This window comes from Corallococcus caeni, from assembly GCF_036245865.1.
Classification (GTDB): Bacteria; Myxococcota; Myxococcia; order Myxococcales; family Myxococcaceae; genus Corallococcus; species Corallococcus caeni.
This window is the reverse complement of sequence record NZ_BTTW01000006.1, coordinates 113047-574419: the sequence shown is the minus strand read 5'-3', so window position 1 is coordinate 574419 and position 461373 is coordinate 113047. Positions and strand designations below refer to the sequence as shown.

Sequence of the window (461373 nt, the reverse complement as noted above, 5' to 3'; positions counted from 1 at the left end):
ACGGACGCGGCCACCCAGAGCGAGACGTGGAAGGACGGCGCCCTCACGGGCGTGGGCCGCGTGGCCACCCGCGCGGTGACGGACGGCACCGTGGGCGCGGTGACGGGCGGCATCGTCAGCGGCGGCCTGGCCAAGGGCGGCGAGCTGCTCAAGCCGCGCGAAATCCCCGTGCTGCGCAACCCGGACCTGCCGGGCAACACCACCAAGGTGCGCTACGACAACGGCCAGGTGCGCATCGAGGCGGGGCCGCACGCCACGCCCGCGGACATCGCCGCGCACCAGGAGACAGCCCGCCTGCTCCAGAAGTACGAGGGGCCCACCGGGCAGATCCGCCAGCTCAAGGACCGCGTCCAGCAGGCCCTCACCCAGACGCCGGGCTACGGCACGCAGGGCTTCGAGTCCAAGCTGGAGGTGCAGAAGCTCAAGAACATCCTCGGCGGCCTGGAGGCGGCGCAGAAGCGCATCGACGACAGCATCGCGGGCATGAGCGGCAAGCCCACCGCGGCCACCGTCGCCGAGCGCGCGGCGCTCCAGCGCGACATCGCCAACGTGGAGTTCCAGATCGACTTCCACGCGAAGCGGCTGGACTCGCTGGCCCCGGGCACGGGCTCCGTGGCCATGCACGGCACGCCCACCACGACGCCGGACTGGCCGGACGTGGGCAAGTCGGTGAACACCGTGGGCCAGGTGCAGCCGCCCGCGCAGGCCCCGATGAACGCGGCGGAGAGCGCCGCCATCAACGACCCGCGCAACCTGGCGACGGAGACGAAGCAACAGTTCAAGGCCCGCCAGGCGGAAGGGCACCGCGCGTACGCGGAGCGCACCTACGACCCGAAGACGCGGACCCAGGCGGAGCTCAACCGGGACATGGACCCCAGCCCCTTCACCCGGGTGGATCCGACGACCGGGCAGAAGGTGCCCGCGGAGACGCAGCAGTACGCCAAGGTCCGCGCGGAGAAGGCCCAGACGGAGATCCTGCGCCGGGGCGTCATCCGCGAGCAGCAGCTGGCGGAGGCGTTCCCGAACGGCCCCACGCTCAACGTGGCCGCCAACGACGCGGCCCATGGCTCCGCCCACAACGCGCACACCCTCGACCGGCACGGGGCGTCGGTGCCCACGAACATCGCGGACGCGCCTCCCGGAGCCCGCACCATCGAGAGCCGCGTCACCACGGGCGACGGCTGGGGGAGCATCGAGAACAACTCGTTCCAGTGGTCCAGCGACGCGACCATGGACGCGACCCTCAACAAGTACGTGGCCGACAACTGGAGCACCATCAAGGACGAGCTCGCCCTGTACGGCTACAGCGACCACCTGAACATCCCCGTGCCCCCTGGCACGACGGTGGGCAAGGGCTTCACGGCCACGGTGGACCAGGCAGGGCAGCGGACGGTGTCCGCCGCGAACGCGGGCAGCTACAACCTCCGGCTGCGCCTCGTCGACGGCACCCCGCCCCAAGTGGTGGTATTGACGGCCTTCCCTGGTCCCTGAGGCGAACTCCCCATGACCGCCGATCCCAAGGCAAGCGCCCGCTTCGAAGAGCTCAAGGCACGCATGGAGGCCCTCCAGAAGGCGCCCGCGCTGGAGAAGGCGCGCACCTTCCTGAAGGCCTTCTGCGCCCCCAACGGGGCGCTGTCCGAAGTGGAAGACCAGGTCCAGCACGCGCTGGGCTTCAACAGCATCCCGGTGTCGACCGGCCTGGAAGGACTGGAGGCCGTGCTCGCGGACGCGAAGGTGCCGTCCGCGACGCTCGTGTCCCTGGCGCGCGAGGACGCGAAGCGCCAGGAGCTGCCCGCCACGCCGGACGCCGCCCGGAACTACCTGGGTCAGGTGGTGGCGCTCCTGCGCAAGCACCTGCCGAAGCAGCCCGAGGTCGAGGGCGTGGCCGGCTTCGGCATCGACGAGGTCTACAACCTGCGCGACCCGGCCGGGAAGCTGGAGCGGCTGCGCTGCATCGACGTGGTGGGCGTGGGGAACGAGAGCTTCGCGGTGCTCGTGCCGGAGCACGCCAGCGAGGACAAGGGGCCCTTCACGGTCTACCGCTACCAGGCGGTGCCCGGGCAGCCGTTCAAGTACGAGCGCGTGAAGGACGCGGCCCTCGTCGCGAAGGTGCTCAAGGCGGCCAAGGGCTGACCTGGGAGGCCACCGTCTTCCAATCCGGGTTCGAGCCCCTGATCCGCGGCGGCCTTCCGGGTTTCACACCGGCTGGAGCGCGGCGCCGGGGGCCTCTTCCGGCGGCGCGTCCGCCCCCTTCACGGGGGCCTCCGAGGCCCGCCAGGACCAGGCGAAGGCCGCCAGGTTGAAGACCCCCATCGTCAGGGAGAACAGCCACAGCCGCAGGCAGACGGCGATGCCCGCGTGCAGCAGCAGCGTGGCCACCAGCCAGGGCCGCCTCAGCCGGGGGACCCAGATCATCCCCGCGTAGCCCACCTCGATGAGCAGCGTGCTCCAGCAGCCCACCCGCGCCAGCAGCGGGTACGAGGCGAGCCAGGAGAAGTCGAACGCACGGAACTGCGGCTGCATCAGCGCGCGCCAGAGGGCCTCGCCGTTCCACCACTGGACGCCCTGCGCCTTGGCCAGGCCGGTGTCCAGGTAGATGAAGCACAGGTGGAACTGGAGCGTGCGCAACGCCACGCGGGCCCCGGACGTGGGACCGGTGAAGACCCGGCCCGCTCGCGCATCCAGGGACCAGCGCCCCGCGGACGGCATGAACACCAGGTAGAAGAAGAGGACGTGGAGGATGGTGTCCACGCCGTAGAGCGACAGGTACGCGTTCGCGGACGTCAGGCCATGCGTGAACCAGGTGAGCACCGCGAAGAAGCGCGTGCGGTAGCCCAGCAGCAGGCCCACCAGGCCCACCGCGTAGAGGACGAACACGGCGTACATCGTGGTCATCGTGCTGATGCCCAGGGGCGCCAGCAGCAGCCCCATCCGCCCCAGGCTGGGCGCCCAGTCGCCCGCGCCGACATCGGTGATGACCCACTGGACGAGGCCGAAGTTGCCGTACAGCGCCGGCAGGTGCGGCCAGAGGACGGCGAGCTGGAAGAGGGAGAGGGCCGCGACGGCGATGCGCAGGAAGGCGAGCCCGTCGGAGGAAGCGGGCTCCAACCAGAAGCGCCGCACGTGGGTCTGGAGACGGTTCATGGCGAGTCCTTGGACAAGGCGCCATCGCGGCGGCCAAAGGTCCCGGTGTAGTAGAGGTCCCAGACGGGCCGTTGCCCTGCGGTCCACGCCTCCATCGTCGGCAGCGTGTAGGACTGGGTGACGACGGTGACGCGCGAAGCGTCCGGATGGACGCCCAGCATCACCGCCGCCCACGACTGCGCCAGCACGTCCTGCGTCTTGCGGTTGGCGCGCAGGGCGGAGGCGACGATGCAGCGATAACGGCGCGCCACCTCCACCTCGTCGGAGGTCAGCGGTTCGAACACGGTGCTGCCGTCGCCCAGCTCCACGAAGAAGCCGGTCCGCGAGTCGCTGGCCACGGCAGGGGCGAAGTAGCGGTAGTCGCTGAGGACGCCGGAGAGGTTCTGATAGGTCCGGACGCCGCGGTAGAACGCGGCCTCCGAGCTCGTGCGGGTCAGCCCCGTCCAGAGGAAGGCGCCCACCGCGGCCAGATGCAGCACCGCGATGCACGCCCAGAGGGCCGCCTGGCGTTCATCGCCCTCGGGCCGCGATGGGTCGGTGCTCATGGCTACTTCAGGAACTGGTAGGAGCCGGGGGTGATGTCCGCGAGGACGGCGTCGATGGCGAGGCCCACGCGCTGCGACGTCTCGCCCGAGGCCATCCCGGCCTCGGTGTTCGGATCCATCACCAGGCCCATGACGTTCGAGTTCACGTCGAGGACGACGTTCTGGACGCTCGCCATGCGCCGCACGTAGGCGAGGGGCAGCGTGCCGTAGAGGCGCGACCCGTTGACGCCGCCCCGGGGGGAGAACGTGGGCAGCCGGATGTAGAACGTGTCCGACGGCACCAGGCGGATCTGCGCGACGATGGCGTCCACGTCCGCCTGCGTGAAGTCATGGGTCGGCGTGCGCGTGGACACGGACGCGAAGCTGATGGCGCTGGTGAGCGCCACGCCCACCGTGGCCACGGCGGCGGCCTTGAAGCCCACGTGACGGGACACGCGGCGCATGCCGCTCAGAGACAGGAGTTGTTTCATCGGGGAGGTACCTTCAGGGTGAGGGCCGCGGAAAAAGGCCGCGGCCTCCTCAGGTACGTCCTGGTGAAACATTATTCTCCAGCCCGGGGTGCCGCGTGACCGCGCCCCTCCCGTGGAGGCGGCATCCGGGACGCGGATGGCCTACCCTGGGGGCCCATGAGCTTCGCCGACAAGCTGCGCGTCTGGATGCCCCTGCACGAGAACGGTGTCAGCCGCGCCGTGCACTTCGTGGGGGCCTACCTCTTCACCTTCGCCCTGCTGGTGCCCCTGTGCTGGGTGCGCGTGCCCGGCACGCCCCTCACCGCCGCGCACCTGCTGGTGGCCGCGGTGGCCCTGTACGCCGTGACGCTGGAGTGGACCGCCGGCCTGCTGATGGCCCTGCCGCTCGTCCCCACGCTCTTCGCCGCCGAGGCCGTGGCCGGGCTCCCCACGGGAACGGCCGCGGGCATCGCCGCGGGCGTCATGGTCTTCCGCTTCGCGCTGGTGGTGGGCGCGCACGTCGTCTTCGAGAAGAAGACCCACGGCCTGTCCCTGGGAGGCCCGCTGCTCTTCTTCATCGAGCCCGTGTACCTGCTCACCCTGGGGCTCTTCGCGCTGGGCCTCAAGCAGGACCTGCGCGCGCGCGTGGCCGCCAGCCCCTGACGGCCCGGGCCTTCAGGGCGCGCGGGCGTTCACCATGGCGATGCCCGCCAGGATGACGCCGATGGCCAGCAGCATGGGCAGCGTCAGGTGCTCGTTGAAGAAGAGCAGCCCGGACAGCACACCCGTCGCGGAGACGACGTAGCCGAACTGGCTGAAGTACACCGGGTCCGCGACGCGCTGGAAGTGGAAGTACACGCGGTAGCCCAGGCTGGTGAAGACACACTGGGCCAGGATGACCGTCCAGCCCGCCATGCCGGGGCGGGTCAGCCCGCCGCTCGCCACCAGCAGCGGCAAGAGCGCCAGCGCCCCGCCCAGCAGCATGCCGCCGGCCAGGAGGCTCGCGGGCGCGCCCTTGGGCATGCGCAGCTTCCGGTACACGTTGCCGGCCGCGATGCTGATGGGCGTGCAGAGCGCCAGGGCCAGCCACCACGCGGAGCCGGAGCCCCCCGCCATGCCCCGCCCCAGCACCAGCAGGGCCGCGCCGCCCAGGCCCACCACGATGCCCGCGAGCCGCAGGGGCCGGTAGCGTTCGATGCCCAGGCCCCAGGCAAAGGCATACGTGAACAGCGGCGGCAGCGTGTACACCAGGGACGTCACGCTGGTGCCCACGCTCTGCATGACGATGAAGGTGACGCTGTTGGGCACGGCGACGCTCAGCACCCCGGCGATGAGGCTGTAGCGCAGCACGGGCCGTGCCTCCGGCGCCTCGGAGGAGCCGCGCGCTCCCGCGAACGCCAGCGCCAGGCCGCTGCCCAGCGCCGGCCAGAAGGCGAACGCCAGCGGCGACCAGCCCTCCGCGCGGGCCACGCGGGACATGGGGAGCATGCTGCCCAGCAGCACACCGGTGGCGATCAACAGCAGCAGCGGCGCGTCCCCCAGCTGGCGCAGCCGGGTTCCGACGAGGGTCTGGGTGGTCATGGTCAGGGCGTCCGTCAGAAGGTGGTGCCCAGCGCCAGCGCCGCCGCCCAGAGGCCGTTGTCGGAGAAGGCGAAGCCCAGCGGCGCGTCCAGGTTCATCACCAGCCGCCCCTCCACGAAGCCCGCCGAGCCGTACACCCGCACGTGGGGGATGAGCGCCAGGAAGGTGGGGTCCGCGCCCTCCGCCGCCGTGGAGACGTAGATGGCCTGGAAGGTGGAGCCCAGGAGGACGTGGGAGGTGAGGTCCACGCTCGCCGTGCCGGAGCCCTGGAAGACCGCGTCCACGCGCTGGCCGCGCTTCTCCGACAGCTGCGCGGACATGGGGACGCGCCCGTCCAGCGCGAAGCGCCACCGCCCCTGGCGCAGCGTCACGTCCGCCCAGGGCGTCAGGCCCAGGAGCCCCGGGGCCACCAGGCTGAAGCCGCTGTTGCCGCGCAGCGTGGCCGCGCGCCGCAGCAGCGCCGTGCCGAAGTCGTCCGGGTCGGTGATGAGCGTGAAGGGCAGCACCAGGTTGCCGCCCGTGCGGACCTTCAGCGCGCCGTCGTCGTACAGCACGCCGCCCAGGCCCACGGACGGGTTGCCCGCCTGGAACGCGGTGGGGCCTCCGGCTCGCGACGGCGCGTAGGCGAACAGCCAGGCGGCGTTGAGGCTCAGGCGCTCCGACAGGGCCATGGAGCCGGAGAGCGCGGGCGCGAACACCGTCGTGGGCTGCCCGTTGAGCGTCCCGGAGAAGGCATACGTCTCATAGAGCAGCGCATTGGGAGGACGCGGCGCGGGGTCCCCGGCCAGGGCCTCCGGGGCGGCGAGGAGCAGCGCGGCGGCGCTGAGACAGCGGATGAAAGGGTTCATGGCGAAGGGCTGCGTGAGAGAGGAAAGGGATTGGAAGGTCACGGGCCCGGGGGCGCCCAGCTGGCGCCGAACTCGAGCAGCTCCGGCAGCAGGGTCCGGCCCAGGCCGAAGGCCATGCACAGCGGAGCGTACCGGCTGCGCTCCAGCGGCCCTGGCGCCTCGGAGGACTTGGATAAGCTCTCCGAGGCGCCAGGCTCCGGGTCGCACGCGGTCCCGTCGGTGGACGGGGGGCAGGCGGCATCAAACCGGCCGTGGGAGGGCCGCAGCTGATGCGGCACGTCCGGTAGCGCCGCCGTCACCGCCCGGACGACGGGGTCCTGCCCGTCGGAGACGACGCCGACGACGGGCACGTCCAGCGCGCGCACCAGCGTCTGGAGTTGCTCCACCAGTTCGCTGGCCCGGTGCTCCGGCAGGCTCCAGGCCGCCAGCACCTCGGAGGACAGACAGTCCCGCGCCACCCAGAGCACGGCGTTGCCCGCCTCCGGGACCAGGCCGCTCAGGGCCAGCACCACGCGGCCCAGCCTGCGCGTCACGGCCTGGAGGCGCGCGGGGTCCAGGGAGCGTGGCGCCAGCAGCGCGTCATAGCGCTCCAGCAGGTTGGAGACGCTGCGCTCGGAGATGGGCACGTCGCGGGCGCGCAGGGCCGCGTGGATGGCGGGCACGCTGCGCTTCTCCTGGTGGCGCAGCGCCCCGATGAGGGCGATGACGTCCAGGCCGAACTCGTGCTCCGGCAGCACCCACAGCCCCTCCTCCTCCGCGCGGATGGCCTTCTGGCGCAGCGGACAGCCCTCGCGGTGACACACCCGCACCTGCACCTTGAGCGCGACGACGCCGTTGAGCGTCACCACGTTGCGGCGGGCCCGGTAGTCCGCGGGTGTCTGTCCGCCACAGGCGGCGCACTGCCGCCTCCGATTGTCGAGCCCCACCCGCCGGCTGGCCGGGGGATGTCCGGTGATCCGCGCCATGACGCCACTCCCTGGGAAGGCGGCACCGCCGCAGGCCGGTGCCAGACGTGGCTAGGGCGTGGTGCCCGCGGCCGACTTCACCGGCTGCGCCGGCTGCTTCTTCACGAGCTCGATCTCCAGCGTGATGGAGACCTCCTCCCCCACCGCCACGCCCCCCGTCTCCAGCGCGGCGTTCCACTTCAGGCCGAAGTCCTTGCGGGCAATCTTCGTGGTGGCCGTGCCGCCCCGCTTGACGTTGCCGTACGGGTCCTTGGACTCCACGTCGAAGCCGTCCAGCTGCAACACCACGGGCTTCTTCACGCCGCGGATGGTGAGGTCGCCCGTCAGCTTCAGGCCGTCGCCGGACTTCTCCACCTTCGTGGACTTGAACGTGAGCGTGGGGAACTTCGTGACGTCGAAGAAGTCCGGCCCGCGCAGGTGCTCGTCGCGCGAGGCGTCGTTGGTGGTGACGGTGGTGGCGTCGATGACGGCCTCCACCGACGACTTCGTCAGGTCCTTCTCGTCCAGTTGCACCGTGCCGGTCACCTTGGAGAAGGAGCCGCGCACGTTGGACACCATCATGTGCTTCACGGAGAAGAGCGCGGACGAGTTCGTCGGGTGGATGTCGTACGCGGTGGCGCCGGCCAGCGAGGGCACGGCGAGGGCGGCCGCGAGGGCCAGGGACTTGATGAACGACGTCATGGTGCGTGTCTCCAACGGGGGAAGGGAATTGCGCTTCAGGTGGCGTAGATGCGCTTGTGGTCGCGCGTGCCCTGGTAGCGGAAGCCGGAGCCGGCGGCGTCCGCGGCGGGCCGCTCGTCCAGGTGCTCGCGCGCGCGCATCACGTCCTCGTACTCGGGGATGGACAGCGCGCGGCGGCGGGAGAGGCGGGCCTCCAGACCCAGCGCCTCCACGCGCTCCTGCGCGCCGGCCTGCACCACGCCGCTGAAGAACTCCGCGCAGGACCCGCTGCCGTAGGAGAACAGCCCCACGCGCTGACCGGTGAGGTCCTGGGGCGCCGTGGACAGGAGGCTGGCCAGCGCCAGGTACATGGAGCCCGTGTAGATGTTGCCCACCTGCGACGGCAGCACCAGGCTGTTGCCCACCAGCCGGTCGAAGCTCGCGTCCGGCGCGGCGTCCCCGTCCAGCGTGCGCAGGTGCCGGTGCGCCTTGCGGGACATCTTCCCGTAGGGCACGTGGTAGACGAGCGCGGCGAAGCGGTCGCTGTACGCGCCCTCGCCCACCGGCTCCGCGGCGGCCTCCTGGTAGGCCCGGTAGGCGCCCTCCAGCGCGTCCAGGTAGCACTGCACGGAGTAGTGCCCGTCCACCAGCGCGTCCTTCGAGTACAGCGGACGCCAGAAATCCATCACGTCCTTGGAGTAGACGCCCGTCTTGCCCGCCTCCAGGGCCAGCAGCGCGGGCGTGTCCGACACCAGCATCGCCACCGCGCCGGCGCCCTGCGTGGGCTCGCCCGGCGTGCCCACGCCGTAGCGGGCGATGTCCGAGCACACGATGAGCGCCTTGCGGCCCTTCGCGCTGCCGGAGCGCACCCAGTCGAGCGCCATCTGGAGCGCCGCGGTGCCGCCGTAGCAGGCGTGCTTCGTCTCGAAGATGCGGCAGCGCGTGGGCAGTCCCAGCAGGCCCTGGACGTAGGAGGCCACCGGCTTGGAGTGGTCCACCGCCGTCTCCGTGCCCACCACCAGCAGGCCCACGTCCTCCGGCGAGCAGCCCGCGGACTCCAGCGCCATGCGCGCCGCGCGGGACGCCAGCGTCACGGTGTCCTCGTCCACCAGGGGCACGCCCATGCGCGTCACCCCCAGGCCCTCCACGTACTTGCCCGGCGCCACGCCGCGCGCCATGGCCAGGTCCGCGAGCTCCACGTAGGTGTCCGGTACGGCGACTCCGATTGCTTCCAGTCCTGCCTGCATGATGGCCCCCTCGAGTTGCTGCGTGGTGTCTTCGCGCGCACGTCTCCCGTGCACCGCGGGGTGCGCGGTGTCCGGTGACATGGGCGGTGTGTCTGGGATTGCGGGCCGGCGTCCTTCACGCGCGGGGGCCCCACCCCCGCGCCCTGTCTCCAGGGCCGGCCGTCACGTCATGACCGCCCCGGCGCGCGCCGCTTCCTCGGCCCGGCGCGCGACGGGGCTTTGCTGCCGGTGTCAGCGCCGCGCGTAGGAACCGCTGCGCAGCTCGTCGATGATGCCGGGGCCCTTGGGCGTCCAGCCCAGCAGCGCCTGCGCCTTCTGGGCGGAGAAGCGCTGGTCCAGCGCCAGCGCGTCCGCGAACGCGCCGAACTGCTTGCGCGCCTCCTCCAGGGGCCACGCCACGGTCTTGCCGCCCGCGCCCGCGCCCTCGCTCGCCGCCTGGGCGATGTCCTTGAGCTTCACGGCCGGGCCCTGCACGGCGACCAGCACGGTGCCCGCGGGGGCCTTCTCCACGGCGCGCACGTAGAGGTCCGCCAGGTCCTCCACGAACACCACCGGCCAGTGGTTCTCACCGGTGCCCACGAAGCGGGCCGCGCCGTCCTGCTTCGCGGAGGCGGTGAGCATGGAGGGGATGCCCACGGCGCGGCCGTAGACGATGCCCGGGCGGATGACGACGCCGCGCACGCCCGGCGTGTTCAGCGTGCGCTGCTCCACCGCCGGGCGCCAGGCCACCAGCGCCGCCGCGGCGAGCGGCGAGTCCTCCGTGACGACGCCCTGCGTGTCGCCGTGCACCCAGACGCCGCTCGTGTAGACGAACGCCTTGTTCGTGCCCTTGAGCGCGTCCAGCACCGCCGCGACGGCGGGCGCGTCCACGGCCTCGCTGTTGGTCGTGGCCGTCCAGACGACCGCGTCCAGGTCCTTCACCAGCGCGGCCAGCCCCTTCGTGTCCGCGAGGTCGCCCGCCACCGCCTGGATGCCGCGGGCGGTGAGCTTGTTGCGCGCGTCGTCGGAGCGCGCCAGCCCCAGGACCTGGTGGCCCGCCTGCTTGAGCGCGTCCACGACCGCCCCGCCGATGTAGCCCGTCGCGCCCGTCACAAGGATCTTCATGGTGTGCCTCTTCTCACGTTCAGGTTTGTGTCATTCGACCGTCACGCCCACGTCCTGGCCGTCGTGGGCCCAGGCGTAGGAGCGCAGCAGCAGTTGCCACACGACTTCAAGCTCGGCCTCGTCGCGCGGACCAAAGAGCATGGGCGTCCCGGAGCGAGGATGCGGCATGCCCCAGCCCTGCTGGAACACCTGCCGCGCCGTCTCCGGAGGAAACGTCAGGTGCAGGCTGCCGTCCTCCGCCGGGTGGATGTGCGCGAACTCCGTCCCCACCTGGAACGCCGCGCGAGGGCCTCGGGACGCCTCCGGCCGCAGCCAGAAGGCGCGAGCGCCCGGCACGGAGATGCCGCTGGGCGCCACCCGCACGTCCGGCAGCGCGGCGGCGCGCGTGAACAGGCGCTCCTGCAGGTCCGGCGGCGCAAGCTGGCTCAGCTGGCGGTGCGCCAGCGGCGTCCCCGGCGGCGCGTCCGTCGTCTCCGGGCGAGGCCCCTTGCGCGCGGGCAGCCGGAAGGACGGCTCCGGCGCCGTGGACGCCAGCACCATGGACGCACGCACCGCCGGCTCCGCGCGCGACACGTCACCGGGCTGCGAGGTGCAGGACAGCGCGGCCAGGAGCAGCGCCGCGAGGCCCGGGGACACCGTGCGTGGGGAATCCATGACTTTCCTATAGAGCCCGTTGACGTCTGGACACTACGCGTCAATTGGAAAAGGATTGTTTCCTGGAGGGGACCAATCCGCATGGAGCAGGTGGCGCCGTATTTCACGTTCGCGGAGGTGGTGCGCACCGGCAGCTTCACGGTGGCGGCCCGCTCGTTGGGGCTGTCCAAGGCGACCGTCAGCAAGCAGGTGATGGCGCTGGAGGAGGCGCTGGGCGTGCGGCTGTTGCAGCGCACCACGCGCAAGCTGTCGCCGACGGCGGAGGGCCGGGCGCTGGCGGCGCGGTGTCAGCGGATGACGCAGGAATTGGAGGCGGCGAAGGCGGAGGTGCTGCTGTTGCGCCGCAAGCCGCGCGGCCCCTTGCGCGTGAGCATCCCCATGTCCTTCGGGCTGATGCGGGTGCTGCCGGCGATGCCGGAGTTCCTGGAGCGCTACCCGGAGATTGAGTTGGACATCCAGCTGGATGACCGCGTGGTGGACCTGGTGGAGCAGGGCTTCGACGCGTGCATCCGCATCGCGCAGCTGCCGGACTCGTCGCTGCTGGCGCGGAAGCTGGCCTCCAGCCGCCGCGTCATCTGCGCGACGCCCGCGTACCTCCACCGGCACGGCACGCCGCACCGGCCGGAGGACCTGCGCCAGCACCGCTGCCTCCAGTACACGTACCTGGCCTCCGGCACCGCGTGGCGCCTGCGCGGCCCGGGGGACGTGGAGTCCCTGGTGGAGACCACCGGCACGCTGAAGGCCAACAGCAGCCTGGCCCTGAAGACGGCGGTGCTGGGCCACGCCGGCATCGCGCAGTTCCCCCTCTTCGCGGTGTGGGAGGAGCTGCGGGACGGACAGCTCGTGGAGGTGCTGGACGACCACACGCTCCCGGACCTGTCCATCTGGGCCGTGCACGCGCAGGGACGCACCGTCACGCCGAAGGTGGGCGCGTGGGTGGACTTCCTGGCGCGGCGCTTCGCGGACGAGCCCGGGTGGAACCTGGGCGCCCAGGCGAAGCGCGGCGCCTGAGCCGGCTCGCCGGCTCGGTCGAAACGTCAGCCCTTGCGGGCGTTCGCCTGCCAGTCGTGGCGCATGCGCAGCTTGCTCAGCTGCGCGGAGGCCACCTGCGTGCGCGAGCCGTCCGCGGCCAGCTTCCAGGCGTGGCTCTGGGTGAAGATGAGGTTTCTGCCGCCGCGCAGCACGGTGGCCTCGAACTCCACCACCGTGCCCAGGGGCGTGGCGGACAGCATCATCGCGTTGAAGTTGCTGGTGAGCGCGTACTCGTCCGGCCCCAGCATGGGCAGCGTGGCCAGCATGCTGACCACGTCCAGCATGGAGTAGATGACCCCGCCGTGCAGCGTATGGCTGAGGTTGTCGATGGCCTCCGTGACGCGCAGCCGGCACTTGCAGTAGCCGGGGCGCTGCTCCAGCAGCTCCAGGCCGCAGTAGCGCTGGTAGGCGTGCTCCAGCAGCGCGCGGGAGTGCGCCTGGGCGTGCTCGCTCAGGTCCGTCGTGTTGTCGTTCGTCACAGGGTCCGTCCGATGATGTCCAGCATGACTTCCCGGGCGCCGCCGCCAATGCCCAGCAGGCGCGCGTCGCGGTAGATGCGCTCCACGCGCGAGGGTTCGACGCAGCCGTGCGCGCCGTGCAGTTGCACCGCGTCGTGGGCCACCCGCTCCAGCACGTCCACGGCGGTGTTCTTCGCGATGGCGGCCCGCGCGGCGGTGAGCTGTCCTTCGGCCTGCCAGCGCACCGCCTGCTCCACGAAGACGCGCGCCACGCTCAACTCCGAGTGCCGCTCCGCCAGGCGCTGGCGCAGCACGGACCTGTCCAGGAGCGCTTCGGTGCCCACGCGCCGCGCGCGGCAGTGCTCCACGGTGTCGCGCAGGGCCAGCTCCGCGGACGCCAGGGCCATCACCGACAGGTTCAGCCGCTCCTGTTGCAGGCACTGCTGGAGGAGCCGGCCCGCCTCGCGGCCGTGGATGAGGAGGCGCGCGGGTGTGGACTCGAAGCGCAGCGCCGCGAGCGGCAGGCAGCGCCAGCCCAGGCACGCCAGGCGTTCGTGGCTCAGGCCCGGGGCGTTGCCCTCCACCAGGAACAGCGCCAGGGCCCCGTCCAGGAGCGCGCCCACCAGCAGCAGGTCCGCGCGGCCGCCGTTGCAGATGAAGCGCTTGTCGCCGGTGAGCCGGTGACCGTCGCCGTGCGGTTCGGCGCGGCACTCGAACCCGCGCAGGTCCGAGCCTGCCCGCGGTTCGGTCAGCGCGAGCACGATGCTCTGGTCGCCCCGGAGCACGGAGGGCACTACCCGGGCCGCCACCGCCGCGTCAGCGCCCTGCACCGCCTTGAGGCTGACGAAGTGCGACCCAAGCCCCATGGTGATGCCCTGCGAGCCGCCCAGGGTCAGCTCCTCCACCAGCACCGCCAACCGGCCCGGGTCGTCCGGGAGCCGCTCCGGGGAATGCCCCAGCGACAGCAGGCCCGCCCTGCCCGCCTGCCGCCAGAGCTCCAGCGGGTAGGCCCCTTCGCGCTCCCACGCGTCCACGTGGGGGCGCACGTGGTCGTTGACGAAGGTGCGCACCCGGCCCCGGAAGTCGTCCGTCGTGGAGTCCATCTAGAACACCGTGCTCTGGGCCAGCTCCTGGAAGCGCTGGACGATGGGCGCGAGCCTCACGGGGGACACCTCTCCCTCCGGCTCGAAGTAGTAGAGCCGGGTGAAGTCGTTCATCACCTGGAGCATCTCCCGCGAGCGCCGCGCGGCGCGGATTTCGTAGCGCTGGAGCGCCGCCGTCAGGTCCGCGTCGCAGTGCCCCACCAGGGCCTGCGCCAGCATGAAGCCGTTCTCCAGGCCCAGCGTCAGCCCGTAGCCCAGGGTGGGCAGCATCGCGTGGATGCTGTCGCCCAGCAGCACCACCCGGCCCCGGAACCACTGGCCCTCGCCCGTCAGCGCCTTGAGCTTGTGGGTGAGGATGTCCTCCTCGGGCGTCTGGCCGATCATCCGCAGCAGGTCCTGGGGCAGCGGCGCGAACAGCTCCAGCAGCCCCTGCCGGTCCAGCAGCGGCTGGTTGCGGTGCTGGTAGGCGGCGAACCAGTAGCGCAGCGACGTGGCCTTGTTGAGTGGATACGTCACCACGCGCGAGTGCCGCGACGTGAAGATCTGACAGCGGTCCGAGTGCAACAGCGGCGAGTCGAACTTCACCACGCCCCGGCTGGCGACGAGCCCCGTGTCATGGGGCGTCAGCCCCGGGTTGACGAAGGCGCGCGTCGTGGACGACACGCCGTCCGCACCCACCGCGAGGTCGAAGTCGAAGCGGTGGCCGTTGGTGAAGGTGAGGCGCACCTGGTCGCCCACGTTCTCCAGCGACTCGCAGCCCATGCCGTAGTGGATGTCGTCCTCGTCCAGGCGGTCCGCGAGCAGGCGGAACAGCTCCGTGCGCAGGAACATCATCGCGGGCGCGGGCAGCCCCAGCCCGGCCGGGCGCACCGGCTGGCTGTGGACCAGCCGCCCGTGCTTGTCGTGCGTGTCCAGGAACTCGATGGGCTGGCCCCGGGAGAGGAAGTCGCGGTCCTTGAGCACGAAGCGCAGCACCTGCATGGCCTGGGGCCAGACGTAGATGCCCGTCCCGGAGTCCCGGGGCCCCGTGCCGCGCTCGAAGACGACGCAGTCCACGCCCAGCCGCTTGAGCATGACGGCGCAGGCCAGCCCGTTGAGGCCCGCGCCGATGATGGCGACCCTCATGCCGCCTCCTCGCGGGCGCTCCACAGGGGCTGGCTGACGGAGGCGCGCAGCGAGTACCGGTTCTGCAACAGGCACAGGCTGGTCAGCTCCATCAGCATCGGGTCCAGCAGGCCCTGCTCATGCGCGCTCAGCGTGGGCAGCTTCTCCAGCAGGTTGCGCACGCGCGCGGGGTCGAAGAAGGGCAGCGCGTCCAGCTCCGAGCCGTTCAGCACGTCGCGCACCAGCTGATACAGCCGGCCCTTCTGCTGGAGCGTGGCGGGCGGCGCGCGGAAGTAGTGCTTCTTGCGCTTGTAGAGGGCGTCCGGCAGGTACGGCCGCATGGCCTCGCGGAAGACGTACTTCTCCGTGGAGCCGCGCACCTTCATCCAGACGGGCATCTGGCACGCCAGCTCCACCACGTGGTGGTCCAGCAGCGGCACCCGGCCCTCGATGCTGTGGGCCATCTCCATGCGGTCGCCCAGCGTGGTGAGCACGAAGTTGGGCAGGTACGACTTGGCCCACAGGTACATGGACTTGTGGACGGGGTCGCGCCCCTCCAGGTTGCGGTGGTCCAACCGGTCGTAGAACTGGCGGTAGGGGTCGCTGCCCGCGAACTGCTCGCCGAAGTCCGGGCGGTAGAGCGCCTCCAGCGCCTTGAACCAGCCGGCCTGGTTGTCCAGCCAGGACACGCCGTGGGACAGCTGCTGGACCATCCAGTGGATGTCCTGGGGCATGTCGGGCTGGACGTAGCCGTTCTCGCTCTCCTGGATGCGCTGGCGCAGCTTGGTGACGAGCGCCGGGTCCTGCCGCTCCGGGTTGTAGAGCAGCATGTCGCGGCGGAAGTGCGGGTAGCCGGCGAAGACCTCGTCGGCGCCCTCGCCGGTGAGGACGACCTTCATGCCGGCGTCGCGCACCGTCTCGCTGAGGATGTACTTGGCCACGCCGTGCGCGTTGAAGAACGGCGTCTCGTTGTGCCAGAGCGCCTGCTCGAAGTGGTCCGCCAGGTCGTCCTGGGACACGGCCACGGTGTGGAAGCGCGCGCCGTTGTGCTCCGCGGCCAGCCGCGCGAACTTGTTCTCGTCGTAGTCGTCCATGTCCGTGAAGGACAGGTTGAACGCGTCCAGCGGCTGGCCGGACAGCTGCGTGGCCACGCCCAGCATGGCGGAGGAGTCGATGCCGCCGCTCAGGTAGACGCCCATGGGCACGTCCGCGCGCAGGCGCAGGCGCACGGACTGCTCCACCGCGGCGCGGATGGCCTCCACCATGCCCTGCTCGTCCGCGGGGTCCGGCGCGTCCTGGCGCGCGAACTCCATGTCCCAGTAGCGGCCGTGGTGCAGGCCGCCGCTGTCCGCCATCACCCAGCACCCGGGCTGCACGCTCTTCACGCCCTTGAAGAGGGTGTGATCGCGCAGGTAGAAGGCGCGGCTCGCGTACGCGTGTTCGTCCCACTCCGCCGGGACGCCCGCGGCCAGGAGCGCCTTGATTTCCGACGCGAAGTACCAGGCGCCCCGGTGCTGCGCGTAGAACATGGGCTTGATGCCCATGCGGTCGCGCACGGCCAGCATCAGGCGGCGCTGCCGGTCGAAGAGCAGGATGGCGAACTCGCCGCGCAGCTGCTTCAGGCCCGCCAGGCCGGAGCGGCGATACAGGTGCAGGGCAATCTCACTGTCGGACTCCGTCTTGAAGTGGCATCCGAGCGCCTGGAGCTCCCGGCGGATCCGCTCGTGGTCATAGAGCTCGCCGTTGACCACCAGCGCGATGTCCCCTTCGTCCGCGACGATGGGCTGCCGGCCGTTGTCCAGGCCGATGATGCTCAGCCGGACGTGGCCCAGCACCGCGCGACCGGCCGGGTCATGCCACAGGCTGCGCTCGTCGGGGCCGCGGTGGTGGAGGGTGGTCAGCGCGGTGAGGAGGCCGCGCTCATCGAAGCCGGAGGGGGAACGCTGGTAGACGCCAATGAATCCGCACATAGCAGGGCCGCTTCCTTCAATGGATATGTGTGTCCGTCAGCGCCAGCGCGCGCACGGCCTGGAAGGCCTGTGAGGGCTGGCGGAGCCCATGGCGGTCCGTCCTGGAGTCACGTCCAGACCGGCCACGGGTTTTCTGTCAATGGATTGCAACCCGCTGGAGGAACTGGCGCGTGCTCAGCCATGCCCCGGTCCAGCGGAAGTTGTTCAGGCGGTCATCGAGTGCTTCCGGTACCGCGACAGTCTCTACCCATGATTCCCCCTCTGAAACCCGGCCCACGGCGGTCCCGACGGCGGATGGACTCACCGCGACCGACGGACATTGGACATAACATCATCAAAAACAAATCGATAGCAGAAATCTCGTAACAAGCCTTTTAACGCGTTCAATCCACCCTCACTGGACTGTTTCGCCCTCCAGCCCCGGGAACGAAGGCCCACGGCATTTAACGCCTGCCATTGGGCCGTCCGGCGGCAGCAGATATCTCCTGACGCAGATAACGCCTGTCTTGAGAACTCCAGCCCATACACAGACATTCACTTCCGACACTGGAACCGTGAATTCGGAGTGACGGCGTCCTCGGGGCGCATCCCACGAGGATTGAGCGCGGGCTCCGGGCGGGGTTTGTTACGCCCTCCATGGAAGGCCCCGGCATCCTCGTCCGACACCCCGCCGCGCGGTGGGGGCTGCTCACCCTGTTGTCGCTCCTCGTGCTGTCCGCCGTTCCCCTGTCCGGGGTGACGTCGCGGGGGACGCTGAAGGAGGGCTACACCGACCACGTGCGCCACCCGTACGTGGTCTGGGTGGGGCTGCATCGCGGCCTCCAGGCCCTCTACACCGCGCCGCTGGGCGAGCTGCGCGAGGGCATCCCCTACCGGCAGGCCATCGACCAGTGGCTGGACGTGCCGTACGTGTATCCGCCCGGGGCGCTGGTGCTCTTCCTGCCCCTGGCGCTCGTGGGCGAGTGGGTGCCGATGTCACCCCTGGCCTTCGGACAGGTATGCCTGCTGTACCTGCTGCTCTTCGCGCACGTGGCGCTCTACGCGGCGCTGCGGCTGCTGGACGGGCTTCCGGCGGGAGGCCGCTGGGCGGTGGGGCTCCTCTGCTGGCTGGTGCTGATGCGGCTGGCGCTTTATGGCCAGTACGACGGCGCGTGGCTCGTCTGCGGGGTGCTGGCGCTGGCGGCGCTCGCGAAGGACCGCCCGGTGGTCGCGCTCCGCTGGCTGGCGCTCGCGGCGCTGCTGCACTACCGGGCGCTCGTCCTCGTCGCCGTGGGCGTGGTGGCGCTGTGGCATGTCGTGCGCGGGCGGCCGGTGCGCCAGTGGCCGTGGGGCACGCTGGCCGGGGTGGCGGTGGCGGGGGTCCTCTGCGTGCGCACGTTCCTGTGGATGGCGCCGCTGGCCGCCCGGACGGACGCGGCCACGCCCTCCATCCTGGGGGAGCCCGGCACGGTGGCCCTGGTGATGGGCTTGAGCGCGGTGGCCCTGGCGCTGTCCTGGCGCGGGGCGGACGGCCTGGTGACGGCGTCGGTGGGGCTGGGCGTGGTGCTCGCGGTCATCGACACGCGCCACTGGTGGCATGCCTCCGCGCTGATGCTGGTGCCCCTGACCGTGGGCGTGCTGCGCGCTCCGCGCTGGCCCTCGGCGGTGCGCCTGGGGCTCGTCGTGTTGGCGGGGGTGCTGGAGATGGCCGTGTGGTACGGCAATCCCCTCTGGCTGTTCCGCGACCTCAACCGCTTCCTGCGGCTGGTGTGACGCCTCAGCGGTACTGGAGGAGGAAGCGGGCCTCGTCCCACACGAGCCCGTAGCGGCGCAGGAGGTCCTCGACGCCCGCGCCCGCCGGGGGCGGATGGGCGATGGACTGGAACCGCGTCAGCTGGAGCGTCCGGTCGGAGGCCGCGGAGACGAGGAGCGCTCCGTCCGGGGAGAAGGCGAGGCCCGACAGGAAGCCCTGCTGGCCCGTGAGGGTCCCCAGCTGCTCGCCGGAGGGCAGGCCCCAGACCTTCACCACCTGCTCCACGCCAGAAGAGGCCAGGAAGCGCCCATCCGGAGATACGGCCAGCGCCAGCACGCCCGCGGTCCCCTCATCCAGCGTCTTCAACAACCGGCCCTCCTCCACGTCCCAGACGCGGATGGGCTGCCGCATGCCCGCCGTCACCAGGTGGGGCTGGGACGGCGTGAAGGCCACGGCGCGCACGGGCTCGCCCATGTCCAGCCGCAGCAGGGGCTGACGGCGCTCCACGTCCCAGGTGCGCACCGTCTTGTCCGCGCCGCCCGACGCGAGCCTGCGCCCCGAGCCGTCGAAGGCCAGGGTCCAGACCTTGCCGGTGTGTCCCTGGAGCAGCCCCACGGGCCTGCCGTCGGACACGGACCACAGCTGGATGTCGGGGTCGCCCGCCACCGCGACGAGCGCCCCGTCCGGACTGAAGGCCACCGCGCGCACGAAGCCCTTCGCCCCGGGCAACTCCAGCAGCACCCGTCCCGAACGCGCGTCCAGCACCAGCGCCTTGCCCTTCAGCGTGCCCACCGCGATGCGCTCGCGGTCCGGGCTCACCGCCAGGGACACCGCGGCCTCCGTGCCTCCTGGCTCGGAGGCAGGAGCATTCACATCCGCGAGGCGCCACCGCCGCCAGCCGTCCTCACCACCGGAGAGGAGCTCGCGGTCCTGGGAGAACGCGAGCGCCTCCACCCAGACGGAGTGCCCGCGCAGCAGCACCTCCGCGGGGACCTCCGGCCTGCGCCACACGTCGAGGACCCCGTCCATCCCGCCCGAAGCGAACGTGCGTCCGTCCGGCGACAGGGCCACGCTCATCACGGCGGCATGATGCGCGTCCAGCCGCTCCAGCAGCGCGCCCCCGCGCGCATCCAGCAACCGCACGCGCCCGTCCCACCCGCCCTGGACCAGGAGCTGGAAACCACCGTCGATGGCGGCGACGGAGACGTTGCCGGAGTCGCGCAGCACGTCCACGAGCTGTCCCGACCGTGCATCCCAGAAGCGCACGGCCCGGTCGCCCGCCGCCGTCATGATGCGCTGTCCGTCCGAGGAGAACGCGCCCGCCTCCACCTTCTCCTCGTGGCCCACGAGGCGGTGGACCTCCTTGCGCGATGCCAGGTCCCAGACCCGCGCGCTGCGGTCCGCGCTCGTCGACAGGAGCCGTCCGCCGTCCGGGGAGAAGGCGACGGCGATGACGTTGTCGTCATGTTCGAAGCGCAGCTGTTCAGCGCCGGTCTCGACGTCCCAGACGCGGACCGCCTTGTCCAGGCCACCGGAGGCCAGCCGCCTGCCGTCAGGAGAGAAGGCCAGCCCCAGCACGACGTCGGAGTGGCCCTGAATCACCGCGTGCTGCCGGCCCTGTCGCCAATCCCAGACACGGATTTCCCCGGGCCTACCCGCGGAGGCCAGCCAGCGGCCGTCCGGTGAGAAGGCGACGGCGTGGACTTCGGCCGTGTGGCCCGGGAGCTCCGCCAGCAGCTCGCCGCGCTCCACGTCCCAGAGCCGGACGACGGAGTCGTAGTGACCGGAGGCCAGCACCCGGCCATCCGGCGTGAACGCCAAAGCCAGCACCGAGCCCTGGATCCGCTTCGACCAGCGCAGCGTGGAGGCGTGGTCCACCGCCCGGCCCTGCCCCCACTGCGCGGCGAGCGAGTCCCGCGACGCCCGGGCCAGCGCGAACGATGCCGCCGCCACGCCCCACTGCCTGGATTCAGTGGCCGCCTCCCCCTTCGCCTCGAGGATGCGGGCGCGCAGGTCGCGCTCCTTCGCGGTGTCCGGCGCGCCGGCTCCGGAGGACCGGTGCGCCGAACAGGAAGCCAGCAACAGCGCGAGACACCACCACCGCATGGGGGCTCCTCCCGGGGACACGGCACGGCCTGCCTGGGCGCGGAGCGTCCGCACCTGGGGGCAGGACCGTAACCCGGAGCAGGGAGGAAGCCATGCCCGGGCCTACAGGCCCGTCGGATAGGTCTCCGGCGCTTCGCCGCGCTCCCAGCCGGCGGTGCGCTCCAGCGGTTCGAGCGCCCGCGTCTCATCGAGGTGCAGCATCGCGTCGAACTGCTCCGGCAGCCGGGTGTGGAAGTAGTGGCTCATGCGCTCCGTGTCGGGCCGGTAGATGACGCCGATGGCCCGCTGCAGGCGCCGCTCGCGGAGCGCTCCGGCGGCCTCTCCCAGCTCGCGGAGGTCCAACAGGAAGCCCGGCAGCCCGACTTGATGGAAGAGGGACTCGCAGCTGCCCGGCAGCCCGTGGCGGACACTCTTCCGCTCGGCGGCCCCGCCCCAGTTGGAGGCGGCGGTGACGGTGCCCCGGTACGTGCTGAAGCCGATGAGCCGCGTCTCCCCCGGGTGCCGCTGACGCGTCAACTGCCCCAGGTTCACCTCGCCCGCCCCACCCATCTCCGTCGCGCGCGCATCCCCGACGTGGGAGTTGTGCGCCCAGACCACGATCCGCGCGTCACCCGAGCGCCGCGCCAGGAACGCCAGCAGCGTGTCCAGCGTGTCCGCCATGTGCGTGTCGCGCAGGTTCCAGGACGAGACGCGTCCATGGAACATCGACCGGTAGTACTCCTCCGCGTTCTGGACGACGCGCGCGTTCTGCTCCGCCTCGAACTGCGCGTCCTCCGCCAGGGGCCCGTCCCGGTGCAGCAGGGACTCGCGCTCCCGCTGCAGCTCCCGGAGTTGGGCGATGACCTGCCGCTCGCAGCCCGGTGACAGCCCCAGCGTCGTGGCGTGGCCGTAGTCCTGGGGGTCCTCTCCGAAGTGCTCGAAGCACGCGTAGCGGTGCCGGGCGCGCTTCGCCGCCTCCGGATCCGCGCGGTCCAGGTACGTCAGCACCGCGCCCATGGAGGCATGGAGGCTGTAGAGATCCAACCCGTAGAACCCGACCTTCTCCCGCGCCGGGCGCCGGTCGTTGTGCGTCCGCAGCCAGCCCGCGAAGTCCAGCACATCCGCGTTGCGCCACATCCATGAAGGGAAGCGCTGGAAGTCCGCGAGCGACTCCACCGCGTCCGCGTCCGTGCCCATCGCGCGCACGTAGCGGTTGATGCGGTACGCATCCGGCCAGTCCGCCTCCACCGCGACGGCGCTGAAGCCCATCTCCTCGATGAGCCGCCGCGTCAGGAGCGCGCGCAGCCGGTAGAACTCGTGCGTGCCGTGGGTCGCCTCGCCGATCAGCACGCACCGCGCGTCGCCCACCAGGTCCAGCAGCGGATCAAAGTCCTCCCGCGTCCCCTGGAGCGGCTGCACGGTCTCCGCGATGGCTCGCACCAGCAGTGCGTCCTCTCGGGTCGCCATGGTGTCTCCTCCCCTCTTCTTCAAGGGTTGGGTCGCCCCCGCGCGAATGAAAGGCACCGGGCGGCCAGGCAGCGCCCAAGTCCCTGGGACTCCACGGGAACTCTCGGCTTCAGAGAATCAAGCAACTCCCGGCCCGGGCATGGCGATAACCCTTCGCAAAGGAATCTTTTCCATGACCCAGATCAAATCCCCCACGGGCTTCGTCTCGTCGCTGAAGACCGCCCTGAAGACCGCCAGCACGGACGGCAAGGCAGTGGGCGCTCCGGCCCTGAAGAAGGCGCTCCAGGGCGCCGACGCCGGCAAGCTGAGCCCCCAGGTGAAGAACCAGGTTCGGGACGTCTTCGAGCAGGTGAAGTTGACCCCGAAGGCCCGCGAGCTCGCGGACCGCTTCGTGAAGGGCAAGACCGACACCATCCAGAACCCGGACGACGGCGGCGTCATCGTGAAGATCATCGCGGACGACCCGGTCCGTGGCGGCGGCGGAACCTCCGGCGGCGCGAGCATCCAGAACCCGGACGACGGCGGCGTCATCGTGAAGATCATCGCGGACGACCCCCTGCGTGGCGGCGACACGGGCGGCCCCAGCATCAAGCCCCCGGCGGACGGCGGCCGGATGAAGATCCGGATGGACGACCCCACCGGTGGATTGAAGCTGCCTGACTTCAAGCCGGCGGACGGCGGCCGGGTGAAGATCCGGATGGACGACCCCACCGGTGGATTGAAGCTGCCTGACTTCAAGCCGGCGGACGGCGGCCGGGTGAAGATCCGGATGGACGACCCCACCGGTGGATTGAAGCTGCCGGACTTCAAGCCGCCGGAAGACATCGGCGTCGTGAAGGTCAAGATGGACAGCCCGGTCTGAGCGACCGGAAGGTGAAGTCACGGCCCCCATGACGTCCCGCAAGAAGGTCGTGGTCATCGGCTCGCGTTCGGATGACGCCACCCGCTTCGTCGCTGAAGCGGTGGAGCGCCGCCGCGCGCGAGCCGTCGTCCTGGAGACGGACCGGGTGCCCGACTCCGCCGCGTTGAGCTGGGAGGACGGCGACGTGCACTGGGACGGTGAATGTCTCAGCGACCTGCGCTCCTTCTACCTCAAGAACGTGCGCCTCTCGCTCCCGGTCCCCGAGGCCGAGGCCTTGTCCGGGCGCAACTTCCCGCGCTGGCAGGAGCAGTACCTGGCGGAGCGGGAGCGCCAGTCCTTCCTGCACTCCGTGCTGCGCTCGCTCCACCGGCGCGGCGGCTCGTTCGTCAACCCGCTGGAGGCGGTGGAGCTGCACTACCTGAAGCTGCACCAGCTGGCCCTGCTGCGCCGGCACCGCATCCCCGTCCCCAGCAGCCTGGCCACCGCTTCGCCGGACGCGGTGCGCGAGTTCGTCGCGCGCCACGGGTCCGTCATCTACAAGCCGCTGGGCGGCGGCGCGATGGTGCGCAAGGTGGAGGAAGCGGACCTCACCGACGAGCGGCTCCAGCTGCTCGCCAACTGCCCCGTGCTGTTCCAGGAGCAGATCGTCGGCGACGAGTTCCGCGCCTACGTGCTCGACGGCGAGCCCGTGGCCGCCTTCCACATCCCCACCGACGGCGTGGTGGACGCGCGGCAGAACCTGCACCGGGTGAAGCCCGCCCGCCTCCCGAAGGAAGCCTGGGCGCTGTGCCTCAAGGGCGCCAAAGCGCTGGGCATGGTCTTCACGGCGGTGGACCTGCGGCGCACGCCCGAGGGCGCCTTCGTGGCGCTTGAATTCAACCCCACTCCCGCCATCTCCTTCTTCGATGACCCGCGCGACGGCAAAGTCATCACCCGGCTCGCCAGCTACCTCGTCTCCAAGGCCTGAGCGCCCGAGCGGGTTCTTCATCGCGGACTTCGCCGACAGCATCTTCGGCCCCGTCCATCCTCCGAAGCCGGAGGTGTTCCCGCCGTCCGCGACCGCCTGGACGCGGCTGGCGTCCGCGTCCGAAGCGCTGCACGCCGCCATCCGCCGGGAGTTCGCGGCAGGTGGCCGGGTGCTGCACGTCTGCCTCCGGGACGTCCTCTTCCCCGAGCGCGCCGAGGCGATGCACCAGGCCCTGCGCGCCGCGAGCTTCGTGCGCCACCACCACGGCGCCTATGCCCTGCACATCGCGCCGTTGGATCAGCAGGCGCCCTCCGCCCTGACGGACTTCTGCGCGTGGCTCAAGAGCGACGACGGCGCGGCCTTCCACGCCGCGCTGGTGGGCTGGCCCCATCCCCTGGAGACCCGGCAGGTGCAGGTGTCGCGCATGGAGGTGGGCGAGCACTTCCCGGAGCACCGGGACACGGACGAGGAAGGGCTCGCCGTCGTCTACAACTTCACGCGCCCCTGGGAGGACCGCTTCGGCGGAGTCCTCACCTTCCGGCATCCTGAAGCGGACGCGGACCTGATGCGCGTCCCCCCGCTCTTCAACTCGGTGTTCATCTTCCGCGCGAGGGGCGCCCCCCACCGAGTGACGGAGTGGACGTCCGCTGCGCAGGGCCACCAGCGCTACTCCGTCACCGCCTTCATCCTCGCGAAACGTTGACCGCCCGGCCCCGCCCACGAGCAGGGGCTCGCGGCCCGCCGAGCGGGGCTACACTCGAGCGCATGGCCCACCAAGGCGAAGCGCTTCGCGGTCTCTCCCGGACACGGCTCGCCGACCTGACGTCCGCCCTGCGCGGCCACGTCGAGCGCGGGGAGCTGCCCGGCCTCGTCGCCCTGGTGGCGCGCGGGGACACCGTGCACGTCGACGCGCTGGGAACGAGGGACCTCACCGCCGGCCCGCCCATGCGGCGGGACAGCCTCTTCCGCCTCGCGTCCATGGCCAAGCCCATCACGGCGGTGGCCACGCTGATGCTCGTGGAGGACGGGAAGCTGTCGCTCGACGGCGCCGTGGACCCGTGGCTGCCGGAGCTGGCGAACCGCCGGGTCCTGCGCAGGCCCGACGGTCCGCTCGACGACACCGTTCCCGCGAAGCGCGCCATCACCGTGCGCGACCTGCTCACGTTGCGCTGGGGCCTGGGCGCGGTGATGGCGCCGCCCGGCACGCATCCGATTCAGCGGGCCATGGCCGAGGCCCGGGTGGCGCCCGGCTTCCAGGCCCTCACGGATCCGCCCGACGTGTTCATGCGCCAGTTGGGCACGCTGCCGCTCCTCCATCAACCCGGAGAGCGGTGGGCCTATCACACCGGCTACGAGGTCCTGGGCGTGCTGGTCGCGCGGGCGTCGGGCATGCGCTTCGACGACTTCCTGCGCGAGCGGCTCTTCGTGCCGCTGGGCATGAAGGACACGGCGTTCGTCGTCCCCGAGGAGAAGCTCGACCGGCTCACGACGGCCTACGCTCGCGATTCGGCCACCGGGACACTGGAGGCCTGGGACACGCCCGCGAACAGCGACTGGTCGCGGCCGCCAGCCTTCCTTTCGGGAGGAGGCCAGGGCGGGCTCGCGTCCACGGCGGATGACCTCCTGGCCTTCTGCCGGATGCTGCTGGGTGGTGGCCAGGCCGGAGACACCCGAGTGCTGTCCCGCGAGAGCATCCAGGAGATGCTGACGGATCAGCTTCCCGAGGAGCAGAAAGCCGCGTCACCCTTCGTCCCCGGCTTCTGGGATGCGTCGGGGTGGGGCTTCGGCGGGTCCGTCACCACGAAGCCGGATGGCGTCTCCCCCACCGCCGGCCGCTACGGCTGGGGCGGCGGCTACGGCCCGATGTTCTTCATCGATCCGCAGCAGGACCTGACGGCGCTCCTCCTGCACCAGCGGCGGATGCAGGGCCCCGGCGATGAGGCCCTGGCCATGGAGTTCTCCAAGAACGCATACCGGGCGCTGGAGGACTGAAGCGCTGACTTCAGAGCGCCGGAGCGCAGGGCGCGCCGGGCTGGGCACTCGCGGTGGTGGACGGGGCACCGCTTCGCGCGGCGGTGTCCATGTTCACGACGAGCGACATCACCTTGCCCATCAAGGTGGTGTCGCCGTCCATGCCCCAGTTCACAACGGCTTGAAGAACTCCAACACGGCATCTGCGCCCCTTTTCTGGAGGGGGGCCGCCTACCCGGGCACGCCCGGGCGAAAGGTCACTTCCCCGCGGGTCGGAGCGCCTGGAGCCGCGCCTTGTCCAACTTCGCGGCCACGCCCACGCTGCGCCCCGCGAGGTTCGCGACGACGTACTGCACGGAGCTGCCAAGCACCTGCGCGCTCTCCGACAGCGTGAGTCCGTAGTCCTGCTCCAGCCACTGCGTCATTCCCTGCGTCGCGGAGCGCAGGGCGTCATCCAGCGAACCGCCCTGCCCCAGCGTCATCAGGTGCGTGGGCGACTCCACGCGGGGCGTCGAGGGCGGCGGCTTGCCGTGCAGGACGTCCACGGTGAACTCGACGTCCATGGAGGTCTCCAGCGCGTACTGCGACGTCTCACCATCGCCCTGGGCAGCATGCGCGTCGCCCAGGTAGAGGAGCGCTCCGGGCTGCGCCACGGGCAGGTAGACGGTGTTGCCCTCCACCACCTCGTTGAAGTCCATGTTGCCGCCGTAGCGGCCCGTGTCGCCGGTGGACAGGGGCGCGGCGCCGAAGCCGGGCGCCACCGCCAGACCGCCCAGCATGGGCCGCAGCGGCACGGTGAAGGGCTTCAGGCGTTCCGTCGGAGTCTCCGGGGTCGCGACCCCGCGCTCGGGGTCGAGCTTCCAGCGCACGGGCTTGCCCAGCTCCGTCGCCTTCGCGGCGAGGCCCGTCGTGAGGGCACGGCCCACGATGCTGTCCAGGCTGTCCGCGAACGTGCGGTTCAGCTTGAGCCGGCGGATGCGGATGGCCAGCGTGTCGCCCGGGTTCGCGGTGGCGATGAAGAAGGGCCCCGTCTGCGGGTTGCCGAAGAGGGCGCGAGTGACGCCCTTCGCGTCCATGCCCCCGGAGTCGAGCGTGGAGGTCCGCACCGTGTCGCCCGGCCAGACCGTCAGCACCGGCGCACGGTGCGCAGTGAACTCGTTGGACCACGAGGTGGGAGTGAAGTCGTGCACTCGCGGAGCCCCGGAGGGCCGCGAGGGAAGCAGCCGCGCCGAGAAGGCATGCGGCACCCGCGCCTTCGGGTTGTTGCTGTCGGGGTAGTCCGCGGTGCCGCGGAGCGATTCCCCTTTCACCTGGCCGTCGAAGACATAGGTCTGTCGACGCGAGTCCGTGACGACGAAGTGGACGGCATTGCCCGTGCGCTCCCCGTTCAGTGCATCCCCGTCCAGTTCTCCGGAGAGCCGCTTCCCGTCGCGCTCCAGGGTGAGAAGTTGGTAGGCGGGATTGCCCCACAGGTCAGTCGTCATGAGCCAGGACTCGGAGGCCGCGAGCGCACTGGCAGGCAGACAGCAGAGAAGGACGCAGAGGGAGCGGAGCATGGGCCGGCACAGTCTAGAGGAAGGGCCCCGACGCGCGAGGACCTGAAGCACTGCGGGATGCCACGTGAAGCACCAGGACCTCCGCCACACCGGACGACTCCGCCAACTGGCACGGACCCGTTCACGGAGCCCCATGCGGCAGAGCCCACTCGCGCACCATCACGTCGCCAGAAGCGCCTCAACAAACCCTGCGATCCAAAGGTCTCCGCAAGGACGCGCGCGTTGCGGAGCCCTGTGACGGACCGCGACGAGGTGCTGGAGCGGACGCCAAGGCGGGACCACGGACGGGGGCGTCCACCGGGAGCCCTGTCCGCCAAACCTGTCCGACTGTCGGACAGGTTCGCGCCGCATGGGACCGAGGGGACGCCAGGCCAGGAGGTGACGAGGGCGGTGTGCCCGCGCGTCCATCAAACCCGTCCGACTGTCCGGCAGGTTCGAGCCGCGCGAGGCCCCAGCCGCGCTGTCCCGGCAAGAGAGGACGGTGGGCCTGCGTGTCTCCATCAAACCCGTCCGACGGTCGGACAGGTTCGCGCCCTATGAGGCCGCAGGTGAGAACGGTAGGCCCTCGCGTCCATGTCAGACCTCTCTGGTTGGATGGGCGAGGCTTGGGCGAGGAGGCGGACGGTGATGGTGCAGGTGGGGCTCGTGGCGTACGTCGAGGAGCAGCTGGAGCGCGAGATATCGCTGAGGCGGCTGCCGAGGAACGGGCAGCTGGGCTCGGAGCAGGTGCTGGCGCTTCGCTACGGAGTGAGCCGAAGCACCGTGCGCGAAGCATTGCGGCGGCTGGCGGCGCGAGGCCTGGTGGTGCAGCGTCCCGGGCGTGTGGCGCGTGCGGTAGCGCTGGACGAGTCGCTGACGCTGGAGAACCTGGGCATGGCGCTGCATGACGAGCGCTCCGAGGAATGTCGGCGCCTCCTGGAGGGCTACTTCAGCCTCAAACGGCAGGTGCTGGTGGAGCTGCTGGTCGACTGCTGCGCGAGTGCCTCCGAGGCGGACCGGCACCAGTTGGAGGCCACCTGCTTCAATCTCTGGGACCTGGCGCGCTGGGAGCCGGGGGTACGGTGCGCGCAGTTGGAATTCGAATTGTTGCGGTTGGCGGCCCAGGCGGCGGCCCGCCCCGGGCACCTGCTCCTCATCCAGTCATTGCAACGAGCCATGAGGGGCAAAGCCGCCCGGCTCCTGTCCTTCATTGGCGGAGAGTCGCTGCGCCAGTGGGCCGTGTGCGCGATGCACGCCCTGAGCGAGCGCGACGCGCAGGCGATTCAGCACCAACTGCCGGCACTGCTGAAGGCATGCGATGAGGGCGTGTTGGACGCCTTCGCTCCTGTTCCCCAGGGGCATGCATCCCCCGAGGACTACCGCACAGAGGAAAACCTCCTCGAAGCCCCCACGTCATCCACCGCGCAAGATGAGGCGTTGGAAGCACGCTCTTGTGTAGAGAAGCATGGCTCCACTGCTTCCGCGTCAGTCCCCAAGCAGGACGCGGCATTTGAGGCACGCTCTTGCGTGGAGGGACGTGGTTTCAATGCCTCCACGTCAGTCACCGAGCAGGACGAGGCTCTGAAGGCACGCTCTTGCGTGGAGGAGCGTGGCTTCAAGCCACCCGCGTCAGTCACTGAGCAGGATGAGGCCCTGGGGGAACGCTCCTATGGGGAAGCCCGTGACCTCGATGTACCCGCGTCAGTCACCGAGCAGGACGAGGCTCTGAAGGCACGCCCTTGCGTGGAGGAGCGTGGCTTCAAGCCCCCCGCTTCAGTCACCGAGCAGGACGAGGCCCTGGGGGAACGCTCCTACGGGAAGGCCCATGGCCTCAATGCTCCCGTGTCAGTCATTGAGCAGGACGAGGCTCTGGAGGCACGCCCTTGTGTGGAAGCCTGTGGCGTCAATGCCCCCGCGTCAGTCACCGAGCAGAACGAGGCTCTGGAGGCACACTCCTGCGGGGAGGCCCGTGGCTTTGATGCGCCCGCGTTAGCCCTCCAGCAGGAAGAGGGCTTGGAGGGGCGTCCTTGCGTTGAGGAGCGTGGCCTCAAAATCCTCGCGCCAGCCAGCGGGCAGGACGATGCATTTGAAGCACGCCCTTGCGCAGAGGACGACGGCCTCGGCGGCCTCGCGCCAGTCGCCGGGGACATCGAGGTGATCAGCGTGGAGCCGTGCCCCCTGGGATGGCCTGCCCTTTGGAGCCCGCCAGCGAGGTGACGATGTCTCCAGCAGCCCCGGCACTCACCCCCTGCGAGCCCGGTGGGCATTGCACCAGGGAGGATGTGACGGGAGCGGCCTTGGGCAACCGATCCGACCATCCGACAGGTGGGGACGCTTCGACCTCGGAGGACGCTTCCAGCCCGAGGAGCCCCCCACCGGCGTCCGCGGACAAAACCGCGTGACGGTGTGCAAGGAGGGCGGACCGCTTCGTGGCCCCGGCGCCCCCACCCTCGCCCACCGTAGGACCGGTGCGTTCCGTATCCCGTATGGCGCAGCCACGGGCGCGTGGGCGACCGTGGGTGCGCGGGCTGTTGCGTCATCGATTGGAGCCGCGCCGGCTCCGTCAGCGCAGCCTCTGACCGAAGGCCCGCAGGCGGTCGCGGGCCTTCAACAGCTTCTCGCGGGGAATGGAGAACACCGCGCGCACGCGCTCCGGGTCGCCGCACCACGCCCCGCCGTTGAGCACCACGTGGGTGTGCTCGTAGACCACGCGCGGCAGGTTCTCCGGCGTGAGCTTCACCCCATCCACCGAGCGCCCCAGCCACGCCGTCATCGGCGGCGCGAGGAACAGGCCGCCCGCCTCGGTGGCCTCCGCGCGGCCGTCATCAGGCAGCGCCTCCGCCAGCAGCGCGCGCTTCTCCGCGAGGTCGCGCCGCATCCGCGCCAGATAGTTCCTCAGCGCCTTGTGCCGCGCGGCATGGAGCAACTGCCCATCCGGCCCCCGTGCATGGGCCGCGTACAGGTACGCCGCCGCGCGCGCCGTGGGTGTGTGCAGTACGCCTGGGGCGCTGTCTCGCAACGCCGCCACCAGCGCCCGGTCCTTCGTGGCCACCCAGCCCACGCGCAGCCCCCCGGCCGCGAACTCCTTGGACAACCCACCCAGCAGCACCGTCCGCGCGCCGATGCCCGGCACCGCGCCCTCCAGCGTCACCGGGCTGTGCACCGTCTCCGCCGTGGGGTTGGTGAGGTTCACCAAGCCGAAGATTTCATCCGATATCCAGAGGCAGCGCTGCTCCACCACGAACGTCGCCAGCGCCATCAACTCCTCGTGCGACAGGTAGTGGCCCGTGGGGTTCGCCGGCTGGGACAGCACCACCGCGTCCGGCGGCCCGCCCCGCGTCCGGCGTGACAGCAGCGTGCCCAGCGGTCCGGACTCCACCTCGCAGCCCGCCGCGAGGAACGTGGGCTCGAGCACTCCGTAACAGGGCGTCACCAGGAACACGCGCGGCGCCCGGCCCAGCCGCTGGCGCAACGCCACCCCCAGGTGGTGCATGAGCGGCCAGACCCCTGGGGCCACGACGACGTCCTCGGGGACGTAGCGCGCCCCTCGCGTCTCCAGCAGGAAGGCCGCCACGGCCTCCGCCAGCCCCGTCTGCGTTCCCTCCGCGCGCGGCGCGACGCCCGCCGCGATGAGCCCCTCCACCAGCGGCAGCGGCAGCGGGCCCTCGTTCTCGCCGTAGTCCAGGCGCACGAGCTCCGGGTCGTCCTCGCGGAAGAACTTCGGCGCGAACGCGGGCAGCTCCGCCAGCCGCTCGATGCGCCTCGAGCGGGGCAGCGGCACCTCCGGCGCCCGGTGCGGCGAGGGCGGCTCCGGCTCCGTGAAGGCCATGCGGAAGGCGAGCAGCTCGGAGAAGGTGCGCTCGTAGAACCACTCCGCCAGGACGCTGATGCGCGAGTACGTCACCTCCGCGGCCACCTCCAGGTCCGCGCGCAGCGGCTCCGGCACGGGGAGCAACAGCGTCAGCTCCAGGTCCGGCCACACGGCGTTCTTGATGAGCCCGTACAGGATGACCAGGTTGGGCGCGTGCTGCGTGCGCGCCAGGAACTCGAAGAGGGTGCGCGGCTCCACTTCCCCCGTGATGTTGAAGAAGGCGCTCTCGTCCAGCACCACCCAGATGCCCCGCCGCGCGGCCTCCGCCACGATGTCGCGCAGCACCGCCAGGTTGGTGCGCTCGCCCGGCTCCACCGTCAGGAGCACGGCCTTCACGTCGAAGGCGGTGAGCAGGCGGCGGATCTCCCCCAGCGTGTTGTGCGTCACGGTGGCGCGCACCCCCGCCTTGTCCAGCGCGCGGGCGTAGAGCGGGTGCAGGCTGCGCGACACCAGCACCGTGTCCCCGGGGTCACAGGTGGCGAGCAGCAGCGAATAGACGGCCTGCTCCCGCTCCGGCGCGACGAACAGCGAGTCCTCCGACAGCCTCAGCCCGAAGTGGCGGTCCAGGTAGCGGGCCACCAGCCTGCGGAAGGGCGCGTCCCCGGCCTCGTGCGCATAGGGCAGGAAGGGCGCCTGCGACAGCCGCTCCGCGAGCGCCGTGACGAAGCCCAGCTGCTCCGCGGACGCCGCCCCCAGGTCCAGCTCCTCCTGGAGCGGCGCGATGCCCAGGGCGCGCAGCGCGGCGCGCAGGGCCAGCGTCTCCCGGGGCAGCGACAGGTGGGCCTCCCACACCGCCACCTCGTGCCAGATGGGGTTGCCCGCCTGGAGCCAGCCCAGCGCCGTCGCCGCGCGCAGGGGCTCCGGGCTGTGGGCCTCCATGAAGAACTCGAACTCGCGCCCGGTGCGCTGCTCCAGGGACACCAGGGGGCGGATGTCCGTGTCCGCCGCCTGCATCACCCGCCTCGCCACGCGCACGCGGGTGGTGAAGCCGCGCCGGGTGAACATGCGCGCGATGATGGCCCGCCCCGGGCGGCCCGCCAGGTTCAGGAGCAGCCGCCCCCCGGACAGGAGCCGCTCCGGCGCCTCGTCGAGCAGCCTCGCGATGAGCCCCAGGCCGAAGTGGTCCTCGTACACGTTCTGCAGCGAGGTGTAGTTGGACAGGTCCAGCAACGCCTGCTCATCCGCCTGCGCCAGCTCCGCGGGCAGCCCGTCGCCGCGCAGCACCTGGGGGATGCACCCGACGATGAAGTCCCACGCGGGCGCCCTCGGCAGGCCGCGCAACAGGTCGCTCTCCCCAAAGGACAGCCGCGACACCAGCTGCTCGTCTCCGTTGAGCCACGCGTTGCACAACCCCACCGCCGGGGCCTGCGGGTTCAGGTCCAGCCCCCGGATGCGCGCGAGCCCCGTGAACTTCGCCAGCGCGATGCAGATCCACCCGGACCCGGAGCCCACCTCCACCAGCTGCTTGCCGGCGTACTCGTCCAGCGGGACCTTCAAGAGCCCCTCCAGGAACGTGAACGCCCATGCCTCCGGCGCGAAGATGGACGGCGGAATCAGCAGCTCCAGCCGCTCCTGGGACGCGCCCACCGCCACCACCACGGACGCCAGCCGCAGCGGCGCGCCCTCCGGCTGGTCGCGCGCCAGCTCCGCCAGCTCGCGCAGCTCCGCCAGCGCCCGCGGACGCTCCTCCGGCCGGGCCAGCGCCTCGGAAAGCGTGCGCAACTGGACAAAGGCTTCACGGGGTGACGCGGGATAGGTGGCCATGGCGTGCCCGACTGTCCGGGCCCGCCCCTCCCCTGTCAACGACAGCCTTTCGCGAATGGCTGACGCATCGCAGTATCAATTTACAGATTGTCATTTCCAGTTTACACGGGAAACCTTGAGTCAAACGCCAGTATGCAGCGTGCTCACCGGGCGGCCCCTCTCGTCCGGTGAGGACGCCCCATGAAAAGACAGCCGCAACTGGCCTTGCTCGCGGTATTCGCCGTCATCCTGTTACACGCGCAGCCGGCCCGGGCGCAGATCGCCGCCGCGCACGTGTATCACAATCACATGCCCAACTTCTGGGCGTACTACGACCTGACCCAATACAACGCGACACCGGTGGGCGGCCCCATCCGCTATGCGTATGACGGACAGGTCATCCAGATAAAGCAGTCACCGCCGGCCAACTACACCTATTTCCTGCCGTCGGGCGCGCCCATGCCGCACGACGACCTGGTGACGTACTACTCGCACCACGCGAAGGTGGGCGCGTATCAGTTCTGGCCGCCGGACGTCGCCGCGGACATGAAGGCCAATGCCTCCACGGGACAGGTCCACGTCACCATGTCCGGCGCGGTGGTGAACAACGTCAACGACCTGGTCACGCGCAAGAACGTCTCCGGCTACGACAACGCCAGCTGGGGCGCGACCTGGAGAGACCGCTACACCACCCTGCGCACGCCCGCGGGCAACCGCTCGCTGGACCTCATCCACTTCACGGGCCACCACTCCATGGGCCCGCTGGTGGGGCCGGACTACTTCCTCAAGGACCTCATCTACCAGAGCGCCACGCTGTCCCAGTCGTACTTCCTGGGCAGCGGCTTCACGTCCTCCAAGGGCTTCTTCCCCACGGAGCTGGGCTTCTCCGAGCGGCTCATCCCCACGCTGGCGAAGCTGGGCGTGAAGTGGTCCGTCATCGGCGACAACCACTTCTCCCGCACGCTGAAGGACTACCCGTTCCTCAACGACCCGGGCTCGGACACGCTGGTGTCGCCGCCCAACCGCGCGGACCTCCAGAACACCAGCACCGTGGGCGCCTGGGTGAGCGAGCCCATGGCGCACGAGCAGCAGGTCATCCGCAACAAGTACCCCTTCGCCTCCACGCCGCACTGGGTGCGCTACGTGGACCCGGCCACGGGCGCCGAGTCGCGCGTCGTGGGCATCCCCGTCAACCAGAACGGCTCCTGGCTGGAGGGCTGGGAGGGCCAGGCCACGGTGGACGTGGTGGGCCTGCGCACCTTCGAGGGGCTGACACCCCAGAAGCAGTTCTTCGTGCTCGCGCATGACGGCGACAACTCGGGCGGGCGCGCGGGTTCGCTCGACACGTGGCTCAACGGCCGCGCCGTCACCTGCACCGGCGGCGTGCAGTGCCTGGGCATCGACGAGTACCTGGTCAACAACACGCCCGTCTCCACGGACCTGGTGCACGTGCAGGACGGCTCCTGGGTGGACACGCGCGACTCCTCGTCCGACCCGCAGTGGCACCACTGGCGGCTGCCCTTCGGCATCTGGCAGGGGCAGTTCCCCGCGTTCAACTCCGCCACCGGCCTCAACCTGGCGCCCAAGACGAACCTGAGCGGCGCGCAGGAGGGGATGACGGTGTCGCTGGAGCACGGCTGGCACTACCTGGAGCGCAACTTCGCGCTGCTCCAGGCCGCGCTCAACTACGCGAAGACGTCCGAACAGCTGTGGCTGGACGCGCACCCCAACCACTGGAAGCCCACCACGGCGCTGGACTCTCAAATCACCCACTCGGGCAACCAGCTCAACCCGTGGATGCTGTCCTTCCCGGTGAAGGGCGACGCCGGGAATGACTGGGCGGGCGGCGCGAACCCCGCGGAGCTGGCCTGGTACTTCCTGCTCCCGGCCATGGACTCCGGCTTCGGCTACTACGACGAGAACGTGGACGACAACGTGAAGCCCACGCTGTCCTTCAACCAGTCGCTCTACTTCTCCAGGCCGTACGTGCAGGACCGGCTGGCGCAGGACCGCACGGGCCCGTCCATCTGGTGGCCGCAGCGCTGGCCGTACAACCCGGGCAGCGCCAACAAGGACAAGTCCGAAGGCTGGACGCTGCACCACTTCGACAACACTTTCGCGCTGTATACCTACGCCTTCGACGTCAGCGGCATCACCAGCATCAAGGCGCGCGTGCGCGTGCACACCGCGAAGAGCATCGACCCGCTGGACAACACGCCTCGCGTGTATGACCCGGCGGCGCTGAAGGCGGCGGGCGTGCCCAACATCGACCCGGCGCGCGTGGGCGCCTGGGTGGACCATCCGCTCCAGCGGCGTGAATTGCGGCCGGTGATGAACGGCGTGTCCTGGCAGCCGGCGTACCTGCCGGTGATGCAGAAGGTGGCCGCGCAGGAGATTGGCGACCTCTACTACGTCTACCTGAGCGCCTACCGCGACCAGGTGCTCGACTACTACATCGAGGCCACCGACGCGCGCGGCAACGTCACCCGGAGCGAGATCCAGTCCGTCTACGTGGGCGCGGGCAGGTACCGGCTGGAGGGCGGCAAATACATTGAAGACGTCAGCGGCACGGTGACGGGCACCTACCCGTTCCTCCGCGTGGACACCGCCGCGCCGTCCGTCCCCACGGGGCTCGCGGCGACGCGCACGGACCGCTCCGTGACGCTCACCTGGACGGCCTCCACGGACAACGTGGGCGTGACGGGCTATCAGGTGTTCCGCGATGGCACACAGGCCGGCACGTCCACGGCGACGAGCTACACCGACAGCGGGCTCACGGCGGGCACCGCCTACAGCTATACGGTGAAGGCCCGGGACGCGGCGGGCAACACGTCCGCGGCGAGCAGCGCGCTCTCCGTCACCACCCTGCCCCCGGACACCACGGCGCCGTCCGCGCCCACGGGGCTGGGTGCCTCGGGCGTCACCAGCTCGTCGGTGGTGCTCAGCTGGACGGCCGCCACGGACAACTATGGCGTGAGTGATTACCTCGTGTTCCGCAATGGCACACAGGTGGCGGCGCCCACGGCGACGACGTACACGGACACGGGGCTGTCCTCGAGCACGGCGTACAGCTACACCGTGAAGGCTCGCGACGCGGCGGGGAACACCTCCGTCGCCAGCGCGGCGCTCTCCGTCACCACCGGCCTGGGGTACACGACGACGGTCTATTACAAGAAGGGCTTCACCACGCCGTACCTCCACTTCCGCCCGGCGGGCGGCACCTGGACCACCGCCCCCGGCGTGCCCATGCCGGACGCGGAGGTGGCGGGCTACGCGAAGTACACGGTGAACCTGGGCTCCGTGCAGCAGCTGGAGGCCGTCTTCAACAACGGCAGCGGGACGTGGGACAACAACAACGGCAACAACTACCTGTTCCCCACGGGCACCTCCACCTTCAACGCGGGGGTCATCACGGCGGGCGCGCCGGTGAGCGACACCACCGCGCCCTCGGTTCCCACGGGCCTGGCGTCTCCGTCGAAGTCCGCGACGACGGTGTCGCTGAGCTGGACCGCGTCCACGGACAACGTGGGCGTCACGGGCTACCTCGTGTTCCGCAACGGCACGCAGGTCGGCACGCCCACGGCGACGACGTACACGGACAGCGGGCTGTCGTCGAACACGGCCTACAGCTACACGGTGAAGGCGCGCGACGCGGCGGGCAACACCTCCGCGGCGAGCACGGCGCTCTCCGTCACGACGAGCACGGGCAACTCCGCGACCGTCTATTACAAGAAGGGCTACGCCACGCCCTACCTTCACTACCGCCCGGCGGGCGGCACGTGGACGACGGCGCCGGGCGTGGCCATGGCGACGGCGGAGGTGGCGGGCTACGCGAAGTCCACGGTGGACCTGGGCTCGGCCACGCAGCTGGAGGCCGTCTTCAACAACGGCAGCGGCACGTGGGACAACAATGGCGGGCTCAACTACTTCTTCCCCGCCGGCACCTCCACGTTCAACGCGGGGAGCATCACCTCAGGTGCGCCGTCACAGGACACCACGGCGCCCTCGGTGCCTTCGGGTCTGGCGGCACCGTCGAAGACGGCGACCACCGTGTCGCTGACGTGGACGGCGTCCACCGACGCCAGCGGCATCGCGGGCTATGACGTGTATCGCAATGGTTCGCTGGTGGGCTCGCCCACGACGGCCAGCTACACGGACACGGGGCTGACGGTGGGCACGGCGTACAGCTACACCGTGCGGGCTCGGGATACGGCGGGCAACGCGTCCGCGCAGTCCTCCGCGTTCTCCGTCACCACGTCCACCAGCGGGGCCACGGTGACGTTCAACGTCACGGCGAGCACCGTGATGGGACAGAACGTGTACGTGGTGGGCAGCGTCGCCGCGCTGGGGAGCTGGAGCCCCGCGAGCGCCATCCTGCTGTCGGCGGACAACTACCCCACGTGGGGCGCGGCCGTCGGGCTGCCAGGCTCCACGGCCATTGAGTACAAGTTCATCAAGAAGGACGCCGCCAACAACGTCACCTGGGAGAGCGGCGCCAACCGCACCCTGACGACGCCGGCCACGGGCACCTCGACCGTGAACGACACCTGGCGCTGAGCCGTTGAAGACGCCTCGCGGGGGGCCTGGAGCCCGGGCCCGCCGCGAGGTGTAGTGTCAGGCCGTGGAGGGCCTTCGGTGAAGCCACGGATCGCCGTGACGGCGGATGACACGGATTGGCGGATGCCGGTGGGTGGGCCCGGGCTGCTGCTGAAGGTCCCCTCCTGGGGACACTGGCGGCGGCGCCCCCTGCTCCACGTCGAGGCCACCCGGCCGTACCTGCTGCGCGTGATGCTGGGGAGCCAGCCGCTGTTCTGGATGCGGGTGGATGACTGGTGGAACGGCTGTGCCTGGCTGCGCGGTCCCGCGAAGCTCACGGGCGGGCTCGCCCCCATCTCGGCCGAGGAGGCCCGGCGGCACCCCGACCCGGGCTCGCCTGGATGGTGGGCCGCGTGGAACCGGTGGTGGGTCCACCAGTTCGAGACCTCGGAGCCTTCGCTGCTCCACGCGGGGAACTGGTGCCTGCGTCCCCTCCAGGCCGTTCCCGTCACGAAGGCCCAGGGCTACTCCACGGTGCCCATCATCGGGGCGGGGTTGTTCCCGGAGCCTCCGTGCGGGCTCGACGCGGCGTTGCGCTTCCAGTCCTTCGTGACGGAGGACTGGTCCTGGGCGGAGGCAGGCGCCCTCCCGCAGCGCAGTGGCGGCGTGATGCCGCTGCGCGCACCGTCACCGGAGGACGACGGCCGGGTGAAGGCGTGGCGCAAGCACGCGCGGGACGGGACGTTGCCGCCGGTGCTGCTGATTTACTTCGCCCTGGTGGAGCGGTGGCTGGTGGTGGATGGCCACGACCGGCTGCACGCGGCGCTGCTGGAGGGGCGTGAGCCGCCGCTGCTGGGCCTCTGGTCCTTCACGGAAGTGCCCGTGGAGGAGAACCTGTCCACGCTGTTCCGCCAGGACGGGGCCATGAGGGCGGCCGAGCTGCGGCTGCGCGCGAAGCCCGGCGACGTCGACGCGGTCAACCGCGGCCTCCTGCGCGACCACGAGCCGGTCCAACGGCTCGCGGTCACGCGGGCGTTCCCCCTGCGAGGCGGGGCAGCGGCCTGGACGGCGGAGGTCACCGCCTGGCGGAAGGGGTCGGGCGTGGAGGTGAATCCAGATGACTGGAGGACGTTCCTCTTCGGAGGATGAACGGGAAGCAGGCTCAGAGCATGTCGAACAGCAGGCCGAGCAACTGAGGGGCGGGCCTGAACGACCTGACCGGACGACGCCGCGTCCTGATGGATGCGCCTATCCCCGCGGCGCGGCGGGCGTCAGCAGCAGGTCCGACAGGCCGGGCTTCGAGCGCCGCAGCAGGTCCTCCAGCGAGTATCTGTCCAACGTGGCGAGGAACGCGTCGCGCGCCTCCGCCAGCACGCCCTTGAGGCCGCAGGCCGGCGCGATGGGACAGGTGTTGCGCTCCCGGTCGAAGCACTCCACCAGGTGGAAGTCCGGCTCGGCCGCGCGCACCACCCGGCCCAGCCGGATGTCTCCCGGCGCCCTTGCCAGCAGTACGCCTCCCGCGCGCCCTGGCTTCACCTCCACGTCGCCCTGCTGTGCCAGCGTCTGCACCACGCGCACCAGGTGGTGCTTGGAGATGCCGTAGGCGTCCGCTATCTCCTGCGTGGACGACGGCCGGCCCGGTCGCGCCGCCAGGTACATGAGGACGCGCAGCGAGTAGTCGGCGTGAAGGGTCAGGTGCAAGTCAGGCGGCTCCGGCGACGGGCTCCGTTCGCGGGGGGCTCGGCAGGAAGGCATCCGCGTGGATGTCCTTCAGCGAGAACCCCGTGAGAAAGAGCTTCTTGCGCAGGGATAGCACCGCTTCGGGGTTGCCGCAGAGGAACGCCCGCCAGCCCACCGGGCGCTTCGGAAGGCTGGCCAGGATGCGCGCCTCCAGGGGCCCCTCCTCCACGTCCCCACCGCCTCCGGCCAGCACGAGGGGCCAGTAGTGGAGGTTCGGATGGCGCCCCGCCAGCGCCCGGAGCGCGTCCACGAGGTACAGCCCGCGCGGCTCCAGGGCCCCATGGAACAGGTGGATGGGCCCGGTGTGCCCCGCCTCCAGCGCGTCCCGCACAATCCCATACAGCGGCGCGAGCCCCGTGCCCGTCCCCGCGAGCAAGAGCGGCGCCTCCGGCTGCCCGGGCACGTAGAAGCAGTCCCCCACCGGGCCCTGCACGTGCACGCGCTCCCCGGGCCGCACGTCCCGCGCGAACCAGCCGCTCATGGCGCCCCCGGGCACGAGCCGCACGTGCAGCTCCAGCCGGTCCTCGCGAGGCAGGCTCGCCAGCGAGTAGCTGCGAGCGAGCCCGTCCGCGCGCACCACCGTGACGTACTGCCCGGCGCGATAGTCGAGCGGCGCCTCCAGCTCCAGCCGCACCGCGAGCACATCCCCGCTGAGCGACTCCAGGTCCACGACGCGCGCGGGGACGCGCAGCTCCGAGGCCCCCGCGACCTCCAGCGCCGTGCCCTCCTGGGGCCGGCAGGCGCACGCGAGGAAGTAGCCGCGCGCCCGCAGCGTGTCCTTGAGCCCCACCTGCGCCGCCTCGGGCACCGCGCCCGAGGTCGCCCGCATCAGGCAGGACTGGCAGGCCCCCGCCCGGCACGCATGCGGCACGTGCACGCCCTGGCGCAGCAGGCCGTCCAGCACCGTCTCTCCGGGCTCCAGCGGGTACCACGCGGACTCATGCCGTACCTTCGCCATGACGTGCCTCCCGTGCCTGCTTCAGCGGTTCAACACGTCCGCGCGCGCCCCTTCGGCGACCGACATCACCTGCCCCACCAGCTCCGCGGGCACGCCCAGCTCCTCCAGCGTCTCCTTCAGGTGCCCCACCACCGCGTCGAAGTGCGTCGCGTTCAGCCCGCGCTCCACCAGGTGCTTGTGCCCCGCGCGCATGTCCTTGCCCGAGTAGTTCGACGGCCCCCCGCACACCATCGTCAGGAACGCCTTCTGCTTCGCGGCCTGGCGCTCCATGTCCACGTCCTCGAAGAAGTGGTTGATGCGCTCGTCGCCCAGCACCTTCCGGTAGAAGACCTCCACCGCCGCCGCCATCGCAGGCTCTCCGCCAATCCGCTCGTACACGCTCGACATGACTTCGCTCCCCTTCCGGGCCCAGGCCCTTAAAGATGCATTCTAAATGCATCTTTAAGGGGTCGGACGTCAAACACCCCCTATCGGGCTGGCTTCACGTCCTTGTTCGTTCGCCTGATGCCCGTGGTCCAGCCGCGAGCAGGCGCTGGGGGCTTCAGGCGGGCAGCAGGCCCCGCGCCCGGCGCACCACGCGCTCCATGCCGCTCTTCACGTGGTCCAGCGGCACGAAGCGGTTCACCGGCACGGGCTGGTAGCCCAGCGGCCCCAAGCGCTTGCGCAGCGCATGGTTGGCGCGCAGCGCGCGCAGGTGCCGGGCCGTCTCGCGGGTGTTGAAGATGATGGACAGCGACACGGAGACGTCGTCCGCGCCGTTCTTCACGTAGTGCGGCGCCACGAAGGGGATGTGCAGCGCGTCGCCGGGACCGAACGCGTAGCGCGTCGCCGTCTGCTCGAAGGTCTCCTGGTAGCTCACCTTGGAACCGGAGCGCGCGACGAAGGCCTCCAGGTCCCGCGCGGGGACCACCTGTTCGTCCCACGCCTTGGAGACGTGCACCTCCTTGGTGCCCCGGAACTGCATCAGCAGCGTGGAGTAGCGGTCCAGGTGGAAGGGCGTGACGCTGTTGGGGGACGCGATGAAGAGGTAGAGCATCGGATCCACGGCGTGCGTCCCCACGCCCTGCGCGCGCATCAGGTCCTCCACCTCCGACAGGAGCTCGCGGTACAGCTCGTGGAAGCTGGGGTCCTGCTCCGGCGCGCGGAGCATGATGTACGAGTTGCTCGTCATCATGTTCTCCACGGTGTCCTTCAGCGACAGGCCGGTGCGGTAGTCCACGTGCGCGCGGTCGAAGTCCGCGTCCTTGGGCAGCAGGCCCGAGCTGAAGAACACGTTGTCGGAAGGCAGCCGCTGCACCACGCCCGCCAGGTTCTCCAGCTCCAGCGAGGGGTGCCCCAACAGCGTGTGACGGCACCGGAAGGACTCACGGTCGAACTGCAGCGGCGACCCGACGGACTCGAAGATGCGCTTCACGGAAATGGGGCTCCTTGCCGCCTTCAGCGACAGGTGTTCACCCGATGCCAGCAGAGCGCGAACGCAGGTTCAAATTGGGGCATTTTGCCCCGTGGCTTCATGGGGGCGTTCCGCCCGGCGCCCCTCTTGAGCCAGGCCGTCTGCCTGCCCTGCGGTCGCCCTTGAGGGAGGGGGGAGCGCATCCGGGAATCATGCCCATGTTTCCTCCATCACCTCGCTGGGAGGAAATGACATGGCGCTGGAGGCAATCCTGTTGTGGGCGGTGATCGGCCTCATCGCTGGGTGGCTCGCGTCCGCGGTGGTTGGCGGTGGCTACGGCCTGATTGGAGACATCGTCGTGGGTGTGGTGGGCGCGTTCCTGGGAGGTTTCATCCTTCGGGCGCTCGGCACGGGGGCTCCGTTCGGGGGGCTCGCGGGCACCATCTTCGTGGCGTTCATCGGAGCGGTGGTCTTGCTGTTGATCCTCCGGCTCATCCATTCGAGCACGGTCCGAAGGGTCTGACCCGAAGCACCCGAAGCCACGGTGACTTCTCGCGCGGGCGCGCAGGCGCTCCGCGCGAGAAGCGCTTTGCGGGCCTGATGACGGCAGACACCAGGGGCCTGACGGCAGTCATCAGCCCCGGGACCTTCAGGCGCCGCCGCTCCGTCCGGCCCGTGAGCAATTCCAGGAGGTTGTCTCTTCGAGAGGCGCGTGGGGCGCGTGGCATGCGCCGTGCTCTTACCCCCCACATCGCTGAACCGGCCGGCGCCGCACGCTGGCCCATCCAATCTCGAGGAACCCCGCCATGGCGCTCTCCCCCCTGTCGAAGTCGTCCGTTGCCAGCTCCTCCTTCTCGCCCCGCACGTCCGCCACGGAGCTCGCCAATCCGGCGATGCGCCCCGCGCCGGTGACGGCGGACGCGGTGAAGGCCAGGGGCGGCGCGGGTTCGCTCCAGGGGCTGTTCCAGGCGGACGGGTTCGACGGGCCGGGCGCGGGAGATCCGCTGGCCAGGCTGCGCGAGGTGGTCCAGATGATGACCCAGCTGGTGCAGATGCTCGGCGCGCAGGCCGGTGCCGGTGCGCAGCAGGGTGGGGTCCCGGGCGCCGAGGGCGCGAGCAAGGCCAGCGCGGCGCAGGACGGCGTGCCGGACCTGGGCGGTGAGTCCTTCGACGGCGGCGTGCCGGACCTGGGCGGTGAGGGCGTGGACTCCGGCGTCACGCCTCCCGCGCAGGCTGCCTCCGCCACGGAGGGCGGCCCGGCCGCGGTGGCCCCCAAGCAGGAGGCACCCGTCTCCAAGGCCCCGTCCGTGGGCGCCCCGGGCGCGTCGAAGGGCAAGAACACCATCACCCTCAACAACGACGGCGACAAGCCGATGACGGTGAACTTCACCCCCAACGCGGGCGAGAAGGCCATCGACTCCGTCACGCTCAAGCCCGGCGAGAGCAGGACGGTGCAGTTCCCGGACAACTGGTCCGGCAACTTCCGCAGCGACAACGGCGATGGCAAGAACGCGACGCTCGGTGAAGTGAAGTTCGACGGCGGGTTCGGGCAGACGTACTACGACGTCAGCTACATCGAGGGCCACAACGCCGCGATGACGATGCAGGCGGAGGGCGGCGGCCGCCTGTCGGGCACGATGGAGAACCTGCTCGACTCCGCGCCTGACTCCGTGAAGGCCAAGGGAGCGGACGGCGCGGCGTACGGCATCAAGAAGAGCACCACCTCCAACGTGCAGGATCCGGAGGTGGTAGACTTCTTCCGCAAGCACGTCGGCGCGGATCAGGGCTACGTCATCCCCACGGATGACGCGAGCACGCTGGGCAGCAACAACAGCAACCTCGTCGTCCACCTGAAGAACCTGGCCTGATTCCCCCCTCGCGAGGCCCCCGTCCATGAGCGTCCGCCTTCCATCTGGCCTCCCCCGCCCGGGCCTCCCCCTTCAGGGCCCCGCGAAGGAGAAGGCTGAGAAGGCGCAGCAGCCCGGGGAGGCGAAGACTCCGGGCAAGGCAACCGGGAAGGGCGTCCCCGCCAAGGGAGGACCCGCCGTCAAGGGTGGCGCCGCGAAGGGCGCTTCCGGCAAGGGCGGCGCGGAGCAGTCGGGCCCCCAGGACGGCATGGACTCCGCCCGCTCGGGCGAGGCGGAGCGCAATGAGGGCGGCGGCGCCAGGGCCGCGCAGCAGCAGGGCGGGATGGCGGCCGGCACGTCGCGCGGCGCCGCCGGCCCGGGCTCCCTGGAGCAGCCCCCTCCCCCCACCGCCCAGACGGCCCCGGCGGTGCCCCAGCAGCCCCCGCCGCTGGTGGCCCCGCAGGTGGACGTGGCGCCCCAGTTCGCGCGCCAGCCCGCCGCCTCCCAGTCCGCCAACGAGCGCACCGCCTCCGACGGCCAGTCCCAGGACGCCGCGCGGCAGGCGCTGGAGGGGCGCGCGAAGCTGCGCGTGGCCGTCCTCAACCGGCTCCACCGCGGCCTCACGGAGGTGGAGAAGAAGCTGAGCGCCTTCCTCGCCAACCCGGGCCGCCAGGGCGTCGTCACCCTGCCCGTGGTCCTGAGCGAGAGCTCCGTCACCCACGAGTGGTGGAAGTCCGCGAACGCGGTCCCCGAGGACCGGGCCTACCTGGCCCAGGCCCTGGGCGAGCCCGGCTCCGTGGATGACGCCACGCTGCTGGGCACGCTGCGCGAGGAGGTGCGTCAGGCCTTCGCGGAGTTCCCCCGCACGCCCGCGGGCATCGAGGCCCGCAGGGCCTACGACGCCGTCCTCCAGAAGTACGAGGCCGCCCGCATCCAGCCCGTCATCTCCGGCCACGACACCGGCCCGCTGGTGGAGGAGTGCGCGCGGCTGGGCCTCGCGTACGGGAAGGACTTCACCCGCTCCCTGCTCCTGGCCCCGTGGATGCTGGCCATCAGCCAGAGCCCGGATGAAGGCTCCAAGACGCAGGTGATGGTGGCGGGCCTCACGCTGCCCCAGCTGGGCGCGCTGGTGGGCCACCTGCGCCAGTTGAACCCGCTGCTCAGCAACGCGCAGCTGCGCGCGCTGCTGTTGCGCGCCTCCACGGACATGAAGCTCGCGCTGCGCAAGGTGCTGGGCCAGCAGGAGGTGGAGCAGGTGCAGGCCCTGGCGCGTCAGCTGCTCCGGCTCCAGGCCGTGCAGCACCTCACCGTCTGAAGCGCCCGCGCGTCAGGCGCGGAAGACGGTGGGCCGCAGCGCCAGCTCCGCCGTCGAATCCAGCGTCACGGACGCGAGCAGCGACTCCGCCACGGCGCGCGTCGCGTCCAGCCGGTGCGCACGCTGGGTGTACGTGAAGGTGAAGGCCACCTGCTCCTTCAGCACGTGGAACTGGAGCTGCGCGAGCGCCAGCCCCTGCATGCGAAAGGTGTACTCGCGCAGCACGCCGGCGTTGGCGCCGAACGTGGCCTTGCGCTCCGACAGTTGGCGGAAGGCCTCCGCCCCGCGCATGCCCTCCAGCATGCGCGCGGCGAACTGCTCCAGCGTCTCACCGGGGACCGCGGGCTCCAACGACACGACGAGGTTCGCGCGGAAGCCGTCCTCCTCCGGCCCCACCGCCACGACCTGGCTGGCGTCGAACCAGCCGTCCGGCAGCGAGACGCGCAGGGGACCGTGGCGGATGGACCTGGGGGCCATGGGGCGTCAGCCCTTATGAGGACTCGCGGCCGAAGTTGGACATGGCGCGCGACCCGCCGCCGTCGGTGTTGCCGAGCGCGACGGCCTTCAGCCCGCCCTCCGCCGCGGCCTGGGCCTCGGACATGCCCTGGGCGCTCTCGACGATCATCTGCCCGCCGCCCTGGTGCTGGTTCCAGCTGATCTCCATGGAGTCCGCCAGCCGCTGGGCATCCACCGGAATCTTGGAGCCGGTGCTGGGGTCCTTGAGCAGGTAGCGGCCCTGGTCGTCCTTGCCCTCCACGGAGACCCAGTGCGCGCGGCCCGTCTCGCCGGGCTTCGTCGTGGGGTCCACCAGGCAGGAGTCCACCTGCACCGCGGCCTTGGCCCCGCGGGCGAGCGCGTCGTCCAGCGCCTTCGTGTCGAGCTTGGACGACGTCTGCGTCACCTTCGCGCCCTGGTTGGCCAGCATGTTGGACAGCTCATGCGGCGAGGTGCCCTGGCCCTGCGTGAAGCGCGACTCCAAGGCGTCCATCTTCTGCGTGTCGGACGCGGGCTGCGTCTGGGTGGTGCCCAGCTCCTTGCCCAGCATCACCGCCACCGCGGCGCCGCAGTTGTTCTCCTTGGTCTGCTTGAGCACCGCGGGGTCCGCCCCCGCGTCATCCCAGCCGCCCAGCTCCGGCGCCTGGGGCGCGGCCGCCAGCGTCCCGGGGACGCCCAGCTCCTGCGCGGACGCGCCCGCGCTGGCCTGGAAGCGGCTCGCCCACGCCTGGTTGAGGGCCTGCACCGCCGCGAAGGCGTCCGAGGCCTGCTCCGTCTGGACGGGCGTGGGCGCCCCCTCCACCTGCGAGACGACCTTCTCTTCCGGCAACCCGACCTGCTGCGCGGTCTGCTGCGGCTGGGCGGACGGCTTCACCTCCGCCAGTTGCTGGAAGGTGCGGAGGAGGTTGGATGAGAGGTTCACGCTCACGGTGGAGGCTCCGGAGGGGGGGAATGGGGGATGCCATCCTACCCGGGATGCCGCCGCGTGTTAAGGGTCCCCGGACGGATCCAACCCGTGCTTGCGCAGGAGTTTCCGAAGGTAGACACGATCGATGTCCGCCTCTCGGGAGGCCCGGGAGATGTTGCCCTCGCAGCGCTCGATGAGGTTCTTGAGGTAGTCCCGCTCAAAAACTTCAATGAGGTGCTCCTTGGCCTCCTTGAAGGGCAGGTCCAGGTCCGGGCCCCGGCGGCCGTCCGCGCCCGGGGGCGGCTCCAGGTCCGGCAGCGCCTCCTCGCCCAGGTTCACCACCTGCTCCACCACGTTGCGCAATTCGCGCACGTTGCCCGGCCAGGGGTACTGCATGAGCAGGGCGCGCGTCTGGTCCGACAGCGCGCCAGGCTGCCGGCCCATCTGCTTGAGCATGTGGTCGATGAGGAACGGGATGTCCTCCGGGCGCTCGCGCAGCGCGGGCAGCGTGACGCGCAGCACGGCCAGCCGGTGGAAGAGGTCGCGGCGGAACTTCCCCTGGTTGACGGCCTGCTCCAGGTTCACGTGCGAGGCGGCCACCACGCGCACGTTCACCGTGAAGTAGTCGTTGCCGCCCACGCGCTTGACCTGCCGGCGCTCCAGCACGCGCAAGAGGCGCGGCTGCAGCTCCAGGGGCAGTTCGCCAATCTCGTCCAGGAAGACGGTGCCGTTCTGCGCGCGCTCGAAGGCGCCCGCGCGGTCGGCCTGGGCGCCGGTGAAGGAGCCCTTCACGTGGCCGAACAGCTCGGACTCGATGAGGGTGGAGGGCACGCCCGCCAGGTCCACGATGACGAAGGGGCCCTTGGCGCGCGGGCTCTGCTGGTGGATGGCCTCCGCGCACAGGTCCTTGCCCGTGCCCGTCTCACCGTGGATGAGCACGTCCGCGCCGCCGGGCGCCAGGCGCTCCAGCACGGTGAAGGCCTCGCGCATCTTGCGGCTGTGGCCCACGAGCGCGCCGAAGCTCTCGCGCGAGGACAAGGGCAGCGAGCGCTCGCGCGTGTCCTCCGGCACCAGCTTCAGCTCGGTGGTGCCCAGGGTGATGACGCTGCCGGGGCGCAGCTCCATGGCGGTGAAGCGCAGGCCCTCCACGAACGAGCCGTTGTGCGAGCCCAGGTCCGTGGCGACGACGTGCTCGTCGTGCACCTCCAGCTTCAGGTGCTGGCGGGAGACGGCCTTGTCGGAGAGGACGATGTCACACGTGGGGGCCTTGCCCACCACGTACGTCCCCTGCTTGAGCGGGTGGGCCTTGCCGGCCTCCGCCCCGGAAAGCACCCGGAGCACCATCCGCACCTGTCCGGCACGGCCCCGGTTCAAGGTGGCCGTGGCATCCAGGAGCGCCTCGTCCTCGTCTGGCGGCAGCGACACGGCGCGGGACGGTAGCACGCCCCGCCACGGCCGCCAGCAGCCGCGAGTGCCGGCCTACCGGCGCCGGGCCCGGGGCGGCTGGCGGGCGGGCGGGCGCGGGGACTCCTGGGGCAGGGTCTGGAGCCACGAGTCCACCTCCCCCACGCGCGCGTCCAGGCCGGACTCGGTGAAGCGCTCCCGGGCGCGGGTGGCCTCGCCGCGGGCCTGGGCCCGGGCCTCGGGGGTCTGGCCCGTCTGGTACAGCGCCCGCGCCAGCGCGAAGCCGGACTCCGCCAGCGCGTCCGGGGGCGCGGACGCGAAGGACACCGCCTGCTGGAGCGGCGCCACGGAGTCGCGCGCCCGGCCCAGCCCCAGCAGCGCCTGGCCCACGCCGTCGTAGGAGGGCTGGAGCCCCTCGTCGTCCGCGGGCAGGAGCTCGCGCTTGAGGGCCAGGGCCTGCTCGTAGGTCTTCAGCGCGTCGTCGTAGCGCTTCATCCCCAGCTGGCACATGCCCAGCTCGTCCAGCGCCTCCGCCACCTGGGGGCTCTTGTCGCCGTGGAAGCGCTTGTAGAGGTCCACCACCGCCTGGGCGTGCGGCAGGGCGCGCTCGGGTTCGCCGGCCTCGCGCAGGGCCAGGGACAGAAGGCCGTGCCGGCGGGCCACGTCCGGGTGCACCGGGCCCACCGCCGCCTCGGTCCTGGCGAGCGACGCTTCCAAGAGCGGCAGCGCCCCCTTCGCGTCGCCCGAGCCCAGCACCAGCCGGCCCAGCAGGAAGAGGGTCCGCGCGCGCTTGGGGTGCTCGGGCGGCAGCGCCTTGTCGTAGAGGGCGCTCGCCTCCTCCAGCCGCTTGCGGGCTTCGTCCACGTGGCCCTGGGAGATGGCGAGGTTGGCCTGGTTCACCTTCACGTCGGCCTCCAGCACGGGCTCGCCGCCCAGCCGCTGGAGGGTGGCCTCCGCCAGTGCTCCCCAGTTCGCCGCCGGGTCGAAGTGCTTCTGGCCGTCCTCCACGTAGAGCAGCTTGTTGAGGATGGCGACCTTCAACCGGTCCGCCCTGCCCGCCTCCGCGTCGAAGACGGCGCGCGACAGGAGGCGGGACGCTTCGGGTGACTGGCCCGTCTGCTCCTGGAGCCAGCCCAGGTGGAAGCGCATCTCCGCCTTCAGCGGCAGGTAGCCCGTCTTCTCCACGGGCGCCTCCAGCGCCTTCACCGCCGCGAGCGCCGCCGGGTAGCGGCCCGCGTCCACCTGCGCGCGCACCTCCGACAGCCGGTCCTCCAGCCCTTCAATCTCCCCGCGCAGGGCGGGGTCGGAGGGGCGGCGCTGCTGTTCGGCCAGCGACTCCACGTCCTCGCACTCGTGCAGCGCGGGCAGCGCGTGCGCCATGTCCACGGACTTCTCCACCAGGGCGGCGTCCGCGCGGGTGAGCAGGTCCACCGTCGCGCGCAGGTCCTTGCGCCGGCGCTCCAGGCACACCACCTGCCGGTCCAGCTGCTCCTCCGGCTTCACGCCGCTCACGCGCGTGTCCTCGCAGGCCCGGACGCGCTGGTCCTTCCACGCGCCCGCGTAGTGCGCCAGCACCTGCGTGGCGCGCGCGGCCATGTCTTCCGCGAAGGGCTTCCCGGTGGCGCGGAAGGCGGACGCCAGCCGCGCCTGGGCGTCCCGGGTCCAGACGGTGTCCATCAGCGCGCCCGCGTCCGCGCACACCTGGGACTGCTGCCACGCCACGCCGCCCGCCACCGCCAGCGCGGTGGTCATCGCGCCCGCCGCCCCCACCCATCGCCTGCGCCGTCCCAGGCGCTGCTCCTGGGACAGCGCGTCCAGCAGGGCCTGCATCGAGGGGAAGCGCGCGTCCGCGTCCAGCGCCAGCCCGCGCAGCACGGCCTGCCGCACCCAGCCGGGCACCTTCGCGTCGCGCGGGGGCTCGCGGATGAGCGCGGGCGGCGGCGCGATGACGGCCTTCGCCGGGGCCGCGTTCAGCGACTGCGTGCCGCCCAGCGACTGCGTGCCGTCCGCCTCGACTTCCGCGCTGCGGCTGGCGGACACGTAGGCCTTGATGCTGCCCGGGTCGAAGGGGCGCGTGCCGTAGAGCGCGCCGTAGAGCGCCGCGCAGAAGCTGAACTGGTCCGTGCGCGCGTCCAGCTGCGAGCCCCGGAACTGCTCCGGGGACATGTAGTTGGGCGTGCCCACCAGCAGGCCCGCTTCGGTGAGCGTGGTGTCCAGCATCCGCCGGTCGGACGACTCCAGCAGCCGGGCCTCCTCCGGCGAGGACGCGGTCTCCGGCCCGTCGCCCACCTGCCGCGCCAGCCCGAAGTCCGTCACGTAGGCGCGGCCCGCGCGGCTCACCAGCACGTTGGCGGGCTTGAAGTCGCGGTGCACCAGCCCCGCTTCGTGCGCGGCCTGGAGCCCCCGGCCCGCCTGGAGGTAGCGCTCCAGCACCTCGCGCCAGGACGGCTTTGCCTCCTTCAGCCACGAGCCCAGCGTGCCGCCGTCCACCAGCTCCATGGCGACGAAGACCTGGTCGCCCCACATGCCCACGTCGAAGACGGGGATGACGTTGGGATGGGAGACGCGCGCCATGGCCTGCGCCTCGCGCAACAGCCGGGACCGCGCCTCCTCGTTGTCGTGGTTGGCGTTCGGGTGCAGCAGCTTCAGCGCGACCTTGCGGTCCAGGTCCGGATCATAGGCGGCGTACACCACGCCCATGCCGCCCTGCCCCAGCTTGCGCAGGAGCAGGTAGCGGCCCACCTGGGGAACGGGAGGGACGTCCTCCGCGCGGCGGGGCGAGGGGCCAGTGCCGCGGCCCGTGCCTGCGCCCGAGCGCGCGGAGTCCGCCGGGCCCGTCCCTGCGCTTCCCCTGCCGGTGTCTCGTCTGGTCATGGTCGGTGCACCTGATCCGCGAGTCTACCGCCGGCCCTCACCCGCTCCGAACATCCTTCCGCGATGCGTCAACCACGGCTGCCTGCCTGGTGACGCCAGTCATCAGCGCCTGACGGCAGTCATCAGCGCTCGCGCACGGGGTGGGAGGCAACCCCCTGGAAACAGGAACCGGGGGCGTCCTCCGGAGGTGGCACGCCGGCCGCAATGGGGGCCTGCATCGCCGTACTCGCTGCCCGCCCCCTTCTGGAGTCCTCCATGGCCCTCGCCCCCGTCACCCGGAAGCCGATTGCGCCCGTCGCCCCTCCCGCCGTCACCGAGAAGCCGGCCGCCGCCGCGCCCGTGGAGGCGAGGAGGCCCGCCGTCGTGGCGGACGGCTTCGACGCGAAGAAGCCCGCGACGGGCCCGGAGCTCAGCCGCGTGGGCAACGCGGTGAAGGCCGCCGCCACGGCCGTGCGGCCCGCGGGCGTCCCCGAGCTGCGCGTGGGGCTGGCGGCGACGGGCGCGGCCCCGGTGGAGCGCCAGACGGTGTCCGGCGAGGACAAGGCGAAGCAGGCGGTGGAGTTGAAGACGGTGGGCGAGCGCCGCACCGAGACGGTGGATGCGCAGAAGGCCCTGCGGGAGAAGACCGCGCAGGAGGCCGACAAGCTCTTCGCCATGGCGGACGGCAAGGAGCAGGTGCCCGAAGGCGCCAGCGTCAAGCGCCTGTCCGACACCCAGGTGGAGCTCACCCGCGTCAACGGCCAGAAGGAGGTGGTGGAGCGCTCCGTCGCGACGAAGCAGGACGGCGCGGTGGTGATGGACACGGCCGCCTACGAGGACGGCGTCAACAAGCGCGACCGGCTGGAGCTGAAGGACGACGGCAGCTCGCTGGTGGAGCGCGCGGAGTGGAAGGGCGACAAGAACGAGACGGCCGACCTCAAGTCCTTCGGTGACATCTCCCAGACGAAGGACAAGGGCCTCACGTACACGCGCAACGCGGTCCACATGGAGCCGAACAAGGACGGCGACCGGCTGATCACCGACGCGTACTCGCAGGCGGACGGCGGCGCGCAGACGAGCCGCACGGCCTACTACCAGCAGAAGGGGGGCGGCTCCATCGACAACAAGCTCAAGGGCCCGTTCGACTTCGACAAGCCGGTGGATCGCGCGGACACGTACACCTATACGATTCCGCCTCCGGGCGAGGACGGCTCGCAGGGCGACGTGCAGTACAGCCGCGTGCAGGACTTCTCCCAGGACAACGTGAAGGCGACGTCCTACGTGGACCGCACGCTGGACGGCCACACGCACCTCGCGGGCTCCGGCCCGCACACGATGGACGAGTTGCACAAGGTCCGCGACGAGTACGGCAAGGGCGGCGGGGAGAACTGGGACGCGGACAAGACGGGCGACGGCCGCCCGCCGAAGCGCTGGACGGTGGACCTGCAGAAGGGCGCGGACCGGCTGGACTCGCAGACCTTCATCGAGGGCTACCCGGACGCGACCATCAAGACGGAGCGGACGCGCGAGGGCAGCACCGTGAAGGAGAAGTACGAGGGCAAGACCTTCGAGAAGGCGGACTCCTCCAAGCGCGTGCCCGTCAACGGCGAGTCCTCCACCACGTACGGCCAGGACGGCTCCATCGAGAAGATGGATTCGAAGAGCCGCGAGCCGGACGGCGCCGACCTGGAGCAGCACTACAACAGCAGCCGCAAGGCCACCGACCAGGGGCTGGAGCTCCAGGAGTCGCTGGAGACGAAGCGCACGAAGGACGACAAGACGGAGAGCGCGCTCAAGGAGGACACGTCGCTCCTGTCCGGTGAGGGCGCGCAGCTGGTGAACTCACGCACCACCGTGACGGACGCGGACGGCCGCAAGGGCATCCACGAGGTGGGCAAGGACGGCGAGCGGATGCAGCTGTCCGGCAAGGGCGGCGCCGACATGCGCGACGTCACCGACGCGGAGGCCTTCAAGGATGATGAGTTCGGCAAGGTGCTGCTGGAGCAGGCCTCCATCTACACCGCGAACACGGTGAACCAGTACGCCAACAGCGGCGGCGCGCAGGCGCTGAACATCCTCAAGGGCCTGAGCCAGGACGCGGGCCGCCTGCCGGCGAAGGCGACGGAAGTCCTGGGCAGGGACGCCCTCTCCAAGGGCCTGAACGCGGCGCAGGGCGGCGCGAGCGCGCTGGGCGGCGTGGCCGGCGTGGTGGCGGGCGGCATGTCGCTGGCGCGGGGCATCCGCGAGAACAACATGCCGGACATCGTGAAGGGCGTGTCGGACACGGCCAACGGCGCGGTGAACATGTACACGGGCGGCAAGGCGTTCACGGAGGCCATCAAGAACTTCAAGAACGCGGGCGCGCTCACCACCACCACGCCCCCCACCGCGGCGAAGAGCATGCCCTGGGCGAAGTCGCTGGCGAACCCGAAGGTGGGCAACGCCATCACCAGCACGGTGCTGGACTCCGTGAAGGGCATGGGCGGCATCGGCAAGGTGGCCGGGGTGACGGCGAGCGCCGGCAGCAAGGCGCTCTCCGCGCTCAAGGCGGCGGGCGGCGCGGCCAACGTGCTGGGCGCGGTGGGCGGCGCGGCGGGCGGCGTGATGGACATCGTCAACGGCGCGAAGGTGAACGACGGCGCGCAAATCGCCAAGGGCGCCGTCGGCATCGCGGGCAGCCTGGGTGGCGCGGTGGCGGTGGGCGCGATTGGCGGCCCGCTGGGCATGGCGGTGGGCGCCGGCATCGGCCTGCTGACCTTCGGCTTCGGCAAGCTGATGGACCTCATCAGCGACAAGCCGCACAAGATCTCCGAGCTGCAGATCGACTGAAGCGCGGCTCGGATGGAGGCGGCGGTGGACGGAGCCACCGCCGCCTTCTGACTTTTTCAACGCTTCGCGCGCAGGGTGCGCCTGGAATCCTCGTAGCGCACCGGGTGAGGCGCACCTGCCCGCGAACGCGCCGAAGAGGAGGCCCGACGCGGACGAGCCCCCTCCTCCAAGAAATTGAGACATCCCTGCGGCCCCCCTCCCGCCCGGCGTGGTCCCAACTGGTCCGACTGTCGGACCAGTTCGTGCGGCCCGGAGGGAGTGGACCCCCTGGCCAGGGCGGTGGTCCCAACTGGTCCGACTGTCGGACCAGTTCGTGCGCCGCGGGTTCCGGGGGCGGCTCGCTCGCAGTCGATGACGGGCTCGACGACCGCGAAGTCGTCCGCGGCGAAGAGGAGGTCCGAAAGCTCCGGCCACGCAGCGGCGTGCCAGTGCTCGAACACGGAGCGTGGGGACAGGCCTGGAGTCTCCGGAAGCAGGCGTCCCCGTGACGTGCCGGTTGACGCGCGTCCCCGGCGCCCCTCTTATCTGCCCCTCCCCTTGAGCAGGAGTCCCCGTTGGCAGGTGTTCCGGTTGAATTGACCCCGGAGGAGTACGAAGCAGTCACCCAGCGGCCCGGCATGTGCATCGTGGACTTCTGGGCCCCGTGGTGCGAGCCCTGCCACGCCTTCGCTCCCGTCTTCACGGAGGCGGCCGCGCGGTTCTCGGACATCACCTTCGCCCGGCTGGACGCGGAGGCCCATGAGGCGGTGTCCGAGCCGCTGGGCATCGACTCCTATCCCACGCTCGTCGCGTTCAAGGACGGCCTGGAGGTCCACCGCGTCTCCGAGGCGCTGTCCACCGAGGCGCTGGACCGGCTGCTGGGCGCGCTGCGGGCCGTGGACGTCGCCGAGGAGAAGCGCCGTCACGCGAACCGCGAGCGGACCGAGGCGGGCCAGCGCCCCTCCAGCGTCCCCGAGGGCGCCACCTGGGACGACGGCGACAAGGAGTGGTCCTTCGGACCGAAGGACGTCACGGGACGGCCGCACGGCACGTGGCGGTACTGGCGCGCGGACGGCACGCTCTGCAACGAATGCATCATGAAGCAGGGCACGCCGCACGGCCCCTTCAAGCGCTTCCATGAGGACGGCGCGGTGTCCCAGGAGGGCGCCTTCGAGAAGGGCCAGATCCACGGCCCGCGCACCTGGCTCGCGTCCGACCACTTCACCACCGAGCGCATGCACGAAGGCGGCGTGAGCGAGCGCGTGCGCAAGACGGTGATGCACTACGAGCACGGCACCGTCCGGCAGGTGCTGCACTTCAACGGCCAGGGCCAGCGCGTGGTGCCCTCCACCGGCGAGCCCTACCCCACCCGTCCCGCCCACCTGCCCGAGGACGCGGAGCTGCGCGAGGACCTGAACCAGTGGGCCCGGGTGACGCTCAACGCGGACGCGGAGCGCCACGGCCTCACCCGCTTCTGGGACCTGCAGGGCCAGCTCCTCTGGGAGGCCGAGTTCGCGAACGGACTGCGCCACGGGCGCTGCTGGTCGCGCGCGGAGAACGTGTACGCGGACTTCCGCGTCCACTTCGAGGAGGGCCGGGCGGAAGGCAACCTCACGTGTGGCGAGTGGTCCCTGCTGGACGCGCAGCGGGCGGTGGTGCTCACGCGCGACCTGGGCCGGGCGATGGATGAGCGGACGCTGGCGCGCTCGCCGGTGTTCTCCAACCTGGCCCGGGGCGCGGAGGGGTGGCGCGAGCTGGCCAGGGAGGCCCGCGCGGACCGGCGCTACCGCGAGGCCCTGCTGGCCACGGCGCGCGCGTGCGCCACGTCGCTGGATGTCCAGCCGCTGAAGGCAGGCCTGGAGGAGCTGACGCTGCCGCGCAAGAAGGACTCGGCGAGCGAGCTCGCGGACGACGTCGTGGAGGAGGCGGGCCAGGAGTGGGCCCCGATGGCGGACGCGCTCATGCGCGGGGCGGACGCCGCCACGCTGCTGCGGGCCTACGCCGTGCTGCTGGACCAGACGGACCGGCCGCGCGCGGCGCTGGACTTCCTGCACGCGGCGATGCTGCTCGCTCCGGAGCGCAAGGAGTACCTGTTCACGCGCGGCCTCATCCTGCTCAACCTGGGGGTGGCGGATCAGGTGCGCAAGGATGCCCAGGGGCTCGCGGCGGCGGAGCCGGACACGGCCGCGTTCCTGGACACGTATGCGCGGGTGTTGTTCCCCCGCTTCGACTTCTGGGCGGGACAGGAGCCTCCTCGCTGCACCTACGACGGCCTGCCGGAGAAGCCCGAGCAGACCCTGGAGGCGATCCAGCAGCTGGTGCGCAAGTACGCCACGCGGCTCCAGGCGATGCGCGGCGCGCTGCTCCAGCGGTTCAAGCCCGGCGCCGCGGTGTCGTGGCTGCCGCCGGACCTGTCGAGCCTGCTGGGGAAGGGGCCGGTGGAGCTGAAGCAGTACGAGCTGGAGCTGGAGGACGAGCAGGTGGAGGTCGACGAGACGCTCGACGTGGAGATGGGGCTCGCGGACCTGACGCTGATGCTGCGGGGGGACTGGAGCGCGCTGTCCTGGCTGTTGTGGTCATGCGGGGAGACGGCGTTCCGGATGCCCACGCGCATCGCGCCGCCGGCGGACTACGGCCAGGCGGCAGGGCAGGCCTCGCAGCGGCTGTGGCAGAGCCGGGACCGCAAGTTCCGGGGAGATGCCAGCACGACGAAACCCGGCCAGGGCTTCCTGTTCGAGGGGGTGGCGCTGGGCGACCTGCATCCGAACCTGGTGTCCATCGCGGAGCGGCAGTACGCGGAGACGCAAGCGATGTTCTATTGGCTCAATGACCCGGACCACGTCTCTCCGTGGCAGAGCAATCTGAGGGGGAGCTAGGCATGAATCGGATTCGTGAAACCATCGAGGTCGCGGAGCCCCTGTGGCGGGCGCTGGAGCAGATGAGCCACGACCTGGGCGTGGACCGCGATGCCCTGGTGGCCCAGGCGCTGTTCCTGCTCGCGAAACAGAACGGCTACGTGTCGCCGACGCCCGTGGTGCTCGGCACGCCGGTCGAGGGAACGCCCGTGAGGGCACCGGCGGCCCGGGCCCCAGAGCCCGCGGTGCGTCCGGCGGAGCACCCCACCACCTCCGCTCCTGTGAAGGCGGCCGTGTCCGCCGCGCCTCCCGTGGACGAGGCGGCGCATGCCCGGTCCCGCATGCAGGAGGTCCTCGCGGCCGTGGACGCGGTCGTGCAGCCCCGCGATGTGCCGGTGGCAGCCGATGACGAGGAAGAGTCGGAGGACGAGGAGGAAGCGTCCGACGAGTCCTCGGACGAAGAAGCAGAAGCGGCCGACGCGTCTTCGGACGAAGACGAAGCATCGGACGACGAAGAGGCCGACGAAGACGAAGCGGCCGATGGCGCGTCGTCGGACGAAGACGAGGCATCGGACGAAGACGAGCCCGGCGCTGATCAGGCGGCCGACGAAGCATCGGACGAAAGCGAAGCGGCCGACGAAGACGAAGCGGCCGACGAAGATGCGTCCGAGTCCGACGCCGATGCGGACGAGGAATCCGACGCGGGCGCCACTGACACGGACGCGGAGGACGAAAAGGCCGCCGAGGAGGACGACGGCTCCGCGGCCGACATCGAAGCGGCGATCGGCTCCGAAGAACTCCCGGGCGCCAACGAGGCCGACGACTCCGAGCCCGAAGAGGCCAAGACGGGTGAGGAGGCCACGGGCTCCGACGATGAGGCCGATACTCGGGCCGCCGCGTCCGACGACGATGACGCGGCCGATGCACGGGCCGCCGCATCGGACGAGGACGATGAACGGGCCGCCGCGTCCGACGAGGACGACGCGCAGGGCGCGGGCGACTCGGAAGCAGAGGAGCAGGACCTTCCCTTCGTGGCGGCTCCGGCGGCGAAGGGCCCCGCCCTCCGGAAGCAGGGCCGGGTGCTCCGTCAGTCCGCTCCCGAGGACGACGCTCCCCCGGACGCCAACAAGGGCCGGAAGCCGGCCGCGAGGGCCTCCGCGCGCAAGGACCTGTTCGTGCGCCTGAGCCCGGACGGCCCCGCCACCCGCGTGGACGTGGAGCGCTTCACGCTGGGACGTGGCCCGCAGTGCAGCCTCGTCGTGAAGTCCGGCAGGGTCTCCCGCGAGCACGCCATCGTCGTGCGCGAGGGCAACGACTACTTCATCGAGGACCTGGGCTCCTCCAACGGCACCTGGATCAACCACCAGCGCATCAAGCGCCAGAAGATCGCGGACGGCGACACCTTCAACCTGGGGACCGAAGCCGTGTACTTCTCCATGGCCCCGAGCGACGACTGACGCGCTCAGGCCTTCCGCGGCGGATCGCGGATGCCCAGGGCGGAGATGACTCCGCCCAGCACCAGCAGGACGGTGGCGACGAGCATCACCCGGTGGAAGCCCGCGACGTCCAGTCGCGGGCCTACGATGAGCCCCGTGAACGCGATGGCGATGAGCCCCGCGACCCGGGCGATGGCGTTGTTGATGGCCGAGCCGATGCCCGCCTGCTCCTTGCGGACCGACCCGAGCACCGCCGCCGTCAACGGCGCCACCGTCATCGTCAGCCCCAGCCCGAACACCACCACGCCCGGCAGCATCTGCGTCCAGAAGTCCACCGGCGTCCCCGCGCGCAGCATGAGCAGGAACCCCACGCCCGCGACACACGGACCCACCGCCATGAACCGGCGCGCCCCGAACCGGCCCGCGAGCCCGCCGAACCTTGACGACAACAGCAACATGATGACCGTCGTCGGCATCAGCGCCAGCCCCGCCGTCGTCGCGCGGAACCCCGCCACCTGCTGGAGGAACAGCGTGATGACGAACTCGCCCAGCGCCAGCGCCCCGTAGATGGACGTCGTGGCCAGGTTGCCCACCCAGAAGTTCCGCTCCCGGAACAAGCCCAGCGGCATCATCGGGTGCGTCGAGCGCCGCTCCTGGAACAGGAACGCGATGAACGCCGGCACGCCCACGCCCAGCGACGCCAGCACCGTGGGATGCGTCCAGCCCACCGTCCCCTGCTCGATCAGCGCGTAGACCGGACCGCCCAACCCCAGGCACGCCAGCACCGCCCCCAGCACGTCGATGCGCGCGCCCTCCGGCCGCGCGGGCTCCTCCATGCGCGCGAGCAGCGCCAGCGTCAACGCGATGGGCAGCACGTTGATGGCGAAGATCCACCGCCAGCCCACCGTGTCCACCAGCAGCCCGCCCACGAGCGGCCCCGCGATGAACGCGGCGCCCGTCCAGCCGGTCCAGGTGCCAATGGCCTTCGCCTGCTCGGGGCCGGAGAAGAAGGACAGGATGAGCGCCAGCGAGCCCGGCACCAACAGCGCGCCCGTGGCCCCCTGGAGCCCTCGCGCGAGGATGAGCACCGCGCCCGTCGGCGCCAGCGCGCACAACAGCGACGTGGCCCCGAACCCCAGCAACCCCAGCCGCAGGATGCGCTTGCGCCCGAACGCGTCCGACAGCGAGCCCGCGGCCAGCATCAGCGAGCCCAGCGTGATGAGGTAGGCGTCCACCACCCACTGCTGGAGCTTGAGCCCACCGCCCAGGTCCCGGACCATCGCGGGCAACGCGACGTTGATGATCGCCCCGTCCAGGAACGTGACGAGTGAGGCGAGCACGGCGATTCGCAGGACCAGCCGCTGGGGAGGAGTCACGATGCCGTGACTTTCCCGGAGGACAGCGCCCCGCGCACCCCGGAGGACCCACGGGACGTCAGGCAGCCGACTGCACCGGGAGGACCGGTGAGGAGCCATGCGCTCCCCACCGGTGAAGGCTCACGGACCCGGAGGCCCGTGAGGTCCGTCAGGGCTCACACTTCGGACCACCCTCCGTACAGAACGGACTGGTCAGGTCCTTGCGGCCATTCAGCTCCCCGTCCGGCTTGGACAGGAGGCGGACGGTCTCGCGCTTCAGACTCAACTTCTTGGGCTTCTGCATGTCCTGCTTGTCCATGGCAGTTTCCTTTCGTTGCAGTCCTTGCGTACGACGACAGCCAACCTGGATTCACGGACGCGGACGCCCGTGACACGGCTCAGAGGTCACACTTCGTGCCGTACTCCGTGCAGACCGGCGAGGTGAGCTCCTTGCGGTCCTTCTGCTCCGCGCTCGCGCCCGACAGAAGGCGAACGGTCTCACGCTTCAGGCTCAGCTTCTTGGGCTTCTGCATGTCCTGCTTGTCCATGGCAGTTTCCTTTCGTTGCAGTCCTTGCGTACGACGACAGCCAACCTGGATTCACGGGCGTGGACGCCCGTGACACCGCTCAGGGCTCACAACTCGGGCCGAACTCCGTGCAGCGCGGCGTGGTGATTTCCTTGCGGTCCTTCTGCTCCGCTCCCGCTCCGGACAGGAGACGGACGGTCTCACGCTTCAGGCTCAACTTCCTGGGCTTCTGGGTGTCCTGTTTCTCCATGACGTGGCCCTTTCGTTGTCGTCCTTGTCGGCGTTTACTGCAACTCCAGTCAAACAGTTGCTTCCTGAGCAGACAAGCGCTCCGCGCAAGAACCGCTAGACGTTGAATTTCATTTCCTGCCTGGATGGGACGACGACATGCGACGCACGCCTCCATGGAAACCGTTGCTGCAAGGCGTCGAGCACGCGTCGGCGCTGCAAGTGCTCGCAATGCTTGTCGATGCGCTGTCACATCCTCCCGGGCAGGTTTCATCACTGCCATCCCTCGCGCGAGGTGAGGCAGGACGCGCGGTGCTGTTTGACGCGCTGGCCCGGGTCCACGCTGACGCGAAGCATCGCGCGGTGTCGGAGGCCTGGCTGGAGCGCGCCACGGAGGCGCTCGGGGCGGAGACCCTGGGGCCGGACCTCTATGACGGTTTCACGGGCATCGCGTGGGCCGTGCAGCACGTGCAGCGCCCTTCCGAATCCCCGGAGGAGGATCCACTCACGGACATCGACGCCGCGCTCGAGGACTTCCTCCAGACGCGGCCGTGGACGCACCGCTACGACCTGGTGAGCGGGCTGGTGGGCATGGGCGCGTACGCGCTGGAGCGCCTTCCGCGCGACGGCGCACGGCGCTGCCTGGAGGCCGTGGTCGCGCGGCTCGGGGAGCTGGCGGAGCGGACGCAGGAGGGGCTGCGCTGGAAGACGCAGGCCCGCCATGTCGTTGCGCGGCTCCAGGGCGAACATCCCGAGGGCAGCTTCAACCTGGGCGTCGCGCACGGCATGGCGGGCGTGCTCATCGTGCTGGGCGGCGCGGTGGCCGCGGGGGTCGAAGCCGCGCGCGAGCTGCTTCATGGAGGGTGGACGTGGTTCATGGCCCGGCGCGGGGAGGACTCCGCCCCCGCTCGCTTCCCGACGCGCGTGGGGGCGCGCCATGAACCCCTCACGTGGCCGCGCCGTCCGGCGTGGTGCTACGGCGATCCCGGCGTGGCGCTGGGACTGCACACGCTGGCGCGCGCGGTGGGCAACGCGGAGTGGGAAGCCCAGGCGCTCACGCTCTGCCTGGAGGCCGCCGGACGCTGGACGGACGTCGCCTCCGTGAAGGACGGCGGGCTCTGCCATGGCTCCGCGGGGCTCGCGCACCTCTACAACCGCCTGTTCCAGACGACGGGCGAGCCCGCCTTCGCGACCGCCTCCCGCTACTGGTTCCAGCAGCTGCTCTCCGTGCACCGGCAGCCGGGCCTGGGCGTGGCCGGCTTCCGCGCGTGGGAGCAGTTCGATGACGGCTCCGAGGGTTGGACCGACAACGCCGGCCTGCTCGCGGGGGCGACCGGCATCGCGCTGGCGCTCCTCGCGGCGACGTCGTCCGCGGAGCCCTCCTGGGACCGCATGCTGCTCATGTCCCTGCCCTTCCCCACCCTGGACTCTCCATGACGCCGCCGGGCTTCGCTCCCTCCGGGTTCTTCGTCCTCCGCACGCCGCTGCTGCCCTTCGACGAGCTGCTCGCCTGGGGCCGGGGGCTCTGCGCGTCCGCAGCGCTGACGGCCCCCACCGCGGAGCTGGAAGCGGCGCTGGAGCGGGACCGCGCGCTCTTGCGTGAGAGGCTCTCGACCGTGGTCGCGCGGCCGGAGGTGCGGGAGGCGCTGTTCCTCGCGTCGCCGTCGCTGGAGGAGCACCTGCCCGCGTGGACGTCCGAGCCCGGGAGCCCGCACGGCGAGAAGCTGGAGCGGACGCTGGTGCGCTACTGGCAGCGCATGGCGGCGCGGTCGACGCCCTTCGGCCTCTTCGCGGGCAACAGCCTGGGCACGCTCACCGCGTCCACGCGGCTGCGGCTGCCGGCTCGCGAGACGTACCGGCGACACACGCGGCTGGACACGGACTACGTCGACGCGCTGATGGAGCAGCTCGCCAGGCTGCCGGAGCTGCGCGAGGCCCTGGGCTACCACCCCAACTCCAGCCTGTACCGGGTCGCGGGCCGGCTGCGCTACGCCGAGTCCCGGCGCGACGGCGGCTCGCGCACCTACCAGCTCGTGGGCGTGGAGCCCACGCCGTACCTGGAGGCGACGCTGGAGCGCGCGCGTGCGGGCGCGTCGCTCGCCACGCTCGTGCAGGCGCTGGTGGACGCCGACCCCGACGTGTCCCGTGAAGAGGCCATGGAGTACGTGGACATGCTCGTCGAACACCAGCTCCTGGTGCCGGACCTGGCGCCGCCCGTCACGGGCCTGGAGCCGCTGCGCGAGCTGCTCACGCGCCTGGAGGCCGTGCCCGCGATGGCCGCGTCCCACCGCGTCCTCCAGGACGTCCAGCGCGCGCTGACGGAGCTGGATGGCACGCCGCCGGGCGCGGCGCCGTCACGCTACCGCGCGCTGGCTCGCGGGCTGGAGGCCCTGCCCTCACCCGTCGACATGAGCCGCCTGTTCCAGGTGGACCTGCGCAAGCCCGCCGAGTCACTGACGCTGGGCCCCGCCGTGGTGGACGCGATGCTCCAGGGCGTCACCCTGCTGCACCGGCTCAACGCGTCCTCCGAGCACTCCATGCTGCGGCGCTTCCGCGAGGCCTTCGTGCAGCGCTACGAGGCGCGCGAGGTGCCCCTGCTGGAGGCGCTGGACGAGGACGTGGGCATCGGCTTCGAGCTGGCGAGCCCGGAGACCGCCGAGGACGCACCGCTCCTGCGCGACCTGTCCCTTCCCGCGTCCCGTGGCGAGGAGCCCGTCGCCTGGGGCAAGGCGCAGGCCTGGCTGCACCACCGGCTGTCGGAGGTGCTGCTTTCAAAGGGCCCGCTCGAGCTGACCTCGGACGACGTGGAGGCGCTCGCCCAGCCCCGTCCGGGGCCGCTGCCGGATGCCTTCTCCGTCATGGGAGCGGTGCTCGCGGCCTCGCAGGAGGACGTGGACGCAGGGCGGTTCCAGTTCGTCTTCGAGTCGATGATGGGCCCTTCGGGCGCGGCGCTGCTGGGGCGCTTCTGTCACGGGGATCCGGAGCTGCTGCGCCACGTGACGGAGCACCTGCGCGCGGAGGAGGCCCTGCGGCCGGAGGCCACCTTCGCGGAGGTGGTGCACCTTCCCGAGGGGCGCAACGGGAACATCCTCTGCCGCCCCGTGCTGCGCGCGCACGAGCTGGTGTACCTGGGGCGCTCGGGGGTGCCGCCGGAGCGGCAGCTTCCGCTCACGGACCTGTTCCTCTCCGTGCAGGGCTCCCGCATCGTCCTGCGCTCCGCGAGCCTGGGACGTGAAGTGCTCCCGCGCGTCACGCACGTCCACAACTTCGGCCGCGCGCACCTGCGCCCCTACACCTTCCTGGGCACGCTCCAGCAGCAGGGCGTCACCCCCGGCCTGCGCTGGAAGTGGGGCCCGCTCACGAGCAGCGCGTTCCTTCCGCGCGTGACGATGGGCCGGCTCATCCTCCACCGCGCCCGCTGGCGGCTCCAGGCGTCCACGCTCCGCGCGCTCGGTGAACGCGACGGCGCCGAGCGCTTCCGCGAAGCCCAGCGGCTGCGCGAGCGGCTCCAGCTGCCGCGCTTCGTGGGCCTGGAGGACCGCGACAACGTGCTGCCGGTGGACCTGGACAACGTGCTCAGCGTGGACGCCTTCGTCCACCTGGTGCGGCAGCGCGCGGACGTGGTGCTGGTGGAGCTGCCGGAGAAGGAAGGCCTGTGCGTCCAGGGCCCGGAGGGCCGCTTCGTGCATGAGGTCGTGGTGCCCTTCGTGCGCGCCGCGCCCGCGGCGGCCGCGCCCGCCGTGCACCTGCCGAAGCCCCCGCGCATCGAGCGCTCCTTCCCACCGGGCTCCGAGTGGCTGTACGTCAAGCTCTGCACTGGCACCGCGCTCGCGGAGCGCGTGCTGGCGGAGGCCGTGGCGCCGTGGGTCCGGCAGGCGCTGGCGTCCGGGGCCGCGAGTCAGTGGTTCTTCCTGCGCTACGGCGACCCGGACTGGCACCTGCGCGTGCGCCTCCACGGCGACCCGCGACGGTTGCACGGCGAGGTCCTGGAGCACCTGCACACGCTGCTCGGTCCCCTCCGGAAGGACGGGCTCGTCCACCGCGTGCAGGTGGACACGTACGAGCGCGAGGTCGAACGCTACGGTGGCGACGCGGGCCTGCCGCTCGCGGAGCAGTGGTTCCACTCGGACAGCGACGCGGCGCTGGAGCTGCTCGACACCGTCGCGGAGGAAGGTGGCGCGGACGCGCGCTGGCGGCTGGTGCTGTGCGGCATCGACACGGTGCTGACAGACCTGGGCTTCGACCTGGAAGGCCGCTGCCGGCTGCTCGAAGGGCTGCGCCAGGGCTACGGCCAGGAGTTCTCCGTGGACGGCGCCGTCGAGCGGCGGCTGGGCGAACGCTTCCGGACGCACCGCAAGGAGCTGGAGTCCCTGCTGTGGCGGCCGTGGCCCTCCGAAGGGCCGCTCGCGCCAGGGCTCGCGGCGCTGCGGCGCCGAGGTGAACGGCAGGCGCCGGTGCTGGCACGGCTGCGCGCGTGCGCGGACGGGGGACAGCTCACCCAGCCCCTGGACCGCGTGGCCTCAGGCCTCGTCCACATGCACACCAACCGGATGCTGCGCACCGCCGCCCGCGCGCAGGAGCTGGTCCTCTACGACCTCCTCCACCGCCTCTACACGTCCAGGCTGGCCCGCGAGAAGAAGCAGTCCTGACACGCCCCGTCCTCAGGATGCGCTTGCGCCCGAACGTGCCCGAAAACGGCCCGCGACCAGCATCAGCGTGCCCTGCACGCTCATCCGCCGGTACATCAGCAAGGGCGTGCTCAAGGCCCTTCAGCGCTTCGCCTTGAAGTACCTGGGATTGAAGCTCACGCAGCGCGCCATCATCACCAAGACCGTTCCGCTGGTCGGTGCGGGAGTCGGGGCGACCTGGAACCATGACTCCGCATCAGGTGCGCCACCCGCACGGCGCTGACTGACCTGGGCTTCAACGTTTGCGTTGTAAGGCCGGACCGCTCAGCAACTGCTGGCGTGAACCGATGCCTGCATCCTCAAAGCCAAGTGAAGAGGCCTGCTCGGCGGCGTCCAGTGGCCCGGCGATGGCCAGGGATCGCCGCCACATCCTCGCGGGTGCCCCCACGCACGCCTCCGCTTCCATGATGTCGGAGGACTCCTTCCACTCCGCGTCACCGCAGGCCGGCAGAACCATCCAGGCCAGGGCTGACAGGACCCGGACGGTGGAGCGGCAGTGGCGGAACATGTCGGACCATCCTGGCGGCAAGGGCGCGATGCGCGGCTGCTGCCTGGAACCCGGACCCCATGAAGAAGTTGCGCACAGCCACCGCATGGCGCCCGGGGGGCGACCTGAACTCCATGACCGTCTGCCTCGCACTTGAGCCGGGCATCCCCGTCACCGGTACCGAAATCACCATGAAGGGCGACGTCACCCAGGAGCAGCTCGCCCATCTGCTGCGCGAGCTGGAGACGCGCTGCCCCGTCAGCGACACCCGGGCCCGTCGCGCGTTCCCACTCCAGGTCGCCTTGACTTAGAAATTACGCAGGTAATATTACGCACGAAATCAAAGGAGCCGCACATGACCGCCAGCTACATCATCGACGCCGTCCGGACCCCGCGCGGGCGCGGGAAGATGGGCAAGGGAGCCCTGACGGGGCTGCACCCGCAGGAGCTGCTCGCGCAGACGCTCAACGCGCTCCAGCGGCGCGGCGGCTGGGATGCTCGCGAGGTGGGGGACGTCATCGCGGGGTGCGTGTCGCAGGTGAATGAGCAGGGCGCGAACATCGCGCGCAACGCCGTGCTGGCGGCGGGCTGGCCGCTGGACGTGTCCGCCGTGTCGCTCAACCGCTTCTGCGGCTCCGGGCTCCAGGCGGTGAACTTCGGCGCGATGGGCGTGGCCTCCGGCGCCATGGACTTCGTGGTGACGGGCGGCGTGGAGAGCATGTCGCACCTGTCGCTGGGCGCGGACGGCGGCGGCCAGGACGGCGGCAACGTGCGGCTGCGCGAGCGCGTCTACCAGGTGCCCCAGGGCATCAGCGCGGACCTCATCGCGACGCTGGAGGGCATCACCCGCGAGGACGTGGACGCCTGGGCCCTGCGCTCGCAGCGGCAGGCGGCCCGCGCCATCGAGGAGAACCGCTTCGCGAAGGCCCTCTTCGCGGTGAAGGACCCGGCCACCGGCGCCGTGCTGCTGGAGCGCGACGAGTACCCGCGCCCGGACACCACCGCGCAGGGCCTGGCCGCGCTCAAGCCCGCGTTCGTCGCCATGGGTGAGACGGCCGTGGGCCCGAACGGCGAGACGCTGGACGGCATCGCGCTGGCCGCCTACCCACGGGCGAAGCGCATCCAGCACGTGCACACCGCGGGCAACTCCAGCGGCATCGTGGACGGGGCCGCCGTGGTGGCGCTGGCGTCGGAGCGGTACGTGAAGACCCAGGGGCTCAAGCCCCGCGCCCGCATCCGCGCCATGGCGACGCTGGGCACCGAGCCGCTCCTCATGCTCACCGCCCCCGCGCCCGTGAGCGAGAAGGCCCTGCGCATGGTCGGCATGAAGGCCCGCGACATCGACCTGTGGGAGATCAACGAGGCGTTCGCCGCCGTGGTGATCCAGACGACGCGCGCGCTGGGCATCGACCCGGAGCGGGTGAACGTCAACGGCGGCGCCATCGCGCTGGGCCACCCGCTGGGCGCCACCGGCGCGATGCTGCTGGGCACCGCCCTGGACGAACTGGAGCGCACGGGCAAGCAGACGGCGCTCATCACCATGTGCATCGGCGGCGGCCAGGGCATCGCCACCATCATCGAGCGCGTGTAGCGCTCAGCCATCCACGGGCGCGTGTAGCGCCCGGCGCTCCCGGTAGGACCTCCGGGAGCGCCAGCGGGCCTTGCGCCGCGGAGAGGCTTCGCGCCCTACGGCAGGTACTTCCACGTCGCCGTCACCGCCGGCTGGAAGCAGTGCACGTGGGCCTTGGTGGCGGCGGGAATCTCCTGCACGACGCCGGCCCCGTAGCCCTGCGTGCGGCACCACTGGCTCACCTCCAGGCGAGAGCCCGGGGCGGTGTAGTCACCCGTGCTGGACACCGGTCCCAGCAATGACCGCTCCACGTCCGTCTGGAGGCCGGAGTTGAAGCAGCCCACCCAGGGCCGGGACGTCACCTCGAACACCTGCCCCGTCGTCCAACCCTGACGGTTGCAGAAGCGGTGCGCCGCGGCGGTGCAGTGGGTGCTCGTCACGCCGCGCTCGTCGGTGCAGCCCGCGTGGATGCGGGACAGCTCCTCGAACGTCACCGCCACGCTCTCGTGCTGGATGGGCGCGCAGGCCACCGTCAGGTCCGTGGCCGAGGACGACACCGGCACGCCCGACAGCGAGATGGGCGGACGGTTGCTGACGAGCTGCTGGATGGTGTCCCAGGTGTTGGTGGCGTTCGCCAGCGCGTCACCCGCGCCCCGCTGCGCGCACACCCGGTGCATCGCGGACAGGCACGCGGCCGAGTTCAGGGCGCTGGTGCCATTGCACGCGGGCGCCTGGGCGCTCATCGCGAACTGGCCCGCGGAGGGCGAGTGCTGGATGGCCTCCTCGCGGCAGTTGGCGCCGTGCGCGGTGAGGCAGATGCTCCGGTTGGAGCGCGCGTGCGTGAAGATGCGCACCTCGTCGATGGCGCCCCGGAACGAGCCCTCGCCGTTGGCCGGGCAGCGCTGCGTGTCCAGGTTCGCGCCCGCGCCGATGTAGAGCGTCCCCGTGCCCAGCCGGGCCGTCCCCGGCGCCACGGGCAGCGCGCGGTTCGTGGGCACGCCGTTGAGGTACTCGTTGAAGACGCCGGTGGTGCCGTCCCACGTATAGGCCAGGTGGCTCCACTGCCCCACCGGCAGCACCGGGCCGCCGCCCAGCCGCACGCGCTGGCCGTTGACGACCAGGGAGAACTGCAACTGATTGCTGGCCTCATGGATGATGTCCAGCCCGCCCGCCTTCTGCATGACGTAGCGGTAGGGATTGCCGGTGGTGCAGCCCTGCTGGATGTCCGCGTCCGGCCGCACCGCGAACTCCACGGACAGCGCGCGCACGGCCGCGCCCACGCCGGGCACCGTGCCGGAGGCGTCCGCCAGGTTCACCGCGAGCGCACCGCCGCCGGGCACCACCAGCGCCTTGCCCTTGCCATGCGGCTGCCACAGCGAGTCCGGCGAGGAGCGCGTCAGCGCGTTGCCCGGGGAGATGGAGGCGCTCCCCACCAGCGTGCCGGTGAAGAAGTGGCCGGAGAGGTCCGGCGTGCGCGTCAGGTCATACGCGCCCGCGCGCGTGACCAGTTCGTTCATGGGCAGGAACAGCAGGTGGAAGGGGTCCATCAGCTCGCCCAGGTCCACCTCGTTGTAGTCGGCCGTGTTGCTGCCGAAGAGGGCCAGCACGTCGTGCGTCTTGGTGACGGGCAGGTAGTGCGCCGCGTTGCTCTGGCCGGGCGGGAAGTTCTGCAGCGGCAAGCGCTCCTGCTCGAAGTTCCACATGGGCCCCGAGTAGAAGAGGTGCGCGATGTCCATGCGGTCCGTGTTGAGCGCTCCGTCGATGTGGTACGCGGTCCAGTTCGTGTCCGCGCCCACCAGGCTCACCGCCTCGCGCCTCGCGCCGTCCGTGTACGTGACGGCGATGTAGAGGAGGTTGCGGCCCTCGTGGTCCACCCACGCGTAGGCGCCTCGCACCAGCGCGCCGGATGCCGTGTCGCCGAAGTCCTCGCCCGTCGCCGCCTTCAGCCGCTTCCACGCCAGCGGGTAGCGCTTCACGCCCGCGTCCGGGTCGTTGAACATCATCGACAGCGGGCGCGGGTTGCTCCAGCCCGTCGCCGCGCACGGCGTGGGGTTGTACGCGTACATCATGTGGTCGATGCCGCCCGTGTTCGCGGGCGCGCCCTGATAGATGATCAGCCGGCCGTCGGACGTCATCGTCGGCTCGATGCCGCGAAGCGTGGCGCCGGTGACGGTGCGCAGCGTCTCCAGCGGGCCGGTGCTGAAGGACGCGATGTCCGCCGCGGTCGTGAACGGCTGGGACACCCGGAGGTCGGACGTGCGCCGCCGGAAGACGTTGTCCCCGTTGAACATCATCGAGTCGAAGATGTACGGCTGGTACACCGCGACGCCGCTCGACAGCACATAGGGCTGCGCGGGGTTGGGGAAGCAGAACGCCAGCGCGTTCTCCCCGTTCCTCACGTCCACCGTCTTGCCCGCGGAGAAGGCCGCCGCGAACGACGGCTTGCCGGACGCGTCGTACGTGACCGCCTCCGGACGGAACACCCGGGCAATCCATGTCGTGGTCGTCGTCGCCTGGTCCTCGCGGATGTTGCCCACGAAGACGCGCCCGTCCACCGTCGACGAGTGCCCGTTCGCCCCGAAGGGCGTCGGGATGCGGGTGTTCACCAGCGACGGGCGCCCCTCCGCCAACACCGCCCCGGGCACGCCCGCGAGCAGCACGGCCAGACTCCAGATAAGTGAGTTTTTCATGGAAATTAGGTTAACCTCATTTCCATGCCCGGCCCAAACCGGCCGGGCCCCGCTCCCTGTCGGAGCCGGGCACACCTTCGAGGATGACGATGGCGGCGAGCGCCGGAAAGACGCTGTGGACGCTGGTGGCGGTACTGGGATTGACGGCGTGTGGTGAGGCCTCCGCTCCGGCCGGGGACGCGACGCTGACGACGCCGGTGGTGGCGGAGCGCGAGCAGTCCGCCACGGCGGCGCCGCTGGGCCAGACGGTGTGGCTGAAGGCGTGCGCGACGCAGAAGTACGTGTCCGCGGACAAGAACCTGGGCGCCACCGCGCCGCTGGTGGCCAACCGCGACAGCGCGCAGGGGTGGGAGCAGTTCCAGGTGGGCGACGCGGGCAATGACTTCATCTCGCTGCGCGTGCTGGAGACGGGCCTGTACGTGTCCGCGGATCCGAACGCGGGCGGACAGGTGACGGGCTTCCGCACGGCGGTGGGTGACTGGGAGCGCTTCACCTGGGTGCCCTTCCCCGACGGCACCGTGGGCCTGAAGGCGAAGAGCACGGGCCAGTACGTGTCCGCGGACATGAACCAGGGCGCCAGCGCGCCGCTGTACGCCAACCGCGCCACGGCCGGCTGCTGGGAGTCCTTCTCCTTCGGCGTCGTGGGCGGCGGCGAGGACCGCTGGGTGCAGATCTGGAGCGACGAGTTCGACGGCACCAGCGTCAACACCGCCAACTGGGCGCCCAACACGTCCGTGCACGTGAACAACGAGCAGCAGCAGTACACCAACTCCGGCGACAACATCTCCGTGAGCAACGGCACACTGAAGCTCACCGCGCGCCTGCAGTGGAACAACGGCTACCCGTTCACCTCCGGCCGGCTGGAGAGCGCGGGCAAGCGGGAGTTCAGCCACGGCCGCATCGAGGCGCGCATCAAGCTGCCGGTGGGCGCGGGCCTGTGGCCGGCATTCTGGCTGCTGGGCAATGACATCAACTCGGTGGGCTGGCCGGCGTGCGGCGAGCTCGACATCATGGAGAACGTCGGCTACGGCGACTGGGTGTCCGGCGCGCTGCACGGCCCGGGCTACTCCGGCAACACGCCCATCAACGGCCGCTTCTATCCGTCGTCCAGCGTGAGCAACTGGCACGTGTACCGCACGGAGTACTCGTCCTCGGACATCAAGTGGTACATCGACGGCGCGCTGGTGAAGACCACGACGCGCACGGAGGTGCAGCGCTACGGCGCGTGGGCCTACGACAAGCCCATGTACATCATCCTCAACCTCGCGGTGGGCGGCGGCTATCCCTTCGGCGTGAACGGCGCCTCGACGCCGTACTACGGCGTGCCGCAGTCCACGGTGGACCTGGTGCGCAACGCGCCGCAGACCCTGGAAGTGGACTGGGTGCGCGCCTACCAGTGGCGGTAGGCTTTGCGGCATGACGCTCCCGCCCCTCCTCCTCCTGGCTGACAGCGCCCCGCTGTTCTGGCGCGTGGAGGGGCGCCCCTTCCTGGACTACGTGCGCGTGCTCACCGGCGCGGAGCTGCGCGTGCCGCCGGTGAAGGCCGCCTACCTGGGCGCGTCCAACGGCGGCCAGCCGGAGTTCTACGACCTCTTCGTCGCGGCCATGGAGGGCATCGGCCTCACGCGGTGCCGGAGCATCCCGGCCGCGCCCTCCGGTGCGGACCTGGCGTGGCTGAAGGAGGCCGACGTCATCCTCCTCGCGGGCGGCGACCCGCGCGTGGGCTGGGACGCGTTCCTGGCGCACGGCGTGGACGGCCTCCTGCGCGAGCGGCACCAGGCCGGCGCCGTGCTGATGGGCGTGTCCGCCGGGGCCATGCACCTGGGCCTGGGCGCGTGGTGCGACGACCTGCCCGTCGAAGGCGAGCCCTTCCCGACGCTGGGCCTGGTGCCCTACCTCATCGGCGTGCACGAGCCGCCCGAGTGGCCGGGCCTCAAGCTCGCTGTCCGTCGCATGGGGCTGCCCACGCGCGGACTGGGCATCCCCCGGGGCGGCGGCGTGCTGCTGCACGCGGACGGCAGCGTGGAGCCCGTGCGGCAGCCGGTGGTGGACGTGACGGTGGACGTGGAGGACCGGCTGCACGAATCCCTGCTGCTGCCCCCGGCCACGCCGTACCGGGGCGAGCCTCCCGAGGCGCCGGTGGACCGGCGGACGCTCCAGTAGCGGACCCTCTTTCGAGGAACGACGATGGCGATGACGACCGGCAGGACGGCGGCGGCGTGGGCGCTGGTGGCGGGGCTGACGGCGTGCGCGGGTGCGCCGAAGCGCTCGGAGGCGGTGGCCGGCCGCCAGGAGGACGGCTGGGTCCAGGTGTGGAGCGACGAGTTCAACGGCACGCAGGTGGACCCGGGCAACTGGACCCTCACCACCGACGTGCACGTGAACAACGAGCAGCAGCAGTACACGACGTCGCCGGACAACGTGTCGGTGAGCGGCGGCACGTTGAAGCTCACGGCGCGGATGCAGACGGCCAACGGATATCCGTTCACGTCGGGCCGGGTGGAGAGCGCGGGCAAGCGGGAGTTCACGCACGGCCGCGTCGAGGCGCGCATCAAGCTGCCGGTGGGCGCGGGCCTGTGGCCGGCGTTCTGGATGCTGGGCAGCGACATCCGCGCGACGGGGTGGCCCGCGTGCGGCGAGCTCGACATCATGGAGAACGTCGGCTTCGGCGACTGGGTGTCCGTCGCGTTGCATGGGCCGGGCTACAGCGGCGACACGCCCATCAACGGCCGCTTCTACCCACGCACCCCGGTGAGTGACTGGCACGAGTACCGCGTGGAGACGTCGCCCCAGGCCATCCACTGGTTCATCGACGGCGAGCGCGTGAAGACCACGACGCGCGAGGAGGTGGAGCGCCACGGCGCGTGGGCCTACGACAAGCCCCTGTTCATCATCCTCAACTTCGCGGTGGGCGGCGGCTATCCGGAGGGCGTCAACCACGCGAAGGAGCCGTACTTCGGCGTGCCCCAGGCCACCGCGGACCTGCTGCGCGCGGGGCCCCAGACGATGGAAGTGGACTGGGTGCGCGTCTCCGAAAAGCGCTGACGCCTCCCTCCAATGGGGGATGGTCCGCCCCGCACCGGGGTTTCTAGGGTGTTCCTCCTGAGGGAGGAACAAGGCATGGCGGTCACGGTGGTGGTGGTGTCGGGGCCCATCGGCGCGGGGAAGACGACGCTCGCGCAGGGGCTGGCGCGGCGGTTCGGCGCGCTGCATCTCCACTCGAAGGACCTCCTGCGGGGGCACGGCGGGGACGGCTCCCGGCGGTCGCTCCAGGACTCGAGCGTCACGCGGGACCGCGAGACAGGTGGGCGCTGGCTGGTGGAGGGAGTGCTCGCGGCCCTGCCTTGTCTGGGCCCGGCGGTGTCCAGCCGCGCGAACAAGACGTCCAGGCTGATCACCGTGGACGCGGTGAGCAGCAAGGCGCAGCTGGACGGCCTGCGCGCAAGGCCGGGGCTCCGCGTCGTACACGTCCACCTGGAGGCGCCCGAGCCCGAGCAGGCCTTGCGCTGCGCGGAGCCGGACACCTTCGAGACGGCCTGGGCGCATCCCGCCGAGCGCGCGGTCCATGAGCTGGCCTCGCTGGCGGAGCTCGTCGTCGACACGGCGAGCGTTTCGCCCGAGGCGGTGCTCGTGCGGGTGGCCAGCCGGCTCGGGCTCTACGGACGGACCGGTGAACGGCTCGTGGACCTCGTCATCCCGGGCCTCCATGGCGACGTGGACACGCGTCCCCTCACGGCGCAGCTCGCGCCCCACTACGAGGTGCTCCTCCGGCTGGGGGTGCCGGACCCGGTGCCCTTGCGCGAGGAGCTGGAGGACGCCTTCGCCCGGCGACACCGCGTGCTCATCGAGAGCGCCGGGACGATGGCGAGCGTCTGCCTGGCGGCGACGGGCATCGCGCCGGGCCGGGTGCGGCGCATCGTCATGGTGTGCCGCTCCGAGGGGCCCACGTTCAACTGGGTGGGGCTGCGCGAGGCCGCCTCCATCAACGGCCCCACGGACCTGGCGCTCGTACTCGCGGGGGACCTGGCCTCCACCAACTGGGACGCCCGGCGCTTCGACCAGCTCACCGACGCGGCCCGCCACCACCTGGAGGAGCTGGAGCGCGTCGCGGGTGCGCCGGTGTCGTTCCTCGCCCCCTCTCCCCAGGCCCGCCACCTCATCGAGCGGCGGCCCTGGTGAGCCCGGCGCTCACGAATCTCCGAAACCCTTTCTGATTTTCCGGGTTGGTGTGTCCGTACAGCACCCGTTCCCGGAGCCCGCGTGCCCCTGCCTCCCCCATCCCCGAGCCGATGGCTGCTGCCCGGGCTGCTGCTGCTCGGGTTCACCCCCCCGGCCGTGGCCATGCCCACCGGCCCTGGCGCCTTCTGCGCGGAATATCCCACCGCGCCCGCGTGCCAGGGCACCCAGCCCGCCTGCACCTACTGCCACGTGGCCCCGCCCCAGCGGAACGGCTACGGCGCCGCGCTGGAGCCGCACCTGGCCCCCGGCAAGCCGCGCCCCCTCACCGAGGCGGACTTCGCCGCGGCCCTCCCCGCCGCGCTGCGCGCCATCGCCAGCGAGGACACCGACGGCGACGGCGCCCCCAACCAGTTCGAGGTCGAGCAGGGTTCGCTCCCCGGCGACGCCACCAGCGTCCCGCCCAGCGGCGTCTGCGGCGGCGGGGAGAACCCCCAGTTCAAGGTCTGCCAGTACGACCCGCGCTTCGTGTACCGCCGCATGCTCAGCGACTTCTGCGGCCGGTCCCCCACCTACGTCCAGGTGGCCACCTTCCTGGAGCTGGGCAGCGAGGACAAGCAGCGCGCCTTCATCGACCAGGAGCTGGACCGCTGCCTCCAGTCCGACTTCTGGCGCGGCAAGCACGGGCAGCTCTGGAAGGTCGCCCACCCGAAGATCCGCCCCGTCGGCTCCATCAAGTCCGGCGAGGACGCGGGCGTGATTCCACTGGCGGACTACTACGACGACTACGCCCTCTTCACCTGGTCGCAGACGGACGACCACGACGCGCGCGACGTGCTCACCGCCGGCTTCTACGTGAAGCGCTCGGGGTCGAACCCCACCACGTACACCGCCGCCAACAGCGTCTCCTCGCAGTTCGTGGAGGCCTCGCGCCGCGCCGGCAACATGACGAGCGCGTGGACGCTCACCTCGTTCGTCATGTTCACCGCGCTGCCGCGCAACGCCGCGTCGCAGATGTACCGCGCGTACCTGGGCCTGGACATCGCGAAGCAGGAGGGCCTGCACAGCGTCCCCAACGAGCCGCGCGACTACGACGCCAAGGGCGTCCAGGCGCCCCAGTGCGCCGCGTGCCACGCGACGTTGGATCCGCTGTCGTATCCGTACCGCAACTACAACGGCCTGGGCGGGCTGCCCAACCGCTACGTCCCCAACCGCCTGGAGCTGCTGTTCCCCAACGAGGTGGCCACCCTGAAGAACACGCCCGAGCAGGGCGTCATCCTGGGCCAGCCCGTGAACAACCTCACGGAGTGGGCGCGGGTGGCCGCCAACAGCGACGCCTTCGCCATCTCCACCGTCACCGACTACTGGAAGCTGCTCGTCGGCCACGCGCCCTTGCCTGAAGAGAACGAGGAGTTCGTCCGCACCTGGCAGGCCTTCCGCACCACGCACGCGTACCGCGTGCAGAAGATGCTTCACGACCTCATCCGCACGGAGGCCTACGGTGCGCCCTGAACGCCTGCTGCTGACCTGTCTGCTCCTCACGGGCTGCTCCGACACGCTGCCCAACGCCGTGGACCTGGGGCCGGGCGCCAACCCCGGCGTGACGCCTGAATGGGATGGCGGCGTCGCGAAGTCCCAGAAGGGCAACCTGCGCTTCAAGGGCCCCGAGCGGCTGTCGCTCGACCTGGCCCAGGCGCTGGAGCTGCCCTCCACCTCCGTGTGCAACGAGCTGGGCCAGTACCCCTGCCAGACCGTGCACGGCGTGGCACTGGGCGGCGTGGACCCCTACCAGCACAGCGTCTACGAGACGCCCACCGTCACGGGCGCCACCACGCCCATCGCCGTGGAGCGCACCGTGCTCTCCGCCTGCAACGCGCGCGTCGCGCTGGACGTGAGCACGCCGGCCTCCGCGGTGGTGTTCAAGGACGTGACCCTCACCGCGGACGGCAGGCTGGCGGACGCCGCGAGCCCCGCCGTGGCCACGGCGGTGACGTCCCTGGTGCGCCGCGCGTGGCTGCGCGACCCGACCCAGGCCGAGCGCGACACGCTGGTCCACCTGTCCGCCGACGTGCAGGCCACGGGCACGGCCACGCCGGGCGTCGCGTGGATGCAGGCCGCGTGTCTCGCCGTCTTCTCTTCCGCCGAAGCCGTCTTCTACTGAGGAACCCCTCCCATGACCCTCAAGACCACTGGCCGGCTGTCGCGACGGGAGATGCTGCGGGCGCTGTCGCTCTGCGCCGCGGGCACCACCCTCTCCCCCTTCCTCACCGGCTGCCGGGAATCGCTCCAGACGCCCGAGTCCCTGGAGAAGCTGGGCCGCCAGCGCGCCGCGCTCGACGGCAAGCCGAAGTTCCTCATCGTCATCGGGGCGGCGGGGGGCGCGTCCATCGTGGACAGCTTCCTCGCGGTGCGCCAGTCCGAGTCCGCCAACGCCGCCGGGCTCAACACCTTCCCGGACGCGCAGGTGCAGGCCGTGGCGGGCAGCCCCTTCCGCGCGGTGAAGTACAGCAACTCGCGCCTGGGCAGCATCAACATCCCGGTCGACACGGACCAGCTGGCGTTCGTGAAGAAGCACGCGAACGAGATGCTGGTGGCGACGTCCGTGGGCACGTCCGTGAACCACGGCATCGCGCAGAAGCGCTCGCTCACGGGCAACGGCGCCTGGCGGGGGCGCACGCTCCAGGAGGCCGTCGCGCTCCAGTGGGGCAGCGGCATGCCCCTGCCCAACGTCAACATGGGTACCGGCGGCTACGCCGAGCGCGGCACCGACGACAGCCTGCCCCTGTCCTGCTTCGGCGAGGCCGTGGTCAACCCGTCCCTGTGGCCCCTGGGGCTGGACGGCTCGCGCGGCATCACCGGGGCGCCGTCGAAGGACGTCCTCGCGCTGGCGCGGAGCACGCGGGACGCGCTGGATCAGAAGTCCATCTTCGGCCGCACCTTCCAGGACAGCGCCGCGCTGAAGCGCTGGAGCGAACAGCGCGGCGTGCAGCAGCCGAAGCTGGAGGCGCTGGACCTGATCACGAAGCTCAACATCCTGCCGGACCTGCCGCAGATTCCGTTGTCGAAGTACGGGCTGGAGTCCTCCCCGGACGGGGCGCGGCTGCGCGAGGTGTTCCCCGGCTTCTTCACGGACCCCGTGCAGGGCCAGGCGGCGCTGGCGTTCCTGTTGCTCAAGTACCGGGTGTCGGTGTCGGTGACGCTGGGGCCGGACTTCAACGTCGCGGTGGGCGGGCCCAACGGCATCGCGAACCCGCCGCTCGCGTTCGACATCAGCCACAACGACCACCGGGGCGGCCAGGCCTTCATGTGGGCGCGCATCCTGAACACGGTGGATTCGCTGATCACGCTGCTCAAGGCGGAGCCGTTCGACGCGACCTCCGGCGAGTCCATGTGGGACCGCACGCTCATCTACGTGGCCACGGAGTTCGGCCGCACGCGTCCGCGGCCTTCCGGCGCCACGGAGTTCGGGTCCGGCCACGACCTCAACAACGGCTTCCTGCTCCTGTCCCCCATGGTGAAGGGCAACACCGTGCTGGGAGGCGTGGATCCGAACACCACCCTCACCTACGGCTTCGACGCGCGCACCGGAGCGCCCCAGCCGGGCAAGGTGACGTCCAACGAGCCGGACATCTTCTCCGGCGTCCTCACCGCCATGGGCGCGGACCTGGGCGGCAGCGGCCTGCCGGACGCGAGCGCCTTCAAGCGGGCCTGAAGCCCCTCCTGGCCCGGGGCCGCTTTCGCCAAACCTGTCCGACTGTCGGACAGGTTCCGGCACTTCGTCTGCGGAGGGGGGCCTCCAGCCCGCCTCAGCCGCCCTCAGGACGGCTTGAGGCAGGCGTTCGTCCAGCTAGATCCAGCGCTCCTGGCGCGATAAGAGCGCAAGGCATGGCATCCCGCACGTTCACGCGCCTGGGCTGCGCGGTCCTGCTCATGACGGCACCTGGCTGCCCGGGCACTGCGACGGGCACGGTGGCACTGCGCTCCGACGGCACACCGGGACCGGAGGAATGTCCCGAAGAAGCACGCAAGGCGATGAAGTACCTGCGGCTGTTCGTGGGGGACTCCGCCTGGGTTCAGCTCGACGCGAATCAGTCCCGTGCCTATCCCATCACCCTGTACGCCGGTCCCATCGAAAGCGTCCTCGAAGACAACCTGGGGCCGCTTGAAGCACCTGCCCGCCTCTATGGACGCGTCTGGGCGGACGGACCGCGGGCCGTGATCCGCTACTACGCGGCCCAACCCCTGGATGGAGGAGATCAGGTCCCCATCTGCGCGGTCGCGAGGCTCGGGCTCGGACAACTCCGGAAGCTGCCGGAGTCCAAGCCCGGAACAGCCGTGCTCGGTTCGCCTCGTGCGGGCGTCTACATCGTGAACGAGTTCCGGTAGGACTTCTTTCCAGGACGCATTCAGGCTCGCGGGACCATTCCTCGTGGGATAGGACGAGCGCATGAAGCTCACCGTTCACAAGCTCGGTCGGATCACGGACGCCGAACTCGACATCCGGCCGCTTACGGTTTTCAGCGGGCACAACGGAACGAACAAGACGTGGCTCGCGTGGGCGCTGTTCGAACTCCTGTGGCCCGTTTCAACCGGCCTGAACACGATGGGATCCATGGCGGTCAGCCAGGGGGATCCGCTCTCATCGAGCGTCCGTGACCGCCTCAAGCCACTCTTCGAGGCCTCGGCTCAAGGCACATCCAAGGCGACTGTGACCCTAGGCGTTGACGAGTTGGAGGTCTGGCCAGAGGGAACATGTGAAACCAAGCTGTACCATGATCAGCTCGCAACGCTTCTTGGCGAGAAGACAAGCATCGCAGCTGATGCTCGGGTGCAGCTTTTGTTCTCCATCCAGGAGATGGAGGCACGGCATGACTCCGTGGTAGCTGAACTCGAACCTGAATTGGGTCGGCTCAGCATCACGTCGCTCTGGACCTTCACCAACGGCCTCAAGAGGACAATCAAGCGCACTTTTACCGACAGCCAATGGGATGAGGACAAGCTCACCCAGGTCTTGACCTGGCCACTCCGACAGCTCCTGTTGAACGTGCTCTGCTTTCCTGCGGATCGAGCAGGGCTCCTCCTGGCCTCCGAGGGGGGCAATAGCGACCTGGATCTCCCGCATCCCGTCACGGATTTCCTGGGCTTCATGCGAATCATGCGGGGAGCCTCACGGAGGGAGTCGCCCCTCAAGGATGCCCTATTACCCTTCCTCGATCCCATTACCGGGGGAAACATCCGTTTCACGGGAGATCGAGGCGAAGAGCGTCTTGTGCTGGAGATCGGCGCCGGCCAGGAACTGCCCATCTCCGTGGCCTCCTCCCTCTCCCGGTCCCTGGCTGGGCTTTCGCACTACATCCGAGCCCTCGCCTCGCCAGGAGACGTCCTCCTCATCGACGAGTTGGAGATGAACGCCCATCCCGTTGCCCAGCTCGCGCTCGTCGAGTTGATGGCGGTCATGGTCCACCACGGGATCCGCATCATCTTCACAACCCACAGCCCCTACGTCATCGACCACCTCAACAACCTGCTTGAGGCGGGGCGCGCTCCCGAGGCACATCAAGCGAAACTCGCGAATGAGTTCCGGCTCAAGACACGCGATGCGTTCCTACCGGCGGACAAGGTCGCCGTCTACGCCTTCGAGGCAACACCTGATGGCTCCGAGGTGAAGGTCACGAACGCGATTGACCCTGGGAGCGGTCTCATCACGAAGAGTACCTTCGCGCCCGTGACCCAGCGGCTCAGCCAGCTCTTCAACGCCGCGCTCGATGCCTCGGAGGAGAAACCGTGAGTACGACGGTGGGGGGTGCCTTTGATCGGCTCCTCTGGAACGGACTGCGGCCCGGTGAGTACTCGCTCTCCGAGAGCGAGGTGGGCGCGAAGCTCTCGCCCGAGGATCAAGAAGCGGTGCTCCTGTTCCAGTTGGACGAGCCGCACGACGAGCTTCGCCACCAAGAGCCGGATGGAACGTCAATCTGTGACGGGATGTTCTTCTACCGTCGCAAGCTGCGAGCCCAGCCCTGGCTCTTGTTCTTTGAGCTCAAGCGCGGCAGCTATTTCAGCAAAGCCGTTGCTCAGCTCACCTCAGCGATTCTTCTGACCGCCAAGAACCTTCATTCTCGGTACACCCTCGATCAAGTCCATGCAGTGGTCGTGTCAGGCGTCGAGTCGCCTCCCGACCAGCAGGTTCTCCAGAAGCAGTTCCGCGCGCAACTCAGCAAGCACAAGATCCGGGCCAGCCTCGGGTTCGTGACGTGTCCCCTCAAGGGGGCCGCGGATCTCCGCGAGGAGTTGCTGTCCAGAGTACGCGCCGTCGGTTGACTCCTACCCTCCGTAGTTTGAGCCAGGCGCGGCGCTGGGAAACCTGTCCGACAGTCTTCCGGCACTTCGTCCGTGGCAGGAGGCACCCCTACCGAACCCTCCTGACTCCCGGCTCAGCCGCCGTAGCAGTTCAAGGTCGAGCCGCCGCAGGAACTGGACCCGGAGTGGCGCCAAGAGCCCGCCGAGCTGGTGCGGCAGCGTCCTGCCGGACGCGAGCGCCTTCAAGCGGGCCTGAAGCCGCCGCGAGGCTCCATGGCGCCCTCTCCAGAAGCCAGAGCGATCAAGCTACTCTCTCCACCTCACCGCGCCCCGCTCCTGGAGGACCCGCATGGCATCCCGCCCGCTGTTCCCGACACTGCTCACAATGACCTCGCTCCTGCTCACCCTCCCGGCTCCCGCCTCGGCGGAGGATGAAACAGAGACGCGGAAGAAACTCGTCGCGTGCATCAACAAGGACATCGCAGCGGCGAATGCGGAATGGAAGCTCCCGGCCGCGGACTTGAAGAAGTTCACGGACATCATCGACAGGCAGATCATGAAGGAGCCCCTCGGCAAGAAGACGCCGGAGGAACAGGCGAAAGTCGTCAATGACATCAAAGACGCTTCGCACAAGGAGCTGCCGAACCTGGAGAGCAAGACCCTTGAAAAGATGCTCCAGACGCTCAAGGCGAAGGGAGCGCATTGCAGCACGCTGGTGAAGCCGAAGAAGTGACCCCACCGCTCACGACCGCGTGAAACCCTGGAGCGACAGCCCGGGCTCCAGCGCGGCCCCTGGCAATCTGTCGGGCTGTCGCGCCGGGCGCCGGCTCAGCCGCCGTAGCAGTTCAGGGTCGAACCGCCGCAGTAGCTGGCACCGGAGTTGCTCCAGGAGCCCGAGGAGTTGGTGCAGATCTGGTTCTGCCGGCGCTCCAGCGTGGGCGTGCAGCAGCCCACCTTGATGGTGCGCGTCTGGCCGGGGATGCAGCCGGCCTGTGCGGACACCTCCTGCGTGTCGTTCTGCACCGGAGCACCCTCGTCCGGAGCCTCCACGCCACAGCCCACGGTCCCCAGCAGACAGGCCGCCAGCAACAGTCCCCGCTTCAGCGTCTTCATGTGTCGCTCCCGGTGGTCGTGATTCACAGCGGTCCGGGACGCTATCAAGGACTCCTGGCTCAGCCAGGATTCCCAGGGTTGCCCGTTCCCGGGAGTCGGGCCCACAACACCGTGGCGTTGGGCCGGGCGGGCTCCGGGGTGATGCCCAGCTTCTTGAAATCCTGCGAGTAGCGCGACCCCTTCAGCACCACCCCCCTGCGCGCCACGCGCCGGGCCTCCTCCACCGTCTCACGCGTCAGCGGCGAATGGTCCGCGTGGCGGCGCAGCGCTTCGAACGCGGCGGAGGACTTTCGCTCGCGCTCGAACATCGGATCGAAGAGCACCATGTCGAACGCGCCGTCCGGCAGCGTGCGCAGGTACGCCGCCGCGTCCGCATGCACCACGTCCACCGCACAGGCAGCCGGGTGGCGCGGCAGTCCGGCGAGCCCGTGGTGCACCAGCAGGTAGAGCGCCGGGCTCTTCTCCAGCGCCGTGACGCTTCCGCCCGGCCCCACCAGCCGCGCCGCCACCTGCGCGTCCGCGCCCAGCCCCAGGGTGCAGTCCAGCACGCGCTCCCCTTCGCGCAGACCCGCGACGCGCAAGAGCTGGTCCTCCGTCACGCCCGCGTCCAGTTGCTTCACGCGCAGGTGCGCGAGCCCCGGTGAAAAGCGCAGCGTGCCTTCCGCGTCCACCAGCGATACCGCCGTGGACTCGAAGACGACCAACGCGTCCGCCGTGTCGGTGAGCAGCTTCTTCAAGGGCAGCTTGTGGTGGCGCTCCACATACGGCACGCCCACGGCCTCCGCCGCGCTCCGCGCACGCTGTGCGAGCTGTGCGTCCACCCGGTCCGACGTGGTGACCACCAGGGGCTTTCGGCAGGACGGCGGAGTCGCGGACATGGGGACGGTGCAGCCTACCCCGCGCGCAAGCCGTCCCTCCGGGGTCATTCCCCTGTCCGCTGCCCGTCACCCACCCTCCCCCAGGACGCATGGCGCGGTGCGGCGCCCCTTCTTACTTCTTTCCCATCACGCGGGGATGTCATGGAAACCGCGTTACCACGGCCTTGCCGGTTCAGGGCCTGGAAGAGGGGGAAGGACATGCGACACCCACGAATGGCCCATGCGGGCGTGCTGGTGTTCAGCGTCGCGGGGCTGATGGCCATGGCCCTGCCGCGCATGGTGGGCACCGAGTCCCGGCCGCTGCTGGACGCGCCCCGCGCATCACCCACGGGGATGGAGCCTCGCGCCGTGGCGTTGGGAGACGTCGACGCGGACGGGCACCTGGACGTCGTCACCGCCAACCACGCCGCGGGCACGGTGTCCGTGCTGCGGAGCCGGGGGGACGGGACGTTCGCGTCCAGCGTGGAGCAGCCCACCGGCGCGCGGCCCACCGCCGTCGCGGTGGCGGACCTGGACGGGGATGGCCACCTGGACGTTGTCACCAGCCACTTCGCGGGCACGGTGTCCGTGCTGCGGGGGCGCGGCGATGGGACGTTCGGCTCGCGCACCGAGCATCCGGTGGGCGCGGAGCCCACGTCCGTGGACGTGGGGGACTTCGACGGCGACGGGCGCCTGGACATCGTGACGTCGAACGAGCGGGACGACTCCGTGTCCGTGCTGCTGAACCGGGGCTCCGGGAAGTTCGCGCCCCGCCAGGCCGTGCCCACCGGCACCAACCCGTTCGCGGTGACGGTGGGCGACGTCAACCACGACGGCAAGGCGGACCTCATCACCGCGAACTTCGTGGACACGGTGTCGGTGCTGCTGGGCAACGGCGACGGGACGTTCCGGCCTCGCGCGGACTTCGCGACGGGCAACGCGCCCTACTCGGTCGTGGTGGTGGACGTGGACGGCGACGGGAAGCAGGACCTGGTCACCGCGAACTTCCGGGGCCGGAGCGTGTCCGTGCTGCACGGAGATGGCACCGGCGCGTTCCCTTCGCGCGCGGACTTCCCCGTGCGGGGCGGGCCGTACCTCGTCGCGCCCGGCGACTTCAACGGCGACGGGACGCTGGACCTGGTCACCGCGAACTACGCGGAGGACACCGTGTCCCTCCTGCCCGGCCAGGGCCACGGCGCCTTCGGCAGGGACACGCTGCTGCCCACCGGCTCAGGGCCCGCGGCGGTCGCGGTGGGGCGGATTGACGGCGACCTCAAGCCGGACGTCGTCACGGCCAACGCCCGCGGCAATGACGTGTCCGTGCTGCGGGCCGCGGCCTCCGCGGACGTGGGGGTAACACTCACCGCCGTCCCGAGGCGGGGCGTGTCCGCGCCGCGCATCGACTACACGCTCACCGTCACCCAGCACGGGCCGGATCCGCTGGCCCGGGCCGTCATCACCGTGGCCCTGCCCCCGGGCCTGCGGGCCACCACCCAGGACTGCCACGTGGCCGCCGGCGCGCTCCAGTGCGAGGTGGGACCGCTGGCCGTGGGGGACACCGCCCGCCTGCGCTTCAGCGCTCCCCTGCCGCGCTCCAGCCTGGGCCTGTCCTACCGCATCACCGCCACGCGGACGCTCAGCGTGCCCGCGGACCTCCAGTCCGCCAACGACGTCGCGAGCCAGGACTACGTGTCCCTGGGCGGACTCGCGGCGACGTGGTGGTGAGCCCCTGAAACGCGACGCCTCAGCGTGAGCGCTTCAGCTTGGACCACATGAGCCCGACGAAGGTGTCGGGGGCGGGCTCCGCGGTCATCAGCTCCTGGTCCTCGTGGCCGCGCACGGGGGGCGGCAGGGGCTTGGGGGCCACGGGAAACGGCAGGGGCTCGCTGCTGTTCAGCCCCTGCGCGTGGCGCTCCATCACCTCCGAGAAGGAGCGCCGGGGCGTGTTCCGGTCCGTCACCGGCGCGGCGCCCTCCACGCTCTGGAGGGCCCGGATGCGCAGGATGACGCTGGCGCCCTCGGCGCGCGAGATGCCCGTCACCCGTCCGATGGGCCCTTTCGGCCCGCGTCCCCGGCTCATGTGCACCCTCCCGGTCCCCGGGGAACGTAACGCCTCCGGGCCCCCGCCGGCCACTGCCCGGCCCCCCGGAGGGCCGCGGGATGGCCTGCCCGGCCGGCCGGTGTTCACTGTCCGCTGAAACCGTCGCCAGGGGTCCCGCGTACCAGGGGAGTGCGCCCTTTTTTGCGAAGGCGCCCGGAGGCTTCGCGTCCCATGTCGTCCGCCCGTGCAGTGTCGTCCCCCACCCTGCTGTCGGTGGCACGCCGGCTGTGGCCCGCCGCGCTGGTGCTGGCCGCCGTGCTGAGCGCGTGCACCGAGGCGCGCGGCGCTCCGCCCGGCACCCAGGCCGCGGTCACCGCGTCCGCCCCGGCGCAGGACGGCCGCAAGTACGCGAAGCCGTCCGACGCGGAGCTCAAGCGCACCCTGTCCCCCCTGGCCTACCAGGTGACGCAGCACGAGGGCACCGAGCCGCCCTTCCGCAACGCGTACTGGAACAACCACGAGGAGGGGCTCTACGTCGACGTGGTCAGCGGCGAGCCCCTGTTCTCCTCGCGCGACAAGTTCGAGTCCGGCACCGGCTGGCCCAGCTTCACCCGCCCCCTGGACAAGGCCCACGTGGTGGAGAAGCGCGACAGCACCCTGGGCATGGAGCGCGTGGAGGTGCGCTCGAAGGACGGCGACTCGCACCTGGGCCACGTCTTCGAGGACGGGCCGGAGCCCACGGGCCTGCGCTACTGCATCAACTCCGCGTCGCTGCGCTTCATCCCCGTGAACGAGCTGGCCGCGAAGGGCTATGGCGCGTGGCTGCCGTCCTTCGGCCGTGCGGCCCCCAGCGAGCCCCAGGGCGCGATGGCCCCCGCCGCGGGCGCCGTCGTGCTGGCGAAGGCGGCGGCCCCCACGGAGGCCGCGCGCGAGACGGCGTACCTGGCCGGTGGGTGCTTCTGGGGCATGGAGGACATCCTCCGCAAGATTCCGGGCGTCATCGACACGGAGGTTGGCTACACGGGCGGCGCGAAGAAGGGCGCCACCTACGAGGACGTGCACACCGGGGAGACGGGGCACGCGGAGGCGGTGCGCGTCGTCTTCAACCCGAAGCTGCTGACGTACGAGGCGCTGCTGGAGCAGTGGTTCTTCCGCATGCACGACCCGACGACGCTCAACCGCCAGGGCAACGACGTGGGCACGCAGTACCGCTCCGCCATCTTCTACCTGTCGGACGCGCAGAAGCGGACGGCGGAGGCGGTGAAGGCCCGCGTGGACAAGTCCGGCAAGTGGTCCCGGCCCGTCGTCACGCAGATTGTCGCCGCCGGGGAGTGGGTGCCCGCCGAGGGCTACCACCAGGACTACCTGGTGAAGAACCCCGGCGGCTACACCTGCCACTACCTGCGCGACTGAAGCAGCACGGCGGACGCCCTCAGGCGGCGCGGTCGTGGGCCTCGAAGGTCATGCCCGCCTTGCGCAGGCGCTCCACCAGCACCATGCCCATGGCGGACGCGGGGGTGAGGACGCCGCCCCGCTTGGGGATGGTGTCGAAGGCGAGGCACAGCGCGGACTCCGCGAGCATGCGCGCCGTCGCCGCGTAGCCCGGGTCGCCCTGCGACGCGACCTTGCCCTCCACCTTCACGCGCTGGCCGCTCTTGGGCGACTGTCCCTCGCCCAGGAGCTTTATTTCGAAGAGGCCGCGCTCGCGCACGGTGGCGGACGGGCCCTGCCCCGGCGCGGGCAGCACGTGCTTCTCCAGGAGCTCCCGCAGCGCGTCCACGTTCGACACGGCCATGAAGCCGCCCAGCCCCGCGGTGGTCGCCGCGGCCAGCGCGAACCCCTTGGGCCCGGGGCCGAAGTCGGAGACCTCCGAGTAGAAGAAGTCGCGGCCCCACGGGTAGCCCAAGAGCGCGTTGGAGCGCCGCACGACGCGCGTGTTGACGGACGCCATCACGAAGGGCGCGGTCCACGTGCCCGTGTCCGGGCTCTTCTTCACCGTGGCCAGGTCGCGCTCCTCCTGGGTGCCTCGGGAGGGCTCCGGGTCCAGCGCGTGGGCGCTGGTCAGCACCTTCTTGAGGGACGGGTCCGCCTTCACCGCCGCCAGCGTGTCCATCATGCTCGCGATGGTGCCGCCGCTGAAGCCGCCGCGCATGCGCGTCAGGTGGAAGCGCACCTGGTCGCAGTGGCCGCCGTGCTTCTCCCGCATGTAGTCCTGGAGCATCAGCGTGCCCAGGTCGGAGGGGATGGAGTCGAAGCCGCAGGTGTGCACGATGCGGGCGCCCGTCTCGCGCGCCCGCGCGTCGTGGGCGTCGATGGTCTTGCGCATGAACTGCACTTCGCCCGTCAGGTCGCAGTAGTCGGTGCCGGAGCGGACGCACGCGGCGACCAGCTCGTTGCCGTAGCGGGCGTAGGGGCCCACGGTGGAGATGATGACGCGCGTGCGCGCCACCAGCGCGTCCAGCGAGGCCACGTCCTTCGCGTCCGCGAGCACCACCGGCAGGTCCGCGAGCTCCGGCCGCACCTTCGCCAGCTCCGAGCGGACCTGGTCCAGTTTCGCCTCGTCGCGCCCGGCGATGGCCCACTTCGCGCGGTGGGTGTCCTGCGTGCGCGCCAGGTACTCCGCCACCAGGCGGCCGGTGAATCCCGTGGCGCCCCACAGGATGACGTCGAATTCGGACTTCTTGTCGTGGGCCATGAGGGTCTCCTAGTAGCGGAAGTCCGCCGCCACCGTGGACAGCCGCATGCCGGAGGTGGAGCGCCCGGGCCACGTCATCGTGACGCGGGTGCGCAGCTGCGACAGCGGGACGGGCGGGGACAGGGTGTACGTGTCGTTGAAGAGGTACCAGCCCTGCGTCATGTCCGGCAGGTTGTGCGTCACCGTGGACTGCGCGATGACGGTGCTGCCGCGCAGGAGCATGCTGCCGCCCTGGCCGCAGATGAGCGGCGCGGTGCAGCTGGCGTTGCGCATGAAGTACTTCACGTTGACGCTCGTCACCAGCACGTCGCCCGCGGCGATGGCCGGATAGCTGAAGTCCACGGAGCTGCTGAAGCCGTTGCCCTCGATGTACGTCGCGTCGAAGTCCGGCTGCGCGGTGTCCTTCACGTCGTTGACCAGGTTCACGTCGTCGGGAACGCCGCGCACGCCGGAGCGCGCCACCGCCGCGTCCGGGCGCACCGCGTTCACGTCCGTGAGGCCCGCGCTCGACGTCGCGAAGGGCTCCGCTTCCTCGGGCGGGAGCCCGCCACAACCCACCATCAGCACGCCGGCAAGGGCACAGGCGGGATACCGCGAACGCTTCCAGTTCATGGCGACCTCGGAGTCAGTCCGGAATCAGGAGGCGAGCGCGTAGCTGGACCCTCCATGTGCGCGCAAGCGCGATTCCACCGCCCGTGAACGCGCTGTGCAGGGCGCCACACCCCGGGGCGTCAAGTGCGCAGGCGCAGCCGGATGGGCCCGCGCGCGGTGGACGGGTCCACCACCCTGCCGCCCTGGACGATGTCCAGCGCGCCGCGCGCGACCAGCCTGCGCGCCGCCTCGCGCACGGGCTCCATGCACGCGCGCCAGTCCTCCCCGCCGGAGGCCCGGGCGACCTCCGAGGGGCACACGGTGGCGCCGCCCGCCCGCTGGGAGAGCAGCTCCAGGATGCGCGCCTCCCACGGGGAATCCCGCGCGCCGGCCCGCTTCCCCCGGCACGCGTCCGAGCAGTAGCGCACCTGCTCCCAGTCGCGCGCCCACTTCCGGCGCCAGGTGATGGCGCGGCCGCAGACGGCGCAGGGTTTGGGAGGCGGTGGGGAGGCCATGTGCCTCCCATCGATGCGCCCCGCCGCGCCGGGTTTCAACCCCGGCCAGCGCCAGCGCGGTAGCCCAGCTCCGCCTCCACCCGCGCCGCCCGGTGCGCGTACGTGTGTTCGGCCAGCACGCGCCGGAGCGCGGCCTGCCCCATGCGCCGGGCGTCCTCCGGGGTGAGGCGCCGCAGGTGCTCGACGACCTCTTCTCCGGAGTGGGCCACCAGCACCTCGCGGCCGGGCTCCAGGAACTGCTCCACGCCCTCGAAGGCGTCGGTGATGAGGCAGGCGCCCGCGCCCGCGGCCTCGAACACGCGCGGGCCGGGCGAGAAGCCGAAGCGCGCCATGCTGTCGCGGTGGAGGTTGAGCACCGCGCGCGCCGAGCAGTTCACCGCGTTGTGGTCCGGCGTGTAGACGTGCCCCAGACGCGCGACGTTGGCCGGCACGACGCGGTCCTCCCAGCCGCTGCCGCCCAGGAGCATGCGCGAGCGGGGCAGCGCCTCCGCGGCCTTGAAGAAGAAGGCCTCCACGCGCGCCTCGCGGTCCAGCAGCCGGTGGCCCAGGAACGACAGGTCGCCGGCGAAGCGTGGCTCCGGCGCCACCGGGTGGTGCGTGTCCGGATCCACCGCGTTGGGGATGGGCACGCACCGCTTCGCGCCCAGCTCGCGGTACGCGTTCACCACCGGCGCGCCGCCGCCGCTCGTGAGGATGTGGTCGAAGCGCGGGATGAGCGGGCGGAGGAGGTCGTTCGCGTCCTTCGCCACGCGCTCCAGCGTGGCGGGCGCGTCCACGTCCCAGAAGACCACCTGGGTGCCGGAGCGGCGCAGCTCCAGCACGCGCGCCTCCAGGTACGCGTCGAAGGCGCCCACGCCGCTGGCCTTCACCACCACGTCCACGCCGAAGGCGTCGTCCAGGCACGCGTCCAGCGAACCCCGGTCGTTCGCGAAGACGACGACGCGGACCCAGTCCGGGTCCTGGAGGTCGCGGTGCTCCTGCCGGCCGTGGGCATCCGGTTCATAGAAGGTGACGTGGTGTCCGCGCGCATGCAGGGCGCGGACGAGGCCGCGGTAGTACGTGGCCGCGCCGTTCCACCAGGAGGACACCAGACTCGAACCAAAGAAGGCGATGCGCAGGCCGTGGCTCATGCGTGGACTCTTTCGGGGGACGACGGATGGAGGACGTCGCCGGACATCCCCAGCGACTGGCAGATGCCCAGCAGCTCCTCCACGCGGTGCGCGCAGGTGTGCCGGGACAGGACCGTGCGCAGGCCCGCCTCCGCGAAGGCATGCCGCATGTCCGCGTCCGCGACGAGCGCGGACAGGTGGCGCCGCATCTGGGCCCCGTCGCGGGCGACGAGGAAGTCCCGGCCCGGGGTGAAGAGTCCCTCCACGTCCTCCCAGGGGGCGGACACCAGCGGGATGCCGCACGCCAGCGCCTCGAAGGGGCGGTGGGTGGGGATGCCGGGCAGCAGGGTGGCGTAGGGCCGCCGGGGGATGTGCACCGTGACGCGGGCCTGGGAGTAGGCCAGCGGCGCGCGGTGGCTGGGCAGCCAGCCGGCGTACTCGATGCCGGCGTCGAGGAAGGCCCGCAGGGCGGGGGCCGGGTAGCGCACGCCGTGCACCCGCGCCGTCAGCCCCAGCATGTGCACGGGCTCCAGCAGGAATTCGTGCAGCGCCTTCGTGCGCTCGTCGTCGCCGCCATTGCCAATCCACACCAGGTCCCGCACCTCGCGGTTGCGCGGGTGCGGGTGGAACACTCGCACGTCGGCGGCTTCATGCCAGGTCCAGGCGCGCGTCGCCCAGCCCCGCTTCCGGTAGAGGTCCCTCAGCACGGTGCCGAAGGCGAGCACCCCGTCGTACTGGGACAGGTCGTAGCGGGCCTGCTCGTCGGGAGCGCTCACGGCCCGGTGGTGGGTGTCGTGGAAGAGGAGGCGGAAGCGGCCACCGTCGCGGCGGTGCTCGCCCAGGCGGCGCACCAGCGCCGGCGAGGTCCAGTCGTGCACCAGCACCAGGTCCGCGCCGTCCAGCACGGCCTCCAGGTCCAGCGCGTCGGGCGCGTAACGCTCCGGGCGCAAGCGCGGGTAGTACGCGCGAAGCTCGTCGAGCACGGCCAGGCCATGGGGTTCCTGCAGGAGGTGCTGGAAGCTCCCGGCGTCCGCGGGTTCGAGCACGCGCACGGAGTGGCCGCGCGCCGACAGCTCCGTCACCACGCCGCGCAGGAAGTGGGCGTTGCCGTGGTTCCAGTCCGACAGCAGGGAGTGGCAGAAGAGGATGACACGCATGGGTGGGCAGGCTCCTGGGTGGGTGGGTCAGCACAGGTGACGTTCGGACACGGGCGTGGGGAAAGGCCGCGGGACGTCAGGGCGGGCTGTCGGCGGCATCCAGCGTCTCCTCCCGCCCCACGGCCTGCCGTGTCCGCCCTGCCCGCTGCGCCTCCAGCCAGTGTCCCAAACGCGCCACACCCTCCACCACCCCCACCCGGGGCATCCACCCGGTGGCTCGCGTGAAGGCGCGCGTGTCGGAGACGTAGTAGCGCGGGTCGCCCGCGCGCCAGTCCTCGAAGGCGACGCGCGGCTCGCGGCCAATGCGGCGTTGGATGAGCGCCAGCAGCTCCAGCAGGCTCACGGTCTGGCCCGGCCCTCCGCCGATGTTGAAGGCCCGGCCCTGGATGCGCGGCATGGCCTGCTGCGCCGACCGGAAGGCGCGCACCAGGTCCTCCACGTAGAGCAGGTCGCGCACCTGCATGCCGTCGCCGTAGAAGGTGAGCGGCTCGTCGTCCAGCGCCCGCTGGAGCAGGTGCGCCACCCAGGCCTGGTCCTCCGTGCCGGACTGCCGGGGCCCGTAGATGCAGCTCATCCGGAAGACCACCGTGGGCAGGCCGAAGGTCCGCGCGTAGTCCAGCACGTACTGGTCCGCCGCCCCCTTGGAGCACCCGTAGGGGCTCTCGAAGTCGAGCGGACACGCCTCGCTGATGCCGTGCGCGAGCGTGTGGTCGTCCATCGGCGTGTAGCGCCGGCCTCGGACCGCGAGCTCCAGCCCCTTCAGCCCGCCATACACCTCACGGGTGGAGGTGAAGACGAGCGGCGGGGGCGTCTCCAGCTCCCGCAGCGCCTCCAGGACGTGGAGCGTGCCGCGCGCGTTGACGTCGAAGTCGTGGAACGGGGAATGGAGGCTGTGCGTCACCGCCACCTGCGCGGCGAAGTGGAACACCTCGCTCGCGTCGCGCACGGCCCGGCGCACCGCGAACAGGTCACGCGTGTCCGCCACGTCGATGCGCAGGCGCTCTCCGTGCCGCTCGCGAAGCCAGCGCAGGTTCCGCTCCACGCCGGGGCGCGACATGTTGTCCAGCACCCACACCGCCCGCCCGTCTTGCAGGCAGTGGTCCGCCAGGTTGGAGCCGATGAAGCCCGCGCCCCCGAGGATGAGGATGTGTTTGCGGTCCATGCGTCCCCCTGGCCCCGTCCAAGCGCGGCCACCGGCCTGCCCGGTGGAACGGTAAACACCCCACCGTCCGGGTCATCCCTCCCGGAGGGCTTGCCTGGATGCGCGCCCGCCCCGACGGCCATCCCTCCCCACGGGGCTCCTTGCCCGGGAACTACGAAAGGCTTCGTTGACACCTACGAAATCGTTCGTATAACTAGGCGTAGGAAGCGGTGAGGAGAGAGGAAGCCATGAGCCGAGGAAAGCTGCCGCGCCCCACGGATGCCGAGCTGGCCATCCTGCGGGTGCTGTGGGACCAGGGCGCGCGCACCGTGCGCGAGGTCCACGAGACGCTCCAGGACGGGAGCGGCTACACCACCGTGCTGAAGACGATGCAGATCATGACGGAGAAGGGGCTGGTGACGCGCGACGAGTCCCAGCGCGCGCACGTCTACAGCGCCCGGCTCCCCCGGGAGAGCACCCAGCGGCAGCTGGTCACCGACCTGGTGGACCGCGTGTTCGGCGGCTCCCCGGCGCGGCTCGCCCTGCAGGCCCTGTCCACGAAGAAGACGTCCCCCGAGGAGTTGGCGGAGCTGCGCCAGTTGCTGGATTCGCTCGAGAAGGAGTCGGAGTCATGAACGGTCTCATCCTGGAAGCGGTGGGTTGGGCGCTCGTGCACCTGCTGTGGCAGGGCGCGCTCGTGGCGGTGGCCCTGGCGCTGGCGCTCCGGTGGGTGGGCCGGCGCTCGGCGAACCTGCGTTACGCGCTGGCGTGCGGCGCGCTGGGCATCATGCTGGTGCTGCCGGTGGCCACCGCGTGGCGGCATGCCTCGCGCGCGGGGGACTCCCGCCCGGTGCGCACGGCGTCCGTCCAGCGGACCCCGGCGCCCCTCCCGGACCCGGCGTTCCACGCGCGCGTGGAGCTGCCCTCTGGGCGGCCCATGCCGATGAAGGAGACCCCGTCGCTGCCCCTGCTGGAGGGAATGTTCCAGCAGGTGGGCGAACACCTGCCCTGGCTGGTGCTCGCCTGGGGCATGGGCGTGGCGGCGTCCTCGCTGCGCCTGCTCAAGGGCTGGCTGGGGCTGCGGCGCCAGGTGGACGAGGCGGTGCACGCGTCGTGGGAATGGCAGCAGCGGCTGGAGGTGCTGGCGCGGCGGCTGAACCTCACGCGCCCGGTGCGCCTGCTGGTGTCGTCGAAGCTGGACGTGCCGTCCACGCTGGGCTGGCTGAAGCCCGTGGTGCTGGTCCCCACCGCCACGCTCACCGGGCTGGCCGTGCGCGAGCTGGAGCTGGTGCTGGCCCACGAGCTGGCCCACATCCGCCGTCACGACTTCGCGGTGAACGTGGTGCAGACGCTGGTGGAGACGCTCCTCTTCTACCACCCGGCCGTGTGGTGGATGTCCCAGGTCATCCGCGTGGAGCGCGAGAACTGCTGTGACGACCTCGCCGTGCGCCAGGGCCCCGGCGCCCTCCCCTACGCCCGCGCGCTCACCGCCCTGGAGGCGCTGCGGTCGCAGGGAATGGACGCCAGCGGTCCCGCGCTGTCCGCGCTGGGCGGTTCGCTGAAGGACCGCGTGCGGCGGCTGGTGGTGGCGCCCGCGTCGCGGTGCTCGTCGCGCTGGGCGGCGGGGGTGTCCATCGTCACGCTGGCCAGCAGCCTGGCGCTGGCGGTGCCGCTGACGGCGCTCGCCGTGCAGCCCGTGAAGGAGCAGGAGGCGAAGGCCTCGGAGGCGAAGGCCTCGGTGGTCCCCTCCGTGAGCGCCACGCCCATCGCCGCGCCCCGTCCGCTGACCGTCGCCGCAGCGCCCGCGCCGGCCCCTGCGCCCGCGCCGGTGGTCGCGCCGGCTCCGAAGCCCGCTCCCGCGGACAAGGCGAAGGCCCGCGCGGAGCGCAAGGCGGCCCAGGACGCCGACGAGACCACCCGCGTGGGCGTGGATCCGCTGAGCGTGGATCAGCTGGTCGAGCTGAAGATCGCCGGCGTCACCCCGGAGGTCGTCGACCGCATCTCCGCCATGGGCTACGCGCCGACGGTGGAGACGCTGGTGGGCTTCCAGCACGCGGGCATCACGCCGGACTACGTGAAGTCCATGGCGGATCGCTTCGGCCGCTCCATTCCCGCCGAGCAGCTGGTGTCCATGAAGCACCTGGGCGTCACGCCGGAGTGGCTGGGCCAGATGGCGGCCCTGGGCTTCGCGAAGGAGGACCTCGACGACCTGCTGGGCGCGAAGGCGATGGGCATCGACGCCGCGTGGGTCAACGACCTGAAGGCCGCGGGCTTCGGGAACCTGACGCTGGATGAAGCCGTGCAGCTGCGCGCGCTGGGCGTCGACTCCAGCTACCTGCGCGAGCTGGAAGCCGCGGGCGTGAAGCCCGCCTCCGTGGATGAGCTGGTGCGCCTGCGCACCGGCGGCGTGGACGCGGACTTCATCCGCCGCATGCAGAAGCCCCGGAAGTAATCCCCCTCTCGTCTCTCATGCGGTCCACCGCGCGCTCCCACCAGGGCGCGCGGGTGGGCCGCGCCTTGCCCGAAAAGGAGTCGCCGTCATGACGTCTCGCCTGTCTCCCTGGCTCACCGTGTTCGTGATGTTCCTCGCCCTCCCCGTCGTCGCCGCCGAAGCGCAGCGCGTCGGCACGTGGGGCGCGTACGTGAAGGAGCAGCAGTTGCAGCTGTCGTTGCAGCCCAAGGACCGTCCGGATTCGCACCACGGCTTCTCCGCGCCGCTCGCGGACTTCCAGGGGCTGTCCACCGCGGACGGAAGCAGCGCCCCCTTCAAGCTGGTGCGTGAGGCGGGCACGTTCGACTTCGAGGGCCGCTTCAACGACGGCCAGGGCGTGGGCACCTGGCGCTTCAGCCCGGACGCCGGCTACGCGAAGAAGCTGGCGGAGCTGGGCATCCCCAAGCCGGACGCGGACGAGCAGTTCCTCCTGGCCAGCATCAACGTGGGCCCGAAGCGCGTCCAGGCGCTGGCGGCCACGGGCCAGAAGGTGACCACCGTGGAGGAGCTGGTCAACGTGGGCATCTTCAACATCACCCCGGACTACGTCCGCGCGATGGCGGCCGAGGGCTACGCGAAGCTGACGTTGCAGCAGCTGGTGGACTGCCGCATCCACGGCGTGACGCCGGAGCGCATCCAGGGCCTGGCCGCGCTGGGGTTCAAGGGCCTGCCCCTCGACTCGCTCCTGTCCATGAGCATCCACGGCGTCACACCGGACTTCATCCGCGAGATGCGCGGCCTGGGCTTCCCGGAGCTGAGCGCGGACGACCTGGTGGCCATGCGCATCCACGGCGTCACGCCCGCCTTCGTGAAGGAGATGCGTGAAGCGGGCTACACGAACGCCACCGCGGACGACTTCGTGTCCATGCGCATCCACGGCATCGACTCCGTCTTCGTCCGCTCGATGTCGAAGCAGCGCAAGTAGCCGGCGGCCCGGGAGGACTTGACGTCGCGGGCCCCAGGCCTTATCACTGAACCAAATGGTTCAGTCTCAAGCCGCCCTCGACCGTACCTTCGCGGCGCTGTCGGACCCGACGCGCCGGGCCATCCTCCTGCGGCTGGGAGGAGGGACCGGCGCGTCCATCGGCAGCCTGTCCGAACACTTCGAGATGACGCTCACGGGGTTCCAGAAGCACGTGCGCATCCTGGAGGACGCGGGGCTCGTCACGACGGAGAAGGTCGGGCGGGTGCGCCACTGCAGGCTCGGTCCCAGGCGGCTGGAGGACGTGGCGAAGTGGATGGCCACGTACAGAACCATGCTGGAGCAGCGCATGGATCACCTCGAGGACTTCCTCGAGCGTACGAAAGGAACGCCATGACGACCCAAGTCGCGAGTTCACCCAAGGCCTTCGTCACCCAGCCCTCGGAGCGGGAGGTCCGCATCGAGCGCATCTTCAACGCGCCCCGCGAGCGGGTGTGGAAGGCGATGACGGACCCCGCGCTCGTCGCGCAGTGGTGGGGGAGAGGTAACAAGGTGGTGGTCGAACGCATGGACGTCCAGCGCGGAGGCCACTGGCGCTTCGTCGAGCACTCGCCCGACGGCAGCCACGGCTTCGAGGGCCGCTACCGCGAGGTGAAGCCCATGGAGCGCATCGAGCAGACCTTCGAATGGGACGGCACGCCCGGCCACGTCGTCGTGGAGACGATGACGCTGGAGGACCTGGGCGACGGCCGCACGAGGCTCGTCACCGTGTCCCTCTTCCACACCGTGGAGGACCTCCAGGGCATGGTCGGCGCCGGCATGGAGCAGGGCCTCAACCAGAGCTACGCGGCGCTCGACAAGCTCCTCGCGCAGCCCCTGGCCTGAACGGGAACAAACAGATTAAGCCAACTTCCAAGAAAACGAGATTGACAGTCCATACAGCCAGGACGTCTCGTCGCCTCCCATTCCTGCTGGAGGCAGAAGTTGACCCCATCCCCCCGTTCCCGCGCGCTCGTCCGGGCGTGCCTGCTGCTCCCCCTGTACTCGCTGGCGGCCTGTGACGTCCGCGAGCCCACGCCCGACGCGCGCGTCGCCGTCTCACGCGGCGCGGTCACCGGCGAGCTGGCCGCGACGCTCATCGACGACAGCGGCTTCAACTACCCCTGGCAGGTGAACGACGGTGACGACACCTCGGGGGCGTGGGGCGCGGGCGACAACGCCTATGCCGGCTACGACCTGGGGACGCTGAAGCAGGTGCGGGAGGTGTGGAGCCTGGGTGACCAGGCGTATCGCTTCCACGTCCAGCTCTTCGACGCGAGCTGGGCCCAGACGGGCTGGTACGACTGCGACGTCGACGGCAGCACCGTCCAGTGGCAGCGCTGCGACATCCCGGACACGAACGCGCGCTTCGTCTACGTGCGCTACCGCACGAACACGAGCGGTTCCTGGGTGCAGGAGGTCAACCTCATGGGAGACGTCGCGGGCCCCAGCGAGCTGCCCATTCCCACGGGCGCGTTCCGGGGCACCTACTTCAGCGACCGGAACCTGACGACCCGGGCCTTCCAGCGCCAGGACGCCGCCATCCAGTTCTCCTGGGGGACGGGGAGCCCCGGCACGGGCGTGGGCGTGGACGACTTCAGCGTGCGCTGGGAGGGCGACTGGAGCTTCGCCAGCGCGGGCACGTACCGCTTCTCCACCACGTCCGACGACGGCAGCCGCATCTACGTCGACGGGGCGCTCGTCGTGGACCACTGGGGCGACCACGGCGCGACGACGCGGACCGGCGACGTCACGCTCACCGCCGGCACGCACCGCGTGAAGGTGGAGTACTACGAGGCCGGCGGCGACGCGTCCGCCCAAGTGGGCTGGACCTTGCAGTCCGGGAGCACGTCCGGCGTGGGCGGCGTCCCCAACCCGCCCACCGGCTGGGTGCTGGACCTCCAGGACGACTTCGACTCGCTGGACTGGAACAAGTGGAAGCAGTGGCAGACGAACGTGCCGCTCATCCACACGGTCATGGTGATGAACACGCAGAGCCAGTGCGTGACGGCCAATGGACACCTGGAGATGCGCGCCCGCAAGCGCAATGACGGCTCGGGCATCTGGGACGGCTGCTACCTGGACCAGGGCACGTGGTGGGACGCGCAGAACTCCCGGCCGGCGCATCCCGGCTACGCGGACTACCAGGTGTCGTTCAAGGCGGACCTGCCGCCGGGCGTGGGCACCGGCATGTACTTCCTCATGTGGCCCATCGCGGAGAGCTGGGGCGGGACGCCGTGGCCGCCGGAGCTGGACATCGTGGAGCTGCCCAACAACGACGGCACGAACGTCATGACGACCTGGCACTGGGACCCGGACAACAAGCAGTCCGAAATCCGTCCCACCGTGGACCGCCGCAATGGCAAGCAGTGGGTCTACACCGCGCGCCGCGTGGGCAATGACATCCGGATGTGGATTGGCGACCCGGCGACCAACGCCATCCGGGAGATTCCGCTGCCGGCCGCGTTCTCCAACAACCCGGACTACAAGCGGATGCTGGTGGGCATGGCGAACTTCGTCGCCTCCACCTGGGCCATCAACGGCAATGGGTCCGCGTTCTGGTACGGCGACGCGAACGCCACCGGCTCCACGGCGTGGACCGCGTCCATCGACTACGTGAAGGTCTGGAAGCCGGGCCCGGGCATGAGCGGGCAGTAGACTTTCACCGCCCGGCCCTTCAACTCCGTCGTACCGTCCCCCCGCTTTTCGGTGTATCCCTGGCTCCCCCCCAACGGGCATCCCCCTGCCCGGCCCCCGCAGGAGCACAGCCATGCACCACAGCCGACTCAGCACGTTCGTCATCGACTGCAAGGTCGGGGACATCGAAGCCGCCACGCGGTTCTGGAGCGCGGCGCTGGGACGGAAGGTGGCCCCGGTGGATCCGTCCTCGCCCAACTACCGCGAGCTGGAGGCGAAGCCCGAGGAGCCCATGCTCCTCATCCAGCAGGTGGAGCACGAGAGCCGCATCCACCTGGACATCGAGGCGGACGACCTGGACGCGGAGCTGGAGCGGCTGGAGGCGCTGGGCGCCAAACGCGTCGCCTACGTGAAGCGCTGGTGGGTGATGGAGGCCCCCACCGGGCAGCGCTTCTGCATCGTCCGTCCGCAGCGCGGGCCCCTGGAGGGCCGCGCCAACGTGTGGGACGGCGAGGGCCGCTGAAGAAGGCGCCCTACCCCTGCGCCGGGCCCAGCGCGGCCTGGAGCAGGTCCAGGAGCCCCGGCCACGCCTCGGCGGACAGCCACAGCCCCTCCGGCGCGTGCGCCGTGGTCATCTTGAGCGAGGAGGACTCGAAGAGGCGGGCCGCCAGCGCGCCGTCCTTCGGCAGCCTCCCCTCCACCCGGAGCACCTGTCCGTCCCAGGCCAGCTCCGGCGGCAGCAGCCTGCGCGCCAGGGCCTGGAGCGCGGCCTTCCCGGCCCCCGTGCGCAGCGCGCCCATGAGCAGCGACGAGGCGCCGGGGGACTCCTCCAGCTCCACCCGGCCCGGCGTGGCCAGCCACAGCGTGTAGCGCCCTCCGGCCAGCTCCACGCGCTGGGGGGTCGTCTCCACCCGCAGCTTCCAGCCCCGCACGTCGAGCCGCAGGTCATACACCGTGGGGGTGCTGTCCCAGGAGCGCAGCGCGAGCCCCTTCACGCGGCCCAGCACGCCCCGCGACAGCGCCTCCACCCGCGCGTGCGACAGGCGCACCCGCCGGCCGGCGACGTCCACCGCCACCTCCTGGGACAGGCCCTCCGGCAGGGCCATGGCCCACGCGAGCGCCCCGTCCAGCATTCCCATCAACGACTGCCCCGCCATCGCGCGTCACTCCTCGGGCGGCCCTCCCGCCTCACAGGGCGCCCGTCGGGCGCACAATGGGGGACGCGGGCCCCCCGTGCAAAGCCTCCGCGCGGTGCTACGGTGCGCCCCGTGCCCCAGAGCGAGTCCCTGTCAGAGCGGGTGGAGCGGTTGGAGCTGCCCTTCAACGAATACGGTGTCGACCCGTACGGCATCTCCAAGAAGCACCTGAAGCTGGCGCTGGAGTTCTTCGCCTTCCTCTACCGGAACTACTTCCGGGTGCGCTGCACCGGCGTGCAACACATCCCGAAGAAGGGCCGGGGCATGCTGGTGGGCAACCACTCCGGCGGCGTCGCGGTGGACGGGATGATGGTGCTCACCTCCACGATGCTGGAGATGGACCCGCCCCGGCTGGCGCAGGGCATGGTGGAGCGCTTCATCCACAAGTTCCCCGTGGCCTCGCTGTGGGCCAGCCGCACCGGCCAGTTCACCGGCCTGCCCGAGCACGCCGTGCGCCTGCTGGAGGACGACCGGCTGCTGATGATTTTTCCGGAAGGCGCGCGCGGCACCGCGAAGCTCTACCCGGACCGGTACTCGCTGGTGGACTTCGGCACGGGGTTCATCCGGCTGGCGCTCCAGACGCGCTCGCCCATCATCCCCTTCGCCTTCCTGGGCGGCGGCGCGGCCATCCCCACCATCACCAACGCGTACGCGCTGGGGAAGCTTTTGGGCATGCCGTACATCCCGCTGACGCCGTACCTCTTGCCGCTGCCCCTGCCGGTGGGGCTGGAAATCCACTACGGCGAGCCGCTCGTCTTCGAGGGCACGGGCGACGAGGAGGACCACGTCATCCAGGGCTACGTGGACCAGGTGAAGGCCCGCATCCAGCGGCTCATCGAAGACAACCGCGCCGAGCGCAACCTGCGCCGGACCCGGAGGCTGTTGCCATGAGGGTGTTGATTCCAGGCATCTCCGGCGGCATCGCGCGCAGGCTGGCGCTGAAGCTGCGCGACAGCGGCCACGAGGTCGCGGGCATCGACATCCGCCCGTGGCGGGACGCGCCCAAGGACATCCAGGTGCACCCGGTGGACGTGCGCAAGCGCGCCGCCGAGGACGTCTTCCGCCGCTGGAAGCCGGAGGCGGTGGTGCACATGGCCACGGTGACGGCGTTCACCGTGCCCGGCGGCGAGCGCGGCCGCATCAACCTGGACGGCACCAAGGCGCTGTTCGACCACTGCGCGGCGCACGGCGTGAAGCAGGTCCTCTTCGTGGGCCGGCACACGTTCTACGGCGCGGCGCCGGACTCGCCCCTGTACCACTCCGAGGACGAGCCCCCGCGCGCGCTGGAGGCCATCCCGGAGCTGGCGGACCTGGTGGCCGCGGACCTGTACGCGGCGACGGCGCTGTGGCGCATGCCGGACGTCACCACCGCGGTGCTGCGGCTCGTCTACACGCTGGGCACGCCGGGCACGGGCACGCTCGCGAACCTGCTGCGCGGCAAGCGCGTGCCCATGGTGCTGGGCTACGACCCGCTCTTCCACGTGCTCCAGGAGGAGGACGTGGTGACGGCGCTGCAGCTGGCGCTGGAGAAGAAGGTGCGCGGCATCTTCAACGTGGCGGGGCCCGCGCCCGTGCCGCTGTCGGTCATCATCCGGGGCACGGGCCGCACGCCGGTGCCGCTGCCGTCGCCGGTGCTGTCGCTGCTCTTGGGCCGGATGGGCTTCCCCCGGCTGTCGGTGGGGGCCACGGACCACCTGCGCTATCCCATCGTGGTGGACAACAAGCGCTTCCTGGAGGCCACGGGCTTCCAGTACGCCTACGACGAGGGCCGCATCCTGCGCGCCTACGCGGACGCGCTGCCGGTGGACCGGGCGGGCCATGGTGGCTGAAAGCGTCGCCGTGTCCCCCGCCGCCTCACCGGGCCTGTTGCGCCGGGTGGAGGCGGTGGTGTTCCTCACCGTGTTCCTGGACCTGGTGGGCTTCGGCATCGTCATCCCGATGCTGCCCTTCTACGTGCAGTCCATGGGCGGCTCGGCGCGCACGGTGGGCATCCTCCTGGGGTGCTTCAGCTTCACGCAGCTGTTGGCCACGCCGCTGCTCGGGCGGTACTCGGACCGGCACGGGCGGCGCGCGGTCATCCTCCTGAGCCTGCTGGCGAACGCGGCGGCGATGGCGCTGTTCGCGCTGGCCAGCCACCAGCGGATGCTGCCGCTCTTGTTCGCGTCGCGCATCCTGGCGGGGGCGACGTCCGGCAACATCGCCGCGTGTCAGGCGGCGCTGGCGGACGTGACGACGAAGCAGACGCGCGCGAAGGCCATGGGCCGCATCGGAGCGGGCATCGGCCTGGGCATGGTGCTGGGGCCCACGCTGGGCGGGCTGTTCTCCGGGCTGGGCGCGTGGGTGCCGCCGCTGCTCGCCGGGGGCCTGGCGCTGGTGGGCTTCCTGGGCGCGCTCGTCGCGATGCCGGAGACGCACCCGGTGGAGCAGCGCGTGGCGGCGCAATCCCAGACGCGCTGGGCCGCGCTGCAGGACGCGCCCCGGCGCAAGGCGTTGGGGATGGTGCTGGGGTTGTTCTTCGCCGTGTTCCTGTCCATGACCACGCTCCAGGTGGCGTTCGCGCTGCTGGTGCAGGCGCGGCTGGGCTGGGGCTCCAAGGAAGTGGGCTACACGTTCGCGGTGGTGGGCGGGCTGGGCATGGTCATCCAGGGCGGGCTGATTGGCCCGCTGTCGCGCGCGGCGGGGGAGTTCCGGCTGCTCATCACCGGGGCGCTGCTCCTGGCGTGCGGCATGGCGGGGCTCGCGGTGGCGCAGCAGGCCTTGCCCATGATGGTCGCCGTGGTGCTGGTGGGCGTGGGCATGGGCTTCCTGCAGCCGTTGATTTCAAGCCAGGCCTCGCAGGTGGCCCCGCCGTCGCAGCAGGGCGCCGTGCTGGGTCTGGCGCAGTCGTGCGGCGGGCTGGCCCGCACGGTGGGTCCGGTGGCGAGCGGCTGGATGTATGCGTCGTGGAGCACCCAGGCCCCCTTCCTGACGGGCATGGTCTCGGCGCTCGCGGCGGCGGGGCTGGGGCTGTTGCTCCGTCGGGAAACCCGCGACGACGCGGGGCGGTAAAGCCTTTCAGACCCACCCGGGTCTCTTGCTTCCCGGAACGCCCTACCTCCTTTGGGGGGCTTGTCTTCACCCGACCCACGAGCGCAGGCTTTTGCTCACAAGGGGGCGGTGAAGCCATCACTCCCGGGGGGTAGAGCTTGCCATTGGCGGGGGAAGTCGCGCTGCTGGATGCGTTGGACCGCCAGGCCCGGCGCCGGGCGGAGGGCATCGCGACCCTGAGCGTGCTGGAGGGACCGGAGGCCCTGGGGGGGACCCTCTGGAACCGGTGGGCCGCGAGGCACGCTCGGACGGTGGTGGAGGTCTCCGGGGAGGACCCGCATGCGGCGGCGCTGGGCTGGGCCCGGGCGCTGGCGGCGACCCGGGACCTGGGGGCGGACGCGGAGGCGCTGGCGATGTTCAGCCTGACGGCCGCGAATCCCAGACACACGCCGGTGTTCCGGGGAAAGACAGCGCATGAGCGGCGCGTGCTGCTGGATGCGCTGCCGCCGCCGGCGATGTTGCCGGACGCCACCTGGGCGCTGTGCCGGGAGCTGGTGATTCACCGGGAGGCGGTGGAGCCCGGCGCCCTGCCGGACTCGGTGCGCAGGGCGCTCCAGAAGAACCTGGGCGCCGGGCTGCGCGCGTTGCATGCGCTGGTGCCGCCCGGGAAGGCGCCGGTGGCGTGGGTGCCCGCGGGGCCCGCGCCGTCGCTCCCCGGGCTCGTCGTGGCGGAGAAGTTGAGCAACGCGGTGCCGGCGCTCGCGGTGGCGTGCGCGGTGTCCAGCGAGGCGCTGGGGGCGTTCCTCGCGGGCGGGGAGACGCGGCTGAAGGCGCTGGTGCGCGAGGGCGTGCTGGAGGTGCCGGAGCCGGCGTCGGGGGCGGAGGGGGCGGTGGCGACGCTCGAGGAACTGGAGCGGGAGGGCGCCTCCGAGGCGCGGCGCGCGCAGGCAGCCGAGGTGGCGCTGGCGGCGCATACCAGCGCGAGGAGCCTGTCCGAGGACAGGGTCCGGAGCACCTACGAGGCCTATCTCCGCGACCGGCTCGCGGAGCACCCGACCACGGCGGGTGTCTTCAAGCCCAATGCCCCTGTCGACACAGGAGGACCCCGCCCGTGGGAGGTGGACTTCCTCAGCCGGGAGCTGCGGCTCGCGGTGGAGATCGACGGCTACTACCACTTCAGTGACCGGGAACGGTTCCGGCGCGACCGGCGCAAGGACCTGGACCTGCAACGCGCTGGCTATTGGGTCTACCGCATCCACGGGGACGACCTGGTCCCCCGGCTCGAAGAGATCCTCCAAACCCTCAACACCCTGATTGATGCCCGCAGGCGCGAGCTTGCAGGGCGGGAGCGCTGACATGGATACCGATACCTCCGACACACGGCTCCAGGGCCTGGCCCTCGCATGGCTGGCGACGCGCACGGACAAGAAGCCGGGGACGCGCAACGACCTGGCGAAGACGCTGCACGCCTTCGTGGAGCATCGCTGGAGCCGGGGCGAGTGGAGCGAGCGGTTCGACTCACTCCTGGAGCGGCTCCTGGACGCAGGGCTCGTGCAGAAGCGCTCCCGCACCGCGCTGGCGCTGACGGCGCAGGGGCGTCAGCAGGCCCTGAAGTTCCTGCGGGTGGAGTCCCCCAAGGGCCTCACCTGGAAGCGGGTGCGGCAGCAATACCTGCTCGCGAAGGACCTGGGCCTGCCGACCTCCAAGGCGGCGCTGGGGCGGCTGTCGAACGCGGATGGCATGCGGGCCCTGCTGCTCAAGCGCGCGCATCAGGTCGACGGGCCCGAGTTCCCGACGCTGGCCCAGGTCCGGGACCGGCTGATGTGGCGCAAGCTGGGGGTGGAGACCAACGAGAAGCTCACCCTGCGCGCCATCCAGGCGCATCTGCTGGGCAAGCTGCTGGAGCAGGAGGTCGGCGATCCGAAGCGCGGCGTGGAGCAGCTGGCGGCGCGCGCGGTGGGGGCCTCCCGGGTGGACGCGGAGGCCCTGCGGCTGGCGACCCTGCGCAAGTGGGTGCTGCCAGAGCAGGCTCCGGTGCCCGGCCAGAAGCCCGCCCGGACGGCCCTCGTCGAGGCCTCACGGGAGCCGACCCCGTCGGACCCCATGGCCTTCGCGAATAACGTCCTGCGCGTCGCGAGGGCGCTGCCCACCGGACGCTTCGGGGACGACAAGGTCTTCATCTCGCACGTCTGGAAGGCGATGCAGCCCGGGTGGACCCGCCGGGAGGACTTCGACTCCGCGCTGCTCGAAGCCAACCGCAAGCGCCACCTGACGCTGACCCGCGCGGACCTCGTGTCAGTGATGAATCCGGCCGACGTGGCCGAGTCCGAGGTCCGCTTCCACGGCGCCACCTTCCACTTCGTCGTCGTCTAGTCCGCCTCTGAAAGAGCCTCCATGCCTACCGACGCCCGTCTTGAAGCATTCCTGGCTGATGGCCCCGAGGTCTTCGCCAGCGTCCAGCAGGCCCAGTCGTTCTGGAAGCCGGACCCCTTCGACGTCGAGTCCATCAACGTCCCCGCCCGCCGGGCCTTCGAGCGGCTGGTGAGGCGCGCCACGCGGAACCCCGACTCCGGCAAGCTGTTCCTCCTCAAAGGCGAATCCGGCAGCGGCAAGACCCACCTGGTCCGCGCCTTCCGCCACGGCGTGCACTCCCGGAAGCAGGGGTACGTCGGCTACCTCCCGATGACGGTGGATGCCGCCAACTACGACCGCTACATCCTGTCGAACCTCATCGACACGCTGGACCGCACCTACGACGTGACCGTGGACGAGGACGACACGGGGCTGACCCGCCTGTCCAACGCGCTCATGAAGTACTGCAAGAGCGCGTTCGAGCCGCTCATCCACGACGAAGGCATCCTGGAGGAGCACGAGCTTCACGACATGATCCGCTCCCTGGCGGATGAGCTTCACGAAAACCCGCTCTTCCGCCACGTCGACGTCCAGTTGCTGCGCGCCCTCATCTACCTGCAACGCCGGGAGGCCAAGTACCACCACCGGGTCCTGCAGTGGCTGCGCTGCGAGGACATGGTCCCCGCCGACCGGCAGGTGCTCGGCGACATCGTGCCCCGCACCGCGGACAACGACCCCATGCGCATGCTCACCCACCTGGGGCGGCTCATGGGCGCGATGGAGCAGGCGCTGGTCCTCTGTGTGGATCAGGTCGAGGACATCAGCGACTTCGAGAAGAACCCCGGCATGGAGCCGTCGTTCCGGCGCGCCATCAACAGCCTGGCCGCGTTCGCGGGCAACGTCCCCACGGCGGTCATCGTCGTCTGCTGCCTGTCCGACTTCTGGACGGCGATGCGCAAGCAGCTCACGCAGGCCATGCTCGACCGCATCGAGAACGACCCGGCGCCCATCACCCTGGACCATCTGCTCACGGAGCAGACCGCGCAGGACATGGTCGCCCAGCGGATGCGCGTGCTCCTCAGCCATCACGGGCTCGAAGTGGACCCCGCGGATCCGACGTACCCGATTCCGCGCTCCGAGCTCGAGCGGTTCAGCGGCCTGCGCGTCCGGGACGCGCTCAATGCCTGCCGTCGCTTCCAGGAGCAGGCCTGCCTGGACGGCAAACTGCCTCGACAGCTCACCCTTCCTGGAGAGGACAAGAAGAAGAAGGACGGCGAGGACCTCAAGCTGGCCCAGCAGGCCACCATGGACCAGAGGTGGACCGACTTCCGGGCGAAGTTCAACGGCACCGTCCCGGAGGAGGATGCGGAGATCGTCTCGCTGCTGGCCTGGGCCATTGAAGCGGGGGGGGAGGAGCTGGGGGCAGCGGATCAATTCAAGGTCAAGTCGCGCACGGAGGCGTCCATCGACGTCAGCCTCTCCACCAGCTCCCAGGGGCTGTTCGTGGCGCTCTGCAATCGCTCGCCCCGAGGTGGAGGCCTGGGCCGGCAGATGGCCGAAGCCCTCCGGTCCGCCGCTCGCAAGCTGCCGGTCATCCTCCGCACCGCGGAGTTCCCCGGCAATCCCAACGGGCTCGTCGCGGAGCAGGTCGGCGTGCTCCTGCGAAGGGGCGGCAGGCGCGCGGTGGTGAGCAACAGCGACCTGCGCGAAGTGGTGGCCCTGCAGTCCTTCCGCAAGGAACACCCGGAGACGGCGTTCCGCGAATGGAGCCGGTCGGCGCGGCCGCTCACCCGATTGAAGGTGATCTCGGACGTGCTCGCGCTCGAGAAGCTCCCGCCCGCTCCCCCGCCTGCGCGTGACACCCCACCCGCCGCGGAACCGACCGGAAAGGGCGTCGCACCGGCGCTCGTGAAGCCAGCCCAGGGCGAGCGCCGCACCGCGCAGTTTGAAAGTGCGCGACGCACGGACGCTTCCCCCGAGAAGGGTTCGTCCGGAGGACGCGAGCCGCAGGACGAGGTCGAGCTGGAGGGACGGCGCATCCAGTCCATCAGCGAACCGCTGGTGAGCAAGTCCCCGGGTAGAACCCAGACGCCCAGGGAAGTGCCCCAGCAGAAGACGGCCGCGAAGGCTCCCAGTGAAACGATGCCGGGCGCGCTGCGGGTCGGCGATTCCGAAGGGGTCTTCACCCATCCCGTCTTCGTGCAGACGGAGGAACTGACGAAGCACAGCGCGTTCCTCGGCGGCTCCGGCAGCGGCAAGACGACGCTCGCGTTGAACCTCATCGAGCAGTTGCTCCTGCAAGGCATTCCCGCGCTGCTGGTGGACCGCAAGGGCGACCTCGCCGCGTACGCGCGTGACGAGGCGTGGGAGGAGGAGCTGAAGGACCCCGCGCTGGAGGAGCGCCGCCGGCTGCTGCGGGAGCGCGTGGACGTGGCCCTCTACACGCCGGGCCGCACGGATGGACGCGCGCTCGCGATTCCGGTGGTTCCCCGTGGTCTGGAATCCCTGCCGCCGGAGGAGCGCGAGCAGAGCGTTCAACAGGCCGCGGACGCCATCGCGAGCATGCTCGAGTACCGCAACAGCGCCAAGGACAAGGCCGCGAAGGCGCTGCTCGCGCAGGCGCTGCGGCTGCTGGTGGAGCGGCCCATCGCCCAGGAGCTGAGCCTGGACCTGGTCCAGAAGTTCATCGCGTCCGAGGACATCACCCTCGTCCAGGAGACCAGCGGCATCGACCTCAAGGTGTTCCCGAAGCTCGCCCAGGACCTGGCGACGCTGCGGCTCAACGCGCGCAACCTCCTGGCCGCCCAGGGCGAGAAGCTGAACATGGAGGAGCTGCTCGGGCTGGGGAGCGCGAAGGTGCCGGGCAAGACGCGGCTGAGCATCATCAGCACCAAGTTCCTGGGGGGAACGCAGGGCGCGCTCTTCTGGGTGTCGCAGCTGCTGGTGGAGGCCAACCGCTGGGCCAGCCAGCATCCCTCGTCCAAGCTCCAGGCGGTCCTGATGTTCGACGAGGCGGACATGTACCTGCCGGCCGTGGGCATCCCCGCGACCAAGCAGCCCATGGAGAACCTGCTCAAGCGCGCGCGCTCGGCGGGCATCGGCGTGATGCTCGCGACCCAGAGCCCGGGCGACCTCGACTACAAGTGCCGGGAGAACGTGCGCAGCTGGTTCATTGGCCGCGTGAGAGAGGACCGGGCGCTCGGCAAGCTCCGGCCCATGTTCTCCGATGCCCGGGTCGATCCGGCCACGCGCCTTCCCGCGCAGAAGACGGGCCAGTTCCATGTGCTCCGCGACGGGCAGGTGGAACAGCTCAAGGCGGACCGGAACATCATCAAGACCGACCAGCTCTCCGAGGACGAAATCCTCCAGCTCGCGCACCGCTCCCGCGAGCAGGGCTCCTGAGGTCCGCTCCACGGCAGCCCCCTTCCCCGCTGGATTCAAGGCCCGCGGGCAGGGGGGCGCTCCCCTTCCGTGGACGGGACTGGCCCTCGGGCGGGGAGTCGTCCCGGGCGCCCTCGCGCGGCTTCGCCGGGCAACGGCCCCCATACTTCCCCTCAGGCGTCTTCCATGGGGGGAGGCAGGAATGGGCTTGCGACAGAGCCAGGGACGGACCGCGCGTGAGCAGCCCGCGTCCAGGGAGCCCTCATCCCTCCAGGCCATCGACGCCCTGGAGCGCACCTCGGACGCCGTCTTCGCGCTCGACCGCTCCTGGCGCTTCACCTACCTCAACAGGCGCAGCGAGTGGCTGCTGAAGCGCCCCCGGGAGGAACTGCTCGGGCAGGTCGTCTGGGAGCAGTTTCCCGAGGCCCGCGGCTCCGTGTTCGAGCAGGAGTACCAGCGGGCGCTCACGAAGCAGGTCAACGTCGCGTTCGAGGCCTACTACGCGCCCCTCGACGCCTGGCTCGACGTCCAGGCGTACCCCTCCTCGGAGGGCCTCACCGTCTTCTTCCGGGACGTCAGCGCCCGCAAGCGCGCCGCGCAGGCGCTGTATGAGTCGGAGCAGTTCCTGCGCTCCACGCTCGACTCGCTGTCCACGCACATCGCCATCCTGGATGGCCAGGGCACCATCCTCGCCGTCAACGAAGCCTGGAGGCGCTTCGCGCGCGACAACGGCTGCGTGGAGGACCAGAGCCCGTGCGGCGTGGGCGCGAACTACCTGGGGGTGACGGACGCCGCGAGGGGCAGCTTCTCCGAGCAGGCGCCCCTTGTCGCCACGGGCATCCGCGCCATCATCTCCGGCCGCACGGAGCCGTACCTCCTGGAGTACCCGTGCCACGAGCCCGGAGGCGTCCGGCGCTGGTTCCTGCTGCGGGCCACGCGCTTCACCGGACCGGGTCCGCTGCGCGTGGTGGTGGCCCACGAGGACATCACCGGCCGCCGCGAAGCCGACGAGGCGCGGCGCCAGCTGACGCGGGAAGAGGCCGCGCGCGAGGAGGCGGAGGCGGCGCGCGAGCGGATGAACGCGGTGCTCGAGCGCATCACCGACGGCTTCGCCGCGTTCGACCGGGACGGGCGCTTCACCTACGTGAACCGGCGCGCGGAGGCGCACTTCGGCCGGGCGCGTGAGGCCCTGCTGGGCCGGAAGCTGGCGGAGGTCTTCTCCGGGACCCAGGGCTTGGCCATGACGGCCCTGCTGAGCCGGGCGACGGCCGCGCAGGTCCCCGTGGAGGAGGAGCAGCCCGCGGTCGTGGATGACCGGTGGCTGCGCGTCGTGGCGTACCCCTCGCCGGAGGGGCTCTCCGTCTATTTCCGCGACATCACCGAGCAGCGGCGTGTCGAGCTGTGGGGCCACTTCCTCTCCGACATGGGCGCCGCCAGCACGCGCTCCCTGGAGTGCGGAGACGTGGTCCGCACCGTGGTGAAGCTCGCCGTGCCCACGCTCGGGGATGGCTGCGCCATCGCCACGCTGGGCGGCTGCGCCGACGAGGAGCCCTCCGTGGAGGTGGCCGCCGTGACGCCCGGCCTGGAGGACACGCTGCGCACGGCCTGCGTCCCCGGCGCCGGGAGCGCGCTGGGGCGGACCGTGGCGCAGGCGCTGCGCTCGGGGTCCGGGGAGCTGCTTCGGGAGCGCGCCCAGGACAGCCCCGGCGTGGAGTCCGCGGTGGCCGCGCCGCTGGCCCTCCAGGACCATTCCATGGGGGTGCTGCTGCTGGTGTCCACGCGCTCGGGCCTGCGCTACGGGACGGAGAGCCTGCCCCTGGTGAGCGAGCTGGCGCGGCGGACCGCGCTGGCGCTGGAGAACGCGCGGCTGTACCGCACCGCCCGGCAGGCCGTCGCCGCGCGCGACGAGACGCTGGGCATCGTCTCCCACGACCTGCGCGCGCCGCTGAACACCATCTCCCTGCTGTCCCTCCGCGCGGAGAAGCGCCTGCCCCGGCAGGAAGGGCTGGAGGCCGCGGAGGCGCTGCGGAAGATCCGCGGCGTGGTGGGCAACATGGACCGGCTCATCGACGATCTGCTGGAGGTGGCGCGGGTGGAGTCGGGACGCGCGGTGCTGGACGTGGAGCCGCTGGACGTGCCCCGGCTGCTCGCCCAGGTGCAGGCCTTGAACGAACTGCTGGCGGCGGACAGGGGGCTGCGCCTCGAGGTGGCCTTCGAGCCGGGCCTGCCCCAAGTGCGCGCGGACCGGGCGCTCGTGGTGCGCGTCTTCCAGAACCTGGTGGGCAACGCCATCCACTTCACCCCGCCCGGAGGCCGCATCCTCCTGAAGGCGGTGCGCCGCGGTGAGCAGGTGTGCTTCCGCGTGGAGGACTCGGGGCCGGGCATCGACGCGGCGGCGCTGCCGCACGTGTTCGACCGCTTCTGGCAGGCCATCCACGCGCGCAAGGCGGGCGCCGGGCTGGGGCTCGCCATCGTCAAGGGGCTGGTGGAGGCGCACGGCGGCCGCGTCTGGGTGGAGAGCCAGCCAGGCCACGGCGCCGCGTTCTTCTTCACGCTGCCGGGCATCCCGGAGACCTCCCCGGACTTCCGGCAGGGTGGCGGGGAGGCCCGTCCCTGACGGCGCTCAACGGGACGCCGCGCGCGGATCTACACTGGCGCCATGCATGCGCAGCCCGCCTCCATCCTGGCGCCGTGGGTCCCCCTGGTCCTGATCCCGGGGATGTTCGTGCTCGTCACGTTCCTCCTCTCCCGGATGGGCGGATGGAGCCGGCTCGCGCGGGACTACCGCCTGGACAAGGGCGGTGGCTTCCCGAGCAGGTACTTCGTCTCTGGCGGAGTGGGCCTGGTGAGCTACCGGAGCTGTCTCATCGTGGGTGGCGACGCGCGGGGGCTCTACCTCGCGGTGCTCCTTCCCTTCCGCGTGGGCCATCCGCCGCTGTGCATCCCCTGGGCGGACCTCCAGGACCGTGTTCGCGAGCGGTGGTTCTTCCTGCTGTGGGACACGTTCAGGGTGGGACCCGACCGGGTGAAGCTGCGCATCCGGAGCTCCGCCATGAAGCCGCTCGACAGCCATCTGCCCGCCGCTCGCCAGGCCTGAGCATGCTCTCCACCGTCTCCGTCGATGGCGTCGTGCAGCGCTGGGAGGACCTGCGCCTCCAGGACTTCGCCCAGGGCTTCTTCTTCGGCGCGGGCTTCTTCACCACGTTCCGCATGGACGCGGGTCAGCCCCGGTTCCTCGCGAGGCACCTGGCCCGCGTGCGCGGAAGCCTCGACGCGTTCCCCACCGCCGTGCGCGCCCCGGCGCCCGCGCTCCTCCAGGAGGACGCCGTGCGCGAGTCCCTGCGCCGCTGCCTCGCGGCGGACGCGGCCCTGGGGCCCCGCTTCACCGGCGTGGGCAAGCTCGCGGTGAGCGACGGCCACGTGCTGTGCACCTTCCGTCCCTTCGCCGCGGACCTAGAAGCGCATCACCGGGAGGGCCGGGAGCTGGACAGCGTGGAGGCCGGGGCCTACCGGCGCGCGGAGCGCACGGTGAACCACAAGGGGCTCGCGTACTTCCGCCAGCACGCGCTCCTGCCGCGCCTGCCCGTGCTGACCAACGAGGCGGAGGAGGTCTGCGAGCTGCCCACCGCCAACCTCTTCGTGCAGCTCGACGGCGCGCTCGTCACCCCGCCGCTCTCCGCGCCGTGCCTGCCGGGCATCGCCCGCGCGGTGCTGCTGGCCCTGGCCTCCGTGGACGGGCTGCCGGTGGTGGAGCGCGTGCTGCCTTTGGCGGACCTGGCCCGCGCGCAGGCGTGTTTCTACAGCAACGCGGTGGCACTGGCCGTGGGCGTGCCGAGGCTGCTGGGCCGGGAGCTGCCCGACAGCCTCCGGCTCGCGGAGCGGGCCCGCGCCGCGCTGGAGGCCCGGGCCGTGCGCGAGGGCTGAGCGCGCGCCACCGGAGTGCGGCACACTCGCGGCCATGACCCGCTCCCTCGTCATGGCCCCCCGGTGGGCCGGAAGCCCCGTGACGGATTTCTACCCGTGGCTCACCGCGAAGCTGCGCACGCCGCCGCCCCTCTTCGACGACGTGCGCACGCTGGACATGCCCACGCCGGGCGCGCCCACCATCGACGGCTGGGTGTCCACGCTCGCCGCCGCGGTGGGGCCGGTGCCCGCGCCCTCCACCGTGTTCCTGGGCCACAGCGTCGGCTGTCAGGCCGTGATGCGCTACCTGTCCACGCTGCCGCCGGGCCACACCGTGGAAGGGGCCGTGCTCGTCGCGGGCTGGTTCGAGGTCGACACGCCCTGGGACACGCTGCGGCCGTGGCTGGACACGCCCATGGACTTCGAGCGGATCCGCGCCGCGCTCCGCCGCTGCGTGGTGGTGCTGTCGGACTCCGACCCCTTCACCTCCGACTTCCGCCGCAACACGCGCCTCTTCGAGGAGCGCCTGGGCGCGGAGGTGCGCCTCGTCCCCGGCGGACGCCACTTCAACAACCCACAGGAGCCCGCCGTGCTGGCCGTGCTCCAGGAGTGCTTCGGCGCGTCCCGCTGAGCAGCCCGCCATGCCGGCCCGAAGCCCGAGGGCAACGGCGGCACGGGGCAGCCCGCGGCGTTCCCGGAACACCCCTGACACCGGGCGCGTCACCGATTTCCACCGGGCGGCTCGAAGGTGCTTTCGCGGCAGCCGGGAGCCATTAACCTGGGGCGCATGTCCGCTCCCGCTCCCTACGTCTCCCGCGTCCCCTTCGAGTCCGTCCACCCGAAGGCCCTGGCCGTGTACTGCTCGGACGGGCGCTTCACCGAGGCCGTGGAGGACCTGGCCCACCACCTGGGCCACGCCCGCCTCGACACGATGACCATTCCTGGAGGCCCCGCGCTGCTCAACCGCTGGGCCTCGGACTACCTGGAGAGCGCGGGCTTCACCAAGGCCGCGAGCTTCCTCATCGAAGGCCACCACATCGAGGACGTGCTCCTGCTGGCGCACGCGGGGTGCGGCTACTACCACGCGAAGCACAGCGCGCTCGGGCCGGACATCGCCGTGGAGCAGCAGCTGAAGGACCTCCACTTCGGCGCGAAGGAGCTCCAGACGGCGTACCCCCACCTGCGCATCCACCTCTTCTACGTGCGCCCCAAGGGGGCGACCATCGAGTTCGAGCCCATCCCCCGCGAGGGCTGAGCCACGCGGCGACAGGTGTCCGCCGACCTGATACGGGGGCACCGTGAAGACTCAAGACGTAGGCCGGGCCCTGCTGGCGCTGTCCATGGGTGGCTTCGGCATCGGGACGACCGAGTTCGCCACCATGGGCATCCTCCCGCAGATCGCGAGCGGCCTGGAGGCGACGATTCCCCGGAGCGGGCACGTCATCGCCGCCTATGCGCTGGGCGTCGTCGTGGGGGCGCCGCTGGTCGCCATCGTGACCGCGCGGATGTCGCGCCGGGCGCTGCTGCTCCTGTTGATGGCGGCGTTCACCGTGGGCAACACGGCCTCCGCGCTGGCGCCCACGCTGGACACGCTCATCGTGGCCCGGTTCATCGCGGGCCTGCCGCACGGTGCCTACTTCGGCGTGGGCTCCGTCGTGGGCGCGGAGCTGCTGGGGCCGGGGCGCAAGGGACGCGCCGTGGCGCTGCTCATGGCCGGGCTCACCATCGCCAACATCGTCGGCGTCCCGGCGGCGACGTTCCTCGGGCAGCAGTTGGGCTGGCGGAGCACGTTCCTGCTGGTCGGCGGCATTGGCCTGGTGACGCTCACGGCCCTCTGGCTGTGGGTGCCGCAGGTGGCCTCGCTGGGAGGCAGCAGCATCCGACAGGAGCTGTCCGCGCTGCGGCAGCCGCAGGTGTGGTGGACGTCGCTGGTGGGCGCGGTGGGCTTCGGAGGGCTGTTCGCGGTCTACAGCTACATCGCGCCGACGCTGACGCTCGCGTCGGGCCTGCCCGAGTCGGCGCTGCCGTGGGTGCTCGCCCTCTTCGGCGTGGGCATGACGGTGGGGGCGATGCTGGGAGGCCGCCTCACGGACCATTCGGTGACGCTCGCGATGTGGGTGGGGTTCGGCGCGACGACGCTCGTGATGGGCCTGTTCGCGCTCACGGCCACGTCGCCCTGGGCGGCGGTCCCGCTCGTGTTCCTCATTGGCGTCTCGGCGCAGTTCCTCGCGCCCGCGGTGCAGGTGCGGCTCATGGAGGCCTCGCCCGGTGCGCCCTCCCTGGCCGCGTCGATGTCCCACTCCGCCCTGAACATCGCCAACGCCGCGGGCGCGTGGCTGGGCGGCCTGGTCATCGCGGCCGGGTGGGGCTACCTCGCGCCGGCCTGGGCCGCCGTCGCGCTCACCCTCCTCGGGGCCGGGCTCTTCGCGGTCGCGAACCGTGGCGGCGGGCGTCCCGCGCCGGCACGTGTCGAGCACGCCTGAGCGGGAGGAAGCAGGCCCTGTCAGGGCCCCTCATCGCCGGGGCCAGAAAATCGGGCTTTGGCGCGGCTCCCGCTGAACGGAGCAAGGCGGTTTTCGGCTGACGCCCCTGAAAGCTCAGCGCGCCCCGCCGTCCCTGGCCACCGCGTCCTGGAGCCCGCGCCGGAGCGCGTCCAGCAGCGACGGAGGGTCCCCCACGCGGAAGGCCTGGAGCCCCGCGTCGAAGTCCGCGCGAGCCCCCGTGACGTCGCCACGCTGAAGCCGGAGCCCCCCCCGCTCGTACAGCAACTCGGGGTCCACGGAGTCACCCTCCTGGGACGCGAGCGCAGCGGTGAGGTCCTGCTCCGCGGCATCCCCCCGCCCCGCTCGGGCGCGGCTCCGGGCCCGCTGCTGGAGGAGCCACGGGTTGCCCCGATCCTCCGCCAGGGCCGCTGTCCAGTCCGCCTCCGCCTCCGCCAGCCGCCCCAGCGCTTCGAGCGACTCCGCGCGCTTCATGTGCAGCACCAGCGCCTTGCGGAAGCCCGCCGCCTCCACCTGCGTGAAGCCCTCCACCGCCTCCGCGTGGCGCCCCAGCCGCGCGAGCGTGAGCGCCCAGTGGTAGCGCGTGGCCACGTGCCCCGGCGCCAGCTCCAGCACGCGGTCGAACCAGGGCAGCGCCTCCGCCGGCTGGCCGCCCCACACGCCCAGCGTCAGCCCCACCTCCACCAGCACCCGCACCTGCGTCGGGTGGGCCTCCGCCAGGGACCGGGCGAGCGCGAGCGCCGACGTGTAGCGGCCTCCCCGGCGCAGGCGGTCCACCTCGCGCAGGGGCTCGGACAGCTCCGGGGGCCAGGCCTGTCGTCCGTTGCGTTCCATGTGGTGGGGGGCAGTCGTCCGGCATTTCGCAGGCGCGTCCCGGGGTGTCAAGGCGACGACTTGACCCGGAAGCCCGGTCGCGAGAAGAGCGCTGGCATGAAGCCCTGGGAAACAGTGGAGCGAGCGCAGGTACCGGACGTGGGAGAGGTCGTGCTCGCCCGGCGGGATGAAGAGTACGTGCTGCGCGTGCGCGGCCAGACGTTGATGTCCAGCCGCCAGCATGGCTCGGAGATGGCCATGGCCGAGGCCGGCTGCGCGAACCTCACGGCGGACGCGCCCGCCCGGGTGCTGGTGGGCGGGCTGGGCTTCGGCTTCACGGTGCGCGCGGTGCTCGACCGCCTGGGGCCGGGCGCCCGCGTCGTGGTCGCGGAGCTGATGGCTCCGGTGGTGGAGTGGAACCGGGGCCTGCTCGCGCCGCTGGCGAAGGCGCCGCTGGAGGACCCGCGCGTCACCGTGGTGGAGGGGGACGTGGGCAAGGTGATGCGCCGGCAGCAGGGCGCCTTCGACGCCATCCTGCTCGACGTGGACAACGGCCCGAAGGCCATGACCCATCCCGACAACGACAGCCTCTACGACCTCACCGGCGTGTCGCACGCCTACAACTCCCTGCGCTCCAACGGAACGCTGGTGGTGTGGAGCGCCGGGCCCTCGGTCGCGTACGTGAAGCTGCTGGAAGAGGTGGGCTTCTCCGTCCAGCTCCTCCACCCCACGGCGCACGGCACCAAGGGGACGCGGCACACCCTCTTCGTCGCCCGGCGCGTGCCCAAGGCCAAGGGCTCATCGTCGTCGCGGCCGCCGTCGCGGCGCTGAAGCGCGCAAACGTTCTTCCCATCACGAGGTGGCAGCCCATGTGGTGCGTCCGTCTGTTCCTGTTCGCCGTCGTCCTCGTCAGTGGCGTGGGACACGCCACGGAGGCGGAGCCGATGCCTCCGCACGCGACGTTCCTGCTCCCGTCGAAGGCGCTCCGGGAGCAGCGCCGCATCAACGTCTACACGCCACCCGGCTACGCCGCGGCGAAGGGCGTGCGCTACCCGGTGCTCTACATGCCCGACGGCGGCGAGCAGGAGGACTTCCCGCACGTCGCCACCGCCGTGGACACCGCCATTCGCGCCGGCGAGATGCGGCCCGTCATCCTGGTGGGCATCGAGAACACCGAGCGGCGCCGGGACATGACCGGCCCCACCCAGGTCGAGCAGGACAAGAAGATCGCCCCGAGGGTCGGTGGCTCGGCCGCGTTCCGGGCCTTCCTCCGCGACGAACTCATGCCCCACGTGCGCCGCAAGTACCGCGTCACCGACGAGACGGCCATCATCGGCGAGTCGCTCGCGGGGCTGTTCATCATGGAGACGCTCTTCCTCCAGCCCGGGATGTTCGGCACCTCCATCGCGCTGAGCCCCAGCCTCTGGTGGAACAACGAAGAGTGGGTGCGCAAGGCCGGGGAGCGGCTCAAGGCGAAGCCGGACCTGAAGGCCACGCTCTACATGGCGTCCGCCGGTGACGACGTCGCGGCCGAAGCCGGACGCCTGTCCGAGGTCTTCCGTGCGAACGCGCCCGCGGGACTGAAGTGGAAGTACGAGCCCCAGCCCGACCTGCGCCACGCCAACATCTACCGTTCGCTGGAGGCGAAGGTGCTGCGAGAGGCCTTCGCGCCCGCCTCCACGAAGGCCGTTCCCTGAGCAGGTCACGAGGGCGCGAAGGACTGTTGCAGATCAAGGAGCAGGGGGCTCAGGAAACGGGCCATGAAGCGCCAGAGTCGCGCGCCCACCGACCCAGCGACCCCTGGGGGCCGTGAAGCGGTCTGCCCTCCCTGCGCATCGCCCGCCGGGCTCGTCAGTTGAGACCGGAGGGTGGAGCCTCGGACTGAATGCCGCCTGCCGGAGTCAGAGCCGCTCAACCTGTCAGACAGTCGGCCCGGCCGCCCGAGGCCGCGCTTGGCACGCCCCCGCCAGCGCAGTCTCCCTCGGGGCTCGCAGGGGGCGGCGGCCGGGGCGTCTGGAAATAGCGCCCCGCTGTCGGGCTCCAGGAGACAAGCCACTCCAGGGGGACAGGATGCAGTCCCGAGCACCGCGTTGTCCTCAGCGGCTGGCGCGAGGAGGCCGGGACTGTGCTCCTTGACGCAGGGGCGTGCTTCGGGAGCATCGTCCTGCCCGGAGACGGATGCAGGAGCGCCCAGGCTGCGCTCCTGAGCGTGAGGGACCTCGGGGGACACATGCTCCTGAGGACGTGGGGCGAATTGGTCGAGCACAAGCTCGTCGTACGCCTTCAGCAACACCGGCAGCCGGTGCTGGAGCGTCTGCACGTCGCGCTCGTCCAAGGCATGGTCCGCGCAGATGGCCCACTCACGCAGCGACTCGCCGCCCATGAAGGGCAGCAGCCGGGCCACGTTGCCCCGAAAGGCCCGTTGCAGCGACTGGATGAGGAGCAGATGCCCGGGATGTCCAGCCACTCGAGCCGCCAGCCGCAGCAACTCGAACTCCAGTTGCGCGCAGCGCTCCCCTGGGTACCAGCGCGCAGCGTCACTGAGCTGATAGCAGGTGCTCGTCAGTAGCCCCAAGTCCATGACGGAGGCCTTCGCGCAGCAGTCGACCAGCAGATCCACCAGCACCTGACGCTTGAGGCTGAAGAAACCCTCCAGGAGCCGCCGGCCCTCTTCGGAGCGCTCGTCGTGCAGCCCCAGGCCCAGGTTCTCCAGCGTCAGCGACTCGTCCAGCGCCACCGCGCGCGCCTGGCGTCCAGGGCGCTGCACCACCAGGCCCCGTGCCGCCAGCCGCCTCAGAGCCTCGCGCACCGTGCCCCGGCTCACTCCATAGTGGCGAGCCAGCATCCGCTCCGAGGCCAGCCCTCCGTTCCTCGGCAGCCGTCCCAGCGCAATGTCCCGCTCGAGCTGCTCCTCCACGTACGCCACGAGCCCCACCCTCACCATTCCCGCCGCCCCTCTCGCCGATGCTTCGCCCATCCAACCAGACGGGTCTGACATGGACGCCGGGCCCACCGTCCGCGGCACATCCTGGGACAGGGCGGCCTCGGGCCCCGGACGGCACAAACTGGTCCGACTGCCGGACCAGCGGCCCCGGACTGCGCGAACTGGTCCGACTGTCGGACCAGTTGGGCGACGTCGCTCCCGGCAGGGGGCTCTGTCCCCGCCCCCGCATTGGCGTCCGCCCACGAACCACGTCGCGGCCCCCTCTACGGTGTTCCACCAAGCGTGCGTCCCCCGGACACCTTCGGGGTGCAGGACTCGTCAACAAACCTCTGGCGACCTACAGAGGTCGTCGCGCAGGCGTGTGGGGTAGCGAGTCGCGGCGTAGCGAGTCGCGACGGCGCACACACGGGTTGCATTGTAGGGGGGTGGTCCGATGGGTCCGTCGCATGAGACCCAACAGAGGGCCGCTCCTTTCCAACCGTGGAGCGGTTCAATGGGCCTTCCCACTGGACAGCGTGGAGAACACCTGCTCGCCGCGCTCCGTGCAGGCGCAGAACCTGGCGAACATCGAACCGGTGAATGTTGGTGTTGGTATCTCGCACCCGGGCTTGTACGGCCAGGCGTCGGAAGGGCTCGTGCTTGAGCTCGCGCCGACGAAGGACCTTCGACACGAAGCAGGGAGTCAGTCCGGCGATGGTGCTCTTCCGTGGACTCAGCACTCCGGAACTGGCGGGCTTCGTCCGCCCCGTCCTTCCAGATCCAAGGCGGCAAGGAGCCCCAGCCGCCGATGCCGCGTCTCAACTTCGTCTTCATCAGCGCTTGGGCCCTGCGCGGCCCGGTCTTCCTCCAGCTCACCGACGCACGGATCTTCGGCGCGCTGGATTCGGCCACGCCGCAGGTGTCGCGACAACAGCCGCCGTCCTGGACAGGCCCGCTGCTACGGCGCGAGCCGCGCGGCGCCCGTGCTCGTCGCCTCGCGCGGCTTCATCATCCCGCCCGCCACACGCAGGCCCAGCCAGCGCGGCGTGAAGCGCGTCAGGTTGGCCTGCAGCCAGTTGCGCCATCCCGGCACCACCGACGCTCGGCCCTGGTCCAGGGCCTTGAGGCCGCGCAGCACCACCTCCTCCGCCGTCGCCATGGGGCCCACGGCGGCCTGCTGGGTGCCCACCACGTCGAAGAACGCCGTCCGGACGGGCCCCGGGCACAGGGCGAGCACTCGCACGCCGCGCTCGCGCGTCTCCTCCGACAGCGCCTCCGTGAAGGACAGCACGAACGCCTTGGTGGCCCCGTAGATGGCCATGTACGGCACCGGTTGGAAGCCCGCGATGGAGGCCACGTTGAGGATGCCTCCCACGCCGCGCGCGAGCATGTCCGGTAGGAACAGGTGGCTGGTGTCCGCCAGCGACGTGACGTTGAGCATCACCTGCTCGTGCTGCCGCGCGAACGGCGCCGCGTCGAAGGCCCCGTGCATGCCGAAGCCCGCGTTGTTGATCAGCAGGTCCACCCGCAACCCCTTCTCCTGGCAGCGCGCGTGCAGCTCGCGGCCCGCGCCCTCGCGGCCCAGGTCCAGCGCGATGACCTCCGCCTGGACGCCGTGGGCCTTCGACAGCTCCGCCGCCAGCGCGCGCATCCGCTCCTCGGAGCGGGCCACCAGGATGAGGTCCATGCCGCGCGCCGCCAGCTCGCGGGCGAATACCTCCCCCAGGCCTGAGGACGCGCCCGTCACGAGCGCGCGGTGGCCCGCGTAGGGGAAGGCGTTGCCCCGGAGGGCGGGTGAAGCACCAGAGGGACGAACGGGGGACTGGGACGAGGTCGTTTGCATGGGGTTAGAATGTGAGCCAGCGCTCACGTTCTCAACTCGCGTGGTGCTCACATTCCCTCGTGGAGGCCTCATGCCCCGCCGTCCCCCGCCTTCCCGTCGCAGGGCGCCCCGCCAGGAGCGGGCGCAGGCGACGTGTGACGCCATCCTCACCGCGACTGCTCGCGTTCTGCTCAGGGATGGCTACGAGGCCGCGAGCACCAACCGCATTGCCCAGGAGGCGGGGGTGAGCGTGGGGTCGCTCTACCAGTACTTTCCCAGCAAGGAGGGGCTGGTGACGGCGCTGATGGAGCAGCACCGCGCGCGGACGCTCGCGGACTTCGAGGCGGGGCTGGTGCCGCTGGCCGGTCAGCCGCTTCCGGTGGCGATGCGCGCGCTCATCCGGCAGGTGCTCGCGGTGAAGCGGGAGAACCCGCGCCTGAACCAGGTGCTGCATGAGCTGATGCCGCGGATGCGGCAGTGGGGCTTGTCGGATGTGTATTCGCAGCGGCTGCACCGGCTGGTGCGGGCCTTCCTCGCGCCCCGCTTCGACGACCTGCGCCCCCGGAACCTGGACATGGCGGTCTTCATCCTGGTGAACGCGGTGGAGGCGCTGTGCCACACGGCGCTGACGGAGCGGCCGGACTACGTGGAGGACGATGCGTTCGTGGACGAAATCGCCGCGCTGGCGACTGGCTACCTGCGTCCGGAGCCGTCCCCGGCGCGTCCCCGGGGCGCACCGCCCCGCCGTGGCTCCGCCGCCGACGCGGACTCCAGTGGCACCACCTGCGTCCGGTGACACCGGCGGCACTTCAGCTCCGCCCCGCCCGGCACCAGCCGCGCCAGCAGGCTGCCGCACAGGCAGAGCAGCGCTCCGGCACTTCCCTGGGGTCCGCATCCCGGGTCCCTCACGGCTCCCTGCGTTCGATGGAGCTGGATAGATGCCCACCGAAGGGCGTGTCCGGCGGCGGGCCGCCTACTTCGTGCCCGTCTTCGCTTCGGGGCGCGGGGCTGGCGCGGCCTTGGGCACGGGGAGCAGCGGCACCCGGCCTTCCGGATAGAGCGCGGTGAGGCGGTCGCCGCGAAGCTCCAGCGCGGCCAGGTGGCGGCCGTAGTGGGTGCTCAGGCCCGTGTCGATGACGATGACGCGGCCTCCGAAGCGGACGGAGAGCCGGCCGTCCTGCGAGGGCGTGTGGCCCATCACCATGCGGCGGGCGCCGAAGCGCTCCAGCACCTGCGTGAGGCCCGCGTCCCACTTCGCCTCGTCTTCGAGGGCGTAACCGCGGAACCACACCGGACCCTGGGGATCCACGCCGCCGCCCGGCGGCTGCCCCGGCGTCAGGTCCTGCCACACCCAGCGGTTCACCTCTTCGAGCGTGGTGCCCGGGACGGTGGGGGCCAGGCCGCCGTGGAGGAAGAGCGTGTCGTTGATGCGGATGACGGCGGGGTGCGTGCGCAGCCACTTCCCGTAGCGCCCGTCCGCGGCGTAGGCGGCGGCGTGGCCGTGCAGCCCCTTCGGCTCCCCCGGACCGTCGGCGGTGGAGGACTGATCCACGAAGGAGGCGAACTCGCCGGGCGTGACGTAGCGCAGGTCCCCGCGCATGTTCATCAGTTCGTGGTTGCCCAGCAGCGGGTGCACTCGGCCGCCAACCTTGCGCGCCTCGGTCTCCAGGCGCATGAGCAATTCGAAGGCGTCGCGGGTGTGGTCGCCCCGGTCCGGCAGGTCACCGGTCTGCACCAGGTGCGCCTTGCCGCCAATCCAGCGGTCCTTCGCGTCGATGAGGCCCGCCAGCCGGAGCACCTCCTTCAGCGCGTCCACGTCGCCGTGCACGTCCGCGACGGCGACGATGCGCTCCACGCCCTGGAAGACGAAGCGCTCCTCTGGCTTCGGAGCGGCGGCACCCGCGAGCGCGGGCAGGAGCAGCAGGGACAGGAGAACGGGACGCACGTGGCTTCCTTCCTTCGCGTTTCGAAGAAGGAGGAAGCCTAGCGCACGTCCCGTCCGGCCTACGCCCTGGCGGCGGCGTAGATGTCCAGCAGCGTGATGCCCGCCACGGCGCCGGTGGCGGCGATGAGCCGGCCCCTGCGCACGCCCGGCTCACGCAGGCCCTTGCCCATCGTCGCCAGGTCCAGCGCGTCACCGGCCACGCGCGCCCACAGCCACGGGCGCTTCTTCGCGGGGCCCAGCAGGGCCACGCCCGCGGCCAGCTCCCGCGCGCCGTAGCCGCGCACCAGCTTGTCCCCGCGCGAGATGCCGAAGAACCGGAGCAGGTTCCACGCCCCCAGCAGCTCCGTGATTCCCAGGCCCACGCTGAACCAGCCCAGCGCGCGCGGCAGCCTGCTCCTTGCCTTCGCCATGACACCGCCTCCTTGAAACAGAAAGGTCCGGTGGAAAGCTGGAGGCGCCCCGGGCGCACGCCAAGACCCTTGGCTGCCCGGAAGCGGCCACATCCTGCAAGGCAGGCAAGCGATAGAGCCCCTGCCCTACCGGAGGTTGCTCCGGAAGCGGGCCGGGACGGCGCGCAGGAACTGCGGATCCTTCCAGTCCCAGACGCGCTCCGGCGCGCTGTCCACGTTCACCGGGAAGGAGTTCCACATGTGCACGTCGAAGGTGATGGAGGCGCGCCAGTGGACAAGGATGCTGAACACGGCCGTCACCACGAGCACGCTCGAAAGGACGCGATGCTGGCGGGGCGCGTCCAGCGCGAGCTGCACGGGGAACGCGAGGAAGAAGACAAGGTAGGGCAACACGTCGGTGAAGAAGCGAGGCCCCACGGAGTGCCCTGCCCACCAGATGGGGAACGCCGAGATGGCCACCCAGTGCAACAGCACGATGAGGGCGAAGGCCTTCTCGTAGGGCGCCAGCGCGCCGCTGCGCCACCGCTGGACGAACCCCACCCCGGCGAGCACCAGGAACGGCGAATAGATGAGCAGCCCCCGCGACGGGCTCACCAGGTTCGCGGCCAGCGCCATGAGGAAGCGCGGCCCCACGATGTCCAGCGTGTTCCGGAAGTACGGCGACAGCGGCGCGCCGTAGACATGGAGGTTGTAGCCGCAGAACGGCACCGCCACGAGCGCCGCGCCCGCGAAGTACGCGAGGAGCAGCCGGCGGAAGCGCAGGACGAAGAACGCCGTGACGACAAGCACGGTGAGGGAGTGCGTGGGCCGGCACACGTAGGCGAGCGAGACGGCGAGCCCGGCGAGGAACGCGGTGCGCGGGACCTGCGTGGGCCGCGCCAGCAGCAGCATGACCCACGCGATGGCCAGCAGCCCGGGCCCGTGCTGCCAGAGCACCCGGCTGGCGGTGGAGTACGCCGTCGTCCCCAGCCCGAAGAGCAGGACGGTGACGAGCGCGGCGCGCGCGGACACGTGCCTTCGCAGCACGATGAGCAGCAGCGCCGCGGCGGCGCATACGTATGTCGAGGCGATGAGCTGCTCGGTGCGGTGGAAGGCGCCCAGGTCCACCTTGCCGGTGCTCCGGAACAACTCCAGCCAAGCCAGCGCCCGCGCACCCGGAGTCCCCAGGTGCTCGAGCAGCGGCCGCCCCAGGGAGAACACGGCCTCCGCCAGCGCCAGGAACGGAAGCGCGGAGACCATCACCCCGGGCGGGTACTCGTAGTACGTGCGGCCGCCGTAGGCGGTTCGCGCGTAGTCGGTCGCGGGCGTGAAGGAGGGCGCGTACTCGTCCAGGTCCGCGTTGCCCTCGTGGAGGATGCTGGCCGCGGAGGGGATGGACCACAGCGAGTCCGACTGAATCTGCACCTTGCTGCCGGTGTAGACCCCGAACAACCCCAGGCACAGCAGCCAGGGCGCGAGGGACGAGGCCGCGAAGTCGCGGCGGGACGAGGGAGACGCCGGAAGCACGACGCCGCTTCTAGCGAATCTTCCCGCCTAATGCAGGGCACCCAGGCGCTGCTGCAGCCGCCTCGCCACGCGGGGGAGGTCGTCGGGGGCCTTCACCGGCTCGAAGCGGCTGGTCAGGGGGTCCATGCGGCCCACCTCCACGAAGGCCACCGACAGCAGCGGCTGGCCATCCGGCCCGGTCAGGCTGCTGGCCTCCGCCGTCACCTGCTCGAACTGGAGCACCGGCAGCCCGTCCACCTTCTTGGGCACCACCCGGTAGGGGATGGTGAGCTCCCGGTCCAGCATCGCCTCCAGCGAGAAGGTGATGTTGTTCGTGGAGATGAAGGGGTGCGCCGCCGGGTCCACCTTCTCCACCAGCTGCAGCCGGCCCGCCAGGCGCACCGGCGCGGCGCCCGCGTCCAGCGCTCCGCTGGGGTTGGCGCGGGGCGTGACCTCCACCGTCATGTCGCAACCCAGTATCAGGTGCATCCCGATGACGGCCGGGTCCAGCGAGGCCGCCAGGTTGTCCACGTTGGAGAAGGCCACGTACCGCACGCCGCGCTGCCGGAGCTGCTGGCCCACCCCGCTCTCGCGCAGGGCCCGGAAGACGTCGCCGTGGCCGGAGGGCGCGAAGGACAACCGGCCGTCCGCCTCGCGGAACAGGCGGCCCTCCGGGGTCAGCCTCGGCAGCATTCCCTGACGGAAGAGCAGCACGTCCTCGCCCCACCCGCCCGAGGCCAGGTGCGCGGCGATGGCGTCGTGCGTGAGGAAGGACGTCATCACCGCCACGGGCACCGGCCGCCCCACCCGCGCGCCCCACCGCCGCGCATCCTCCAGCTTGAAGTCCAGGAAGGTGCGCCCGGCCATGACGGGGACGAGCCCCTTCACGCTGCCGCCAAAGCGGGTCCCGGCGCCCCCCGCCACCACGAGCGCCGCCACCTGTCCCTGGCGGAAGGCCTCCTCGCCCCGGGCCCGGCACGCGTCGTGTTCCGGAGTGCCTTCGGCCGGGAGCGGCCGGAGGTCACCCGCGCGCAGCGGGCGGACCACGCCCTCGAGCGGACGCGACGCGGTCAGCTCCCCCCGTTGGTAGCGGGCCAGCAGGCTCCTGAAGCGGGCCGCGTCGAAGCCGTCGCGCTGGAGCCTGGGATCGTCCAGCTCTTCATCCTGGGTCTCGGTGTTCACACCGGCGAAGGTGTGTGGCCCGGCGCCCGTGGACATCGTCCCCAGGGGAGGGGGGACCGGCGAAGCACGCCGCTCCCATGGGCCGGCCGCAGGGCCAGGCGGTGGCCCTGCCCACGCCGAGCACGCGCCCAGCGCGAACCCTCCAGCCAACGCGGCCAGGCCCGCGGCGATGAGCAGGTAGCGCGAAGGTCGATGGCGTCCGGACGTCATGCGTTCTTCCCCACGGAGGGAGGGTTCGGGGCAGCGGCGAAAGGAAGCGATGTGGGGGACTGCTGGCGGTTGCGCCAGTAGGGGGCCGCGGACCAGCGGCGCTCCAGGCGGTAGTAGCCCTCGCGGATGCGCAGGTGCTCCTGGAACTGGTGCCGCACCCGCACCTCGTGGAGGCGCAGCGCGGCGGTGTCCCCCTGGAGGAAGCGGATCACCGCCTCCGCCGCGGGAGGCGCGGAGCGCAGGGCCTGGGACGTCCCCTGCGAGGACAGCGGATCCAGCGTGCACGCGGCGTCCCCCACCGCGAGCCAGTCCTCGCCGTGCAGCCGGTCCAGGCAGGCGACGTTCGCGGACACCGCGCGCAGGGACACGCCGCTGAAGTCACACGCCTCCAGGCGTTGGCGGGTCTCCTTCGCGCGCTCCATCCGCGCCCGCCACGCCTCGGGGTCCCTCGGCGAGAGGCCGTGGAGCGAGTCCCGGTCGCCCATGAGCCCGAAGACGACCTGGTCGCCGGGCATCCGCGCGGAGTACCACCAGCCGTCCTCGCACGCCTCCACCAGCGAGAGCGCGTCCACGCCCCGGCCAGGATGGAGCGGCAACGTGCCGCACACGCCGTGGGTCCGGTCCACCGTGTGGCGGCGGGCGCCTTGCGACGCGGCGAAGACCGCGCTCCGGCCCGTGGCATCCACCACGAAGCGCACGTCCACGAAGCCGCGAGGCGCGTCCCCTTCCACCGGCAGGAAGAGCCGGTGACCTCCGCCCGCCAGCAGCTGCCACCGGGTGATCGCCGTGCCGCTGTGGACGTCCACGCCATGGCGCAGGGCCTCGTCCGCCAGCATCCGGTCGAACCGGGCGCGGTCCAGGTGCCAGCCCGTGCCCCACGGCGAGCGCAAAAGGTCGTTGTATGCCAGCGACGAGGTCCCCCACCGCGAACAGGAGCCCGTGGAGCGCAGGTGGCCCTGGCGCGCGAAGGCGTCCCAGACGCCCAGCTGGGCGAGCAACCGGCGGCTGTCCGGGGGCAGCGTCTCGCCCAGGTGGAAGCGCTCGGACGTGGAGCGCTCGAACAGGGCGACGCGCAGGTCCGCGTGCCGGCGCAACGCCAACGCGAGCCCCGCTCCCGCAGGGCCACCGCCCAACACGGCGACGTCATACCGGGTGCCGTCCATGCTCAATCCGCCGCGCCCGGAGGCTTCACCTCGAGCCGCTCGGAGCAAGGGATGTCGACGGTGTCCGGCGGGTCGGGCGCATGGGCGTGGCCCGGACACATTGCACCCGTCGTACCAGCCTCCCCCGCCTCGATGACGAAGGCGTGTCTGGAGTTACGAGCCGGGGCGGCGGGCGCGTGCGCGGCGGGACACGTCAGGCGCTGGCCGCTGACGTGTCAGCCCGGGCGATGGACGCGTCAACCCGCCTGACCCCGGCGGGGGAATCAGCGAGGATGGCAGCCATGAGAATCTGGGTCGATGCCGATGCGTGTCCGGGGCCCGTGCGGGACATCCTCTTGCGCGCCGTGCAGCGCGTGAAGGTGCCCATCGTCTTCGTGGCGAACAAACCCCTGGCGCTGCTGCGGCTGGCGTACGTGTCCACGGTGCAGGTGGGCGCGGGGCTGGACGTGGCGGACCGGCACATCGCCACGTCCGCGCAGAAGGGCGACCTGGCCGTCACGCAGGACATCCCGCTGGCCGCGCTGCTCGTGCCCAAGGGCGTCGTCGTGATGGATCCACGCGGGGAGCTGTTCACGCCGGAGAACATCGACGAGCGGCTGTCGGTGCGGAACTTCATGCAGGAGCTGCGCGACAGCGGCGTCACCACCGGCGGTCCCAGCGGCTTCTCTCAGCAGGACCGCCAGCAGTTCGCCGCCACGCTGGACCGGGAGCTGACCCGGCTGGTGAAGCAGCAGGGCTGAACGCACCTAATGGCCGGCGCCGCCGCTGCCCTCCTCCGGAGGCGTGCCCGTGGACGGAGCCACGGGGCTCGTCCCGATGCCCTTGTTGCGGTGCCACCCGTCCGGGGTGATGTCCAGCCGGGCCCCCTCGCTCTGGGAGGGGGCGGGTTCCGGGGCCAGCGGATCCACCTTGCGTGTGTCGATGCTCCCCGAGCCGCCCGTCCCCAGCGTGTCCACGTCCACGCATTGGAAGTCCTCCGGCTTCGAGGACTTCGGGATGCCCGTGCCGTCGGTGGCCGCGGCGGAGGCCTGGGCATCGGCGCCCACGTCACCGTAGAAGTTCATGCCGTGGGTGCGGAACATCTCCTGCGTGCGCGGGGACTCCTGCGCGTCCCAGGACATCTCGTCGGTGGCGAACGCTTCGGACGGCGGTTGCTGCTGAACCGCGGCCGTCTGCGTGGCGCAGCCTCCCAGCAGGAGCGCGGTCAGCGAGGCCATGAGCGGAAGCTTCATCGGGGTGTCCTCCAGAAGTGTCGTCCGCCACTCAAGGTGGAGGCACTTGCGTCGGGGGCAAGCGACGGGGGACCCACCGGGCAAGCGGCTCCGCTCCAGGCCGGGGCCGCTTCAATGGTCCACGGAGGCGCTGCCCCCGTGCAGGCACGCCAGCGCCGCCACGGTGAGTGACTCGCACCCGCTGCGCAGGGAACCCTCGCGGTCCGGCGCGTAGTGGCCGGAGTGCGGCCCCGGCAGGTGCGCCACCTTCTCCAGGGGCGTCGTGCCCGGCGCCGCCTCCCAGGCCTCCGGCGACGTGATGCCCATGTACCAGTACGCGGTGGGCACCGGGTGCTCCGGCCCCCGGGCGAAGAAGGGGAAGTCCTCGCTCGCGGTGCCGAGCACGCCCGGCACCAGCGCGTCGCGCCCGAACCACTCCGCGTGCGCGTCCCGGACGCGGCCCAGCAACTCCGGGTCGTTGCGGTTCACTGGCGTGCGCTCCAGCACCTCCACCTGGGGAGGCTTCGGCGCGCCCGAAGCCGCGGCCTCGCCCTTCGCGATGCGCTCGATGGCGGCGAGCACGCGGTCCTGCACCCCGGCGTCCTCCGTGCGCACCGTCAGCTCCAGCAGGGCCTCCTCCGGAATCACGTTGGCGCGATTTCCCGCCTGGAAGGCCCCCACCGTCACCACCGCGGGCTCCAGCGGCGACAGCGCGCGCGACACGATGGTCTGCAGGCGCATCACCACGCTGGCCCCCAGCACGACGGGGTCCACGGACAGCTCCGGCTGCGCCCCGTGCGCGCCCCGCCCGAAGAGGCGCAGGCGCACGTGCGCGGAGCCCATCATCGCCACGCCCTCGCGGTGCATGAAGGTGCCCACCGGCAGCGGCGCGGTGTGCTGGCCCAGCACGACGTCCGGCGTGCCGAAGCGCGCGTAGAGCCCCGCGTCCAGCATCGCCTGCGCGCCCTGGAGGGTCTCCTCCGCCGGCTGCCCCACCACCATCACCGTGCCGCGCCACGCGTCGCGCGAGCGCGCCAGCACCGCCGCCGTGCCCACGAGGCACGCGGTGTGGACGTCGTGGCCGCACGCGTGCATCACCGGCCCGCCGTCCTCCGTGCGCACGCGGCTGGCGTACGGCAGCCCCGTCTTCTCCTCCACGGGCAGCGCGTCCATGTCCCCGCGCAGGAGCACCGTGGGCCCGTCGCCGTTGCGCAACAGCCCCACCACGCCGTGGCCGCCCACGTCGCGGGTCACCTCGTAACCCTCCGCCTCCAGGCGCAAGGCCACCTCGGAGGCCGTGCGCGCTTCGTGGCCGGACAGCTCCGGGTGTTCGTGCAGGTCCACGTAGAGCGCGTCCACGTCCGGCAGCACCGCGTCCAGGTGCTGGAGGACGTGGCGGGCGCGGGCCTTGAGGCCGGAAGGAACGGACGTGCCCGGGACGGGCGGGGTGGGGTCGGCTTCGTTCATGGCGGTGCGCTCCAGGGCCCGGACACGCGGGGGGAGGTGTCTCGGGGGCGTCCGGTCCGACTCAAGGTGGAAGCCGCGTGCCGGACTTCACAAGGGGGATGGGGCAGGGAGGCGGACGGGGGCCTGGTTTCGCTCGCCGCACGCCCTGCCCGCCGGGGCGCGGTGTGCCTGCGGGGCACCGCCTGTCCGTTCGTTGTCCGCCCCTCCCCCGTGGACCACTTTCTGGCTGCGCACACGACACATGGAAGGAGCGGTCATGAGGCGACGCATCGCACTGGGGCTCTGCCTGGTGGGGCTGACGGGGGGCGCCGCGAGGGCCCAGGACACTCCCCTGGACGAACCCATGCCGCTGGCACGGGGGGAGTGGCAGGGGCCCTACTTCCTGCTGGGGCTGGGCGTGGAGGGCTATACGGGCAAGCTCGCGCCCAACCTGGAACCCGGGCCGTCCTATGGCGTCGTCCTGGGCTACCGCCCCAATGACTACCTGGGCGTGGAGGCGGGCTACAGCGGCGGCACCAGCAACCTGTCCATCACGGGGGACTCGTCCTTCGGCAACCCGGACATCGTGCGCAACGGAGGGCAGGCGGCCCTCACGCTGGGCTTCACCCCCACGCGGATCCAGCCCTACGTGCTGGGGGGCATCGGGTTCGAGCAGTACTCGGTGCGCTCGGGGATGTTCTACGAGTTCATCAACGATACAGGGGGCTACGCACCCGTTGGCGCGGGCGTGCGCTTCAAGATCAACCCCCACCTCACGGCCGAGGTGCGCGGCAGCTACAGCTTCCTCTTCGGTCAGGACTTCTCCCCCGTCCCCGACAGGGGCGCGGGCGAGGGCCGCTACACGGGCCTGCTGATGATTGGGGGCAGCTACTGAGGCCCGCCTGACGGGAGGGCGGATCCGAGGTGGACCCGGGGTCCTGAGGTATCCTCCGCCCAGGCGCGGGTGCCTCCCCGACACCACCGCGCCCCCCCGCTCCCATGACCGTCACCCTGATTGATCTCCTCGACGAGCGAAGCCGCCTTCATCCGGATCCGCGCCTCTACACCTTCCTGGAAGACGACGCGGAGGTGACGCTCACCCGGGCGGAGCTGGCGTCGCGGGCGCACCGCATCGCGGCGGCGCTCCAGTCGCTGGCGGCGCCGGGGGAGCGCGCGGTGCTGCTCTACCCGCCCGGCGTGGACTACCTCTCCGGGTTCTTCGGGTGCGTATGCTCGGGGCTGGTGGCGGTGCCGGCGTATCCGCCGGATCCGTCCCGGCTGGAGCGCACCCTGCCCCGCCTGCGCGCGCTCATCGCGGACTCCGGCGCCACGGTGGTGCTCACCACGTCCGTCATCCTGTCGATGGCGGAGTTCCTCTTCACGGACGCGCCGGAGCTGCGCGCGCTGAAGTGGGTGGCGACGGACGCGCTGGACGCGAGCGACGCGGCGGCGTGGAAGCGGCCGGACGTGACGGCGGACACGCTGGCCTTCCTCCAGTACACGTCCGGCAGCACGGGGACGCCCAGGGGCGTGATGCTCAGCCACGGCAACCTGCTGCACAACCTCACGGCCATCCGCCGCGCCTTCCAGACGCGCGACGACAGCGTGGGCGTCATCTGGCTGCCGCCGTACCACGACATGGGGCTGATTGGCGGCGTGCTGGTGCCGCTGGCGCAGGGCTTCCACACGGCGCTGATGTCCCCGCTGTCGTTCCTCAAGCGGCCCCGCGCGTGGCTGGAGGCGCTGACCCGCTTTGGCGGCACCATCAGCGGCGGGCCCAACTTCGCGTTCGATTTGTGCGTGCGGCGCATCCCGCCCGCGGAACGGGAGGGGCTGGACCTGAGCCGCTGGGAGGTGGCGTTCTGCGGCGCGGAGCCCATCCGTCCGGACACGCTGGCGCGCTTCACGGAGGCCTTCGGGCCGCACGGCTTCCGGCGCGAGGCGTTCTATCCGTGCTACGGCCTGGCGGAAGGGACGCTCATCGTCTCCGGCGGAGCGAAGGAGGCCGCGCCCGTCCTGCGCGACGTGGACGAGGCCCTGTTGGAGGCGGGCCAGGCACGCGCTCCGGAGCGCACGGCCCGGACGCTGGTGGGCTGCGGCGCGACGCTGCCGGATCAGACCCTGTGCATCGTGCAGCCGGACACCGGCCGCGTGCTCCCGCCGGGCGAGGTGGGCGAGGTCTGGGTGAAGGGGCCCAGCGTGGCGCGGGGCTACTGGCAGCGCGAGGAGGAATCCACGCGGGTGTTCCAGGCGCGGACCGGGCAGGGAGACGGGCCATTCCTCAGGACCGGGGACCTGGGCTTCCTGGACGCGGGGGAGCTGTACGTCACGGGGCGCGCGAAGGACCTGATCATCCTGCGGGGACGCAACCTGTACCCGCAGGACCTGGAGGTGGTGGTGGAGGAGAGCCACCCCGCGCTCAGGCCCGGGTGCGGCGTGGCCTTCGGCGTCGAGGTGGACGGCGAGGAGCACCTCGTCGTGGTGCAGGAGGTGGACCCGCGCAGGTGGGACGGAGACGCGGCCCCGGTGCTGGGCGCCATCCGGGGAGCGCTGGCGTCACGGCATGAGGTGAGGCCCCACGCGGTGGTGCTCATCGAGCCCGGGAGCCTTCCGAAGACGTCCAGCGGCAAGGTGCAGCGGCGGACCACGCGAGAGGCGTTCCTGGCCGGAGGGCTGCGCGAGCTGCACGCATGGCGCGCGGTTGGACTGGCCGAGTCGGACGCGCACGGCGCGCATCAGGAGCCGCGCGAGCCGCACGCAAGCGCGGCGACCGCGACAGCCGGATCCGTCGCGCACGGTGCGCATTCGGAGCCGGAGGCCCGCGAGCAGCATGCGGGGCACTCAACCGCGACGGCCGGTTCAGTCGCGCGCGGTGCGCCTTCGGAGCTGGAGGCCCGCGTGCTGGCGCGGGTGGCGGCTCGCTTGGGTGCTCGGGTGGAGGAGCTGGATGTCCAGACGCCCCTCACCCACTACGGGTTGGACTCACTGGCGGCCGTGGAGCTGGCGCATGCGCTGGAACAGGCGCTGGGCGTGCCCGTTCCCATGGAGGCGCTGCTGCGCGGCGCGAGCGTGGCGGAGCTGGTGCGTGACGCGACGGCCGTGCGCGCGGTGCCGCGTCCGGAGGTGGTGCGCGTGCCTCGCGCGGAGTCCATGCCACTGTCCTTCGCGCAGGAACGCCTGTGGTTCCTGGACCGATTGGAGCCGGGCAGCGCCTTCTACAACGTCCCCGTCGTGTCGCGACTGGACGGGACGCTGGACGTCTCCGCGCTGGAGCGCAGCCTCCAGTTCCTCGTGCGCCGCCATGAGTCCCTGCGCACCGTGTTCGTGGAGACGCGCGGCGAGCCGGGCCAGCGCATCCATCCGGACCTGACGCTGCCCCTGTCCCTCGTGGACCTCACGTCGTCGCCCGGCGATACGCGCGAGGCCTCTGCCCACGAGCTGGCGCGCGACGAGGCACGGCGGCCCTTCGACCTCGCCCAGGGCCCGCTGCTCCGGGTGACGCTGCTCAAGCTCGATCCCGCGCGGCACTGGCTGCTGCTCACCGTGCATCACCTGGTCGCGGATGGCTGGTCCATGCGCGTCCTGGTGCGGGAGCTGTCGGAGGCCTACGCGGCCTTCTCCTCCGGCCGTGCCCCTGCCCTGCCCGAGCTTCCCTTGCAGTACGCCGACCACGCGGCATGGCAGCGCGACTGGCTGCGCGGTGAGCGGCACGAGGATCTCCTCGGCTGGTGGCGCCAGCAGCTGGCCGGTGCGCCTCCCGTGCTCGACCTCCCTGGCGACCGCCGCCGGCCCCGCGTGCAGTCGTACCGGGGCGCCCAGTGCGTGCACCGGCTGACGCAGGCCGCGTGGGAGCGGGTGAAGGCCCTGGCGTCGCGTGAAGGCACGACGCCCTTCGTCGCGCTGCTCGCGGGCCTCCAGGTGCTGCTGCACCGCTACACCGGCCAGGAGGACCTGGTGGTGGGCGTGGACACCGCGCACCGCTCTCGGCCGGAGACAGCCGGCATCGTGGGCCTGTTCGTCAACCAGCTCCCGCTGCGTGGCGACCTCTCCGGAACGCCGTCCTTCCGCGAGCTGCTGCGCCGCGACCACCGCGCAGCGCTGGAGGCGTGGGCGCACCAGGACCTGCCCTTCGACGCGATGGTGCGGGGCCTCAACCCGGAGCGCAGCCTCGCGCACGCGCCCCTCTTCCAGGTGAAGCTGGTCCTCCAGGACGCCGCGTCCGGACCGGTGCGCCTGCCCGGCCTCACGATGACCAGCACGCTCGGCGACACGGGCGCCACCAAGCTCGACCTCACGCTCTCCGTCACCGACTCCGGCGAAGGCCTGGAGCTGCTGTGCGAGTACGCCACCGACCTCTTCGACGCGGACACCGTCGCGCGGATGCTCGGGCACCTGGAGGCACTGCTGGACGGTGCGGCGGCGCATCCGGAGCGGTCCATCTCCGCGCTGCCCCTGTGGACTCCGGAGGCCCGGGGCCAGGTGCTGGAGGCGTGGCGCCCCACCGGGCCCGCCGTGGCCCCGGACCTCGCGCACCGCCTGTTCGAAGCGCAGGCCCGCGCCACGCCGGACGCCATCGCCGTCGCGCTCGGCACCACGACGCTGACGTACTCGCGGCTGGAGGCCCGTGCGAACCAGCTCGCGCGCCACCTCGTCGCGTCGGGAGTGCGTCCTGAAGCGGTGGTGGGCGTGCACCTGGAGCGCAGCCCGGACTTCGTGGTGGCGCTGCTCGGTGTGCTCAAGGCGGGCGGTGCCTTCCTGCCGTTGGATCCGGCCCAGCCTCCCGCGCGGCTGGAGGCGATGCTGCGCGAGGCCCGTGCGTCCGTCCTGCTGAGCGACGAGTCGCTGGCGGACCGGCTGGCGTCGCAGGGCGAGCTGCTGGTCCTTGTGGACGCGGACCGCGCGGCGCTGGAGGCACGGCCGGAGCTGCCGCTGTTCCCCGCTTCGGCCGTCACGCCCGCGAACCTCGCCTACGTCATCTTCACCTCCGGCTCCACCGGCACGCCCAAGGGAGCGCTGCTGGCGCACCACGGTCTGTGCAACACGGCGCTCGCCACGCGCGACGCGCTGGGCCTGCGCCCCGGAAGCCGCCTGTTGCAGCTGGCGTCCATCGGCTTCGATGCGTCGGTGAGCGAGGTCTTCTCCACGCTCCTGTCCGGCGCGACGCTGGTGCTCGCGCCCGCGGAGTCCCTGCTGCCGGGGCCGCCGTTGCAGTCGGTCCTCGCCTCCGAGCGCATCACCGCCCTCACCGCCACGCCCACGTCGTTGGCGCCACTGGATCCGTCCGCGCTGCCCCTCCTGGAGGCCGTGGCCTCCGTGGGCGAAGCGTGCACGCCGGAGCTCGCATCGCGCTGGAAACCGGGCCGGCGCTTCCTCAATGCCTACGGCCCCACCGAGGCCACCGTCTGCGCCACCATCGACCTGGACGTGACGCCCGCGCGTCCGTCCATCGGCCGCGCCATCCCGGGCGCACGCGTGGCGGTGCTCGACGCGCGCGGGGAGCCCGTGCCCGTGGGCGTCCCCGGCGAGCTGTACGTGGGAGGCCCCGGCGTGGCGCGCGGCTACCTGGAGCGGCCCGCGCTCACCGCCGAGCGCTTCGTCCCGGATCCGTTCTCCCCCGAGCCCGGCGCCCGCCTGTACCGCACGGGCGACCGCGTGCGCACGCTGTCCGACGGTCGGCTGGAGTTCCTGGGCCGCCGCGACGCGCAGGTGAAGGTGAACGGCATCCGCATCGAACTGGGTGAAGTGGAAGCCACGCTCGCGCAGGTGCCCGGCGTGCGGCAGGCGGTGGTGCTCCCGCGCGAGCACGCGGGCGAGACGCGGCTGACCGCGTGGCTCGTCGCGGACGAGTCCCTGGACGTCACCGCCGTGCGGCGCTTCCTCAAGGAGCGGCTGCCGGACGCCTTCGTGCCGTCCGCCTACGTGCGGCTGGACGCGCTGCCACTTACCTCGGGCGGCAAGCTGGACCGCAACGCCCTGCCTGCCCCCAGCGCCCCGAAGTCCGCGCCGGACGCCCCCTTCGCCGCGCCCGTCTCCGCGCTGGAGCAGCGCATCGCCGAGGTCTGGGCGCGCGTGCTCGACGTGCCGCGCGTGGGCCTGCACGCGCACTTCTTCGAGGACCTGGGCGGAGGCTCGCTCCTGGTGGTGAAGGCCAGCACGCAGCTGCGCGAGGCCCTGGGCCGGGACGTCCCCGTCACCCACCTCTTCGAGCACCCCACCGTCGCGAAGCTCGCCGCGAGGCTGGAGCGCGACGTGCCTCCGCCTCCCGGCCCCACGTCCCCGCCACAGGCCCCGCGTGAAGGCCCCGGTGGAAGCTCCGGCGACATCGCCATCATCGGCATGGCGGGACGCTTCCCGGGCGCTCCGGACGTGCACGCCTTCTGGCGCAACCTGCGCGACGGCGTGGAGTCCATCACCCGCTTCACGCACGAGGAACTGGAGCCGTCGCCGCTGTTCCCGGACGCGCTGCGCAGCCACCCGGACTTCGTCCCCGCGGGCGGCGTGCTGGAGGACGCGGACACGTTCGACGCGGCCTTCTTCGGCCTGTCCCCGCGCGAGGCGCAGTGGATGGATCCGCAGCAGCGCCTGTTCCTCCAGTGCGCGTGGAACGCCCTGGAGGACGCGGGCTACGACGCGGAGCGCATCGCCGCGCCCGTCTCGCTGTACGCGGGCGCGGGCAGCTCCAGCGTGCACCTGCTGTCCCTGCTGGGACAGACGCGCAAGGACCCGGCCTCGCTGTTCGAGGCGCTGGGGACGACCAGCGGCGAGAACGTGGCCACCAAGACGGCCTACAAGCTGAAGCTCGGCGGCGAGAGCCTCAACGTCTACACGGCCTGCTCCACCGGGCTCGTCACGGTGCACCTGGCCTGCCAGTCCCTGCGCACCGGGCAGTCGGACCTGGCGCTGGCGGGCGCGGTGAAGGTGTCGCTGCCGCAGCGCACGGGCTACCTCTTCCAGGAGGGGATGATCCTCTCCCCCGACGGACACTGCCGCGCGTTCGACGCGAAGGCGCGGGGCACCGTGCTGGGCAGCGGCCTGGGCGTCGTCGTGCTCAAGCGGCTCTCCGACGCCGTGCGCGACGGGGACCGGGTGTACGCGGTCATCAAGGGCTCCGCGCTCAACAACGACGCGGCGGCGAAGGTCAGCTACACCGCGCCCAGCATCCAGGGGCAGAGCGAGGTCATCGCGCGGGCGCTCGCGGCGGCGGGCGTGGACGCGGACAGCGTGGAGTACGTGGAGGCGCACGGCACGGGCACGGCGCTGGGCGACCCCATCGAGGTGGCCGCCCTCACGCGCGCCTACCGAGCGCACACGCAGCGCACGGGGTACTGCGCGCTGGGTTCGGTGAAGACGAACATCGGGCACCTGGACACGGCGGCGGGCATCGCCGGCCTCATCAAGGCCGTGCTCGCGCTGCATCACGGTGAGCTGCCCCCCAGCCTCCACTTCCAGCAGCCCAACCCGGAGATCGACTTCGCGCGCAGCCCCTTCTTCGTGAACACGGCCCTGCGGCCGTGGGAGCGCAACGGGCAGCCGCGCCGCGCCGCCGTCAGCTCGTTCGGCATCGGGGGCACCAACGCGCACGTCGTGCTGGAGGAGGCGCCCGCGCGGCAGCCGGCTCCCAGCGCCCGCCGTTCACGGCAGCTCGTCACGCTGTCCGCCCGCACGCCCGGCGCGCTGGAGACGGTGGCGCGGGAGCTGGCCGACCACCTGGAGGTCCGCGCGAACGTGGACCTGGAGGACGTGGCCTTCACGCGCAACGCGGGCCGCAAGGGCTTCGAGGTGCGCCGCACGGTCGTCGCGGAGGACGTCACCGGGCTCGTGGAGGCCCTGCGCAAGCCGGGCCCGACGTCCACCGTGCGCGACGTGGACGCCCCGCCCGCGCACCGCGTGGCCTTCCTCTTCCCGGGCCAGGGAGCCCAGGCCGTGGGCATGGCCCGCGAGTTGTTCGACGCCGAGCCGCGCTTCCGCGACGCGCTGGAGTCCATCCTCGCGCTGCTCCCGTCCGTGGGGCTGACGCAGGACCTGCGGTCCGTGCTGTTCCCCGCCGCCGGTGAGGAGGCCCGCGCGGAGGCGGCCCTCTCCGAGCCCCGCTACGCCCTGCCCGCGCTGCTGGCCGTGGAGGTGGCGCTGGCGCGGTGGTGGATGGCGCTGGGGTTCAAGCCCGGCGCGCTGCTGGGCCACAGCTTCGGCGAGTACGCGGCTGCACACCTCGCGGGGGTGATGTCGCTGGAGGACGCGCTCCGGCTCGCGGTGGTTCGCGGCGAGCTGATGACGCGGCTGCCTCCGGGCGGAATGCTCGCGGTGGGGCTGTCCCCGGAGGACGTGGCGCCGCTGCTCCCCGCCGCGCTGGAGGTGGCCGCGCACAACGGCGCGGACCGGTGCACGGTGTCCGGACCGCGGGAGCCGCTGGCCGCGCTGGAGCGGACGCTCGCGGGCCGGAAGGTGGGCGTGATGCGCCTCGCCGCGTCGCACGCGTTCCACTCGCGCGCGGTGGAGCCGCTGATGCCCGAGCTGGAGCGGGCCGTGTCGGCCATCCCGCTCAAGGCCCCTGCCCTGCCCTACGTGTCCAGCCTCTCCGGGACGTGGATCCTCCCGGAGGAGGCCACGTCGCCGCGCTACTGGGCACGGCAGATGCGTGAGCCGGTGCGCTTCGCCGCGGGCCTGGACACGCTGCTGCACTCAGGCCACGGGCTGCTCATCGAAGCCGGTCCGGATCAGGGCCTCACGGCGCTCGCGCGGCTGAAGCTGCGCGCGGTGCAGGACACCATGGCGGTGCCGTCGCTGCGCCGCTCGGGCACGTCCACGTCCGACCTCCAGACGCTGCTGGAGTCCGTGGGCTCGCTGTGGCGGATGGGCGCGAAGGTGGACTGGGACGTGCTGCACGCCCACGGTCCGCGCCGTCGCGTGTCGCTGCCGGGCTACCCGTTCGAAGCCGAGCGGGTCCACCTGGACGTCCGGCCCGCGCTGCCCCTGCCGGAAGCACCGACCGTGGCCGTCATGCCCGTGGCGGCACCGGTGCCCGCGGTGCCCGTGGCGGTGTCCGCGCCGTCCAACCTCAGTGACATCGAGCTGAAGCTGACGGAGCTGTGGCGCGAGCGGCTGGGCCTCACGGACGTCGGCCTGGACGACAACTTCCTCGACCTGGGCGGCAACTCGCTGATGGCGGCGCAGCTGCTCACGCGGCTGCGCGAGACGTTCCGCACGCAGGTGCCGCTGAGCGACCTGTTCGAGGCGCCCACCATCGCGGGCCTCGCCGAGCGCATCGAGGCCCGGCTCCTGGCGGAGGGACGCTCCGTCACGCAGGAGGAGGAAGCGCAAGGTTCAGGAACGGCCATCCAGCCGTGGCCCCGCACGGGCGAGCTGCCCCTGTCGTACGTGCAGGAGCGCGTCTGGGAGATGGAGGCGCGGGAGCCGGGCAGCTCGCTGTTCAACGAGCCGCTCGCGGTCCGCATCTCCGGCGCGCTGCGGCCGGACTTGCTGGAGCGCGGCGTCAACGAGGTCATCCGCCGCCACGAATCGCTGCGCACGGTCTTCGTCCAGGAGGACGGCCGGGGCGTGCCGCGCCTGCTGCCGGAGGTGCGCGTGTCGCTGCCGGTGGTGGACCTGCGCGGCTTCAGCGGGGACCGCGAGGCGGAGGCCCTGCGCCTCGCGCGCATCGAGCCCGCGGCGCCGTTCGCGCTGGACCGGGGTCCGCTCGTGCGCGTGCGCCTGCTGCGATTGGCGGACACGGAGCACGTGCTGCTCGTGACCATCCACCACATCGTCGCGGACACGCTGTCGCTGGTGAACCTCATCCGCGAGGCCGTGGCGCTCTACACCGGCTTCGTGCACGGCGTGTCCGTGCCGCTGCCGGAGCTGTCCATCCAGTACCTCGACTTCGCGCTCTGGCAGCGGCAGGCGCTGGCCGACGGCACGCTCGCGGATCAGCAGGCGTACTGGCGGATGAAGCTGGCCGGACGTCCGGGGGCGCTGTCGCTGCCGCTGGACCGGCCTCGCATCCCGGGTGCGAAGCGGCGGGGCGCGCGGCACTCGTTCGCCTTCCCGCCGGAGCTGGGCGTCGCGCTGAACGCGTTCAGCCAGCGTGAAGGGCTCACCGCGTACATGACGCTGCTCGCCGGCTTCACGGCGCTCCTGGCCCGGTGCTCGGGCCAGGAGGACATCGTCGTGGGCACGTCCATCGGCAACCGAACGCGCCCGGAGCTGGAGCCGCAGATCGGCTATGTGGCGCACGCGCTGGCGCTGCGCACGAACGTGGACGGCGACCCGGACTTCCGCACGCTGGCCCTGCGCGTGCGGGACACGACGCTCGCGGCGTTCGCGAACCCGGACGTGCCTTATGAGCAGTTGTTGGGCGAGCTGGAGCCCGGCGAGGAAGCGTCGCTGGGCCGCCTGTTCGACGCCATCTTCCTCCTGCACGCGCAGGGGGTGTCCGCGCCCATCGTGGAGTTCCCTGGCCTGCGGCTGGGCTACTTCGACGTCACCGGCCTGCCCGCGCAGTACGGCACGTCGCTGGCGGACCTCACGCTGCTGATGCGGGAGGACGCGCAGGGCTTCTCCGGGACGCTGGAGTACGCCGTCGACCTGTTCGACGCGGACACCATCGTGCGGCTGTTGTCGCAGTTGGAGGCGCTGCTCTCCGACGCCGTCGCGTCGCCCCAGAAGCCGCTGTCGCGGCTGTCACTGGACGTGATGCCGGCGAGGGCCCGGAGCCCGGAGCCGCGCGCGGCCGACGCCGCGTCGGTGCCCGCGCTGCTGGAGGCCCGCGCGGAGCAGACGCCGGACGCGGTGGCCGTGCACCAGGACGGCGCGGTGCTGACGTGGCGGAGTCTGCGACAGAGGGCCCTGGCCCTCGCGGGACAGTTGAAGGCGCGCGGCGTGGGGCCAGGTGTCCCGGTCGCCGTGTGCGTGGAGCCGTCCCCCGAGCGCGCCGTCGCGCTGTGGGGCGTGCTCGCGGCTGGAGGCGCGTATGCGTTGGTGTCGCGAGATGGGCTCGGGGAGCTGTCGTCGCTGGGGAACGACGGAGCACCGCCCGTGCTCGTCACCTCCGGTGCACTCCCGCTTCCTCCCGGGGTGACGGGGCCCGTCGTTCGACTCGATGGCGAGGACGCGGCTCGGGTCCCCGCGTCGGGGGGACCAACCCGCGTGGACGTGGAGGGCCTTGCGTGCCTCGCGCGTGAGGGGACGGAGGCCTCACGCCCCCGCGTGATGTTGAGCCACCGCAACCTCGTCCACCGGCTGGCCGCGCTGGATGCGCGCGTGGATGCAAGGCCTGGAGAGTCGTGGCTGAGCACGTCGGACGGGCTCACCGACCCGGCGGACCTGGAGCTGCTCTGGGCCCTGTCCCGGGGACTCCCGGTGGTGCTGCCGCCCCGGTCCATGCCCCAGTCCCCCGTGCGGCGGGAGGGCGCCGCGTCGAAGCGGTCGCTGGACTTCAGCCTCTTCTACTTCGCCAACGACGCGGAGGCGTCCGGGCGGAAGAAGTACCAGCTGCTCATCGACGGCGCGAAGTTCGCGGACACCCACGGCTTCAGCGCCATCTGGACGCCCGAGCGCCACTTCCACGACTTCGGCGGCCCCTACCCCAACCCCACCGCGACCAGCGCCGCGCTCGCCATGGTCACCGACCGGGTGTCGCTGCGCGCGGGCAGCGTCGTCCTGCCGCTCCATGATCCGCTGCGGGTCGCGGAGGAGTGGTCCGTCATCGACAACCTCTCCAACGGTCGCGCGGGCGTGTCCTTCGCCACCGGCTGGAACGCGAACGACTTCGTCTTCGCCCCCCACAACTTCCACCAGCGTCCGGAAGCCGTGCGGCGCGGCGTGGAGGAGGTGCGCACGCTGTGGAAGGGCGGCACCGTGCGCCGCACCAACGGCGCGGGCGTGGAAGTGGACATCGCCATCCGGCCCCGCCCCGTGCAGGCGGAGCTGCCGCTGTGGATCACCGCCGCGTTCAACCCGGAGACGTTCCGGATGGCGGGCGAGCTGGGCGCGGGCCTGCTCACCAACGTGCTGGGCCTGGGCCAGGACTTCGTGGAGCTGGAGCGAAAGGTCGCCATCTACCGAGAGGCGCGTCGCAAGGCGGGCCACCCCGGCCGGGGCCACGTCGTGCTCATGCTCCACACCTTCGTGTCCTCCAGCCGCGAGGACGTAAAGCACCAGGCGCGTGAGCCGCTGACGCGCTACTTCCGCAGCTCCGTGGAGCTGATCAACGGCCTGGTCGCCAGTCAGGGCCCGGGCTTCGACGTGCGCTCACTAACGCCGCAGGACATGGAGGCCCTCCTGCAACAGGGCGTGTCGCGCTACCTGGATGCGGGCGGCCTCTTCGGCACCCCGGATTCGCTCCGCGCGCGCATCGACCAACTGCGCCAGTCCGACGTGGACGAGGTGGCCTGCCTCATCGACTTCGGCATCGCCCCCGACATCACGCTGGAGGGTCTGCGGCACCTGGACGTGCTGCGCCAGCAGAGCCAGGAACACACGGCGCCGCGTCCATCCCCCACGACCGTCGAAGTGGACAGCGCCGGGATGCTCGCGAACCTCCTGCGCACGAGCCCGCCGCCCCACCTGCGCGCCTCCGTCGCGGTCGCGAGGACGCTCGCGGAGCTGCCGGACGCCGCCGCCGTGCTGGGGCAGGTTCGCACGCTGGTGCTGGACGACTCGGAGGGCCTGCCGTCGGACCTCGCCCGGGCGCTTCAGCGCGCGACCTCCGCGCGGATCGTGTCCCCCGCGCCGTTGCTGCCGGAGCCGCACGAGACGACCGCACCCGGAACGCGCTTCGTGCTGGATGTCTCCGGCCGCCGCGCCCCCGTGGGCGTGGTGGGAGAGCTGTTCCTGGGCGGTGACGCCGTACCGCTCGGTTTCTGGAAGGCGCCGGAGCTGACCCAGACGCGCCTGCGCATCTCCCCCGAAGGAACGGGAGCCCGCGTCTACGGCACGGGCAGCCGTGCCCGCTACCGCGCCGACGGAGAGGTGGAGCTGATCACGCCCTCACGGCGTGCCCCCGTGCAGCCTCCCGGCCTGAGCACCCGGACCGTGTCCCAGTCGGACACGTCGAACCTCACGACACGTTCGGATGCCTCCGCGCGGACGGGAGCCGTGCCCCCGCCTGGATCCGCGACCGGCGCGCTCCCGACGGGAGCACCCACGCGCGCGCAGCCTCGCGCGGTGCCGCCAGCCACGCCTGACGTCCAGGTCATCCAGCGCGTGCCCCGCACGGGGAACCTGCCGCTGTCGTTCGCGCAGCAGCGGCTGTGGTTCCTGGACCAGTACGAGCCCGGCAGCGCGCTCTACAACATCCCCTCCGCCATGCGCCTGGAGGGCACGCTGGACGTGTCCGCGCTGGGCCGGGCCTTCGCGGAGGTGATGAACCGCCACGAAGCCCTGCACACCGTCTTCCGCGTCCAGGACGGCGACGCCATCCAGGTCATCGCCCCGTCCGCGAACGCCACGCTGGAGGTCGAGGACCTGCGCGACTGGCCCGCCGCGGAGCGCGAGGCCGAAGCCCTGCTCCGCGCCCGCGAGGAGGCCCGCACCGCGTTCGACCTGTCGCGCGGCCCGCTCCTGCGCACGCGCCTGCTGCGCCTCGCGGACACCGAACACCTGCTGCTCGTGACGATGCACCACATCGTCTCCGACGGCTGGTCCATCGGCGTGCTCATCCGCGAGGTCGTCACGCTCTATGAGGCCTTCACCGCCGGCCGGCCCGCGACGCTGCCGGAGCTGCCCATCCAGTACGCCGACTACGCCGTGTGGCAGCGCGACTGGCTCCAGGGCGCGGTGCTGGACAAGCAGCTCGCGTACTGGCGCAAGCAGTTGGAAGGCGCCCCGCCCGCGCTGGAATTGCTCACCGACCACCCGCGCACGGCGGACACGTCCAACCCCGGCGCCACGCACCGGGTGGTGTTCCCGCACGCGCTGATGCAGGGCCTGCGCGCCCTGTGCCGCCGCGAGAAGGGCACCCTCTTCATGGGCCTGCTCGCGGGCCTCCAGGCGCTCCTGTCCCGCTACACCGGCCAGGACGACCTCGCCGTGGGCGCGCCCATCGCCGGCCGCAACCAGCCGCAGACCGAGGGGCTCATCGGCTTCTTCGTCAACACGCTGGTGCTGCGCACCCAGCTCGACGGCGACCCCACCTTCGTGGAGCTGCTGCGCCGCGTGAAGGCCGTCACGCTGGGCGCCTACGCGCACCAGGACGTGCCCTTCGAGAAGCTGGTGGAGGTCCTGCAACCGTCCCGGCAGGGCGGCCAGACGCCGTTCTTCCAGGTGACGCTGGTGCTGCTCAACACGCCGATGCCGGAGCTCACCGGCCCGGGCCTCACCTTCCGCCCGGTGGACGTGGACAGCGGCACGTCCAAGTTCGACTTCACCCTCGTGTTCACGGAGACGCCGCGCGGCCTCCAGACCGCCTTCGAGTACCGCAGCGACCTCTTCGAGCCCGCCACCGCGAAGCGGATGATGGAGCACCTCCAGGTCCTCCTGGAGGACGCGGTCGCGAACCCGGAGCGCCGCCTGTCCCAGTTGGAGCTGCTCACCGCCGCCGAGCGCCAGCGCATCCTCGTGGACTGGAGCACCACGCCGTTCGACGGTCCGCCCGAACCGCTGGTGCACGACTCCTTCGAGGCCCAGGCCCGCCGCACGCCCGACGCCGTGGCGGCCCTCTTCGAGGGTGAAGCCCTCACGTACGCGCAGCTGGACCGCCGCTCCAACCAGCTCGCGTGGCACCTGCGCGAGCGTGGCGTGCGTCCGGGAGACCGGCTCGCGCTGTGCCTGGAGCGCTCGCTGGAGATGGTGGTGGGCGTGCTGGCCGTGCTCAAGGCGGGCGCGGCCTTCGTCCCCATGGACCCGGCGTACCCCGCGGAACGCCTCGCCTTCATGCTGGAGGACGCGGGCGCGAACCTCGTCGTCACACAAGGCAGGCTCGTCTCGCTGCTCCCCGCGACCGGCGCACGGGTGGTGTGCGTGGACACGGAGCAGGCCACCTTCGACCGGCTGCCGCCGCACGCCCCGCCGCGCGCGGTGTGGCCGGATTCGCTCGCGTACATCATCTACACGTCCGGCAGCACGGGGCGCCCCAAGGGCATCGCCGTGGCGCACCGCACGCTGTCGTGGGTGGTGGCGTGGACGCGTCAGCGCTCGCCCAAGGTGGACGCCATCACGTTGCAGTTCGCGTCGCTCAACTTCGACATCTCGTACCAGGAGATGTTCACGTCCTGGTCCGTGGGCAGCTCCGTCGTGATTCCCACATCGGAGACGCGGCAGGACATGCCCGCGCTGCTCGCGTTCATGGCCCGCCACGGAGTGGAGCGGCTGTTCCTGCCGTTCATCGCGCTGCAGAGCATGGCGGACGCGGTGGCCCACGGCGCGCCCGTGCCGGAGCGGCTGGTGGAGGTCGTCACGGCCGGCGAGCAGTTGCAGGTGACGCCCGCGCTCGTGGCCCTCTTCGAGCGGCTGCCGCACAGCATCCTGGAGAACCAGTACGGCCCGTCGGAGGCGCACGTCGTCAGCGCCTACCGCCTGCGCGGCCCGCCGCGGACGTGGGAGCGGCTGCCCCCGGTGGGCATGCCCGTGCCCGCCACGCGGCTCTACATCGTGGACCCCACCGGCCGCCCCTGCCCCATCGGCGTGCCCGGCGAGGTGATGGTCGGCGGCGGACAGGTGGCGCTCGGCTACCACGCGCGGCCGGAGCTCACCGCGGAGAAGTTCGTCCCCGACCATCTCTCCGGTGAAGCGGGCGCGCGGCTGTACCGCACGGGAGACCGGGCCCGCTGGCGCGCGGACGGCGCCATCGAGTTCTTCGGCCGGCTCGACGGCCAGGTGAAGGTGCGCGGCTTCCGCATCGAGCTGGGTGAAGTCGAAGCCGCCCTGCGGGACGCCCCGGGCGTGCGCGCGGCGGCGGCGATGGTGCGCGAGGACGTGCCCGGCGACAAGCGGCTGGTGGGCTACGTGGTGCTCCAGCCGGACACGGCCTGGGAGCCGGAGGCCCTGCGCCGCAACCTCGCGAGCCGCCTGCCGGAGTACATGCTGCCCACCGCGCTGATGCGGCTGGACGCGCTACCGGTGATGCCCACGGGCAAGCTGGTGCGGCGCCTGTTGCCCGCGCCGGACGTGGACAGCCTGCGAGGCGTGGCGCCGCTCGTCACGCCGCGCAACGCGCTGGAGCAACTGCTCGCGGACATCTTCGCGCAGGTGCTGGGCCTGGCCCACGTCGGCATCACCGACAGCTTCTTCGACCTGGGCGGCCACTCGCTGCTGGCCACGCAGGTGACGTCGCGCCTGCGCACGCAGCTGGGCGTGGAGGTGCGGCTGCGCGAGGTGTTCGACGCGCCCACGGTGGAGTCGCTCGCCCGCCGCATCGAGGGCCGCGTGCCCGAGGCGGAGCGCAGGCCCCGTCCGCCCGCCATCACCGCGCGGGCCGGCGTCACGTCCGCGGAGCTGTCCTTCGCGCAGCAGCGGCTGTGGTTCCTGGACCAGTACCAGCCCGGCAGCGCGCTCTACAACATGCCCGCCGCGCTGAGTCTGGAGGGCACGCTGGACGTCGCCGCGCTCACGGACGCCTTCACGGAGCTGGTGCGCCGGCACCAGGTGCTGCGCACGACGTTCCAGGTCATCGACGGCACCGCCGCGCAGGTCTTCGCGCCCGCCGCGCCCTGGGCGCTGCCCGTCGAGTCGCTGGAGCACCTGCCGTCAGGTGAGCGCGACGAGGCCGCGGGCCAGCTCGCGAAGGACGAGGCGCGACAGCCCTTCGACCTGTCGCGGGGACCGTTGCTGCGCACGCGCCTGCTGCGGCTGGCGGAGCACGAGCACCTGCTGCTCGTGACGATGCACCACATCATCTCCGACGGCTGGTCCATCGCGGTGCTCATCCACGAGATGGTCGCGCTGTACGAGGCGAAGCTCGCGGGCCGGGCCTCGCCGCTGCCGGAGCTGCCCATCCAGTACGCGGACTACTCCGCCTGGCAGCGCGAGTGGCTGCGCGGCGAGGTGCTGGACGCCCAGGTCGACTACTGGCGCAAGCAACTGGAGGACGCCCCGCCCGCGCTGGAGCTGCCCACGGACCACCCGCGCACGGCGGACTCCCAGAACCCGGGCACGTGGCTGGAGGTGGAGCTGTCCTCCGAGCGCGTGCAGGCCCTGAAGACGCTCTGCCAGAGGGAAGGCGCCACGCTGTTCATGGGCCTGCTCGCGGGGCTCCAGGCGCTCCTGTCCCGCTACTCCGGTCAGGACGACATCTGCGTGGGCGCGCCCGTCGCGGGCCGCACGCAGGCGGAGACGGAGGGCCTGGTGGGCTTCTTCGTCAACACGCTGGTGATGCGCACGCGGCTGGACGGGGACCCGTCGTTCCGCGAGCTGCTGGGCCGCGTGAAGGACGTCACGCTGGGCGCGTTCGCGCACCAGGACGTGCCGTTCGAGAAGCTGGTGGAGGTGCTCCAGCCGCCGCGCATGCCGGAGCGCACGCCGTTCTTCCAGGTGGCGCTGGTGATGCTCAACACGCCCTCGGCGGAGCTCACCGTGCCCGGCATCCAACTGAAGCTGCTGGAGCTGGACAGCGGCACCGCGAAGTTCGACTTCACCTTCACCCTCAGCGAGTCCCCCCAGGGCATTCGCGGCGCGCTGGAGTACCGCACCGACCTGTACGACGCGGCCACGGCCGAGCGGCTGGTGGGCCACCTGCAAGCGCTGCTCGACGGCGCGGTGGCTCGTCCCGACGCGCGCCTGTCCACGCTGTCACTCCTGTCGCCAGCGGAGCGCCGGCAGGTGCTGGTGGACTGGAACACCCGTCCGGGCATCACGGTGGACGCGACGGTCCACGGCCGCGTGGAGACCCAGGCCGCGCGCACGCCGGAGGCCGTAGCGGTGATGTTCGAGGGCCAGCGGCTCACCTACGCGCAACTGGAGCGCCGGGCCAACCAGGTCGCTCGTCGACTGCTCGAGTTGGGCGTGCGGACCGGGGACCGCGTGGGGCTGTGCGTGGAGCGCTCGCTGGAGATGGCGGTGGGTGTGCTCGCCATCCTGAAGGCGGGCGCGGCCTACGTGCCGCTCGACCCCACCTATCCCGCGGAGCGGCTGTCGCTGATGCGCGAGGACGCCGGCATCCGCGCGGTGCTGACGCAAGCGCACCTGGACACCCAGGCGTCCGGCGTCGCGGCGGTGCGGCTGGACACGGAGGCCGCGCTGCTCGCGCGCCTGCCGGAGTCGTCCCCGGGCGTGGCGGTGCCGATGGAGTCGCCCTGCTACCTCATCTACACGTCGGGCAGCACCGGCAAGCCCAAGGGCGTGGCGATGTCGCACGGCGCGCTGGCGCACCTGCTGGCATGGCAGTGCCAGCGCTCGGTGAAGCCAGACGCCACGACGTTGCAGTTCGCCGCGCTGAGCTTCGACGTGTCGTTCCAGGAGATGCTGGCCACCTGGAGCGCGGGCGGCACGCTGGTGGTGCCCACGGCGGCGGTGCGCCGGGACATGCCCGCGCTCCTGCGCCTCATGGCGGACACGGGCGTGGAGCGGCTGTTCCTGCCCTTCGTCGCGCTCCAGTCGCTCGCGGACGCCGTGGAGCACGGCGCCCCGCTGCCGGAGCGCCTGCGCGAGGTCATCACCGCGGGTGAGCAGTTGCAGGTGACGCCCACGCTGGTGTCGTTCTTCGAGCGGCTGCCGGACTGCGTGCTGGAGAACCAGTACGGCCCCACGGAGACCCACGCCGTCAGCGCGCTGCGGCTGCAAGGCGCACCGTCGTCATGGGAGCGGCTGCCGTCCATCGGCGCGCCGCTGCCGGACACGCACCTGTACGTCGTGGACGCGAGCGGCCAGCCCTGCCCCGTGGGCGTGCAGGGCGAGCTGCTCATCGGCGGCGTGCAGGTGACGCCCGGCTACCACGGGCGTCCGGAGCTGACGGCGGAGAAGCTGGTGCCCGACGCCTTCTCCTCCGTGCCCGGCGCGCGGCTGTACCGCACGGGCGACCGCGCGCGCTGGCGTGCGGACGGGACGCTCGACTTCCTGGGCCGCGTCGACCACCAGGCCAAGGTGCGCGGCTTCCGCGTGGAGCCCGGAGAGGTGGAGGCCGTCCTGCGCGGCCTGCCCGGCGTGCGCGACGCGGCCGCCGTGGTGCGCGAGGACGTGGCCGGGGACAAGCGCCTCGTGGGCTACGTCGTCCTCCCGCCCGACGCGACGTGGGAGCCGGACGCCCTGCGCAGGCAGCTCGCGAGCCGCCTGCCGGAGTACCTGGTGCCCTCCGCGCTGCTGCGGCTGGAGGCCCTGCCGCTCACGCCCAGCGGCAAGCTCGCCCGCCGACAACTGCCCGCGCCGGACGCGGACAGCCTGCGCGGGGAGGCGCCCTTCATCGCGCCGCGCACGCCGCTGGAGCAGACGCTGGCGGACGTGTTCGCGCAGGTGCTGAACGTGCCCCGGCTGAGCGTGACGGATCATTTCTTCAGCCTGGGGGGCCACTCGCTGCTGGCCACGCAGGTGACGTCGCGCCTGCGCACCGCCCTGCGGCTGGAGGTGCCGCTGCGCGAGCTGTTCGAGTTCCCCACCGTGGAAGGCCTGGCCCAGCGGCTCCAGGGCCGGATGTCCGCCGGGACGCGCAAGGGTCCGGCGTCCACCATCGCGCCACGCGCCATCGAAGCGCCGGTGTCCTTCGCGCAGCAGCGGCTGTGGTTCCTGGACCAGCTCCAGCCGGGCCTGCCCGTCTACAACATGCCCGCCGCGCTGCGCGTGGAGGGCGCGCTGAACGCCGAAGCGCTCCAGCGCGCCTTCACGGAGCTGGTGCGCCGGCACCAGTCGCTGCGCACCACCTTCCGTGCCCGCGACGGCCGGCCCGTGCAGATCATCGGCCCCGCCACGGTGTTCCCGCTGGCGGTGGACGACCTGCGCGGCCTGTCACCGGAAGCGCGCGAGCAGGAGGCGCGGAAGCGGGCCCAGGATGAAGCCCGCACGCCGTTCGACCTCGCCAGGGGACCGCTCCTGCGCGCCGGGCTGCTGCGGCTCGCGGAGAAGGAGCACCTGCTGCTCGTGACGATGCACCACCTCGTCTCCGACGGCTGGTCCATGGCCGTGCTCATCCGGGAGCTGGGCGCGCTCTACGAAGCCTTCTCCGCCGGGCGGCCCTCGCCCCTGCCGGACCTGCCGCTCCAGTACGCGGACTTCGCCACGTGGCAGCGCGACGGACTCCAGGGCGAGCCCCTGGAGGAGCTGCTCGCGTACTGGCGCAAGCACCTGGAGGACGCCCCGCTGACGTCGGAGCTCCCCACCGACCGGCCGAGGTCCGCGGACACGACCCAGCCCGGCGCGCTCCTGCGGGTGGCCCTGCCCGGGAAGCTGACGAAGGACCTCGCGGCCTTGTGCCAGCGGGAAGGCGCCACGCTGTTCATGGGCCTGCTCGCGGGACTCCAGGCCGTGCTCGCGCGGCACACCGGCCAGGACGACGTCAGCGTGGGTGCCCCCATCGCGGGCCGCACCCAGGCGGAGACCGAGGGCATCATCGGCTTCTTCATCAACACGCTGGTGATGCGCACGCGGCTGGACGGCGACCCGACCTTCCGGGAGCTGCTGGGCCGGGTGAAGGACGTCACGCTGGGCGCCTACGCGCACCAGGAGCTGCCCTTCGAGAAGCTGGTGGAGGCGCTGCAACCGCCCCGACGTCCGGGCCTGGCACCGTTCTTCCAGGTGGCGCTCACGCTCCAGAACACCCCGACCACCGCGCTGGAGCTGCCCGGCGTCACCTTCAAGCCGCTGGACACGGCCAGCGGTACGTCCCGCTTCGACGTGTCGCTCACCTTCTCCGAAGGGCCCTCCGGCCTGACGGGGCTCCTGGAGTACCGCACCGACCTCTACGACGAGGCGACCGTCACGCGGATGATGGAGCACCTGCGGCTGCTGCTGGAAGCCGCGGTGGCCCAACCCGCGCGTCGGCTGTCCACGCTGTCCCTGCTCTCCGACGCCGAGCGGCACCGCGTGCTCGTGGAGTGGAACGCGACGGGTGTGCCGTATCCGCGTGACACGGCCGTGCACGCCCTGTTCGAAGCCCAGGCCGCGCGCACGCCAGACGCCGTCGCGGTGGAGTCCCAGGGCCGCACGCTCACGTACGCGCAGCTGGACCGCCGGGCGAACCAGCTCGCGCGGCACCTGCGCGGAAGCGGCGTGAAGCCGGGCGCGCGCGTGGCGCTGTTCCTGGAGCGCTCCGTGGAGCAGCTCATCGCCGTGCTGGGGATCCTCAAGGCGAGCGCGGCCTACGTCCCGCTCGACACCGAGTGGCCCCTGGAGCGGCTGACCTTCCTGCTGGAGGACACTGGCGCGGCGCGGGTCCTCACCACGGAGGCGCTGTCGGAGCAACTGCCTGCCACGGCTCCCGCGATGCTGCGGATGGACACGCAGGCCGGGCTGCTCGACGCGGAAGCCGGCACGGCGCTCCCGCCGGCCCTGGGAGGAGACGCGCTCGCGTACGTCCTCTACACGTCCGGCACCACCGGCCGGCCCAAGGGAGTCTGCGTCCCGCACCGGGCCATCGTCCGGCTGGTGATGGGCACGACGTTCGCCCGGTTCGGACCGGACGAGGTCTTCCTGCAGCTGGCCCCGCTGGCCTTCGACGCGTCCACCTTCGAGCTGTGGGGCTGCCTGCTGCACGGCGGACGGCTGGTGCTCGCGGATCCGAAGGCGGCCTCGATGGAGGAACTGGGCCGCACGCTGGAAGCGCACCACGTCACCACGCTGTGGCTCACGTCCGCCCTCTTGGAGCAGCTGGCCGCCACGCAGCCGGAGGCCCTGGCCCGCGTGCGCCAGGTGCTCGCCGGGGGCGACGTCCTGAACCCGGAGCGCGTGCGCGAGCACGTGGCCCGGACGGGCCTGCTGGTGAACGGCTACGGCCCCACCGAGGGCACCACCTTCACCACCTGCCACGTGATGACCGACGTGAGCCAGGTGGGAGCGCCGGTGTCCATCGGGCGGCCCATCGCGAACACGCGCGTGTACGTGCTGGATGCGCTCCTGCGGCCCGTGCCGGTGGGCGTGCCCGGGGAGCTGTACCTGTCCGGAGACGGCGTGGCCTGGGGCTACCTCCAGCAGCCCGCGCTGACGGCGGAGCGATTCCTGCCGGATCCGTTCGGCGAGGTGCCGGGAGCGCGGATGTATCGCTCCGGGGACCGGGTCCGCTGGAAGGCGGATGGGACGCTGCACTTCCTGGGACGCCGAGACACGCAGGTGAAGGTGCGCGGCTTCCGGGTGGAGCCCGGTGAAATCGAAGCCGTGCTCCTGGGGCACACCCAGGTGCGCGAGGCGGCGGTCCTGGCGCGCGACGACATGCCGGGAGGCCGCGCGCTGGTGGCCTACGTGGTGCCGCGTGTCATGCCGACAGGCGGTGCCGCCGCGCTGGACGTCGCCGGCCTCAAGACGTGGCTGCGGGAGCGGTTGCCGGAGTACCTGGTGCCTTCTGCCATCGTGGTCATGGCCGCGCTGCCCGTCACGCGCAACGGCAAGGTGGACCGCCGCGCGCTGCCCGCGCCGGTGGCTTCGGGCGCGCAGGAGGGCTTCGTCCAGCCGCGGACGGACACGGAGGCGCGGCTCGCGGCGCTGTGGAACGAGCTGCTGGGAACGCAGGGCACGGGCGCGCACGACGACTTCTTCGAGCGTGGCGGCCACTCGCTGCTGGCGACGCAATTGCTGTCGCGCATCCGCGCCACGTTCGGCGTGGAGCCGCGGTTGCAGGACCTCTTCGAGGCCCGCACGCTGGAGGCCCAGGCGGCGCGGGTGGATGCCGCCCTCGCGCGCACGGTGCGACTCCAGGCGCCGCCGCTGCGGCCGGTGCCTCGTGAAGGGAACCTGCCGCTGTCGTTCGCCCAGCAGCGGCTGTGGTTCCTGGACCAGCTCCAGCCGGGCCTGCCTGTCTACAACATGCCGGTCGCGCTGCGGCTGCACGGCGCGCTGGACCTGACGGCGCTGGAGCGCGCCTTCACGGAGCTGGTGCACCGCCACGAATCCCTGCGCACCACGTTCGCCTCGCACGAGGGCACGCCGGTCCAGGTCATCGCTCCCCGGGCGGCCTTCCCGCTGCCGGTGGAGGACCTGCGCGGGCACTCCGGGCCGGAGCAGGAGGCGCTGGCGCGGCGACTGGCCGAGGAGGAGGCACGTCAGCCCTTCGACCTCGCGAAGGGTCCGCTGTTGCGGGCGCGCGTGCTCCGGCTGGCGGAGCAGGAGAACGTGCTGCTGGTGACGATGCACCACATCGTCTCCGACGGCTGGTCGCTCGCCGTGCTCATCCGGGAGTCAGTGGCGCGCTACGCCGCCACGGTCTCGGGCCAGCCGCTGACGTTGCCGCCGCTGCCCGTGCAGTACGCGGACTACGCGGTCTGGCAGCGCGAGTGGCTCCAGGGTGACGTGTTGCAGGCGCAGCTCGACTACTGGCGTCACCAACTGGCGGGAGCGCCGGACGCGTTGGAGCTGCCCACGGACCGGCCGCGCACCCCGGGCTCGCGTCAGCCGGGCGCGAGCTTCCACCTGTCCCTGCCCCGGAAGCTGGCGCAGGACGTGACGGCGCTGTGCCAGAAGGAAGGCGCCACGCTGTTCATGGGCCTGCTCGCGGGCTTCCAGGCCGTGCTCTCCCGCTGGGCGTCCCAGGACGACGTCAGCGTGGGCGCGCCCATCGCGGGCCGCACGCGCGAGGAGACGGAAGGGCTCATCGGCTTCTTCGTCAACACGCTGGTGCTGCGCACGCGGCTGGACGGCAACCCCACCTTCCGCGAGCTGCTGGGCCGGGTGAAGCGCGTCACGCTGGACGCGTATGACCACCAGGACGTGCCGTTCGAGAAGCTGGTGGAGGTGCTCCAGCCCAAGCGGCAGGCGGAGCACACGCCGTTCTTCCAGGTGGCGCTGGTGATGCTCAACACGCCGACGGCGGAGCTGTCGCTGCCGGGGCTGCGCATCGAACCGCACGCGGTGGACGCGGGCACCGCCATGTTCGACCTCTCCGTGACGCTCACGGAGAAGCCGGACGCGCTGGAGGGCTCGGTGGAGTACCGCACCGACCTCTACGACCGGAGCACGGTCGAGCGCCTCATCGGGAATCTGCGGGTCTTGTTGGAGGACGCCTGCCGCAACCCGGAGCGGCGCCTGTCGGACCTGCCCCTGCTCACGGAGGAGGAGCGGCGTCAGGTGCTGGGCGAATGGGCCCGGTCGCGCGCCGATGCTCCGCGCGACACGTCCGTGCACGCGCGGTTCGAAGCACAGGCGAAGGCCACGCCGGACGCGGTGGCCGTGGAGCACGAAGGACAGGCCGTCACGTACCGCGAGCTGGATGCCCGCGCCGATGCGCTCGCCCGGAGCCTGAGGGCCCAGGGAGTGCCCACCGGAGCCAGGGTGGCCCTGTTCCTGGAGCGCTCGCACGCGCTGCCCGTCGCGGTGCTCGGCGCGTTGAAGGCGGGCACGACCTACGTGCCGCTCGATCCGTCCGCTCCGTTGGAGCGGCTGGCGTTCCAGTTGGAGGACGCGGGCGCCACGGTGCTCCTCACCGAAGCCCGGCTGCGCAACCGGCTCCCGCCGTTCCAGGGCCGCATCGTCGAAGTCGCATCCACGCCGAAGCCGTCCTCGACGGAAGCAGCGCATGCGGCCTCCGTCGTAAGCCCTGCTGCTGTCGCGGGACATGAGGCTGCGACCACGCGGAAGTCGTCCTCGGACGCGAGCCTGGAGGCTGCTGTCCAGGCGCATGTGGCGGAAGTCACCGAGCAGTCCGTTGTGGAAGTCGCGCATCCGTCTTCGGGCGTGAACCCTGCGGTAGTCATGGGACACGCGCTGGACGCCCTGCTCCCGGACGTACCCGCGGACCTGCCTGCGTACGTCCTCTACACGTCGGGCAGCACGGGCCAGCCCAAGGGTGTGCTGGTGTCCCATCGCTCGCTCGTGAACCACGCGACGTGGATGGGTTCCACGTTCGCGCTGAAGGCGGGCGACCGGCAGCTCCAGCTCGCCGCGTTGGGCTTCGATGCGTCCGCGGCGGAGCTGTTCTCCACGCTGCTGTCCGGCGCGACGCTCGTGCTCGCGCCTGCGGACGTGCCTCGCGACACCGCGCTGCTGGCGGACCTGCTGTCGCGCCAGCGCATCACCGTCCTCCAGGCCGTGCCCTCCGTACTGCGCTTCCTCGCGGCGGAGCCCGCCCTGAAGCAGGCCACGACCCTGCGCTGGCTCTTCTGCGGCGGTGAGGCGCTGACGCCAGACCTGGCCACGCGGCTGCGCTCCGTCCTGCCGACGGTCCAGCTCGTCAACGCCTACGGCCCCACGGAGTCGACCATCGACGCCACGTGGTCCCCCGTCACCGACGACGCTTCCGGCGCCACCGTGCCCATCGGCCGGCCGGTGGCCAACGCCGAGGCTTACGTGCTCGACGCCGCGCTGCACCCGGTGCCCATCGGCGTCCCGGGCGAGCTGCACCTGGGCGGCGTGCCCCTGGCGCACGGCTACCTGGGCCGTCCCGCCCTCACCGCCGAGCGCTTCATCCCCCACCCCTTCGCCACCGAACCCGGCGCCCGTCTGTATCGCTCCGGAGACCGGGTCCGCTGGCTGTCCGACGGGCGCCTCCAGTTCCTCGGCCGGCTCGACCAGCAGGTGAAGCTGCGAGGCCTGCGCGTCGAACCCGGCGAGGTGGAAGCCGCGCTCACCCTCCACCCGAGCATCCGCGAAGCCGCGGTCATCGTGCGCGAGGCCGGATCCCACGGCCCCACGCTGGTGGCCTACGTCGCGCCCCACACCGCGCGCCCCGTGGACGCCGAAGCCCTGCGCACCTTCCTCCGGCGCACCCTGCCGGAGGCCCTGGTGCCGTCGGACTTCGTCCTGCTGGAAGCCCTGCCCCTCACGGCCAGCGGCAAGGTGGACCGCCGCGCCCTCCCGGCGCTCCAGGCCCAGCGGCCCATCACGTCGCGCATCGCCCCGCGTACGGAGACGGAGGTCCAGCTCGCCGCCCTCTGGAACGAGGTCCTCAAGCAGGACGCGGTGAGCGCGACGGATGACTTCTTCGCCCGAGGCGGCCACTCGCTGCTCGTGGCGCAGCTGGCGTCGCGCATCCGCACGGCCTTCCAGGTGGAGCTGCCGCTCCAGCTCCTCTTCGAGGCCCGCACGCTGGAAGAACAGGCACGTCACCTGGACGCGCTCATGCAGGGCGGCGCGTCGCTCCAGGCACCGCCGCTGCGTCGCGTGCCGCGAGAGGCGCGCATGCCGCTGTCGTTCGCGCAGCAGCGGCTGTGGTTCCTGGACCAGTTGGAGCCGGGCACCTCCACGTTCAACGTCCCCGTCGCCCTGCGCGTGGAGGGCACCCTGGACGTGGGCGCGCTGGAGCACTGCTTCCAGGAAGTGGTGCGCCGCCACGAATCCCTGCGCACCGTCTTCCAGGACGGCCCGGAAGGACCGTCCCAGGTCATCCTGCCCGCGCTCACGCTGCCGCTCGAACAGGTGGACCTGAGCGCCCTGCCCCAGGACGCACGCGAGGCGGAGGCCCACCGCCTGGAGGTGGAAGAGGCCCTGAGGCCCTTCGACCTGGGGAAGGGCCCGATGCTGCGCGCGCGGCTCCTGCGCCTGAGCGAAACCTCCCACCGCGTGCTGATGACCATGCACCACATCGCGTCCGACGGCTGGTCCATGGATGTGCTGGTGCGGGAGGTGAGCGCGCTCTACGTCGCCCACCGGCAGGGCCGTGCCTCCCCGCTGCCGCCCCTGGCCATCCAGTACGCGGACTACGCGGTCTGGCAGCGCCAGTGGTTGCAAGGCGACCTGCTGGAGAAGCAACTCGATTACTGGCGCCACCAGCTAACGGGAGCCCCCGCGGTGCTGGAGCTGCCGCTGGACCGTCCCCGTCCCGCCGTGCGCGCCCACCGGGGCGGCATCGTGGCGAGGACGACGGAGCCCGCCATCATGAAGGGCCTGGAGCGGCTGGCCGTGGACCGCAAGGCCACGCTGTTCATGGCGCTGATGGCGGCCTTCCAGGGCCTCCTGCACCGCTACAGCGGCCAGACGGACGTCGTCGTGGGGACCGACGTGGCCAACCGCGACACCGCGGAGACCGAGGGCCTCATCGGCTTCTTCATCAACCAGCTCGTGGTGCGGCTGCGCATGGACGGCAACCCCACCTTCGTGGAGCTGCTGGAGCAGGCGCGGCGCGTGTCCCTGGAAGCCTACGAGCACCAGGCCCTCCCTTTCGAGGAGGTGGTGCGCGCCGTGAACCCGGAGCGCAGCCGAGCGCACGCGCCGCTGTTCCAGGTGAAGCTCATCCTCCAGAACACGCCGCACACCGCGCTGGAGCTGCCGGGCCTGACCCTGAGCGTGGACGCCACGAACACCGCCGCCGCGAAGCTGGACCTGACGGTGTCCATGACGCCCACGCCAGAAGGACTGGTGTGCGCCTGGATGTACGACCGCGACCTCTTCGACGAGGCCACGGTCGAACACATGGCGGACCGCTTCCACGCGGTGCTCGCGAGCATCGTCTCCCACGAGGGAGCGCTGCGCCTTTCGGACCTCCCCATGCTGCCGGCGGCGGAGCGGCAGCGGTTGCTGGGGACGTTCAACGACACCGCGCTCCCGTACGCGGAGCGCTGCATCCACGCGCTCATCGCGGAGCAGGCGGCGCGGACGCCGGAGGCGCTGGCGGTGGTGGCGCCGGAGGGAACGCTCACGTACGCGGCGCTGGAGCGGCGGGCGAACCAGCTCGCGCACCTGCTCCAGCAGTACGGCGTCGCGCCGGAGACGCGCGTGGGCCTGTTCGTGGAGCGGCGGGCCCATGCGCTCGTGGGACTCCTCGGCATCCTCAAGGCGGGCGGCGCCTACGTGCCGCTCGACCCCGGGGCGGCCAGTGCCCCGGAGCGGATGCGCCAGGTGCTGAAGGGCGCGGGCGTGCAGGTCATCGTCACCGACGAGGCCCTGGCGGACGAGCTGCCCTCGCAGGGCGAGCTGCTGGTGAGCCTGGACGCGGACGACGGACTGCTGGACGCACAGCCGGAGGAAGCGCCCGTCACCGGCGTCCTGCCGGGGCACGCGGCCTACGTCATCTACACGTCGGGCAGCACCGGGCAGCCCAAGGGCGTGGTCATCGAGCACCGCCAGCTCGCGGGCTACGTGGCGGGCGTCAGCGACCGGCTGGCGCTGCCCGAAGGGATGTCCTTCGCGACGGTGTCCACGCTGGCCGCGGACCTGGGCCACACGGCGGTGTTCCCCACGCTGTGCAGGGGCGGCGCGGTGCACCTGGTGGACCGGGACACGGCGTCGGACGCGGGGAAGCTCGCGGCGTACGGCCGGACGCATGAAGTGCAGGGCCTGAAGATCGTCCCCACGCACCTGGAGGCGCTGCTCGCGGGCCAGGACGCTGCGGACCTGCTGCCGCGCCGCCGGCTGGTGCTGGGCGGAGACACGGTGTCGTGGGCGCTGGTGGAGCGGGTCCATGCGCTGTCGCCGGACTGCGAGGTGTTCAACCACTACGGCCCCACGGAGACGACGGTGGGCGTGCTCGCGCAGCGGGTGGAGCGCGGCGTGAGGACGCAGGGCACGCGGTCGGTGCCGCTGGGGCGGCCGCTGGGCAACGTGCGCGTGTACGTGCTGGATGCGTACGGGCAGCCGGTGCCCACGGGCGTCCCGGGCGAGCTGTTCATCGGCGGCGCGACGGTGGGCCGCGGCTACCAGGGCCGGCCGGACCTGACGGCGGAGCGCTTCGTGCCGGACAGCTTCGGCGCGGAAGCGGGCGCCCGGCTGTACCGGACGGGCGACCGCGTGCGGTGGCTGCACGACGGCCGCATCGAGTTCCTGGGCCGCGTGGACCACCAGCTCAAGATCCGCGGCTACCGCGTGGAGCTGGGTGAAATCGAGGCCGTGCTCGCGCGCCATCCCGCCGTGAGCGAGTGCGTGGTGGTGGCCCGCGACGACGCCGCCCAGGGCCGACAGCTCATCGCCTACGCGGTGGGCAGGTCCGAGCAGGCGCTGGACGAAGCCGCGCTGCGCGGACACCTGGGGAAGCTGTTGCCGGACTACATGGTGCCCTCGGCGTTCGTGGTGCTGGGCGCCCTGCCGCGCACGTCCAACGGCAAGGTGGACCGCAAGGCCCTGCCGGAGCCGTCGCGCTCGGGTGAGGACACGGGCCACGTCGCGCCGCGCACGCCCACCGAGCAGCGGCTGGCGGCGCTGTGGCAGGAGCTGCTGGGCGTGCCCCGCGTGGGCGTGCACGACAGCTTCTTCGACCTGGGCGGCCACTCGCTGCTCGCCACGCAGGTGGTGGCGCGGGCGGGCGCGCTGTTCGACGCGAGGCTCGCGGTCATCGACCTCTTCGAGGCACCGACCCTGGAGGGGCTGGCCGCGCGCATCGACGCGGGCACGAGCTCCGACTCACCGTTGGTGGTGCTGCGCAAGGGAGGCGCCCGGACGCCCTTCTTCTGCGTGCACCCGGTGGGCGGCAGCGTGCTGGGCTACCTGGAGCTGTCGCGGCGAATGGACGAGGACCAGCCCTTCTACGGCCTCCAGGTGCCGAGGGACGGCGCGGGCCCCACGGTGGAGGCCATGGCCACGCGCTACCTGCACGCCGTGCGAAGCGTGCAGCCCACCGGCCCCTACCGCCTGGGCGGCTGGTCCATGGGCGGACGCGTGGCGTACGAGATGGCTCGGCAGCTCCGCCTGGAAGGCGAGACGGTGGAGCTGCTCGTCGTCATCGACGCGATGGGCGAGGAGCCCGCTCCCGCACAGACCCTCACGCCGGACGAGGCCGTGGGCCAGCGCGTGCTGGAGTTCGCGGATCACCTCACGAGGCTCGCGGACGTGCATCCCCGGGCCGCGGAGGTGCTGGGGCTGGTGGATCCGGTGGAGCTGCGCCAGGTGCTGGAGCAGACGCCCGGCGTGGACCTGGGCCTGGAGGAGGCCGCGTGCGACGAGCTGCGCGAGCTGTGGCACCGCTTCGGTGGGAACCAGGCCGCGTCGCGGGCCTACGTCCCCGGGCCGTATGACGGGAGCCTCGTGCTGCTGCGCGCGGCGGAAGGGCCCGAAGCCCCTCCGGACCTGGGCTGGGGAACGCTCGTGCACGGAGGCCTGACGGTGCACACCGTGCCGGGCGACCACTTCACCCTCATCCGTCCGCCCCACGTGGACGCGCTGGCCGAACGGCTGCGCGCGCTGCTCACCGGAAGGAACGGGTAGCCGCCCCATGGCCCGACACTTCACGCAGGCCCAGCACGCGTCCCTGCGCGCGCTGCTGGGCGCGGTCCCGGGCGACGGCGCGGAGGGCCTGGCACACCGGCCGCCGGTGCCGTTCCGCGACGTCCAGCGCCTCCTCGCCCTGCCGGAGCTGCCCCACGTCCACCTGCTGGGCGAGGACACGTGGCTGCTGGGAGGCCGCCTCCTGCGCTGGCTCACCCACGACACGCGCCCCGGCGGCGACTACGACCTGTTCTGCGCTTCGTTCCAGGCGCTGGAGCGGACCGCGAGGCACATGCTGTCCACGGGCTACACGCCCTGCCGCAGGCACGTGGCCACGGCGTGGGGCCCCTGGCTGAGGGATCGCATCCAGGGCCGCGACGACCACGCGCCCTGCAAGCAGGCCACGCCCACGGAGGAGGCCGCGCTCCAGGAGCGGCTGCGGCTGCGGCGCTTCCCGGACGGCCGGGAGATGTACGCGCTGGAGCTGCACTCGCCGGAAGGACACCTGCTCCAGCTCGTGCACATCCCGGCACTCTTCACCGGGAGCGGCGACGCCGTGGGCCAGCAGCTGGCCTTCACGGACCTGAGCATCTGCCAGTTCCTCCTGGACGGCCGACTGCTGCACGCGGGCCCGTACGCCTGGGCGGACCTCCTTGGACAGCGGACCCGGGTGGTCCACATGGTCCGCCCGCGCATCACCGCGGAGCGCCTGCTCAAGTACGCCGGCCGGGGCTTCTGGCCCGACGCGCAGTCGGTGCGCACGGTGTTCCGGGCCGTGCGGAAGCGGGCAGCGACGCCTCGCGAGAGATGACGAGGAGCCAATCCTCCACAGCAGGCTCTCCCAGGCGTACTTGGCGCGAGTCGACCGGGAACCGCTGGAGTCCCTTCCCAGCGTCGATAAGTGCGAGCCGGTAGGTGTGGACGTCTGCTCCGTCGTCCGTCAACTCCATCTGGGCCTCGAAGGGCTCACACCTCTGGGTTGTCACCTCGATGACCCAGCCGTTGAGCTCAAGCGACCGAGGAGATGAGGCCTCAAGTCGGCGCACCAGGAGGCCGTCGGGGCTTCCGAAGCCTCGGGCATCCTCAAACTCGGACAGGCGCACACGCAGGAGGTACTCCAATGCCAAGGCCACAGAGTCCACGCGCGACCAACGCTCATTGGGACGCCCGACCTCAAGGACGCTCCGGACTGCGACCGCGAGTTCGCGCTCGCAGCGTCGAACCAGGCCCTCCTCATCGCCATCTGGCTCCCGCGTCATGGCGCCCTCCCATTCGTGCCTCGTAGGCATGTCAGTCTCTGCATCGGGCCTCCCCCCAAGACGGGCATCCACACGCGCCTGATGGCCCGAATATGACGGAGCAGCCTCCATCTTCCAGCCGTAGAAGGTCCACTGGCTCTCGGTGGAAGGCCTGCGGTCTGGAGGCCCAGCAGATGCGCACGTGCCGGCGGTTGGCCTCATTCACCCGCGTCCCCGTCTTGGCCGGAGGACACGAGCCTTGCCGCATGGAGGTCCGTGACCGCCCGGCAGACTTCATCCGACCAGAGGAATAGCATCGGGCGCATCCCCCCGCTGAAAGCCGACTCCGCTGAACGCCACCGAACCGCGTCACCTCGCCGGCCTGGACCTGCTCCGGTGCCTGGCCATCCTCGTCGTCGTCGTCTTCCACTACCCGCGCCCCGAAGGGCACGAGGCCTACCACGTGTTCGCCAACTTCGGCTGGACGGGCGTGGAGCTGTTCTTCGTGCTCAGCGGCTTCCTCATCGGCTCGCAGCTCCTGGAGCCGGTGTCGCGCGGTGAGACGCCGTCGCTCCAGCGCTTCTACCTGCGGCGCTCGCTGCGCATCCTGCCGTCGTTCCTCGTCGTGCTGGCCCTGTACCTCTTCGTGCCCGCCTGGGCCGAGCGGCCCCTGGTGACGCCCGCGTGGCGCTTCCTCACGTTCACGCAGAACTTCGGCCTGAGCATCAACGGCTTCTCCCACGCGTGGTCGCTGTGCGTGGAGGAGCACTTCTACCTGGTGCTGCCGCTCACCGTGCTCGCGCTGCGCGGACGCCTGCGCGCGCCGTCCCTCCTCGTCCTCGCCGCGGCCGTGATGCTCGGGGGCATGCTGCTGCGCGGCGGGCTGTGGATGCAGCACTTCTCCACGCTCGGGCCAGGGGAGCCCGGGTGGCGCGACTACGACAGGTTGCTCTACTACCCGACGTACGCGCGGCTCGACGGGCTGACGTGCGGCGTGCTGCTCGCGGCCCTGCGCGTGTTCCGGCCCGAGGCCTGGGAGCGCTGGACGCGGGGGGCTCGCGCCGGAGGGATGGCCTTCGTGGGCCTTGCGTGCCTGGGCGGCGTGCTCTTCCTCAACGAGGAGCATTACCGCTACCTCCTCTATACCGTGGTGGCGTTCCCCCTGGTCTCGCTGGGCTTCGCGGCGCTGCTGATGGCGCTGGCGGGCCCCACGGCCTCGCGCGTCTGCGCCCGCATCCCGGGCGTGAAGACCTTCGCGGTCCTGAGCTTCACCGTCTACCTCACGCACAAGGCCGTGCAGCACGGGGTGCGGGACGCGCTGGAGCCCCACGGCATGGACGCGTTCCACGCCGTCACGGTGCTGGGCGGCGGCGTGGCGGTGCTGCTCGCCTCGCTCGCGCTTCATCATGGGGTCGAGCGGCCCATGCTGAAGTTGCGGGAGCGGCTGGAGCGCAGGCTCGCCTCCAGCAAGCCGCAGCCCGCCGTCTCCTGAAGGCCGCCCGCGCTTCTGCGCGACAGAAGCCGCGCGCGGGGCATGCCCTGGGCCCGGACGCCGCGTGCGCGTTAAACCTCGCGCATGCGCCCCTTCCTGACGGCGACGTGGCGGTACCTGCTGATGCTCAACTACGAGGTGGATCCGGCGGTGCTGCGGCCCCTCGTCCCCCGGGGCACGGAGCTCGACGCGTGGCAGGGCCGCACGTTCGCGAGCATGGTCGGCTTCCGCTTCCTCGACACGCGCGTGCGGGGACTCGCGGTGCCGTTCCACCGGGACTTCGATGAGGTGAACCTGCGCTTCTACGTGCGCCGCCTGGGCCCCGAGGGCTGGCGGCGCGGCGTGGTGTTCGTGCGCGAAATCGTGCCCCGGCTCGCCATCGCCACCGTGGCGCGCGTGCTCTACAACGAGCCCTACGTCGCGTGCCCCATGCGCCACGCCGTCACGATGGACGGCGCGGACACCGGCGCGCCCGGCCACGTCGAGTACGCCTGGAAGTCCCACGGCCGCTGGCACCAGCTGTCGGCGCGGACGCTCGGCGCACCGGCACAGAGCGCGCCCGGCTCCCAGGAGGAGTTCATCACCGAGCACTACTGGGGCTACACCGCCCAGCGCGACGGCGGCTGCGCCGAGTACCGCGTGGAGCACCCGCGATGGAGCGTCTGGCGCGCCCAGGAGACCGCCTTCGACTGCGACGTCGCCCGCTTCTACGGACCCGCCTTCGCCGGGTGCCTCCAGGGCCCGCCCCACTCCGCCTTCGTGGCCACCGGCTCCGAAGTGTCCGTCTTTCCAGGAAATGAACTCCCGCCCTTGCCAAGCCCGTAGAAATCAATATTCTCAAAACCGAAATTGATTTTCTGAATCCCATGACGACTCCCAAGCCCACCTGGCCCGTGCCCACCCGCTGCCCCGTCTGTGGAGGCGGCACCGTCATCGAACGGGTCCGCTGCGACGGGTGCGCTTCCGCGGTGGAGGGGCGCTTCACGACTGGCTGGGTGCAGCAGCTGTCGCCGGAGCAGCTCGCGTTCGTGCGCGTGTTCATCGCGTGCCGGGGGAAGATCAAGGACGTGGAGCAGGCCCTGGGCCTCTCCTATCCGACGGTGGTGTCGCGGCTGGACGACGTGGTGGAGGCCCTGGGCCATGCGCCCGGAGCGGCCCCACCTCCGCCCGCTCCTCCGCCGCCGCCTCCTCCCCGTGAGCGCGGCTCCCCGCGCCGGGCGCAGATCCTCGATGACCTCGCGGCCGGGCTCATCGACGCGGACGAGGCCGCTCAACGACTCAAGAAGGCACGGGAGTAACCACCATGATGGACCCTGAAGCCACGCCGTCCTCCGACGCCTCGCCGTCCTCGCGCGACGGTTCCCAGCGCCACGCGATTCCGTGGGGACAGCACGCGGAGTTGGAGCTGCACGCGCTCGCCGCCACGCTCGTCGTGTCGCCGCTGCCGGAGGGAGAGAAGCCCTACCTGGTGACGCACGGCCGGGTGGAGGCGCGCATCCAGGAGCACGGCCGGGTGACGAAGGTGGAGCTGGTGCCACGCGAGGCGGGCTTCCTGTCGCTGTTCTGGCGCCAGGGCGGGCAGGCGGAGCTGTTCGTGCCGCCGGACGTGAAGGCGAAGCTCCAGCTGGACGCGGGCGCCGTTCGCATCGCGGGATTGAAGGACTGCGAGCTGGAGCTGAACACCGACGCGGGCACGGCGAGCCTGCGCGACGTGCACGGCAAGCTGACCCTGCGCACGGGCGCGGGCCGCATCATCGGAGAGCGCGTGGGCGGGACCTTCCACGTCCACGCCGCCGCGGGCGCGGTGAAGCTGGACGTGGACGCGCTGGACGTGGGCGAGCACCGCATCGGGACGCAGGTGGGCGCGGTGGAGCTGCGCCTGGTGTCCGGGCTGGACCTGAACATCTCCGCCCATACGTCGCTGGGCTCCACGCAGACGCGCTACCCGTCCAACCCCCAGGCGGCCACGACGCTCCTCTTGGAGACAGAGCTGGGCTCGGTGCGCGTGCGCGAATCGGGCCGCTCGCGCCAGGAGGAGGCGGAGGGCTGGGAGGAGGACTCGCTGCGCTGGCAGCGTCAGGCGGAGCGCTGGCAGCGCCGCGCGGAGCGCCACGCGAACCAGTGGGCCCACGCGTGGGCGAACTCGTGGGGCGCGCCGTCCTGGTCCCATCACGGCCCCCCGCACCACCGCCCGCAGCCCCCCGCGCCGCCCCCGCCCCCGCAGCCACGGGGCATCCCCGACGAGGAGATGCGCCGCGTGCTGGACCTGGTGGAAGCCGGCAAGCTCAGCGCGGAGGACGCCCAGAAGCTGCTCAAGGCGATGCAGCGTTAGGGCCTTGCGGCGACCGCCCTATCAGTAACACTCGGTGCAATACACGACACCGGTGGGACCCCAGTTGTGGGGAACGCCATTGCCATCCGTGCAGTACAGGTACTGGACGTTCCCCCATCCATAGGTGCTGTTCGTGCAGACGTACATCTCGCACTCGTAGCCGAAGGCCGTCGAATACCCAGGCGGGCAGGAGGGAAACACCCCCTGCTCGGTGGATTGGATTTCATCCGGCGGACCGTCGCCCTCCAGCTCGGCACTGCCACAGCCCACCGAAAGCCCTACGGCCATCAACGTCCAGGCAATCACTCGCATTGGCCCCCCGGGAAGCACTGGTGCGAGTGAAGTAGATCCTGGCGGAGGCAAAGCCGTATAGGGGCTCTGGACGACGAGATTCAAAGCCAGACACTCAACGCCGCTTCAGGCCCCCTGGGTGAGGAAGCGGAAGGGGCGCACGCAGTCCTCCCGGGTGCACCGGAAGAGGTAGCCCCGGCCGTTGTCGCCGAAGTCCAGGCCGAACGGCATCGCGGCCAGCTGCGCGACGAAGCGCATGGGCGCGTCACAGCACTCCGGCGTCGCCTCGCCGTTGAGCCACCCGGGCACGCCGCCCACCTTGCTCTCCGGCGCCTCCTCCTGGGCACGGTCCAGCGCCCTGAGCTGCTCCTCGGTGGCCTCGTTGACGTCCACCGATAGAGCCTCGGTGTCCTCGGTGGCGGGCTCGAAGCCGAGCGTCCATTCGGCGTACGGCTTCACCGGCCCCGGCGGCGCGCTCACGGACGGCGTGCCGGCCTTCACCGGCACCGCCGCGTTGGCGCCCTCCTCCGGGTCCCAGCGGAAGCAGGCCGTGTCGGGGTTCTCGCACTGGAAGACGTGGACCGACGCGTGCGGCGCCAGGTCCAGCCGTCCCTCGACGTGCGGCAGTTGGAAGAGGAAGCGCAGCGGCCCGCCGCACATGGCGCAGGCGGGCCACTCCAGGGGTCCCGGCGCCTCGGGCGTGCCCCCCACCTTCATCAGGGGGACACCGGTACGGCCAGGGACGAGCGCCCACAAGGGCGCGAGGGCAGAGGACATGCCTCGGGACTCTAGAAGTCCGCGATGCGGTCGGCCAGCGACGCGTCGTCCACGAAGGGATTGCGGTTCTGCTGGTAGGTCTCGATGGCGTCGTTGCGCTTCACTTCCGCGGCGTCGACCTTGTCCAGCGTGTTCCACTGCTTGAGCACGGCCTCGTCGTCCGCCGGGATGTGCTTGTTGTAGACGGTGGAGAAGTAGAACAGCGCGCGCGCCACGTTGCCCTTGTGCTCATCGGGCGGCTCGAAGACGGTGCGGCCCTTCTCGTCGGTGCCGAACTTGGCGCCGTTCTCCGTCCACTTCACGTTCTTCACCGTGCCGAAGGGCCAGTTGCCCCGGATGGAGTTGGCCTTGCTGTCGGTGGGGAACAGGTGGTGCAGGTCCGCCTTCGCCGCGCCCGTGGCGCCCTTCGACTGGGGCCAGGTGTGCTCGGTGTTCATCACGTTGCTGCTGGGAATCTTGTTCGTCACCACTTCCTTGCCCGTGTAGACGCACTTCACCTTGCCGTCGTGGTTGTCGAGCGTGGTGAAGATGATCTTCCGCGCGCCGTTGTAGCCCAGGTCCTTGTGCTTGCTGACCGCGTCGTGCAGCGCGTTGATCAGCGCCTGGTCCTTCAGGCCGTCGTAGCGGGGATCCGGCTTGGACGGCGGCACGTCCTCTACCGGCACCTGCGGCGGGGGCACCGGCGTCGTCGGAGCCTTCTTCGCCGGCGCGCCAGCCTCGAAGGTGGACACCGAGGAGAATGCCTTCGGGGTGCGGGCCGTGGAGGCCGGGGCCGACGAGGAAGCCGTCGAGGTGCGGGGCGCGGAGAGCGGGCGGGACGGGATGATCATTGACGGCCTCGGGATTCGAGGTGGGGGATGACCCATTTTCGTCCGGACGCGGTCCGGGTTGCGTGACGCGCTGCATTTTCCCTCCGGGCCGGTTGGTTTTTTCGGCCGTCCCCGGAAAAGCGGGGCTCATCGCCGGTACCAGGACGGCCCGGGGGCCCGGCGTCCGGGGCCGGGCGGCGCGGCCAGGGGGCGCGCTATGCCTCCGGGTGACGCACGGACCGAGGGGGCTGCATCCATGAAGGTCGTGATTCCGGGTGGCACGGGACAGGTGGGCGCACTGCTGGCGCGGGCGTTCCTCGCGCGAGGGGACGACGTCGTCCTCATCAGCCGGGGAGGCCGGGGCGAGGCACGCACGGTGTCCTGGGACGGGCGCACGCTGGGTGATTGGGCGCGGGAGGTGGACGGCGCCGACGCGGTCATCAACCTGGCGGGACGCAGCGTGAACTGCCGCTACACGGAGGAGAACCTGCGCCAGATGATGGACTCGCGGGTGGACTCCACGCGAGTGGTGGGACAGGCCATCCAGCGGGCCGCGAAGCCGCCGCGCGTGTGGCTGCAGATGAGTACCGCGACGCTGTACGCGCACCGGCTGGACGCGCCCAATGACGAGGCCACCGGAATCATCGGAGGCAACGAGCCGGACGTGCCGGCGTACTGGAAGCGCAGCATCGACATCGCGCAGGCCTGGGAGCGCACGCTGGCGGAAGCGGACACGCCCCACACGCGCAAGGTGGCGCTGCGCACGGCGATGGTGATGAGCCCGGACAAGGAGGGCATCTTCGACGTGCTCCTGGGCCTGACGCGCCGGGGGCTGGGCGGCCCGGCGGGGAGCGGCCGGCAGTACGTGTCGTGGATCCACGGCCAGGACTTCGTGCGCGCGGTGATGCTGCTGCTGGAGCGCGAGGACCTGGACGGGCCGGTGAACCTGGCCGCGCCGAATCCCCTGCCCCAGCGGGAGCTGATGGCGAAGCTGCGCGAGGCGGCGCACGTGAGCGTGGGGTTGCCGGCGGCGAAGTGGATGCTGGAGGTGGGCGCGTTCTTCATGCGCACGGACACGGAGCTGCTGCTCAAGAGCCGCCGCGTGGTGCCCGGGAGGCTGCTGGACGCGGGCTTCACCTTCGAGTACCCCGACTGGGGAACCGCCGTGAAGAACCTCGTCGAGCGCTGGCGCGCGGGCGGCGGGCCCGTCCGGAGCTGACCGTGTCCACGAAGAAGTACCGCGTCCATTGGGTCCGGCTGTTCGCGCTGGCGCTCGTCCTTGGCGTGCTGGGCACGGGCGCCTTCACGGCGGTGCGGGGCCTGCGCACGGCGCGCGGGCTGGTGCACCCGGCGCGCGTCCCGGTGACGCGGCCCTCCGGCACGGACGCGCTGCCGGGCCTGGAGGACGTGTCGTTCCAGGCGGCGGGACGGGTCCTTCGCGGGTGGTACGTGCCGTCGCGCGACGGGACGGCGGCGGTGCTGGTGCACGGCTTCGCGGACAACCGCACGCGGGTGCTCTTCGAGGCGCGGACACTGGCGGCCGGGGGCCACGGGGTGCTGCTGTTCGACCTGCACGGCCAGGGAGAGAGCGAAGGCGACGGCGTCGGCTGGGGCGACAGTGAGCGTGAGGACGTGCGCGCGGCCCTGGCGTTCGTGCGGGCCCGGCCCGACGTGACGGCGGGCCGGGTGGGCCTGTTCGGCTTCTCCATGGGAGGCACGACGGCGCTGCTGGTGGCGCAGGAGGACGCGCGCGTGAAGGCGGTAGCGGTGGCCGGTGCGTTCCCGGACCTGGCGGGCGACATGGGCTCGCACTACGGCCTGAGCACCTGGGCGGTGCTGTGGGGACTGCGCCGGGAAGGCATCGACGTGGACGCGGTGCGGCCGGTGGACGGCATGTGCCGAATGGAGGGACGGCCGCTGCTGCTCATCAACGGAGGCAGCGACCCGGACGGCCCCCAGAAGCTGGACGGAAGCCTCTACCGCGCGGCCTGCGAGCCCAAGGAGCAGTGGGTGGTGCCAGAAGCGGCCCACGGCGAGTACGCCCAGAAGGACCCTGAAGGCTACGCACGCAAGCTGCGGGAGTTCTTCGACCGCGCGCTATGAGCGCCGGCCCTTGGCGACGAATTCCGCGCGGCTGTGGGTACGGGTCTTCTCGAAGATGGACTTGATGTGGACCTTCACCGTCTCCACGGAGCAGCCCACCCGGGGAGCAATCTCCTTGTTCGCCAGGCCTTCGTGGAGGCAGTCCGCCACGCGCAACTCCTGGGCGGTGAGCTTCGCCTTCCAGTCCGGGCGCAGCCAGTGGGCACGCTCGTGCATGCGCACCTGCCACAGCTTGCGGCCGCCCCAGATGACGGAGGACTGGCTGAACGTCACGTCCATCCGTTCCGCGCCCCGCTCCAGCGTGAGCGACTCCAGCCGGGGATCCACCGCGACGTCGAAGCGCGACAGCGCCATCACCCGCTCCATCCATTCCCGGGGTACCCCGTCGCTGAGTTCGTGGGGCGCGAACCACCGCTCCAGCAGAGGGATGGCCGGCCCCGTGTCCGCGACCTTCCGCCCCAGGCTGTTCAACACCAGCACCGGGCTGGAGCCCATGGCGATGGCCTTCAGGAGGTCCCGCTCGAAGCGCAGGGCGTAGAACTCCTGGAGCCGGGCCACCGTCCGGGTGATGTACGGGATGATCTGCTGCAGGAACCACTGCGCCCGGAGCGAGAACGGCTGGGCGGACTCCCGATACATCGCGATGCCGCCCTTCAGCTCCTTTTCCTCCGTGAACAGGAGCGACGCCAGCACGCGCTTCAGCTTCAGCCCCGCGCCCTGGCTGCGCCGGAAGGACTCCGTCTCCGACAGGGGCTTGCCCCGGAGCATCTGGACGTCACTGAGCACCTGGTTGGGGTGCACCAACGTGGACTGGAAGACGAAGTCATCCTGCACCCAGTCCGCGTAATTCTTGAGGAGGGGTTGGACGGTGTTCGTCTTCCATTGCAGCCCCGCCGTCCCATCCGGATTCGCGCAGCCCACCGCGAGGTGGTCCGCCTCGCACAGCGTGAGCAGCGCCTGGGAGAGGGCCTCGTAGACGTCCTCGAGGGTCCGCGCCTCCCCCAGCGCTTCCTTCAACTCCGAAATCAACGCCTGCTCACGTGACAGGAACTTCCGTGCCTTGCCCATGGGTACGCTCCCGTTGCCAATACTCAACAAGTATTACGGGGGCTGAAACAGGGCCCATCCCTCCAAAGAGGTATGGACAGGACGGGCGGCCACGTCGTGCTGGACGACTCCCCCCCAGGCAGGTCAGCCTGGACCGCCCCCGGAGGACCCGACCCACATGGCTGCCCCGCTGCCCCCTGAGTCCCAGTTCCACATCGAAGTCATCAAGCTCCTGCTCCAGGTGGCCACCAGCGACGACCGCGTCACCCGCGAGGAGATTGACTCCATCATCGACACCGCGCGCGGCTTCAGCGTGCCCCTGACGGAGCTCAGCGCCCTCACCCGCTGCCTCCAGGAGGGCCTCCCGCTCCCGCCGCCGAACCTGGGCGTCCTGCGCGAGGACCCCAAGGCCGTCCTCGACGCCGTCCACGCCCTCATCGCGGGCGACGGCCACGTGCACGAGTCCGAGATCGAGATGGCCCGGCAGATCCGCGAGCTGCTCGGCATCGCGCCCTGACGTCCCCGCGGGCGGCCTGGAGGCTCAGGCCGCCACGAACTGCCGCTCCACCAGGCGCCGGTAGAGCCCCTCCTGGGCCATCAGCGCCGCGTGGCTGCCGCTCTGCACCACCCGGCCTCCCTCCAGCACCAGCACCCGGTGCGAGTTGGCCACGGTGGACAGGCGGTGGGCGATGATGAGCGTGGTGCGGCCCTGCATCAGCCGCTCCAGCGCCTCCTGCACCAGGTGCTCGCTCTCCGCGTCCAGCGCGGACGTCGCCTCGTCCAGCACCAGGATGCGCGGGTCCTTCAGCACCGCCCGGGCAATGGCCACGCGCTGCTTCTGGCCGCCGGACAGCTGCACGCCGCGCTCGCCCACCTCCGTGCGGTAGCCGTCCGGGAAGCGCTGGATGAAGTCGTGCGCGTTCGCGGCCCGGGCGGCGGCCTCCACCTCCGCGTCCGTGGCATCCGGGCGGCCGTAGCGGATGTTGTCCGCGATGGAGCACGAGAACAGCAGCGGCTCCTGCGCCACCGCGCCCAGGTGCCGGCGCAGCCAGCCCGGGTCCAACGCGCGCAGGTCATGCCCGTCCACCCAGATGCCCCCCGCCTGCGGGTCGTACAGGCGCGCGAGCAGCGCGGCGATGGTGGACTTGCCCCCGCCCGACGGCCCCACCAGCGCCACCACCTCACCCGGCGCCAGCTCCAGGTCCAGCCCCTGGAGCACCGGCACGTCCAGCCGCGAGGGATAGGCGAAGCGCACGTCCCGGAACGACACCCGCCCCGCCAGCGAGGAGGGCCGCTCCCCGCCCTCCAGCGGGATGGCGGGCACGCGGTCGATCATCTCGAACACGCGCTCCGCGGAGCCCGACGCGCGCATGAAGTCCCCCCACAGGTCCGTCAGCCCGCTCAGCGCCGTGGACACCAGCAGCGTGTACGCGAGGAACGACGTGAGGCTGCCCACGGACAGGTCTCCGCGGATCATCAGCCGGCTGCCGTACCAGAGCACCAGCGCCGCCGCGAGGAGGCCGCCAAAGCCGCTGCCCGCCATGAAGGCCGCGGACAGGCGCGAGCGCTGATACATCAGCGACAGCACCTGCGACAGGCGCCCCCGGTAGCGCGCCACCTCGTGGCGTTCCGCGGCGAAGGCGCGCACGGTGCGGATGCCGGTGAAGACCTCGTCCGCGACGCCCGTGGCCTCCGCCAGCGCCGCCTGCACCTGGCGCGAGGCCTGGCGGATGCGCCGCCCCACCACGACGCCCGCGATGGCCACCGGCGGCACCACCGCCACCATCAGGAGCGCCAGCGACGGCGACGTGTAGAAGAGCATCGTCAGGCCGCCCACCGCCTGCGCGCCGCTGCGCAGCGCCGTGGCGATGTTGTTGCTGACCGCGTGCTGCAGCACGGTGGTGTCCGCGGTGAGCCGGCTGGTCAGCTCCCCCGTGCGGCGCATGTCGAAGAAGGCCACCTCCTGGTCCACCAGCCGGGCGAACAGCTCCTCGCGCAGCCGCGCCACGGCGCGCTCCCCCGCGGTGTTGAAGAAGTAGAAGCGCAGCGCATCCGACACCGCGCGCACCGCGAACACGACGACGAGCCCCAGCGCCATGCGGTCGATGACCGTCTGGTCCTTCGCGCCCAGCGCCTCGTCGACGATGACGCGCAACGCCTGCGGGAGCACCAGCGACAGCGCCGTGGCCACCACCAGGAAGAAGAGCCCCACGCCCAGCGCGCGGCGCTCCTCCCAGGCCAGCCCCAGCAGGCGGCGCACGGAGACGGAACCACGGTCGGGGGCCGTCACCGGAGGAAGGACTCCGCCTGGCCGTAGGGCATGTCCGCGTCCACGCCGTGCTCCCGGCAGTGCGCCAGCAGCTTGCGCGACTCCACCAGCTGCGGGGACTGCTCGTGGTAGCCCATCACCATCACGTGGCCCAGCCACGGCTCGCGGCCCATGGCGTAGATGCGCACCTGCCGGGGCTTGAGCCGCTGGACGATGTCGATGGCGCGCGCCGCGTTGGAGCCGTTGAGCCGCCGCGACTGGTCCATCTTCCGCGACAGCGGCGCGGGCAACAGCGGCCCGTACATCCAGCTGAGCGGCCCGCCCTCCGACTCCATGCCCAGCCACATCATGTCGATGGGGCCCACGTACGGCTGCACGTGCTCGTACAGCCGGGGCTCCAGCGCGTTGGAGTCCGCCGCCATGAGCAGCGCCTTGCCCTCCAGCCGCACCAGGTGCGCCAGCTTGCCGCGCACGTCCAGGTCGCCGTGCTCGCCCAGGAACGGGAGGCCCACCAGCTCGCCACCCGGCACCGGCAGCGACTCCAGCTCCGACAGCGTCACCACGTTGCGGAAGCCCGCGTGCTGGAGCATCAGCTTCAGCGACGGGTCCACCAGCGCGCCGCCGCCTCCCGCGGGCACCACCACCGTGCCGATGCGGTGGCGCAGCTGGAGCAGCGGCTCGAACATCAGGTGGTCCGCGTGGCCGTGCGTGAGCAGCACGTAGTCGATGCGCTCCGGCAGGTCCGCGAAGGTGAAGCGCGGCAGGTCGGTGGGGAAGTCGTAGCTCACCACCGGGTCCGTGAGCACGCTCACGTGGCGGGACTCAATCAGCACGCACGCGTGGCCGAAGTAGCGCACGCGCACCCCGTCGCCGTCGTAGCGCGGGGCGGGCCGGGGCGGCTCGGGCGTGAAGAAGGTGGCGAAGGTGTCCCCGTCCTGGGGGGCAATCCCCAGCGCGTCGCGCACCGCCTCCAGCGGGGCCGGCGTGCGCCGCATCGCGAACAGCGTGTCCCAGGCCTCGTGCCGGAAGGGCAGGCGCACCTGGAGGTCGCCCTCGCGCGAGTCGTCCAGCCGGGGCGTGCTGAAGACATACGGACGCGCGTCCCCGTGCACCAGCCGCAGGGATACGCTCTGCGAGGACTCGCGGTGGAAGGGGCTGCGGTAGAGCAGCGGCTCGAAGAAGCGCGCGGACGCGCGGTTTCGCAGGTCATACGTGAGCTCCACGTAGCCGCGCAGCAGGTCCGGCACGCGCGGGTACAGCTCCTCCAGCGAGTAGCCCTCCGCGGAGGCGAGCAGCGCGTCCAGCTCGCGCATCGCGGCCGCGTACCGCATGGCCAGCGACTCCTCCTGGAGCGTGCGCTCCAGCAGCGCCTTCACCTCCCCCACCCGCTCCACGCCGCAGTTCAGGTAGGGGCCGCCGCGCAGCGCGGGGCTCTTGAGCGCCGCGACGTGGATGGCGGGGTTCGCGACGAAGGACTCCATGATTTTCACGTGGAGGTTCGCGACGAACAGCGGCGCCGTCATGGGCGACGCCAGGAACCACCATGCGTACCATTGGTTGTGGAGCGGCTCGGCGACGACGTTCTGCTTCAGGTACACCGGGGGGCGCGACATCAACACTCCTTCAAGGGGTTGCTCAGGCGGCCTTCGCCAGCCGGGCCAGCGACTCGCGCGCCGCCTCGCGCAGCGAGGGCTCCGGGGACTCCAAGAGCCGCTTCAGCGCCTGCGGCACGTCCGCGTCCGGATAGGCGATGTCGCCCAGCCGCCGGGCCGCCAGCACCCGGTCCCGCACCGCCCCCCGCGTCAGCTCCAGCAGGAGGAAGTCGCGGTAGCGCGCGAGGAAGGCGTTCTCCGCGTCCAGCATCCGCGCGCACGCGTCCTTCAGCGCGGCCTTCGCCGCCGCGTCCTCCGGCACGCGGTAGCCCCACTTCTGGCGGAGCGCGAAGATGGACTCGTACAGCGGCGTCCAGGCGTCGTTCAGGTGCGCGCGGTGCGCCTGGATGGCGTCGCGCTTGGAGAAGGTGTGGCGGCCCGCGTCCAGCGCCACCGCCGCCGTCGCCATCCGGCACGCCAGCGTGACCAACTCCTTGAAGCCCCGGTGCAGCTGGCCCTGCGCGTCCGTCACCTCGCGGTAGTCGTAGCCGTACAGCTCGCCGCGCGCGTCCGGGTACGCCAAGGGGAAGCGCAGGGGCGCGTCCTCGGGGCGGGCGCGCGCGCGTTCGATGAAGCGGTAGGGCTGGTGCATGCTGTGGCGCGTCCACGCCTCCAGCGGCATCAGCGGCACGCGGTCGCGGACGTCCTCGCCCGCGATGAGCAGCGCGTTCTGCTTGAGGTTCACCTCGCCCTCGGCGACGAGCCGCGCCTCCTCCACCGCGTTCAGGTCCAGCGGGTAGCGGGCCAGCGGGCCCACCGCCATGCGGAAGCGCTCGAAGCGGTCCTCCTCGCCCGGCAGGAACGTGTCCTTGAAGACGAGCGTGAGGTCCAGGTCGCTCTCCCCCACCGCCTCGCTGGTGGCGTGGCTGCCCACCAGGTAGCAGGCCCGCACGCGCCCCGGGAACGTGAGGGCGTACAGCCCCACGAAGCCGAACAGGAGCGCGTTGACGCCCATGTCCTCCGTCAGCCCGACCAGCGACACCTCTTCCACGTCCGTCACGCCGTCACCTGCATCGGGTGGGCTTCCTTGTGCTCGGGCGCGCCCGCCAGCCTGCGGGTGAGCCGGCGGCGCACGACGTCCACGTGCTCGCGGAAGAAGTACAGGTTCTCCGCGTAGGCGATGGGCACCGCGATGCGGTTCACCTCGCGCTCCGCCTCCTCCAGCCGCTTGAGCATGTCCTGGAGCATCTCCTGGTCCGGGTCCTCCTCCAGCTGGATTTCAATCTCCTTCAGCCGCGCGTACCACCGGTGGATGCGCGAGCGCACCCGCCACAGGAACACCGCGGGCACCGCGCGCCCCAGCGGCACCACCACCGCGATGATGGGCACCAGCATCACCCACAGCCGGTCCACCAGGTTCGCCGCCCAGAACGGCAGGTAGCGCTGGAGCAGCGGCACGCCCGTCGCGTAGTAGCGCTTCGCCTCGCTGCTCAGGGGGAAGCCCGCCGCGAGCGGCGCGGGGAACTCGCCCGTCTTGTCCAGCAGGCCCGCGGAGCCGCTGATGTCACTGGCCGCGCGCATCAGGAGATAGGCGAGCGCCGGGTGCAGCGAGTCCCGCGCCAGCAGGAGCGCGTTGGGCGCGAGCAGCACCACGTCCTGGTCCGGCACGTTCTTCGCGAAGTCGAACACGCCCTGCGGCAGCACGTGGCGCGACAGGTACGGGTAGCGGCGCGTGTACGCCTCCGCGCGCGTGAAGCTGAGCAGCCGCACGTCCTTCACCGCCGCCAGCTTCTGGATGCGCGGCGACTCCGCCGGCGACACCAGGAACACCGCGTCCACCCGGCCCTGCGTCAGCGCCTCGATGGCCGCGTCCCGGTCCAGCGGCAGCAGTTGCGTGGGCGCCGTGTCCACCTTGTTCGCCTGGAGCAGCGTCATCGCCAGCGCGCGCGTGCCGCTCTCCTCGGGCCCCACCGCGATTCTCTTGCCCGCCAGGCCGCACACGTCGTCCACGGGCTCGCCCCGGTAGAAGACCCACAGCGGCACGTAGGAAAGGCTGCCCAGCGACGCCACGTGCTCCGGCACCTCCTGCCCCTTGCCGCCGGTGGTGCCGCTCTGCGCGAAGGCGATGTCCACCCCGCTGTCCTCCGCGTTCAGCAGCGCCACGCTGCCCACGGAGCCCTTCGTGTTGCGCAATTCCAGCGTCACCCCGTGCTGCGCGAGGAACTTCTGGTAGCGCTTCGCCATGTAGTTGAAGCCGCCCTCGTCCGGCGCCAGCGCCATCACCAGCGTCTTGGGCGGCGCGGGCTTGACGAAATAGAACGTCACCGCGAACGCGACCGCGATGAGCACCGTCGCGGGCGCGATGGCGATCCACAGGTCGCGCCGCAACGTGCGCTTGAGCTGCGCCTTCAACGTGTCCGTCTTCATGAGGATGCGCAGTATACCGACCGCGCCGTGCGGGGCCCCGCCGCACACCGCGTCGGTCCAGGCAGGCAGGCACGTCCCGACCCAGGGGCACTTGGCGCAACCCCTTGCGCGACACACCCTCCCTCCCAGGCCTTTCTGAAGGGGTGCGGCATGGGTTGGCGCGGCGGGTGGGCGGTGTCTTTGCTGGTGGTGGGGGTGGGCTGCGGCGGGGCGCTTCCGGAAGAGCAGACGGAAGCCGGTCTCGCACAGGAGCCTACCTCGGCCCCGGAAGTGACGGAGGAGGGCCTCTGCCTCCCGACCGCCGCGGGCACCCAGCGGGTGAAGACCCTCCTCCCCCCCTCGGAGCTGGGCATCCCGCGCTTCGCGATGGGGCCGGGCGGCTTCGTGGACTTCAAGGGGACGCTGCACTTCGCGGTGAACTTCGAGGACGGCCGCCGCGCCCTGTGGCGGAGCACTGGCACGGACGCGGGCACCACGGAGGTGAAGGGCTTCCCGGCGACGGCGGGCACCAGCACACCGCTCCTCTCGCAGCTCACCGCCACCCCGACGCAGCTCTTCTTCCAGGCGCCGGACGCGGCGCACGGCAACGAGCTGTGGGTGAGCGACGGGACGACGGCCGGCACCCGGCTGGTGAAGGACGTGACGCCGGGCGCGGAGGACTCGTACCTCACGCACCTGACGGCGGCGGGCTCCACGCTGGTCTTCTTCCGGGAGGTGTTCGACGCCACCGTCTTCACCACGCGCTACGAGCTGTGGAAGTCGGACGGCACCACCGCGGGCACGGTGCGCCTGCGCGACTTCGGCACCACCGTGGACGTGAGCTACCTGGACGCGAAGTCAGGCAACGCGCTGCTGTTCTTCGTGCGGGAGCTGGAGGGCGCCACCTCCCTGTGGCGCACGGACGGCACCGCCGCGGGCACCGTGCAGCTCAAGCGGCTGGACGCGGGCCCTGACACCTACCCGAACGACGTGCGCACCTCCGGCGCGCTCACCCTGTTCAAGCTGGATGAGAGCAGCGGTCTGTCGGAGCTGTGGAAGTCGGATGGGACGGCGGGCGGCACCCTGCGACTGGCGTCGTTCGGTGCCACGCGCTCCATGCGCGTGCTGGGCGCGCTGGGCGGGTACGCGTACGTCACGACGACCTCCTACAGCACCCAGTACATGGTGCTCTACCGCGTGCCGCTCGCGGGCGGGAACCCGGAGCCCGTCGTCACCCTGCCCAACGACTACGCGTCGCAGGGCGAGGCGTTCCCGTACATCGACGCTGTGAGCCAGGTGCCGGGCGGCTCGAGGCTGTACTTCAGCGTGGCCATCGGCAGCAACGGCCCGGCCCCTCGCGACACGCAGCTGTGGGTGACGAACGGCACGGCCGGGGGCACCACGCTGCTGCGCCGGCCGCTGAGCCTGTCGGATGAGTACGGCTCGCCGGTGTACGCGGTGACGGACAGCCTGGTCTTCTTCAGCGCCTACGACACCGCGACGGGCATCGAGCCCTGGGTGAGCAACGGCACGCCCTCCGGAACGCGCCTCCTCAAGAACATCGCCGCGCCGGCGCAGGGGGGCTCCTCCTACCCGCGCGAGTTCTTCCGCCAGGGCAGCCGCGTCTACTTCAGCGCCTACGACGACACGCTGAACGCGCAGCTCTGGTCCAGCGTGCTCGGCGGCACCTGTCTGGCGCCGGAAGACGCACAGTAGGCGCACCCGCCTCCCCGCCCCGGCCTGCGCCGGACGCGGGGACGGCCCCCCGCCCGGGCTCCAGGCGGGTGACCGTGCCCGGCGCCAACGTGGGTGTTAGACACCCGCGCATGCCCACCGTCAGTGACAGCGCGCGCCGCGCGGGACTCCGCCTCGAACGCAGCCAGGCCTCCCGTCAGTTCCAGGGCCAGGGCTTCCGCAACACCGCCCCCGTGGGGCCCGGCCTCCAGGGAAACCCGCTGCCGCTGCTGGGCGAGTACTTCTTCGGCGGCACGCAGCGCACGCCGCCCGCGCCGCTGCCGGTGGACGACCCGCGCGGCGCCTGGGGCCGCGCGCCGGACACCGGCCTGCGCGTCACCTGGCTGGGGCACAGCACGATGCTGCTGGAGGTGGACGGGGCCCGCGTGCTCACCGACCCCGTCTTCGGCGACCGGGCCTCGCCCGTGTCCTTCGCGGGCCCCCGGCGCTTCCACGCCACGCCCGTGCCGGTGGACGCGCTGCCGGACCTGGACGCGGTGCTGGTGTCCCACGACCACTACGACCACCTGTGCCGGACCACCATCCAGGCGCTGGCGAAGCGGCGGGTGCCCTTCGTCACCGCGCTGGGCGTGGGCCGGCACCTGGAGGCCTTCGGCGTGGCGCCGGAGTTGATCACGGAGCTGGACTGGTGGGAGGAGCACCGCGTGGGCCCGGTGGCCTTCCGCGCGGCGCCCTCGCAGCACTTCTCCGGCCGGGGCCTGGGCGACCGCAACACGACGCTGTGGGCGTCCTGGGTGCTCACCACCGACAAGCACCGGCTGTTCTTCAGCGGTGACACCGGCCTCACGACGGAGTTCGAGGAGATTGGCCGCAGGTGCGGCCCCTTCGACCTGGTGATGCTGGAGGTGGGCGCGTTCCACCCGAGCTGGGGCGGCATCCACCTGGGCCCGGAGAACGCGCTCAAGGCGCACGCGATGCTGGGCGGCGGCACGCTGATGCCGGTGCACTGGGGCACCTTCAACCTGGCGCTGCACGCGTGGGACGAGCCCGCGGAGACGCTGGTGCGGCTGGCCACGGAGCAGCAGGTGCGCCTCTTCACACCGGGCCTGGGCCGGAGCCTGGAGCCCTCGCGCGTGGAGGGCGTGACGCCGTGGTGGCGCGAGGTGGGCGAGCCCCGGCTCGTGCCCCGCCTGGCGCCGTGAGGCATTGGGCGTGGCGTAGAGTCCCGCCATGACCCGCTCCCCCCGGCTCTCCGTCGCGCTGTCCCTGGCCTTCCTGCTGTTGCCTCTCATGGCGTGCGACCCGGCGGCCGGGGCGCAATCCCAGACAGACGACCCGAAGCCCACCGTGACGAAGAGCGCGAAGCGGGGCCTCGGGTATGGCCATCACTCGGCGGAGGACCTGAAGGCGCTCTCCCCCGGGATGAGCTGGTGGTACAACTGGTCGCCCCGCCCGGAGGCCGGCGCCGCCAGCGTCTACGTCTCCGAGAACGTCTCCTTCGTGCCCATGGCCTGGGGCGGCACGCCCACGGTGGCCCAGCTCGAGTCCGAGATTCCGGCGGGCGCGCGATACCTGCTGGGGTTCAACGAGCCCAACTTCAAATCCCAGGCGAACAAGACGCCCCGCCAGGCCGCGGCGCTGTGGCCCGTGCTGGAGGAGGTGGCCCGCCGCAAGGGGCTCAAGCTGGTGTCCCCGGCGGTGAACTACTGCGGCGACTGCGTGTCGGAGGACGGCGTCACCTTCACCGACCCGGTGGTGTACCTGGATGCCTTCTTCAAGGCCTGCGCGAACTGCCAGGTGGATGCCATCGCCATCCACTGGTACGCGTGCGACCTGAGCGCGCTCAAGTGGTACGTGGGGCAGTTCAAGAAGTACAACAAACCCCTCTGGCTGACGGAGTTCGCGTGCGGCGACCGGCCCCATGACGAAATCACCGTGGCCGTGCAGAAGCAGTACATGGTGGATGCCATTGGCTATCTGGAGACGGAGCCCGCCATCGAGCGCTACGCGTGGTTCTCCGGACGCAACAACGAAATCCCCTCCATCAACCTGCTGGGCGCCTCCGGGGAGCTGACGGAGCTGGGCCACCTGTACGTCACGCTGGCCGCCGGCGCCGCGAAGCCATCCCCCTGAAGGGGTGCGGCTGCGTCCCACACACAGGGTTGGACAGACGCGGAGACGTCTATTCGGCGGTCCCGGGATTCTGGGGCTAAGGTGGCCGCCTCATGGCGCTCGAGGCGGGGGACACCTTCGGAAGGTATGAGCTGGTGTCCTGGCTGGGCCGGGGCGGCATGGCGGAGACGTGGCTCGCGCAGCTGGTGGGGGCCGCGGGCGTCACCAAGTCCGTGCTCATCAAGAAGGTCCTGCCCGAGTACGCGGACGACGAGGCCTTCATCTCCATGTTCATCAGCGAGGCGCGCATCTCCGCCACGCTGTCGCACGGCAACGTCGCGCAGGTCTTCGACTTCGGACAGGTGGAGGGCGAGTACTTCCTCGCCATGGAGTTCGTCGACGGCAAGCCGCTCGACAAGGTGCTCAAGCGCGCGATGCGCAGCGGGATGCCCGCCCTGCCCATCCCCGTCGCCGTCTTCATCGCGATGGAGATGTGCCGGGGGCTGCACTACGCGCACACGCGCACGGACAGCAGCGGGAAGCCTTTGGGCATCGTCCACCGGGACATCTCTCCGGACAACGTGCTGCTGAGCTACGAGGGCCAGGTCAAGATCGTCGACTTCGGCATCGCCAAGGCGCAGCTGCTGCGCAACTTCAAGACGGCGCCGGGCGTGGTGAAGGGCAAGTACCTCTTCTTCTCTCCGGAGCAGGCGCGCGGGGAGGACGTGGACGCGCGCACGGACGTCTGGGCCACCGGCGTCGTGCTGTATGAGTTGCTCTGCGGCCGGCTGCCCGTGGATGGCCCGCCCCATGTGGTGATGATGAAGATTGCCCATGGGAAGATTCCACCGCTGAACCAGGTGCGGCCGGACCTGCCGGAGGCCCTCAACCGCATCGTCCTCAAGGCGTTGAGCCCGGACCCGGCGCAGCGTTACGCCTCCAGCCACGCGTTCGGGGATGCCCTGGCGGAGTTCCTGTATGCGAACCATCCCCGCTTCTCGTCCCTGAGCCTCGCGCACCTGCTGCGGGTGCTGTTCCGCGGCGACCTGCTGAACGAAGGCCGGGAGCTGGCGGTTCCAGAGGACTTCCTGGAGGAGCTCAAGGCCTGGCGCCAGCCCGTGGCGCAGGAGCGGATCCCCACGGTCCCCCACGTCCGGGCCCTGAAGACGCCTCGCCAGGCCACCGCGGCGGTCATCGTCACGCGCGAATTCCACGAGGAGGCGCCCGCGCTGCCCACGGCCGAGGTGTCGCCGGTCCGCCGCTCCCGCGCGCCCTGGGTGGGGCTCGCGCTGGGCGGCGCGGCGCTGCTCGCGCTGGGCGGTGGCGCCTGGTGGACCCGGTCCCGGAACGCGCCGGCGGCCATCGTGAGCGCGCCGCGAGCGCCGGTTCAGGAGCCGGCCCGGGACACGGCCCCGGATGCCGGAGAGAAGATGCCCGAGCCGCCACCACCGCCTCCGCCTGTGGACGATGGGTGGAATGAAACGCAGGTGGGCAAGCTGCTCGCGGACGTGTATCGCATGGGCAAGAGCAACAAGGACCTGCCCCGGGCCGCGAAGCTGGTCCAGACCTGTGTGGACGCGCTGCCTGACAACGCGGACTGCCGGCTGGCCGCGGGCCTCACCTACGAACGGCTCCGGGCCTTCGACAAGAGCGCGCTCCACTACCAGACCTTCCTGGAGCGCGCGCCCGCCACGGACATCCGGCGGAGCGCGGTCTCGGACCGACTGGCGGCCCTGCCGCTGCGCAAGCCGCTGGAGCCCACACCCGCCAGCGAGGCGGAGCTGGAGTCCTCGCGGAGCGCCGTCCTGGTGCACCTGACCCGGGGCCAGCTGAAGGAAGCGCTCGACGCCGCCACTCAATGCGTCACGCGTCTGCCCCGCGAGCCGGAGTGTCACCTGTTGCAGGGGGACGTCCTGGCGAGGATGAACCAGGTCTCGAAGAGCGCGCGAAGCTATGAGCGCTTCCTGGCGTTCGCGCCCGAGGACCATCCCCTGCGCCCCTCCGTCCTGCGCAAGCTCGTCGAGCTGCGGGCGGCAGGCCCCTAGCCCGACAGGCAGGGAGCCTGCATTCGGGGTTTCGCGCGTTCCGGATAGGATGCGCGCCCCATATGGAACTGCAAGCCGGAGATACCTTCGGAAGGTATGAGTTGGTGTCCTGGCTGGGCCGGGGCGGCATGGCGGAGACGTGGCGCGCGCAGCTGATGGGCGCCGCGGGCGTCACCAAGTCCGTGCTCATCAAGAAGGTCCTGCCCGAGTACGCGGACGACGAGGCCTTCATCTCCATGTTCATCAGCGAGGCGCGCATCTCCGCCACGCTGTCGCACGGCAACGTCGCGCAGGTCTTCGACTTCGGGCAGGTGGAGGACGAGTACTTCCTCGCCATGGAGTTCGTCGACGGCAAGCCGCTCGACAAGGTGCTCAAGCGCGCGCTGAAGGCAGGCCTGGGTGCGCTGCCCATTCCGGTGGCGGTCTTCATCGCGATGGAGATGTGCCGGGGGCTGCACTACGCGCATACGCGCACGGACGGCAGCGGGAAGCCCCTGGGCATCGTCCACCGGGACATCTCCCCGGACAACGTGCTCATCAGCTACGAGGGCCAGGTCAAGATCGTCGACTTCGGCATCGCCAAGGCGCAGCTGCTGCGCGGATTCAAGACGGAGCCCGGCGTGGTGAAGGGCAAGTACCTCTTCTTCTCGCCGGAGCAGGCGCGCGGCGAGGACGTGGACGCGCGCACGGACGTCTGGGCCACCGGCATCGTGCTGTACGAACTGCTGTGCGCGAAGCTTCCGGTGGAGGGGCCGCCCCAGACGGTGATGATGAAGATCGCCCACGGACAGGTCCCCGCGCCCACGACGCTGCGGCCGGACCTGCCGAAGGAGTTGAATGACCTGGTGATGCAGGCGCTGGCGCCGGACCGGAAGCGGCGCTTCGAGTCCAGCCATGCCTTCGGGGATGCGCTGGCGGGCTTCCTCCATGCCCACTACCCGCGGTTCTCCTCGCTGAGCCTCGCGAACCTGCTGCGCGTGCTGTTCCGCGCGGACCTGATGCACGAAGGCCGTGAGCTGACCGTGCCCGGCGCCTTCCACGACGAGGCGAAGAAGTGGGGCGGGCCCGCGCTCACGAAGCTGCTGGATGCCCCGCCGCCGGAGCAGGTCCAGACGCGGCGGCTCCCGCGCGCCGCCGCGAAGCCGCCGCCCCCCGAGACGACGCAGCCCGACGCGCCGACGATTCCGACGGGGCGCTCCCGCCGGGCCCTCTACGGCGCGAGCGCGGTGGGAGGCCTGGCCGTGGTGGGAGCCAGTCTGTGGTTCCTGATGGGCGCCCGCGCACCGGCGCCCGTCGTACCGCCGCAGCCCATCGCACAAAGGATCGCGGTCGAAGCGCCCACTCCGAAGGCCGAGCCGCCGGCGCAGGCTCCCGTGGAGGAACCACCGGAAGCAGTGGCGGCGGCGCCGGCGGAACACATCGAGGAGCCAGCGCCCGCGAAGCCCGCGCACTCCACCCGGAAGTCCTCCGTCCGGACCGTCCGCGCCACCCAGCGCGTCCAGGCCGAGGAGCCACAGCCGGTCCCGGTCGTCGAGGAACCCGCGCCGCCCACGGTCGTCGCGGCCAGCGCGGTCCAGGAGCCGCCTCCGGCCGTCGAGGAGAGCGCCCCCGCGCCCAGGAAGGGCGTCCTGGGCCTGCTCGACTCCAAGCGGCAGGAGGTGCAGCAGAAGGTCACCTCGCTCGTGAAGACGAAGCAGCAGCAGTTCTCCGGCCTGCTCCAGAGCAAGGACTACGACGCGGCCCTGGAAGCCGCCAATGACTGTGCGAAGAACAATCCAGGCGTGCCGGAATGCCACCTCATGCTCGGGGACGTCCACGCGAAGATGAACCATCCGCGTGAGAGCACGCAGCACTACGAGACCTTCCTGAAGCTCGCCCCCGCGGACCATCCCCGCCGGGCGCGCGTCCAGGAGGTGCTTGGGAAGAGCGGTGCCACGAATTGAGCGGTCAGTGATTTCCACTCGCTGACATCCCGAGCGGCCAGGCAGGCAGAAAGGCAGCCGTGATTCTGCCATCCCTGGAATCTGGGTTTAGAATGTCCGCCCCATGGCACTCCAAGCGGGCGACGTCTTCGGTCGGTATGAGTTGGTGTCCTGGCTCGGCCGGGGCGGCATGGCGGAGACGTGGCGTGCCCAGCTGGTAGGCGACGCGGGCGTCACCAAGCCCGTGCTCATCAAGAAGGTCCTGCCCGAGTACGCCAACGACGAGGCCTTCATCTCCATGTTCATCAGCGAGGCGCGCATCTCCGCCACGCTGTCCCATGGCAACGTGGCCCAGGTCTTCGACTTCGGCCGGGTGGATGGTGAGTATTTCCTGGCCATGGAGTTCGTGGACGGCCAGCCGCTCCACCGCGTCCTCAAGCGCGCGATGAAGAGTGAGCTGGCCGCGCTGCCCATTCCCGTCGCCGTCTTCATCGCGATGGAGATGTGCCGGGGCCTGCACTACGCGCACACGCGCACGGACAGCCGTGGCCAGCCGCTGGGCATCGTCCACCGCGACATCTCGCCGGACAACGTGCTGCTGGGCTACGAGGGGCAGGTCAAGATCGTCGACTTCGGCATCGCGAAGGCCCAGCTCATCCGGGGCTTCAAGACAGCGCCGGGCGTGGTGAAGGGCAAGTACCTCTTCTTCTCCCCGGAGCAGGCACGCGGGGAGGACGTGGATGCGCGCACGGACGTCTGGGCCACGGGGGTCGTGCTGTATGAGTTGCTCTGCGGCAAGCTGCCGGTGGAGGGGCCGCCCCACGTGGTGATGATGCGCGTGGCGCGCGGGGAGATTCCCGCGCCGAGCGTGCTCCGGCCGGACCTTCCGAAGGAATTGAATGACATCGTGATGAAGGCGCTGGCGCCGGACCGGGAGCAGCGCTTTGAATCCAGCCATGCCTTCGGGGACGCGCTGGCGGGGTTCCTGTATTCGAACTTCCCGCGCTTCTCCGCCATGACCATCGCGCACCTGCTGCGCGTGCTGTTCCGCGGAGACCTGGCGCAGGAGGGCCGCGAGCTGTCCGTGCCGGGTTCCTTCCTGGAGGAGCTGAAGGCCTGGCGCGAGCAGGCCACGCCCGAGGAGCCCGCCACCCCGGTTCCCGTCACCCAGCGTCAGACCCGGCGCCTCCGGCCGGTCACCCCACCGCCGGTCACCGCGACGACAGAGCCGCGGTCCATCGTGCCCTCCCCTGGAACCCCACGTTCGCTGGTCTACGGCGTGAGCGCGGGAGGACTGCTGGCCGTGGGTGCGAGCCTGTGGCTGCTGCTGGATGCGCATTCGTCCGGGAGCACCGAGGGAGCCCCACCGCCCACGCCCATTCGTGCACCCGCGCCTGTCGTGGAGCCCTCGCCGCCGCCAACAGCCGACAATCCACAGTTCACGCGAGGCACGGCGTCGAAGTCGCCGAGGGGGGACTCACCTGACTCCTTGAAGCCCCGTCCTGCCATCGTGGCCACCCCACCATTGTCCGCCCAGGAGGCCGCCAAGGAACATCCAGGCCAGGAAGCAAATGACGAGACAAGGGCATCAGCAGCGACCATTGAGCGATCAATCGACGAAATCAAGGTGCGGGTCCTGAATCTCGTCAAGTCAGGCGATCCCACAACAGCCCTTGAAGTCGCTCAAGATTGCGCAGCCAGGGCGCCCAGGGTTCCTGAATGCCATCTCATGCTCGGCGTCGTCTACTCCAAGCTCAAGGACTTCAAGAGGAGCGAGCAGTCCTACGAAAAATTCCTGACGCTCACGCCTGAAGGCTATCCCAAACGAGACCTCGTCATCAAAGCCTTGAGCAAGATGCGGGAAGGACACCCACCTCCCGCCAGCCCTCAAGACTGACGACTGTTGAAATCCCTACCCACCATTCCCGCCCTGGATGGCAAGACATCGCAGACAGGGACACAATGGCATCACGCCCACCCCTCGGGCGCTCTTCCAAAGGATCCCACCATGAAGAGAAAGCTGCTCACCGCCAGCGTGTTCCTGTTTGGCCTTATCCTCGGAGGCGCCTCCGCCAGCGCGTCCAGTCCGTCCAAGGATGCCCCGGTCCCCAGCATCACGCCGGAGATGGCTGCGTGCATCGCCGACTGTCAGAGTGGTGGACAGACCTTCGAGGCGTGTTGGGCCTGCTGCGTGCGCAACATCTGCGGCGTGGTGGATTGAACCTGACGCCCACCCCGGTTCGCCATCCCTGGCGGACCGGGGCAGTACCGTCATTCATTGCCACAGCCAGGCAAATCCTCGCTTAGGATGCCCGGCCCATGGGACTGCAAGCGGGGGAAGCCTTCGGGCGGTATGAGTTGGTGTCCTGGCTGGGCCAGGGCGGCATGGCGGAGACGTGGCGCGCCCAGCTGGTAGGTGACGCGGGCGTCACCAAGCCTGTCCTCATCAAGAAGGTCCTCCCGGAGTACGCCAACGACGAGGCCTTCATCTCCATGTTCATCAGCGAGGCGCGCATCTCCGCCACGCTGTCCCATGGCAACGTCGCGCAGGTCTTCGACTTCGGCCGCGTGGACGGCGGGTACTTCCTGGCCATGGAGTTCGTGGACGGCCAGCCGCTCCACCGCGTCCTCAAGCGCGCGATGAAGAGCGGCATGGGCGCCCTGCCCGTGCCCATCGCCGTCTTCATCGCGATGGAGATGTGCCGGGGCCTGCACTACGCGCACACGCGCACGGACGACCGTGGACAGCCGCTGGGCATCGTCCACCGCGACATCTCCCCCGACAACGTGCTCGTCAGCTACGAGGGCCAGGTCAAGATTGTCGACTTCGGCATCGCGAAGGCGCAGCTCCTCCGGGACCTCAAGACGGAGCCCGGGGTGGTGAAGGGCAAGTACCTCTTCTTCTCCCCGGAGCAGGCGCGCGGCGAGGACGTGGACGCTCGCACGGACGTCTGGGCCACCGGCGTCGTGCTGTATGAATTGCTCAGCGGGCGGCTTCCCCTGGACGGACCGCCGCAGGCCGTGATGTTGCGCCTCGCGCGCGGCGAACTCCCGCCTCTGAGCGCGTCACTGCCCGAAGCGCTCCAGCGCATCGTCCTCAAGGCCTTGCATCCGGAGCGGTCCCTGCGCTTCGAATCCAGTCATGCCTTCGCGGAAGCCCTGGCGGGATTCCTGTACGCGAACCACCCGGGCGTGTCCTCGCTGAGCCTCGCGCACCTGCTGCGGATGCTGTTTCGTGAGGACCTGCTGTCTTACGGCCGCGAGCTGTCCATACCGGACTCATTTCCGGAGGAGCTGGCTTCCTGGGGCGGGCAGGCCCCGGCACTCGCGAAGAAGCCCGCGCGCCCCAGGCCGCTGCTCCATACCGGCAGGATCCCTCTCTCCGAATCCGGCCTCGCCGTGGCGGAGGAGGAGGGCGCCCCTGCCGCCGTCGTGCCCACGGCGGCGTCGAAGAAGTGGATGCTGGGCCTGGGCGTCGCCGGCCTCGCCACCATCGGGGCCAGCTGTCTCTGGCTCCTCACCTCCACGGAAGTGCCTCCCGAGCACCCGGGCGCCTCGCGCCCCATCGAGCGTCCGCCCGCCGCGCTCGCATCCCGTCCCGACGAAGCACGGCAGCCGCCAGCCGCGCCCGCGCCCGCGCCCGCGCCCGCCGCCCCGCTCGCGGCCCCTGCTGCGGAGGCCGCCTTGTCCCTCGCCGACTACCAGGACCGCATCCAGGAACGGATGCAGCAGGGAGGCCTCCAGGAGGCCGTGGACCTGGCGCATCAATGCGAGACACGGTTCCCCCGTGATGGGGAATGCCAGCTCCTGCTCGGGGCGCTGTACGCGCGGCTCAATGACAGCCGCAGCAGCGTGACGCATTACCAGCGCTTCCTGGAGTACGCCCCCGGCACGCACCCCAGCCGCTCGAAGGTGGTGCGCATCCTGGACGACGCGCATGCCCTCTCTTCGGCGTCAGGCCGGGTCGTGAAGCCGGAGACCTTCGCCGACATGCTGGACGCCGGCCGCACGGCCTTCCGGGACGAGAAGTTCCCGGAGGCCGCCGCCGCGTACCGGAACGCGCTGGCCATGAAGCCGGCCTCGCTGGATACCAAGCTCGAGCTGGGCCTGACGCTCATCAAGCTCAAGCCCGGCACCCCGGCCGACCGCAAGCAGGCCGTGAAGCTCCTGGAGGACGTCACGCGGAGCCTTCCCACCAACCGGAAGGCCTGGCTGGGATTGGAGACCGCCTACACCCTCACCGGCAACAAGGCCAAGGCCCGGCGCGCCCATGAGCGGTACATGCTGATGTCCCCCAGGAACATGTCGAACCCCGCGAGGGCACGAGAGATGATCAAGAACCTCGGCCGCTAGTCCGCGCCGGGCTGGAATCCCAGCCCCTCCTCCACCTCCGCGCCCGTGAGCGCACGGAAGGCCCCCTCCGCCACCTCCAGCATCACGCGCCCCACCGCTTCACGGTGCAGCGTGAGCACCGGGTGCCCCACCGCCGCGAGCATCCGCTTCACCTGGTGGTGCCGTCCTTCCGTGAGCGTGAGCTCCACCACGTCAGGCGCGCGGAGCACCGCCTCCGCCGGACGCGTGGGGCCGTCCTCCAGCGTCAATCCCTCTCGCAGCCGCGAGAGCGCCGCCTCCGCGGGCTGTCCCTCCACGCGCGCCACGTACCGCTTGGGCAGATGCGTCTCCGGTGCCGTCGCGTGCCGCACCAGCCGTTCGTCGTTGGTGAAGAGCAGCAGCCCCGTGGTGTCCCGGTCCAACCGGCCCACCGCGTACCACTCGAAGCCCTGAAGCTCCGGGGGCAGCACCGCGCGCAGCCTTTCGAAGACGGTGCCCACGCCCTCCGGATCCGAGCCGTGCACCACCGGTCCCGCGGGCTTGTGGAACATCAACACGTGCACCTGGCGCGTCAGCGCGCGCTCCACGCCGTCCACGCGCACCCGCGTCCCCTCCCCCACCGGCGCGAACGGTTCCCGCTCCACCCGGCCGTCCACCTCCACGCGGCCGTCGCGGATCGCCTGCTCGGCTTCGGCCCGGGGCAGCACGCCTGCCCGGCCCAGGGCTCGCGCCAGCCAGTCCGCGCCCGGGCCCGCCGGGGTCTCCGGTCCCCTGCGCCTCGCCGCCTCCAGCCACCGCGGCGTCCGTTGCTTGCGCGCCATGCGTCCTCCCGTGTTCCACCCGCTGTATCAGATGTGTCACGCCCGGGGATTCCCCGAGCACCGCGCACATTGGAGCGAGCAGGAGGGCTTCCAGCGCGGCCCCACGCTGTTTGACTCCCCCGTGCGGCTCTGAGCATGTGCGCGCCCGCCGTGTCCACGCGCCCCTCCGAAACCGCTGATGTGCCGCCCGAGTTCGCCGCCGCGCTCGCGCCCCCGCCCCCCGGCCCCGCGGTGGCCTTCGTGCTGCGCCTGGGCCACGCCCTGCACCGCCACGGCACGCCCGCCCACCGCCTGGAGGGGCTGATGCAGCGGGTGAGCGAGCGGCTGGGCCTGGAGGCCCGCTTCTTCTCCACGCCCACCTCCATCTTCGCGTCCTTCGGCCCGCCCGAGGATCTGCGCACCAGCCTCATCCGCGTGGAGCCCGGCGACTTCGACCTGGAGCGCCTCATCCTCCTGGACATGCTCGCGGACGACGTCATCCAGGGGCGCCTCACGCCCACGGAGGGCGCCACCCGCGTGGAGGACATCCTCGCCCGGCCGCCGCGCTACGGCCCCGTCCTGCAGCTGCTCTGCTGGACGCTGGCGGGCGCCTCCGCGGCGCTGCTGTTCGGCGGCGGCTGGAAGGAGATGGGCGTCGCGGCCTTCAGCAGCCTGGCCATTGGCGCCCTGGACCTGGTGACGCGCAAGCAGCCCACCAACGCGCGGGTGCTGGAGCCCGTGGCGGCCGTGCTGTCCGCCGCGTTCGCGGGCATCGCGGCCCACTTCTTCGGCCCCCTGCACGGCGAGGTGGCCACGCTCGCGGGCCTCATCGTCCTCCTGCCCGGCCTCACGCTCACCATCGCCGTCAACGAGGTGGCCACGCGCAACCTCATCTCCGGCACGTCGCGCCTCACCCACGCCGCGCTGGTGTTCCTCCAGCTGGGCTTCGGCGCGGCCCTGGGCAGCCGCGTGGCCACGGTGCTGCCTCCCGTGCCCACGCCGCCCCTGCCCACCGTGCTGCCCCCGGGCACGGCCGTCGTCGCGCTCGTGGTGGCCGGCTTCGCCATCGCGGTGCTCTTCCGCGCCCGGCCGCGCGACTGGGGGTGGATTGCCCTGGCCGGCGCCGCCGCGTTCATGGGCGCGCGGGTGGGGGCGCTGCTCCTGGGGCCTCAGCTGGGCGCCTTCGCGGGCGCGCTGCTGCTGGGCGTGGGGAGCAACGCGCTGGCGCGGCTGCGCAACCGGCCCGCCGTCACCACCGTGGTGCCGGGCCTGATGCTGCTCGTGCCGGGCAGCGTGGGCTTCCGCAGCCTGGCGTCCCTGCTGGAGCGCGACGTGGTGGCCGGCGTGGACACGGCCTTCTCCATGCTGATGGTCGCGGTGGCGCTGGCGGCGGGCCTGCTGTCCGCCAACGCCATCATGCCTTCACGCAAGGTGCTCTAGCGGGCCGGCCTCACGCCAGGCGCAGCAGGTACACGCCCGCGAGCGTCACCACGAAGTACGGCACCAGCACCGCCGCGCCCGCGTACTCCTTCGCCATGCGCTGGCCGAAGAAGAGGGCCAAGAGCGACAGCGCGGACAGCACCGCGCCCAGGTACGCGATGAACGGGTTGCCGTTCACCAGGAGCATCACCGCGCCCACCGCGCTCAGCGCCCCGGACGCCAGCTCCATCAACGTGATGACCGCCAGCATCGGCGTCACCACGCCCTTCAGGGGCGACTTGGAGAAGTGGCCCGTGAGCCAGCCGAGGTTCCCCTTCCAGTCCACGACCTTGTCCAGGCCGGACTGCAGGAAGAGGATGGCCAGGAAGACGGCGCACAGGAGCTGCGGAACCCAGAGGGTGAAGCGGGCGGAGTCGAAGGGCGGCATGCGCGCACTCTACCGCCCCCCGCGCCGCTCCCAAGTCCGGTGAGCAGGCAACCAGGCGGGCCGGGGGGAATGTTCCCGCGTCATCACAGCCGGGCAGGCTCCCGCCGACAGGTCCGGCTCCCTAAATTCGCAAGGCCATGGCCTCCGATCAGGTAGCGCGACGCGTCTTCGTGGGTCTCATCCTCCTGTCCATCGTCCTCCTGTGCCTGGTCATCCGGCCCTTCGCGGAGGCGTTCTTCCTGGCGGCGGTGCTGGCGGGCACCTTCTACGGCCTGCACAAGCGCTTGCGGAAGCGGCTGCGCGGCCACGGCAGCGTGTCCGCGGGCCTCATCGTCACGGGCATCCTGCTGGCGCTGCTCTTGCCGCTGGGCGGACTGACGGCCTTCATCGTCGCGGAGGTGTCCGAGGGCGCGCGCTTCGTCACGCAGAGCGTGCAGAAGGACGGCATGACCGGCCTGGTGGAGAAGCTGCCTGGCGGTGTCCGGGGGCCGGTGAGCAAGCTCATCGAGCGGCTCCCGCTGGAGCAGGAGCAGATCGACCAGAAGCTCCAGGAGCAGGTGACGACCCAGGGCGGCACGGCCGCCAAGGCCGTCACGGGGGCGGTGGCCGCCACGGGTACGCTCGTCCTCCAGACGACGATGATGCTCATCGCGCTCTTCTTCTTCCTCACCGACGGCGCGCGGCTGGTGCAGTGGATCGAAAGCGTGTCGCCGCTGCGGCGCGGACAGACGCGGGAGCTGCTGCTCGAGTTCAAGAACACGTCCGTGTCGGTGCTCGTCTCCACGGTGGCCACCGCGGGCGTCCAGGCCGTGGCCGCGCTCATCGGCTTCCTCATCGTGGGGGTGCCCGCGCCGCTGTTCTTCGCGGGCCTGACGTTCTTCCTCGCCCTCATCCCCGCCGTGGGCGCCGCGGTGGTGGTGCTCTTCGCCGCGGGCCTGATGTTCCTCAGCGGCCACCCGTGGGCCGCGCTCTTCCTGGCCATCTGGGGCGTCGTCGTGGTGGGGCTCGTGGACAACGTCGTCAAGCCGCTGCTCGCCAAGAAGGGCATGAACCAGCACGGCGCCATCATCTTCTTCGCGCTGCTCGGCGGCCTCGCGGCGTTCGGCACGGTGGGCCTCCTGCTGGGGCCCCTCATCGTCGCCTTCTTCCTCTCCGTGGTGCGCATCTACGAGCGCGACTACGGCCGCCCCAATTCCCGGCTGGGTGACCCGGCCACCCCGGGCGGACCGGTGCAGCCGGGAAACTCGCGCGTCGTGCTCACCAATGAGGCCGGCGCGCCCCTGACGGAAGACGACGCGCCGTCCAACCACTGACGGCCCTGCTTCTTCGTCAGGGCCTGGCCTTCACCGGCGCCGCTCCCTTCATGGGGGACGGCGCCGGAGCCGTTTCGGGCCCCAGCTCCCGGAACGCCTCGCGCACGGCGTCCGGAGAGGCCGCCACCTTCGCGGCGACGCGGCGGGCCTCGGAGGGAGACAGCCGGCCCAGCAGGCTGCGCTCCAGGTGCTGGTCCACGAAGGCCTGGGTGGTGTCCTCCTTCAGGTCCACCAGCTCCCCCTTCGCGTCCAGCACCGGCACCACGCGCGGCGAGTTGAGCAGCAGCACCGTGGGCACGTCCACGGCCTTCACCCGGCGGGCGACCTCGTCGCGCAGCTTCGGGTCGAAGTGGATGCCCTTCTCCTGCACCAGCGCGCGGATGCCCTCGTAGTCGCCGGTGGCCTTGATGACCATGAGCTGGGAGAGCAGCTCGCCCACCGCCTCGCGCATCTTCGCGTAGTCCGGAATCACCAGGTACGTGCGGCCGTCCTGCGTCACCTGCTTCACGGCGCCCTTCTCCTCCAGGAGCGTCACCGTCATGTGGTGGCCGCGCTGGTGGTCCTCCTCGAAGGCGTTGCCCTCCTCCACGCGGCGCAGGTTGGTGAGCCCCTCCACCAGGAAGTCGCGGTACATCTGCCGCGCGATGGCGTCATGGTCCGGCGACAGCTGCGCGAGCGCCGGGTCGAACGCGTGCCACAGCGCGACCAGGTCCGCGCGCGCCTCTTCCAGCGTGTTGTCGTACTCCTTGAGGAAGACGGACGGGGACTGGCCCTTCAGCTTCGCGTCCACCTGGCCAGAGGCGTGGCCCAGCACCTCATGGAAGGCCACCAGCCACTTGCGCGCGGTGACGGAGTACTTCCGGGCCTCTTCGCGGTCCTCCGCCGTGCGGGAGAACTCCAGCGCCAGGGGCAGCCGCGTCACCGCGGAGGCCGCGTCCATGACGTTGGTGATCATCACGCTCTTGCTGCCGTACTTCTCCCGGATGTGCTGCTCGTTGGGCAGGTTGATGCCCGCGGGCGGCTCCGGGTTGGACGTGATGAGGTTGATGGCCTTGGCGACGGGCAGCGCGACCTTCTTGCGGCGGTACTTCTGGGGCCAGGGCAGCCGGTCCTCGAAGTACTGGGCCTTCTGGCCCATGAGCACCATGATCTGGTTCTCCTGCGTGTCACGGTAGTTGACCAGCGCCTCCCACTGGCCCTTGTGGCCGCGCGGGTCGACGTACGTTTCGATGAAGCCCAGGTTGGCGTCCACCTTCGGATCCACCTTGAGCCACGCGATGTTGTACGCGTCCCAGTCCTGGGGGCTGCCCGTCTGGAAGTAGCGCACCAGCTTGCCCAGCGCGGCCTTCTGCGCGGGCTCCGCGGACTTCATCGCCTCCTGGAGGTGCGCGATGACGCGCGAGAGCTCCTTCGCGTACAGGCCCGGCTTCACCTTGCCGTCCGGTGTGCCCGCGCGGAACACTTGCTCCGTGAGCTTGCCGTCCTGCTTCACCACGCGCGAGTTGAGCGGGTACTTCTCCTTGAAGCCCACCAGGTCCTTCTCCGTCACGCCGGGGCCATAGGCGGTGTTGGAGGACGCGGTGAGGAGGTCCTGTCCCGGCGGCGGGGCCTTGGAGGTGAGCTGCGGCTCGAAGGCCGCGTCGAAGAGGGTGGGCTTCAGGTCCTGGAGCCAGGCCTGGAGCGCGGCGTCGTCCTTCACCGTCCAGGGCGCGCCGGCCTTGAGGGCGCGCGAGGCGCCCGCGGCCAGCTGCTCCGCGGTGAAGCCCGGGACGAACTTCTGGCCGGTGGTGCTGTCGTGGTTGCCGCCGTGCCCGTAGAAGCGCAGCAGGTAGTCCGCCAGCTTCGCGTCGAAGCCGGACGCGGCGCTCTGCGCGTCCCGGCCGAAGAGCCACACGCCCTCCAGCAGCTGCTTCGCCGGCACCAGCTTCCAGCCGAGCTGATCCAACGCGATGTCCTCGCCCGCGTGCGCCGCGAGCGTGAGGGACCACGCCACGCGCTTCTCCGCCAGGGACAGCTCCGCGATGCCTGGCGCGAACATCTGGGCGACGGCGGTGTTGCCGGAGCGGGCGCGGAGGAACTTCCCCCCGGGCACGGTGAGGGTGGGCTGCGCGGCCTGCGCGGGCCCGGCGTCGGGCGCCAGGGACTTTGGCGGGGTGGCGGGCGCGGCGGCGAGGACGGCGGCCAGCAGCAGGGGCTTCATGAGGGCTCCGAGGAGACGAGACAGGACGTGGCTACCGCGCGCGCGGGGTGGACTCAAGCCGCGCGCCGCCGCCCCCGTCGCGGCCGGACAGAGCACGCACGCGGGGCGGACGGGGCCCGGCAGGCCTCGAGGGCGCCTCGCGACCACCGGGCCGGCAGGAAATGCGCGGGGCCCGGAGCGCTCGCGCAACAATTGCGCCCGGGCTCGCGCCACCGGACGCGGCCTTGCCCGGCCCGTGGGGAGCGAGGGGAGGCAGAGGGGGCCCGGCGGCGGCATGAAGCTTGAAGTGTCGGGAGTCCGTCAGACAGTCCCCTCCCGCTCGCTGGAGCCATCCCCCATGTCGCCCTCGTCCTCCCGTCCCGCGCTTCGCGGAGTCCTGCTCGCCGCGCTCCTCGTCGCGGGCTGCGCGGGCTCCACGCGCGAGACCCGAGCGGAGCGCTCCGCGCCCCTGCCGCCTCCGTCCACCTCGGTGGCGCTCACCGTGGGCTACGAGGAGGCCGTGAGGCTGGGGGCCGCGTACGCGCGCAATCAGGGCCCGGCGCTGGAGCTGGTGATGGCGAAGCAGGGGGCGGCCTCATGGTGGCTGCGCTTCGCGTCGCCGGAGGGCCACTCCCTGCTGGACCTGCGCGTGGATGGGCAAACGGCGGCGGTGGAGCCCATCCCCCTGCCTCCTCCCCACGCTCGCGCGGAGTAGGCCCGGCCGACGACGGCGTCCCTGTCTTCACTGACCCCTTTGATGAAATGGAGGCTGCACTGGCGACTCTCATGATGGTGCTGCTCGGCGCGGTGGCGGTGATGGTGGCGATGATTGCCTACGCCGCGGGCTATCTCACCGCGCACGGGCTGGGACGCCTGGTGCTGCTCGGAGGGCTGGCCCTGCTGCCGCTGGCCGTCAGCGGGGCCGGGGTCGCGGTGGGCGTGCACGAGTCGAGCGAGACGCAGTTCTGCATGGGCTGTCACGAGATGGAGCGCTACGGGCAGAGCCTGTTCGTGGACAACCCCAACGCCCTGGCCGCGGTCCACTACCAGAAGCGCCTCATCAGCCGTGACTCCACCTGCTTCTCCTGCCACACGGACTACGCGCTCTTCGGGGACGCGAAGGCCAAGCTCAACGGCCTGCGGCACGTCTGGGTCCATTACTTCGGGACCGTCCCCCCGGAGCCCCGGCTCTATCAGCCGTATCCCAATTACAACTGTCTCCACTGCCACAACGATGCGCGCGGGTACCTGGAGGGCGGGCCGCACCGGGAGCTCCAGGCGGAGCTGCGGAGCGGGGCACGCTCGTGCCTGACCTGCCACGACGTCGCGCATGACCTGGAGGGCGTGAAGGCCCAGAACTTCTGGCTGCCGGAGCGACAGCGTCCATGAGTCACGAGAAGCGCATCCGGGTGGCGGCCCTCTTCGTCCTGGCGGGGCTGCTCGTCCAGCTGTTCGCACGCTTCGCCTGGTCGCCGCTGGCCTTCGTGGTGTCCACCGCGGTGGGCGTGCCCCTGGTCCTGCTGGGCATCCTGCTCTACGCCATCACGGTCTGGCGGATCCTGAAGGAGCAGAAGGCCCTATGAGGTCCTCCACGTCCGCGCTCATTCGTGGAGGACCGTGGCGGGTGGGGCTCGTCGCCCTCCTCCTGCTCACGACCCCCATCTTCGCCGTGAACTCGCCGCAGGACGTCCGGCTGCCTCCGCTCAAGGAGCGCGCCGCGCCGGCTCCGGCGCTGTTCTCCCACTGGGGACACAGCTCCCTTCACTGCTACAGCTGCCACCCCGGCACGTTCCCGCAGGCCCGGCTGGGCTTCACCCACCAGGACATGCGGGAGGGGCGCTACTGCGGACGCTGCCATGACGGTCGTGCCGCGAAGGCCCAGGGCTCCATGAACTGCGAGGCGTGCCATGCGCGTCACTGACCCGGGCACCTGGACGCTGCTCGCCTGTGCGCTGGTGCTGTCCGCGCCTGGTCCCACGCGGGCGCAGTCGCAGGAGGAGCAGCGGCGACGGCTCCAGGAGCGGCTGGGAATCAAGCCGCCCCCCGCGCAGCAGGTGCCCGACGTGGGCGTCGCCGCCCCGGGAACGCCGTCCCCCACGGAAGCCACCCGGACTCCCGCCGCGCCACCGGCCCGTACTCCCGCTGTCGCGTCCCGGCCGCGCGTGCCGGGCTTCGCGGAGGACGCCCGGCCCATCCTGGAGAAGGCGTGCGGGAACTGCCACGGCCCGGAGGGAATGGCGTCCCGGTCCCGCTGGGTGCTCCGGGGCGAGCCGGCGGACTACGAGGCCACCCTGCGCTTCGTGCAGCCCGCCACTGCGGCCCAGAGCCCGCTGCTCAAGAAGGGCACCGGCACCACGCTCCACGGAGGCAAGAAGGTCCTCGCCGTGGAGTCGGCGGAGTACGCCACGCTCCTGCGGTGGATTGAAGGCGGCGCCCCGCCCGGCAAGGCTCGCAGCGCGCCGGCAATGGCCGCGACCGTCCCTGGCGCTTCCCGGCCTGCCCACGTCGGCACCTCCGCGCCCTCCGCTCCCAGTCCGGCCGCCACCGCGTCTGGCGTGGCCGCGTCCCCGGTCCCTTCCGCGCCGTCATCCGCAAGCGCAGGTCCGCAGCCCACGGCATCCTCCGATGACGCCTCGGCCGCGCCGCGCTTCGCTCCTGGCGTCCACGAAGCGCTGCTGGCGGACTGCTCCAGCTGTCATGCCTCCGACGGGATGGCCGCCGCCAGCCGCTACGTGACGCACCCGGATCCGGAACAGCACCTGCGGTCGGTGACGCCGCTGGTGGTGCCCGGAGCGGCCGCGAACAGCCTCCTCTACCAGCGTGCGCGGGGCGAGGCGCATCCTGGAGGAGAGGTGTGGGCACCGGGGAGCGCGCAGCTGGCGCTCCTGGCCCAATGGATTGACGCGGGCGCGACAGGCACGCCCCCGCCCACCGCCGAGAACACTGCCGTGGCCACGGCCCCGCCCGTCCCCGCCGCGCCCGTCCCCGCCGTGGCGACGCCGGCCCCTCCCGCCGCGGCCCCGCACGGCCCGGGCGGCCCGCACGCCGGAGTGCCGCTGGGGACCTTCCCGGGGCTCGGCTCGCTGAGCCTGAACGGCCGCTTCGACCTCAACTACGAGCGCGTCAACTACAACGACCACCCCTTCAAGTCAGAGGGGGAGAGCGCGCTGCGCAGCTACCACCACTTCCTCTTCCTCACGCGGCAGTCCGCGGAAGATCCGGTGACCCTCTCCCTGGAGGTCCTGTCGCTGCAGTTCTGGGAAGTGGGCTTCCACATCAGCGGGCCGTCCTGGCCGGTGAAGGTGTTCGCCAAGGGCGGCAAGGTGCTGGTGCCCTTCGGCGGGGATCCGCTCTTCCACCACAGCTACGGCGGGCTCGCCGGCTTCGACCAGCGGGTGCTCCCCGTCGTGTTCGCGCGGGAAGGCCTCACGGTGAACGTGGAGCGCCGCCTGGGGCCCCTGGCCCTCTCCGGTGACGCCTACGTCATCTCCGGCTACCGGCTGAAGCGCGCGGACGCGGTGCTCAACCTCCAGTCGGACCTGGCACCGCTGGAGGACACCCGCCTGGGCGTCGGGGCGCGACTGGGCGCGGCGTGGGGCCCCATCAACCTCTGGTACTCGCCGTACTTCAACTCCCTGGGGTTCGGGCGCCGCCTGTTCCTCCAGGCGCTGGACGTGGCGGTGTGGCGTCCGCGCGGCCTCCCGGTGCTGGAGCACTTCTCCCTGGGCGCCGGGCTGCTGCGCGCGGATGTCTCCGGAGGCGAGGCGGAGGGCTACGGCGGGCCGGGCGCGGATTACTACCACTTCGCCAGCTACCTCCAGCTGCGCTACCACCCCACGGACTGGCTCTACCTCCAGTACCGGCAGGGGCTGCGCACCTTCGGAAACCGGCGAGGCCTCATCCTGGACTCGAACGCGCTCACCCGGGAGGACGGCTCCAGTCACAACGTGGGCGTGATGGTCCGGTGGCGCGGCCTGAGCGCGGGCCTCTTCCAGTTCTGGAACCTGGAGAAGACAGACGAGACGCCGGACGACTTCACCCGGCTGGTGGTGGCGTATGAGTTCTGATTCCCGCATCCAGCCCCTGGCTGCGGTCCTCACGGCGGCGGTCGCGCTGCTCGTGGGCTGCGCGGACTTCGAGCGGGGCCCGGCCGCCGCCGACGCCGGTGTCCCCCCCGTCGATGGCGGCGGCGGGGATGGCGGCAACGCCCTCTCCTTCGAGGCCGACGTACATCCGCTCCTCACCAGCGGCTGTCAGGGCTGCCATCGCGGCGGAGGGGCCGCGGGCTCCACTTCCTTCCTGCTGACGGGCGACGCCGAGGCGGATTACGCGGCGGCGAGCTCCTTGACGGACAGCTCCAATCCCTCCGCCAGCCGGCTGCTGCGCAAGGCCTCCGGCGCGGGCCACGGCGGCGGGGCCATCTACGGGGCGGACACCCCGGAGTACCAGACCCTCCTGTCGTGGATCTCCGGAGGCGCTCAACCATGACCTCATTCATTGCCGGGAAGGCCCCGATGAAACACGCCCCGCTGCTCGTGGTCGGACCGCTGCTGCTGACCCTGGCGCTGGGTGCCTGCGCCAGGCTGGAGACACCCCACCCGGAGATCGTCACCGACGGTCCGCACTCGGTGCTCGTGGGCCAGACGCTCCAGCTCACCGCCACCACGCGCGAGGCCACCGACGACGGCTATCACTGGACGAGTGAGGACCCGGCCATCGCGACCGTGGACGACACCGGACAGGTGACCGGCGTGGGCGCGGGGGAGACCGCGATCAAGGTCACCGGCGCGAACTCCCGGCTGGAAGCGCGCCACGTGGTGGTGGTGATGGGCGTCCTCACGAGCGACGGCGGCGTGGACCCCAACCAGGTGCCGTACTTCCTCGCGTGGTCGGGCTCGCCGCACGCGGACACCACCGCCGAGGCCTTCTCCCACTGGAACAAGGACGGCCTCGTCCCCACCAGCTGCGCGCGGTGCCACAGCTCCGAGGGCTACATCGACTTCCTGGGCGGCGACGGCTCCAACCCCGGCAAGGTGGATGCCCCCGCCCCGACGCAGTCAGTGGTCCGCTGCGAGACGTGCCACGACAGCGCCGCCGCCAGCCTGACCTCCGTCACCTTCCCCTCGGGCAAGCAGGTCGCCGGCCTGGGCCCGGAGGCGCGGTGCGTGGTGTGCCACCAGGGACGCGCTTCGGGAAAGGACATCGACGCGCAGGTCGCGGACGCGGGCGTGGTGGGCGAGGACACGACCTCCCCTGCCCTGGGCTTCACCAACATCCACTACTACCCCGCGGGCGCGACGCTCTTCGCCAGCCAGGCCGCGGGCGGCTACCAGTACGCGGATCAGACCTACGACTCGCGCTTCCGCCACGTGCCCGGCTTCGACAAGTGCAACGAGTGCCATGAGCCGCACAGCACGCGCGTGAGATGGGAGGCCTGCGCCACCTGCCACCCCGGGGTGACGGACGTCACCAAGGCCTGGGACATCCGGCAGATCGCCTCGCGCAACCAGGACTACGACGGGGACAAGAACCGCACCGAGGGCATCTACTACGAGATTCAGGGCCTGCGGGACCGGCTGCTCGCCGCCATCCAGCGCTACGGCAAGGAGCGGGCCCAGCCCCTCTGCTACGGCAACACCCACCCCTACTGGTTCAAGGACACCGACGGGGACGGGACCTGCGCGCCCGCGGAGTCCACCGCCACCAACGCCTACGCCAGCTGGACCCCGCGCCTGCAGAAGGCGGCCTACAACTACCAGCTGTCCCGGGTGGATCCGGGCGCGTTCGCGCACAACGCGAAGTACGTCATCCAGCTGCTGCATGACTCGACCCAGGCGATGAACAAGGGATTGAGCATCCCCTTCGACACGTCCCTGCTGGTGCGCAACGACCCGGGCCACTTCAACGGCGCCAGCAAGGCGGCGCGCAACTGGGACTCCAGCGAGAGCGTCCAGGCCAGCTGCTCGCGCTGCCACAGCGGCGCGCAGGGCTACCGCTTCTTCGTCCAGTACGGGGTCGGGCAACAGGTGCCGGAGACAGCCAACGGCCTGGAGTGCTCCACCTGCCACGAGAACTTCGAGCCGGATTACGACGTCTTCGTCCCCGCGCAGACGTGGCTGCCGGACGGCAAGACGGTGAACCTGCCAGGCCAGGACAACCTCTGCGCCAACTGCCACATCGGCCGTGCGTCCAAGGCCACCATCGACACGGCCCTGGCGGCCGGGGGCACGCCGCGCTTCCAGAACGTGCACTACCTGCCCGCCGCGGGGACGCGTGAAGGAACGCAGGTCCGGATTGGCTACGAGTACCCCAACAAGACCTACGCCGGCCGGCTCACGCACATGGGCGGGGTGCAGTGCACCAGCTGCCACGTCCCCGGCAAGAGCAACCACACCTTCCGCATCCAGGACGTGTGGGGCGAGCGCTGCAGGACGTGCCACGCGGACCAGACCGAGGCCGCGCAGCTCCGGGTCGTCCACCTGTTGGACTACGACGGCGACGGGAACACGGCGGAGTCCCTGGCGGCGGAGGTGGAGGGAATGGCCGCCCGCCTGATGACCGCCATGCGCGGGGTGACAAACAATGGCCTCTGCTACAACGGCGACGTCAATCCGTACTTCTTCAAGGACACGGACAAGGACGGCACCTGCGCCGCCACCGAGTCCGTCTCCGCCAACGCGTTCGCGCCGTTCACGCCGGCGCTCGTGAAGGCCGCCCACAACTACCAGCTGAGCAAGAAGGACCCGGGCGCCTGGGCGCACAACTTCAACTACATCGGGCAGCTCCTCCATGACAGCGTGGAGGACCTCACCGGGACGGCCCCCTTGAACATGATCAGACCTTGAGGGTGGAATCCGCGCGAAGAGCTCCGTCACTCGCCGGGACAGCCCTGGTGAGCGACGGATGCCGAGGAACGCGGACCGATGAAGCCCCTCCTGTTCTCCCATCCCTCCCAAACGGCACGCCTTGGCCGTTGGGCGCTGCTCGTCCCACTGCTCGCCTTTCTCTGCGGTCCGGTCGCCTGTCGTGATGACGACCCGGATGATCCGGGCCCCGACGGAGGCACCCAGCTCGTGGACGCCGGTACGGGCGAGGACGCGGGCACCGACGCCGGTACGGGCGAGGACGCGGGCACGGACGCCGACGCGGGCACCGACGGTGGCGTGGCGTGCACTCCAAGCGGCTGGGTCGACACGCCCCCGGACCTGGGCGTCCTCCAGGACACGTCCCTGGACGTCCTCGTCCGGCTGCGCGCCGTCCCGGGCCTCACGGTGCAGGAGAACCCCAACGGGGTGAACGTGCCCGCGGGCTACCGGCTCTTCCTCCTGAGGTACAACCAGCCGTCGGACCACGCCCACCCGGAGTGCCAGCGCTTCGAGCAGCGCGCGACGCTGCTGCACAAGGCGGACACCAGCCCGATGGTGCTCTCCACCAGCGGCTACAACGTGTCCACGGGCACCGGCCGCTCGGAGCCCACGCAGCTGCTGTCCGCGAACCAGCTCGCGGTGGAGCACCGCTTCTTCCCACCCAGCATCCCGTCACCCGCGGACTGGAGCCACCTCACCATCCGCCAGTCCGCGGATGACTTCCACCGCCTCACCCAGGCGCTCAAGCCCCTCTACACCGGAAAGTGGGTGTCCACGGGCGGCAGCAAGGGCGGCGAGACGGTGGTGTTCTTCCGCCGCTTCTACCCGGACGACGTGGACGCCACCGTGGCCTACGTGGCGCCCATCGCGAAGCGCAACGACGAGCGCTTCGTGACGTTCCAGGACAGCGTGGGCGGGGATGCGCAGCTCGCCTGCCGCGAGCGGCTGTGGGCCTTCCAGCGCGAGGTGCTCTCACGCCGGGAGAACATGCTCACGCTCCTGAAGTCCTATGCGCAGGCGCAGGAGCCTCAGCTGACGTACTCGCAGCTGGGCTACGAGCTGGCGCTGGAGCACGGCGCCATCGAGACCTACTTCGCCTTCTGGCAGTACGACGCAGCCTCGCGCTGCGCCCAGAACATCCCCGACACCACCGCGACGGACCAGGAGCTGTTCGACGCGATGGACCAGCAGGTCGGCATGAGCTCCTTCGCGGACGAGGGCCTCCGGAACTACGCCGCGTACTACTACCAGGCCGCGGTGGAGCTGGGCTGGCCCCAGCCGTACGACAAGCACCTGGGCTCGCTCATCCACTTCCCGGACACCGACACCGGCGAGGTGTACTCGCCGCCCGGCATCCCGTACGTGTTCCGTCCGCAGGCCATGCCGGACGTGCAGGACTGGGTGTCCAACCACGGCCAGCGCCTGATGTTCATCTACGGCAGCCACGACCCCTGGACGGCGGCGGCCTACGTGCTGGGCAACGCGCAGGACTCCTACCTGTACTCGGTGGCGGGCGGAAACCACACCTCGCGCATCAGCCAGCTCCCGGCGGACCAACAGGCGGCGGCGAAGGCCACCCTCAACCGCTGGATGGGCCTCGCGCCGCTGAAGCGCGCCCCCAAGGTCGTGCTGTCCGAGGAGCCGCCCGTCTTCGGGCCCCACGTGCCGCCCCGGCTGCGCGAGGCGTCGCGGAACTAGTCCGACGGTCGGACAGGTCGCGGGCCGCTCCGGCGCCTTCGCCGGGACGGCCCGTCGCCGTTTCACTCCTCCGGACCAGCGAGGTCCGGAGGAGCGGTGTTCAACGCTAGAACGCGGTGCCGCTGGCGCGCTTGCCGGGCGAGCTGCCCAGGCTGGACACGCTGGTGTGCAGCACGAAGCTGCCCGTGGAGGACGCGTCCGGGCTGCGGTTGGCGGACACGCCGTCCGTGCCCGCGAGCGACGAGGCGAAGGTCGCCGTGTCCACCGCCGTGCCCGCGCTGTTCTTCAGCGTGACGGTGTCACCGCTGTTGCCCAGGCCCAGCGTGCCCGTGGACGCGGCCACCGCGCCCGTCGTGCCGGACGGGATGCCGGACGCGCCGCCAAACACCACCACCGCCTTGCCCGCCGCCACGGACGTGCCGCTGGCGAAGGTGTGGCGCACGCCCGTGCTGTCAGACACCGTCCAGCCGCTCAGGTCCACCGCCGCGGTGCCGCTGTTGACCAGCTCCACGAACTCGCCGTTCACGTCCGAGCCGGGCTCGTTGAGCAGCACCTCGTTGATGAACACGTTGCCCGTGCCGCCAGAGCCGCCCGTGGTGATGGCGAAGGCCGCGTTGGACAGGTCGCTGACGGCGGTGTTGCTCGCGTCGCTCACCCGCACCCACGCGTTGGTGCTCGCGGTGCCGGGCACCGTCCACGCCACGCTGCCGCCGGACGCGCCCGTGCTGGAGGTCAGCGTCGTCCAGGCGGAGCCGTCCAGCGAGTACTCCACCTTCACGTTGGTGACGCCGGACGAGGACCAGGTGATGGTGTGCGAAGAGCCGCCCACCCAGCTCTCACCGCCGTTGGGCGACAGCACCGTCACGGACGAGGCCGTGGTGCCGTCCCCCGGGATGAGGAAGTCCTTGATGACGCCCATGTGCTGCATGCCGGACGCGCCGCTATCGCCCGACAGCGCCGGGGAGATTTCGGAGATGGGCGAGTACACGCGCGTGTCCGCCACCAGGCCGCCGGCGAAGCTGCTGGAGCCGATGACGACCGCCGTCTGGTAGGCGCGCAGGTCGCTGTCCACCAGCACGTGGTCGTACGGCGAGCCGCGGCTCGCGTTGGTGTTGGTGTTGCCGTTGCGGTCCGCCGGGTACGGCGACGCCGTGGACACCACGCTGGAGAAGGTGCTGAAGGTGGCCTCGCTCCGGCTGCCGGTGTTGAAGTCGCCGCCAATCACCAGGTAGTCGCTGGCGGGCACGTTGGCGTTGATGAACTTCACCAGGTTGGTGGCCTCCGTGTTGCGGATGCTGGAGCTGGTCGTCAGCAGGTGCACGCTGATGGCCCACAGGTCCTTGGGCCCCGGGATGTCGATGCGCGCCCACGCGAAGTCGCGGTTGGACACCTGCGTGTCGTCCCACTCACCGGCCGCGATGATGGGGTAGCGGCTGATGATGCCGTTGGGAATCTGCGCGCCGCCCTCTCGGTAGTACGAGAAGCCCGTGCCGAAGGCGGTGTCCACGAAGCTGCGGATGTCCGCCGCGGAGTCCGTCCCGTAGTTGAACTCTTGAATCATCACGACGTCGGCGTCGGTGCCCTGGAAGATGCGGATGCCGTGGCCCGGGTTGTAGTCCTGCCCCGTGCCGCTGCTGATGTTCGCCGCCATCAGGCGCAGCCGCACGTTCGCCAGCGAGTCCTCGCGCGCGACGAGCTGCGGCGCCGTCGCCTCCGCGTCTGCCTCCACGGCGCCACCGCACGCGCTGAGCGCCGCGCACACCAGCGTGAAGGACCACGTACGCCAGGAGGCGGCAGGCCGCCGGAAGAGGTCTTGTTTCAGGCTCACGATGTTTCACCCTGCTCCCGGAGAACCCGGGAGCCATAGAGGTTCAAGGACGTCACGGCAGCGCCGCGGACGCAGTATTCCGCGTACACGACGCCACCGCCGTTTATCCGTCACATTCCTTGAAACGTTGCGTGAGCGGCGCATCCCCCCCGGCGGGGACGCGCAATGTTACGCATTGTTACATCGCGGCCGCGGTGGACAGCGCGACGAAGGCGTAGCGCAGGCCTTTGCCCAGGGTGACGAAGACGACGAAGGGCAAGGGGCGCACGCCCACGAAGCCGCCCGCGAGCACGAACGCGTCCCCCAGGATGGGCAGCCACGCCATGAGCAGGGCGGGAGCGCCCCAGGTGCGCAGGTTCGCCTCGACCCGGGCCATGCGGGGGCCCTCCTTCTCCCGGCGGCGCGCCACCCAGCGGCCCAGGGCCCCGCCACCGCCGCGCGACACCCACTGGCCCAGGATGTAGAGCGTCACCGCCCCCAGCACGTTGCCCACGGTGGCCACCACGGTGGCCATCACCGGCGGTGTGCCGTTGTAGATGAGGGCGGCGAGCATCGCCTCGGAGGGCACCGGCACCACGGAGCCCGCCAGCATGGCGACGAAGAACATCCCGGGGAGGCCCCAGGTGGACAGGGTGGACGGCTCGGCGGGCATGGGCGGCCTGGGCCATACACCCGGTCCGGGGCGTTCGTCTTGTCCGGCGTGTCGCTCCCTTCCTCGCTCGCCAACCCCGTCCCCCGGGGACAGGGGCTGTCGGACGGCGCGCCCCTCCCGGCGGCACGGGTTGTAGGCGCGGGTGGGGGTCGCCATCGTCCCCGCCATGCGACGCTCGACGCGCGAACGCCCAGGCATGCGGTCCATCGACACCGAGGATGAGCGGATCGCCTCCCTGCTCATCGCGGAGCCTCCGGCGCTGCACTTCGAGGGCTCCCGGGACCTGGTGGTGCGGCTGCGCGACGGGCGCAGCTTCGTCCTCACCGTGATGACCCTGGACGCGCTGGAGGCGCGGCTGGGCAGTGCGCCGTCCTACGTGGCCTCCGGCATCGTCCTGGTGCGCCGGCTGTCGGATGGCGCCCTGCTTCACGCGGTGCGCTCCGCGCTGGACCGGGGCCTGGAGCGGTTCGGCACGCTCCAGCCGCCCATCGAAGAGTAGGCGGGTGCTACAGGCCGGGGTCACGGTGGGAACCGGACGCCGCATCGCGGCGCGCGCGTGACTTCCTCCGGGAAGCCCTGGGCCGTGATTATGCTGCCCGCCCGATGGATGAACCCGGCCTGCAATATCCCGGAGAAGCCCTGCGCAGCTGGCTGCGCCAGTTCGCGAAGACACCGCTGGCCGAGCCGACGCTGAAGCTGCTGGTCGTCCTGGCGGACACGGTGTTCTTCGCGAGCCTGGGCCGGGAGGAAGGCGAGGCCACGCGCGTGCGCATCGCCTACCACGCGCAGGGGTTGCAGGGCCTGCAGGCGGTGCGCGAGACGGTCTACGTCGGCGGACAGAAGGGCAAACGGCAGGCGTGGGAGACGCTGCCCCTGGAGCCCAAGTCGAGCATCACCGACTTCAGCGTGGAGGCGCTGGTGAAGCTGGCGCCCGCGGCGCACCTGCCGCGCACGGCGGTGGTGGTGGGGCCGCGCGAGGGCAAGCTGCGCATCCAGGGGCTGGCGCGGCGGGTGGAGTACACGGAGTTCCACGCCGAGGGCGAGGAGGACGTCTTCATCCTCCACGCGCCGGAGCCGGGCCACCTGGTGGTGAGCACGCAGGGGCGCGAGGTGTTCCGCTACGAGCAGGGCGCGCCGGTGCCGCCGGGGCGCCGCGTGGCGCTGCACGACCTGCTCTTCCACGAGGACAGCGCGGTGCGCTCGGCGCTGATGGAGAGCTGCGCCACGCTGGTGGAGTCCCTGCCGAAGGTGCAGCCGCTGATGGGCGGCAACCGCGAGTGGTACGTGTCCAACGCGGTGCAGGGGCTCATCCGGAAGATGGCCGGGCTGCACCATGGAGGGCTCATCGCGCTGCTCCCCAAGCAGCACGACGTGGAGCGCTTCCGCACGCGCGGCAAGTACGTGTTGCCGCCGGAGCAGGGCTCGCTGCTGCGTCAGCGGCTGCAGCGCTTCGTGCAGGCGCGGGCGGACCTCATCAACGGCGCGTGGCAGGCGGAGGCCGGCAAGGCGGCGGACGAGGAAGAGGATCCGGAGCTGAAGAAGGCCGCCGCCGAGCACGACGACAAGGCGACGGAGAGCGACTTCCAGGCGCTGGTGGAGAGCATCGGGCAGTTCACCGCGGTGGACAACGCGTTGGTGCTGGGGCCGGAGCTGGAGGTGCTCTGCGCGGGGTATCAGATCGCCATCCCGCGCAGCGGTCCGCCGCAGGTCTTCGAGGCGCGCACGCTCCAGGGAAGGCCCGGGCCGCACTACCCCATCAGCCAGCACGGCTCGCGCCACCGCGCCGCGGCCGTCTTCGCCAACCAGCACTCCGGCGCCATCGTGTTCGTGGCCTCCCAGGACGGCCCGCTCCGCTGCCTGCACCGGCCCGCCGGCAAGAAGAAGGTGCTGCTCTGGAGCCTCCTGCTGACGGAGGACTGAAGCGCGCTCGGGAGGCAGGCATGAAGCGGCTGGGCTGGGCACTGCTGCTGGGACTGCTCGTGTCGGGCTGCGCGACGACGCGGGTCGTGCGGCTGGAGCTGGACGACGGCGAGCGGGTCGCCGTCACGCCCCGGGAGGACGCGTCCTCTTCCGAGGCCCGGCTGGAGGAGGACGAGTTCAAGGTGGCCGTGAGGACGCTCGCGCGGGACGTGCGGCCCTTCGCCCATCCCCTGCGGCAAGCGCGGGAGCTGTTCGGCCTGCCGGAGCGCAGCGGCCTCTTCGGCTTCCAGGAGCGCACCCGGCGGATTGTCCCGCTGGGTGAGGACGAGGCCCGGGAGCTGCGGCTTCTGGACGCGTCCGACGACCTGACGCGCGGCTACAAGCAGTGGTGCGGCCAGAAGCGCAAGCAGGCCGGGGACTGCCTGCGCTTGTTGGACGAGGGCCCGCTGCTGGGCAGTGATGGCCGCTATGCGCTGGCGATGGCCATCGCGATGGACTCCGTCTGGCGCGAGACGGCCGAAGCCCTGGAGGGCATGGCGAGTCCCCAGGCCGTCATGGCCACGATGACCTCCACCGTGACGATGTACCTGCTGCTCTGGGCCATGCCGGAGCCCTTGTCCAAGGGGCTCGCCGCGCTCATCACCGCCACGGCCATTGCCTACCTGGGCGTGGACACCGTGTGGACCCTCCTCGATGGCTGGGTGACGCTGGTGCGCCACGTGGACCAGGCCACCACGTTCCTCCAGGTGCGTGACGCGGGCGAGGCCTACGGAGCGGTGCTGGGCAAGAACGCCGCGCGAGTCTTCGTGATGCTGGCCACGGCGGCCATAGGCAACACGGTGGGGCTCGCGATGAAGGCCCCGACCCTGCCGGGCTCCGCGCAGGCCGCGGTCGCGGTGGAGACACAGGCAGGCCTCCAGTACGTGGCGCTTGCAGGCGTGCGCTCCGTGGCCATGACGGCCGAGGGCTTCACCATCGCGCTCGCGCCCAACGCGGTCGCAATGTCATCCCGGCCCGGGAAGCCCCAGCGTCACCATCTGGCCACCATCCGGAATGAGAAGTCGGCTAACAACGGTGGTCCTTGGACCCCACTCTTCCGGCGCATCTTCAAGAAGGCAGGGATGGAGCTGAAGGACCCGGAGAACATCGTCGAGGTCCAAGGGCACCGAGGCCCTCATCCCAGGGAATATCATGACTTGGTTTTCCGGCGGCTGACGCTCTTCACAAGAGACTGCCGCACCGTCACGCAATGCCGTGAAGCACTCACGGATGCGCTGCGGGAACTGGCTAAAGAAGCTTCAACTGCTGGGACTCCCATCAACAAGCTGCTGACCGCGAACCGAGGACATTAGTAATCCATGGCTGCCCGCTACTTTGACCTTGGCATGGACGTTCAGGAAGGCATCTGGGTTCTCGACCCTCCCTGGAATGACCTCCGGCAGGAAGAGGAAGACCCATGGATGTTTACCCGTGGGACTCCCGTCCAGCTTCAAGGGCCACTGACCGTTCCAATTGCCGAGCCAGGCAGGCCGCTGGATTTCTCGTGGATTGCTTTCGGGATGACCCCTGTCATCCACGTCAAGCTCGCCAACGCCCTGCTCGAGCACGCGGCGGACGAGGTGCAACTCATCCCGGTCACCATTTCCAAGCACCCGGATCAATACGTCATCCTGGTCACCACTCGCGTCATCCGATGCATTGATGAGCAGGCTTCGGAGGGAGTTCGATTCTGGGAGACCAGGCACGGCAAGCCTGAGCGAATGGGTGAGTACCGTTCTGTCGACATCATGCGCATCGACAAATCGAAGGTGGGGAACGCGAAGATCTTCCGTCCCTGGGGCTGGAAATTGTCCCTCATCGTCTCCGAGGACCTGAAGACGGCCCTGGAGCGCACCGGCGCCACCGGCATGCACTTCACGGAAGTGTAGTGCCGTCAGGCGGGAAGCCGGCGAACGGGAGCCCTGGCACAAGCTCCAGATTGTCATGGTACAATCTGAGCTATGTCCCGCTCCAATTGGAAGCCCCGCCTGAAACGCTCCGAGGGCCCCCTCTACGGGGCGCTCGTGGATGCACTGGCCGCGGACATCAGCGCGGGGAAGCTGCGCGCGGGGGACCGGCTGCCCACGCATCGGGAGCTCGCGAGCACGCTGGGGACTTCGCTGGGGACCGTGACCCGGGCCTACGCGGAGGCGGAGCGGCGAGGACTCATCTGGAGCCAGGTGGGCAACGGGACGTTCGTGCGGGACCTGCGGGAGGGAGACCGCTACTCGCCCCAGCTCGACCGGACCCGCATCGACCTGGGGCCCACGGCGGTGCCCATCGTCCCCGGGGACGTGGGACATCTGGCGCTGGCCGCCGCGCTCCGGCGGCTGGGCGAGCGCGCGGACCTGGGCGCGCTCAGTGGCTATCAGGCACATGCGGGCACTGGCGCCCAGCGGGCGGCGGGGGTTCGCTGGTTGGACCTCGCGGGGGTCCCCGCCACGAGCGAAGAGGTCCTCGTTTGCGGCGGGGCCCAGCACGCGACCTTGATGGTCTTGTCCCTGCTCGCGAACCCGGGTGGCTTGCTGGTGGAGGACGTCACCTATCCGGGGGTCCTCGCCGCGGCGGAGCTTCTCCGGCTGCCCACGCACCCGGTGGCGCTCGACGCGGAGGGGCTGGTGCCCGAGGCGCTCGCGGAGGCCTGCCGGAGGACCAAGGCGCGGGTGCTCTACTGCACGCCCACGAACCACAACCCGACCACGGCCGTCATGCCGCTGAAGCGGCGGCAGGCGCTGGTCGAGGTCTGCCGCGAGTTCGACGTCACCGTCATTGAAAACGGCGCGCTGGCGCCGCTCGTGGCGAAGGCGCCCGCGCCCCTGGCCGCCCTGGCTCCCGAGCGGACGTATCACCTGGCGAGCCTGTCCAAGGCCGTGCTGCCCGCGCTGCGCGTCGGCTACATCCGGGCGCCGGTCCATGCACGGCTGGCGCTGGAGCAGGCCGCCGCGGCGACGGTCTGGTCGGGGTCGCCCCTCTTGCATGAGCTGGCCACGCAATGGGTGACGGACGGCACCGCCGAGTCCCTCCGCGACGCGCGGCGGGCCGAAGCCACGGCCCGCCAGTCCCTGGCCGCGAAGGTGCTGAAGGGCCATCCCTACGTCGCGCACGCCAGCGCGTACTTCCTGTGGATGCCCATTCCCGAGCATCGCCGCGCCACGGGGCTGGTCGAAGAAGCCGCCGCGCGCGACGTGCTGCTCGGCCCGGCGCACCTGTTCTCGGCCCGGCCGGGCCATGCGCCCAATGCGCTCCGCGTGTCACTGGGCGCGGCCGGCTCCCGCGAGGAGCTGGAGCGGGGACTGAAGACGCTGGCGGAGCTCCTCTCCGTCCCTGCCCCCCGCCGCCTGGCGTGACGTTTCCATCCACTGCTTCCTGGAGCCTGCCCATGACGCCTCCCCTGCCCCACCGTGATGGACTCCTGTCGCGTGCGCGCATCGCGTTGCTCCTCGCGGGGCTCGCCGTCCCCTGGATGCCGGCGGCGGGAGCGGAGGCCAGCGACACGCTCCAGGCGCGGCTCGACTTCTCGCAAGCCTCGCTCCGCTGGCCGGACCGCATCCGGGACACGCTGACGCCGCCCCGGTGGCTGCCCGAGGGCGAGCGGTTCGTGTACGGGTCCAGGGTCGAGCCCTACCGGGACACCTGGGTCCTGGTGGATGCGCAGCGGCGCACCCAGCAGCCCCTGCTGGACGCGGAGTCGCTGCGCTCCCAGCTCACGCAGCTGCTCGGCAAGCCGGTGACGTTGCCGCCAGTCATGCCCTTCACGCTCACCCCCGACGCGAAGGCCCTCGTCTTCGCCATCCAGGGCCGGGCGTTCTCGCTGGGCCTCACGGGCAAGCGCCTCGTGGCGGTGGAGCCCACGCATCCGGTCGCGCTGTCGCTCGTGCCCGGCAACGTCCTGTCGCCGGACGGTGGGGCGGTCGCGGTGCAGCGGGACACGGGGTTCGCGGTGGTGGACGCGAAGGGCGCCGCCCGCGTGGAGCGCACCGGCACGGAGGACTCGCCGTGGCGGGTGCCGGAAGCGGCGTGGTCCCCCCAGGGCCGGTTCGTGGCGGTCTGGCGCGACGACATGCGGGGCATGCACCGGCTGCCGCTGGTGGACTACTCCACCCCGGTGGAGAAGGTGACGTGGGTCCCCTACTCCAAGACGGGCACGCCGCTGATGCGCTCGGAGCTGCACTTCGTCACGGTGGAGACGGGGCAGGTGGCCCCCGCGCCGGGTGACGCCGTGGAGAGCTACGACTGGTTCGCGGGTTGGCGTCCGGACGGCCGTGAAGGGCTGGTGCTCCAGCTCTCCCGGGATGGCAAGCGGTTGGACCTGGTGGCGGTGGACCCGGCGACGGGCAAGCGCCGCCGCGTGCTGCGCGAGGAGCGCAAGGACACGTTCGTGGGGGCGCTGGACTTCGTGGCGGGCGGCTGGGCCCAGCAGGTGAAGCCGCTGCCGGACAACCAGCACTTCCTCTGGATGTCCGAGCGCGATGGCTGGCGCCACGTCTACCTGTATGACTATTCCGGCAGGCTCGTGCGCCAGCTGACCCGGGGCGCGTTTCCGGTCCACGCGGTGGTGGGCATCGCGCCGAGGTCGGACGTCTTCTTCGTGCTCGCCTCCGCGGAACCCGGGGCGCCCTATGACCGGCTGGTGTATCGGGCGCTGACCGCGGGCGGGGCGCTGAAGCGGCTGTCGCCAGAGCCCGGCATGCACCGGCCCGTGCTGTCACCGTCCACGCGGTCCTTCGTGGATGGGCACTCCACGCGCGAGCAGCCCCGGGTCTGGGACGTGGCGTCCACGGACGGTCGCGCGTCCTTCCGCTTCGCGAAGGCGGACACGAGCGCCCTGGCGGAGCTGCACTACACGCCGCCGGAGGGAATCACGGTCAAGGCCGCGGACGGCGTCACGCCCCTGTACGGCGTGCTGTACAAGCCCTGGAACTTCGACCCGAAGAAGCGCTACCCGGTCATCGACGTCATCTACGCGGGGCCGTTCACCACGGTGGTGCCCTGGAGCTACGTGGGCCCGTACGAGTCCGTCATCGCGCATTCGCTGGCACAGCTCGGGTTCATCACGATGGTGCTGGATGCACGGGGGACGCCGGGGCGGAGCAAGGCGTTCCAGGACGTGAACTACGGCCGCGTGGGCCAGACGGAGATTCCGGACCACGTCGCGGCGCTGAAGCAGGTGGCCGCCAGCCGGCCCTACATGGACCTGGAGCGGGTGGGCATCCACGGCCACTCCTGGGGAGGCTACTTCGCGCTGCGGGGCATGCTGACGGCGCCGGAGTTCTTCAAGGCGGGCTACGCGGGAGCGCCGGGGGCCCTGACGGAAGAAGCCGTCATCAACGAGCCCAACATGGGCCTGCTGTCGGAGAACCCCGAGGGCTACGCGGCGGGCTCCAACGAGGCCCTGGCGGACAAGCTCCAGGGGGCGCTCAAGCTGATGCACGGCACGAGCGACGTGAACGCCTCGCTGTCCACGACGATGCGGATGGCCCAGGCGCTGGTGCGGGCGAACAAGCCATTCGACCTGTTGCTGATGCCCGGCGAGGGACACGGCCCCGAAGGCAGGTACTACCAGGACGACGTGCGCCGGTTCTTCCTGCGAGAGCTGGGCGAGCCCCGGTGAAGCAGCTGCTGGGACGGGTTTGATCACCCCTCCCGCGGGACGTTGCCCTCCAGGCCCGGCGCCGCCAGCGCCATGCCTAGCGCGGCCACCGCCGTGAGCCCCGCGGCGATGGCGAACTGGGTGGCGAAGTGCCCTCGCGCCAGCGACAGCGCCGCCACCGCCAGGGAGCCGCCCAACAGCCGCATCGAATAGAGCGTGCTCGTCACGATGCCCCGGTACCGCCACGGCGCCCGCGACTGTGGCCCCAGGAGCGAGCTGCTCGCCGCCGGTCCCACGCCCATGCCCACCAACGCCAGCGCCGCGAACGTGGCCGGAATCCCCCAGCCCCGCAGCGCCGCCACCGACAACAGCCCAGCGCCCGTCGCCGCCAGCGTGAACCCCAGCCCCACGCTCGCGCGCATCCCGCCCCGCACCAGCACCTTCACCCCGAACGTGGACCCCACCGACCAGCCCAGCAGCATCGGCACCAGCGCCAGCCCCGCGCCGATGGGCGAATGCCCGCCCTGCTCCGTCATCCACAGCGGCACCCACGCCGACATCGTGTACAGCAGCGCGCCCGCGAACAGCCCGCCCGCGATGCCGCTCACCACCGTCCGGTCCCGCACCAGCACCGCCGGCAACAGCGGCGCGGACGTCCTCCCCTGCTGCCACACGAACAGCGCCGTCCCCACCAACGCCCCCAGCGCGCACAGCTCTCGCGCCTGCGCCGCGCCCGGCTCCAGCGCGAAGAGCAGCAGCGCCACCGTGCTCCCCGCCAGCACCGGCCCCCAGGGCTCCAGCGTCGTCCCCTCGTGCCGGGGCGGGTCCCGGTAGGACAGGTGCAACAGCAGCGCGGACAGCACGCCCACCGGCAGGTTCACCAGGAACACCCACCGCCACGACGCGTGCATCACCAGCCAGCCGCCAATCAGCGGCCCCAGCGCGTTCGCCGCGCCCCACGCGCCGGTGAAGAGGCCCTGGATGGCCGCCCGCTCGCGCAGCGTGTAGAGGTCCGCGCTGATGGTCAGCGTCGTGGGCTGCAACGCCCCCGCGCCCAGCCCCTGCATCACCCGGAAGCCCACCAGCGCCGGCACCGACGTGGCCAGGCCGCACAGCGCGGACCCCAGCAGGAACAGCCCCATCCCCGCGAAGAAAACCGGCTTGCGCCCCAGCCGGTCCGCCAGCTTCCCGCTCACCAGCACGCCCACCGTCGACGCGAAGAGGAACGCGGAGAACACCCACGAGTAGAGCGCGTCCCCGCCCAGCTCCCGGGTGATGGTGGGCATGGCGCTCGTCACCACCGTGCCCTCGAAGGCGCTCACCACCAGGGCCAGCAGCACCGCCCCCGTGGCCACCCGCCGCGCCCCGCCCGGCCGCATCCGGCTGTCCGCTTCCGCCGTCACACCGCTTCCATCCATTCCCCCTCCTTACGCCCCTGCGGGACATGCGGAAATCGCATCTTCGGCATAGGCTCCTTGCGCATCCCGCATGACCTCCGAACAGCTCCGAGCCTTCCTGCAGGTCGCCCGCGAGGGGCGCGTCTCCACCGCCGCGCGCGGACTGGGGCTCTCCCAGTCCGGCCTGTCCCGGCAGCTCCAGGCCCTGGAGGCAGAGGTAGGCGCCCGCCTCCTGGTGCGCACGCCCTCCGGCGCCGTCCTCACCGACGCGGGGGAGCGCTTCCTGCCGCACGCCACCCGCGCGCTGGAGGCCATGGCGTCGGGTCGCGCGGAGCTGGAGCGCCTGGCCGGCACGCCTCGCGGCCCCGTGGTGCTGGGCGTGCTGCCCACCGTGGGCGCCTTCCTCGCCCCGGACCTGATGGCCGCCTTCGTCCCCGCCCACCCGGAGGTGCGGCCCCGCCTGGTCCAGGACCACGCCCCCGTGCTGGAGGAAGGCGTGGCCCGAGGCACGCTCGACCTGGCCATCCTCACGCTGCCCGTGCGCCGGGTGGACCTGGTCACGCAGTTGCTGTGGGACGAGCCCCTGGTGCTCGCGGTTCCCCGGGGCCACCGGCTGACGCGGCTGGGACGGCCCGTGGCGCTCCAGGAGCTGACCGAGGAGACGTGGGTCCGCATCCCCAACATGGTGGGCACGCGCGCGGTGGAAGCGGCGTGCGAGGCGCGCGGCGTGACGCCGAAGGTGGCCCTGGAGACGGACACCGCCGAGGCGCTGGGCCGCATGGTGGAGCGCGGCCTGGGGCTGGCGCTCGTGCCCCGGCTCATGGCGAAGGACGCCCCCGCCCACGGCTTCGACGTGGTGGCGCTCGCCCGGGGCAGTCCGCGCAGGCAGGTGGCGCTCGTGCATCGGGGGCAGGGCTCGCTCACCGCCGCGGCGCGCGTGCTCAAGGACGCCATCACGGACTCCGTGAAACAGCACGTGGCCCGCTGACAGTCGAGCCGCCGCTGGATTAGGAGGAACCCATGCCCCGCATGGACAGCTTCGTGGAGTACACGTTGGAGTTGCTGGAGCCGCTCGGCGCGGTGCAGGCCCGCTCGATGTTCGGCGGCTGGGGCCTGTACTTCGGAGGCCGGATGTTCGGCCTCATCATCCAGGGCCAGCTCTACCTGAAGACGGACGACGTCACCCGCGCCGACTTCGAGGCCGAGGGCTGCCGGCCCTTCATCTACCGGAGCCGCGGCAAGGAGCAGCCGATGAGCTACTGGACGCCCCCCGCCGACGCGGAGGACGACGGCCGCCGGCTGCTGCCCTGGGCCCGCCGCGCCGTGGACGCGTCCAACCGCGCCGCGATGAAGAAGGCCGCGAAGAAGGCACCGGCGGCGAAGAAGGCCCCCGCCGTGAAGAAGGCTCCAGCGGCGAAGAAGGCACCCGCGGCGAAGAAGGCCGCCGCGAAGAAGAAGCCGGCGCGCGTCAGGCGGTCTTGATGGTGGCCACGTCGCCGAGCCCCAGCTCGGCGATGGAGGCCTCGCGCATGCGGAACTTCTGCACCTTGCCGGTGACCGTCATCGGGAAGCTGTCCACGAACTTCCAGTGGCGGGGAATCTTGAACGTGGAGATACGGCCCGTGCAGAAGGCCGTCAGCGCCTCCGGGGTGAGCGTGGCGCCGGACTTCAGGCGCACCCACGCCATCACCTCCTCGCCGTACCTCACGCTGGGCACGCCGATGACCTGCGCCTCGGAGACCTCCGGGTGCGTGTGGAGGAACTCCTCCACCTCACGCGGGTACACGTTCTCCCCGCCCCGGATGATCATGTCCTTGATGCGGCCGACGATCTTGACGTAGCCCTCCGCGTCCATGGTCGCCAGGTCGCCGGTGTGCATCCACCCGGCCCGGTCGATGGCCGCCGCCGTGGCCTCCGCGTTGTTCCAGTACCCGAGCATCACGCTGTACCCACGCGTGCACAGCTCCCCGGACTGCCCCAGCGGCACCACCGCGCCCGAGTCGGGGTCCACCACCTTCACCTCCAGGTGCGGGTGCACGCGGCCCACTGTCGCCACGCGCTTCTCCAGCGTGTCGTCCAGGGGGTTCTGCGTGGACACGGGGGACGTCTCCGTCATGCCGTAGCAGATGGTGACCTCCTCCATGTGCATGCGCGACTGCACCTGCTTCATCACCTCCACCGGGCACGGCGAGCCCGCCATGATGCCGGTGCGCAGCGTGCGCAGGTCGAACTCGCCGAAGCGCGGGTGGTCCAGCTCCGCGATGAACATGGTGGGCACGCCGTAGAGGGACGTACAGCGCTCGGCCTGCACCGTCTGGAGCACCGCCAGCGGGTCGAACGCCTCGCCCGGAATCACCATGGCCGAGCCGTGAGACGTGCAGGCCAGGTTGCCCATCACCATGCCGAAGCAGTGGTAGAAGGGCACCGGGATGCACACGCGGTCCTCCGGCCCGTAGCGCAGCACCTCACCCACGAAGAAGCCGTTGTTGAGCACGTTGTGGTGCGACAGCGTCGCGCCCTTCGGGAAGCCCGTGGTGCCGGACGTGTACTGGATGTTGATGGGGTCGTCGAACTGGAGCGACCGCTCGCGCGCCTCGAGCACGTCGTCACCGATGCTCGCCCCGCCCTTCACCAGCCGGTCCCAGTCCGAGTCCAGCACCAGCGCCTCGCGCAGCCCCGCGCACCGGGGCCGCACCTCCGCCAGCATCCGCGTGTAGTCCGTCTGCCGGAAGCCCTTCGCCAGCAGCAACACGCTCACGCCCGCCTGGTTGAGCGCGTACTCCAGCTCCGACGTGCGGTAGGCGGGGTTGAGGTTGACGAGGATGGCGCCCGTGCGCGCGAGCGCGTACTGCGACACGGTCCACTCGAAGCGGTTGGGGGACCAGAGCCCCACCCGGTCGCCCTTCTGGATGCCCAGCGCCAGCAGGCCCCTGGCCACCGCCGTCGTCGCGTCCCAGAACTGCCGCCAGGTGACGCGGTAGTTCTGCGAGGCCACCACCAGCGCCTCGCGGTCGCCGAAGCGTTCGACGGTGCGGCGCAGGTTCTGGCCAATGGTCTCCCCCAGCAGCGGGGTCGTGCTGGTGCCATGGGCATAGGACAGGGCGGTCGTCATGCCCTCATCGTCCCCAGGGTGCCCCCGGATGGGCAAGCGTCAGCGGGGAGCAGGGCCTCCGGCTGTCCGCTTGTACCCGCCGACCCACTCGCTACGGTCGAGGGCTTTCCCGGGGGATTCGCATGCGCCTGTCGCAGTCGTTCCGACGTGGGTTGTTGGGCTTCGCCCTGCTGTCCGTCCTTCACGCGAGCGTGGCTGTCGCGGCTGGGGACACGCCCATCGTCATCGGAACCCGCACCTCGGTCATGTCCAAGGTGTTGGGGGAGGACCGGCCGCTGATGATCCACTTGCCTGACGGCTACGAGGCCTCTCCCACCGAGCGCTATCCGGTGCTCTACGTGCTGGACGCGGAGACGCACTTCGTCCACGTCGCCGGCATGGTGGAGTTCCTGGCGCGGACGCGACACATCCCGGAGATGATCGTCGTCGGGGTCCTCAACACGACGGACCGCACCCGGGACCTCACCCCACCCTTCTCCAAAACGGAGCGCGTCGACGACGGCCGGCTGCTGTCCCAGGTCTCACCCACGGCGGGCCATGCGGACACCTTCCTGCGCTTCCTCACCGAGGAACTCGCCCCCCAGGTGGAGGCGCGCTACCGCACGCAGCCCTACCGGATCCTCGTGGGGCACTCCCACGGCGGCCTCTTCGCGATGCACGTCCTCACGCACAAACCGGAGAGCTTCAACGCCTACGTGGCCCTCAGCCCGTCGTTGCACTGGAACTCCGCGGAGCTCGTGCGCACCGCGCCGGAAGCCCTCGCGCGCCTCGTCGCACCGGGCCGCGCGCTGTACCTGGACGAGGACGCAGAGGAGGCACCCAACGTCGCCAACCTGCGCACGCTCACCCGGGAACTGCGCAATCGCAAGCCCGCGAACCTCACGTGGCGCTACGACGAACTGCCCGGCCAGGACGACCACGCGAGCCTCCCGCACATCGGGACGTACGAAGGGCTGCGGTTCCTCTTCAACGGCTGGAAGGTCCCCGAGAAGCTCCAGCTGACGGGAGACCTGGCGCGCCTGGAGGCGCACTACACCGGACTGTCCAAGCGCGTGGGCTACCCGGTGGTGCCGCAGGAGCGCCTGTTCAATTCGGTGGGCTATCGCCACCTGGAGGCAAAACGCTTTCCCCAGGCAATCGCCGCCTTCGAGCGGAACATCACGTTCCATCCCGACTCCGGCAACGCGCACGACAGCCTGGCGGATGCCCTGGAAGCAGCGGGGCGCCTCCCGGAGGCCCTGACGCACCGTGAGCGCGCCGTCGCGCTGGCACGCGAGCATCAGGATCCGGACCTGCCGCACTACCAGAAGCACGCGGATGCCCTCCGCGCCCGGCTCGCCGCGCAGCCCACGCCCTGAGCCTTCGGACCCGGATTCCGTCCCCCTGGATGAGAAGGTGAGAGTCCGGTCGGGCCGCCCCGCCAGCGGCGCACTCCACGAACCTGTCCGACTGTCGGACCAGTTGGGACGACCGGGGCCGGGGCCCCCCGCTGCATCCGGACAGTGGAAACCTGTCCGACTGTCGGACAGGTTTGGTGCGCGTCGGGCGGGATGCAGCCTGGAGATCCGGGGCTCAGGGGGCGCGGGCCACGGCCCACTTCCGGCGCGGCCCATGCATGCGGTCCACGCCCTGGCACGCCGCGCAGAAGTAGAGCGTGCGCGCCGCCAACGACTGCCCCGTCACCTTCCCGCCGCAGCGCGGGCACGGGAGGCCCGCGCGGCTGTACACGCAGAAGCGCTCCGCCCGCTTGCGTCCGGGTGACGGCAGCGGTGGCGCACCGGGTGTGACGATGAGCCCGTCACGGACTCCGTCCTGCAACAGCGCCCGCATCGCGCGCCACAGCCTGTCGAACGCCTCCCGCTCCAGCTCGCACGCGGGCATCAGCGGCGGCAGGCCCGCGACGAACAGCGCCTCCGCCCTCACGATGTTCCCCACACCCGCGATGCGCCCCTGGTCCAGCAGCGCCTGCGCCAGCGGCACGCGTCCCCGCGTCAGCCGCGCATACGCCCGGTCCGGCGAGGCCTCCGCGCGCAGCGGATCCTCCCCCAGCCTCGCGCGCAACGCGGCCTCCTCCTCCAATGACAGCAGCTCGCACGCGGACGGTCCGGACAGGTGCAGCGTCGCCCCTTCCGAAACCAGCCGCAGCCGGCACGCCGTGGACGGCACGGGGGCATCCCCCCGGAAGTGACGGATGCGCCCGAAGAGGCCCAGGTGGATGTGCAGCCGCACGCCCCCTTCGAACGTATGGAACAGGTGCTTGCCGTGCGCGTCCACGCCCAGCAGCACCCGCCCGGACAACCCCTGTGCCACCTCCGGCCGGCCCTGCGGCGAGTCCGCCGCGAAACGCCGCCCCACCAGCCAGCGGCGGTGGACCCGGGCGACCCGGTGGATGCTGTGACCCTCAGGCATCCCCCTGGGTAATCCCCCCCTTGCCCCGCCGCCGTGGCGCACCTCACCCTGGCCCCTGTCCGACCGGACGGTCGCGACGTTTTCCCGCGGCCGGCATCCACGCTCGGACGCCGCTCGCTACGCTCTAGAACGCGAGACGAAGGCCAATCCGGTTTCCGGAAGCCAGTCCTTCAGCGGAAACAAAGAAAACGCTGTCCTGCCACGTTATCCTGACGCAACGCCCCATGGACGATCCGAACGCCCGACTGGTTGCCACCCTGCTGGAGGCGCGGCAGCGCCACTGCTTCCCCCCCGACGTGCGAAAGGCGGCGCCGGAGTTCGTCGCGCAGGTGCTGGGGCTGCTCTTCCCCCACTTCGCGGAGCGGCTGGAGTGCAACGCCGCCGCGGTGCGCCGGGACGTCACCGCCGTGGAGGCGAGCCTCCAGCGCATCCAGGGGCTGCTCGCGCCGCACTACCCCGTCACGGACGCGGGCATGTCCTCGCGCTTCATGGCGAGGCTGCCGGACCTCTACGACTGGCTCCAGCAGGACGCTCGCGCCATCTTCGAGGCGGACCCCGCCGCGCGCAGCGTGGACGAGGTCGTGCTCACCTACCCGGGCTTCTACGCCATCGCCATCTACCGCGTGGCGAACGCGCTGCACCGGCTGAACTTCCCCCTGCTGCCGCGCCTGCTCACCGAGTACGCCCACCAGCGCACCGGCGTGGACATCCACCCGGGCGCCACCATCGGCCGCAAGTTCGTCATCGACCACGGCACGGGCCTCGTCGTTGGCGAGACGACCGTGATTGGCGACAACGTGAAGCTCTACCAGGGCGTCACGCTGGGCGCGCTGATGGTGGAGAAGGCCCTGGCGGACAGGAAGCGCCACCCCACCATCGAGGACGACGTGGTGGTGTACGCGAACGCCACCATCCTCGGGGGTGGGACGGTGGTGGGCAAGGGCAGCATCATCGCCGGCAACGCGTGGCTCACGCAGAGCGTGCCCGCCCAGTCCGTCGTCACCCGCCGCAGCGAGGTGCGAGCGCGCAACGGCGACGAGGGCCTGGACGTCCTCGACTACCAGATTTGAGCTTCCCTCACGCAGTGCCCGTTCCCCACTCACAGGAGACGCCATGAAGGTCGACAACATCCTGCAGACCATTGGCAACACGCCGCACGTGCGCATCAACCGGCTCTATCCGTCGCGCGTCACGGTGCACCTGAAGCTGGAGCGCGCCAACCCGGGCGGCAGCATCAAGGACCGCATCGGCCTGGCGATGATTGAAGACGCGGAGAAGAAGGGCCTCCTCAAGGAGGGCAGCGTCATCATCGAGCCCACCAGCGGCAACACCGGCATCGGCCTGGCCATGGTGGCCGCGGTGAAGGGCTACAAGATCATCCTGGTCATGCCGGACTCCATGAGCGTCGAGCGCCGCCGCGTGCTGGCCGCCTACGGCGCCACCTTCGACCTCACGCCGCGCGCCCAGGGCATGAAGGGCGCCATCGCGCGCGCCCAGGAGCTCGTCTCGCAGACGCCCGGCGCGTGGATGCCGCAGCAGTTCGAGAACGAGTCCAACATCGAGGTCCACAAGCGCACCACCGCGCAGGAGATCCTCAACGACTTCCCGGAGGGGCTGGACTACCTCATCACGGGCGTGGGCACCGGCGGCCACATCACCGCGTGCGGCGAGGTGCTCAAGGCGAAGTGGCCCAAGCTGAAGGTGCTCGCGGTGGAGCCGCTGAAGTCCCCCGTCATCAGCGGCGGCGCGCCGGGCCCGCACCCCATCCAGGGCCTGGGCGCGGGCTTCATCCCGAAGAACCTGCACACGGACATCCTCGACGGCACCATCCAGGTGGATGAGAAGGACGCCTACGAGTTCACCCGCCGCGCCGCGCGCGAGGAGGGCATCTTCGTGGGCGTGTCCTCCGGCGCCGCGCTGTCCGCGGTGAACCAGCAGCTGGCGCAGATGCCGGACGGCAGCCGCGTGCTCGCCTTCTGCTACGACACCGGCGAGCGCTACCTCTCCGTGGAGAACCTCTTCCCGGCGCAGTAGCCGTCCGCGTGCGCCACGGTCCGGGTGGGACGCCTCACCCGGGCCGGTACGCGCGCACCAGGTCCACCAGCCGGTCCATCTCCTCGTGCGTGTTGTAGAAGTGCGGCGACAGGCGGATGCGCCCGCGCCGGACGGAGTGGGACACCTTCTGCTCCGACAGGTACGCGCTGAGCGCGCGCACGTTCGCGCCGGGCGGCAGGAAGGTGAGGATGCCCGCGCGGTCCTTCGGCTCGGGGCCCACGTCGTACCCCAGGTCGCGCAGGCCCGCGTCCAGCCGGGTCAGCAGCTCGCCAATCCGCGCGCCGATGGCGTCCGGGCCCACCTCCAGCAGCAGCTCCAGCGCGGCGCCCAGGGCGTAGATGCCGGGGTACGCGGCGCTGCCCTCCTCGAACTTCGCCGCGTCCGCGCGCAGCTCGAAGTGCGAGCGGTTGAAGTTCCACGCGTCGGTGGTGCTGCGCCAGCCCACCAGCGCGGGGCGCACGCGCGGCAGCACGTCCTTCGCCACGTACAGAAAGCCGATGCCGGAGATGCCCAGCATCCACTTGTGGCTGTCCGCGCTGAGGAAGTGCGCGCGGCTCCGCTTCACGTCCACCGGGATGCAGCCCACGCTCTGGATGCCGTCCACGCACAAGAGCACGCCGGAGCGCTCACACACTTCGCCCAGCGCCTCCAGGTCCGTGCGGTGGCCGGTGGCGAACTGCACCGACGACACCGCCACCAGCCGCGTGCGAGGGGTGAGCACGGACGCCACCGCCTCCGGCGTCACGCCGCCGCTGGGCGTGGGAATCTCCCGGACCGCCACGCCCCGGGACTGCAGGTGCTGCCACGGGTAGACGTTGGAAGGGTACTCGAGGCTCGTGGCGACGGCGACCTCGTCCCCGGGCCGCCAGTCCAGGCCCTCCGCCACCAGCCCCAGACCGTGGCTGGTGTTGCGCACGAAGGCCACCTCCTCCGGGGAAGCGCCGATGATGCGCGCGGCGAGCCCGCGCACCTTCTCGCTGTGGGCCTCCCAGCTCCGCTCATTCAGGACGCCGTGGTTCACCACGTCGTCCATCCACGCCTTCACGGCGGCGGCGGCGCGCAGGCTGGTGGGCGCGACCCCTGCGTGGTTGAGGTAGAGCTGTTCCTTCAGGACGGGGAACTCGGCGCGGTAGGACTCGAACGGGGCAGGCATGTCCAGCGAGTGTAGCCACCCGCCCGCCGTGAGCCGCACGCTCCGCGGAGCCCGTCGACTACAGGACGACCAGCAGGCCCAGCGACGCCGTGGGGTACACCGTGCGCAGGCCCAGGTTGCTGGAGCCCACCTGGAGCTCGCGCACGTCCGTGAAGGTGAAGCCCGGGCCGGCCCGCGCGGACAGGCCCACGCGCCCGGAGCCCGGCCGCCACATCACGCCCAGCGTCGGCTCCAGGAAGGCCGTCGTCGTGTAGTCCTTGCGGTCCGGCACCGCCGCGCCGTCGGGGCGCGCGACGAACTCCTCCAGGCCCAGCGTCATCCCCACGAACGGGCGCACCGTGCCGTTCGCCAGGAAGGCGAGCGTGTAGCGGCTGTCCACGCCCACGCCGAAGTTGAGCTTCACGTCGCTGCCGCTCACACCGGTGAAGCGCGCCTTCGCGCCCAGCGACCGGTTCCACCCGCCCGCGCGTCCCAGCAGGCCGAACGCCAGCCGCGAGTCCCGCGACGGCGCCACCTCCGCCCGGATGCCGTACAGCGAGCCGTCCAGCGCGGGCGGCTGCAGCTCCAGCAGGAATGCCCCGCGCCGCTGCTGCTCCTGCCCCGTGGACGAGGACGCCATGTCCTGCGCCATCGCCGGCACCGACACCAACGCCGCGCCCACCGCCACCGCCTGCACCCACTGCATCGACCGCTTGGACTCGACTCGCATGGCCCGTCTCCTTGGATTTAGCCGCACGACTAACTTAGTCACACGACTAACTAAGACCGACAACGCGGGATGTCAAGCCGACGAGCGGACGCCGGCCTTGCGGGGGTGGGAGGCGGTGCCCTATGGGTCTGGGATGCCTTCTCCCCGCCGTGGCAAGACGCCGACTCCTCCGACCGCTCCGGAGCCTGACGCCCGGGCGCGCCTCATCGCCGCCGGCCAGCGCGTGTTGGGAGAGCGCGGCTACGACGCCGCGACGGTGAAGGAGGTGGCGCGCGAGGCGGGAGTGAACCAGGGGCTGGTGCACTACTACTTCGGCAGCAAGGACGCGTTGCTCCTGGCCGTGACGCAGGAGGCGAGCCGTCAGTACATGTCGGAGCTGGAGCGGCTGCGCGCGCAGACACCCGCGGAGGAGCTGGCGGAGACGGCCTTCTCCTGGGGCGAGAAGCTGGCGACGGACGCGCCCGGGACGTGCCGGCTGCGCTACGAGCTGTTCGCGCTGGGCCTGCGCAACCGGGACCTGACGCCCGCCGTCTCGCAGCTGCTGGGCCAGGGCGACGAGGAGATCGCCCGCACCGTGGCGCACGTGCGCACGGGCCACGGCGCGGCGCCCACCGCGGAGGACCTGCACTACGCGGTCATCATCAAGGCGTGCGTGGACGGGCTCGCGCTGCACCACCAGCTGGACAAGGGCTTCGACCCGCTGCCCGTGTACGCGCTCCTGCGGCGGATCATCCTCGCGAGCATCGAGCAGCCGCCTCCTCCCCGCGCGCCCACGCGCAAGCCCAAGGCCCAGGGCCGGCGCGCGAAGCCGTCACCGCGCCCGCCGCGCAAGGCCCCGGGCCCGCGCCGCCGCTGAAGGCAGCAGCCGGGGCAGCGCCAGCCCCAGAACACACGTTCAACATTCAGTGGCTTCACCAACCCACCGGGGCGCAGGATGCCCCGCATGGATTTCCAGCCCTCCGCCAGGACGACCGAATACCTGGAGCGCGTGAAGCGCTTCATGTCCCAGCACATCGAGCCGGTGGAGGCCGCCTACCTCCAGGCCCTGCACGCGATGGAAGCCGGCGGAGACTGGCGCCAGTGGAAGGTGCCGCCCGTGATGGTGGAGCTCAAGGCGCGCGCGAAGGCCGAGGGGCTGTGGAACCTCTTCCTCCCGGACGCGAAGCTGGGCGCGGGCCTGAGCACGCTGGAGTACGCGCCGCTGGCGGAACAGATGGGCCGCAACTTCATGGCGCCGGAGGTCTTCAACTGCAGCGCCCCGGACACCGGCAACATGGAGGTGCTCTGGCGCTACGGCTCCCCGGAGCAGCAGGAGCAGTGGTTGAAGCCGCTGCTCGCGGGCGACATCCGCTCCGTGTTCTGCATGACGGAGCCGGACGCCGCGTCGTCGGACGCCACCAACATGCAGGCCACTGCCGAAGTGGACGGCGACCACGTGGTGCTCAACGGCAAGAAGTGGTGGTCCAGCGGCCTGGGCCACCCCAACGCCAAGGTGGCCATCTTCATGGGCCGCACGTCCCAGGCGGGAGCGGACCGCCACCACCAGCACTCCATGGTCCTGGTGCCGCTGGACGCGCCGGGCGTCGAAATCATCCGCATGCTGCCCGTCTACGGCGACCATGACGCCCCGCACGGCCACGGCGAGGTGCACTTCCACGACGTGCGGGTGCCGGTGTCCGCGATCATCTCCGGCCCGGGCATGGGCTTCGAAATCGCGCAGGGCCGCCTGGGGCCGGGCCGCATCCACCACTGCATGCGCTGCATCGGCGCGGCGGAGCGGGCGCTGGAGCTGATGATCGACCGCGGCATGGGCCGCACCGCGTTCGGCAAGCCGCTCATCAACCTGGGCGGCAACCGCGAGCGCGTGGCGGAAGCACGCATCGCCATCGACCAGGCCCGCCTGCTCACGCTGTACGCGGCGTGGAAGCTGGACGACGTGGGCGCGCTGGGCGCGATGACGGAGATTTCGGCCATCAAGGTCGTGGCGCCCAACGTGCTCCAGCGGGTGGTGGACGACGCCATCCAGGTGCACGGCGGCGCGGGCGTGTCGCGCGACACGCCGCTCGCGGGCTTCTTCGCCCAGGCGCGCAGCCTGCGCATCGCGGACGGCCCGGACGAGGTGCACAAGGGCGTCATCACCCGCATCGAGCTCGCGAAGCGCGGCTTCAGCAAGGGAGGCTGAACATGACGACCCCGGTCTCCATCCCGCTGGACGAGGGGAAGGCCGTGCGCTCTGGCGAGGCGCTGGACGTGCCCGCGGTGGACGCGTGGCTGAAGGCCCAGGTGCCCTCGCTCCAGGGCACCCCGGAGGTGACGCAGTACACGGGCGGCGCCTCCAACTGGACCTACCGGCTCAAGTACGAGAACCGCGACCTCATCCTGCGCAGGCCGCCCGCGGGCACCAAGGCGAAGTCCGCGCACGACATGTCGCGCGAGTACACGGTGCAGCAGGCGCTCAAGCCCGTGTACCCGGTGGTGCCCACCATGGTGGGGCTGTGCCAGGACCCGGCCGTGCTGGGAGCTGAGTTCTACGTGATGGAGCGCATCCCCGGCCTCATCCCGCGCAAGCACCTGCCCAAGGGGCTCAATCTGGACAAGGCCCGCACGCGCCAGCTGTGCCTCAACGTGGTGGATCAGCTCATCGCGCTGCACTGCGTGGACGCGCAGGCGGTGGGCCTGACGTCGCTGGGCAAGGGGCCGGGCTATCCGCAGCGTCAGATTTCGGGCTGGTCCGACCGCTACGAGAAGGCGCGCACCTGGAACGTGCCCCGGATGAAGCGCACGCGGGACTGGCTGGCCGCGCACGTCCCGCCGGACATCAAGACGTGCGTCATCCACAACGACTGGCGCTTCGACAACGTGGTGCTCAAGCCGGAGGACCCCACGCAGGTCATCGGGGTGCTGGACTGGGAGATGGCCACGCTGGGCGACCCGCTGATGGACCTGGGCAACACGCTGGCCTACTGGGTCCAGGCGGATGACGACGCGTTCCTGCGCATGACGCGGCGGCAGCCCACGGACCTGCCCGGCATGCTCACGCGCGAGGAGGTGGTGGCGTACTACCTGGAGCGCACCGGCCTGAAGCCCGTCAACTGGACCTTCTACGAGGTCTACGGCGTGTTCCGGCTCGCGGTCATCGCGCAGCAGATCTACTACCGCTACCACCACAAGCAGACGCGCAACCCGGCGTTCAAGAACTACTGGCTCATCGTCAACTACCTGGCCTACCGCTGCCGCCAGCTCATCAAGAAGGCGGGCGGCTGATGGGCGCGCTCTACCTCATCCGCCACGGCCAGGCGTCCTTCGGCGCGAAGGACTACGACAAGCTGTCGGACGTGGGCGTGCAGCAGGCGCGCGTCCTGGGTGAAGCCCTGCGCTCGCGACTGCCGAAGGTGGACGCGGTGGTGACCGGCACGATGCTGCGCCACCGCGAGACGGCGGACGCGTGCCTCCAGGCGCTGGGCCAGCAGGTGGAGCCCGTGCGGACGCCAGGGTTCAACGAGTTCGACCACGAGGAGGTCGTGCACCGGCACACGCCGCGCTACGCGGACTTCGCCGTGCTGCGCGAGGAGCTGGCGCAGGCGAAGGATCCGCGCCGCGCCTACCAGGACCTCTTCACGCAGGCCGTGGGGCGCTGGGTCGCGGGCGGCCACGACAGCGAGTACCGGGAGTCCTGGGCCGCCTTCAAGGCGCGCTGCCTGGAGGCGCTGGCGACGCTCGTGGCGTCGCTTGGGCCCTCCCGGACGGCGCTGGTGTTCACTTCCGGCGGCCCCATCACGGCCATCAGCCAGGACCTGCTGGGCATCCCGGACGAGCATGCGTTCCGGACGAACTGGACGCTGGCGAACTGTGGAATCACGAAGGTCCTCTACAGCGAGCGGGGCCGGTATCTGTCCACGCTCAACGAGCACGGACACTTTGAGGGCGAACACCGCGCGCTCATCACCTACCGCTGAGGTGGGGGGCTCGCGTAGCGTGGGCCCATGACGCGGTGCCTGCTCAACATCGACCTGGGGGAGCTGCCCGGGGAGGACGAACAGCTCTACGCGCTCGCGCACCTGGCGAACATCGCCTGTGGAGGACACGCGGGGGATGCGGCGTCCATGCGGCGGGCGCTGGAGCTGTGCGAGCGCCACGGCACGCTGGCCGGAGCGCACCCGTCGTACGCGGACCGCGAGGGCTTCGGGCGCAAGGCCCTGGACGTGGCGCCGGAGGTGCTGCGCGCGCAGGTGGCGGAGCAGTGCGGACGGCTGGCCGCGCTGGCCCGCGAGCGCGGCGTGCCGGTGCGGCATGCGAAGCCCCACGGCGCGCTGTACCACGCGGCCAACAAGTCCCCCGCGCTGGCGCGCGCGGTGGTGGACGGCGTGGTGGAGGCATTGGGAACCGACGTCACGGTGGTGGGGCCCGGCGCGGGAGCGCTGAGGGACGCGGCGGTGGCCACGGGACTCAAGTATGCGCGTGAGGGCTTCGCGGACCGGGGCACGCTGCCGGACGGTTCGCTGATTCCACGAGGCCAGCCCGGCGCGGTGCTGACGGACGTGGGGCAGGCGCGACAGAACACGGTACGGCTGGCCACCGGCGGCACGGTGGACACGCTCTGCGTGCACGGCGACACCCCGGGCGCGGTGACGCTGGCCCGCGAGGTGCGCGCGATGCTGGACGCGCTGGAGCAGCCACCCGAGCCCATGGGAGACAGCGCGCTGCGGCTGGTGCTGCCGGAGGCGGTGGACCGGGGCCTGGCGAGAGAGGCCCTGTGCGCGCTCCCGGGCGTCCAGGACGCGGTCATCACCGAGGCCCACGCGTGCGTGTACTTCGACCCGGCGACACCGCCGGAGTCCCCGGCGCTCGCGTTGACGCGGCTGCGCGTGGCGCCCGTCGCGTCGGTGGAGCATCCGCTCATCCGCATCCGCGTGCGCTACGACGGCGAGGACCTGCCGAAGGTGGCCGGGCACGCGGGCCTGTCCGTGGAGGAGGTGGTGCGGCGCCACACGGCCCGCGAGTACACGGTGCGCTGCGTGGGCTTCCTGCCCGGCTTCGCGTACCTGGGAGACGTGGATCCTCGCATCGCGTGTCCCCGGCTGCCGGTGCCGCGCACGCGGGTGCCAGCGCTCGCGGTGGGCATCGCGGGTGAGCGCACGGGCGTGTATCCGTTCGCGTCACCGGGAGGCTGGAACCTCGTGGGCACCGCGCTGGACTTCACCGCGTTCGACCCCCAGCGCGGCGCGGTGCTGCACCTGGGCGACCGCGTGCGCTTCGAGCCGGTGGACGCATGAAGGCCCTGCTCAGGAGGCCGGGCAGGAACGCACGGCATCCCATGGATGCCGCCAGGGTCGAAGCCCAGCCACACTCACGCCACGCGAGGACGGATGAACACGCCCGCGGTTCCGCCAGGCCCTTGAGCAAGCAGGGTCTACACCTCTTGTCTGACACGGATCTGCCCCGTCTGGCAGCCGGACCGGCATCCGCTGCCAGGGTGAAGCGGACGCTCCCCGCTCCGGTGCTCCCAACTGGTCCGACTGTCGGACCGGTTTCCGCGGCCAGAATGGAGCGGGCGATCCCCGCTCCGATGCTCCCAACTGGTCCGACTGTGGGACCAGTTTCCGCGGCCAGAATGGAGCGGCTGCTCCCCGCGCCAGTCCTCCCAACCTGTCCGACTGTCGGACCGGTTTCCGCTGCCAGTGGGGAGCGGACACGCCCCGCTCCGGTGCTCCAAACCTGTCCGACTGTCGGACCGGTTTCCGCTGCCAGAGTGGAGCGGACGAGCCCCGCCCCGGTCGTCTCAACCTGTCCGACTGTCGGACAGGTTCGCGCGGCGCACAGCCGACGTGGAGCCTCAGCCGGGTTCTCACCTGCTCATCCGGGAGACAGAGCCCATGTCCAAGGGACCTGGCACGACCATGCGGGGTGAAGCGTCATGAGCGCATGGGTGGAGATTGCCGGCCTGGGCGCGCCCGCCACGGTGCAGGACGGTGGACGGCCTGGGGTCATGCATCACGGCGTGCCGCCCGGCGGCGCGTGGGTGCCGGAGTTGCTCGTCGCGGCGAACCGCGCGGTGGGCAATGCACCGGGCGCCGCGGCGTTCGAAGCCTTCGGCCGGCTGGAGCTGCGCGCCCGGGGCCGTGACGTCCGAGTTTCCGTGGATGGAGAGGCCCCCACCCTCCTCGCGGACGGCGCCACGCTCACAGTGCCCGCCCCCACCGGGTACGCCGTGCGCTACGTGGCCGTGGATGGCGCGCTGGCCGTCCCTGAGATCCTTGGTGGCCGGGGCACCCTGTGGGTGGCCCGTCTGGGCGGATGGGAGGGTCGGCCCCTGCGCAGCGGAGACCGGATCCCGCTGGGTCCTCCCACCACGCCTTCCGAAGCCGACCTCCTGCGTCTCACCGAAGCCCTGGACCCCGCCGCCCCGCTGCGCGTGCTCCTGGGCCCGGATGCGTCCCGCTTTGGCGACGCGGCCGTGGCGCTCCTCCTGGGCAGCACCTTCACCGTGTCGCCCTCCAGCGACCGCGTGGGCCAGCGCCTGGACGGGCCTCCCGTGCCTCACGGCGACGAGGGCGCGGGCACCTCCCGCCCCATGGTGCGCGGCGCCATCCAGGTCACCCTCTCCGGGACACCCATCGTGCTGGGCCCGGACCACCCCACCACCGGGGGCTACCCGCTCATCGCCGCCGTCATCCGCGCGGACTGGGGCCGGCTGGGGGCCCGTCGTCCGGGCGCCCCGGTGCGCTTCCAGGCCGTCTCCCTGGAAGAAGCCCAGCGCGCCTGGAAGAACCACCCCGCCCGGCCGGCAGGGACAACTTCGGGCCCCCTCCCGCCGATACTGGGGGCATGACTCCTCCGAAGATCGGCCCGCGCACCCCGTCCACGACCCGCCTGCCGGAGCCGGCCGTCCCGCCGCGCCCCCGCAACGAGGTGAAGCCCGGGAAGGCCCAGGAGAAGTCCCTCTTCGAGTCGCCCAAGGGCGGCAAGGCCCCGGTGGCCCTGTCCACCCCCGCCGCGGCCCCCCAGCAGGGCGGCCCGCGCCCCACGCCGGGCAGCTACCCCAGCGCCCAGGACGTGGCGAACATCGCCGCGATGAAGGACCCCGTCGCGCGCAACCTGGCCATCACCCAGGGCTACCACGACCTGTCCGACGCCGTGGGCACGCTCCTGGGCAAGGAGAACGCCAACTGGTCCACCTACGCGACGTGGGCCTCGAAGCAGGCCGGCGTGAGCATCCGCCAGGAGGACATGCCCAAGGCCTTCGTGGACGTCCTCAAGGGCGGCGGCGTCGTCGGCGCGGCCATGTCCAAGGTGGACGACCTCCTGCGCAAGCTGGGCCTGCCCGCCATGCCCACCGGGGACATCGCCAGGGCTGGCGCGGACGCGCTCGACAACGTCAGCAAGGCCATTGGCGACGGCAACCAGTTCGTCTTCAAGGAGGTGGGCCACGAGTTCGCCCGCTTCGTGGAGACCTTCCAGGGGGACACCCAGCTGGACCCGGCGAAGCTCCAGAAGTACCTGGACGGCTTCCCCAAGGACAAGCCGCTGCTCAAGGACGCCTTCGGCAACTACGCGAAGGCCATGTTCGAGAAGGACCCGAACAAGAAGGCGGAGCTCATGCTCCTGGCCAACGACACCGTGGGCCTGCACGAGCAGACCCAGCTCCAGGGCTACGTGGAGAAGGCGCTCAACGCGCCGGTGAAGGAGGTCTTCGCCAACATCCTCAAGAAGAGCATCGAGGCCGGCGCCAACGCCCTGCCCTTCCCCGCCAACCTCGCCGCCAAGGCCGCCATCAAGTCGGGCGTGGTGGACCTGGCCACGAAGCCGCTGGTGGACGCGCTGGCCGGCGCGTTCCGGGGCATCGCCACCGAGCACATGATGAAGCTCGCGGTGCCCGGCGGCGCGCTGAAGCTGGGCAATGACCTGCCGCCCCCTCCGGGCATGGAGTCCACGCTCTTCCCACCGCACCTGCGCACCATCGAGGACCCGAAGCTGAAGGCGCTGCTGGGCCGCATGGACAAGACGCCCGACAGCCTCCATGGCACCGCCGCGAAGGACTGGAGCCAGCTGGATCAGCGGATGAACTACATCGTGGACCTCTTCCGCTCGCGCCAGTCGGATCCGCACCTGTTCGACCAGCCCTTCGGCAAGGAGGCCCACTACCCCGTGGCGCCCTCCAGGCCGCGCCCGTCCGCACCCGCGGTGTCGTAGGCCCCGCTCCCACCCCCGGGGAGGGCTCCGGCCGTGAATTCGCGGCGGCCCGATGCGTCCATCCTGGCATCCGACGCACTTGAAGGAGCCTCCCCCATGATGGCGAAGTGGCTGCTGGCAACGATGGCGCTGTCCCTCCCGGCCCTGGCTCACGCAGACGGTCCCCGCGGCAACAACCACGGCGAGCAGGTCCAGGACCGCCAGGAGCTGCGGCAGGACCGCCGCGAGACCCGGGATGATCACCACGACCTGCGCCAGCTGGAGTCACTGCTCGCCCGCTATGACTCCGCTCGCGGCCGCTCGGCGCGCCGCGACCTGCTCCAGGTGGAAGACGAGCTGCGCGGCTACGTGGCGTCGGAGCTGAACGAGTCCCGCCGCGAGCTGTCCCAGGACAAGCGGGAGGCGCGCACCAGCGCCCGCGAGGTGCGCCACGACGGCTACCGCCGCGACGACCGCCAGGACCACCGCGACGACGTGCGCGACGCCCGCCAGGAGTCCCGCATGCTGCAGCAGACGCGCTCCATCTCCCAGGAGCTCAACGGCCTCTACGGCCGGCTGGACAGCCGCAGCCTCTCGCGCAAGCGCATGCTCATCGCCGACCTGGTCCAGCTGGCCCGCGCCGAGCAGTCGCAGAACCGCCAGGAGACGCGCGAGGACCGCCGCGAGGCCCGCGAGGACAGCGGCTGGCACTGACCGAGCGTCACGCGTCCTCGGCGGCGGTGAAGCCCTCCAGCCGCGCGATGCCCAGCTTCTTCATCCGGCTCTGCAGCGTGGACGGCTTGAGCCCCAGCAGCGCCGCCGCCCCGCCCTCGCCGTAGACCCGGCCCCGGGTGAGCGTGAGCACCCGCAGGATGTGCTCACGCTGCACCGCCGCCAGCGTGGGCACCTTCGCCCCCGCGGGCAGCGGCGCCGGCGTCTCCTCCACCGACGCCGGGCCCGGCGCCTCCCGCGCGCGCTCGCCACCCGGAAGGTCGAAGGACTGCGCTGTCAGCTCCTGGCCGCGCGTGAGGATGGTGGCGCGCTCCAGCGCGTTCGCCAGCTCGCGCAGGTTGCCCGGCCAGTCGTACGCAGCCAGCCGCGCCAGCCCCGACGCCGTCACCCGCATGCCCCGCCGGCCCGTGCGCTTCGCCTGCTCGTCCAGGAGGAACACGGTGAGCTGCGGCAGGTCCTCGCGCCGCTCGCGCAAGGGCGGCAGCCGCAGCGGGAAGACGCTCAGCCGGTAGAAGAGGTCCTCGCGGAAGCGCTTCTGCGCGATGGCCTGGTGCAGGTCCACGTGCGTCGCCGCGAGGATGCGCACGTCCGCCCGCACCGTCTTGTCGCTGCCCACCGGCTCGAACGCCTTCTCCTGGAGCGCGCGCAAGAGCTTCGCCTGCAGCTCCACCGGCAGCTCGCCAATCTCGTCCAAGAGCAGCGTGCCCCCGTGCGCCATCTGGAAGCGGCCCGCGCGGTCGCGGTTCGCGCCGGTGAAGGCCCCCTTCACGTGGCCAAACAGCTCGCTCTCCAGGAGGCCCGCCGGAATCGCCGCGCAGTTGAGCGACACGAAGGGCTGGTCCGCCCGCGCGCTCCAGCGGTGGATGGCCCGCGCCAGCCGCTCCTTGCCCGTGCCCGTCTCCCCGGTAATCAGCACGGGCGTGTCCGTCTCCGCCACCTGCCGCGCGCGGCGGGACAGGTCGCGCATCACCGGGCTCAAGGACGACTCCAGGATGCCCTCGGAGTCCCCGCCCAGCTGTGACTCCAGCAGCTTCGCGTGCTCGTGGTCCTGGCGGTGCAGCCGCTCCGCCGTCGCGCGCTGCTCGGCGCCCTGGAGCGCCGTGGCCAGCATCTGCCCGTACACCTCCACCAGGTCCACCACCGGCTGCGCGTACGTTTCACACTGCGCGCGGTCCAGCGTCAGCACGCCGTAGCAGCGCTCCCCCGCGCACAGCGGCACCACCATGCACGCGTGGCCCGCGGGCAGGTCCAGCACCCCGTCGAACGGGTCGCCATCCCCGTGCGAGTGGTCCTCCTCCGTGAACGCCCGCGCGCGCCGCGTCTCCAGCGCGTGCTTCAGGGACGGGAAGTCCGACAGCTGCAAGGAGTGCTTGCGCACGGCCTGGTTCGCGAGCGGGCCGCGCGCCGCCACCGCCTCCAGCCGCCCCTCCTTCAGGAGGAACAGCGTGGCCAGGTCGAAGGGCACCACGCGCGACACCCAGTCCAATCCCCGACGGAGCAGCTCTCCCACCCCTTCTTCGGTGGTTGCCAGCTCGACCAGCTCCCGAGCATCCTGCGTCACTTCCGGGTGGCGCCCCATCAGTTCATCCGGCATGTGTTAGCGATAATAGCGGCCCACCGAAATTGCAGTGGCGAAAGGCACCGGGATTTCGTTATTCACCGTCCCAGCGCCACCGCCCCGCCGGTGCTGATGTCCGGGGAAGACGTAACCCCCTGACATCAGGGCAATTGAAGCATTGGCACGGTGGATGCTTTACCGGTAGCAACTCACAACCTCTGGGGTGGACCACGGTGGCCCGCCCCCCATCCCCGAAGGAGTCGAATCCCATGCTGACCGTTGGCGACAAGCTTCCGAACTTCAAGCTGAAGGGCACCGTGAGCCTGGAGAAGAACAAGGAGTTCCAGGACATCTCCAACGACACGTACAAGGGCAAGTGGACCGTCCTGTTCGCGTGGCCGAAGGACTTCACGTTCATCTGCCCGACGGAGATCGCGGAGTTCGGCAAGCACAACAAGGACTTCCAGGACCGCGACGCGCAGGTGCTGGGTCTGTCCACCGACAGCGAGTTCGTGCACCACGCGTGGCGCACGCACCACCCGGACCTGAAGAACCTGCCCTTCCCCATGCTGGCGGACATCAAGCGCGAGCTGTCCAGCGCGCTGGGCATCCTGCACAAGGAAGAGGGCGTGGCCCTGCGCGCCACGTTCATCGCGGACCCCGAGGGCATCATCCGCCACGTGTCCGTGAACGACCTGTCCGTGGGCCGCAACGTCAAGGAGACCGTCCGCACGCTGGACGCGCTCCAGACCGACGAGCTGTGCCCGTGCAACTGGCAGAAGGGTGAGGAGACCCTCACCTCCAAGCTGCAGAAGGCGGGGTAAGGCACCATGGCTTCGCTCGAAGTCGTCCGCAGCGAACTCGCGGACGCCCACAAGGACACCCGCCTCAACCTCTCCGCCGTCCTGGAGGGAGGAAGCCTCACCCCCGAGCAGCGCTGGGGGACGGCCGTGGCTTGCGCCTTCGCCGCCCGGAACGAGCGGCTGAAGGAAGCCATCCTCAACGAGGCGAAGCAGGCCCTGGGCGACAAGGCCACGCCGGTCATCGAGGACGCCCGCGCGGCGGCCTCGCTGATGGCGATGAACAACGTCTTCTACCGGTTCCGTCACATGGTCGGGAAGGAGTCGTACGCGACCAAGCGCGCCGGTCTGCGGATGAACCGGCTGGCCCAGGTGCTGACCAACAAGGTGGACTTCGAGCTGGTCTGCCTCGCGGTCAGCGCCATCAACGGCTGCGAGATGTGCATCCAGTCGCATGAGAAGGTCGTGCTGGAAGGCGGCCTGAGCGAGGACCACGTGCACGATGCGGTCCGCATCGCGAGCGTCATCCACGCGGCGGCGGTGGGGCTGGAGTCCTAGTCCCCTCGTCGTTATCTCTGAGCTGTGATTGCGCCCTCCGGTGGATGACACCGGGGGGCGCTGTCTTTTCCTCTCACCCGAAAGGAACGTGTTCGTCATGGCCCTCTACAAGAGCCCCAGCCCCCTCTCCGAGCAGTCCCGCACCGCCATCGCCGCCACCCTCAACGAGCGGCTCGCGGATGGGTTGGACCTGCACTCGCAGATCAAGGTGGCCCACTGGAACATCAAGGGCCCGCAGTTCGCCGCGCTGCACCCGCTGTTCGAAACCTTCGCGGTGAGCCTGGCCAACCACAACGACTCCATCGCGGAGCGCGCGGTGACGCTGGGCGGGCGGGCGTACGGCACCAGCCGCCACGTGGGCAAGAACAGCCGCCTGCCGGAGTACCCGCAGGAGACCTCGCGCGACCTGGAGCACGTGAAGCTGCTGGCCGAGCGCATCGAGGTGTACCTCACCGGCCTGCGCGAGAGCCGCTCTGCGGTGGAGGGCCTCAAGGACACCGACACGGTGGACCTCTTCACGGGCATCATCACCGAGTTCGAGAAGCACGCCTGGTTCCTCAGGGCCTCCCTGGAAGGCTAGGGGCTGCGCCGAAGCAGGGGGCGCGCTAGCGTGGGCGTCGTGAGCGACAGCATCCCCCTGCATGCGTTTCGCACCGTGCCCCGCACGGGCGTCATCTTCGTCACCGCCGAGGCCACGCGCCGCGGCTACCGTCCCGGCGACCCGGACTGGTGCAACCTGGGCCAGGGTCAGCCGGAGACGGGAGACTTGCCCGGTGCCCCGCCGCGCGTGAACGCGGTGACGGTGGACATGGCGGACCAGGAGTACGCCCCTGTCGCGGGCCTCTGGGAGGTGCGGGAGGCCATCGCGGGGCTCTACAACCGGCTCTACCGCAAGGGGATGTCCAGCCAGTACAGCGCGGAGAACGTCTGCCTGTCCGGCGGCGGCAGGGCGGCCCTCACCCGCGCCGCGGCCAGCCTGGGGCAGGTGAACCTGGGCCACTTCCTGCCGGACTACACCGCGTACGAGGAGCTGCTGGACGTCTTCAAGGCGTTCACCGCCATCCCCATCCTGCTGGAGGGCGAGCGCGGCTACGCCTTCACGCACGACGACCTGCGCCGGGAGATTCAGGGGCGCGGGCTGTCCGCGCTGCTCTTCTCCAACCCGTGCAACCCCACCGGCAAGCTGGTGCAGGGGGAGGAGCTGGCGCGGTGGGTGGGTGTGGCGCGCGAGCTGGAGTGCACGCTGCTCATCGACGAGTTCTATTCGCACTACATCTGGACGGGCCGCCCGGGCGTGCTGCCGGTGGAGAGCGCCGCCCGATACGTGGAGGACGTGAACCGCGACCCGGTGGTGCTCTTCGACGGGCTCACCAAGAACTGGCGCTACCCGGGCTGGCGCATGACGTGGACGGTGGGGCCCAAGCAGGTCATCGACACGGTCTCCAGCGCGGGCAGCTTCCTGGACGGCGGCGGCAGCCGGCCCCTGCAGCGCGCGGCCATTCCGCTGCTCCAGGAGGACACGGTGGTGGCGGAGACGCGCGCCATCCACCACACGTTCCGGGAGAAGCGGGACAGGTTCCACTCGCGGCTGGAGCGGCTGGGCATCCGCACGGACCGGGCGCCGGACGGGACGTTCTACGTCTGGGGCAACCTGTCCGGCCTGCCCGCGCCGCTCAACGACGGCATGGCCTTCTTCCGCGCCGCGCTGGAGCACAAGGTCATCACCGTGCCCGGGGAGTTCTTCGACGTGAACCCCGGCAAGCGCCGCGCGCGGGCCAGCCGCTTCCGCAGCTACGTGCGCCTGTCCTTCGGCCCGTCGTGGGAGACGCTGGACAAGGCGCTCCAGCGGCTGGAGGCGCTCGTGCTCAAGCACACGCCTTGAAGCCGGGGCCTCAGGCCCCGGGGGCCGGGTGCGTGCGGAACTCCGCCGTGGCCATCACCTGCACCTTCTTGCGGTGGGACACGGTGAAGCCCATGGCCGCGGAGGAGCGGGCCGCGCTGTAGGAGCTGACCGTGGAGGCCATGGGTCGCATGTCCTCGTCCCCGCCGTAGCCGCCAGCCCGGACCCCGAAGACGCGCGTCTGCGACTCCCAGGTGCGCTCGGAGAAGCGGTGCAGTCCGTCCAGCGCCACGCCCAGCCCGGCCGCCACGCGGCGCGCCTTCTTCACCGACTCGCGGGCCAGCGCCTCCAGCCAGTCCTGCCGGGCCTCCAGTTCGTGCGTGTAGCCCCACCGCAGCTCGCGCAGCGTCGCCTGCTTCAGACCGGAGATGGCCGCGAGCACGTCCCCCACCCGTCCCATCTCCACCAGGCGGATGCGCACCGTGTAGCGCGCGGACGAAGAGCGCGAGAGCAGCCCCTCCGACGTCTCCGCCTGCACCGCCTGGAGGCTGAAGGCCGAGGCCGGCACGCCCAGCTCCTCCATCTTGCTCACCAGCGAGGCCACCTCGCGCGCGTTGGTGAAGGCCGCGTTGCCGGTGAAGAACTCGGAGGCCTTCACCTCCACCACGGCGTCCACGTGGTCCGCCTCCAGTTCGTGCTCGGCGGACAGCTCCACGACGATGAGTCCCGACTCGGCTGCGGCTCGCTCGGACATGCGCCTCCCTGGGGGTGGTGACTGGAAGGGCGAGTATAGGCCCACGACGCAGGGCGGAGGGCGTGCCTATGCTCGCGCCACGACCATGCGACGCGTCTCGTCCCGGCTGTGGCTGTTGTGCGCGCTGTACTTCGTGCAGGGGCTGCCCTTCGGCTTCCAGGTGACGGCGCTGCCCGTCTACCTGCGCTCGCGCGGCGTGTCGCTGGCCGCGCTGGGGTTCGCGGGCGCGCTGTCCCTGCCGTGGATGCTCAAGGCCCTGTGGGCCCCGCTGGTGGACCGCTACGGCTCCGCGCGCGTGGGGCGCAGGCGTTCGTGGATATTGCCCATGCAGGCGGGCCTGGCGCTCGCGTGCGCAGGGGCCGCGTTCGCGGCGGACCGGGACTCGATGCCGCTCCTCTTGGGCCTCATCTTCGTGATGAACCTCTTCGCCGCGACGCAGGACATCGCGGTGGACGGCTTCGCGGTGGACCTCCTGCGTCCGGATGAGCTGGGCCCGGGCAACACCGCGCAGGTCGTGGGCTACAAGCTGGGCATGCTCACCGGCGGCGGGCTGCTGGTGTGGGCCAGCTCGCGCATCGGCTGGTCCGGGCTGTTCCTCGCCATGGCGGCGCTGTGCCTGGCCGTCTTCACCGTCGTCCTCTTCGTGCGCGAACCCCCGCCGCGCGAGGCCGAAGGCCACGAGTCACCGAAGCTGGACTGGCCCGCGCTCTGGGCGCGCATCCGGACCGCGCTCACCGTGCCGGGCACCGGGTGGCTGCTGCTCTTCATCGGCACGTACAAGCTGGGCGAGACGATGTCCGACGTCCTCTACAAGCCCTTCCTCGTGGACGCGGGCTACACGCCGGCGCAGATTGGCCTGTGGGTGGGCACGTGGGGCACCGCCGCGTCGCTCCTGGGGTCCACGTGCGGCGGAGTCCTCGCCGCGCGTCTGCCGCTGCTCCGGGCGGTGGCCCTCACCGGCGCGCTGCGGCTGTTGCCGCTCGCGGGGCGGTGGCTGCTCACGCGCGCGGGCGTCAGCGACGCGGGCGTGCTGGGCGTCACGCTCACCGAGGAGTTCTTCGGCGGCGCGCTCACCACGGTGATGTTCGCCTTCATGATGTCGCGCACGGACCGGCGCATCGGCGCCACGCACTTCACGCTGCTGGCCAGCGTGGAGGTCGCGGGCAAGGCGCCCGCGGGGCCGCTGGCCGGGATGCTCGCGGATCCAAGGTACGGCAACCTGGGCTACGCGAACGTGTTCCTGCTGGGCGTCGCGCTGTCCGCCGCGTTCCTCGCGCTGCTCGCGCCCCTGCGCCGCCATGCGCCCGCGCCCACCGTCGCGGGGCCCGCATCATCGTGAAAGTTTCCAGGCTCGCGACACGCTCCATCACGGGCGTGTCACGGGCTCGCGTGTCACCGGAACCTCACGGGGGCCGTGTCAGGGGCGCGTGGTACTCGCCACCGCGTCGCTCGACGTTCCCCCCTGACCGCGCGCCCGTCCCGCGGGCCGCGAATGAAGAGGTTCCCCATGAAGACCCTGTCGATGAAGTCCCTCCTGGGCGCGCTGGTGCTGCTCTCCGCTCCGGCGTTCGCCGACTCCACCACCAGCATCCCCGCCTTCGAGGCGAGCATCACCGCCGCGAAGAGCGCCAGCAGCCCCGGCGGCACGACCATCCTCCGCTCGGAGATCCGCACCGCGCTGGACGCGTTCCTCAACGACGTCGGCTATGGCGTGGACAGCGCCGAGCGCACCTATCTCACCACCCGCCTCAACGACACGCCCTTCCAGCAGTCCATGACGGGCACCGCGGCGAAGTACTTCGCGGACTTCCACGAGGTGAACGACGCGGCCATCACGGGCGCCCCGCTGTACCTGAACGCCGTTCCCCAGACGCCCGCGTCGCTGTTCGGCGCCACCGGCTCGTTCTCCTCCGCACGCATCTACGAGGGCTACATCCCCAACGGCCAGGGCGTGGCCAACCAGCAGACGCTGGGCGAGGCGTTCAGCGGCGCCTTCGGCCCGCAGGCCAGCATCTTCGAGCCCATCACCGTGCGGGAGCTCATCGCGCAGCTCAGCGCCTACAGCTACAACGTGGACGAGGTGGAGGGCGCGGTGGCCTACATCACGCAGATTTCGCGCAACAGCAACCGGCTCTACCGGACGGGCTGGAGCTGCCGCGGGTGCGGCGCGCCGGGCTACACGCAGGGCTTCGCCATCGCGGCGGTGAGCACGGACCGCCGCTTCGTGCGGATGATCTCCATCACGACGTACGCGGACTGACGTGACGCACCGCCGCAAGCGCGCCGGGAGGACGCCTGCGCGCTTGCGGTCCCCGCCGCCTCCGTTCATTGATGCGCGCTACACGCACCGGGTGGGCGGAAGCGCGCTTCCGGCCCGGGCCTCATGCAGCAACCGGAGGAAGCACCATGGCGGAGATGAAGACGTATACGGGCGGCTGCCACTGTGGACAGGTCCGCTACGAGGCGACCACGGACCTGGCGCAGGTGGTGAGCTGCAACTGTTCCATCTGCCACAAGATTGGCGCGGTGCTTACGTTCGTCCCGCCGGAGCAGTTCAAGTCCCTCTCCGGCGCGGACGTGGTGAAGGCCTACCAGTTCAACAAGAAGGTCATCAACCACCTGCACTGCCCCACCTGCGGCGTGGAGTCCTACGCCACCGGCAAGGGCCCGGACGGCAAGCCGATGTTCGCCGTCAACCTGCGCTGCGTGGACGGCCTGGACCTGTCCACCGTCAAGGCCTTCCCCTACAACGGCCGGGACGCGTAGGGCCCGCGCCTCACGCCCGGCGGGCGCGCCACATCAGGCCGGCGACGAGGACCGCCGCGGAAGGAGCGGCCCATGGAAGGGACCTCCGCAGCCGGTGCTCCCAGACGTCCACGCGGTCCGCCAGCATCAGCAGCATCCAGTGGCCGGGCTTGTGGTCCGGCTTCGCGTAGGCGGCCTTCCGAATCAAGCCGCTCAGCCCCTTCGGAGGCTGGGCGGTGCCGAACACCGGCGGCATCACCTTGCGCCCCGCGTGCTTGAACACCGGCACGTCCGCGTGCTGGAGCGCGATGGGCACGCGCGCGCCCGCCAGCGGCCTGGGCGCCGTCTCCATGGGGACGCCCGGGCGGTTGGCCGGGTCCAGGTCCACGGCCTGGACCTGCTTCTCCACGGCCCGGGCCGGCTTCGCCTTCGCCTTCGCCCGCGGCTTCGGGGCGCCGTTCTTCGCGCGGCTCTGTCTGTGCGGTGTCTTCTGGGGCATGGCGTGCCTCCTGTTCCGAATGTGGATGAAGTCCGTCGTTCACGCGTGGCCGTGCGGCATGAGCACGCACTTCACGCACCCGTCGCGCTTCTGCGCGAAGAGGTGGTAGGCGTCCGGCGCCTGCTCCAGCGGGAAGCGGTGGGTGATGATGCCCTTCGCGTCGATGCGGCCCTTCTGGATGTGCTCCAGCAGGTGCGGCATGTACCGGCGCGTGTTCGCCTGGTTCATGCGCAGCGTGAGCCCCTTGTTCATCGCGGTGCCAATGGGCACGAAGTTCCACGGCGGCCCGTACACGCCGATGATGGAGACGTTGCCGGCCTTGCGCACGGTGTTGATGCACCACTCGATGACGGTGGGCGCGCCGGCCTCCAGCTTCAGCCCCAGGCCCAGCACGCGGTGCGCGCGCGACCCTTCGGCCTCCATGCCCACCGCGTCGATGCAGACGTCCGGGCCGCGGCCGTCGAACATGTCCTTGAGGTGCAGGACGATGTCGTCCACCTCCTTGAAGTTCACCGTCTCCACGTTGGCGAACTTCCGCGCGAACTCCAGGCGGTACGGCACGTGGTCCACCGCCACCACGCGGCCCGCGCCCATCAGCCACGCGGACTTCATCGCGAAGAGGCCCACCGGGCCCGCGCCGAACACCACCACCGTCTCGCCACCCTTGATTTCACCCATCTCCGCGGCCTGGTAGCCGGTGGGCAGGATGTCGGAGAGGAAGAGGACGGACTCGTCGTCCATGTCGTCCGGAATCTTCATGGGCCCCACGTCCGCGAAGGGCACGCGCACGTACTCCGCCTGCCCGCCGTCGAAGCCGCCCGTGGTGTGTGAATAGCCGTAGACGCCGGAGGCCACGTCGCTGCCGGGGTTGCTGTTCTCGCAGTTCCCCGTGAGGCCGCGCTGGCAGTAGAAGCAGGTGCCGCAGGAGATGTTGAAGGGCACCACCACGCGGTCCCCCTTCTTCAGCTGCGCGACCTCCTTGCCCACCTCCTCCACCACGCCCGTGAACTCATGGCCGAAGGTGCAGCCCACGCGCGTGTCCGGCACCAGCCCGTGCAACAGGTGCAGGTCCGAGCCGCAGATGGCGGCGCGGGTCACCTTCAACACGACATCCTGGGGGTGCTCGATGCGGGGGTCCGGCTTCTGCTCCACCTGGACGCGATAGGGACCCTGGTAGGTGAGTGCACGCATGCGCGGGATTCCTCCGTTCCCTTACGGGTGAGGACGCCCGCGCGGTAAGACAAGGGACGGTGCGATCCCGGCCCTCGCTCGGCTAGCTGGCCTCCGGCGGTGCGAAGGTGCCCACGGGCAGGTCCGCCGCCCGCCACAGGTACCAGCTCACCACGCTGCGGTACGGGCGCCAGCGCTCGCCGTACGCCAGCAGCGCCTTGGGCTTGGGCTGTTCCTTCAGGCCGTGCAGCACCATGAAGCCCTTGCGCACGCCGAAGTCGTCCACGGGGAGGATGTCCGGCCGGCCCAGGCGGAAGATGAGCAGCATCTCCACGGTCCACTGGCCAATGCCGCGCACCTGCGTGAGGTGCTCGATGAGGTCCGCGTCGGACATGCGGCGCACGCGCGCGAGCGTCGGCACCGTGCCGTCCACCGTCTTGCGCGCCAGGTCCTGCATGGCCAGCAGCTTGTTCGCGGACAGCCCGGCCTCGCGCAGCGTGGTGTCCGGCAGCGCGAGCAGCTTCTGGGGCGTGAAGCCCTTGCCCTTGCCCACGCGCTCGCAGACGCGACCGAAGATGGTCGCCGCCGCGCGGCCGTGGAGCTGCTGGTAGACGATGGAGTGCGCCAGCGCCTCGAAGGGGCTGTGCAGCGGGCTCAGCTCCATGCGGAACGGGCCCACCGTCTTGAAGAGCTTTCCCAGCGTGGGGTCCGCGCGCACGAGGGCGCGGCGCACGGCGGGCGTGAAGGCATCCGGCAGCAACACGGGGGCGGAGACAGGAGCGCGCGGCATGGGCCGCATGCTGCCCGGCCCCACGCCACGCGCAACCCCCGTGTTGCCCTGGAACGCGGCGCGCTAGATGGGCGCGGCGTGCTCCGTCTCCTCCGGCACGTCGTTGCGCGGCTCGCCCTCCATCAGGGCGTCGTATTCCTCCTCCAGCTGGATGCCCAGGTCGTCGAGCTGATCCTTGGTGAGGATCTTCCGCGCCGCCTTGAAGAGGTCCTTCTCCTCCTCCTCGACGTGGTGCTCCACCTGCTCCTGGAGGACCTTCATCTTCGCGTCGAACTCCTCGTCCGACGGCTCCATGTCCAGCAGGTCCGCGATGAGGCGCTTGACGGCGAGGTGCTCCTCCACGGCCTCGCGCAGCTCGTCCTCCGTGTCGTCCTTCTTGATCGCCGGATAGAGGTACAGCTCCTCAATCTTCGCGTGCGCGCCCAGCCGGTCGGCGATCTGCTCGAAGAGCTCCTGGCGCTGCCCATCGTCTTCGTCGGACAGCTTCTCGTACTTCTTGAAGAGCTTGGACACCTCTTCATGCTGCTGCTTGATCAGCTCCAGCGCGTTCATTCGTGCCCCCGTGAATGAAATGGACGTGCTGATAGATGGGGGTGGGCTCGTCCGAAGGGAAGCCCCACCCCGCCGTACTTTTCACTTCACCGGGAGCTTGACGGACGACAGGTCCTTCACCGCGGGGCCGTTGAGCACGCGGCCGGTGGGGCTGAAGCGGCCGCCGTGGCAGGGGCAGTCCCAGGTGCGCTCCGCGTTGTTCCAGTGCACGTGGCAGCCCAGGTGCGTGCACACGGGCGACACGGCGTGCGCCGTGCCGTCGTCCTCGCGGTACACGGCCACCTTGCGGCCCTCCACCTCCAATATCTTCGCCTCACCGGGCTTCACGTCCGCCAGGTGGTGTCCGTCCGGCTTGGACAGCCGGTCCGCGACGAAGCGGAAGGCCACCTCCGCGTTCTCCTGGATGAAGTCCTTCGCGCCGGCCTTGGGCTTCACGCGGCCCGGCTCGTACAGCGCGGCGTAGGGGCTCTCGTTGCCCAGGATGAGGTCCGACAGCACCATGCCCGCGAGCGTGCCGAACGTCATGCCCGTGCCGGAGAAGCCCGTGGCCACGTACACGTGGCGGCTGCCCACGTTGCGGCCGATATAGGGCAGCCCGTCCGCGGGCTCGATGACCTGGCCCGACCAGCGGTGGGTGATGCGCTTCACGGGGAGGCGCTCCCGCGTGTACGCCTCCAGCCTGGCGAAGCAGGAGGCGGTGTCCTCCTCGCCGCCGACCTTGTGGTCCTCGCCGCCCACGATGACGTAGGGCACCCCGTCCACGCGCTGCGTGCGGATGTAGTGATACGGGTCGCGGCTGTCGTAGTACTGGCCCGGCTCCAGCGCACCGTCCAGCGGCGCCGCCACCGCGTAGGTGCGGTACGGGTAGAGCTTGGTGTGCATGGCCACGCGGTTGAGCGGCGTGGTGGTGGCCTCCACCACGGCCCTCGCCGTCACGGTGCCCTTCTCCGTGAGGACGCGGCAGGGCGCGCCGTCGTGGATGTCCAGGACCTTGGTGTTCTCGAAGAGGTGGCAGCCGTCCCCCGGGATGCGGTCCGCGAGCGCGAGCAGGTACTGGCGCGGGTGGAACACCGCCTGATCCTCCACGCGCAGCGCGCCCTTCACCGGGAAGGGCAGCGGCACCTCCTTGATGAAGGACGCCAGCAGCCCCACCTGCCGCGCCGCGGAGACCTCATGCAGCAGCTCCCGCAGCTCGGCCTCCGTCTCCGCGTAGCGGAAGCCGGGCACGCGGGTGAAGCCGCAGTCGATGGAGAGCGTCTCCACCAGCGAAGCAATCTGTTCGATGGCGGCCCGGCTGGAGGACGCGGCCAGGTGGGCCCCCTTCTCACCGAAGTCCTTCAGGAGCGTGGTGTACGGGGTGTCCAAGAGCTCCGTGAGGTGCGCCGTCGTCTGCCCCGTCTGGCCGGAGAGGACGCGGTGCATCTCCAGCACGGCCACCTTCTTGCCAGCACGCTTCAGCAGCCAGGCGGTCGTCAGGCCCGCGATGCCGCCGCCGATGATGGCCACATCCACGTCCAGGTCGCCCGGCAGGGAGGGGAAGTCCCGGGGAGGCGTCGTCACGGTCCAGAGGGATTTGTGCTGGCGCTCGTCGTTCATGACGGAAGGCTAGGAATCCGCCTCCCAGGGCATAAGCCACGCCTGCCGAGCCCCGCCCGGCCGGCTGCCGGGCGTCGGGTGTACGCGACCCAACAGAGCCCCGCCCCGGGTGTTGGTCAGTCAGGGGCCGGGCGTGGACGGGGCTGGGGTGCGCGGACGCCGGCGCGTTAGAACGCCCCCTGGACCCGAAGGTCCGCGCCGGGCGGACCCAAGGAGCATGTGTCACATGCCCGTGGAACGCGTGGCTGGTGGCGCCAGCCTGGTGGACGTGCTGGACCGCCTGCTGGACAGGGGCTTGCGCTTCGACCCCCCGGCCCTGGAGGCCCTGGGCCGCGCCACGCCCTGGGAGGGGGAGTCGCGCATCATGGTGGTATTTTCGGAGGTCCGCACCGCAGACTCGCTGGAGCGCGGTCGTCCCCCGCGTCCCTCTTCACCCGGAGCGTAAGGTCGTGGCTTCCCCAGCCCCGCTGCCCCCCGCCGAAGCCGATCCCGGGGCGCGCCTCGTGCTCGCCGAGCACCTGCTCGCCTGCGAGTCCGCCGTCGCCTGTGCGCGAGCGGTCGTGGAGTGGCTCGCGCGCAGGCACGGCGCGCCGGCCGCCTGTGTCGGGCCGGGCGACGGCCCTGGCGCGTCCGTGTGCCTCGCCAGCGAAGGGTTGACGGGCGCGCAGCAGGCCGCGCTGGCGCGGGCGTGGGATGCGCCGGGCTCGCCGCTCGCCACCTTCCGCACGCGGCCCGGGGCGCGGTGGCTGGCGCCGGACGCGCTGGAGGGCGCGGCGATGCCGGGCGGGTTCTTCGCGGTGCCGCTGGGCCGGCCCGGGGCCACGGCCGCCGCGCTGCTGATGGTGGGGCTGCCCGGCCCGGCCGTGCCGGAGGACGTGGCGTGGGTGGCGTCCTCGGCGGGGCCGCACCTGGCCCGGCAGCTGGCCTCGGATGCGCGGGCGCCGCGCCGGCCGGAGCCGGACCGGCTCTTGCGCCGGGTCATCAACGCGGTGTCGGACCCGGTGCTGCTCACGGACACGGACGGCACGCTGCTCTTCGCCAACGGCCGCGCGGAAGCACTGCTGGTGGCGGGCCCGGACGCGAGCCCCGGCCGCACGCGGGCGGTGGAGCTCAACCAGCGCCTGTTCCGGGAGACGCTCGCGCAGGGTGGCACCTCGGTGCACCGGCGCGAGGTGCCGCTGGTGGATCCGCTGGAGGGCATGGACCTGCTCTTCGAGCTGGTCACCACGCCGGTGCTGGCGCCGGACGGGCCCTCCGTGGTGGTGAGCGTGCTGCGCAACCTGACGGACCTGGGCCGCGCCACGCAGGCGCTGGGAGAGAGCTACCGGCAGCTGCGCGCCACGGAGCGCGAGGCCCGCAGCGAGCGCCACCGCCTGGACCGGGTGCTGGACTCGGTGGCGGACCCCATCATCCTGACCGACCCCGCGGGCGGCATGGTGATGATGAACGACCCGGCCGAGCGCCTCTTCGCGTGGCCCCAGTCCGGGGGCACGTCAGGCGAGGGCGCGGCGGACGAGGCCACCCTGCGCCGGGTGCGCGCCAACGACGCCCTCTTCGCGTCGTTCCTCGCCAACCTGCTGGGGCCGGTGAACGCCGGCGTGTCGCGCTGGAAGAGCCAGCTGACCCTGGATGACCCGTCCACCGGCTCGCCCGTGCCCATGGAGGCCATGGCCAACAAGGTGCTGGGCGACGGGGGCGAACTGACGGGCATCGTCACCGTCTTCCACGACCGCACGGAGGTGCTGGAGCGGGCGCGGCTTCTGGAGCGCGTGAAGGAGGTCTCCAGCGAATTGGAGGCGCGCGTGCAGTCCGCCACCGCGGAGCTGGCGGAGCAGAACGAGAAGCTGCGCCGGCAGGCCATCCAGCTGGAGCAGGCGAGCGCGGCCAAGTCGCAGTTCCTGGCCAACATGTCGCACGAGTTCCGCACGCCGCTCAACGCCATCCTCGGCTACACGAACATGCTCCTGCAGGGCGTGTCCGGGGAGATGACGCCGCCGCAGCGCAGGAACCTCACGCGCATCGACTCCAACGGGCGGCACCTCTTGGAGGTCATCAACGAGATCCTGGACATCACCCGCATCGAGGCGGGGCGGATGCCACTGCACCTGTCGGACTTCGGCATCCCGGAGCTGCTCCAGGAGGTGATGGCGGAGATGGACCCCATCATCGCGCGCAGCAAGCTGACGGTGGAGACGCGGCTGGACGAAGCGCTGCCGGGGGTGTGGAGCGACCGACAGAAGGTGAAGCAGATCGTCCTCAACCTGTTGTCCAACGCGCTGAAGTTCACGCACGAGGGCGGCGTGCACATCGCGGCGGAGTATCAGAACGCCACCGGCACCGTGGCCATCTCGGTGAAGGACACAGGGATTGGAATCGACGTGTCGAACCAGGAGAAGATCTTCGAGGACTTCCAGCAGGTGGACAGCTCGCCGACGCGGGCCTATGGGGGCACCGGACTGGGCCTCTCCATCTGCCGCCGCCTGGCCGCGATGCTGGGGGGACGCGTCTCCCTCCAGAGCGCTCCGGGCCAGGGTTCGACCTTCACCCTGCACTTTCCACGACGCGCGAGACGGACATGACGAACACCCCGGAAAAATCAAAGCCGCTCGTCCTGGTGGTGGATGACTACCAGGATGCCCGGGAGATGTACGCGGAGTACCTGGAGTTCTCCGGCTTCCGCGTCGCGGAGGCGAAGAACGGCCAGGAGGCGCTGGACAAGGCCTTCGAGCTGGTGCCGGACGTCATCCTGATGGACCTGTCGCTGCCGGTGATGGACGGCTGGGAGGCGACGCGCCGGCTGAAGGGCGACGCGCGCACGAAGGCCATCCCGGTGGTGGCGCTCACGGGGCATGCGCTGAAGGGCCACACGGACGACGCGAACGAGGCCGGGTGTGATGCGTACGTCACCAAGCCGTGCCTGCCGGACGCGCTGGTGGACCAGGTGAAGAAGATGATTGCCCGGCGCGACGCGGCAAGCGCGCGCTGAAAAGCCGTTGTCTGCACGGAGGTGGGCACGTCATGACGACGAAGACCCCGGCGGAGTCCTCGCGGGAGGCACGGGCGCACTACCTCTACGGCATCGTGCGCGAGGACGGCGGATGGGAGCCGGACCTGGCGGGGTTGGGCGCGGCCCCGGTGCGCGCGGTGCGGGAGGCAGGCCTCGCGGCGCTGGTGTCCGAAGTCGTGGGCCCCAGGGTGGTGCCCACGCGCGAGCACCTGTTGATCCACCAGCGCGTCACTGAGGCCGTGGTGCGCGAGCACACGCTGGTGCCGGTGGCCTTCGGGACGGTGCTGCCGTCGGAGGAGCGCGTGCGGGAGCTGTTGCGCGTGGCGCGCGCGCCGCTGACCCGGGCGCTGTCCGACCTGGAAGGGCGGGTGGAGCTGGGGCTCAAGGTGTACTGCCACGGCGACGCGCTGACGCGCCGGCTGGTGGAGGCGCAGCCGGGCCTGTCTCGAGGCCCCTCCGAGCCCGAGGAGGACCACGAGGCGCGGCTGGAGGCGGCGCTGCGCGCCTGCACGGCGAAGGACCTGGACGGCTTGAGGGCGGGCCTGCGTCCGCTGGCGGAGGCCGCGCACGAGGCGCCGCCCCTGGGTGAGCGGATGCTGTGGAACGCGGCGTGGCTGGTGGACCGCACGCGGGTGGCCGCGTTCGAGGCGCGGGTGCAGTCGCTGGTGGCGCGGCTGGACACGTACACGTTCCGGTTCACGGGGCCGTGGCCGGCCTACAGCTTCGTGGACATGCGGCTGGACGTGGAGGCGGCGTCCGCCGCGCTGTGAGCGTCAGCGCGGCGCGGTGAGCTTCGCGGCGTCCTCGGCCAAAAGCTCCAGGCCGCCGCCCATGCGCACCCAGCCGGGGGTGAACTCCGTGCGCGCGTACCAGGAGTTGTCGGACGCCTTCGCCATGGAGAGCTCGCCCACGCTCTTGCCGCCGCGTTGGTACTCCACGCGGAAGGCGGGCGTGGGAGCCGGGCCCGGAGGGGCTTCGCCCCGGCCCAGGAGCTCCACGGGGGTGAGGCGCCACAGGCGGTCGTGCCAGTTGCGGGCGAAGTCGTCCGGGGTGCCCGGGGCGTCCACGGGCGACAGCTGCACGGCGCCCGGAGGCTTGCCGCTGGCGACGAAGGCACGGGACGCGGTGCCCGTGGAGATGACGACGCGGTCGAAGCCATCCACGTCGAAGGTGTGCAGGCGCCGGTCCACGAGCCGGCTGGCGGCGGCCTCCAGGTCCGGCAGCAGCGCGGGGCCGAGGAGGAAGACGTGCCCGTCGGACGTGCGCTGGAGGTAGGGGGCACCCCAGCCCGAAGCGGGCGAGGCGAGGCGGAACGTCCTGGGCGTCCCGTCGAGCGTGAGCGTCAGGCCGCGCTCCGTCTTCGCGAGGCCGATCTCCTCCAGCTTCTTGTCGTCCAGGACGCCCAGGTCCCGCTGCGCGCGCAGCGGAGCGAAGCGGGCGAACAGCTTCAGCGCGACGTCGTTGCCACGCAGCTCCCGGGGCGGAGGCACGGGCGCGGGTGTTCCCGCGGCAGCGGAGGCCGCCGAGACCGCGCCCGCATCAGCGTGCGAATGGGAGCCACCATCGGAGGCCGCAGCGAGCGTGCCCGCGTTGGTATGCGGATTGGCTCCTCCATCCGAGGCTACTGCAAGCGCGCCCGGTCTGGTGCGTGGGCTGGCTCCTCCATCGGAGGCTGCTGCAAGCGAGCCTGCGTTGGTGCGTGGGCTGGCTCCTCCATCGGAAGCCGCCGCGAGCGAAACCGCGTTGGTGCGCGGATTGGCTCCTGCGTCGAGCGCGGCACTTCCGGCGTCGCTGGTTGCCTGGGCGAGGGCTCCTGCATCCGTGGCGTTCTGCGCTCCCGTGCCCGGCTTCGCGGGCTTGCTGCCCAAGCGGACCCAGATGGTGTCGCGGTCCTGGGGATCGCGGAACAGCTCCACGAAGCGCGTCTCCTCGTCGTACCGGATGCGGTCGAGCGCACCCGCCTGCGCGTCCTCCACCGTCACCTCACCGGGTGCACGGGCAGGCTCGCGCTGCCACACGAAGAACGCGGCCACGAGGGCCACTGCCGCCAGCACTCCCTGCACCGCCACGTCGCGCGCCTTCATCGCGCACCTCCCACGGCCGCGGCGCTCCGGGGCGCTCGCCGTCCGCGCCGCCGCGTCACGAAGAAGCCCACCGCCAGCACCACCACCGGCATCCCGAAGACCGTCGCGTAGAACCACACGACGTCCTGCGAGCGCGTGTGCTGCAACGGCACGTCCTCCTCGCTCGTCGTCACGCCGGAGAGCGCCTCCTCGCCGGAGAGCCACCGCAGCGTGTCCACCGCGAGATACGCATTGCCCACGTTGCCCAGGATGCCGTCACCCAGCGCGTCCGAGTCCGCCATCACCACCGCGCGCGACGCGGGCTTCCCCTCCCCCACCGGCCGCTCCACCGCCACCACCAGCGGCCACGCCTTCGTCACTTCACCCGGCTCCGGCTCGAAGTCGCCGTTGCGGTCCGCGAACGTCTCTCCATGCGCGCGTACGCTCGTGTCCAGCAACACGCCGGGCACCGGCGGCGTCAGCGGCTCCAGCGCTACCGCCCCCACGAACGCCACCGCGCCCTGAGACCCCAGCGCGGACAGCGACGTCACCGACGGGTGCGAGGAGAAGCTCGCCGTGCCCAGGTTGCCCCGGTCGCTCAACTGCCGCGCCGTGCGGAAGTACACGCGGTCGTTCGCCAGCGGCACGCGCAGCGACTTGAGCCCCATCGGCTTGAGCAACGGCTCCAGCGCCGCGCCATCCGGCTCCAGCGCGATCCACAGCCGCCCGCCCCGCTCCCAGTACTCGCGCAGCGCGGTGGCCTCCTCCGGAAGCAGCTCCCGCGTGGGCCCGAGCACCGCCACCATCGCCGCATCCGCCGGCACCGCCGAGCCCAACCCCTCCGCCACCGTGAGCGTGCGCACGTCCACGTTCTGCGCGCGCAGCAGCTCCTTGAACTGCGCCACCGAAGGCCGGGCCGCTTCCCCCGGCACGGGCCGCGTGTCGGCGCGCTCCCCGTGGCCGCCCGTGAGGTAGACGATGCGCCGGGGCTTCGCCACCGCCAGCAGCCGCCGCTGCACCTCCGCGTCCAGCCGCTGGAGCTGCCCGCGCGCCCGCTCCGGATCCAGGCCCAGCGTGAGGATCTCCTTGCGGTCCCCCCGCGCCAGCACCACGGAGCCATTGCTGCTGACCCCCAGGGCCTTGCCGCGCGCGGGCTCCACCGCCTGGTCCAACGCCTCCACGCCCAGCTGCGGACTCTCCGGCTCCAGGTCGCGGAAGTACTGCCGCACCGCCTCACCCACCTCGTTGGCGGGCGGGAAGAAGAGCGTCACCTGGAGCGGCTCATTGAGGCCGCGCACCAGCTTGCGCGTGGCATCGCCCGGCTTCGCGGTCCGGAAGTACGACAGGTCCCAGGTCGCGTCCGCCTGCGTGGCCACGTACGTCGCCGCGAACGCGAACACGACGACGAACGCCACGCCCAGGCCGGAGAACAGCGCGCTCTTCACCCGGCCCGTCTCCGGCACCGGCGCCCGAGCCATCGCCACCAGCGCGGCCTCCACCATCGCCAGCGGCACGAGCGAGCACAGGAGCAGCGCCGGGAACAGCACCGCCAGCACTCCCGACAGCTTCGGAGAGGAACGCGACAGCGGCTCACCGAACAGCGCAGTCCCCACGTCCCCCTTCACGAAGTAGAGCACCAGCGCGGCCAGCCCCACGACGTACAGCGTGAGCACCCACCGCTCCAGCGAGCGACGCTCGGCGGGCGCGGCAATCATCCGCACCGCGCGCCATGCCGTCGCGGCCACCACCACGGCGGTGCCCAGCGCGGCCAGCGCCACACGGCCGGAGCCCACGCCCAGCATGCGCTCCGCGAGGAACACAGCAATAAGCCCCGCGACGAACGCCCCTGTCGCGGCGAGCCCCGTCCCGAAAGAGGCCGGCGTGCTCATCGCCACCTCCGCGCTTCCAGCACCCGTGTCGCCGCGAACAGCGCCACGTAGGTGACCACCAGGTAGTAGACGACGTCCCGCACGTGGATGAGCCCTGCCTGGAACGGGGGGAAGTGCTGGTTCCACAGCGACATCGCGCTGAAGACGTCCGACAGCGGCTGCTCGGTGATGCGCGCCAGGAGCCAGCACAGGATGAGCGCCACCAGCATCACCGCGGAGAAGATGGCCGCGAGCAGCTGGTTCTTCGCGAGCGACGACCCGAACGTGCCCACCGCCAGCGACGCGCTGCCCAAGAGCAGCAACCCCAGGTAGCCCGCCGCCACGTGCCCGAAGGACACCTTGCCGTTCACCAGCACCAGCAGCGGCATGTAGAGCGTGAGCAGCAGGTACAGCGCCAGGAACGCGAGCCCCGCCAGGAACTTGCCCAACACGATGTCCCGGTCCCGCACCGGCGACGCGTACAAGAGCGGCAGCGTGCCCGTCTGGTGCTCCTCCGCGAGCAGCCGCATGGACACGAGGATGGCCGCCACGATGGTGAAGCCGCTCGAGTAGTAGAAGAAGCCGGACAGCACCTCCGCGGAGCGCTTGCTCGCGCCGCCCAGGGCGTACGCGTTGAAGAACAGTCCGTTCACCGCGAGGATGATGGCCAGGATGATGTAGCCGCTGAGCGTGCGCAGGTAGCCGGCCAGCTCGCGGCGCGCAATCAGGAGCGCCTTCACGCCTTCACCTCCTGCCCGTGCGTCAGGCGCAAGAACAGCGCCTCCAGCTGTCCCTCGTTCGCGTCCAGCCGCAACAGCTCCAGGCCCGCGCCCACCACCGCTCGCGCCACCTGGGGCCGCAGGTCCGGCGCCGCCGCGACCTTCAGGGCCAGCACCCCGTTCCCTTCCCGCACCTCCACCGCGCCGAAGCCCTGCAATGCTTCCAGCGCCCGCGCCCGGTCGCCCCGCACCTCCAGCACGATGGACGGACCGCCCAGCGCGCGCGACAGCTCCTCCTCGCTGCCCTGCGCCAGCAGCGTGCCCTTGTGGATGATGAGCAGCCGGTCACACGTCTGCGAAATCTCCGGGAGGATGTGGCTGGACACGAGCACCGTGTGCGCGCCCTTGAGGCCGCGGATGACGTCGCGCATCTCCACGATTTGAAGCGGATCCAATCCGCTGGTCGGCTCGTCGAGGATGAGCAGCGCGGGCTTGTGCACCAGCGCCTGCGCCAGCCCCACGCGCTGGCGGTAGCCGTGGCTCAGCGTGGAGATGACCTCGCCGTGCACGTCGCGCAGGCCGGTCTTCTCCTCGGCCTCGCCCACGTGGGACGCGGTGGCCTTCGCGGGCACGTCGCGCAGCCGGGCGACGTAGGCCAGGTACTCGCCCACCGTCATCTCCTCGTACACGGGGGGCACGTCCGGCAGGTAGCCGATGCGCTGGCGCACCTCGTGGGACTGGCTCACCACGTCGTGCCCGTCGATGACGACGCGGCCCGAGGTGGGCAGCAGCACGCACCCGAGAATCTTGAGCGTCGTCGACTTGCCTGCGCCGTTGAGGCCCAGGAAGCCGATGACCTCACCCTGGCCGATGGTGAAGGCCAGGTCCCGGATGGCCGCGTGCTCGCCGTAGAACTTCGTCAGCCCTTCGACCTGGATCATCAGGACTCCTCGAAGCGAGGGGAAGCGGCGCACTTCTGTCGCCCCTCCCGAGGAGTGTCAAGCGCCGGGCTCACCCGTGGCGGTATTCCGCGCCGTCGGTGGTGCGGCCCAGCGTGAAGCGCAGCGCCCCCTCCAGGTCGGGCAGGAGGAAGGGAAAGCCGTTCGCCTGCGCCACGGTGGGCAGCGCATGGGTGCTGGACAGCAGGGTCTCCTCGCCCATCTGCCCGAACACGGTCTTCACCACGGTGGCGGGCAGCGGGAACACCGCGGGACGGTGGAGCACCTTGCCGAGCACCTTCGCCAGCTCCCCCTGTCGCACCGCGTTCGGGGACACGGCGTTGACCGGCCCCTGGATGGACGGGGTGAAGATGGAGAACTGGATGAGGCCCAGCACGTCCTCCAGCGACACCCAGCTCATCCACTGACGGCCGGAGGCCACGGGCCCGCCGCCGCCCGCCTGGGTCGCGAGCGCCAGCTTCGCGAGCGCCCCGCCGCGAGCATCCAGCACCACGCCGATGCGCAGGTGCACCACGCGGATGCCCGCGTCCTCGGCGGCCTGGGTGGAGGCCTCCCACTGGCGCGTGACATCCGCGAGGAAGCCGTCGCCGGAGGAGGACGCCTCGGTGACCTCTTCATCGCCCCGGCTGCCGTAGTAGCCGACGGCGGAGGCGCAGATGAGTACGCGCGGCTTGCGGGTGGCGCGGGCCAGCGTTTCACACAGCAGCCGGGTGCTCTCCGTGCGGCTCTTGAGGATCTCCTGCTTGCGCTCCTCGGTCCACCGGCCCTCGCCCACGTTGGAGCCGGACAGGTGCACCACCGCGTCCACGCCCTCCAGGCCCGCCGCGTCGACGGTGCCCTTGTCGGGAGCCCAGGAGATGTCCCCGCGAGCCGGGTTCGCCCGGCCGCGCACCAGCCGCTTCACGCTGTGGCCGCCGGTGGTGAGGAACGACGACAGCGCGGAGCCCAGCATGCCGGACGCACCGCTAATGGCCACGGTGAGCGGGCCCTGGGAGGCGAACGCCGCATGGCGGCGCAGGTCCGCGCGGGTGAGCGAGTGGCGGTACGCGAACATGCGCTCCAGGCGCTTGCGCGCATAGCCGCCGCCGAAGGTGTCCCCGAGCGTGCCCACGGGCAGCTCGTACTGGATGGCGTCCTCCAGGACGGAGGCCTGGGGGCCGGAGGGGCTCATGCGGTGGTCGTGGATCCACTTCGCGAAGGGGCCTTCTCGCTGGGTGTCCTGGAAGGAGGAGCCCTCCACGTAGGCGGTGTGCTCGGCGACCATGCGCTGGGGGATGGGGCCCAGGTGGAGTTTGACGACGACGCGGGCGCCGGGGCGGATGCCGTCGCCGGTGCGGTCCACGACCTCCGCCGTCTCCCAGGGGGGCGACAGGCGTTCGAAAGCTCCCTCGCGGGTGTGCCAGGAGAAGAGGTCAGCGGCGGGGACAGGCATCTGGCTGCGCGCCTCGAAAACGTGCGACTTGCCCATGGTTTCTCCTGGGGAGACAGTGCGAACCGAGCATGCTTACTCCCGACCTCCTGGACCGTGCAGTCGAATTGCTGCGACGCGGCGGTGTCATCGCCCTGCCAACAGAGACGGTCTACGGCCTCGCGGCCAACGCCGAGGACGAGCTGGCCGTGCGTCGTGTTTTCGCCATCAAGGGCCGGCCGGCGACCCATCCGCTCATCGTCCACATCCCGGGCGCGGAGCACCTGTCCGAGTGGGCCCGCATAGTGCCGGACGAAGCGAAGGCGCTGGCCAGGGCCTTCTGGCCGGGCCCCCTGACGCTGGTGCTGCCACGCACGTCCAGGGCCACGGACGCGGTGACGGGAGGCCAGGACACGGTGGCGCTGCGGGTGCCGGGACACTCCGTGGCGCTGGAGGTGCTTCAGCGGCTGGGCGGAGGCGTGGCCGCGCCCAGCGCCAACCGCTTCGGCCGGGTGAGCCCGACGACAGCGGAGCACGTGCAGCGGGACCTGGGCAGCGACGTGGACCTGGTGCTGGACGGAGGTCCATCCACGGTGGGCGTGGAGTCGACCATCGTCGACCTGTCCTCCGGAGCCCCGGCGATTCTCAGGCCCGGAGGCCTGGCGACGGAGGACGTGGAGCGGGTGCTGGGGCGCAAGGTGCCGGTGCGGACCTCTGAGACGGTGCGAGTATCCGGTTCGCTGGCCTCGCACTACGCGCCCCGGGCGGGCGTGGTGCTCGCGGAGCCGGGTGAAGCAGTGCAGCGGGTGGAAGCCCTGCGTGCACAGGGTCTGCGGGTGGGTGTGCTGGGCCCCGCGTCCCTGTCATTGCCGAAGGAAGTGCAGCGCTTCGACGTGCCGGGAGAACCGGCGGAGGCCGCGCGAGTCCTCTACGCGCGGCTCAGGGAAGCCGACGAACAGGGCCACGACATCCTCGTGGCCTGTCTGCCCACCGCGAGCGGCCTGGGCATCGCCGTGCGAGACCGCCTGTCCCGCGCGGCGGCGCCCCGCTAAGCCCCGGCCATCCATCCGGCCCCGCCTCCCGCCCGACGCGGTCATCCAAACTGGTCCGACAGTCGGACAGGTTTCCGCTGCCGCAACCCTCCAAACCTGTCCGACTGTCGGACCAGTTCGTGGAGTGCGCCGCTGCCGGGGAGCCCCATCCGGGTTTCTCACCTTCTCATTCACGGGGACGACATCCGTGTCCGAAGGCTTGAGGCGGTTCAGAGGTCCTTGACCAGGTCCTGCCGTGCCTTCGTGCTGTAGCGCCCGACCAGGTCCGCACGCCTGGGCGCGTACTTCGCGGACTCGTACTGGATGGCCACGACGCCCCGGGACAGCAGCGACCACTGCGTCAGGTTCACGTGGCTTTCCAGCGTGGTCCAGCGGCTGATCAGCTTGGGCCGCCCCTGGGAGGACAACGCGCCCTCCATTGCCTGGACGGTCACGGCGGCCGCCACGTCCTCCACGGGTGTCAGGTCCGCAGCGAAGCGCGTGGGCAGCTTCTGCCACTTCAACTCCCGCGCCACATCCAGGCGCGTCCTCGGCTCGCCGTACTTGCGCGTGAGCAGGTCCCGCATCACCGCGTGGAAGGTGCGCAGGTCCGCCACGTCCTGGAAGAACACGTCCACCGCCGCCAGCCGGTTGTCCAGGAACCCCAGCGCCACCTCCGCTGGCACCTCCGCGATGGTCGTCTTCATCCGCAGCGTTCCGTCCGGGCCCACGCTCGCCTCGGGCAGCGCGGCGCGGACCTCCTCCGGCGTCATCCCCCAACGGGCCGCCTGGAAACCCTCCGTGCTCCGGTAGGTCCTGTCCATCGATTCGCGAACCGCCTGCCGCCGCTCCAGCGCGGTGGGCTTCCCCGACGACGCACAGCCCGCCGACAGCCCCAACACCGCCACCATGCCCAACGCCCTGAGACTCATCCCATCACTCCGTTTCCAGCCACGGGTCTCTCCCCATGGAGGCCCCATCGCATGCAGCCCCCGCGCTTCGGGGCGTGCGGACATAGAGGAATACGAAGGAACTCCGGCAGCCGGGTCACTGGCCGCACCAGGGGGCTTGCGGTCAAGGCACCCGCTCGCCCAGGCTCTCTCCCTGGAGAGGGGGACCAGACATCCGCCAGCCTGGAAGCGCCAATCCCGGCGGGCCGCGTCATGGCCCGTTCTCCCTTGTACATCCGCCGTCCGCTCCGCTATCCCGCGACGGTCACCCAGGAGTGTCCCCGTGAAGCGAAGTCTGTCCGGTCTGGTCGTCGCCCTCGCCTTCACCGCCTGCAAGCAGGAGGCGCCGGGCAAGATGGAGCCCATCCCGCGCCCGCCGGGTGCCACCGCGCCCGCGCCCGAGGAGGCCGCTCCCGCCCCCGCCGCGCCCGCCGTCCCCAAGGACGCCGTCGTGCTGCGCTGGAAGCTCGTCCAGGACGTCCCCGTCTCCTTCCGCCTGGACCTCGCGCTGGACCGCAACGCGCCCGCCCCCGAGTCCGCCCCGGCGGAGAAGCCCGCCAAGGCCGACAAGAAGAAGAAGGGCGCCAAGGCGGACGCCGCCGACGCCGCCCCCAAGGCCACCGCCGCGAGCACCGCCTTCCCCACCGAGTACACCTACGTGCTCCAGCTGGACAAAACCGGCGAGCGCCAGCTGCGCGTGACGCCCGGCGGCGGCGCGCCTGAGGACGCCACGTTCAGCGACCGCGGCTTCATCATCGACGGGCTCCAGGGCCCCGCGCGCAACCTGGCCACGCTGGTGCTGGAGCTACCGCGCGACCCCGTGCGCCCCGGCGAGACGTGGTCCCTGGGCACCGAGCTCACCACGCCGGACGCCCTGGGCACCCTGTTCCGCCGCGCCCCCGGCGGCGAGCGCCACAACCGCGTGAAGCTCGTCTCCGTCACCCCGGGCGACAACGGCGAGCAGGTGGCCACGCTCGAGTACGACCTCGTGGAGCAGTTCGGCGGCACCCTCAGCGCCGCGCGTCCTCCCCAGGCCGCCGCCAAGAAGAGCCCGCGCCAGATGGGCGCCGAAGGCGGAGCCATGGAGCTGACCACCACCGAGCCGGCCGAAGCGCCCGCCCCCGCCGCGCAGCCGGAAGGCACCGAGCTGGGCGCCACCGTGAAGGTCACCGGCAAGGGCGAGTTCCTGGTGAACGCCGGCCAGTGGCGCTCCTGGCAGGGCACCCTGTCCACGTCCCTCACCGGCCCCGCCCAGCCCGCCGTGAGCCTGCCCGCGGGCACCTACCAGGCCCGCCTCACGCCCGTCAGCGCTCCCCAGCAGGCTCCAGCGGCGCCCCAGGCTCCGGCCGCGCCGGCGACGACCGCGACCCCGCCCGCGCCGTAGCGGACGGGCCGTCCGAAGCGCGCACCAGCCGCACCACGGCGTCCACCCACTCCGGGTGGGCGTTGAGGGACGGCACCAGCGTCAGCGACTCGCCGCCCGCCTCCACGAACTGCTCCTTCGCGCGGAGGCCAATCTCCTCCAGCGTCTCCAGGCAGTCCGCCACGAAGGCCGGGCACATCACCGCCAGCCGCTTCACGCCCTTCGCCGCCAGCTCCGGCAGCACCAGGTCCGTGTAGGGCTTCACCCACGGCGTGCGCCCCAGCCGCGACTGGAAGGACACCGTGGAGCCGCCCTCCGGCAGCCCCAGCCGCTGGGCCAGCATCCGCGCCGTCGCGAAGCACTGCGCCCGGTAGCAGTGCCGGTTCGCGTCCGTGATGGCGTCGCAGCACCCCGCGGACGACAGGCAGTGCTGCCCCGTCGGGTCGCTCTTGCGCATGTGGCGCTCCGGCAGCCCGTGGAAGCTGAACAGCACGTGGTCCGCGCGCATGTCATCAATCACCGGCCGAGCCACCGCCGCGAACGCGTCCAGGAAGCCCGCGTCGTCCCAGAACGCCGGCACCGCGCGCACGTTGGGGACGTCCCAGCCCTCCGCCAGCACTTCATACGTGCGCGCCAGCGACGACGCCGAGGACGACGCCGCCTCATGCGGGTACAGGGGCAGCACCGTGAACTCCGACACGCCCTTCGCCTTCAGCCGCGCGATGGCGTCCGGCAGCGACGGGTTGCCATAGCGCATGGCCAGCTCCACCTCGTAGTCGCCCCCCAGCCGCTCCCGCACCGCGGACTCCAGCGCGCGGCTGTACACGAGCAGCGGCGAGCCCTCCTTCATCCACACCTTGCGGTACGCCTCCGCGCTCTTGGCGGGACGGAAGGGCAGGATGAAGAGGTTCAGGAGGAACCAGCGCCCCACCGGGTGCACGTCGATGACGCGCGGGTCGTTGAGGAACTCGCGCAGGTAGCGGCGCACCGGGCCGGACTCGGGCGCGTCCGGCGTCCCCAGGTTGACGAGCAGCAGTCCCCGCTTCGTGGTCGGAACAGGCATGCGCGAACTCTCCGGCGACTTCAGTGCAGCGCGTGCGGCAGCGTGAGCGCGAACTCGGCGATGCGCGCCTCGAAGCGCGTGCCGTCCGGGCGCTCCATCTCGTAGGTGCCGCGCATGGTGCCGAAGGGCGTGCGCAGCATCGCCCAGCTCGTGTACTCGAACCGCTCGCCCGGCTTGAGGTGCGGCTGACGGCCGACCACGCCCTCGCCCCTCACCTCGTCCACGTGCCCCTGGGCATCGGTGATGACCCAGTGCCGCGAGCGCAGCTGCGCCGGCACGGTGCCTTCGTTGAACAGCTCCACCTTGTACATGAAGGCGAACTGCCCGGACTCGGGCGTGCTGCGCTCCGGCCAGAAGGTCGGCTCCACGGTGACGCGGATGCCATCAGTGGTGGCGGTGGACATGGCGGGAGACTTGGCAGCGACTCCCGCCTGATGCAAGCGAAACGCAGGGCCCCGCCCGTCAGCCGCGCTCCTGCTCCCGGGCCGCCGCGTCCGGCGCCTTGTCCGCCTCCGCCACCGGGGAGGGCTTCTCCCCTTCCGGAGGCTTGGGGAACACCAGCGACGCGAGGATGGCCACCAGCAGGCACCCGCCAATCACCGCCAGCGAGATGCCGATGGGAATCTTGTACCAGTGCTCGATGAGCATCTTCACGCCCACGAAGGCCAGGATGACGCCCAGGGCGGCCTTCAGCAGGTGGAACTTCTCCATCAGGCTGGAGACGACGAAGAACAGCGAGCGCAGGCCCAGGATGGCGCAGACGTTGGACGTGTAGATGATGAAGGGGTCCTTGCTGATGCCCAGCACCGCCGGGATGGAGTCCATGGCGAAGAGCAGGTCCGTGGCCTCCACCACCATCAGCACGATGAACAGCGGCGTCACCTTGCGCCGGCCGTCCTCGGTGATGAAGAAGCGGCTGCCTTCCCCCTGGCGCGCCACCGGCAACAGGCGCCGGGACATCCTCACGATGAAGCCCGCCTCCGGGTCCACGTCGTCGTCGTCCTTGGACCACAGCATCTTGGAGGCCGTGTAGACGAGGAACGCGCCGAACAGGAAGATGAGCCACTCGAAGCGGGCCACCAGCGCCGTGCCCGCGACGATGAGCACCGCGCGCATCACGAACGCGCCCAGGATGCCCCAGAAGAGCACCCGGTGCTGGTGCTGCGGCGGCACCCGGAAGTAGCCGAACACCATCAGGAAGACGAAGAGGTTGTCGACCGACAGCGCGTACTCCACGACGTACGCCGTCAGCCACTCCAGCGCCGGGCCCTTGCCGCCGTAGTGCAGGATGCCCCCGCAGAACGCGAGGCTGATGCTCACCCACACGAGCGTCCACAGCGTCGCCTCCTTCGACGACACCGCGTGCTCCTTGCGGTGGAACAGCCCCAGGTCCAGGGCGAGCATCGCCAGGACGAAGACGTTGAAGCCCACCCAGGGCCAGAGTGTCTGAGTCATCACGCCCGCTGCCTACTCCGGGACGGCCCCGGCGGCTACTCCCATTCCGTCGCCGGGCGCCGGAGGACGACCAGAGAACGCCCCACCGCCTGCACCTTGCCGCCCGCCGGGGTGTGCGTGCGCAGGGACTCCCCGGAGGCCGCGGTGTCCACCACCAGCTCCCAGTCCGCGCCCCACTCCAGCGCGGGCAGCATGAAGGTGATGGGCTCGTGGTGCGCGTTGAGCAGCACCAGCAACGTGTCCCCGACGATGCGGTGGCCCTCGTCGTCCGGCGTGGCGATGGCGTCCCCGCCCAGCAGGAAGGCCAGGGAGCGCACATACGGCTTCTCCCAGTCCTCGCGCTTCATCTCCTTGCCGTCCGGCCGGAACCACGCCAGGTCCTTCAGCTCGCTGTCCCAGATGTGGGCCCCGCGGAAGAAGCGGCGCTTGGACAGCACCGGCTGCTCGCGGCGCAGCTTGATGATGCGGGAGGTGAACTCCAGCAGCTGGCGCTGCTTCTCGTTGAGCTCCCAGTTCACCCACGACAGCTCGTTGTCCTGGCAGTAGGCGTTGTTGTTGCCCTTCTGCGTGCGGCCCATCTCGTCGCCCGCCACCAGCATGGGCACGCCCTGCGACAGGAAGAGGGACGCCAGGAAGTTGCGCTTCTGCTGTTCGCGCAGCGCGTTCACCTTGGGGTCGTTCGTCTCCCCCTCCACGCCGCAGTTCCAGGCGTGGTTGTCATTGGCGCCGTCGCGGTTCTCCTCGCCGTTGGCCTCGTTGTGCTTCTGGCTGTACGTCACCAGGTCGTGCAGCGTGAAGCCGTCATGCGCGGTGACGAAGTTCACGCTCGCCGTGGGCTTGCGGCCGGACAAGGCATACAGGTCCGAGCTGCCCGTGAGCCGCGAGCCAATCTCCGCCGCCTGCCGGTCGTCGCCCTTCCAGTAGCGGCGCATGGTGTCGCGGTACTTGCCGTTCCACTCGCTCCACAGCACCGGGAAGTTGCCCACCTGGTAGCCGTAGTCCCCCACGTCCCACGGCTCCGCGATGAGCTTCACGCGGCTGAGCACGGGGTCCTGGTGGAGGATTTGAAAGAAGGCCGCGCGGGTGTCGTAGCCGTGCCTGTCTCTTCCCAGCGTCGTCGCCAGGTCGAAGCGGAAGCCGTCCACGTGCATCACTTCCACCCAGTAGCGCAAGCTGTCCGCGATGAGCTTCAGCGCGTACGGGTGCGTGGCGTTCCACGAGTTCCCGCACCCGGTGAAGTCCATGAAGTAGCGCGGGTCCTTCTCGCTGAGCCGGTAGTACGCGCCGGCGTCCAGCCCCTTGAAGGACAGCGTGGGCCCCAGGTGGTTGCCCTCGCAGGTGTGGTTGTAGACCACGTCGAGAATCACTTCGATGCCCGCGCGGTGCAGCAGCTTCACCATCCCCTTGAACTCCGACACCTGCTCGCCCAGCGAGCCCGACGCGCTGTAGCGCGCGTCCGGTGCGAAGAAGCCCAGCGTGTTGTAGCCCCAGTAGTTGGAGCGTCCCTTCTGGGTGAGGAACGGCTCGTCCATGAAGGCGTGGATGGGGAGCAGCTCCACGGACGTCACGCCCACCTTCTTCAGGTGTTCGAGGGTGGCCGGGTGCGCCAGGCCCGCGTACGTGCCGCGCAGGTGCTCCGGCACGCGCGGGTTCAGCTTCGTGAGGCCCTTCACGTGCGCTTCGTAGAGGACCGTCTTGTGCCAGGGAACCTCTGGCCGCTTGTCGTCCTCCCAGTCGAACCCGTCCGACAGGATGACCGCCTTGGGCACGCCCCAGGCGTCGTCCTGCGTGTCCATGACGAGGTCCTCCTCCTTGCCCCCGTGCACGTACGCGTGGATGGGCGCCTTGGGGTCCACCTGGCCGTGCAGCGCCTTGGCGTAGGGGTCCACCAGCAGCTTGTGCGGGTTGAAGCGCAGGCCCTTCTTGGGTTCATACGGCCCGTGAACCCGCAGGCCGTACAGACAGCCCGCGTGCACGCCCGGCATGTACCCGTGCCAGACGTGGTTCGTGGTCTCCAGCAACGGGAAGCGGCGCGTCTCCTTCTTGGGGTCGGCGGGGTCGAAGAGACAGACCTCCACCTTCTTCGCGTGCTCACTGAAGACGGCGAAGTTGACGCCGTTCCCGTCGTACGTGGCGCCCAGGGGAAACGGCTTCCCTGGAAGCACCTCGGCCCTTCTCATCCAGTGCTCCTCTCCAGCAGCACCACCGGGAACTCCGCGAGGAGCGGCCCCAGGGCCAGCCCCACGCCTCCCGGCCCCTGCTGGGGACGGACGGGGCGCCCGGTGAAGACATTGCGGAACATCATGCCCGCATATGCCTCCGGAAGGTTCAGGAACGTACCGTCGTACGCTTGCGCCAGGCCCCCGGACTCCAGCGCCTCCAGGGTGTAACGCGGCGCGCAGGCAATCAGCACGCTGTCACCGTGCGTGCGCGCGAAGCCCACGGCCGCGGGCGAGCGCGGCCCGGACAGCTCCAGCGCCTCGTAGCCGCCCATGCGGAACAGGTCCGCGTACTTCTGGCGCAGCCGCAGCGCCTCCGCCAGGACGAAGAGCTTCACCTGCCCGTCGTCCATGTCCTGGCCCAGCCGGGCGCACAGGCCGGGCCGGTCCTTCGCCGCCGCGGCGTCCAGCGCCGTGAGCAGCCGCTCGCGCAGGGCGTAGTCCACCGGCCGGCGGTTGTCCGGGTCCACCAGCGACAGGTCCCACAGCTCGCAGCCCTGGTACGTGTCCGCCACGCCGGGCGAGGCCAGCTTCAACAGCAGCTGCCCCAGCGCGTTGTGCTGGCCCGCGCGCTCGATGCGGCGCTTGAAGGCCTTCACGTCGTCCAGGAAGGCCTGGCTCTTCGCGGGGTCGAAGCACGCGTCCACGAAGCGCGCCATCGCGTCGTCATAGGCGCCGTCCGGGTTGGTCCACGACGTGCGGACCTTGGCCTCCTTGATGGCCTTGGCCATGTACTCGCGCACGCGGCGGTGGAACTCCTGGAGCTCGGCCTGGGGCACGTGCTCGCCCATGGGCCACGCGCCCACCACCGTCTGGAAGAAGAGGTAGACGTCGTTGGACGACGGCGCGGGGCCGCCAGGCAGGTGGCTGACGAAGGGCTGCGTGAGGTCCGCCCAGGCGCGCGCCCGCTCCCGCCAGACCTCCGGCAGCTCCGTGAGGACGTTGATGCGCGCGCGCACGTCCTCGCTGCGCTTGGTGTCGTGGGTGCTGGAGGTGAGCATGCTCGCCGGCCAGCGCTCCGCGCGCTCCTGGTTGCGCAGGTGGAAGGTGGTGGCGCGCATGCCGAAGTGCTCCGGCTCGCCGCCCACCTCGTTGAGGCTCACCAACCGGTTGTAGATGTAGAAGACGGTGTCCTCCAGGCCCTTGGCCATGACGGGGCCCGTCACCTGCTGGAGCTTCATCGCGAATCTCAGCATCACCGCCTTCTCGTCGTCCCCCACGTGCTCCGGGTAGCGGCCCAGGAGGATGTCGCGCAGGAAGTCGAAGATGGACGCGTTGGTGTTGGGGTTGCGCTCCTTGGCGCGCTGGAGGGTCCACTCGATGTACTGCACGTCGCGCACGTCCAGCTCCGCGCGCCAGCCGTCCACGTAGGTGCGGTAGACGGGGAACAGCGCGATGAACTCCACCAGCGCGCGCCGCAGGCTGTTGAGCGTGAAGTCGCGCGTGCGGCGGTTCATCTCCGAGATGCGGTTGAGCTCGTGCGCCAGCACGTTGATTTCGCTGGCCATGCTCACGCGCATGATGAGCAGCTTCTTCTGGTACACGAGCTCCGCGAAGTCCTGCGTGCCGCCCGCGAAGCGCTCGTACGTCTCCGTCAGGTGCGCCTCCGCGGCCGGGTGCACGAACAGGCCGCTCACCGCGTTGGCGAAGCGGTAGCCGGTGGTGCCGTGCACCGCCCACGCGTCCGGGATGCGCTCGCGGCCGCCCTGAATCTTCTCCACCGCCACGAAGAGCGCCTTGCGCAGCGGGCTGTCCGGCGTGTCCATCACCTCGCGCCGCCACTTCGCGCGCAAGAGCGACTCCACCTCCGTCCACCGCGAGTCATCTCCGTCCTGCTTCCCCGCGTTGAACCGCGCCCGCGCGCGCTCCACGAAGAAGCGCTCCTGCAGGTCCAGGAAGTACGCGGTGGGGTCGAAGAGGCCGTCCGGGTGGTCGATGCGCAGGCCCGTGACGCGGTCCTCGCGCAGCCAGTCGAAGATGAGCTGGTGCGCTTCCTGGAAGACGTCCGGGTCCTCCACGCGGATGGCCGCCAGGCCGTTGATGTCGAAGAAGCGGCGGTAGTTGATCTCCTCGCCCGCCACGCGCCAATGCGCCAGCCGGTAGCTGCACCCCTGCAGCAGCGCGTCCAGCATGTCGAAGGAGCGCACGTTGCCGGGCGTGCCGTTGAACACCCGGACGTTCTCCTCCACGTACGCCGCCAGCTCCGCGCTGTCCGCCACCACCGCGCCCAGCCGCCGCTTGATGACCTCCTTCTCGCGGTGCCGCTCGATGACCTTCGCCGGGCTCACCTCCGTGCGCGGCGGCAGGTGCTCCAGCGCCGTCAGGATGGAGAGCAGCTCCACCAGGTGCGGCGACTCCGCGCCCAGCTGCTTCTCCAGCCGCTCCAGGCCGTGCTTGAGGATGCTCGCGTACTGCCGCGGCGCCACCGGCAGCCGGTGGTCGTAGTAGTGCAGGTGGAAGGCGCCGGACTCGTAGGACAGCTTCAGCTCGCCGCGCTCCAGCACGATGCCGTACTGGTCCCCCAGGATGGGCAGCAGCACCTTGTCCGCCAGTTCGTCCTTCACCGGCCGCCAGTCCACGTCGAAGAACTTCGCGTAGACGGACGACGGGCCGTTCTCCAGCACGTCCAGCCACAGCCGGTTGTCGCGCTCGATGCCCATGTGGTTGGGCACCACGTCCAGCACCTGCCCCAGGCCGTGCTCGCGCAGGGCGCCGCAGAGGGCCGCGTGGTCCTCCGGCGTGCCCACCTCCGGGTTGAGCCGTTGGTGGTCCACGCAGTCATAGCCGTGGGTGCTGCCGGGCGTGGCCTTGAGGTAGGGCGACGCGTAGAAGTCGCTCACCCCCAGCCGGGCCAGGTACGGCACCAGGGCCTTCGCCTGCTGGAAGGTGAAGTCCTTGTGCAGCTGCATCCGGTAGGTGGACAGCGGCGTGACGCGGCGCGATTGCAGCTCGCGTCGGACCTGCTCGAAGAGGCCCTCCGCCTGCGCTTCCACCGTCGTGTGCGTACCGTTCGCGTCCGTCTGCCGCGCGGAGCGCTCCCCTGCCTCGGAACCGTCGTGGAACATGGCCCCCAGAGGTAGGTCCGACGCGGCGCGTCCGCCAGCAGCCAGATGCGCCTTCGCCCCCTTTTCAACGCTCCAGGCGGGCGCCTGGCACAGAGGGGAAAAAGCGGAGGGCCCGTCCCGCGCGATGCGTGACGAGCCCCCAGGGTCCTTCGGGCGACCGGCGACGGCCCCGACGGGCCCTGCACCGTTCAGCTCAGGTGCTTGTTCACCAGCGCGGTCATCTCGAACATGGTGACGTTCTTCTTGCCGCCGAAGATGGGCTTCAGCTTGTCGTCGGCGTTGATCTGGCGCTTGTTCTTCGCGTCCTGGAGGTTGTTCTTCTTGATGTAGTCCCAGATCTTGCTGACCACGGCGGTGCGGGGCAGCGGCTTGTTACCGACGATCGCCGCCAGCTCCGTGGAGGGCGTCATCTCCTTCATGAACGCGGCGTTCGGCTTGCGGCCCGCGGCCTTCTTCGCGGCAGGGGCCTTCTTGGCGGCGGGAGCAGCGGTCTTCTTCGCAGCGGCTTTCTTGGCGGCCATTCGTCTTGTGTCTCCTCCCCTCCGAAGGGGACGTTGCACGGCGTGCTTGCATCTTCAAGCTAGAGCCGATGGCGCGTAGTAGCACGGCCTAGAGCGAAAAACAGCGTCCATCGCGCGCTTTTTCCCTCTGGGGCTCCTCGGAGCGATGGCTTCGGAGGCTAGAACTCGGCCCCGCAGCGCATTCTTCCCTCGGGAACGGAACCCATGCGGCGCGTCCGGAGCCCTAGAAACCGGCTCCGGAGGCCGTTTTCCCTCGGGGATTGTGCCTCGCGACGCGCCCGGAGGCGGAAAGTCGGCACCTGGAGCGCGCTCCCCCTCTAGGCGGACGGCGCCCATTTCGGCGGTGGACGGGATGTGGCTTTTCGGATGAAACAGCGCCCATGAATGCCCTCATCACTGGCGCCGGCGGCTTTTTGGGGACCTGGCTCGCGCGGGCGCTGGCCGCTCGCGGCGACCGTGTTTCATGCCTGTTGCGCCCCACCACGGACACCCGCGAGCTGGAGAAGGCCCTGGAGGGCCACCCCTGGACGCGGGTGGTGGGCGACGTGACGGACCCCGGCTCGCTGGCCGGCGCGGTGAAGGGCGTGGACGTCGTCTTCCACCTGGCCGGCATCCGCCGCGCCGCGCAGCGCGACGAGTTCATGCGCGTCAACGCGGAGGGCACCCGCCTCATCTGTGAGGCCATGGCGGCGCTTCCCGAGCCCCGCCCCCGGCTGGTGATGTGCGGCTCCCTGGCCTCCCACGGCCCCTCCACCCCGGAGCGGCCCCATGTGGAGGAGGACGCCTTCCATCCGCATGAGTGGTACGGCGAGAGCAAGGCGGAAGGGGAGCGCATCGCGTTCTCCTTCCAGGACCGGCTGCCCGTGACGGTGATCCGCCCGCCTCGCATCCTGGGGCCCGGAGACCGGGAAAACCTGACGTTCTTCAAGCTGGGCAAGAAGGGCATCCGGCTGGAGCTGGCCGGAGGCCCCCGCCCCCTGTCCCTGGTGGACGTGGAGGACGTGGTGGACCTGCTGCTGGTATTGGCGGAGAAGCCGGAGGCCCTGGGCCAGGCGTTCTTCTGCGCGGGCCCGGAGCGGCTGACCCTGGAGGAGATGCAGGACCTGGGGGCGAAGGCCCTGGGCTTCCAGACGCGCACCTGGCGCCTGTCCCCGGCGGTGCTGACGGCCCTGGCCACGGCGGCGGACGGGGTGACGCGGCTCACTGGCCGGAAGCTCCCCCTGAACCGGAAGCTGGCGCGGCAGCTCCTGGCGCCGGCCTGGACGTGCTCGGGGGCCAAGGCTGAACGCCTGCTGGGCTTCCGGCCGCGCCGTGGGCTGGCGGAGAGCATCACTCGCAGTGGTGAATGGTATCGCGCGCAGGGCTGGTTATAGACCCATGCCCCCAAAGGGCCGGCCGCCCACGCCGGCCCATCCGCTTTCGTTGACCGGACCCCCTCCAGGATGGGAGGAAGCCCGACCGCCCATGCCCCCCAAAGTGCCCGCCAAAGCCGCCTTCTTCGACGTCGACGGGACGCTGGTCCGGACGAACATCGTCCACGTCTACGCCTATTACGCGACGAACCGGGGCTCGCTCCGGGGCATCGCGGGCCGCACCCTGGGGACCGCCCTGGGGCTGCCGGTGTTCGGCATCCTGGATGCCGTCAACCGCAAGGCCTTCAACGAGTTCTTCTACCGGTACTACTCGGGCCTGAGCGAGGACCGGCTGGTCACCATCGCGGAGGACATGTTCGAGGACGTCCTCAAGCCCGCGCTGTACGAGCAGACGCAGGACCTCATCGACGAGGCGCGTCGTGCCGGCTGCCGCATCGTGCTGGTGACGGGCGCGCTGGACTTCACCATGCGCCCGCTGGCCCGGCACCTGGGCTGCGACGACGTCATCGCCAACAAGATGCAGTTCGTGGGCGGCAAGGCCACCGGCAAGGTGATTCCGCCCATCATCGAAGGCGCCAACAAGGCCAACGCCATCCGCGCCTACTGCGAGCGCGAGGGCCTGGCCCTCAACCAGTGCCACGGCTACTCGGACAGCGCCTCCGACTACGCCATGCTCGCCGTGGTGGGGCGGCCCACCGCGGTGAACCCGGACCTGCGGCTGCGCTCGCTCGCGCGCGCGTACAACTGGCCCATCCTGGACCTGAAGTAACCCCCCACCCCTTCCGCCGTCCCTCAATCCATGCGCCCGCTCAAGACGCTCCAGAAGCTGTACGACGAGGAAAGCCAGGTGGTCATCACGGAGAAGGGCAGCCCCCCGCGGGCGCTCTTCTACGGTGAGGGCTTCCTCCAGGAAGACCTGCCCGTGGGCACCCGGGTCATCTTCCCCCGCCCCCCGCTGGAGGGCGTGCCCAACGTGAAGGCCGCCATCCGCTGGGCCATCAACCACCCGGAGGGCATGGACCCGCTGCACGCGCTGCTGCGCCCCGGCATGCGGCTGACGTGCGTCATCGACGACATCAGCGTGCCCCTGCCGCCCATGGTCACGCCGGACGTGCGCCAGTCCATCCTGGAGGTGGTGCTGGAGCTGTGCGCGGACAGCGGCGTGGATGACGTGCACCTGGTCATCGCCAACGCGCTGCACCGCCGGATGACCGAAGGCGAGATGAAGCGCATGGTGGGCGAGAAGATCTTCGACGCCTACTACCCGGACCGCTACTACAACCACGACGCGGAAGACCCGGACGGGATGACGGAGCTGGAGCGCACCAGCCACAACGAAGTGGTGGCGGTGAACCGGCGCGTCGCGGAGAGCGACCTCATCGTCTACGTGAACATCAACTTCGTGCCCATGAACGGCGGGCACAAGTCCATGGGCACGGGCGTGACGAACTACGCGTCGCTGCGCCACCACCACAACCCGAAGACCATCCGCGAGTCGGACTCCTACATGGAGCCGAAGGCGAGCGCGCTCTACACGAAGAACTCGCGCATCGGCACGGTCATCGACAACACGCTGAAGGTCTTCCACATCGAGACCACGCTGAACAACCGCATGTTCGGCGCGCCCACGGACTTCCTGGCGAAGAAGGAAGAGGACTACACGGAAGCGGACCGGCTGAAGTTCCAGGCCCTGCGCTTCACGCTGTCCAAGCTGCCCCGCGCGGCGGCGCGCAAGGTGCTCAACGCCATCCCCGCGCCCTATGACGTGACGGGCGTGTTCGCGGGGGCCACGGAGCCCACGCACGCGAAGACGCTGGAGCAGAGCTGGAAGCAGTACGTGGTGCCGGTGGAGGGGCAGAGCGACATCGTCATCTTCCCCATCCCGTTCGTCAGCCCCTACAGCGTCAACTCCATCTTGAACCCGCTGCTCGTGCAGGTGATGGGGCTGGGGTACTTCTACAACCTCAACCGGGGCGTGCCGCTGGTGAAGAAGGGGGGCGTGCTCATCCTCCTGCACCCGGCCTACGACGAGTTCGACCCCGTGCAGCACCCCAGCTACATCGAGTTCTTCCACCGGCTGCTGCCGGAGACGCGGGACTCCATGAAGCTGGAGCACAAGTACGAGAAGGAGTTCGCGGAGAACCCCAGCTACGTGCACCTGTACCGCAAGGGCAACGCCTACCACGGCGTGCACCCCTTCTACATGTGGTACTGGGGCGAGAACGGCCGCCAGCACGTGGGCAAGGTCATCGTCGCGGGCGCGGAGAACAACCACGTCCCGGCCCTGCTCGGCTGGGATCGCACCGACACCCTCTCCGAGGCGATTGAAGAGGCGCGCGGCTTCATGGGGCGCTCGGCGTCCATCAGCCTGCTGCGCATCGCGCCCACGGTGATGGTGGACGTGAAGTGAAAGGGTCGCACACGGACATGGCCACGCTTCCCCAGCTGAACGTCACCGAGGTCTTCACCGGCAAGCGCATCGTCTTCGTCGGCACCACCGGCTTCGTGGGCAAGGTGACGCTGTCGATGCTGCTGGCCCACTACGGCGACGTGCTGGACCGGGTCTACGTCGTCGTGCGCAAGGGCAGCGCCGCGTCCGCGGAGCGCCGCTTCTTCGACAAGGTGGCGCCCAGCGAGCCCTTCCAGCCGCTGCGCGACCGCCTGGGCGACGACGGCGCCATGGAGTACCTGAAGCAGAAGTGCACCGTCCTGGACGGCGACATCACCGACCCCCTGGTGGGCCTGGAGGAGGCGCAGGTCGCGGCCCTCACCGGGCAGGTGCACGCCATCGTCAACTGCGCGGGCCTGGTGTCCTTCAACCCGTCGCTGGAGGTGGGCCTCAACGTCAACACCCACGGCGTGAAGAACGCGGTGGCGCTGGCGCTGCGCTGGAGCGTGCCGCTCATCCACATGTCCACCGCGTTCGTGGTGGGCAACCGCAGCGGGCTCGTCTTCGAGGACGAGCCGGTGCTGGGCTACTTCCCCAAGCAGGGGGAGATGGACGGGCGCGACTTCAGCCTGGAGCAGGAGCTGGCGGACGCGGACAAGATTGTCGCCCGCCTGCGCGAACAGGCGGATGACAAGGCGCTCACGTCCCTCTTCCGGCAGAAGGCGCTGGACCGCCTGGAAGAAGAAGGCCGCGACGCCACGGATGAGAAGACGCTGCGCCTGGCCGTGGGCCGCGAGCGCAAGCTGTGGCTGTCCGGCGAGCTGGTCCGCGCGGGCATGGAGCGCGCGCAGCACTGGGGCTGGCCCAACACGTACACGTACGCCAAGCACCTGGGCGAACAGGTGATGGCGGGGACGCCGGGGCTTCGCTACTCCATCGTGCGGCCCTCCATCGTGGAGAGCGCGGCGCACTTCCCGTTCCCCGGCTGGAACGAGGGCTTCACCACGTCCGCGCCGCTGGCGTACGCGGGCATCAAGGGCCAGCGCGGCATCCCCGCGGGCGACCACGCCATCCTGGACATCATCCCGGTGGACCAGGTGGCGGGCGCTACGCTGGGCATCACCGCGCACGCGATGCAGGTGGAGGAGCGCCGCGTCTACAACCTGGCGTCGGGTGACGTGAACCCGTTCCTCGCCAGCCGCTCCGTGGAGCTGGTGGGCCTGTACCGCCGCCGCTTCTACCGCAACCGCGAGACGGGCAACTCGCTGGTCAACGCGCTGCGCTCGCGCATCGAGCCGCAGCCGGTGAGCAAGCAGGAGTTCCAGCTGCTCAGCGCGCCCATGCTGGCCAAGGGCGCGAAGCTGCTCAAGAAGGCCATGGACGAGGTGCGGCCCGCGTGGGGCGCGCCGCGCGTGCAGGCCATGATGGACAAGGCCCGCGTCGCGCTGGACGAAGTGGAGTCGCAGGCGGGCAGCCTCTCCGGCCTCATCGAGCTGTTCCTCCCCTTCCTCTGGGAGAACCGCTACGTCTTCCGCTGCGACAACACGCGCTCCGTCTACGAGCGCATGGTGCCGGCGGACCGCGCGAAGATTGACTGGGCGCCGGACCGCATCGACTGGCGCGAGTACTTCCTGGGCACGCACCTGCCCGGCCTGGAGAAGTGGGTGTTCCCGGGCCTGGACGAGGAGCGCGAGAAGCGCACCGCCATCCCCGCGCACCGCGACCTCTTGGAGCTGTTCGAGGCCACCGTGCACGCGTACCGCCACCGGGTGGCGTTCCGCATGGCCGCGGGGGAGAAGGAGGAGCGCTTCACCTTCGGGGAGGTGCACCGCTACGCGGCCCGCGTGGGCAGCTACCTCATGGCCCAGGGCATCAAGCGCGGCGACCGCGTGCTGCTGGTGTCGGAGAACCGGCCGGAGTGGGCCATCAGCTACTTCGGCATCCTGCGCGCCGGTGGCACCGCCGTCCCCGTGGATCCCGCGCTCACGGAAGCCGAGGTCGTCAACATCGCGAAGCGCGCGGCCGCGAAGCAGTGCCTCGTGTCCGAGCAGGCCGCGCAGGACTTCCCCGGCCTCTTCAGCGCGCTGGGTGAGGGCGTGGGCGTGGCGAGCCTCGCGGAGGCCATGACGGGCGACCCGGCGTTCCCGGACCGCATCGGGCCCGTGCGCAAGTCCGCCGCCGCCGACGACGTGGCGAGCGTCATCTTCACCTCCGGCACCACCGGCACGCCCAAGGGCGTGATGCTCACCCACCGCAACTTCGCGTCGCTGGTGGCGAAGCTGGCGGGCGCGTTCGACGTGGGCGTGGGCGACGGCGTGCTGTCCGTGCTGCCCCTGCACCACACGTTTGAATTCTCCGCCGGCTTCCTCACGCCGTTCATGCGCGGCGCGGAGATCACGTACATCGACGAGCTCACGTCGGACCGGCTGGGCGACGTCTTCGAGACGGGCCGCGTGACGGCGATGATTGGCGTGCCCGCGCTCTGGCAGCTCCTGCACCGCAAGATCACGCAGGAGATGGCCGCGCGCCCGCCGGTGGTGGAGCAGGCGCTCAAGGCGCTGATGGCGGCCAACGGGGAGCTGCGCAACCGCAGCTCGCTCAACCTGGGCAAGCTCTTGTTCTGGCCGGTGCACCGCAAGTTCGGCGGCCGGGTGAAGGTGCTGGTGTCGGGCGGCTCCGCGCTGTCGGAAGAGGTGCACCAGGCCTTCCACGAGCTGGGCTTCACCATGCGCGAGGGCTACGGCCTCACGGAGGCCGCGCCGGTGCTGGCGGTGTCCGAGGCCACCAACAAGCGCGTGAAGGGCACGGTGGGCAAGGCGCTGCCGGGCATCGAGTTCAAGATCCAGAACCCGGACAACGACGGCATTGGCGAGGTGCTGGCCAAGGGCCCGAACGTGATGGCGGGCTACTTCGGGGACCGCGAGGCCACCGAGGCCGTGGTGAAGGACGGCTGGCTGCACACCGGCGACCTGGGCCGCATGGACGACGAGGGCCGCCTGTACCTCATGGGCCGCGCCAAGGACGTCATCGTCGACGCCAACGGCAAGAACGTCTACCCGGACGAGCTGGAGGAGCTGTACCAGGAGCACGAGCACATCAAGGAGCTGTCCATCGTCGGCCTGCCGGAGGACGCGGGCGGCGAGAAGGTGGCGTGCCTGTGCGTGCCGGACTTCAAGGACCGCCCGCGTGAGGAGGTGCGCCACGAGCTGGAGGAGCACTTCCGCAAGGTGAGCGCGGGCATGCCCTTCTACCGGCGCGTGAAGGTGCTGCGCTTCTGGGACGGTGAATTGCCGCGCACCTCCACGCGCAAGGTGAAGCGCAAGCGCGTGGTGGAGGAGCTGCAGCGGCTGGACCGCGTGGCCGCCAGCGCGGGCCGCGTGAAGGAGAAGGCGCAGGCGGCGTCGCCCACGGGCGGCGTGTCGGACTGGCTGCACCCGCTCATCGCGGAGGTGTGCCACCGCCCGGTGTCGGACGTGCGGCCGGACGCGCAGCTCATTGGCGACCTGGGCTTCGACTCGCTGATGCTCACGGAGATGTCCGTGGCGCTGGAGGGCGCGGGCGTGCCGCTGCCCGCCATCGAGGACCTGACGCAGGTGCAGACGGTGGAGGACCTGCGCAAGCTGGTGGTGGCCTCCGGACGCCGGCCCTCGCAGGAGACGCGGGCGCGCGACATCAAGAAGCAGGCCGAGCGCGCGGAGGAAGCCGAGATTCCCGTGCCGGAGTCCGTGTCCGCGCTGGGCCGGCAGCTATTGTCCTTCGGGCAGAAGGTGCTCTACGGCGGCGTCTTCGACGTGAAGGTGACGGGCAAGACGTTCATCCCGCAGAACCGCAACTTCCTCGTCATCGCCAACCACGCCAGCCACCTGGACGCGGGGCTGGTGCGCGTGGTGCTGGGTGACCAGGGTGAGCGCATGGTGTCGCTGGCCGCGCGCGACTACTTCTTCGACACGCCGCTCAAGCGCGCGTGGTTCGAGAACTTCACCCACCTCATCCCCATCGACCGGCAGGGCAGCTTGCGCGAGTCGCTGCGCGTGGCGGGCGAGGCGCTGCGGCAGGGCTTCAACGTCCTCATCTTCCCGGAGGGCACGCGCTCCAAGACGGGCGAGCTGATGGAGTTCAAGCCGACGCTGGGCTACCTGTCGCTCACCTACGGGGTGGACGTGCTGCCGCTGTACATCCACGGCGCGTACGAAGCGCTGCCCAAGGGCTCCATGTTCCCCAAGACGAAGGAGCTGGAGGTGCACGTGGGCCCGGCGCTGGAGTACGCGTCGCTGAAGGCCCGGGCGCAGGGCATGGCGCGCTCGGAGGGCTACCGCTACGTGACGCACATCGCGGAAGAAGCCGTGCGCGCGCTCAGGGCGGGCAAGGTGCTGGACCTGGAGCAGGTGGGCGCGGACCGGGACTTCACCCCGCCCGCCCGGGCCCTGCCGGAAGGGAAGGACGCGTGAAGCTGCTCGTCACCGGAGGCACGGGGTTCCTGGGCACGCACCTGGTGCCCAGGCTGGTGGAGGCGGGCCACGAGGTGCGCCTCATCGCGCGCTCGAAGCCGTCAGGCCCCGCGTTCGCGAAGACCGAAGTCCAGCAGGGCGACCTCAAGGACCGCGACGCCGTGCGCCGCGCGCTGGAGGGCGTGGACGCCGTCTACCACCTGGCGGGGCTCGTCTCCTTCCAGAACAAGGACGCGCGGCGGATGTACGAGCTGCACGTGGACTGCACGCGCGAGCTGCTGCGCGACGTGCGCGAAGCGGGCATCCAGCGCGTCATCCTGGGCTCCACCTCCGGCACCATCGCGGTGTCGAAGGACGACCGGGTGGGCACGGAGGACGACGACTACCCCATCACCACCGTCGCCAACTGGCCCTACTACCTGTCGAAGATCTACGAGGAGAAGCTGGCGCTGGAGTACTGCCGCAAGCACTCCGTGCCCCTCGTGGTGCTCAACCCCAGCCTGCTGATGGGCCCCGGGGATGACCGCCTGTCGTCCACCTGGACGGTGGTGAAGTTCCTCAACCGCGAGATTCCCGCCATGCCCGGCGGCGGCATCTCCTTCGTGGACGCGCGCGACGCGGCGGACGCCTTCGTGCAGGCGCTCACGAAGGGCGAGGTGTACGGCCGTCACCTGATGGGCGTGAACATGGCCATGTCGGACTTCTTCGACCGGCTCCAGCGCCTCACCGGCGTGCCCGCGCCGCGCATGAAGCTGCCGCGCGAGCTGAACATCTGGGGCGGCAAGCTGCTGGAGCAGTTCGCGAAGATGCGTGGCACCGTGTCGAAGCTCGACCCGCAGGAGGTCGAGATCGGCGAGCACTTCTTCTACCTGGAGCCCGCCAAGGCCGAGCGCGAGCTGGGCTTCAAGGCGCGCGACGTGCACGAGACGCTGCTCGACACCGTCCAGTACCTCTACGGGAAGATGCCGCCCGGGAACCTGCCCGGCACCCGCGGCCGGCTGGCCGAGTCTCGCGAAGGCACCTAACGTCCGTTGAAGCGGGGCGCGGCGGTCCTAAGGATTCGCCGCGCCGCCGTGCACCCGGCCGCCGCTCACGCGCTCCACCAGCCGGGCGGCGTTCGGATCCGAGTCCTTGCGGTGCCACACCCAGGCGGCGCCCAGGAAGGCCACGCCCAGGAGGACGAGGATGAGCCGGGCCAGGAAGGACGGACCGCCGCCCGCGTCCGCCATGGCCTTCAGCCCACCACGCGGTTACGGCCAGACTTCTTGGCCTTGTAGAGGTTCGCGTCCGCCACCTTGATGAACTGGGCGGGCTCCGACATCTCCGGGGCCACCTCCGCCACGCCGATGGAGATGGTGACGGGGATGTCCTTGTCCTCGAAGACGAAGCGCTTGTCCTCCACCAGCTTGCGGATCTTCTCCGCGAACAGGCGCGCCTTGTCCGGGCCGTCCTCCGGCATGACGACGGCGAACTCCTCGCCGCCGTAGCGCGCGAAGCACTGCTCGCGGCGCACCAGCCGCTTGATGGACTGGGCCATCTCCCGCAGCACGTGGTCGCCGGCCAGGTGGCCGTGCACGTCGTTGATCTGCTTGAAGTGGTCGATGTCGAACATCATCAACGACAGCGTGCGCTGGTACCGGTGCGAGCGGCCCATCTCCCGCTCCAGGTACTCCAGGAAGTAGCGCTTGTTGTTGATGCCGGTGAGACCGTCCGCGATGGTCAGCGTGTAGATGGTCTCGTGGTACTGGGTCTCGATGTTGTCGCCATCGAGGAACTTGAAGATGGAGCCGCCCACCTTCACCAGGTCCCCGCTGCGCAGGGGCTGCGCCTGGAGCACCTCCCGGTCGTTGAGGTAGGTGCCGTTGGTGGACTGGAGGTCCTCCACGAACATCTTCCCCTGCCGGCCCCAGATGCGAGCGTGGCGGCGGGACACGTTGTCCAGGTCCACCACGATGTGGTTGTGCTGGTCGCGGCCGATGGTGAACTCGGTCTCTTCCAGCACGTACTTCTTGCCCAGCTCAGGGCCGTGGATCTGCACGAGGCAGCACTCGGTGCCGCGCTCGGGACCCGGGGTGAGGCTGGAGATCTTGGTGACTCGCGTTTGGTCGCCAGACATCGCGCCGGCCACGCTAGCACGCAAGGTCCGGGGAAGCCACGCAAGCTGGGAGGACGCACGGGGTTGCGCCCCTCCTCCTACATGCCGCGAAAACGGGAGGTCGCTTTCCCCCCATCCACCCCGCCCGGTTGGGCACTCAACGGAAAAGCATGCACGGGCGGCACGGCCATTGTGGGGAGGCGGCCGGCGGCTAACGTGGCCGGCACCTATGTCAAAGCTGCTGGCAATGATCCTGGCGGGAGGCGCGGGCACGCGCCTGGAGCCCCTGACCCGTGAGCGCGCGAAGCCCGCGGTGCCGTTCGGCGGGCGCTACCGCATCATCGACTTCGTCCTGTCCAACTTCGCCAACTCCGGCGTGTACCGGATGAAGGTGCTGACCCAGTACAAGAGCGACTCGCTCAACAACCACCTGTCACGCACGTGGCGCATGACGGCGTTCCTGGGGCACTACGTGGAGGCGGTGCCCGCGCAGATGCGCACCGGCGTGGACTGGTACAAGGGCAGCGCGGACGCCATCTACCAGAACCTCAACATCATCACGGACGAGGAGCCGGACCACATCTTCGTCTTCGGCGCGGACCACGTGTACCGGATGGACGTCCGCAAGATGCTGGACTTCCACATCGAGCGGAAGGCCGCGTGCACGGTGGCGGCCATCCCCGTCCCCATCGAGCAGGGGCGCGAGTTCGGCATCATCGACGTGGGGCCGGACGGGCGGATGCTCCAGTTCCTGGAGAAGCCCAAGGACCCGCCGCCCATGCCGGGCAACCCGAAGATGTGCCTGGCCTCCATGGGCAACTACCTCTTCACCACGGACACGCTGGTGAAGGAGGTGGTGCGCGACGCGGCGGACGAGAAGAGCGCGCACGACTTCGGCAAGTCCATCATCAGCGAGCTCTACAAGCACGAGCCCGTGTACGTGTACGACTTCGCCCAGAACACCGTGGCCGGCCAGGAGGACAAGGAGCGCGGCTACTGGCGGGACGTGGGGAACATCGACGTCTACTACCAGTCCAACATGGACCTGGTGGAGGTGGACCCGACGTTCAACCTCTACAACGACCGCTGGCCCATCCACACGCAGCCCAACAACTACCCGCCCGCGAAGTTCGTCTTCGCGGACCAGGACAACCGGCGCGTGGGCAAGGCGACGGACTCGCTGGTGGCGGAGGGCTGCATCATCTCCGGTGGCAGCGTGCACCGCTCGGTGCTGTCGCCCAAGGTGCGGGTGAACTCGTATTCGGAGGTGGAGGACTCCATCCTCTTCGAGAACGTCACCATCGGCCGGCGCTGCCGCATCAAGCGGGCCATCATCGACAAGAACGTGGAGATTCCGCCCGGGATGACCATTGGCTACGACGCGGCGGAGGACAAGCGCCGCTTCCACGTCACGTCCGGCGGCGTCGTCGTCATCCCCAAGGGGATGAAGGTCACCTGAGCGGACGAAGGCACGAACGGGCGCTCCCGGAAACCGTCCCGGGGCGCCCGCGCCCGTGTCACTTCGAGCGGAACGCCGCCTTCACCTCCGGGCGGTTGAGCACGACGAGCGACCAGATGCCCGGGATGAGCCCCAGGCCATACGCCGGACCGCAGCACGGGATGCAGCAGATGATGGCCACCGCGATGGCCAGCCCGTGGAGCTGGAGGTTCTTCATCTTCCACGCCCCGAAGACGACCAGCCCGTTGAGGCAGAGTCCGGGCAGGGCGCTGAAGAAGAGGAAGGTCGGGTTCAGGAAGGGGCCCACGATGGCCCGCGCCTGCACCCGGAGCTCCGGCGGGTACACCGCCAGGGCCTTGTCGATGGTCGCATGCAGCTGCTCCAGGCCCGCCGGGGACAGCGTCTGGTAGAGCCCGAAGAGCGAGTACAGGACCCACAGGCCGCCCATCCCCATCATCAGGAGGGCGGGAACCTTGAGGGCCTGGGCCGCCCTGGCTCGCGCGGGGTCGGCGTCCGGCGCCGGGGCAATGCCCTGGGTTTCGTCCATGGCGTGCAATCAGGCCGGCTGGCGCATGGCCGCGACGGGGCGCTTCTCGAAGGCGGCGAGCGTGGTGGCGATCTCCTGGTTCACCTGCCGCAGCATGTCCTGCTTCTCCCGGAACGGGAGGAATGCGCTCTTGAAGCCGGACACGATGATGGTGGTGAGGTCCTCCAGCGACAGGCCCAGCTGGCGGTGGGCGAGCCACAGCTCCTTCGTCACGGTGGTGTCGGTGATGAGGCGGTTGTCGGTGTTGATGGTCACCCGCAGGCCGTAGTCGAAATAGAACTTGAGCGGGTGGGACTCCAGCGAGGACACCGCGCCCGTCTGGACGTTGGAGGACGGGCAGACCTCCATGGGGATGCGGTGGTCGTTGACGTAGTTGAGCAGGTCCCCGTCCTCGCGCAGCCGGGTGCCGTGGCCGATGCGGTGCGCGCCCAGCGAGTGGATGGCCTGGGAGATGGACTCCGGACCGTAGGCCTCGCCCGCGTGCGCGGTGCAGTTGACGTTGTTCTTGAGGATGAGGCGGAAGGCGTCCAGGTGGTCCTTGGCGGGGAAGCTGGCCTCCGCGCCCGCCAGGTCGAAGCCGACGACGCCGCGGTTCTTGTACGCCACGGACAGCTCCGCCAGCCGCATGGACGTCTGCGGGTTGATGTGGCGGATGCCGCAGACGATGACGGCGCACTTGATGCCCGTCTCACGCTTGGCGGCGCGCAGGCCCTCCAGCACGGAGTCGATGACCGTGGTCATCTTCAGGCCCTTCTGCAGGTGCAGCGCGGGCGAATAGCGCACCTCCAGCCAGCGCACGTTCTCCGCGGCGGCGTCCACGGCCAGCTCGTAGGCGGCGCGGTAGAGGGACTCGGCGGTCTGGAGCACGGAGAGCGTCACGTCGAACGCGACGAGGTACTCCTCCAGGCTCTTGCACACCTGGCCCATGTGGATGGCCTTGGCCAGGCCGTCCTCGGTGTCGGCCATGAGCTTGATCTTCTGCTGTTCCGCCAGCTCCAGGATGGTCTTGAGCCGCATGGACCCGTCCAGGTGGCAGTGCAGGTCCGTCTTGGGGAGCGCGTGGAGCAGCTCCTCCGTCACCGCCAGCGTGGGGGGCGGGATGATGTCCGTGCGCCGGGCGGATGAAGGGATGCCGGTGGCGTTGGGGGTTTCGTCGTCACGAATCGTGGGCATGGTCGAAGTTCCTCGCTTGCGTCATCCTCTCCCAAACCATGCCGTCCCGCGCCTGTCCACGCCTGCTCCTGGTGCCCTGCCTGACGTTGACGCTGGCCGTCATGGCGTGCCAGCGGGCGCCGGTGGAGCCGGCCTTCCAGTACTCCAGCGATGCGTCCTCCCGGACAGGGCTCACGGCCCTGGTGGACGGGGTGCTTCTGGGCAACGAGGCGGGCGCGGTGGTGCGCCTGGACCGCGGGGGCCGGCCGGTGTGGACCACCCGACTGGGCCGCGAGGTGGCGGTGGCCCCCACAGTGGCCGGCGACAACGTCATCGTGGGGACGGTGGCGGGGGAGCTGGCCTGTCTGTCGCTTCAGGACGGCAAGGAGCGCTGGCGCCTGGGCGGCGAGCCTCCCGTGCTCACGCCGCCCGTGGTGGACGACGCGGGACACACCGTCTTCCTGGTGGCGCCCGACGGCGCGGTGCACGCCCTGGCGGTGGACTCCGGACAGGCGCGCTGGAAGCGCCCGGCCCCCAGGGCGCCGGGACAGGCGTCACCGGCGCAGGCTCCGGCGGCGCAGGCTCCGGCGTCCGCTCCGGCGGAATCCTTGGAGCCACAGGTGTCCGTGGCCCCGGCGCTCAGGGCCGCGCCGGTGCTGCTGGAGGGTGTGCTGGTGGTGCCGCTCGGCTCCGGGCTGTGGGCGCTGGACGCGCGGAGCGGTGAGCCGCGCTGGTCGAAGCCGGTGACGGACGTGGTGGGGCTGGACTCCGAGCGCGACACCGTCTTCGTGGCCACGCGCCCGGGCCGGCTGCTGGCGCTGTCGGTGAAGGACGGGAGCACGCGCTGGGAGCAGCGCTTCGCGGACGGGGTGACGGGGCCGCCCGCCCGGGCGCTGGGCGCGCTGTGGGTGGGCGTGGGGCCGGCGTCGCTGGTGGGGCTGTCCACCGCGGAGGGCCGGGAGGTGGCGCGGGTGGCGCTGCCCTCGCCGCTCGTGGGCCGGGTGCAGGTGGGGTTGGAGGACCTGCTGCTGGTGCCCACCTCCGGGCGCGAGGGGCGTCTGGTCGCGCTCAAGGCGCCGGGCTGGACGCCCGCGTTCACGGTGCGGGCGGACACGCCGCTGCGCACCCGGCCGGTGGTGCGCGGGCCGCTGGTGTTCGTGCTGGGGCTGGACGGCCGCGTGCTGGCGTGGCGGCTGCGGGTGCCGCCGCCGGCCTGACGTCTTTGCGCCTTCAGCCGGCGCGCGCGTTCGCGTTCGCGCTCGCGGGGTCTGCGGACTCCACGTAGTCCAGGTCGCGGTGGAAGGTCTCCGCCAGCCGCGACAGGGCGACGAGCGCGAGGAGGAAGCACACCGCGCCCACCGCGAGCGCCGCGTGCGCCACGCCCAGGGGCCCCTTGAGCTGGCCGAAGGCGGTGGCCGCGAGCACCGCGGAGCCGCGCACGAAGTTGGGCACGGACGTCGCCACGGTGGCGCGGATGTTGGTGCCGAACTGCTCGGCCGCCATGGTGATGAGCACCGCCCAGTAGCCCACGCTCAGGCCAATGAGGAAGGTCAGCGCGTAGACGAGCGTGGGGGTGAGCCCTGGCACGAGCCCGTACACGAGCACCAGCGCGAACCAGGCGCACAGGCTGAAGCCCACGGCGCGCTTGCGGCTCTGGAGCCACTGGCTCAGCACGCCGGACAACAGGTCCCCCAGCGTCAGGCCCACGCTGCCGAAGAGGATGGCGTTGCCCGCCGTCACCGTGCCCTGCACGTGGAGGCCCGCCGTCAGCTCCGGGGCGAAGACGAAGAGGATGCCGGTGGTGAAGTAGATGGGCACGCCCACGAGGATGCAGCCCAGGTACCTGGGGAAGCGGCCCCCCTGGAGGAGCAGCAGCGCGTTGCCCTTCACCGGGCCGGCCTTCTGGGTGAAGAGGACGGACTCGGACACCTTGAAGCGCGCGAAGAGGAGCGTGAGGCCCAGCACGCCGCCCGTCACGTAGGCCGTCTTCCAGTGCAGGTGCTGCGCGACGAGCGCCGCGACGACGACGCCCAGCATGCCCAGCGTGGCGACGACGGTGGTGCCCAGTCCGCGCTTCTCCTTGGGCAGGGACTCCGCGACCAGGGTGATGGCCGCGCCCAGCTCGCCCGCGAGCCCCAGGCCCCCGAGGAAGCGGCAGGCGGCGTAGCTGTTCACGTCCCAGACGAAGGGGTTCAGCAGGTTCGCCGCCGAGTACAACAGGATGGAGCCGAACATCACCGACAGGCGTCCCCGCTTGTCCCCGAGCAGGCCCCAGACGAGGCCGCCCACCATCATCCCCGCCATCTGCGCGTTGTAGATGAAGAGCCCCTTCTGGAAGATGTCCGAGGGGTCCGTGAGGCCCAGGTCCTTCAGCGACGCGACGCGCACCACGCCGAACAGCGTGATGTCGAAGAGGTCGACGAAGTAGCCCAGCCCCGCCACCAGGACGGTGAGGTTCAGGACCGAGCGCAGCTCCCGGAGGCGGTTCATGGCGCGCGACCCTACCGCTTCCGGCCCCGCGCCCGCCCCTTCTTCAAACACAGACATCCCCCGCCGCCGAGCCTGGCCACCCTGCGGGTCCGGGAGGACAGGCGCGGGTGGCCTCCGCCCTTCCGCCCTCCCCTCCCGAGCGTGACAGACGACCCACACGTGGCGGTGCTTCCAGAAGAATTCCCTGGAAGGTAGGTTTTACTGCATGTCCGTGTTGGAGGTCGTGGCGTGGCAGCGCGTGGTGGGACTGGCCTTGTGGCTGGCGCTCGGCGGCTCCGCGTGGGCGGCCGGGCCGTGGCGGGCGGTGGCGCGCGTGGCGTCCTCCGAGGACCGCGCACTGCTGGAGCGGGTGCGGGGGCAGAGCAGTGACCTGCCGGTGGTGTTGCGGGCGGAAGCAGGCGCAGCCATGGAGGCGAGCCCCGGCGGGGCGTGGCGTGAGGCGGAGCGGATGGCCATGCGCCAGGACGCTCGCGCGGTGCTGTGGTTCACGCGGGCCGGGGCGGAGCTGCGGGTGTCGGTGGCGGCCCCGCGCACGGGTCACCTGTTCTTGCGGAGTGCGCGGGTGGAGGGCGCGCCGGAGACGCTGACGTGGTCCGTGGGCGCGGAGGCCCTCGCGTTGGCGGTGCGTTCGGCGCTGCGCGCGGTGGAGGAGGGTGAACCGCTGGGCGAAGTCGTCGCGTCCCCTCCCCCGCCGCCCGTGGTGGCGGCTGCACCTACGCCGCCGGCGCCGGCTCCGGGGGCCAAGGCACCGCCGGGGGTGCCTGCGGATCCGGTGGCCAAGGCACCGTCGGGAGTGCCGACGGATCCGGTGGTTAACGCACCGTCGAGTGTAACGACGGCTCCGGGGGCCAAGGCACCGTCGAGTGTAACGACGGCTCCGGGGGCCAAGGCACCGCTGGGAGTGCCAACGGATCCGGAGGCCAAGGCACCGCCGGGGCTTCCGACGGATCCGGTGGCCAAAGCACCGTCGAGTGTAACGAAGGTTCCGGGGGCCAAGGTACCATCGGGTATGGCGACGGCTCCGGTGGCCAAGGCACCGTCGGGTATGGCGACGGATCCAGGGGCCAAGGCACCGTCGGGGATGGCGACGGCTCCGGTGGCCGAGGCACCGCCGGGGCTTCCGACGGCTCCGGTGGCCGAGGCACCGCCGGGGCTTCCTGCGAATCTGATGGACGGCGCCTTCGTACAGGTGGGCCTGCACGCGGCGCTGGACGGGTATCACCCTGCGGGACAGCAGGGCCTGTCCGTGGGCGCGGGGTGGGCGGGCCCGATGCTGCGGCTTCGCGCGCAGGTGCTGGCGGCGCTGCCAGTGCACCTGCGGGACGCGTACACGGACCTCCGCCTGGCACAGGGTTCAGCGCTGGCGTGGGTGGACGTGCCCGTCGTGAAGGCGGGGGCGTGGGAGGGCACGGTGGGCCTGGGCGCGGGCGTCGCGGGCTTCTGGCGGCGCACGGAGGCGCGGGCCGCGGAGGTGGAGCCCGCGCCGTCGCGACTGCTCGCGGCCTTCGTCATGGGGCCGGCGGTGCGGGTGGCGTGGCGGGTGGGGCCGGCACTCGCGCTGGAGGCGGCGCTGTCGGGCGAGGTGCTCCTGGGGCGGCCCCGGCTGGGCTACGCGGTGGATGGCGGCTTCGTGCTCCGGGAGGACGGCGCGTCCGTGCGTCCCCGACTGGGAGTGGGGATGGTGATTTTTCCGTGAGCACCGATGACCCGATTTCGCGCCGTCCCTCCTCCCTGCGGGACATGAGGAGCTCGGGCTCACATGCGACCGTCGCGCCCCGTGGCGAGGACGCCCGGCTGATGGCGGCCATGCGCGGACAGCGTGACGCGACCGAGTCCCTGCTCCTGGAGCTGCTGCCCCGGGTGCGCAACCTGGTGCGCTACCTCGTACGGGGGGACTCGGACGTGGAGGACATCGCCCAGGAGTCGCTCATCGCGCTGGTGCGGGGCCTGCCCACCTATCGCGGTGACGGGCGGTTCCACGGCTGGGTAGACCGGGTGGTGGTGCGCACGACGTTCGCGTGGATCAAGCGTTCACGCGGGCGCGAGGCCCGTTACAGTGAGGATCCGGTGGAGTTGTTGGCGGTGCCGTCCGACGAAGCGCCGGCGGACGAATACCTGCATCGCCGTCACCTGGTGGCGTTGCTGGACAGGCTGTCGACGGAGCAGCGGCACGCGCTGGTGCTGCACCACGTCCTGGAATTGAGCGTGCAGGAGATTTCGACAGAGCTGGGCGTCCCCTTCGAGACCGTGCGCAGCCGGCTGCGCCTGGGACGCACCGCCCTGCGAGCGCTGGCCTCGGACGGTGAGACGCCAGAGGGAGAGTCCTCATGAGCTCCCGCCCCCCCGACGACGGTGACGCGGAGCCGCTGGACGACCTGCTGCGGCCCCTGGATGACGGCAGTGGACCCGCGAGGCGGCTGTCGCGGCAGCGCTCGAGCGCGCTCGTCCAGGCGGCGCTGGACGCGGCGCTCCAGCAGGCGCCGGAGCCGCCGCGAAGGCGCAAGCGGCCTCCCGTGTGGCTGATGGCGGGCGCGGCGCTCGTCTTCACCGGGGCCGCGGCTGCCGCGGTGTGGCGTTACTCGCGCCCCGCGCAGCCGCACCCGGTGGTGCTGACGCCGGCCGTGCCGGAGCCGACGCGGGTTGCCACGCTGGAGCCGGTGCCCCTGCCCGACAGGCCGGCCCCACCCGAGCCCTTCACCATCGAGCATCCCCGGCCCCTGCGTCCGAGCATCGCGGTGAAGGAGTCGTCGAAGCCGGAGGACCTGTTGCGGCAGGCCAACGCGCTCCGTTCGGCGGGGAAGTGGAAGGAAGCGGAAGGGCTGTACCTGAGCGTCATCCGCGCGGAGCCGTCATCGCTGGCCGCGTACGTCGCGCGCGTGGCGTCGGGCTCGCTGCGGCTGGAGCACCTGGGGGACGCACGCGGCGCCCTGCGTCAGTTCCAGGATGCGGTGCGACTGCAACCCGGTGGCATGTTGGATCCGGAGGCCCGCCACGGAGTCGCCGAAGCCCATCGCGCCCTGGGCGACACGGCGGCGGAGGCCCGGTCGCTGGGTGAGTTCCTCACGCTGCATCCGGACTCTCCGCTGAGCGCGGCGTCCCGTGCGCGGCTCCGGGAGCTGTCTCCGCCATGAGGCGCGGCCCACCGTGGAGCAGCCGCACGCCGAGGCACGGGCTGGCGCCCAGGCCTTCGGACATGAAGTCCGTTCCCATGGATGCGCAGGGGGAACCCCGTGGGGACAGCCCGTCCGCGCCGCACCGCACGAACTCGTCCGACAGTCGGACAGGTTTGAAGACCCGCCTCACCTGCCGTGGCCGGGGGCATCCACGCCCACCGAGCAGCGAGAGCCTGTCCGACAGTCGGACAGGTCGGGGGCACGTCGAGCCGGAGGTGGACCGCACGGATGACCGGGGCGTGGGGCCTCCGGAGCTCGTCTTGCCCGCGCGCGGTGCGCATGCCGTCGGCAATGTGGCGATTGCTCTTCAGGAGCCTCCCACGCATGGCGTGGCAAGGTGACGGCCCCATGAGACTTCGCATCACGCGGTTCATGCCGTGGGCAGCGGTGCTGGGCGCCGCGTGCACGGTGAACGACCCGGTGGCCACACTGCACTCGCCCGACGCGGGCACCGACGTTCCGGATGCGTGGGCGAAACACTGCGCGGACAGCGGGCCTCCGCTCCTGCTGGGCAATCCCGCATCAGGGCCCCTGCTGTGCAGCGGCAAACTGGCGGAGACGCTGTTCCGCCGCGCGGCGTGTTCCTGCGAAGGCCTGTCCCTCAGCGCTCCGTTCGCCGTGGATGCATTCCGGAGTTCACTGGGGCCCTACGCTCCTGGAAGCACGGGCGGCGACGTGGGCGTGAATGGCGGCCTGTCCGCGAACGATCGCGTCACGGTGGGCGGCTCGCTCCGGGTGGGTGGCGTCCAGCTCAGCAGCCCGCTCACGGTGGGCGGCAGCCTGGACAGCAACGGTTCCCTCTCCGGTCCTGGGACGTCCGCCACCGTGGCTGGCGACGCGCGGGTGAACGGGGACGTGGCGCTCGCCGGACTCACCGTGGGGGGCGTGCTCACCGTTCCTCCGGAGTTCTCCCCCGGCCCCGCCCAGGCATCGGAGCTGCGCCGTGAGCCCGTGCCCGCGGTCACGCCCTGCGACTGCGCCGAGGGCTCCCGCTTCGACCCGGCCGCGCTCATCGCCCACCACACGGTGGACAACGACAACGCGGCCATCGGCCTGGACCCGGCGGCGCTGGGAGACGTCACTGGCGAGCGGTTGCTGGAGCTCCCCTGTGGCCGCTTCCTGCTGACACGCATCGCAGGGTCTGGCCACGCCACGCTGCGCATCCGGGGTCGCACCGCGCTGTTCATCCCCGGGGGTGTGGACCTGGTCGAAGCGCTCACGGTGGACGTGCAGCCTCCGGGCGAGCTGGACCTCTTCCTCGCGGGAGGCTTCGTCGTGTCCGGCCAGCTCACGCTGGGCTCCACCACCCTGCCCTCGCGGATGCGCGTCTACGTCGCGGGCACGCAGGCCTTGGACATCTCCGCGGGCAGCACGCTCGCCGGCAACCTCTATGCGCCCCAGGCCCAGCTCAACCTGAGTGGCAACGCGGAGGTCTTCGGCTCGCTGTTCGTGCGCCACCTGGAAGCCTCTGGCGCGGTGCGGATACACCACGACGCGGACGTGCTCGACGCAGGCGCCGCGTGTCCTGCCCACTGAGCAGGGAGCCGGAAGTCCCTTGGCACATCCGGAGCGGAAGCACGATTCAAGCGGCTGCGTGCGAGGTCAATCGACACAGTCACTCTCCCTCATTCGAGGGCATGCGGCAGCGCATGCGAGCGGACGCGACGTGCCGTCGCCACTCACGAAGCTGGGAGCCTCAGGGAACGGGTAATGAAGCCCCAGAGGCGCGCAGCCCACCGGCGCAGAGGGCCCTGGGTGCCGTAAAGCGATCCGCTTGCATTGAGCACCGCCACGTGGGCCTGCCCGCCAGAATCAGCGGGTGGAGCCTCAAGCTGGGGGACAACGTCCGGGGACGAAGCGTCCCAACCTGTCCGACTGTCTGACAGGTTGCTCAAGGCCGAGTCCGTCACCTCGTCACCAGGGCCCTCTCCACCAGCCACGCAGGATGCGAGTCCCGAGGTGACTGGAAACAGCCGTGCCTCGTTGTCGGGTTCTACGGAAAGGCCCTGCACAGCGGGACAGGGAGCAGCACTGAGCGCCTCGTGTTCCTCGATGGATGGCGCAAGGCGATTGAGGCCAACCTCCTCGACGAAGGGGCGTGTCTGCAATGCCTCGTCCTGGTCAGGGGCCGGGGCGGGGGAACCAAGGCCACGCTCCTCAACGCAAGGAGGTGCCTCCAATCCATGGCCCGGCCCGGTCGCGGACGTGGGAGCACAGAAGGAGGCCTGAGCCAAGTGGGCCTCGGAGACCGCAGGTTCCTGAAAGGAAGGGGCGAAGGCGTCCAGCACGCCCTCATCGCATGCCTTCAGCAGTGCCGGCAGTTGGTGCTGAATCGTCCGCGTGTCGCGCTCGCTCAGGGCGTGCATCGCGCACACGGCCCACTGGCGCAGCGACTCTCCGCCAATGAAGGACATCAGCCGGGCGGCTTTGCCCCTCATGGCCCGTTGCAGTGACTGGATGAGGAGCAGGTGCCCGGGGCGGGCCGCCGCCTGGGCCGCCAACCGCAACAATTCGAATTCCAGCTGCGCGCACCGTGCCCCCGGCTCCCAACGCGCCAGGTCCCAGAGATTGAAGCAGGTGGCCTCCAACTGGTGCCGGTCCGCCTCGGAGGCACTCGCGCAGCAGTCGACCAGCAGCTCCACCAGCACCTGCCGCTTGAGGCTGAAGTAGCCCTCCAGGAGCCGCCGGCATTCCTCGGAGCGCTCGTCATGCAGCGCCATGCCCAGGTTCTCCAGCGTCAGCGACTCGTCCAGCGCTACCGCACGCGCCACACGCCCGGGACGCTGCACCACCAGGCCTCGCGCCGCCAGCCGCCGCAATGCCTCGCGCACGGTGCTTCGGCTCACTCCATAGCGACGCGCCAGCACCTGCTCCGAGCCCAGCTGCCCGTTCCTCGGCAGCCGCCTCAGCGATATCTCGCGCTCCAGCTGCTCCTCGACGTACGCCACGAGCCCCACCTGCACCATCACCGTCCGCCTCCTCGCCCAAGCCTCGCCCATCCAACCAGAGGGGTCTGACATGGACGCGAGGGCCTACCGTCCTCTCCAACTTCCGGACCGGCGTGCCCCTCGGCCCCAGGCAGTGCGAACCTGTCCGACTGTCGGACAAGTTTGGCGGAACCGGGATCCCGGTGGGCTCCTCTGTCCGGGGTCATCGCTGGCGCCCGCACGTGCACCCCGTCGAGGCCCGCCGCTTCGCTCCGCGAGGTATGTCTTCGCGGCGAGCCTCGGGCTTCGCGGTTGGTTCACGAACCGCCGGTGACCTGCTTCGCTCAGCGGAACACGACGGTCTTGTGACCGTTGAGCAGGATGCGGTGCTGCACGAACCACGTCACCGCTCGGCCCAGCACCACGCTCTCCACGTCGCGCCCTATCGCGGTCAGGGCCTCGGGCGACAGCGTGTGGTCCACTCGCTCCACGTCCTGTTCGATGATGGGCCCCTCGTCCAGGTCGCCCGTGACGAAGTGGGCCGTCGCGCCAATCAGCTTCACGCCCCGGTCGTAGGCCTGCTGGTACGGCCGCGCACCCTTGAAGCTGGGCAGGAACGAGTGGTGGATGTTGATGAGCCGCCCGCGCAGCGCATCACACGTCTCCGGCGAGAGGATCTGCATGTACCGGGCGAGCACCACCAGGTCCACGCGCTGCTCGCGCACCAACTCCAGCAGGCGCGCTTCCTGCCGCGCCTTGTTCTCCGCCGTCACCGGCAGGTGGTGGAACGGAATGTCGTGGGACGCGGCCAGCTGGTAGAAATCCCGGTGGTTGGACACGATGGCCGGGATCTCCACCGGCAGGATGCCGCTGCGGTAGCGATACAGCAGGTCGTTCAGGCAGTGGCCGATCTTCGAGACCATCAGCAGCACCCGGGGCTTCTCCGCCGCGTCGTGCAGGTGCCAGTCCATGGAGAAGCGCTGCGCGAGCACGCCAAAGGCATCGCGCAGCGCCGCGGACTCGACCTTTCCCTCTTCATCCGTGAAGTGCACACGCATGAAGAACAGCCGCGTCTGCGGATCGCCGTACTGGGCGCTGTCGAGGATGTTGCAGCCGTGCTCGGCGAGCCAGCCGGAGACGGCATGGACGATGCCGCGCTGATCCGGGCACGACAGCGTGAGGATGTATTGGGCAGGACGCTCGGTCATGGGCGGCGGTGACTATAGCTTCGCCGGGTACACGCTCGTCCCCGGGCGCGGTAGGGATTGTCAGGTGCATGGCGGGCGCCCCTCGCCCTTCCAGGTCCTGCACGCGCTGTCCCTCGAGCCGCTCGCCGAGGCGCTGGACGGCCACGGACTGGCTCAACGGCTGGAGTGAACAGGACCGTCCGCCCGGGTGGCATTCCGTGCGCGGGAGGCTTCCCTCTCGGCGAAGCGAACCTAGACTCTGGCCTGTCATGGCCGACGCCACCCAATCCGACGCGCCCCGCCGCCAACGGCCGGTGCCGGAGTCCCTGCGCGAATATGGCCGGGGCATCGCGGGCGGGCTGCTCTTCAGCCTGCCGCTGCTCTACACGATGGAGGTGTGGTGGGCGGGCTTCACGTCCCATCCGGGCAGCGTGCTGGGCTACCTGGTGGCCACGTACGTGTTGCTGCTCGGGTACAACCGCTACGGCGGCTTCCGCCGGGACGTGTGCTGGTTCGACGTCTTCACGGACTCCCTGGAGGAGCTGGGGCTGGGGCTGCTCGTGTCCGTGGTCGTGCTCGTGCTCATCGGCCGCATCGGAGAGGGCACGTCGCTCCAGGAGGCGGTGGGCATGGTGGTGGTGGAGGCCGGCACGGTGGCCATTGGCGTGTCGGTGGGCACCGCGCAGCTGGGCGGCCAGCACCGCGAGGAGAACGAGGAGGAGGACAAGAAGCGGCTGGAGTCCGCGGATCACGTCCCCGGGCAGCTGGTCATCGCGTTCTGCGGTGCGGTGCTGTTCGCGGCCAACGTGGCGCCCACGGAGGAGATCGTGATGATCGCCGTGGAGACGCAGCCCTGGTGCCTGCTGGGGCTCGCCGTGCTGTCGCTGCTGCTGGGCGGCCTCATCCTCTTCCAGAGCGACTTCACCCGCGCGCACCGCTTCACGCGCCGCCGGCTGCGCCGGGACGTGCTGGCGGGCACGGTCGTCACGTATGCCATCGCGCTGCTGTCCAGCGCGCTCGTGCTGTGGTTCTTCGGCCGGTTCAACGGCAATGGCCTGAGCGTCCGCATGGCCCAGGTGGTGGTGCTGGCCCTGGCGTCGACGCTGGGAGCTTCGGCGGGGAGACTGCTCATCCAATCATGAGGACGAACTGGAACTGGCTGGAGGGCGTCGTCTTCGTGTCGAGCTGCGTGCTCGTGGCGCTGGTGCTGGGCTACCTCGCGGTGGATGCGTGGAACACCGGCAGCGGCCCGCCGGACCTGTCCGTGCAGGTGGGCACGCCGGTGGCGGCCGCGAACGCGAAGGAGTGGCGGGTGCCCGTCACGGTGACGAACCACGGCGACACGGCGGCCGAAGAGGTCCACGTGCGCGTGTCGCTGCGAGGCGGCCACGAGCCGAAGAAGGAGGCGGAGTTCGTGCTGGCGTACGTGCCCCGCCACTCCCAGAGGGAGGCCTGGGTCGCCTTCCGCGAGGATCCATCCCCCGCGGGCGTGGAGGCGCACACCGTGGGCTTCGCCGCCCCCTGACGCGCGCTGCTATCCTGACCGCGCATGCGCGCGAGGAAGCTGGGGTGGTGGGCGGCCGTGCTCGTCCTCGGACTGGGCGTGGCCGTGGTGTCACTCCGGGCTCCGGAAGGCCGTGACCCCTCCGCCAGTCCGAGCAACCCGAGCGCGAACGCGGTGGGCGCGGGAGCGCGCGACATGGCGCCGCGAGCACCGCGTGCGGAGGGCTCGCTGCGCATCACGGGTGTGGTGCGCGATGCGCGCGGTCCCGTCGCGGGCGCGCAGGTGTCGGCCTCCCAGGTGGATGCGGACACGCTGTCGGAGCGTCTCTTCCCGGAGGCTTCACCGGCCCTTCATTCCGGCTCACGGGAGCCGCGACGGGCGGACGCCCCCTTCCTGGCGCAGAAGGTCGCGCGGCTCGTGGAGGCCCGCGAGGGCGAAGCGCCCGAGTTCGCGCGGACGGCGACGGCGGAGGACGGCACCTTCGTCCTCGAGGGATTGCCGGCGGGCACCTTCACCCTCTGGGCCCTGGGCGACACGGGCGCGACGGTGCGGGCGGACATCCAGGCGGGCAGCAACGGCGTGACGCTGACGCTGGAGGAGGGGGTCTTCATCTCCGGCGTGGTGGTGGATCGGCTCCAGGACGATCCCATTCCAGGGGCCCTCGTGACGGTGATCCACGAGGCCGGGTCCCGCTACTTCGATGCGCTCACGGATGCCCAGGGGCGCTTCCGCGTCGGGCCCCTGCCGCCGGGCCGCTACCTGAAGGTCGCGAGCGCGAAGGGCTGGCGGACAAGGGCCTTCCGTGAGGACGTCTGGCTCGACGCCGACGTGGACGTGACGCTCGAGCTCCAGCCTCAGCTCCGGCTGGAGGGCGTGGTGCTGCCCCCCGAGGGCCGGCCCGCGAGCGGCCTGGCCGTCCACATGGCCCCCCGGGAGGACGTTGACGACACGCGAACCACCCGGAGCGATGCACGGGGCAGGTTCGCCTTCGACGACGTTCCCCTGACTTCGTACCAGCTCTGGGCTCGCTCCGAGGACGGGACCACCTTCGGCGAGGCCCTGGCCACACCGCCGAGTACCGTGGTCCTCCGGATGAACCCCGTCCTGTTCATGGAGGGCACCGTGAGGGACGAGCAGGGCAGGCCCCTGAAGGGCGTGCGCCTGAGGCTCCGGTGGCAGGACCTGGGAGGCCGCCCCTCGCCCATGGCCGTCACCGATGAAGCGGGCCATTACCGGATGGGGCCGCTGCTCAAGTCCAGCACGAGGGTCCTCCTGCGGTGCGAGCACCATCTCGATGCCTGGCAGGACATCAAACTGGATGGGCCTCATGCGGGGCCATGGGACTTCACCCTGCGGCGGGCCCTGTCGGTCGAAGGGCTCGTGGTCGACACCGACGGAGCGCCCCTGCCAGGGGTCGAGGTGGAGCTCAGACGTACCCGCGGCGCCTCCGAGGCCCCAGGGGACTTCGACTCCGACCTCGAGACCGCCCGGTCCGACGACGCGGGCCGATTCATCGTGGACAGCGAGGAGGGAGGCGCGGGCCACCTCCTCGTCGACGCTCCAGACTTCCGCGCCGTGAAACAGGCGGTGGTGATTCCGTCGACGGGCGTCCGCGTGGTGCTGGGCCGGGGGGCTTCCGTGTCCGGCACGGTCGTGGATGCGAAGGGACGGCCCATGTCCAACGTGAGCCTCCGGCTCTGGGACACCGCGCCCCAGAGCGAGAGCCCCCGCACCACGCTCGTGGACAAGGCGGGCGCCTTCGCATTCCAGGGTCTGGAGACCGGCCACTACGTGGTGGAGGCCCGGCTCCAGACGCCGGGCATCGAGCACACGGTGTCCCAGGCCGTGGACCTGGAGGAGCGGACTCAGGCGCGCGTGTCGCTGCGCTTCGAGGAGGGACGCACGATCCAGGGGAGGACCGTCGACACCGAGGGACAGCCAATGCCTGGCGCCCGGGTCCACGCCTGCCTCACCCTGGAGGACATCCCACCGTGGCGGACCGGTGGGCCTGATTGCCGCTCCCATGGCGAGCGCGGCGTGGTCTCCGGAGCGGATGGCCGCTTCGTCCTCAAGCACCTGACAGCGCCGAGCCATCAGCTCATCGCGTGGAAGGAGGGCCATGACTTCGCGCCCGCGCGCTCCCGGGGCGGAACGCCCGACCCCGCCACGCTGATTGTCGCGACGGGCGAGGAGGACATCCAGCTGGTCCTGGAGCGAAGGCCCCACCTGCGAGGACAGGTCGTGAATGAAGACGGTGCTCCCCTGCCTTACACGGTCAGGGTGGGGTCCTCGACCGTCCATGGCCCGGATGGGACGTTCGACCTTCCGCTGCCGGCGGATGGGCGCGCACTCCTCATCGTGAGTTCGAAGGGCTTCCTGGACTCCATGAGGGAGCTCGTCGTGAGCCCGGGCCAGGACATCGACCTCGGGATGCTGCGGATGACCCGTGGCCGCGAGGTGCGCTTCCTCATCCTGGATGAGGCGACCCGCGCGCCACTCGCGGGTGTGGGCGTTACCATCGAGGCCACCGACGAGCGCCCTTTCTCCGCCCGCACCTATCTCCTTCCCATCTTCATGGGGAGCCTCGATGCGGAGGGAGGCGCGGACCTGGACGGACTGCCCTTCGCCCCCGTCGTCTTTTCCGTCCAGAGGACGCGGAGCACGATCGCCCAGGAAGTGATCGTCGGAGCGAACCAGGAGACCGTCACGGTGCTGCTGCCCGACCCGACCCGCTAGCGGCTATCCTGCGCCTTCGCACCTCGGGAGACGCGGCGCATGCGCAGGGGAAATCGTGCAGCCGGGGTCGCGGTCGTCGCCGGAATGCTGCTCGTGGCCTTCTTCGCCCTGCGCGGGGATGAGGGCGCTTCGGGTCCTGCGTCCCAGAGCTCCACCCGCGCCTCCGGCTTCTTCGCCCGCTTCAGCGTGGGACAGGCTTCGTCCAACTCCGCCGGAGGTCCGCGCATCACCGGCGTCGTGCGCGATGCGCGAGGGCCCGTCGCGGGCGTGCGCGTGTCCGCTTCGCGTGTGGAGCCGGAGGTCACGCTGTCGGAGCGCTCCTGCCCTCTTTCCGACAGCGCGCCTTCGGTTCCCGGTGAGCCGCCGCTCCGGCTGATGCAGTGCCCGGATGAAGCCTTCGACGAGCTGGTGGAGCAGGTGGATCAACGCGAAGGAGAAGCCCCCACCGTCGCTGAGGCCACCAGCGCGGAGGACGGCACCTTCTTCCTGGACGGACTTCCCGGGGGAAGCGTCACGCTCCAGGCCACCCGCGGCCAGAGCGTCGCGATGCGCCCTGACGTGACGACGGGCCAGCAGGGCGTGGTCCTCGTGCTCGACGAAGGCCTCTTCTTCGAGGGCATCGTCCTGAACGAGCCCCCGGGGAGCGAGCCGGTCGTGGGTGCGCGCATCACCGTCTTCTCCCACGAACACACGCACTTCTTCCCCGCGACCAGCGGCGCGGATGGACGCTTCCGCATCGGGCCCGTAGCTCCGGGCGACTACGGCATCCTCGTCACGGTCGAGGATCGCGGCCCCCTGCTGCGCATGCGGGCGGATCCCCTGGAGGACGGCACCTTCATCCTGGACCGCCCCGCGAAGTACGCGGGCACGGTGCTGACGGAGCAGGGGGCACCCGCGCCCGGCGTCTCCGTCCGGCTGGACACGCCCAGCGTCACGCCCGAGTCGCGCACCGCCATCACGGATGCGCGGGGGCGCTTCTCCTTCCGGTCCGTCGAAGGCCCGCCCGGCCAGCTCTTCGCGGAGACGGCGGCGCATGACGGTTTCGCCTCCGTCAGGACGGAGCCCCGCGAGGACGTGGTCCTCACACTCGGGCCCGGCATGGTCATCCACGGCACCGTCAGCGACGACGCCGGAAGGCCGATTCCCGGCGCCCGGGTCCAGGCGGATCTCCGGGATGCGAACGCGCCGTCCCAGCGCGGGCAGACCGTCACGGATGCGCAGGGGCGCTACCGGCTGGGCCCCCTGTTCCGGCTGCCGCATTTCGTGGCGGTCCGAGCCGAGCACCACGTCGACGTGGAGCCGGAGTACCAGGAGCTCGGCAAGGTCGAGGAGTCGCTCGACTTCACCCTGCCGCGCGCCGCCTCCGTGGAGGGCATCCTCGTGGACGAAGCGGGCCAGCCGCTGGCGGGCCGCACGGTCCAGCTCCACCCGGGCCCGGTGTCGCCCTCCGAGGTGGAGTTCATCACGGACCACGCCGTGACGGACGAAGCCGGACGCTTCGTCCTGGACGCGGCGGCGGAGGGTCCCGCGTGGCTGGACGTCGACGACGCGACCTTCGTGCTTCAGCGCCTCGCCGTGGAGCTTCCGTCGGAGCCCGTGCGGATGGTGCTGCGCCGGGGCATCCCGGTGTCCCTCACCGTCCTGAGCGCGGCGGGAGCGCCAGTGCGTGGCGCCCAGGTGACGCTCTGGAAGCGCGACGCGCGCGGCGAAGCGGACCGGGTGGAGGTCACGGACGCCCACGGGCAGGCCACCCTCCAGGGCGTGTCCCCGGGCAGCTACGTGGCGGAGGCGAGGGTGCCTGGACGGGCCGTGGACGTGCACGCCTCCCAACCCCTGGACGTCCAGACGGGAGAGGCGCCGTCCGTCACGCTGCGGCTGGAGGAAGGCCGGACCCTGCGAGGCGTCGTCGTGAGCCTCCAGGGGCGGCCCCTGCCCGGTGTCGCCCTCCGCACGGAGGTCCTGGAAGCGGACCGGCCCCGCTACCGGGGCGAGCAGTCCAGGCCAGGACTCGTCCCCGAGGGCGTCCGCACGGACGCCGAAGGCCGCTTCACCCTGCGCTCCCTGAGCGCGGCCCGCCAGGTGCTCACCGCGAGGCTGCCGGAGCACGTCGTGGCCACCTCCGCCTCGCAGGGGGTCCTTGCCGGCGGCGACGACACGTCCGTCGTGGTGGGCCGCGACACGGAGGAGGTCCGGCTGGTGCTTCGGCGCATCCCGCACGTGCGGGGCCGGGTGGTGGCGGAGGGCGGCGTGGCGCTGGAGTCCTTCGACGTGAATGGCCTCCGGTACACGAACCCGGACGGGCGCTTCGACCAGAGCCTGTTCGAAGCCACCGGCGCCCAGCGGCTCCTCGTGCGCTCCAAGGGCTTCGCGCCCGAGGATCGCACCGTCACGCCGGACGGGGAGAACGACCTGGACCTGGGCACCGTCACGCTGACGCGAGGCAGGACCGTGAGGGTGCTCCTGCGCGAGGCCTCGACGGGGAAGCCGTACAACGGAAGCAGGCTCGACGATGACGGGCGTGAGTTCACGGCGGCCGTCAGCTGTCAGGTCCACGCCGAAGGCGCCGCGGACGGGCCGCCCTTCCAACACCCCAGCTGGGTGGCGCCCCGCGAGGATGGCACGCTGCTGCTGGAGCACATGCCCCTCACGGCGTTCACGCTCTTCGTGAACACCCAGTTCCACCTGCCGTCGCGGGCGAGGGTGGGCGCGGAGGAGGAGCGCATCACGCTCCCGCTCGACGCGGGCGCCCGGGTGAAGGGCCACATCCGCGACGCGAAGGGCCAGCCGCTCAAGGCCCGGCTCACCTTCACGCGCTCGGACAGGCTGACGCAGTACCAGGATGTCGGTCCGGGAGACTTCACCCTGAGCCCCGTGCCCCCCGGGCTCTACACGGTGACGGCCTGGGCGGTGGAAGCGGTGCACGACACCCTCTTTCCTGCCCGCAGCGTGCGGATTCCGCCCAGCGGCGACGTCACCCTCGACTTCGACGCGCTGGACAGCGGCGCCACCGTCACGCTCCGGTTGACGGAGGACGTCGACAGCGTGGTCCTGCTGCCCGGCCAGCCCTCCGCTCCCGCCAGCGCCAGGGACCTCGACCTGCTGGGCCTCCAGCGACGCCCCCTGGAGGAATGGACCGGCAGGTCCGTCACGTTCCGCCGCGTCGCCGCGGGCCACTACACCGTCCTCGCGAGCACCCGCGACAAGGACCGGCTCCACCGCGAGGAGCTGGACGTGCCCGCCGAAGGCACGCTGTCCCGCGACGTGCGGCCCGTGTGGCTTCCCCTCGCGCGCTGACGCACGACACAGGGGCCCGCTATCCTGCCGCGCATGGGGACCGCGAGACGAGGGGGACTGAAGCCCTGGCTGGGAGCAGGCGCGCTCGCCGTCGCCGGGCTCCTCGCGCTCCTGATGTGGACCCCCTGGCCCGCGTCGTCCGCGAAGGACGCGCCTCCGCCCACCTCCGCGGCCGCCGTGACGCCGAAGCCCCGCGTGTCCCAGCTCACGACGCCCCCGCGTCCCGTGGGCACCGCGCGCATCGCGGGCCGCGTGCTGGGGACCCACGGCGCGGCGGCGGGCGTGCGCGTCTCCGCGTCCCGAGTGGAGCCCGGGGTCACGCTGTCGGAGCGGCCCTGCCCCTCCCCCTCCGGCCAGGATGACGCGCGGGCCCCGCTCCTCAAGACGGGGCGCTGCGGCTTCGACTTCGAGCGCATGCAGGGCGAAGCCGTGGAGGCCCGCGACGGCGAAGCGCCGGTGTTCGCGGAGGCGACCACGGACGCGGAAGGGCGCTTCGCGCTGGACGGCCTGCCCGAGGGCAGCGTGACGCTTTGGGCCCTGGGCGATACGGGCGCGGTGTCACAGGGCGGCGTGCCGGTGGGCTCGGACGACGTGGAGCTGACGCTGGAGCAGGGCGTCCTCTTCCAGGGGCGCGTCACGGCCCCGGACCAGACGCCCATCCCCGATGCGCGGGTGACGCTCGTCTCCCGCTGGCACACGCGCTTCTTCGACGCGACCACCGATGCCGAGGGCCACTTCGTCGCGGGCCCCCTGCCCCAGGGCCGCTACGCCGCCTTCGTCACCGCGGACGGCGCGTCCTCGTGGTTCCAGCCGGAGCTGGAATCCGCTGACGGCCTGGACCCCGTGGTGCTCGCGCGCACGCTCCCCGTCGCGGGCCAGGTCGTGTCCGAGGAAGGCACTCCAGTGCCGGGCCTCCAGGTCCTCCTGGAGGGGGACACCGCGACGGCCTCCGTCCAGCGCACCACGACGGATGACGCGGGGCGCTTCCGCTTCACCGCGCCCGCCGTCGCCCACCAGCTCAGCACCGGCTCCGGCGGCGCGTTCGCCACGCTGGACGTGACGCCTCCCATGGAGCACGTGCAGCTGCGGCTCCAGCGGGGCGTGATGCTGGAAGGCTCGGTGCGCGACGACACGGGGCAGCCCATCCCGGACGCGCGCGTGGAGACCTACCGGGAGGACGGCGGGCCCCTCGCCGCCGAAGCGGACGCCGTGACGGACGCCGCGGGCCGCTACCGGATGGGGCCCACGCGTCCCGGGCCGCATACCTTCCGGATCCTCGCGCCGCATCACCTGGACCTGGAGGTCACGGCCCAGAAGCTCCAGCCGGGCATGGCGCCGCTGGACTTCACGCTCCGGCGCGCGAAGAGCGTGGAGGGCCGCGTCGTCGACACGTCGGGCGCTCCGCTCGAGGGCATCCGCCTGGAGCTCTCCGGCATCCTGGGAGACTGGGACGACCTCCTCGCCAGCGGGGCCCAGCGCTCGGACGCCGCGGGGCGCTTCGTCCTGGATGTCCAGCGCGCGGGGACGGCGCGGCTGCTCGTGGAGGATCCCTCCTTCCAGAGCCTCACCATCGACGTGCGCGTCCCCTCGCGGGAGGTCGTGGTGGTGCTGGACCGGGGCGCCTCCGTCTCCGGCACCGTCACCGACCCCCGGGGACTGCCGCTGCGGGACGCGACCGTGACGCTGTCGAAGGACGGCGAGGACGCGGAGGAGTTCCTGCCGGAAGAGCAGCCGCGGCAGGCCATGACGGATGAGCAGGGCCGCTTCCAGTTGCAAGGGATTGCCCCGGGCCCGTACCACCTGGAGGCCGCCATCCGGGGGGACCTGATGGAGGTCTCGGTGTCGCAGGCCATCATGTTCCAGGGGCGGGAGCACCGGGACGTGTCCCTGCGCCTGGAGGCAGGCCGCGAGCGCTCTGGCATCGCGGTGGATGGCGCGGGCCAGCCGCTCGCGGACGTCGCCATCACCGCGGCGCTCCCCGACGAGGAGGAGTCGCGGTGGGGTGGGAGCTCGGACGAGGAAGTCCCCCCCGGCCTCCGCACGGGCCCGGACGGACGCTTCACCCTGCGCGGGCTCGTGGCGCCCCGCTACGCGCTGTGGGCCTCCCTGCCGGGCCACTCCTTCCGCCCCCAGCGCTCGCAGGGAGGAGAACCCTCCCCGGAGACTGGCGGCCTGTGGGTGGACTCCGGCGCGGCGCCGCTCCGGCTGGTGCTGGAGCGCGACGGACGCCTCCGGGGCCGCGTCGTGGAACCCGGGGGCAAGGCCGTCACCTCCTTCCAGGTGAAGGGCGCGGGACTCCAGACTCAAGCGCAGCCCGAGGCGTGGCCGGACGGCGTCTTCGACCTTCCCTTCGACACCTCGGGGCCGGCGACGCTCACGGTGCAGGCCTCCGGCTTCACCCCGCTGCAACGCGACGTGACCCAGACGGAGGGCTTGGACCAGGACCTGGGCGTGCTGACGCTGGATCCGGGCTGGACGCTGCGGCTGGTCCTCCACGACGCGGAGACGGGAGACGTCCTCTCCGACGTGGGGACCCTCAAGGCGAAGCTCACGGAGCCCTCGGACCCTGACCTCGCCCGTGCGCTGGCGCGGCCCCGAAACGTCGTCCCGCAAGACGGGGGCTACACGCTGACGCAGTTGCCTCCCCCGCCCTTCGTCCTGGAGCTCAAGGCCCACGACGCGCGGCCGTTCCAACACGAGGTGACGTCCCGCGTGGACACACTCACCGTGCCCCTGGACCTGGCCGCGAAGGTGCGCTTCACCGCCCGGGACACGGACGGCCAGCCGCTGCCCGCCTTCATCCGGCTGCGGTACGTGGAGGGTCCCGTGGGCTTCCCCTACCAGGAGTTCGCCCCCCAGGGCACCGTCCTCGCCCGGGGCATCGAACCGGGCGAGTACCTCCTGGAGGCCCGCCCCATCGATCCGGAGTCCGAGCAGCGCTTCACGCCCCGCAGGGTCCAGATTCCACCCCGGGGCGAGGTGGCCTTCACCGTGGAGGCGGCGCCGCCCTGAGGCCTCCGGGGGGTGTTTCCCTGGATCCGCGTGGCGGGCGCGCTGCGCACCTCCATCGCGCGCATGTGCCACCCGTCGGCCGTGCTGGACGTGCGCCCCTTCTTCGCCTGCGCGCGGGAAGTCCCCGGGCCGCCCCTCCGCTGGAAGGGCGGCCCGTTCCATGTCCAGCGCGAGGCGCGCTACGGCACGCGCTCCCACGCGTCCTGCCAGGCCATGCCCGTGCCCGGCGCGTAGTACGACGCCACGCCCTTGCACCAACCGGAGTACGGGAAGGGCTTGCAGCGATAGATGAGCCCGTCCGTGCCCTCCACCAGCGTGCCCGCCGTGTAGCTGTCGATGCCCGCCGGGTACTTGTATTGCGCGCTCCCGCCGGTGCCGCCGTCCGTGCCGCCGTCGCTGCCGCCGGTGGAGGGCTTCTCGATGTCCACCTGGAACGTGTAGCCCGTCTCCTTCGCGTACACGCGGTTGCCCAGCGCGTCCTGCACCGGCGTCACGGTGCCCGTCGTCTGGAGCACGCCCACCTGCACGCGGCTGGAGCCCGCGTTCACCTGCTGCGCCAGCCGGTACATCCACGTGGCCGCGGGCGTGGCCGCGTCGAGCGTCAGGGGATGGGACTCGGCGTCGCGGCCCGCGCTGTCGAAGAGGCGGAACGTCACCTTGCTCGCCTTGGGCAGATCCTCACGCGCCTGCACCTGGCCCAATTCCTTCCACAGCACCGGCGGGGGCGGCGTGTCGCTGAACTTCACGTCCGTGCAGGCGTAGAAGGCCTCCGGGCTGTCCGCGCGCTGCCAGATGGCGTAGATGACGTGCGCTCCCGTGCGCGCCGCAGGGAAGGGGCAGTCAAGCCGGTAGCGGTTGTTCACCGCGGACACGTTGGTGACGTTGCAGAAGGGCGACGCCTCCAGGTCCGACCACTTCAGGGGCAGAGCGGGGTTGTAGCCCTCCTTCGTCACGAAGAGCTGGAAGTAGCCCGTGGCGTGCACCGCGGTGGCGTGGAAGACGAACTCGAAGCGGCCGTTGCCGTCCGGGCTGATCAGCGTGGACGGCCAGTCCGTGCGCGCCAGGTCCAGGCCCTTGTGGCTCTCATTGGCCGCGCTGCACAGCTTGCCGTCGGGGATGAGCTCCCGGTGGCGCCCGTTGGCGGCGCCCTGCCGGACGCCGTTCCAGTCATACAGCGCCTGCGTCCCACCGGCCTGCACCGCGGCCTTGCACGCGGCGGACTTGGGACTCTCCGGCCCTTCCTTGAAACATCCGTAGACGCGGCTCAGGGGAACTTCCATGGAGCCGTGCGCCGCCGCCGGACCGGCGGACAGCAGGGAGACGAAAGCGAGCGATGCGGTGAAGGCCCTGCGGATTGCTGGGAACATCCCTTCCTCCTCTGTTCGAAAACAAAGGAGGAAAGGCGGAGGCAAATCGGGTCAACGGCCGCTCAGGCCAGCAACTCCGTCAGCAGGCCCTTGGGCAGCGCCGGGTCGCCGAAGTCGTCCAGCGGGCCCCCGGCCGCGTTCTTCAGGCCCACCGCGGCGCCAATCGTGTTGAGCATCCTGTTGAGGTTGGGGTTGCTGTTGCCGCTGGCCACGGTCACCGCCACGCCCTGCTTGAGGTAGCCGTTGCAGCTGCCCGCCAGGATGAAGGGCACGTTGCGCGCCGAGTGCGCCGGCCCGTTGCCCAGGTCGTTGAACCAGACGGACACGCCCTGGTCGACCAGCTTCTTGCCGTCCGGCATCGAGTAGGCCGCCAGCCGGTCCAGCAGGTAGTTGAAGGTCTGCGCGAACTGCGCGTCCACGCGCGAGTGCAGCAGGTCCGACCCGGCGATGACGCTGCCCTGCGCGTCGTGCGACAGCCGGCGGTGGGAGATGTAGTGGAAGTTCTCCATCAACTGCCCCGTCGTCGGGTCGCGGTAGCGCGTGGAGCCGTCGTTGCCGTCACCCACCTGGATGGCCACCGAGCGCGTGGTGCCGCACGCCACCGCCAGCACCGCGATGTCCATGTGCAGCCGCACCGAGGCCAGCACCTTGTCGCCGTCCGTGCTGTTGTAGCCGGGCGCCTCGTTCTGGAACCGCAGCTCCTCGTCCGCGCGGGCGCGGCAGCTCAGGGCCACCTCCAGGTCGCGCACGTTGGACAGGTGCAGGTCCAGGCGCTGCCGGTCCGTGCTGCTCAGCTCCGGCCGCGACTGGAGCGCCTTCAGCTGGCCCGACACCAGGTCGTTGAGGCTCTTCTGGCGCACCAGCAGCTGCTCGCGCGCCTCCGGCGTGAGGCCTCCGGGGCCGCCCACCATGGTCTGGTAGGCCACCCACGGGTCATGCAGCGCGGCCCGGCGCGAGGCGCTGCCCCGGTGGGAGATGCAGGGACCGCCCAGCCACCCGCCGGCCCTGCCCGCGTAGAGGAAGAGCGAGTCGCGCTTCTGCGGGTTCAGCTCGCGGCCGATGCGGTGGTCCAGCGACTCGCCGGACGCCTCCGAGTTGCCGCCCGCGCCCTCCACGGCGGGGCCCCGCGCGGTGAGGCACTGGAGCGCGCCCCGGGCGTGGCCGTCCCCGTAGTTGTAGTCCTTCATGTTGACGTTGCGCACCACCAGCAGGCGCGCGCGGTGGTCCGCCAGCTCCAGCAGCGACTTGCCCGCGAGCGTGGTGGTGGTGAGGTTGCCCAGCGGCTCCGGCCAGAAGCGCTCCGGCTCGCTGCCCAGCTCCGAGGTGGTCTGCGCGGTGGCCACGCCATCCGCCTGACGAAGGAAGATGGCGTACGGAAGCGCGCCGGGTTCCGCAGCCTGGGCCTTCCGGGGCAAGAGCCCCTCCAGCACCGGCAGGCCCAGCACGACGCCACCCAGGCCCTGCAACACGCGTCGACGGCTCAGTTTCACGGCAGCTCCTCCGGGTGGCGATTCACGAAGCCCACGCCCGTCACGACCTCCACGACCAGGTCCACGATGGACAGCTGTCCCGCCTGCGACAGCTTGCCCAGCCGCTGCACCAGCGCGTCGTCCTCCGCCACCGCGGGGCGTCCGCTGAGGAACTCCACCCAGTGGCGCGCGTAGCACGCGTGCACCGCCTGCGCGTTCGCGAGCGCGTCCGCCAGGTCCAGCGCGTCCTTCACCGGCACCTTCTGCCCGCCGATGCCCGGCGAGGAGGACGCGTCCACCGGGTGCCCGTTGTCCGTCGTGCGGTAGCCGCCCACGGCGTCGAAGTTCTCGAAGGGGAAGCCCAGCGGGTTGATGAGCGTCGCGTGGCAGGACGCGCACACCGTGCCGGGCCCTTCCGTGTGCGACGCCACCACCTCGCGGTTGGTGCGGCCGTTGGGCGCGGGCAGCGCGGGGATGTTGGCCGGCGGCGCGCCAATCTTCTGGCAGAGCAGGTGCTCCGACAGGAACACGCCCCGGTGGATGGGGTCCGGGTCCACCGACGTCGCGTGCGACGCGAGGAAGCCCACCTGCGTGAGCACGCCCCGCCGCTGCGTGCCGTCCAGCGTCACCGGCACGAAGGCGGAGGTGAACGTCCCGGTGAGGCCGTAGATGCGCGCCAGTTCGTCGTTGACGAAGGTGTCGCGCGACGTGAGCAGGTCCGCGAAGCGGCCCTTGCGCCCGAAGACGACGTCCTCCACGAAGAGGGCGTTCTCCTTCGCCGCGGACTCCGCCAGCTTCGTGGTGACGTTGGGGAAGCGCGTGGGGTTGGGGAGGATGCGCCCGTAGCGGGGCACGTCGAAGACGACCTGGTGGTAGGCGTCCACCACGCCGCGCGCCCGGGGGTCCGCCATCATCCGGCGCGCCTCGGCGGCCACGCCCTCGCGCTGGGACAGCAGGCCCTCGCGGGCGGCGGCGAACAGCGCGTCGTCCGGCATGGAGTTCCAGAGCGCGTAGCTCAGCCGGGAGGCCACCTCGAACGCGTCCAGCGGCACCTTCCCGTCCGCCGCCTGCGTGCTGCGCTCCACGCGGTAGAGGAACAGGGGCGACTGGAGGAAGCCCTCCAGCACCATCCGCAGGCCGCCCTGGAACGCGGCCATCGTCGGGTATGCCTGCGGCCCCTTGCGGTACAGCGCCAGGTACGCCTCCACCTCGTCCGCGCTCAGCGGGCGGCGCAGCGCGCGCAGGCCAAAGGACTCCACGAACGCCTTCGCGCGCGCCTCGTCCGTGGTGCTGCCGGGAGGAAGCAGCTTGCCCAGCTTCGTCGCGTCCGTGGCCACCTGCCCGGCCAGGTCCGCCGCCGCGCGCTGGTACGCGCCCCACAGCGCTTCATCCACCGACAGCGCGCGGGCGTCGTTGTCGAAGAGGAAGCCGCTCTGGGACGGATCCGCGCGGAACGTCTGCGCCAGCGCCGTGGGCGCCGCGTCCAGCTTGAGCAGGTCCTTCACGCTGCTCACCCACTGCGCATGCGTCAGCCGCGCGACGCGCACCGAGCGCGCCGGCTGCTCCACTGCTGGAGGGGGATTGTTCGTGCCGTCCGGGTTGCCGCCACCGGAGCCAGGATTGCGCGGATTCGCCGCGTCAGAAATCTGGCCTTCGCAGGCAGTCATGAAACTCAGGGAGGCCGCGAGCAGCGCGGAACTCATCCAGTATCGACGTCGCGCCATGGGGGGAAGCGCCTCCGTTCGTTGGAGGTCATCCCACTGGGGAGGCGTCAGGAAGTCAATCCGTACACCGGCCGGCCGAGCGTCGCGTCACATCGGTACTGGAAACGGCTGTCGACACCGGATCCACCGGCCGGCCCGGCCCTCAGCCTGGGATGAGGAAGCGAGCGATGACGCGCTTGAGGCCCACGTTCCCGCCGAACTCCACGGTGACCTTGGCGTTGGGGCCGGACCCTTCCGCGGCGACGATTCGGCCTGAGCCGAACTGTTCATGCCGCACGCGCATGCCGCGCACGTCGCCGCCCACTCCGTCCATGTCCGACGACGCCTGCGAATAGCTGCGGTCCACGCGCGGCCCCGTCTCGTCGTCGTCCCAGTTGCGGCGGCGCTGGGGCATGGCGGCGGCGCGCGGCGGGGGCGGCAGGTCGTTCTCCTTGAAGCCGAAGAGCGCCTGCGGCACGTCCGCGAGGAAGCGGCTGGGCGGGTTGTACTTGAGCTCGCCGAAGAGGGAGCGGCACTGCGCCAGGCTCACGAAGAGCCGCTTGCGCGCGCGGGTGAAGCCCACGTAGCAGAGCCGGCGCTCCTCGGCCATCTCCTCGCCGCCGTCGGGCTCCTCGCTCTTGAGCGCGCGCGAGTGCGGGAAGACGCCCTCCTCCAGGCCGGTGAGGAACACGGCGTCGAACTCCAGGCCCTTGGCCGCGTGCAGCGTCATCAGCGCCACGCGCCCCTCGCTGACCTCCGCGTCCGCCTCGCCCACCAGGCTGATCTGCTCCAGGAAGGCCTGCAGGGGCGGCACGTCCGCGGTGAGCGGCGCGGAGTCCACGCCCTCCGGCGCCTCCTCCTCGCGCGCCTCCACTGCCTGAGCGGTGGCCACCATGTCGGACGCGCGCTTCAGGTCGAACTCCTGCGCCGCGCCCAGCAGTTCCTTCAGGTTCTCCGCGCGGGTGAGCGCCTCGTCGCTGCCCTCGGCGACGAGCGTCTCCACGAGCTTGGACTCCTTCAGCATCTGGTCCACCGCGCCCGCCGCGTCCTTCGCCGTCAGCGAAAAGGCGTGCAGCGACTGGAGCAACTGGTGGAAGCCGCCCAGCCGCTTCTGCGCGGTGGCGTTGAGGGAGGGGATGCGGTGGCGCTCGCCCAGGGCCTCGTAGAGGCTCAGGCCCTGCTCGTTCGCGAAGTCCGTCAGCCGCTCCTCGGTGGTGTCACCGATGCCGCGCGCCGGCACGTTGAGCACGCGCAAGAGGTCCGCGTCCGAGCGCGGGTTCACCATCAGCCGCAGGTACGCGGACGCGTCACGCACCTCCGCGCGGTCGTAGAAGCTGCGCCCGCTCACCAACTGGTACGGCACGCGCGCCAGCCGCAGCGCCTCTTCCAGCACGCGGCTCTGCGCGTTGGTCCGGTAGAACACCGCCATGCTGGAGAACTTGATGAAGCCCTCGCGCTGGAGGGCCAGGATGCGCCGGGCCACCTCCTGCGCCTCCGCGCGCTCGTCGCGGTGCAGGAGCAACTCCAGGTTCTCCCCCTTGGGCCGCTCGCTCCAGAGCTTCTTCGCCATGCGGCGCGGGTTCTTGGAGATGACCTCGTGCGCGGCGGTGAGGATGTTCTGGTCGGAGCGGTAGTTCTGCTCCAGCTTCACCACCGTCGCGCCCGGGTACTGCAAGGGGAACTGGAGGATGTTGTCCACGTCCGCGCCGCGCCAACGGTAGATGGACTGGTCGTCGTCGCCCACCACCACCAGGTTCGCGGACGGCGGCGGCGCCAGCTGGCGCAGGAGCGCGTACTGCACGGGGTTGGTGTCCTGGAACTCGTCCACCAGCACGTGCGTGAAGCGCGTGCGGTAGCGCTCCAGCACGTCCGGCCGGTCGCGGAAGAGCTTCACGAGCAAGAGCAGCAGGTCCCCGAAGTCCACCGCGTTCGCCGCGCGCAGGAGCTTCTGGTAGCCCGCGTACACGCGCTTGACGATCTGCCCGCGCACGTCCTCCTGCTCCACGCGCATGTCCTCCGGCAGCCGCGCGGCGTTCTTCTCCTGGTCGATGCGGTGGAGGATTTCGCGCGGCTGCATCACCGGCTCCACGCCCGCGTCGCGCATGGCGCGCTTCACCAGGCTGAGCTGGTCGCTGTCGTCGTAGATGACGAAGGACCGGGTGAGGCCCACGGCCTCCGCCTCGCGGCGCAGGATCATGGCCGCGGCCGAGTGGAACGTGCTCACCACCAGGTCGTTGGCCTGCGCGCCCAGCAGCTGGGTGAGGCGCTCGCGCATCTCGCGCGCGGCCTTGTTGGTGAAGGTGACGGCCAGGATGCGCCAGGGGAAGACGCGGCGCACCTTCACCAGGTGGGCCACGCGGCGGGTGATGACGCGCGTCTTGCCGCTGCCGGCGCCCGACAGCACGAGCAGGGGGCCGTCGCCGTGGAGCACGGCGTCCGCTTGCGGCGGGTTCAAGTCTTCGAGGAGGGCGGTTTCGTGCGCGTTCACGGGGGTTTCCACCGGGGGGAAGAACCCCGCCTTCTAACGTCTTTCGCACGCCGGTGCCGGGTCTTCCGCCAACCCTGGCGCACGCCGGGCCGTCCGCCCCCGGGACAGGCAGGAGCGTGGGATATAAGGAGGGCCCACCGCCATGTCCGACACCCCGTCCGTCGCCCCATCCCCTCCGTCCCAGGCCCAGCTCGACCGCTTCGCGGAGCTCTTCAACCAGAGCCTCACGCTGCGCCACTTCGGCGCCCGGATGTCCTTCCCCGAAGGGCGCAAGGTGGTGGTGGAGCTTCCGGAGGTGCAGCCGCAGCACCGGGGCGGCCTGGGGGCCTCCGCCGTCAACGGCGGCGTGCTCTCCGCCCTCTTCGACTTCGCCATCGGCTGCACCCCGGCGCTCAGGGACCCCACCCGCCGCTGCGCCACCGTCCAGCTGTCCATGAGCTTCGAGCGCCCCGCCACCGGCCCCCACCTCCGGGTGGAGGCCGTCATCGACAACGGCGGCCCGTCCACCGTCTTCGCCTCCGCGAAGCTGATGGACGCCGAGGGCCGGGTGTGTGCCCGCTGCCAGGGCGTCGTGCGCGTCTCCTCCCAGCCGTGGGCCTCCGGCGAGAGCCCCGCCACCAACTGACATTCTCCCACCCCGGGCCACCCTTGCCCCTTTCCGTCGATATGCCCGGCCTGGAGGCGCGTTTCCCTGGGAGCCCGGGGCAACAACGGTCCCCGGGGGACCAGCGCGGCTCGCAACGGGAAGACGGCATGGATGCAGCCGTACAGGGCTTGGGGATGACGACCCTCCAGTCACGGCAGGGCACAGACAGGGTCGCGCGGCCGGCGGCGCCGGATGAAGAGGCCCTGTCCCGGCGCGCGCTGGCGGGAGAGCGGGCCGCGTGGGACGCGCTCATCGCGCGGCACCAGCGCCGGGTGGTGGTGTCGCTGCTCGCGCGGGGCATCCGGGTGGACCGGGCCCAGGAGCTGGCGCAGGAGACGTGGGCGCGGCTCATCCAGCAGCAGCAGCGGGGCCTGCTCACGGAGCTGAGCCTGCCCTACCTCGCGCTCACCCAGGCGGCGTTCCTGGCGTCGGATGACGCCCGGCGCACGCGGCGCGAGTCGGTGGACGGCACGGTGGAGGACCTGCCGGAGCGCCAGCAGCCGGTGGACCCCGCGCAGTCCGCGGAGAAGCGCCTGTTGTCGGAGGAGCAGCTGGCCCGGGCGCGCGACGCGCTGGAGCAGGTGTCGCCGGGCGCGCGCAACGTCTTCCTCCTGGCCTGTGACGGCCAGGGGCTTCCCCATGCCGAGGTCGCCTCCCGCGTCGGGCTGTCCGTCCAGCGCGTGCGACAGATTTTGTGCGAGGTCCGCAAGAAGCTGCGCACCGCGCTCGAAGAGGAAAACCATGTCTAGCCCCACGCCCCACCTCACCCGCGACCGCACGGAGCAGTACCTGCTGGGCGCGCTGCCGCCCGAAGCCGGGGCGGAGCTGGAGGCCCACACGCTCACGTGCGAGCCGTGCGCGCGGCTGCTCCAGGAGGAGGCCCTGCTGGAGGAGCAGCTGTACGAGGTCGCCGCCGCCACGCCCCGCGACGCCGTCGTGGTGCGCCCCGCGCGCTGGCACCGCCCGGCCGCCGTCGCGGCGGCGCTGGTCGCCGTGGCGGCCTCCGTGTTCCTGCTGCTGCGGACGGGAGGGACCGTGCCCCCCCCGCCCGTGACGCCCGTGGAAGCGCCGGTCGTCGCGGTGCAGGACGTGGAGGAAGGGCCCCGGGACATCGTGGTCGCGTGCCCGGACCTGGCCACGCAGGAGCACTGCCTCAAGTCCGCGAGCGCGCGCGGGCTGCTCGTGTACCACCCCGGTGGACAGGGCGAGGTCCCCCGCTACGACGCGTCCAGTGGGCTGACCCAGGTGGCGCTGAACTCGCGGCCGGCCGCGCTGTGAGGACTTCCGAGATGACCTTCCGACGCTCCTGCATGTCCGCCCTGCTGCTGGCGCTCTGGGCGCCCCTCGCGGCGGCCCAGACCCCGTCCACCGCGGCGAGCGCCTCCACGACGGCGCTCGCGTCCACCTCGGAGGCCACGCCCGAAGCCGCGGTGCCGAAGTCCGGCGCGACGCCGGCGGCCACCGGCTCCACGGGACCCGCCCTGAAGTCCGGCGCGGCACCGCTGACCACGGCCTCGGTGGCTCCCTCTTCGACGGCCCCTGGCGCGGCAGCGGCCCCCGCGACGCCTCCCGCCTCCTCCGGCGGCATGCCCGCCGCGCCTGGCGCCACGCGCGCGAAGCTGCCGCAGGGCTGGTACGTCACGGAAAGCGCGCCCCAGCACTACGAAGCGGGCGTGGACGAGACCGCCCCGTGCGAAGGCACGCGCAGCGCGTTCCTGCGCTCGCGCACCCAGGCCACGGACAGCTTCGGCACCTTCATGCAGGCCTTCAGCGCGCAGGACTTCCGGGGCAAGCGCCTGCGCTTCTCCGCCGCCGTGCGCCACCAGGACGTGAAGGGCTGGGCGGGGCTGTGGATGCGCGTGGAAGGCGCGGACCCCAAGCAGCCGCTCGCCTTCGACAACATGCAGTCGCGCGCCCTCGTGGGCACCCACGGCTGCAAGCGCTACGACGTCGTGCTGGACGTGCCCCTGGAGGCCACCACCATCATGGCGGGCCTCATCATGAGCGGCACCGGCCAGGCGTGGCTCGGCGGCGTGCGCTTCGAACCGGTGGACGCGTCGGTGAAGACGACGGACCTGCTCGCCACCTTGCAGCCGCTGCCCTCCGGCCCCCAGGGCCTGGAGGAAGCGCCCCGTCCCCAGGGCGGAGCGAACGCACCCCTGGGACGCGTGGGCACCGCGTGGTTCGACACGCAGCGCGTGCAGACGGCGACGCCGCTCGTGCGCGGCAAGGGCCCCACCTGGAAGGGCGAGTTCGACGACGAGCTCTTCGAGCACGGCATCGAGGTGAACGGCGTCTACGAGCGGCGCGACCTCGCGGTGAAGGTGCGCGCGGGCGGCGCCGCCACGCTCATCGAAGGCACCTGGGGCGGAGAGCCGCTGTCCATCCGGCTCGCCTCGGACTCGCTCCGCATCCGCTGGGGCACCGATGAGCAGCGCTTCGAGCGCGACCTGGGCGCTTCCACGCCGAAGGGCTGCAATGCGTACCTGCAGAAGACGGGGCGCTTCGAACGGCAGTGGCTGGAGGTGTGCGGCGTGGCGCTCGCCACCCGGCCACCGCTCACGCAGCTCGTGGCGGCCTTCCTGTCCGGTGGCGTGCGGGCCGGCGCCTCGCGAGGCCCCATCCCTCCGCCCCGCATGCCCGTGCGCTCGCCCCAGCCGTACGACTCGTCCGGCCGGGACGTGCCCTCCTCGCAGCTCCAGTGAGACAGGGCGGAGGCGGAAGGAAGGGCCCTGCCCTTCCTTCACCGCTGGACGTCAGAACGCGAAGTCGCGCTCCAGCGTCTCCTGCCCGGCCTGCACCGTGAGGTGGGCCGCGTGCGCGCCGGTGGCCAGCGCCGTGGACAGGTCGAAGGACAGCCCCTCCGGCCCCTGCGTCGGCTTGAGCGACGGACGCCCCGGCGACAGGAAGACGGCGGCCGTCACGGCGCGCGTGCCCAGGGGCTGCACCAGCAGCCGCACCCGCTGACGCTCGCGCACCAGCACCACGCGGAAGTCGCGCCGCTCCTCCAGCACCTCGCGGTGCTCCGGCAGGCGGGCCGCGCCCGGGCGCCGGGCCACGTCCGCGCGGGAGTCACGCGCCGCGCGCGGGGCCTGCGCCCCGTCCTCATCCAGCTCCAGCGCCTCGTCGATGGCGGCGTCGCCCTCTTCCAGCGCCAGCACGGCCTGCGCGCACTCGCCACAGCCCGCCGTGTGGGCCTCCACGCGCTCGCGCTCCTCGCGGCCCATCTCGCCCGAGTCCAGCCGCCACAGCTCGTCGTCCGTGAGGTGACGGCGCGGGGGGCTGTCCACCACCGCGGTGTCCGCCCGGTCCGCGCGGCAGCTGGCACAGTCCTTCAGGTGCTCCGGATCCTTCATGGGGCGGCCCGTCCAGGACGCCACCAGGTCATCGCAACCGGCCCGCGCGGAGAACCACCACGCGCCGGGACGCTCCACCGGGTCCAGCAGGTCGCGCTCGGCGCGCCGCTCGGCGTTGAGCGGGATGAACCAGCGCGCCCGGGAGCGCAGCGCGGTGTCCAGGTGGCCCAGCGCCCCGAGGAGCCGCTCGCGAGCGGCGAGTGCGTCCCCGTCCAGCGGGCCCTTCAAGAGCTCCCAGGTGGCGAGCGCGCGGGCGGCGGAGGCGGCCCGGTCCCGGGCGGCCAGTCCTTCCAGCGCGGACGTGCGCCACAGCTCCGCTTCCTCACCCTCCTCACCCAGCGCCACCTCCATCGACTCCTCGGCGGCACGCAGGAGCAGCGGCTGGAGCGCCTGCGGTTTCTGCCGGGCAAGCCAGGCTTCCACTTCGGGGCGGTCCAGGCCCTTCAAGGCCTCTTCCACCCCGTCGGTGCCGAGCCGGTCCGAGCGGCGCAGCACATCCCCCACCAGCTCCAACAGCTCGCCCACCGGGAGGGGGCCCGCGCCCAGGCGCGCGTACCGGGCCTGGTAGCGGGACAGCGCGTCGCCCTTCATCGCGACATCCCGGGCAGGGCGGAGGACATCTGCCCCCCGCGGGGCGTCACGACGGCTCCTCCGGCAGTCCGTCCCGCTGCAACTCCAGCAGGTACAAACGCAGGTATGCCTGGGCGCGGCTGACGCGCTTGTAGGAGTTCACCACGCTGATGTCCAAACGGCGTGCGCATTCCTCGTGATCCTCCACGTCCTCGTGGTGATACAGCTCCCATGCGGAAGCCTCCTTGGGGTGCTCCTGCTGGAGCCTGGCGTAGGCGGCCCAGTACAGCTCCTGCGCCTCGGCGCGCTCCTCGCGACGCCGTGCGCCTTCCACCGCCCGGGCCACCTCGGACGGCGTCTCTTCCATCACGTCGTCGGGCGAAGACGGCGCGGGCGCCAGCTCCTCCCGGTGCCGCCGGTAGAAGTCGATGGCGACGTGCTTGACGATGCGCAGGAAGAACGTCTTGGGAGACGCGCTCCTGCCCGGCATCTGCTCGGACACGCCCCGGAACTGGTCCAGGCCCCGGTCGAGGAACTTCCCCACCGCGTCCTGGAAGAGCTCGTCGGCGTCCGCCGGGGAGCCGCGTCCGTAGCTGCCCTGAATCCTGCTGATGACGTAGCGGGCCGGGCGCGCCCATCGCGCGCACAAGGCCCCCAGCGGGGTCCCCACGGCCTCGCCCGTGGCGCGGCGGCGGGACACCTCCGCGAACAATTCCTCATCCGTGAGCTGCTCGTACACCGGAGGACCCTGGAGGCTGTCCCGGGACGTCCTCATCCCGAGAGGTTGGGTTACGGGGATGTGGCGCGGCAAGGTAGCACGTTGCATCCGCGGACAGCCTCCGACTGGTTACCAGAACCCCCGACGCCAGCCCCCGGCATTTCCTGACGGCCCTTTTTCCGGCCCCCGCGCATGACGCGGCGGGTCTTCTCCTTGGAGGCGCCCGAAGGCCCGGCGCCGGCCCGCAAGGCCCCGGAAATGGTTCCGTCAGGATTCCAGCCCGGGGGGCGTCCAGGGGCGCATCGCTTTCGAGCGCCCGGCCGAAGAGGCCCTACACGCCGTGGTTCGACTCCACCCTCCCGCTCGCAAGGCGGGGGGACCGCCGGCGGTCCGGCACTGAACTCTGGATTCAGCCTTCCGGCTTCCTCACTCGGGCGCTCACCTTTTCCCTCCCAACCCAGGCGGCCCTTCCGGGCATGCCTCCGTCCCGAAAGGGGGACGCCCGCCATGACTGCTCGCACCCAGACGACCCTTCCGGAGACGCAGCGCGGACCGGCCGAGCGGCTGCTCGACGTGGTGCTCGGCGGCTCCGCCCACCTGTGGCACCACCGCCCGGGCCTGGACGTGAACGGCACCTGGGTGGCCGCCGCCAACGCGGACGCGAAGGCGCAGGCGCGCGGCCGCAAGGTGGCGCCGGGCCTGTTCGTGCCCGCCGCGGTGAAGCTGTACGGCCAGCTCCTGGAGCTCCACCGCCTCAACCCCATGCTGATGGCGCACTTCGCGTCGTACGCGCTGACGCAGACGGACTGGCGCGACCTGAAGGTGGCCACCTGCGCGCTGATGCTGGTGCAGGAGCACGCGGGCCAGCCCGTGCGCGACGGCCAGGGCGCCATCGCCTTCCACGACGACGACTACCGCGCCATCGGCGAGGCCATGGTGCTGCACTACGTGCGCCGCTCCACGCGGATGCTCACGCCCAAGGCCGTGCTGCGCGTGGCGGAGCTCTTGGAGACGCCGGAGATCGCGCGCCTCAACCGCGCCGCGGGCTTCGGAGATCCGGCGTCGCGCAAGCCGCCGCTGGGCCGCTGGAAGCGCGTGGCCCAGAAGTGGCTGGCCGCGCGCGAGGCGAACCTGCCCATGCTCCAGGGCCTGGTGAAGGCGGGCTACAAGGAGACGCTGAAGCGGCTGGCGCGCAAGGCGGGCTACAAGCCCCAGTCGCAGGGCTTCTTCGAGGTGCTCGGCTGGAAGCAGAAGCAGGCGGACGGGGGCCACCGGCAGGTGGGCCTGCAGGGCCTCACGCTGGTGAAGCGCGAGCGCTTCGACGGCCTCTCCGAGGCGGAGATCTGCGAGTGGATTGAGCTGGAGCGGCTCTCCTACAAGGAGGTCGTGGGCCGGCTGCCGAAGGACGTGGGCCTCACGCCCGCCATCCTGGCGACGCTGCTGCCGTCGTTGTCGGACCGCGACCTGCGGCTGATGACGCCCACGCTGGAGGACCTGGGCCTGTTGCAGGAGCCCTCCGTGAAGGCGCGCTGGGAGCGGGCGGTGGCGAACGCGACGGATCAGCGCTCGCTGAACATCGCGAAGAACGTCCGGAGCGAGGACGTGCGCCGCAAGCTGGAGGAGGCGAGCGACAACGCGGTGAAGAAGGCGGTGGCGGAGGCGACGGCGGAGACGGACGTGCGGGTGATGTTCCTCATCGACAAGTCGGGGTCCATGGAGGGCGCCATCGAGCAGTCCAAGGAGGCGCTGTCGCGCATCCTCGCGGGCTTCCCGATGAACAAGCTGCACGTGGCGGCGTTCGACACCATGGGCACGGTGCTCCAGCCCAAGGCGCCGAACCGCACCGCGGTGCAGCACATGCTGGCCGGGCTGAAGGCGTCCGGCGGCACGGTGCACGCGGCCGGTGTCCACGCGCTGCACCGCTCCGGCGTGCGCATCCCGGCGGAGGCGAAGCTGGTGGTGATGGTGGTGGGTGACGAGGCGGGCGAGGCAGGCGACCAGTTCGCCCGGGCCTTCCACGCGTGTGGCTACAGCGTGGCGGCCATGGCGCTGCTGGTGAGCGTGGCGGGGGCGCGCGGCAACACGGTGCGCTCGGGCGCGAAGCAGTTGGGCGTGCCCTTCAGTGAAGTGAGCGTGGGGCAGTTCGCGGACCCGTACCAGGTGCCGCGCGTGCTCCAGGCGCTGATGGACGCGCCGCGCGAGGCGGGGGCCAGCCAGTCCGGCTGGGTGGACCGGGTGATGAGCACGCCGCTGTTGAAGGTGGCGTGAAGAAGGAGGCAGGGGCGTGGACTACCGGAAGCTGCTCGGGAAGGTGGAGTCGGCGGTGCTGCCGTATTTCGGCGGCGGGACCGTGGACGCGCCTTCACGCCGCCTGCGCGTCACCTGGCCCGTCGCTCCGGGCTGGTGGCGCTTCGAGGTGAAGGGCCGCGAGGCCACCGCGCGAGAGCCGGCCGGTCCGGAAGGGCTGGAGGCGCTGCCGCGCGTGCGGGGCCATGTCTGGGGGACGCGGCTGGTACGCGAGGGCGCGCTGGCGGAGGCGCTCGCGTTGATGCCGGAGGAGGAGCCGCCGCGCCTGTCGCCGGTGACGGCCCGCCGCTGGCATGACGGCACGCTGCTCTTCGAGGGCGTGGAGTTCGAAGGCGAGGCGGAGGAAGCGGCACGCCGCGCGCTGGAGGAGGACCGTGCGCTGGGGGATGCGCGAGGCGTGAGTGCATCGCTGCGCGCGGCGTTCGGCTTCGCGGTGCTGGAGGCGGCATCGCGCGGCACGGGCATCCCGTTCGCGCCCATGGAGGCCCGTGCGCGAGTGCTCGACGTGGCGCGCGAGGGACGCGCGGAGGCGGAGCGCTGCCTGCGAGGGCTCGCGGAGGAGCGTGCGCGCTTCCTCCGGATGCAGGCGGAGCAGGAGTCCCGGCGCGAAGCAGCGGAGACGCGTGCGTGGACGCACCGCGAGCACGGTGCGCCGGAGGTCTGGCGGGACGCGGAGGGACGCGAAATCGCCCGGCCGCTGTCAGGGCGTGAGCGCGAACGATGGGACGCCCTGACGCGGATGCGCCAGGAGCCCGGCCCGTCGCCGTTCCCGGGCGACCCGGACGGGCGCGAAGCAGCGCGGGCCTGGTCAGAGCGGGAGCACGGCGAGGCGCGGCGGAACGGACGAGGTCACACGCGACACACGCACCGGCGCACGGAGTCGGACGTCGGCGCGTGGGTGGAGCGCGCGCTCGACAAGGCCGGCGCGCGGCTGCTGGCCCAACGCCGTCTGGGCGATGGCCTCGTGGAGGTCGTCTACACGTTCATGGGCGAGCGCTTCGTCACGGTGGTGGAGGCCGCGACGCTGCGCGTGCGCGACGCAGGCGTGTGCCTGGCGGGCGCGGACACCCAGGTCACGCTGGAGAGCCTGCCGTCGGTGCTGAAGGAAGCCATCGACACGGACGCGCTGGTCATCACCCGGCACGTCTGAAACGCGCGTGTCCGACCGGGCCCGTTCCCCACGTCGGTACGGACCATTCGGGAGGAAGGACTTCATGTCGACGACGCGCGAGGTGTGCCTGCTCATCGGGCCGGAGGACGCGGTGCTGTGGGGTGACTCCTTCGACGACCCCGTGGCGCTTCCGGACTCCCGTCCACGGTGGGAAGCCATCTGGAGCCTGCGGGACACGCTGGTGGAGATCACCCACAGCCACCCGGAGGGCCCGCTGGGCTTCTCCCAGGAGGACGAGACCACCATGGCCGCGCTCCAGGTGGCGCTGGGCCGGCCGCTGCGCTTCTCCGTGGTGGCCCCCGACGGCATGTTGGTCCGCATCGGCGGCGAGGACGTACTGGTGCGCGACGAGCCCGCGTGGGCCGCGCCGCTGCGCATCGCCTCGGGGCTCTTGTACGGCCGTCCCCGGCCCGCCCCGACCCTCCTCCAGGAGGACGGCCTGCTCCTGGACAGCGCCCACCGCAAGCCGTGAACCTCTTTCAGCCCGGCAGCAGGATGATGCGGGCGATCTCCGGCGGCGCGGCGACGCGCATGGGCGGGCCCACGAAGCCGCAGCCGCGGCTGACGTAGAGGTGGGATTGGGCCAACTGGCTCAGGCCCGCGTTCTGGTCGCCCCAGATGAGGTGGCCTACCACGTTGCCCGGGAACATCTGCCCGCCGTGCGTATGGCCTGAAAGCTGGAGCCCCAGGCCGCGCTGGGCCACCACCTCGAAGTTGGAGGGCTGGTGCGCCAGCAGCACCGACGCGCGGTCCGGCCTGCGCCCCTGGAGCGCCGCGTCCAGGTCATAACCGGGTTCACCGAACCGGCTCGCGCTCCAGTCGTCCACGCCGATGAGGTCGAAGGACGCGCCCGCGTCACCAATGGACACCGTGCGGTTGCGCAGCACGGTGATGCCCAGCCCCCGGACGAACTCCGTCCATGCCTCCACGCCAGAGTAATAGTCGTGGTTGCCGGTGACGAAGTACGCGCCGTGCCGCGCCCGGAGCGCGCCGAAGCCGCCCACGTACCGGCCCAGCTCCGGCACCGTGCCGTCCACCAGGTCGCCCGTCACCGCGATGAGGTCCGGCTTGAGCGCGTTGGCGCGCGCCACCAGCTCATCCACGAAGCGGCGCTGCAACACCCCGCCGATGTGGATGTCCGTGAGCTGCACCAGCGTGAAGCCCTCCAGCGCCTTGGGCAACCCGGGCAGCCGCACCGGGATGTCGCGCACGTCCGGCGGATGGAACGCGCGCCAGGCGCCGAAGCTGCTCACCGTCGCGCCCGCCACGGTTGCGCCCGCGGCCATCCCTCGCGCGAGGAAGGCCCGGCGCTCGGGGGACGGCGGCTCCGGGGCCCTGCGCACGCGGGCGAGCACGCTCCGCACCACGTCCAGCCCCAGGGTGAACATGAGCAGGTAGAGCACCAGCCCCATCCACACCAGCAACGCGATGCCCGTCCACCACGCCACTTCGGAGGAGAACATCGCCCCCACCATCCGGGCACCCAGGGAGCCCACGAGCCCCCCGGCGAAGAGCCCCATCCCCCCGCGGCGCAGCGCCCTGCTCGGCGTCACGTCGCGCACCAGGCGGCGGTACAGGTAGACGTGCGCCACCGCGAGCAGCGTGGTGACCGGCACGAGGAACAGCGCCATCCGGAGCCATTGAGGCATGAAGGCCGTGTCTTATCCGCGCAGGAGCCGGTCCACGAGCGCCACGTACTGCTGCTTCGCGGCGTCCTTCGCCAGCCCCTTGCGGCCCGCCCACGCGTCGTACTTCGCGCGCCCCTTGATATCGAGCATGCCGGGGCGCTTGCCCTGCACGTCCCCCTCGGTGCCCTGCTTGTAGAGGGAGTACAGCTCCAGCAGCGTGTCGTTCGAGGGGGCCTTGGACAGCGTCTTCACCCGGGTCTGGGCGGCGCTGAAGTCATCATCGAGGGCCATGCGCGGTCTCCGGCAAGCGTGTGCCGGAGACCTTAACAGCCCGCTTCACATCGTCGGCAGCCAAAGGTGGCGGATGTCCGGTGGCAGCTGGGCGCTCACGTCCTCCGCCTCGCCTTCGCTGATTTGATGGCGGACGGCGTCCATCACCGCGCGCACCACGGGCTCCACCGCGTCCGGATGCAGGGCCAGGTCGTCGCCCACCTGCTTCAGGAGCTCGTCGCGGCCGAACTTCTCCGGACGGGGTTCGGCGTCATGGCGTTCACAGCGATGCAGCAGCTCCGTGAGCTTGCGCGGCAGCTGGGCCTCCAGGTCGTGTGACTCCTCCACCTGGATGCGCTGCTCCAGGCCGCAGAGCACGGAGACGGCCGCTTGCTGGGCGACGCTCGGGGACATGCCGCCCCGCTCGCAGAGGTGGTCGATGAAGCGGGCATACGTCTGACTGGCCCGCATCGCACTGCGCCGCGCACGCCGCTCCTCGATGGACAGCTCGCGCCGCTCCTCCGCGGGCTCTTCGTCCTGGGGTGTGCCCGAACGGCGCTGCGGATCACGGTCTTCAGCCATGGGGGTTCCTCCCTGTCAGTCCCGGTGGGTAACAGGGTGCCCATGCCCGCCCCGGAGGGCACGCCATCGCGGACTGCTGGACTGTCCGCCGGCTGCCTGACTGCTAGGCGGCCACGCGCCGGACGTAGGTGTCCCAGAGGGCCCCGAAGAAGAAGCCGCCGAAGCGCGCCAGGGCCTCCGCCCGGTGCACGCCGTCCCGGGCGTTGAGGACGCGCAGGGTGGTGAGCTGGCGGGCGAACTCCTCGGCCGTCAGCCGCAGGAAGCCCCGGCCGATGCACGGCGCCTCCGGCCCGTCGCCCTGGTGCAGGGACACGAACAGCGTCGTGGTGTCCTTCCACAGGTCCAGGCCCGGGTCGTCGTAGAGGTCCTTGTAGCCCTCCAGGTAGTACGCCTCGCCGGCCTCGCTGAGCAGGTGGAGCAGGTACTCCATCCGCTGGCCGCCCGGCCGCGCGTGCTCGCGGGTCATCAGGCGCAGCTCTCCGCGCTTCACCACCAGCGGGCGGGACGACACCACCGGCGCCGTCACCGTGCCCATCAGCTTCAGGGGGTGGCGCGCGTCGCGCAGCGTCGCGTCCAGGTCCTCCGCCGTCACGGTGAGCACGAAGCGCAGCGGCGTGGCGTCATCGCGCTCCGGGTCCCCGGCCTCCAGGTGCGGGGCCTTCACGTCACCGGACACGAAGCCGTGCATCGTCTCCGTGAAGCGCACGCCCACGGGCCCGGGGGCCGGACGGGCGTCCGCCTCCGGCAGCGGCGCGTAGTCGATGGTCCACCCGTAACGCCGGGCCATCAGCGCGCAGGCGCGCTCGGCGACCGCGGAGATGGTGAGCAGCGGGTTGATGCCCAGCGAGCGCGGCACCACCGACCCGTCGGACACGTACAGCCCTTCGTGCACCGCGCGGCCGGAGGCGCCGGAGAAGACGCGCCCCTCGTGGTCCACCACGCCGTCCTCCGCCCGGTCGGCCATGACACAGCCCCCCAGCGGGTGCGTGCACAAGAGCTCCTTGCCGAAGGCCTCCGACCAGAGCGGGTAGCGCACGAAGGTGCCGCCCAGCGCGGCGGTGGCCCGGCGCAGGCGCTCCTCGACGCGGGTGAGCTGCGGATCGCGGCCGGCGTCCGGCCAGTGCAGGCGCACGCGGTCGTGCTCCAGCCGCAGCTCGCCCTTGGCCTCGTCGTGGGACATCACCATCAGCGTCTGCGTGTGCTCCACCGCGCCGTGGTCCGGGCCTCGCACCAGGCTGTCCGCCTGACGCAGCCGCTCCTGCACCCAGTCCAGGATGCCCTCGTCGGTGTCCTCGCCCACCAGCGCCGCGGCCCCCGCGAGCGCCGCGGGCATCAGCGACGCGAGCGCGCCGGGGATGGCGCCCTCCTCGATGATCATCCCCTCGTCCAGCCGCGCGGTGTCGCGCTGGTCGATGACGCCCGCGATGCACGGACCCACCGGGTCGCGCGTCTCGTGGTCCTGCTCGCCGTGGCCCACGCCGTGGACAGGCATGTCCAGGTTGTAGCCGAAGGCCAGCACGTCGCCGTTGCTGCTGAAGCGGTGGCCCAGCTTCGAGGACAGGGACAGGCCGCGCTCGCGCGAGCGCAGGAGGATCTCCGCCGTGCCCATGGTGCCCGCCGCCAGGATGACCCGGTCCGCGGTGAGCCACGCGTCGGGCGCGTCGAAGCGCTCGCGGCCGGTGTTGAGGGGGCGGTAGTAGACGCGCCACTTCGCGCCGTCCGGCACCACCGCGCGCACCGCCACCTCCGTGAAGATGCGGGCCCCGTGCGCGTGGGCGTCCGGCAGGTAGTTCATCAGCACGGTGTTCTTCGCGCCGGTGTTGCAGCCCGTGGCGCAGTCCCCGCACAGCGAGCACCCCGGCTGCCGCACGCCCGCGGCGTTGACGCCCGCCTCGAACGTCACCGCCACCGGCGGCCGCGTCAGCCTTCCGCCCAGCTTCTGCGCGGAGATGCCGAACGTCTTGAGCTTCTGCAGGGGCGGATGGTCCTCCGGGTACGGCAGCGGCCGCAGCATCAGCTCCGCGTGCGCGAAGCCGTCCTCCAGCAGCCCGTGCACGTCGGCGCGCAGGGCCTCCGGCCAGCGGGGATCCTCGAACACGCGGGGGTCGGGCCGCATCGTCACGCCGGCGTTGATGAGCGACGTGCCGCCCAGGCCGCAGCCGTCGATGACGGACACGTCGCCGTTGCGGTGGACCTCGATGAGGCCCGTGGGGCTGCCCACGTCCAGGTCGCCCTGGCCCGGAGCGCAGTGGAGCTGGAACTCCGCCACGGCCTGCGCGGGCGTGCGCGGCATCTCACCCGGGTGCATCTCCCGGCCGCGCTCCAGCACGCAGACCTGTTGCCCCGCGCGAGCCAGGCGGCTGGCGGAGATCCCCCCGCCATAGCCAGACCCCACGACGACCACGGGGTAATGGGATGCCAGCTCGCTCCACGGGGATGACAGCCTGCGCATGCTCACTCCTGGCGGCCTGACCGCCGCCTTTTTCCAGAGACCGCTTTTTATTCCCTACCGCTGACGCCAGGAGGGGTCCGCATGCTGCGCGGTTCAACGGCGCGGATCCACTCCCCGTCTGGCCAGCCCCTCCGCCTGTCCTCCAGGACAGGCCCCCACCTGCCCGCCCGGACAGCAGGCGGCCCACCTGCCCGGTCGGGTCCTGCCGGACAGACGCGAAGGGCGCGCGTTCTTGAGTGGAAATCCTCCCGGGCCCCGGCCCCGGTCGTCCCCAACTGGTCCGACTGTCGGACCAGTTCGCACGGCGCGGCGCTGACAGGGCCAGGACTCAAGTCCTGAGGAATCAGAAGAAGCGGCGCAGCACCCAGGCGCCCAGGCTGAGCAGCACGGAGATGACGAGCATGGACGCCAGCGGCGCGAAGAAGCGCGTGTTGCCGCTCTCCACGCGGATGTCACCCGGCAGCCGGCCGAACCAGGAGAAGGCCCCGGCCCACACCAGCAGCCCCACGACGACGAGCCCCAGGCCCGCCACCACCAGCATCAGGCCCATGGACTTCATGCGGGGCTCCCCTCCTCCAGCTCCGCAGCCTCGCCTCCCGAGCGGCGGAAGGCATTCACCAGCCGGTGCGCGTGGCGCGTCGTCTCCGGCTCGCGGTAGCGGGGGCTCGCCTTCAACACCCACTCCACGGCGGTGTCCAGGTCCATGCGGTGGCCGGGAGAGACGTACACGGGGCTGACGCCCGCGCGGGTGCGGACCGCCATGCCCACCACCTCGCCCTTGTGGGTGATGGGGGAGGTGGCGCCCCGCCGCTCCGCGAGCTTCCCGGGCGTGCCCACCAGCAGCGACTTGGCGCAGCCGATGGACGGGATGTCGAACAGCAGCCCGCCATGACAGGCGATGCCCACCCGTCGCGGGTGCGCGGTGCCCTGGCCGTCGAAGATGAGCACGTCGGGGCGGACGGTGAGCCGGGCCCAGACGGCGGCCAGCACCGGCAGCTCGCGGAAGGACAGCAGGCCGGGGACATAGGGGAACGTCAGCGGCACCGCCGCCACGGCGCGGGCCACCGGCGCGAGCGTCGCGGCGTCGAGCACCACCATGCCGCCATAGCCCGTGTCGTTGTCCTTCTCCGTGGAGATGTCCGCGCCCGCCAGGCGGGTGACGCGCAGGCCCGGGGGCGGCTCGAGGATGAGCTGTTCGCGCAGGCGCTTCTGCAGCGCCACGGCCTCCGTGGGCGTCACGTTCCAGGCATGCGGTGCTCGCGGTGACTCCATGGGTTCCCTCCCGTGAACCCAACACTGTGCATCGCCTGGGCGCGGTGTGACCGCCGCTCCCTCCCCCTGCGTGCAGGAGCGGACGGGCAGGGACCGGGCCGGGTTGTCAGGCAGGGCCTGGGGGCGCCGTCCCGGGGCAGGGTTCCCTTCCTGGAGGCTCGAAGCCATGGCGACGCTCAACATCACCCTCGACGGACACTCGGCGGACGTGCCGGTGGAGCTGGAGCGGCACATCAGTGACACCGACGTGCGCCGCATCGCGGTGGAGCTGGTGCGCTCGGGCGGCGTGCCCGGCCTGCACCGCTTCGAGCTGCGGGACGAGGCCTTCCAGCACTACGTCGTGGACCGCTTCCGGGGCGCGCACGGCGAGGAGCGCATCTACCTGCGTCCGAAGGTGCCCTTCGGGGCGTGCTGAGGACCGCCGCCATGCGCATCGTCTTCTGTGGCGTGGGGGCCATCGGGTCCGCGGCGGCGCTGCTGTGCCGCAACCTGGACGCGACGCGGGTGTTCATCGACTTCGACCGGGTGGAGTCGAAGAACCTGCTGTCGCAGGCCTACGTGAAGCCGTCCGTCGGGAAGAACAAGGCGGAGGCGCTGAAGCTCCAGCTGCACAACCTGCACGGCGTGAAGGCGGAGGCCTTCGGCGTGCGCCTCACGCGCGACAACGTGGAGGCGCTCTGCAAGGGCGCGGACCTGCTGGTGGATTGTTTCGACAACCAGGACAGCCGCCAACTGCTCAGCGACCACGCCCGGAAGACGGGCACGCCGCTGGTGCACGGCGCGGTGTCCGCGGACGGCACGTTCGGGCTGGTGCGCTGGGATGAGCGCTTCACGCCCGACGCCGAGGACACGCGGGGCCAGGCCACCTGCGAGGGCGGCGAGCACCTGCCGCTCCTGGGCCTGCTGGCCGCGACGCTCGCGCGGGCGGTGCAGGACTTCCACGAGCACGGGGTGAAGCGGGACGCCTTCGTGAACCTGAACGCCGTCACCCCGGTCGCGGGTCAGGGCTGAGCCTCCAAGCCGGCACCGTCAGCCCGCCCGCGCCAGGGCCTCGCGCTCCTGGTCGAAGCGCACGAGCGCCTGGACGATGTCCTCCTTCGAGTCCGTGAGGAGCAGGTGGCGCGCGTACTCCTGTCCCCGCGCCAGGTGCTCCAGCAGCGGGTACACGGGCCGGGTCTTCGTCCAGAACTCGCGGCCCAGGAAGAGCATGGGGCTGATGACGCCCACGGTGTTGTAGTGGTTCTGGCAGGCGTCCTGGAAGATCTCCTGCACGGTGCCCGCGCTGCCGGGTGAATAGACGACGCCGCCCCGCGCGATGGTGAGCAGGCCCTCCTCGCGCACGCTGTTGGCGAAGTACTTCGCGATGCGCGTGGCGAAGGGGTTGGGCGGCTCGTGGCCGTAGAGCCAGGTGGGGATGCCCAGGCTGTCGCCCATCGCCGCCGCGTCGCGCAGGGGCCAGGTGGCGCGAACCTCGAAGGCGCGCGCCAGCCAGTCCCGGTCCTTGTAGGACGGAGCCCGCGCCAGCACCGCGAGCGCCCCGTCCAGGTCCTCGTCCGCGCGTCCCGCGAACCACGCGCCCAGGTGCGTGGCCTCCATGGCGCCCGGGCCGCCTCCGCTCACCAGGAAGAAGCCCAGGCGCGCCAGCGCCCGGGCCAGCTCCGCGACGGAGCGGTAGTCCTCCTGCCCCCGCAGCATCGAGTGCCCGCCCATGATGGCCACCACCCTGCGGGGCCTGCCCTGGTCCAGCAGCGCCTCCTCCAGCGCGTCGCTGATGGCGTGGTCGTGAAGCCGCTGCGCCAGCGTCTCCAGGAGGGACGGCGGGTGGGCCCCACCGCGCGAGTTCCAGTGCGCGTAGATGCGCGCGTCCAGCGTGTCCGCGTACGTGTCCGGACGCGTCGGGTCGAAGCCCGCGTACAGCTCCTCCGGCGTGTAGAGGCTGCCCCGGTACGGGCAGTAGGGCAGCCCGGTGAACGGCGGGAACACCATGGCGCCCCGCGCGAGGACCTGTTGCAGGGTCGCGGGCTCCAGGAGGCAGCCCAGGAAGACGGTGCCGGTGAGGTCCGCGCGCAGCAACGCGCCGCTCGACGCGCGCAGGTCCAGCCCCTGGAGGATGACGTTGGCCAGGCTCCGGCCGTCGCGCAGGTGCTGCTCGAAGGCAGCCAGGGTCTCGAGCTCCGTCATGTGAACGCTCCGTGAAGGGGGATGGTCCCGGCGGATCATCCCCGATGGACGCAAGCGTGTCAGGCGCGCCGTGGAGTCCCCTACTTCACCGCCACCTGCCGGCGCGGCGGCTGCGCCACCGGCTGCTGCGGCAGGGCCTTCACGGACGCCTTCGCGCTCGCGATGTTGTCCGCGGTGGGCGCCACGCTGGTGTCCTGGAGCGGGGCACTCGAACTGTCCGTGTAGACGCCGTCCGCGAAGGGTCCCACGTAGATCTGGGGCGTGGCGGGCAGCGCCTGGGTGAGCACGGTGAGGTAGTTGTCCATCTCGTGCCGGATGGTCGCTTCCTGCGTGCTGGTGTCCCCGAGCTTGTGGAAGAAGAGCACGTCGAACTCCACGCCCACCTGCGCGTAGTTCGGCGCCATCCACGACGGCGGCAGCGTGGGCACCACGTCGTACTGGTTGACCACACGCACCGTCGCGGGATTCGTGACGTACTGCGCGTAGGCCGTCCCCCACGAATCCGCGAGCCCCGCCTTCGGCGCCGCGAACGTGACGGTGGTCGCGCTCAGCGACGGCTGGCTCACCGCCAGGTCCAACGCCAGGAGCTCCGCCAGCCCCCCGCCCAGGCTGTGGCCCGTCACGTAGAGCGTCTGGATGCTGTTTGCCTTCAGCCACGCGAACACCTGCGCCTGCATCGACTGCGGCACGCCGGTGCCCGTGCCGGTGTAGATGCCCCAGAAGCCGCTGTGCACCTGCGGCACGGGGGACATCGCCGCGCCGGAGAAGGGCGCGAAGGACGTGGTGGCGTACTGCTCGTCCGCGCTCGTGTCCGCCGCCGTCACGGTCCCGCGCAGCGCCAGCATCGCCGTGCTCGAGTCCGCGTTGGAGGTGAACCACAGGCCGAACGCCTCCGCGACCCCGCCCTTGTTCGGCACCCACGCCGTGAGGCTGTCCGCCTGCGTCCAGCCCGACGGCGCGGAGGAGTCCTTGCCGTTGAAGGAGGAGTAGGCCGCGACCACGCCCTGCCCCAGGCCCAGCACCTGGGTCGCGTTCAGCACGGGCTCGGGCGGCGTGGCATGCGGGCCCGGCTGCGGACGGGCGGCGGCGGCAACGGTCGTGGTCGTCATGATCAACTCCGAGGAATGTGGCGGGTGGAACGGGGCGAGGCATGTCGCCAGCCGTTGCCGGAAGCTGATTGCAGCGCCCATGCCACACGCCGCTTCCCTCGGAAGACCTCGCGGAGTGGGCTTCCCCGCGCGCTTTCGACGCGTCGACCGACACGTCGGAGCTGGGCATCACGCAGGGCGTGCAGGCCACCGCCCAGAAAAATATCGAGGCGTGACGGCGATGAGCCGTCACGCCTCAATCACATCACGTCTTGCGACGTCCTTCGCGGCTACTCGATGGACGCGACCTTGTCGTCCTTGCCGAACTTCACCCGCACCTTGGCCGTCTTCGACTTCCAGTACGTCCAGGTGCTGGAGTTGAACGAGGGCGTCTCATGCGGGGGCGGAGGGCCCCACGCCATGCGCACGGCCTCGCGGCTCATGCCGGGCTCCACCTCCGACGCGGAGACCTTCTTGCGGTCCTCCGGCGACAGGGCCTCCAGCTTGCCGGCCTGGTCCTCCGGCGCGAACGCGGCCTGGAACAGCTTCCACGTCTCAGAACCCGAGCGCGCGTCGTTCGCGAACTCCAGCTCCGAGCCGGTCTCCACGACCTTGAACTTCACGGAGGACGAGCCCTTGTCCAGCACCTCGACCCGCGCGTTGAACGGGATGATGGGCCCCTTGAGGTAGTTCACCCAGGACACGGTGCCGTCGTCGAAATGGAAGTTCGCGGTCGCGTGGTAGTAGGTCTTCTCCACCACCGGCGCGGGAGCAGGCGCGGGCGCGGGCTCGTTGCCAACGGACGCGACCTTGCCGTCCGCGCCGAACACCACCTCGAACGTGGACAACTTCGAGCTCCAGTACGTCCAGCGGTTGCCCTGGAGCGACGGCGTGCGGTGCGGCGGCGGCGGACCGGCCGTCAGCAGCACGGCCTCGCGCGACATGCCCCGGGCCAGCTCTCCGGCCCGGACCTGCTTCTGGTCCTCGGGCGACAGCGCGGCGATGCGCGCGGCGGGGTCCTCCGGCGCGAAGAAGCCGGCGAACAGCACGTTGATGGGCTTGCCCAGGCTCCGGTGCGTCACGAACCGGAACTCGGCGCCCGAGTCCATCACCTTGCAGCGAATCTCGTCGTCGTCCCGCTCGATGACCGCGACCTTCGCCCCCACGGGGATGGCCACGCCCTTGCCGCGGTAGTTCACCGCGGAGAGCTGGTTCTTGTTGAGCAGGAAGGTGGCCTGCGCGTACACCACCTCGGCCTGGGCACTCACCGCCATCAGCAACCCCAGCGCGAGCAGCGCGCCAGGGACATTCTTTCGATACACGTAAACCCCCTCGGGTGAAGCAGCGGCGCGTTTGTAGTGGCGTCACACGCACACTTGCAAGAGGGGCCGCCGCGCTTCAGGGCCCGCGCGGCGGTCCAGCCCGGGCAGCTCAGGGGATGTAGCCGCCGCCGATGTTGAGGTTCGGGTCGCCCGTGCGGCCATCGGCGCTCGAGACGCCCATGTTGATCAGCCCGAACATGTTGATGAGCTGCTCGGGGATGGCCCCCGTCAGGGCGGAGTCCCCGAAGAAGGGGTCCCACGCGCCTTCGATGATGGCGCCGGAGAGCTTCGTGACCGCGTCCTTGCTCGCGTCCGCATCGCCGGCGAAGTGGTTTCCAATCCAGTCGAACACCTTCTCCACGCTCGCCTGATCCCCGGTGCCGCTCTTGAGCTGGGAGTACGCGCCCGCCACCGGGCTCGCCTCGATCGTGCTCTCCACCAGGCTGCCCATCACGTCCACGATGGCCTTCTTGCGCGCCGCCTCGTCCTCGATGTTCGCGAGCGCGCTCCGCGAACCCTGGAAGAGCGAGCCGAGGACGAACCCCATGTTGCGTGCCAGGACGTTGCCACGGCTCGCCATGAACGCGTCGGCGCCCTTGTTCGCGGCCAGCTCGTCCACGATGCCCTGCTCGGCCCCCACGCCCAGGTACTTCTTCAGGGCATCCGTCACCAAGCTCCGGCTGTCGTCGCTGCGGAAGGCGACATGGTCGAAGAACTTCGCCAGCGGCTTGTCCCCTGCCTCGGCGAAGCGGTTCTCCGTGTTGGCGGACGCGTTGACGATGCCCTCCGTGTCCGCCGCGAACATGGTGGCCAGCGCGCGGTGGGTCCCCGGGCTGTCCTGGAGGAAGTCCCCGTCCACGGCCAGCGCGGCCTGCTGGAACGCGTCGATGCGCAGGTCCCTCGCGGCCTGCGGGTTGGAGAAGCTGCCCGGGTTGAGGAGGGCCACGTCCATCAAGAACTCGTTCACCCCGGCCCGCGCGGCCTCCTGGAAGTGCGTCCCCGTCTGCAGCTCCGGCGCCTCCGCGGCGGTGAGCGTGCCCAGGAACTGCGTGCGCTGCGTGTCGGAGAGGTCCACGATGGGCCCCAGCCCGTCCGTCGGGCTCTGGGTCATGGAGCCCAGGGCCCACGCCACGGCGCGGGCCTCCTCGGGAGCGAGCGACGACGGGTCGGCCTTGAACGCTTCCAGGTAGCCGTTGGCGAACTCGCTCCGCAGCGCATCGCTGCCCGAGTTCGCGACGATCCACGCCGCGGTGGAGGCGCCGGGTGCGTCACATTCCGGCCTGCCCTGCTGGATGCCCGCCAGCGCCGCCGCGGCCTCGGCCTGGCCCGGCGAGCCCGGGGGCAGCGAGTGGAGCGCGCCCATCATCCTGGAGAGCCCCTGCATCCGGGCCTCGTTCGCCTCCCGGTCCGTCCCCAGGGGGTTGCTCGCGTTCTGGACGCCCCAGGCCAGGGCCTCGCCGAGCAGCTCCGGTCCCAGCGCCTGCACCAGCTTGCCCTGGTCCTCGACGGAGTAGGACTCGGTGGCGGCGGACAGGAGGGTCCTGGCGAGCCCCGGGCCCTGGTCCGGCAAGCCGCGCAGCTGGGTCATCAGCTGCGCGACCCGGTCCGAGCCCAGGGCGGCCATCAGCTCCCGGCGGAAGGCGACGTCCTCGGCGCTCGTGCCGCGGTGCTCCCCCAGCAGGGTGGTCAGGCCATAGGGCTGCTCCTCCGGCGGGAACGCGTTGAGGGTGTCGACGGCCGCCTGGACCTCCGGAGAGACCGCCCCTGCCTGGGTGGTGGGCGTGGGCGTGATGACCTGTGCGGTCGAGATGATGGGGCCGCCCGGGGGAAGCACGGTGCCGCTGACGGTGCCGCCCGGAGGGACGGGGGTGCCGGCCGGGGGCACGGGCGTGGGCGTCCCGAAGGCCTGGAAGGGGGTGCTTCCGCCCAGGAGCCGGGCCTGGCGCGTCCGCGTATCGGTCGTGAAGGAGTCCTCGTTCCGCCGCTGCTGGACCGGGTTCGACACCACCGGCCGCGCGGGAGGCGGTTCGACCTTCGCCAGGACGGGCTTGTTCTCTTGCAACGGCTGCGACTGCGCGGGACCGCGGAACTGGATCTTCACGAAACACTCCCCCTCGACACGCGTGGGCTCACGCTTGAGACGTGGCTCTACCAACGCGTCCGGGGGGAGCGTGCTTAAACGCGATTAAATGCGGTTAATCAGGCCGCGGCGCTGCCGCGCGCGCCGTCCCAGTCCTCCACCTCGTAGAGGAACTTCGTGCCGCCCTTGAGCTTGCGGTTGGCGGACGTGCTCTGGACGAAGACGACGTACTTCTCCAGGCTCGCGGGCCGGATGCGCACCGTCTCTCCCGGCGGCAACCCGAGCATCTCCCGCGCGCGCTCGCCGCTGTAGAGGTCACCGGACTTGCGGTCCATCAGCACCACCTCCTTGCGGCCCTGGATGGTCTCCGTCTTGGTGAACTCGTAGAAGCCGCGCCCCGTCCTGAAGCCCAGGCCGTTCTCCGTCACGAACTCCTTGATGGCGCTGTCCGCCTCCACCTCCAGCACCTGGAAGCGCCCCGGCGGCACCGCCCGCAGGTCCGTCTCACCGAACAGCGTGGACGCGGCCCGCTTGAGCATCGTGTTGAACATCGCGTTCAGGCCGCGGTTCATGCGGCCCTCACGGGACACCTCCGCCTCGTAGGCCTGGAGCTGCGCGTCCGACGACTGCTTGTAGCAGACGGCCAGCAGCATGTCGGTGACGTGCGCGAACTGATCCAGGCTCAGGTGGAAGCCGCCCGACTTCTCCGCCAGCTCCTTGTAGAACGACGTCGCGTGACGGCGGTTCAGCGCCTGGACGCCATACACCGGCACGCCCATGGCCCCCAGCGCGGCCACCTCCTTGCGCCAGTCCAGCTTCTTCGGGTTGTGCTGGGGCGGGTGCGGCACGTCGTCGCCAATGAGCACGAACGCCTTCGTGTAGCCCTTCGTCCAGGACAGGCCCTGCGCCTCGTGCAACACCAACTCATAGCACTCGGGCGCGTCGCCGCCGCCCGTCTGGCCCACCTTCTCCACGAAGCGGGTGATGGCCTTCGCGTCATCCGTGAGGTCCAGGGCCTTGGTCACGTAGGTGGACCCCGCGTCACAGTAGTCCCCGTGCGCGATGATGCCGATGCGGATGCCCGGGATCTCCTTCGTCAGGCGGGCCACGGCGGCCCCCAGCTTCTTCCGCACCTGCGCGAGGCACGGATACATGCTGCCCGTGGTGTCAAAGCTGAAGACGACCTCGACGCGATTATCAATCACAGACATCGTCATGGCGCACTCCCCCTCGTTCGTTTCCTCGCTGCGACGGAAGGAACAATACGTGCGGGGTCTGACATGGAAGGGGGCCGCCGGCGTCGGATTCCGGGCGGCCTCGTACCTCCGTGCGTTGCCAGACCGGGCCCCTCGTTGCGTAGTGCCCTGGCGGGGTGTCAGACCCCCGTGAACCACCCAGGGGGAACCATGAGGAACATCGGCATCATCGGCGCGGGCCAGGCGGGACTGCAGCTGGGCTTCGGCCTGCTGGAGAAGGGCTACACCGTCACGGTCTACTCGGACCGCACGCCCGAGCAGCTCTTCAACGCCCGGCTCGCGGCGACCACGTACCTCTTCGGCCGCGCGTACCAGTACGAGCAGGAGCTGGGGCTGGACTTCTGGAAGGGGCCGGGGGAGTACGCCCGGGGCGGCGACCTGGACGTCTGCGCGGCCCCCGGCCAGCGGGCGCTCCGCGTCCAGGGGCGCATCCTCCATCCGGGCAAGGCCCTGGACCTGCGGGCGAAGTACTCGCGCTGGCTCGCGGAGTTCGAGCGGCGCGGCGGCACCGTGGTGGTGCGGGACGTGGACGTGGACGCGCTGGAGGCGCTCGTCCCGGGACATGACCTGGTGGTCGTGACGACGGGGCGCAACAGCTTCACCCGGCTGTTCGAACGGGACGCCGAGCGCAGCGTCCACACGCAACCGCAGCGCCACCTCACGGCAATGATTGTCAGCGGCATGAAGCCGCTGCACGAGACGCCCTACCCCGCGCTCAAGTTCATCCTGGCGGCGGGCCACGGCGAGTACTTCTCCATGCCGTACTTCGACCGCATCCGGGGTCCGCTGAACTGCATCCTGCTGGAGGCCATCCCCGGGCAGGGGTTGGATCGCTTCGGCGGCGTCAACACCGCGCGGGAGGCGCTGGAGCGGATGAAGCAGGTGCTGCGCGACTTCTCTCCCTGGGTGGCGGAGCGGCTGGAGGGCGCCGCCATCGTGGACGAGTCCTCCTGGCTCACCGGCGCGTTCACGCCCACGGTGCGCAAGCCGGTGGGGCGGCTGCCTTCGGGCCGGGCGGTGATGGGGATGGGGGACGTCGTCATGCTCAACGACCCCATCGCGGGCCAGGGGCTCAACAGCGCGTCGAAGCAGGCCCATGCGGTGACGCGGGCCATCCTCGAGCACGGCGACCAGCCCTTCACGCCGGACTGGATGGAGCAGACCTTCGAGCACTTCTGGCGGACGGAAGGTCAGTTCATCACCGCGTTCACCAACATGCTGCTCCAGCCACCTCCGCCCCACGTGCTGCGCTACCTCGGAGCGGCCTCGGCGGTGTCCACGCTGGCGGACACATTCTTCGACAACTTCGGAGAGCCGCAGCGCTTCTGGCCCTGGATCGTCAGCCCGGCCGAAACGGAGGCCCGCATCCAGCAGGCCTCCGCCGCGTAGGTCCCCGGGGGCCGGCTTTTGGGGCGGGCCGGCCTCCTTTAAGATGACGTCCCCATGGGGGACGCAACATGAGTGGTGAGGGCTCGAAGCCCGTCGCGGCCGTGCTGGTGGGGCTCACGAACTTCCGGCTGGGACGCATCCTGCTGTGGACCACGACGGTGTTCCTGGGGCTCCTGGCGCTCGTGCCGGGGCCTGACAGCGGGACCCTGTGGCGCATGGCCGCCATTCCGGGCGTGCTCGCCCTGATTGGGACGGGCACTGCGTGGTGGAAGGAGCGTCAGGACTCCCGGTCCAGCCCCATTCCCTGGCTGCTGCCCCGGCTGGCCGTGGGGGCGGTGCTCTTCGGCGCCGCCGCGCTCCTGATGTGGTGGCGGCGTCGGCGTGAGCTCAAGTCCGACGTGCCGGTGTCACCGCCCTCCGCCGAACAGGTGGACCAGTGGGCCACGGCCGAGCTGGGCCTTGCATCCATGGAGCGCTCGTCATGAGCCAGGCGGCGTTGAAGCAGAGGACCTCGGACGAGGAATCCCTCGCGGCGCCTCCGCGTGAGTCCATGGGGGGCATGGCTCGCGCGGGGTTGCGGAGCCTCGTCGCCATGGTGCCCGCGCTGCTCGGCTCCGGCGTGAAGGGTGTGCTGAAGGGCTTCTTCGTCTTCGGGTGCTTCGGCCTCGCGCTGGCCGGCGTCTTCGTCCTCGCGCCGCGCTGGACCGGCGCGGCCCCGACGCCGGCCTGGTTGGACGTGCTGAGCGTCGTGCTCACGCCGTTGGCCCTGGCCGTGGCGGGGGGCTACGTGTGGATGCTCCACGGCGTCAGCTCACGGCTCGCGAGCGAGGTCCGGGCGCGGGGGCTGATGGGCTACGCGTACGCCATCCTCAAGCCCGCGACGTTGCAGGTCGCCCGGCGCCTGCGTGGGGCCGGTACGCCCAGCCGCGCGGAGCTCACCCGTGCCATCGAACAGTCGGTGGCGGAGCGCATGCTCGAGCCCGAGCAGGAGTCGGCATCGTCCCGCGCCGGGTGGCTGGAGGGCTTCCTCATGGAGCAGTCCCGCCGGGTGCTGGGGCTCATCGCCCTGCGAGCGGTGCTGACGTCGCCGGACATGCCTTCCGCGGTGCGGGAGCTGGAGACGCTGGCCATCGACCGGCTGGAGGGAGTGCTGGAGGAGACACTGGAGGACCTGTTCTTCCTCCAGATGGTGCTCGCGCTCGGGGTGGGCATCCTCGTCGCCGCGGTGCCCACGCTCCTGCTCCTCTTCCTGCCCCGCTGACAGCGAGGGGAGCCGGGCTCTGCTAGCCTCCCGCCGTCCCACCTGGGTGGGACAGGAGGCGACGCCGGGATGGACTCACTGGACGCGCGCATGGAGCGGCTGGAAGGCCGGCTTCGAAGGTGGCAGGGCCTCACCCTCGCGGCCTTCGTGCTGGCCGGGGCGGGGCTGGGAACCGCGGCCCTGCGTGACGAGGCACCGCCGCCGCACGCGGGGGAGCTGGTCGCCTCCCGCCTGGTGCTCAAGGACGCCAGGGGCCGCACACGGGCCAGCCTGGAGGCGAACCGCCAGGGTGGCGCGGCGCTGGTGCTGAACGACAGCGAGGGCCGCCCCAGGGCCCTGCTGGGCGTGGGCGAGGACGACTCGCCCCGGCTGCGCTTCTCCACGGCGGAAGGCGAGTCGTTGGCGGAGCTGATGGTGTTCTCGGACGAGGCGCCGCGCCTGACGCTGTCCAAGTCCGGAGGCGCGGAGCTGTTCTCCGTGGGGCTCCAGGTGGACGGCTCGTCGCGGCTGGAGCTGGCGGACGTGACGGGACGGCCCCGGGCCATCCTGGGCGCGGACGAGGAGGGCTCGCCCGGCCTGCTCCTGGTGGACCGGCGAGGCCAGCCCCGCGTGGAGCTGCGCGTGGGCAGCTCCGACGAGGCGAGCCTCGTGCTGGAAGGCCGCAACGGCCAGGTGTTCCGCGCGCCCGGCGTGCAGTGACGCCGCGTCATTTCCGTTAACCGACGGACGTCGTCACTGGCAGGGAGACACACACCGGTGACGGCGCCCACGGACAGCATCCTGTTGATCCTGGACCTGGATGAGACCCTGGTCCACGCGAGCGAGCAGCCTCTGGCCCGGGAGGCGGACTTCCAGGTCCTGGGGTACTTCGTCCACGTGCGCCCGAACCTGGAGCCCTTCCTGCGGGAGTGCGCCACCCGGTTCCGGCTCGCCATCTGGTCGGCAGGGGCCGACAAGTACGTCGCGGAGCTCGTGAAGCGGATCGTTCCGCAGGGGATTGAGCTGGACTTCGTCTGGGGGCGGAGCCGGTGCACGTACGGGCTCGACCGGGCCGGCGTGCAGCGGGACGGGTTCCTCGACCCGGGCGTCCACTACGGCTGGGTCAAGAAGCTGCGCAAGCTGAGGCGGCGGGGCTACCGGCTGGATCGCGTGCTGATTGTGGACGACAGCCCGGCCAAGTGCATCCACAACCACGGCAACGCCATCTACGTCCACGAGTACGAAGGCCAGGAGCACGACACGGAGCTGCTCGACCTGGGCCGGTATCTGGCGACGCTCGCGGACGTGGACAACGTCCGGTGCATCGAAAAGCGGAACTGGCGCGAGCAGCCGTGTCAGGACTGATTTTCCGCCGCGTCCCTCTCTAGCAAGAAAGGAGTGATGCCCATGACGAAGCGCGACGAGCTGAACCCGCTACCTACCACCGACATGGAGCCCACTCCGGACAGCCTGGACCTGGCCATCGCCTCGTTCCGCGGCAGTCCCCCCGGCACCTGACCCACGCCGCCACCCGGTAACCCCGGGACGGGCATGGACAGAGGCCGGGATCCCGAGGGGGGACCCGGCCTCAGTCATGTCCGGGTCCTCCCTCGAGGACGCAAAGCTCATCGGGATGTAGCTCAGTCTGGTCAAGAGCGTGTGCCTCGGGCGCACAAGGTCGCTGGTTCGAATCCAGTCATCCCGACTTCACCTCAAAGACAAACCCCGCCGGGGTAGCCCAACTTGGTAGAGGCGCCGCGCTCAGAACGCGGAGGTTGCGGGTTCGAATCCCGCCTTCGGCACTGTTTCGCCCTGTATTTGCGAGTGGTTGGCAGCACCCTCCCCGCGTGTCGCACGTATGTCGCACGCCGGAGCGAGCGGACGGTCCAGGACGTTGACCGCCGTCCTGCGGCTGTCAGGGCTCAGGTGGGCGTAGCGCATCGTCATTTCGATGGTGGCGTGCCCCATCAGCTCCTGAATCACCTTCAGCGGAACCCCGTTCATCGCAAGGTGGCTCCCGTAGGTGTGCCGCAGGTCGTGCCAGCCGATTTGCCCCACGGCGCGGGTGATGCCTGCATCCCGAAGTGCACGGCGAAGAGGCCCGGCCATTCTGCCTGGGGTGAGGTGCTCTCCGTTCACTTGGCAGAACACGAAGCGCCCCCGCAGGTGCCGGTGGGCTTTGAGGGCATCCACCACCGACGCAGGCAGTTCGACTGACCGCTCGCGCCCACCCTTCGGCAAGCCCTCCACCCCGCGCCAGATGGTTCGGCGGACGTGAAGCGTGCCGCGCGGCAGGTCCAGATCGTTCCACTGGAGCCCGACCAGTTCGCCCTGCCGCAGCCCCGCTTTGACGGCGACCAGCAGCACGGGGCGCCACTCCGGATCAGCCGCAGAGACTAGTCGCTCGGCCTCATCGAAGGTCAGGAAGTCGAAATCAGGCTTCCGCAATTTCCCGAAGTGCTTCACACGCGGGGCCTGTGGGACGACCCGCTGCTCCTCCGCGAGCGACAGCAGCTTCTGGAGTACGGCCAGAACGTTGTTGATGGTCTTCAAGCTCAGGGGCTTGGGTTCCACATTCAACCGCTTCCGGAGCGCTGACTTCGTGGCGATTTCCTTCCGGGGATGCGCCGCAGACTTCTTCTTGCGCATGAGCGCCTTGAAGTCCTCGATCTCAGCCGACCCGATGCTCGCAAGCGCCAGCGTCCCGAAGAACGGCAGGATATGGTGCGCGAGGATCTGCTTCTTGCTGAAGACGCTGGAATGCTTGTTGTTGTTCTCGCTGTAGGTGAGGAATCGCGGCGTGAACTCCGCGAGGGTGATGGGGCTTTCCTCGCCACACTTCTCCTTTCCGAAAGTCCCGTTGAGAAGAGCGTTGCGCAGTTCACGTTCGTATTGCTCAGCACCCCGGCGGGTCTGCACGGGCGAGAACTTCACGACCCGTTGCTTTCGTCCGTCCACGTGCTGAAACACGAAGTCCACTTGCCACGCCTCCTCTGGCTTCCCGTCCTTGGTCTTCCACTTCCGCAACCTGACGCTCATCGTTGCTTCCCGTCGTCAGAATCGCGGCCCTTACCGGAGGAAGACGCTACCAGGGAGGCACGGCGGATCCGCAGCGATTTGCCTACGCGAACGACCCCGGGAAGTTGACCAAGCCGAATCGACTCATAGAGCGTCTTTCGGTTCACGCGAAGAAGGGCTGCGACTTCGTCCACGGTCAGGAATTCGGGCAGGTTCACTGGCTCGACCGGCCTCGAAACGGGAGCGTGACGGGGAACTTCGTTGCGAGCTTCGGCAGCACCACGCGGGGCGATGTGGCAGGGGGCGTGATCATCTTGCACCTTGATTGCTGGGAGTGCGGGCGGTGCGCGATATGGCCCCGCTCGCAATCTCTAAATGGGTGCGGATTCTGGCCGTGGTTCAGGCTGCGCGCTTCGCGGGTGGTGCCCAGACAAACAGGCGTCCCAAGCTGTCGCCGACGGTTACCGAATCATTCGCGAGTGCACAGCCGCGATTGTCAATCGGCACGGCATCGAGTTCGCCGAAACGCAAGCGCCACGCCTCCGGATTCCTCTTCTCGCTGATGTCGAGGCCGAAGTGGCGCTTCACAAGCAACGCAAGCGGGCATCGGGCCCCTTCGTCATTCTTGAGCTTGCGCCCGGTCGTCGGATCGACGCCGTGAAGGCCCTTCGCGATGTCGATCAGGGCTTCGCGAATCTGGACGCAATGCAAACGTCCCGGGTCGAGCGCTTCGAAGATGAGAGCAATCAGCCGCGGGTTGTCCGCAGCCATCACTCCCAGGTCGTAGGCGAAGTTTGCGCCGACAAGGTGAACGTCGGGGTCGGCAATCGTGTTGCTGAAGAAGTGCCGGGCCTGCGCCTTGTCGAGTAGCCGCTCGCTCCCGAGGTCGCGCGTCGCAACGCTGCCGCACACGAGCGGGGGCGCCAACAGGCCCGGCTGCTTGCGATGAGTCCCTGTGTCAAACGACCAATACCTCAACGTACATCCTTGTCAGCGTTTGTCTGGCTCATCAAGGGGCGTGAAATCGAGCTCATCGGTGAACTTCTCGATCGGCACACTCTCCTGGATGCAGAATCTCGCAATCAGATCCATGATGTTCCAGCCGTCCCATCTTGAGATGTATACGGCTGGCTCGTCACCATTGTCCGTGTTCATGGGCTCAAGGCCTCCAAGACCGTAGGACTCAAGCTCTTTGGCTTGTTCTACGACACCGTCACGCGACAGCTTGAACGCTCCACGCAGGTCGCTGATGAGAATTTTGGTATCGCCGAACCGAGGAATGCTTACTGCTCTGGTGTCCCTCATGCGCTGCGCACGCATCGCAAGAGCGCCCAGGAAGTGACGTGCGGGAGGGGGAACCCGGCTAAGCCGTTCAAGGTATTCGTTGAGCTTATCCGCCGACCCCTTGCGCTCTTCGTCGTCGAGATTCATTTTCATGACGACGTTTGCGCGTTTGATGTTCTGAACAGGCTTGGCCTGCTCAGTCATCGTCCAATCACTCAGCGTTTCGAGAATCGCTCGATCTGGATGGGAGAACCGGCGTTCATGGTCATCTTTGAACTTCCGAAGGACTTCTACAGGGTACTTTTCGACGTCATCTGTCTTCCTGTGGTGCGGCCCGCACATCAACATCAAATTCGACGCCGATCGCCGCTCTTCGTTGTCCATCGCGGGATTGAAGCGTTCTCCTTCCTCTTCAGCGGCCTCGATGTGACAGACCTCGCCTACGAAAGAGCCGTCAGCATCCATCATTAGTGTCTTGCAGTTCGGGAATGCACACAGGTTTCCGGACTTTAAGAACAGCTCGCGAAGCGTATTGGGCAAGGGGGCGAGTCGCTTAGGTTTTTCGCTCATGGTGAAACCGAACTTACCTCCTCGGCTTCGCCATGTGAAAGGGCTGGCAGCGCCTTGCCTTGCGGGTGCCCGTCGTATGAATGCGGCCGAGCCACACCAAGCAGATGCAGCTCGGCCACCGTAGCCGCTACTTGAGCGCGTCGGCGAGCGTCGGGAGCTTGCTCGCCGTGCGCGACTGCTCGACCTGGGCGAGCTGCTCGTCGTTCAGCTCGACGTGAGCCCAGCGGTAGCCGCTGATCACCTTGCCCGGCTGGCCGTCCTTCGGGGGAGCTGCTTCGGGAAGACCTCGTACCGAATCAGCAGGTGGGTTCCGGCCTGGCGCTCGTCGAAGAACTTCTTCAGCGCGGCCGGGTTCGCGAACTCGTATTCGTCCGCGCCGACGAGCGTCATCAGGAACGACTTAAAGCGCCCGCCGCCCTTCTTCTGGTCGGTCAGGCTCTCGACGTAGTCGACCGTCTCCCCCGGCTTGCTCGCGGTCTCGCCGGGCGGCAGGGCCTCGGATTCGCGAACCTTCGGCTCGGCGATCGCGCTGTCGCCCTTGAAGCCTTCCTTCGTGCGAATGACCTCTACTTCCAGGAGGTAGCGACCGAAGCGCGGATAGCGCCCGCCCGCCGCCTGAGCGGTTGCGATCTTCGTCAGCGCATTGTTCACGTTACGTGGGCCCTTCGACTTGGGTTGCGTCAGCCACGATTCGTGCTGCCCCCACGTAAATGCGTGTGGATTCTCGGAGTGGTTCGCTTGGACGGAATATCAAGTGGGAGTCAAGACCCGTGGCGGCTTGGTCGCCCCGGGTTGCGGCCTCGCGCGGACTGAGTCAAATCGAAGTAGGCTAAGCTTCATATGGCGTCGGATGGCGCCATTCGTGCGAACGAAGTCGGGAGGAAGACTTGGATCTGGCTAACTATAAGAACGCATACCTGACTTTCGCTTTGTCGATCCAGCAAACAAGAGTTGTTTCGATGGCGGCGGGCGGGGCGCTGGAGAGTTTCCCTAAGAATCTCCCTAGAGCACACAAAGACTATGTCGTGGATGCCTCTGCCAAAATGTCTGAGAAGCTCAAGCCAGTAATGAAGGGGGTCTCGGGCAGCTCCTTTGAGATGGAATTCGATCTTGATGATGGAAACCCATACCTGCTTCCGTTGGTCGGCATTCTTTTTACTCATGTCGCAGGGCTGGGAGGGAGCCCAAATGTTGACTATGGCGGTCTCCTTAAGGCGCAGGAGGTGGTTATGTTGTTTGCCCACCTGGAGGCATTTCTTGCGGACAGCATCAGGGTTATTTGTCTGAAAGAGCCTCGTGTTTTGAAGAAAAACAAAAAGATGCAGTGGGATACGATCTTGGAGTGTGGAAGCTGGGAGGGCGTGATTGACAAAATGGTTGATGAATATGTCTTTGAGGCGGGATGGGGTTCTATCAAGGACAAGATTCGCAATATGCGTTCGGCCTATGGATTGGAGATCGGGGTATCCGACACTGTTTTGAATGCCCTGGATGCAGCAGAGCAGTTGCGGAATGTTCTTGTGCATAATGGTGGCAGGGTCAGTCGAGAGTATCTGGAGAGGACTGGGCGCAATGATGTTCGGGTTGGAGACATGGTACCTTTGGATGGGTCGTATATTGAGAAGTTGAGTGCAACTGTTACGGTGCTGGGCGGAGATGTCTTTTCGGCGATTGCTGTGAAGTTCTTTGGGGCGCGTCCGGATGAATTGCGGCTTGTCTTCAAAGGGGCGGGGACTGTGCTTGAATGAGCAGACAGGGACTTAATCGCAGTGTGTTTCTTCAGCTTTCGGGGCTACAACAGGCTGCGAGTTTTAGCTTTGCGGCGTGCCTTCGGTCTGCTCAATGAAACGGGCAAAGTCACGAGCCTTTGCAAAGGCGTCCGTTAGCTCGTCGGTGTGTTGGTACAGCTCGACTTCGCACTCGTCGGCGAGCTGCCCCTGACGGTGGATGCGGCCGATTGCCTGTTCCCACGCGGCGTCATCCGCAGGCGGATTCACGAAGAGCATTCGCGAGAACATCTTCGATGCCGCCGGGTTGGCGAACTCGAATTCGTCCGCGCCGACGAGCGTCATCATAAACGACTTGAAACGCCCGCCGCAGCCCTTCTTCTGGTTGCGCAGGCTCTCGACGTAGTCGAACGTCTCGCCTGGCTTGCTCACGGTCTCGCTGGCCGTCAGCGGGGCGGACTCGCGCAAGCGAAGCTCGGCGATGGCCGAACCACCCTTGAAGCCCTCCTTTGTGCAGATGACCTCCACTTTCGGGAGGCAGCAACCGATGCGCGGATAGCGTCCGCCCGCCGCCTGAGCAGTTGCGAGCTTCGTCAGCGCATTGTTCACGTTACGTGGGCCCTTCGACTTGGGTTGCGTCAGTAGCGAGTGGCGCTGACCTCAGGTAAATGAGTGCGGATTCTGGGAGTGGCACAGAGAACCCAGCACGTTCGCTCGGAACACACGTTGGCGAGGACTCCACGGGTGGGCAAAAATTGGCTACCGCACAGCGCGAATGCTAGATTTTTCTCAGCACAGGGCGAATCACGGAGGCGCACAACACGATGCTCACCTTGGGCAATGTCAAGGAAATCAAGGAAATTGCAGCAGACAGCAATTCCTCGCTTGCGGTGTTGTTGGCGTTGGATGGCGTTGTTCTCGCGGACATCGTAGCCACACGCGCGACCCAGGTCTCGCTGTTTAGCTCGCAATTCTTTTTGCTTCCAGCAGAGATGAAGTATCAGGTAACGGCATTAACGGTGGGTGCATTGTTGGTTAGCACCATCGCTCTGCCTATCGTTCGGCTGGCCTTCTGCTGGGCCAGAACTCTTGTCGAGCCGTGGCTGAATTTCGTTCTTAGGCATGACCGCGACTCTGCGATGACTAGACACCGATCCGCAGGGCGCAATCGCGTGCGCAAAGGTGAACTCCTGAGTGTCGCCATTGACAAGGGAAATGGGATAGCACTCCAGTTGCATGATCGACACGAACGCGACTGCGAGCGCAAAGAAAAGACTATCACGTCATTCTTTTCACTCTTGCTACTACTAGTGGCCAGTTATCAACTCGGAGATGCGGGACATGTGACCGCTGTGTACACCCTGTGGGGACTCCTTGGTCCTGGGCTAAAACTACTCGCAAGTCTCGTCATGACTTGGCTCTTCTGGGTCAGTATCGACGTTGGTGAGGGAAACGACGACCTTGTGTATTTGCCGGAGTCAACGTTGGTTCCGACCATGGATGCTAAAGAAGAGGCGACGGCAGCCGCAGTGAAGGCGCTCACGAGAGTCAGGCCCGGCGATGTATGAGTGCTCGGTCGAAAGTTTGCCGCTCGCGTTTCAATCCAAACTTCTGTCTGAATGGTCAGTCGCGAGACTTGCCTTCTGTGGTGTACCTTACGTCTGTTCGATACGTAAATGAGTGCGCTTATTGCGGGTGGCTCAAGGACACCGGCACCGACAGGCGAGTTTGCTCGGCTCGATCTTGGCCCGCCGGACCTAGCACTCAGCAGCCGCCCTTTTGGTGGGCGGACCTGGAGACGTCCCCCGGCTACGATTTCCGCAGCGAAGCCACTCTGGACCGTGCTCGGCGGTCGTACACGCTGGGAAAATTTCCAAAAAAACCAGTGGGCCTGGGGAACTGTCGGTTTTGAGGGGTGGAGCGCTAGTTCCTCAGCGGCCTTTAGGCGAAACCCCGCGTAACTGACCGGCTGCTGTCAGGGGCGTGGATGCAAGCTGGGCAGGCGGCCCGTCCCAGCACGCTCCACATGCCCCGCCGTGACGCTGCGCGCTGCGCCCGTGGCCCGTGGCCCGGGGCCCGGCTTCCGGCTGTGTCGGCTGCGGCGCTCCTGGAGCCATTCAGGGCCCCGCCGTGGCGTTGCTCGCGCCCTGGTGCTCCCCCACCCCCTCCCGCATTGGTGCGCCATTTCTAGCGGCCTCCAAGGCCCGCCGTGACGTTGTTCGCATCCCGCTGCCCCCCCTTTGTCCCGTATGCCGGTTGCCGCGTTCCTAGAGCCTTCCAGGGCCCTTGCTGCGTGTCGTGACTGCCGCCCCGCTCGCACAGTTCCACCGGCCCGAATTGCTGGTGCGTGCGGCAGTGTTTATGCGGCCGGACCGCGCCTGGGTGCTCGCCAAGACTCCAAGGCGCCACAGCCACGCGGCGGGGGCTGTCTCCGTTTCGTGCCGTGGTTCGCGCACGCGCCCCTGCTATCGGCACGGGCGAGCGTCAAGGGCTGCTCACGTCAAAACCGCGTTCCCCAAAACCCCTAAACGCGCGCACCTCATAGGCGCTCACCTCTTCCTTATCCCTACTCCTACATCAACTTTCTCTATGGGGTTATAGGAACAGAGGTTTGACGGCTTGACGTGACATGGGGCTACACGGTGCCGCGGTGCCGCTTCGTTGCGCTGAGGGGTCAGCCGCGCTTGCCGTAGGGGCTTGGGACTTCACTTCGCTAGCCCGCTTGCCGTTGTCTTTGGTGACGTTCCTGCTCGCGCCTCTTGACGCCCGAGCTGTCGCGCATCGGCGTGCTTCCAGGTATCCACGATATTCTCGGATGCTGGCATACTCCGCAGTCGGCCAGCCTTACCCCTTGGCTCGCTGGTTCGACTGAAAGGACGTGACCATGCGACTCCGCGCCTGCGCCGCACTCCTGCTCTTCCTCGCGGCTTGCGCCACGCCGGCACCAAGCCCCAGGGCGCGCGCGTCCCGGAACCCGAGGATCGCCAACCTCCAGCGTGCGGCGGCGCTGCCGTGGACTGACGGAGGACGGTGCGTGGTCCGCGAAGCGTCGCAGTCTTGGCCGGTTCTGGTGGAGAGGTGCTATCGAGCCCTTGACCATGACCGGATCAAGTTCCACGACACTACGGGAAGATGCGCGGTCGCGTCCGCTGACGCCGCAGCTGTGGGAATCGGTTTCTGCGTGCTGGCGGCTCCTGAGATTGCCGTGGGAGCCGTGATCGTGCTTGGCGTGGTAGTGGTCGGCTTCGCCATCAAAGAAGCGCTGGACGCATATGAACTCCGCCATGCCTACCCCGAAGAGGCTGGGGCCTCACGAGGAACGAAGGTGTCATCCCGAGAAGCTGAGGTGCAACGCAAGCCCAAGCTGAAGCCCGAGCCAGCGGGGCAGGATTGGCTCCCTCCGGTTCCGCCCGAATCACCGGATCGCGAGCGCCGTTCCGAATGCAGGCCCGTCCCGGTGCGACATTTGGGCGGCAACGATCCACACAACGAATGCGCTGACAGGATCCCCAACAACAGCTTTCCTGGTTGGGATGTACTCGTCAATGGGAAGAACTTCGACGGGCTGGTCCTCATCAATCGCACGCTGTGGGATATCAAGACGGATGATTTTGAAAAACAGCCACCGCGCTCCCAAAGGTTCTTTGTCAGGATGAAGCTGCCTGAACTGAGGCGCGAGGCCAAGCTCGCAAGGGACTGCGGGTACAACTTCGTCATCGGAGTGCGAAGCGCCGCTCATAAAGCCGTGCTGTTCGACGAAGACCCAACCCTCAAAGTTGTCATCATGGACTGGTGTTGAAATGACGGCCGCTCACAGAACCCTCATCGTCATCGCCCACGCGCCTGCGCTCCAGGATGATGACGACCGCCCGACCGCAGTTGTCCATGCAATGGAACGTGCGCTGCCCGGCTTACGCCTGGGGTGGACGATGTCGGAAAAGGGGGACCTCGTCGCCTTGCCTCAACGCGACGAGTGGGTAGCGGCCAATACGACAAACGGCGGTTTCCCGTTCCTCTGCAACGATGATGACAACCAGCTCGTGACGCTGGCCGGACAGGAAAACCCCAATGGCCTTGCAGCAGGAAGCCCGCCGCATTTTGAAATCCATGCGGACCTGCCGCTCGACGCAGTCGGCCTCTCAGGGGCTGCCGATGTGCTTGCAGGTGTAGCGGAGGGCGCTCGCGCCGTATGGGGGCATGCAACGCCGAGCGGTTATGGTGGAATCGTGGCGCAACAGTTCCGCCATCCCGGCGATGCGCTGCACGTTCCGCCCCATGGACTGCCCTCGCTCAAGCTCCCATGGGACAGGTCCACGCCTGAGGTTCCGCACTTCCTCGGATGGCTGAACTACTGGTCTGCCGCTGCCGCACGGGCCATCGGGTTCCCAGACCTGGCTCGGGACGCGGACCTGCTTTCACGGGCGCGGCGCACGGCATCGGGCGGCTGGGTCGTGCAGCTCACCAACGCGCCGCTCGACCTGGACAACCCCGCCCACCTGGATGCGCTCCTTCGGGCCTATGAGCGCTTCCCGGAGATCGGCGGGCGTGCAGCGCCTTGACTCGATTCAGGGTCTTGGGATGCCGCTCCGCCTGTAGGACAGAGACCCACTGCGCAGGCGTCCGCGATGGTAGCCTTCCCATTCGGGAGGTCATGCACCATTGCTCCAACCGTTCAGATTGGCTCTCGCGCTCGTGCTCGTCTCGGGAGCTGCTGCGGGGGCTGAACCGGCCACAGGGGCGCGCGTTGATCGTAAGCGCTCCGTGACCATCGCCAGCACGCCCGCCGAACCGCTGCCCGTCGTCCATGTCGCGGCGGATGCCCGGACGGTGTTCCTGTTCTCTGCGCCGATCCAGCGGAAGACTCTCACCTTCGACGAATCCCGGATCCGCGTCCTGGACGCGGGCGAGCGGTCGATCATCGTTCAGCCCGTGGTCAATCTCGGCGACGGTGAGCGACAGGAGATCGGGGTCTTCTTCGCCGACGGCCGAGCGCCCACCCGAGCCGCCTTCGTGCTCGTGACAGACCCGCGCGACGTTGATGCACTGATTGACGTGCAACGCCCGGAGCCGCCGAATACGGCCTGCCAGCCCACGGCCCAAGCCCCGGTGCCGAAGCCGGAAGACTTCGTGCTACTCGGCTACGTGGACGCGAAGGGCGTTACGACGTCCCGCCGCAAAGGCACGCGCGATGCTGTACAGGGGTTGAGTTTGGACAGAATCGTAGCCTTTCGGGGCACGGGGTGGATTCTGGCGGACGTGACGATTTTTAACCGCCCTGAGCACCCCGCCTGGACACCACGAGAAGCGATGTTCGTGGGGCGAGTCGGCATGCCCCTGCGGGCGCGACTCGTAGCGAAGACGCCGGGAGCAATCCCTCCGGGGGAGAACGGGCGCGTTCTGGCGGCCGTGGAAGTGCCAGAGGCGGAAGCAGACCTCGTCTTCACCCTGGAGGTGCGTGGGGATGGGGAACGGCGGCTCACGATTCCAGACGTGCGTTTCATGAAGCCCGCCGCGGAGGATGCCCAATGAGCGCGACGCTGCTCCACGTTCCGCCCGGTTCGTTGATTGACGGGTGGCAGGTTTCCAAGCCACTCGGTGACGGAGGCTTTGCGTTCGTCTTCCTTGGCGAAAAGAACGGCAGGCACCGGGCCATCAAGGTGGCCCAGCATCGGGAGTCCAGCGGCGACCCCAAGCAGACCCATGCCCGGACGCTGCGGGAGCTGACGGCGCTGCTCATGCTGGACCATCCCCACATCGTCCGGCCGCAGGGGTACGGCGTGGCGGAGAGTGGGAACCTGTACCTCGCACTCGACTACGTGGACGGCTGGACGCTCGCGGAGTGGGCGGAGCGCAAGCACCCGACCGTTCGCGAAATCCTCGGGGTCTTCGAGAAGATCGCCGGTGCGCTGGCATACATGCATCGCCGGGGCATCCTGCATCGGGACTTGAAGCTGTCCAACGTGCTCGTCCGCAAGAGCGACGGTGAGCCCGTCATCATCGATTTCAGTTGCGCGACCTACACCTTCGCCGAAGGCCTGACGGATGGGGGGTTGCCTCCAGGGACAGACCGCTATCGCGCGCCCGAGCAGTTCAAGTTCCTGCGCGAGCACAAGGACGAGCACCGGGCCCGCTACGCCTTCCAGGTCGCCGACGAAATCTTCGCAGTCGGCGTCATGCTCCATGAGCTGCTGACAGACCCACGCCCGACGGAGTTTCGTCCGCGCTTCGACTTGAACAGCCCTGCCCTCCCACCGCCGCCCCCTCGATTGGCGAATGCGCGGGTGCCAGCGGCCCTGAGCGACCTCGTCGAGACCATCCTGGCCCGAGACCCCAAGGGGCGTCCGGTCGATACCGAAGCGCTGCGCCGCGAGCTGGCGGATCTCCGTGCCGAGCGCTCCGCTGAGTATGACGTGCCGGCCCATCCACCCGCTGAACAGCGTCACGGAGGGCCAACACCTGGGGCACTGGCGATGCCCCCCACGCCGCAATCCCTCAAGCGGCATGTGACCATGATGGAGCAACCGCTTCGCGCGGGAGGGTGGCTCGCAGGCGTCGTTTGTATCGTCGCGCTCGTCATGGCTGCGGCCCTCTGGCGCTCGTCAGGGAGCGCCCCCGGCGGGACTGCCGGGTCGCACGACGCCACAGCCCCACGCCCTCCTCCTGCCACCACCCAATCCGCGCCGCCCCAAACACCCCCTCCTGCTATGACACCTGTTGGCCCTTCGTCCGTGACAGTCCCGGGGCCAGTCATCGCCGCTGCCCCGAAGGAAGGATCCGCCTTGAAGAACCCAGCACCCGAAGCCTCGCCCCCAGGACGTGCGCCCCGAATGCCGAAGAAGTCCGTTGCCGCCGTCGAGTGCGCGTCGCTGTCGCTTGTCGCGGCGCTGGCGGTGGGCTGTCCGGGTGCCCAGATCCGACCCGAGTCCTTTACCTGCCCGGCTGGGGCGGATGAGGCCATGCGGGAGCAGCTTCACTGGAGGGACGGAGACTCATTCATTCTTCAACTCGACGACCGCCAATCGATGCTTGAAAACGTGTGGTTCACCGCTGGCGCGGAGGTGGTGGGGGTGGTCCCCAAAGGCATCAACGACGACCGGCAGGCCGCGGTCGCCCCTCGTGGGACGCGCTTCTACGGCAAGGCCTACTACCTCTCCGACAAGATGGGGCGTGTGGATGGGCCGGCCCTCGTCGTCCGGTACGACCGAGTGAAGCTCCCGGGGCAGGAGGAGCAACCCATTTGCTTCGTGGTGGAGAACGAAGCCGTGGCGTTCAAGGACGGCAGGGTGAAGGGATACAATCGGGGCGCCGGGACAGTCGTGCACCGCTGGCCCTGAGCAGCCCCGGGGCGACGTGGTGGGTAGGTGCTTGATTTCGCCCCCTCCTCCTCAAACGCGACATGACCTCCCAGGGTCGTTCCACGACGGCCCATCCCACGGGTAACGTCGCCCACGACGCGTCGGCCTTCGGATGCCTGCGCGAAGAGGAGGAAAGAGCATGTCGGAAAGTGAGTTCAGGCTTCCACGCGGGGCGATTCTCTTCACGCGGGATGGCTTCCAGTACGAGTTCCGCGAAGACCTGGGAGAGGTCCACCACGGTTTGAGTCTCCTGCTGGCCCGGCGCCGCACCTCCGAGGGCAACATCCGGGGCAAGGTGCTGCTCAAAGCGGTGGGCGTTCCGAAGTTGATGGAGCTGCCTCGCATCAAGCGGGCGCGGGCGAAGCTTGAAGAGCAGGTGCGCCTCGCGACGTACCTCGACCATCCGGGCATCCTCCGTGTCCATGGGCTGCACAAGGCGGAGGGGTGCTGGTACGTCATCACCGAGCATCCGTCGGGGCACAGCATCAACACCCTGTTGACGCTCTCGGGGGAGTGCGGTCGCCGGTTCTCTCCCCTCTTCACCCTCCACGTCGGGGCGCGCGTCGCCGAGGCCCTGGAGCATGCCCACGAGGCAAAGGACGAACAGGGGCGCTCCCTCAACATCGTCCACCGGGCGCTCGACGTTGAGCACATCTTCGTCGATTGGAACGGTGACGTGCAGGTCTCCGACTTCGGGCTCGCTCTGTCGGACCTGCCCGGCCGCGTTTCGTCCACGGTGCGCCAGCCACAGGGGGATGCATTCTACTCCTCCCCGGAAATGCTCCTGACGGGCCGCGTGGATGCGCGCTCGGACCTCTTCGCGCTTGGCAATGTCCTGCTTGAACTCGCGACGGGGAAGAACCTCCTGGATGCCCCGGACGCCTTGACCGAAGAGGTGAAGGACTCGCTTTCAGTCAGGCAGCGCGTGCGGGTCCGACGTGCCGTCAGGAGGGCTCGGCTCGCTGGAAGCCCTGTTGGCGTGGAGGACGCGATCTGGCGCGCGGCGACCTACTCGCAAGCGGACCTGGAGGCGTTGACGGAGCCGCTTCCGCAGGGACTGGGCCTGGCTCTGCGCAAGCTCCTCCAGCCCCGCCCGGAAGCCCGCTACCAGACAGCGCGGGAACTGGCGGCGGACCTGCGCCGCTGGCTCGGAGAGGGAGACGCCTACGGTCGGAAGGAAGCGGTGTCGGAGCTGCACGAGATGGCGAAGCGATCCCGCGAGGTGATGGTCGAACTGGGCATGCGGCGCCCCCGTGGCCTCCAGGTGTCCCAGGACGAGATCAGCACGAACTAGCCACGCTGCCTGGGAGGAGGCCCAACTCCAGGCCCGCCATGTTGCACGTATGTCGCATGAAGCTGCGGCATGGGGTGGAACATGGCGGGACAACAGGTCATGCGGCGGGATATCGAATCCGAGTCGCTCCGAGCGGTAGCGAGGTAAGGGCGCGATCCTGCTGGGAGTTTCGCACCGCCCGGTGCGGGTTCGAATCCCGCCTTCGGCACATCTTCAAGCCCAGCAATCCCAAAGCGGCCTTGCTCCCCGCTATTGAACCGTCACGGAGATCGCCGCGGACGTGGTGACATTGCCCGCCACGTCGGTGGCCCTGGCCGTCAGCGTGTGTTTGCCCTTGGCCGCGCTCAGGAGGTTCCAGCTCACGCTGTAGGGCGCGCTGGTGTCCGTGCCGAGCACGGTGCCTCCATCGTAGAACACCACCTGGGTCACACCGGCGTTGTCGCTCGCGCTGGCCTGGATGGTGGTGCTCAGGAACAGAGCCATCAGCGTCGCCCCATTCGCCGGAGAGGTGATGGCCACGGTCGGAGCGACGTTGTCCACGGTGACGTTGCGCGAATCAACCTTGACGTTCCCGGCGGCATCATAGGCCCTGGCGTAGAGCGTATGACTGCCATTGGCCAGCCCCACCGTGTCCCAATTCACTGAGTACGGCGCGGTGGTCGCGGTGCCGATCAGCACCGAGCCGTCATGGAACTCGACCCTCGTGACGGCCCGGTTGTCGCTGGCGCTGGCCGTCAGCTGCACGCTCCCCCGAACATAGGTGGCCGCGGGAGCGGTGAATGACACCGTGGGAAGGGTGTTGTCGACGACCACCAGGACCGCCACGGAGGTCCCCGTCCGGCCCAGACCATCGTAGGCCTTCGCCGTGAGCGTATGGGTGCCCGAAGCCACGCCCTCGGTATTCCAGCTCATGCCATAGGGCGCCGTGGTGTCCGTCCCCAGCAACGTCGCGCCGTCATAGAACTCGACCTTCGTCACACCGGTGTCGTCCTGCGCCGTGGCCGTCACCGTCACCGTGCCGAGCAACTCGGCATTGCTGGCCGGAGCGGTGAGGGCCGCCGTCGGAGCGAGGTTGTCGACAATCACCGAGACCCCGGCGGAGGTCCCCGTGAGGCCAGCGCTGTCGTAGGCCTTCGCCGTGAGCGTATGGGTGCCAGCAACCACGCTCGCGGTATTCCAGCTCACGCCGTAGGGCGCCGTGGTGTCCGTCCCCAGCAGTGTCACACCGTCATAGAACTCGACCTTCACGACGGCCAGGTTGTCGCTGGCGGTGGCCGTCACCTGCACGATCCCCTGGACCTGGCCCGCGGCCGGAGCGGTGAGCACCACCGTCGGAGGCGTCACGTCCGACTCCGGCGGGCCGACCGCGAACATCAGGTCGTCATGATCATCATAGGCGCCGGTGCTGCAGGCCGAGGCCGTGCTGCCGCCAGACAGGTAGCTGGCGCGAACCGCCTGCACGCTTCCCGTGGGCAACACGTACTCCGTCGAGAGGACCTGCGAGCCACTCGCGCTCGCCCGGAGCGTGGTCAGGTACGTCCACACGGGGGCCGCGGCATCGCGCGCGTAGAAGAGAGCGACCGCATCGGAGTAGCTGTTGTCGACCATGGCCCCGACCTCGAGCCGGACGCGCCTGCCTTCCGCCAGGGAAGCCCCGTTCACGCAGGAGACCGCGATCCAGCCGACCCGCCCGGACGGGTACGAGCCCCCCGCTCCATCGGCACAGCCATCCAGCGTGTTGGGCGGGTGGAGCTCTGGGAACTGGGAGACGACACCGCGGCCCTGCAGGAGCGACTCGGAATCACAGACACTGGAGACCTGGGCGCACGCAGGGACCTTGCGGGTGGCGTCGTACACGGCGGTACCCGGCTGCGCCACGCTCACCGTGACCGGGGCGCTCGTGGTGAGGTTGTTCGCCGCGTCATAGGCCTTCACGGTGAGGGTATGGCTGCCATTGCGCACCGCGTGGCTGTCCCAGGTCATGGCGAAGGGCGGCGAGTAGCTGGACGTGGCGTAGCTGCCATCGACGTAGAGATCGACCCCACGCACGCCACGGTCGTCGCTCGCGCTCACCTGGATGGAGACCCGTCCCGCCAGGCTCGCCCCCTGCGAGGGCGAGATGAGGGACACCGTCGGAGGCGTGGAGTCATTGTCCACGATGAAGGAGCGCGTGGCCGATACGCCTACGTTGCCGGCGCCGTCGTAGGCCTTGGCGATCAGCGTGTGAGCGCCGTTGGCGACACTCCGGCTGTCCCAGGCACGGCTGTAGGGTGAGCTGTTGCCGCCTGCCCCCAGCAACTGTCCATCGAGGAAGTAATCCACCCTGGCAATGACATCATCATCGGCGGCGTTCGCCGCGAAGAAGGCATAGGAGCTGACGGTGGCGCCCTCCGCCGGTGAGCTCACCGAGACCGTGGGCGCGGTGACGTCGCTGGCCACCGTCACCCCCACCGCGGGCGAGGTCCCCACGTTGCCATAGGAGTCATATGCCTTGACCGTCAGCGTGTGGCTGCCATTGGCCATCGAGCTCGGATTCCAGGAGATCGCGTAGGGCGAGGAGGAGTCCGTCCCAATCAACGCACCGTCCACGTAGAGCTCGACCCGGACGATCTGCGTGTCATCGGTGGCGGTGGCCTGGACCTGCACGGTCGAGCGGACCGTGGCACCCGCCGAGGGCGAGGTGATGGCCACCGTGGGCGGAGTGTTGTCACGCACGACGGTCACGTTCACCGGCGCGGACACCTCCACGTTGCCCGATACGTCGTACGCGCGGGTGGTCAGGGTGTACGGGCCGGTGGGCTCGGCGAAGGTGTTCCAACTGAAGGCGTAGGGAGACGTGGAATCAGTGCCGAGCAGGCGCGTGCCCGCGTACAGCTCGACCCGCGCCACCTTGCTCGGGTTGCCAGCCGTGGCGGAGAGCGTCACCGTTCCCACCAGGGTCGCCCCGTCCGAGGGGCTGGTGATCGTCGTGAGGATGGAAGCGTGGTCGTTGTTCACCGACACCACCACGGGGCTCGAGGGGCCCGCGTTCCCCGCGGCGTCCCGGGCCACCGCCGTCAGCGAGCGGCTGCCGTTGGGCGTGTTCCAGCTGTTCCAGCTCACGCTGTACGGCGGCGTGTCATCGGTGCCCAGCAGGGTCGTCCCCTCGTAGAAGTCCACGCGCGCCACGTCGTAGTCATCACTCGCGCTGGCCGTGGCCGTGGCCATCCCTGTCAGGACCGTGCCCCCGGCCGGAGAGGTGAGCTGCACGGAGGGCGGCGTGGTGTCCGGCTCGTCGGCGAGCGTGAAGACCAGGTCATCGTGGTCATCGTCATTATTGGAGCCGACGCTGCACGGGGATTGGGTGTGCGTGCTGAACCAGTAGCTCGCGCGCACGGCCTGCACGCTTCCGGAGGGCAGCCGGTACTCCGTGGAGACGGTCTGCGGGCCATAGTTACCCTGCACGAGCGTGGTCAGGTACGTCCATGAGGGGTGGGCCGCATCACTCGTGTAGTAGAGATCCACCCCCTCACGGTTCGGGCTGAGGGCATTGATGGTGACATCGATCCGGACCCGCTTTCCGGCCGCCAGGTTCGTCCCATCCGGCCGATACACGCGGATCCGATCGATGGCTGTCGAGGTGCCCGGATAGAAGGTCGCGGTGCCGTCGGCGCATCCATCCAGGGTGTTGGGCGTGTGGGCCTCGGAGGCAGAGCCCCTGTTCGCGAGCAGCGTGACCGAGTCGCAGTAGTAAGACGGCGTGGTGCAGACCGGGACCTTCAGGGTCGCATCGTACGCCGCGGCGCCCGGGTTGCTCACCGTCACGGTGACGGAGGCGCTCGTCGAGCCATTGCCCGCGGCATCCATGGCCGTGGCCATCAGCGTGTGGCTGCCATTGGCCTGGAACGTCGAGTCCCACGTCAGCGCATAGGGAGCCGAAAGAACGGTGCCGAGCAGCTTGCCATCGACAAAGTAGTTCACCCTCCCCATCTGCCGATTGTCATTCACGGAGACCTGGAGGGCGACCGTGCCGCTCACATTCGCGCCGGAGGCCGGCGAGACGAGGGCCACCGTCGGAGGTGTGTTGTCGTTGTCCAGTACGACGTTCAGCGGCCCCGCCATGGTGGCGTTGCCCGCGGTGTCATAAGCCTTCACATAGAGCGCCCAGGAACCGTTCGTGAAGTAGCGGGCGCTCCAGGTCACATCGTAGGGCGCCGTCGAGCTGCCGCCGATGAGGCGATAGTTGGAGGGCGGGAGCAGATAGTAATACTCGACCCGCACGTTCCCGCCCCGGTCATCACTGGCACTGGCGGTCAGGTGGACATCCCCGCTCACGGCCGCGCCCTCCGCGGGCGAGAGGAAGGACACCTGCGGCGCGACGATGTCGTTGTTGACGATGACGTCCACAGGGTCCGACGTGGTGTCGAGGCCCGCCGCATCGTAGGCGCGCGCCGTGAGGCGATGGGCGCCGTTGGGCCATCCCTTCGTGTTCCACGTCAGGGAGAAGGGAGGACGGGTGGCCGTGTCGACGAGGGTCGCGCCGTCGTACAGCTCGACGCGCGCCACGCCGAAGTTGTCGCTCGCCGCCACCCCGACGGTGACGGTGTTCTCCACCGCCGCGCCCGCCGTGGGCGAGGTGATGGCCACCGTGGGCGCAACGGGGTCCGACTCCTGTCCCACCGCGAAGACCAGATCATCGTGGTCGGAGCGGGAGTCCGGGTTGCACGCCTGGGCACTTCCTCCGGTGCGGTACACCCCACGAATGGCCTGCAGGTTGCCCGGAGAGAGGAGGAATTGGGTCGAGAGGACCCGGTCTCGATAACCGCCGGGAGAGAGGGTCGTGAGGTATGTCCAGACGGGGTTGCTCGCGTCGGCCGCGGTGTAGAGGTCCAGGGCTTCCTGCCCGTACTGGTGGCTGGCCCGGACCGTCGCCTGGATGGTCACCCGCTTGCCCTGCGCGAGCGCATCCCCCGCGTCCCGGAAGACAGCGAGCCGCTGCAGCGCGGGGCTGGGGAGCTCCGGCCGGTCCGTTCCATCCGCGCAGCTCCCCGTCAGGGTATTCGGGGCATGCGGCTCGGGGCCGAGCGCTCCCCTCCCCTCGAGCAGCCACACCGAGTCACACCGGCTGCTCACGCTCGCACAGGCGGGCACCTGCCACTGCGCGTCGAAGGCCGCGTTGCCCGCGTTCTGCACCGCCACGTCCACGGGCGCGCTCTGCGTCCAACCACAGCCGTCGTCGTACGCCCTGGCGGTGAGCGTGGTGGGGCCGCTGCTGGCGGTGGTGGTGTCCCAGGCCAGCGCGTAGGGGGGCGAGGTGACCGTGCCCAGCAGGTGCGTGCCCGCGTAGAACTCGACCTTCGTGACGCCCACGTCATCCGTGGCGTTGGCCGTGAGCGTCACCGTGCCGCTCAGCGCCGCTCCGGCCGCCGGCGCGGTCAGGGCCACCTGCGGTGACCAGGTCGCCTCCAGCACCGAGCACGGGGTGTACAGCAGCCGGTTCGGCGCGCCCTCGGTGCCGGAGACCTTGTCCGGCGTCACGCGGCTGATGAGCCTGTTCGCGACCTCCTCGGGCGTGGCGGTGGGGTTGGCTTCCAGGTAGAGCGCGACCGCGCCCGCCACATGGGCGGCGGCCATGGAGCTGCCGCTGGTCAGCAGGGTGTCGCTGTAATGACCATAGGTGCCCGTCGCACCCGGCCAGGCCGAGGTGATCTGCGAACCCGGCGCGAACAGGTCCACGCAGCTGCCGTAATTGGCATACGAGAACCGTTGGTCCGTGTCGGTGGTCGCGCTGACGGTGATCGCCGCCGGAAGCCTACCGGGAGAACGGGTGCACGCATCCGCGCCGAAGTTGAAGGGGCCGCCCTCGGTGTCGCCCGCGGCCACGACGTAGGGGATGCCCGCGTTGATGGAGCGGGTGATCGCATCCTCCAGGGCTTGCGTGTCCGCATAGGCCGTCAGGCTCAGGTTGGCCACCGCCGGCTTGATGTGATTGGCCGTCACCCACTCGATGCCCTGGATGGCATCGGACACGTAACCCGCGCCGTCGCAGCCGAGCACGCGCACCGCGTGGAGCTTCACCCCCTTGGCGACGCCGTAGGTCTTGCCTCCGATGATTCCCGCCACGTGGGTGCCGTGGCCATTGCAGTCCGGGTTGCCCTGATTCCAGCTGTAGCTGGCGACGTCGTATTCGAAGCGGGCGCGACCCTCGAACTCGGTATGGGGCGTCCAGATGCCCGTGTCGAGCACGTAGACATGCACCCCGCTGCCCGTCCGGCTGTAGGAATAGCCCTGGTCCAGCGGCAGGTCGTGCTGATCAATCCGATCCAGGTTCCACGGAGGAGACGGCTGCGTGCTGGCAGCCCTGATCATCCCGTCCTCTTCGACGTAGCGCACGCGCGGGTCCAGGCTCAGCCGCCGTGCGTCGGCATCGGTCATCGTCGCGACGAACCCCGGGAGGGCGTGCGAGTACACGTGCCCGACCTTCGCCCCGTGGAGCGACGCCAGTTCGGAGGCTGCGGACGCCACGCGCTGCGTCGGCGCCTGGAGCGCGGCCAGCGAGGCCTTTTCCTCGAGGACGACGATGTACCGCCCGGGGAAGGCCTTCTCGGTCTTCAGCAACCGGGTGCCGGCGACGAACGCCTTGCCGCCCGGGCTCGCGCGCAGCGGGGAGTCGGCCTCCGCCGCGCCGGAAGAGGTCTTCGAGTCGCAAGCCAGGAACGCGAGGCTGGCGGCCACCAGCATTGAAAAAATCCGCATTCTCTAAATTGAGCGACGAACGCGAAATGGATCGCGCTCCGGATGCGACGCGAAAGGACGCAGGTTCGAACCCCGCCTTCGGCACATCAGGACAGCAGCTCGACGTAACCGTCCGTTCCGTGCACGCGGATCCGCTGTCCATCCCGGATCCGCCGGGTGGCCTGCTCCACCCCCACGACAGCTGGCAGGCCGTACTCCCGCGCGATCACCGAGCCGTGAGACATCAGGCCTCCGACCTCCGTCACCAGGCCCTTGACCGCGACGAACAGAGGGGTCCAGCTGGGATCCGTGTAGGCGGTGACCAGGATGTCGCCCGCTTCGGGACGGGCCTCCGCCATGTCCAGGATGACTCGGGCCCGCCCCTCGATGGTCCCCGCGGAGACCGGCAGGCCCACCAGCGCGCCGGCCGGCACATTGTCGCGCCGGTACACCCCGGTGATGACCTCGCCATCCGACGTGAGCACCCGGGGCGGCGTGAGCGCTTGATGCGACCGGAACGTTTCCTTGCGCTGACGGATGAGCCGCGCATCCACCTCGTTCGTGCGCACGACGTCCTGGAGCTCCTGGAACGTGAGGTAGAAGATGTCTTCCTTCTCACGCACCACGCCGGCCTGCACGAGACGCCCGGCCTCTTCCAACAGGGCCTGCCTGTAGACAAAGTATCGGTTGATCTTTCCGTACTTCGGATACTCCCGATAGCCGGCGAAGGTCCGGACCCGGTCGATCATCCGCTTCGTCTCCTCGGCCTTCGCTGCCCCGTCCGGCAAGGCCCGCAGGCGCTCCAGCACGTCCTGTTCCTTCTTCCAGGCCTCCTGCCGTCCCTGCTCGAAGCGCCGCTTGCTGGCGCCCGGCTCGAAGTTCTGGATGTTGCCGAGGATGAGGGGCACCAGCGTACTGGGGCGTTCGCTCCAACGCGGCTTCGTGATGTCGATCTCACCGACGCAGCGCATGCCGTACTTGTCGAGCCACGCCTGGATGGCGTCTCGCGCCTCCCGTCCGCCAGCCAGCCGGGGCAGTTCGTCCAGGAAGCCTTCGTCCTTCACGTCCTGCAGGAAGGCCACCACCTCCGGATGCGGGCGGATCACGTCCGCGACGTCCAGGAGCGCCAGCCCCATCTCCGACGTGATGTTGTTGGGAACGGACTGCGTGAGCGTGTCGGCCGCGTTCTTCTCACCCAGCCACGCCTGGAGCTGGTCGTTGAGCCACCAGGTGGCCTCCATCCCCGCCATGATCACCTGGAAGCTTCGCGGCTCGAACAAGAGCCGCTTCAGCTCCTGGAGGTCCGCCAGGATGAAGTCGAGCAGCGCGGTTCCTGACTTCGTCCGGATGTCTCGCTTCAAGACGGCGAGGGAGGCCTCGCTGCGGTTGATCAGCTCGTCGACGATGGCCGGGTCGGTCTCGAGCGGAGCTGGGGCGCCGCCAGCCGGCGCCGCGCGAGGCCCTTCGTCCGGGAGCTGCCGGATGAAGTCGCTGCGTCCGATGACGGTCCGCAGCGCGTCCCCGGTCAGCGGATCGGATTTTCCCGCGAGCCCCAGGAGGCCCGCGCGGCCCGCGGGCGTGGCCAGGTTCTGGGTGACGTCGACGAACAGCCTCCCTCCGGCCTCGTACATCGGCCGCATGGCCGTCAGCTGGAACAGGGAGAGCCCCAGGGGCTTCATGGCGTCGGTCATCATCTGCTGATGACCAACGGAGAGGTAGACGTGGTTCTCCGGGTCGTTGGCCGCCGGGATGGGGAACAGCGTGGTGATGGGCCGGCTCTGGACGAACTGGAAGTCATCGTCGGACAGGCACCATTCGATGTCCTGGGGACGGCCGAAGTGCGCTTCGATCCGCCGGCCCAGCTCCACGAGCCGAACGACCTGCGCATCCGTCAGCGCGGACTGCCGCTGCCGCTCCGGCTCGATGGCCTGTTCGTGCGTCCCGCCTCCCGGTGAGGCCTGGATGGCGAGCTGCTTGGTGCCGACCGCCTTGTCGATGACCTCGCCGTCCCGCACCTTGTAGACGTCCGCGTTCACCCGGCCGGAGACCAGGGCCTCGCCGAGCCCGAAGCTGGCCTCCACGGAGGCGATCTTCCGATGGGAGGTGATGGGGTCGGCCGTGAACAGGATCCCGGCCGCTTGCGGGAAGACCATCCGCTGCACCACCACCGCCATGCGGACCTTCCGGTGGTCGAAGCCGTTGCGCAGGCGGTAGATCACGGCCCGCTCGGTGAAGAGCGAGGCCCAGCACCGGCTGACGTGCTGGAGGATCGCCGCCGGCCCCACGACGTTCAGATACGTGTCCTGCTGACCCGCGAAGGAGGCCGTCGGCAGGTCCTCCGCCGTCGCGCTCGACCGGACGGCGTAAGCGGCCTGCTCTCCTGACTGGACGAGCTGCCGGGTGATGGCTGCCGCCAGTTCGTCAGGCATGGCGGCCCCTTCAAGGGTCTGACGGAGCTCCGCGCTGAGCGCGCGGAGCTGCTCCTGGTCGTCCTGCTTCAGGCGCGACAGCCGCTCCAGCTGAGCGTCGAACGACGGTGCTTCCACGAGGACCCGCTGGAAGGCCTCCGTCGTCACGCAAAAGCCAGCCGGCACGCGGATGCCTTCAATCCGTGAAAGTTCCCCCAGATGCGCGCCCTTGCCGCCAACGAGCGCGACCTGCGTCTGGTCTATCTCCTGGAGACCCAACACATAGCAGCCCATGCGAACACCGCCCTTTCGCGAAAGGGCAGCACTGTACTCCTGACCGCGCAGCGGGCGCTGGTGTTTGGACTGTGGGAAATCATCACCGGGAATTCGCCGGAGCTTGATAGAATGGTCATCAATGGCTGGCGAACGTCCGTGAGCCGTTCGCCTACCGCCGCGCCTTCATGGCCCCGGTGGACCACAGCGCCCACCCCATCAGCACGGGCTGGAAGAACAGTCGCACCAGCCGCTTGGTGTCCGTATCGAGGCCGAACGCGGAGAGGTGCTTCGCGTACTGATGCAGGTTGCCGGGGAAGACCGCCGCGAAGAAGGCCGCCAGTCCCAGCCCCACGAGGGCCCGGTGCCGCTTGTTGAAGAGCAGGGTCAGCCCGAGCCCTATCTCCACCACTCCGGAGAGAAGGACCACGACGTCCTTGTCCATCGGGACCCAGTCCGGCACCTGCGCCTGGAAGGGCCCTCGCGCGAAGGAGAGATGTCCCGTGCCGGCCCCGACCATGAACGAGCCCAACACCCCGCGTCCCACGTTCTGCAAGGGAGTGGTCCTGGTTTCCTGCAGCACGTGGCACCTCCGCTCCGGGTCAGCCTCTCTGGAAGATGAAGAGGGCACGTGACGGGTGCAAAGGCAGGGTCGAGCCTGCCTGGACGCTGGGCCTCCGGGGAATAGACTCCCCGCCCATGATCAAGCTCTACCAGTTCCACCCTTCCGGGAATTGCTACAAGGTCCGTCTGCTGCTGCATCAGCTCGCGATCCCGTTCGAAACGCAGGAGGTGGATCTCTCCGCGGGAGCGACGCGCACGCCGGAGTTCAAGGCGATGAACCCCATTGCCCGGACCCCTACCGTGGAGCTGGAGCCCGGGGTCTTCCTCGCCGAGTCCAATGCCATCCTCTGGTACTTCGCCGAGGGCACGCCCTTCATCCCCACCGACCGGCTGGAGCGGGCGCGGATGCTCCAGTGGATGTTCTTCGAGCAGTACAGCCACGAGCCCTACATCGCCGTGGCCCGGGCGTGGCTCAGCTTCTTCGGTGTCCCCGCTGGCAAGGAGAAGGAGCTGGAGGAGCGCATCCAGAAGGGCTACGCCGCGCTCGACGTCATGGAGGGAGAGCTGAGCAAGCGGCCCTTCTTCGCGGGCGAGCACTACAGCCTCGCGGACATCGCGCTGTATGCGTACACGCACGTGGCGGAGGAGGGCCGCTTCGACCTGTCCCGCTATCCCGCCATCCGCGCCTGGTTCGAGCGCGTGCAGGCCCAGCCCCGCCACCTGCGCCTCACCGACGTCATCAAGGCGCCGTAGGCACCACGGCCCTCGGCCAGAAGTCCCGACATGGTCGACGCGAACAGCGCGATGACCTGCTCGTTGGGCGCCGCGCCCTCCCGCTGAGGGAGCAGGGCGGCGGCGCCCACGGGTCGCCGCCTCCGGACGAAATCCGTTTTCGCTCCGCGCGGGCGACCATTAACCTGGGTTCCCCAGCAGCCCTGTCCCACCTGGAGACGATATGTCGCGCGAGTATCCCGAGGAGCAGCTCCTGGCGTTCGTCCAGGCCATGGCCAACGTGGCGGCGAGCGATGGCCGCGTCACCGAGGACGAGCGTCAGCAGCTCGATGACGTGGTGAGGGGCATGGGGCTGTCGCCCCGGGATGAGCAGGTCGCCGCGGTCATCGAAGCGGAGTTCAAGAAGCCCGGCAACCTCACGGACATCGTCCGGAAGATTGAAGTCCGGGAGCTGCGTGTCTCCCTGCTGCGCATGCTCGTCGAGGTGGCCTGCGCCGACGGCGAGATCGCGAACGAGGAGCGCAAGGCCGTGAAGGATGCCGCCAGCGCTTTCGGTTTCGACGTGTCCGCCGCCGACGAGCTCATTGGCTGGACGCTCGATTCCATCAAGCTGGAGCAGCGCGAGCAGCAGATCATGTCGAAGCTGCTCTGAAGTGACGGAGGTCCGGTGCGGGACACGGGTCCCGCACCGGGGTTCTTCCGGGGATGGCTAGAGCTCGAGCTTGCAGGTGGAGCCGCAGCCGTCGCCGCTGACGGTGTTTCCGTCGTCGCAGTCCTCGCTCTGGTCGAACTGCACGACCCCGTCGCCGCAGCGGACACCGAGCAGGCACCCCGGAGCGCATTTCCCGTAGCCTCCGTGGTTCGTGCCGTCGTCGCACTCCTCTCCCGCGTCCAGCGTGCCATCGCCGCAGGCCGAGGTGCACACCCCGGCCTGGTTGGCCAGCTTGAACGAGGACAGCCGCAGCCCGTAGTTCGAGCCCGTCGTGTGGCGCTCCGCCTGGAACACGGCGACCTCATAGATGTGGGCCGGCTGGAGGGCGAAGTCGGCGGCCCGGGCCGCCAGGTCCACGTTCCCGGACGCGCTGCCGTGAACCCCTCCCATGTCGATGGCGAGCCGCCCGTTGACGAAGATCCAGACGTCGTCGTCCCCCGTGAAGTCGATCCGCTCCACGCCCCGGTACTCGAACCAGAAGCGCGTCTCGCTGGTGAAGCTGAAGTTGCGCGGAGTCCCCGCGCTGTCCGAACGAAGCGGTTCCTCTCCCCGGGCCACCCAGCCCGCGTTGTCGAGCGGGAAGAAGGTCAGGTCCTCGAACAGGTAGGTGGTGGGAGACGTCTGATTCATGCGCATCGTGGAAGCGACGGTCTGGTTGACGTTGGTCACGTCGTGAAACCATTGATCGAACGCCACCTGCCCATGCGTCGTGGCGGAGGAGACGCCTGTCTTGGCATAGGCGGGCTTGCCGGTCGGCCCCAGGGTGGACTGGACGATGCCGGTCTCCGCCCCGGTCGCGTTCTCGAAGTCGATGTGGCCGCCGGGCAGGTCCTTCCCCCGGAAGTCGCGGTAGACGATGGGAAGCGTCAGCATGGACGGAGGAGATGGAGGAATGCGGGGGCAACTGAAACCCTCCTCGATTTGACAGACGGAGGAGCAGCCGTCGAACTCGCGCAGGTTGCCGTCGTCACACTGCTCGTCGGCAGCGAGGACGCCATCGCCGCAGACGTTCGTGCAATTCCCTCCCGTGCAGCGGGGCTCCAGCTGGCACGACGGCGAACAGCCATCGCCCAGGTCGTTGTTGCCGTCGTCGCACTGCTCGGTGCCTTCCGTCTTGGCGTCACCGCAGGTCGTCTTCACGCACGTCTTGCCCACGCCGTCGCACTTGTAGCCCTGCTCCAGCCGGCAGCTGTCGTTGCAGCCATCGCCGCTGGCCGTGTTGCCGTCCTCGCATTCCTCCGGGGCCGCGATGATGGCGTCGCCGCAGCGCGCGGCGTGGCACCTCAGGCCGGTGGCGCCACAGTTCCACCCCTGCTCGACCTGGCAGCTCGCGCTGCAACCATCGCCGCTCTTGGTGTCCCCGTCGTCACAGCCCTCGTCACCCTCCTTCACCCCATCGCCACAGCTGGACGGGGAGCCCGCATCGACAGGGCCGGTGCCAGCATCGGTGGTGCCCGCGTCCGTCGTTCCGGCATCCAGGGTGCCGGCATCGGTGGTGCCTGCGTCCGTGCTGCCCGCGTCCGTCGTCCCGGCATCCGTGGGGCCCGCGTCCGTGCCTGCATCCTCATCGGGCTGCGTCCCCGCATCCACTCCGGCGTCCACATGGGAACCGGCGTCCGGAGTCGAGGCATCGGGCCGGGGGCCCGCGTCGGCGTCCGTGGCGGTGTCACCTCCACAGGCCGCGAGTGAGAGCAGGAGGACGGCGCACAGCGCCCTCGTGAACAGGGATTTTCGAGAGCCGGTCTTTGTCATACGGGGCGCCCATGCTGGGAGCCCCGCAGGCAGGTGTCAATGGTTGGACATTGAGCCGCAAAACCTTCTTCCCATTCAATATTCGTTGAGGACGTTGATCACCTTGCCGTCCTGCGCCACCACGCGAAGGCGGCTGAAACCCCAGACCTTGCTTGTCTGAACGGCCTTCACATGCAGCACGCCGTCCTGCTTGCTTCCGGAGAGCGGAATCTCCATTTCGGCGAGCGCGTCATCGTTGCGAGACTGGGTCCTGCCGGAGAAGAAGAAGCCGCCACTCACGGGCGAGCCCAGCGACTGGACCACCTGGCGGTGGTTCACCACCCGCGCCAATGCCTCCTCATGGGGAAACTGGCTCCGGAACCACATGCCGCCGCAACCGCAGCACATCAACGGAAGTCCCACGAGAGCTCCGAGCACCCACTTCAGCGTCGGCGACATTCCTGGCTCCTGGCCCATCCGGGCACGACGACGTGGCCAGGAGCATCCTAAATGTCTGCCAATCCCGGCGAAAACGGGCCAGAGCTGTCTTTGGCGGGCGGTGCTTCGGCGCCCTGGCGCTCCGCTCAGGAGCCGCTGCGCCGGCGGGTGTGACGGGGACCCGAGTCTGGGGGCTAGATTCGGCGCCGTGAGCTCCTTCCCGACCGCCCTCCCCTCCGTTGACGCCATCCCCTTGCGTGGAGGTCCCGTGCTGCGCTGGGGCGTGCTCGCGCCCGGCCGGATCGCGGGGGGCTTCGTCTGGGCCCTGCATCGGCACACCGACCAGCGCGTCCACGCGGTCGCCTCTCGCGACCCGGAGCGCGCCTCACGCTTCGCCGCGCAGTACGGCATCCCGCGCGTCCACGCGTCCTACGAGCAGCTCGTCCGCGACCCCGACGTCGACATCGTCTACGTGGCGTCTCCCCACAGCGAGCACAAGCGCCAGGCCCTGCTCGCCATCGCCGCCGGCAAGCATGTCCTCGTGGAGAAGCCGCTCGCGCTCAACGCCGCCGAGGCCCGCGACATCGCCCGGGCCGCTCGCGCCGCGAACGTCTTCGCGATGGAGGCCCTGTGGTCCCGCTTCCTCCCCCAGACGCTGCTCATCGAACGGCTGCTGCGTGACGGCGTGCTCGGGGACATCCGGCTCGTCGCGGCGGACTTCGGCGGCCGCTTCGACTTCGACCCCGAAGGCCGCGTCTTCAACCCCGCGCTCGGCGGGGGCGCCCTGCTCGACATCGGCATCTATCCCATCTGGCTCGCGCACTTCGTGCTGGGCCCGCCCCCGCACGTCCACGCCACGGGCTCCCTCACCCAGACCGGGGTGGATGGGCAGGCGGCCCTCGTCCTTACCTACGCCATGGGCGCCCAGGCGCTGCTGCACACCACCCTCTTCGCGGAGACGCCCCAGGAGGCCGTCATCGCGGGGACGCATGCGCGCCTCCAGCTCGACTCGCGCTTCTTCACACCCGGCGGCTTCACGCTGAAGGCCGCGAGGTCGGACCAGCGGCTGCGCTGGACCGACCCCTCCGGGCTCCAGGGCAGCGAGGGTCTCGCCTGGCAGGCCGTCGCTGTCGCGAGTCACATCGCCGAGGGACGCAGGGAGTCACCCCTGCATCCGCTCGAGCGCAGCATCGCCCTGCTCGAAACCATCGATGCCGCGCGGGAGCAACTGCGCGCCGCCGGTCCGAGCGCCCACGGGCATCTGTTCACGCGCTGACGCCGGGCCTCCCAATCACCGGGCACGCGCCCCGGGTGACCGCGACGCGGACGGGGCGGCCGTACACTGCGCGCTTCGCCACGCTCGGAGGACGTCATGGGTTTCCTGCGGCCCCACGCTGAACGCATCTACGCGCTGCTCCGGATCATGGCCGGGCTGATGTTCATGCAGCACGGTCTTCAGAAGCTCTTCGGCCTGTTCGGCGGCGTGCCCCCGGGGGCGCCGCCGTTCGTCGTCTACGGCGCGGGCATCATCGAGTTCGTGGGCGGCGCGCTCATCGCGCTCGGATTGTTCGCCGGCCCCGCGGCGTTCATCGCCAGCGGCACGATGGCGTTCGCCTTCTTCCTCGGGCACGTGGCGCCTCACGGGGGCAACCTCATGCCCATCGTGAACCAGGGCGAGCTCGCGGCGCTCTACTGCTTCGGGTTCCTCTACATCGCCGCGCACGGCTCGGGCATCTGGAGCGTCGACGCCGCGCGCCGGGGGCGATGAGCGTCCGCTCGCCTTGCCGGAGGGCACGCGAGCAGCCGTGCCCGGGTTGGGGGCCGGACGGTCGGCCTCCAGAGCCTGCGTCGAGGGGCCAACCTTCGTTCCAGGCGCTCCGCCTGCCCCGTTTGCGCGTGTGGTAACGAACGCTCTTGATGAGCTCCTCGCCCCGCCCGAGCGTCACTGCCTCCAGCGAACCCGAGACGTCGGACGTGCGCCACCGCGAGGCAGCGGCGGTGCTCGAGGGCGGAGGCGAGATGGGCGCGCTCATGCGCTCCATCGACTGGACGCGGACTCCCGTGGGAGCGCCCGGGACGTGGCCCCAGTCCCTGCGCACGGCGGTGAGCATCCTGCTGGAGTCGCGCTTCCCCATGTACATCGCGTGGGGACCCCACCTGGTCCAGTTCTACAACGACGGCTACCGCCCGGTGCTGGGCGCGACGAAGCACCCGGCCGCCATGGGCCACAGCGCGCAGAGCACCTTCGCGGAGAGCTGGCACATCATCGGCCCGATGTTCGAGGGCGTGAGGCAGGGCACGGCGGTCGGCTCCGAGGACTGGATGCTGCCGCTGGACCGCAACGGCTACCTCGAGGAGTGCTACTTCACCTACTCCTACAGCCCCATCCGGGATGAGACCGGCGGTGTCGGGGGCGTGCTGGTCACCCTGACGGAGACCACCGGCCGGGTGCTGGGCGAGCGGCGGCTGCGGACGCTGCGGGACCTGGCGGCACGGGCGGGGACGGTGAAGCGCGAACAGGACGCCTGGCGCGAAGCGGCGGCCGCGCTGGAGACCAACGGCTTCGACATCCCCTTCGCCCTGCTGTACCGCCAGGGGGACCCAGGCCAGGGCCTGGAGCTGGTGGCGACAGCGGGCTGGGGCCAGGACACCGCCACGCCCGCCGCGCTCTTCGGCACCGACGGCGCCGCGTGGCCCTTCGCGGAGGCGACCGCCGCCCAGGGACCCCGGTTCGTCCCGGACGTGCAGGCGCGCTTCGGGCCGCTGCCCGGCGGCAGGTGGCCGGAGTCTCCCCGCACGGCGTGGCTCTTCCCCATCACGCGGGCTGGCGCCGAGCACCCCTATGGCTTCCTCGTGGCGGGCGTGAGCGCGAGGCGCGCCCCGGACGACGACTACCGCGGGTTCCTGGGGCTGGTGGCGGACCACCTCGCGACGGCGCTCGGCAACGCCCGCGCCTACGAAGAGGAGAAGAAGCGGGCGGAGGCCCTGGCGGAGCTGGACCGCGCGAAGACGGCCTTCTTCAGCAACGTGAGCCACGAGTTCCGCACGCCGCTGACCCTGATGCTGGGCCCCATCGAGGACGGCCTCGCGGATGACCGGCAGCCCCTGCCTCCAGCGCAGCGGGAGCGCCAGGAGGTGGTGCGCCGCAACGGCCTGCGCCTGCAGAAGCTGGTCAACACGCTGCTCGACTTCGCCCGCCTGGAGGCGGGGCGCGCCCGGGTGTCCTTCGTCCCGACGGACCTCTCCGCGCTCACCGTGGACCTGGCGAGCAACTTCGACTCCGCGATGACCGCCGCCGGGCTCACCCTGCGCGTGGACTGCCCGGCGCTGCCCGAGCCCGTCTACGTGGACCCCTCCCTGTGGGAGAAGGTCGTCCTCAACCTCCTCTCCAACGCCTTCAAGTTCACCTTCCAGGGGGAGATCCGCGTCGCGCTGAAGTGGCTCGGCGAGCAGGTGGAGCTCACCGTCCAGGACACGGGCATCGGCATCCCGGAGGAGGAGCTGCCCCGCGTCTTCGAGCGCTTCCACCGCGTGGAGGGCGCGCGGGGGCGCAGCCACGAGGGCACCGGCATCGGCCTGGCGCTGGTGCAGGAGCTGGTGCACCTGCACGGGGGGCGCGTGACGGCGACCAGCACGCCAGGACAGGGGAGCACCTTCCACGTCCTCCTGCCCACCGGCTCCGCGCACCTTCCCCGGAAGCCGGACGCGCAGGAGCCGGCGCTCCCGTCCACCGGCATCGGCCCCGGTGCGTTCCTCGCGGAGATCTCCCAGTGGAGCGCCGCCGCGCCCGTCGCGCCGCAATCCACCGTCCGCGCGGACGCCCGCGTCCTGGTGGTGGACGACAACGCGGACCTGCGCGCCTACCTGACCCGGCTGCTGGAACCCCGCTGGAGCGTGGAGGCGGTGAGCGAGGGCGGGGCCGCGCTCGCCGCCGCGCGCGCCCATCCGCCCGACCTCATCCTCTCCGACGTGATGATGCCAGGGGTGAATGGCCTGGAGCTGGTCCAGGCCCTGCGCGCCGACGAGCGCACGCGCGCCATCCCCATCATCCTGCTGTCCGCGCGCGCGGGCGAGGAGGCCACCATCGAGGGGCTCGACAGCGGCGCGGACGACTACCTGGTCAAGCCCTTCTCCGCGAACGAGCTCCTCGCGCGCGTCAACGCCCAGCTCACGGTCGCGCGGCTGCGGCGGGAGACCCTGCTCGCGGAGCGCGCGCACGCGGCGGAGGCGGAGCGGCTGCTGGAGGAGTCCCGCCGCGCCACGCGGCTGCGCGAGGAGACGCTCGCCGTCGTCAGCCATGACCTGCGCTCGCCGCTGACCGCCATCCGCGCCGCCACGGAGCTGCTCCAGCGGCTGCCGCCCGAATCCGAGGCGACCGCCCGCGCGCGCAAGCAGGCCGACGCCATCCGCCGCTCCGTGGACCGGATGAACCGGCTCATCGAGGACCTGCTCGACCTGGCGAGCATCGACACGGGCACGCTCGCCATCGAGCTCCGCCCGCAGCCGGTGGAGGCACTGCTGCGCGATGCCCGGGAGCTCTTCGAGCCCCAGGCGACGGAGAAGGGCCTGCGCCTCATCGTGGAGCAGGAGCCCGGGCTCACCCTGTGGTGCGACCGGGAGCGCCTCCTCCAAGCGCTCGGGAACCTGCTGTCCAACGCGCTCAAGTTCACCCCCTCCGGGGGCAGCCTCCTCCTGCGGGTGGGGAGCGAGCCCGGCACGGACGACCTGCGCTTCAGCGTGGCGGACACCGGCCCGGGCATCCCCGCCAGCGTGCAGCCGCACCTCTTCGACCGCTACTGGCACGCGTCGCAGCGGCGGCGCGACGGTCATGGCCTGGGCCTCTCCATCACGAAGGGCATCGTGGAGAGCCACGGCGGGCACGTCTGGGTGGAGAGCGGACAGGGCGGGGGCACCACCTTCCACTTCACCCTTCCGCGCGAACAGCGGCCCCGGTCCGCCGCCACGCCCGCCCCGCGCGCGCCCCTCCCGGAGCCCACGCCGTCGGCGCGGCCGGCCACGGAGGAGCCCTTCCTCCAGCACGGCGGCGACATGGGCGCGATGATGCGGGCCCATGACTGGTCCACCAACTCGCTGGGCACGCCCGAGCAGTGGCCTCAGTCCCTGCGGACGTCCGTCAGCACGATGCTGCGCTCGCCCTACCCCATCATCCTCTTCTGGGGCCCCGAGCTGCGGATGCTCTACAACGACCCGTTCCGGCCCATCCTGGGGGCGAAGCATCCCCAGACGCTGGGCGCGCGCGGCAGCGAGGCGCTCGTCGAGGAGTGGGGGCAGTTGGGCCCGTTGATCCAGCGCGCCCAGGACACGGGCGAGCCCATCTACATCGAGGACGGGAACGTCAACTTCGCGCGCCGCCCCGGCGGCCTGCGGGAGGAGTCCTACTTCACCTGGTCCTACAACCCGACCATCGGCGAGTCGGGGGAGATCGCCGGCATGTTCGCCATCGCCAGCGAGACGACGCGGCAGGTGGTGGGGGACCGGCGGCTGGCCATCCTCCGGGAGCTGTCCATCCGCACGGCGCTGGACAAGACGGTCGAGGGCGTCTACCGCTCGCTGGAGGCCGTCCTCGCGCAGGCGGCGCACGACGTTCCCTTCGCGCTGCTCTACGTGGTGAAGGCGGAGCAGGCGCGGCGGGTCAGCTGCGCGGGCCTGGAGCGCGGGCTGGCCGCCGCGCCCGTGACGCTGGCGGCGGGCGACACGTCCTCCTGGCCCCTCGCGCGCGTCGCGGAGACGCGGCAGGAGGTCCTGCTGGAGGACCTGGCACTGCGCTTCGGTCCCCTCCCCGGCGGCCCCTGGCCCGAGCCCACGACGCGCGCCCTCCTCCTCCCGGTGCCCATGGGCGCGGAGACCGACACCCTGGCGGTGCTGGTGTCGGGCCTGAGCCCTCTGCGCGCGCTGGACGACGAGTACCGGGGCTTCCTGCAACTGCTGGCGCGGCAGCTGTCCGCCAGCATCTCCAGCGCTCGCGCCTACGAGCAGGAGAAGCAGCGGGCCGAGGAGCTGGCCCGGCTGGACGCGGCGAAGACCGCGTTCTTCAGCAACGTCAGCCACGAGTTCCGCACGCCGCTCACGCTCATCCTCGGGCCCGTCGAGGACGCGCTGACGCGGACGCCGAAGGCGCTGGAGGGAGAGCCGCTGGAGCTGGTGCGCCGCAACGCCTTGCGGCTCTTCAAGATGGTCAACACGCTGCTCGACTTCTCCCGCATGGAGGCGGGGCGGGCCCAGGCCCGGTACGCGCCCGTGGACCTGGCCTCCTTCACCACGAGCCTCGCGAGCGCCTTCCAGTCCGCGGTGGAGAGCGCGGGCCTGCGGCTGGTGGTGGACTGCCCGCCCCTGCCCGAGCCCGTCTACGTGGACCCGGAGATGTGGGAGAAGGTTGTCCTCAACCTGCTCTCCAACGCGGTGAAGTACACCCACCACGGGGAGATCCGCGTGAGCCTGCGCTGGGAGGACGCGCAGGCCGTCCTGCGCGTCGAGGACACGGGGGTGGGCATCCCCGAGGAGGAGCTCCCGCGCGTCTTCGAGCGCTTCTACCGCGTCCGCGTCACCCAGGGCCGCAGCCACGAGGGGACGGGCATCGGCCTGGCGCTGGTGCAGGAGCTGGTGAAGCTGCACGGGGGCGGTGTCGCGGTGACGAGCGCGCTCGGCCAGGGCACCACCTTCACCGTGCGGCTGCCCCAGGGGACGGCCCACCTGCCCCCGGAGCGCGTCGAGCGCTCCCTGCGGCCGGGCCCGGTGCCCACGGGCGCCGCCCTCTTCGTGGAGGAGGCGCGCCGCTGGGCCACGGACGTCATCGCCCCGGACGTCCCTGGCGACGACCGCACGCTGGAGCCCCTCTCGCCGGAGACCTCCGCGGAGCTCGCGCGCGCCCGCATCCTGCTCGTGGACGACAACGCCGACCTGCGCACCTACGTCACGGGGTTGCTCAAGCACGACTTCCCGCACGTGGAGACCGCCAGGAACGGGCAGGACGCGCTGGAGCAGGCGCGCGTCCGGCCGCCGGACCTCATCCTCTCCGACGTGATGATGCCGGTGCTGGACGGCTTCGGCCTGGTGCGCGCGCTGCGCGCCGACGAGCGCACGCGCGCCATCCCCATCATCCTGCTGTCCGCGCGCGCGGGCGACGAGGCCACGGTGGAGGGCCTGAAGAGCGGCGCGGATGACTACCTGGTGAAGCCCTTCTCCGCGCGCGAGCTGCTGGTGCGGGTGCGCACCCAGCTGGACATGGCCCGCGTGCGCCGGGAGGTGGTCCGCAACGAGGTGGAGCGGGATTCGCTGCGCGAGTCCCTGCGGGCGCGCGACGAGTTCCTCCGGCTGGTCAGCCACGAGCTGCGCACGCCCGTGAGCGCCCTGTCGCTCAACATCCAGTCCCTGGTGCGGAGCCTGGACGTCCCGGACGCGGACGTGGCGCCGGAGGCCACCCGGGGCAAGGCGCGCACGACGCAGAAGCATCTCCAGCGCCTGGCGCGCCTGGTGGAGCAGCTGGTCGACGTGTCGGAGTTCGTCACCGGGCCGCTGGACCTCTCCCGCGAGGAGGTGGACCTGGCGCAGCTCGCGGCCGCCGTCGTGGCGCGGGCGCGGGAGAAGGCCCTTCGCGCGGACTGCGTCCTCACCCTGGAGGCGCCCCTGCCGGTGGTGGGGCGCTTCGACCGGGCGAGGCTGGAGCAGCTGCTCGACAGCCTGGTGGACAACGCCCTCAAGTTCGGGACGGGCAGGCCCGTGGAGGTCCACGTGGCGCGCGCGGCGGGCCGGGTGAGCCTGGCGGTCCGGGACCATGGCGACGGGGTGGGGCAGGAGGACCAGGAGCGCGTCTTCGGGCGCTTCGAGCGCGCGGTCTCCGCGAACCACCACGGCGGCTTCGGGGTGGGCCTGTGGATGGCCCGCCACATCGCGGAGGCCCACGGGGGCAGCATCCACCTGGAGCCCACGGAGGGCGGAGGCGCCACCTTCACCACGGTGCTGCCGCTGGACGTGCCGCTGGGAGGGTGACCTCCGGTCCCTGGAGCACGGCCCCCCCGGGCTGTGCTAATCCAAAAGGCCCGTAGACGACGTCACCACCCTCCTCTCCCGGAAGACCTCCATGGCAGGCAGCAGCCTGATTGCGCTCATCGACGACATCGCGACCATCCTGGATGACGTCTCCATCCTGACGAAGGTGGCGGCGAAGAAGACGGCGGGCGTGCTGGGTGACGACCTGGCGCTCAACGCGCAGCAGGTGACGGGCGTGAACGCGGACCGCGAGCTGCCCGTGGTGTGGGCGGTGGCGAAGGGCTCCCTGGTCAACAAGGCCATCCTGGTGCCGGCGGCGCTGGCCATCAGCGCGCTGGTGCCCTGGCTGGTGACGCCGCTGCTGATGGTGGGCGGCGCGTTCCTCTGCTTCGAGGGCTTCGAGAAGCTGGCGCACAAGTTCCTGCACAGCAAGGAAGAGGACGACGCGCACCGCGCCGGGCTGCGCGAGGCCCTGACGAATCCGAACGTGGACCCGGTCGCGCTGGAGAAGGACAAGATCAAGGGCGCGGTGCGCACCGACTTCATCCTCTCCGCGGAGATCATCGCCATCACGCTGGGCACGGTGGCGGACGCGGACTTCGCCACCCGCGTCACGGTGATGGTGGGCATCGCCCTCATCATGACGGTGGGGGTGTACGGGCTCGTGGCGGGCATCGTGAAGCTGGACGACGCGGGGCTGTACCTCAGCCGCAAGGGCGGGGGCTTCGCGAGCGGCCTGGGCAGGGGCATCCTCCGCGCGGCGCCGTGGCTGATGAAGTTCCTCTCCGTGGCGGGGACGGCGGCCATGTTCCTGGTGGGCGGCGGCATCCTCGTGCACGGCATCTCCGGCCTGCACCACGCGGAGGAGTCCTTCTCCGCCTGGGCCGGGCGCGTGCCGGGCGTGGGCAGCGTCCTGGGCGGGCTCGCTCCCATGCTGATCAACGCCGCGGTGGGGCTGGGCGCCGGCGCCGTGCTGGTGCTGCTCTTCACCCTGGGCCAGAAGCTGTTCAAGGGCCGGGGCGCGAAGAAGTAGCGCGCGCTACCGGCGGCGGGGGCCGGGCACTCGCGCGCCGTGGGTGGGATTGCAATAAATCAGTAAATCATGCAATCACGGGTGCTGGATGTCTTCACGAGTCCGGCAGAGGGGGAGTTCCATGCGATTGCGTTCATGGCTGCGGGGCAGCCTTGCCTTGTTGTGTCTGAGCTGTGGTCCCACGTCGTCGGAAGACGCCTCGGAGCCCGAAAAGGCTCCGGTCCGGACGCGGGCCGAGCAGCTCGTGGCGGAGCGCGGCTTCGACCCGAAGGATGTGTCACTGGTACCGGACGCGCAGGGGCGGCGGCAGGCGCTCCACTTCCGGGGCGTGCCCATCTGGGGGTTGGAAGCGAAGACGGCACTGGACCAGACCCTCTTCTCCAACGTCCGCTTCCAGCCCACCGGGGCCGTGGAGACGGAGGCCCGGCTCACCGAGGCCCAGGCCCGGGACGCCGCGCTCGCGGCGATGAAGGACTCCAGCGCGAAGGTGGAATCCGCTCGGCTCGTGCTCCTGCCCACCGAGGCGCGCCAGCTGCGGAAGGAGGCAGCGCCGCGCGTCGCCGGCCCCCGGAACGCCGCGGACTTCGAGCGGGTGGTGACGGGCCTGCGGCTCATCTACCGGCTGAAGCTCTCCACGGGAGGGGACGCGCGGCGGCGGTGGAGCGCGCAGGTGGATGCCCGCTCCGGCGAGGTGTTGCGCCTGGAGCCGCTCGAACACACGGGCCTGGCGGGGCAGTTCAAGAAGGCGCGGGGCACGGGCTACTACGCGGGCCCGATCTCGTTCGTCGCGTTCTATGAGACCTACGGGCAGGTCAACCGGCTGCGGGATGCGCACAACAACGACTACGAGGCGTACGTTCCCCAGTCGCCAAGGAGCGGCACCTACGAGCTCTACCAGAGCGCGGACCTGATTTTTGGCGACGGGCTCCGCTACAGTGGAGGGGGCCCGCTCGGGACCAATGGAGAGACCGCGGCGGTGGACGCCTACCACGCCGTGGGCCTGGCCTGGTCCGTCTACGAGACCTTCCTGGGGCGCGCGGGCCCGACGGGCAACGGCACGACCTTCCGCGTCCGGGTGCACGTGCCCGCGGAGAACGCCTTCTATGACCCCGACGAAACCGAACCCGCCATCCGGTTCGGCTATCGCGCCCTCAATGCCAGTCCCAAAACCCCGTTCACGACCACCGACGTCGTGGGCCACGAGCTGGCCCATGACTTCTTCGCCCGGGAGCTGGCGGGTGACCCCTCGGACGTTCCATCCAGTGGCTCGGAGCAGGCCGGACTGAACGAGGGAACGGGAGACATCTTCGGCTTCGTCACCGAACTGCTGCGCGACGCGAAGCGGGTGTCGTCCACGTCGACGAACATCGATGGGGTGACGGTGAAGACCTCGAACCTCACCGTCGCCGAGGAGACGGGCGTCGTGTCCCGCAACCTCCTGTCGCCCATGTATCCGGAGTGGTTCGACTCCATCGGCTTCGCGGACGAGCACTTCTCCTCGGGCCCCCTGAGCCGGATGTTCCTGCTGCTGGCCTATGGCGCCAGCTCCCAGCCCCAGAGCCCGTGGTACTCCTACCTGGTGCCCGAAGGGTTCAGCGGCGTGGGGGCCGCGGAGGCGCTGCGCATCTGGGCGCTCGCCGTGCAGCTGATGCCCCTGGGCTCGGACTACCTGGATGCCCGCCAGGCGGCGCTCGCGGCGGCGACCACACGGGACGGCGTGCAGGGAGGCCCCCGGATGCTGGCCGTGGCCCGCGCGTTCGCGGCCGTCAACGTCGGCTACAAGCCGGACTCCGTGCCGCCGCAGACGACGCTGAGCTGCCGGCAGGTGAACGAGGACATCGAGTGCACCGGCACCATCACCGACGCCGAGGTGCCGGGGCAGTACACCACCGCGCCGCGGCTGGTGCTGGACGGCGGCACGCAGATCAAGTCGCTGGCCGGCTGGCAGTTCACGCAGACCCTCCCGGGCACCGCGCTGGCCGGTGGAAGCCACACGGTCCAATTGCAGGCGTGGGACTACTGGCAGAACCTGGCCACGAGGACGGTGACGGTCGTGTTGGACAAGACCCCGCCCGACTTCTCCTTCCTCCGCTCCGGTACGCCGAAGCAGCCCTTCTACACCGTCATCCCGAGGGACACCTCCGGCATCCGCACCGTGGACTTCCTCGACGGCAGCCGGTTCCTGTACGGCATCTTCGTTCCCCCCTACGAACAGGCGCTGGACACCTCCACCTGGACCGATGGCACCCACGACCTGGTCATCCGGGTCTACGACGAATACATGAACGTCACCGTCCGCCACGACACCTTGAAGGTGGACAACACGCCCCCCAGCGTGACGATGACGGTGGGCACGGGGGACGAGTCTCCGTTCCCGGTGAATGTCTCGGTGAGCGACGCCTCCCCGGTGGCGCGCGTGGACTTCAAGGTGGACGGCATCGTGTTCGCCACGCGGACGAACCCCGCCACCACGTACCAGGCCAGCTACACGCCCACGGATCCGCTGGTCCACAACCTCATCGTGGAGGTGACGGACACCTTCGGTAACAAGCAGACCGTGTCCCAGGGGGCCCCGCTCGACCGCAGGCCTCCGACGGTGAGCTTCGCCAAGACCCAGCTGGGCGCCCTGGTGCGGCTGACCTTCAGCGCGGCGGATGGCTGCGGTCTCGAGTATCCGTATGCGCTGTATGTGGACGCCAACCTGGTGGCGCAGCCCACGACGCCGTCCTACGTGCTGGACTTCGGTGAGGCGATGGCCGCGGGGGCGCACACGTTCCAGGCCATCGTCAGCGACCAGTGCGGCAACACGACGAACTTCCAGACGGCGTTCGTCAAGGACCTCACCCCGCCGGTCATCACGGGCATCACCCGGGACGACACCCTGCCGAAGAAGCCGAAGTTCACCGTGCAGTGCACGGACACGGAAGGGGTGCACCACGTGGAGCTGCGTGAGGGCGGGGTCATCACCCAGACGGACACCACCGCGCCCTACGAGTTCGTGGTCGACACCTCGGGCCGGACGGACGGGGACTATTCGCTGCTGTTCCAGTGCACGGACATCAACGGCGTCTCCAGCTCTCCGGAGACGCGCACGGTGACAGCGGACAACACCGGTCCCACCATCAACCTCACGGTCTACGGCTCGCGCCGCGCGTACCTCGTCTCAGCGGAGCCCGTGAGCGACCCCCGCGGCATCCAATCCGTCACCCTCACCGGCGGGCTGGTGACGCCCGCTTTCACCACCACGCTGACCCAGGCACCCTGGTCCGTGCTGTGGAACATCCCTGGCACGACCACCATCCAGACGGAGCTGCCGTTCTCGGTCACCGCCAAGGACACATGGGGGAACACGTCCAGCAAGTCACTGTGGTGCGCGGTGAATACCGCCTCCACCACGTCTCAGTATCTGGTCTGCCACACGTAGTGAGCCTGCACGGCCCGGGAGCCCGTCCCCATGGAAGCTGGGGACGGCTCCTGACGTCTCAGTGAGCGAGAGGAGCATCCAGGGACGTGGGCCGGTGGACACCCGGGCAAACATCCCGGAGAGTTCACTTGAGGGACACCTTGAATTCCGTGAAAGAAGAGGAATGCAAAGGAGCCTCTCGATGCACATTCGTTACCTGGTGGCCGGACTCCTGGTCGCCGTCGTGGGTTGTGAAGGAAAGCCGGAGGACGCCCCCGAACTCCAGGCACAGGACGCCGCGGTGACCGCGGGCACCCGGCTCATCGGCGTGCAGTCCGGCCGCTGCCTCGACGTGGCGCAGAACAGCCAGACGCCGGGGCAGGAGCTCCACATCTATGACTGCCACGGGCAGGCGAACCAACGGTTCCTGTTCACGCCCGAGGGCGAGCTGCGCGTGTTCGACGGCGCCCGGTGCATCCAGCCGGAGACCGCCGGCGCCGGAGCCCGGGCCGTCAGCGTCGTCTGCGATGGGACGGCGAACCAGCGGTGGGTCCGCAACGCCAACGGCGCGGTCGTCCACACCGCGTCCGCGCTGTGCCTCGACGTGTCCGGCCAGGCCACCGCCAACAGCTCGAAGGTCGTCGTCTGGAATTGCAACGGCCAGACGAACCAGCAGTGGTCGCTGCCGCCCGACACCCAGCCCCCCACCGTGCCCACGGGGCTCGCGCTGTCCAACGTGACGTGCAACACGGCCACGCTCTCCTGGTCCCCGTCCACGGACAACGAGGGCGTCGCCTTCTACGACGTCTACCACGACGGTCAGCTCATGAAGTCCGTCTCCGGCGCGGTCGTGTCCACCGGGCTGACCGTGGTCCCCGGCGCGACCTGGGGCCTGTATGTGAATGCGCGGGACGCGGCGGGCAATGTCTCCCAGGGCAGCGCCACGCTCTCCATCACCCCGCCGCCGTGCCAGGTGGACACGCAGGCGCCCACCGTTCCGGCCGGCGTCACCGCCACCGCCTCCGGCACCAGCGTGACCGTGACGTGGAGCGCGTCCACCGACAACGTGGGCGTGACCGCGTACGACGTGTTCCGCGGGGGCGTGAAGATTGGCACGTCGTCTGGCTCGCCGCCCGGGACGACCTTCGTCGACAGCGGCCTGTCCCCGAACACGGCCTACAGCTACGCCGTGCTCGCGCGTGACGCCCAGGGCAACGCGTCCGCCCAGAGCCCGGCGGCGACGGTCACCACCGGCCAGGCCTGCGCGAACCCCGTCTGCTCCGTCACCCAGGTCGCCACCGACACGGACATCCCGTGGGGCCTGGTGAACCTGCCGGACGGCTCGGTGCTCTACGGCCGCCGGGACGCGCAGGACATCGTTCGCCTGGATCCGGCGACGGGCCAGAAGACGTCCGTGGGCACCGTCCCCAACGTGCAGAGCACCGACGGCGAGGGCGGGCTGATGGGGCTGGCCCTCTCCCCCACCTTCTCTACCGACCGGTGGCTGTACGTGATGCACACCTCCCCCACCGACAACCGCATCGTGCGCCTGCGGTATGAGAACGGCACCCTGAACACCGCGTCGCTCCAGGTGCTGCTCCAGGGCATCGGCCGCAACAAGTTCCACAACGGCGGGCGCCTGCGCTTCGGGCCGGACGGCAAGCTCTACGCGTCCACCGGGGATGCGCAGAACGGCGCGTACGCGCAGGACGTCAACAACCTGGCCGGCAAGGTGCTGCGGCTCAACGCCGACGGCACGGTCCCGTCCGACAACCCCTTCGGCAACTACGTCTGGAGCTACGGCCACCGCAACCCGCAGGGGCTGGCGTTCGACTCGCAGGGCCGCCTCTGGGAGCAGGAGTTCGGCAACTCCGTGATGGATGAGACCAACCTCATCCAGAAGGGCGGCAACTACGGCTGGCCGAACTGCGAGGGCACGGTGTCGCAGGGCGGGTCGGGCTGCGCGACGGCCGGCTACATCGCGCCGAAGCAGACCTACTCCACGGCGGAGGGCTCCTGCTCCGGCATCGCGGTGGTGCGCGACGTCCTCTACGTGGCCTGCGCCCGCGGCACGCGCCTCTACCGCGAGGTCATCAGCGGCTCCAGCCTGACCAACGTGCAGCAGTTCTTCGTGGGCACCTACGGCCGGCTGCGCACCGTCGAGCCGACCCTGGACGGCAACCTGTGGCTGACCACCACCAACCAGGGTGACAAGGACAGCATCCCCAACAACAGCAACGAGCGGATCTTCCGCGTCGTCCTGGGGCAGTAGCGCACGGGCTCACGCATGGCGCACCGCCGCGCCATGCGTGAGCCACTGTTCATCAATCCGGCCAGGTCCAGTCGGCGATCTCAGGCCGGTCCCGGCCGTGCTCGTGCGCGTAGGCCAGGTTGTCGAGGATGGCGTTCTTCATCTCCTCCTTCAGGTGCCCCGCCTTCACCGTCAGCCCCGGCACGCGGTCGATGACGTCGATGACCAAGTGGAAGCGGGAGGTCTCGTTCAGGATCGCCAGCTCGAAGGGCGTGTTGATGTTGCCCTTCTCCCGGTAGCCATGCACGTGCAGGTCTTCGTGGTCGATGAAGCGATACGCCAGCTTGTGGATGAGCGAGGCATAGCCGTGGAAGCTGAAGATGATGGGCTTGCCCGGCGGGAACAGGCCCTGGAACTCACGTTGGGTGGACCCGTGCGGGTGGTCCGCCGACGACTGCAGCTTGAACAGGTCGACGACGTTGATGAAGCGCAGCTTCAGGTTCGGTGCGCGCGCGCGGAGGATGGAGGCGGCGGCCAGGGCCTCCTGCGTCGCCACGTCGCCGCAGCAGGCCATGATGACGTCCGGCTCCGCGTCCTCGTCCGTGCTGGCCCGCTTCCAGATGCCAAGCCCCTTGGCGCAGTGGGCGACGGCCTCGTCGATGCTGGTGAACTGAAGGTGCTTCTGCTTGTCCGCGACGATGACGTTCACGCAGTCGGTGCTGCGCAGGCATTGGTCCGCCACCACCAGCAGCGTGTTGGCGTCCGGCGGCAGGTAGATGCGCGTGACCGTGCCGGACTTGTTCGTCACCAGGTCGATGAAGCCCGGGTCCTGATGTGAGAACCCGTTGTGGTCCTGACGCCACACCGTCGAGGACAGCAGGATGTTCTCCGAGGCGACCGGCGCCCGCCATTTCACGTGGTTCTTGCTGATGTCCAACCACTTGGCGTGCTGGTTGAACATGGAGTCCACGACGTGGGCGAACGCCTCATACGTGTGGAAGAAGCCGTGCCGCCCCGTGAGCACATACCCCTCCAGCCAGCCCAGCAGCGTGTGCTCCGACAGCATCTCCATCACGCGGCCGTCCCGCGCGAGGTAGCCCCCGTCCGCGTCCTCCGGCAACAGGTTGGCCATCCAGGTCTTCCCGCTCACCTCGTAGATGGCCTGGAGGCGGTTGGAGGCGGTCTCGTCCGGGCCGAAGACGCGGAAGCTCGCCGGGTTGTCGCGCATGATGTCGCGCAGGAACTCGCCGAGCGGCTTCGTGTTCTCATGCAGCGTGGTGCCGCGTGTGCCGACCTTGACCGCGTAGTCGCGGAAGTCCGGCAGCTTGAGCGCCTTGCGGAGCAGGCCGCCGTTGGCGTGGGGGTTCGCGCTCATCCGCCGGTGTCCCTTGGGCGCGAGCGACCGGAGCTCCGGCATCAGCCGCCCCTCCGCGTCGAACAGCTCCTCGGGCCGGTAGCTGCGCATCCAGTCCTCGAGCGCCTTCAGGTGCGCCGGGTTTTCGCGCACGGCGCCGAAGGGGACCTGGTGTGAGCGCCAGGAGCCCTCCAGCTTGTGCCCGTCCAGCTCCTTCGGACCGGTCCAGCCCTTGGGTGAGCGCAGGACGATCATGGGCCAGCGGGGGCGCGTCGGCGTGTCCGTCAGCCGCGCCGTCTTCTGCAGGGCGCGGATCTCCGCGACGGCCTGCTCCAGGGTCTCCGCCATCTTCTGGTGCATCTGGGCCGGGTCGCTGCCCTCGACGAAGTAGGGCTTGTAGCCGTAGCCGACGAACAGGGCCTCCAGCTCCTCCGGGCTGATGCGGGCGAGGATGGTGGGGTTGGCGATCTTGTACCCGTTGAGGTTCAGGATGGGCAGCACGGCGCCGTCCCGCACGGGGCTGATGAACTTGTTCGAGTGCCAGGCCGTCGCGAGCGGCCCCGTCTCCGCCTCGCCGTCACCCACGACGCAGGCGACGATGAGGTCCGGGTTGTCGAAGGCCATGCCGTACGCGTGGGAGAGGCTGTAGCCCAGCTCGCCGCCTTCATGGATGGAGCCCGGCGTCTCCGGGGTGACGTGGCTGCCGATGTGGCCGGGGAAGGAGAACTGCTTGAAGAACTTCTGCATCCCCTCCGCGTCCTGGCTCTTGTCCGGATAGACCTCCGAATAGGTGCCCTCCAGGTACGCCGGCCCGAGCACGCCCGGGGCGCCGTGGCCCGGCCCGGCCACGAAGATGACGTCCAGGTTCTGCTCCACGATGAGCCGGTTCAGGTGGACCCAGGTGAACGAGAGCGCCGGGCTCGCGCCCCAGTGGCCCAGCAGCCGGTGCTTCACGTCCTTCGGCACCAGGGGCCGCCGCAGCAGCGGGTTGTCCTGGAGGTAGATCATCCCCACCGCCAGGTAGTTGCACGCGCGCCAGTACGCGTTCATCAGCTCCACTTCCCTGGCGGTGAGCGGTCCCCCGCCCCGGGTCCGCTCGCGGCCTGGTGCGGAGGGCCCCTGGCCGTGCTCCCTTGCGGACAAGGGCCGCCCATACTCAGACGCTTCCGTCCCTTCGGGGTGTGCCATGACATGCCTCTCATCAGTGGTGGGTGGGGTGTGCTTCTTCGGCTGGGGCGAAGCCCGGCTCGCCCTCCATGTCCGCGGTGTAGGCGCCCAGCACCGCCGCGCTGTCGCACCAGGCGCGGTGGTGGAACGCCCGCTGGGCGGCGGGCACCTGCTCGCTCCGGCCCCTCCAGGTTTCGAGCGCCTCGTCCTGCAGCGCGCGACCGAAGGAGAAGCTCAGCTTCCAGGGCTTCGGGCCCTCCAGCGCATTGATGGCGTTGAGGTGCTTCGTGGCCAGGACCGCGTCCTGTCCGCCGGAAAGGAAGACGACCCCGGGGACCGCGGGCGGCACATGGTGGGTCAGGACGCGCAACGTCGCCTCCGCCACCTCCCGCACCGGAGCCTGTCTCGCGAAGCCCTGGCCCGCGGTGATCATGTTCGGCTTGAGCAACATCCCCTCCAGGGCCACCCGCGCGACGAAGAGCTCGTTGAAGACCGCTTGCAGCACGCGCCCCGTCACGTCCTCACACCGCTCGAGCGCATGCGCGCCGTCCATCAGGACCTCGGGCTCCACGATGGGCACCAGGCCCTGCTCCTGGCAGAGCGCGGCGTAACGCGCGAGCGCGTGCGCGTTCGCGTGGATGCACGTCGCGCTGGGCAGCCCGGCGCGGATGACGAAGACCGCGCGCCACTTGGCGAAGCGCGCCCCCAGCTCGCGGTACTCCGCAAGCCGCTCGCGGAGCCCGTCGAGCCCCTCCGTGATGGACTCTCCCGGCGCGCCGGCCAGGGGGCGGACACCGGCATCGACCTTGATGCCGGGGATGATGCCGCGGTCCGCCAGCAGCTCGATCAGCGGAGTGCCTGCCGCGCTGTCCTGCCGGATCGTCTCGTCCTGCAGGATGGTCCCCCCGATGAACTCGGCGATGCCGGGCGTCGTGAAGAGCAGCTCCCGGTAGGCGCGGCGGCTGTCCGCGGTCGACTCGATCGCGCGCGCGGTCAGGCGCTTCGTGATCGTGGAGACCGTCTCGTCCGCAGCCAGGATGCCCATTCCATCAGCGATGATGGCTCGCGCGGTTTCACCGAGCCCTGGCATCGTCGGCATGTGTTCCTCCCGTCTTCCTGAGAGTGAAGCTGGGGGCGTCCTGACGTGCCGACAACCCGCGAGGTGGCGCTCGGCAACGGGGCTGCCTTTGAGCGCCGGACGGGATGGTGCGACCCACGCCGCGATTGCCATCTTCCCCCTGGACCCCGCTGTCACTGGCGACGCCCGGTGTCGCGGTCACGCCGGCGAGCGGGCGGGCGCTGGAGACAACCATGACCCTCAAGTTGCTCATCGCGGATGTCGACGGGACCATGGTGACGCGGGACAAGCTCCTCACCGCGCGAACCTGCGACGCCGTCGCCCGGCTGCGCGACCGCGGCATCCTGTTCACCCTCACGAGCGGGCGGCCGCCGCGCGGAATGGCAGGACTGGTGGCCCCGCTGAAGCTCACGGCCCCCCTGGCTGCGTTCAACGGCGGCGTGTACGTCAAACCCGACCTGACGACGGTGCTGGCGCAGCGGACCCTGCCGCCCACCATTGCCAGACAGGCCGTGGACTTCATGCTCCAGGCGGGCCTGGATGTCTGGGTATACCAGGGGGCGGAGTGGTTCCTCCGCGCCCCCAACGCCTTCCGCGTGGCGAGGGAGCAGAGCAACGTCGGGTTCGACCCGGTCGTCATCGCGGACCTGCACGGCGTGCTCGACGCCGCCATCAAGCTCGTCGGGGTGAGCGAGGACAAGGAGCGGGTCGCGCGGTGCGAGGCCGAGCTCGCCCTGCGGCTGGGGACGGAGGCCTCGGCGGCGCGCTCGACGCCCTACTACGTCGACGTCACGCACCCTGAAGCGAACAAGGGGATGGTCGTGCGCGAGGCCGCGCGCCTCCTCGGGCTGCCGCTCGAGCAGATCGCGGCCATCGGGGACATGGCCAACGACCTGCCCATGCTGACCACCGCGGGCATGGGCATCGCCATGGGCAACGCCAGCCCCGAGGTCCAGCGGTTCGCGCGCCACGTCACGCGCACCAACGACGAGGAGGGCTTCGCCCACGCGGTCGAGACCTTCCTCCTGGGCCAGCCGCCCCTCGCGCGGACGAAGCTGGGGCTCCCACCCCGCGCGCGCGCCTGCCTCTTTGGACTCGACGGCGTCCTCACCCAGACCGCCAGCCTCCACGCACGAGCCTGGAAGCAGCTGTGCGACTACTACCTGCGGCAGCGCGCGCGCTCCTCCGGGCAGCCCTTCATCCCCTTCGACCTGGTGCGAGACTACAGCCGCTTCTTCGACGGCAAGCCGGCGCTGGAGGGGATCCACGCGTTCATCGACGCCCGTGGCATCGCGCTGCCGGAGAGCACGGTCCACGCGCTGAACGACCGCAAGTCCGAACTCCTGACGGAGCTGCTCCAGCAGGAGCGCGTGGAGACGTATGAGGGAACGGTCCGCTACGTCCAGGCGGCGCGCGCCATGGGCCTCAAGACCGCGGTCGTCTCCGCGAGCAGGCACGGCGCCGGGATGCTCCAGTCCGCCGGCCTCCTGGACCTCTTCGACGCGCGGCTCGACGCCACGATGCCCCCCGCGCTCTACCTCGCGGCGGCCCGTGCCCTGGGCGTCGACACGGAGGAGACGGTCGTCTTCGAGGACACGCCCGCCGGCGTCGCGGCCGCACGGGGTGCCCACTTCGCCTATGTCATTGGCGTCGACCGGCTGGGCCAGCCCGCCGAGCTGCGCCGCCACGGCGCGGACCTCGTGGTGGCGGACCCCGCCGCCCTGCTCGGGCAGGAGGAAGCCCCTTGAGGGGCCACCGCTCGTCCGGGCGCGGGCTCAGTACCGCTCGGGGATGAAGTTCTTCCCCTGGAGCGAGGCGTCGTCGTCATACGCGCCCCGCTCGGAGCGGCGGGGCAGCTTCACCTTGGGACGCTTCACCTGCTTGTGGGGAATCTTCTCCAGCAGGAAGCGGATGCAGTTGAGCCGCGCCTTCTTCTTGTTGTCGGAGCGCAGGATGTACCAGGGCGCGTGCGGCGTGTCCGTCGCCGCCAGCATCTGATCCCTCGCCCGGGAGTAGTCGTACCAGCGCGTCCAGGACTTGAGGTCCATGGGGCTCAGCTTCCACTGCCGGAGGGGGTCGTCGATCCGCGCCGCGAACCGCCGCGCCTGCTCCGCCTTGCCGACCTCGAGCCAGATCTTCACCAGGAGGATTCCGCTCTCCACCATGTACTTCTCGAAGACGGGACACCCCAGCAGGAAGCGCTCGTGTTCTTCGGGAGTGCAGAACCCCATCACGGGCTCCACGCCGGCCCGGTTGTACCAACTGCGATCGAAGATCACGATCTCCCCCGCCGCCGGGAAGTGCGGCACGTACCGCTGCAGGTACATCTGGGACTGCTCCCGGCTTGAAGGCGCCGGGAGGGCCACCACGCGAAACACCCGGGGGCTCACCCGCTCCGTGATGGCGCGAATCGTCCCTCCCTTCCCCGCGGCGTCCCGCCCTTCGAAGACCACGATGACCCGCATTCCCTCCTGCTTGACCCAGTCCTGGAGTTGGCAGAGCCGGGCCTGGAGCTTGCGAAGCGCCTTCTCGTAGTCCTTGCGCTTCAGGGGCTCTGCATGGGTGTCCTGGGCCATGGTCCCAGGGTCGTGCGCCCCGACGACAGGCGCAATGCGTACCGTGGGGAGACGCGTCCGCCAGCTGGAGGAACCCGCTGGAAGACATTGACCTTGTGGGGCCTACGACATCCACGTCGCCCCCGCGTCGGTGTCTTGCATTGCGCAAAGGACAGCGCGGATTGTCCCACGGGGCATCCGGACCGCTCGTACTTCCGTGTGCCCCGCGCGGTGCGGACCCTCTCGTCCATCATCGAGGTGTCTCGGATGTGGGGGGCGGACAACACCATGCAGGGGATGAAGCCGGGGTTCGGTCCCGTCGTCGGCGCATTGCCGCTGCTCGGCCTCCTATCAACGCTGGCCGGGTGCACGGTGGGACCCGACTTCAAGAGACCCGAAGCCGCGATCGCCAAGGAGTGGCGTACCCAGGGCGACCCCCGGCTATTGAAGCAGGCCGAGGTCGACACCCAATGGTGGAAGTCGTTTGGTGATCCGTCGCTCGACCGACTCGTCGAGCTTGCCTACCGGCAGAACCTGCCGCTGCGGATCGCGGGGCTGCGGATCGTGGAGGCGCGCGCCCAGTTGGCCATCCTCACCGGCCGGCAGTATCCGCAGGTGCAGGTGGCCACCGGCAGCGCCGCCGCGGTGGGGCGCAGTGAGAACGCCGCCGCGTCCAACCTGATCGACCTGGCCAACCTCGGCGAAATCGACCGCCACTACCTGGAATACCAGCTGGGCTTCGACGCGCTGTGGGAGGTGGACTTCTGGGGCAAGTACCGGCGGGGCGTGGAGTCGGGAACCGCCGGCCTGCTGGCGTCCGTGGCGGACTACCAATCCTCCCTCGTGTCGCTCACCGCGGAGGTCGCGCGGACCTATGTCCTGGTGCGCACGTACGAGGTGCTCATCGAACAGGCGCGGGAGAACGTCAGGATCCAGGAGGAGGGCTTCCGGATCGCCGAGTCGCGCTTCACCAACGGCGCCACCTCGGAGTTGGACATGACGCAGGCCGCGACCCTGCTGGAGAGCACCCGGGCCACCATCCCCCAGTTGGAAGGCGGGCTGGTGCAGGCGCGCAACGCCCTGAGCACGCTCCTGGGCCAGCCCACGGGCGCCGTGGAGGCCTTGCTGGCGGGTCCCAAGCGGATCCCCCTGGCGCCCGCGACGGTGGCGGTCGGGATGCCGGCGGAGATCCTGCGGCGGCGCCCGGATGTCCGCAGCGCGGAGCTCTTCGCCGCCGCGCAGTGCGCGCGAATCGGCATCGCCGAGGCGGAGCTCTATCCGAGCTTCTCCCTGTTCGGGACGATTGGACTTCAGGCGAGCAACGCCGGCGCGGCCTCCAGCAACCTCTTCTCCCTGGGCAGCCTGGCCTATTCCGTGGGCCCCCGCATCGTCTTTCCCTTCCTGAACTACGGCCGCCTGAAGAACGGGGTGCGGGTGGAGGACGCGCGGTTCCAGCAATTGCTGGTCAACTACCGCAACACGGTGCTCAAGGCGGGCCAGGAGGTGGAGGACTCCCTGGCGGGCTTCGTCAGCGCCCAGAAGGCCATGGCGTTCCAGCAGGCCGCCGTGAAGGCCGCGCAGCGGTCGGTGGAGCTCGCGGTGGTGCAGTACCGGGAAGGCGCCGTGGACTACCAGCGCGTGCTGGACGCGCAACGCTCGCTCCTGGAACAGCAGAACAACCTGGCCCAGACGAGCTCCTCCATCGCCACGAACCTGGTCGCCCTCTACAAGGCGCTGGGCGGAGGCTGGGAGATCCGCCGCGACCAGCCCGTCGTGCCGGAACCGATGCAAGCCGAGATGGAGCAGCGGACGAACTGGGGAGACATGTTGTCCAAGCCGCGGGCGCAGGAAGCCAAGACGCTTTCGCAACCGGGAAAGCAATAGGGAGTCCGCCATGCCCAAGCTTCCGAAAGGAAAGATGAAGTGGATCCTCGGGGCGGTCGCCGTCGCGATCCTCGCGTTCATTGGCTTCCGCTACTGGAAGGGGAAGCAATCCGCGCTGCCGGAGGGAATCGTCTCGGGCAACGGCCGCCTGGAATCGAAGCTGGCGGATGTCGCCGCCAAGGAACCCCTGCGGGTGAAGCAAATCCTCGTCAACGAAGGCGACCTCGTCAAACCAGGTCAGGTGCTGGTGCAACTGGACACCACTACGCTGGAGTCCAGCCTGGCGGAAGCGAACGCGAACCTCGCGGCCATGCAGGAGAAGATGGCGGTGGCCCAGGCGGGGATCGTCCGGCAGAAGAGTGAGATTGAACTCGCCACCATCGAGGCCGAGCGCGCCCGCAGGTTGGTGAAACAGGGAGCCGGCTCGCAGCGGGACGTGGACGTTCGCACGAGCCAACTGGAGACCACCCGGGCCACCCTGGCGGAGGCGGAGGCCACGCTGAAGACCTCCAAGCAGGAGATTGAAGTCGCGCGAGCGAATGCCCAGACCATCCAGACGCGCATCGCGGATGCGACGCTCAGGTCTCCGGTGACGGGACGGGTCCTCTACCGCCTCGCCGAGCCCGGCGAGGTGCTCGCGCCCGGTGGACCGGCGCTCACGCTCGTGAACCTGGAGGACGTCTACATGGAGATCTTCCTCCCGGCCAGCGAGGCCGCCCGGGTGAGGCTTGGCTCCGAGGCGCGCCTCACCGTCGACTTCGAGCCCAACCGCTCCATCCCCGGGTATGTGTCCTTCGTGTCCCCGGAGGCGCAGTTCACGCCCAAGCAGGTCGAGACCAAGAGCGAGCGGGAGAAGCTGGTGTTCCGCGTGAAGCTCCAGGTCCCCCGGGAGCTGGCCAGCCGCTACGTCGAGCGAATCAAGACAGGCATTCGCGGCGTCGGCTACGTCAAGGTGGACCCCTCCGCGGAGTGGCCCGCCCGGTTGCAGAACGTCATCACGGGTGAATCCGCGTCCCGTTAGCCGGCCACCGGGGGGCTCCGCCATGAACGCATCCGTGACTCCAGCATCGCCGGCGGGCGCCTCCAGCAGGCCTGTGGTGTCCATCCAGGACGTGACCCACCGCTACGGCAAGGTCGTCGCGCTCGACGGCATCTCGCTCGACGTGCCCAGCGGCATCATGGTGGGCATCGTGGGCCCTGACGGCGTCGGCAAGTCGACGCTGATGGCCCTGGTCGCCGGCTCCAAGAAGATGCAGCAGGGCCGGGTGACGGTCCTGGACGGGGACATCGCGGACGCCCGGCACCGGCGCTCCGTGGGGCCGCGCATCGCGTACATGCCCCAGGGGCTGGGGAAGAACCTCTACCTGGAGCTCAGCGTCTACGACAACGTCGACTTCATGGCCCGGCTCTTCGGGTTGTCCCCCGAGGAGCGCAAGGCGCGCGTCCCGGAGCTGCTCGCGGCCACGGGCCTGGGCAAGTTCGCGGAGCGCCCCGCCGGCAAGCTCTCCGGCGGCATGAAGCAGAAGGTGGGCCTGTGCGGCGCGCTGGTGCACGACCCCGACCTGCTCATCCTCGACGAGCCCACCACCGGCGTCGACCCGCTCTCCCGGCGGCAGTTCTGGAGCCTCATCGACGACATCCGCGCCGGGCGCCCCGGCATGAGCGTCATCATCTCCACTGCGTACATGGACGAGGCGCAGCAGTGGGATTGGATCGTCGCCATGGACGCGGGGCGCGTGCTGGCGACGGGGACGCCCGCGGAGCTGATGGAGCGCTCCGGGACCCAGAACCTGGAGCAATGCTTCATCGCGCTGCTCCCCGAGGAGAAGCGCCGGGGCCACAAGGAGATCGTCATCCCGCCCCGCGCGCCGGGCAACGCGGAGCTGGCCATCGAGGCCCATGGGCTCACCCGCCGCTTCGGGACCTTCACCGCCGTCGACCACGTCACCCTGTCGATTGAGCGCGGGGAGATCTTCGGCTTCCTGGGCTCCAACGGCTGCGGCAAGTCCACGACGATGAAGATGCTGACCGGCCTGCTGCCTCCCACGGAAGGGACGGCGAAGCTCTTCGGCAGCTCCGTGGATGCCGGCAGCATGGAGGTGCGCAAGAACCTGGGCTACATGACGCAGGCGTTCTCGCTCTACGGCGAGCTGAGCGTCCAGCAGAACCTGGTGCTGCACGCCCGGCTCTACCACCTGCCGCCAGACAAGGCGAAGGCGCGCATCGACGAACTGGTGGAGCGGTTCGGCCTGGGCACGCACCTGGAGGCGCTGGCCGGAGACCTGCCCATGGGCCTGCGCCAGCGGCTCTCGCTGGCCGTCGCCGTGCTGCACGGGCCGCAGATCCTCATCCTGGACGAGCCCACGTCGGGGGTCGATCCCGTCGCCCGGGACAGCTTCTGGGAGCTGCTCATCGACCTGTCGCGCAAGCAGGGCGTCACCATCTTCGTGACGACGCACTTCATGAACGAGGGGATGCGCTGCGACCGCATCTCCCTCATGAACGCGGGGAAGGTGCTGGCGGCGGACTCGCCCCAGAAGCTCATCGAGGCCCGGAACGCGGACAGCCTGGAGACCGCCTTCATCGGCTACATGGAAGACGCCATCGCCGAAAAGGCTCGCGCCGAGGACAAGGGCGCGGCGGCCAGGGACGCGACTCCCGCGCGCGCGCCCGAGGCCCCCCCGCCCGCGCCCGCGCCCGCGCATCGAGTGGACCGGGCGGGCCTCCGGCTGAGACTCGGCCGGCTGCTCGCGTACAGTCACAACGAGGCCATCCAGATCCTCCGCGACAAGGTCCGGCTCGCGTTTGCCTTCATCGGCTCGGCGTTGCTGATGCTCGTCTTCGGCTTCGGCATCACGACCGACGTGGAGAACATCCGCTTCGCCGCGCTGGACATGGACCAGTCGCCCGAGAGCCGCGCGTACATCGAGCAGTTCAGCTCGGCGAAACCCTATTTCGCCCTGACCCCGCCAGCTGATTCCTCGGACCAGGCGCTCCGCAGGCTCCAGTCCGACGATGTCTCGATGGTGCTGGAGATTCCGCCTCGCTTCGGTCTGGACTTGCGCCGGGGCTCGGGACCGGAGGTGCTGGCGCAGGTGGACGGCGCCATGACCTTCCGTGGGGACACCGTCGAGCAATATGCCCAGGCGGTCCACAACCGGATGCTGCGGGATCCCGCGAGCGGTTTCCATTCGGCCAGAGCCCAGAAGGACACGGCCAACATCGAGGAGCGCTACCTCTACAATCCCACCTTCGAGAGCGTCTACTCCATCGTGCCGAGCGTCCCGGCGCTGCTGCTGCTGCTCATTCCCGCGATCCTCATGACGGTCAGCATCGTGCGGGAGAAGGAGCTGGGGTCGATCATCAACTTCTATGTCACGCCCACGGGGAGGCTGGAGTACCTGCTCGGGAAGCAGCTGCCCTACGTGGTCATCGGGATGGCGAACTTCTTCATCCTGACCGCCCTGGCGCTGGTGGTCTTCGGCGTCCCCATCAAGGGCAGCTTCCTGACGTTGGTGCTCTGCACGCTGTTCTACGTCGCGGCGACGACAGGCATCGGGATGGTTACGTCCACGTTCACCGGCAGCCAGGTGGCGGCCGTCTTCGTCACGGCCATCCTGACCATCGTGCCCACCATCCAGTTCTCCGGCTTGTTGCAGCCCGTCTCCACGCTGCAGGGCGGGGCCGGTGTCGTCGGTTCCATCTGGCCGGCCACCTATTACATGCACGCCAGCCTGGGCGCCTTCACCAAGGGGCTAGGGGCGGGCCTCATCCTGAGGGACGTCGCCTTCCTGGCCGTATGCGTCCCCGTCCTCCTGGGTATCAGCGTCATCGGCTTGAGAAAGCAGGAGAAATAGCGGTGAACTCGCTGCTGAACATCCTCTGGCTCGGGCTGAAGGAGCTGCGCAGCCTGCTCAGCGACGCGGTGCTGGTCGTGTTCGTCGTGTATGCGTTCACGCTGGCCATCTATGTCCAGGCCACGGGGACCTCGAGCGAGGTGAACAACGCCTCGATTGCCTTCGCGGACGAGGACGGGTCCGCGTTGTCCAAGGAGCTGCTCAACGCCTTCTATCCTCCCCGCTTCAAGGTGCCGGAGCTCATCTCCCCGGATGCGGTCCAGGGGGACATGGACCGGGGCCGGTTCATGTTCGTCGTCGTGATTCCGCCCCGCTTCGAGCACGACCTCCGCGCGGGGCGCAACCCGGATATCCAGGTGAACATCGACGCGACCGCCATGCAGCAGGCGGGCATCGGCTCCGGCTACATCAAGAACATCATCAACGACCGGATCGCCTCCTTCCTCAAGCGCACGGAGGAGACGGGACCGAAGCCCGTCAACCTGATCGTCCGCAAGCTCTTCAACCCCAACGGGGTCTCGTCCTGGTTCAAGAGCGTGGTGGCCATCATCAACCAGATAACCCTGCTGACGGTCGTCCTGACGGGCGCGGCGGTCATCCGTGAGCGTGAGCACGGGACGCTGGAGCACCTGCTCGTGATGCCGCTGACCTCGTTCGAGATCGCGATGGCGAAGGTCTGGGCCAACGGGCTGGTCATCCTGGTGGCGACCGCGGCTTCGCTCCTGCTGGTCGTGCACATGGTGCTGAAGGTGCCGTTCGCCGGCTCGGTGGTGCTGTGGTTCGTGGGCGTCGTGCTCTACCTGTTCTTCGCCACGGCGCTCGGCATCTTCCTGGGGACCATCTCCCGCTCGATGGCGCAGTTCGCGCTGCTCATCATCCTGGTGGTGCTCGTGCTGATGCTGCTGTCGGGCGGGAGCACGCCCGTGGAGAGTCAGCCGAAGTGGCTGCAGTACGTGACGTACCTCCTGCCCGCCCGGCACTTCGTCAGCTTCTCGCAGGTCATCATCTACCGGGGCGGAGGACTCTGGGCCGTCTGGCGCCAGTTCCTGATGGTGAGCGCGGTGGGCGTGGGGTTCTTCGTCTACAGCCTGGCGCTCTTCCGCAAGTCCATCGCGGTGAGCAAGTAGGACCGCGGGAGCGCCGGGCGCCGTCAGTCCTCCTCGGCGTCGCTGTCCGACGCGTAGTCCATCATGTCTTGATGGACGAGCGCCTGCTGGCCCTGGTTGTTGAACCTTCCAACCTCCATGATCCCAGGCAGCAGTGCTTGATTGAGGTCCTGGATGGCGGGCACCCTCCAGCCGTCGGGAGCGAGCGCATGGGCGCCGCGATACACCGGCCGGAAGAGCGCGCCCTCCCATTCGAAGTACTGGAAGAAGTACCAGGCGCACTTCACACAGGCCAGCTTGGTGTTGCCGAAGTAGAGCGTCGGCTTGTAGTTCAGCTGCTTGCTGGCGAAATCCAGATGCAGCTTTTCGAGCAGCTCCATCTCCGCGTGACACTGCCCCGTGAGGGCGGTCACGTATTTGATCTCCTCCAACTGGGCCACGGTCTTGCGTCCTCCCATCTTGGCGAGACCGCGCTCGGTATAGGACTCGATCGCGCGGATGTACTCCTGCGCGGAGAGCACCATGTTCGTGAACCGCGACTCCTTGAGGTTCCGGAGGTTCTGCTTGATGGCGTCGCGGGACTCCTTCACCTTCCATTTCAGGGCGGTCTCCCTGGCGTTCTTCACGACCAGCGGGAGAAAGGACTCCACCCCCAAGGACGACAGGGCCTCTTCGCGCTTCGCGTTCTTCAGGCTCCCAAGCTCCTCGAGATTGAAAGCGATGTAGAGATGGTCCTTCAGCAGCACGGCGGCGACGCAGTTGACCTTCCGGTAGCCGATTCTCCGGAAGCAGTCCGCATAGGCCATCGCCACCGCATCCGCCTGTCGGGCACTCCAAGGCCATTCCATGGGTGCGAAGGGGTTGGCGGCGATATGTTCAAGCTGGTCCAGCGCCTCTTCATTGCTCAGCGGCACGTGCGCCCCTCTCAGGGAAGTCTGGAGCAGCGTACTTTTCAAGGTCAGGGAGCCGCCACCCCCTGAGTGCCGCCGCGCGCATGACGGCGTGATGGATGTCTGGGTCCTGGACGAGCTGGCACAAGGCGACCATCCTCCTCGGGATGCGACTGCTCCCCCGCCTCCACCTCTTCGAGTTCCTCGACCAGCCGTGGCTGCCCGCGCTGTTGCGCCGGGGCGAGGTCGACTACCTGCACGTCGTGCTGGACCGGACGCGGCCCTATGACGCCGTGGCCCCGCAGCTGGGGGAGCTGCTGCGCATGACCGGCACGAACCGGATCATCGACCTGTGCTCCGGCACGGGCGGCCCCTGGCGCACGCTGCTCCCGGTGCTGCGCAAGGCGCATCCCGAGGCCGAGGTCGTGCTCACGGACCTCCACCCCACCCCGGTGCCGGAGCTGCCCGAGGGCGCGCAGTACCGCGACACCCCGGTCGACGTCACCCGCATCCCGGAGGAGCTGACGGGGCTGCGCACCCTCTTCGAGGCGTTGCATCACTTCCGCCCGAAGCAGGCGCGCGCCGTGCTCGCGGACGCCGCCTCGCGCGGAGTGCCCATCGCCGCCTTCGAGCTCACGCAGCGCTCCCTGCCCTACGTCCTCATCCAGCTGCTGCTCATCATCCCCCTGGTGTGGGGCTTCACCCCGCTCATCCGCCCGGTGCGCTGGTGGCGGCTGCTGCTCACCTACCTGGTGCCCATCATCCCCCTGCTCATCCTCTGGGATGGCGTCGTGTCGTCGCTGCGGACCTACGCGCCGGAGGACCTGGAGGAGCTGACGGAGGGGCTCGATGCCAATGGCTACCGCTGGCACAGCGGCGTCCATCGCGCGCAGGGAATGACCATCACCTACCTCCTCGGGCTGCCTCGGCGCCGGTTCTGAGTCAGGCAGCGCGGGCACGGGCTTTCCAGCCGCACTCGATAAAAACAGTCAAATACTTCAAACAGTCCTACCTCCTTGGGGTACCCCTTGGAAGGCAAAGCCTCGCATCCCACCCTCCGACCTCTGTGGCCGGAAGGGGAAGACATGAATGCAAGGAATTGGAGCACCCTGCTGTGGTTCGGGCTGGCAGGGGTGGGATGTGGGGGCGTGCAGGGCGATGAACCGCCAGGGGTGCCGGCGGTCACGGTGGAGGAGGGCTCCCGTGAGGTGAGCGCCCAGGCCTGCCCTCCGGGGGTGGCGTCCCGGGTGGCGGACCTCACGCCGCCGGACTTCGCGGGCTTCATGGGGGAGCTCACCCAGGTCCAGGGGACGCTCTACTTCGTCACCTCCTCCTTCGACACCGGCTCGGTCCTGTGGCGCAGCAACGGGACGGAGGCCGGGACCGTCCCGGTGAAGATGTTCCCGGGGCCGCCCGGCGTCTACCAACCGACGAACCTGGTCGCGGTGGGCAACAAGCTCTTCTTCCAGGTGCGCACCCCGGACACCGGCATGGAGCCCTGGATCAGCGACGGGACGGAGAGCGGGACCCACCTGATCAAGGACCTCACCCCCGGCGCGGCCGACTCCATCCTGGAGAATGGCTACGAGGTCAACGGCCGCCTGGTGTTCTTCCGCTGGGTGGCGGTGTCTTCGAGCGAGGCGCGACCGGAGCTGTGGCGGTCCGACGGCACGGCGGCCGGCACGCTGCGGGTGCGCAGCTTCAGCACCGTCCGGAACCTGAGCTACTACAAGCTGAAGGTCGGCAACGCGCTGCTCTTCTTCTTCGCCGAGGAGACAGGCACCACGCTGTGGCGCACCGACAGCACGCTGGCCGGCACCACCGTCGTCAAGCAGTTGGACGCGGGGCTCACCTACGTCAGGGATGTGAGCAGCCCGGGAGAGGTTCCGCTGTTCATCCTGGATGACGGCCCCGACCACGAGGTGTGGAAGACGGATGGCACCGCCACGGGCACGGTCCGGCTGGACTCCTTCGGCAAGCCCGTGGACCTGCTCGGGGCGCTGGGCGCGGAGGTCTATCTGACGTCCGTGGACAGCCCGGTGACGAAGCGGCTGCGCATCGACCGGCTCTCGTTGAGCGGCGGCGGCAAGACGCACATCACCACCCTGCCCAACCCCTACGGCGCCGGCGAGTACGCGTACCCCGCCGTGCGCACGGCGGTGGTGTCCGGCAACGACCTCTACTTCACCCAGGTCATCCAAAGCGACGCCCCCGTGCCCGAGAACGTTTCGCTGTGGGCGACGAACGGCACCGCCGCGGGGACCCGCCTGCTCTTCAACAACCCCTATGTGGAGTACGGCTACCGCTACCCCGTGTTCGCCACGGGAACGGGCCAGGTCCTGTTCGGCGGCGCGCCGGACGAGAACCGGCCCGTCGTCCCCTTCTTCACCCGGGGCTCCGTGGCGACGCAGGGCCGGCTGGCGGACATCTTCCTGCCGGACTCGTTCACCCGCGTGGGCCACCGCATCTTCTTCACCGCCCTGGATGCCACCCAGCAGGGCCAGCTGTGGTCCGTGCCGGCCACCTTCAGCTGCCCGCCAGGGCTGACCGAAGCGCGCGAATAGACAGGGCCGGCACCGGGGCACTCCCAGCCGGCGCACGGCCGGGGAGCGAGGAGCGGGGCCGCGAACCCGGCGCGTCGACTCCTGCGACGCGCCGGGTGGGCCTGCCGTCAGTTGACGGTCAGGGTGGCTTCAGCCGGGTAGGGATTGCTGCCCAGGTTGGTCTCCAGGGCGCCGGCGTGAATCTTGTTGCGGAACTGGCCCTTGCAATCGGTGGTGACCTCCACCTTCACCGTGCATGAACCATTGGCGGGGATCGAGCCGCCCCACATGACCACCTTCGAGCTGCCCCAGTAGGCCATGAGGGACCCGCCGCACGTGGTGGTGGCATTGCCGGCCGCGATCATCCCGTCGGGGAAGACGTCGTCGAGCGACGAGGTCAGGGAGGCGGGCTTGCCGTTCGGGTTGCTCAACGTGATGGTGAGCAGGGAGGTCTTGCCTTGCTTGATGGAGGACGGGCTGAAGGACTTGGCGAGCCTGGGCGGGACCTTCATGCCCTGCTTGACGGTCAAGGTGGCTTCCGCAGGTGACTTGTTGCTGCCCTTGTCGGTCTGCAGGGCCCCCTTCGGAATCACGTTGCAGTAACTGCCCTCCTTCTTCGCGGTCACGTCCACGGTCACCGTGCAGGAGCCGTTGGCCGGGATCGCGCCGCCGGTGAGCACCACCAGCGAGCTGCCCGGGGTGGCCGTGACCACGCCTCCGCAGGTGTTGTTCGCGTTGCCATGGACATACAGGCCGTCAGGCAGGACGTCCTTGAGCGGCGCCGTCAGGACCGCGGGCGTGGCGTTCGGGTTGGTCAGCGTGATGACCAGGGTCGAGACGCCCCCCGTTCCGATGGTGGAGGGGTTGAAGGACTTCTGGACCGTGGGCGCCTTGCCCCCGCCCCCCTGCATGGGGACGACGGTCAGGGTCGCGACGGCAGGGGCGGCGTTGTTGCCCTGGTTGGTCCGCAGGTCGCCTGCGAGCAGCGCGTTCACATAGTTGCCGGCAACCGGCGCGGTGACCGGCACCGTCACGGTGCAGGACCCGTTGGCCGGGATCGCGCCCCCCGTCAACGTCACCGTCGAAGCGGTGGTCGTGACCAGGCCGCCGCACGTGGTGGAACCCGGACCGGCGACCGTCACCCCCGCGGGCAGCGTGTCCACGAGCGGCGCCGTCAGGATGGCGGGCATCGCGTTGTTGAAGTTGCTCAAGGTGATGGTCAGGGTCGAAGTGCCGCCCGCCTTGATGGTGGCCGGGCTGAAGGCCTTGCCGAGCGTGACGGCCGAGGGGATGGTCACCGTCAGGGTCGCGATGGCCGGAGCGGTATTGCTCCCATTGCCGGTCTGCAGCGCGCCAGCGGCCAGCGAGTTGATGTAGTTGCCGCCAGCAGGCGCCGTCACCGGCACCGTCACGGTGCAGGAGCCGTTGGCTGGAATCGTGCCGCCGGTCAGCGTCACCGTCGAAGCCGTGGTGGTGACGGTCCCGCCGCACGTGGTGCTGGCCGGGCCCGCCACCGTCACGCCCGCGGGCAACGTATCCACGAGCGGCGCCGTCAGGACCGCGGGCGTGGCGCTGGTGTTGCTCAGGGTGATGGTGAGGGTGGAGATGCCCCCCGGGCTGATGGTGGCCGGGCTGAAGGCCTTGCCGAGCGTCGGCGCGCCCCCGGCCGGAGCATTGACGGTCAGGGTCGCGATGACCGGAGCGACGTTGTTGCCCTGGTTGGTCTGCAGGGCGCCAGCGGCCAGCGAGTTGATGAAGCTGCCCCCGGCGGGCGCCGTCACCGGCACCGTCACGGTGCACGAACCGTTGGCCGGAATCGTGCCGCCGGTCAGCGTCACCGTCGAAGCGGTGGTGGTGACGGTCCCATTGCACGTGGTGGTGGCCGGGCCCGCCACCGTCACGCCCGCGGGCAACGTATCCACGAGCGGCGCCGTCAGGACCGCGGGCGTGGCGCTGGTGTTGCTCAGGGTGATGGTGAGGATCGAAACGCCGCCCGCGTTGATGGTGGCCGGGCTGAAGGCCTTGCCGAGCGTCGGCGTGCCCCCGGCCGGGGGATTGACGGTCAGGGTCGCGATGACCGGAGCGGCGTTGTTGCCCTGGTTGGTCTGCAGGGCGCCAGCAGGCAGCGAGTTGACGAAGCTGCCCCCGGCGGGCGCCGTCACCGGCACCGTCACGGTGCAGGAGCCGTTGGCCGGAATCGTGCCGCCGGTCAGCGTCACCGTCGAAGCGGTGGTGGTGACGACCCCGCCACACGTGGTGCTGGCCGGGCCCGCCACCGTCACGCCCGCGGGCAACGTATCCACGAGCGGCGCCGTCAGGACCGCGGGCGTGGCGCTGGTGTTGCTCAGGGTGATGGTGAGGATCGAAACGCCGCCCGCGTTGATGGTGGCCGGGCTGAAGGCCTTGCCGAGCGTCGGCGCGCCCCCGGCCGGGGCATTGACGGTCAGGGTCGCGATGGCCGGAGCGGCATTGCTCCCGTTGCCGGTCTGCAGCGCACCGGCGGCGATCGAGTTGATGTAGTTGCCGCCAGCGGCCGCGGTGACCGGCACCGTCACGGTGCAGGAACCGTTGGCGGGAATGGCGCCCCCCGTCAGCGTCACCGACGAAGCGGTGGTGGTGACGACCCCGCCGCACGTGGTGGTGGCCGGGCCCGCCACCGTCACGCCCGCGGGCAACGTATCCACGAGCGGCGCCGTCAGGACTGCGGGCGTGGCGCTGGCATTGCTCAAGGTGATGGTGAGGGTCGAGCTACCGCCCGCGTTGATGGTGGCCGGGCTGAAGGCCTTGCCGACCGTGGGCGCGATCGCGGGCTGGGTCACCGTCAGGGTCGCGGCGGCCGGAGCGGCGTTGTTCCCGTTGCCGGTCTGCAGCGCACCGGCGGCGAGCGAATTGATGTAGTTGCCGCCAGCGGCCGCGGTGACCGGCACCGTCACGGTGCAGGAACCGTTGGCCGGGATGGCGCCCCCCGTCAGCGTCACCGACGAAGCGGTGGTGGTGACGACCCCGCCACACGTGGTGGTGGCCGGGCCCGCCACCGTCACTCCCGCGGGCAGCGTGTCGACGAGCGGCGACGTGAGGGTGGCCACCGTGGGGTCCGGGTTGCTCAAGGTGATGGTGAGGGTCGAAATCCCACCCGCGTTGATGGTGGCCGGGCTGAAGGCCTTGCCCAGGGTGGGAGGCAGGGGCGTGACCGGGCCAGCACACGAGGAGATGGTGACCTCGTTGGAGTCCAGCGTGACCGCGCCATTGCGCGCCAGGGCCCTGCCGGCGACGGTCGCGTCGGTCGTCAGGGTGATGCTCGTGAGCGCGAGGATGTTCCCGACGAAGGTCGAACCCGTACCGATGGTCGCGGAGCTTCCGACCTGCCAGAAGACGTTGCAGGCCTGCGCGCCATTGATCAGCAGCACGGACGAGTTGCTGGCCGTGGTCAGGGTGCTCGCGATCTTGAACACCCAGACGGCGTTGGGGTTGCCCATGGCGTCGAGCGTGAGCGCGCCGGTGAGCTGGGCCGAGGCCGATCCGAAACAGTAGACGCCCGGCGCGAGCGTCAGTCCCCCGAGCTCCGCGGACGGAAGCGTGAAGTCACAGGGCTGCCCTGCCAGGTTGTTGTACGCAGTCGTGGTGTCGCTCTGGGCCTGGGCCGCCACCGCATCAGCCGCGTGGATCGTCCCTCCGACCACGATCCCCGGAGGAAAGCCGGTGATCGCGGTGCCTGGGCTGACGCCCAGGTCTCCCGTGACGACGGTCGGACCGGTGTTGGTCACCGTTGAAGCGCCCAGCACGGCGAAGCTCTGGGCCGTGCCCAGCGACGGGGCAGTGGCCACGGCCGCCTCGGAGACGCCGATCTGCTCACCCTCGTGTCCCTCCCGCACACTGCCGCAGGCGGGAAGGAGCGCCAGGGTCAGGACGATGGAAGCCAGTCTTGAAAACAGGCCTCCTCCCGTCCGTGCTTGAGTCATTGTTTTTCTCATTCTCATATCTCCTGAGTGATGACGGATGGTTAATGCAGACAGGTATCTGAGTTTGGGAAAGACATTCCGCAATCGCTCATTCGGGCAGGGCAATGTGCCCGCACCGCTACGACAGGGACGTCCACGCCAGCAGCTTCCGCGGGGAGGAGGAGCGGCCTGTCCCTCGCGGATCACCGCACCGGCGTGGACACCGCTTCGATGCGCAGGGGCCTCCCGAACGCCAGGGGCACGCTGGACCGCGCCGCGAAGACGACCTCGTTCATGGGAACCGCCAGGTGCGGCTTCTTCCGCGTCTCCATTGCCTGCGACCTGGGGCTGGGGACACCGGCGCCAATGTCCTTCCTATTCCAGGAATCAAAACCATCCCATCAATACAGGCACTCTGTTGAAATCCGGAGTCATCCCAGGCTGCCGGGATGGAAGGCATGCGCGCACCCTGTCCGCCGCGACGGAGGGGCGATGCAGTACACTCCGTCGGACGCACCACCACCGTCACCGTGCCCGCGCTGGAATGCCCTCCGACCTGCTGGAAATCTCAGACCTCATCGTCGACTACGACGTCGCGACGCTCCAGCCCCGGCCGGTGTCCCGCTCCGCGGTGGTGGCCCGGCTCGAGGCGAACGGGCAGCGCTCCGCCGCGCGGCTCGTGCGGCGGATTCCCGCTTCCAATGACACGCTCGACGCCGAGGCCTGCAACCTGGCCCTGCTACGCTCGCACATCGAGCTGCAGCGACTGAGCGAGGAGTTCCTGCAGGCGGACCGTCTCCGCTGCGTGCTGCTGCCCCTGCTGCAAGCGCTGCGCGACGCCGGCGTGAAGCCTCCGCTGCGCATCGTCGACGTCGGCTGTGGGCTCGGCTACGTCGTCCGCTCGCTCGCGGCGCATGGGCGGCTGGGGCGCGACGTTGAAATCATCGGCTGCGACATGAACGTGACGCTGATCGAGAACGCCCGGCGGCTCGCGGAGGAGGAATCCCTCTCATGCGAGCTCAAGGTCGCGAACGCGTTCCAGTTGGAGCAGCCCGGCCACGTCTTCATCTCCACGGGCGTCCTGCATCACTTTCGTGGAGACGACCTGAACGCGTTCTTCGCCGGCCAGCGGCAGGGGCACGCCTTCGTCCACTACGACATCCAGCACTCGGTGCTCTCGCCCTGGGGGTCGTGGATGTTCCACCAGGCCCGCATGCGGGAGCCGCTCGCGCGCCACGATGGCGTGGTCTCCGCACGGCGCGTTCATTCCACGCAGACGCTGCTGTCGGCGGCCCGCACGGAGACCGGGTTCACCTGCGCGTCCCTGGACGGCGCCCGGAACCTCCTCGGCGCGGTGCTGCGGCCCATGACCGCCACGGTTGGAACCCGCGCGGAGCTGTGGGAGCCGCTCCTGCGGCACCTGGGACCGCTGCGCGCACGGCTGGGGCCTGCCCGATGAACGCGGTCCTTCCCGTGCTGCTGGCGCTGCTGGCCATCACGGATGCCTCGTTCTGCGGCTTCCGGGTCGCCGCGGGCCGGGATGCGCGCATCTTCAAGGCGGACTTCTACCGGTCCGCGATCCGCCGGGGGATGGGGCGGGGAATCTTCACCACCGCCGTGGTGGGTGCTGGCATCGCCGGAGCCTGCCTGTTCGCGCCGGGCCTGTTCACGCAGCTGCTCGTCTGCGCGCAGGCGATGCTCTGGGTGCTCCTGCCGTACGCGACCCTGACCCTGGTGGGCATGGGCGTGTGGGCCGCCGCGGAGGCCGACGCGCGGACGCTCGCGAGCGTGGTGGTCCTGGGGCCGTTCACGCTGATCCGCCCCTGGGTCATCGCGGCGGCGGCCGTCGTCGGCGCGTGGAAGGCGCCAGGCCTCACGGCCGCGCTCGTCACCATCGCCGCGTGCGCGGCCCAGCTCGCGCTCGAGCCCTGGCTGAACGTGGGCATGCGGGCCCGGCTGCCGGCCGTGGGTCAGGCGAGACCGTGAAACAGGAAGTCGCGCGTTTTTCCTGACACTTCCGGACCCCCGCCCTCCCCTGGCTTGCTCGCTCCCCGGTCCCTTCCTAGGATTCCGGGCTCCGCCGGATCCCCCCTCAACCCTGGAGCATCACCATGCGGTACACGCGCAAGAACGTTTCCGAGCTGCTCGACACCGTGAAGGGCAACCCCGACGTGGTGGGCTTCTGGACCTCCACCGTCGGCAGCTACACGTACAACATCACCCCGTCCGCGGGCGGCTACATCTACCAGGACATCTACAACCCGAACCACCGGATGTGCGAGGACGGCGGCCAGACCGTGTTCGAGGACGCGTCCCAGGTGGGCTGCTACTAGCGCCCCCTCCCTCCACGCCACACCCGGAGCCCCCCCATGCGTTACACGCGCAAGAACGTCAGTGACCTGTTGAGCTCGGTGCAGGGCAGCCCGGATGTCCAGGGCCACGGCACCTCGACCTTCGCCGGTGCCACCTGGACGATGGTCCCCTCCTTCGGCGGCGGCGCCGTCTGGCAGAACTCCTGGACGTACCAGTGGACCTGCGAGGACGGCGGCACCGTCACCGCCGAGGACCGCTCCACGTTCGGCTGCTACTAGCGCCGCGCCTTCCCACCCGCCGTTCCCCCCGCCGCACGGAGGTCCCCGATGCGTTTCACGCGCAAGGATGTCTCGGAGTTGCTGGAGCTGGTCCACGGAGGCCCGGACGTCATGGGCTTCGCCACGTCGAACTTCTCCAGCACCACGTACACGCTCGTCGCCTCGGGACCGGGAACGGTCTGGCAGGACCTGTACAACTCGGCCCACCGGCTGTGTTCCGAGGACGGCGCGACGTCCCCCTATGAGGACTGCAGCGGCGGCATCTAGCCCCGCGGTCCTCGCTGCATCCCCCGCTTCCCCCCGTCTCGCGGTCCCCTCATGAACACGCGCCTCACCCTGATCCTCAACACCCACATGCCGCAGGTGTTGGGCGAGGGGCCCCTCTTCGATGAGCCGGAGAACTGGCTCTTCGAAGCGCTGACGGAGACGTACCTCCCGCTGTTCCGGATGCTGGAGCGCTGGGACTCCCGGCGCTTCGCCGGCACGCTGGTGATGTCCTTCACCCCGTGCCTGGTGGACCAGCTCGTCGCCTGCGAGGAGCGCTACACCGGCTACCTCCAGCTGCTCCGGCGCATCGCCACGCGCGAGCTGGAGCGCACGTCGCGGCTGGACCTCTACAACCGCTACGAGAAGTTCCCCCAGTCGCTGTCGGACGAGGCGCTCGCCCGCGTCCACCGCACCGCGGGCATGTACCTGCGCCGCGTGGAGGACAGCCTCGCGTTCCTGCGGGAGCACAGCCTGCGCGACGTGTTCGCCACGCTGGGGCGCTCGCGGCTGCCGGGCGTGCAGCTGTGGACGTCCACGCCGCAGCACAACTTCCTGCCCTTCTTCCAGCCCGCCATCGCGGACCGGCTGGTGGCGCGGGGCGTGGAGTCCTTCCAGGACGTCTTCGGCCGCGAGCCGGACGGCCTCTGGCTGCCCGAGTGCGCCTTCCAGCCGGGCCTGGAGCGCGTGCTCACGCGCCACGGCATCCGCCGCACCGCGCTCAGCCTGACAGGCATTGGCGCATCACAGCCCCAGGACCCCAGCGGCGTGTTCCGCCACGAGGACCTGGAGGTGCTCGTCCACGACTACCGCATCGGGCTGTACCTGTGGAAGTCGCCCGAATCCACCTATCCCGCCCATCCCGTCTACCGCGAGTTCTTCCGGGACGTGGGCTTCGACCTGCGCCCCGAGTACTTCGAGGAGCTGGGCGTGCCCGTGCCCGCGAACAAGCGGGGCCACGTGTGGACGGGCCTCAAGTACCACGCGGTGAGCGGGCAGAAGGTCGACCTGGGGCAGAAGGCGCTCTACGACGTGGACGCCGCCCGCGCCCAGGTGCCCCAGCACGTGCGCGCGTTCTGGGACCTGCTGGAGTCGCGCCGCTCGCTCGTTCAGGACGGTCAGACGTTCGTGCTCGCGTTCGACACGGAGCTGTTCGGCCACTGGTGGCACGAGGGCGTCGACTGGCTGGAGGGCGTCATGCAGCCCGCCGCGCCGCTGGAGCTTGCGGCCACGCCGCCGGCGCCGCCGCCCGAGCCGCCGTCGCTGCCCCGGCTCTACTATTCGACGTGGGGACGCGACTTCTACAGCGAGCACTGGCTGACGCCGGGCAACGCGTGGATGTACGCGCTCATCAAGCTGGTGGAAGCGCAGTTGCCGGAGCCGGTGGACGCGGAGACGCGGGAGACGTGGCGCCGCTTCGAGGTCTTCAGCGGCAGCGACCTGCTCTTCATGATTCCGGACCCGACCCAGCGGGACCGGGCGCGCGCGCTGTTCCTCGCGCGCTACGCGGACGTCGTGTCGCGGCTGAAGGACTTCTCGACGGAGCTGCTCACGTCCTTCCCGGTGGACCCCTTCAAGTGCGTGCTCATCCACGTGAGCAAGGCCGGCGGGCAGGAACAGCCGCCGTTCCTCCTGCGCCGGCTGTCCCTGGAGGGTGTGAACACGGAAGCGCGCCGGGAGCTCACGCTGGACGCGGAGGTGCTGGAGGTCGCGGGCCTGCGCGTCGCGTTCCAGTACTTCCTCTTGCACCCCCAGGGCCGCTACGCGCTGCGCGTGGAGGGCTCCGAGCGCGAGCACGTCTTCCAGATGCCGGACTACGGCGTGCCGCTGCTCATCGCGCCGGACACCCGTACCTATCCCAAGTACGACCCGGAGGTGCTCTACCGGAAGCTGGGTGAAATCTGGGAGGGCGACCAGCGGCTGCCGCTCAAGATGAACCCCACGCTGCGCAGCCGCCACATGTACACGCGCGCGCAGGTGATGGAGGTGCTCGCGGGCAAGCGGACCGCCGTCTTCAAGTACAACAAAGAAGGCTACGCGCTCTTGCGCTTCCGCGACCGCGGCCCGGCCCCGGCGTGCGTCGTCTTCGACGACTCGGTGTCGCTCAGCGACGCGGGCGCGTACATCCAGGCCGGGGAGTTGTCCGTGCCCGTTGTGAACGACCCGGCGGACATCGCGCGCCACGACTTCGACGCCGTCGTCTTCACGTGCTCGCTCAACTTCGAGACGGAGGTGCCGCACGTCCGGGCGCTCCTGGAGGTGGCCACGCGCAAGCGGCTGCCGGTGGTGTCGCTGTACGACGACATCCTCTATTACGACTTGTTCGACGGGCTGGAGCCGGACCCCGACCTCTTCTGGCGCGTGGCCGTGCCGGAGCAGGACGCGCTCGCGAAGCCGGGTCCGGCGGAGTACGGGCCGCGCAACCTGCTGGGCGTCTTCGGCACGGACACGGTGCAGGGCAAGTTCACGACGCAGGTGTACCTGCGCGAGGCGCTGGCGAAGCACGTGCGCGTGCGCCACCACGCCACGGAGCCCACGGGCATCCTGCTGGGCTCGGACACGGGCTACTCGCGCGTGCTGCGCGTGGAGGGCCCGCAGCGACTGGCGTTCGAGCGGCGGCTCATGGCGGACCTGGCGCGCGACTGCGACCTGGTCATCACGGGCGGGCAGAACGGGCTGCTCTACACGCCCGCCGGCCTGGACCGCCGGGCCAACGCCTCCACGCTCATCTACGAGACGTTCCTGCCGCGCCTGGTGGTGCTCACCGTGTCGGTGGACACGAAGCCGGAGGACGTGGTCGCGACGCGCGAATATCTGGAGATGCTGGCCCGGGAGCATGACGTGCCCTGCACGGTGGTGGGCCTGGCGATGATGGGCGGGCGCAAGCTCCTGGGCAGCCGGTGGACGGAGACGTGGTTTTTGGGCGTGCGCGATGAGGTGCTGGAGGAGGCGCGGCGCAAGATGGAGCAGCACACCGGCCTGCGCGTCCACGCCATTCCCGAGGAAGTGGACGCGCTGGCCCAGAGCGTGCTCACGCACCTGTGATGGAAGCGGGCGGCGAGATGCAGGCGGAAGGCTCCCCCGGGCTGCGGCAGTCGGCGCGCTACCTGGCCGCGCTGCTGCGGCTGCTCAAGCCCGCGTGGGGCTCGCTCGCGAGGAGCGCGCTCCTGGGTCCGGTCATCACGCTGCTCTGCCTGATTCCGCCCTTCCTCACGCGGCTCTTGTTCGACCACGTGTCGTCGCCGCAGGACCTGGGGCTCCTGCACGTGCTGGTGCTGAGCATCCTCGCCGCGTCGGTGGCGGCGGCGCTCGCGGAGACGCTGCTGGGCTATTACTCCGCGTACCTGACCGTGAAGCTGGAGAGCTCCTCGGCGCTCTACCTCTTCAACCACCTGCAGCACCTGCCGGACCGCTTCTTCTCCCGGCGTCAGGTGGGGGAGCTCACCAGCCGCTTCGATGACGCGAAGGCGGGCATGGCCCTGGTGCTGGGGCTGCTCCGGCTCGTCTTCTCGCAGCTCACCTTCCTGCTCGTCATCCCGTTCACGCTCGCGTCGCTCCACTGGGAGCTGGCGCTGGCGGCCCTGGCCACGCTGCCCTTCGTGGTGGCGGTGCCGCTGTTCATGGGGCGCGCCATGGGCAGCGCGTGGCAGGAGGTGATGGGTGTGCACGGTGCGCTCAGCGCGCTCCAGGTGGAGACGCTGCGGCAGAGCCGCACGACGAAGGTGCTGGCGCTGGAGCCGTTCGTCTACCAGCGCGCGGCGGGGCTCATGCGGTCCGTGCTGCGGGCGCACCTGCGGGCCCATGGGGTGGAGGGGCTGCTGCGGCTGTTCGAGCGCTCGGTGGAGGCCGCGCAGACGGCGCTGTTCACCTGGCTGGGCTGGCGGCTCATCCTCCAGGGCAAGCTGACGCTGGGCGGCTTCGTGGCCTTCGTGGCGTATGCCGCGTACCTGCGCGGGCCGGTCATCGAGGCCATCGCCTTCGTCACCAGCCTCCAGCAGCGCGGCGTGCACCTGCGCCGCTTCTTCGAGTACCTGCACGAGACGCCGGAGCAGGACCCGGCCCGCTCGCTGACGGCCCCGGCCCCGCTGGGACAGCGGCTCTCCGGAGGGGTGGAGCTGGAGGCCGTGTCCTTCGGCTACCTGCCGGAGCAGGACGTGCTGCGCGAGGTGAGCGCGCGCGTCCCGCCCGGCGCGGTGGTGACCATCGTCGGCTCCAGCGGCTCCGGCAAGACGACGCTCGCGCGGCTGCTGACGCGGCTGGAGGAGCCGGGCCGGGGGCGCGTGCTGTACGACGGGCAGGACGCGCGGACGCTGGAGCTGTCCGACCTGCGCCGGCAGCTCGCGGTGGTGTGGCAGGACGTGGAGCTGTACCACGGCACCGTGCGCGACAACCTCACCCTGGGCCTGTCCGACGTGAGCGAGGAGGACCTGCGGCAGGCGGTGCGGCTGTGCGCGCTGGAGCCCGTCCTCGCGGCGCTGCCCCAGGGCTACGACACGCCGGTGGCCGAGGCGGGCGCCAGCCTCTCCGGCGGACAGCGGCAGCGGCTGGCGTTGGCCCGGGCGGTGCTCCGCGACGCGCCGGTGCTGCTACTGGACGAAGCCACCTCGCAGCTCGACGTGGAGACGGAGTCCGCCATCGTGAGGGGGCTGCTCGCGCGGGCCCGGGAGCGTGGACAGACGGTGCTGTTCATCACGCACCGGCTGGCCAACGCGCCGCTGGCCGACGAGGTGTGGATGCTCGCCGGAGGACGGCTGGTGGGCCGGGGTCCGCACGCGGAACTGCTCGCGCGCTGCGCGCCGTACCAGCGGCTGTTCCGCGCGGGCATGGGCGAGGCGGACGCCGCCTAGCGCGGACGGAGAACCATGGCGAACGAGCTTCCACGCCCCACCGCGCCGCCGCTGCCCTCGACGCTGCCCCTGCTGGAGGACCCCGACCACGCGGGCCTCTTCGTCGTGCGGCGGATTGGCACCCTCACGTTCGTGCTCCTCGTGGTGCTGGGCGCGGGGATGGCGCTCGCGGGCTCGCTCGTGCATCTCACCGTGTCCGTCCCGGATGCCATCCCGCCCCGCACGGAGTCCGTGTCCCTGGGCACCTATGTGATGCGGCAGCTCCAGCACTGGAAGCCTTCGCGGGCGGGAGGCAGCGCCCCGTGAAGAAGGTGGGCATCATCGACAGCGGCGTGGAGGTGGCCTTCCTGCGCGAGCACTCGCTGCGGCTCGCGGGAGCGGCCTCCTTCACGCTCGACCTGGACGCGCAGGTGCTGGAGGCGCGCGTCTACGAACGGGAGGAGCTGGAGGCGTGGCGGGCCGGCGCGAGCGCGCTGGACCTGGAGGACACGCACGGACACGGCACGGCCGTGCTGAGCATCCTCCACGACCAGGTCCGTCCCTGGCCGGACGTGGAGCTCTACGTGGCCCGCGTCCTCGACCAGAACGTGCGCGGGCACTCGCTGTGCCTCGTGGAGGCGCTGGGGTGGATGCTGGATGAGGTGGGCGTGGACGTGCTCAACCTGAGCCTGGGCACGACCCACCGCGCGCTGGAGGCGCCCATGCGCGAAGTCACGGACCGCGCGGCGGCACGGGGCGCCATCATCGCCAGCGCCGCGGGCGGAGTGCCCACCCTGCCCTCGCAGCTGGAGTCGGTGGTGTCCGTGGGCGACCCCGCCCTCATGGAGCGCGTGGGCGCGGACGTGAAGGTGGACCACGTCGTGAAGGAGCGGGAGGTGAGGCTCTACATGGGCGGCCGCTGGATGCAGGTTCCCATGACGACCAGCTTCGCCTGCCCGGTGGCGGTGGCCGGGGTGCTGCGCGACGGCCCTCCACCGGCCTGGCGGCGCAAGCAGGGCTGAGCGCCACCTGGGGCCTTTACTGCGTGGGCTGGCCCTGCGGTGGGGGCTGCGCCACTTCCAGGGAGACGTCGCCCAGGTCCAGCACCTCACCGTCCTTCACCTTCAGCGGCTTGCGCAGGCGTCCCTGGGACGGGCCGCCCAGGATGACGAGGACGCGGTCGCCCGCGCGAACGCCCGGGAGGGAGAAGCGGCCCTCCGCGTCCGGGGCGTGCTCTGGGGAGGGCGGTTCGCCTTCGATGAAGATGAACGCGTCGGTAATGGGCGCCTTCGTGGCCGCGTTCACCACCCGGCCCTTCACGGTGGCGGGCTCCGTCAGGGGGATGTCCACTTCGAGCACCGCGCCCGTGCCGGGAGAGGCCAGGACCTCTCCCACGGATCCATCCACCGTGCGCGCCGTCAGCTTCACGGGCTCCGGCGGGACGTCGCGCAGCTCGAAGCGATCTCCAGAGAACTCCCAGGGGCCCTCTCCCCGCGGGAGGAATCCCTTCTGGAGTTGGAGCGACAGGGAGAAGCCCCGGACGGGTTCGCCCTTGCGCACCACGCGACCGCGGAGGAAAGCGGAAGGCCGCAACCGCACCACCACCTCCTGCTCGGCGGTCACGGGCACGGGCTCGCTGGAGCGTCCGCCGTTGCGCGCGTCCAGCATCACGCGGCGATTGGCGGGGAGCGCCGTGCGGGAGAGGGGGATGACGAAGCGTCCCTCCTCATCCGTGGGCGTCATCGTCAGGGGAATGCCCTGGCCCTCCACCCCCGTGAGGGTGATGAAGGCGCGGGGAGAGGGCGAGCCGTCCGGCTCCAGGACGACGCCCCGGTATTCGTTCACGTCGCGCTGCTCCTCCCACGTGAGCTCGACCTGGACCGTCCGTCCCGCCTCCACGCGCACGGGCTTGCGCTGTCCCTGAAGGAAGCGGCCGCGCGCCGTGAGCAGGAGCGTGTAGTTCCCTGCAGGAAGGACCATCCGGAAGACGCCTTCCGCGTCCACCCCGGACTGGCCCACGTCCGGGGCCACGCTTCGAGTCGACTCATCCGCCAGGGCCGTCACATCCAGCGGCACGTCCAGGTGGGAGTCCCGGGCCACGCGCACCACGCCCTCCACGGTGCCCGTGCCCTCCAGCGTGAAGTCCGCCCGGGCCGTGCCGTTCGCCTCCACGGAGACGGTCTGGCGGGCGCCCACCGTCGAGCCCTCGTGGCGCGCGGAGAGCGACAGGCGGCCCGTGGCGAGCCCTTCGATCCGATAGTGGCCATCCGCGTCGGTGCGCGCCTCGATGGGCTTCGCGTCCGCGCCACCGCTCCAGCGGTTGACGCCCGAGATGCGGGCCGCCGCCACCGGGGCGCCGTTGCTGTCGCGCACCTGGCCCTCCACCGCGCCGGCGCGAGAGAGCCTGAACTCCACGGGGAAGCGCTCGCCCTGGGTGACCGTCAGCCCGCGGCGCAAGGCAGGCGAGAAGCCGGTGGCGTTCACGCGGGCGTCGTAGCTGCCGGGAGCGAGCCCGCGCACGAGGAAGTGTCCCTCCGCGTCCGACACGGCGACGCCGGGGTCTCCGTCCCCGCCCGAAGGACTGACATCGACGCGAGCCCCCGCCACCGGTCCACCGGAGGGCTCCTCCACCACGCGCCCCTCCAGCACCGCACCCGGTCCCAGTTGGATCCGCACGTCGCGCACGGTGCTGCCCGCGGCGCAGAGGACTGGCAGGTCGAGCGCGCCGGACTCCTCGCCGCGCCGCGCGGACAGGGGGTGGACGCCGGGCTCGACTTCCACGGAGAACCCGCCCTGCGCGCCCGTCGTCACCACCTGGGAGGGATTGCCGCCCACCCGCACCTCTGCGTCCGCGGCCGGGAGGCCCTTCGCGTCCACGACGAAGCCCTCGATGACGCTCGCCAGCCGGAGCGCCAGCGTCAGTGGGCCCTCGGTGGGAATGCGCAGGCGGTTCATCACCTCGCGCGCGTAGCCGGGGGCGCGGGCCTCCAGCAGGTAGGCACCGGGGGCGAGCCCGTCGATGCGGAAGCTCCCGCGCTCGTCGCTCGTCGCATAGACGCGCTCGTCGTCGGGAGCGTCGGCGCGCTGCCAGGCCTCCAGCTCGCGGGCGTGCGCCGTGAGGACGATCTCCACGAGCGGCAGCGGTTCATTCGAGCCGCGCACCACCGTGCGACCCGTGAGTGATTGCGCGGGCTCCAGGGAGATCCGCAGCGCCGTGCGCGACTCGCCATGCGGGCGCACCACGTCGCGCAGGAGTGGCGCCAGGCCCGGGACGCGCACCGCCACCAGGTAGCGGCCGGGGCCGGAGGCCAGCAGGACGTGTCCCTTCGGATCCGTGAGGCCGGAGCCCATCAACGTCCACGCGGACGCTCGCGAGCCCGTTGCGTAGAGCCGCACGGTGGTCCCGGGCGAAGGCTTCCCGCCCGCGAGGACCTCCACGTCCAGGACGCCCTCCGCCTCGACCGGGGATTGCGCCGCCGGGAGCGTGCCGTCCTTCACGTGCCCGGAGTCCTTCGGCATGGATCCGGGGCTCGTGGAGGGCTTCGGCGCGAGTGTGGCTTCCGCGCTGCCCGCCGGAGCATCCGATCCGCCGGAGCGCAGGGCCCAGAACAGCACGAGGCCGCACGCGACCAGGACCGCCACGCCACCGATGAGCCACCTGCGCATGCCCGCCATCCTCACCCCCGCCTCCATGGGGGCACCGACCCCAGTATCACCCGAAGCCGCGTGCACGTCCCGCATCAGCCATCCCGCCCCAGGGCTTGGTGCTCCAGCACGAAGCGACCAACCAGGTACCTGGAGGACGAAGCCTGATTCCGAGACAGGTTCACGCAGGGAGCTGGCAACGACAGGCTCCCGGTCGGCGACGCTCCGCGAAAAGCTGTCCGACTGTCGGACAGGGCTGGTCCCTGGCCGGATGCGGCGACCGGTCCGACTGTCGGACAAGTTTGGAACCGCGTCGGGCGGGAGGTGTCCCGCAAGCGGCGCTCCGCATGAACCTGTCCGACTGTCGGACCGGTTTGAAACCGCGCTGGGCAGGTCTGCCTCCTCGCGGTCGCGGGAGCCGGTCCGACTGTCGGACAGGTTTGGAACAGCTTCGGGCGGAGGTGTCCCGGAGCTTCGAGACAGGACAGTGCTTCGGGTCCGTTCAGGGTCCTGTGCTGGATGCTTCCGGGCTCCAGGTGACAGGTGCCGCACAGGGCTTCGTGGGTCGTTGGGCGTGCCCTTGGCCGCGTGAGAAACTTTCTCCATGGCTGACATGCTGCCCACGGACGCAGCTCCTCCAGGCGGTCTCGACCGCCGCCGGTTCCTGACGTGGCTGGTGGCTTCGCCCACGTTGATGATCGCGGCGCGGTGCGGGCTCGACCTTCCCTCGGCCCAGGCCGCGGAGTCCGCAGCGATGGAGGAGACGTCGCTCAACCTCTACGTCGCCGTCCGGACCGATGGGCGCGTCGTCGCCACCCTGCCCCGCACGGAGATGGGCCAGGGCATCACCACCGCCGTGGCCATGCTCGTCGCCGAGGAGCTCGACACGGGCCTGGATGCCGTGGACGTGTCCACCGCCGACGCGGATCCCCGCTGGCTCATCCAGCTGACCGGGCTGTCCTCCACGATGCGCTACCTGGCCGGTCCGCTCCGCGCAGCCGCCGCGGAGGCCCGGGCCCGGCTGGTCACTGCCGCCGCGCACCGCTGGCGGGTGCTGGCCCTCACCCTCACCACCGCGCAGGGCGAGGTCCGCGCTCCCGACGGCCGACGGCTCGGCTACGGCGAGCTGGCCGAGGACGCCGCACGCGTCCTGCTGCCGGAGGTCTCCCCACTGCCGAAATCTCCGGCTGAATACACCGTCGTCGGTCAGCCCACGGGGCGTGTCGACGCACGGGCCATCGTCACCGGCGAGGCGCGGTACACCCTGGACCTCGACATCCCGGGCGCGGTGCCCACGGTCGTGGCGCGGCCTCCCACGCTGCGCGGCACGGTCCAGTCCTTCAATGCCTCCACCGCCCGCGCGATGCCCGGCGTCGTGGGCGTGGTGCAGCTTCCGTCCGGCGTGGCGGTGGCGGCCCGGACGTTCGCGCAGGCCTTCGCGGCTCGCGACGCGTTGCAGGTCACCTGGGCACCGGGACCCGCCAGCCACCTCTCCGACGCCGACATCCGCGTCCGGCTGCGTGACGCCATCGGGCCCCGGCCGCTGCCGCCATTGCTCACGACGCGAGTCGTGGAGGGGCGCTTCGACTTCCCCTACCTCGCGCACGCGCCCATGGAGACACAGAGCTGCGTGGCCCGCGTGACGGGCGACGTCGCGGAGGTCTGGTCCGGCGTCCAGGACCCGAAGTTCGCGCGGAGCCAGGTCGCCGCGGCGCTCGGCTGGGCGCTCACTCCACAGCGGGTCACGGTGCATCCCATCCGCGCCGGGGGCGGCTTCGGCCGGCGCTTCTTCACCGAGGCCGCCGTCGAGGCCGCGCTCATCTCCCGGGCGCTCGGGCATCCGGTGAAGCTGATGTGGAGCCGCAACGATGACATGCGCCACGGCCACTACCGGCCCGCCAGCCACCACCGCATCCTGGCCTCGCTGGGTCCGGGCGGCTCCATCCTCGGCTGGCATCACCGCGCCGCCATCCCCACCGTGGAGTTCCCCCACGGCTTCGGAGACCTGCTCACCTCGCTGCTCGGTCAGGTCCTGCCGAACGTCACCAGCGCGGTGTTCTTCGCGCTGACCCAGCACGTGCCCTACCAGTTCGGCTGGGTCGCGCAGGAACTGGCCGAAGTGCCGCTCCCCATTCCCACCGCCTCCTTCCGCTCCGTCTTCACCAGCCAGGTGGGCGTGGCCAACGAGGTCTTCGTCGACCAGCTGGCCCGCGAGCTCCAGCGGGACCCCGTGGAGCTGCGGCGTTCCCGCCTCACGTCCCGACGGCTCAAGGCCGTGTTGGACCGGGTGGTGCAAGAAGGCGCCTGGGGCCGCGCGCTGCCATCCGGGGTCGCGCAAGGCGTCGCCGTGCTGGAGGAGTGGGACAGCGCCATCGCCCACCTCGTGGAGGTGGACGTCACCAGCGGGACGCCGCGCGTGCTGCGCGTGGTCATCGCCGCGGACGTGGGCCTGCCCATCAACCCGAAGGGCATCGAAGCGCAGCTCCAAGGCGCCGCGCTGGACGCGATGTCCACCACGCTGAGCGCGGGGCTCCACATCGACGCGGGCGCCGTGCGCGAGGGCAGCTTCGCGGACTACCGGTGGCTGCGAATGAAGCACGCGCCCGCCTCCATCCAGGTGCACCTGGTGCGCTCCGACGACCGCGTGGGCGGCGTGGGAGAGCTGGGCTACCCCAGCGCGGCGGCGGCCCTGACCAACGCCATCGCCCGGGCGACGGGCGCCATGCCCACCCGCTTCCCCATCCTCGACGAGGGAGCCTGACCATGCCGGCCCATCAATTCATGCTCAACGGTCAGCCGGTGTCGGTGGAATCGCCCGCGGACCTGCCCCTGCTGTGGGTGCTCCGCGACGTGCTGGGCGTCACGGGCCCCAAGTACGGCTGCGGCGTGGGCGTCTGCGGCGCGTGCACCAGCCACCTGGACGGCGAGGCCTTCCGCCCCTGCCTCCACCCCGTGGGCGAAGTCGCGGGCCGCGAGGTGAGGACCATCGAGGGCCTCGCGGACGCGACCGGACTGCACCCGGTGCAGCAGGCGTGGATCGCCGAGGACGTGGCCCAGTGCGGCTTCTGCCAGCCGGGGCAGATCATGGCCGCCGTCGCGCTGCTGCGGAAGAACCCCCAGCCGACCGACGCGGACATCGACGCGGCCATGAGCGACAACGTCTGCCGCTGCGGCACCTACGTCCGCATCCGCTCCGCCATCCACCGCGCCGCGCTGCTCTTGCGGAAGGGAGCGAGCCTCCCGGATAGGTGAGCCGCGCCGCCGTCAAGAAACCCCTGCCGGGTGGTGGGCATTGGCGGGGCCTCGTCGAATCGGGTTCCCACTTCCCGGGGTCAATGGCAGACAGGGAGCCCATGCGGTCCCGCTCCTTCCACGTCCTCCTCCTGTTGTGTACGGCACTCGTGTCAGGCTCTGCCTGCGTGGGCATGAAGCCCGTTCCCCTCCCACCGGAGGCCGCGGCTTCACCGTGGAAGTACGCACGCGTGGGAGACCGCGTCGAGTACGACTTCGGCAGCAGCTTCTTCAATCCCTACATCCCCTTCGACGTCCTCGCCTTCTTCCAGGGGAAGATCCGCGAGGAGCCCCGGGGACGTTCGAACCAGGTCGAGGGCCGGATGGCGTTGGAGGTCGTGGCCGTGAGGCCTCCGTGGGCGTGGCTCGCCATCACCTTCACGGACGACCAGGGCCGTCCCCACCCCCATCGCGCGCTCGCCCAGGCCCAGGTGCTGCCCATGCGGATGGAGGAGTCGCGGCCGCGCCCACCCTTCGAGCCCACGGACGGCACCGTCACGCAGGAGCGGTACGCCGCCGGAGGACAGACGTGGGACGCCCGGCGCATCGTGGAGGACTCCCGCGTCAGCGATGGCTCGCTGGAGGTCCGCGTCCACGCCATGGTGCCCGGGCCGCTGTACCTCACCCAGGGCCTGCTCGAAGCCAGCAGCAGTCCCTCCGGGATGGGAGAAAGCGTCTCCTTTCACCTCAAGCTCCATTCCTTCCGTCAGGGCACCCTCGCCGCTGGAGAGGTCCCCACCCTGAAGCACCCCCTGGGCCCGGGCACCTGGTACGACGTGGTGAAGACGGATGACGGCGAGCCCCCGAAGCTGCACCGCTACTGCATGAGCGCGGAGCGCGGTCAGCTGCTGACGACGAAGTGGACGGGCACCCCGGGCACGGCGCCTCCCTGCGGCGACTTCCAGGGTGCGTCCAGCTTCTCGCTGGCAGAGGCCCTGCTCGGCGTCATCGACCAGGCCGCGACCGTGTTTCCCGGGTGGCCGCCCGTCCCGGGCAAGGTCACGTCCACGCGCAGGGAGACGGTCACCCTGGGCTCGCACGTGATCCCCGCCAGGGTCTGTACGCAGTCGTTTGGCCAGCAAGACCCCTCCGACGCCATCTCACAGAAGGTCCAGTACCCGGAGGACCCGTGGGGTGCCGAACTCGACGGCCTCTCCACCTGGGCACGCTTCAACGCCCTGGCGGAGAGCCGCTATTTCGGCCCGACCCGGGATGCGCGTCAGCTTGAGTACTCCACGGCCCTGGGCGACTGGGGCATCTGGTGGAAGGATGGCGGGAACTGACGCCGCCACGCCTGGAGACCGGCTCGCGTCCGGGGCGTCAGGGTGCCCGCGGACGCCAGAGCGCCACGGCCGCGAGCCCCATCCAGCCAAGGACAGACAGGGCCAGGCCCAGGCGGAAGCTCAGCGGGTGGTAGTCGAAGCGGACCGTGTGGAGGCCTCGCGGAACCCGCACGGCGCGCAGCACCAGGTCCGCCCGGTGGATGGGCACCTCCTGCCCGTCCACGGTCGCGGTCCAACCCGGGTAGTGGCTGTCGGACACGACGAGGTAGCTCTCGTCGCAGGCATCCACCTTCAACTCCAGGTGCCGCGCGCCCTGGCGCACCCACGCCACGGAGCCCGTGCACTCGGGCCGCTCCAGCGGCGCGCCCGAAGCGAGGAAGGCCGTGTGCCGGAAGGGCTGAGAGACATCCTCCACCGCCGCGAGCGCCTGGGCATCCGTCACCACGCGGGCGCGCTGCACCAGGAAGGCGCGCGGCAGCGCGGTGCTCGAGCGCGACAGGGTGGTGCCGTCGTCCGCCGTGTTGAGCAGCTCCAGGTCGTCGAAAGGAGGTGGCCCCTGGCGCAGGTAGTGGGTGATGCCCACGAGGTCGTAGAGGGGGCGCTGGCCCGCTTCATGGAAGACATCCGAGAACAGGGGCTCGGGGGCGCCGAAGCCCTCCAGCGCGGGCAGGCGCTCCTCGACGAAGCGGTTGGGGATGAGCCGTTCGAGGCTGCGCTCGATGGTGTCCCCCTTGCCCGCGCGCGTCGGGTCCTCGGGGCTCCGGATGTCCACGCTGATGCGGCCCGGGAGGGGCTGGGGCAGGAAGACGCTCAGGGAGAAGGGCCGCAGCAGCGTTTTCAGGGGCGTGTACTGCGGCCGGCCCAGCAGCGCGTGTGACGCCGCCACCTCCAGCACCGCGAGCATCGCGACGCCCTGCCGCACCCGGCGGGGCCGTGCGAAGCCGCCGCGAGGCCAGAGCACCACGAGCGCGGCCAATCCCAGACACAGGGGCACCCAGGGGGCTCCCGCTTCGGCGGAGGCCCGCATGGACAGAAGGCGGGCCACGGGCCCGATGGCGGCCATTGCGCCCACCATGCCCACGAATGCCACGGCCGCGCGCGTGCGCGAAGGGCGAAGGCGCCGCGCGAGCCGGCCCAGCGCGTCCACCCCGAAGGCGGACAGCACGGACACGCAGAGCGCGGCCCCCACGAAGTACTTCACCGGGTAGCGGAAGAGGGAGAACGGGGGCACGTGCAGCAGCACCCAGGCCGCGGGCGCGAAGTGACGGCCCAGGCTCAGCGCCACGAGCACGAGCGCGCCCACCGCGAAGGGCCGGGCACGCCGGGGCCCCCGCACGGCACCCAGCACCGCGAACGCGCAGGGCAGCGTCCCCAGGAAGAGGCTGAGGATGAACCACTGGTCTTCCCCCCAGTAGCTGCCCCGGGGCCAGTCCGCGAGCGGCCACAGCGCGGACAGCACCTGAGGCCACGACGTGGACCAGACGAGCCGCCAGGGCCAGTCGCCCTGCATGCGGAGGGAGCTCCGCGCGAACTCGGCGGTGGGCAGGAGCGCCACCCCGGCGAGCAGCCCCGACAGCGCGAGCCCCCCCGTCACACGCGCCACCGCGCGCACGCGAGCCCCCGTCACCCGCCGGGGCGCGAAGCCCGCCACCAGCACCGCGACCAGCCCCTGCCACAGCGTGGTCTCCGGCGAACCCGCGAACAGGGACAGCGCCCCGTACACCGCCAGCCTCGCCAGGGGCCCGCGCCCCGGGCGGTGGGTGGCGTCGAGCGCGGCGCCCAGGATGAGGCCGCTCCAGGCGGCGGCGTCGACCAGGTTCTGCTGGGTGCCCAGCCGGGTCATCATCGTCGACAGCCCGAACGTGGCGCCCGCGACGACGGCCGCGGGCCAGGAGGCGCGCAGCTTCCGGCACAGCAGGAACACGCCCACCGCCGCGAGCGCGACGTGCGCCAGCTGCATCACCGTCATGGACACAATGGGGCCCGTGAGCAGCACGGCGGCCCAGCGCGGCGGGTAATACACCTGCGAATAGAGGGTCGCCGCGAACGGCTGACCCAGGCGCGGGTAGGGGTTCCACAGCGGCACTTCACCGGCGCGCAGCGACTCCAGCAGGAAGGCCGAGTCCGGGATGAAGATGCGGAACAGGTCCCGGCCCGCGAGCAGGTGCCCGCCCAGCACCGGCCAGTAGACGAAGGCGAGCAGCGCCAGCAGCCCCACGACGGTGGGAAGCCCTGCCCGTCCTCGCGCTCGCGGCGTCGTCATGCCGGCGGCATCGTAGGGCGAACGCCGCCGCGTCAGTAGACGTACGGCGTCTTGCGCGCCCACTCCGTCTTGCCGTAGCGCTTGTGGAGCCAGGAGAAGGCCTTCTTCGCCTCCGGGGTGTTCTGGCCGCAGCCCCGTTTGCTGGAGCGGACCGCGCGGAACAGCGCGATGGGCGAGCGCGGGTCCTCCGGGTGCGCCTTCGCCCAGTCCAGCGCGACGTTGGAGAAGAAGGCGACGGAGGAGCCCGCCACGTTGAGGGCCTTCCACTCCGCGGTGGCGTCCGCCTGCTCCTCCGGGCTCGCGACCGGCAGCGGCCCCGGAGTCCCCGGCGGGTCCGCGAGGTACTCCGGTCCCGGCATGCACCACCCGTTCCGGAACCAGCTCAGGTCCTCGGTCAGGTCGAGCGCCGGGGCGACATCCGCCAGACGGTCCCTGCCGGGCTGAAGCCTCGCGGAGACAGCCGGCAACCCCATGAGCAGCAGCCGCGCGTCGAAGAGGCGCTCCTCCAGCGTGGGCCGCCCCACGATGGCCAGCAGCTCCGCGCGCGCCTTGGGCTCGGCTTCCGCGAGCGCGAGCGCCTGGGCCTTGAGGTTCGCGTCATCCCCCACCACGGCGGCGCGGGCGAACACGGCCCACGACAGCTGCCGGCGCAGCGCGGGGCTCAGGCCGGGCAGCGCGACCCACTCGCGCAGCCGGCGCGTGGGGACATGGGACTCCAGGTAGCGCGCCCGCTCGGAGCTGAGCCCCATGGGGGCGGTCTCGGGCGCCTGGGCATTCCAGTCCTGGTGCGGGGTCGACTCCTCGTCGACCACGAGCTGGGCCGCGTTGCGCAGCGCCTCATCCCAGCTGTTCGCCAGGTGCAGCCGCTCCTCCCGCAGGAGGTTGTCCGTGGAGGCCTGGTCGCGCACCAGGGTCAGGGGGATGGCGTCCAGCCGCGCCCGGGCCTCCGCCAGCTGGCCCCGCTCCCGCAGCAACTGCACGGAGCGCCACGCGAGCGTCATGCCCGCGGGGGCGTCCACCGGCACCTTCGCCGCGTCCGCGAGCAGCGCGGGCACCTCCGGCGCGTCCGCGCGAGCCGCCAGCAGCGCGAGCACGAGCCAGGGCGTGTGCGCGGTCTTCTTCCAGCGGGCCACGGCGGTCTCGAAGGCCTTCGCCGGCCCCGGCCCCATCGGCGCGCCGTCGTCGCCGTTGGGGGGGATGGACATGAGCTGGAGCCACTCGAAGAGCTCCGCCGCCCGGGGCTTCAGCCCCGGGCAGGTGACCTCGGCGCCGTCCACGGCGGGCCCGGTCGAGATGCCGGCCAGCTCCGACTGCAGCGCGGAGCCCGTCCCCTTCTCCAGCACCCGCGAGAACAGCTCACAGCGCCAGGTCCCCGGCGAGAACCGCCAGCGCACGACGGACAGCAGGCGCCGCGCGGGCCCGTGGACCTCCCGCAGCTTCGGATCCGCGAGCACCTTCTGGATGGCCTCCTCCGCCCGCGTGAAGCGCGCCAGCGTGGTGGCCTCATCCACGCTCGGCGGATACCCCTCTCCATCGGGAAGCCCGAACAGCGCCTGGCGCAGGCGGGTGCGCGCCACGAGGTACACCGCGAGGACGCGATAGGGGGACTCCGCGGAGCCGGAGATGGCCTGGAAGGCCTGCGCCGCCGCGTCGAAGTTCCCGCAGTACAGGAGCATGGCCGCGGCCTGGTAGTCGCGCTCGGCCTGACGGCGGGCCTTCTCGCGGGGCGTCAGCGCCTCCACGAAGCCCGGCTCCGGATCGGACGGGGTACAGCCTTCGCCGAAGACCTGGTCCTGGTTCTCCACCCACTCGGTCAGCAGCGCCGGGCGCTGCTTCCACTCCCGCGCGAGCGCGCGCGCAGTGCTCGCGGCGTGCAGGAAGGCATCGCTGTGGATCCGGGAGTACTGGGCGTAGCCATTGTCCCCCATGAACTTCAGCTCGCGTGTTTCCAGGGCGGGCACCACCTCCTTCCGGGCGGCGCTCCATTGCTGGCTGGCCCACTCCGCGTCGGACCAGCCCGCGTAGTAGTGGGGCTCCGCCAACCGCCAGCCGGTCACCAGGTGCTTCTGCTCGTCCGCCGTGGTGGGGATGCCCATCATCGTGCGCCAGGCATAGGCAAGGTAGCCCTGATCATAGGTGCGGCGAATCACCCCCAGGCGCCCGGCGGCGAAGCTGTCGAAGGGCCGGTCGGGATTGTCGCTGACCTGGAAGCGGGGCCCTGGGCCGAAGTCGGGCCCGCAGGCGTCGGCGATGATGGGAGGCAGCAGGACCGCGAGGCCCACGAGCCCCAGGACTGTTCTTGCGTTCTTCATGACTGGGTCTCCGCCACGGCGCGAGCGAACGCCTCGAGCGTCCACGGCCGGGGGTTGAAGAGATAGAGGGTCGAGACGCCGGGAGGAACGGGCCCCCACTCGTCCACCGCCAGGCCCATGCTGCCGGAGCACGGGGGCGGCAGGCCGCGCGAGAACCGCGCACGCCAGACCGGGGCATCCGGCCCCATGCGGAAGAGCTGCGGCACCACTTCATCCACGGGCGCCCGGGCAATCCAGCCCCCGGGCACGCACCACGACGCGAGCCCCGTGATGGACAGCGACATGCCCGGAGGCAGGCGCGTGCGCAGCCGCTGGAGCAGGTCGACGTAGGTGTCGGACTCCGACGCGCGGGCATCGAAGTCGAGCTGCAACGCCGTCACGTCATGGCGGCGCGCGAGCACGTCCAGGCGCTGGGCCAGGTCCTCCAGGCGCTCGGGGTTGAAGCGCGCGAGCGAGTTCCCCGGGACCATCTGCAACCGCACCGTGGCCTTCAACGCGACGCCCGGAGGAACGCGCAGCGGCTGCCGGCGGGGCAGCTCATGGACGTCGTCATCCGTGAGGTCGAGCGTCGCGAGCAGGAAGGCGACGTCCACCGCGCGGCCCTCCAGGAAGCGCAGGTCCTCCGGCCGCTCCCAGGCCCAGAGGACCAGGCGGGGCGGCGGACCGGGTATCACCGGCGTGGACGCGGACAGCGGCAGGCACAGCAGCGCGAGGACGAGGGTGGCCAGCAGGCCGCGCCGTGGGCCGGGTGCCGCATGCGGGAGGGAGCGTTCGGGGAGCATCGCGGCCAGGGAGCCACGGCCGGGCACCCTGCCCGGCCGACGTGGCGACATTTAGCAACCCCCGCGCCAGCCGCCCATGCCCCCCCGGGTTCCCTCAGGGATGGGCCGCTGGGATGAACGCGCGCACCTCCGCGATCACCTGCCCCGCCGTGTCCTCGAAGAAGAAGTGGTTGGCGTTGGGAAGCCCGACCGTCCGGTGTCTGGGGAAGACCTTCTCGAAGCGCTCGGTGTCACTCTTTGGGAAGCCCTGGTCCAGGTGCGCCCAGAAGAGGAGGGCCTCCTTGTCGGCCAGGCGCGGCAGGCCCGCCTCGACCTCCTGGAAGTACGCCGTCGCGGCGGTGATCTGCCCAGGATAGAAGGCCGCGATGCCCCGGCGCTCCAGTGGGACGAAGGGCTGGAGATAGGTCTCCAGGACGTCCGTGGGCATTGCGTGCACCACGCCGTTCTGGAGGCCGAAGGACGCGAAGCCGTTGAAGTTCAGCTGGAGGAACTCGCCCACGGGGCCACCAGCGATGACGGAGAAGATGCCGCGCGGCTCACCCGTGCTCGTGGGCCAGGCCCAGGTGCTGCCCAGCACCACGCGCTTCACGAGCTCCGGCCGGCGCCCCGCGAAGCCCAGGCCAATCGGGCCGCCCCAGTCCTGCATGACCAGCGTCACGTCACGCAGCTGGAGCTGCTCGGCGAACTCCTCCACGACCAGGCTCTGCTCCCGGGGCGTGAAGCCAAAGCCCGCCGGAGCCTCCGACAGGCCGAAGCCGGGGTAGTCGAGCGCGATGCAGCGGTACGAGCCGCGCAGCCCGCGGATCAGCTCGCGCCACTGGTAGGACCAGGCGGGATTGCCGTGAAGGAAGAGCAGCGTCTCCCCCTGCCCTTGCTCCACGTAGTGGATGCGCGCGCCGCTCGGCAGCGTGATGAACCGGGAGCCCGCGTCCGCCAGCTCGCGCACCGGAGATGCGCGCTCGCTCGACACCGCCCGGACGACGCCCACGACCTCCAGCACGCCCAGCAACAGGAGCGCGGCGCTGCCCACGCGCGACCACCGGGGACGGTCCACGAAGCGCGCGACCAGCCAGGACGCCGCGACAGCGCCACCGAGCAGCGCGGGCGCCGCCGCGAGCACCAGCCCTTCGGGTCCCTGCACCGCCATGCCGACAAGGACCAGCACCGCGAACCCGACGAGCACCGCCGCCAGCATGAGCCGGGGACGCGACGTCCGCCCCACGAGCACGGGATACAGGAAGGCCGCGGCGACGCAGACGAGCAGACACGCGGGCGCGACGACCGCGAAGCGAAGCGCCGGGAAGAAGCCGATGCCACGGACGTGCGGAGCCAGGAGCACGGCGAGGGTCGCGAGGCACACGAGGGGAACGGAGGCGGCCCACCCGGCCCGAAGCAGATGGAAGGGCCGGGAGCGCGTCGCTGTCGATGGAGTGTTCATGGAGGTGTCCTTTCTCCACGCATGGGTAGTCCCGCGACGCTGGACGTTCCATGTGCGAAGCTCCGTGTTTCTCGTCCAATCGTCCGAAGGGAGCGCTCAAGATGGACGTCCTGGCGGATTCGCTTCGCAGCCTGCGGTTGAAGACGGAGGTGTACGGCCGGCTGGAGCTGAGCGCGCCGTGGGGCATCAAGCTCGACCTGGGGCTCCCGGGCTTCTTCCACGCGGTGTCTCGCGGTAGCTGCTGGCTGGAGGTGGAGGGCCAGCGCCTCGCGCTCGCGGCGGGCGACTGGGTCTTCATCCTGGGCAGCGCGCCCCACGCATTGCGCGACGCACCCCGCACGCGCACGCGCCCCCTGCCGGAGCTCTACGAGGAGACGGGTGCCCGGTGTGGCGGCGTCCTGCGCCACGGCGGAGACGGGCTCCAGACGACGCTCATCTCCTTCAGCTTCGGGTTCGCGGGGGCGTGGCTCGACCGGCTCCTCGCGGGCCTGCCCCGGGTGCTGCACGTCCGGGGCGACGGGAGCGGCTCCACGCGTCAGGTGGAGTCCGTCATCCAGCTCGTCGCCGCGGAGATGGAAGCCGGGCGGCCCGGGCACGAGCTCGTCGCCACGCGGCTGGCGGACGTCCTGTTCATCCACGCGCTGCGCATGCACGTGGAGGCGTTCCCCGAAGGCAAGGGCGGCTGGCTGAGGGCGCTGGAGGACCCGCAGCTGGGCCGCGTCCTGCAACAACTGCATGAGCGGCCCCAGCACCCGTGGACGGTGGAGGCCATGGCGAAGCTGGCCAGCATGTCGCGCTCGACGTTCGCGGCGCGCTTCCAGCAGGTCCTTGGCGAAAGCCCCCTGACGTACCTGACGCAGTGGCGGATGCACACCGCCACGCGGCTGATGGCGGAGAGCGATGCGTCCATGAGCGCCATCGCGGAGGCCGTGGGCTACGAGACGGACAGCGCCTTCGGCAAGGCCTTCAAGCGGCACGTGGGCCACACGCCCGCCGCCTGGCGCCGCAAGCTCCACCCGGAGCCCATCACTTCCCGGCCTTGACCCCCAGCATGCGCAGCGCCAGCTCCGCGTGCAGGTCCGCCAGCGCCTCCACGTCGAGCGCGGGCGTGGGCTCGAACCAGTAGGGCAGCCGCAGCCCCATGGCGGAGATGGCCGCGGCGACGACGCCCGCGTTCGGCACGGAGAACACGCCCTGCGCGCGCCCCCGCTCGATGACCGCGAGCAGCAGGGCCGACGACTGCTCCCGCAGCGCCAGCGAAGGCGCCGCCAGCTCCGGCGGCAGGGCATGGATTTCGTCGTTCACCACCACGGCCAGCTGCGGATGGTTCGCGTGCAGCTGCGTGTGCGCCCGGACCAGGGCCCGGAGCTGCTCCACTGGCTTCGCCCCCGCGCCGAGCAGCGCCGTGCGCAAGCCCTCGTGGTGCGCCTCATGCCCCAGGCGCACCAGCTCCGCGAGTACGTGCTCCTTGGAGGGGAAGTGCGCGTAGAGCGCGCTGGGCCGAAGCTCCAGCTCCTTCGCCAGGTCCCGGATGGACGCGTCGTGGAAGCCCCGGCTCGCGAAGAGCTGGAGCGCGGTCTCAAGGATGCGGCGACGCGTGCCATCGGCCGACGCCGAGGCCGGAAGCACCGCCTTGCGCGCGCGAAGCCGGGAGGGAGACGAGGACGCCATGGGGGCCACCTTGAAAAACGAACGGTCGTTCAGCTACGGTTCCACCTGCCCTGGAAGCGTAGTCCAACCCCATGCTGAACGGTCGTTCATCCGACGATGCCCACGTTCTCCCTTCCCGACGGCGTCACCCTGCACTTCCAGGAGTCCGGCGAGGGGGCGCCCGTGCTGCTCCTCCACGGGCTGGGTTCGTCGGGCAGCGACTGGGAGCTGGTGGCGCCCCGGCTGTCGGCGCACCACCGCGTGCTCATTCCGGACGCACGGGGCCATGGCCAGAGCGACAAGCCCGCGGGTGCATACGGCGTGGCCCTCTTCGCCCGCGACATCGCCGCGCTGTGCGACGGGATGGGGCTGTCCCAGGTGCACGTCGTCGGGCTGTCCATGGGCGGGATGATGGGCTTCCAGCTGGCGGTGGACCGGCCGGACCTGGTGCGCAGCCTGACCGTGGTCAACAGCGGGCCGGACATGGTGGCGCGCACGCTGCGCCGGAAGCTGGAGTTCGCGGCGCGCCTGCTGGTGCTGCGCTTCCTGGGCCCCCGGGAGCTGGCGAAGCGCATCGCCCCGAAGCTGTTCCCCAAGCCGGAGCAGGAGGACCTGCGCCGCCGGGCCATTGAATCCCTGGGCGCCAACGCGCCGGACGTGTACCTGCGCGCGACGCGGGGACTGGCCGGATGGAGCGTCCTGGACCGGCTGAAGGACATCACCTGTCCCGTGCTCGTGCTGCACTCCGAACGGGACTACACGCCGCTGTCCACGAAGCAGGCCTATGCGGGCCAGCTCGCGGACGCATGGCTCCATGTGCTGACGGATTCCGGGCATGCCGCGCCCGTGGATCAACCCGGACAGGTCGCCGACGTGGTGGAGAGGTTCCTCCGGGAGGTCGAGTCACCCGGGCGCATGGCGCGTCCTGGCTGAAGCAGGAGGCAGACACATGTCGGTGACTCGGAAGGTCCAGGCCATGTCACGCATGGCGGTGGGGCTGTGCGCGCTGTTCGCGGTGCTGGCGGCCACGCCGGCCCATGCGGGCGAGTGGGTCCACGGCGTCTATACGAACGTCTGGGGCACCCGGAGCTTCCAGCTCTGGGTCCCCACCGGCTACCAGCCCGGCGAGCCGCTGCCGCTCGTCGTCGGGCTGCATGGCTGTCTTCAGAACCCGGATCAGTTCGCCGGCCTCACGCGGCTGAACGCGAAGGCGGACGTGGAGCGGTTCCTGGTGCTCTATCCCAACCAGGCGATGTTCGCGAACGGCACCCAGTGCTGGAACTTCATGTTCTCCTCCAACCAGGAGCGGGGCATTGGCGAGCCGTCACTCATCGTCGGCATGGTGGACTGGGTGAAGGACCACTACGCCGTGGACTCACGCCGCGTCTACCTGGGCGGCGTCTCCGCGGGCGCGGTGATGACCAGCATCTTGATGGCCTGCTACTCGGATGTGTTCACCGCGGGCATGGTGGGCGCGGGCGCCATGTACAAGGCGGCCACCACGGCGTCCGGCAGCCTCTACGCCATGACCTTCGGCAGCATCTACTCGCCGGATGACCGGGGTTACGACGCGTGGGCGTGCTCGGGCAAGCCGCGCCGGAAGGTGCCGGTGCTCGTGGTGCACGGCACGGCGGACGACGTCGTCAATCCCATCAATGGACAGCAGACCGCGCGCCAGTTCCTCCAGACCAATGACTACGGCGACGACGGCGCGAACAACAACAGCGTGTCCAACACCCCGGCCCGGGTGACGTCCGCTGTTTCACCCGGCGGCCGCAAGTACACCGTGAGGGATTACGTCTCCAACGGCGTGCTCCTGGTCCAGCACGTCGAAATCCAGGGCATGGGGCACGCGTGGCCCGGCGGTGACGGTGCCTTCCCGTTCGCGGACCCCGCGGGTCCCGACGGCACCACCCTCATGTGGGACTTCTTCAAGCAACACTCCCGCTGAGCGCGGCCCGTCCGGCGACTCCAGGACTACCCGGGAAGCCGTGGACAGCATGTCCACCGCCATGCTGAGTTTCGAGGCAAAGGCACGCATCCCCCGCCCGCTCGCCCCGAGACGCCTGGACCATGTCCTTCTTCGAAGTGCTCTCCCCGGTTCCACGGAAGATGGACATGGGGGGTGACCTCCCCCTGCGCTTCGAAACCCGTCCGCTCGTCGGACAGGTGGTGTGGCCGCTGCTCGGGTTCGTGCTGCTCGTCGTGCTGCCCGGTGCGTACGCGCTGGACCAGGGCCTGTCCCTGGCCCTGCTGCGCGAGCAATGGATGCTGCCGCTGGTGGGCGTCCTGGGCCTGTTCGTGACCGGGACGCGCATCGTGCGGTGCCTGACGACCCGGCTGGAGGTGGTGGTGACGGCCTCGGAGGTGTCGCTGCGCGGCGCCGGAGCGCTGAGCGCCTTCACCTGGAACGAACCCCTGGCCCACTACGTCAGCCTCGACTGCGAGCGGCGCCACCACCCGGACTGGATTGGCGCGCAGGACGAGTACGGCATCGCGCTGACCCACCGGAAGGACCCCGAGCGCAACGTCGTCGTGCACTGGAGCCGCGACTCCCGGCGCTTCGAGGACCGGCTCGCGCGCTACGCCCAGCTCCTCCGGCTCCCCGTCCGTCAGGAGCAGCGCGCGCCCGTCGCGCAGCCGCGCGTCGCCCGGAGGTGACCGCTTCCGCTGACGCGTCGGATGTTTCCGACGCCTCTTGACGCGTCGGACATTCCCGACATATCAATCCCAGCCATGCCCGAAGCGGATGTCTTTTCGGCGCTCGCCAATCCGGTGCGCCGCGAAATCCTGATGCAGCTGCGCAAGGGGCCGCGCGCGGTGAACGACCTGGCGAGCGGCTTCGACCTGGGCCGTCCCGCCGTCTCCGAACACCTCCAGGTCCTGCGCAAGGCGCAGCTCGTCCGCGAGGAGCCGCGCGGCCGGGAGCGCTACTACCACCTGGATCCGCGTCCGCTGTCGGAGGTGGACGACTGGCTCAAGGCCTTCACGCACTACTGGAAGCAGCGGCTTGCCGCGCTCGAGGACGTGCTCGACGAGGAGTCACGCAAATGAATCCCCCCGCCATCATCCAGCTGGACCACGTGTATGCCCATCCGCCCGCCGCCGTGTGGAAGGCCCTGACGGACCCGGCGCTGCACGCGAAGTGGTGGGCCGCGGGCGACGTGCGGCCCGTCGTGGGCCACCGCTTCACGCTCGACATGGGCGCCTGGGGTCAGCAGCCGTGCGAGGTGCTCGTGGTGGAGCCGGAGCGGCTGCTCAAATACAGCTTCGCGACGGGCACGCTGGACACGACCCTCACCTGGCGCCTCACGCCGGAGGGCACCGGGACGCGCCTCACCCTCACGCACGAGGGCTTCAACCTGGACTCGCCCATGGGCCGCCGCGCCTTCGAGGGGATGAAGCCGGGCTGGCCGGGGCTGCTCGCACGGTTGGGAACCGCACTCGGCGTCTGACTGCCCGTCCCCTGAGACGACCCGTGGACGCAAGGGGGGAACGCGGATACAAGGCCGCCCATTGGAGGCCGTCCCCGTGAAGAAGCCCACCCTCGTCACCGAAATCTCGAAGGAGTTCACCTTCGAGGCCGCGCACCGCCTGCCCAACGTTCCCGAGGGGCACAAGTGCTCGCGGGTGCACGGCCACAGCTACCGCATCGAGATCACCCTCCGCGGCCCCGTGCACCCCCAGTTCGGTTGGATTGTCGACTTCGCGGAGCTGAACGCCGCCTGGCAGCCGCTGCACGCCCAGCTGGACCACCGGCTGCTCAACGACGTCCCGGGCCTGGAGAACCCCACGAGCGAGCTGCTGGCCGCGTGGCTCTTCGAGCGCGTGAACGTGCCGGGCACCACCGTCGCCCGCATCCGCGTCGCGGAGACCTGCACGTCCTCGTGCACCGTCTACGCCGCGGAGGGCTGAAGCGGTTTCAGCGCTCCACCTGTCCCAGGTTGGCGTGGATGACCGCGCCATTGAGGACGGGGGTGGTGGCGCAGGTGTAGAGGACGCCGGCGATCTCCTCCGGCGTGATGAGCCGTCCGAACGTCGTCATCCCCGCCACGCTCGCGCGCACGGCGGGGTCCGTGCCCAGGTGCTCGCGGAGCATCTCCGTGTCCGTGAAGCCCGGGCAGACGGCGGCGGTGTGGACCCGCGTCCCCGCCAGGTCCTGGCAGGTGGCCCGCATCATCCCGATGAGCGCGTGCTTGGTCGTCACGTAGGACGCCACGCCCTTCACGGCCTTCTCCCCCAGCGTGGAGGACACGTAGAGCAGCGACGAGCCGTCCGTGAGCAGCGGCCGCGCCAGGCGGTTGAGGACCAGCGGCGCGACGACGTTGACCTCCAGCACGCGGCGCAGGTGGTCCGCGTCCATCGACAGCGCGTCGTCATGCTCGTAGAGGGCGGCGTTGTGCACGACGCACAGGCGCCCCGGGCCCGCGCTGGCGCCATCGCGCAGCGCCGCTTCGACGGCGGGCTCCCAGCCCGGCACGGCCAGGTCCACTCGCACGTTGACGACGTCCGGCACGGGGCACGGGCCGCGCGCGACGTTGATGACGCGCCAGCCCTCCTTGCGGAACCGCTCCGCCGCCGCCCGCCCGATGCCCCGGCTGGCGCCGGTGATGAGGACCTGATCAGGCATCGCGCTTCCACTCCCAGGAGGCCCACTGTCCCGGGCCGGAAGCGCACTTCACCACCAGCCCGGTGATGTGGTCGCGCGCCATGGCGCTGCCGTCCCCCACCAGCTCCTCGCCGAAGACGCGCGCCAGCTCCTCCAGCGACACGTTGGCCACCGGCAGCACCGTCACGTCGCGCGCCAGGAAGCGCAGCTCCTCGCCGTTGAAGTGCGCCACGTGGTTGCCCTGCGCGTCCCGCTCCAGCCGCAGGTGCTTGGAGTGGGCAGGCAGGAAGAAGGTCTCATTCCAGGCCTTGCAGCGGGCGATGATGGCCTGCTTGAGCGGACCGTAGTCCGAAAGCAGGCCGTCCTCGGACACCTCCCCCGTCAGCGCGACGTAGACGGAGAAGTTGTGCCCATGCAGGTTCTCGCGGTGCGTGGCGGAGAAGATGGTGAAGTGCCCCGCGGAGAACTTCATCTCTTCTTTGTGCAGCTCGAGGGTCGTGGTGCGCGGCGCCATGGGATGGCCCCAGGCTTAGCACCCGGGGCCAAGGCCGGACTAGAAGAGGAAGTCCGTGGTGAGGAAATCCGACTCTCTGCGGGTCAGGATGGATTGGACCAGCGCTGTGTTGTCCGGTGTCGTCTTCGTGGCCACCAGCGTGCGGATGGAGAACACCCGCAGCGCGTCCGCCACGGACAGCGTCCCTTCCGCGGAGTCCTTGCGGCCGTTGAACGGGAACGTGTCCGGCCCGCGCTGACACTGGCAGTTGAGGTTGATGCGGCCCACCTGGTTGGAGAACGCGTCGATGAACCGCCCGATGCGCGCCGAGTCCTTCCCGAACAGGCTGAGCTGCTGGCCGAAGTGCGACTCCACCACCAGCCGCACCGCCTCCGCGTCGTCGTCGAAGACCATCACCGGCACCACCGGGCCGAACTGCTCCTCGGTGGCGAGCCGCATGTCCCTGGTCACCGGGTACACCACGGTGGGTGAATAGAACGACCGCGACGCCTGCCCGCCCGTCGCGTTCACCACGCGGGCGCCCTTCGACACGGCGTCATCCACCAGCCCCTGGAGGTACGTCCCCTTGCCCGGCTCCGGCAGCGGCGTGACGGCGACGCCCGGGTCCCAGGGCATGCCGGGCTTGAGCTTGTCCACGGCGGCGGTGAACTTCGCGAGGAACGCGTCCACGATGTTCCGGTGCACCACCAGCAGCTTGAGCGCCGTGCACCGCTGGCCGTTGAAGGACAGCGTGCCGGTGATGCACTCCTTCACCGCGTTATCCAGGTCCGCGTCCTCCAGGATGATGGCCGGGTTCTTCGCGTCCAGGCCCAGCACGGACTTGAGGCGGTGCGGGCGCGGGTGCATGCGCTTCAATTCGCTGGCGCCCTTGTTGGTGCCGATGAAGGCGAACAGGTCCACCTGCCCGCTCTCCATCAGCGCGCCCACCGTCTCCCGGCCGCGGCCGTAGATGATGTTGATGACGCCGGGCGGGAAGCAGTCCCGGAACGCCTCCAGCAGGGGGCGCACCAGCAGCACGCCGAACTTCGCGGGCTTGAACACCACGGTGTTGCCCATGAGCAGCGCGGGGAAGAGCGTGCTGAAGGTCTCGTTGAGGGGGTAGTTGTAGGGCCCCATGCACAGGGCCACGCCCATGGGCGCGCGGCGGATCTGCGCCATGATGCCCTGGTCCTGGACGAAGCGGGACGACGTGCGGTCCAGCTCCTTCAGCGCGCGGATGGTCTCCACGATGAGGTCCACCGTGCGGTCGAACTCCTTCTCCGAGTCCGGCTGCGTCTTGCCAATCTCCCACATGAGCAGGTTCACCACCGCGGTGCGCTGGGCGCGCATGGCGGTGAGGAAGCGCTCCACGTGCTCGATGCGCTCGGCGACCTTTAGGGAGGGCCAGACGCCCCGGCCGGAGTCGTAGGCCTTCACCGCCGCCGCGAGCGCGTCCAGGGACTCGCGCGAGGTGAGCAGCGGCGTCGCGCCAATCACCTTCTGCTTCAGGCCTTCGGGGGTCCGGACGAACACGGGGCTGGCCACGGGGTTGAGCTCACCGGCCCAGGTGCGCAGCTCACCTCCCACCAGGTACTCGCGCTGCTCCAGATAGGCGGGCAGGCGCACTCCGGGAGGAATCTGCTCTTCGGTGGGAAAGAGGGTGTCCAGTGCGGTCATGGACGGCCTTTCTAATCAGACACCCCGCCCCCGGCACGATTTCCCGTCATGATGAAACCATGATGAGGAGACGAGCCCCCCATGCGGTTCGATGCGGGGCGCATCTGGATGATGGCTCCACCCTGATGCGCGAGAGGTGGTCCATGCTGAAGTCCCTCCTGAGAAGTGCCCTGCCCCTGCTCCTGATGACGTCCGCCGCGCCCGTGCTGGCGCAGCCCGACGCGGGAACCGTGGGCAAGAGCGTCATCATCGGCACGGTGATTGACACCGAGACCAAGAAGCCCCTGGCGGACGTGGTTGTCACCGCGACCTCGCCGAGCCTCCAGGGCGAACAGACGGTCGTCACGGACGCCCAGGGGAACTACCGCATCCCCCAGCTCCCCGCGGGCACGTACACCCTGCGGTTCGAAAAGGAATCGTTCAAGCCCTACGCCCGCCCTGAAATCCAGCTGCTCCTCAACCGCACCATCCGCGTGAACGTGGAGATGCTCCCTGAGAGCTGGACGTCGACAACCATCGTTGGCGCCCCTCCCACCATCGACGTGGGCTCGTCGAACCATGGCGTCAACGTGGACCAGGAGTTCATCCGGCGCATCGCGGTGGCGCGCCCGGTGGGCAAGGGCGGCGCGACGCGCAACTTCGAGTCCCTGGCGGAGCTCCCCCCAGGCGCCCGGTCCGACGCGTACGGCGTGTCCATCAACGGCACGTCCGCGCCTGAAAACGGCTACGTGGTGGACGGCCTGAGCACGAATGATCCCGTCTTCGGCCTCAACGGAAGCACCCTCCCCAAGACCGACCGCGAGCGCGCCCCGTCCTGGGCCCTGCCGTACATGCACATCCTCGTCCCGGACGGCACGCCGCAATTGACGTACCGCGCCCCCCAGGCCTCGGAGCTCCCCACGCCGCAGCCCGCGCCGGAGCGCACCGTGGCCCCGAAGAACCAGCGCTTCTTCGACATGTACTTCAAGGGCTACGGCGTGAACCCCACCGTGGACACGGAGGAGGAGCGCTTCTCCACCTTCTCCGTGGACACCGACACGGCGTCGTACTCGCTGACGCGCGCCTACCTGGAGCGCGGCGCGCTGCCGGACGAGCAGGCCGTGCGCGTGGAGGAGTTCGTCAACACCTTCGACTACGGCTACGCCAACGCCCCGGACGCGCCCTTCAGCGTGAACGTGGAGGGCTTCCCCTCCCCCGCGCGCAAGGGCTACCAGGTGGTGCACATCGGCGTGAAGGCGCGCGACGTGAGCCGCGCCGAGCGCAAGCCGGGCCACCTCGTCTTCGTCATCGACGTGTCCGGCTCCATGAACATGGAGAACCGGCTGGGTTTGGTGAAGCGGTCGCTGCGCCTGCTGGTGGACGCGCTGGATGAGCGGGACCAGGTGTCCATCGTCGTCTACGGCGACACCGCCCATCAGGTGCTCGCCCCCACCAACGCCACGGAGAAGGCCGACATCCTGGCCGCCATCGACAGCGTCCAATCAGAGGGGTCCACCAACGCGCAGGCGGGCATGGAGCTGGGCTACGCGCTGGCCGCGAGCCACATGGTGAAGGGCGGCATCAACCGCGTCATCCTCTGCTCGGACGGCGTGGCGAACAACGGCATCACGCAGGCGGACGGCATCTGGGAGCGCGTGAAGGAGCGCGCGGCGGCGGGCATCACCCTGTCCACCGTGGGCTTCGGCATGGGCAACTACAACGACGAACTCATGGAGCGGCTGGCCCAGGTGGGTGAAGGCAACTACGCCTACGTGGACAAGCTGGAGGAGGCCCGCCGCATCTTCGTGCAGAACCTCACCGGCACGCTCCAGGTGGTGGCCAAGGACGTGAAGCTCCAGGTGGAGTTCGACCGCAAGACGGTGTCCCGCTACCGCCTCATCGGCTACGAGAACCGCCTGCTCACGAAGCAGCAGTTCAACGACGACCGCGTGGACGCGGGTGAAGTGGGCGCGGGCCACGCCGTCACCGCCCTCTACGAGGTGAAGCTGCGCGACCCGTCGCAGACGAACTTCGGCACGCTGCGCATCCGCTACAAGGCCCCGGAGGGCGGCAGCTCGCGCCTCATCGAGAAGGCCATGCCCGTGACGCTCCTGCGTCCGGCCTACGAGAAGGCCGCGTCCCCTACCCGTCTGTCCTACGTCGCCGCCGCCTTCGCGGAGAAGCTGCGCGGCTCCTACTGGGCGCGCCCGCTCACCTACGACGCGCTCGTGTCGCTGTGGCAGGAGCTGGGCACGCCGCTCAAGACCCGTCAGGACGTGGTGGAGCTGGGTGAACTCATCCAGCTGGCGAAGAAGCTGGACCGCCGCGAGGACCGCTTCGAGTCCATCTCGCCGGTGCGCACCATGGACGCCGACCGCGTCCCCACCCTCAAGTAGGGACCGTCCGGATGCCGCGCAGGCTGCTGCCCACCCTCTTCGCCCTCGTGCTCGGCCTCGCCGGGCTCGGGGTCGGCCTGGGCTATCTCCACCGCATCTTCGCCGCGGAACGCGAGGATGCGAGGGCCTCGCTCCGCTCCCGGCGCGAAGCCCTGGAGCAGTACGCCCGCGCGTCGTTGGGACAGGCCTTGCGCGAGGGCTTGGACGGCGCGCGCGGCACGCTGGCGGCGGCGAAGGAGGATCCGTTGGTGGCCACGCCGGGGCTGTACCTGCGGGAACAGGGGGAGCAGGTATTGCCCCGGCTGGCGCAGTTCGACACGGCCGGGGACGCCCCCGCGAAGGAGCGCTACGCCAGGCTGCGCGCGGGCACGGAGGTCGCGGACGAGGACGAGGGGCCGTGGAAGGAGCGGCTGGAGCGGATGTCGCTGGTGGAGCAGGCGCTGAAGGCGAAGGACCGGCGGGCCACGCTGCTGTCATTGATGGCGCTGCTCCAGCACCGCACCCGCTTCGTGCTCGCGTCCACGCGGGACCTGCCGTCGCTGCTGGTGGTGCTGGAGGACGTGGCGGCGCGGGGCGACGTGGTGCCGGACCTGATGCAGGCGCTGGTGCGTGAGGGGCTCGTGGATGGCCAGGGCGGTGGACGGCTGGAGGGCTTGCAGCGGCTGCTGTTGCTCAAGCGCTCGCGCTTCACGCCGGAGGACTTCGACTTCCTGCGGGAGAAGGTGTCGGCGCTCTCCGCGCGCGTGGGCGTGCCGGTGGCGGACTTCGAGGCCCGGGCGCGCGAGCTGGCCGCGGCGCCGCTGCCGCTCCCCGAGGAGGTGCTGGAGCCGGTGCTGGCGCGGTCCGGCTGGTACCTGGAGCCGCTCCAGGGAGGCGACGTGCGCGGACTGGCATTGGACCTGCCCGGACTCCTGACGGGGCTGACCCGCGAGATGCGCGAGCGCGGCCTGCTGGAGGCGGATGGGCGCGTGGCCCTGCCGGGGGACGCGCCGGTGCTGACGCTCGCGTCGCTGCCCGTGGCGGTGGAGTCGTCCGCGTGGGCGCGGGGCGAGGAAGCGCTGGAGAGCCGCTACCGGCTCAAGACGTGGATGCTGGCCCTGTGCGCGGCGCTGGCGCTGATCATCGCAGCGCTGGCCTTCGTGGCCCAGCAGCGCAAGTACCGCTTCCTGGAGCTCAAGAGCGACTTCGTGGCCACGGTGTCGCACGAGCTGCGCACGCCGCTGGCGTCCATCCGGCTGCTCGCGGAGACGCTGGAGTGGCGGGTGGCGGAGGGCGCGGACGCGAAGGACTACCCCGCGCGCATCATCCGCGAGGCGGACGGGCTGGGCTTCCTGGTGGAGAACCTGCTGTCGTTCAATCGCATCGACAAGGGGCGCTGGGTGCCGAAGCTCGCGCCGGTGCGGCTGGACGAGCTGGTCTCCAACCTGCGCCGGGACCTGGAGTCCGGCGCGCCGGTGCCGGTGGAGCTGACCGCGGACGTGGACGCGCGCGAACTGAACGCGGACGCGCAGTTGCTGCGGCTGCTCTTGGCGAACCTGGCGCGCAACGCGTGCGCATACAACACCCGCAGCCCCGTGAAGCTGCACGTCCAGACGCTGCCCGGAGGGCGCGTCCACTTCACGGACAACGGCACCGGCATTCCGAAGGCCGAGTGGGAGCGCATCTTCGGCGAGTTCTACCGGCTGTCCGGCCGCGACGGCCGCGAGGTGCCCGGCAGCGGGCTGGGGCTCGCGCTGTGCCAGCGAATCGCCAGGCTGCACGGAGGCACGCTGCGAGTAGCGGCCTCCAGCCCCGAAGGCACCACCTTCGAACTGACCCTTCCCGAGTACCGGCCCGAAGCCCGGAGCACCGCATGACCACCGCCGCCCCCACCGTCCTCGTCGTGGAGGACGACCCGAACCTGCGGCTCGCGCTGCGAGACAACCTGGAGCACCAGGGCGGCTACGCCGTGGAGGAGGCCGCCACGGTGAAGGAGGCGCGCGAGCACCTGTCCCGCCGCGACTTCCAGCTCATCCTCCTGGACGTGATGCTGCCGGACGGAGACGGCTACGCGCTCTGCCGCACGCTGCGCGAGGAGGGCATGAGCGTGCCGGTGCTGATGCTCACCGCGCGCACGCTGGAGGAGGACGTGGTGCGAGGCTTCGAGTCCGGCGCGCAGGACTACCTGGGCAAACCCTACCGGCTGCGCGAACTGCTCGCGCGAGTGGGGGCGCACCTGAAGCGCAGTGGCGGTGTCGCGCCAACGAAGTTGCTGCGCTTCGCGGGCTACAGCGTGGACCTGGACCGGCGGCGCGTGGAGACGCCCGAGGGCGCGGAGGTGGAGCTGACGCGCAAGGAGTTCGACCTGCTGGCCTTCTTCCTGAAGGAGCGCGAGCGGGCGCTCAAGCGCGACGAAATCCTGGACGCCGTCTGGGGTACGGATGTGGTGGTGGATCCACACACCGTGGACAACTTCGTCTCCAGTCTGAAGCGCAAGCTCAAGTGGACCAGCGCCTCACGCTTCTCCATCCAGACCGTGCGCGGCGTGGGCTACCGTATGGAAGTCGAGCGCGGTTCCTGATTCGAAAGGGGTTCCCCGATGAGGTCCCTGCTCCACGTCCTGCCGGTCCTCATGCTGTGGCTGTCCGCCGAGCCTGCGCAGGCCCAGTCCGCCAACCATGGCAACACCATCTTCGGCACCGTCATCGACGTCCACACCCGGAAACCCATCATGGATGTGGTTGTCAGCCTGAACTCGCCCGCCAATTTTCCGCCGGGGGAGAAGAGCGTGATCACGGACGCGCAGGGGAACTTCCGCTTTACGTTCCTGGATCCAGGACGCTACTCGTTGCAGTTCGCCTGGCTGGATCACCAGCCGTACAAGCGCGAGGACCTCCAGCTCCAGGAGGGGCACTCCCTCCGGGTCCGCGTCGAGTTGGATTCAAAGGCAGAGCCGGTCGTCATCGCATGCGGGCCACCGCCGCCAGGCTTCGATGCGGGGCCGATGCCGGACGCTTCCACGGACCATGCCGTCGAGAGCCCCCCTGCCCAGTCCAAGTAGGTGAGCCGCTTGTCAGTTCCCAGGCCCCGGGAAACACTCCCCGCATGGCCTCCGCCCGCCGCGTCCTCGTCCCGCTGCCTGACCACGACTTCGACGTCACCGAGGTGGCCGTGCCCTGGCGCATGCTCACCGACGCGGGCCACGAAGTCGTGTTCGCCACGGAGAAGGGCCACATGCCCGCCGCGGATCCGCTGCTGCTCACGGGCGTCCTCTTCGGGAAGCTGGGCGCGGAGCCGGAGCCCCGGCGCTTCTACGGCGACGTCACGCTCACGCAATCCTTCCAGAAGCCCCTCACCTGGGACGCGGTGACGCCGTCGGACTTCGACGCGCTCCTGCTCCCCGGAGGGCACGCTCCGGGCATGCGGCAGTACCTGGGCAGCGCGGCGCTCCAGGCGAAGGTGGCGGCGTTCTGGGCGCTCCAGCGGCCCGTCGCGGCCATCTGCCACGGCGTGCTGGTGCTCGCGCGCACGAAGGACCCCGCCACCGGCCGGAGCGTGCTCCACGGCACGCGCACCACGTGCCTGCCGAAGTACATGGAGCGCTCCGCGTACCTGCTGACCGCGTGGAAGCTGGGGCGCTACTACCGCACCTATCCCGCCTACGTGGAGGAGGAGGTCGTCGCCGCGCTCGCGGACCCAAGCCACTTCGAGCGAGGCCCCCGCGTCCTGTCCAAGCGCGGCACCGCGACGGACCACGCCCCCGCCTTCGTGGTGGAGGACGGACGCTACGTCTCCGCGCGGTGGCCGGGGGACGCGTACCTCTTCACGGAGCGCTTCCTGAAGCACCTGTGAAGCGGCTCTTCTCTCCGCCCTCTTTCGGATTCCCCGGATTGACTGGATATCACGACCAGTGGCATGAGGCATGGTGACTTTGTTCTTCGGAAGAACAAAGTCACCCTGAGAGGCGCAGCTGACCTCCTAGGAGTTCCTTCACCTGCCGGAAGTACCCACTGGAGACGTCATGAGCCACAAGGGAATGGTCCGCGGTCTGTCGTTGCTGGGAGTCGTGGGCGTGCTGGGCGGCTGTTCGGGCCCGGAGGCCGGAGACGCCGCGCCGGGAGCCGTGGGCCAGGTGGAGAGCGCCGCCGTCGTGTCGACCATCACGGAGGGCGACTACGTCATCCGCTCCGTGCGGACGAACAAGTGTATCGACGTGGCCTCGTCCAGCACGGCGGACGGCGCGAAGGTGCAGCAGTGGGACTGCAACGGCACCAACGCGCAGAAGTTCCACATCTCGCCCACGTCGGGCGGGTTCTGGAAGATCATCAACGTCAACAGCGGCAAGGCCCTGGACATCGCGGGGGTCAGCACCGCGGAGAACGCCGTCCTCCACCAGTGGAGCTACGTCGGCGGCACCAACCAGCAGTTCCAGTTCATCAACCGGGGCGGCACGCAGTTCAGCTTCCACGTGCGCCACACCGGCATGGCCATGGACCTGTCGTGGGGCTCCTTCGACAACGGCACCCAGATCGTCCAGTACCCCTTCTACGCGGACCGCGACAACCAGCGCTGGACGTTCGACCTGGTCTCCGGCGGGGGAAGCGGCGGCACGGGCTTCGCGGGCATCCTCACCCGCGACATGTTCAACGCCATGTTCCCCAGCCGCAACGCCTTCTACAGCTACGACGCGCTCATCGCCGCCGCGAACGGCTTCCCGGGCCTGGCGACGACGGGTGACACGGACACGCGCAAGCGCGAGGTTGCAGCCTTCCTGGCCAACGTGTCGCACGAGACGGGCGGCCTCGTGTACATCGAGGAGATCAACAAGGCACCCTACTGCGACACGTCGTGGGGTCCCCCGGGCTGCAGCTGCGCGCCGGGCAAGCAGTACTACGGACGCGGCCCCATGCAGCTGTCGTGGAACGGCAACTACTGCGCGGCGGGCAACGCGCTGGGCCTGCCGCTCCAGGCGAACCCGGAGCTGCTGGCCCAGGACGCGAACGCCGCGTGGCGCACGGGCTTCTGGTTCTGGACCACGCAGACGGGCGCGGGCTCCATGACGGCCCACAACGCCATCGTCAACGGCGCCGGCTTCGGTGAGACCATCCGCACCATCAACGGCTCGGTGGAGTGCTACGGCCGCAACCCCGCCCAGGTGCAGAGCCGCATCGACAAGTACCTCCAGTTCTGCTCGATGCTCGGCGTGAGCCCCGGCGGCAACCTGGGCTGCTAGCCGTGGCACGCGCTCAGGGAAGCTGCCCCAGCAGTTGGTAGAGGGCCTCGCGCGTCAGCCCCGCCGCGTCGCGAGCCACCGTCTCCAGCATCCCCCTCGCCCGGCCCAGCTGGGCCGGGTCCGCGTCCTCCAGCGCGGCCAGCGCGGCCTCCTGGAGCTCGCGCGAAGCGGCCGGGCCCAGCTGGCCCTTCAACAGGAAGAGGGCCTCCGCCGCCGGAGCACCGGAGCGCACCAGCGCCACGGCGGAGCGGGCCGCGACGTGCGGGCTCTCATCCCGGAGGTGCTCGCGCAGGGCCGCGACGGCGGCGGGCGACAGCGGACCGGACAACCCCAGCAGGGACGCCGCCTCCTGCCGGATGGGCGCCTCCGGCGCGGTCAGCGTGCGCAGCAGCGCGGGCTCCAGGTCCGGCAGCACGGGCACGGGCCGCGCTTCCCCGTGCAGCTCATCCAGCAGGCCTCGCAGGGACACCAGGGCCAGGTAGAGGCGCGCTCCGTCCGACCCGCGCACCTGCTCCAGCAGCCGGGGCGCGGTGAGCTCCGGGGCCAGCGGCGCGAGCGCGGCCAGCGACTCCAGCGCGGAGAGGGCCACGGACTCCTCGTCCTCCAGCAGCTTCAGCAGCCGGGGCAGCTCCGACGCCGCGGCGGTGCCCAGCCGTCCCACGACGCGCGCCATGGCGCCGCGAACAGAAGCCTTCGGGTGCTGGAACATCCCGTCCAGCGCGGCGAGCTGGGAGGCATCCACCCGGCACACCCCGGCGAGCACCCCCGCAGCGTTCTCCAGCGCCGGGCTCTCCGCCTCCATGCGCGCCAGCACCGCCAGCACGCTCTGGACGGCGAGGCCGGTGAGGCCCGCCTGCGGAGGCCACCAGCCGCGCTGCAACAGGAACAGCAGGGGCTCCGCGACCGCCGTCCCGGGCCGCCCCAGCTCCACCAGGAGCGCCCGGGCGGTCCGCTCGCGCGACTCCGGCTCGCCGGACACCAGCGACTCCTCCAACGCCGACAGCGCCTCCTCGCGCGCTCCCGCATCGCGCGAGGCGAGCCGGCCCAGCCACTCCTCCACCGTGCGAGCACGGCCCCTGTTGCGCTCCGAAGACATGGCCCCAGGCTAGCGCAACGCCCCGGGGGTCCAGGGCCCTGACGCTACGGTTCGACCTGGGTGACGTGGCCCTCCGCGTCCACGTCGAAGTGCAGCGTCCCCCGGTTCTTGCCCACCACGTACAATGCGTATCGGCCCCCGGGCTGGAGTGCCCGGGGCCCGTCCAGGACGGTGAAGCCCTGGGGGGCCTCGCCGTACGTCAGCGAGGCCACGCTGGCGAGGTCGCCGAACGGCTCGGCCCGCAGCTGCCAGTACATCTCCCCCGCCCGGTCCAGCACCTGGACGGTGTTGTAGCGGGGGCGGTCCTCATGCTCGGGGTCCTCCACCTGGAAGCGGGGAGCGGGCAGTTGCCGCGCGCCCTCCACCAGGGACACCTGGAGGACCGGACGGCACGCGGTGAGGAAGAGGAGCAGGACCCAGACCCCCCCCAGGCTGGCGACGCGCGACGACCTCATGGCCTACGGAGCCCCCTGGCCGGCCCGCACCTGGGCGACGGCCGCGTTGATCTGCGCCGTGTAGTCCTTGCCGTTGTAGTGGAAGCCGGCGGCGGGGTTGGCGAAGTAGCCGGCGAGCTGCGCCTGCTGGAGGAACTCCGCCTGCTGCTCGGGGTTGAGCTGGCTCCAGGACTTGCCCGCGTCCAGGCCCTTCTCGAAGTCGTAGCCGTCCCCGATGTGCTGGGCCACCAGCGCCTCGCTCATGTAATCCGTGCCGCCGTTCTGGTGCTGCCAGACGTGCGCCGACTCGTGCACCAGCAGGTCCGGCGTCAGGGGCAGGTTGTCCGGCGGGATGTAGATGGTGTTGCCGTGGGTGAACGCGCGCCCGGTGGTGCTGAACAGGCCGGAGTTGCCCTCCTTGATGCGCATCTGCGAGTAGTCGATGGAGTCCCCGTAGACGCTCTTCAGCGTGGCGATCTCACTGTCCGACAGCTTGCGCGCGGGCGGCTCCACGCCAATCAGCGTCTGGATGGCGCTCAGCGCCCGGCCGCCCATCATCAGGAGGGCGTCCACGGGCGTCTGCACGACGGTCTTCAAGAGGCCCAGCCCCATCTGCTTGAAGCCTTCACCGAACTTGCCCTGGAACAACTTGCCGATGCCGCCGAAGAAGGTGCCCAGCCCCTCTCCCACGTTGCGGACCGCGCCCACCACGGTGCTGACGGCGCCGGTGACCAGGCTGCGCACGCCGTCGCCCGCGCGGGTGGCCACCGTCTTGATGCCGCTCCAGACGGTCTTCGCCGCGCCGCCCACCCAGCTCGCCGCGGTGCTGACCGCGCCGCCCACCGCCTTGGCCGCCGTGGTGACCGCGCTGCCCACCGCCTTGGCCGCCGAGGTGACCGCGCTACCGACGGCGTTCACCGCCGAGCCGACCGCGTTGCCCACGGCCTTGGCCGCGCCGCCCACCGCGTCGCCAATGGCCTTGAAGGGGTTCCAGAACTCGACCTCCTTCGCCTTGCCGTCCACGACGATGGTGCCCTTGTCGTTCTCCGCGCGGATGTCCGCCACCTGCGTCGGGGACAGCTTCTCGCCGGACAGGATGCGGCGGAACAGCTCGCCCTCGTCCCCTTGCGTGTCCTCGGTGTTGAGCTTCGTGTCCAGGTGGTGGCCCGCCTCCTCCACGTAGGTGGAGGCCGCCAGCGACGGATCCAGCGACGCGTTGATGAGCACCGTGCCGGATTCCGCGTCGTAGGCGCCGTTGGCCCCGTTCAGCGTCTCCGCGGACACCGTGCGCACCGGCGGCAGCCAGCCGAAGTCGCCCTTCAGGGCCTGCTGCCGGTACTGCTCGGCCTTGCCGGCGTCGTAGCCCTCGCCGTAGACCGTCCGCATCGTCTCGTGGAACTTCTGCTTGTCCGACGCCATGGCGCCGAACTCGCGCTTGAACGTGGACGTCACGTCCGGCTGCTTGGAGACGAACGCGCTCTGCTCGGAGAAGCCCGCCCGGCGCGCCGCCACTTCCGGCGGGCGCGCAGGCGTCCCCGGCGCCGCGGTGTTTCGTGCCGTTCCCGCCGGCTGCCCCTCCGCCGCGAGCCCCTTGCGAGGCTCCTGCGGCGGAACCCTGGACTGGATCCGCATCGTCATCACATCCCCCTGTGTGAAGCATGAACTGTCAGGACACAGGGTATAACCGGTGTCCGACACCGGGTGACATACGACGACCGGCCGATACAGCGCCGCTACACCTGGGCCATCTGGATGAGGTTGCCGCAGGTGTCCTGGAACATGGCGACGGTGACGGGGCCCATCACCGTGGGCTTCGTGTGGAACACCACGCCGTGTTTCAGCAGGCGCTCATATTCCGCCTGGCAGTCGTCCACGCCGAACGACGCCGCCGGGATGCCCGCGTCGAACAGCGCCTTCTGGTACACGCGCGCGGGAGCGAAGGCCAGGGGCTCCAGCAAGAGCTGTGTGCCCTCCTGCGCGTCCGGCGAGACCACGGTCAGCCACCGGTGCTCCCCGCCCATGGGAACGTCCACCTTGAGCACGAAGCCCAGGACCTCCGTGTAGAACTTCAGGGCCTTGGACTGGTCGTCCACCATCACGCTCGTCACAGTGATTCGCATTGCCGTGTCTCCTGGGTGTCGCGTCGGCTCCGCCCAATGCGTGAAGCGTGCCTGGGTTCAGGGCCGCACGCTCAGGGAAAAGTCCGCGCCGCGCCGCTTGAGTGCGCAGTCAACGGCGGGCGGATGCGAGGGGTCCTGGAGGAAGGCCTTCACGATGCTCACGCCGCACGTGTTGAAGGAGGCCGCGTGGCTGCGGCCCCGCATGTCGACGGGGTACGCGTTGGGCATCGAATCGAGCAGCCGGTGGCCCCACTCCGGAGGCGTGTCCGGGTCGAACTCGCCCGCGAAGACGAGCGCGGGCACGTCGCTCTTCACCGGCGTGTTCTCCACGGCGGGCGCGGCGGTGACGTTCCACGCGCGGCACTCCTGAGGTGAGGCCGTCCCCTCGTTCACTCCGCCCAGGCCCATGGAGGGCGAGAGTTGCGCGGCGATGCGCTCCGCGTCCTCGAACGGCATCTCCTCGGCGCACCAGACGGAATAGCGCAGGCCCCAGGCCATGGCCGAAGGCGCCTGGTTGTCGCTGATCAGCCCGCGCAGGGCCTCCAAGCGCCCCTCGGAGGCGTCCACGATGAGCCTGGGGATGCGGGGGATCTGGATGGGTTCGTGCATCGCGGAGTAGATGGCCTCCACCACCTGCGCGCCTCGTATCTCCGCCGGTGCTCCGGCCGCCCGGAGGGCCAGCTTCAAGGGGCGGCGGTCCGCGTCGGCCACCAGCTTCGCGAAGCGGGCGCGCAGGTCGGGATACCGGGCGCCGCACTCGCGGTCCACCGCGCACCCGTCGAACACCTGGTTCAGGACGCGCAGCACGTTCGTGGCGGAGACCTCGTCGAAGTTCACCTCCGGCGGCAGCACCGAATCCAGCACGACGCTCCGGACGCCTCCGGGATGCCGCCGCAGCACGGTCAACATCAGCCGCGTGCTGTACGACACGCCGTAGAGGTTCCACCGCGCCACGCCGAGCACCTTGCGCAGGTCCTCGATGTCATCCGCGGAGGCCTCGCTGGTGTAGCCATCCAGGTCCACGCCCGACGCGGTCAGCGTCGCCCGGCAGCGTCCCGCCGCCTGCGTCAGCGCGGTGGTCGCCGCCACACCGCGCAGCCGGCCCGCGGCGATCTCGCCCTTGAGGGTGGTGGTCTCCGGGCACTGGAGCGACGGCTGCGCGAACTTCACGCCGCGCTGCTCCAGGACGACGTAGTCGCGCTCGTCCAGCAGCGCGTTGTTCTTGCCGGAGGTGATGCGCTCGACCCCGCTGAGGCCCGGGCCCCCGGGCATGAACAGCACCGGATCCGCCAGCGGCTTCGCGGCACGGCTGCGGAAGATGGTGACGGGAAGGCGGATGGGGCGGCTGTCTGCCTTGTGCCGGTTCTCCGGCACCACCAGGAAGCCACAGTCGATGCGCTCCGAGGCGGCGACCTCCACGGCGCAGGCGCCCGGCTCGAAACGGGGGACCACTGGGGCCGGTTCAGCAGCCCCGGCCTTCCACGAGAGCAACAGCACCGCGACGAAGAGGGGCAAGCGCATGCGTTCCGTTAAACCAGCACCCGGCGGACCAGGTCCACCGCCACGACGGCAGCAGTCCAGGCGGCGGGGCTGCAACGAATTGGGCGGATGCGCTAGCATGGAGCCATGAAATTCATTGAGGGGCTCTTCGTGGGGGTCGGAATCGGAGTGCCTGTCTTTGGAGTGCTCGCGGGGCTCCTCGCGTACGCCAAGGTCAAACACGACGAGGATCAGGCTCGCGCCGGTTGGACCCTGGTGCCGGTCCTCGTCGTGAGCAGGGACCTGCGTCCAGGAGACATCCTGGACAACCAGACCCTCGCGATCCGCTCCGTACCGAGCCAGCTGACCACTGCCTCGGTCTTGCGGCCGGAGTCCGCGAAGCATGTGTTCACCCACACCGTCGCGGTGCCCCTCAAGGCAGGGGACCCGCTGCTCACGACGGCGCTGCCCCCCACCGCCGAGTGCGACCAGCAGCTCCGGGAGCGCTCCGCCCCCTCCCGGACCGACGCTTCCGTGGAAGCGATTCGTGAGCGGCTGTCGGGAGCCCAGACGCCATGAGCCCCTTCATTCGAGGAATCGGCGTGGGCCTCTTCGTCAGCCTCCTGGGAGCCGGGACGTTCGGCACGGTCATGGCTCGCAAGTATCTGGCGAAGGTCGACGGGGCCTGGGGGCTACAGCCCGCGCTCCTGCTCACGCACGACGTCCCGCCAGGACATGTGCTCACGAGCGTGGACCTCACGGCGACGGGCATTCCCAGGCAGTTCCTCACGACCGCCTGGGTCCTGGGCCCGGACCGGGCCGCGGTGCTCGGCAAGGCCGTCACCGTCCCCGTGGAGAAGGGCGCCCCCCTGCTCTGGACCAGCTTCGCCGTGCCTTCCTGCCCGGCGCCGTGAACCCCGGGCGCCTCAGCGGTGCCGCACGCCGTGCCGGAAGCAGTCCACCGTGTGGTCGTCCACGATGCCCGTCGCCTGCATCCACGCGTAGACGATGACCGGCCCCACGAACTTGAAGCCGCGCTGCTTGAAGGCCTTGGAGTACGCCTCCGACAGCTCCGTCTTCGCCGGCACGTCGCCCCGGCCCTTCCAGACATTGCGGATGGGCTTTCCGCCCGCCATGCCCCAGACGAACGAGGAGAAGTCCTCGCCCGCCTCCTGCATCTTCAAGTAGGCGCGCGCGTTGCCGATGGTCGCTTCAATCTTCGCGCGGGCCCGGACGATGCCCTCGTCCGCCATCAGGCGCGTGACGTCCTTCTCCGTGAAGCGCGCCACCACCTTCGGGTCGAAGCCCTTGAACGCCTTCCGGAAGGCCTCGCGCTTTCGCAGGATGACGATCCACGCGAGCCCCGCCTGGAAGCCCTCCAGCATCAGCATCTCCCAGAGCGCGCGGCTGTCGCGCACCGGCACGCCCCACTCCTCGTCGTGGTAGGTCTGGTACAGCGGATCCGTCCCCACCCACACGCAACGCTGTTGCATCCGCTCCCTCCGGCTCGTGGCCCGAGGCAGGGCTAGCATGGAGCCTGAACAGGCGGCCAGTCCCCGCGTGCGCCTTTTTCAGCGGAGCCGGGTCAGCAGCGCGAACAGCCCGTCGCTCCACCACCGGCCGCGCAGCCCTGGCAGGAGCCGCTGCCAGTACACGCTGCTGCGCGGGATGCGCCCGGGCAGCGGGTAGTCGAAGTCGATGGACTGGAAGCCCGCCTCCGCGGCCATGCGCCGCGCGTCCAGCTCCGTGATGGGGGTGATGTGCCCCGAGTCCCGGTAGTCCTGCTCGCAGAACGCGGGGAAGTAGCCCCGGACGAGGAAGGACAGCCGTGCCGTCAGACTGTCGTTGTTGGGCGTGGTGAAGAAGAGGTGGCCTCCGGGCTTGAGCACGCGGAAGGCCTCCTTCACGAAGTGGCGTGGGTTGGCCAGATGCTCCAGCACCTCGATGGCGAACACCCAGTCCACCGACGCGTCGCCCCACGGCAGCGCGTCCCGCGACACGTCCCGCTGCTGGAACTCCACGCCCGGCAGGCGGCTGGCGCCCGCGTCGTGGATGTCCGTGCTGAGGATGCGCTCGACGGCCGGGTTGCGCTGCAGCCGGCGGATCCACCCGCCACTGCCCGACCCCACGTCGAGCACCACGCCGAAGGCCCGCTGCCCCGCCACGCTCCAGGCCGCGTCCCGCAGCGGCTCCGGGGACAGCCCTTCCTGACGCTGCGCGTAGGCGGAGGCGTCATGGCCCAGCGGTCCCGCGTTGCCCTTCGCTCCGGAGTCCATGCGCGGGGAGTCTACCCTCCGGAGCGCCGTGGCGCCCGGCTTGCCTCCGGGCTCGTCCCCGGGCGCTTCACTGCATGCCCGGCTGCGCCGGCTCGGGGTTTCGGATGGGTGCTTCCACGGACGACTCTTCGTCCTTGAGCGAGACCCGGATCATCTCGCGCAGCTCGGGGCTGTCCTTCTCGCCGTGGACGGAAATGGCGTGTTCCACCGCCGCCCGCATCACCTCGTCCTCCTCGCCGGTGATGGTCAGCGAGCAGTTGGACTCACTCGGGGCCTCCCGACAATCCATTGTCTTGCGTGACATGGCTGATTCACCTCCTCCTTCTGAAGTGCGCATGTGAAGGGCCATGCGCAATCCGCGCGAGCCGCTATCATCCGCGCGCCAGGTGCGACCGGGAGGCACGGCATGGGACAGGAAGTGGATGTCATCGTCGTCGGCGGAGGGCTCGCCGGACTCGTCGCCGCGACCGAGCTCGCGGACGCAGGCAAGCGCGTCGCCGTGGTGGACCAGGAGGGGCCGCAGAACCTGGGCGGCCAGGCGTTCTGGTCGTTCGGCGGCCTGTTCCTCGTGGACTCGCCCGAGCAGCGGCGCATGGGCATCAAGGACTCGCACGCGCTCGCGATGGAGGACTGGCTGGGCACCGCCGGCTTCGACCGCGAGGAGGACCACTGGCCGCGCCAGTGGGCGGAGGCCTTCGTCGCCTTCGCCGCGGGCGAGATGCGCCCCTGGCTGGTGCAGCAGGGCATGAGCTGGTTCCCCGTCGTGGGATGGGCGGAGCGCGGCGGCTACGGCGCCGTGGGCCACGGCAACTCCGTCCCCCGCTTCCACGTCACCTGGGGCACCGGCCCCGGCGTGCTGGAGCCCTTCGTGCGCCGGGCCAAGGCGGCCGAAGCCAAGGGCACCCTCACCTTCCACTTCCGCTGCCGCGTGGACGAGTTGCTCACCCAGAACGGCGCGGTGGTGGGCGTGCGCGGCATGCGGCTGGAGCCCACGGACGTCCCTCGTGGCGCCAGCAGCTCGCGCGTGACGGTGGGTGACTTCGAGCTGCGCGCGAGCGCGGTCATCGTCACGTCCGGCGGCATCGGCGGCAACCACGAGCTGGTCCGCAAGGCGTGGCCCCAGCGCATGGGCCCCGCGCCGAAGTTCATGATCCAAGGCGTCCCCGACCACGTGGACGGCCGGATGATCGCCATCACGGAGGCCGCGGGCGGGCGCCTCATCAACCGCGACCGCATGTGGCACTACACGGAGGGGCTGCGGAACTGGAACCCCATCTGGCCCCGCCACGGCATCCGCATCCTGCCGGGCCCCAGCTCGCTGTGGCTGGACGCCACCGGCAAGCGCCTGCCGCCGCCGCTGTTCCCGGGCTTCGACACGCTGGGCACGCTGGAGCACATCCTCAAGACGGGCCACGAGCACACCTGGTTCATCCTCAACCAGTGGATCATCAAGAAGGAGTTCGCGCTCTCCGGCTCGGAGCAGAACCCGGACCTCACCGGCAAGGACTGGCTGGGTGTGCTCAACCGCGCCGTGGGCAAGAAGGCCATGGGCCCGGTGGAGGCCTTCAAGGAGAAGGGCGAGGACTTCGTCGTCTCCGACAACCTGCGCGACCTGGTCGCCGGGATGAACGCGAAGACGGAAACCCCGCTGCTGGACTTCACCACGGTGGAGCGCGAGGTGAAGGCCCGCGACATGCAGCTGGACAACCCCTTCAGCAAGGACCTGCAGCTCGCGGCCATCCGGCAGGCGCGCAACTACCGGGGTGACAAGCTGGTGCGCACCGCGAAGCTGCACCGAATCCTGGACCCCAAGGCGGGGCCTCTCATCGGCGTGAAGCTGAACATCCTCACGCGCAAGACGCTGGGCGGCTTCGAGACCGACCTCCAGGGCCGCGTCTTCAACGCCAAGGGACAGACCATCCCGGGGCTCTATGCGGCAGGCGAGGTGGCCGGCTTCGGAGGCGGTGGCGTCCACGGCTACCGCGCCCTGGAAGGCACGTTCCTGGGCGGCTGCATCTTCTCCGGCCGCGCCGCGGGCCGGGCCGCGGCGGGGAGTGTGTAGGCCTCAGGCGACGGCCTGGAAGGGCCACGGCGTGGAGCGCATCCCGGCCGCCCAGTTGTCGTGCCGGCCGTCCCAGTACCCGAAGGTGAGCAGCGACGGGTCCACGTCATCCAGCGTGTTGACGTAGATGGAGACGAACTTCCCGCCCAGCTCCGGGACGTCGCCGTCACCGAAGCACACGACGCCGCAGCGCCCGCAGAAGCTGCGGGTGTTGGGGCTGCCGTCGCGCCCGTACTTCTTGAGGGCCTCCTGGCCCTTCAGGAGGCGGAAGGCGTCAGGCTTCATCCCCGCACCGCCGCCGTAGCCGTACTTCATGCAGATGGTGCAGTTGCAGCGGCTCACGCCCGCCAGGTCCACGGTGGCCTCGTAACGCACGGCGCCACACAGGCAGCCGCCCGCGTAGGTGTGGAGGCCGCGCTGGGCAGGGTTCTTCAGCTGGGTGTCGTTCTGGGTCATGGCGATTTCTCCGGTGCCGCGTTGTGGGAACGCAATCAATGTCGCCCCGGGCCGTGACAGCCTTATGTCAGGTTTGTCGCCGCCCTCTGTTGAACCCGGCGGAGGCTGGCCCAGAGTCCCCCTGTCCGCCGCTCCCGGAGGCCCCATGAACGTCTGGAAGTCCCTGTCCCGCCTTGTCGCGCCCACGCTGCTCCTGCCCCTGCTGGGGGCCGCTCCGCCCGCCGCGCCACCCGCCACGCAGCCCGCTCCGGCGGTGAAGCCGGCCACGGGCGCCCCGGCGGCCCGGATGCCGAAGCAGTACTCGGTGGAGCAGTTCATGGGGTCCACGGAGGTGATGGCCCCGGTCTTCACGTCGGACGGCAAGCAACTGCTCTTCTCGTCGAACGCGTCCGGCATCTTCAACGTGCACAGCGTGCCGGTGGGCGGGGGCAAGCCCACGGCGCTGACGCGCTCGAAGACGGACAGCATCCGCGTCGTCGGCGCCTTCCCGCGCGACAACCGCATCCTCTTCATGCACGACAAGGGCGGGGATGAGCAGACGCACGTCTACGTGCGCACGCCGGACGGCAAGGAGAAGGACCTCACGCCCATGAAGAAGGGCGCCGCCGGCTTCCTGGGCTTCAGCCGGGACGACAGCGCGTTCTACATCACCACCAACGAGCGCGACCCGGGCGCCATGGACGTGTACCGCGTTGACGCGAAGACGTACGCGCGCACGCTCCTGGCCCAGAACGACAAGGGGTTCGGCGTCGCTGGCGTGGCTCCAGACGAGAGCTGGGTGGCGCTGGAGGAGGCGGTCACCACGTCGGACGGCAACGTGTGGCGCTACGACGTCGCGACCAAGACGCTGAAGAACCTCACGCCCCACACGGGCACGGCCATCTACCGGGTGGGGGACATCCACCCCGTGACCGGGGAGCTGTACGTCCTCACGAACGACGGCTCGGAGTTCACCCGCGTGGTGCGCCCGGCGAAGGAGGCCGGCAAGTGGGAGGACGTGGAGAAGGCGGACTGGGACATCGTCGGCACCTCCTTCTCGCACTCGGGGGCGTTCCGCGACTCCATCATCAACGTGGACGCGGGCTTCGAGCTGCGCCTGCACGACATGAAGACCGGCACCCAGGTTCCGCTGACGCAGTTCCCACCCGGGATGATCTCCGAGTCCGTCTTCTCCCGTGACGAGAAGCAGCTGGCGGTCCTGCTGGAGACGGACCGCTCCTCCGCGAACCTCTATGTCCAGGACCTGGCCACGAAGAAGACCACGCGCGTGACGGACACGATGAGCCGCGAGCTCGACTCCGAGGACCTGGTGGACGCGCAGGTGGTGCGCTTCAAGTCCTTCGACGGGATGGAGATCCCCAACCTGCTCTTCAAGCCGCACCAGGCCACGGCCCAGAACAAGGCGCCCGCCATCGTCTACGTGCACGGCGGTCCAGGCGGAGAGACGACCCGGGGCTACCACAACTTCGTCCAGTACCTGGTGAACCACGGCTACGTGGTGCTGGGCATCAACAACCGGGGCAGCTCCGGCTACGGCAAGACGTTCTTCAAGGCGGACGACCAGAAGCACGGCAAGGATCCGCTGCGAGACTGCGTGGAGGCCCGCAAGTACCTGGCCAGCCTGCCGTACGTGGACGGCTCGCGCGTGGCCATCCTCGGCGGCAGCTACGGCGGCTACATGGTGCTGGCGGCGCTCGCCTTCCACCCGGACGCCTTCGACGTGGGCGTGGACGTCTTCGGCGTGTCCAACTGGCTGCGCACGCTCAAGAGCATGCCGCCCGAGTGGGGCGCCTTCCGTCAGGCCATGATGCAGGAGATAGGCGACCCGGAGAAGCAGGAGGCGATGCTCAAGGAGATCTCCCCCCTCTTCCACGCGGACAAGATCAAGAAGCCGTTGTTCGTGGTCCAGGGCGCCAACGACCCGCGCGTCCTCCAGGCGGAGTCGGACGACATGGTCGCGGCGGTGAAGAAGAACGGCGTCCCCGTGGAGTACCTGCTGCTCCCCGACGAGGGCCACGGCTTCAAGAAGAAGAAGAACGAGGCGGAGGTGGACCGGCGCACCCTGGAGTTCCTCGACCGCTACCTCAAGCCCGCCACCGCCACGGCCCCCAAGCCCTGAGGGCCTGAGCGCTCAACGGCGACGGGAGCGGGCTCCGGGAGCGGAGGGGACCTCCGTCGCCGCTTCGGCTCCGCCCAGCGAGGTCCGCGCGACGGCGGCCAGCAGGTCGCGCAACGCGGAGGCCTGGGTGTCGCCCACCGCGCGCTCGAAGTCGGCCTGGGCGCGCAGCCAGAGGGGCCGGGCCTTGCGGTAGACGGCCTGCCCCTCCGCGGTGATGGCGACGGCGCGCTGGCGCCGGTCGGTGCGCCCCACCTCCAGCGCCACGAAGCCGTCCTTCAAGAGAGGCCGGAGGTTGTGGGTGAGCGTGGACGGATCCATGACGAGCTGATCCGCCAGCGCGTTCACGGTGAGCGGGCCCTGGGCCTGGACGCGCTGGAGGATGGAGTACTGCGTCGTCCGGAGGCCGCTGGGCGCGAGCACCTGATCATAGAACTGCGTGACGTGGCGGCTGGCCTGCCGCAGCGCCAGGCAGTTGCAAGGGGTGCGCTGGGGGTCGTCCTGGGACATCGCAGAGCGGAGTATAGGCACGCCGGAGGTGGCGGCTCGAAGGGCCCCGGTCCGCACCGGCCAGGCCCGACGTCCTGCCTGCTCGCCTGTCAGGACTGAATTTCCGCCGCCGTCGCTGGGAGCGAAAGGAGCGGTCCCGATGCGCCAGGCGACGAAGCAGGCCCCGATGAACCTCAAGCACCTGAATCCTTCCGGTCACGGCATCGATGCGTCCTCGCGTCCCAGCCCGGCGACCGCTCCTTCCACGTGCCGCTGGCGGGACTTCGCGTCCTATCGCCTCGCCTCGCCCGGCTCCTGAAGGCGCCCTGCTCTGTCCCTGACGAGGCATGGCCCTGGAGGCCGGGCTCCCGACAAGGGAACCCGGCCTTCTTCGCGTCCGGGCTCCCGCGCTCCCTCTCCGCTTCCCAGTTCCCCCATAGGCCGCGCACCGGGTGCCGTCTGGACTCCAAAACCGGACGAGCAGGGTTCGACTCCCTGGCGGCCTGTTCCGCCCGAAAGGCCCCGTGTCATGGAAACGCTGGTGCTGAGCCAGTCCTACGAACCCGTCGCACGCATCCCGTGGCAACGCGCCGTCATGCTGCTGGTGCAGGGCAAGGTGGAGGTCGTGGAGGAGTACGAGGACCGCGTCATCCGCTCCGTGACGGTGGAGCTGCGCATGCCGTCCGTCATCCGCTTCGTGCGCGCCCTGTGGAAGGGCCCGCGCGGCGTGCGCTTCAGCCGCGAGAACGTCTACCAGCGCGACCAGTGCCGCTGCCAGTACTGCGGCCGCAAGGTGACCCGGCCGGAGGCGACGTATGATCACGTGATGCCGCGCGCGCAGGGCGGCCGCACGAGCTGGGAGAACATCGTCATCGCCTGCGTGCCCTGCAACCAGAAGAAGGGCAACCGCACCCCGGCCCAGGCGCGCATGACGCTGCGCACCGTGCCCGCGAAGCCGAAGCGGCTGCCGGACGCGCTGGTGGTGTCGTTCCTCGTGGAGAAGGGCCTGCCCCTGTCCTGGCGCAAGTTCCTGAGGGACGTGGCCTACTGGCACACGGAGCTGGAAGCGTAAGGTCCAGGCCCACGCGGAAATGGGCCGGGACTTCGCTTCCGCGCCGCAACGGTTAGAGTGCCGCACGTCGAGGGGGCGTTCCGGACCACACCATGGCGACGAGGAAGAGCGAAGACCAGGAGCGGCTCATCGACCGCGACCTCACCGCGATGGCGCGCGAGGGCAAGCTGCCGGCCGCCCACGGCGTGGACACCGCCGTGACGGAGGTGCTGGGGCTGCTGGCGCGTGGAGGCAAGCACCCGCTGCTGGCGGGCGAGCCCGGCGTGGGCAAGAGCGCGCTCGTGCAGGAGGTGGCCCGCCGCATCGCCGAAGGGCGCGTGGACGGAGAGCTGGCCCAGGCGCGGCTCGTGGAGGTGTCCGTCGCGAACATCCTGGCGCGCAGCACCCAGCGCCAGGCCGCGGAGTCCTTCGAGGAGCTGCTCATCCACCTGGGGCGCCACCCCTGCCCCATCGTCTACATCCGCGACCTGCCGGTGGCCCTGGGCGGCCCCCTGGCCCCGGTGGCCGTGCGCGCGCTGCGCACCGGCGGCCTGCGCTTCATCTTCGAGACCGAACCCAAGCGCGTGCAGGAGCTGCTGCGCGCCGACGAGGCCCTGGCCGAGCGGCTCCACCTGCTGCCCCTCAACGAGCCGCCGCTGGACAAGGCGCGCTGGATCGTCGGCCGCGTGGCGGAGGAGCTGGAGCGCGAGCTGCGGCTGCCCATCGACCCGGCCGCGTGCGACCTGGCGCTGCGCCTGTCCGCGAAGTTCCTCCTGGCGCAGCACATGCCGCGCAAGGCGATTGAACTGCTCAAGGAGACGGCGGCGGAGGCCGCGGGCGTGGCGCGCGACCACGTGGGGCCGGAGGACGTGCTCACCCGCTTCTGCGCCGCCACGCGCCTGCCCCGCTTCGTCGTGGACGACGCGATGCCGCTGGACCTGGAGGAGACGGAGCGCTTCTTCGGGGAGCGGCTGCTCGGCCAGACGGACGCGGTGGCCGCGGTGCTGCGCTCGGTGGCGCTGCTCAAGGCGGGGCTCAACGACCCGCGCCGCCCGCTGGGCGTGTTCCTCTTCGCCGGGCCCACGGGCGTGGGCAAGACGCAGCTGGCGAAGCTGCTGGCGGAGTACCTCTTCGGCTCCGCCGACAGGCTGGTGCGCCTCAACATGGCGGACTACCCCAACGACGGCGACGAGAGCGTCCCCTTCGGCGCGTCGTGGGCGCCCGCGCTGGAGACGCGGCGCGGTGAGCTGTCCGCGCTGCTCGACGGCAAGGTGTTCACCGTGCTGCTGCTGGACGAGTTCGAGAAGGCCGCGCGCAGCGTGCACGACCGCTTCCTCCAGCTCTTCGACGAGGGCACCTTCGTCAACGGCGCGGGTGAAGCGGTGTCGTGCAACAACACGCTCATCGTGGCCACGTCCAACGTGGGCTCGGAGGTGTACCGCGAGGCGGGCCTGGGCTTCGCCGCGCACAAGCGCGCCGAGGAGCAGGTGTCGGAGGTGGACCGCCGCATCGCGGAGGCCTTCCGCCCGGAGTTCCTCAACCGCTTCGACGCCATCTGCCACTTCCGTCCGCTGTCGCGCGTGGACATCCGAAAGATCGCCCAGCGCGAGGTGGGCCGCGTGCTGGAGCGCGAGGGCATCCGCGCCCGCGCCCTGGACGTGGAGGTCACGCCGGAGGTGGTGGACCGGCTGGTGGAGCGCGGCTACTCGCCGCAGTTCGGCGCGCGCTACCTGCAGCGTGAAATCGAGAAGACGCTCACCGCGGCGCTCGCGGTGGAGATCGCCCGCAGGCCGCTGCCGCCGGGCACGCCCGTGCGCGTGGAGGCCCGTCCTGGCGGCCGCGTGGTCGCGGTCGCGGAGCCCGTGCCGCCTCCCCGCGAGGTGACGGCGCAGCTGCTCCTGCCCACGCCGAAGGCCGCGGCGGTGAAGCGGCGGCTGGACCGCAAGTCGCTGTTGATTGAGATGGACCGGCTGGTGGGCCGCGCCCGCGCGCTCGCCGCGTCCACGGGACGGCCGGAGCTGGAGGTGCGCCGCGCCGCGCTGCTCGCGGAGACGCAGGCGCCCAACCTCTGGGACGACCCGCTGCACGCGGCGGACGTCATCCGCGCCTTCCGCACGGTGGAGGCGCAGCTGGGAGAGCTGGACCGCCTGGAGGCCGCGTGCCTCTTCGGTCGGCGGCTGGTGCGCGAGGCGAAGAACGAGATGCAGCTCGGCTCCGCCGCGAAGCAGGTGGAGGAGGTCGCGCGCGAGGTCCAGATGGCGGAGGCGCTGCGGGCCGCCGGGGCCACGACGCTGGACAACGAGGCGCTGGTGGACATCTGCGCCAGCGACACGTCGGAACTGCAGAACGTGTGGGTGCAGGAGCTGGCCACCATGTACCTGGGCTGGGCGCAGCGCCGGGGCTACGAGGCCACCGCCGTCGCGGAGGCGGACGCACCCGCGCGCGTGGTGGTGCGCATCGCCGGGCCGGGCGCGTACGGCTTCCTCGCGGGCGAGGCGGGGCTGCACCGCCGCCTGGAGGACGAGAAGCGCCAGCGCGCGTACGTGCGCGTGCACCGGGGCGGGCCGCTGGAGGAGGTGGAGCGGGAGCTGCTGGTGCTGGAGGGCCGTCCGGTGAAGAGCCGCGAGGGCGAGTACCTCCAGCGCGTGCGCAACGAAGTCACCGCGAAGGACGAGGCCACCGGCCGCGTGCTCACGCTCATTGGCGCCGGGGAACTGGACGAGCTCAAGGGCATCGCCGCGCGCGTCGTCGCCGGCCAGGGCGCCAGCACCGACGAGGCCCGCCGCTACTTCCTGGGCCGAGGAGCGCGCGTGGAGGATCCGCGCACGGGCGCCGGGACGCCTCGCGTGAAGGACGTGATGCGCGGGGAGCTGGACGTGTTCATCGCCGCGTGGATCTCCCGGCCTCCCCCGGAGTCCTCCCCCCCGCTCCCCTGAGCGGGCAGGGCCAGCCGGGGCCAGCCTCGCCGCACGTGCAAGGTCAGGGCAGATAGCCCCGAGCCACGCCCAGGCGCATGGCCTCCGCGAGCACGTCCAGGCCCTGCGCGGTGTTGATGCGGGAGTGGGACGTGGCGCCGCTGACCACCTGCACCGCTCCGCCCAGCACGAAAGGCAGGGGCCGGCGTCCCAGCCGCAGCAGTCGCTCGTCGTAGAAGGCGCCCGGCGCGCGCTCGCGCATCAGGCGCGCCAGGGCCACCATGTTCGCGGTGCGCGACGGTTGCATGGCGGGGCCCAGGCACGAGAAGTCGAAGCCCACCTCTGGCAGCACGGCGCCCCGGCCGTCGCGGTCGAAGACGAAGATGAGCTGCGACGTCTCCTCCGAGGCGCCGCGCACGCTCTTCTCCGTCGTCTTCGTCATCTTCAGGCCGCCGGTGATCAGCGCCGCCCCCAGCGCCACCTGCGTCGTCTTCTCCGTGTGCTCGCTCTGCGTGCGCAGGGACGACGCGCCCCGGAGGATGACCGTCACGTCCTCCCAGGCCATCGTGAGCGGAGCCCCCGCGCGAGGCGTGAACGTCGCCTGCGCGGAGCCGAACGTCACGGTGCGTGCCGTGACGCGCTCCGCGGTCTCCGACTCGTCGATGGTGAGCGCCGCGAGCCCCGCGTCCTGGAGGGTCTTCACCAGGGCATCCGCGGCATCGGGAGCCAGGCGCGCGAGCAGGGCGGGAGGCTCCGGCGCCAACCGCATGCGGGCCTCCGCCGGGGCCATGCCCGCCGCTGCGGCGAGCACCTGAGCTGCTTCCGGTACTTCACCGGCCGGACGAACGAGCGCGACGATCTTCATGGCGTTTCCCACCCCTGGCACCGAGCGCGCCATCCTCGCGCGAAAGCAGGGTGGCGCGCACCTGAACCCCGGTGTGGCGGGGACATTCCCCGGATGCATGACAGATGCGGCGTCCGGGCCCGGGAAACGCGGCATGGCGCGGCGTTCACATGCCGCACACAGGCATCGCGCCCCCACGCTCAGTCGAGCAGGTGCGGGTTGCGCAGCAGCAGCACTCCGGCCTGCACCGTGGCGGTGTAGCCATTGAGCTTGCCGGTGCGCACCAGCTCGCTCACGTCGCGCACGCCGGTCTCCGCGAGGACGCGGTCCACCACGCCCTCGCCCTGGTTGTAGGCCGCGAGCGCCAGCCGCCAGTCGCCGTAGCGCGCATACAGCGCCTGGAACAGGGTCGCGGCGGCCTCCGTCTCCCGCGCCACGTCCAGCCGCTCGTCGCGCCCCGCCTCTACCTTCAAGCCGTAGCGACGCGCTGTCTCCGGAATGAACATCCACACGCCCGCGCCCCGCTGTCCCGGCGCCATCGACGGCTCGCGGGACGTCTCCGGCAGGTTGCTCACCGCCGACTCCACCATCGCCACCGCGAGCAACTCCTCCGGCAGCGAGCGCGAACGCAGCGTACCCGTCATCGCCTCACGGTGCGTCTGGAGGTTCGCCAGCGCCTTGCGCATGAAGTCGCGCCCCTTCGGCGTGGTGACGAACCTGTTGAGCTGCTCCACCACCGCGGCATCCACCACCACGGGCAGGTCCCCCTCCTTGCGACCCGCATCGGCCAGCGCACGCGCCTCCGTGAGCGACACCGCGCGCCCCCGCACCGCGCCTTGTGCCCACAGCGCCAGCGGCGCGAGCACCAACGCCAGCGACAACGACAGACCCAGGGTGCGAACGGAGCTGCGGGGACGGGGCTGGAACAACATGCGGATCCTCCTGACGGTGGGGTGGGACATGCCGGTGACACCGGCGGGAAGAGAGAAGGCAACCGGGACCCGCAGCGACGCCTGGAGCAGGCACCGCGCATACGCCTCCGGGACACGCGCTTCACGGCGACGAGCGCCTCGTCACAGGCGAACTCCTGACGCTCCGCCAACCACCGCGAGAACGCCCGGGCGAACGGGTTCCAGAAGAAGGCGCTGTCGAACCCCAGCCGCGCATACGCGAGCACCGTGTCCCGCTGCCGGTGGTGTTGCAGCTCGTGCCGCACCGTGAGGCGGAGCGCCTCCGCGTCCTCCAGCACGCCGGACGGCACCACCGCCCACGCGCCGTCACCGGGGAACCACACGGAGAACGCGCCCTCCGCCGCGTCGCCCAGCACCACGCGCACCCGCCCCACGCGGCGAAGCACGGGCAGCGCTTCCAGCTTCCGCCGCAAGCGCGCGTACCGCCGCAGCTCCCACGCCAGGAACGCCAATGTTCCCACGCCCAAGAAACCCAATCCAAGCGACGCCCAAGGCAGCCCCGGACCCGACGACGCAGCCTCCTGCACGGCGCCGCGCACGGGCCGTGCTTCAGCCGGAGTCAGCGGCGCGACATGGCGCACCAGCGAACGCTCGAACGTGAAGAGCGGCGCCGACGGCAGCCACTCCCGCGCCGCGAGCCCCACGAACGGCAGCAGCACCGCCAGCCCCAGCGTCACCCGCCCCACGCGCAGGGTCTGCCGCGCGTCCAGCCTCCGCTCCATCCCCAACGCCAGCACCGCGCGCAAGAGCCCGAAGCCCACCGCCACCAGCGCCGCCGCCGTGAGGTACGCGGCCAGCACGTCCCGGACGAAGGCGCTCATCCCCGGCCCCCCTTCTTGCCCAGCAGCTTGCGGATCTGCTCCACCTCCTCCGCCGACAGCGGCACCGCCTCCACCAGCCGCGCCACGAGCGACGAAGGCGTCCCGTCGAACACCGTCGCCACCAGGTGGCGCACGCTCTGGGCCTCGTAGGCCTCGCGCGACAGCCGCGCCGAGTACAGGTGCCCCCGCCCCTCCTTGCGGCTGTGCACCACGCCCTTCTGCTCCAGGATGCGCAGCACCGTGGACACCGACGTGTAGGCCAGCTTGCGCTCCGGCGGCAGCGCCGCGAGCACGTCCGCCACGCTCACCTCCCCCAGCTTCCACACGAGCTGCATCAGCTCCAGCTCCACCGGCGTGAGCGGCTTGGACTCCTCGGCGGACGGCGGCTTCGTCACGGGCATGGCCTCCCCGGCTTCGAACTAAAACCTTAGTTCAAACACAACTAAGCCTTTAGTTGGATTCCGTCAAGCAGGCGGGCGGAGGCTCGCGCGGGCGGGGTGTACGGATTCCCACGCACCGGAGGAGCCGGGCCCTTAGACTCCCGGGCACATGCTCCACGTCATACCTCTGGGCGGCCTCGGCGAAATCGGCCTCAACGCCATGGTGCTCGCCTGTCGTGGGGAGATGCTGCTCATCGACGCCGGCCTGATGTTCCCCACGTCGGGAATGCCCGGCGTGGACATCATCGTCCCGGACTTCACGCACCTGAAGCGCAACGCGGCCCAACTCAAGGGCGTGCTGCTCACGCACGGCCACGAAGACCACATCGGCGCGCTCCCCTACCTGCTGGACGAAGTCCCCGTCCCCATCTACGGCACGCGCTTCACGCTGGCGCTCGCACGCAACCGCCTGGAGGAGCTGGGCGTGAAGGCGGACCTGCGCGAAATCGAGCCGCGCACGCCCTTCCCCGTGGGCGGCGTCTTCAAGGTGGAGGCGACGCGCGTGACGCACACCGTGCCGGACGCGGTGGGCTTCATCGTCCGCTCGCCCGAAGGCACCGTCATCCACACGGGTGACTTCAAGCTGGACCCCGACCCCATCGACGGCCTCAAGACGGACCTGGAGCGCTGGGGCGAGGCGGGCGACGAAGGCGTGCTGTGCCTGCTGTCGGACTCCACCAACTCCGAGCACGTGGAGGAGACCGGCAGCGAGCGCGTGGTGCAGACCACCTTCGAGCGCCTCTTCCACGAGACGAAGGGCCGCATCGTCGTGGCCCAGTTCTCCTCCAACCTCCACCGCGTGCGCCACCTGCTGCAGCTGTGCGAGCGCACCGGCCGGCTCGTCGCGCTCCAGGGCCGCAGCATGGTGCGCAACGTGGAGCTGGCGCGGGAGATGGGCTACCTGGACGTGCCCGACTCGCTCTTCGTGCACCTGGACAGCGTGCCGAAGCTCGCGCCCCACCGCGTGGCCGTGCTCACCACCGGCGCGCAGGGTGAACCGCGCGCGGGCCTCACCCAGCTGGCCAATGGCGACGGGCCCGTGCGCCTGGAGCCCGGCGACACCGTCATCGTCAGCGCCCGCCCCATCCCCGGCAACGAGCGCTCCGTGGGCGCGCTGCTGGACCAGCTGCACTGGCGCGGCGCCCGCATCGTCTACGCCCAGGTGGAGCCCGGCGTGCACGTCTCCGGACACGCCAGCCGCCCCCAGCAGCGCCGGGTGCTGGAGCTGGTCCGCCCCCGCAACTTCGTCCCCGTGCATGGGGAAGTCCGGCACCTGCACCGACACCTGACCACCGCGCGCGAGGCTGGCATGGCGCCGGAGGGCCTGCTCCTGGCGCACGACGGGGACGTGGTGACGTTCGAGGAGGGGCGGGGCCGCTTCACTGGCAGCGTGCCCACGGGGCGCATCATGATGGAGCGCTCCGGGGACGGGGTGGTGACGCCGGAGACGCTGGTGGAGCGCAACCGGCTGGCGGAGACGGGCGTGGTGGCCGCGGCGGTGGTGCTGAGGCGCGACACCCAGGCGCTGGTAGGGGGGCCCCAGCTGTCCGGCCAGGGCCTCAGCCCGGACGAGCAGGGCGTGCTGTCGCGGGTGGCCCAGGAGGCGCGGGCGTTCTTCGAGGAGCTCAACCCCCAGCTCCGCGGGGACGACGCCCTGGTGCGCGAGGAGCTGGTCAAGGCGGTGAAGCGGGCCTTCAAGCAGCACACCTCCCGGCGGACCCTGGTGGTGCCCTTGGTCGTCCGGGTGTAGGTATGTTAAGGGCGCGAAAAGGTCCCCCCCATGCCCTCCTTCGACGTCATCTCCAAAATCGATCTGGCTGAACTCGACAACGCGGTCAATCAGACCCGCAAGGAGCTCAGCACCCGCTATGACTTCCAGGGTGTGAAGGCCGAAATCGACATCGCTCCGGATCATTCCTCGCTCACGCTGAAGACCAACAGCGAGGAGAAGCTCCAGGCCGCCAAGGAGGTCCTGCTCGGCAAGCTGGCCAAGCGCGGCATCAGCCTGCGCGTGCTGGAGTTCGGCGACATCGAGAAGACGGGCCTGTCCAACGTCAAGCAGCCCATCAAGCTCCAGCAGGGCATCCCGGTGGAGAAGTCCAAGGAGCTCATCAAGGTCCTCAAGGAGTCGAAGATCAAGGTGCAGGGCTCCATCCAGGCGGATCAGCTCCGCGTCACGGGCAAGAACCGCGACGACCTGCAGGAGGCCATGGCGCTGTTCCGCAAGGAGCAGGACCGGCTGAGCCTGGACATGCAGTTCACCAACTTCCGCGACTAGGGCCCCTTCGCCATGCACGCCGCCCGTCTGGCCACCCTGCCCCTCTGCCTGCTCTTCGCCACCGCCTCGTTCGCGCAGGACGCGGCGCCGCGGCCCAGCAAGCCGGTGCCCGTGCTCAAGAAGGCGCCCCGGCCGGAGAAGGGGCTCAAGGACTTCGGCTCGCCGCTGGTCCTCAAGCCGCTGTCCACCGAAGGCGCCACCGCGAACTTCTCCGCCCGGGTGGGCTGGCGCAAGGACACGCTCTTCGTGGGCGTGGAGGCCACGGACAACCAGCTGCTCGCCGGCGACGTCATCACCCTCACCCTGTTCTTCCCGGACGCGGGCCCCACCGCCACGGGCTACACCTACCGCTTCGCCTTCGACGGCCAGCGCACCTCCGGCGCCGACAGCGGCACGCCGCAATTCGCGCAGGCCCTGGTGAACGCCGCGGTGCACCGCCAGGGCGACACGCTGTCGGTGGTGGCCATGGTGCCCGTGCGCGCCCTGCCCCGCTTCCCCGCGGTGGACCCGCTCGTCATGGACCTCTGCATCACCTACGAGGACCAGGACCAGGTGGGCGCGAAGCCCGTGCCGGTGTCCAACTGCAAGGGCGGCACGATGGCGGACGGTGAGCAGCTGCGCCTGCCGGACGAGGCGCGCAAGAACCTCAAGCTGAAGCCCCCCGCGAGCGTCACCGCCCTGGAGGCGGCGCCCACCGGCTGGCTGGGCTGGGGCATGCTCAGCTACCCGGACTGGGCCCAGGGCGAAACCGCCCTCACCCCCGCCTCGCTGCGCGCGCTGGTGGCCCCCACCGCCGTGGACGCCACGAAGATGGGCGTGAACCTGCCGGAATCTTTGAGCCTGCCGGACGGACGGCCGGTCGTTACCGTGCTCACTGGGAAGAATCCCTATGCCGTCGAGGGTCAATGCGACTCCGACGACGAGCTCCGCATGGGGCTCTATGTGGTTTCAGGGAAGACAGCCCAGCGGGTGCTCGACTGGCCGGCCGCCACCTGTGCGCTGGGTCGCGCCACCTCGGTGGAGATGGAAGAAGAGGGGGCGCTGAACATCGGTTACTCGAACGGCGCCATCATCAACTTCGTTTGGAGTGCGGACCACTTCGAGCGGACGCAACTGGGAAAGCGGTAGACGCGCGTGGAAGAGACCAAGAGTCTGTACATGATGACCCTCGGCTGCCCGAAGAACCGGGTGGACTCCGAGGTGATGCTGGGCACGCTGCGCACCCGCGGCTATTCGCTCGTGCAAGAGCCCTCCGAAGCCCAGGTCATCGTGGTCAACACGTGCGCCTTCATCGGACCGGCGAAGCAGGAGTCGGTGGACTCCATCCTGGAGATGGCGGAGCTGAAGAAGTCGGGCTCCTGCAAGACGCTCGTCGTCACGGGCTGCCTGTCCCAGCGCTACGGCCAGGAGCTGTCCCAGGAGATGCCGGAGGTGGACCACTTCCTGGGCACCAGCGCGTACGCCCAGATTGGCGACCTCTTGGCGGCGGAGGCCACCCCGCGCCAGGTGATTCCGGATCCGGACTACATCCACAACGCGGAGACGCCGCGCATCAACTCGATGCCGAAGTACACGGCGTACCTGAAGATTTCGGAAGGGTGCGACAACGCCTGCGCGTTCTGCATCATCCCCAAGCTGCGCGGCGGCCAGCGCTCGCGCACGGTGGCGGACATCATCGCGGAGGCCCAGAAGCTGGCGGACAGCGGCGTGCAGGAGCTGAACCTCGTCGCGCAGGACCTGACGGCGTACGGGCATGACCTGCCCGGCAAGCCGAAGCTCCACGAGCTGCTCAAGGAGCTGGTGAAGGTGGACGTGAAGTGGATCCGCCTGCACTACGCCTACCCGCGCGTGTTCCCGGACGAGCTCATCGACGTCATCGCCACCGAGCCGAAGATCGCCAAGTACCTGGACATGCCGGTGCAGCACGCCAGCGACAAGCTGCTCCTGTCCATGAAGCGCGGCCGCAACTCGGAGTTCCTCAAGAAGCTGCTGGGCAAGCTGCGCGAGCGCGTGCCGAACCTGGTGATGCGCACCTCGCTCATCGTCGGCCTGCCGGGTGAGACGGAAGAGGACTTCGAGCTGCTCAAGGAGTTCGTGAAGGAGCAGCGCTTCCAGCGCCTGGGCGTGTTCCAGTATTCGGACGAGGAGAACACCGCCGCGTTCGACCTGCCGAACAAGGTCCCGGCGAAGACCATCGAGCGCCGCTGGCGCGAGGTGATGGCCATCCAGAAGCGCATCAACCGCGAGCAGAACAAGAAGCTCGTGGGCCAGAAGCTCACCGTGCTGGTGGAGGGCCCCAGCGAGGAGTCCGAGCACCTGCTGGTGGGCCGCCACGAGGGCCAGGCGCCGGAAATCGACGGGCAGGTCTACATCAACGACGGCCTGGCGTACCCGGGCGAGTTCGTCACCGTGGAGGTGACGGAGGCGCACGACTACGACCTCATCGCCCGCGTGGTGGAGCGTCCGGATCCTAAGCAGCGCGAGCACACCCCGCGCGAGGCTCACCCCGCGCCCATCCCGCTGAAGGCGATGGTGCGTCCGCCGGAGCCGCGGCCGGAGTAGTCCGCATCCACCAAGGCAGTGCCCCGGGCCCGCCCCGTCCTCCTCACGGAGGCGGTCGCGGGCCCGAGCCGTTCGTGGCCCCTACTTCGGATCCTCGGGCTCCAGCTCGCGCTCCTCGACGGGAGGCGGCTGCGGGCCGGAGCCCTTCGTCGGCACCGCCACGCCCTCGCCCAGCGGCGTGGGCTGGCACTCGCAGACGGTGCGCCGCGACGCGGACTCCGTGACGAAGGCGCACGTCGTGGGGCACTCGGGCTGGCGCCCCTCCTCCACCAGCGACACGGAGTAGCCCCGCGCGCCCTTCAGCGCGGCGTGGCACGCGGGCAGGGTCTTCGCCAGGGACGCCCACGGCAGCCGGTGCTGCGTGTTCGCCCCGCGCGTGGCGGTGGGGAAGCTCAGGCCCACCTGACAGCCCGTCTCCAGGCGCTGGCCATCCACGCCCCGGGGCTCCACGTACAGGCGCACGCCCTCGGGCACGTCCCGGAACACCTCGCCGGAGAGGGCCACCGCGCCGTCGGGCTCCGCGCGCACGAAGACGCCGTAGCAGGCCTCCTCGCTGAACGCGCCGCCCTCGCCCGCGCACTGCTGCCGGCCTCCGCCCTCGGGGGTCCGCACGCGCGGCCTGCGCAGCACCAGCGCCCCACCCTGCGCGTCCACCGTGGCGGTGAAGCGGCCCCACACGTCCGGCCCCAGGCGGCCCAGGCTGCTCTGGGACGGCCAGCGCCCCGCGGCCTCCATCACCAGCGGCTTCACGCCCAGGCCGTCGGCCACCTCCACCGCGTCCACCGCGAAGGTGCGCGGCGGCAGGCCCGCGGCCGTCTCCAGCGGCTGGAGCCCCTGCGCCAGCGCGGGGTCCACCGCCAGGCGGGAGAAGGGCTCGCGAGTGCCCAGCACGAAGGGGCCGGTGATGCTCGCCCCGTTCTGCGTCACCTGCACCGCCAGCAGCGGCCAGTCCCCCAAGGGCTCGCGGCTCAGCTCCACCACCTGCGCCTCGCGCACCGCGTCCGTGGAGCGCAGCTCCGCGTCGTAGGCCGCCCGGGGACGCGACGCCGTGAAGGTCACCTCGCGGCGCAGCGGCTCCACCGTGAGGGCGTACGGGGCCAGCACGTCCTGCCCCAGCGTCACCGAGCAGCCCGTCTCACCGGAGAGCAGCAGCGTGCGCAGGGGCGGCGCCACCGGGCCCACCGTCAGGGGCGGGGCCGGAATCTCGGGCCAGGAGCGATGCCCTCCCGAGGGCTCCGGCACGCGCGCGCTCCCGGCGGGCGCGGGCGGCTCGCCGTCGAAGCAGCGGGTGGACACGAGCGACAGCGGCCGCGTCACGTCCAGCACCACCGGCACCGCCCGGTTCCCCAACCGCCCCGCCACCGTCAGCCGCAGCGCGGGCGACGACAGGAGGGGCAGCGTCTGTCCCACGAAGCTCGTGGGACGTGAAGGGCCCGCGGGCGCGGCGGAGTGACACCCCGCGCCCAGCAACACGCATCCCGCCAGCAGCACGCCGCGCATGGAGGGCGGACCGTCCCTACTGCGCCTTCTTGGTGAAGTCGTCCACGCGGGTGCCCTCGGGCGGGTTCAGCTTGAAGCTGTCCGCCGCGATGCCCACGTTCGTCTTCAGGTTGAGGAAGGCGATGGTGTTCTCGCTGCCGTCCGGATCCACCACCGTGCTCTTGAGCACCTGCGCCGTCGCGGGGTCCACCTCCAGGCGCACCTGGCGGAAGCGCGGCTCCTCCTTGAGCGGATCCAGCACCAGCAGCGTGCCCTTGCAGTCCTTGCACTCGCCCTTGGTGATGGCGAACTCGTCCGCCAGCTTCCCCTGGCCGAAGAGGAACGTCACCGACGCGGACAGCTTGCTGGTGTCCATCGCCGCCACCGACAGCGTCTGCGCTTCCGGGTCGTGCATGTACACCTTGTTGCCCGCGAGCACGAACGTCCGCTTGGACGGGTTCTCGTACTCCCAGCGCATCAGGCCCGGCTTCTTGTAGGTCACCGTGCCGGTGGACGTCTGCGTGCGGCGGAAGGCCTTGTACTTGTAGTCCTGCTTGAAGCCCGCCTTGAAGTCGCCCGTCTTCTCGTAGAAGGCCTGCATCCGGTCCACGAGCGTCTTCACCTCCGGCGTCATCGGCTTCGGCGCGGGCTTCGCGGCGCTGGCGGCCACGCTCGCGTCGCCCTGCTTCGCGGCGGGGGGCATGGCGGCCGTGCCGGCATCCTTGGGAGCGGCGGGCTGCGGCGCGGCGGCGGGGGCCTTGGCGGCGGCCGCGGGCTTCGGCGCCGGCGCGGTGGGGGCGGCGGTGGTGGGGGCCTGCGTGAGCAGCGTGAAGAGCAGGGATTCCAGCAACATGGCGTGCGCCTCCGGAGCGGGCACTCGGGGCGCCCGCAGGGTCCATCTACCGCATCCGGACGGACCCCGGGGGGCCAGCATTCACCGCTGTGTGGCTTTGACCAGACGCTTCCGCTGC

At 70.7% G+C, this 461373-nt stretch carries 364 protein-coding genes, 2 tRNA genes and 2 pseudogenes (2 of these 368 cut by a window edge); 212 read left to right on the top strand and 156 right to left on the bottom strand.

The annotated features are described in order from the left end of the window. On the top strand, positions 1-1491 hold the 3' end of the coding sequence (locus AABA78_RS26595; RefSeq protein WP_338267002.1) for an annexin. Its footprint begins 2109 nt before the window's first position; only the last 1491 of its 3600 coding nucleotides appear in the window; its start codon lies beyond the left edge, outside the window; the stop codon is at positions 1489-1491. Positions 1492-1503: 12 nt separating this feature from the next. Then, the gene (locus AABA78_RS26590) at positions 1504-2133 is read left to right on the top strand and encodes a hypothetical protein (RefSeq protein WP_338267000.1); all 630 of its coding nucleotides are present in this window, start codon (positions 1504-1506) and stop codon (positions 2131-2133) included. Between the two features lie 63 nt (positions 2134-2196). Here the strand turns inward: AABA78_RS26590 and AABA78_RS26585 are convergent, their stop codons facing one another. Genes AABA78_RS26585 through AABA78_RS26575 form a run of 3 tightly spaced genes read right to left on the bottom strand, consistent with a single transcriptional unit; the run spans position 2197 to position 4159 of the window. Next, positions 2197-3144 (bottom strand): HTTM domain-containing protein, encoded by a 948-nt coding sequence (locus AABA78_RS26585; protein ID WP_338266997.1) that lies wholly within the window; start codon positions 3142-3144, stop codon positions 2197-2199. Further along, the gene (locus AABA78_RS26580) at positions 3141-3689 is read right to left on the bottom strand and encodes a hypothetical protein (protein WP_338266995.1); all 549 of its coding nucleotides are present in this window, start codon (positions 3687-3689) and stop codon (positions 3141-3143) included. The genes AABA78_RS26585 and AABA78_RS26580 overlap by 4 nt, the downstream gene beginning before the upstream one ends. Positions 3690-3691: 2 nt before the next feature. Then, positions 3692-4159 carry a hypothetical protein gene (locus AABA78_RS26575; protein ID WP_338266994.1) on the bottom strand — a complete coding sequence of 156 codons (468 nt, stop codon included), beginning with the start codon at positions 4157-4159 and terminating at the stop codon, positions 3692-3694. Positions 4160-4315: 156 nt separating this feature from the next. Here AABA78_RS26575 and AABA78_RS26570 point away from each other — a divergent pair, with 156 nt between their 5' ends. Beyond that, complete coding sequence (locus tag AABA78_RS26570) at positions 4316-4801, top strand: Mpo1-like protein (protein WP_338266993.1); 486 nt, start codon at positions 4316-4318, stop codon at positions 4799-4801. Between the two features lie 12 nt (positions 4802-4813). Here the strand turns inward: AABA78_RS26570 and AABA78_RS26565 are convergent, their stop codons facing one another. The 7 genes from AABA78_RS26565 to AABA78_RS26535 all read right to left on the bottom strand — a co-directional run bounded on the left by AABA78_RS26565 (position 4814) and on the right by AABA78_RS26535 (position 11197). Beyond that, positions 4814-5719, bottom strand: a complete 906-nt coding sequence (locus AABA78_RS26565) for a DMT family transporter (RefSeq protein WP_338266992.1) — start codon at positions 5717-5719, stop codon at positions 4814-4816. 14 nt (positions 5720-5733) lie between these two features. Then, on the bottom strand, positions 5734-6567 hold the full coding sequence (locus AABA78_RS26560; protein ID WP_338266990.1) for a hypothetical protein: 834 nt from the start codon (positions 6565-6567) through the stop codon (positions 5734-5736). A 38-nt stretch (positions 6568-6605) separates the two neighbouring features. Further along, the gene (locus AABA78_RS26555; protein ID WP_338266989.1) at positions 6606-7532 is read right to left on the bottom strand and encodes a hypothetical protein; all 927 of its coding nucleotides are present in this window, start codon (positions 7530-7532) and stop codon (positions 6606-6608) included. Positions 7533-7583: 51 nt separating this feature from the next. Further along, positions 7584-8213: a YceI family protein gene (locus AABA78_RS26550; protein ID WP_338266987.1), complete on the bottom strand. Its 630-nt coding sequence runs from the start codon at positions 8211-8213 to the stop codon at positions 7584-7586. Between the two features lie 35 nt (positions 8214-8248). After that, entirely contained in the window at positions 8249-9439 is a 1191-nt protein-coding gene (locus tag AABA78_RS26545) for a hydroxymethylglutaryl-CoA synthase (protein ID WP_338266985.1), read from the bottom strand. Between the two features lie 231 nt (positions 9440-9670). Further along, positions 9671-10543, bottom strand: coding sequence for an NAD-dependent epimerase/dehydratase family protein (locus AABA78_RS26540; protein ID WP_338266983.1), 873 nt, complete (start codon positions 10541-10543; stop codon positions 9671-9673). A gap of 30 nt (positions 10544-10573) precedes the next feature. Further along, entirely contained in the window at positions 10574-11197 is a 624-nt protein-coding gene (locus AABA78_RS26535) for a luciferase domain-containing protein (RefSeq protein WP_338266982.1), read from the bottom strand. A gap of 81 nt (positions 11198-11278) precedes the next feature. Here AABA78_RS26535 and AABA78_RS26530 point away from each other — a divergent pair, with 81 nt between their 5' ends. Next, entirely contained in the window at positions 11279-12208 is a 930-nt protein-coding gene (locus tag AABA78_RS26530; RefSeq protein ID WP_338266980.1) for a LysR family transcriptional regulator, read from the top strand. A gap of 26 nt (positions 12209-12234) precedes the next feature. Here AABA78_RS26530 and AABA78_RS26525 read toward each other — a convergent pair whose 3' ends face one another. Genes AABA78_RS26525 through asnB form a run of 4 tightly spaced genes read right to left on the bottom strand, consistent with a single transcriptional unit; the run spans position 12235 to position 16864 of the window. Next, positions 12235-12708, bottom strand: coding sequence for a PaaI family thioesterase (locus tag AABA78_RS26525; RefSeq protein WP_338266978.1), 474 nt, complete (start codon positions 12706-12708; stop codon positions 12235-12237). After that, on the bottom strand, positions 12705-13790 hold the full coding sequence (locus tag AABA78_RS26520) for an acyl-CoA dehydrogenase family protein (protein ID WP_338266976.1): 1086 nt from the start codon (positions 13788-13790) through the stop codon (positions 12705-12707). Before AABA78_RS26520 ends, AABA78_RS26525 begins: the two co-directional genes overlap by 4 nt. Beyond that, positions 13791-14915: an FAD-dependent monooxygenase gene (locus AABA78_RS26515; RefSeq protein ID WP_338266973.1), complete on the bottom strand. Its 1125-nt coding sequence runs from the start codon at positions 14913-14915 to the stop codon at positions 13791-13793. Beyond that, positions 14912-16864, bottom strand: coding sequence for an asparagine synthase (glutamine-hydrolyzing) (asnB, locus tag AABA78_RS26510; RefSeq protein WP_338266972.1), 1953 nt, complete (start codon positions 16862-16864; stop codon positions 14912-14914). Before asnB ends, AABA78_RS26515 begins: the two co-directional genes overlap by 4 nt. Before the next feature lie 636 nt (positions 16865-17500). On the opposite strand from asnB, the gene AABA78_RS26505 reads away from it, so the two are divergent. Next, complete coding sequence (locus tag AABA78_RS26505) at positions 17501-18616, top strand: hypothetical protein (protein WP_338266970.1); 1116 nt, start codon at positions 17501-17503, stop codon at positions 18614-18616. A 4-nt stretch (positions 18617-18620) separates the two neighbouring features. Here AABA78_RS26505 and AABA78_RS26500 read toward each other — a convergent pair whose 3' ends face one another. Both AABA78_RS26500 and AABA78_RS26495 read right to left on the bottom strand, forming a co-directional pair. Beyond that, positions 18621-20702 (bottom strand): WD40 repeat domain-containing protein, encoded by a 2082-nt coding sequence (locus AABA78_RS26500; RefSeq protein WP_338266968.1) that lies wholly within the window; start codon positions 20700-20702, stop codon positions 18621-18623. Positions 20703-20804: 102 nt separating this feature from the next. Further along, positions 20805-22148, bottom strand: coding sequence for an erythromycin esterase family protein (locus tag AABA78_RS26495; protein ID WP_338266966.1), 1344 nt, complete (start codon positions 22146-22148; stop codon positions 20805-20807). A gap of 172 nt (positions 22149-22320) precedes the next feature. Here AABA78_RS26495 and AABA78_RS26490 point away from each other — a divergent pair, with 172 nt between their 5' ends. The 4 genes from AABA78_RS26490 (at position 22321) to AABA78_RS26475 (ending at position 25969) form a co-directional block, all read left to right on the top strand. Then, the gene (locus tag AABA78_RS26490; RefSeq protein ID WP_338266964.1) at positions 22321-23010 is read left to right on the top strand and encodes a hypothetical protein; all 690 of its coding nucleotides are present in this window, start codon (positions 22321-22323) and stop codon (positions 23008-23010) included. Between the two features lie 28 nt (positions 23011-23038). After that, positions 23039-23977 (top strand): ATP-grasp domain-containing protein, encoded by a 939-nt coding sequence (locus AABA78_RS26485; RefSeq protein ID WP_338266962.1) that lies wholly within the window; start codon positions 23039-23041, stop codon positions 23975-23977. 73 nt (positions 23978-24050) lie between these two features. Next, positions 24051-24680 carry a 2OG-Fe(II) oxygenase gene (locus AABA78_RS26480; RefSeq protein ID WP_338266959.1) on the top strand — a complete coding sequence of 210 codons (630 nt, stop codon included), beginning with the start codon at positions 24051-24053 and terminating at the stop codon, positions 24678-24680. A 62-nt stretch (positions 24681-24742) separates the two neighbouring features. After that, positions 24743-25969 (top strand): serine hydrolase domain-containing protein, encoded by a 1227-nt coding sequence (locus AABA78_RS26475; RefSeq protein WP_338266958.1) that lies wholly within the window; start codon positions 24743-24745, stop codon positions 25967-25969. Positions 25970-25979: 10 nt separating this feature from the next. On the opposite strand, the gene AABA78_RS26470 is transcribed toward AABA78_RS26475, so the two are convergent. Continuing rightward, positions 25980-26111 (bottom strand): hypothetical protein, encoded by a 132-nt coding sequence (locus tag AABA78_RS26470; RefSeq protein ID WP_338266957.1) that lies wholly within the window; start codon positions 26109-26111, stop codon positions 25980-25982. Between the two features lie 94 nt (positions 26112-26205). After that, positions 26206-27432, bottom strand: a complete 1227-nt coding sequence (locus AABA78_RS26465; protein WP_338266955.1) for an acetamidase/formamidase family protein — start codon at positions 27430-27432, stop codon at positions 26206-26208. Between the two features lie 699 nt (positions 27433-28131). Between AABA78_RS26465 and AABA78_RS26460 the strand changes: the two genes are divergently transcribed. Further along, positions 28132-29700 (top strand): FadR/GntR family transcriptional regulator, encoded by a 1569-nt coding sequence (locus tag AABA78_RS26460; protein ID WP_338267217.1) that lies wholly within the window; start codon positions 28132-28134, stop codon positions 29698-29700. A gap of 346 nt (positions 29701-30046) precedes the next feature. On the opposite strand, the gene AABA78_RS26455 is transcribed toward AABA78_RS26460, so the two are convergent. Continuing rightward, entirely contained in the window at positions 30047-33076 is a 3030-nt protein-coding gene (locus AABA78_RS26455; RefSeq protein ID WP_370469484.1) for an aminotransferase class I/II-fold pyridoxal phosphate-dependent enzyme, read from the bottom strand. 222 nt (positions 33077-33298) lie between these two features. On the opposite strand from AABA78_RS26455, the gene AABA78_RS26450 reads away from it, so the two are divergent. Continuing rightward, entirely contained in the window at positions 33299-37654 is a 4356-nt protein-coding gene (locus tag AABA78_RS26450) for a carbohydrate binding domain-containing protein (protein WP_338266950.1), read from the top strand. A 78-nt stretch (positions 37655-37732) separates the two neighbouring features. Beyond that, on the top strand, positions 37733-38782 hold the full coding sequence (locus tag AABA78_RS26445; protein WP_338266948.1) for a hypothetical protein: 1050 nt from the start codon (positions 37733-37735) through the stop codon (positions 38780-38782). Positions 38783-38881: 99 nt separating this feature from the next. On the opposite strand, the gene AABA78_RS26440 is transcribed toward AABA78_RS26445, so the two are convergent. The 4 genes from AABA78_RS26440 to AABA78_RS26425 form a co-directional block, all read right to left on the bottom strand. Next, entirely contained in the window at positions 38882-39334 is a 453-nt protein-coding gene (locus AABA78_RS26440) for an RrF2 family transcriptional regulator (RefSeq protein WP_338266947.1), read from the bottom strand. 1 nt (position 39335) lies between these two features. Then, positions 39336-40331 (bottom strand): 2Fe-2S iron-sulfur cluster-binding protein, encoded by a 996-nt coding sequence (locus AABA78_RS26435; protein WP_338266945.1) that lies wholly within the window; start codon positions 40329-40331, stop codon positions 39336-39338. Positions 40332-40352: 21 nt separating this feature from the next. Continuing rightward, on the bottom strand, positions 40353-40718 hold the full coding sequence (locus AABA78_RS26430; protein WP_338266943.1) for a group I truncated hemoglobin: 366 nt from the start codon (positions 40716-40718) through the stop codon (positions 40353-40355). Between the two features lie 154 nt (positions 40719-40872). Next, complete coding sequence (locus AABA78_RS26425) at positions 40873-41745, bottom strand: cupin-like domain-containing protein (RefSeq protein WP_338266941.1); 873 nt, start codon at positions 41743-41745, stop codon at positions 40873-40875. Between the two features lie 232 nt (positions 41746-41977). On the opposite strand from AABA78_RS26425, the gene AABA78_RS26420 reads away from it, so the two are divergent. The 3 genes from AABA78_RS26420 to AABA78_RS26410 all read left to right on the top strand — a co-directional run bounded on the left by AABA78_RS26420 (position 41978) and on the right by AABA78_RS26410 (position 44886). Continuing rightward, entirely contained in the window at positions 41978-42247 is a 270-nt protein-coding gene (locus tag AABA78_RS26420; RefSeq protein WP_120525713.1) for a GlsB/YeaQ/YmgE family stress response membrane protein, read from the top strand. A gap of 283 nt (positions 42248-42530) precedes the next feature. Further along, positions 42531-43592 (top strand): hypothetical protein, encoded by a 1062-nt coding sequence (locus tag AABA78_RS26415; protein ID WP_338266936.1) that lies wholly within the window; start codon positions 42531-42533, stop codon positions 43590-43592. Between the two features lie 25 nt (positions 43593-43617). Beyond that, positions 43618-44886 carry a hypothetical protein gene (locus AABA78_RS26410; RefSeq protein WP_338266935.1) on the top strand — a complete coding sequence of 423 codons (1269 nt, stop codon included), beginning with the start codon at positions 43618-43620 and terminating at the stop codon, positions 44884-44886. Between the two features lie 12 nt (positions 44887-44898). Here the strand turns inward: AABA78_RS26410 and AABA78_RS26405 are convergent, their stop codons facing one another. The 4 genes from AABA78_RS26405 to AABA78_RS26390 all read right to left on the bottom strand — a co-directional run bounded on the left by AABA78_RS26405 (position 44899) and on the right by AABA78_RS26390 (position 50566). Next, a complete protein-coding gene (locus AABA78_RS26405; protein ID WP_338266934.1) occupies positions 44899-45363 on the bottom strand; it encodes a DcrB-related protein in 465 nt (154 codons plus the stop codon). 13 nt (positions 45364-45376) lie between these two features. Then, positions 45377-46309, bottom strand: coding sequence for a hypothetical protein (locus tag AABA78_RS26400; RefSeq protein WP_338266933.1), 933 nt, complete (start codon positions 46307-46309; stop codon positions 45377-45379). A 60-nt stretch (positions 46310-46369) separates the two neighbouring features. After that, on the bottom strand, positions 46370-47632 hold the full coding sequence (locus tag AABA78_RS26395; RefSeq protein WP_338267215.1) for a sigma 54-interacting transcriptional regulator: 1263 nt from the start codon (positions 47630-47632) through the stop codon (positions 46370-46372). A 135-nt stretch (positions 47633-47767) separates the two neighbouring features. Further along, positions 47768-50566: a serine/threonine-protein kinase gene (locus AABA78_RS26390; RefSeq protein WP_338266931.1), complete on the bottom strand. Its 2799-nt coding sequence runs from the start codon at positions 50564-50566 to the stop codon at positions 47768-47770. Between the two features lie 255 nt (positions 50567-50821). Here AABA78_RS26390 and AABA78_RS26385 point away from each other — a divergent pair, with 255 nt between their 5' ends. From AABA78_RS26385 to AABA78_RS26375, 3 genes are all read left to right on the top strand, one after another. Further along, entirely contained in the window at positions 50822-53374 is a 2553-nt protein-coding gene (locus tag AABA78_RS26385) for a hypothetical protein (protein ID WP_338266928.1), read from the top strand. Positions 53375-53928: 554 nt separating this feature from the next. Further along, complete coding sequence (locus AABA78_RS26380) at positions 53929-56229, top strand: thioredoxin domain-containing protein (RefSeq protein ID WP_338266926.1); 2301 nt, start codon at positions 53929-53931, stop codon at positions 56227-56229. Between the two features lie 2 nt (positions 56230-56231). Beyond that, positions 56232-57665 (top strand): FHA domain-containing protein, encoded by a 1434-nt coding sequence (locus AABA78_RS26375; protein ID WP_338266924.1) that lies wholly within the window; start codon positions 56232-56234, stop codon positions 57663-57665. 5 nt (positions 57666-57670) lie between these two features. On the opposite strand, the gene AABA78_RS26370 is transcribed toward AABA78_RS26375, so the two are convergent. The 3 genes from AABA78_RS26370 to AABA78_RS26360 form a co-directional block, all read right to left on the bottom strand. Beyond that, positions 57671-59020: an MFS transporter gene (locus tag AABA78_RS26370; protein ID WP_338266923.1), complete on the bottom strand. Its 1350-nt coding sequence runs from the start codon at positions 59018-59020 to the stop codon at positions 57671-57673. 148 nt (positions 59021-59168) lie between these two features. Then, positions 59169-59318, bottom strand: coding sequence for a hypothetical protein (locus AABA78_RS26365; RefSeq protein ID WP_338266922.1), 150 nt, complete (start codon positions 59316-59318; stop codon positions 59169-59171). Between the two features lie 79 nt (positions 59319-59397). After that, positions 59398-59547 (bottom strand): hypothetical protein, encoded by a 150-nt coding sequence (locus tag AABA78_RS26360; protein ID WP_171413355.1) that lies wholly within the window; start codon positions 59545-59547, stop codon positions 59398-59400. A gap of 366 nt (positions 59548-59913) precedes the next feature. Between AABA78_RS26360 and AABA78_RS26355 the strand changes: the two genes are divergently transcribed. The 3 genes from AABA78_RS26355 to AABA78_RS26345 all read left to right on the top strand — a co-directional run bounded on the left by AABA78_RS26355 (position 59914) and on the right by AABA78_RS26345 (position 64665). Then, a complete protein-coding gene (locus AABA78_RS26355) occupies positions 59914-61191 on the top strand; it encodes a lanthionine synthetase C family protein (RefSeq protein ID WP_338266920.1) in 1278 nt (425 codons plus the stop codon). Then, on the top strand, positions 61188-64403 hold the full coding sequence (locus AABA78_RS26350) for a lantibiotic dehydratase (RefSeq protein ID WP_338266919.1): 3216 nt from the start codon (positions 61188-61190) through the stop codon (positions 64401-64403). The genes AABA78_RS26355 and AABA78_RS26350 overlap by 4 nt, the downstream gene beginning before the upstream one ends. A gap of 67 nt (positions 64404-64470) precedes the next feature. Beyond that, positions 64471-64665, top strand: a complete 195-nt coding sequence (locus AABA78_RS26345; RefSeq protein ID WP_338266917.1) for a hypothetical protein — start codon at positions 64471-64473, stop codon at positions 64663-64665. 12 nt (positions 64666-64677) lie between these two features. Here the strand turns inward: AABA78_RS26345 and AABA78_RS26340 are convergent, their stop codons facing one another. Next, complete coding sequence (locus tag AABA78_RS26340; RefSeq protein WP_338266915.1) at positions 64678-64950, bottom strand: hypothetical protein; 273 nt, start codon at positions 64948-64950, stop codon at positions 64678-64680. Positions 64951-65009: 59 nt separating this feature from the next. On the opposite strand from AABA78_RS26340, the gene AABA78_RS26335 reads away from it, so the two are divergent. Both AABA78_RS26335 and AABA78_RS26330 read left to right on the top strand, forming a co-directional pair. Then, on the top strand, positions 65010-65240 hold the full coding sequence (locus AABA78_RS26335) for a hypothetical protein (RefSeq protein ID WP_338266912.1): 231 nt from the start codon (positions 65010-65012) through the stop codon (positions 65238-65240). A 44-nt stretch (positions 65241-65284) separates the two neighbouring features. Then, complete coding sequence (locus AABA78_RS26330) at positions 65285-66520, top strand: acetyl-CoA C-acetyltransferase (RefSeq protein ID WP_338266908.1); 1236 nt, start codon at positions 65285-65287, stop codon at positions 66518-66520. Positions 66521-66615: 95 nt separating this feature from the next. On the opposite strand, the gene AABA78_RS26325 is transcribed toward AABA78_RS26330, so the two are convergent. Then, the gene (locus tag AABA78_RS26325) at positions 66616-69189 is read right to left on the bottom strand and encodes a LamG domain-containing protein (RefSeq protein WP_338266906.1); all 2574 of its coding nucleotides are present in this window, start codon (positions 69187-69189) and stop codon (positions 66616-66618) included. A gap of 89 nt (positions 69190-69278) precedes the next feature. Here AABA78_RS26325 and AABA78_RS26320 point away from each other — a divergent pair, with 89 nt between their 5' ends. From AABA78_RS26320 to AABA78_RS26270, 11 genes are all read left to right on the top strand, one after another. Then, positions 69279-70595, top strand: coding sequence for a family 16 glycosylhydrolase (locus tag AABA78_RS26320; protein WP_338266904.1), 1317 nt, complete (start codon positions 69279-69281; stop codon positions 70593-70595). 10 nt (positions 70596-70605) lie between these two features. Further along, positions 70606-71352: a Type 1 glutamine amidotransferase-like domain-containing protein gene (locus tag AABA78_RS26315; protein WP_338266903.1), complete on the top strand. Its 747-nt coding sequence runs from the start codon at positions 70606-70608 to the stop codon at positions 71350-71352. Between the two features lie 24 nt (positions 71353-71376). After that, a complete protein-coding gene (locus AABA78_RS26310; protein ID WP_338266900.1) occupies positions 71377-72234 on the top strand; it encodes a glycoside hydrolase family 16 protein in 858 nt (285 codons plus the stop codon). A 75-nt stretch (positions 72235-72309) separates the two neighbouring features. Continuing rightward, entirely contained in the window at positions 72310-73368 is a 1059-nt protein-coding gene (locus tag AABA78_RS26305) for an AAA family ATPase (protein ID WP_338266899.1), read from the top strand. 81 nt (positions 73369-73449) lie between these two features. After that, positions 73450-74877, top strand: a complete 1428-nt coding sequence (locus AABA78_RS26300) for a hypothetical protein (protein WP_338266898.1) — start codon at positions 73450-73452, stop codon at positions 74875-74877. Continuing rightward, positions 74867-75526: a hypothetical protein gene (locus AABA78_RS26295; RefSeq protein ID WP_338266895.1), complete on the top strand. Its 660-nt coding sequence runs from the start codon at positions 74867-74869 to the stop codon at positions 75524-75526. Before AABA78_RS26300 ends, AABA78_RS26295 begins: the two co-directional genes overlap by 11 nt. Positions 75527-75538: 12 nt before the next feature. Then, on the top strand, positions 75539-77077 hold the full coding sequence (locus tag AABA78_RS26290; RefSeq protein WP_171413365.1) for a DUF1501 domain-containing protein: 1539 nt from the start codon (positions 75539-75541) through the stop codon (positions 77075-77077). Between the two features lie 173 nt (positions 77078-77250). After that, positions 77251-77751, top strand: coding sequence for a hypothetical protein (locus AABA78_RS26285; RefSeq protein ID WP_338266892.1), 501 nt, complete (start codon positions 77251-77253; stop codon positions 77749-77751). 61 nt (positions 77752-77812) lie between these two features. Then, positions 77813-79153 carry an AAA family ATPase gene (locus tag AABA78_RS26280; protein ID WP_338266890.1) on the top strand — a complete coding sequence of 447 codons (1341 nt, stop codon included), beginning with the start codon at positions 77813-77815 and terminating at the stop codon, positions 79151-79153. After that, positions 79150-79683, top strand: a complete 534-nt coding sequence (locus AABA78_RS26275) for a hypothetical protein (protein WP_338266888.1) — start codon at positions 79150-79152, stop codon at positions 79681-79683. Before AABA78_RS26280 ends, AABA78_RS26275 begins: the two co-directional genes overlap by 4 nt. 328 nt (positions 79684-80011) lie before the next feature. Continuing rightward, positions 80012-80395, top strand: coding sequence for a hypothetical protein (locus AABA78_RS26270; RefSeq protein WP_338266885.1), 384 nt, complete (start codon positions 80012-80014; stop codon positions 80393-80395). Between the two features lie 95 nt (positions 80396-80490). On the opposite strand, the gene AABA78_RS26265 is transcribed toward AABA78_RS26270, so the two are convergent. Beyond that, complete coding sequence (locus tag AABA78_RS26265; RefSeq protein WP_338266884.1) at positions 80491-80775, bottom strand: hypothetical protein; 285 nt, start codon at positions 80773-80775, stop codon at positions 80491-80493. Positions 80776-80834: 59 nt separating this feature from the next. Next, positions 80835-81653, bottom strand: coding sequence for a class I SAM-dependent methyltransferase (locus AABA78_RS26260; protein WP_338266882.1), 819 nt, complete (start codon positions 81651-81653; stop codon positions 80835-80837). Positions 81654-81851: 198 nt separating this feature from the next. Here AABA78_RS26260 and AABA78_RS26255 point away from each other — a divergent pair, with 198 nt between their 5' ends. After that, positions 81852-83357, top strand: coding sequence for an FG-GAP-like repeat-containing protein (locus AABA78_RS26255; protein ID WP_338266880.1), 1506 nt, complete (start codon positions 81852-81854; stop codon positions 83355-83357). A gap of 19 nt (positions 83358-83376) precedes the next feature. Here AABA78_RS26255 and AABA78_RS26250 read toward each other — a convergent pair whose 3' ends face one another. Next, the gene (locus AABA78_RS26250; RefSeq protein ID WP_171413372.1) at positions 83377-83712 is read right to left on the bottom strand and encodes a hypothetical protein; all 336 of its coding nucleotides are present in this window, start codon (positions 83710-83712) and stop codon (positions 83377-83379) included. A 192-nt stretch (positions 83713-83904) separates the two neighbouring features. On the opposite strand from AABA78_RS26250, the gene AABA78_RS26245 reads away from it, so the two are divergent. Continuing rightward, a complete protein-coding gene (locus AABA78_RS26245) occupies positions 83905-85086 on the top strand; it encodes a bifunctional methionine sulfoxide reductase B/A protein (protein ID WP_338266878.1) in 1182 nt (393 codons plus the stop codon). A gap of 19 nt (positions 85087-85105) precedes the next feature. On the opposite strand, the gene AABA78_RS26240 is transcribed toward AABA78_RS26245, so the two are convergent. The 6 genes from AABA78_RS26240 to AABA78_RS26215 all read right to left on the bottom strand — a co-directional run bounded on the left by AABA78_RS26240 (position 85106) and on the right by AABA78_RS26215 (position 90902). Beyond that, entirely contained in the window at positions 85106-86368 is a 1263-nt protein-coding gene (locus tag AABA78_RS26240; RefSeq protein ID WP_338266876.1) for a saccharopine dehydrogenase family protein, read from the bottom strand. Between the two features lie 9 nt (positions 86369-86377). Beyond that, the gene (locus AABA78_RS26235) at positions 86378-86980 is read right to left on the bottom strand and encodes a hypothetical protein (RefSeq protein WP_338266872.1); all 603 of its coding nucleotides are present in this window, start codon (positions 86978-86980) and stop codon (positions 86378-86380) included. Positions 86981-87099: 119 nt separating this feature from the next. Then, positions 87100-87474 (bottom strand): DUF2256 and DUF3253 domain-containing protein, encoded by a 375-nt coding sequence (locus AABA78_RS26230; protein WP_171413376.1) that lies wholly within the window; start codon positions 87472-87474, stop codon positions 87100-87102. A gap of 35 nt (positions 87475-87509) precedes the next feature. After that, positions 87510-88604 (bottom strand): CgeB family protein, encoded by a 1095-nt coding sequence (locus AABA78_RS26225; protein WP_338266869.1) that lies wholly within the window; start codon positions 88602-88604, stop codon positions 87510-87512. Further along, positions 88601-89740: a CgeB family protein gene (locus AABA78_RS26220; RefSeq protein ID WP_338266867.1), complete on the bottom strand. Its 1140-nt coding sequence runs from the start codon at positions 89738-89740 to the stop codon at positions 88601-88603. The genes AABA78_RS26225 and AABA78_RS26220 overlap by 4 nt, the downstream gene beginning before the upstream one ends. A 76-nt stretch (positions 89741-89816) precedes the next feature. Further along, on the bottom strand, positions 89817-90902 hold the full coding sequence (locus tag AABA78_RS26215; protein WP_338266865.1) for an NAD-dependent epimerase/dehydratase family protein: 1086 nt from the start codon (positions 90900-90902) through the stop codon (positions 89817-89819). Positions 90903-91129: 227 nt separating this feature from the next. Here AABA78_RS26215 and AABA78_RS26210 point away from each other — a divergent pair, with 227 nt between their 5' ends. The 7 genes from AABA78_RS26210 to AABA78_RS26180 all read left to right on the top strand — a co-directional run bounded on the left by AABA78_RS26210 (position 91130) and on the right by AABA78_RS26180 (position 97493). Then, on the top strand, positions 91130-91516 hold the full coding sequence (locus tag AABA78_RS26210; RefSeq protein WP_171421412.1) for a BlaI/MecI/CopY family transcriptional regulator: 387 nt from the start codon (positions 91130-91132) through the stop codon (positions 91514-91516). Then, on the top strand, positions 91513-93333 hold the full coding sequence (locus AABA78_RS26205; protein ID WP_338266863.1) for a M56 family metallopeptidase: 1821 nt from the start codon (positions 91513-91515) through the stop codon (positions 93331-93333). The genes AABA78_RS26210 and AABA78_RS26205 overlap by 4 nt, the downstream gene beginning before the upstream one ends. An 88-nt stretch (positions 93334-93421) precedes the next feature. Continuing rightward, positions 93422-94297 (top strand): 4-hydroxy-3-methylbut-2-enyl diphosphate reductase, encoded by an 876-nt coding sequence (locus AABA78_RS26200; protein WP_338266861.1) that lies wholly within the window; start codon positions 93422-93424, stop codon positions 94295-94297. A gap of 55 nt (positions 94298-94352) precedes the next feature. Then, positions 94353-94691, top strand: a complete 339-nt coding sequence (locus AABA78_RS26195; RefSeq protein WP_171421410.1) for an ArsR/SmtB family transcription factor — start codon at positions 94353-94355, stop codon at positions 94689-94691. Further along, a complete protein-coding gene (locus AABA78_RS26190; protein ID WP_171421409.1) occupies positions 94688-95179 on the top strand; it encodes an SRPBCC family protein in 492 nt (163 codons plus the stop codon). Before AABA78_RS26195 ends, AABA78_RS26190 begins: the two co-directional genes overlap by 4 nt. Before the next feature lie 99 nt (positions 95180-95278). Further along, positions 95279-96991 carry a PA14 domain-containing protein gene (locus tag AABA78_RS26185; protein WP_338266856.1) on the top strand — a complete coding sequence of 571 codons (1713 nt, stop codon included), beginning with the start codon at positions 95279-95281 and terminating at the stop codon, positions 96989-96991. A gap of 112 nt (positions 96992-97103) precedes the next feature. After that, positions 97104-97493 (top strand): VOC family protein, encoded by a 390-nt coding sequence (locus tag AABA78_RS26180; protein ID WP_338266854.1) that lies wholly within the window; start codon positions 97104-97106, stop codon positions 97491-97493. Positions 97494-97503: 10 nt separating this feature from the next. Here AABA78_RS26180 and AABA78_RS26175 read toward each other — a convergent pair whose 3' ends face one another. Then, a complete protein-coding gene (locus AABA78_RS26175; protein WP_338266851.1) occupies positions 97504-98127 on the bottom strand; it encodes a hypothetical protein in 624 nt (207 codons plus the stop codon). Between the two features lie 102 nt (positions 98128-98229). Here AABA78_RS26175 and AABA78_RS26170 point away from each other — a divergent pair, with 102 nt between their 5' ends. The 12 genes from AABA78_RS26170 to AABA78_RS26115 all read left to right on the top strand — a co-directional run bounded on the left by AABA78_RS26170 (position 98230) and on the right by AABA78_RS26115 (position 113312). Continuing rightward, positions 98230-99057, top strand: a complete 828-nt coding sequence (locus AABA78_RS26170) for a lysophospholipid acyltransferase family protein (RefSeq protein ID WP_370469483.1) — start codon at positions 98230-98232, stop codon at positions 99055-99057. Then, a complete protein-coding gene (locus AABA78_RS26165) occupies positions 99054-99995 on the top strand; it encodes an NAD-dependent epimerase/dehydratase family protein (RefSeq protein WP_171421986.1) in 942 nt (313 codons plus the stop codon). Before AABA78_RS26170 ends, AABA78_RS26165 begins: the two co-directional genes overlap by 4 nt. Further along, on the top strand, positions 99985-101214 hold the full coding sequence (locus AABA78_RS26160) for an MFS transporter (RefSeq protein WP_338266846.1): 1230 nt from the start codon (positions 99985-99987) through the stop codon (positions 101212-101214). The genes AABA78_RS26165 and AABA78_RS26160 overlap by 11 nt, the downstream gene beginning before the upstream one ends. A 143-nt stretch (positions 101215-101357) precedes the next feature. After that, positions 101358-102548 carry a DUF559 domain-containing protein gene (locus tag AABA78_RS26155; protein WP_338266844.1) on the top strand — a complete coding sequence of 397 codons (1191 nt, stop codon included), beginning with the start codon at positions 101358-101360 and terminating at the stop codon, positions 102546-102548. Position 102549: 1 nt separating this feature from the next. Beyond that, a complete protein-coding gene (locus AABA78_RS26150; RefSeq protein WP_338266842.1) occupies positions 102550-103566 on the top strand; it encodes a hypothetical protein in 1017 nt (338 codons plus the stop codon). Positions 103567-103587: 21 nt separating this feature from the next. Continuing rightward, entirely contained in the window at positions 103588-106947 is a 3360-nt protein-coding gene (locus AABA78_RS26145; protein WP_338266840.1) for an ATP-binding protein, read from the top strand. Between the two features lie 181 nt (positions 106948-107128). Beyond that, on the top strand, positions 107129-109543 hold the full coding sequence (locus AABA78_RS26140; RefSeq protein WP_338266838.1) for a PAS domain-containing sensor histidine kinase: 2415 nt from the start codon (positions 107129-107131) through the stop codon (positions 109541-109543). 42 nt (positions 109544-109585) lie between these two features. Then, complete coding sequence (locus tag AABA78_RS26135; RefSeq protein ID WP_338266836.1) at positions 109586-110023, top strand: hypothetical protein; 438 nt, start codon at positions 109586-109588, stop codon at positions 110021-110023. A 2-nt stretch (positions 110024-110025) separates the two neighbouring features. Beyond that, on the top strand, positions 110026-110850 hold the full coding sequence (locus AABA78_RS26130) for an aminotransferase class IV (protein WP_338266834.1): 825 nt from the start codon (positions 110026-110028) through the stop codon (positions 110848-110850). A 34-nt stretch (positions 110851-110884) separates the two neighbouring features. Beyond that, a complete protein-coding gene (locus AABA78_RS26125) occupies positions 110885-111460 on the top strand; it encodes an RBBP9/YdeN family alpha/beta hydrolase (RefSeq protein WP_338266832.1) in 576 nt (191 codons plus the stop codon). Positions 111461-111616: 156 nt separating this feature from the next. Further along, positions 111617-112084 (top strand): hypothetical protein, encoded by a 468-nt coding sequence (locus AABA78_RS26120; RefSeq protein WP_338266830.1) that lies wholly within the window; start codon positions 111617-111619, stop codon positions 112082-112084. A 43-nt stretch (positions 112085-112127) separates the two neighbouring features. After that, the gene (locus AABA78_RS26115; RefSeq protein ID WP_338266828.1) at positions 112128-113312 is read left to right on the top strand and encodes an MFS transporter; all 1185 of its coding nucleotides are present in this window, start codon (positions 112128-112130) and stop codon (positions 113310-113312) included. A 114-nt stretch (positions 113313-113426) separates the two neighbouring features. Here the strand turns inward: AABA78_RS26115 and AABA78_RS26110 are convergent, their stop codons facing one another. Beyond that, the gene (locus AABA78_RS26110) at positions 113427-114164 is read right to left on the bottom strand and encodes a tetratricopeptide repeat protein (RefSeq protein WP_338266827.1); all 738 of its coding nucleotides are present in this window, start codon (positions 114162-114164) and stop codon (positions 113427-113429) included. A 96-nt stretch (positions 114165-114260) separates the two neighbouring features. Between AABA78_RS26110 and AABA78_RS26105 the strand changes: the two genes are divergently transcribed. Both AABA78_RS26105 and AABA78_RS26100 read left to right on the top strand, forming a co-directional pair. Continuing rightward, positions 114261-114974 (top strand): spermine/spermidine synthase domain-containing protein, encoded by a 714-nt coding sequence (locus AABA78_RS26105; RefSeq protein WP_338266825.1) that lies wholly within the window; start codon positions 114261-114263, stop codon positions 114972-114974. A 38-nt stretch (positions 114975-115012) separates the two neighbouring features. Further along, positions 115013-115840 carry an alpha/beta hydrolase gene (locus AABA78_RS26100; protein ID WP_338266823.1) on the top strand — a complete coding sequence of 276 codons (828 nt, stop codon included), beginning with the start codon at positions 115013-115015 and terminating at the stop codon, positions 115838-115840. Between the two features lie 5 nt (positions 115841-115845). On the opposite strand, the gene AABA78_RS26095 is transcribed toward AABA78_RS26100, so the two are convergent. Further along, the gene (locus tag AABA78_RS26095; protein WP_338266821.1) at positions 115846-117087 is read right to left on the bottom strand and encodes a FadR/GntR family transcriptional regulator; all 1242 of its coding nucleotides are present in this window, start codon (positions 117085-117087) and stop codon (positions 115846-115848) included. A gap of 937 nt (positions 117088-118024) precedes the next feature. Further along, positions 118025-118909: an SDR family NAD(P)-dependent oxidoreductase gene (locus AABA78_RS26090; protein WP_338266820.1), complete on the bottom strand. Its 885-nt coding sequence runs from the start codon at positions 118907-118909 to the stop codon at positions 118025-118027. A gap of 70 nt (positions 118910-118979) precedes the next feature. On the opposite strand from AABA78_RS26090, the gene AABA78_RS26085 reads away from it, so the two are divergent. After that, positions 118980-119684, top strand: coding sequence for a TetR/AcrR family transcriptional regulator (locus AABA78_RS26085; protein WP_338266818.1), 705 nt, complete (start codon positions 118980-118982; stop codon positions 119682-119684). 177 nt (positions 119685-119861) lie between these two features. Here the strand turns inward: AABA78_RS26085 and AABA78_RS26080 are convergent, their stop codons facing one another. The 5 genes from AABA78_RS26080 to AABA78_RS26060 form a co-directional block, all read right to left on the bottom strand. Next, positions 119862-120833, bottom strand: a complete 972-nt coding sequence (locus tag AABA78_RS26080) for a metallophosphoesterase (protein ID WP_338266815.1) — start codon at positions 120831-120833, stop codon at positions 119862-119864. A 59-nt stretch (positions 120834-120892) separates the two neighbouring features. Further along, the gene (locus AABA78_RS26075; protein WP_171421878.1) at positions 120893-121243 is read right to left on the bottom strand and encodes a hypothetical protein; all 351 of its coding nucleotides are present in this window, start codon (positions 121241-121243) and stop codon (positions 120893-120895) included. A 126-nt stretch (positions 121244-121369) separates the two neighbouring features. Then, positions 121370-122749, bottom strand: coding sequence for a hypothetical protein (locus AABA78_RS26070; protein ID WP_338266813.1), 1380 nt, complete (start codon positions 122747-122749; stop codon positions 121370-121372). 27 nt (positions 122750-122776) lie between these two features. Then, positions 122777-123946 (bottom strand): UTP--glucose-1-phosphate uridylyltransferase, encoded by a 1170-nt coding sequence (locus tag AABA78_RS26065; RefSeq protein WP_338266811.1) that lies wholly within the window; start codon positions 123944-123946, stop codon positions 122777-122779. Between the two features lie 170 nt (positions 123947-124116). Then, entirely contained in the window at positions 124117-125283 is a 1167-nt protein-coding gene (locus tag AABA78_RS26060; RefSeq protein WP_338266809.1) for an NAD(P)/FAD-dependent oxidoreductase, read from the bottom strand. Between the two features lie 281 nt (positions 125284-125564). On the opposite strand from AABA78_RS26060, the gene AABA78_RS26055 reads away from it, so the two are divergent. Further along, positions 125565-126023 (top strand): YaiI/YqxD family protein, encoded by a 459-nt coding sequence (locus AABA78_RS26055; protein ID WP_338266807.1) that lies wholly within the window; start codon positions 125565-125567, stop codon positions 126021-126023. A 6-nt stretch (positions 126024-126029) separates the two neighbouring features. Here AABA78_RS26055 and AABA78_RS26050 read toward each other — a convergent pair whose 3' ends face one another. Both AABA78_RS26050 and AABA78_RS26045 read right to left on the bottom strand, forming a co-directional pair. Continuing rightward, positions 126030-126515, bottom strand: a complete 486-nt coding sequence (locus AABA78_RS26050; protein WP_338266805.1) for a hypothetical protein — start codon at positions 126513-126515, stop codon at positions 126030-126032. 111 nt (positions 126516-126626) lie between these two features. Further along, entirely contained in the window at positions 126627-127961 is a 1335-nt protein-coding gene (locus AABA78_RS26045; RefSeq protein ID WP_338266804.1) for an amidohydrolase, read from the bottom strand. Positions 127962-128217: 256 nt separating this feature from the next. Here AABA78_RS26045 and AABA78_RS26040 point away from each other — a divergent pair, with 256 nt between their 5' ends. The 7 genes from AABA78_RS26040 (at position 128218) to AABA78_RS26010 (ending at position 163134) form a co-directional block, all read left to right on the top strand. After that, positions 128218-128835, top strand: coding sequence for an outer membrane beta-barrel protein (locus AABA78_RS26040; protein ID WP_338266803.1), 618 nt, complete (start codon positions 128218-128220; stop codon positions 128833-128835). Positions 128836-128939: 104 nt separating this feature from the next. Then, positions 128940-158072 (top strand): non-ribosomal peptide synthase/polyketide synthase, encoded by a 29133-nt coding sequence (locus AABA78_RS26035; protein WP_338266800.1) that lies wholly within the window; start codon positions 128940-128942, stop codon positions 158070-158072. Positions 158073-158079: 7 nt separating this feature from the next. Next, entirely contained in the window at positions 158080-158883 is an 804-nt protein-coding gene (locus AABA78_RS26030; protein ID WP_338266798.1) for a hypothetical protein, read from the top strand. Between the two features lie 776 nt (positions 158884-159659). Continuing rightward, a complete protein-coding gene (locus AABA78_RS26025) occupies positions 159660-160802 on the top strand; it encodes an acyltransferase family protein (RefSeq protein ID WP_338267213.1) in 1143 nt (380 codons plus the stop codon). Between the two features lie 84 nt (positions 160803-160886). Continuing rightward, the gene (locus AABA78_RS26020) at positions 160887-161627 is read left to right on the top strand and encodes a YqjF family protein (protein WP_338266796.1); all 741 of its coding nucleotides are present in this window, start codon (positions 160887-160889) and stop codon (positions 161625-161627) included. A gap of 41 nt (positions 161628-161668) precedes the next feature. Then, positions 161669-162100 carry a DUF2089 domain-containing protein gene (locus AABA78_RS26015; RefSeq protein ID WP_338266795.1) on the top strand — a complete coding sequence of 144 codons (432 nt, stop codon included), beginning with the start codon at positions 161669-161671 and terminating at the stop codon, positions 162098-162100. Positions 162101-162105: 5 nt separating this feature from the next. After that, the gene (locus AABA78_RS26010; RefSeq protein ID WP_338266793.1) at positions 162106-163134 is read left to right on the top strand and encodes an SHOCT-like domain-containing protein; all 1029 of its coding nucleotides are present in this window, start codon (positions 162106-162108) and stop codon (positions 163132-163134) included. Between the two features lie 21 nt (positions 163135-163155). On the opposite strand, the gene AABA78_RS26005 is transcribed toward AABA78_RS26010, so the two are convergent. The 3 genes from AABA78_RS26005 to AABA78_RS25995 form a co-directional block, all read right to left on the bottom strand. Beyond that, on the bottom strand, positions 163156-163446 hold the full coding sequence (locus AABA78_RS26005; RefSeq protein WP_338266791.1) for a hypothetical protein: 291 nt from the start codon (positions 163444-163446) through the stop codon (positions 163156-163158). Positions 163447-163551: 105 nt separating this feature from the next. Next, positions 163552-164202, bottom strand: a complete 651-nt coding sequence (locus AABA78_RS26000) for a hypothetical protein (RefSeq protein WP_338266790.1) — start codon at positions 164200-164202, stop codon at positions 163552-163554. An 11-nt stretch (positions 164203-164213) separates the two neighbouring features. Beyond that, positions 164214-165032 carry an endonuclease I family protein gene (locus tag AABA78_RS25995; protein ID WP_338266789.1) on the bottom strand — a complete coding sequence of 273 codons (819 nt, stop codon included), beginning with the start codon at positions 165030-165032 and terminating at the stop codon, positions 164214-164216. Between the two features lie 235 nt (positions 165033-165267). Here AABA78_RS25995 and AABA78_RS25990 point away from each other — a divergent pair, with 235 nt between their 5' ends. Next, positions 165268-166230 (top strand): TIGR01777 family oxidoreductase, encoded by a 963-nt coding sequence (locus AABA78_RS25990; RefSeq protein ID WP_171421573.1) that lies wholly within the window; start codon positions 165268-165270, stop codon positions 166228-166230. Positions 166231-166232: 2 nt separating this feature from the next. Continuing rightward, complete coding sequence (locus AABA78_RS25985; RefSeq protein ID WP_338266788.1) at positions 166233-167114, top strand: alpha/beta hydrolase; 882 nt, start codon at positions 166233-166235, stop codon at positions 167112-167114. Here the strand turns inward: AABA78_RS25985 and AABA78_RS25980 are convergent. Next, positions 167109-168182: a helix-turn-helix transcriptional regulator gene (locus AABA78_RS25980; protein ID WP_338266786.1), complete on the bottom strand. Its 1074-nt coding sequence runs from the start codon at positions 168180-168182 to the stop codon at positions 167109-167111. The two genes, AABA78_RS25985 and AABA78_RS25980, sit on opposite strands and share 6 nt — an antisense overlap. Before the next feature lie 157 nt (positions 168183-168339). Between AABA78_RS25980 and AABA78_RS25975 the strand changes: the two genes are divergently transcribed. Then, a complete protein-coding gene (locus AABA78_RS25975; protein WP_338266784.1) occupies positions 168340-168678 on the top strand; it encodes a TerB family tellurite resistance protein in 339 nt (112 codons plus the stop codon). A 24-nt stretch (positions 168679-168702) separates the two neighbouring features. On the opposite strand, the gene AABA78_RS25970 is transcribed toward AABA78_RS25975, so the two are convergent. From AABA78_RS25970 to AABA78_RS25955, 4 genes are read right to left on the bottom strand one after another with little or no spacing between them, the layout of a single operon-like run. Beyond that, positions 168703-170451, bottom strand: coding sequence for an ABC transporter ATP-binding protein (locus AABA78_RS25970; protein ID WP_338266782.1), 1749 nt, complete (start codon positions 170449-170451; stop codon positions 168703-168705). After that, entirely contained in the window at positions 170448-172043 is a 1596-nt protein-coding gene (locus AABA78_RS25965; protein WP_338266780.1) for an MBL fold metallo-hydrolase, read from the bottom strand. Before AABA78_RS25965 ends, AABA78_RS25970 begins: the two co-directional genes overlap by 4 nt. A 22-nt stretch (positions 172044-172065) precedes the next feature. Beyond that, positions 172066-173082, bottom strand: a complete 1017-nt coding sequence (locus tag AABA78_RS25960; protein WP_338266779.1) for a nucleotidyltransferase domain-containing protein — start codon at positions 173080-173082, stop codon at positions 172066-172068. Next, positions 173079-174449: a TAXI family TRAP transporter solute-binding subunit gene (locus tag AABA78_RS25955; protein ID WP_338266778.1), complete on the bottom strand. Its 1371-nt coding sequence runs from the start codon at positions 174447-174449 to the stop codon at positions 173079-173081. Before AABA78_RS25955 ends, AABA78_RS25960 begins: the two co-directional genes overlap by 4 nt. Positions 174450-174767: 318 nt before the next feature. On the opposite strand from AABA78_RS25955, the gene AABA78_RS25950 reads away from it, so the two are divergent. The 8 genes from AABA78_RS25950 to AABA78_RS25915 all read left to right on the top strand — a co-directional run bounded on the left by AABA78_RS25950 (position 174768) and on the right by AABA78_RS25915 (position 186555). Beyond that, positions 174768-176144, top strand: coding sequence for an ELWxxDGT repeat protein (locus AABA78_RS25950; protein ID WP_338266776.1), 1377 nt, complete (start codon positions 174768-174770; stop codon positions 176142-176144). Between the two features lie 110 nt (positions 176145-176254). Next, positions 176255-177325, top strand: coding sequence for an MBL fold metallo-hydrolase (locus AABA78_RS25945; RefSeq protein ID WP_338266774.1), 1071 nt, complete (start codon positions 176255-176257; stop codon positions 177323-177325). Positions 177326-177353: 28 nt separating this feature from the next. Continuing rightward, positions 177354-178256 (top strand): glycoside hydrolase family protein, encoded by a 903-nt coding sequence (locus AABA78_RS25940; RefSeq protein ID WP_338266772.1) that lies wholly within the window; start codon positions 177354-177356, stop codon positions 178254-178256. 92 nt (positions 178257-178348) lie between these two features. After that, positions 178349-180280 (top strand): serine/threonine protein kinase, encoded by a 1932-nt coding sequence (locus AABA78_RS25935; protein WP_338266771.1) that lies wholly within the window; start codon positions 178349-178351, stop codon positions 180278-180280. A gap of 62 nt (positions 180281-180342) precedes the next feature. Continuing rightward, positions 180343-182223, top strand: coding sequence for a protein kinase domain-containing protein (locus tag AABA78_RS25930; protein WP_338266770.1), 1881 nt, complete (start codon positions 180343-180345; stop codon positions 182221-182223). A gap of 103 nt (positions 182224-182326) precedes the next feature. Beyond that, entirely contained in the window at positions 182327-184099 is a 1773-nt protein-coding gene (locus AABA78_RS25925; RefSeq protein WP_338266768.1) for a serine/threonine protein kinase, read from the top strand. 111 nt (positions 184100-184210) lie between these two features. Continuing rightward, positions 184211-184423 carry a hypothetical protein gene (locus AABA78_RS25920; RefSeq protein WP_338266767.1) on the top strand — a complete coding sequence of 71 codons (213 nt, stop codon included), beginning with the start codon at positions 184211-184213 and terminating at the stop codon, positions 184421-184423. Positions 184424-184521: 98 nt separating this feature from the next. Beyond that, on the top strand, positions 184522-186555 hold the full coding sequence (locus AABA78_RS25915; RefSeq protein ID WP_338266766.1) for a serine/threonine protein kinase: 2034 nt from the start codon (positions 184522-184524) through the stop codon (positions 186553-186555). On the opposite strand, the gene AABA78_RS25910 is transcribed toward AABA78_RS25915, so the two are convergent. Then, on the bottom strand, positions 186552-187355 hold the full coding sequence (locus AABA78_RS25910; protein WP_338266764.1) for a pseudouridine synthase: 804 nt from the start codon (positions 187353-187355) through the stop codon (positions 186552-186554). The two genes, AABA78_RS25915 and AABA78_RS25910, sit on opposite strands and share 4 nt — an antisense overlap. A 135-nt stretch (positions 187356-187490) precedes the next feature. Here AABA78_RS25910 and AABA78_RS25905 point away from each other — a divergent pair, with 135 nt between their 5' ends. Next, positions 187491-188774: a threonine/serine exporter family protein gene (locus AABA78_RS25905; protein WP_338266762.1), complete on the top strand. Its 1284-nt coding sequence runs from the start codon at positions 187491-187493 to the stop codon at positions 188772-188774. 10 nt (positions 188775-188784) lie between these two features. Here AABA78_RS25905 and AABA78_RS25900 read toward each other — a convergent pair whose 3' ends face one another. After that, positions 188785-189201: a DoxX family protein gene (locus AABA78_RS25900; RefSeq protein WP_338266760.1), complete on the bottom strand. Its 417-nt coding sequence runs from the start codon at positions 189199-189201 to the stop codon at positions 188785-188787. 137 nt (positions 189202-189338) lie between these two features. Here AABA78_RS25900 and AABA78_RS25895 point away from each other — a divergent pair, with 137 nt between their 5' ends. After that, entirely contained in the window at positions 189339-190514 is a 1176-nt protein-coding gene (locus AABA78_RS25895) for an AI-2E family transporter (protein WP_338266759.1), read from the top strand. A gap of 16 nt (positions 190515-190530) precedes the next feature. On the opposite strand, the gene AABA78_RS25890 is transcribed toward AABA78_RS25895, so the two are convergent. Beyond that, a complete protein-coding gene (locus AABA78_RS25890; RefSeq protein ID WP_338266757.1) occupies positions 190531-192714 on the bottom strand; it encodes a dipeptidyl-peptidase 3 family protein in 2184 nt (727 codons plus the stop codon). Positions 192715-193051: 337 nt separating this feature from the next. On the opposite strand from AABA78_RS25890, the gene AABA78_RS25885 reads away from it, so the two are divergent. From AABA78_RS25885 to AABA78_RS25850, 8 genes are all read left to right on the top strand, one after another. Beyond that, positions 193052-193408 (top strand): hypothetical protein, encoded by a 357-nt coding sequence (locus tag AABA78_RS25885; RefSeq protein ID WP_338266755.1) that lies wholly within the window; start codon positions 193052-193054, stop codon positions 193406-193408. A 71-nt stretch (positions 193409-193479) separates the two neighbouring features. Continuing rightward, complete coding sequence (locus AABA78_RS25880; protein WP_338266752.1) at positions 193480-194082, top strand: NapC/NirT family cytochrome c; 603 nt, start codon at positions 193480-193482, stop codon at positions 194080-194082. After that, positions 194079-194276: a hypothetical protein gene (locus AABA78_RS25875; protein WP_120528424.1), complete on the top strand. Its 198-nt coding sequence runs from the start codon at positions 194079-194081 to the stop codon at positions 194274-194276. Before AABA78_RS25880 ends, AABA78_RS25875 begins: the two co-directional genes overlap by 4 nt. Next, positions 194273-194614, top strand: coding sequence for a c(7)-type cytochrome triheme domain-containing protein (locus tag AABA78_RS25870; protein WP_338266749.1), 342 nt, complete (start codon positions 194273-194275; stop codon positions 194612-194614). The genes AABA78_RS25875 and AABA78_RS25870 overlap by 4 nt, the downstream gene beginning before the upstream one ends. Then, positions 194601-196760 (top strand): hypothetical protein, encoded by a 2160-nt coding sequence (locus AABA78_RS25865; RefSeq protein ID WP_338266748.1) that lies wholly within the window; start codon positions 194601-194603, stop codon positions 196758-196760. The genes AABA78_RS25870 and AABA78_RS25865 overlap by 14 nt, the downstream gene beginning before the upstream one ends. Beyond that, entirely contained in the window at positions 196750-197181 is a 432-nt protein-coding gene (locus AABA78_RS25860) for a hypothetical protein (RefSeq protein WP_338266747.1), read from the top strand. Before AABA78_RS25865 ends, AABA78_RS25860 begins: the two co-directional genes overlap by 11 nt. 26 nt (positions 197182-197207) lie before the next feature. Next, positions 197208-199538 carry an Ig-like domain-containing protein gene (locus AABA78_RS25855; protein ID WP_338266745.1) on the top strand — a complete coding sequence of 777 codons (2331 nt, stop codon included), beginning with the start codon at positions 197208-197210 and terminating at the stop codon, positions 199536-199538. Between the two features lie 78 nt (positions 199539-199616). Then, positions 199617-201257: a S28 family serine protease gene (locus AABA78_RS25850; protein WP_338266743.1), complete on the top strand. Its 1641-nt coding sequence runs from the start codon at positions 199617-199619 to the stop codon at positions 201255-201257. A 106-nt stretch (positions 201258-201363) separates the two neighbouring features. Here AABA78_RS25850 and AABA78_RS25845 read toward each other — a convergent pair whose 3' ends face one another. Together AABA78_RS25845 and AABA78_RS25840 are read right to left on the bottom strand one after the other, a co-directional pair. Next, positions 201364-203085 (bottom strand): lamin tail domain-containing protein, encoded by a 1722-nt coding sequence (locus AABA78_RS25845; protein WP_338266740.1) that lies wholly within the window; start codon positions 203083-203085, stop codon positions 201364-201366. A 178-nt stretch (positions 203086-203263) separates the two neighbouring features. Further along, the gene (locus AABA78_RS25840; RefSeq protein WP_171418268.1) at positions 203264-203737 is read right to left on the bottom strand and encodes a YqaA family protein; all 474 of its coding nucleotides are present in this window, start codon (positions 203735-203737) and stop codon (positions 203264-203266) included. Positions 203738-203933: 196 nt separating this feature from the next. Between AABA78_RS25840 and AABA78_RS25835 the strand changes: the two genes are divergently transcribed. The 6 genes from AABA78_RS25835 to AABA78_RS25810 all read left to right on the top strand — a co-directional run bounded on the left by AABA78_RS25835 (position 203934) and on the right by AABA78_RS25810 (position 211307). Beyond that, the gene (locus tag AABA78_RS25835; protein WP_171418266.1) at positions 203934-204236 is read left to right on the top strand and encodes a hypothetical protein; all 303 of its coding nucleotides are present in this window, start codon (positions 203934-203936) and stop codon (positions 204234-204236) included. Positions 204237-204340: 104 nt separating this feature from the next. Further along, a complete protein-coding gene (locus AABA78_RS25830) occupies positions 204341-205657 on the top strand; it encodes a putative sensor domain DACNV-containing protein (RefSeq protein ID WP_171418264.1) in 1317 nt (438 codons plus the stop codon). 20 nt (positions 205658-205677) lie between these two features. Next, the gene (locus AABA78_RS25825; RefSeq protein WP_338266734.1) at positions 205678-207009 is read left to right on the top strand and encodes an AHH domain-containing protein; all 1332 of its coding nucleotides are present in this window, start codon (positions 205678-205680) and stop codon (positions 207007-207009) included. 6 nt (positions 207010-207015) lie between these two features. Next, positions 207016-207585 carry an imm11 family protein gene (locus AABA78_RS25820; RefSeq protein WP_338266732.1) on the top strand — a complete coding sequence of 190 codons (570 nt, stop codon included), beginning with the start codon at positions 207016-207018 and terminating at the stop codon, positions 207583-207585. A gap of 72 nt (positions 207586-207657) precedes the next feature. Beyond that, positions 207658-209043 (top strand): aminotransferase-like domain-containing protein, encoded by a 1386-nt coding sequence (locus tag AABA78_RS25815; RefSeq protein ID WP_338266731.1) that lies wholly within the window; start codon positions 207658-207660, stop codon positions 209041-209043. A gap of 32 nt (positions 209044-209075) precedes the next feature. Further along, on the top strand, positions 209076-211307 hold the full coding sequence (locus AABA78_RS25810) for a S9 family peptidase (protein ID WP_338266730.1): 2232 nt from the start codon (positions 209076-209078) through the stop codon (positions 211305-211307). Between the two features lie 23 nt (positions 211308-211330). On the opposite strand, the gene AABA78_RS25805 is transcribed toward AABA78_RS25810, so the two are convergent. Then, entirely contained in the window at positions 211331-212704 is a 1374-nt protein-coding gene (locus AABA78_RS25805; protein ID WP_338266729.1) for an MFS transporter, read from the bottom strand. Between the two features lie 70 nt (positions 212705-212774). On the opposite strand from AABA78_RS25805, the gene AABA78_RS25800 reads away from it, so the two are divergent. Then, entirely contained in the window at positions 212775-213671 is an 897-nt protein-coding gene (locus tag AABA78_RS25800; RefSeq protein WP_171421857.1) for a LysR family transcriptional regulator, read from the top strand. A gap of 32 nt (positions 213672-213703) precedes the next feature. Further along, positions 213704-214165 carry a TfoX/Sxy family protein gene (locus tag AABA78_RS25795; protein ID WP_338266726.1) on the top strand — a complete coding sequence of 154 codons (462 nt, stop codon included), beginning with the start codon at positions 213704-213706 and terminating at the stop codon, positions 214163-214165. Here AABA78_RS25795 and AABA78_RS25790 read toward each other — a convergent pair. Continuing rightward, complete coding sequence (locus AABA78_RS25790; RefSeq protein WP_338266724.1) at positions 214152-215795, bottom strand: AMP-binding protein; 1644 nt, start codon at positions 215793-215795, stop codon at positions 214152-214154. The genes AABA78_RS25795 and AABA78_RS25790 overlap by 14 nt on opposite strands. A 122-nt stretch (positions 215796-215917) precedes the next feature. Here AABA78_RS25790 and AABA78_RS25785 point away from each other — a divergent pair, with 122 nt between their 5' ends. Further along, a complete protein-coding gene (locus AABA78_RS25785) occupies positions 215918-217153 on the top strand; it encodes an alpha/beta hydrolase-fold protein (protein WP_338266721.1) in 1236 nt (411 codons plus the stop codon). Between the two features lie 214 nt (positions 217154-217367). On the opposite strand, the gene AABA78_RS25780 is transcribed toward AABA78_RS25785, so the two are convergent. Then, positions 217368-218204: an Fpg/Nei family DNA glycosylase gene (locus AABA78_RS25780; RefSeq protein WP_338266720.1), complete on the bottom strand. Its 837-nt coding sequence runs from the start codon at positions 218202-218204 to the stop codon at positions 217368-217370. 224 nt (positions 218205-218428) lie between these two features. Between AABA78_RS25780 and epsC the strand changes: the two genes are divergently transcribed. Beyond that, positions 218429-219274 carry a serine O-acetyltransferase EpsC gene (gene epsC / locus AABA78_RS25775; RefSeq protein WP_171420478.1) on the top strand — a complete coding sequence of 282 codons (846 nt, stop codon included), beginning with the start codon at positions 218429-218431 and terminating at the stop codon, positions 219272-219274. 43 nt (positions 219275-219317) lie between these two features. Further along, on the top strand, positions 219318-220238 hold the full coding sequence (cysK, locus tag AABA78_RS25770) for a cysteine synthase A (RefSeq protein WP_338266718.1): 921 nt from the start codon (positions 219318-219320) through the stop codon (positions 220236-220238). A 34-nt stretch (positions 220239-220272) separates the two neighbouring features. Here the strand turns inward: cysK and AABA78_RS25765 are convergent, their stop codons facing one another. After that, positions 220273-221412: an aminotransferase class V-fold PLP-dependent enzyme gene (locus AABA78_RS25765; RefSeq protein WP_338266717.1), complete on the bottom strand. Its 1140-nt coding sequence runs from the start codon at positions 221410-221412 to the stop codon at positions 220273-220275. Positions 221413-221470: 58 nt separating this feature from the next. Continuing rightward, positions 221471-222121 carry a hypothetical protein gene (locus tag AABA78_RS25760; RefSeq protein WP_338266716.1) on the bottom strand — a complete coding sequence of 217 codons (651 nt, stop codon included), beginning with the start codon at positions 222119-222121 and terminating at the stop codon, positions 221471-221473. A 133-nt stretch (positions 222122-222254) separates the two neighbouring features. Between AABA78_RS25760 and AABA78_RS25755 the strand changes: the two genes are divergently transcribed. The 8 genes from AABA78_RS25755 to AABA78_RS25720 all read left to right on the top strand — a co-directional run bounded on the left by AABA78_RS25755 (position 222255) and on the right by AABA78_RS25720 (position 231004). Continuing rightward, on the top strand, positions 222255-222977 hold the full coding sequence (locus tag AABA78_RS25755) for a TetR/AcrR family transcriptional regulator (protein WP_338266715.1): 723 nt from the start codon (positions 222255-222257) through the stop codon (positions 222975-222977). Between the two features lie 87 nt (positions 222978-223064). Further along, positions 223065-224303, top strand: coding sequence for an acyl-CoA dehydrogenase family protein (locus AABA78_RS25750; protein ID WP_338266714.1), 1239 nt, complete (start codon positions 223065-223067; stop codon positions 224301-224303). Positions 224304-224305: 2 nt separating this feature from the next. After that, the gene (locus AABA78_RS25745) at positions 224306-225385 is read left to right on the top strand and encodes a phosphotransferase family protein (RefSeq protein WP_338266711.1); all 1080 of its coding nucleotides are present in this window, start codon (positions 224306-224308) and stop codon (positions 225383-225385) included. Beyond that, positions 225385-226077, top strand: coding sequence for a histidine phosphatase family protein (locus AABA78_RS25740; protein WP_338266709.1), 693 nt, complete (start codon positions 225385-225387; stop codon positions 226075-226077). Before AABA78_RS25745 ends, AABA78_RS25740 begins: the two co-directional genes overlap by 1 nt. Positions 226078-226104: 27 nt before the next feature. Next, positions 226105-227394 carry a LamB/YcsF family protein gene (locus tag AABA78_RS25735; protein ID WP_338266708.1) on the top strand — a complete coding sequence of 430 codons (1290 nt, stop codon included), beginning with the start codon at positions 226105-226107 and terminating at the stop codon, positions 227392-227394. 641 nt (positions 227395-228035) lie between these two features. Continuing rightward, positions 228036-228950, top strand: a complete 915-nt coding sequence (locus tag AABA78_RS25730; protein WP_338266707.1) for a 5-oxoprolinase subunit C family protein — start codon at positions 228036-228038, stop codon at positions 228948-228950. Then, positions 228947-230311 (top strand): hypothetical protein, encoded by a 1365-nt coding sequence (locus AABA78_RS25725; RefSeq protein ID WP_338266705.1) that lies wholly within the window; start codon positions 228947-228949, stop codon positions 230309-230311. Before AABA78_RS25730 ends, AABA78_RS25725 begins: the two co-directional genes overlap by 4 nt. 96 nt (positions 230312-230407) lie before the next feature. Then, positions 230408-231004 (top strand): hypothetical protein, encoded by a 597-nt coding sequence (locus tag AABA78_RS25720; RefSeq protein WP_338266704.1) that lies wholly within the window; start codon positions 230408-230410, stop codon positions 231002-231004. A gap of 7 nt (positions 231005-231011) precedes the next feature. Here the strand turns inward: AABA78_RS25720 and AABA78_RS25715 are convergent, their stop codons facing one another. Then, positions 231012-232616, bottom strand: coding sequence for a sigma 54-interacting transcriptional regulator (locus tag AABA78_RS25715; protein ID WP_338266702.1), 1605 nt, complete (start codon positions 232614-232616; stop codon positions 231012-231014). Positions 232617-232849: 233 nt separating this feature from the next. Between AABA78_RS25715 and AABA78_RS25710 the strand changes: the two genes are divergently transcribed. The 4 genes from AABA78_RS25710 to AABA78_RS25695 all read left to right on the top strand — a co-directional run bounded on the left by AABA78_RS25710 (position 232850) and on the right by AABA78_RS25695 (position 235820). Next, the gene (locus AABA78_RS25710; protein WP_014394422.1) at positions 232850-233404 is read left to right on the top strand and encodes a peroxiredoxin; all 555 of its coding nucleotides are present in this window, start codon (positions 232850-232852) and stop codon (positions 233402-233404) included. A gap of 6 nt (positions 233405-233410) precedes the next feature. Next, positions 233411-233938 (top strand): carboxymuconolactone decarboxylase family protein, encoded by a 528-nt coding sequence (locus tag AABA78_RS25705; RefSeq protein ID WP_171414560.1) that lies wholly within the window; start codon positions 233411-233413, stop codon positions 233936-233938. Positions 233939-234035: 97 nt separating this feature from the next. Then, positions 234036-234518 (top strand): DNA starvation/stationary phase protection protein Dps, encoded by a 483-nt coding sequence (dps, locus tag AABA78_RS25700; protein WP_338266697.1) that lies wholly within the window; start codon positions 234036-234038, stop codon positions 234516-234518. 39 nt (positions 234519-234557) lie between these two features. After that, on the top strand, positions 234558-235820 hold the full coding sequence (locus tag AABA78_RS25695; RefSeq protein WP_338266695.1) for a pyridoxal phosphate-dependent aminotransferase: 1263 nt from the start codon (positions 234558-234560) through the stop codon (positions 235818-235820). Positions 235821-235830: 10 nt separating this feature from the next. Here the strand turns inward: AABA78_RS25695 and AABA78_RS25690 are convergent, their stop codons facing one another. After that, positions 235831-236532: an SIMPL domain-containing protein gene (locus tag AABA78_RS25690; RefSeq protein WP_338266693.1), complete on the bottom strand. Its 702-nt coding sequence runs from the start codon at positions 236530-236532 to the stop codon at positions 235831-235833. An 85-nt stretch (positions 236533-236617) separates the two neighbouring features. On the opposite strand from AABA78_RS25690, the gene AABA78_RS25685 reads away from it, so the two are divergent. The 3 genes from AABA78_RS25685 (at position 236618) to AABA78_RS25675 (ending at position 239298) form a co-directional block, all read left to right on the top strand. Next, on the top strand, positions 236618-237871 hold the full coding sequence (locus AABA78_RS25685) for an MFS transporter (RefSeq protein ID WP_338266692.1): 1254 nt from the start codon (positions 236618-236620) through the stop codon (positions 237869-237871). Between the two features lie 168 nt (positions 237872-238039). Continuing rightward, on the top strand, positions 238040-238792 hold the full coding sequence (locus tag AABA78_RS25680; protein WP_338266690.1) for a hypothetical protein: 753 nt from the start codon (positions 238040-238042) through the stop codon (positions 238790-238792). A gap of 146 nt (positions 238793-238938) precedes the next feature. Beyond that, complete coding sequence (locus AABA78_RS25675) at positions 238939-239298, top strand: GFA family protein (RefSeq protein WP_338266688.1); 360 nt, start codon at positions 238939-238941, stop codon at positions 239296-239298. A 10-nt stretch (positions 239299-239308) separates the two neighbouring features. Here AABA78_RS25675 and AABA78_RS25670 read toward each other — a convergent pair whose 3' ends face one another. The 5 genes from AABA78_RS25670 to AABA78_RS25650 form a co-directional block, all read right to left on the bottom strand. After that, positions 239309-239776, bottom strand: coding sequence for a hypothetical protein (locus AABA78_RS25670; RefSeq protein ID WP_338266686.1), 468 nt, complete (start codon positions 239774-239776; stop codon positions 239309-239311). A gap of 39 nt (positions 239777-239815) precedes the next feature. Then, complete coding sequence (locus tag AABA78_RS25665) at positions 239816-240967, bottom strand: zinc-dependent alcohol dehydrogenase (protein ID WP_338266684.1); 1152 nt, start codon at positions 240965-240967, stop codon at positions 239816-239818. Between the two features lie 82 nt (positions 240968-241049). After that, on the bottom strand, positions 241050-241736 hold the full coding sequence (locus tag AABA78_RS25660; RefSeq protein WP_338266683.1) for a DNA-3-methyladenine glycosylase family protein: 687 nt from the start codon (positions 241734-241736) through the stop codon (positions 241050-241052). 63 nt (positions 241737-241799) lie between these two features. Continuing rightward, positions 241800-242288, bottom strand: coding sequence for a hemerythrin domain-containing protein (locus tag AABA78_RS25655; RefSeq protein WP_338266681.1), 489 nt, complete (start codon positions 242286-242288; stop codon positions 241800-241802). Positions 242289-242369: 81 nt separating this feature from the next. Continuing rightward, entirely contained in the window at positions 242370-243884 is a 1515-nt protein-coding gene (locus tag AABA78_RS25650; protein ID WP_338266679.1) for an FAD-dependent oxidoreductase, read from the bottom strand. Positions 243885-244110: 226 nt separating this feature from the next. Between AABA78_RS25650 and AABA78_RS25645 the strand changes: the two genes are divergently transcribed. From AABA78_RS25645 to AABA78_RS25630, 4 genes are read left to right on the top strand one after another with little or no spacing between them, the layout of a single operon-like run. Continuing rightward, positions 244111-244329 carry a hypothetical protein gene (locus tag AABA78_RS25645; RefSeq protein ID WP_338266678.1) on the top strand — a complete coding sequence of 73 codons (219 nt, stop codon included), beginning with the start codon at positions 244111-244113 and terminating at the stop codon, positions 244327-244329. A gap of 4 nt (positions 244330-244333) precedes the next feature. Next, positions 244334-246463 carry a PAS domain-containing sensor histidine kinase gene (locus AABA78_RS25640; protein WP_338266676.1) on the top strand — a complete coding sequence of 710 codons (2130 nt, stop codon included), beginning with the start codon at positions 244334-244336 and terminating at the stop codon, positions 246461-246463. After that, complete coding sequence (locus tag AABA78_RS25635) at positions 246460-246870, top strand: response regulator (protein ID WP_338266674.1); 411 nt, start codon at positions 246460-246462, stop codon at positions 246868-246870. Before AABA78_RS25640 ends, AABA78_RS25635 begins: the two co-directional genes overlap by 4 nt. Before the next feature lie 32 nt (positions 246871-246902). Further along, positions 246903-247661, top strand: coding sequence for a GvpL/GvpF family gas vesicle protein (locus AABA78_RS25630; protein ID WP_338266673.1), 759 nt, complete (start codon positions 246903-246905; stop codon positions 247659-247661). Positions 247662-247664: 3 nt separating this feature from the next. Here the strand turns inward: AABA78_RS25630 and AABA78_RS25625 are convergent, their stop codons facing one another. From AABA78_RS25625 to AABA78_RS25605, 5 genes are all read right to left on the bottom strand, one after another. Beyond that, a complete protein-coding gene (locus tag AABA78_RS25625) occupies positions 247665-248975 on the bottom strand; it encodes a hypothetical protein (protein ID WP_338266670.1) in 1311 nt (436 codons plus the stop codon). Further along, the gene (locus tag AABA78_RS25620; protein WP_338266669.1) at positions 248972-250843 is read right to left on the bottom strand and encodes a Gldg family protein; all 1872 of its coding nucleotides are present in this window, start codon (positions 250841-250843) and stop codon (positions 248972-248974) included. Before AABA78_RS25620 ends, AABA78_RS25625 begins: the two co-directional genes overlap by 4 nt. After that, positions 250840-251562, bottom strand: coding sequence for an ABC transporter permease (locus tag AABA78_RS25615; protein WP_338266666.1), 723 nt, complete (start codon positions 251560-251562; stop codon positions 250840-250842). Before AABA78_RS25615 ends, AABA78_RS25620 begins: the two co-directional genes overlap by 4 nt. After that, complete coding sequence (locus tag AABA78_RS25610; protein ID WP_338266665.1) at positions 251559-252482, bottom strand: ABC transporter ATP-binding protein; 924 nt, start codon at positions 252480-252482, stop codon at positions 251559-251561. Before AABA78_RS25610 ends, AABA78_RS25615 begins: the two co-directional genes overlap by 4 nt. 70 nt (positions 252483-252552) lie before the next feature. Further along, positions 252553-253968 (bottom strand): TIGR01777 family oxidoreductase, encoded by a 1416-nt coding sequence (locus AABA78_RS25605; protein WP_338266662.1) that lies wholly within the window; start codon positions 253966-253968, stop codon positions 252553-252555. 32 nt (positions 253969-254000) lie between these two features. Here AABA78_RS25605 and AABA78_RS25600 point away from each other — a divergent pair, with 32 nt between their 5' ends. Then, entirely contained in the window at positions 254001-254960 is a 960-nt protein-coding gene (locus AABA78_RS25600; RefSeq protein WP_338266660.1) for an L-threonylcarbamoyladenylate synthase, read from the top strand. A 209-nt stretch (positions 254961-255169) separates the two neighbouring features. On the opposite strand, the gene AABA78_RS25595 is transcribed toward AABA78_RS25600, so the two are convergent. After that, positions 255170-255871 carry a hypothetical protein gene (locus tag AABA78_RS25595; protein ID WP_338266658.1) on the bottom strand — a complete coding sequence of 234 codons (702 nt, stop codon included), beginning with the start codon at positions 255869-255871 and terminating at the stop codon, positions 255170-255172. Positions 255872-256172: 301 nt separating this feature from the next. Between AABA78_RS25595 and AABA78_RS25590 the strand changes: the two genes are divergently transcribed. Continuing rightward, complete coding sequence (locus AABA78_RS25590) at positions 256173-257273, top strand: hypothetical protein (RefSeq protein ID WP_338266656.1); 1101 nt, start codon at positions 256173-256175, stop codon at positions 257271-257273. Here the strand turns inward: AABA78_RS25590 and hemH are convergent. The 6 genes from hemH to AABA78_RS25560 form a co-directional block, all read right to left on the bottom strand. Beyond that, entirely contained in the window at positions 257194-258315 is a 1122-nt protein-coding gene (hemH, locus tag AABA78_RS25585; protein WP_338266654.1) for a ferrochelatase, read from the bottom strand. The genes AABA78_RS25590 and hemH overlap by 80 nt on opposite strands. Before the next feature lie 20 nt (positions 258316-258335). Then, positions 258336-258719, bottom strand: a complete 384-nt coding sequence (gene apaG, locus AABA78_RS25580) for a Co2+/Mg2+ efflux facilitator ApaG/CorD (protein ID WP_338266651.1) — start codon at positions 258717-258719, stop codon at positions 258336-258338. A gap of 58 nt (positions 258720-258777) precedes the next feature. After that, positions 258778-259770, bottom strand: a complete 993-nt coding sequence (locus AABA78_RS25575) for a TerC family protein (protein WP_338266650.1) — start codon at positions 259768-259770, stop codon at positions 258778-258780. 35 nt (positions 259771-259805) lie between these two features. Beyond that, complete coding sequence (glgX, locus tag AABA78_RS25570; protein ID WP_338266648.1) at positions 259806-261950, bottom strand: glycogen debranching protein GlgX; 2145 nt, start codon at positions 261948-261950, stop codon at positions 259806-259808. Further along, complete coding sequence (treY, locus tag AABA78_RS25565; protein ID WP_338266646.1) at positions 261947-265054, bottom strand: malto-oligosyltrehalose synthase; 3108 nt, start codon at positions 265052-265054, stop codon at positions 261947-261949. Before treY ends, glgX begins: the two co-directional genes overlap by 4 nt. Positions 265055-265242: 188 nt before the next feature. Next, positions 265243-265575 (bottom strand): SWIB/MDM2 domain-containing protein, encoded by a 333-nt coding sequence (locus AABA78_RS25560; protein ID WP_120527703.1) that lies wholly within the window; start codon positions 265573-265575, stop codon positions 265243-265245. A gap of 380 nt (positions 265576-265955) precedes the next feature. Between AABA78_RS25560 and AABA78_RS25555 the strand changes: the two genes are divergently transcribed. From AABA78_RS25555 to AABA78_RS25535, 5 genes are all read left to right on the top strand, one after another. Then, positions 265956-266948 (top strand): NAD-dependent epimerase/dehydratase family protein, encoded by a 993-nt coding sequence (locus AABA78_RS25555; protein WP_338266644.1) that lies wholly within the window; start codon positions 265956-265958, stop codon positions 266946-266948. 103 nt (positions 266949-267051) lie between these two features. Continuing rightward, positions 267052-267717 (top strand): HAD family hydrolase, encoded by a 666-nt coding sequence (locus tag AABA78_RS25550; protein WP_120527701.1) that lies wholly within the window; start codon positions 267052-267054, stop codon positions 267715-267717. A 30-nt stretch (positions 267718-267747) separates the two neighbouring features. Further along, complete coding sequence (larAH, locus tag AABA78_RS25545; RefSeq protein WP_120605790.1) at positions 267748-269358, top strand: NPN-dependent hydroxyacid isomerase, LarAH14/15/16 family; 1611 nt, start codon at positions 267748-267750, stop codon at positions 269356-269358. 17 nt (positions 269359-269375) lie between these two features. Beyond that, positions 269376-273785: an AMP-binding protein gene (locus tag AABA78_RS25540; RefSeq protein ID WP_338266640.1), complete on the top strand. Its 4410-nt coding sequence runs from the start codon at positions 269376-269378 to the stop codon at positions 273783-273785. Continuing rightward, on the top strand, positions 273782-274810 hold the full coding sequence (locus AABA78_RS25535; RefSeq protein WP_338266638.1) for an NAD-dependent epimerase/dehydratase family protein: 1029 nt from the start codon (positions 273782-273784) through the stop codon (positions 274808-274810). Before AABA78_RS25540 ends, AABA78_RS25535 begins: the two co-directional genes overlap by 4 nt. 27 nt (positions 274811-274837) lie before the next feature. Here the strand turns inward: AABA78_RS25535 and AABA78_RS25530 are convergent, their stop codons facing one another. Continuing rightward, positions 274838-275014, bottom strand: a complete 177-nt coding sequence (locus AABA78_RS25530; protein ID WP_167497789.1) for a hypothetical protein — start codon at positions 275012-275014, stop codon at positions 274838-274840. Positions 275015-275019: 5 nt separating this feature from the next. Next, positions 275020-275901: a diguanylate cyclase gene (locus AABA78_RS25525; protein WP_338266636.1), complete on the bottom strand. Its 882-nt coding sequence runs from the start codon at positions 275899-275901 to the stop codon at positions 275020-275022. A gap of 208 nt (positions 275902-276109) precedes the next feature. Here AABA78_RS25525 and glgC point away from each other — a divergent pair, with 208 nt between their 5' ends. After that, positions 276110-277339, top strand: coding sequence for a glucose-1-phosphate adenylyltransferase (gene glgC, locus AABA78_RS25520; RefSeq protein WP_171416393.1), 1230 nt, complete (start codon positions 276110-276112; stop codon positions 277337-277339). A 58-nt stretch (positions 277340-277397) separates the two neighbouring features. On the opposite strand, the gene AABA78_RS25515 is transcribed toward glgC, so the two are convergent. Then, positions 277398-277886, bottom strand: a complete 489-nt coding sequence (locus AABA78_RS25515; protein WP_338266633.1) for a hypothetical protein — start codon at positions 277884-277886, stop codon at positions 277398-277400. Positions 277887-277895: 9 nt separating this feature from the next. Beyond that, the gene (gene add / locus AABA78_RS25510) at positions 277896-279059 is read right to left on the bottom strand and encodes an adenosine deaminase (RefSeq protein WP_338266630.1); all 1164 of its coding nucleotides are present in this window, start codon (positions 279057-279059) and stop codon (positions 277896-277898) included. A gap of 101 nt (positions 279060-279160) precedes the next feature. Here add and AABA78_RS25505 point away from each other — a divergent pair, with 101 nt between their 5' ends. Next, on the top strand, positions 279161-280255 hold the full coding sequence (locus AABA78_RS25505) for an outer membrane protein assembly factor BamB family protein (RefSeq protein WP_338266628.1): 1095 nt from the start codon (positions 279161-279163) through the stop codon (positions 280253-280255). A gap of 13 nt (positions 280256-280268) precedes the next feature. Here the strand turns inward: AABA78_RS25505 and AABA78_RS25500 are convergent, their stop codons facing one another. After that, positions 280269-281528, bottom strand: a complete 1260-nt coding sequence (locus AABA78_RS25500; protein ID WP_338266625.1) for an MFS transporter — start codon at positions 281526-281528, stop codon at positions 280269-280271. 205 nt (positions 281529-281733) lie between these two features. On the opposite strand from AABA78_RS25500, the gene AABA78_RS25495 reads away from it, so the two are divergent. The 4 genes from AABA78_RS25495 (at position 281734) to AABA78_RS25480 (ending at position 286237) form a co-directional block, all read left to right on the top strand. Continuing rightward, positions 281734-283224, top strand: coding sequence for a hypothetical protein (locus AABA78_RS25495; protein ID WP_338266623.1), 1491 nt, complete (start codon positions 281734-281736; stop codon positions 283222-283224). A gap of 101 nt (positions 283225-283325) precedes the next feature. Next, complete coding sequence (locus tag AABA78_RS25490) at positions 283326-283859, top strand: RNA polymerase sigma factor (RefSeq protein WP_338266621.1); 534 nt, start codon at positions 283326-283328, stop codon at positions 283857-283859. Continuing rightward, positions 283856-284659, top strand: a complete 804-nt coding sequence (locus AABA78_RS25485) for a tetratricopeptide repeat protein (protein ID WP_338266618.1) — start codon at positions 283856-283858, stop codon at positions 284657-284659. Before AABA78_RS25490 ends, AABA78_RS25485 begins: the two co-directional genes overlap by 4 nt. Positions 284660-285049: 390 nt before the next feature. Next, the gene (locus AABA78_RS25480; RefSeq protein WP_338266617.1) at positions 285050-286237 is read left to right on the top strand and encodes a DUF7305 domain-containing protein; all 1188 of its coding nucleotides are present in this window, start codon (positions 285050-285052) and stop codon (positions 286235-286237) included. 143 nt (positions 286238-286380) lie between these two features. Here AABA78_RS25480 and AABA78_RS25475 read toward each other — a convergent pair whose 3' ends face one another. Then, positions 286381-287667 carry a FadR/GntR family transcriptional regulator gene (locus tag AABA78_RS25475; protein ID WP_338267210.1) on the bottom strand — a complete coding sequence of 429 codons (1287 nt, stop codon included), beginning with the start codon at positions 287665-287667 and terminating at the stop codon, positions 286381-286383. 305 nt (positions 287668-287972) lie between these two features. Next, a complete protein-coding gene (purU, locus tag AABA78_RS25470; RefSeq protein WP_338266614.1) occupies positions 287973-288836 on the bottom strand; it encodes a formyltetrahydrofolate deformylase in 864 nt (287 codons plus the stop codon). Between purU and AABA78_RS25465 the strand changes: the two genes are divergently transcribed. The 7 genes from AABA78_RS25465 (at position 288835) to AABA78_RS25435 (ending at position 299595) form a co-directional block, all read left to right on the top strand. Then, positions 288835-289005 carry a hypothetical protein gene (locus AABA78_RS25465; RefSeq protein ID WP_338266612.1) on the top strand — a complete coding sequence of 57 codons (171 nt, stop codon included), beginning with the start codon at positions 288835-288837 and terminating at the stop codon, positions 289003-289005. The two genes, purU and AABA78_RS25465, sit on opposite strands and share 2 nt — an antisense overlap. A 79-nt stretch (positions 289006-289084) precedes the next feature. Then, entirely contained in the window at positions 289085-289957 is an 873-nt protein-coding gene (locus AABA78_RS25460; protein ID WP_338266611.1) for a TIGR02587 family membrane protein, read from the top strand. Next, positions 289954-290340, top strand: a complete 387-nt coding sequence (locus AABA78_RS25455; RefSeq protein WP_338266609.1) for a hypothetical protein — start codon at positions 289954-289956, stop codon at positions 290338-290340. The genes AABA78_RS25460 and AABA78_RS25455 overlap by 4 nt, the downstream gene beginning before the upstream one ends. Positions 290341-290397: 57 nt before the next feature. Further along, positions 290398-293055, top strand: coding sequence for a carboxypeptidase regulatory-like domain-containing protein (locus AABA78_RS25450; RefSeq protein ID WP_338266606.1), 2658 nt, complete (start codon positions 290398-290400; stop codon positions 293053-293055). 39 nt (positions 293056-293094) lie between these two features. Next, positions 293095-296349 (top strand): carboxypeptidase regulatory-like domain-containing protein, encoded by a 3255-nt coding sequence (locus tag AABA78_RS25445; protein WP_338266605.1) that lies wholly within the window; start codon positions 293095-293097, stop codon positions 296347-296349. 114 nt (positions 296350-296463) lie between these two features. Then, entirely contained in the window at positions 296464-299361 is a 2898-nt protein-coding gene (locus AABA78_RS25440) for a carboxypeptidase regulatory-like domain-containing protein (protein WP_338266604.1), read from the top strand. Positions 299362-299373: 12 nt separating this feature from the next. Then, the gene (locus tag AABA78_RS25435) at positions 299374-299595 is read left to right on the top strand and encodes a hypothetical protein (protein ID WP_338266601.1); all 222 of its coding nucleotides are present in this window, start codon (positions 299374-299376) and stop codon (positions 299593-299595) included. Here AABA78_RS25435 and AABA78_RS25430 read toward each other — a convergent pair. The 4 genes from AABA78_RS25430 to AABA78_RS25415 all read right to left on the bottom strand — a co-directional run bounded on the left by AABA78_RS25430 (position 299541) and on the right by AABA78_RS25415 (position 306388). Beyond that, entirely contained in the window at positions 299541-300728 is a 1188-nt protein-coding gene (locus AABA78_RS25430; RefSeq protein WP_338266598.1) for a lytic polysaccharide monooxygenase auxiliary activity family 9 protein, read from the bottom strand. The genes AABA78_RS25435 and AABA78_RS25430 overlap by 55 nt on opposite strands. Before the next feature lie 62 nt (positions 300729-300790). Further along, complete coding sequence (locus tag AABA78_RS25425) at positions 300791-302218, bottom strand: DUF1552 domain-containing protein (protein ID WP_338266597.1); 1428 nt, start codon at positions 302216-302218, stop codon at positions 300791-300793. Continuing rightward, on the bottom strand, positions 302215-303921 hold the full coding sequence (locus AABA78_RS25420) for a DUF1592 domain-containing protein (RefSeq protein WP_338266594.1): 1707 nt from the start codon (positions 303919-303921) through the stop codon (positions 302215-302217). The genes AABA78_RS25425 and AABA78_RS25420 overlap by 4 nt, the downstream gene beginning before the upstream one ends. A gap of 142 nt (positions 303922-304063) precedes the next feature. After that, a complete protein-coding gene (locus AABA78_RS25415; RefSeq protein WP_338266592.1) occupies positions 304064-306388 on the bottom strand; it encodes an ATP-dependent helicase in 2325 nt (774 codons plus the stop codon). 142 nt (positions 306389-306530) lie between these two features. On the opposite strand from AABA78_RS25415, the gene AABA78_RS25410 reads away from it, so the two are divergent. The 4 genes from AABA78_RS25410 (at position 306531) to AABA78_RS25395 (ending at position 309739) form a co-directional block, all read left to right on the top strand. Next, on the top strand, positions 306531-307013 hold the full coding sequence (locus AABA78_RS25410) for a PaaI family thioesterase (RefSeq protein WP_338266590.1): 483 nt from the start codon (positions 306531-306533) through the stop codon (positions 307011-307013). Positions 307014-307141: 128 nt separating this feature from the next. Then, positions 307142-307783, top strand: coding sequence for an RNA polymerase sigma factor (locus AABA78_RS25405; RefSeq protein ID WP_253895171.1), 642 nt, complete (start codon positions 307142-307144; stop codon positions 307781-307783). Then, a complete protein-coding gene (locus AABA78_RS25400; RefSeq protein ID WP_338266586.1) occupies positions 307776-308312 on the top strand; it encodes a zf-HC2 domain-containing protein in 537 nt (178 codons plus the stop codon). The genes AABA78_RS25405 and AABA78_RS25400 overlap by 8 nt, the downstream gene beginning before the upstream one ends. Before the next feature lie 11 nt (positions 308313-308323). Next, positions 308324-309739 (top strand): AraC family transcriptional regulator, encoded by a 1416-nt coding sequence (locus tag AABA78_RS25395; protein WP_338266585.1) that lies wholly within the window; start codon positions 308324-308326, stop codon positions 309737-309739. A 51-nt stretch (positions 309740-309790) separates the two neighbouring features. Here AABA78_RS25395 and AABA78_RS25390 read toward each other — a convergent pair whose 3' ends face one another. Both AABA78_RS25390 and AABA78_RS25385 read right to left on the bottom strand, forming a co-directional pair. Then, complete coding sequence (locus AABA78_RS25390) at positions 309791-310981, bottom strand: zf-HC2 domain-containing protein (RefSeq protein WP_338266583.1); 1191 nt, start codon at positions 310979-310981, stop codon at positions 309791-309793. A gap of 46 nt (positions 310982-311027) precedes the next feature. Continuing rightward, entirely contained in the window at positions 311028-311699 is a 672-nt protein-coding gene (locus tag AABA78_RS25385; protein WP_171414979.1) for a sigma factor, read from the bottom strand. A 486-nt stretch (positions 311700-312185) separates the two neighbouring features. Here AABA78_RS25385 and AABA78_RS25380 point away from each other — a divergent pair, with 486 nt between their 5' ends. The 3 genes from AABA78_RS25380 to AABA78_RS25370 all read left to right on the top strand — a co-directional run bounded on the left by AABA78_RS25380 (position 312186) and on the right by AABA78_RS25370 (position 315628). Then, the gene (locus AABA78_RS25380) at positions 312186-313946 is read left to right on the top strand and encodes a VWA domain-containing protein (protein ID WP_338266582.1); all 1761 of its coding nucleotides are present in this window, start codon (positions 312186-312188) and stop codon (positions 313944-313946) included. A 16-nt stretch (positions 313947-313962) separates the two neighbouring features. Beyond that, positions 313963-315135, top strand: coding sequence for a hypothetical protein (locus tag AABA78_RS25375; RefSeq protein WP_338266580.1), 1173 nt, complete (start codon positions 313963-313965; stop codon positions 315133-315135). A 64-nt stretch (positions 315136-315199) separates the two neighbouring features. Further along, positions 315200-315628 (top strand): hypothetical protein, encoded by a 429-nt coding sequence (locus AABA78_RS25370; protein WP_171414947.1) that lies wholly within the window; start codon positions 315200-315202, stop codon positions 315626-315628. Positions 315629-315635: 7 nt separating this feature from the next. Here the strand turns inward: AABA78_RS25370 and AABA78_RS25365 are convergent, their stop codons facing one another. The 6 genes from AABA78_RS25365 to nfi form a co-directional block, all read right to left on the bottom strand. Continuing rightward, positions 315636-316805 carry a metallophosphoesterase gene (locus AABA78_RS25365; RefSeq protein ID WP_338266579.1) on the bottom strand — a complete coding sequence of 390 codons (1170 nt, stop codon included), beginning with the start codon at positions 316803-316805 and terminating at the stop codon, positions 315636-315638. Positions 316806-316817: 12 nt separating this feature from the next. Further along, entirely contained in the window at positions 316818-317075 is a 258-nt protein-coding gene (locus AABA78_RS25360) for an acyl-CoA-binding protein (RefSeq protein WP_338266578.1), read from the bottom strand. A gap of 45 nt (positions 317076-317120) precedes the next feature. After that, positions 317121-317636: a DUF2267 domain-containing protein gene (locus tag AABA78_RS25355; protein WP_338266577.1), complete on the bottom strand. Its 516-nt coding sequence runs from the start codon at positions 317634-317636 to the stop codon at positions 317121-317123. A 103-nt stretch (positions 317637-317739) separates the two neighbouring features. Then, positions 317740-320088: a GMC family oxidoreductase N-terminal domain-containing protein gene (locus AABA78_RS25350; protein ID WP_338266575.1), complete on the bottom strand. Its 2349-nt coding sequence runs from the start codon at positions 320086-320088 to the stop codon at positions 317740-317742. A gap of 343 nt (positions 320089-320431) precedes the next feature. Further along, complete coding sequence (locus AABA78_RS25345) at positions 320432-320647, bottom strand: DUF2905 domain-containing protein (protein WP_120530061.1); 216 nt, start codon at positions 320645-320647, stop codon at positions 320432-320434. Then, a complete protein-coding gene (gene nfi, locus AABA78_RS25340; RefSeq protein WP_338266572.1) occupies positions 320644-321360 on the bottom strand; it encodes a deoxyribonuclease V in 717 nt (238 codons plus the stop codon). The genes AABA78_RS25345 and nfi overlap by 4 nt, the downstream gene beginning before the upstream one ends. Positions 321361-321526: 166 nt before the next feature. Here nfi and AABA78_RS25335 point away from each other — a divergent pair, with 166 nt between their 5' ends. Both AABA78_RS25335 and AABA78_RS25330 read left to right on the top strand, forming a co-directional pair. Continuing rightward, on the top strand, positions 321527-321775 hold the full coding sequence (locus AABA78_RS25335; protein ID WP_338266569.1) for a hypothetical protein: 249 nt from the start codon (positions 321527-321529) through the stop codon (positions 321773-321775). An 11-nt stretch (positions 321776-321786) separates the two neighbouring features. Continuing rightward, positions 321787-322371 (top strand): HesA/MoeB/ThiF family protein, encoded by a 585-nt coding sequence (locus tag AABA78_RS25330; RefSeq protein ID WP_338266566.1) that lies wholly within the window; start codon positions 321787-321789, stop codon positions 322369-322371. 18 nt (positions 322372-322389) lie between these two features. Here the strand turns inward: AABA78_RS25330 and AABA78_RS25325 are convergent, their stop codons facing one another. Together AABA78_RS25325 and AABA78_RS25320 are read right to left on the bottom strand one after the other, a co-directional pair. Then, positions 322390-323541: an LOG family protein gene (locus tag AABA78_RS25325; protein WP_338266564.1), complete on the bottom strand. Its 1152-nt coding sequence runs from the start codon at positions 323539-323541 to the stop codon at positions 322390-322392. Positions 323542-323621: 80 nt separating this feature from the next. Beyond that, complete coding sequence (locus AABA78_RS25320) at positions 323622-324650, bottom strand: lipase family protein (protein ID WP_338266561.1); 1029 nt, start codon at positions 324648-324650, stop codon at positions 323622-323624. Between the two features lie 68 nt (positions 324651-324718). Here AABA78_RS25320 and AABA78_RS25315 point away from each other — a divergent pair, with 68 nt between their 5' ends. Then, on the top strand, positions 324719-324865 hold the full coding sequence (locus AABA78_RS25315) for a hypothetical protein (protein WP_338266559.1): 147 nt from the start codon (positions 324719-324721) through the stop codon (positions 324863-324865). 54 nt (positions 324866-324919) lie between these two features. Here the strand turns inward: AABA78_RS25315 and AABA78_RS25310 are convergent, their stop codons facing one another. From AABA78_RS25310 to AABA78_RS25300, 3 genes are all read right to left on the bottom strand, one after another. Continuing rightward, entirely contained in the window at positions 324920-325951 is a 1032-nt protein-coding gene (locus tag AABA78_RS25310; RefSeq protein WP_338266557.1) for a hypothetical protein, read from the bottom strand. 109 nt (positions 325952-326060) lie between these two features. Further along, positions 326061-328052 carry a hypothetical protein gene (locus tag AABA78_RS25305; RefSeq protein WP_338266555.1) on the bottom strand — a complete coding sequence of 664 codons (1992 nt, stop codon included), beginning with the start codon at positions 328050-328052 and terminating at the stop codon, positions 326061-326063. 98 nt (positions 328053-328150) lie between these two features. Further along, complete coding sequence (locus AABA78_RS25300) at positions 328151-329248, bottom strand: vWA domain-containing protein (protein WP_171412092.1); 1098 nt, start codon at positions 329246-329248, stop codon at positions 328151-328153. Between the two features lie 189 nt (positions 329249-329437). Between AABA78_RS25300 and AABA78_RS25295 the strand changes: the two genes are divergently transcribed. From AABA78_RS25295 to AABA78_RS25265, 7 genes are all read left to right on the top strand, one after another. Further along, positions 329438-330676, top strand: a complete 1239-nt coding sequence (locus AABA78_RS25295; RefSeq protein ID WP_338266552.1) for a styrene monooxygenase/indole monooxygenase family protein — start codon at positions 329438-329440, stop codon at positions 330674-330676. Positions 330677-330744: 68 nt separating this feature from the next. Next, a complete protein-coding gene (locus AABA78_RS25290; RefSeq protein ID WP_338266550.1) occupies positions 330745-331161 on the top strand; it encodes a hypothetical protein in 417 nt (138 codons plus the stop codon). Further along, a complete protein-coding gene (locus AABA78_RS25285) occupies positions 331158-331937 on the top strand; it encodes a hypothetical protein (protein ID WP_338266548.1) in 780 nt (259 codons plus the stop codon). Before AABA78_RS25290 ends, AABA78_RS25285 begins: the two co-directional genes overlap by 4 nt. A 69-nt stretch (positions 331938-332006) precedes the next feature. Next, positions 332007-332636 (top strand): hypothetical protein, encoded by a 630-nt coding sequence (locus tag AABA78_RS25280; RefSeq protein WP_338266546.1) that lies wholly within the window; start codon positions 332007-332009, stop codon positions 332634-332636. Positions 332637-332693: 57 nt separating this feature from the next. After that, on the top strand, positions 332694-333281 hold the full coding sequence (locus AABA78_RS25275) for an NIF family HAD-type phosphatase (RefSeq protein ID WP_338266544.1): 588 nt from the start codon (positions 332694-332696) through the stop codon (positions 333279-333281). 264 nt (positions 333282-333545) lie between these two features. Next, positions 333546-333621: transfer RNA gene (locus AABA78_RS25270), tRNA-Pro, on the top strand. A gap of 22 nt (positions 333622-333643) precedes the next feature. Next, positions 333644-333718, top strand: a tRNA-Leu gene (locus AABA78_RS25265). A gap of 22 nt (positions 333719-333740) precedes the next feature. Here the strand turns inward: AABA78_RS25265 and AABA78_RS25260 are convergent. The 5 genes and pseudogenes from AABA78_RS25260 to AABA78_RS25240 all read right to left on the bottom strand — a co-directional run. Then, positions 333741-334955 (bottom strand): annotated as a pseudogene (locus tag AABA78_RS25260) (tyrosine-type recombinase/integrase); the annotation flags it as partial. Then, positions 334952-335128, bottom strand: coding sequence for a helix-turn-helix domain-containing protein (locus tag AABA78_RS25255; RefSeq protein WP_338267208.1), 177 nt, complete (start codon positions 335126-335128; stop codon positions 334952-334954). The pseudogene AABA78_RS25260 and the gene AABA78_RS25255, both read right to left, overlap by 4 nt. 205 nt (positions 335129-335333) lie before the next feature. Next, positions 335334-335861: a hypothetical protein gene (locus tag AABA78_RS25250; protein ID WP_338266542.1), complete on the bottom strand. Its 528-nt coding sequence runs from the start codon at positions 335859-335861 to the stop codon at positions 335334-335336. A 63-nt stretch (positions 335862-335924) separates the two neighbouring features. Then, entirely contained in the window at positions 335925-336788 is an 864-nt protein-coding gene (locus AABA78_RS25245) for a hypothetical protein (RefSeq protein WP_338266540.1), read from the bottom strand. Between the two features lie 237 nt (positions 336789-337025). Continuing rightward, positions 337026-337439 (bottom strand): hypothetical protein, encoded by a 414-nt coding sequence (locus AABA78_RS25240; protein ID WP_338266538.1) that lies wholly within the window; start codon positions 337437-337439, stop codon positions 337026-337028. Between the two features lie 236 nt (positions 337440-337675). Here AABA78_RS25240 and AABA78_RS25235 point away from each other — a divergent pair, with 236 nt between their 5' ends. Next, positions 337676-338536, top strand: a complete 861-nt coding sequence (locus tag AABA78_RS25235; protein ID WP_338266536.1) for a hypothetical protein — start codon at positions 337676-337678, stop codon at positions 338534-338536. A gap of 63 nt (positions 338537-338599) precedes the next feature. Here AABA78_RS25235 and AABA78_RS25230 read toward each other — a convergent pair whose 3' ends face one another. After that, entirely contained in the window at positions 338600-339124 is a 525-nt protein-coding gene (locus tag AABA78_RS25230) for a hypothetical protein (RefSeq protein WP_338266535.1), read from the bottom strand. A 215-nt stretch (positions 339125-339339) separates the two neighbouring features. Here AABA78_RS25230 and AABA78_RS25225 point away from each other — a divergent pair, with 215 nt between their 5' ends. The 6 genes from AABA78_RS25225 to AABA78_RS25200 all read left to right on the top strand — a co-directional run bounded on the left by AABA78_RS25225 (position 339340) and on the right by AABA78_RS25200 (position 347164). Continuing rightward, positions 339340-340083, top strand: a complete 744-nt coding sequence (locus AABA78_RS25225) for a hypothetical protein (protein ID WP_338266533.1) — start codon at positions 339340-339342, stop codon at positions 340081-340083. A gap of 1316 nt (positions 340084-341399) precedes the next feature. Then, positions 341400-342314: a DUF6310 domain-containing protein gene (locus AABA78_RS25220; protein WP_338266531.1), complete on the top strand. Its 915-nt coding sequence runs from the start codon at positions 341400-341402 to the stop codon at positions 342312-342314. Between the two features lies 1 nt (position 342315). Further along, a complete protein-coding gene (locus tag AABA78_RS25215) occupies positions 342316-343074 on the top strand; it encodes a DUF5953 family protein (RefSeq protein ID WP_338266529.1) in 759 nt (252 codons plus the stop codon). A gap of 100 nt (positions 343075-343174) precedes the next feature. Next, positions 343175-344044 carry a DUF2381 family protein gene (locus tag AABA78_RS25210; protein WP_338266526.1) on the top strand — a complete coding sequence of 290 codons (870 nt, stop codon included), beginning with the start codon at positions 343175-343177 and terminating at the stop codon, positions 344042-344044. After that, the gene (locus tag AABA78_RS25205) at positions 344041-345849 is read left to right on the top strand and encodes a serine/threonine protein kinase (protein WP_338266525.1); all 1809 of its coding nucleotides are present in this window, start codon (positions 344041-344043) and stop codon (positions 345847-345849) included. The genes AABA78_RS25210 and AABA78_RS25205 overlap by 4 nt, the downstream gene beginning before the upstream one ends. A 160-nt stretch (positions 345850-346009) precedes the next feature. After that, a complete protein-coding gene (locus AABA78_RS25200; protein ID WP_338266524.1) occupies positions 346010-347164 on the top strand; it encodes a serine/threonine protein kinase in 1155 nt (384 codons plus the stop codon). 249 nt (positions 347165-347413) lie between these two features. Here the strand turns inward: AABA78_RS25200 and AABA78_RS25195 are convergent, their stop codons facing one another. The 3 genes from AABA78_RS25195 to AABA78_RS25185 form a co-directional block, all read right to left on the bottom strand. Further along, positions 347414-353884 carry an Ig-like domain-containing protein gene (locus AABA78_RS25195; protein WP_338266522.1) on the bottom strand — a complete coding sequence of 2157 codons (6471 nt, stop codon included), beginning with the start codon at positions 353882-353884 and terminating at the stop codon, positions 347414-347416. A gap of 101 nt (positions 353885-353985) precedes the next feature. Further along, positions 353986-356580, bottom strand: a complete 2595-nt coding sequence (rph, locus tag AABA78_RS25190; RefSeq protein ID WP_338266519.1) for a rifamycin-inactivating phosphotransferase — start codon at positions 356578-356580, stop codon at positions 353986-353988. A 151-nt stretch (positions 356581-356731) separates the two neighbouring features. Continuing rightward, complete coding sequence (locus AABA78_RS25185; protein WP_338267205.1) at positions 356732-357106, bottom strand: DoxX family protein; 375 nt, start codon at positions 357104-357106, stop codon at positions 356732-356734. A 152-nt stretch (positions 357107-357258) separates the two neighbouring features. On the opposite strand from AABA78_RS25185, the gene AABA78_RS25180 reads away from it, so the two are divergent. Together AABA78_RS25180 and AABA78_RS25175 are read left to right on the top strand one after the other, a co-directional pair. Continuing rightward, positions 357259-357876 (top strand): glutathione S-transferase family protein, encoded by a 618-nt coding sequence (locus AABA78_RS25180; RefSeq protein WP_338266518.1) that lies wholly within the window; start codon positions 357259-357261, stop codon positions 357874-357876. A 202-nt stretch (positions 357877-358078) separates the two neighbouring features. Further along, the gene (locus tag AABA78_RS25175; protein ID WP_171412108.1) at positions 358079-358507 is read left to right on the top strand and encodes a tellurite resistance TerB family protein; all 429 of its coding nucleotides are present in this window, start codon (positions 358079-358081) and stop codon (positions 358505-358507) included. A gap of 57 nt (positions 358508-358564) precedes the next feature. On the opposite strand, the gene AABA78_RS25170 is transcribed toward AABA78_RS25175, so the two are convergent. Next, entirely contained in the window at positions 358565-360319 is a 1755-nt protein-coding gene (locus AABA78_RS25170; protein ID WP_338266517.1) for a DUF4215 domain-containing protein, read from the bottom strand. A 75-nt stretch (positions 360320-360394) separates the two neighbouring features. Beyond that, complete coding sequence (locus AABA78_RS25165; RefSeq protein WP_338266515.1) at positions 360395-360757, bottom strand: cytochrome c oxidase assembly factor Coa1 family protein; 363 nt, start codon at positions 360755-360757, stop codon at positions 360395-360397. Positions 360758-360944: 187 nt separating this feature from the next. Here AABA78_RS25165 and AABA78_RS25160 point away from each other — a divergent pair, with 187 nt between their 5' ends. The 6 genes from AABA78_RS25160 (at position 360945) to AABA78_RS25135 (ending at position 375451) form a co-directional block, all read left to right on the top strand. Continuing rightward, on the top strand, positions 360945-362012 hold the full coding sequence (locus tag AABA78_RS25160; RefSeq protein ID WP_338266513.1) for a Gfo/Idh/MocA family protein: 1068 nt from the start codon (positions 360945-360947) through the stop codon (positions 362010-362012). A gap of 96 nt (positions 362013-362108) precedes the next feature. Continuing rightward, a complete protein-coding gene (locus AABA78_RS25155) occupies positions 362109-362504 on the top strand; it encodes a DoxX family protein (RefSeq protein ID WP_338266511.1) in 396 nt (131 codons plus the stop codon). Positions 362505-362755: 251 nt separating this feature from the next. Beyond that, positions 362756-368743, top strand: a complete 5988-nt coding sequence (locus tag AABA78_RS25150; RefSeq protein ID WP_370469487.1) for an ATP-binding protein — start codon at positions 362756-362758, stop codon at positions 368741-368743. Between the two features lie 91 nt (positions 368744-368834). After that, positions 368835-369776: a DUF808 domain-containing protein gene (locus AABA78_RS25145; protein WP_338266506.1), complete on the top strand. Its 942-nt coding sequence runs from the start codon at positions 368835-368837 to the stop codon at positions 369774-369776. A gap of 121 nt (positions 369777-369897) precedes the next feature. Next, a complete protein-coding gene (locus tag AABA78_RS25140) occupies positions 369898-373200 on the top strand; it encodes an Ig-like domain-containing protein (RefSeq protein ID WP_338266504.1) in 3303 nt (1100 codons plus the stop codon). Positions 373201-373381: 181 nt separating this feature from the next. After that, positions 373382-375451 carry a PQQ-dependent sugar dehydrogenase gene (locus tag AABA78_RS25135; RefSeq protein WP_338266502.1) on the top strand — a complete coding sequence of 690 codons (2070 nt, stop codon included), beginning with the start codon at positions 373382-373384 and terminating at the stop codon, positions 375449-375451. Positions 375452-375503: 52 nt separating this feature from the next. On the opposite strand, the gene AABA78_RS25130 is transcribed toward AABA78_RS25135, so the two are convergent. Next, positions 375504-377972 carry a phosphoketolase family protein gene (locus AABA78_RS25130; protein WP_338266500.1) on the bottom strand — a complete coding sequence of 823 codons (2469 nt, stop codon included), beginning with the start codon at positions 377970-377972 and terminating at the stop codon, positions 375504-375506. Between the two features lie 13 nt (positions 377973-377985). Then, entirely contained in the window at positions 377986-379050 is a 1065-nt protein-coding gene (locus AABA78_RS25125) for a class I fructose-bisphosphate aldolase (RefSeq protein WP_338266498.1), read from the bottom strand. Between the two features lie 212 nt (positions 379051-379262). Between AABA78_RS25125 and AABA78_RS25120 the strand changes: the two genes are divergently transcribed. Beyond that, entirely contained in the window at positions 379263-380777 is a 1515-nt protein-coding gene (locus AABA78_RS25120; protein WP_338266497.1) for a Cof-type HAD-IIB family hydrolase, read from the top strand. Positions 380778-380804: 27 nt separating this feature from the next. On the opposite strand, the gene ppk2 is transcribed toward AABA78_RS25120, so the two are convergent. Beyond that, complete coding sequence (gene ppk2 / locus AABA78_RS25115; RefSeq protein ID WP_338266494.1) at positions 380805-381605, bottom strand: polyphosphate kinase 2; 801 nt, start codon at positions 381603-381605, stop codon at positions 380805-380807. A 210-nt stretch (positions 381606-381815) separates the two neighbouring features. Here ppk2 and AABA78_RS25110 point away from each other — a divergent pair, with 210 nt between their 5' ends. From AABA78_RS25110 to AABA78_RS25095, 4 genes are read left to right on the top strand one after another with little or no spacing between them, the layout of a single operon-like run. Further along, positions 381816-383468, top strand: a complete 1653-nt coding sequence (locus tag AABA78_RS25110) for an efflux transporter outer membrane subunit (RefSeq protein WP_338266492.1) — start codon at positions 381816-381818, stop codon at positions 383466-383468. A gap of 34 nt (positions 383469-383502) precedes the next feature. Then, a complete protein-coding gene (locus tag AABA78_RS25105) occupies positions 383503-384489 on the top strand; it encodes an HlyD family secretion protein (protein WP_338266490.1) in 987 nt (328 codons plus the stop codon). Between the two features lie 22 nt (positions 384490-384511). Continuing rightward, the gene (rbbA, locus tag AABA78_RS25100) at positions 384512-387325 is read left to right on the top strand and encodes a ribosome-associated ATPase/putative transporter RbbA (RefSeq protein ID WP_338266488.1); all 2814 of its coding nucleotides are present in this window, start codon (positions 384512-384514) and stop codon (positions 387323-387325) included. A 2-nt stretch (positions 387326-387327) separates the two neighbouring features. Further along, complete coding sequence (locus AABA78_RS25095; protein WP_338266487.1) at positions 387328-388452, top strand: ABC transporter permease; 1125 nt, start codon at positions 387328-387330, stop codon at positions 388450-388452. 23 nt (positions 388453-388475) lie between these two features. Here AABA78_RS25095 and AABA78_RS25090 read toward each other — a convergent pair whose 3' ends face one another. Beyond that, positions 388476-389345: a hypothetical protein gene (locus AABA78_RS25090; protein WP_338266485.1), complete on the bottom strand. Its 870-nt coding sequence runs from the start codon at positions 389343-389345 to the stop codon at positions 388476-388478. Positions 389346-389488: 143 nt separating this feature from the next. On the opposite strand from AABA78_RS25090, the gene AABA78_RS25085 reads away from it, so the two are divergent. Beyond that, the gene (locus AABA78_RS25085) at positions 389489-390262 is read left to right on the top strand and encodes a class I SAM-dependent methyltransferase (RefSeq protein WP_338266484.1); all 774 of its coding nucleotides are present in this window, start codon (positions 389489-389491) and stop codon (positions 390260-390262) included. Positions 390263-390406: 144 nt separating this feature from the next. Then, positions 390407-391885 (top strand): hypothetical protein, encoded by a 1479-nt coding sequence (locus tag AABA78_RS25080; protein ID WP_338266483.1) that lies wholly within the window; start codon positions 390407-390409, stop codon positions 391883-391885. A gap of 107 nt (positions 391886-391992) precedes the next feature. Here the strand turns inward: AABA78_RS25080 and AABA78_RS25075 are convergent, their stop codons facing one another. Then, a complete protein-coding gene (locus AABA78_RS25075) occupies positions 391993-395688 on the bottom strand; it encodes a DUF7933 domain-containing protein (protein WP_338266482.1) in 3696 nt (1231 codons plus the stop codon). A gap of 317 nt (positions 395689-396005) precedes the next feature. Continuing rightward, positions 396006-396134: a hypothetical protein gene (locus AABA78_RS25070; protein ID WP_338266481.1), complete on the bottom strand. Its 129-nt coding sequence runs from the start codon at positions 396132-396134 to the stop codon at positions 396006-396008. 212 nt (positions 396135-396346) lie between these two features. Here AABA78_RS25070 and AABA78_RS25065 point away from each other — a divergent pair, with 212 nt between their 5' ends. The 9 genes from AABA78_RS25065 to AABA78_RS25025 all read left to right on the top strand — a co-directional run bounded on the left by AABA78_RS25065 (position 396347) and on the right by AABA78_RS25025 (position 404505). Beyond that, on the top strand, positions 396347-397261 hold the full coding sequence (locus tag AABA78_RS25065; protein WP_338266480.1) for a class I SAM-dependent methyltransferase: 915 nt from the start codon (positions 396347-396349) through the stop codon (positions 397259-397261). After that, positions 397258-397788, top strand: coding sequence for a hypothetical protein (locus AABA78_RS25060; RefSeq protein ID WP_338266479.1), 531 nt, complete (start codon positions 397258-397260; stop codon positions 397786-397788). The genes AABA78_RS25065 and AABA78_RS25060 overlap by 4 nt, the downstream gene beginning before the upstream one ends. 125 nt (positions 397789-397913) lie before the next feature. Continuing rightward, positions 397914-398135 (top strand): hypothetical protein, encoded by a 222-nt coding sequence (locus tag AABA78_RS25055; protein WP_338266477.1) that lies wholly within the window; start codon positions 397914-397916, stop codon positions 398133-398135. A gap of 36 nt (positions 398136-398171) precedes the next feature. Beyond that, positions 398172-398393 carry a hypothetical protein gene (locus AABA78_RS25050; protein ID WP_120523628.1) on the top strand — a complete coding sequence of 74 codons (222 nt, stop codon included), beginning with the start codon at positions 398172-398174 and terminating at the stop codon, positions 398391-398393. Positions 398394-398441: 48 nt separating this feature from the next. After that, entirely contained in the window at positions 398442-398660 is a 219-nt protein-coding gene (locus tag AABA78_RS25045) for a hypothetical protein (RefSeq protein WP_338266476.1), read from the top strand. A gap of 51 nt (positions 398661-398711) precedes the next feature. After that, positions 398712-401702: a hypothetical protein gene (locus AABA78_RS25040; protein WP_338266474.1), complete on the top strand. Its 2991-nt coding sequence runs from the start codon at positions 398712-398714 to the stop codon at positions 401700-401702. 17 nt (positions 401703-401719) lie between these two features. Continuing rightward, the gene (locus tag AABA78_RS25035; protein WP_338266472.1) at positions 401720-403504 is read left to right on the top strand and encodes a peptidase domain-containing ABC transporter; all 1785 of its coding nucleotides are present in this window, start codon (positions 401720-401722) and stop codon (positions 403502-403504) included. Positions 403505-403519: 15 nt separating this feature from the next. After that, complete coding sequence (locus AABA78_RS25030) at positions 403520-403810, top strand: hypothetical protein (protein WP_338266471.1); 291 nt, start codon at positions 403520-403522, stop codon at positions 403808-403810. Next, positions 403807-404505: a S8/S53 family peptidase gene (locus AABA78_RS25025; protein ID WP_338266470.1), complete on the top strand. Its 699-nt coding sequence runs from the start codon at positions 403807-403809 to the stop codon at positions 404503-404505. The genes AABA78_RS25030 and AABA78_RS25025 overlap by 4 nt, the downstream gene beginning before the upstream one ends. A 16-nt stretch (positions 404506-404521) precedes the next feature. On the opposite strand, the gene AABA78_RS25020 is transcribed toward AABA78_RS25025, so the two are convergent. Continuing rightward, positions 404522-407149 carry a carboxypeptidase regulatory-like domain-containing protein gene (locus tag AABA78_RS25020; RefSeq protein ID WP_338266469.1) on the bottom strand — a complete coding sequence of 876 codons (2628 nt, stop codon included), beginning with the start codon at positions 407147-407149 and terminating at the stop codon, positions 404522-404524. Between the two features lie 583 nt (positions 407150-407732). On the opposite strand from AABA78_RS25020, the gene AABA78_RS25015 reads away from it, so the two are divergent. The 3 genes from AABA78_RS25015 to AABA78_RS25005 all read left to right on the top strand — a co-directional run bounded on the left by AABA78_RS25015 (position 407733) and on the right by AABA78_RS25005 (position 411702). Then, positions 407733-409889, top strand: a complete 2157-nt coding sequence (locus tag AABA78_RS25015; RefSeq protein WP_338266468.1) for a xanthine dehydrogenase family protein molybdopterin-binding subunit — start codon at positions 407733-407735, stop codon at positions 409887-409889. A gap of 2 nt (positions 409890-409891) precedes the next feature. Then, positions 409892-410380 (top strand): (2Fe-2S)-binding protein, encoded by a 489-nt coding sequence (locus AABA78_RS25010; RefSeq protein WP_338266466.1) that lies wholly within the window; start codon positions 409892-409894, stop codon positions 410378-410380. An 83-nt stretch (positions 410381-410463) separates the two neighbouring features. Beyond that, the gene (locus AABA78_RS25005; RefSeq protein ID WP_440588513.1) at positions 410464-411702 is read left to right on the top strand and encodes a DUF6068 family protein; all 1239 of its coding nucleotides are present in this window, start codon (positions 410464-410466) and stop codon (positions 411700-411702) included. Positions 411703-411739: 37 nt separating this feature from the next. Here AABA78_RS25005 and AABA78_RS25000 read toward each other — a convergent pair whose 3' ends face one another. The 4 genes from AABA78_RS25000 to AABA78_RS24985 all read right to left on the bottom strand — a co-directional run bounded on the left by AABA78_RS25000 (position 411740) and on the right by AABA78_RS24985 (position 418497). Then, entirely contained in the window at positions 411740-413965 is a 2226-nt protein-coding gene (locus tag AABA78_RS25000; RefSeq protein WP_338266463.1) for a YfhO family protein, read from the bottom strand. A gap of 32 nt (positions 413966-413997) precedes the next feature. Continuing rightward, entirely contained in the window at positions 413998-416277 is a 2280-nt protein-coding gene (locus tag AABA78_RS24995; protein WP_338266461.1) for a hypothetical protein, read from the bottom strand. Then, positions 416274-417059 carry a hypothetical protein gene (locus AABA78_RS24990; RefSeq protein ID WP_338266460.1) on the bottom strand — a complete coding sequence of 262 codons (786 nt, stop codon included), beginning with the start codon at positions 417057-417059 and terminating at the stop codon, positions 416274-416276. The genes AABA78_RS24995 and AABA78_RS24990 overlap by 4 nt, the downstream gene beginning before the upstream one ends. A 94-nt stretch (positions 417060-417153) precedes the next feature. Continuing rightward, the gene (locus tag AABA78_RS24985) at positions 417154-418497 is read right to left on the bottom strand and encodes an alpha/beta fold hydrolase (RefSeq protein WP_338266458.1); all 1344 of its coding nucleotides are present in this window, start codon (positions 418495-418497) and stop codon (positions 417154-417156) included. A gap of 101 nt (positions 418498-418598) precedes the next feature. On the opposite strand from AABA78_RS24985, the gene AABA78_RS24980 reads away from it, so the two are divergent. Then, positions 418599-419540 (top strand): AraC family transcriptional regulator, encoded by a 942-nt coding sequence (locus AABA78_RS24980; RefSeq protein WP_338266456.1) that lies wholly within the window; start codon positions 418599-418601, stop codon positions 419538-419540. Here AABA78_RS24980 and AABA78_RS24975 read toward each other — a convergent pair. After that, positions 419524-420168, bottom strand: coding sequence for a TetR/AcrR family transcriptional regulator (locus tag AABA78_RS24975; RefSeq protein ID WP_338266455.1), 645 nt, complete (start codon positions 420166-420168; stop codon positions 419524-419526). The genes AABA78_RS24980 and AABA78_RS24975 overlap by 17 nt on opposite strands. Before the next feature lie 96 nt (positions 420169-420264). Between AABA78_RS24975 and AABA78_RS24970 the strand changes: the two genes are divergently transcribed. From AABA78_RS24970 to queD, 6 genes are all read left to right on the top strand, one after another. Further along, on the top strand, positions 420265-421080 hold the full coding sequence (locus AABA78_RS24970) for an alpha/beta fold hydrolase (RefSeq protein WP_338266453.1): 816 nt from the start codon (positions 420265-420267) through the stop codon (positions 421078-421080). A 16-nt stretch (positions 421081-421096) separates the two neighbouring features. Continuing rightward, positions 421097-422098, top strand: a complete 1002-nt coding sequence (locus AABA78_RS24965) for an extracellular catalytic domain type 1 short-chain-length polyhydroxyalkanoate depolymerase (RefSeq protein ID WP_338266452.1) — start codon at positions 421097-421099, stop codon at positions 422096-422098. A 167-nt stretch (positions 422099-422265) separates the two neighbouring features. Continuing rightward, entirely contained in the window at positions 422266-422808 is a 543-nt protein-coding gene (locus tag AABA78_RS24960; protein WP_338266451.1) for a hypothetical protein, read from the top strand. A gap of 75 nt (positions 422809-422883) precedes the next feature. Continuing rightward, positions 422884-423201 carry an ArsR/SmtB family transcription factor gene (locus tag AABA78_RS24955; protein ID WP_120524485.1) on the top strand — a complete coding sequence of 106 codons (318 nt, stop codon included), beginning with the start codon at positions 422884-422886 and terminating at the stop codon, positions 423199-423201. Further along, positions 423198-423602, top strand: a complete 405-nt coding sequence (locus AABA78_RS24950; RefSeq protein WP_338266449.1) for an SRPBCC family protein — start codon at positions 423198-423200, stop codon at positions 423600-423602. Before AABA78_RS24955 ends, AABA78_RS24950 begins: the two co-directional genes overlap by 4 nt. 76 nt (positions 423603-423678) lie before the next feature. Beyond that, positions 423679-424062 (top strand): 6-carboxytetrahydropterin synthase QueD, encoded by a 384-nt coding sequence (gene queD / locus AABA78_RS24945; protein WP_338266447.1) that lies wholly within the window; start codon positions 423679-423681, stop codon positions 424060-424062. A 7-nt stretch (positions 424063-424069) separates the two neighbouring features. On the opposite strand, the gene AABA78_RS24940 is transcribed toward queD, so the two are convergent. The 3 genes from AABA78_RS24940 to AABA78_RS24930 are packed head-to-tail and all read right to left on the bottom strand — an operon-like array spanning position 424070 to position 426926. Beyond that, positions 424070-424777, bottom strand: a complete 708-nt coding sequence (locus tag AABA78_RS24940) for an SDR family NAD(P)-dependent oxidoreductase (RefSeq protein ID WP_338266445.1) — start codon at positions 424775-424777, stop codon at positions 424070-424072. Beyond that, positions 424770-425270: a 6-pyruvoyl trahydropterin synthase family protein gene (locus tag AABA78_RS24935; protein ID WP_338266444.1), complete on the bottom strand. Its 501-nt coding sequence runs from the start codon at positions 425268-425270 to the stop codon at positions 424770-424772. Before AABA78_RS24935 ends, AABA78_RS24940 begins: the two co-directional genes overlap by 8 nt. Positions 425271-425309: 39 nt before the next feature. After that, a complete protein-coding gene (locus tag AABA78_RS24930) occupies positions 425310-426926 on the bottom strand; it encodes an NADP-dependent glyceraldehyde-3-phosphate dehydrogenase (protein ID WP_171413126.1) in 1617 nt (538 codons plus the stop codon). A gap of 143 nt (positions 426927-427069) precedes the next feature. Between AABA78_RS24930 and AABA78_RS24925 the strand changes: the two genes are divergently transcribed. The 6 genes from AABA78_RS24925 to AABA78_RS24900 all read left to right on the top strand — a co-directional run bounded on the left by AABA78_RS24925 (position 427070) and on the right by AABA78_RS24900 (position 434513). Further along, the gene (locus AABA78_RS24925) at positions 427070-429301 is read left to right on the top strand and encodes a YfbK domain-containing protein (RefSeq protein WP_502260923.1); all 2232 of its coding nucleotides are present in this window, start codon (positions 427070-427072) and stop codon (positions 429299-429301) included. 11 nt (positions 429302-429312) lie between these two features. Further along, entirely contained in the window at positions 429313-431157 is a 1845-nt protein-coding gene (locus AABA78_RS24920; RefSeq protein ID WP_338266441.1) for a sensor histidine kinase, read from the top strand. Continuing rightward, entirely contained in the window at positions 431154-431861 is a 708-nt protein-coding gene (locus AABA78_RS24915; RefSeq protein ID WP_338266440.1) for a response regulator transcription factor, read from the top strand. The genes AABA78_RS24920 and AABA78_RS24915 overlap by 4 nt, the downstream gene beginning before the upstream one ends. A gap of 18 nt (positions 431862-431879) precedes the next feature. Beyond that, positions 431880-432341 carry a carboxypeptidase-like regulatory domain-containing protein gene (locus AABA78_RS24910; protein WP_338266439.1) on the top strand — a complete coding sequence of 154 codons (462 nt, stop codon included), beginning with the start codon at positions 431880-431882 and terminating at the stop codon, positions 432339-432341. 44 nt (positions 432342-432385) lie between these two features. Beyond that, entirely contained in the window at positions 432386-433132 is a 747-nt protein-coding gene (locus AABA78_RS24905) for a type 1 glutamine amidotransferase domain-containing protein (RefSeq protein ID WP_338266437.1), read from the top strand. 169 nt (positions 433133-433301) lie between these two features. Next, positions 433302-434513, top strand: coding sequence for a glycoside hydrolase family 19 protein (locus AABA78_RS24900; RefSeq protein ID WP_338266435.1), 1212 nt, complete (start codon positions 433302-433304; stop codon positions 434511-434513). 13 nt (positions 434514-434526) lie between these two features. On the opposite strand, the gene AABA78_RS24895 is transcribed toward AABA78_RS24900, so the two are convergent. The 5 genes from AABA78_RS24895 to AABA78_RS24875 all read right to left on the bottom strand — a co-directional run bounded on the left by AABA78_RS24895 (position 434527) and on the right by AABA78_RS24875 (position 439684). After that, a complete protein-coding gene (locus AABA78_RS24895; protein WP_338266433.1) occupies positions 434527-435609 on the bottom strand; it encodes a hypothetical protein in 1083 nt (360 codons plus the stop codon). Between the two features lie 44 nt (positions 435610-435653). Beyond that, positions 435654-436064, bottom strand: coding sequence for a hypothetical protein (locus AABA78_RS24890; protein ID WP_338266432.1), 411 nt, complete (start codon positions 436062-436064; stop codon positions 435654-435656). A 3-nt stretch (positions 436065-436067) separates the two neighbouring features. Then, the gene (locus AABA78_RS24885; protein WP_338266430.1) at positions 436068-437681 is read right to left on the bottom strand and encodes a hypothetical protein; all 1614 of its coding nucleotides are present in this window, start codon (positions 437679-437681) and stop codon (positions 436068-436070) included. A 95-nt stretch (positions 437682-437776) separates the two neighbouring features. After that, positions 437777-438163, bottom strand: a complete 387-nt coding sequence (locus tag AABA78_RS24880) for a VOC family protein (RefSeq protein ID WP_171413134.1) — start codon at positions 438161-438163, stop codon at positions 437777-437779. Between the two features lie 57 nt (positions 438164-438220). Beyond that, entirely contained in the window at positions 438221-439684 is a 1464-nt protein-coding gene (locus AABA78_RS24875) for an alpha/beta fold hydrolase (protein ID WP_338266427.1), read from the bottom strand. Between the two features lie 105 nt (positions 439685-439789). On the opposite strand from AABA78_RS24875, the gene AABA78_RS24870 reads away from it, so the two are divergent. Next, complete coding sequence (locus AABA78_RS24870) at positions 439790-440221, top strand: SAF domain-containing protein (protein ID WP_338266425.1); 432 nt, start codon at positions 439790-439792, stop codon at positions 440219-440221. After that, positions 440218-440556, top strand: coding sequence for an SAF domain-containing protein (locus AABA78_RS24865; RefSeq protein ID WP_338266424.1), 339 nt, complete (start codon positions 440218-440220; stop codon positions 440554-440556). The genes AABA78_RS24870 and AABA78_RS24865 overlap by 4 nt, the downstream gene beginning before the upstream one ends. A gap of 12 nt (positions 440557-440568) precedes the next feature. Here AABA78_RS24865 and AABA78_RS24860 read toward each other — a convergent pair whose 3' ends face one another. The 3 genes from AABA78_RS24860 to AABA78_RS24850 all read right to left on the bottom strand — a co-directional run bounded on the left by AABA78_RS24860 (position 440569) and on the right by AABA78_RS24850 (position 442222). Further along, positions 440569-441135: a DNA-3-methyladenine glycosylase I gene (locus AABA78_RS24860; protein ID WP_338266422.1), complete on the bottom strand. Its 567-nt coding sequence runs from the start codon at positions 441133-441135 to the stop codon at positions 440569-440571. Between the two features lie 78 nt (positions 441136-441213). After that, positions 441214-441918: a class I SAM-dependent methyltransferase gene (locus AABA78_RS24855; RefSeq protein ID WP_338266420.1), complete on the bottom strand. Its 705-nt coding sequence runs from the start codon at positions 441916-441918 to the stop codon at positions 441214-441216. Between the two features lie 67 nt (positions 441919-441985). Next, positions 441986-442222: a DUF1059 domain-containing protein gene (locus AABA78_RS24850; protein WP_338266418.1), complete on the bottom strand. Its 237-nt coding sequence runs from the start codon at positions 442220-442222 to the stop codon at positions 441986-441988. Positions 442223-442324: 102 nt separating this feature from the next. On the opposite strand from AABA78_RS24850, the gene AABA78_RS24845 reads away from it, so the two are divergent. Beyond that, positions 442325-443980, top strand: coding sequence for an FAD-binding dehydrogenase (locus AABA78_RS24845; protein WP_338266416.1), 1656 nt, complete (start codon positions 442325-442327; stop codon positions 443978-443980). 3 nt (positions 443981-443983) lie between these two features. On the opposite strand, the gene AABA78_RS24840 is transcribed toward AABA78_RS24845, so the two are convergent. Then, positions 443984-444436 carry a GFA family protein gene (locus AABA78_RS24840; protein ID WP_338266415.1) on the bottom strand — a complete coding sequence of 151 codons (453 nt, stop codon included), beginning with the start codon at positions 444434-444436 and terminating at the stop codon, positions 443984-443986. A gap of 145 nt (positions 444437-444581) precedes the next feature. Here AABA78_RS24840 and AABA78_RS24835 point away from each other — a divergent pair, with 145 nt between their 5' ends. Beyond that, positions 444582-446555, top strand: a complete 1974-nt coding sequence (locus AABA78_RS24835; RefSeq protein ID WP_338266413.1) for a S9 family peptidase — start codon at positions 444582-444584, stop codon at positions 446553-446555. Between the two features lie 12 nt (positions 446556-446567). Here AABA78_RS24835 and AABA78_RS24830 read toward each other — a convergent pair whose 3' ends face one another. Then, positions 446568-447062: a MarR family winged helix-turn-helix transcriptional regulator gene (locus AABA78_RS24830; protein WP_338266412.1), complete on the bottom strand. Its 495-nt coding sequence runs from the start codon at positions 447060-447062 to the stop codon at positions 446568-446570. 139 nt (positions 447063-447201) lie between these two features. Between AABA78_RS24830 and AABA78_RS24825 the strand changes: the two genes are divergently transcribed. The 3 genes from AABA78_RS24825 (at position 447202) to AABA78_RS24815 (ending at position 451028) form a co-directional block, all read left to right on the top strand. After that, on the top strand, positions 447202-447360 hold the full coding sequence (locus tag AABA78_RS24825; protein ID WP_338266410.1) for a hypothetical protein: 159 nt from the start codon (positions 447202-447204) through the stop codon (positions 447358-447360). 210 nt (positions 447361-447570) lie between these two features. Next, on the top strand, positions 447571-448113 hold the full coding sequence (locus AABA78_RS24820) for an HNH endonuclease (protein ID WP_171413143.1): 543 nt from the start codon (positions 447571-447573) through the stop codon (positions 448111-448113). Between the two features lie 92 nt (positions 448114-448205). Continuing rightward, complete coding sequence (locus AABA78_RS24815) at positions 448206-451028, top strand: AAA family ATPase (protein WP_338266408.1); 2823 nt, start codon at positions 448206-448208, stop codon at positions 451026-451028. Between the two features lie 43 nt (positions 451029-451071). Here AABA78_RS24815 and AABA78_RS24810 read toward each other — a convergent pair whose 3' ends face one another. The 4 genes and pseudogenes from AABA78_RS24810 to AABA78_RS24795 form a co-directional block, all read right to left on the bottom strand. After that, positions 451072-451872, bottom strand: a complete 801-nt coding sequence (locus AABA78_RS24810; RefSeq protein ID WP_338266406.1) for a hypothetical protein — start codon at positions 451870-451872, stop codon at positions 451072-451074. Positions 451873-452051: 179 nt separating this feature from the next. Next, positions 452052-452783, bottom strand: coding sequence for a lytic transglycosylase domain-containing protein (locus tag AABA78_RS24805; protein WP_338266404.1), 732 nt, complete (start codon positions 452781-452783; stop codon positions 452052-452054). Positions 452784-452947: 164 nt separating this feature from the next. Then, positions 452948-453544, bottom strand: a pseudogene (locus AABA78_RS24800) (tail length tape measure protein); the annotation flags it as partial. Positions 453545-453639: 95 nt separating this feature from the next. After that, positions 453640-454044, bottom strand: coding sequence for a BlaI/MecI/CopY family transcriptional regulator (locus AABA78_RS24795; protein ID WP_370469482.1), 405 nt, complete (start codon positions 454042-454044; stop codon positions 453640-453642). Positions 454045-454192: 148 nt separating this feature from the next. Between AABA78_RS24795 and AABA78_RS24790 the strand changes: the two genes are divergently transcribed. The 4 genes from AABA78_RS24790 to rimO are packed head-to-tail and all read left to right on the top strand — an operon-like array spanning position 454193 to position 458923. Next, a complete protein-coding gene (locus AABA78_RS24790) occupies positions 454193-455833 on the top strand; it encodes a ribonuclease J (protein ID WP_338266403.1) in 1641 nt (546 codons plus the stop codon). A gap of 30 nt (positions 455834-455863) precedes the next feature. Continuing rightward, complete coding sequence (locus AABA78_RS24785) at positions 455864-456361, top strand: YajQ family cyclic di-GMP-binding protein (protein WP_120578719.1); 498 nt, start codon at positions 455864-455866, stop codon at positions 456359-456361. Positions 456362-456373: 12 nt separating this feature from the next. Continuing rightward, positions 456374-457489, top strand: a complete 1116-nt coding sequence (locus AABA78_RS24780; RefSeq protein WP_338266399.1) for a hypothetical protein — start codon at positions 456374-456376, stop codon at positions 457487-457489. Between the two features lie 33 nt (positions 457490-457522). Beyond that, positions 457523-458923, top strand: a complete 1401-nt coding sequence (gene rimO / locus AABA78_RS24775; protein WP_370469486.1) for a 30S ribosomal protein S12 methylthiotransferase RimO — start codon at positions 457523-457525, stop codon at positions 458921-458923. 81 nt (positions 458924-459004) lie between these two features. Here the strand turns inward: rimO and AABA78_RS24770 are convergent, their stop codons facing one another. From AABA78_RS24770 to AABA78_RS24760, 3 genes are all read right to left on the bottom strand, one after another. Then, on the bottom strand, positions 459005-460423 hold the full coding sequence (locus AABA78_RS24770; protein WP_338266395.1) for a hypothetical protein: 1419 nt from the start codon (positions 460421-460423) through the stop codon (positions 459005-459007). Between the two features lie 16 nt (positions 460424-460439). After that, complete coding sequence (gene lolA, locus AABA78_RS24765; protein WP_338266393.1) at positions 460440-461255, bottom strand: outer membrane lipoprotein periplasmic chaperone LolA; 816 nt, start codon at positions 461253-461255, stop codon at positions 460440-460442. 81 nt (positions 461256-461336) lie between these two features. Beyond that, on the bottom strand, positions 461337-461373 hold the 3' portion of the coding sequence (locus tag AABA78_RS24760) for a TrmH family RNA methyltransferase (protein WP_338266391.1). Its footprint extends 644 nt past the window's final position; only the last 37 of its 681 coding nucleotides appear in the window; its start codon lies off the right edge, out of view; the stop codon is at positions 461337-461339.

What these genes read in the sequence shown, in the direction of transcription:
- AABA78_RS26590 (WP_338267000.1), top strand. Translation starts at nt 1,504, where the DNA reads ATGACCGCCGATCCCAAGGCAAGCGCCCGCTTCGAAGAGCTCAAGGCA.
- AABA78_RS26585 (WP_338266997.1), bottom strand. Translation starts at nt 3,144, where the DNA reads ATGAACCGTCTCCAGACCCACGTGCGGCGCTTCTGGTTGGAGCCCGCT.
- AABA78_RS26580 (WP_338266995.1), bottom strand. Translation starts at nt 3,689, where the DNA reads ATGAGCACCGACCCATCGCGGCCCGAGGGCGATGAACGCCAGGCGGCC.
- AABA78_RS26575 (WP_338266994.1), bottom strand. Translation starts at nt 4,159, where the DNA reads ATGAAACAACTCCTGTCTCTGAGCGGCATGCGCCGCGTGTCCCGTCAC.
- AABA78_RS26570 (WP_338266993.1), top strand. Translation starts at nt 4,316, where the DNA reads ATGAGCTTCGCCGACAAGCTGCGCGTCTGGATGCCCCTGCACGAGAAC.
- AABA78_RS26565 (WP_338266992.1), bottom strand. Translation starts at nt 5,719, where the DNA reads ATGACCACCCAGACCCTCGTCGGAACCCGGCTGCGCCAGCTGGGGGAC.
- AABA78_RS26560 (WP_338266990.1), bottom strand. Translation starts at nt 6,567, where the DNA reads ATGAACCCTTTCATCCGCTGTCTCAGCGCCGCCGCGCTGCTCCTCGCC.
- AABA78_RS26555 (WP_338266989.1), bottom strand. Translation starts at nt 7,532, where the DNA reads ATGGCGCGGATCACCGGACATCCCCCGGCCAGCCGGCGGGTGGGGCTC.
- AABA78_RS26550 (WP_338266987.1), bottom strand. Translation starts at nt 8,213, where the DNA reads ATGACGTCGTTCATCAAGTCCCTGGCCCTCGCGGCCGCCCTCGCCGTG.
- AABA78_RS26545 (WP_338266985.1), bottom strand. Translation starts at nt 9,439, where the DNA reads ATGCAGGCAGGACTGGAAGCAATCGGAGTCGCCGTACCGGACACCTAC.
- AABA78_RS26540 (WP_338266983.1), bottom strand. Translation starts at nt 10,543, where the DNA reads ATGAAGATCCTTGTGACGGGCGCGACGGGCTACATCGGCGGGGCGGTC.
- AABA78_RS26535 (WP_338266982.1), bottom strand. Translation starts at nt 11,197, where the DNA reads ATGGATTCCCCACGCACGGTGTCCCCGGGCCTCGCGGCGCTGCTCCTG.
- AABA78_RS26530 (WP_338266980.1), top strand. Translation starts at nt 11,279, where the DNA reads ATGGAGCAGGTGGCGCCGTATTTCACGTTCGCGGAGGTGGTGCGCACC.
- AABA78_RS26520 (WP_338266976.1), bottom strand. Translation starts at nt 13,790, where the DNA reads ATGGACTCCACGACGGACGACTTCCGGGGCCGGGTGCGCACCTTCGTC.
- AABA78_RS26515 (WP_338266973.1), bottom strand. Translation starts at nt 14,915, where the DNA reads ATGAGGGTCGCCATCATCGGCGCGGGCCTCAACGGGCTGGCCTGCGCC.
- asnB (WP_338266972.1), bottom strand. Translation starts at nt 16,864, where the DNA reads ATGTGCGGATTCATTGGCGTCTACCAGCGTTCCCCCTCCGGCTTCGAT.
- AABA78_RS26505 (WP_338266970.1), top strand. Translation starts at nt 17,501, where the DNA reads ATGGAAGGCCCCGGCATCCTCGTCCGACACCCCGCCGCGCGGTGGGGG.
- AABA78_RS26500 (WP_338266968.1), bottom strand. Translation starts at nt 20,702, where the DNA reads ATGCGGTGGTGGTGTCTCGCGCTGTTGCTGGCTTCCTGTTCGGCGCAC.
- AABA78_RS26495 (WP_338266966.1), bottom strand. Translation starts at nt 22,148, where the DNA reads ATGGCGACCCGAGAGGACGCACTGCTGGTGCGAGCCATCGCGGAGACC.
- AABA78_RS26490 (WP_338266964.1), top strand. Translation starts at nt 22,321, where the DNA reads ATGACCCAGATCAAATCCCCCACGGGCTTCGTCTCGTCGCTGAAGACC.
- AABA78_RS26485 (WP_338266962.1), top strand. Translation starts at nt 23,039, where the DNA reads ATGACGTCCCGCAAGAAGGTCGTGGTCATCGGCTCGCGTTCGGATGAC.
- AABA78_RS26475 (WP_338266958.1), top strand. Translation starts at nt 24,743, where the DNA reads ATGGCCCACCAAGGCGAAGCGCTTCGCGGTCTCTCCCGGACACGGCTC.
- AABA78_RS26470 (WP_338266957.1), bottom strand. Translation starts at nt 26,111, where the DNA reads ATGGACGGCGACACCACCTTGATGGGCAAGGTGATGTCGCTCGTCGTG.
- AABA78_RS26465 (WP_338266955.1), bottom strand. Translation starts at nt 27,432, where the DNA reads ATGACGACTGACCTGTGGGGCAATCCCGCCTACCAACTTCTCACCCTG.
- AABA78_RS26460 (WP_338267217.1), top strand. Translation starts at nt 28,132, where the DNA reads ATGGTGCAGGTGGGGCTCGTGGCGTACGTCGAGGAGCAGCTGGAGCGC.
- AABA78_RS26450 (WP_338266950.1), top strand. Translation starts at nt 33,299, where the DNA reads ATGAAAAGACAGCCGCAACTGGCCTTGCTCGCGGTATTCGCCGTCATC.
- AABA78_RS26435 (WP_338266945.1), bottom strand. Translation starts at nt 40,331, where the DNA reads ATGGCGAAGGTACGGCATGAGTCCGCGTGGTACCCGCTGGAGCCCGGA.
- AABA78_RS26430 (WP_338266943.1), bottom strand. Translation starts at nt 40,718, where the DNA reads ATGTCGAGCGTGTACGAGCGGATTGGCGGAGAGCCTGCGATGGCGGCG.
- AABA78_RS26420 (WP_120525713.1), top strand. Translation starts at nt 41,978, where the DNA reads ATGGCGCTGGAGGCAATCCTGTTGTGGGCGGTGATCGGCCTCATCGCT.
- AABA78_RS26415 (WP_338266936.1), top strand. Translation starts at nt 42,531, where the DNA reads ATGGCGCTCTCCCCCCTGTCGAAGTCGTCCGTTGCCAGCTCCTCCTTC.
- AABA78_RS26410 (WP_338266935.1), top strand. Translation starts at nt 43,618, where the DNA reads ATGAGCGTCCGCCTTCCATCTGGCCTCCCCCGCCCGGGCCTCCCCCTT.
- AABA78_RS26405 (WP_338266934.1), bottom strand. Translation starts at nt 45,363, where the DNA reads ATGGCCCCCAGGTCCATCCGCCACGGTCCCCTGCGCGTCTCGCTGCCG.
- AABA78_RS26395 (WP_338267215.1), bottom strand. Translation starts at nt 47,632, where the DNA reads ATGGTGCTCCGGGTGCTTTCCGGGGCGGAGGCCGGCAAGGCCCACCCG.
- AABA78_RS26390 (WP_338266931.1), bottom strand. Translation starts at nt 50,566, where the DNA reads ATGACCAGACGAGACACCGGCAGGGGAAGCGCAGGGACGGGCCCGGCG.
- AABA78_RS26385 (WP_338266928.1), top strand. Translation starts at nt 50,822, where the DNA reads ATGGCCCTCGCCCCCGTCACCCGGAAGCCGATTGCGCCCGTCGCCCCT.
- AABA78_RS26375 (WP_338266924.1), top strand. Translation starts at nt 56,232, where the DNA reads ATGAATCGGATTCGTGAAACCATCGAGGTCGCGGAGCCCCTGTGGCGG.
- AABA78_RS26365 (WP_338266922.1), bottom strand. Translation starts at nt 59,318, where the DNA reads ATGGACAAGCAGGACATGCAGAAGCCCAAGAAGTTGAGTCTGAAGCGC.
- AABA78_RS26360 (WP_171413355.1), bottom strand. Translation starts at nt 59,547, where the DNA reads ATGGACAAGCAGGACATGCAGAAGCCCAAGAAGCTGAGCCTGAAGCGT.
- AABA78_RS26355 (WP_338266920.1), top strand. Translation starts at nt 59,914, where the DNA reads ATGCGACGCACGCCTCCATGGAAACCGTTGCTGCAAGGCGTCGAGCAC.
- AABA78_RS26350 (WP_338266919.1), top strand. Translation starts at nt 61,188, where the DNA reads ATGACGCCGCCGGGCTTCGCTCCCTCCGGGTTCTTCGTCCTCCGCACG.
- AABA78_RS26340 (WP_338266915.1), bottom strand. Translation starts at nt 64,950, where the DNA reads ATGTTCCGCCACTGCCGCTCCACCGTCCGGGTCCTGTCAGCCCTGGCC.
- AABA78_RS26335 (WP_338266912.1), top strand. Translation starts at nt 65,010, where the DNA reads ATGAAGAAGTTGCGCACAGCCACCGCATGGCGCCCGGGGGGCGACCTG.
- AABA78_RS26330 (WP_338266908.1), top strand. Translation starts at nt 65,285, where the DNA reads ATGACCGCCAGCTACATCATCGACGCCGTCCGGACCCCGCGCGGGCGC.
- AABA78_RS26325 (WP_338266906.1), bottom strand. Translation starts at nt 69,189, where the DNA reads ATGAAAAACTCACTTATCTGGAGTCTGGCCGTGCTGCTCGCGGGCGTG.
- AABA78_RS26320 (WP_338266904.1), top strand. Translation starts at nt 69,279, where the DNA reads ATGGCGGCGAGCGCCGGAAAGACGCTGTGGACGCTGGTGGCGGTACTG.
- AABA78_RS26315 (WP_338266903.1), top strand. Translation starts at nt 70,606, where the DNA reads ATGACGCTCCCGCCCCTCCTCCTCCTGGCTGACAGCGCCCCGCTGTTC.
- AABA78_RS26310 (WP_338266900.1), top strand. Translation starts at nt 71,377, where the DNA reads ATGGCGATGACGACCGGCAGGACGGCGGCGGCGTGGGCGCTGGTGGCG.
- AABA78_RS26305 (WP_338266899.1), top strand. Translation starts at nt 72,310, where the DNA reads ATGGCGGTCACGGTGGTGGTGGTGTCGGGGCCCATCGGCGCGGGGAAG.
- AABA78_RS26290 (WP_171413365.1), top strand. Translation starts at nt 75,539, where the DNA reads ATGACCCTCAAGACCACTGGCCGGCTGTCGCGACGGGAGATGCTGCGG.
- AABA78_RS26285 (WP_338266892.1), top strand. Translation starts at nt 77,251, where the DNA reads ATGGCATCCCGCACGTTCACGCGCCTGGGCTGCGCGGTCCTGCTCATG.
- AABA78_RS26280 (WP_338266890.1), top strand. Translation starts at nt 77,813, where the DNA reads ATGAAGCTCACCGTTCACAAGCTCGGTCGGATCACGGACGCCGAACTC.
- AABA78_RS26270 (WP_338266885.1), top strand. Translation starts at nt 80,012, where the DNA reads ATGGCATCCCGCCCGCTGTTCCCGACACTGCTCACAATGACCTCGCTC.
- AABA78_RS26265 (WP_338266884.1), bottom strand. Translation starts at nt 80,775, where the DNA reads ATGAAGACGCTGAAGCGGGGACTGTTGCTGGCGGCCTGTCTGCTGGGG.
- AABA78_RS26260 (WP_338266882.1), bottom strand. Translation starts at nt 81,653, where the DNA reads ATGTCCGCGACTCCGCCGTCCTGCCGAAAGCCCCTGGTGGTCACCACG.
- AABA78_RS26255 (WP_338266880.1), top strand. Translation starts at nt 81,852, where the DNA reads ATGCGACACCCACGAATGGCCCATGCGGGCGTGCTGGTGTTCAGCGTC.
- AABA78_RS26250 (WP_171413372.1), bottom strand. Translation starts at nt 83,712, where the DNA reads ATGAGCCGGGGACGCGGGCCGAAAGGGCCCATCGGACGGGTGACGGGC.
- AABA78_RS26245 (WP_338266878.1), top strand. Translation starts at nt 83,905, where the DNA reads ATGTCGTCCGCCCGTGCAGTGTCGTCCCCCACCCTGCTGTCGGTGGCA.
- AABA78_RS26240 (WP_338266876.1), bottom strand. Translation starts at nt 86,368, where the DNA reads ATGGCCCACGACAAGAAGTCCGAATTCGACGTCATCCTGTGGGGCGCC.
- AABA78_RS26235 (WP_338266872.1), bottom strand. Translation starts at nt 86,980, where the DNA reads ATGAACTGGAAGCGTTCGCGGTATCCCGCCTGTGCCCTTGCCGGCGTG.
- AABA78_RS26230 (WP_171413376.1), bottom strand. Translation starts at nt 87,474, where the DNA reads ATGGCCTCCCCACCGCCTCCCAAACCCTGCGCCGTCTGCGGCCGCGCC.
- AABA78_RS26225 (WP_338266869.1), bottom strand. Translation starts at nt 88,604, where the DNA reads ATGAGCCACGGCCTGCGCATCGCCTTCTTTGGTTCGAGTCTGGTGTCC.
- AABA78_RS26220 (WP_338266867.1), bottom strand. Translation starts at nt 89,740, where the DNA reads ATGCGTGTCATCCTCTTCTGCCACTCCCTGCTGTCGGACTGGAACCAC.
- AABA78_RS26215 (WP_338266865.1), bottom strand. Translation starts at nt 90,902, where the DNA reads ATGGACCGCAAACACATCCTCATCCTCGGGGGCGCGGGCTTCATCGGC.
- AABA78_RS26210 (WP_171421412.1), top strand. Translation starts at nt 91,130, where the DNA reads ATGAGCCGAGGAAAGCTGCCGCGCCCCACGGATGCCGAGCTGGCCATC.
- AABA78_RS26205 (WP_338266863.1), top strand. Translation starts at nt 91,513, where the DNA reads ATGAACGGTCTCATCCTGGAAGCGGTGGGTTGGGCGCTCGTGCACCTG.
- AABA78_RS26200 (WP_338266861.1), top strand. Translation starts at nt 93,422, where the DNA reads ATGACGTCTCGCCTGTCTCCCTGGCTCACCGTGTTCGTGATGTTCCTC.
- AABA78_RS26195 (WP_171421410.1), top strand. Translation starts at nt 94,353, where the DNA reads ATGGTTCAGTCTCAAGCCGCCCTCGACCGTACCTTCGCGGCGCTGTCG.
- AABA78_RS26190 (WP_171421409.1), top strand. Translation starts at nt 94,688, where the DNA reads ATGACGACCCAAGTCGCGAGTTCACCCAAGGCCTTCGTCACCCAGCCC.
- AABA78_RS26180 (WP_338266854.1), top strand. Translation starts at nt 97,104, where the DNA reads ATGCACCACAGCCGACTCAGCACGTTCGTCATCGACTGCAAGGTCGGG.
- AABA78_RS26175 (WP_338266851.1), bottom strand. Translation starts at nt 98,127, where the DNA reads ATGGCGGGGCAGTCGTTGATGGGAATGCTGGACGGGGCGCTCGCGTGG.
- AABA78_RS26165 (WP_171421986.1), top strand. Translation starts at nt 99,054, where the DNA reads ATGAGGGTGTTGATTCCAGGCATCTCCGGCGGCATCGCGCGCAGGCTG.
- AABA78_RS26160 (WP_338266846.1), top strand. Translation starts at nt 99,985, where the DNA reads ATGGTGGCTGAAAGCGTCGCCGTGTCCCCCGCCGCCTCACCGGGCCTG.
- AABA78_RS26150 (WP_338266842.1), top strand. Translation starts at nt 102,550, where the DNA reads ATGGATACCGATACCTCCGACACACGGCTCCAGGGCCTGGCCCTCGCA.
- AABA78_RS26145 (WP_338266840.1), top strand. Translation starts at nt 103,588, where the DNA reads ATGCCTACCGACGCCCGTCTTGAAGCATTCCTGGCTGATGGCCCCGAG.
- AABA78_RS26140 (WP_338266838.1), top strand. Translation starts at nt 107,129, where the DNA reads ATGGGCTTGCGACAGAGCCAGGGACGGACCGCGCGTGAGCAGCCCGCG.
- AABA78_RS26135 (WP_338266836.1), top strand. Translation starts at nt 109,586, where the DNA reads ATGCATGCGCAGCCCGCCTCCATCCTGGCGCCGTGGGTCCCCCTGGTC.
- AABA78_RS26130 (WP_338266834.1), top strand. Translation starts at nt 110,026, where the DNA reads ATGCTCTCCACCGTCTCCGTCGATGGCGTCGTGCAGCGCTGGGAGGAC.
- AABA78_RS26125 (WP_338266832.1), top strand. Translation starts at nt 110,885, where the DNA reads ATGACCCGCTCCCTCGTCATGGCCCCCCGGTGGGCCGGAAGCCCCGTG.
- AABA78_RS26120 (WP_338266830.1), top strand. Translation starts at nt 111,617, where the DNA reads ATGTCCGCTCCCGCTCCCTACGTCTCCCGCGTCCCCTTCGAGTCCGTC.
- AABA78_RS26110 (WP_338266827.1), bottom strand. Translation starts at nt 114,164, where the DNA reads ATGGAACGCAACGGACGACAGGCCTGGCCCCCGGAGCTGTCCGAGCCC.
- AABA78_RS26105 (WP_338266825.1), top strand. Translation starts at nt 114,261, where the DNA reads ATGAAGCCCTGGGAAACAGTGGAGCGAGCGCAGGTACCGGACGTGGGA.
- AABA78_RS26100 (WP_338266823.1), top strand. Translation starts at nt 115,013, where the DNA reads ATGTGGTGCGTCCGTCTGTTCCTGTTCGCCGTCGTCCTCGTCAGTGGC.
- AABA78_RS26095 (WP_338266821.1), bottom strand. Translation starts at nt 117,087, where the DNA reads ATGGTGAGGGTGGGGCTCGTGGCGTACGTGGAGGAGCAGCTCGAGCGG.
- AABA78_RS26090 (WP_338266820.1), bottom strand. Translation starts at nt 118,909, where the DNA reads ATGCAAACGACCTCGTCCCAGTCCCCCGTTCGTCCCTCTGGTGCTTCA.
- AABA78_RS26085 (WP_338266818.1), top strand. Translation starts at nt 118,980, where the DNA reads ATGCCCCGCCGTCCCCCGCCTTCCCGTCGCAGGGCGCCCCGCCAGGAG.
- AABA78_RS26075 (WP_171421878.1), bottom strand. Translation starts at nt 121,243, where the DNA reads ATGGCGAAGGCAAGGAGCAGGCTGCCGCGCGCGCTGGGCTGGTTCAGC.
- AABA78_RS26065 (WP_338266811.1), bottom strand. Translation starts at nt 123,946, where the DNA reads ATGTCCACGGGCGCCGGGCCACACACCTTCGCCGGTGTGAACACCGAG.
- AABA78_RS26060 (WP_338266809.1), bottom strand. Translation starts at nt 125,283, where the DNA reads ATGGACGGCACCCGGTATGACGTCGCCGTGTTGGGCGGTGGCCCTGCG.
- AABA78_RS26055 (WP_338266807.1), top strand. Translation starts at nt 125,565, where the DNA reads ATGAGAATCTGGGTCGATGCCGATGCGTGTCCGGGGCCCGTGCGGGAC.
- AABA78_RS26050 (WP_338266805.1), bottom strand. Translation starts at nt 126,515, where the DNA reads ATGAAGCTTCCGCTCATGGCCTCGCTGACCGCGCTCCTGCTGGGAGGC.
- AABA78_RS26045 (WP_338266804.1), bottom strand. Translation starts at nt 127,961, where the DNA reads ATGAACGAAGCCGACCCCACCCCGCCCGTCCCGGGCACGTCCGTTCCT.
- AABA78_RS26040 (WP_338266803.1), top strand. Translation starts at nt 128,218, where the DNA reads ATGAGGCGACGCATCGCACTGGGGCTCTGCCTGGTGGGGCTGACGGGG.
- AABA78_RS26035 (WP_338266800.1), top strand. Translation starts at nt 128,940, where the DNA reads ATGACCGTCACCCTGATTGATCTCCTCGACGAGCGAAGCCGCCTTCAT.
- AABA78_RS26030 (WP_338266798.1), top strand. Translation starts at nt 158,080, where the DNA reads ATGGCCCGACACTTCACGCAGGCCCAGCACGCGTCCCTGCGCGCGCTG.
- AABA78_RS26020 (WP_338266796.1), top strand. Translation starts at nt 160,887, where the DNA reads ATGCGCCCCTTCCTGACGGCGACGTGGCGGTACCTGCTGATGCTCAAC.
- AABA78_RS26015 (WP_338266795.1), top strand. Translation starts at nt 161,669, where the DNA reads ATGACGACTCCCAAGCCCACCTGGCCCGTGCCCACCCGCTGCCCCGTC.
- AABA78_RS26010 (WP_338266793.1), top strand. Translation starts at nt 162,106, where the DNA reads ATGATGGACCCTGAAGCCACGCCGTCCTCCGACGCCTCGCCGTCCTCG.
- AABA78_RS26005 (WP_338266791.1), bottom strand. Translation starts at nt 163,446, where the DNA reads ATGCGAGTGATTGCCTGGACGTTGATGGCCGTAGGGCTTTCGGTGGGC.
- AABA78_RS26000 (WP_338266790.1), bottom strand. Translation starts at nt 164,202, where the DNA reads ATGTCCTCTGCCCTCGCGCCCTTGTGGGCGCTCGTCCCTGGCCGTACC.
- AABA78_RS25995 (WP_338266789.1), bottom strand. Translation starts at nt 165,032, where the DNA reads ATGATCATCCCGTCCCGCCCGCTCTCCGCGCCCCGCACCTCGACGGCT.
- AABA78_RS25990 (WP_171421573.1), top strand. Translation starts at nt 165,268, where the DNA reads ATGAAGGTCGTGATTCCGGGTGGCACGGGACAGGTGGGCGCACTGCTG.
- AABA78_RS25980 (WP_338266786.1), bottom strand. Translation starts at nt 168,182, where the DNA reads ATGGGCAAGGCACGGAAGTTCCTGTCACGTGAGCAGGCGTTGATTTCG.
- AABA78_RS25975 (WP_338266784.1), top strand. Translation starts at nt 168,340, where the DNA reads ATGGCTGCCCCGCTGCCCCCTGAGTCCCAGTTCCACATCGAAGTCATC.
- AABA78_RS25965 (WP_338266780.1), bottom strand. Translation starts at nt 172,043, where the DNA reads ATGTCGCGCCCCCCGGTGTACCTGAAGCAGAACGTCGTCGCCGAGCCG.
- AABA78_RS25955 (WP_338266778.1), bottom strand. Translation starts at nt 174,449, where the DNA reads ATGAAGACGGACACGTTGAAGGCGCAGCTCAAGCGCACGTTGCGGCGC.
- AABA78_RS25945 (WP_338266774.1), top strand. Translation starts at nt 176,255, where the DNA reads ATGCCCACCGTCAGTGACAGCGCGCGCCGCGCGGGACTCCGCCTCGAA.
- AABA78_RS25940 (WP_338266772.1), top strand. Translation starts at nt 177,354, where the DNA reads ATGACCCGCTCCCCCCGGCTCTCCGTCGCGCTGTCCCTGGCCTTCCTG.
- AABA78_RS25935 (WP_338266771.1), top strand. Translation starts at nt 178,349, where the DNA reads ATGGCGCTCGAGGCGGGGGACACCTTCGGAAGGTATGAGCTGGTGTCC.
- AABA78_RS25930 (WP_338266770.1), top strand. Translation starts at nt 180,343, where the DNA reads ATGGAACTGCAAGCCGGAGATACCTTCGGAAGGTATGAGTTGGTGTCC.
- AABA78_RS25925 (WP_338266768.1), top strand. Translation starts at nt 182,327, where the DNA reads ATGGCACTCCAAGCGGGCGACGTCTTCGGTCGGTATGAGTTGGTGTCC.
- AABA78_RS25920 (WP_338266767.1), top strand. Translation starts at nt 184,211, where the DNA reads ATGAAGAGAAAGCTGCTCACCGCCAGCGTGTTCCTGTTTGGCCTTATC.
- AABA78_RS25915 (WP_338266766.1), top strand. Translation starts at nt 184,522, where the DNA reads ATGGGACTGCAAGCGGGGGAAGCCTTCGGGCGGTATGAGTTGGTGTCC.
- AABA78_RS25910 (WP_338266764.1), bottom strand. Translation starts at nt 187,355, where the DNA reads ATGGCGCGCAAGCAACGGACGCCGCGGTGGCTGGAGGCGGCGAGGCGC.
- AABA78_RS25905 (WP_338266762.1), top strand. Translation starts at nt 187,491, where the DNA reads ATGTGCGCGCCCGCCGTGTCCACGCGCCCCTCCGAAACCGCTGATGTG.
- AABA78_RS25900 (WP_338266760.1), bottom strand. Translation starts at nt 189,201, where the DNA reads ATGCCGCCCTTCGACTCCGCCCGCTTCACCCTCTGGGTTCCGCAGCTC.
- AABA78_RS25895 (WP_338266759.1), top strand. Translation starts at nt 189,339, where the DNA reads ATGGCCTCCGATCAGGTAGCGCGACGCGTCTTCGTGGGTCTCATCCTC.
- AABA78_RS25890 (WP_338266757.1), bottom strand. Translation starts at nt 192,714, where the DNA reads ATGAAGCCCCTGCTGCTGGCCGCCGTCCTCGCCGCCGCGCCCGCCACC.
- AABA78_RS25885 (WP_338266755.1), top strand. Translation starts at nt 193,052, where the DNA reads ATGTCGCCCTCGTCCTCCCGTCCCGCGCTTCGCGGAGTCCTGCTCGCC.
- AABA78_RS25880 (WP_338266752.1), top strand. Translation starts at nt 193,480, where the DNA reads ATGATGGTGCTGCTCGGCGCGGTGGCGGTGATGGTGGCGATGATTGCC.
- AABA78_RS25875 (WP_120528424.1), top strand. Translation starts at nt 194,079, where the DNA reads ATGAGTCACGAGAAGCGCATCCGGGTGGCGGCCCTCTTCGTCCTGGCG.
- AABA78_RS25870 (WP_338266749.1), top strand. Translation starts at nt 194,273, where the DNA reads ATGAGGTCCTCCACGTCCGCGCTCATTCGTGGAGGACCGTGGCGGGTG.
- AABA78_RS25865 (WP_338266748.1), top strand. Translation starts at nt 194,601, where the DNA reads ATGCGCGTCACTGACCCGGGCACCTGGACGCTGCTCGCCTGTGCGCTG.
- AABA78_RS25860 (WP_338266747.1), top strand. Translation starts at nt 196,750, where the DNA reads ATGAGTTCTGATTCCCGCATCCAGCCCCTGGCTGCGGTCCTCACGGCG.
- AABA78_RS25855 (WP_338266745.1), top strand. Translation starts at nt 197,208, where the DNA reads ATGAAACACGCCCCGCTGCTCGTGGTCGGACCGCTGCTGCTGACCCTG.
- AABA78_RS25850 (WP_338266743.1), top strand. Translation starts at nt 199,617, where the DNA reads ATGAAGCCCCTCCTGTTCTCCCATCCCTCCCAAACGGCACGCCTTGGC.
- AABA78_RS25840 (WP_171418268.1), bottom strand. Translation starts at nt 203,737, where the DNA reads ATGCCCGCCGAGCCGTCCACCCTGTCCACCTGGGGCCTCCCCGGGATG.
- AABA78_RS25835 (WP_171418266.1), top strand. Translation starts at nt 203,934, where the DNA reads ATGCGGTCCATCGACACCGAGGATGAGCGGATCGCCTCCCTGCTCATC.
- AABA78_RS25830 (WP_171418264.1), top strand. Translation starts at nt 204,341, where the DNA reads ATGGATGAACCCGGCCTGCAATATCCCGGAGAAGCCCTGCGCAGCTGG.
- AABA78_RS25825 (WP_338266734.1), top strand. Translation starts at nt 205,678, where the DNA reads ATGAAGCGGCTGGGCTGGGCACTGCTGCTGGGACTGCTCGTGTCGGGC.
- AABA78_RS25820 (WP_338266732.1), top strand. Translation starts at nt 207,016, where the DNA reads ATGGCTGCCCGCTACTTTGACCTTGGCATGGACGTTCAGGAAGGCATC.
- AABA78_RS25815 (WP_338266731.1), top strand. Translation starts at nt 207,658, where the DNA reads ATGTCCCGCTCCAATTGGAAGCCCCGCCTGAAACGCTCCGAGGGCCCC.
- AABA78_RS25810 (WP_338266730.1), top strand. Translation starts at nt 209,076, where the DNA reads ATGACGCCTCCCCTGCCCCACCGTGATGGACTCCTGTCGCGTGCGCGC.
- AABA78_RS25805 (WP_338266729.1), bottom strand. Translation starts at nt 212,704, where the DNA reads ATGGATGGAAGCGGTGTGACGGCGGAAGCGGACAGCCGGATGCGGCCG.
- AABA78_RS25800 (WP_171421857.1), top strand. Translation starts at nt 212,775, where the DNA reads ATGACCTCCGAACAGCTCCGAGCCTTCCTGCAGGTCGCCCGCGAGGGG.
- AABA78_RS25795 (WP_338266726.1), top strand. Translation starts at nt 213,704, where the DNA reads ATGCCCCGCATGGACAGCTTCGTGGAGTACACGTTGGAGTTGCTGGAG.
- AABA78_RS25790 (WP_338266724.1), bottom strand. Translation starts at nt 215,795, where the DNA reads ATGACGACCGCCCTGTCCTATGCCCATGGCACCAGCACGACCCCGCTG.
- AABA78_RS25785 (WP_338266721.1), top strand. Translation starts at nt 215,918, where the DNA reads ATGCGCCTGTCGCAGTCGTTCCGACGTGGGTTGTTGGGCTTCGCCCTG.
- AABA78_RS25780 (WP_338266720.1), bottom strand. Translation starts at nt 218,204, where the DNA reads ATGCCTGAGGGTCACAGCATCCACCGGGTCGCCCGGGTCCACCGCCGC.
- epsC (WP_171420478.1), top strand. Translation starts at nt 218,429, where the DNA reads ATGGACGATCCGAACGCCCGACTGGTTGCCACCCTGCTGGAGGCGCGG.
- cysK (WP_338266718.1), top strand. Translation starts at nt 219,318, where the DNA reads ATGAAGGTCGACAACATCCTGCAGACCATTGGCAACACGCCGCACGTG.
- AABA78_RS25765 (WP_338266717.1), bottom strand. Translation starts at nt 221,412, where the DNA reads ATGCCTGCCCCGTTCGAGTCCTACCGCGCCGAGTTCCCCGTCCTGAAG.
- AABA78_RS25760 (WP_338266716.1), bottom strand. Translation starts at nt 222,121, where the DNA reads ATGCGAGTCGAGTCCAAGCGGTCGATGCAGTGGGTGCAGGCGGTGGCG.
- AABA78_RS25755 (WP_338266715.1), top strand. Translation starts at nt 222,255, where the DNA reads ATGCCTTCTCCCCGCCGTGGCAAGACGCCGACTCCTCCGACCGCTCCG.
- AABA78_RS25750 (WP_338266714.1), top strand. Translation starts at nt 223,065, where the DNA reads ATGGATTTCCAGCCCTCCGCCAGGACGACCGAATACCTGGAGCGCGTG.
- AABA78_RS25745 (WP_338266711.1), top strand. Translation starts at nt 224,306, where the DNA reads ATGACGACCCCGGTCTCCATCCCGCTGGACGAGGGGAAGGCCGTGCGC.
- AABA78_RS25740 (WP_338266709.1), top strand. Translation starts at nt 225,385, where the DNA reads ATGGGCGCGCTCTACCTCATCCGCCACGGCCAGGCGTCCTTCGGCGCG.
- AABA78_RS25735 (WP_338266708.1), top strand. Translation starts at nt 226,105, where the DNA reads ATGACGCGGTGCCTGCTCAACATCGACCTGGGGGAGCTGCCCGGGGAG.
- AABA78_RS25730 (WP_338266707.1), top strand. Translation starts at nt 228,036, where the DNA reads ATGAGCGCATGGGTGGAGATTGCCGGCCTGGGCGCGCCCGCCACGGTG.
- AABA78_RS25725 (WP_338266705.1), top strand. Translation starts at nt 228,947, where the DNA reads ATGACTCCTCCGAAGATCGGCCCGCGCACCCCGTCCACGACCCGCCTG.
- AABA78_RS25720 (WP_338266704.1), top strand. Translation starts at nt 230,408, where the DNA reads ATGATGGCGAAGTGGCTGCTGGCAACGATGGCGCTGTCCCTCCCGGCC.
- AABA78_RS25715 (WP_338266702.1), bottom strand. Translation starts at nt 232,616, where the DNA reads ATGCCGGATGAACTGATGGGGCGCCACCCGGAAGTGACGCAGGATGCT.
- AABA78_RS25710 (WP_014394422.1), top strand. Translation starts at nt 232,850, where the DNA reads ATGCTGACCGTTGGCGACAAGCTTCCGAACTTCAAGCTGAAGGGCACC.
- AABA78_RS25705 (WP_171414560.1), top strand. Translation starts at nt 233,411, where the DNA reads ATGGCTTCGCTCGAAGTCGTCCGCAGCGAACTCGCGGACGCCCACAAG.
- dps (WP_338266697.1), top strand. Translation starts at nt 234,036, where the DNA reads ATGGCCCTCTACAAGAGCCCCAGCCCCCTCTCCGAGCAGTCCCGCACC.
- AABA78_RS25690 (WP_338266693.1), bottom strand. Translation starts at nt 236,532, where the DNA reads ATGTCCGAGCGAGCCGCAGCCGAGTCGGGACTCATCGTCGTGGAGCTG.
- AABA78_RS25685 (WP_338266692.1), top strand. Translation starts at nt 236,618, where the DNA reads ATGCGACGCGTCTCGTCCCGGCTGTGGCTGTTGTGCGCGCTGTACTTC.
- AABA78_RS25680 (WP_338266690.1), top strand. Translation starts at nt 238,040, where the DNA reads ATGAAGACCCTGTCGATGAAGTCCCTCCTGGGCGCGCTGGTGCTGCTC.
- AABA78_RS25675 (WP_338266688.1), top strand. Translation starts at nt 238,939, where the DNA reads ATGGCGGAGATGAAGACGTATACGGGCGGCTGCCACTGTGGACAGGTC.
- AABA78_RS25670 (WP_338266686.1), bottom strand. Translation starts at nt 239,776, where the DNA reads ATGCCCCAGAAGACACCGCACAGACAGAGCCGCGCGAAGAACGGCGCC.
- AABA78_RS25665 (WP_338266684.1), bottom strand. Translation starts at nt 240,967, where the DNA reads ATGCGTGCACTCACCTACCAGGGTCCCTATCGCGTCCAGGTGGAGCAG.
- AABA78_RS25660 (WP_338266683.1), bottom strand. Translation starts at nt 241,736, where the DNA reads ATGCCGCGCGCTCCTGTCTCCGCCCCCGTGTTGCTGCCGGATGCCTTC.
- AABA78_RS25655 (WP_338266681.1), bottom strand. Translation starts at nt 242,288, where the DNA reads ATGAACGCGCTGGAGCTGATCAAGCAGCAGCATGAAGAGGTGTCCAAG.
- AABA78_RS25650 (WP_338266679.1), bottom strand. Translation starts at nt 243,884, where the DNA reads ATGAACGACGAGCGCCAGCACAAATCCCTCTGGACCGTGACGACGCCT.
- AABA78_RS25645 (WP_338266678.1), top strand. Translation starts at nt 244,111, where the DNA reads ATGCCCGTGGAACGCGTGGCTGGTGGCGCCAGCCTGGTGGACGTGCTG.
- AABA78_RS25635 (WP_338266674.1), top strand. Translation starts at nt 246,460, where the DNA reads ATGACGAACACCCCGGAAAAATCAAAGCCGCTCGTCCTGGTGGTGGAT.
- AABA78_RS25630 (WP_338266673.1), top strand. Translation starts at nt 246,903, where the DNA reads ATGACGACGAAGACCCCGGCGGAGTCCTCGCGGGAGGCACGGGCGCAC.
- AABA78_RS25625 (WP_338266670.1), bottom strand. Translation starts at nt 248,975, where the DNA reads ATGAAGGCGCGCGACGTGGCGGTGCAGGGAGTGCTGGCGGCAGTGGCC.
- AABA78_RS25620 (WP_338266669.1), bottom strand. Translation starts at nt 250,843, where the DNA reads ATGAGCACGCCGGCCTCTTTCGGGACGGGGCTCGCCGCGACAGGGGCG.
- AABA78_RS25610 (WP_338266665.1), bottom strand. Translation starts at nt 252,482, where the DNA reads ATGATCCAGGTCGAAGGGCTGACGAAGTTCTACGGCGAGCACGCGGCC.
- AABA78_RS25605 (WP_338266662.1), bottom strand. Translation starts at nt 253,968, where the DNA reads ATGGGCAAGTCGCACGTTTTCGAGGCGCGCAGCCAGATGCCTGTCCCC.
- AABA78_RS25600 (WP_338266660.1), top strand. Translation starts at nt 254,001, where the DNA reads ATGCTTACTCCCGACCTCCTGGACCGTGCAGTCGAATTGCTGCGACGC.
- AABA78_RS25595 (WP_338266658.1), bottom strand. Translation starts at nt 255,871, where the DNA reads ATGAGTCTCAGGGCGTTGGGCATGGTGGCGGTGTTGGGGCTGTCGGCG.
- hemH (WP_338266654.1), bottom strand. Translation starts at nt 258,315, where the DNA reads ATGCCTGTTCCGACCACGAAGCGGGGACTGCTGCTCGTCAACCTGGGG.
- apaG (WP_338266651.1), bottom strand. Translation starts at nt 258,719, where the DNA reads ATGTCCACCGCCACCACTGATGGCATCCGCGTCACCGTGGAGCCGACC.
- AABA78_RS25575 (WP_338266650.1), bottom strand. Translation starts at nt 259,770, where the DNA reads ATGACTCAGACACTCTGGCCCTGGGTGGGCTTCAACGTCTTCGTCCTG.
- glgX (WP_338266648.1), bottom strand. Translation starts at nt 261,950, where the DNA reads ATGAGAAGGGCCGAGGTGCTTCCAGGGAAGCCGTTTCCCCTGGGCGCC.
- treY (WP_338266646.1), bottom strand. Translation starts at nt 265,054, where the DNA reads ATGTTCCACGACGGTTCCGAGGCAGGGGAGCGCTCCGCGCGGCAGACG.
- AABA78_RS25560 (WP_120527703.1), bottom strand. Translation starts at nt 265,575, where the DNA reads ATGGCCGCCAAGAAAGCCGCTGCGAAGAAGACCGCTGCTCCCGCCGCC.
- AABA78_RS25555 (WP_338266644.1), top strand. Translation starts at nt 265,956, where the DNA reads ATGAATGCCCTCATCACTGGCGCCGGCGGCTTTTTGGGGACCTGGCTC.
- larAH (WP_120605790.1), top strand. Translation starts at nt 267,748, where the DNA reads ATGCGCCCGCTCAAGACGCTCCAGAAGCTGTACGACGAGGAAAGCCAG.
- AABA78_RS25540 (WP_338266640.1), top strand. Translation starts at nt 269,376, where the DNA reads ATGGCCACGCTTCCCCAGCTGAACGTCACCGAGGTCTTCACCGGCAAG.
- AABA78_RS25530 (WP_167497789.1), bottom strand. Translation starts at nt 275,014, where the DNA reads ATGGCGGACGCGGGCGGCGGTCCGTCCTTCCTGGCCCGGCTCATCCTC.
- AABA78_RS25525 (WP_338266636.1), bottom strand. Translation starts at nt 275,901, where the DNA reads ATGTCTGGCGACCAAACGCGAGTCACCAAGATCTCCAGCCTCACCCCG.
- glgC (WP_171416393.1), top strand. Translation starts at nt 276,110, where the DNA reads ATGTCAAAGCTGCTGGCAATGATCCTGGCGGGAGGCGCGGGCACGCGC.
- AABA78_RS25515 (WP_338266633.1), bottom strand. Translation starts at nt 277,886, where the DNA reads ATGGACGAAACCCAGGGCATTGCCCCGGCGCCGGACGCCGACCCCGCG.
- add (WP_338266630.1), bottom strand. Translation starts at nt 279,059, where the DNA reads ATGCCCACGATTCGTGACGACGAAACCCCCAACGCCACCGGCATCCCT.
- AABA78_RS25505 (WP_338266628.1), top strand. Translation starts at nt 279,161, where the DNA reads ATGGCGTGCCAGCGGGCGCCGGTGGAGCCGGCCTTCCAGTACTCCAGC.
- AABA78_RS25500 (WP_338266625.1), bottom strand. Translation starts at nt 281,528, where the DNA reads ATGAACCGCCTCCGGGAGCTGCGCTCGGTCCTGAACCTCACCGTCCTG.
- AABA78_RS25495 (WP_338266623.1), top strand. Translation starts at nt 281,734, where the DNA reads ATGTCCGTGTTGGAGGTCGTGGCGTGGCAGCGCGTGGTGGGACTGGCC.
- AABA78_RS25490 (WP_338266621.1), top strand. Translation starts at nt 283,326, where the DNA reads ATGGCGGCCATGCGCGGACAGCGTGACGCGACCGAGTCCCTGCTCCTG.
- AABA78_RS25485 (WP_338266618.1), top strand. Translation starts at nt 283,856, where the DNA reads ATGAGCTCCCGCCCCCCCGACGACGGTGACGCGGAGCCGCTGGACGAC.
- AABA78_RS25480 (WP_338266617.1), top strand. Translation starts at nt 285,050, where the DNA reads ATGAGACTTCGCATCACGCGGTTCATGCCGTGGGCAGCGGTGCTGGGC.
- AABA78_RS25475 (WP_338267210.1), bottom strand. Translation starts at nt 287,667, where the DNA reads ATGGTGCAGGTGGGGCTCGTGGCGTACGTCGAGGAGCAGCTGGAGCGC.
- AABA78_RS25465 (WP_338266612.1), top strand. Translation starts at nt 288,835, where the DNA reads ATGGGCGGCGGTGACTATAGCTTCGCCGGGTACACGCTCGTCCCCGGG.
- purU (WP_338266614.1), bottom strand. Translation starts at nt 288,836, where the DNA reads ATGACCGAGCGTCCTGCCCAATACATCCTCACGCTGTCGTGCCCGGAT.
- AABA78_RS25460 (WP_338266611.1), top strand. Translation starts at nt 289,085, where the DNA reads ATGGCCGACGCCACCCAATCCGACGCGCCCCGCCGCCAACGGCCGGTG.
- AABA78_RS25455 (WP_338266609.1), top strand. Translation starts at nt 289,954, where the DNA reads ATGAGGACGAACTGGAACTGGCTGGAGGGCGTCGTCTTCGTGTCGAGC.
- AABA78_RS25445 (WP_338266605.1), top strand. Translation starts at nt 293,095, where the DNA reads ATGCGCAGGGGAAATCGTGCAGCCGGGGTCGCGGTCGTCGCCGGAATG.
- AABA78_RS25440 (WP_338266604.1), top strand. Translation starts at nt 296,464, where the DNA reads ATGTGGACCCCCTGGCCCGCGTCGTCCGCGAAGGACGCGCCTCCGCCC.
- AABA78_RS25430 (WP_338266598.1), bottom strand. Translation starts at nt 300,728, where the DNA reads ATGTTCCCAGCAATCCGCAGGGCCTTCACCGCATCGCTCGCTTTCGTC.
- AABA78_RS25420 (WP_338266594.1), bottom strand. Translation starts at nt 303,921, where the DNA reads ATGGCGCGACGTCGATACTGGATGAGTTCCGCGCTGCTCGCGGCCTCC.
- AABA78_RS25410 (WP_338266590.1), top strand. Translation starts at nt 306,531, where the DNA reads ATGTCCGACACCCCGTCCGTCGCCCCATCCCCTCCGTCCCAGGCCCAG.
- AABA78_RS25405 (WP_253895171.1), top strand. Translation starts at nt 307,142, where the DNA reads ATGGATGCAGCCGTACAGGGCTTGGGGATGACGACCCTCCAGTCACGG.
- AABA78_RS25400 (WP_338266586.1), top strand. Translation starts at nt 307,776, where the DNA reads ATGTCTAGCCCCACGCCCCACCTCACCCGCGACCGCACGGAGCAGTAC.
- AABA78_RS25395 (WP_338266585.1), top strand. Translation starts at nt 308,324, where the DNA reads ATGACCTTCCGACGCTCCTGCATGTCCGCCCTGCTGCTGGCGCTCTGG.
- AABA78_RS25390 (WP_338266583.1), bottom strand. Translation starts at nt 310,981, where the DNA reads ATGAAGGGCGACGCGCTGTCCCGCTACCAGGCCCGGTACGCGCGCCTG.
- AABA78_RS25380 (WP_338266582.1), top strand. Translation starts at nt 312,186, where the DNA reads ATGACTGCTCGCACCCAGACGACCCTTCCGGAGACGCAGCGCGGACCG.
- AABA78_RS25370 (WP_171414947.1), top strand. Translation starts at nt 315,200, where the DNA reads ATGTCGACGACGCGCGAGGTGTGCCTGCTCATCGGGCCGGAGGACGCG.
- AABA78_RS25365 (WP_338266579.1), bottom strand. Translation starts at nt 316,805, where the DNA reads ATGCCTCAATGGCTCCGGATGGCGCTGTTCCTCGTGCCGGTCACCACG.
- AABA78_RS25360 (WP_338266578.1), bottom strand. Translation starts at nt 317,075, where the DNA reads ATGGCCCTCGATGATGACTTCAGCGCCGCCCAGACCCGGGTGAAGACG.
- AABA78_RS25355 (WP_338266577.1), bottom strand. Translation starts at nt 317,636, where the DNA reads ATGGCTGAAGACCGTGATCCGCAGCGCCGTTCGGGCACACCCCAGGAC.
- AABA78_RS25350 (WP_338266575.1), bottom strand. Translation starts at nt 320,088, where the DNA reads ATGCGCAGGCTGTCATCCCCGTGGAGCGAGCTGGCATCCCATTACCCC.
- AABA78_RS25345 (WP_120530061.1), bottom strand. Translation starts at nt 320,647, where the DNA reads ATGAAGTCCATGGGCCTGATGCTGGTGGTGGCGGGCCTGGGGCTCGTC.
- nfi (WP_338266572.1), bottom strand. Translation starts at nt 321,360, where the DNA reads ATGGAGTCACCGCGAGCACCGCATGCCTGGAACGTGACGCCCACGGAG.
- AABA78_RS25335 (WP_338266569.1), top strand. Translation starts at nt 321,527, where the DNA reads ATGGCGACGCTCAACATCACCCTCGACGGACACTCGGCGGACGTGCCG.
- AABA78_RS25330 (WP_338266566.1), top strand. Translation starts at nt 321,787, where the DNA reads ATGCGCATCGTCTTCTGTGGCGTGGGGGCCATCGGGTCCGCGGCGGCG.
- AABA78_RS25325 (WP_338266564.1), bottom strand. Translation starts at nt 323,541, where the DNA reads ATGACGGAGCTCGAGACCCTGGCTGCCTTCGAGCAGCACCTGCGCGAC.
- AABA78_RS25320 (WP_338266561.1), bottom strand. Translation starts at nt 324,650, where the DNA reads ATGACGACCACGACCGTTGCCGCCGCCGCCCGTCCGCAGCCGGGCCCG.
- AABA78_RS25300 (WP_171412092.1), bottom strand. Translation starts at nt 329,248, where the DNA reads ATGACGATGTCTGTGATTGATAATCGCGTCGAGGTCGTCTTCAGCTTT.
- AABA78_RS25295 (WP_338266552.1), top strand. Translation starts at nt 329,438, where the DNA reads ATGAGGAACATCGGCATCATCGGCGCGGGCCAGGCGGGACTGCAGCTG.
- AABA78_RS25290 (WP_338266550.1), top strand. Translation starts at nt 330,745, where the DNA reads ATGAGTGGTGAGGGCTCGAAGCCCGTCGCGGCCGTGCTGGTGGGGCTC.
- AABA78_RS25285 (WP_338266548.1), top strand. Translation starts at nt 331,158, where the DNA reads ATGAGCCAGGCGGCGTTGAAGCAGAGGACCTCGGACGAGGAATCCCTC.
- AABA78_RS25280 (WP_338266546.1), top strand. Translation starts at nt 332,007, where the DNA reads ATGGACTCACTGGACGCGCGCATGGAGCGGCTGGAAGGCCGGCTTCGA.
- AABA78_RS25245 (WP_338266540.1), bottom strand. Translation starts at nt 336,788, where the DNA reads ATGAGCGAAAAACCTAAGCGACTCGCCCCCTTGCCCAATACGCTTCGC.
- AABA78_RS25225 (WP_338266533.1), top strand. Translation starts at nt 339,340, where the DNA reads ATGCTCACCTTGGGCAATGTCAAGGAAATCAAGGAAATTGCAGCAGAC.
- AABA78_RS25220 (WP_338266531.1), top strand. Translation starts at nt 341,400, where the DNA reads ATGCGACTCCGCGCCTGCGCCGCACTCCTGCTCTTCCTCGCGGCTTGC.
- AABA78_RS25215 (WP_338266529.1), top strand. Translation starts at nt 342,316, where the DNA reads ATGACGGCCGCTCACAGAACCCTCATCGTCATCGCCCACGCGCCTGCG.
- AABA78_RS25205 (WP_338266525.1), top strand. Translation starts at nt 344,041, where the DNA reads ATGAGCGCGACGCTGCTCCACGTTCCGCCCGGTTCGTTGATTGACGGG.
- AABA78_RS25200 (WP_338266524.1), top strand. Translation starts at nt 346,010, where the DNA reads ATGTCGGAAAGTGAGTTCAGGCTTCCACGCGGGGCGATTCTCTTCACG.
- AABA78_RS25195 (WP_338266522.1), bottom strand. Translation starts at nt 353,884, where the DNA reads ATGCTGGTGGCCGCCAGCCTCGCGTTCCTGGCTTGCGACTCGAAGACC.
- rph (WP_338266519.1), bottom strand. Translation starts at nt 356,580, where the DNA reads ATGGGCTGCTATGTGTTGGGTCTCCAGGAGATAGACCAGACGCAGGTC.
- AABA78_RS25180 (WP_338266518.1), top strand. Translation starts at nt 357,259, where the DNA reads ATGATCAAGCTCTACCAGTTCCACCCTTCCGGGAATTGCTACAAGGTC.
- AABA78_RS25175 (WP_171412108.1), top strand. Translation starts at nt 358,079, where the DNA reads ATGTCGCGCGAGTATCCCGAGGAGCAGCTCCTGGCGTTCGTCCAGGCC.
- AABA78_RS25170 (WP_338266517.1), bottom strand. Translation starts at nt 360,319, where the DNA reads ATGACAAAGACCGGCTCTCGAAAATCCCTGTTCACGAGGGCGCTGTGC.
- AABA78_RS25165 (WP_338266515.1), bottom strand. Translation starts at nt 360,757, where the DNA reads ATGTCGCCGACGCTGAAGTGGGTGCTCGGAGCTCTCGTGGGACTTCCG.
- AABA78_RS25155 (WP_338266511.1), top strand. Translation starts at nt 362,109, where the DNA reads ATGGGTTTCCTGCGGCCCCACGCTGAACGCATCTACGCGCTGCTCCGG.
- AABA78_RS25150 (WP_370469487.1), top strand. Translation starts at nt 362,756, where the DNA reads ATGGGCGCGCTCATGCGCTCCATCGACTGGACGCGGACTCCCGTGGGA.
- AABA78_RS25145 (WP_338266506.1), top strand. Translation starts at nt 368,835, where the DNA reads ATGGCAGGCAGCAGCCTGATTGCGCTCATCGACGACATCGCGACCATC.
- AABA78_RS25140 (WP_338266504.1), top strand. Translation starts at nt 369,898, where the DNA reads ATGCGATTGCGTTCATGGCTGCGGGGCAGCCTTGCCTTGTTGTGTCTG.
- AABA78_RS25135 (WP_338266502.1), top strand. Translation starts at nt 373,382, where the DNA reads ATGCACATTCGTTACCTGGTGGCCGGACTCCTGGTCGCCGTCGTGGGT.
- AABA78_RS25130 (WP_338266500.1), bottom strand. Translation starts at nt 377,972, where the DNA reads ATGGCACACCCCGAAGGGACGGAAGCGTCTGAGTATGGGCGGCCCTTG.
- AABA78_RS25125 (WP_338266498.1), bottom strand. Translation starts at nt 379,050, where the DNA reads ATGCCGACGATGCCAGGGCTCGGTGAAACCGCGCGAGCCATCATCGCT.
- AABA78_RS25120 (WP_338266497.1), top strand. Translation starts at nt 379,263, where the DNA reads ATGACCCTCAAGTTGCTCATCGCGGATGTCGACGGGACCATGGTGACG.
- ppk2 (WP_338266494.1), bottom strand. Translation starts at nt 381,605, where the DNA reads ATGGCCCAGGACACCCATGCAGAGCCCCTGAAGCGCAAGGACTACGAG.
- AABA78_RS25105 (WP_338266490.1), top strand. Translation starts at nt 383,503, where the DNA reads ATGAAGTGGATCCTCGGGGCGGTCGCCGTCGCGATCCTCGCGTTCATT.
- rbbA (WP_338266488.1), top strand. Translation starts at nt 384,512, where the DNA reads ATGAACGCATCCGTGACTCCAGCATCGCCGGCGGGCGCCTCCAGCAGG.
- AABA78_RS25085 (WP_338266484.1), top strand. Translation starts at nt 389,489, where the DNA reads ATGCGACTGCTCCCCCGCCTCCACCTCTTCGAGTTCCTCGACCAGCCG.
- AABA78_RS25080 (WP_338266483.1), top strand. Translation starts at nt 390,407, where the DNA reads ATGAATGCAAGGAATTGGAGCACCCTGCTGTGGTTCGGGCTGGCAGGG.
- AABA78_RS25070 (WP_338266481.1), bottom strand. Translation starts at nt 396,134, where the DNA reads ATGGAGACGCGGAAGAAGCCGCACCTGGCGGTTCCCATGAACGAGGTC.
- AABA78_RS25065 (WP_338266480.1), top strand. Translation starts at nt 396,347, where the DNA reads ATGCCCTCCGACCTGCTGGAAATCTCAGACCTCATCGTCGACTACGAC.
- AABA78_RS25060 (WP_338266479.1), top strand. Translation starts at nt 397,258, where the DNA reads ATGAACGCGGTCCTTCCCGTGCTGCTGGCGCTGCTGGCCATCACGGAT.
- AABA78_RS25055 (WP_338266477.1), top strand. Translation starts at nt 397,914, where the DNA reads ATGCGGTACACGCGCAAGAACGTTTCCGAGCTGCTCGACACCGTGAAG.
- AABA78_RS25050 (WP_120523628.1), top strand. Translation starts at nt 398,172, where the DNA reads ATGCGTTACACGCGCAAGAACGTCAGTGACCTGTTGAGCTCGGTGCAG.
- AABA78_RS25045 (WP_338266476.1), top strand. Translation starts at nt 398,442, where the DNA reads ATGCGTTTCACGCGCAAGGATGTCTCGGAGTTGCTGGAGCTGGTCCAC.
- AABA78_RS25040 (WP_338266474.1), top strand. Translation starts at nt 398,712, where the DNA reads ATGAACACGCGCCTCACCCTGATCCTCAACACCCACATGCCGCAGGTG.
- AABA78_RS25035 (WP_338266472.1), top strand. Translation starts at nt 401,720, where the DNA reads ATGCAGGCGGAAGGCTCCCCCGGGCTGCGGCAGTCGGCGCGCTACCTG.
- AABA78_RS25030 (WP_338266471.1), top strand. Translation starts at nt 403,520, where the DNA reads ATGGCGAACGAGCTTCCACGCCCCACCGCGCCGCCGCTGCCCTCGACG.
- AABA78_RS25020 (WP_338266469.1), bottom strand. Translation starts at nt 407,149, where the DNA reads ATGCGCAGGTGGCTCATCGGTGGCGTGGCGGTCCTGGTCGCGTGCGGC.
- AABA78_RS25015 (WP_338266468.1), top strand. Translation starts at nt 407,733, where the DNA reads ATGGCTGACATGCTGCCCACGGACGCAGCTCCTCCAGGCGGTCTCGAC.
- AABA78_RS25010 (WP_338266466.1), top strand. Translation starts at nt 409,892, where the DNA reads ATGCCGGCCCATCAATTCATGCTCAACGGTCAGCCGGTGTCGGTGGAA.
- AABA78_RS25005 (WP_440588513.1), top strand. Translation starts at nt 410,464, where the DNA reads ATGGCAGACAGGGAGCCCATGCGGTCCCGCTCCTTCCACGTCCTCCTC.
- AABA78_RS25000 (WP_338266463.1), bottom strand. Translation starts at nt 413,965, where the DNA reads ATGACGACGCCGCGAGCGCGAGGACGGGCAGGGCTTCCCACCGTCGTG.
- AABA78_RS24995 (WP_338266461.1), bottom strand. Translation starts at nt 416,277, where the DNA reads ATGAAGAACGCAAGAACAGTCCTGGGGCTCGTGGGCCTCGCGGTCCTG.
- AABA78_RS24990 (WP_338266460.1), bottom strand. Translation starts at nt 417,059, where the DNA reads ATGCTCCCCGAACGCTCCCTCCCGCATGCGGCACCCGGCCCACGGCGC.
- AABA78_RS24985 (WP_338266458.1), bottom strand. Translation starts at nt 418,497, where the DNA reads ATGAACACTCCATCGACAGCGACGCGCTCCCGGCCCTTCCATCTGCTT.
- AABA78_RS24980 (WP_338266456.1), top strand. Translation starts at nt 418,599, where the DNA reads ATGGACGTCCTGGCGGATTCGCTTCGCAGCCTGCGGTTGAAGACGGAG.
- AABA78_RS24975 (WP_338266455.1), bottom strand. Translation starts at nt 420,168, where the DNA reads ATGGCGTCCTCGTCTCCCTCCCGGCTTCGCGCGCGCAAGGCGGTGCTT.
- AABA78_RS24970 (WP_338266453.1), top strand. Translation starts at nt 420,265, where the DNA reads ATGCCCACGTTCTCCCTTCCCGACGGCGTCACCCTGCACTTCCAGGAG.
- AABA78_RS24965 (WP_338266452.1), top strand. Translation starts at nt 421,097, where the DNA reads ATGTCGGTGACTCGGAAGGTCCAGGCCATGTCACGCATGGCGGTGGGG.
- AABA78_RS24960 (WP_338266451.1), top strand. Translation starts at nt 422,266, where the DNA reads ATGGGGGGTGACCTCCCCCTGCGCTTCGAAACCCGTCCGCTCGTCGGA.
- AABA78_RS24955 (WP_120524485.1), top strand. Translation starts at nt 422,884, where the DNA reads ATGCCCGAAGCGGATGTCTTTTCGGCGCTCGCCAATCCGGTGCGCCGC.
- AABA78_RS24950 (WP_338266449.1), top strand. Translation starts at nt 423,198, where the DNA reads ATGAATCCCCCCGCCATCATCCAGCTGGACCACGTGTATGCCCATCCG.
- AABA78_RS24940 (WP_338266445.1), bottom strand. Translation starts at nt 424,777, where the DNA reads ATGCCTGATCAGGTCCTCATCACCGGCGCCAGCCGGGGCATCGGGCGG.
- AABA78_RS24935 (WP_338266444.1), bottom strand. Translation starts at nt 425,270, where the DNA reads ATGGCGCCGCGCACCACGACCCTCGAGCTGCACAAAGAAGAGATGAAG.
- AABA78_RS24930 (WP_171413126.1), bottom strand. Translation starts at nt 426,926, where the DNA reads ATGACCGCACTGGACACCCTCTTTCCCACCGAAGAGCAGATTCCTCCC.
- AABA78_RS24925 (WP_502260923.1), top strand. Translation starts at nt 427,070, where the DNA reads ATGCTGAAGTCCCTCCTGAGAAGTGCCCTGCCCCTGCTCCTGATGACG.
- AABA78_RS24920 (WP_338266441.1), top strand. Translation starts at nt 429,313, where the DNA reads ATGCCGCGCAGGCTGCTGCCCACCCTCTTCGCCCTCGTGCTCGGCCTC.
- AABA78_RS24915 (WP_338266440.1), top strand. Translation starts at nt 431,154, where the DNA reads ATGACCACCGCCGCCCCCACCGTCCTCGTCGTGGAGGACGACCCGAAC.
- AABA78_RS24910 (WP_338266439.1), top strand. Translation starts at nt 431,880, where the DNA reads ATGAGGTCCCTGCTCCACGTCCTGCCGGTCCTCATGCTGTGGCTGTCC.
- AABA78_RS24905 (WP_338266437.1), top strand. Translation starts at nt 432,386, where the DNA reads ATGGCCTCCGCCCGCCGCGTCCTCGTCCCGCTGCCTGACCACGACTTC.
- AABA78_RS24900 (WP_338266435.1), top strand. Translation starts at nt 433,302, where the DNA reads ATGAGCCACAAGGGAATGGTCCGCGGTCTGTCGTTGCTGGGAGTCGTG.
- AABA78_RS24895 (WP_338266433.1), bottom strand. Translation starts at nt 435,609, where the DNA reads ATGTCTTCGGAGCGCAACAGGGGCCGTGCTCGCACGGTGGAGGAGTGG.
- AABA78_RS24890 (WP_338266432.1), bottom strand. Translation starts at nt 436,064, where the DNA reads ATGAGGTCGTCGCGCGTCGCCAGCCTGGGGGGGGTCTGGGTCCTGCTC.
- AABA78_RS24885 (WP_338266430.1), bottom strand. Translation starts at nt 437,681, where the DNA reads ATGACGATGCGGATCCAGTCCAGGGTTCCGCCGCAGGAGCCTCGCAAG.
- AABA78_RS24880 (WP_171413134.1), bottom strand. Translation starts at nt 438,163, where the DNA reads ATGCGAATCACTGTGACGAGCGTGATGGTGGACGACCAGTCCAAGGCC.
- AABA78_RS24875 (WP_338266427.1), bottom strand. Translation starts at nt 439,684, where the DNA reads ATGCGCTTGCCCCTCTTCGTCGCGGTGCTGTTGCTCTCGTGGAAGGCC.
- AABA78_RS24870 (WP_338266425.1), top strand. Translation starts at nt 439,790, where the DNA reads ATGAAATTCATTGAGGGGCTCTTCGTGGGGGTCGGAATCGGAGTGCCT.
- AABA78_RS24865 (WP_338266424.1), top strand. Translation starts at nt 440,218, where the DNA reads ATGAGCCCCTTCATTCGAGGAATCGGCGTGGGCCTCTTCGTCAGCCTC.
- AABA78_RS24860 (WP_338266422.1), bottom strand. Translation starts at nt 441,135, where the DNA reads ATGCAACAGCGTTGCGTGTGGGTGGGGACGGATCCGCTGTACCAGACC.
- AABA78_RS24855 (WP_338266420.1), bottom strand. Translation starts at nt 441,918, where the DNA reads ATGGACTCCGGAGCGAAGGGCAACGCGGGACCGCTGGGCCATGACGCC.
- AABA78_RS24850 (WP_338266418.1), bottom strand. Translation starts at nt 442,222, where the DNA reads ATGTCACGCAAGACAATGGATTGTCGGGAGGCCCCGAGTGAGTCCAAC.
- AABA78_RS24845 (WP_338266416.1), top strand. Translation starts at nt 442,325, where the DNA reads ATGGGACAGGAAGTGGATGTCATCGTCGTCGGCGGAGGGCTCGCCGGA.
- AABA78_RS24840 (WP_338266415.1), bottom strand. Translation starts at nt 444,436, where the DNA reads ATGACCCAGAACGACACCCAGCTGAAGAACCCTGCCCAGCGCGGCCTC.
- AABA78_RS24835 (WP_338266413.1), top strand. Translation starts at nt 444,582, where the DNA reads ATGAACGTCTGGAAGTCCCTGTCCCGCCTTGTCGCGCCCACGCTGCTC.
- AABA78_RS24830 (WP_338266412.1), bottom strand. Translation starts at nt 447,062, where the DNA reads ATGTCCCAGGACGACCCCCAGCGCACCCCTTGCAACTGCCTGGCGCTG.
- AABA78_RS24825 (WP_338266410.1), top strand. Translation starts at nt 447,202, where the DNA reads ATGCGCCAGGCGACGAAGCAGGCCCCGATGAACCTCAAGCACCTGAAT.
- AABA78_RS24820 (WP_171413143.1), top strand. Translation starts at nt 447,571, where the DNA reads ATGGAAACGCTGGTGCTGAGCCAGTCCTACGAACCCGTCGCACGCATC.
- AABA78_RS24815 (WP_338266408.1), top strand. Translation starts at nt 448,206, where the DNA reads ATGGCGACGAGGAAGAGCGAAGACCAGGAGCGGCTCATCGACCGCGAC.
- AABA78_RS24810 (WP_338266406.1), bottom strand. Translation starts at nt 451,872, where the DNA reads ATGAAGATCGTCGCGCTCGTTCGTCCGGCCGGTGAAGTACCGGAAGCA.
- AABA78_RS24805 (WP_338266404.1), bottom strand. Translation starts at nt 452,783, where the DNA reads ATGTTGTTCCAGCCCCGTCCCCGCAGCTCCGTTCGCACCCTGGGTCTG.
- AABA78_RS24795 (WP_370469482.1), bottom strand. Translation starts at nt 454,044, where the DNA reads ATGCCCGTGACGAAGCCGCCGTCCGCCGAGGAGTCCAAGCCGCTCACG.
- AABA78_RS24790 (WP_338266403.1), top strand. Translation starts at nt 454,193, where the DNA reads ATGCTCCACGTCATACCTCTGGGCGGCCTCGGCGAAATCGGCCTCAAC.
- AABA78_RS24785 (WP_120578719.1), top strand. Translation starts at nt 455,864, where the DNA reads ATGCCCTCCTTCGACGTCATCTCCAAAATCGATCTGGCTGAACTCGAC.
- AABA78_RS24780 (WP_338266399.1), top strand. Translation starts at nt 456,374, where the DNA reads ATGCACGCCGCCCGTCTGGCCACCCTGCCCCTCTGCCTGCTCTTCGCC.
- rimO (WP_370469486.1), top strand. Translation starts at nt 457,523, where the DNA reads ATGACCCTCGGCTGCCCGAAGAACCGGGTGGACTCCGAGGTGATGCTG.
- AABA78_RS24770 (WP_338266395.1), bottom strand. Translation starts at nt 460,423, where the DNA reads ATGCGCGGCGTGCTGCTGGCGGGATGCGTGTTGCTGGGCGCGGGGTGT.
- lolA (WP_338266393.1), bottom strand. Translation starts at nt 461,255, where the DNA reads ATGTTGCTGGAATCCCTGCTCTTCACGCTGCTCACGCAGGCCCCCACC.